At 43.9% G+C, this 458,741-nt stretch carries 489 protein-coding genes, 1 tRNA gene, 9 pseudogenes, 10 riboswitches and 2 other annotated features (2 of these 511 running past the window's edge); of the genes and pseudogenes, 170 read left to right on the top strand and 329 right to left on the bottom strand.

Going from position 1 to position 458,741, the window contains the following annotated elements; genetic code table 11:
- Positions 1-594, bottom strand: a pseudogene (locus bslm_RS07645) (YkyA family protein) (it extends 79 nt beyond the left edge of the window).
- A gap of 213 nt (positions 595-807) precedes the next feature.
- Between bslm_RS07645 and bslm_RS20625 the strand changes: the two are divergent.
- Entirely contained in the window at positions 808-966 is a 159-nt protein-coding gene (locus tag bslm_RS20625) for a YjcZ family sporulation protein (protein WP_003232317.1), read from the top strand.
- A gap of 109 nt (positions 967-1,075) precedes the next feature.
- Positions 1,076-1,630 (top strand): peptide deformylase, encoded by a 555-nt coding sequence (gene def / locus bslm_RS07635; protein WP_003245474.1) that lies wholly within the window; start codon positions 1,076-1,078, stop codon positions 1,628-1,630.
- Between the two features lie 35 nt (positions 1,631-1,665).
- Here def and bslm_RS07630 read toward each other — a convergent pair whose 3' ends face one another.
- The gene (locus bslm_RS07630; RefSeq protein ID WP_046380997.1) at positions 1,666-2,439 is read right to left on the bottom strand and encodes a Cof-type HAD-IIB family hydrolase; all 774 of its coding nucleotides are present in this window, start codon (positions 2,437-2,439) and stop codon (positions 1,666-1,668) included.
- Between the two features lie 385 nt (positions 2,440-2,824).
- On the opposite strand from bslm_RS07630, the gene rnpZA reads away from it, so the two are divergent.
- Both rnpZA and rnjA read left to right on the top strand, forming a co-directional pair.
- Positions 2,825-3,034, top strand: a complete 210-nt coding sequence (gene rnpZA / locus bslm_RS07625; RefSeq protein WP_003222303.1) for an RNA polymerase subunit omega 1 — start codon at positions 2,825-2,827, stop codon at positions 3,032-3,034.
- 5 nt (positions 3,035-3,039) lie between these two features.
- On the top strand, positions 3,040-4,707 hold the full coding sequence (gene rnjA / locus bslm_RS07620) for a ribonuclease J1 (protein WP_003245660.1): 1,668 nt from the start codon (positions 3,040-3,042) through the stop codon (positions 4,705-4,707).
- 33 nt (positions 4,708-4,740) lie between these two features.
- Here rnjA and ade read toward each other — a convergent pair whose 3' ends face one another.
- The 5 genes from ade to abhA form a co-directional block, all read right to left on the bottom strand.
- Positions 4,741-6,474, bottom strand: coding sequence for an adenine deaminase (gene ade / locus bslm_RS07615; RefSeq protein WP_003245362.1), 1,734 nt, complete (start codon positions 6,472-6,474; stop codon positions 4,741-4,743).
- Positions 6,475-6,628: 154 nt separating this feature from the next.
- Positions 6,629-7,294: a Ktr system potassium transporter KtrC gene (ktrC, locus tag bslm_RS07610; RefSeq protein ID WP_003222311.1), complete on the bottom strand. Its 666-nt coding sequence runs from the start codon at positions 7,292-7,294 to the stop codon at positions 6,629-6,631.
- A 62-nt stretch (positions 7,295-7,356) separates the two neighbouring features.
- Positions 7,357-8,184 (bottom strand): gamma-glutamylcyclotransferase family protein, encoded by an 828-nt coding sequence (locus bslm_RS07605; protein ID WP_003232330.1) that lies wholly within the window; start codon positions 8,182-8,184, stop codon positions 7,357-7,359.
- A gap of 15 nt (positions 8,185-8,199) precedes the next feature.
- Positions 8,200-9,486 (bottom strand): two-component sensor histidine kinase KinC, encoded by a 1,287-nt coding sequence (gene kinC, locus bslm_RS07600; RefSeq protein WP_003232333.1) that lies wholly within the window; start codon positions 9,484-9,486, stop codon positions 8,200-8,202.
- A gap of 189 nt (positions 9,487-9,675) precedes the next feature.
- A complete protein-coding gene (gene abhA / locus bslm_RS07595; RefSeq protein WP_003244728.1) occupies positions 9,676-9,954 on the bottom strand; it encodes a transcriptional regulator AbhA in 279 nt (92 codons plus the stop codon).
- 283 nt (positions 9,955-10,237) lie between these two features.
- Here abhA and mreBH point away from each other — a divergent pair, with 283 nt between their 5' ends.
- The 3 genes from mreBH to bslm_RS07585 all read left to right on the top strand — a co-directional run bounded on the left by mreBH (position 10,238) and on the right by bslm_RS07585 (position 12,821).
- Positions 10,238-11,245 (top strand): cell shape-determining protein MreBH, encoded by a 1,008-nt coding sequence (gene mreBH, locus bslm_RS07590; protein ID WP_003245743.1) that lies wholly within the window; start codon positions 10,238-10,240, stop codon positions 11,243-11,245.
- A gap of 100 nt (positions 11,246-11,345) precedes the next feature.
- Entirely contained in the window at positions 11,346-11,480 is a 135-nt protein-coding gene (locus bslm_RS20620; RefSeq protein WP_003238865.1) for a protein YkpC, read from the top strand.
- 108 nt (positions 11,481-11,588) lie between these two features.
- Entirely contained in the window at positions 11,589-12,821 is a 1,233-nt protein-coding gene (locus bslm_RS07585) for an aminopeptidase (protein WP_003232341.1), read from the top strand.
- A 33-nt stretch (positions 12,822-12,854) separates the two neighbouring features.
- Here bslm_RS07585 and bslm_RS07580 read toward each other — a convergent pair whose 3' ends face one another.
- Positions 12,855-13,766, bottom strand: coding sequence for a ketopantoate reductase family protein (locus bslm_RS07580; protein ID WP_046380996.1), 912 nt, complete (start codon positions 13,764-13,766; stop codon positions 12,855-12,857).
- 56 nt (positions 13,767-13,822) lie between these two features.
- A complete protein-coding gene (locus tag bslm_RS07575) occupies positions 13,823-15,445 on the bottom strand; it encodes an ABC-F family ATP-binding cassette domain-containing protein (RefSeq protein ID WP_003232344.1) in 1,623 nt (540 codons plus the stop codon).
- A 180-nt stretch (positions 15,446-15,625) separates the two neighbouring features.
- Here bslm_RS07575 and bslm_RS07570 point away from each other — a divergent pair, with 180 nt between their 5' ends.
- On the top strand, positions 15,626-15,895 hold the full coding sequence (locus bslm_RS07570; protein WP_003232345.1) for a hypothetical protein: 270 nt from the start codon (positions 15,626-15,628) through the stop codon (positions 15,893-15,895).
- Between the two features lie 33 nt (positions 15,896-15,928).
- On the opposite strand, the gene sipT is transcribed toward bslm_RS07570, so the two are convergent.
- The 16 genes from sipT to bslm_RS07490 form a co-directional block, all read right to left on the bottom strand.
- Positions 15,929-16,510 carry a signal peptidase I sipT gene (gene sipT / locus bslm_RS07565; protein ID WP_003232348.1) on the bottom strand — a complete coding sequence of 194 codons (582 nt, stop codon included), beginning with the start codon at positions 16,508-16,510 and terminating at the stop codon, positions 15,929-15,931.
- Positions 16,511-16,654: 144 nt separating this feature from the next.
- Positions 16,655-18,556, bottom strand: coding sequence for a PTS fructose transporter subunit IIABC (locus bslm_RS07560; protein WP_046380995.1), 1,902 nt, complete (start codon positions 18,554-18,556; stop codon positions 16,655-16,657).
- A gap of 13 nt (positions 18,557-18,569) precedes the next feature.
- Positions 18,570-19,481: a 1-phosphofructokinase gene (pfkB, locus tag bslm_RS07555; protein WP_032721490.1), complete on the bottom strand. Its 912-nt coding sequence runs from the start codon at positions 19,479-19,481 to the stop codon at positions 18,570-18,572.
- A complete protein-coding gene (locus bslm_RS07550) occupies positions 19,478-20,233 on the bottom strand; it encodes a DeoR/GlpR family DNA-binding transcription regulator (RefSeq protein ID WP_014476685.1) in 756 nt (251 codons plus the stop codon). The genes pfkB and bslm_RS07550 overlap by 4 nt, the downstream gene beginning before the upstream one ends.
- 279 nt (positions 20,234-20,512) lie before the next feature.
- Complete coding sequence (gene skiZ, locus bslm_RS07545) at positions 20,513-21,706, bottom strand: sporulation-delaying-protein transporter subunit SkiZ (RefSeq protein WP_015252177.1); 1,194 nt, start codon at positions 21,704-21,706, stop codon at positions 20,513-20,515.
- Entirely contained in the window at positions 21,703-22,395 is a 693-nt protein-coding gene (yknY, locus tag bslm_RS07540) for an ABC transporter ATP-binding protein YknY (protein ID WP_003232356.1), read from the bottom strand. The genes skiZ and yknY overlap by 4 nt, the downstream gene beginning before the upstream one ends.
- Positions 22,396-23,529: an efflux RND transporter periplasmic adaptor subunit gene (locus tag bslm_RS07535; protein ID WP_038829597.1), complete on the bottom strand. Its 1,134-nt coding sequence runs from the start codon at positions 23,527-23,529 to the stop codon at positions 22,396-22,398.
- 4 nt (positions 23,530-23,533) lie between these two features.
- Positions 23,534-24,229 carry a YknW family membrane protein gene (gene yknW, locus bslm_RS07530; RefSeq protein ID WP_003232360.1) on the bottom strand — a complete coding sequence of 232 codons (696 nt, stop codon included), beginning with the start codon at positions 24,227-24,229 and terminating at the stop codon, positions 23,534-23,536.
- A gap of 109 nt (positions 24,230-24,338) precedes the next feature.
- The gene (locus bslm_RS07525) at positions 24,339-26,153 is read right to left on the bottom strand and encodes an ABC transporter ATP-binding protein (protein WP_046380994.1); all 1,815 of its coding nucleotides are present in this window, start codon (positions 26,151-26,153) and stop codon (positions 24,339-24,341) included.
- Positions 26,154-26,164: 11 nt separating this feature from the next.
- Positions 26,165-27,922 carry an ABC transporter ATP-binding protein gene (locus bslm_RS07520; RefSeq protein ID WP_003244670.1) on the bottom strand — a complete coding sequence of 586 codons (1,758 nt, stop codon included), beginning with the start codon at positions 27,920-27,922 and terminating at the stop codon, positions 26,165-26,167.
- A gap of 222 nt (positions 27,923-28,144) precedes the next feature.
- Complete coding sequence (gene moaD, locus bslm_RS07515) at positions 28,145-28,378, bottom strand: molybdopterin converting factor subunit 1 (RefSeq protein ID WP_003232366.1); 234 nt, start codon at positions 28,376-28,378, stop codon at positions 28,145-28,147.
- Positions 28,371-28,844, bottom strand: a complete 474-nt coding sequence (locus tag bslm_RS07510) for a molybdenum cofactor biosynthesis protein MoaE (protein ID WP_015715811.1) — start codon at positions 28,842-28,844, stop codon at positions 28,371-28,373. The genes moaD and bslm_RS07510 overlap by 8 nt, the downstream gene beginning before the upstream one ends.
- Positions 28,844-29,365: a molybdopterin-guanine dinucleotide biosynthesis protein B gene (gene mobB / locus bslm_RS07505; protein ID WP_029725925.1), complete on the bottom strand. Its 522-nt coding sequence runs from the start codon at positions 29,363-29,365 to the stop codon at positions 28,844-28,846. Before mobB ends, bslm_RS07510 begins: the two co-directional genes overlap by 1 nt.
- On the bottom strand, positions 29,326-30,618 hold the full coding sequence (locus bslm_RS07500; protein ID WP_003232372.1) for a molybdopterin molybdotransferase MoeA: 1,293 nt from the start codon (positions 30,616-30,618) through the stop codon (positions 29,326-29,328). The genes mobB and bslm_RS07500 overlap by 40 nt, the downstream gene beginning before the upstream one ends.
- Before the next feature lie 17 nt (positions 30,619-30,635).
- Positions 30,636-31,655 (bottom strand): molybdopterin-synthase adenylyltransferase MoeB, encoded by a 1,020-nt coding sequence (locus tag bslm_RS07495; RefSeq protein ID WP_032721477.1) that lies wholly within the window; start codon positions 31,653-31,655, stop codon positions 30,636-30,638.
- A gap of 50 nt (positions 31,656-31,705) precedes the next feature.
- Entirely contained in the window at positions 31,706-32,305 is a 600-nt protein-coding gene (locus bslm_RS07490) for a molybdenum cofactor guanylyltransferase (protein ID WP_024571969.1), read from the bottom strand.
- A 136-nt stretch (positions 32,306-32,441) separates the two neighbouring features.
- Between bslm_RS07490 and cse15 the strand changes: the two genes are divergently transcribed.
- Positions 32,442-33,407: a spore protein Cse15 gene (gene cse15 / locus bslm_RS07485; RefSeq protein WP_024571970.1), complete on the top strand. Its 966-nt coding sequence runs from the start codon at positions 32,442-32,444 to the stop codon at positions 33,405-33,407.
- Positions 33,408-33,447: 40 nt separating this feature from the next.
- Here the strand turns inward: cse15 and rok are convergent, their stop codons facing one another.
- The 3 genes from rok to ahpA form a co-directional block, all read right to left on the bottom strand.
- Positions 33,448-34,023, bottom strand: coding sequence for a transcriptional regulator Rok (gene rok / locus bslm_RS07480; RefSeq protein WP_003232378.1), 576 nt, complete (start codon positions 34,021-34,023; stop codon positions 33,448-33,450).
- Between the two features lie 465 nt (positions 34,024-34,488).
- Complete coding sequence (gene ykuV, locus bslm_RS07475) at positions 34,489-34,935, bottom strand: thiol-disulfide oxidoreductase YkuV (protein WP_024571971.1); 447 nt, start codon at positions 34,933-34,935, stop codon at positions 34,489-34,491.
- Between the two features lie 69 nt (positions 34,936-35,004).
- Positions 35,005-35,547: a biofilm-specific peroxidase AhpA gene (ahpA, locus tag bslm_RS07470; protein ID WP_003245371.1), complete on the bottom strand. Its 543-nt coding sequence runs from the start codon at positions 35,545-35,547 to the stop codon at positions 35,005-35,007.
- A 236-nt stretch (positions 35,548-35,783) separates the two neighbouring features.
- On the opposite strand from ahpA, the gene mscT reads away from it, so the two are divergent.
- Positions 35,784-36,587, top strand: a complete 804-nt coding sequence (gene mscT, locus bslm_RS07465; protein ID WP_003244994.1) for a small-conductance mechanosensitive channel protein MscT — start codon at positions 35,784-35,786, stop codon at positions 36,585-36,587.
- A gap of 36 nt (positions 36,588-36,623) precedes the next feature.
- Here the strand turns inward: mscT and bslm_RS07460 are convergent, their stop codons facing one another.
- From bslm_RS07460 to fadH, 13 genes are all read right to left on the bottom strand, one after another.
- Positions 36,624-36,869, bottom strand: a complete 246-nt coding sequence (locus bslm_RS07460) for a YkuS family protein (protein WP_003232382.1) — start codon at positions 36,867-36,869, stop codon at positions 36,624-36,626.
- 61 nt (positions 36,870-36,930) lie between these two features.
- On the bottom strand, positions 36,931-38,055 hold the full coding sequence (locus bslm_RS07455) for an N-acetyldiaminopimelate deacetylase (protein WP_046380993.1): 1,125 nt from the start codon (positions 38,053-38,055) through the stop codon (positions 36,931-36,933).
- A gap of 69 nt (positions 38,056-38,124) precedes the next feature.
- Complete coding sequence (gene dapD / locus bslm_RS07450; RefSeq protein WP_003218680.1) at positions 38,125-38,835, bottom strand: 2,3,4,5-tetrahydropyridine-2,6-dicarboxylate N-acetyltransferase; 711 nt, start codon at positions 38,833-38,835, stop codon at positions 38,125-38,127.
- 104 nt (positions 38,836-38,939) lie between these two features.
- A complete protein-coding gene (locus tag bslm_RS07445) occupies positions 38,940-39,395 on the bottom strand; it encodes a flavodoxin (protein WP_032721472.1) in 456 nt (151 codons plus the stop codon).
- 15 nt (positions 39,396-39,410) lie between these two features.
- Positions 39,411-40,304 carry a WD40/YVTN/BNR-like repeat-containing protein gene (locus bslm_RS07440; RefSeq protein WP_032721471.1) on the bottom strand — a complete coding sequence of 298 codons (894 nt, stop codon included), beginning with the start codon at positions 40,302-40,304 and terminating at the stop codon, positions 39,411-39,413.
- Positions 40,294-40,770, bottom strand: coding sequence for a flavodoxin (locus tag bslm_RS07435; protein WP_032721469.1), 477 nt, complete (start codon positions 40,768-40,770; stop codon positions 40,294-40,296). Before bslm_RS07435 ends, bslm_RS07440 begins: the two co-directional genes overlap by 11 nt.
- A gap of 110 nt (positions 40,771-40,880) precedes the next feature.
- Positions 40,881-41,762 (bottom strand): transcriptional regulator CcpC, encoded by an 882-nt coding sequence (ccpC, locus tag bslm_RS07430; protein ID WP_003232387.1) that lies wholly within the window; start codon positions 41,760-41,762, stop codon positions 40,881-40,883.
- Between the two features lie 148 nt (positions 41,763-41,910).
- On the bottom strand, positions 41,911-42,354 hold the full coding sequence (gene cbpB / locus bslm_RS07425) for a cyclic-di-AMP-binding protein CbpB (RefSeq protein WP_003218674.1): 444 nt from the start codon (positions 42,352-42,354) through the stop codon (positions 41,911-41,913).
- 137 nt (positions 42,355-42,491) lie between these two features.
- Positions 42,492-42,689, bottom strand: coding sequence for an AbrB antirepressor AbbA (abbA, locus tag bslm_RS07420; protein ID WP_010886502.1), 198 nt, complete (start codon positions 42,687-42,689; stop codon positions 42,492-42,494).
- Positions 42,690-42,822: 133 nt separating this feature from the next.
- A complete protein-coding gene (locus bslm_RS07415) occupies positions 42,823-43,341 on the bottom strand; it encodes a ribonuclease H-like YkuK family protein (protein WP_003232389.1) in 519 nt (172 codons plus the stop codon).
- Positions 43,342-43,451: 110 nt separating this feature from the next.
- Positions 43,452-43,691 carry a YkuJ family protein gene (locus tag bslm_RS07410; protein ID WP_003218671.1) on the bottom strand — a complete coding sequence of 80 codons (240 nt, stop codon included), beginning with the start codon at positions 43,689-43,691 and terminating at the stop codon, positions 43,452-43,454.
- A 645-nt stretch (positions 43,692-44,336) separates the two neighbouring features.
- A complete protein-coding gene (locus bslm_RS07405; protein WP_003232391.1) occupies positions 44,337-45,560 on the bottom strand; it encodes an EAL domain-containing protein in 1,224 nt (407 codons plus the stop codon).
- A gap of 63 nt (positions 45,561-45,623) precedes the next feature.
- Entirely contained in the window at positions 45,624-46,388 is a 765-nt protein-coding gene (gene fadH / locus bslm_RS07400) for a 2,4-dienoyl-CoA reductase (RefSeq protein ID WP_003232398.1), read from the bottom strand.
- Positions 46,389-46,530: 142 nt separating this feature from the next.
- Here fadH and bslm_RS07395 point away from each other — a divergent pair, with 142 nt between their 5' ends.
- From bslm_RS07395 to bslm_RS07380, 4 genes are all read left to right on the top strand, one after another.
- On the top strand, positions 46,531-47,391 hold the full coding sequence (locus bslm_RS07395; protein ID WP_017697271.1) for a metallophosphoesterase: 861 nt from the start codon (positions 46,531-46,533) through the stop codon (positions 47,389-47,391).
- 56 nt (positions 47,392-47,447) lie between these two features.
- Positions 47,448-47,942 (top strand): L,D-transpeptidase family protein, encoded by a 495-nt coding sequence (locus bslm_RS07390; RefSeq protein ID WP_072557193.1) that lies wholly within the window; start codon positions 47,448-47,450, stop codon positions 47,940-47,942.
- A gap of 75 nt (positions 47,943-48,017) precedes the next feature.
- Positions 48,018-49,310, top strand: a complete 1,293-nt coding sequence (locus bslm_RS07385; protein WP_046380992.1) for an MFS transporter — start codon at positions 48,018-48,020, stop codon at positions 49,308-49,310.
- A 125-nt stretch (positions 49,311-49,435) separates the two neighbouring features.
- Positions 49,436-49,900 carry a YkyB family protein gene (locus tag bslm_RS07380; RefSeq protein ID WP_003232406.1) on the top strand — a complete coding sequence of 155 codons (465 nt, stop codon included), beginning with the start codon at positions 49,436-49,438 and terminating at the stop codon, positions 49,898-49,900.
- A gap of 43 nt (positions 49,901-49,943) precedes the next feature.
- Here bslm_RS07380 and cheV read toward each other — a convergent pair whose 3' ends face one another.
- The gene (gene cheV / locus bslm_RS07375; protein WP_014476655.1) at positions 49,944-50,855 is read right to left on the bottom strand and encodes a chemotaxis protein CheV; all 912 of its coding nucleotides are present in this window, start codon (positions 50,853-50,855) and stop codon (positions 49,944-49,946) included.
- 203 nt (positions 50,856-51,058) lie between these two features.
- On the opposite strand from cheV, the gene bslm_RS20615 reads away from it, so the two are divergent.
- Positions 51,059-51,220 carry a hypothetical protein gene (locus bslm_RS20615; RefSeq protein ID WP_003245246.1) on the top strand — a complete coding sequence of 54 codons (162 nt, stop codon included), beginning with the start codon at positions 51,059-51,061 and terminating at the stop codon, positions 51,218-51,220.
- Positions 51,221-51,421: 201 nt separating this feature from the next.
- On the top strand, positions 51,422-52,603 hold the full coding sequence (locus tag bslm_RS07370; RefSeq protein WP_003232415.1) for an aminotransferase A: 1,182 nt from the start codon (positions 51,422-51,424) through the stop codon (positions 52,601-52,603).
- 9 nt (positions 52,604-52,612) lie between these two features.
- On the opposite strand, the gene kinA is transcribed toward bslm_RS07370, so the two are convergent.
- A complete protein-coding gene (kinA, locus tag bslm_RS07365; protein WP_046380991.1) occupies positions 52,613-54,433 on the bottom strand; it encodes a sporulation histidine kinase KinA in 1,821 nt (606 codons plus the stop codon).
- A 163-nt stretch (positions 54,434-54,596) separates the two neighbouring features.
- The gene (locus tag bslm_RS07360) at positions 54,597-56,717 is read right to left on the bottom strand and encodes a peptidoglycan D,D-transpeptidase FtsI family protein (RefSeq protein ID WP_046380990.1); all 2,121 of its coding nucleotides are present in this window, start codon (positions 56,715-56,717) and stop codon (positions 54,597-54,599) included.
- A 336-nt stretch (positions 56,718-57,053) separates the two neighbouring features.
- Between bslm_RS07360 and bslm_RS07355 the strand changes: the two genes are divergently transcribed.
- The gene (locus tag bslm_RS07355; RefSeq protein ID WP_003244693.1) at positions 57,054-57,827 is read left to right on the top strand and encodes a CAP domain-containing protein; all 774 of its coding nucleotides are present in this window, start codon (positions 57,054-57,056) and stop codon (positions 57,825-57,827) included.
- Between the two features lie 39 nt (positions 57,828-57,866).
- Here bslm_RS07355 and bslm_RS07350 read toward each other — a convergent pair whose 3' ends face one another.
- Together bslm_RS07350 and mcpC are read right to left on the bottom strand one after the other, a co-directional pair.
- Positions 57,867-58,733, bottom strand: coding sequence for an NAD(P)-dependent oxidoreductase (locus tag bslm_RS07350; RefSeq protein ID WP_003245029.1), 867 nt, complete (start codon positions 58,731-58,733; stop codon positions 57,867-57,869).
- Between the two features lie 137 nt (positions 58,734-58,870).
- A complete protein-coding gene (gene mcpC, locus bslm_RS07345; protein ID WP_032721455.1) occupies positions 58,871-60,838 on the bottom strand; it encodes a methyl-accepting chemotaxis protein McpC in 1,968 nt (655 codons plus the stop codon).
- A 134-nt stretch (positions 60,839-60,972) separates the two neighbouring features.
- Between mcpC and bslm_RS07340 the strand changes: the two genes are divergently transcribed.
- Positions 60,973-61,674, top strand: coding sequence for a GNAT family N-acetyltransferase (locus bslm_RS07340; RefSeq protein ID WP_032721454.1), 702 nt, complete (start codon positions 60,973-60,975; stop codon positions 61,672-61,674).
- Here the strand turns inward: bslm_RS07340 and splB are convergent.
- The 8 genes from splB to papB form a co-directional block, all read right to left on the bottom strand.
- The gene (splB, locus tag bslm_RS07335; protein ID WP_046380989.1) at positions 61,667-62,695 is read right to left on the bottom strand and encodes a spore photoproduct lyase; all 1,029 of its coding nucleotides are present in this window, start codon (positions 62,693-62,695) and stop codon (positions 61,667-61,669) included. The genes bslm_RS07340 and splB overlap by 8 nt on opposite strands.
- Positions 62,696-62,772: 77 nt before the next feature.
- A complete protein-coding gene (splA, locus tag bslm_RS07330) occupies positions 62,773-63,012 on the bottom strand; it encodes a splAB operon transcriptional regulator SplA (protein WP_003218644.1) in 240 nt (79 codons plus the stop codon).
- Positions 63,013-63,102: 90 nt separating this feature from the next.
- A complete protein-coding gene (ptsP, locus tag bslm_RS07325) occupies positions 63,103-64,815 on the bottom strand; it encodes a phosphoenolpyruvate--protein phosphotransferase (protein WP_003218638.1) in 1,713 nt (570 codons plus the stop codon).
- Complete coding sequence (locus bslm_RS07320) at positions 64,815-65,081, bottom strand: phosphocarrier protein HPr (protein ID WP_003154654.1); 267 nt, start codon at positions 65,079-65,081, stop codon at positions 64,815-64,817. Before bslm_RS07320 ends, ptsP begins: the two co-directional genes overlap by 1 nt.
- Positions 65,082-65,178: 97 nt before the next feature.
- Complete coding sequence (gene ptsG, locus bslm_RS07315) at positions 65,179-67,278, bottom strand: PTS glucose transporter subunit IIABC (RefSeq protein WP_046380988.1); 2,100 nt, start codon at positions 67,276-67,278, stop codon at positions 65,179-65,181.
- A gap of 228 nt (positions 67,279-67,506) precedes the next feature.
- A complete protein-coding gene (gene glcT / locus bslm_RS07310) occupies positions 67,507-68,373 on the bottom strand; it encodes a glucose PTS transporter transcription antiterminator GlcT (RefSeq protein WP_046380987.1) in 867 nt (288 codons plus the stop codon).
- 62 nt (positions 68,374-68,435) lie between these two features.
- A complete protein-coding gene (locus tag bslm_RS07305; protein WP_046380986.1) occupies positions 68,436-69,401 on the bottom strand; it encodes a LacI family DNA-binding transcriptional regulator in 966 nt (321 codons plus the stop codon).
- 281 nt (positions 69,402-69,682) lie between these two features.
- Positions 69,683-70,777: a di/tri-peptidase gene (gene papB, locus bslm_RS07300; RefSeq protein ID WP_015715797.1), complete on the bottom strand. Its 1,095-nt coding sequence runs from the start codon at positions 70,775-70,777 to the stop codon at positions 69,683-69,685.
- Between the two features lie 165 nt (positions 70,778-70,942).
- Here papB and bslm_RS07295 point away from each other — a divergent pair, with 165 nt between their 5' ends.
- Entirely contained in the window at positions 70,943-71,146 is a 204-nt protein-coding gene (locus bslm_RS07295) for a hypothetical protein (RefSeq protein WP_014476643.1), read from the top strand.
- 37 nt (positions 71,147-71,183) lie between these two features.
- Here the strand turns inward: bslm_RS07295 and pfeT are convergent, their stop codons facing one another.
- The 5 genes from pfeT to bslm_RS07270 all read right to left on the bottom strand — a co-directional run bounded on the left by pfeT (position 71,184) and on the right by bslm_RS07270 (position 76,455).
- A complete protein-coding gene (pfeT, locus tag bslm_RS07290) occupies positions 71,184-73,097 on the bottom strand; it encodes a metal-transporting ATPase PfeT (RefSeq protein ID WP_046380985.1) in 1,914 nt (637 codons plus the stop codon).
- Positions 73,098-73,332: 235 nt separating this feature from the next.
- Entirely contained in the window at positions 73,333-73,830 is a 498-nt protein-coding gene (stoA, locus tag bslm_RS07285; RefSeq protein ID WP_029317723.1) for a sporulation thiol-disulfide oxidoreductase StoA, read from the bottom strand.
- Between the two features lie 50 nt (positions 73,831-73,880).
- A complete protein-coding gene (gene ykvU / locus bslm_RS07280) occupies positions 73,881-75,218 on the bottom strand; it encodes a sporulation protein YkvU (protein WP_021479403.1) in 1,338 nt (445 codons plus the stop codon).
- Positions 75,219-75,335: 117 nt separating this feature from the next.
- Positions 75,336-75,962 carry a cell wall hydrolase gene (locus bslm_RS07275; RefSeq protein WP_015252205.1) on the bottom strand — a complete coding sequence of 209 codons (627 nt, stop codon included), beginning with the start codon at positions 75,960-75,962 and terminating at the stop codon, positions 75,336-75,338.
- Between the two features lie 298 nt (positions 75,963-76,260).
- The gene (locus tag bslm_RS07270; protein WP_003218622.1) at positions 76,261-76,455 is read right to left on the bottom strand and encodes a hypothetical protein; all 195 of its coding nucleotides are present in this window, start codon (positions 76,453-76,455) and stop codon (positions 76,261-76,263) included.
- A gap of 165 nt (positions 76,456-76,620) precedes the next feature.
- On the opposite strand from bslm_RS07270, the gene bslm_RS07265 reads away from it, so the two are divergent.
- Entirely contained in the window at positions 76,621-76,806 is a 186-nt protein-coding gene (locus bslm_RS07265) for a YkvS family protein (protein ID WP_003232446.1), read from the top strand.
- Positions 76,807-76,926: 120 nt separating this feature from the next.
- On the opposite strand, the gene bslm_RS07260 is transcribed toward bslm_RS07265, so the two are convergent.
- From bslm_RS07260 to bslm_RS07240, 5 genes are all read right to left on the bottom strand, one after another.
- Positions 76,927-77,217 (bottom strand): YkvR family protein, encoded by a 291-nt coding sequence (locus tag bslm_RS07260; RefSeq protein WP_003245399.1) that lies wholly within the window; start codon positions 77,215-77,217, stop codon positions 76,927-76,929.
- Positions 77,218-77,899: 682 nt separating this feature from the next.
- A complete protein-coding gene (locus tag bslm_RS07255; protein WP_029317721.1) occupies positions 77,900-78,835 on the bottom strand; it encodes a glycosyl hydrolase family 18 protein in 936 nt (311 codons plus the stop codon).
- Between the two features lie 96 nt (positions 78,836-78,931).
- Positions 78,932-79,159, bottom strand: coding sequence for a LysM peptidoglycan-binding domain-containing protein (locus tag bslm_RS07250; RefSeq protein WP_017695061.1), 228 nt, complete (start codon positions 79,157-79,159; stop codon positions 78,932-78,934).
- Positions 79,160-79,174: 15 nt separating this feature from the next.
- The gene (gene ykvP, locus bslm_RS07245; protein ID WP_046380984.1) at positions 79,175-80,374 is read right to left on the bottom strand and encodes a spore protein YkvP; all 1,200 of its coding nucleotides are present in this window, start codon (positions 80,372-80,374) and stop codon (positions 79,175-79,177) included.
- 653 nt (positions 80,375-81,027) lie between these two features.
- Positions 81,028-81,774, bottom strand: a complete 747-nt coding sequence (locus bslm_RS07240; RefSeq protein WP_046380983.1) for an SDR family NAD(P)-dependent oxidoreductase — start codon at positions 81,772-81,774, stop codon at positions 81,028-81,030.
- Positions 81,775-81,942: 168 nt separating this feature from the next.
- On the opposite strand from bslm_RS07240, the gene bslm_RS07235 reads away from it, so the two are divergent.
- Positions 81,943-82,299, top strand: coding sequence for a winged helix-turn-helix transcriptional regulator (locus tag bslm_RS07235; RefSeq protein ID WP_003245808.1), 357 nt, complete (start codon positions 81,943-81,945; stop codon positions 82,297-82,299).
- Positions 82,300-82,775: 476 nt separating this feature from the next.
- Here bslm_RS07235 and queF read toward each other — a convergent pair whose 3' ends face one another.
- From queF to bslm_RS07210, 5 genes are all read right to left on the bottom strand, one after another.
- Complete coding sequence (gene queF, locus bslm_RS07230) at positions 82,776-83,273, bottom strand: preQ(1) synthase (protein WP_003218613.1); 498 nt, start codon at positions 83,271-83,273, stop codon at positions 82,776-82,778.
- A gap of 17 nt (positions 83,274-83,290) precedes the next feature.
- Complete coding sequence (queE, locus tag bslm_RS07225) at positions 83,291-84,022, bottom strand: 7-carboxy-7-deazaguanine synthase QueE (RefSeq protein WP_003232460.1); 732 nt, start codon at positions 84,020-84,022, stop codon at positions 83,291-83,293.
- Positions 84,015-84,464: a 6-carboxytetrahydropterin synthase QueD gene (gene queD / locus bslm_RS07220; protein WP_003232462.1), complete on the bottom strand. Its 450-nt coding sequence runs from the start codon at positions 84,462-84,464 to the stop codon at positions 84,015-84,017. Before queD ends, queE begins: the two co-directional genes overlap by 8 nt.
- Entirely contained in the window at positions 84,457-85,116 is a 660-nt protein-coding gene (queC, locus tag bslm_RS07215; RefSeq protein WP_015715791.1) for a 7-cyano-7-deazaguanine synthase QueC, read from the bottom strand. Before queC ends, queD begins: the two co-directional genes overlap by 8 nt.
- A gap of 130 nt (positions 85,117-85,246) precedes the next feature.
- Positions 85,247-85,291, bottom strand: a riboswitch (PreQ1 riboswitch).
- 138 nt (positions 85,292-85,429) lie between these two features.
- Positions 85,430-86,473 carry a YkvI family membrane protein gene (locus bslm_RS07210; RefSeq protein WP_015715790.1) on the bottom strand — a complete coding sequence of 348 codons (1,044 nt, stop codon included), beginning with the start codon at positions 86,471-86,473 and terminating at the stop codon, positions 85,430-85,432.
- Between the two features lie 365 nt (positions 86,474-86,838).
- On the opposite strand from bslm_RS07210, the gene clpE reads away from it, so the two are divergent.
- From clpE to motB, 3 genes are all read left to right on the top strand, one after another.
- Entirely contained in the window at positions 86,839-88,938 is a 2,100-nt protein-coding gene (gene clpE, locus bslm_RS07205) for an ATP-dependent protease ATP-binding subunit ClpE (protein WP_046380982.1), read from the top strand.
- 383 nt (positions 88,939-89,321) lie between these two features.
- A complete protein-coding gene (gene motA / locus bslm_RS07200) occupies positions 89,322-90,134 on the top strand; it encodes a flagellar motor stator protein MotA (protein ID WP_003238984.1) in 813 nt (270 codons plus the stop codon).
- The gene (gene motB, locus bslm_RS07195; protein ID WP_003232473.1) at positions 90,106-90,891 is read left to right on the top strand and encodes a flagellar motor protein MotB; all 786 of its coding nucleotides are present in this window, start codon (positions 90,106-90,108) and stop codon (positions 90,889-90,891) included. Before motA ends, motB begins: the two co-directional genes overlap by 29 nt.
- A 39-nt stretch (positions 90,892-90,930) precedes the next feature.
- Here motB and mhqR read toward each other — a convergent pair whose 3' ends face one another.
- Positions 90,931-91,368: a MarR family transcriptional regulator MhqR gene (gene mhqR, locus bslm_RS07190; protein ID WP_003232475.1), complete on the bottom strand. Its 438-nt coding sequence runs from the start codon at positions 91,366-91,368 to the stop codon at positions 90,931-90,933.
- 192 nt (positions 91,369-91,560) lie between these two features.
- On the opposite strand from mhqR, the gene kinD reads away from it, so the two are divergent.
- Positions 91,561-93,081: a sporulation kinase KinD gene (kinD, locus tag bslm_RS07185; protein ID WP_015252216.1), complete on the top strand. Its 1,521-nt coding sequence runs from the start codon at positions 91,561-91,563 to the stop codon at positions 93,079-93,081.
- A gap of 27 nt (positions 93,082-93,108) precedes the next feature.
- On the opposite strand, the gene bslm_RS07180 is transcribed toward kinD, so the two are convergent.
- Positions 93,109-93,540 (bottom strand): hypothetical protein, encoded by a 432-nt coding sequence (locus bslm_RS07180; protein WP_029726990.1) that lies wholly within the window; start codon positions 93,538-93,540, stop codon positions 93,109-93,111.
- 85 nt (positions 93,541-93,625) lie between these two features.
- Positions 93,626-93,883, bottom strand: coding sequence for an aspartyl-phosphate phosphatase Spo0E (gene spo0E / locus bslm_RS07175; protein WP_003218598.1), 258 nt, complete (start codon positions 93,881-93,883; stop codon positions 93,626-93,628).
- A gap of 202 nt (positions 93,884-94,085) precedes the next feature.
- On the opposite strand from spo0E, the gene bslm_RS07170 reads away from it, so the two are divergent.
- Complete coding sequence (locus bslm_RS07170; RefSeq protein WP_014479630.1) at positions 94,086-94,406, top strand: YkvA family protein; 321 nt, start codon at positions 94,086-94,088, stop codon at positions 94,404-94,406.
- Between the two features lie 40 nt (positions 94,407-94,446).
- Here bslm_RS07170 and mtnD read toward each other — a convergent pair whose 3' ends face one another.
- The 5 genes from mtnD to mtnE all read right to left on the bottom strand — a co-directional run bounded on the left by mtnD (position 94,447) and on the right by mtnE (position 98,926).
- The gene (gene mtnD, locus bslm_RS07165; protein ID WP_003232483.1) at positions 94,447-94,983 is read right to left on the bottom strand and encodes an acireductone dioxygenase; all 537 of its coding nucleotides are present in this window, start codon (positions 94,981-94,983) and stop codon (positions 94,447-94,449) included.
- A gap of 14 nt (positions 94,984-94,997) precedes the next feature.
- On the bottom strand, positions 94,998-95,627 hold the full coding sequence (locus tag bslm_RS07160) for a methylthioribulose 1-phosphate dehydratase (protein WP_003232485.1): 630 nt from the start codon (positions 95,625-95,627) through the stop codon (positions 94,998-95,000).
- Entirely contained in the window at positions 95,585-96,292 is a 708-nt protein-coding gene (gene mtnX, locus bslm_RS07155) for a 2-hydroxy-3-keto-5-methylthiopentenyl-1-phosphate phosphatase (protein WP_046380981.1), read from the bottom strand. The genes bslm_RS07160 and mtnX overlap by 43 nt, the downstream gene beginning before the upstream one ends.
- Positions 96,289-97,506, bottom strand: coding sequence for a 2,3-diketo-5-methylthiopentyl-1-phosphate enolase (gene mtnW / locus bslm_RS07150; RefSeq protein ID WP_046381497.1), 1,218 nt, complete (start codon positions 97,504-97,506; stop codon positions 96,289-96,291). The genes mtnX and mtnW overlap by 4 nt, the downstream gene beginning before the upstream one ends.
- A gap of 84 nt (positions 97,507-97,590) precedes the next feature.
- A riboswitch (SAM riboswitch) is annotated at positions 97,591-97,691 on the bottom strand.
- Between the two features lie 38 nt (positions 97,692-97,729).
- A complete protein-coding gene (mtnE, locus tag bslm_RS07145) occupies positions 97,730-98,926 on the bottom strand; it encodes a methionine-glutamine aminotransferase (protein WP_032721421.1) in 1,197 nt (398 codons plus the stop codon).
- 94 nt (positions 98,927-99,020) lie between these two features.
- Here mtnE and bslm_RS07140 point away from each other — a divergent pair, with 94 nt between their 5' ends.
- The 3 genes from bslm_RS07140 to mtnA all read left to right on the top strand — a co-directional run bounded on the left by bslm_RS07140 (position 99,021) and on the right by mtnA (position 102,395).
- Complete coding sequence (locus bslm_RS07140) at positions 99,021-99,800, top strand: carbon-nitrogen family hydrolase (protein WP_046380980.1); 780 nt, start codon at positions 99,021-99,023, stop codon at positions 99,798-99,800.
- Positions 99,801-99,883: 83 nt separating this feature from the next.
- A riboswitch (SAM riboswitch) is annotated at positions 99,884-100,040 on the top strand.
- Positions 100,041-100,132: 92 nt separating this feature from the next.
- Positions 100,133-101,326 (top strand): S-methyl-5-thioribose kinase, encoded by a 1,194-nt coding sequence (gene mtnK / locus bslm_RS07135; protein ID WP_029317711.1) that lies wholly within the window; start codon positions 100,133-100,135, stop codon positions 101,324-101,326.
- A 7-nt stretch (positions 101,327-101,333) separates the two neighbouring features.
- Positions 101,334-102,395, top strand: a complete 1,062-nt coding sequence (gene mtnA, locus bslm_RS07130; protein ID WP_046380979.1) for an S-methyl-5-thioribose-1-phosphate isomerase — start codon at positions 101,334-101,336, stop codon at positions 102,393-102,395.
- 33 nt (positions 102,396-102,428) lie between these two features.
- On the opposite strand, the gene bslm_RS21290 is transcribed toward mtnA, so the two are convergent.
- The 3 genes from bslm_RS21290 to kinE form a co-directional block, all read right to left on the bottom strand.
- Positions 102,429-102,554: a hypothetical protein gene (locus bslm_RS21290; RefSeq protein ID WP_003232500.1), complete on the bottom strand. Its 126-nt coding sequence runs from the start codon at positions 102,552-102,554 to the stop codon at positions 102,429-102,431.
- A 90-nt stretch (positions 102,555-102,644) separates the two neighbouring features.
- A complete protein-coding gene (gene ogt / locus bslm_RS07125) occupies positions 102,645-103,142 on the bottom strand; it encodes a methylated-DNA--protein-cysteine methyltransferase (protein ID WP_029726987.1) in 498 nt (165 codons plus the stop codon).
- Positions 103,139-105,355, bottom strand: a complete 2,217-nt coding sequence (gene kinE / locus bslm_RS07120) for a sporulation two-component system sensor histidine kinase KinE (RefSeq protein WP_003232504.1) — start codon at positions 105,353-105,355, stop codon at positions 103,139-103,141. Before kinE ends, ogt begins: the two co-directional genes overlap by 4 nt.
- A gap of 252 nt (positions 105,356-105,607) precedes the next feature.
- On the opposite strand from kinE, the gene bslm_RS07115 reads away from it, so the two are divergent.
- Positions 105,608-106,630: an acyltransferase family protein gene (locus tag bslm_RS07115; RefSeq protein WP_003245573.1), complete on the top strand. Its 1,023-nt coding sequence runs from the start codon at positions 105,608-105,610 to the stop codon at positions 106,628-106,630.
- A gap of 41 nt (positions 106,631-106,671) precedes the next feature.
- On the opposite strand, the gene bslm_RS07110 is transcribed toward bslm_RS07115, so the two are convergent.
- From bslm_RS07110 to htpX, 4 genes are all read right to left on the bottom strand, one after another.
- Positions 106,672-106,854 (bottom strand): hypothetical protein, encoded by a 183-nt coding sequence (locus tag bslm_RS07110; protein ID WP_015715779.1) that lies wholly within the window; start codon positions 106,852-106,854, stop codon positions 106,672-106,674.
- A 2-nt stretch (positions 106,855-106,856) separates the two neighbouring features.
- A complete protein-coding gene (locus bslm_RS20600) occupies positions 106,857-107,012 on the bottom strand; it encodes a hypothetical protein (protein WP_003232510.1) in 156 nt (51 codons plus the stop codon).
- 144 nt (positions 107,013-107,156) lie between these two features.
- The gene (ktrD, locus tag bslm_RS07105) at positions 107,157-108,506 is read right to left on the bottom strand and encodes a Ktr system potassium transporter KtrD (protein WP_046380978.1); all 1,350 of its coding nucleotides are present in this window, start codon (positions 108,504-108,506) and stop codon (positions 107,157-107,159) included.
- A gap of 173 nt (positions 108,507-108,679) precedes the next feature.
- Positions 108,680-109,576 (bottom strand): protease HtpX, encoded by an 897-nt coding sequence (gene htpX, locus bslm_RS07100; protein ID WP_003232513.1) that lies wholly within the window; start codon positions 109,574-109,576, stop codon positions 108,680-108,682.
- Positions 109,577-109,746: 170 nt separating this feature from the next.
- On the opposite strand from htpX, the gene htpK reads away from it, so the two are divergent.
- Complete coding sequence (gene htpK / locus bslm_RS07095) at positions 109,747-110,448, top strand: transcriptional regulator HtpK (protein WP_003245220.1); 702 nt, start codon at positions 109,747-109,749, stop codon at positions 110,446-110,448.
- Between the two features lie 130 nt (positions 110,449-110,578).
- A complete protein-coding gene (sspD, locus tag bslm_RS07090) occupies positions 110,579-110,773 on the top strand; it encodes an acid-soluble spore protein SspD (protein WP_003218568.1) in 195 nt (64 codons plus the stop codon).
- 10 nt (positions 110,774-110,783) lie between these two features.
- On the opposite strand, the gene rsgI is transcribed toward sspD, so the two are convergent.
- The 4 genes from rsgI to bslm_RS07070 form a co-directional block, all read right to left on the bottom strand.
- Entirely contained in the window at positions 110,784-111,929 is a 1,146-nt protein-coding gene (gene rsgI / locus bslm_RS07085) for an anti-sigma-I factor RsgI (protein WP_046380977.1), read from the bottom strand.
- On the bottom strand, positions 111,926-112,681 hold the full coding sequence (gene sigI, locus bslm_RS07080; protein ID WP_003245855.1) for an RNA polymerase sigma factor SigI: 756 nt from the start codon (positions 112,679-112,681) through the stop codon (positions 111,926-111,928). Before sigI ends, rsgI begins: the two co-directional genes overlap by 4 nt.
- 263 nt (positions 112,682-112,944) lie before the next feature.
- Positions 112,945-113,739, bottom strand: a complete 795-nt coding sequence (locus bslm_RS07075) for a TerC family protein (protein ID WP_003245669.1) — start codon at positions 113,737-113,739, stop codon at positions 112,945-112,947.
- 256 nt (positions 113,740-113,995) lie between these two features.
- A complete protein-coding gene (locus tag bslm_RS07070) occupies positions 113,996-114,661 on the bottom strand; it encodes a DedA family protein (RefSeq protein WP_029726984.1) in 666 nt (221 codons plus the stop codon).
- A gap of 180 nt (positions 114,662-114,841) precedes the next feature.
- On the opposite strand from bslm_RS07070, the pseudogene bslm_RS07065 reads away from it, so the two are divergent.
- The 3 genes and pseudogenes from bslm_RS07065 to bslm_RS07055 all read left to right on the top strand — a co-directional run bounded on the left by bslm_RS07065 (position 114,842) and on the right by bslm_RS07055 (position 120,045).
- Positions 114,842-117,234: pseudogene (locus tag bslm_RS07065) on the top strand (EAL domain-containing protein).
- An 87-nt stretch (positions 117,235-117,321) separates the two neighbouring features.
- Positions 117,322-118,206: a non-homologous end joining protein Ku gene (ku, locus tag bslm_RS07060; protein WP_024572505.1), complete on the top strand. Its 885-nt coding sequence runs from the start codon at positions 117,322-117,324 to the stop codon at positions 118,204-118,206.
- A 3-nt stretch (positions 118,207-118,209) separates the two neighbouring features.
- Positions 118,210-120,045, top strand: coding sequence for a DNA ligase D (locus bslm_RS07055; protein WP_046380976.1), 1,836 nt, complete (start codon positions 118,210-118,212; stop codon positions 120,043-120,045).
- Between the two features lie 23 nt (positions 120,046-120,068).
- Here bslm_RS07055 and bslm_RS07050 read toward each other — a convergent pair whose 3' ends face one another.
- Both bslm_RS07050 and bslm_RS07045 read right to left on the bottom strand, forming a co-directional pair.
- Positions 120,069-121,082, bottom strand: coding sequence for a glycosyltransferase family 2 protein (locus bslm_RS07050; protein WP_015252230.1), 1,014 nt, complete (start codon positions 121,080-121,082; stop codon positions 120,069-120,071).
- 12 nt (positions 121,083-121,094) lie between these two features.
- Positions 121,095-122,789, bottom strand: a complete 1,695-nt coding sequence (locus bslm_RS07045; protein ID WP_046380975.1) for a DUF6044 family protein — start codon at positions 122,787-122,789, stop codon at positions 121,095-121,097.
- A gap of 192 nt (positions 122,790-122,981) precedes the next feature.
- Here bslm_RS07045 and bslm_RS07040 point away from each other — a divergent pair, with 192 nt between their 5' ends.
- Positions 122,982-123,794: a metallophosphoesterase gene (locus bslm_RS07040; RefSeq protein WP_046380974.1), complete on the top strand. Its 813-nt coding sequence runs from the start codon at positions 122,982-122,984 to the stop codon at positions 123,792-123,794.
- A 27-nt stretch (positions 123,795-123,821) separates the two neighbouring features.
- On the opposite strand, the gene bslm_RS07035 is transcribed toward bslm_RS07040, so the two are convergent.
- Positions 123,822-124,373, bottom strand: coding sequence for a YkoP family protein (locus bslm_RS07035; RefSeq protein ID WP_046381496.1), 552 nt, complete (start codon positions 124,371-124,373; stop codon positions 123,822-123,824).
- 91 nt (positions 124,374-124,464) lie between these two features.
- On the opposite strand from bslm_RS07035, the gene bslm_RS07030 reads away from it, so the two are divergent.
- On the top strand, positions 124,465-125,586 hold the full coding sequence (locus bslm_RS07030) for an MGDG synthase family glycosyltransferase (protein WP_046380973.1): 1,122 nt from the start codon (positions 124,465-124,467) through the stop codon (positions 125,584-125,586).
- 14 nt (positions 125,587-125,600) lie between these two features.
- Here the strand turns inward: bslm_RS07030 and bslm_RS07025 are convergent, their stop codons facing one another.
- The 3 genes from bslm_RS07025 to bslm_RS20595 form a co-directional block, all read right to left on the bottom strand.
- Entirely contained in the window at positions 125,601-126,065 is a 465-nt protein-coding gene (locus bslm_RS07025) for a MarR family winged helix-turn-helix transcriptional regulator (RefSeq protein WP_003232536.1), read from the bottom strand.
- 132 nt (positions 126,066-126,197) lie between these two features.
- The gene (ykoL, locus tag bslm_RS07020; RefSeq protein WP_003245766.1) at positions 126,198-126,380 is read right to left on the bottom strand and encodes a stress response protein YkoL; all 183 of its coding nucleotides are present in this window, start codon (positions 126,378-126,380) and stop codon (positions 126,198-126,200) included.
- Between the two features lie 87 nt (positions 126,381-126,467).
- A complete protein-coding gene (locus tag bslm_RS20595; RefSeq protein WP_003232538.1) occupies positions 126,468-126,623 on the bottom strand; it encodes a hypothetical protein in 156 nt (51 codons plus the stop codon).
- 194 nt (positions 126,624-126,817) lie between these two features.
- Between bslm_RS20595 and tnrA the strand changes: the two genes are divergently transcribed.
- On the top strand, positions 126,818-127,150 hold the full coding sequence (gene tnrA / locus bslm_RS07015) for a MerR family transcriptional regulator (protein WP_003232541.1): 333 nt from the start codon (positions 126,818-126,820) through the stop codon (positions 127,148-127,150).
- A gap of 42 nt (positions 127,151-127,192) precedes the next feature.
- Here the strand turns inward: tnrA and mgtE are convergent, their stop codons facing one another.
- The 7 genes from mgtE to ykoG all read right to left on the bottom strand — a co-directional run bounded on the left by mgtE (position 127,193) and on the right by ykoG (position 132,608).
- Positions 127,193-128,548 carry a magnesium transporter gene (gene mgtE / locus bslm_RS07010; RefSeq protein ID WP_003232543.1) on the bottom strand — a complete coding sequence of 452 codons (1,356 nt, stop codon included), beginning with the start codon at positions 128,546-128,548 and terminating at the stop codon, positions 127,193-127,195.
- A gap of 17 nt (positions 128,549-128,565) precedes the next feature.
- Positions 128,566-128,688 (bottom strand): hypothetical protein, encoded by a 123-nt coding sequence (locus tag bslm_RS21765; protein WP_009967087.1) that lies wholly within the window; start codon positions 128,686-128,688, stop codon positions 128,566-128,568.
- A 91-nt stretch (positions 128,689-128,779) separates the two neighbouring features.
- A riboswitch (M-box (ykoK) riboswitch) is annotated at positions 128,780-128,945 on the bottom strand.
- A gap of 107 nt (positions 128,946-129,052) precedes the next feature.
- A complete protein-coding gene (locus tag bslm_RS20590; RefSeq protein WP_003218541.1) occupies positions 129,053-129,190 on the bottom strand; it encodes a transcriptional regulator SplA domain-containing protein in 138 nt (45 codons plus the stop codon).
- Positions 129,191-129,272: 82 nt separating this feature from the next.
- On the bottom strand, positions 129,273-129,785 hold the full coding sequence (locus bslm_RS07000; RefSeq protein WP_032721406.1) for a PepSY domain-containing protein: 513 nt from the start codon (positions 129,783-129,785) through the stop codon (positions 129,273-129,275).
- A gap of 91 nt (positions 129,786-129,876) precedes the next feature.
- Complete coding sequence (locus bslm_RS06995) at positions 129,877-130,557, bottom strand: PepSY domain-containing protein (RefSeq protein ID WP_046380972.1); 681 nt, start codon at positions 130,555-130,557, stop codon at positions 129,877-129,879.
- Positions 130,554-131,918, bottom strand: a complete 1,365-nt coding sequence (gene ykoH, locus bslm_RS06990; protein ID WP_046380971.1) for a two-component system sensor histidine kinase YkoH — start codon at positions 131,916-131,918, stop codon at positions 130,554-130,556. Before ykoH ends, bslm_RS06995 begins: the two co-directional genes overlap by 4 nt.
- 3 nt (positions 131,919-131,921) lie before the next feature.
- On the bottom strand, positions 131,922-132,608 hold the full coding sequence (ykoG, locus tag bslm_RS06985) for a two-component system response regulator YkoG (protein WP_046380970.1): 687 nt from the start codon (positions 132,606-132,608) through the stop codon (positions 131,922-131,924).
- Positions 132,609-132,709: 101 nt separating this feature from the next.
- A riboswitch (TPP riboswitch) is annotated at positions 132,710-132,822 on the top strand.
- 96 nt (positions 132,823-132,918) lie between these two features.
- Here ykoG and thiU point away from each other — a divergent pair.
- Genes thiU through thiX form a run of 4 tightly spaced genes read left to right on the top strand, consistent with a single transcriptional unit; the run spans position 132,919 to position 136,491 of the window.
- A complete protein-coding gene (gene thiU, locus bslm_RS06980) occupies positions 132,919-133,521 on the top strand; it encodes an HMP/thiamine ABC transporter substrate-binding protein ThiU (RefSeq protein ID WP_046380969.1) in 603 nt (200 codons plus the stop codon).
- A gap of 1 nt (position 133,522) precedes the next feature.
- Entirely contained in the window at positions 133,523-134,122 is a 600-nt protein-coding gene (locus bslm_RS06975; protein ID WP_003232554.1) for an ECF transporter S component, read from the top strand.
- Positions 134,109-135,752, top strand: a complete 1,644-nt coding sequence (locus bslm_RS06970) for an ABC transporter ATP-binding protein (protein WP_019712473.1) — start codon at positions 134,109-134,111, stop codon at positions 135,750-135,752. The genes bslm_RS06975 and bslm_RS06970 overlap by 14 nt, the downstream gene beginning before the upstream one ends.
- On the top strand, positions 135,727-136,491 hold the full coding sequence (gene thiX, locus bslm_RS06965) for an HMP/thiamine ABC transporter permease ThiX (RefSeq protein ID WP_019712472.1): 765 nt from the start codon (positions 135,727-135,729) through the stop codon (positions 136,489-136,491). The genes bslm_RS06970 and thiX overlap by 26 nt, the downstream gene beginning before the upstream one ends.
- 30 nt (positions 136,492-136,521) lie before the next feature.
- On the opposite strand, the gene rsbRB is transcribed toward thiX, so the two are convergent.
- The gene (rsbRB, locus tag bslm_RS06960; RefSeq protein WP_003232560.1) at positions 136,522-137,355 is read right to left on the bottom strand and encodes an RsbT co-antagonist RsbRB; all 834 of its coding nucleotides are present in this window, start codon (positions 137,353-137,355) and stop codon (positions 136,522-136,524) included.
- Between the two features lie 222 nt (positions 137,356-137,577).
- Here rsbRB and isp point away from each other — a divergent pair, with 222 nt between their 5' ends.
- The 3 genes from isp to guaD all read left to right on the top strand — a co-directional run bounded on the left by isp (position 137,578) and on the right by guaD (position 141,886).
- Positions 137,578-138,537, top strand: coding sequence for a serine protease Isp (isp, locus tag bslm_RS06955; protein WP_046380968.1), 960 nt, complete (start codon positions 137,578-137,580; stop codon positions 138,535-138,537).
- A 132-nt stretch (positions 138,538-138,669) separates the two neighbouring features.
- Positions 138,670-138,825: riboswitch (SAM riboswitch) on the top strand.
- Between the two features lie 127 nt (positions 138,826-138,952).
- Entirely contained in the window at positions 138,953-141,241 is a 2,289-nt protein-coding gene (gene metE / locus bslm_RS06950; RefSeq protein WP_046380967.1) for a 5-methyltetrahydropteroyltriglutamate--homocysteine S-methyltransferase, read from the top strand.
- 174 nt (positions 141,242-141,415) lie between these two features.
- Entirely contained in the window at positions 141,416-141,886 is a 471-nt protein-coding gene (guaD, locus tag bslm_RS06945) for a guanine deaminase (protein WP_003245084.1), read from the top strand.
- A gap of 49 nt (positions 141,887-141,935) precedes the next feature.
- Here the strand turns inward: guaD and bslm_RS20585 are convergent.
- Both bslm_RS20585 and bslm_RS06940 read right to left on the bottom strand, forming a co-directional pair.
- Positions 141,936-142,107: pseudogene (locus tag bslm_RS20585) on the bottom strand (hypothetical protein).
- A 26-nt stretch (positions 142,108-142,133) separates the two neighbouring features.
- On the bottom strand, positions 142,134-142,544 hold the full coding sequence (locus bslm_RS06940) for an organic hydroperoxide resistance protein OhrB (protein WP_014479594.1): 411 nt from the start codon (positions 142,542-142,544) through the stop codon (positions 142,134-142,136).
- Positions 142,545-142,685: 141 nt separating this feature from the next.
- On the opposite strand from bslm_RS06940, the gene ohrR reads away from it, so the two are divergent.
- Positions 142,686-143,129, top strand: a complete 444-nt coding sequence (ohrR, locus tag bslm_RS06935) for an organic hydroperoxide resistance transcriptional regulator OhrR (protein WP_014479593.1) — start codon at positions 142,686-142,688, stop codon at positions 143,127-143,129.
- 30 nt (positions 143,130-143,159) lie between these two features.
- On the opposite strand, the gene bslm_RS06930 is transcribed toward ohrR, so the two are convergent.
- The 9 genes from bslm_RS06930 to bslm_RS06890 form a co-directional block, all read right to left on the bottom strand.
- Positions 143,160-143,585: an organic hydroperoxide resistance protein gene (locus bslm_RS06930; protein WP_003232574.1), complete on the bottom strand. Its 426-nt coding sequence runs from the start codon at positions 143,583-143,585 to the stop codon at positions 143,160-143,162.
- A 125-nt stretch (positions 143,586-143,710) separates the two neighbouring features.
- Positions 143,711-144,958, bottom strand: coding sequence for a glutamate-5-semialdehyde dehydrogenase (gene proA, locus bslm_RS06925; RefSeq protein ID WP_014479592.1), 1,248 nt, complete (start codon positions 144,956-144,958; stop codon positions 143,711-143,713).
- Positions 144,959-144,969: 11 nt separating this feature from the next.
- Positions 144,970-146,067 carry a glutamate 5-kinase gene (gene proB, locus bslm_RS06920; protein WP_014479591.1) on the bottom strand — a complete coding sequence of 366 codons (1,098 nt, stop codon included), beginning with the start codon at positions 146,065-146,067 and terminating at the stop codon, positions 144,970-144,972.
- A 52-nt stretch (positions 146,068-146,119) separates the two neighbouring features.
- Positions 146,120-146,330, bottom strand: a binding site (T-box leader).
- Positions 146,331-146,417: 87 nt separating this feature from the next.
- Positions 146,418-147,320 carry a formyltetrahydrofolate deformylase gene (gene purU / locus bslm_RS06915; protein ID WP_003245802.1) on the bottom strand — a complete coding sequence of 301 codons (903 nt, stop codon included), beginning with the start codon at positions 147,318-147,320 and terminating at the stop codon, positions 146,418-146,420.
- A 70-nt stretch (positions 147,321-147,390) separates the two neighbouring features.
- Positions 147,391-147,708, bottom strand: a complete 318-nt coding sequence (gene ykkD, locus bslm_RS06910; protein WP_015252242.1) for a multidrug efflux SMR transporter subunit YkkD — start codon at positions 147,706-147,708, stop codon at positions 147,391-147,393.
- Positions 147,708-148,046 (bottom strand): multidrug efflux SMR transporter subunit YkkC, encoded by a 339-nt coding sequence (gene ykkC, locus bslm_RS06905; RefSeq protein ID WP_003232583.1) that lies wholly within the window; start codon positions 148,044-148,046, stop codon positions 147,708-147,710. Before ykkC ends, ykkD begins: the two co-directional genes overlap by 1 nt.
- Before the next feature lie 77 nt (positions 148,047-148,123).
- A riboswitch (guanidine-I (ykkC/yxkD leader) is annotated at positions 148,124-148,235 on the bottom strand.
- Positions 148,236-148,267: 32 nt separating this feature from the next.
- Positions 148,268-148,786 (bottom strand): GNAT family N-acetyltransferase, encoded by a 519-nt coding sequence (locus bslm_RS06900; protein WP_003244793.1) that lies wholly within the window; start codon positions 148,784-148,786, stop codon positions 148,268-148,270.
- Positions 148,776-149,303 carry a DinB family protein gene (locus tag bslm_RS06895; protein ID WP_046380966.1) on the bottom strand — a complete coding sequence of 176 codons (528 nt, stop codon included), beginning with the start codon at positions 149,301-149,303 and terminating at the stop codon, positions 148,776-148,778. Before bslm_RS06895 ends, bslm_RS06900 begins: the two co-directional genes overlap by 11 nt.
- A 91-nt stretch (positions 149,304-149,394) precedes the next feature.
- Positions 149,395-150,126: a DUF421 domain-containing protein gene (locus tag bslm_RS06890; protein WP_041333825.1), complete on the bottom strand. Its 732-nt coding sequence runs from the start codon at positions 150,124-150,126 to the stop codon at positions 149,395-149,397.
- Positions 150,127-150,270: 144 nt separating this feature from the next.
- On the opposite strand from bslm_RS06890, the gene bslm_RS06885 reads away from it, so the two are divergent.
- Complete coding sequence (locus bslm_RS06885) at positions 150,271-150,495, top strand: hypothetical protein (protein WP_046160320.1); 225 nt, start codon at positions 150,271-150,273, stop codon at positions 150,493-150,495.
- A gap of 76 nt (positions 150,496-150,571) precedes the next feature.
- Here bslm_RS06885 and hmpA read toward each other — a convergent pair whose 3' ends face one another.
- Entirely contained in the window at positions 150,572-151,771 is a 1,200-nt protein-coding gene (gene hmpA / locus bslm_RS06880) for an NO-inducible flavohemoprotein (RefSeq protein WP_003232593.1), read from the bottom strand.
- A gap of 238 nt (positions 151,772-152,009) precedes the next feature.
- Positions 152,010-152,528, bottom strand: a complete 519-nt coding sequence (locus bslm_RS06875; protein ID WP_003232595.1) for an acyl-CoA thioesterase — start codon at positions 152,526-152,528, stop codon at positions 152,010-152,012.
- Positions 152,529-152,687: 159 nt separating this feature from the next.
- On the opposite strand from bslm_RS06875, the gene bslm_RS06870 reads away from it, so the two are divergent.
- On the top strand, positions 152,688-153,548 hold the full coding sequence (locus bslm_RS06870) for a dimethylarginine dimethylaminohydrolase family protein (RefSeq protein ID WP_003232597.1): 861 nt from the start codon (positions 152,688-152,690) through the stop codon (positions 153,546-153,548).
- Positions 153,549-153,637: 89 nt separating this feature from the next.
- Positions 153,638-154,687 (top strand): 6-phosphogluconolactonase, encoded by a 1,050-nt coding sequence (gene pgl, locus bslm_RS06865; RefSeq protein WP_038428841.1) that lies wholly within the window; start codon positions 153,638-153,640, stop codon positions 154,685-154,687.
- Between the two features lie 42 nt (positions 154,688-154,729).
- On the opposite strand, the gene bslm_RS06860 is transcribed toward pgl, so the two are convergent.
- From bslm_RS06860 to proG, 10 genes are all read right to left on the bottom strand, one after another.
- Positions 154,730-155,719, bottom strand: coding sequence for an ABC transporter ATP-binding protein (locus bslm_RS06860; RefSeq protein ID WP_029317689.1), 990 nt, complete (start codon positions 155,717-155,719; stop codon positions 154,730-154,732).
- A gap of 12 nt (positions 155,720-155,731) precedes the next feature.
- Entirely contained in the window at positions 155,732-156,622 is an 891-nt protein-coding gene (eepC, locus tag bslm_RS06855; protein ID WP_046380965.1) for a gamma-D-glutamyl-L-lysine dipeptidyl-peptidase, read from the bottom strand.
- Positions 156,619-157,719, bottom strand: a complete 1,101-nt coding sequence (gene ykfB, locus bslm_RS06850; RefSeq protein ID WP_046380964.1) for an L-Ala-D/L-Glu epimerase — start codon at positions 157,717-157,719, stop codon at positions 156,619-156,621. The genes eepC and ykfB overlap by 4 nt, the downstream gene beginning before the upstream one ends.
- The gene (locus tag bslm_RS06845; protein ID WP_046160317.1) at positions 157,716-158,675 is read right to left on the bottom strand and encodes a S66 peptidase family protein; all 960 of its coding nucleotides are present in this window, start codon (positions 158,673-158,675) and stop codon (positions 157,716-157,718) included. The genes ykfB and bslm_RS06845 overlap by 4 nt, the downstream gene beginning before the upstream one ends.
- Positions 158,676-158,762: 87 nt before the next feature.
- Entirely contained in the window at positions 158,763-160,412 is a 1,650-nt protein-coding gene (dppE, locus tag bslm_RS06840) for a dipeptide ABC transporter substrate-binding protein DppE (RefSeq protein ID WP_080481056.1), read from the bottom strand.
- A gap of 2 nt (positions 160,413-160,414) precedes the next feature.
- The gene (dppD, locus tag bslm_RS06835; RefSeq protein WP_015252254.1) at positions 160,415-161,422 is read right to left on the bottom strand and encodes a dipeptide ABC transporter ATP-binding subunit DppD; all 1,008 of its coding nucleotides are present in this window, start codon (positions 161,420-161,422) and stop codon (positions 160,415-160,417) included.
- A gap of 4 nt (positions 161,423-161,426) precedes the next feature.
- A complete protein-coding gene (gene dppC / locus bslm_RS06830) occupies positions 161,427-162,389 on the bottom strand; it encodes a dipeptide ABC transporter permease DppC (protein ID WP_014476568.1) in 963 nt (320 codons plus the stop codon).
- Between the two features lie 5 nt (positions 162,390-162,394).
- Entirely contained in the window at positions 162,395-163,321 is a 927-nt protein-coding gene (gene dppB, locus bslm_RS06825) for a dipeptide ABC transporter permease DppB (RefSeq protein WP_003245446.1), read from the bottom strand.
- A gap of 16 nt (positions 163,322-163,337) precedes the next feature.
- A complete protein-coding gene (gene dppA, locus bslm_RS06820; RefSeq protein ID WP_046160315.1) occupies positions 163,338-164,162 on the bottom strand; it encodes a D-aminopeptidase DppA in 825 nt (274 codons plus the stop codon).
- Positions 164,163-164,290: 128 nt separating this feature from the next.
- Entirely contained in the window at positions 164,291-165,109 is an 819-nt protein-coding gene (gene proG, locus bslm_RS06815) for a pyrroline-5-carboxylate reductase ProG (RefSeq protein ID WP_046160314.1), read from the bottom strand.
- A 168-nt stretch (positions 165,110-165,277) separates the two neighbouring features.
- Between proG and htrA the strand changes: the two genes are divergently transcribed.
- The gene (htrA, locus tag bslm_RS06810) at positions 165,278-166,636 is read left to right on the top strand and encodes a serine protease HtrA (RefSeq protein WP_046160313.1); all 1,359 of its coding nucleotides are present in this window, start codon (positions 165,278-165,280) and stop codon (positions 166,634-166,636) included.
- Between the two features lie 157 nt (positions 166,637-166,793).
- The gene (locus tag bslm_RS21555; RefSeq protein ID WP_003245413.1) at positions 166,794-166,970 is read left to right on the top strand and encodes a hypothetical protein; all 177 of its coding nucleotides are present in this window, start codon (positions 166,794-166,796) and stop codon (positions 166,968-166,970) included.
- A 183-nt stretch (positions 166,971-167,153) separates the two neighbouring features.
- Here bslm_RS21555 and bslm_RS06805 read toward each other — a convergent pair whose 3' ends face one another.
- From bslm_RS06805 to bslm_RS06795, 4 genes and pseudogenes are all read right to left on the bottom strand, one after another.
- Positions 167,154-168,125, bottom strand: coding sequence for a glycosyltransferase family 2 protein (locus tag bslm_RS06805; RefSeq protein ID WP_046380963.1), 972 nt, complete (start codon positions 168,123-168,125; stop codon positions 167,154-167,156).
- A gap of 11 nt (positions 168,126-168,136) precedes the next feature.
- Entirely contained in the window at positions 168,137-170,287 is a 2,151-nt protein-coding gene (locus tag bslm_RS06800) for a glycosyltransferase family 39 protein (RefSeq protein WP_046380962.1), read from the bottom strand.
- Between the two features lie 12 nt (positions 170,288-170,299).
- A pseudogene (locus bslm_RS21635) lies at positions 170,300-170,395 on the bottom strand (hypothetical protein); the annotation flags it as partial.
- Positions 170,396-170,502: 107 nt separating this feature from the next.
- The gene (locus tag bslm_RS06795) at positions 170,503-171,453 is read right to left on the bottom strand and encodes a ring-cleaving dioxygenase (RefSeq protein WP_014479571.1); all 951 of its coding nucleotides are present in this window, start codon (positions 171,451-171,453) and stop codon (positions 170,503-170,505) included.
- A 388-nt stretch (positions 171,454-171,841) separates the two neighbouring features.
- Here bslm_RS06795 and steT point away from each other — a divergent pair, with 388 nt between their 5' ends.
- The 6 genes from steT (at position 171,842) to spoIISC (ending at position 176,314) form a co-directional block, all read left to right on the top strand.
- Complete coding sequence (gene steT, locus bslm_RS06790) at positions 171,842-173,158, top strand: serine/threonine exchanger (protein ID WP_046380961.1); 1,317 nt, start codon at positions 171,842-171,844, stop codon at positions 173,156-173,158.
- Positions 173,159-173,433: 275 nt separating this feature from the next.
- Positions 173,434-174,051, top strand: coding sequence for a DUF47 domain-containing protein (locus bslm_RS06785; protein WP_003218470.1), 618 nt, complete (start codon positions 173,434-173,436; stop codon positions 174,049-174,051).
- A 12-nt stretch (positions 174,052-174,063) separates the two neighbouring features.
- Entirely contained in the window at positions 174,064-175,065 is a 1,002-nt protein-coding gene (locus bslm_RS06780; protein WP_003232642.1) for an inorganic phosphate transporter, read from the top strand.
- A gap of 109 nt (positions 175,066-175,174) precedes the next feature.
- Positions 175,175-175,921 carry a toxin-antitoxin-antitoxin system toxin SpoIISA gene (spoIISA, locus tag bslm_RS06775; protein ID WP_003244695.1) on the top strand — a complete coding sequence of 249 codons (747 nt, stop codon included), beginning with the start codon at positions 175,175-175,177 and terminating at the stop codon, positions 175,919-175,921.
- Entirely contained in the window at positions 175,921-176,091 is a 171-nt protein-coding gene (gene spoIISB / locus bslm_RS06770) for a three component toxin-antitoxin-antitoxin system antitoxin SpoIISB (RefSeq protein WP_003232646.1), read from the top strand. The genes spoIISA and spoIISB overlap by 1 nt, the downstream gene beginning before the upstream one ends.
- An 85-nt stretch (positions 176,092-176,176) precedes the next feature.
- Complete coding sequence (gene spoIISC, locus bslm_RS21285; protein ID WP_003232648.1) at positions 176,177-176,314, top strand: three component toxin-antitoxin-antitoxin system antitoxin SpoIISC; 138 nt, start codon at positions 176,177-176,179, stop codon at positions 176,312-176,314.
- A gap of 36 nt (positions 176,315-176,350) precedes the next feature.
- Here spoIISC and bslm_RS06765 read toward each other — a convergent pair whose 3' ends face one another.
- The 36 genes from bslm_RS06765 to bslm_RS06600 form a co-directional block, all read right to left on the bottom strand.
- Positions 176,351-177,244 (bottom strand): N-acetylmuramoyl-L-alanine amidase, encoded by an 894-nt coding sequence (locus bslm_RS06765; RefSeq protein WP_003245230.1) that lies wholly within the window; start codon positions 177,242-177,244, stop codon positions 176,351-176,353.
- A 12-nt stretch (positions 177,245-177,256) separates the two neighbouring features.
- Positions 177,257-177,520 carry a phage holin gene (locus bslm_RS06760; protein WP_003232653.1) on the bottom strand — a complete coding sequence of 88 codons (264 nt, stop codon included), beginning with the start codon at positions 177,518-177,520 and terminating at the stop codon, positions 177,257-177,259.
- 12 nt (positions 177,521-177,532) lie between these two features.
- On the bottom strand, positions 177,533-177,802 hold the full coding sequence (locus bslm_RS06755) for a hemolysin XhlA family protein (RefSeq protein WP_015252265.1): 270 nt from the start codon (positions 177,800-177,802) through the stop codon (positions 177,533-177,535).
- Between the two features lie 52 nt (positions 177,803-177,854).
- The gene (xepA, locus tag bslm_RS06750) at positions 177,855-178,694 is read right to left on the bottom strand and encodes a phage-like element PBSX protein XepA (RefSeq protein WP_046380960.1); all 840 of its coding nucleotides are present in this window, start codon (positions 178,692-178,694) and stop codon (positions 177,855-177,857) included.
- A gap of 46 nt (positions 178,695-178,740) precedes the next feature.
- Entirely contained in the window at positions 178,741-178,905 is a 165-nt protein-coding gene (locus bslm_RS06745; protein WP_014479563.1) for an XkdX family protein, read from the bottom strand.
- Complete coding sequence (locus bslm_RS06740) at positions 178,902-179,231, bottom strand: XkdW family protein (protein WP_046380959.1); 330 nt, start codon at positions 179,229-179,231, stop codon at positions 178,902-178,904. The genes bslm_RS06745 and bslm_RS06740 overlap by 4 nt, the downstream gene beginning before the upstream one ends.
- Positions 179,232-179,242: 11 nt before the next feature.
- The gene (locus bslm_RS06735; RefSeq protein ID WP_046380958.1) at positions 179,243-181,354 is read right to left on the bottom strand and encodes a pyocin knob domain-containing protein; all 2,112 of its coding nucleotides are present in this window, start codon (positions 181,352-181,354) and stop codon (positions 179,243-179,245) included.
- Between the two features lie 2 nt (positions 181,355-181,356).
- Positions 181,357-181,629: a hypothetical protein gene (locus bslm_RS06730; protein WP_029317674.1), complete on the bottom strand. Its 273-nt coding sequence runs from the start codon at positions 181,627-181,629 to the stop codon at positions 181,357-181,359.
- Complete coding sequence (locus tag bslm_RS06725) at positions 181,626-182,204, bottom strand: YmfQ family protein (protein ID WP_014476551.1); 579 nt, start codon at positions 182,202-182,204, stop codon at positions 181,626-181,628. The genes bslm_RS06730 and bslm_RS06725 overlap by 4 nt, the downstream gene beginning before the upstream one ends.
- Positions 182,188-183,234, bottom strand: a complete 1,047-nt coding sequence (locus bslm_RS06720) for a baseplate J/gp47 family protein (protein ID WP_015252271.1) — start codon at positions 183,232-183,234, stop codon at positions 182,188-182,190. The genes bslm_RS06725 and bslm_RS06720 overlap by 17 nt, the downstream gene beginning before the upstream one ends.
- Positions 183,227-183,652 carry a DUF2634 domain-containing protein gene (locus bslm_RS06715; protein WP_014663657.1) on the bottom strand — a complete coding sequence of 142 codons (426 nt, stop codon included), beginning with the start codon at positions 183,650-183,652 and terminating at the stop codon, positions 183,227-183,229. The genes bslm_RS06720 and bslm_RS06715 overlap by 8 nt, the downstream gene beginning before the upstream one ends.
- A gap of 57 nt (positions 183,653-183,709) precedes the next feature.
- Positions 183,710-183,976 carry a DUF2577 family protein gene (locus tag bslm_RS06710; RefSeq protein WP_003244812.1) on the bottom strand — a complete coding sequence of 89 codons (267 nt, stop codon included), beginning with the start codon at positions 183,974-183,976 and terminating at the stop codon, positions 183,710-183,712.
- Complete coding sequence (locus bslm_RS06705; RefSeq protein ID WP_003245730.1) at positions 183,976-184,953, bottom strand: phage-like element PBSX protein XkdQ; 978 nt, start codon at positions 184,951-184,953, stop codon at positions 183,976-183,978. Before bslm_RS06705 ends, bslm_RS06710 begins: the two co-directional genes overlap by 1 nt.
- A gap of 15 nt (positions 184,954-184,968) precedes the next feature.
- Positions 184,969-185,628: a LysM peptidoglycan-binding domain-containing protein gene (locus bslm_RS06700; RefSeq protein ID WP_046380957.1), complete on the bottom strand. Its 660-nt coding sequence runs from the start codon at positions 185,626-185,628 to the stop codon at positions 184,969-184,971.
- Positions 185,621-189,619 carry a transglycosylase SLT domain-containing protein gene (locus tag bslm_RS06695; RefSeq protein ID WP_080481029.1) on the bottom strand — a complete coding sequence of 1,333 codons (3,999 nt, stop codon included), beginning with the start codon at positions 189,617-189,619 and terminating at the stop codon, positions 185,621-185,623. Before bslm_RS06695 ends, bslm_RS06700 begins: the two co-directional genes overlap by 8 nt.
- Before the next feature lies 1 nt (position 189,620).
- Positions 189,621-189,770 (bottom strand): hypothetical protein, encoded by a 150-nt coding sequence (locus bslm_RS20580; protein ID WP_003239113.1) that lies wholly within the window; start codon positions 189,768-189,770, stop codon positions 189,621-189,623.
- 29 nt (positions 189,771-189,799) lie between these two features.
- Positions 189,800-190,246: a phage tail assembly chaperone gene (locus tag bslm_RS06690; protein WP_003232676.1), complete on the bottom strand. Its 447-nt coding sequence runs from the start codon at positions 190,244-190,246 to the stop codon at positions 189,800-189,802.
- Positions 190,247-190,337: 91 nt separating this feature from the next.
- Positions 190,338-190,781 carry a phage tail tube protein gene (locus bslm_RS06685; protein WP_003232677.1) on the bottom strand — a complete coding sequence of 148 codons (444 nt, stop codon included), beginning with the start codon at positions 190,779-190,781 and terminating at the stop codon, positions 190,338-190,340.
- A gap of 1 nt (position 190,782) precedes the next feature.
- A complete protein-coding gene (locus bslm_RS06680) occupies positions 190,783-192,183 on the bottom strand; it encodes a phage tail sheath family protein (RefSeq protein ID WP_003245369.1) in 1,401 nt (466 codons plus the stop codon).
- Positions 192,180-192,398 (bottom strand): YqzN/YkzM domain-containing protein, encoded by a 219-nt coding sequence (locus bslm_RS06675; protein WP_003232679.1) that lies wholly within the window; start codon positions 192,396-192,398, stop codon positions 192,180-192,182. Before bslm_RS06675 ends, bslm_RS06680 begins: the two co-directional genes overlap by 4 nt.
- Positions 192,399-192,401: 3 nt before the next feature.
- Positions 192,402-192,842 carry a phage-like element PBSX protein XkdJ gene (locus bslm_RS06670; RefSeq protein ID WP_003232680.1) on the bottom strand — a complete coding sequence of 147 codons (441 nt, stop codon included), beginning with the start codon at positions 192,840-192,842 and terminating at the stop codon, positions 192,402-192,404.
- Positions 192,843-192,854: 12 nt separating this feature from the next.
- On the bottom strand, positions 192,855-193,340 hold the full coding sequence (locus tag bslm_RS06665; RefSeq protein WP_003245226.1) for an HK97 gp10 family phage protein: 486 nt from the start codon (positions 193,338-193,340) through the stop codon (positions 192,855-192,857).
- A complete protein-coding gene (locus bslm_RS06660) occupies positions 193,337-193,693 on the bottom strand; it encodes a YqbH/XkdH family protein (RefSeq protein WP_009967053.1) in 357 nt (118 codons plus the stop codon). Before bslm_RS06660 ends, bslm_RS06665 begins: the two co-directional genes overlap by 4 nt.
- Positions 193,690-194,073 carry a protein YqbG gene (gene yqbG, locus bslm_RS06655; RefSeq protein WP_003245011.1) on the bottom strand — a complete coding sequence of 128 codons (384 nt, stop codon included), beginning with the start codon at positions 194,071-194,073 and terminating at the stop codon, positions 193,690-193,692. The genes bslm_RS06660 and yqbG overlap by 4 nt, the downstream gene beginning before the upstream one ends.
- Before the next feature lie 21 nt (positions 194,074-194,094).
- Positions 194,095-195,030 (bottom strand): phage major capsid protein, encoded by a 936-nt coding sequence (locus bslm_RS06650; RefSeq protein ID WP_019712464.1) that lies wholly within the window; start codon positions 195,028-195,030, stop codon positions 194,095-194,097.
- A 25-nt stretch (positions 195,031-195,055) separates the two neighbouring features.
- On the bottom strand, positions 195,056-195,883 hold the full coding sequence (locus tag bslm_RS06645) for an XkdF-like putative serine protease domain-containing protein (protein ID WP_003232691.1): 828 nt from the start codon (positions 195,881-195,883) through the stop codon (positions 195,056-195,058).
- A gap of 19 nt (positions 195,884-195,902) precedes the next feature.
- On the bottom strand, positions 195,903-197,390 hold the full coding sequence (locus bslm_RS06640; RefSeq protein ID WP_019712463.1) for a phage portal protein: 1,488 nt from the start codon (positions 197,388-197,390) through the stop codon (positions 195,903-195,905).
- 3 nt (positions 197,391-197,393) lie between these two features.
- Positions 197,394-198,695 (bottom strand): PBSX family phage terminase large subunit, encoded by a 1,302-nt coding sequence (locus tag bslm_RS06635; RefSeq protein ID WP_019712462.1) that lies wholly within the window; start codon positions 198,693-198,695, stop codon positions 197,394-197,396.
- Positions 198,692-199,489 carry a phage terminase small subunit gene (gene xtmA / locus bslm_RS06630; protein ID WP_019712461.1) on the bottom strand — a complete coding sequence of 266 codons (798 nt, stop codon included), beginning with the start codon at positions 199,487-199,489 and terminating at the stop codon, positions 198,692-198,694. Before xtmA ends, bslm_RS06635 begins: the two co-directional genes overlap by 4 nt.
- A 114-nt stretch (positions 199,490-199,603) precedes the next feature.
- Complete coding sequence (locus bslm_RS06625) at positions 199,604-200,113, bottom strand: sigma-70 family RNA polymerase sigma factor (RefSeq protein ID WP_019712460.1); 510 nt, start codon at positions 200,111-200,113, stop codon at positions 199,604-199,606.
- Between the two features lie 115 nt (positions 200,114-200,228).
- Positions 200,229-200,435, bottom strand: coding sequence for a phage-like element PBSX protein XtrA (xtrA, locus tag bslm_RS06620; RefSeq protein ID WP_014476537.1), 207 nt, complete (start codon positions 200,433-200,435; stop codon positions 200,229-200,231).
- Complete coding sequence (gene xkdD / locus bslm_RS06615) at positions 200,432-200,782, bottom strand: phage-like element PBSX protein XkdD (RefSeq protein ID WP_021479479.1); 351 nt, start codon at positions 200,780-200,782, stop codon at positions 200,432-200,434. The genes xtrA and xkdD overlap by 4 nt, the downstream gene beginning before the upstream one ends.
- A gap of 84 nt (positions 200,783-200,866) precedes the next feature.
- Positions 200,867-201,034, bottom strand: coding sequence for a hypothetical protein (locus bslm_RS20575; RefSeq protein ID WP_003245588.1), 168 nt, complete (start codon positions 201,032-201,034; stop codon positions 200,867-200,869).
- The gene (locus bslm_RS06610) at positions 201,034-201,834 is read right to left on the bottom strand and encodes an ATP-binding protein (RefSeq protein ID WP_080009791.1); all 801 of its coding nucleotides are present in this window, start codon (positions 201,832-201,834) and stop codon (positions 201,034-201,036) included. Before bslm_RS06610 ends, bslm_RS20575 begins: the two co-directional genes overlap by 1 nt.
- Positions 201,734-202,570 (bottom strand): phage portal protein, encoded by an 837-nt coding sequence (locus tag bslm_RS06605; RefSeq protein ID WP_019712458.1) that lies wholly within the window; start codon positions 202,568-202,570, stop codon positions 201,734-201,736. The genes bslm_RS06610 and bslm_RS06605 overlap by 101 nt, the downstream gene beginning before the upstream one ends.
- Positions 202,557-202,736 carry a hypothetical protein gene (locus bslm_RS06600; RefSeq protein ID WP_019712457.1) on the bottom strand — a complete coding sequence of 60 codons (180 nt, stop codon included), beginning with the start codon at positions 202,734-202,736 and terminating at the stop codon, positions 202,557-202,559. The genes bslm_RS06605 and bslm_RS06600 overlap by 14 nt, the downstream gene beginning before the upstream one ends.
- Positions 202,737-202,914: 178 nt before the next feature.
- On the opposite strand from bslm_RS06600, the gene xre reads away from it, so the two are divergent.
- Both xre and bslm_RS06590 read left to right on the top strand, forming a co-directional pair.
- The gene (gene xre, locus bslm_RS06595; RefSeq protein ID WP_003232719.1) at positions 202,915-203,256 is read left to right on the top strand and encodes an HTH-type transcriptional regulator Xre; all 342 of its coding nucleotides are present in this window, start codon (positions 202,915-202,917) and stop codon (positions 203,254-203,256) included.
- A 162-nt stretch (positions 203,257-203,418) separates the two neighbouring features.
- Positions 203,419-204,015, top strand: a complete 597-nt coding sequence (locus bslm_RS06590; RefSeq protein WP_019712456.1) for an ImmA/IrrE family metallo-endopeptidase — start codon at positions 203,419-203,421, stop codon at positions 204,013-204,015.
- Between the two features lie 35 nt (positions 204,016-204,050).
- On the opposite strand, the gene bslm_RS06585 is transcribed toward bslm_RS06590, so the two are convergent.
- On the bottom strand, positions 204,051-204,887 hold the full coding sequence (locus bslm_RS06585) for a manganese catalase (protein WP_046380955.1): 837 nt from the start codon (positions 204,885-204,887) through the stop codon (positions 204,051-204,053).
- 76 nt (positions 204,888-204,963) lie between these two features.
- A complete protein-coding gene (locus tag bslm_RS06580) occupies positions 204,964-205,566 on the bottom strand; it encodes a poly-gamma-glutamate hydrolase family protein (protein WP_015252289.1) in 603 nt (200 codons plus the stop codon).
- A gap of 104 nt (positions 205,567-205,670) precedes the next feature.
- Between bslm_RS06580 and bslm_RS06575 the strand changes: the two genes are divergently transcribed.
- Positions 205,671-206,048: a PH domain-containing protein gene (locus tag bslm_RS06575; RefSeq protein WP_014476529.1), complete on the top strand. Its 378-nt coding sequence runs from the start codon at positions 205,671-205,673 to the stop codon at positions 206,046-206,048.
- Between the two features lie 39 nt (positions 206,049-206,087).
- Here bslm_RS06575 and bslm_RS06570 read toward each other — a convergent pair whose 3' ends face one another.
- Positions 206,088-207,041: an N-acetylmuramoyl-L-alanine amidase gene (locus bslm_RS06570; RefSeq protein ID WP_046380954.1), complete on the bottom strand. Its 954-nt coding sequence runs from the start codon at positions 207,039-207,041 to the stop codon at positions 206,088-206,090.
- Positions 207,042-207,168: 127 nt separating this feature from the next.
- Here bslm_RS06570 and bslm_RS06565 point away from each other — a divergent pair, with 127 nt between their 5' ends.
- Positions 207,169-207,411 (top strand): YciI family protein, encoded by a 243-nt coding sequence (locus bslm_RS06565; protein WP_046380953.1) that lies wholly within the window; start codon positions 207,169-207,171, stop codon positions 207,409-207,411.
- A 29-nt stretch (positions 207,412-207,440) separates the two neighbouring features.
- Here bslm_RS06565 and phrA read toward each other — a convergent pair whose 3' ends face one another.
- From phrA to yjoB, 3 genes are all read right to left on the bottom strand, one after another.
- Positions 207,441-207,575 (bottom strand): phosphatase RapA inhibitor PhrA, encoded by a 135-nt coding sequence (phrA, locus tag bslm_RS06560; protein WP_003245487.1) that lies wholly within the window; start codon positions 207,573-207,575, stop codon positions 207,441-207,443.
- Positions 207,565-208,701 (bottom strand): response regulator aspartate phosphatase RapA, encoded by a 1,137-nt coding sequence (gene rapA / locus bslm_RS06555; protein ID WP_015252291.1) that lies wholly within the window; start codon positions 208,699-208,701, stop codon positions 207,565-207,567. Before rapA ends, phrA begins: the two co-directional genes overlap by 11 nt.
- Positions 208,702-208,846: 145 nt before the next feature.
- Positions 208,847-210,118 (bottom strand): ATPase YjoB, encoded by a 1,272-nt coding sequence (yjoB, locus tag bslm_RS06550; RefSeq protein WP_003245490.1) that lies wholly within the window; start codon positions 210,116-210,118, stop codon positions 208,847-208,849.
- A gap of 148 nt (positions 210,119-210,266) precedes the next feature.
- Between yjoB and bslm_RS06545 the strand changes: the two genes are divergently transcribed.
- On the top strand, positions 210,267-210,731 hold the full coding sequence (locus bslm_RS06545; RefSeq protein WP_014479541.1) for a DinB family protein: 465 nt from the start codon (positions 210,267-210,269) through the stop codon (positions 210,729-210,731).
- 223 nt (positions 210,732-210,954) lie between these two features.
- Positions 210,955-211,719 (top strand): sulfite exporter TauE/SafE family protein, encoded by a 765-nt coding sequence (locus bslm_RS06540; protein ID WP_014476525.1) that lies wholly within the window; start codon positions 210,955-210,957, stop codon positions 211,717-211,719.
- A 38-nt stretch (positions 211,720-211,757) separates the two neighbouring features.
- Here the strand turns inward: bslm_RS06540 and bslm_RS06535 are convergent, their stop codons facing one another.
- From bslm_RS06535 to bslm_RS06475, 13 genes are all read right to left on the bottom strand, one after another.
- Positions 211,758-213,251 (bottom strand): UxaA family hydrolase, encoded by a 1,494-nt coding sequence (locus bslm_RS06535; RefSeq protein WP_019712454.1) that lies wholly within the window; start codon positions 213,249-213,251, stop codon positions 211,758-211,760.
- Positions 213,248-214,690 (bottom strand): tagaturonate reductase, encoded by a 1,443-nt coding sequence (locus bslm_RS06530; protein ID WP_003245710.1) that lies wholly within the window; start codon positions 214,688-214,690, stop codon positions 213,248-213,250. The genes bslm_RS06535 and bslm_RS06530 overlap by 4 nt, the downstream gene beginning before the upstream one ends.
- Before the next feature lie 76 nt (positions 214,691-214,766).
- A complete protein-coding gene (locus bslm_RS06525; RefSeq protein ID WP_003244946.1) occupies positions 214,767-215,768 on the bottom strand; it encodes a LacI family DNA-binding transcriptional regulator in 1,002 nt (333 codons plus the stop codon).
- Positions 215,769-215,855: 87 nt separating this feature from the next.
- The gene (locus tag bslm_RS06520) at positions 215,856-217,124 is read right to left on the bottom strand and encodes an MFS transporter (protein WP_003245531.1); all 1,269 of its coding nucleotides are present in this window, start codon (positions 217,122-217,124) and stop codon (positions 215,856-215,858) included.
- Positions 217,125-217,171: 47 nt separating this feature from the next.
- Positions 217,172-218,008 (bottom strand): SDR family oxidoreductase, encoded by an 837-nt coding sequence (locus bslm_RS06515; protein ID WP_003245605.1) that lies wholly within the window; start codon positions 218,006-218,008, stop codon positions 217,172-217,174.
- Positions 218,005-219,084: a mannonate dehydratase gene (gene uxuA, locus bslm_RS06510; protein WP_046380952.1), complete on the bottom strand. Its 1,080-nt coding sequence runs from the start codon at positions 219,082-219,084 to the stop codon at positions 218,005-218,007. The genes bslm_RS06515 and uxuA overlap by 4 nt, the downstream gene beginning before the upstream one ends.
- A 24-nt stretch (positions 219,085-219,108) precedes the next feature.
- Positions 219,109-220,128, bottom strand: a complete 1,020-nt coding sequence (locus bslm_RS06505; RefSeq protein ID WP_003245542.1) for a zinc-binding alcohol dehydrogenase family protein — start codon at positions 220,126-220,128, stop codon at positions 219,109-219,111.
- A gap of 5 nt (positions 220,129-220,133) precedes the next feature.
- Positions 220,134-221,147 carry an ureidoglycolate dehydrogenase gene (gene allD, locus bslm_RS06500; protein ID WP_046380951.1) on the bottom strand — a complete coding sequence of 338 codons (1,014 nt, stop codon included), beginning with the start codon at positions 221,145-221,147 and terminating at the stop codon, positions 220,134-220,136.
- 104 nt (positions 221,148-221,251) lie between these two features.
- Positions 221,252-222,631, bottom strand: coding sequence for an MFS transporter (locus tag bslm_RS06495; protein WP_003245721.1), 1,380 nt, complete (start codon positions 222,629-222,631; stop codon positions 221,252-221,254).
- Between the two features lie 67 nt (positions 222,632-222,698).
- On the bottom strand, positions 222,699-224,120 hold the full coding sequence (gene uxaC / locus bslm_RS06490; protein WP_003245001.1) for a glucuronate isomerase: 1,422 nt from the start codon (positions 224,118-224,120) through the stop codon (positions 222,699-222,701).
- A 198-nt stretch (positions 224,121-224,318) separates the two neighbouring features.
- Positions 224,319-225,497, bottom strand: a complete 1,179-nt coding sequence (locus tag bslm_RS06485; protein ID WP_003232765.1) for an NAD(P)/FAD-dependent oxidoreductase — start codon at positions 225,495-225,497, stop codon at positions 224,319-224,321.
- 39 nt (positions 225,498-225,536) lie between these two features.
- Positions 225,537-225,959: a helical membrane plugin domain-containing protein gene (locus bslm_RS06480; RefSeq protein ID WP_003220510.1), complete on the bottom strand. Its 423-nt coding sequence runs from the start codon at positions 225,957-225,959 to the stop codon at positions 225,537-225,539.
- A gap of 389 nt (positions 225,960-226,348) precedes the next feature.
- Positions 226,349-226,846 carry a cupin domain-containing protein gene (locus bslm_RS06475; protein WP_038427606.1) on the bottom strand — a complete coding sequence of 166 codons (498 nt, stop codon included), beginning with the start codon at positions 226,844-226,846 and terminating at the stop codon, positions 226,349-226,351.
- 131 nt (positions 226,847-226,977) lie between these two features.
- On the opposite strand from bslm_RS06475, the gene bslm_RS06470 reads away from it, so the two are divergent.
- The 3 genes from bslm_RS06470 (at position 226,978) to bslm_RS06460 (ending at position 229,576) form a co-directional block, all read left to right on the top strand.
- Positions 226,978-227,952, top strand: a complete 975-nt coding sequence (locus tag bslm_RS06470; RefSeq protein ID WP_033884360.1) for a DMT family transporter — start codon at positions 226,978-226,980, stop codon at positions 227,950-227,952.
- 119 nt (positions 227,953-228,071) lie between these two features.
- Positions 228,072-228,824, top strand: coding sequence for an ABC transporter ATP-binding protein (locus tag bslm_RS06465; protein WP_003232774.1), 753 nt, complete (start codon positions 228,072-228,074; stop codon positions 228,822-228,824).
- Positions 228,824-229,576 carry an ABC transporter permease gene (locus bslm_RS06460; protein ID WP_029726247.1) on the top strand — a complete coding sequence of 251 codons (753 nt, stop codon included), beginning with the start codon at positions 228,824-228,826 and terminating at the stop codon, positions 229,574-229,576. The genes bslm_RS06465 and bslm_RS06460 overlap by 1 nt, the downstream gene beginning before the upstream one ends.
- 45 nt (positions 229,577-229,621) lie before the next feature.
- Here the strand turns inward: bslm_RS06460 and bslm_RS06455 are convergent, their stop codons facing one another.
- Positions 229,622-230,434 carry a uroporphyrinogen-III synthase gene (locus bslm_RS06455; RefSeq protein ID WP_003245334.1) on the bottom strand — a complete coding sequence of 271 codons (813 nt, stop codon included), beginning with the start codon at positions 230,432-230,434 and terminating at the stop codon, positions 229,622-229,624.
- Positions 230,435-230,607: 173 nt separating this feature from the next.
- On the opposite strand from bslm_RS06455, the gene bslm_RS06450 reads away from it, so the two are divergent.
- Entirely contained in the window at positions 230,608-230,796 is a 189-nt protein-coding gene (locus tag bslm_RS06450; protein WP_003232781.1) for a DUF8096 family protein, read from the top strand.
- Positions 230,797-230,836: 40 nt separating this feature from the next.
- Here the strand turns inward: bslm_RS06450 and bslm_RS06445 are convergent, their stop codons facing one another.
- Complete coding sequence (locus bslm_RS06445; RefSeq protein ID WP_003232783.1) at positions 230,837-232,015, bottom strand: glycosyltransferase; 1,179 nt, start codon at positions 232,013-232,015, stop codon at positions 230,837-230,839.
- Between the two features lie 22 nt (positions 232,016-232,037).
- The gene (yjiB, locus tag bslm_RS06440; RefSeq protein ID WP_003232789.1) at positions 232,038-233,228 is read right to left on the bottom strand and encodes a monooxygenase YjiB; all 1,191 of its coding nucleotides are present in this window, start codon (positions 233,226-233,228) and stop codon (positions 232,038-232,040) included.
- A gap of 390 nt (positions 233,229-233,618) precedes the next feature.
- Between yjiB and bslm_RS06435 the strand changes: the two genes are divergently transcribed.
- Entirely contained in the window at positions 233,619-233,897 is a 279-nt protein-coding gene (locus bslm_RS06435; protein WP_003232791.1) for a hypothetical protein, read from the top strand.
- A gap of 30 nt (positions 233,898-233,927) precedes the next feature.
- Here the strand turns inward: bslm_RS06435 and bslm_RS06430 are convergent, their stop codons facing one another.
- The 4 genes from bslm_RS06430 to fdhF all read right to left on the bottom strand — a co-directional run bounded on the left by bslm_RS06430 (position 233,928) and on the right by fdhF (position 238,981).
- The gene (locus bslm_RS06430) at positions 233,928-234,554 is read right to left on the bottom strand and encodes an NUDIX hydrolase (RefSeq protein ID WP_010886490.1); all 627 of its coding nucleotides are present in this window, start codon (positions 234,552-234,554) and stop codon (positions 233,928-233,930) included.
- Between the two features lie 78 nt (positions 234,555-234,632).
- On the bottom strand, positions 234,633-235,274 hold the full coding sequence (locus bslm_RS06425; RefSeq protein ID WP_003244850.1) for a DUF4352 domain-containing protein: 642 nt from the start codon (positions 235,272-235,274) through the stop codon (positions 234,633-234,635).
- Between the two features lie 196 nt (positions 235,275-235,470).
- Entirely contained in the window at positions 235,471-236,031 is a 561-nt protein-coding gene (locus bslm_RS06420) for a helical membrane plugin domain-containing protein (protein WP_003232799.1), read from the bottom strand.
- Positions 236,024-238,981 (bottom strand): formate dehydrogenase subunit alpha, encoded by a 2,958-nt coding sequence (fdhF, locus tag bslm_RS06415; RefSeq protein WP_003245240.1) that lies wholly within the window; start codon positions 238,979-238,981, stop codon positions 236,024-236,026. Before fdhF ends, bslm_RS06420 begins: the two co-directional genes overlap by 8 nt.
- A gap of 145 nt (positions 238,982-239,126) precedes the next feature.
- Between fdhF and bslm_RS06410 the strand changes: the two genes are divergently transcribed.
- A complete protein-coding gene (locus bslm_RS06410) occupies positions 239,127-239,702 on the top strand; it encodes a YjgB family protein (RefSeq protein ID WP_003245827.1) in 576 nt (191 codons plus the stop codon).
- A gap of 100 nt (positions 239,703-239,802) precedes the next feature.
- A complete protein-coding gene (locus bslm_RS06405) occupies positions 239,803-240,201 on the top strand; it encodes a ribosomal maturation YjgA family protein (RefSeq protein ID WP_009967034.1) in 399 nt (132 codons plus the stop codon).
- An 8-nt stretch (positions 240,202-240,209) separates the two neighbouring features.
- Here bslm_RS06405 and bslm_RS06400 read toward each other — a convergent pair whose 3' ends face one another.
- Entirely contained in the window at positions 240,210-241,109 is a 900-nt protein-coding gene (locus bslm_RS06400) for a DUF2268 domain-containing putative Zn-dependent protease (protein WP_046380950.1), read from the bottom strand.
- Between the two features lie 126 nt (positions 241,110-241,235).
- Between bslm_RS06400 and bslm_RS20570 the strand changes: the two genes are divergently transcribed.
- Together bslm_RS20570 and bslm_RS06395 are read left to right on the top strand one after the other, a co-directional pair.
- Positions 241,236-241,403, top strand: coding sequence for a YjfB family protein (locus bslm_RS20570; RefSeq protein WP_015252312.1), 168 nt, complete (start codon positions 241,236-241,238; stop codon positions 241,401-241,403).
- A gap of 124 nt (positions 241,404-241,527) precedes the next feature.
- Positions 241,528-242,001, top strand: a complete 474-nt coding sequence (locus bslm_RS06395) for a YjfA family protein (RefSeq protein WP_052728185.1) — start codon at positions 241,528-241,530, stop codon at positions 241,999-242,001.
- Between the two features lie 39 nt (positions 242,002-242,040).
- On the opposite strand, the gene pdaC is transcribed toward bslm_RS06395, so the two are convergent.
- Positions 242,041-243,444 carry a peptidoglycan-N-acetylmuramic acid deacetylase PdaC gene (gene pdaC, locus bslm_RS06390; protein WP_003245023.1) on the bottom strand — a complete coding sequence of 468 codons (1,404 nt, stop codon included), beginning with the start codon at positions 243,442-243,444 and terminating at the stop codon, positions 242,041-242,043.
- 253 nt (positions 243,445-243,697) lie between these two features.
- Between pdaC and cotT the strand changes: the two genes are divergently transcribed.
- The 4 genes from cotT to bslm_RS06370 all read left to right on the top strand — a co-directional run bounded on the left by cotT (position 243,698) and on the right by bslm_RS06370 (position 246,367).
- A complete protein-coding gene (gene cotT / locus bslm_RS06385; RefSeq protein ID WP_003245601.1) occupies positions 243,698-243,946 on the top strand; it encodes a spore coat protein CotT in 249 nt (82 codons plus the stop codon).
- 122 nt (positions 243,947-244,068) lie between these two features.
- Entirely contained in the window at positions 244,069-245,058 is a 990-nt protein-coding gene (cyoE, locus tag bslm_RS06380; protein ID WP_080481057.1) for a heme o synthase, read from the top strand.
- 619 nt (positions 245,059-245,677) lie between these two features.
- Positions 245,678-246,007, top strand: coding sequence for a YjdJ family protein (locus bslm_RS06375; RefSeq protein ID WP_003232822.1), 330 nt, complete (start codon positions 245,678-245,680; stop codon positions 246,005-246,007).
- Positions 246,008-246,172: 165 nt separating this feature from the next.
- Positions 246,173-246,367, top strand: a complete 195-nt coding sequence (locus bslm_RS06370; protein ID WP_003232825.1) for a DUF4177 domain-containing protein — start codon at positions 246,173-246,175, stop codon at positions 246,365-246,367.
- 39 nt (positions 246,368-246,406) lie between these two features.
- Here bslm_RS06370 and ybaK read toward each other — a convergent pair whose 3' ends face one another.
- Positions 246,407-246,886, bottom strand: coding sequence for a Cys-tRNA(Pro) deacylase (ybaK, locus tag bslm_RS06365; RefSeq protein ID WP_003244878.1), 480 nt, complete (start codon positions 246,884-246,886; stop codon positions 246,407-246,409).
- 228 nt (positions 246,887-247,114) lie between these two features.
- Here ybaK and bslm_RS06360 point away from each other — a divergent pair, with 228 nt between their 5' ends.
- Together bslm_RS06360 and bslm_RS06355 are read left to right on the top strand one after the other, a co-directional pair.
- Positions 247,115-247,510, top strand: a complete 396-nt coding sequence (locus bslm_RS06360; RefSeq protein WP_009967031.1) for a hypothetical protein — start codon at positions 247,115-247,117, stop codon at positions 247,508-247,510.
- 218 nt (positions 247,511-247,728) lie between these two features.
- Positions 247,729-248,235: a GNAT family N-acetyltransferase gene (locus tag bslm_RS06355; protein WP_046380948.1), complete on the top strand. Its 507-nt coding sequence runs from the start codon at positions 247,729-247,731 to the stop codon at positions 248,233-248,235.
- A 45-nt stretch (positions 248,236-248,280) separates the two neighbouring features.
- On the opposite strand, the gene bslm_RS06350 is transcribed toward bslm_RS06355, so the two are convergent.
- From bslm_RS06350 to manR, 4 genes are all read right to left on the bottom strand, one after another.
- Complete coding sequence (locus bslm_RS06350) at positions 248,281-248,763, bottom strand: YjdF family protein (protein ID WP_080481030.1); 483 nt, start codon at positions 248,761-248,763, stop codon at positions 248,281-248,283.
- A 169-nt stretch (positions 248,764-248,932) separates the two neighbouring features.
- Positions 248,933-249,880: a mannose-6-phosphate isomerase, class I gene (manA, locus tag bslm_RS06345; RefSeq protein ID WP_014479507.1), complete on the bottom strand. Its 948-nt coding sequence runs from the start codon at positions 249,878-249,880 to the stop codon at positions 248,933-248,935.
- A gap of 14 nt (positions 249,881-249,894) precedes the next feature.
- Positions 249,895-251,847 carry a PTS mannose transporter subunit IIABC gene (gene manP / locus bslm_RS06340; RefSeq protein ID WP_046380946.1) on the bottom strand — a complete coding sequence of 651 codons (1,953 nt, stop codon included), beginning with the start codon at positions 251,845-251,847 and terminating at the stop codon, positions 249,895-249,897.
- 147 nt (positions 251,848-251,994) lie between these two features.
- Positions 251,995-253,941, bottom strand: coding sequence for a mannose transport/utilization transcriptional regulator ManR (manR, locus tag bslm_RS06335; protein WP_046380945.1), 1,947 nt, complete (start codon positions 253,939-253,941; stop codon positions 251,995-251,997).
- A 550-nt stretch (positions 253,942-254,491) separates the two neighbouring features.
- Between manR and bslm_RS06330 the strand changes: the two genes are divergently transcribed.
- Positions 254,492-254,839, top strand: coding sequence for a BLB8/JUQZ-1 family protein (locus bslm_RS06330; protein WP_003232839.1), 348 nt, complete (start codon positions 254,492-254,494; stop codon positions 254,837-254,839).
- Between the two features lie 148 nt (positions 254,840-254,987).
- Here the strand turns inward: bslm_RS06330 and bslm_RS06325 are convergent, their stop codons facing one another.
- The 9 genes and pseudogenes from bslm_RS06325 to bslm_RS06295 form a co-directional block, all read right to left on the bottom strand.
- The gene (locus bslm_RS06325; RefSeq protein WP_003245148.1) at positions 254,988-255,743 is read right to left on the bottom strand and encodes an SDR family oxidoreductase; all 756 of its coding nucleotides are present in this window, start codon (positions 255,741-255,743) and stop codon (positions 254,988-254,990) included.
- Positions 255,744-255,979: 236 nt separating this feature from the next.
- Positions 255,980-256,297, bottom strand: coding sequence for a putative quinol monooxygenase (locus tag bslm_RS06320; protein WP_010886486.1), 318 nt, complete (start codon positions 256,295-256,297; stop codon positions 255,980-255,982).
- A 191-nt stretch (positions 256,298-256,488) separates the two neighbouring features.
- Positions 256,489-256,998: pseudogene (terS, locus tag bslm_RS06315) on the bottom strand (phage terminase small subunit); the annotation flags it as partial.
- 160 nt (positions 256,999-257,158) lie between these two features.
- Entirely contained in the window at positions 257,159-257,443 is a 285-nt protein-coding gene (locus bslm_RS06310) for a YjcQ family protein (RefSeq protein ID WP_003245536.1), read from the bottom strand.
- Between the two features lie 11 nt (positions 257,444-257,454).
- Entirely contained in the window at positions 257,455-257,973 is a 519-nt protein-coding gene (locus bslm_RS06305) for a hypothetical protein (protein ID WP_046380944.1), read from the bottom strand.
- Between the two features lie 265 nt (positions 257,974-258,238).
- Positions 258,239-258,700, bottom strand: a complete 462-nt coding sequence (locus bslm_RS06300; protein ID WP_003245063.1) for a sigma-70 family RNA polymerase sigma factor — start codon at positions 258,698-258,700, stop codon at positions 258,239-258,241.
- 36 nt (positions 258,701-258,736) lie between these two features.
- Positions 258,737-258,910, bottom strand: coding sequence for a hypothetical protein (locus bslm_RS20560; protein ID WP_003245022.1), 174 nt, complete (start codon positions 258,908-258,910; stop codon positions 258,737-258,739).
- Positions 258,911-258,925: 15 nt separating this feature from the next.
- A complete protein-coding gene (locus tag bslm_RS20555; protein WP_009967026.1) occupies positions 258,926-259,057 on the bottom strand; it encodes a hypothetical protein in 132 nt (43 codons plus the stop codon).
- A gap of 152 nt (positions 259,058-259,209) precedes the next feature.
- Positions 259,210-259,530, bottom strand: coding sequence for a hypothetical protein (locus bslm_RS06295; RefSeq protein WP_009967025.1), 321 nt, complete (start codon positions 259,528-259,530; stop codon positions 259,210-259,212).
- A gap of 125 nt (positions 259,531-259,655) precedes the next feature.
- Here bslm_RS06295 and bslm_RS06290 point away from each other — a divergent pair, with 125 nt between their 5' ends.
- Positions 259,656-260,885 carry an amidase domain-containing protein gene (locus bslm_RS06290; protein WP_046380943.1) on the top strand — a complete coding sequence of 410 codons (1,230 nt, stop codon included), beginning with the start codon at positions 259,656-259,658 and terminating at the stop codon, positions 260,883-260,885.
- A gap of 840 nt (positions 260,886-261,725) precedes the next feature.
- Here bslm_RS06290 and bslm_RS06285 read toward each other — a convergent pair.
- Positions 261,726-261,798, bottom strand: a tRNA-Val gene (locus bslm_RS06285).
- Positions 261,799-261,970: 172 nt separating this feature from the next.
- Between bslm_RS06285 and bslm_RS06280 the strand changes: the two genes are divergently transcribed.
- Together bslm_RS06280 and bslm_RS06275 are read left to right on the top strand one after the other, a co-directional pair.
- A complete protein-coding gene (locus tag bslm_RS06280) occupies positions 261,971-263,161 on the top strand; it encodes a DUF819 family protein (RefSeq protein WP_029726265.1) in 1,191 nt (396 codons plus the stop codon).
- A gap of 69 nt (positions 263,162-263,230) precedes the next feature.
- A complete protein-coding gene (locus bslm_RS06275; RefSeq protein ID WP_003232852.1) occupies positions 263,231-263,776 on the top strand; it encodes a GNAT family N-acetyltransferase in 546 nt (181 codons plus the stop codon).
- A 32-nt stretch (positions 263,777-263,808) separates the two neighbouring features.
- Here bslm_RS06275 and metC read toward each other — a convergent pair whose 3' ends face one another.
- Together metC and metI are read right to left on the bottom strand one after the other, a co-directional pair.
- Complete coding sequence (gene metC, locus bslm_RS06270; protein ID WP_017695700.1) at positions 263,809-264,981, bottom strand: cystathionine beta-lyase; 1,173 nt, start codon at positions 264,979-264,981, stop codon at positions 263,809-263,811.
- Positions 264,974-266,095 (bottom strand): cystathionine gamma-synthase/O-acetylhomoserine thiolyase, encoded by a 1,122-nt coding sequence (gene metI, locus bslm_RS06265; RefSeq protein ID WP_003232857.1) that lies wholly within the window; start codon positions 266,093-266,095, stop codon positions 264,974-264,976. Before metI ends, metC begins: the two co-directional genes overlap by 8 nt.
- Before the next feature lie 67 nt (positions 266,096-266,162).
- Positions 266,163-266,283: riboswitch (SAM riboswitch) on the bottom strand.
- Positions 266,284-266,450: 167 nt separating this feature from the next.
- Between metI and bslm_RS06260 the strand changes: the two genes are divergently transcribed.
- The 3 genes from bslm_RS06260 to bslm_RS06250 are packed head-to-tail and all read left to right on the top strand — an operon-like array spanning position 266,451 to position 268,151.
- Positions 266,451-267,173 (top strand): esterase family protein, encoded by a 723-nt coding sequence (locus bslm_RS06260; protein WP_003232859.1) that lies wholly within the window; start codon positions 266,451-266,453, stop codon positions 267,171-267,173.
- Positions 267,174-267,209: 36 nt separating this feature from the next.
- Positions 267,210-267,725: a YjcG family protein gene (locus bslm_RS06255; RefSeq protein ID WP_003232861.1), complete on the top strand. Its 516-nt coding sequence runs from the start codon at positions 267,210-267,212 to the stop codon at positions 267,723-267,725.
- 3 nt (positions 267,726-267,728) lie between these two features.
- Complete coding sequence (locus bslm_RS06250; RefSeq protein ID WP_003232863.1) at positions 267,729-268,151, top strand: GNAT family N-acetyltransferase; 423 nt, start codon at positions 267,729-267,731, stop codon at positions 268,149-268,151.
- A 72-nt stretch (positions 268,152-268,223) separates the two neighbouring features.
- On the opposite strand, the gene bslm_RS06245 is transcribed toward bslm_RS06250, so the two are convergent.
- The gene (locus bslm_RS06245; protein WP_003232866.1) at positions 268,224-268,478 is read right to left on the bottom strand and encodes a hypothetical protein; all 255 of its coding nucleotides are present in this window, start codon (positions 268,476-268,478) and stop codon (positions 268,224-268,226) included.
- A gap of 116 nt (positions 268,479-268,594) precedes the next feature.
- On the opposite strand from bslm_RS06245, the gene bslm_RS06240 reads away from it, so the two are divergent.
- Positions 268,595-270,874 carry an ATP-dependent helicase gene (locus tag bslm_RS06240; RefSeq protein ID WP_032677401.1) on the top strand — a complete coding sequence of 760 codons (2,280 nt, stop codon included), beginning with the start codon at positions 268,595-268,597 and terminating at the stop codon, positions 270,872-270,874.
- A 73-nt stretch (positions 270,875-270,947) separates the two neighbouring features.
- Here the strand turns inward: bslm_RS06240 and spoVIF are convergent, their stop codons facing one another.
- The 4 genes from spoVIF to yjcA form a co-directional block, all read right to left on the bottom strand.
- Positions 270,948-271,202: a sporulation-specific transcription regulator SpoVIF gene (spoVIF, locus tag bslm_RS06235; protein WP_003232870.1), complete on the bottom strand. Its 255-nt coding sequence runs from the start codon at positions 271,200-271,202 to the stop codon at positions 270,948-270,950.
- A gap of 132 nt (positions 271,203-271,334) precedes the next feature.
- The gene (gene yjcZ / locus bslm_RS06230; protein ID WP_003232872.1) at positions 271,335-271,484 is read right to left on the bottom strand and encodes a sporulation protein YjcZ; all 150 of its coding nucleotides are present in this window, start codon (positions 271,482-271,484) and stop codon (positions 271,335-271,337) included.
- 81 nt (positions 271,485-271,565) lie between these two features.
- A complete protein-coding gene (locus bslm_RS06225; RefSeq protein WP_003232875.1) occupies positions 271,566-271,772 on the bottom strand; it encodes a hypothetical protein in 207 nt (68 codons plus the stop codon).
- A gap of 279 nt (positions 271,773-272,051) precedes the next feature.
- A complete protein-coding gene (gene yjcA, locus bslm_RS06220) occupies positions 272,052-272,408 on the bottom strand; it encodes a sporulation protein YjcA (RefSeq protein WP_003232879.1) in 357 nt (118 codons plus the stop codon).
- A gap of 159 nt (positions 272,409-272,567) precedes the next feature.
- Between yjcA and cotV the strand changes: the two genes are divergently transcribed.
- The 5 genes from cotV to cotZ all read left to right on the top strand — a co-directional run bounded on the left by cotV (position 272,568) and on the right by cotZ (position 275,140).
- On the top strand, positions 272,568-272,954 hold the full coding sequence (cotV, locus tag bslm_RS06215) for a spore coat protein CotV (protein WP_032677403.1): 387 nt from the start codon (positions 272,568-272,570) through the stop codon (positions 272,952-272,954).
- 41 nt (positions 272,955-272,995) lie between these two features.
- A complete protein-coding gene (cotW, locus tag bslm_RS06210; protein ID WP_003232884.1) occupies positions 272,996-273,319 on the top strand; it encodes a spore coat protein CotW in 324 nt (107 codons plus the stop codon).
- Positions 273,320-273,413: 94 nt separating this feature from the next.
- Positions 273,414-273,923, top strand: a complete 510-nt coding sequence (locus tag bslm_RS06205) for a spore coat protein (protein WP_003232886.1) — start codon at positions 273,414-273,416, stop codon at positions 273,921-273,923.
- Positions 273,924-274,074: 151 nt separating this feature from the next.
- Positions 274,075-274,563 (top strand): spore coat protein CotY, encoded by a 489-nt coding sequence (cotY, locus tag bslm_RS06200; protein ID WP_014479465.1) that lies wholly within the window; start codon positions 274,075-274,077, stop codon positions 274,561-274,563.
- A gap of 127 nt (positions 274,564-274,690) precedes the next feature.
- Positions 274,691-275,140, top strand: coding sequence for a spore coat protein CotZ (gene cotZ / locus bslm_RS06195; protein WP_014479464.1), 450 nt, complete (start codon positions 274,691-274,693; stop codon positions 275,138-275,140).
- 92 nt (positions 275,141-275,232) lie between these two features.
- Here cotZ and cotO read toward each other — a convergent pair whose 3' ends face one another.
- The 10 genes from cotO to bslm_RS06145 all read right to left on the bottom strand — a co-directional run bounded on the left by cotO (position 275,233) and on the right by bslm_RS06145 (position 284,225).
- Positions 275,233-275,916 carry a spore coat protein CotO gene (cotO, locus tag bslm_RS06190; RefSeq protein WP_003232894.1) on the bottom strand — a complete coding sequence of 228 codons (684 nt, stop codon included), beginning with the start codon at positions 275,914-275,916 and terminating at the stop codon, positions 275,233-275,235.
- A gap of 100 nt (positions 275,917-276,016) precedes the next feature.
- Positions 276,017-276,793, bottom strand: coding sequence for an enoyl-ACP reductase FabI (fabI, locus tag bslm_RS06185; RefSeq protein WP_046380942.1), 777 nt, complete (start codon positions 276,791-276,793; stop codon positions 276,017-276,019).
- Between the two features lie 135 nt (positions 276,794-276,928).
- Positions 276,929-277,744, bottom strand: coding sequence for a bifunctional hydroxymethylpyrimidine kinase/phosphomethylpyrimidine kinase (gene thiD / locus bslm_RS06180; protein WP_046380941.1), 816 nt, complete (start codon positions 277,742-277,744; stop codon positions 276,929-276,931).
- A gap of 18 nt (positions 277,745-277,762) precedes the next feature.
- Positions 277,763-278,773 carry a thiazole biosynthesis adenylyltransferase ThiF gene (thiF, locus tag bslm_RS06175; RefSeq protein ID WP_046380940.1) on the bottom strand — a complete coding sequence of 337 codons (1,011 nt, stop codon included), beginning with the start codon at positions 278,771-278,773 and terminating at the stop codon, positions 277,763-277,765.
- Entirely contained in the window at positions 278,770-279,540 is a 771-nt protein-coding gene (gene thiG / locus bslm_RS06170; protein ID WP_010886483.1) for a thiazole synthase, read from the bottom strand. Before thiG ends, thiF begins: the two co-directional genes overlap by 4 nt.
- Positions 279,537-279,737 (bottom strand): sulfur carrier protein ThiS, encoded by a 201-nt coding sequence (gene thiS, locus bslm_RS06165; protein WP_015252345.1) that lies wholly within the window; start codon positions 279,735-279,737, stop codon positions 279,537-279,539. The genes thiG and thiS overlap by 4 nt, the downstream gene beginning before the upstream one ends.
- Complete coding sequence (gene thiO / locus bslm_RS06160) at positions 279,737-280,846, bottom strand: glycine oxidase ThiO (RefSeq protein WP_046380939.1); 1,110 nt, start codon at positions 280,844-280,846, stop codon at positions 279,737-279,739. The genes thiS and thiO overlap by 1 nt, the downstream gene beginning before the upstream one ends.
- Positions 280,830-281,447 (bottom strand): thiazole tautomerase TenI, encoded by a 618-nt coding sequence (gene tenI / locus bslm_RS06155; RefSeq protein WP_046380938.1) that lies wholly within the window; start codon positions 281,445-281,447, stop codon positions 280,830-280,832. Before tenI ends, thiO begins: the two co-directional genes overlap by 17 nt.
- Positions 281,422-282,132 carry a thiaminase II gene (gene tenA, locus bslm_RS06150; protein WP_003232909.1) on the bottom strand — a complete coding sequence of 237 codons (711 nt, stop codon included), beginning with the start codon at positions 282,130-282,132 and terminating at the stop codon, positions 281,422-281,424. The genes tenI and tenA overlap by 26 nt, the downstream gene beginning before the upstream one ends.
- Before the next feature lie 78 nt (positions 282,133-282,210).
- Positions 282,211-282,319, bottom strand: a riboswitch (TPP riboswitch).
- A 61-nt stretch (positions 282,320-282,380) separates the two neighbouring features.
- The gene (locus bslm_RS06145) at positions 282,381-284,225 is read right to left on the bottom strand and encodes a monovalent cation:proton antiporter family protein (protein ID WP_029317615.1); all 1,845 of its coding nucleotides are present in this window, start codon (positions 284,223-284,225) and stop codon (positions 282,381-282,383) included.
- 234 nt (positions 284,226-284,459) lie between these two features.
- Between bslm_RS06145 and prpE the strand changes: the two genes are divergently transcribed.
- Positions 284,460-285,194, top strand: coding sequence for a bis(5'-nucleosyl)-tetraphosphatase PrpE (gene prpE / locus bslm_RS06140; RefSeq protein ID WP_003244765.1), 735 nt, complete (start codon positions 284,460-284,462; stop codon positions 285,192-285,194).
- 12 nt (positions 285,195-285,206) lie between these two features.
- Here the strand turns inward: prpE and bslm_RS06135 are convergent, their stop codons facing one another.
- The 4 genes from bslm_RS06135 to bslm_RS06120 are packed head-to-tail and all read right to left on the bottom strand — an operon-like array spanning position 285,207 to position 287,972.
- On the bottom strand, positions 285,207-286,106 hold the full coding sequence (locus tag bslm_RS06135; protein WP_015383360.1) for an RluA family pseudouridine synthase: 900 nt from the start codon (positions 286,104-286,106) through the stop codon (positions 285,207-285,209).
- 14 nt (positions 286,107-286,120) lie between these two features.
- Positions 286,121-286,921, bottom strand: coding sequence for an NAD kinase (locus tag bslm_RS06130; RefSeq protein ID WP_003232918.1), 801 nt, complete (start codon positions 286,919-286,921; stop codon positions 286,121-286,123).
- 18 nt (positions 286,922-286,939) lie between these two features.
- Positions 286,940-287,575, bottom strand: a complete 636-nt coding sequence (yjbM, locus tag bslm_RS06125; protein ID WP_003245294.1) for a GTP diphosphokinase — start codon at positions 287,573-287,575, stop codon at positions 286,940-286,942.
- A 28-nt stretch (positions 287,576-287,603) separates the two neighbouring features.
- Positions 287,604-287,972 (bottom strand): UPF0738 family protein, encoded by a 369-nt coding sequence (locus bslm_RS06120; protein WP_046380937.1) that lies wholly within the window; start codon positions 287,970-287,972, stop codon positions 287,604-287,606.
- A 124-nt stretch (positions 287,973-288,096) separates the two neighbouring features.
- Here bslm_RS06120 and bslm_RS06115 point away from each other — a divergent pair, with 124 nt between their 5' ends.
- The 5 genes from bslm_RS06115 (at position 288,097) to bslm_RS20540 (ending at position 291,448) form a co-directional block, all read left to right on the top strand.
- Positions 288,097-288,669: a CYTH domain-containing protein gene (locus tag bslm_RS06115; RefSeq protein WP_014479452.1), complete on the top strand. Its 573-nt coding sequence runs from the start codon at positions 288,097-288,099 to the stop codon at positions 288,667-288,669.
- A 14-nt stretch (positions 288,670-288,683) separates the two neighbouring features.
- Positions 288,684-289,418: a bifunctional muramidase/murein lytic transglycosylase gene (gene cwlQ, locus bslm_RS06110; protein ID WP_046380936.1), complete on the top strand. Its 735-nt coding sequence runs from the start codon at positions 288,684-288,686 to the stop codon at positions 289,416-289,418.
- Between the two features lie 254 nt (positions 289,419-289,672).
- Positions 289,673-290,071 carry a globin domain-containing protein gene (locus tag bslm_RS06105; protein WP_046380935.1) on the top strand — a complete coding sequence of 133 codons (399 nt, stop codon included), beginning with the start codon at positions 289,673-289,675 and terminating at the stop codon, positions 290,069-290,071.
- Positions 290,068-290,967, top strand: a complete 900-nt coding sequence (gene spxH / locus bslm_RS06100; RefSeq protein ID WP_024573348.1) for a protease adaptor protein SpxH — start codon at positions 290,068-290,070, stop codon at positions 290,965-290,967. Before bslm_RS06105 ends, spxH begins: the two co-directional genes overlap by 4 nt.
- A gap of 313 nt (positions 290,968-291,280) precedes the next feature.
- Positions 291,281-291,448: a hypothetical protein gene (locus bslm_RS20540; protein WP_003244944.1), complete on the top strand. Its 168-nt coding sequence runs from the start codon at positions 291,281-291,283 to the stop codon at positions 291,446-291,448.
- 37 nt (positions 291,449-291,485) lie between these two features.
- Here the strand turns inward: bslm_RS20540 and pepF are convergent, their stop codons facing one another.
- Both pepF and coiA read right to left on the bottom strand, forming a co-directional pair.
- On the bottom strand, positions 291,486-293,315 hold the full coding sequence (gene pepF, locus bslm_RS06090; RefSeq protein ID WP_173401378.1) for an oligoendopeptidase F: 1,830 nt from the start codon (positions 293,313-293,315) through the stop codon (positions 291,486-291,488).
- Positions 293,316-293,544: 229 nt separating this feature from the next.
- Positions 293,545-294,666 carry a competence protein CoiA gene (coiA, locus tag bslm_RS06085; RefSeq protein WP_003232938.1) on the bottom strand — a complete coding sequence of 374 codons (1,122 nt, stop codon included), beginning with the start codon at positions 294,664-294,666 and terminating at the stop codon, positions 293,545-293,547.
- A gap of 73 nt (positions 294,667-294,739) precedes the next feature.
- On the opposite strand from coiA, the gene bslm_RS21280 reads away from it, so the two are divergent.
- Complete coding sequence (locus bslm_RS21280) at positions 294,740-294,862, top strand: hypothetical protein (RefSeq protein WP_003245684.1); 123 nt, start codon at positions 294,740-294,742, stop codon at positions 294,860-294,862.
- Here bslm_RS21280 and mecA read toward each other — a convergent pair.
- Positions 294,857-295,513: an adaptor protein MecA gene (mecA, locus tag bslm_RS06080; RefSeq protein ID WP_003245194.1), complete on the bottom strand. Its 657-nt coding sequence runs from the start codon at positions 295,511-295,513 to the stop codon at positions 294,857-294,859. The genes bslm_RS21280 and mecA overlap by 6 nt on opposite strands.
- Positions 295,480-295,620: a hypothetical protein gene (locus bslm_RS21275; RefSeq protein WP_119122854.1), complete on the bottom strand. Its 141-nt coding sequence runs from the start codon at positions 295,618-295,620 to the stop codon at positions 295,480-295,482. The genes mecA and bslm_RS21275 overlap by 34 nt, the downstream gene beginning before the upstream one ends.
- Before the next feature lie 169 nt (positions 295,621-295,789).
- Here bslm_RS21275 and bslm_RS06075 point away from each other — a divergent pair, with 169 nt between their 5' ends.
- Positions 295,790-296,446, top strand: coding sequence for a TerC family protein (locus tag bslm_RS06075; protein ID WP_003232944.1), 657 nt, complete (start codon positions 295,790-295,792; stop codon positions 296,444-296,446).
- Between the two features lie 42 nt (positions 296,447-296,488).
- Here the strand turns inward: bslm_RS06075 and spx are convergent, their stop codons facing one another.
- The 8 genes from spx to oppA form a co-directional block, all read right to left on the bottom strand.
- Positions 296,489-296,884, bottom strand: a complete 396-nt coding sequence (gene spx, locus bslm_RS06070) for a transcriptional regulator Spx (protein WP_014476435.1) — start codon at positions 296,882-296,884, stop codon at positions 296,489-296,491.
- A gap of 180 nt (positions 296,885-297,064) precedes the next feature.
- Positions 297,065-297,643, bottom strand: coding sequence for a GNAT family N-acetyltransferase (locus bslm_RS06065; protein WP_003224597.1), 579 nt, complete (start codon positions 297,641-297,643; stop codon positions 297,065-297,067).
- A 164-nt stretch (positions 297,644-297,807) separates the two neighbouring features.
- The gene (locus bslm_RS06060; RefSeq protein WP_080478438.1) at positions 297,808-299,025 is read right to left on the bottom strand and encodes an MFS transporter; all 1,218 of its coding nucleotides are present in this window, start codon (positions 299,023-299,025) and stop codon (positions 297,808-297,810) included.
- A 107-nt stretch (positions 299,026-299,132) separates the two neighbouring features.
- Positions 299,133-300,050, bottom strand: coding sequence for an oligopeptide ABC transporter ATP-binding protein OppF (oppF, locus tag bslm_RS06055; protein WP_003245567.1), 918 nt, complete (start codon positions 300,048-300,050; stop codon positions 299,133-299,135).
- Between the two features lies 1 nt (position 300,051).
- Positions 300,052-301,128, bottom strand: coding sequence for an oligopeptide ABC transporter ATP-binding protein OppD (oppD, locus tag bslm_RS06050; protein WP_072173823.1), 1,077 nt, complete (start codon positions 301,126-301,128; stop codon positions 300,052-300,054).
- A 4-nt stretch (positions 301,129-301,132) separates the two neighbouring features.
- Positions 301,133-302,050 carry an oligopeptide ABC transporter permease OppC gene (gene oppC / locus bslm_RS06045; RefSeq protein WP_003232954.1) on the bottom strand — a complete coding sequence of 306 codons (918 nt, stop codon included), beginning with the start codon at positions 302,048-302,050 and terminating at the stop codon, positions 301,133-301,135.
- A 3-nt stretch (positions 302,051-302,053) separates the two neighbouring features.
- Positions 302,054-302,989 (bottom strand): oligopeptide ABC transporter permease OppB, encoded by a 936-nt coding sequence (gene oppB, locus bslm_RS06040; protein ID WP_003245554.1) that lies wholly within the window; start codon positions 302,987-302,989, stop codon positions 302,054-302,056.
- Positions 302,990-303,096: 107 nt separating this feature from the next.
- On the bottom strand, positions 303,097-304,734 hold the full coding sequence (gene oppA, locus bslm_RS06035) for an oligopeptide ABC transporter substrate-binding protein OppA (protein WP_046380933.1): 1,638 nt from the start codon (positions 304,732-304,734) through the stop codon (positions 303,097-303,099).
- A 470-nt stretch (positions 304,735-305,204) separates the two neighbouring features.
- Positions 305,205-305,419, top strand: a binding site (T-box leader).
- A gap of 58 nt (positions 305,420-305,477) precedes the next feature.
- Between oppA and trpS the strand changes: the two genes are divergently transcribed.
- Positions 305,478-306,470, top strand: coding sequence for a tryptophan--tRNA ligase (gene trpS, locus bslm_RS06030; protein WP_003245134.1), 993 nt, complete (start codon positions 305,478-305,480; stop codon positions 306,468-306,470).
- Between the two features lie 34 nt (positions 306,471-306,504).
- On the opposite strand, the gene bslm_RS06025 is transcribed toward trpS, so the two are convergent.
- The 9 genes from bslm_RS06025 to fabH all read right to left on the bottom strand — a co-directional run bounded on the left by bslm_RS06025 (position 306,505) and on the right by fabH (position 316,363).
- Positions 306,505-307,257: a YjbA family protein gene (locus tag bslm_RS06025; RefSeq protein ID WP_046380932.1), complete on the bottom strand. Its 753-nt coding sequence runs from the start codon at positions 307,255-307,257 to the stop codon at positions 306,505-306,507.
- A gap of 205 nt (positions 307,258-307,462) precedes the next feature.
- The gene (appC, locus tag bslm_RS06020) at positions 307,463-308,374 is read right to left on the bottom strand and encodes an oligopeptide ABC transporter permease AppC (RefSeq protein ID WP_003232961.1); all 912 of its coding nucleotides are present in this window, start codon (positions 308,372-308,374) and stop codon (positions 307,463-307,465) included.
- A 16-nt stretch (positions 308,375-308,390) separates the two neighbouring features.
- Entirely contained in the window at positions 308,391-309,341 is a 951-nt protein-coding gene (gene appB, locus bslm_RS06015; protein ID WP_003245828.1) for an oligopeptide ABC transporter permease AppB, read from the bottom strand.
- A gap of 75 nt (positions 309,342-309,416) precedes the next feature.
- The gene (locus tag bslm_RS06010) at positions 309,417-311,048 is read right to left on the bottom strand and encodes a peptide-binding protein (RefSeq protein ID WP_003245082.1); all 1,632 of its coding nucleotides are present in this window, start codon (positions 311,046-311,048) and stop codon (positions 309,417-309,419) included.
- A gap of 87 nt (positions 311,049-311,135) precedes the next feature.
- Positions 311,136-312,125 carry an oligopeptide ABC transporter ATP-binding protein AppF gene (gene appF / locus bslm_RS06005; protein ID WP_003232964.1) on the bottom strand — a complete coding sequence of 330 codons (990 nt, stop codon included), beginning with the start codon at positions 312,123-312,125 and terminating at the stop codon, positions 311,136-311,138.
- Positions 312,122-313,108, bottom strand: coding sequence for an oligopeptide ABC transporter ATP-binding protein AppD (gene appD / locus bslm_RS06000; protein WP_003232965.1), 987 nt, complete (start codon positions 313,106-313,108; stop codon positions 312,122-312,124). The genes appF and appD overlap by 4 nt, the downstream gene beginning before the upstream one ends.
- 191 nt (positions 313,109-313,299) lie before the next feature.
- A complete protein-coding gene (locus bslm_RS05995) occupies positions 313,300-314,085 on the bottom strand; it encodes a DUF2268 domain-containing putative Zn-dependent protease (protein ID WP_003232967.1) in 786 nt (261 codons plus the stop codon).
- 75 nt (positions 314,086-314,160) lie between these two features.
- On the bottom strand, positions 314,161-315,402 hold the full coding sequence (gene fabF / locus bslm_RS05990; RefSeq protein ID WP_003244890.1) for a beta-ketoacyl-ACP synthase II: 1,242 nt from the start codon (positions 315,400-315,402) through the stop codon (positions 314,161-314,163).
- Between the two features lie 22 nt (positions 315,403-315,424).
- Complete coding sequence (gene fabH, locus bslm_RS05985) at positions 315,425-316,363, bottom strand: beta-ketoacyl-ACP synthase III (RefSeq protein ID WP_003232971.1); 939 nt, start codon at positions 316,361-316,363, stop codon at positions 315,425-315,427.
- A gap of 164 nt (positions 316,364-316,527) precedes the next feature.
- On the opposite strand from fabH, the gene yjzB reads away from it, so the two are divergent.
- Positions 316,528-316,767, top strand: coding sequence for a spore coat protein YjzB (gene yjzB, locus bslm_RS05980; protein WP_082098075.1), 240 nt, complete (start codon positions 316,528-316,530; stop codon positions 316,765-316,767).
- Positions 316,768-316,796: 29 nt separating this feature from the next.
- Here the strand turns inward: yjzB and comZ are convergent, their stop codons facing one another.
- The 4 genes from comZ to bslm_RS05960 all read right to left on the bottom strand — a co-directional run bounded on the left by comZ (position 316,797) and on the right by bslm_RS05960 (position 319,420).
- Complete coding sequence (gene comZ, locus bslm_RS05975; RefSeq protein ID WP_046380930.1) at positions 316,797-316,988, bottom strand: ComG operon transcriptional repressor ComZ; 192 nt, start codon at positions 316,986-316,988, stop codon at positions 316,797-316,799.
- 14 nt (positions 316,989-317,002) lie between these two features.
- On the bottom strand, positions 317,003-317,956 hold the full coding sequence (gene med / locus bslm_RS05970; RefSeq protein ID WP_003245494.1) for a transcriptional regulator Med: 954 nt from the start codon (positions 317,954-317,956) through the stop codon (positions 317,003-317,005).
- Positions 317,957-318,046: 90 nt separating this feature from the next.
- Positions 318,047-318,604, bottom strand: coding sequence for a hypothetical protein (locus bslm_RS05965; protein WP_014479435.1), 558 nt, complete (start codon positions 318,602-318,604; stop codon positions 318,047-318,049).
- Positions 318,605-318,685: 81 nt separating this feature from the next.
- Positions 318,686-319,420, bottom strand: coding sequence for a hypothetical protein (locus bslm_RS05960; protein ID WP_014479433.1), 735 nt, complete (start codon positions 319,418-319,420; stop codon positions 318,686-318,688).
- A gap of 248 nt (positions 319,421-319,668) precedes the next feature.
- On the opposite strand from bslm_RS05960, the gene bslm_RS05955 reads away from it, so the two are divergent.
- Positions 319,669-319,854 (top strand): YjzD family protein, encoded by a 186-nt coding sequence (locus bslm_RS05955; protein WP_003245236.1) that lies wholly within the window; start codon positions 319,669-319,671, stop codon positions 319,852-319,854.
- A 45-nt stretch (positions 319,855-319,899) separates the two neighbouring features.
- Here the strand turns inward: bslm_RS05955 and bslm_RS05950 are convergent, their stop codons facing one another.
- From bslm_RS05950 to bslm_RS05895, 13 genes are all read right to left on the bottom strand, one after another.
- Positions 319,900-320,079, bottom strand: a complete 180-nt coding sequence (locus bslm_RS05950; RefSeq protein ID WP_003245356.1) for a YjzC family protein — start codon at positions 320,077-320,079, stop codon at positions 319,900-319,902.
- A gap of 85 nt (positions 320,080-320,164) precedes the next feature.
- Positions 320,165-321,124 (bottom strand): ornithine carbamoyltransferase, encoded by a 960-nt coding sequence (gene argF, locus bslm_RS05945; RefSeq protein ID WP_014479432.1) that lies wholly within the window; start codon positions 321,122-321,124, stop codon positions 320,165-320,167.
- Entirely contained in the window at positions 321,112-324,204 is a 3,093-nt protein-coding gene (locus tag bslm_RS05940; RefSeq protein WP_046380929.1) for a carbamoyl-phosphate synthase (glutamine-hydrolyzing) large subunit, read from the bottom strand. Before bslm_RS05940 ends, argF begins: the two co-directional genes overlap by 13 nt.
- Complete coding sequence (locus tag bslm_RS05935; protein ID WP_046380928.1) at positions 324,197-325,258, bottom strand: carbamoyl phosphate synthase small subunit; 1,062 nt, start codon at positions 325,256-325,258, stop codon at positions 324,197-324,199. The genes bslm_RS05940 and bslm_RS05935 overlap by 8 nt, the downstream gene beginning before the upstream one ends.
- Positions 325,259-325,329: 71 nt before the next feature.
- A complete protein-coding gene (locus bslm_RS05930) occupies positions 325,330-326,487 on the bottom strand; it encodes an acetylornithine transaminase (protein WP_046380927.1) in 1,158 nt (385 codons plus the stop codon).
- The gene (gene argB / locus bslm_RS05925; RefSeq protein WP_014476417.1) at positions 326,484-327,260 is read right to left on the bottom strand and encodes an acetylglutamate kinase; all 777 of its coding nucleotides are present in this window, start codon (positions 327,258-327,260) and stop codon (positions 326,484-326,486) included. Before argB ends, bslm_RS05930 begins: the two co-directional genes overlap by 4 nt.
- Before the next feature lie 14 nt (positions 327,261-327,274).
- Positions 327,275-328,495 carry a bifunctional ornithine acetyltransferase/N-acetylglutamate synthase gene (gene argJ, locus bslm_RS05920; protein ID WP_046380926.1) on the bottom strand — a complete coding sequence of 407 codons (1,221 nt, stop codon included), beginning with the start codon at positions 328,493-328,495 and terminating at the stop codon, positions 327,275-327,277.
- A 19-nt stretch (positions 328,496-328,514) separates the two neighbouring features.
- Complete coding sequence (gene argC / locus bslm_RS05915; RefSeq protein WP_041345489.1) at positions 328,515-329,552, bottom strand: N-acetyl-gamma-glutamyl-phosphate reductase; 1,038 nt, start codon at positions 329,550-329,552, stop codon at positions 328,515-328,517.
- Between the two features lie 205 nt (positions 329,553-329,757).
- On the bottom strand, positions 329,758-330,297 hold the full coding sequence (locus tag bslm_RS05910) for an MFS transporter (protein ID WP_003232993.1): 540 nt from the start codon (positions 330,295-330,297) through the stop codon (positions 329,758-329,760).
- Entirely contained in the window at positions 330,297-331,727 is a 1,431-nt protein-coding gene (locus bslm_RS05905; RefSeq protein WP_046380925.1) for an FAD-binding oxidoreductase, read from the bottom strand. Before bslm_RS05905 ends, bslm_RS05910 begins: the two co-directional genes overlap by 1 nt.
- 60 nt (positions 331,728-331,787) lie before the next feature.
- Positions 331,788-331,958 (bottom strand): YqaE/Pmp3 family membrane protein, encoded by a 171-nt coding sequence (locus tag bslm_RS20535; RefSeq protein WP_003232996.1) that lies wholly within the window; start codon positions 331,956-331,958, stop codon positions 331,788-331,790.
- Positions 331,959-332,022: 64 nt separating this feature from the next.
- Positions 332,023-332,331 carry a metal-sulfur cluster assembly factor gene (locus bslm_RS05900; RefSeq protein ID WP_003232998.1) on the bottom strand — a complete coding sequence of 103 codons (309 nt, stop codon included), beginning with the start codon at positions 332,329-332,331 and terminating at the stop codon, positions 332,023-332,025.
- A 63-nt stretch (positions 332,332-332,394) separates the two neighbouring features.
- Positions 332,395-333,162, bottom strand: coding sequence for a prolyl oligopeptidase family serine peptidase (locus tag bslm_RS05895; protein WP_046380924.1), 768 nt, complete (start codon positions 333,160-333,162; stop codon positions 332,395-332,397).
- Positions 333,163-333,282: 120 nt separating this feature from the next.
- Here bslm_RS05895 and yitU point away from each other — a divergent pair, with 120 nt between their 5' ends.
- The 3 genes from yitU to bslm_RS05885 all read left to right on the top strand — a co-directional run bounded on the left by yitU (position 333,283) and on the right by bslm_RS05885 (position 334,549).
- Positions 333,283-334,095 carry a 5-amino-6-(5-phospho-D-ribitylamino)uracil phosphatase YitU gene (yitU, locus tag bslm_RS05890; RefSeq protein ID WP_021479570.1) on the top strand — a complete coding sequence of 271 codons (813 nt, stop codon included), beginning with the start codon at positions 333,283-333,285 and terminating at the stop codon, positions 334,093-334,095.
- 103 nt (positions 334,096-334,198) lie between these two features.
- Complete coding sequence (locus bslm_RS21550) at positions 334,199-334,351, top strand: hypothetical protein (RefSeq protein WP_003245103.1); 153 nt, start codon at positions 334,199-334,201, stop codon at positions 334,349-334,351.
- A complete protein-coding gene (locus bslm_RS05885) occupies positions 334,352-334,549 on the top strand; it encodes a DUF3813 domain-containing protein (RefSeq protein ID WP_003245613.1) in 198 nt (65 codons plus the stop codon).
- Between the two features lie 30 nt (positions 334,550-334,579).
- On the opposite strand, the gene bslm_RS05880 is transcribed toward bslm_RS05885, so the two are convergent.
- On the bottom strand, positions 334,580-335,035 hold the full coding sequence (locus bslm_RS05880; RefSeq protein WP_014479419.1) for a BsuPI-related putative proteinase inhibitor: 456 nt from the start codon (positions 335,033-335,035) through the stop codon (positions 334,580-334,582).
- Positions 335,036-335,053: 18 nt separating this feature from the next.
- A complete protein-coding gene (locus bslm_RS05875) occupies positions 335,054-335,896 on the bottom strand; it encodes a YitT family protein (protein WP_003245017.1) in 843 nt (280 codons plus the stop codon).
- Positions 335,897-336,033: 137 nt separating this feature from the next.
- Here bslm_RS05875 and bslm_RS05870 point away from each other — a divergent pair, with 137 nt between their 5' ends.
- Positions 336,034-336,885: a DegV family protein gene (locus bslm_RS05870; RefSeq protein ID WP_003245785.1), complete on the top strand. Its 852-nt coding sequence runs from the start codon at positions 336,034-336,036 to the stop codon at positions 336,883-336,885.
- A gap of 46 nt (positions 336,886-336,931) precedes the next feature.
- Here the strand turns inward: bslm_RS05870 and nprB are convergent, their stop codons facing one another.
- The 4 genes from nprB to bslm_RS05850 all read right to left on the bottom strand — a co-directional run bounded on the left by nprB (position 336,932) and on the right by bslm_RS05850 (position 339,928).
- Complete coding sequence (gene nprB, locus bslm_RS05865; protein WP_009966979.1) at positions 336,932-338,548, bottom strand: neutral protease NprB; 1,617 nt, start codon at positions 338,546-338,548, stop codon at positions 336,932-336,934.
- Positions 338,549-338,683: 135 nt separating this feature from the next.
- A complete protein-coding gene (locus bslm_RS05860; RefSeq protein ID WP_003233021.1) occupies positions 338,684-338,977 on the bottom strand; it encodes a DUF3784 domain-containing protein in 294 nt (97 codons plus the stop codon).
- 19 nt (positions 338,978-338,996) lie between these two features.
- Positions 338,997-339,584 (bottom strand): HAAS signaling domain-containing protein, encoded by a 588-nt coding sequence (locus bslm_RS05855; RefSeq protein ID WP_003244996.1) that lies wholly within the window; start codon positions 339,582-339,584, stop codon positions 338,997-338,999.
- Entirely contained in the window at positions 339,581-339,928 is a 348-nt protein-coding gene (locus bslm_RS05850) for a PadR family transcriptional regulator (protein WP_003245674.1), read from the bottom strand. Before bslm_RS05850 ends, bslm_RS05855 begins: the two co-directional genes overlap by 4 nt.
- Before the next feature lie 177 nt (positions 339,929-340,105).
- On the opposite strand from bslm_RS05850, the gene bslm_RS05845 reads away from it, so the two are divergent.
- The 3 genes from bslm_RS05845 to bslm_RS05835 are packed head-to-tail and all read left to right on the top strand — an operon-like array spanning position 340,106 to position 342,137.
- Positions 340,106-340,642, top strand: a complete 537-nt coding sequence (locus tag bslm_RS05845; protein ID WP_003245405.1) for an SdpA family antimicrobial peptide system protein — start codon at positions 340,106-340,108, stop codon at positions 340,640-340,642.
- Positions 340,627-341,556 carry a sporulation-delaying protein SdpB family protein gene (locus bslm_RS05840; protein WP_032730460.1) on the top strand — a complete coding sequence of 310 codons (930 nt, stop codon included), beginning with the start codon at positions 340,627-340,629 and terminating at the stop codon, positions 341,554-341,556. The genes bslm_RS05845 and bslm_RS05840 overlap by 16 nt, the downstream gene beginning before the upstream one ends.
- Positions 341,553-342,137, top strand: coding sequence for a sporulation delaying protein family toxin (locus tag bslm_RS05835; RefSeq protein ID WP_046380923.1), 585 nt, complete (start codon positions 341,553-341,555; stop codon positions 342,135-342,137). The genes bslm_RS05840 and bslm_RS05835 overlap by 4 nt, the downstream gene beginning before the upstream one ends.
- A gap of 52 nt (positions 342,138-342,189) precedes the next feature.
- Here bslm_RS05835 and bslm_RS05830 read toward each other — a convergent pair.
- A pseudogene (locus bslm_RS05830) lies at positions 342,190-343,087 on the bottom strand (CvfB family protein).
- Between the two features lie 98 nt (positions 343,088-343,185).
- Here bslm_RS05830 and bslm_RS05825 point away from each other — a divergent pair.
- The 7 genes from bslm_RS05825 (at position 343,186) to bslm_RS05795 (ending at position 350,450) form a co-directional block, all read left to right on the top strand.
- A complete protein-coding gene (locus tag bslm_RS05825) occupies positions 343,186-343,677 on the top strand; it encodes a YajQ family cyclic di-GMP-binding protein (protein WP_015715659.1) in 492 nt (163 codons plus the stop codon).
- Between the two features lie 106 nt (positions 343,678-343,783).
- Positions 343,784-343,901: riboswitch (SAM riboswitch) on the top strand.
- Between the two features lie 89 nt (positions 343,902-343,990).
- On the top strand, positions 343,991-345,829 hold the full coding sequence (locus bslm_RS05820; RefSeq protein ID WP_003245847.1) for a bifunctional homocysteine S-methyltransferase/methylenetetrahydrofolate reductase: 1,839 nt from the start codon (positions 343,991-343,993) through the stop codon (positions 345,827-345,829).
- An 89-nt stretch (positions 345,830-345,918) separates the two neighbouring features.
- Positions 345,919-346,368, top strand: coding sequence for a GNAT family N-acetyltransferase (locus bslm_RS05815; protein ID WP_046380922.1), 450 nt, complete (start codon positions 345,919-345,921; stop codon positions 346,366-346,368).
- Positions 346,369-346,372: 4 nt separating this feature from the next.
- Complete coding sequence (locus tag bslm_RS05810; RefSeq protein ID WP_046380921.1) at positions 346,373-347,221, top strand: GNAT family N-acetyltransferase; 849 nt, start codon at positions 346,373-346,375, stop codon at positions 347,219-347,221.
- A 111-nt stretch (positions 347,222-347,332) separates the two neighbouring features.
- Positions 347,333-348,601, top strand: coding sequence for an MFS transporter (locus bslm_RS05805; protein WP_003233041.1), 1,269 nt, complete (start codon positions 347,333-347,335; stop codon positions 348,599-348,601).
- Between the two features lie 8 nt (positions 348,602-348,609).
- A complete protein-coding gene (locus bslm_RS05800) occupies positions 348,610-349,725 on the top strand; it encodes a mandelate racemase/muconate lactonizing enzyme family protein (RefSeq protein ID WP_003245056.1) in 1,116 nt (371 codons plus the stop codon).
- 95 nt (positions 349,726-349,820) lie between these two features.
- Positions 349,821-350,450, top strand: a complete 630-nt coding sequence (locus bslm_RS05795; protein ID WP_009966972.1) for a YitT family protein — start codon at positions 349,821-349,823, stop codon at positions 350,448-350,450.
- Positions 350,451-350,494: 44 nt separating this feature from the next.
- Here bslm_RS05795 and bslm_RS05790 read toward each other — a convergent pair whose 3' ends face one another.
- Together bslm_RS05790 and bslm_RS05785 are read right to left on the bottom strand one after the other, a co-directional pair.
- Positions 350,495-351,253, bottom strand: a complete 759-nt coding sequence (locus bslm_RS05790; RefSeq protein ID WP_015252388.1) for a phosphosulfolactate synthase — start codon at positions 351,251-351,253, stop codon at positions 350,495-350,497.
- Positions 351,250-351,936 (bottom strand): 2-phosphosulfolactate phosphatase, encoded by a 687-nt coding sequence (locus bslm_RS05785; RefSeq protein ID WP_046380920.1) that lies wholly within the window; start codon positions 351,934-351,936, stop codon positions 351,250-351,252. The genes bslm_RS05790 and bslm_RS05785 overlap by 4 nt, the downstream gene beginning before the upstream one ends.
- Positions 351,937-352,121: 185 nt before the next feature.
- On the opposite strand from bslm_RS05785, the gene bslm_RS05780 reads away from it, so the two are divergent.
- The 3 genes from bslm_RS05780 (at position 352,122) to cysC (ending at position 354,710) form a co-directional block, all read left to right on the top strand.
- Positions 352,122-352,832: a phosphoadenylyl-sulfate reductase gene (locus tag bslm_RS05780; RefSeq protein ID WP_003244757.1), complete on the top strand. Its 711-nt coding sequence runs from the start codon at positions 352,122-352,124 to the stop codon at positions 352,830-352,832.
- 112 nt (positions 352,833-352,944) lie between these two features.
- Positions 352,945-354,114 carry a sulfate adenylyltransferase gene (gene sat / locus bslm_RS05775; RefSeq protein ID WP_046380919.1) on the top strand — a complete coding sequence of 390 codons (1,170 nt, stop codon included), beginning with the start codon at positions 352,945-352,947 and terminating at the stop codon, positions 354,112-354,114.
- Positions 354,111-354,710 carry an adenylyl-sulfate kinase gene (gene cysC / locus bslm_RS05770; RefSeq protein WP_003245829.1) on the top strand — a complete coding sequence of 200 codons (600 nt, stop codon included), beginning with the start codon at positions 354,111-354,113 and terminating at the stop codon, positions 354,708-354,710. The genes sat and cysC overlap by 4 nt, the downstream gene beginning before the upstream one ends.
- Before the next feature lie 27 nt (positions 354,711-354,737).
- Here the strand turns inward: cysC and bslm_RS05765 are convergent, their stop codons facing one another.
- Positions 354,738-355,544, bottom strand: coding sequence for an alpha/beta fold hydrolase (locus tag bslm_RS05765; protein WP_003245141.1), 807 nt, complete (start codon positions 355,542-355,544; stop codon positions 354,738-354,740).
- A gap of 205 nt (positions 355,545-355,749) precedes the next feature.
- Between bslm_RS05765 and bslm_RS05760 the strand changes: the two genes are divergently transcribed.
- On the top strand, positions 355,750-356,388 hold the full coding sequence (locus bslm_RS05760) for a pentapeptide repeat-containing protein (protein ID WP_003233060.1): 639 nt from the start codon (positions 355,750-355,752) through the stop codon (positions 356,386-356,388).
- A 7-nt stretch (positions 356,389-356,395) separates the two neighbouring features.
- On the opposite strand, the gene bslm_RS05755 is transcribed toward bslm_RS05760, so the two are convergent.
- The gene (locus tag bslm_RS05755; RefSeq protein WP_080481033.1) at positions 356,396-357,850 is read right to left on the bottom strand and encodes an aminotransferase-like domain-containing protein; all 1,455 of its coding nucleotides are present in this window, start codon (positions 357,848-357,850) and stop codon (positions 356,396-356,398) included.
- Between the two features lie 66 nt (positions 357,851-357,916).
- Here bslm_RS05755 and bslm_RS05750 point away from each other — a divergent pair, with 66 nt between their 5' ends.
- Entirely contained in the window at positions 357,917-358,579 is a 663-nt protein-coding gene (locus bslm_RS05750) for a LysE family transporter (RefSeq protein WP_080481034.1), read from the top strand.
- A gap of 49 nt (positions 358,580-358,628) precedes the next feature.
- Positions 358,629-359,138, top strand: a complete 510-nt coding sequence (locus tag bslm_RS05745; protein ID WP_029317591.1) for a DinB family protein — start codon at positions 358,629-358,631, stop codon at positions 359,136-359,138.
- A 51-nt stretch (positions 359,139-359,189) separates the two neighbouring features.
- Here the strand turns inward: bslm_RS05745 and iolX are convergent, their stop codons facing one another.
- The 3 genes from iolX to bslm_RS05730 form a co-directional block, all read right to left on the bottom strand.
- Complete coding sequence (iolX, locus tag bslm_RS05740; RefSeq protein ID WP_046380917.1) at positions 359,190-360,218, bottom strand: scyllo-inositol 2-dehydrogenase; 1,029 nt, start codon at positions 360,216-360,218, stop codon at positions 359,190-359,192.
- 208 nt (positions 360,219-360,426) lie between these two features.
- Positions 360,427-361,440: a transcriptional regulator DegA gene (gene degA / locus bslm_RS05735; protein ID WP_046380916.1), complete on the bottom strand. Its 1,014-nt coding sequence runs from the start codon at positions 361,438-361,440 to the stop codon at positions 360,427-360,429.
- A 17-nt stretch (positions 361,441-361,457) separates the two neighbouring features.
- The gene (locus tag bslm_RS05730; RefSeq protein WP_003245539.1) at positions 361,458-362,321 is read right to left on the bottom strand and encodes an AraC family transcriptional regulator; all 864 of its coding nucleotides are present in this window, start codon (positions 362,319-362,321) and stop codon (positions 361,458-361,460) included.
- Between the two features lie 123 nt (positions 362,322-362,444).
- On the opposite strand from bslm_RS05730, the gene bslm_RS05725 reads away from it, so the two are divergent.
- Positions 362,445-363,812, top strand: coding sequence for an MATE family efflux transporter (locus bslm_RS05725; RefSeq protein ID WP_014476390.1), 1,368 nt, complete (start codon positions 362,445-362,447; stop codon positions 363,810-363,812).
- Positions 363,813-363,841: 29 nt separating this feature from the next.
- Here the strand turns inward: bslm_RS05725 and farP are convergent.
- A pseudogene (farP, locus tag bslm_RS05720) lies at positions 363,842-364,667 on the bottom strand (farnesyl diphosphate phosphatase).
- 231 nt (positions 364,668-364,898) lie between these two features.
- Here farP and bslm_RS05715 point away from each other — a divergent pair.
- Positions 364,899-365,378, top strand: coding sequence for a DinB family protein (locus tag bslm_RS05715; protein ID WP_080481035.1), 480 nt, complete (start codon positions 364,899-364,901; stop codon positions 365,376-365,378).
- A 129-nt stretch (positions 365,379-365,507) separates the two neighbouring features.
- On the opposite strand, the gene asnB is transcribed toward bslm_RS05715, so the two are convergent.
- Positions 365,508-367,352 (bottom strand): asparagine synthase (glutamine-hydrolyzing), encoded by a 1,845-nt coding sequence (gene asnB, locus bslm_RS05710; protein ID WP_029726288.1) that lies wholly within the window; start codon positions 367,350-367,352, stop codon positions 365,508-365,510.
- A gap of 145 nt (positions 367,353-367,497) precedes the next feature.
- Here asnB and bslm_RS05705 point away from each other — a divergent pair, with 145 nt between their 5' ends.
- Positions 367,498-368,079 (top strand): DUF2777 domain-containing protein, encoded by a 582-nt coding sequence (locus bslm_RS05705; RefSeq protein ID WP_080481060.1) that lies wholly within the window; start codon positions 367,498-367,500, stop codon positions 368,077-368,079.
- A 30-nt stretch (positions 368,080-368,109) separates the two neighbouring features.
- Here bslm_RS05705 and wprA read toward each other — a convergent pair whose 3' ends face one another.
- From wprA to bslm_RS05690, 3 genes are all read right to left on the bottom strand, one after another.
- A complete protein-coding gene (gene wprA, locus bslm_RS05700; protein WP_046380912.1) occupies positions 368,110-370,794 on the bottom strand; it encodes a cell wall-associated protease WprA in 2,685 nt (894 codons plus the stop codon).
- Positions 370,795-370,961: 167 nt separating this feature from the next.
- Complete coding sequence (locus bslm_RS05695) at positions 370,962-371,318, bottom strand: YisL family protein (RefSeq protein ID WP_024573535.1); 357 nt, start codon at positions 371,316-371,318, stop codon at positions 370,962-370,964.
- A gap of 115 nt (positions 371,319-371,433) precedes the next feature.
- Complete coding sequence (locus tag bslm_RS05690; RefSeq protein WP_003233084.1) at positions 371,434-372,339, bottom strand: fumarylacetoacetate hydrolase family protein; 906 nt, start codon at positions 372,337-372,339, stop codon at positions 371,434-371,436.
- A gap of 154 nt (positions 372,340-372,493) precedes the next feature.
- Between bslm_RS05690 and bslm_RS05685 the strand changes: the two genes are divergently transcribed.
- The 8 genes from bslm_RS05685 (at position 372,494) to bslm_RS05650 (ending at position 376,089) form a co-directional block, all read left to right on the top strand.
- Positions 372,494-373,417 carry a CotH kinase family protein gene (locus bslm_RS05685; RefSeq protein WP_046380911.1) on the top strand — a complete coding sequence of 308 codons (924 nt, stop codon included), beginning with the start codon at positions 372,494-372,496 and terminating at the stop codon, positions 373,415-373,417.
- A gap of 145 nt (positions 373,418-373,562) precedes the next feature.
- On the top strand, positions 373,563-373,733 hold the full coding sequence (yisI, locus tag bslm_RS05680) for an aspartyl-phosphate phosphatase YisI (protein ID WP_003233086.1): 171 nt from the start codon (positions 373,563-373,565) through the stop codon (positions 373,731-373,733).
- 422 nt (positions 373,734-374,155) lie between these two features.
- Complete coding sequence (locus bslm_RS05675; protein WP_003233088.1) at positions 374,156-374,377, top strand: spore germination protein; 222 nt, start codon at positions 374,156-374,158, stop codon at positions 374,375-374,377.
- 14 nt (positions 374,378-374,391) lie between these two features.
- Positions 374,392-374,625, top strand: coding sequence for a spore germination protein GerPB (gene gerPB, locus bslm_RS05670; protein WP_003233090.1), 234 nt, complete (start codon positions 374,392-374,394; stop codon positions 374,623-374,625).
- Between the two features lie 22 nt (positions 374,626-374,647).
- A complete protein-coding gene (gerPC, locus tag bslm_RS05665) occupies positions 374,648-375,265 on the top strand; it encodes a spore germination protein GerPC (RefSeq protein ID WP_015252404.1) in 618 nt (205 codons plus the stop codon).
- A complete protein-coding gene (gene gerPD / locus bslm_RS05660; protein ID WP_003233093.1) occupies positions 375,262-375,438 on the top strand; it encodes a spore germination protein GerPD in 177 nt (58 codons plus the stop codon). Before gerPC ends, gerPD begins: the two co-directional genes overlap by 4 nt.
- Positions 375,438-375,839 (top strand): spore germination protein GerPE, encoded by a 402-nt coding sequence (locus bslm_RS05655; RefSeq protein WP_010886467.1) that lies wholly within the window; start codon positions 375,438-375,440, stop codon positions 375,837-375,839. Before gerPD ends, bslm_RS05655 begins: the two co-directional genes overlap by 1 nt.
- Before the next feature lie 31 nt (positions 375,840-375,870).
- Entirely contained in the window at positions 375,871-376,089 is a 219-nt protein-coding gene (locus bslm_RS05650; RefSeq protein ID WP_003233096.1) for a spore germination protein, read from the top strand.
- A gap of 36 nt (positions 376,090-376,125) precedes the next feature.
- Here bslm_RS05650 and hlpB read toward each other — a convergent pair whose 3' ends face one another.
- From hlpB to addB, 5 genes are all read right to left on the bottom strand, one after another.
- On the bottom strand, positions 376,126-376,428 hold the full coding sequence (hlpB, locus tag bslm_RS05645; protein ID WP_015252406.1) for an HNH nuclease-like protein HlpB: 303 nt from the start codon (positions 376,426-376,428) through the stop codon (positions 376,126-376,128).
- A 13-nt stretch (positions 376,429-376,441) separates the two neighbouring features.
- Positions 376,442-379,834, bottom strand: coding sequence for an exonuclease subunit SbcC (gene sbcC, locus bslm_RS05640; RefSeq protein ID WP_038428760.1), 3,393 nt, complete (start codon positions 379,832-379,834; stop codon positions 376,442-376,444).
- Positions 379,831-381,006, bottom strand: coding sequence for an exonuclease subunit SbcD (sbcD, locus tag bslm_RS05635; RefSeq protein ID WP_038428758.1), 1,176 nt, complete (start codon positions 381,004-381,006; stop codon positions 379,831-379,833). The genes sbcC and sbcD overlap by 4 nt, the downstream gene beginning before the upstream one ends.
- Positions 381,007-381,077: 71 nt before the next feature.
- Positions 381,078-384,776, bottom strand: coding sequence for a helicase-exonuclease AddAB subunit AddA (addA, locus tag bslm_RS05630; RefSeq protein ID WP_038428757.1), 3,699 nt, complete (start codon positions 384,774-384,776; stop codon positions 381,078-381,080).
- Positions 384,763-388,263 carry a helicase-exonuclease AddAB subunit AddB gene (gene addB / locus bslm_RS05625; RefSeq protein WP_038428755.1) on the bottom strand — a complete coding sequence of 1,167 codons (3,501 nt, stop codon included), beginning with the start codon at positions 388,261-388,263 and terminating at the stop codon, positions 384,763-384,765. The genes addA and addB overlap by 14 nt, the downstream gene beginning before the upstream one ends.
- Positions 388,264-388,446: 183 nt before the next feature.
- On the opposite strand from addB, the gene bslm_RS05620 reads away from it, so the two are divergent.
- Both bslm_RS05620 and bslm_RS20530 read left to right on the top strand, forming a co-directional pair.
- Positions 388,447-388,884 carry a ferritin family protein gene (locus tag bslm_RS05620; protein WP_003245806.1) on the top strand — a complete coding sequence of 146 codons (438 nt, stop codon included), beginning with the start codon at positions 388,447-388,449 and terminating at the stop codon, positions 388,882-388,884.
- A 117-nt stretch (positions 388,885-389,001) separates the two neighbouring features.
- Positions 389,002-389,328: a four-helix bundle copper-binding protein gene (locus bslm_RS20530; protein ID WP_038428754.1), complete on the top strand. Its 327-nt coding sequence runs from the start codon at positions 389,002-389,004 to the stop codon at positions 389,326-389,328.
- Between the two features lie 29 nt (positions 389,329-389,357).
- Here bslm_RS20530 and bslm_RS05610 read toward each other — a convergent pair whose 3' ends face one another.
- The gene (locus bslm_RS05610; RefSeq protein WP_038428752.1) at positions 389,358-391,085 is read right to left on the bottom strand and encodes an SgrR family transcriptional regulator; all 1,728 of its coding nucleotides are present in this window, start codon (positions 391,083-391,085) and stop codon (positions 389,358-389,360) included.
- A 113-nt stretch (positions 391,086-391,198) separates the two neighbouring features.
- Between bslm_RS05610 and bslm_RS05605 the strand changes: the two genes are divergently transcribed.
- Together bslm_RS05605 and bslm_RS05600 are read left to right on the top strand one after the other, a co-directional pair.
- Positions 391,199-392,404, top strand: a complete 1,206-nt coding sequence (locus tag bslm_RS05605) for an MDR family MFS transporter (RefSeq protein ID WP_038428751.1) — start codon at positions 391,199-391,201, stop codon at positions 392,402-392,404.
- A 106-nt stretch (positions 392,405-392,510) separates the two neighbouring features.
- Positions 392,511-393,665, top strand: a complete 1,155-nt coding sequence (locus bslm_RS05600) for an AbrB family transcriptional regulator (protein WP_015383286.1) — start codon at positions 392,511-392,513, stop codon at positions 393,663-393,665.
- 213 nt (positions 393,666-393,878) lie between these two features.
- Here the strand turns inward: bslm_RS05600 and ntdR are convergent, their stop codons facing one another.
- Positions 393,879-394,868, bottom strand: coding sequence for an NTD biosynthesis operon transcriptional regulator NtdR (gene ntdR, locus bslm_RS05595; RefSeq protein WP_029317580.1), 990 nt, complete (start codon positions 394,866-394,868; stop codon positions 393,879-393,881).
- Between the two features lie 103 nt (positions 394,869-394,971).
- Between ntdR and ntdA the strand changes: the two genes are divergently transcribed.
- The 4 genes from ntdA to glcP all read left to right on the top strand — a co-directional run bounded on the left by ntdA (position 394,972) and on the right by glcP (position 399,460).
- Positions 394,972-396,297, top strand: coding sequence for a 3-dehydro-glucose-6-phosphate--glutamate transaminase (ntdA, locus tag bslm_RS05590; protein WP_046380910.1), 1,326 nt, complete (start codon positions 394,972-394,974; stop codon positions 396,295-396,297).
- Positions 396,269-397,117, top strand: a complete 849-nt coding sequence (gene ntdB / locus bslm_RS05585) for a kanosamine-6-phosphate phosphatase (protein ID WP_046380909.1) — start codon at positions 396,269-396,271, stop codon at positions 397,115-397,117. The genes ntdA and ntdB overlap by 29 nt, the downstream gene beginning before the upstream one ends.
- Positions 397,118-397,130: 13 nt before the next feature.
- On the top strand, positions 397,131-398,183 hold the full coding sequence (ntdC, locus tag bslm_RS05580) for a glucose-6-phosphate 3-dehydrogenase NdtC (RefSeq protein ID WP_015383282.1): 1,053 nt from the start codon (positions 397,131-397,133) through the stop codon (positions 398,181-398,183).
- Positions 398,184-398,254: 71 nt separating this feature from the next.
- Complete coding sequence (glcP, locus tag bslm_RS05575; RefSeq protein WP_046380908.1) at positions 398,255-399,460, top strand: glucose/mannose transporter GlcP; 1,206 nt, start codon at positions 398,255-398,257, stop codon at positions 399,458-399,460.
- Between the two features lie 146 nt (positions 399,461-399,606).
- Here the strand turns inward: glcP and bslm_RS05570 are convergent, their stop codons facing one another.
- The 4 genes from bslm_RS05570 to bslm_RS05555 all read right to left on the bottom strand — a co-directional run bounded on the left by bslm_RS05570 (position 399,607) and on the right by bslm_RS05555 (position 403,021).
- Positions 399,607-400,134 carry a MarR family transcriptional regulator gene (locus bslm_RS05570; protein WP_041335554.1) on the bottom strand — a complete coding sequence of 176 codons (528 nt, stop codon included), beginning with the start codon at positions 400,132-400,134 and terminating at the stop codon, positions 399,607-399,609.
- Between the two features lie 76 nt (positions 400,135-400,210).
- Entirely contained in the window at positions 400,211-401,710 is a 1,500-nt protein-coding gene (locus bslm_RS05565) for a monooxygenase (protein ID WP_080481036.1), read from the bottom strand.
- A gap of 179 nt (positions 401,711-401,889) precedes the next feature.
- A complete protein-coding gene (gene lepB, locus bslm_RS05560) occupies positions 401,890-402,396 on the bottom strand; it encodes a signal peptidase I (RefSeq protein WP_003233128.1) in 507 nt (168 codons plus the stop codon).
- 1 nt (position 402,397) lies between these two features.
- A complete protein-coding gene (locus bslm_RS05555; protein ID WP_046380907.1) occupies positions 402,398-403,021 on the bottom strand; it encodes a TVP38/TMEM64 family protein in 624 nt (207 codons plus the stop codon).
- 151 nt (positions 403,022-403,172) lie between these two features.
- Between bslm_RS05555 and bslm_RS05550 the strand changes: the two genes are divergently transcribed.
- The 3 genes from bslm_RS05550 (at position 403,173) to bslm_RS05540 (ending at position 405,409) form a co-directional block, all read left to right on the top strand.
- Positions 403,173-403,544, top strand: coding sequence for a YhjD family protein (locus bslm_RS05550; protein ID WP_014476361.1), 372 nt, complete (start codon positions 403,173-403,175; stop codon positions 403,542-403,544).
- Between the two features lie 198 nt (positions 403,545-403,742).
- On the top strand, positions 403,743-403,943 hold the full coding sequence (locus tag bslm_RS05545) for a DUF3311 domain-containing protein (RefSeq protein ID WP_003224377.1): 201 nt from the start codon (positions 403,743-403,745) through the stop codon (positions 403,941-403,943).
- The gene (locus tag bslm_RS05540) at positions 403,940-405,409 is read left to right on the top strand and encodes a sodium:solute symporter family protein (RefSeq protein WP_046380906.1); all 1,470 of its coding nucleotides are present in this window, start codon (positions 403,940-403,942) and stop codon (positions 405,407-405,409) included. Before bslm_RS05545 ends, bslm_RS05540 begins: the two co-directional genes overlap by 4 nt.
- A gap of 42 nt (positions 405,410-405,451) precedes the next feature.
- On the opposite strand, the gene bslm_RS05535 is transcribed toward bslm_RS05540, so the two are convergent.
- Positions 405,452-405,721, bottom strand: a complete 270-nt coding sequence (locus tag bslm_RS05535; protein ID WP_003233136.1) for an excalibur calcium-binding domain-containing protein — start codon at positions 405,719-405,721, stop codon at positions 405,452-405,454.
- 215 nt (positions 405,722-405,936) lie between these two features.
- On the opposite strand from bslm_RS05535, the gene bslm_RS05530 reads away from it, so the two are divergent.
- Positions 405,937-406,836 (top strand): SDR family oxidoreductase, encoded by a 900-nt coding sequence (locus tag bslm_RS05530; protein WP_003245421.1) that lies wholly within the window; start codon positions 405,937-405,939, stop codon positions 406,834-406,836.
- A gap of 46 nt (positions 406,837-406,882) precedes the next feature.
- Here bslm_RS05530 and comK read toward each other — a convergent pair whose 3' ends face one another.
- Positions 406,883-407,461 (bottom strand): competence transcription factor ComK, encoded by a 579-nt coding sequence (comK, locus tag bslm_RS05525; RefSeq protein ID WP_003245329.1) that lies wholly within the window; start codon positions 407,459-407,461, stop codon positions 406,883-406,885.
- Between the two features lie 292 nt (positions 407,462-407,753).
- Here comK and bslm_RS05520 point away from each other — a divergent pair, with 292 nt between their 5' ends.
- On the top strand, positions 407,754-407,987 hold the full coding sequence (locus bslm_RS05520) for an IDEAL domain-containing protein (RefSeq protein WP_003233142.1): 234 nt from the start codon (positions 407,754-407,756) through the stop codon (positions 407,985-407,987).
- Positions 407,988-408,014: 27 nt separating this feature from the next.
- Here bslm_RS05520 and bslm_RS05515 read toward each other — a convergent pair whose 3' ends face one another.
- On the bottom strand, positions 408,015-408,872 hold the full coding sequence (locus bslm_RS05515) for an SDR family oxidoreductase (RefSeq protein WP_003245662.1): 858 nt from the start codon (positions 408,870-408,872) through the stop codon (positions 408,015-408,017).
- A 111-nt stretch (positions 408,873-408,983) separates the two neighbouring features.
- Here bslm_RS05515 and bslm_RS05510 point away from each other — a divergent pair, with 111 nt between their 5' ends.
- The 7 genes and pseudogenes from bslm_RS05510 to phoE all read left to right on the top strand — a co-directional run bounded on the left by bslm_RS05510 (position 408,984) and on the right by phoE (position 415,834).
- Complete coding sequence (locus tag bslm_RS05510; RefSeq protein WP_038428744.1) at positions 408,984-410,513, top strand: FAD-dependent oxidoreductase; 1,530 nt, start codon at positions 408,984-408,986, stop codon at positions 410,511-410,513.
- Positions 410,514-410,567: 54 nt separating this feature from the next.
- Positions 410,568-411,194 (top strand): annotated as a pseudogene (locus bslm_RS21855) (protoglobin domain-containing protein); the annotation flags it as partial.
- Between the two features lie 240 nt (positions 411,195-411,434).
- Entirely contained in the window at positions 411,435-411,950 is a 516-nt protein-coding gene (locus bslm_RS21850) for a methyl-accepting chemotaxis protein (protein WP_326255844.1), read from the top strand.
- A gap of 134 nt (positions 411,951-412,084) precedes the next feature.
- The gene (locus tag bslm_RS05500; protein ID WP_052124598.1) at positions 412,085-412,645 is read left to right on the top strand and encodes a biotin transporter BioY; all 561 of its coding nucleotides are present in this window, start codon (positions 412,085-412,087) and stop codon (positions 412,643-412,645) included.
- Between the two features lie 6 nt (positions 412,646-412,651).
- On the top strand, positions 412,652-414,091 hold the full coding sequence (locus bslm_RS05495; RefSeq protein WP_038428743.1) for an acyl-CoA synthetase: 1,440 nt from the start codon (positions 412,652-412,654) through the stop codon (positions 414,089-414,091).
- Positions 414,088-415,182, top strand: a complete 1,095-nt coding sequence (locus bslm_RS05490) for an acetyl-CoA C-acyltransferase (RefSeq protein WP_046380905.1) — start codon at positions 414,088-414,090, stop codon at positions 415,180-415,182. The genes bslm_RS05495 and bslm_RS05490 overlap by 4 nt, the downstream gene beginning before the upstream one ends.
- Before the next feature lie 70 nt (positions 415,183-415,252).
- Positions 415,253-415,834: a phosphatase PhoE gene (gene phoE / locus bslm_RS05485; RefSeq protein ID WP_003233157.1), complete on the top strand. Its 582-nt coding sequence runs from the start codon at positions 415,253-415,255 to the stop codon at positions 415,832-415,834.
- A 31-nt stretch (positions 415,835-415,865) separates the two neighbouring features.
- Here phoE and bslm_RS05480 read toward each other — a convergent pair whose 3' ends face one another.
- From bslm_RS05480 to bslm_RS05470, 3 genes are all read right to left on the bottom strand, one after another.
- Positions 415,866-416,837, bottom strand: a complete 972-nt coding sequence (locus bslm_RS05480) for an ABC transporter substrate-binding protein (RefSeq protein WP_003233159.1) — start codon at positions 416,835-416,837, stop codon at positions 415,866-415,868.
- 219 nt (positions 416,838-417,056) lie between these two features.
- On the bottom strand, positions 417,057-418,049 hold the full coding sequence (locus bslm_RS05475) for an NADPH:quinone oxidoreductase family protein (protein ID WP_046380904.1): 993 nt from the start codon (positions 418,047-418,049) through the stop codon (positions 417,057-417,059).
- Positions 418,050-418,120: 71 nt separating this feature from the next.
- Positions 418,121-418,570: a GNAT family N-acetyltransferase gene (locus bslm_RS05470; protein WP_046380903.1), complete on the bottom strand. Its 450-nt coding sequence runs from the start codon at positions 418,568-418,570 to the stop codon at positions 418,121-418,123.
- Between the two features lie 440 nt (positions 418,571-419,010).
- Here bslm_RS05470 and aprE point away from each other — a divergent pair, with 440 nt between their 5' ends.
- Positions 419,011-420,156 (top strand): subtilisin AprE, encoded by a 1,146-nt coding sequence (gene aprE / locus bslm_RS05465; protein ID WP_029726299.1) that lies wholly within the window; start codon positions 419,011-419,013, stop codon positions 420,154-420,156.
- Positions 420,157-420,194: 38 nt separating this feature from the next.
- Here the strand turns inward: aprE and bslm_RS05460 are convergent, their stop codons facing one another.
- Positions 420,195-421,475: a M48 family metallopeptidase gene (locus bslm_RS05460; RefSeq protein WP_046380902.1), complete on the bottom strand. Its 1,281-nt coding sequence runs from the start codon at positions 421,473-421,475 to the stop codon at positions 420,195-420,197.
- A 148-nt stretch (positions 421,476-421,623) separates the two neighbouring features.
- On the opposite strand from bslm_RS05460, the gene bslm_RS05455 reads away from it, so the two are divergent.
- Complete coding sequence (locus bslm_RS05455) at positions 421,624-422,019, top strand: YhfM domain-containing protein (protein WP_003245187.1); 396 nt, start codon at positions 421,624-421,626, stop codon at positions 422,017-422,019.
- Positions 422,020-422,057: 38 nt separating this feature from the next.
- Here the strand turns inward: bslm_RS05455 and lcfB are convergent, their stop codons facing one another.
- The 4 genes from lcfB to bslm_RS05435 form a co-directional block, all read right to left on the bottom strand.
- Positions 422,058-423,599, bottom strand: coding sequence for a long-chain-fatty-acid--CoA ligase LcfB (lcfB, locus tag bslm_RS05450; RefSeq protein WP_029726300.1), 1,542 nt, complete (start codon positions 423,597-423,599; stop codon positions 422,058-422,060).
- Between the two features lie 117 nt (positions 423,600-423,716).
- On the bottom strand, positions 423,717-424,361 hold the full coding sequence (locus tag bslm_RS05445; protein ID WP_029726301.1) for an SDR family oxidoreductase: 645 nt from the start codon (positions 424,359-424,361) through the stop codon (positions 423,717-423,719).
- 64 nt (positions 424,362-424,425) lie between these two features.
- On the bottom strand, positions 424,426-425,421 hold the full coding sequence (gene lplJ / locus bslm_RS05440; protein WP_029726302.1) for a lipoate--protein ligase: 996 nt from the start codon (positions 425,419-425,421) through the stop codon (positions 424,426-424,428).
- 12 nt (positions 425,422-425,433) lie between these two features.
- Positions 425,434-426,168 (bottom strand): MBL fold metallo-hydrolase, encoded by a 735-nt coding sequence (locus tag bslm_RS05435; RefSeq protein ID WP_029726303.1) that lies wholly within the window; start codon positions 426,166-426,168, stop codon positions 425,434-425,436.
- A 157-nt stretch (positions 426,169-426,325) separates the two neighbouring features.
- Between bslm_RS05435 and yhfH the strand changes: the two genes are divergently transcribed.
- Both yhfH and gltT read left to right on the top strand, forming a co-directional pair.
- Positions 426,326-426,460, top strand: coding sequence for a protein YhfH (gene yhfH / locus bslm_RS20525; protein WP_003244802.1), 135 nt, complete (start codon positions 426,326-426,328; stop codon positions 426,458-426,460).
- Between the two features lie 270 nt (positions 426,461-426,730).
- Positions 426,731-428,020, top strand: a complete 1,290-nt coding sequence (gene gltT, locus bslm_RS05425) for a glutamate/proton symporter GltT (protein WP_003245579.1) — start codon at positions 426,731-426,733, stop codon at positions 428,018-428,020.
- Between the two features lie 36 nt (positions 428,021-428,056).
- On the opposite strand, the gene bslm_RS05420 is transcribed toward gltT, so the two are convergent.
- From bslm_RS05420 to bslm_RS05405, 4 genes are all read right to left on the bottom strand, one after another.
- Positions 428,057-428,464: an ASCH domain-containing protein gene (locus bslm_RS05420; protein ID WP_003244837.1), complete on the bottom strand. Its 408-nt coding sequence runs from the start codon at positions 428,462-428,464 to the stop codon at positions 428,057-428,059.
- A 12-nt stretch (positions 428,465-428,476) separates the two neighbouring features.
- Positions 428,477-429,517, bottom strand: coding sequence for a M42 family metallopeptidase (locus bslm_RS05415; RefSeq protein ID WP_009966936.1), 1,041 nt, complete (start codon positions 429,515-429,517; stop codon positions 428,477-428,479).
- Between the two features lie 133 nt (positions 429,518-429,650).
- Positions 429,651-429,815 carry a hypothetical protein gene (locus bslm_RS21545; RefSeq protein ID WP_170295641.1) on the bottom strand — a complete coding sequence of 55 codons (165 nt, stop codon included), beginning with the start codon at positions 429,813-429,815 and terminating at the stop codon, positions 429,651-429,653.
- Positions 429,816-429,929: 114 nt separating this feature from the next.
- On the bottom strand, positions 429,930-430,706 hold the full coding sequence (locus tag bslm_RS05405) for a YhfC family intramembrane metalloprotease (RefSeq protein ID WP_003233198.1): 777 nt from the start codon (positions 430,704-430,706) through the stop codon (positions 429,930-429,932).
- A 126-nt stretch (positions 430,707-430,832) separates the two neighbouring features.
- Here bslm_RS05405 and fabHB point away from each other — a divergent pair, with 126 nt between their 5' ends.
- The gene (gene fabHB, locus bslm_RS05400; protein WP_029726304.1) at positions 430,833-431,810 is read left to right on the top strand and encodes a beta-ketoacyl-ACP synthase III FabHB; all 978 of its coding nucleotides are present in this window, start codon (positions 430,833-430,835) and stop codon (positions 431,808-431,810) included.
- A gap of 41 nt (positions 431,811-431,851) precedes the next feature.
- Here fabHB and bslm_RS05395 read toward each other — a convergent pair whose 3' ends face one another.
- From bslm_RS05395 to bslm_RS05370, 6 genes are all read right to left on the bottom strand, one after another.
- On the bottom strand, positions 431,852-434,179 hold the full coding sequence (locus bslm_RS05395; protein ID WP_029726305.1) for a YhgE/Pip domain-containing protein: 2,328 nt from the start codon (positions 434,177-434,179) through the stop codon (positions 431,852-431,854).
- A 70-nt stretch (positions 434,180-434,249) separates the two neighbouring features.
- On the bottom strand, positions 434,250-434,825 hold the full coding sequence (locus bslm_RS05390; protein ID WP_014479348.1) for a TetR/AcrR family transcriptional regulator: 576 nt from the start codon (positions 434,823-434,825) through the stop codon (positions 434,250-434,252).
- A 146-nt stretch (positions 434,826-434,971) separates the two neighbouring features.
- Positions 434,972-436,384, bottom strand: a complete 1,413-nt coding sequence (hemY, locus tag bslm_RS05385) for a protoporphyrinogen oxidase (RefSeq protein WP_003245394.1) — start codon at positions 436,382-436,384, stop codon at positions 434,972-434,974.
- Positions 436,385-436,398: 14 nt separating this feature from the next.
- Entirely contained in the window at positions 436,399-437,331 is a 933-nt protein-coding gene (gene hemH, locus bslm_RS05380; protein WP_014663414.1) for a ferrochelatase, read from the bottom strand.
- Between the two features lie 71 nt (positions 437,332-437,402).
- Entirely contained in the window at positions 437,403-438,464 is a 1,062-nt protein-coding gene (gene hemE, locus bslm_RS05375; protein WP_046380901.1) for a uroporphyrinogen decarboxylase, read from the bottom strand.
- Positions 438,465-438,585: 121 nt separating this feature from the next.
- The gene (locus bslm_RS05370) at positions 438,586-440,730 is read right to left on the bottom strand and encodes a transglycosylase domain-containing protein (protein WP_046380900.1); all 2,145 of its coding nucleotides are present in this window, start codon (positions 440,728-440,730) and stop codon (positions 438,586-438,588) included.
- Positions 440,731-440,851: 121 nt separating this feature from the next.
- Between bslm_RS05370 and hmoB the strand changes: the two genes are divergently transcribed.
- The 4 genes and pseudogenes from hmoB to sndC all read left to right on the top strand — a co-directional run bounded on the left by hmoB (position 440,852) and on the right by sndC (position 444,432).
- Positions 440,852-441,352 (top strand): heme-degrading oxygenase HmoB, encoded by a 501-nt coding sequence (gene hmoB / locus bslm_RS05365; RefSeq protein WP_024572544.1) that lies wholly within the window; start codon positions 440,852-440,854, stop codon positions 441,350-441,352.
- A 44-nt stretch (positions 441,353-441,396) separates the two neighbouring features.
- Positions 441,397-441,712 (top strand): annotated as a pseudogene (locus bslm_RS05360) (hypothetical protein).
- Between the two features lie 65 nt (positions 441,713-441,777).
- The gene (locus bslm_RS05355) at positions 441,778-443,169 is read left to right on the top strand and encodes a hypothetical protein (RefSeq protein WP_072557139.1); all 1,392 of its coding nucleotides are present in this window, start codon (positions 441,778-441,780) and stop codon (positions 443,167-443,169) included.
- A gap of 72 nt (positions 443,170-443,241) precedes the next feature.
- Entirely contained in the window at positions 443,242-444,432 is a 1,191-nt protein-coding gene (sndC, locus tag bslm_RS05350) for an N-acetyl amino acid acetylase SndC (protein ID WP_041052746.1), read from the top strand.
- 17 nt (positions 444,433-444,449) lie between these two features.
- On the opposite strand, the gene bslm_RS05345 is transcribed toward sndC, so the two are convergent.
- Genes bslm_RS05345 through ecsA form a run of 3 tightly spaced genes read right to left on the bottom strand, consistent with a single transcriptional unit; the run spans position 444,450 to position 447,142 of the window.
- Positions 444,450-445,160 carry an EcsC family protein gene (locus bslm_RS05345; RefSeq protein WP_041052749.1) on the bottom strand — a complete coding sequence of 237 codons (711 nt, stop codon included), beginning with the start codon at positions 445,158-445,160 and terminating at the stop codon, positions 444,450-444,452.
- A gap of 19 nt (positions 445,161-445,179) precedes the next feature.
- Positions 445,180-446,406: an ABC transporter permease EcsB gene (gene ecsB / locus bslm_RS05340; protein WP_041052751.1), complete on the bottom strand. Its 1,227-nt coding sequence runs from the start codon at positions 446,404-446,406 to the stop codon at positions 445,180-445,182.
- Positions 446,399-447,142: an ABC transporter ATP-binding protein EcsA gene (ecsA, locus tag bslm_RS05335; RefSeq protein WP_003233230.1), complete on the bottom strand. Its 744-nt coding sequence runs from the start codon at positions 447,140-447,142 to the stop codon at positions 446,399-446,401. Before ecsA ends, ecsB begins: the two co-directional genes overlap by 8 nt.
- Before the next feature lie 487 nt (positions 447,143-447,629).
- On the opposite strand from ecsA, the gene bslm_RS05330 reads away from it, so the two are divergent.
- The 3 genes from bslm_RS05330 (at position 447,630) to trpP (ending at position 449,936) form a co-directional block, all read left to right on the top strand.
- The gene (locus bslm_RS05330) at positions 447,630-448,067 is read left to right on the top strand and encodes an HIT family protein (RefSeq protein WP_003233231.1); all 438 of its coding nucleotides are present in this window, start codon (positions 447,630-447,632) and stop codon (positions 448,065-448,067) included.
- Between the two features lie 146 nt (positions 448,068-448,213).
- Positions 448,214-449,293 carry a 3-phosphoserine/phosphohydroxythreonine transaminase gene (gene serC / locus bslm_RS05325; protein ID WP_046380899.1) on the top strand — a complete coding sequence of 360 codons (1,080 nt, stop codon included), beginning with the start codon at positions 448,214-448,216 and terminating at the stop codon, positions 449,291-449,293.
- Between the two features lie 124 nt (positions 449,294-449,417).
- Positions 449,418-449,936, top strand: coding sequence for a tryptophan transporter TrpP (gene trpP / locus bslm_RS05320; protein ID WP_015715602.1), 519 nt, complete (start codon positions 449,418-449,420; stop codon positions 449,934-449,936).
- A 73-nt stretch (positions 449,937-450,009) separates the two neighbouring features.
- Here the strand turns inward: trpP and bslm_RS05315 are convergent, their stop codons facing one another.
- Entirely contained in the window at positions 450,010-450,201 is a 192-nt protein-coding gene (locus bslm_RS05315) for a membrane protein YhzF (protein WP_014476318.1), read from the bottom strand.
- A 129-nt stretch (positions 450,202-450,330) separates the two neighbouring features.
- On the opposite strand from bslm_RS05315, the gene bslm_RS05310 reads away from it, so the two are divergent.
- Together bslm_RS05310 and bslm_RS05305 are read left to right on the top strand one after the other, a co-directional pair.
- On the top strand, positions 450,331-450,687 hold the full coding sequence (locus bslm_RS05310) for a YtxH domain-containing protein (RefSeq protein WP_003245875.1): 357 nt from the start codon (positions 450,331-450,333) through the stop codon (positions 450,685-450,687).
- Between the two features lie 177 nt (positions 450,688-450,864).
- A complete protein-coding gene (locus bslm_RS05305) occupies positions 450,865-451,476 on the top strand; it encodes an HTH-type transcriptional regulator Hpr (protein WP_029726315.1) in 612 nt (203 codons plus the stop codon).
- Here the strand turns inward: bslm_RS05305 and bslm_RS05300 are convergent.
- Positions 451,473-451,814, bottom strand: coding sequence for a YhaI family protein (locus bslm_RS05300; protein WP_009966921.1), 342 nt, complete (start codon positions 451,812-451,814; stop codon positions 451,473-451,475). The two genes, bslm_RS05305 and bslm_RS05300, sit on opposite strands and share 4 nt — an antisense overlap.
- A 207-nt stretch (positions 451,815-452,021) precedes the next feature.
- On the opposite strand from bslm_RS05300, the gene bslm_RS05295 reads away from it, so the two are divergent.
- A complete protein-coding gene (locus tag bslm_RS05295; RefSeq protein ID WP_015715601.1) occupies positions 452,022-452,540 on the top strand; it encodes a DUF3267 domain-containing protein in 519 nt (172 codons plus the stop codon).
- Positions 452,541-452,647: 107 nt separating this feature from the next.
- Positions 452,648-452,830 carry a hypothetical protein gene (locus bslm_RS20520; RefSeq protein ID WP_024571667.1) on the top strand — a complete coding sequence of 61 codons (183 nt, stop codon included), beginning with the start codon at positions 452,648-452,650 and terminating at the stop codon, positions 452,828-452,830.
- A 52-nt stretch (positions 452,831-452,882) separates the two neighbouring features.
- On the opposite strand, the gene yhzE2 is transcribed toward bslm_RS20520, so the two are convergent.
- Both yhzE2 and yhzE1 read right to left on the bottom strand, forming a co-directional pair.
- The gene (gene yhzE2 / locus bslm_RS05290; protein ID WP_003155248.1) at positions 452,883-452,969 is read right to left on the bottom strand and encodes a sporulation protein YhzE2; all 87 of its coding nucleotides are present in this window, start codon (positions 452,967-452,969) and stop codon (positions 452,883-452,885) included.
- Between the two features lie 124 nt (positions 452,970-453,093).
- Positions 453,094-453,180: a sporulation protein YhzE1 gene (gene yhzE1, locus bslm_RS20515; protein ID WP_003327753.1), complete on the bottom strand. Its 87-nt coding sequence runs from the start codon at positions 453,178-453,180 to the stop codon at positions 453,094-453,096.
- Positions 453,181-453,339: 159 nt separating this feature from the next.
- Between yhzE1 and prsA the strand changes: the two genes are divergently transcribed.
- Positions 453,340-454,215, top strand: coding sequence for a peptidylprolyl isomerase PrsA (gene prsA / locus bslm_RS05280; RefSeq protein ID WP_029726316.1), 876 nt, complete (start codon positions 453,340-453,342; stop codon positions 454,213-454,215).
- Between the two features lie 39 nt (positions 454,216-454,254).
- Here prsA and yhaL read toward each other — a convergent pair whose 3' ends face one another.
- The 4 genes from yhaL to bslm_RS05260 form a co-directional block, all read right to left on the bottom strand.
- Entirely contained in the window at positions 454,255-454,467 is a 213-nt protein-coding gene (gene yhaL / locus bslm_RS05275; RefSeq protein ID WP_003233252.1) for a sporulation protein YhaL, read from the bottom strand.
- Positions 454,468-454,592: 125 nt separating this feature from the next.
- Positions 454,593-455,537 (bottom strand): 3'-5' exoribonuclease YhaM, encoded by a 945-nt coding sequence (gene yhaM / locus bslm_RS05270; RefSeq protein ID WP_003245698.1) that lies wholly within the window; start codon positions 455,535-455,537, stop codon positions 454,593-454,595.
- A 73-nt stretch (positions 455,538-455,610) separates the two neighbouring features.
- Positions 455,611-458,502: a DNA repair/recombination ATPase SbcE gene (sbcE, locus tag bslm_RS05265; RefSeq protein WP_082098092.1), complete on the bottom strand. Its 2,892-nt coding sequence runs from the start codon at positions 458,500-458,502 to the stop codon at positions 455,611-455,613.
- Positions 458,503-458,506: 4 nt separating this feature from the next.
- A protein-coding gene (locus tag bslm_RS05260) for a metallophosphoesterase family protein (RefSeq protein ID WP_046380897.1) crosses the window boundary here: on the bottom strand, positions 458,507-458,741 show its end. Its footprint extends 992 nt past the window's final position; the window shows 235 of its 1,227 coding nt (coding positions 993-1,227); its start codon lies off the right edge, out of view; the stop codon is at positions 458,507-458,509.

Genomic DNA, 458,741 nt, shown 5'->3' with positions numbered 1-458,741 from the left:
AATTCTCCGCTATATTTAAGGATCTTTTCATAAGAAGCATTGACTTTATCGATCTGCTGATCCAGATCATCTCTTGTCAAATCTTTGTCTTTCAGCTGCATATACAGTTTTTTATTAAGCTCAAGCGCTTTTTTATACTCTTTATACATAGTGCCATATGATGTATATCTTTTCTCCCATATGGTTTGCTGCGGCATCGGCCTTTTCTTTTATGTCTTTTTCCTTAATATGTTCCGCTGACGTTTTTGCTTCCTCAAATTCTGTTTCCGATTTTTTCATGCTGTCATTTTCAAGCTTTAGGTGTTCTTCGCGCTTGCTGACATTTTCAAGCGCCTTATTAGATAAAGCAACAATTTTTTTATAATCATCCATATTGAGCTTCATAACACTATCGTAAAGCTGATTTTCTTTGGCCTCTAATTCTTTGAGTGTGTTTTGTTCTTCTTGAAACGGCTTTTCCGATTCCGCGGCTTTTTCTAATGAATGATGAAGTGAATCAACCGGGTCCTGTCCCATGCATCCTGTTAATATCAGTGCCATGGCACAAAAAGCTCCGATCTTGATTCCAGGCCGCCGTTTTATAGCGTCTTTCACGTTAAATCCCCCAATCTTGACAATTTCTACTATAGAATCCATGGGGACATTTGGCAATAGCCGTGCTGTATAAATGCAATACTGAAATTAAATCAAAAAAGTGAAAAATCAGGACAGATGACCATACAACTTTTTTGTTTTTACATAGGTTATATTAGACGCTATGCCTACTTATAAAGGCTCTGGCGTAATTAAAAGAGGAGGTTATGTAATATGTATGGATATGGTTACGGCGGAGGCTGCTGCAGTTATGGTGGTTACGGATATGGTGGCTGCGGATATGGCTACGGCCGCACCTTTGCGCTAATCGTTGTTTTATTCATTCTGTTAATCATTGTCGGAGCTGCTTATTTAGGTGGAGGCTGTTGCTAACCACACAGCATGAAATTGACCAGCCATATACGGCTGGTCATTCGTTTCGTTGCACCTTTGTGAAGAAATCCGATATAATTTACATATTAAGCTTTAGGAGTGAAGTTTCTTGATTACTATGGAAAACATCGTACGTGACGGCCATCCAGCCCTCAGAGAGACTGCCGAACCTGTTGAGCTGCCTCCAACTGATGCAGAAAAACAGCAGCTGGCCGACATGATCGAATTTGTTAAAAACAGCCAAAATCCAGAATTAGCCGAAAAATACAAGCTGCGCCCTGGCGTAGGACTCGCAGCTCCTCAAATTAATATCAAAAAACGAATGATCGCCGTTCATGCGGAAGATGCTTCCGGTAAATTATACAGCTATGCTCTGTTTAATCCTAAGATCGTCAGCCATTCAGTTGAAAAAAGCTACTTAACAAGCGGCGAGGGCTGCCTCTCTGTGGATGAAGCGATTCCCGGTTATGTTCCCCGCTATGCTCGCATCAGAGTAAAAGGAACAACACTAGAAGGCGAAAATATTGATATTCGTTTAAAAGGATTTCCGGCTATTGTGTTTCAGCATGAGATCGATCATTTGAACGGCGTTATGTTCTATGATCATATTGATAAGGAAAATCCTTTCAAAGAACCTGAAAATGCAATCGCAATTGAGCGCTAAAAGAGAAAACGGCTGGCACAATGCCAGCCGTTTCTTTATTTTAAAAGGCCCAATTCTTTGACAGCGTATGCAATTCCATCCTCGTCCACCGGTTTTGTTACAAAGTCCGCGATTTCTTTCAGTTCGGGAACAGCATTTCCCATAGCAACGCCTGTCCCAACGTATTCAATCATTTGCAAATCATTTAATCCGTCGCCGAAAGCATATGTATCGCCGATATCAAACGGAAGACGCTCAATCACTTTTTTGATTCCTTCTGCCTTCGAACCTCCGTGCGGCAGAACATCAGTCGATAGCTCATGCCAGCGAACTAGATCAAACTCAGGAAAAGCGGCATAAGCTTTTTTCTCTTCATCCTGACAAAATAAAAGAAGCTGAAAAATTTCTTTTCCTTCATAAAAAAGGTCATCGGTCTCTGGATAATCTGTTTTAAGGCTGCCGATTCCCTCGAGAACAGTGGGGTGATCCGCAACAGTCGCTTTCATCGTGTCCTCAGCCATAAACACAACAGGATGCTTGCCTTCATCCGCCTGCTTTAATAATCGCCTGATTGCATTTTCAGGCAGCGGATTTTTATAAATCACTTGATTTTCAAAGACAACAAACTGTCCATTGTAGGAAATAAATGAGTGGATGCCCAGCTCCTCCAAAATCGGCTTAACCAAAAATGGAGACCGGCCGCTGGCAATAAACACATGATGCCCTTGGCGCTGAAGCTCCGCCACGGTTTTTCTCGTACTTTCCGGTATATTCTTATCATGATCATATATTGTGCCGTCAATATCAAAAAAGATTAATTTAGAATCCATCGCAACTTCCCCTTTATCGTCTTGGTCTGCAATTCCCACCCTCATCATACAAAAAGATTGTCATTCAGCAAACAATTTCGTTCAAAAATCATATTAAATTCCATTAATAACCACGAAAAGTCTTCCTCAATCTCCGTATACTATTTGTATAAAAGAACTCTGGGACAAATTTTTCATTAAAGGAGGGACTGGCTAATGCTGCGTAAATTAAGAAAGAAACTCAGAAGACAATGGAACGGAATGCTCCGTAAGAAAGCAATTGCCTGACAAGGGATCTTTCACTTTTTGAGAGATCCTTATTTTGCTCAAGGCTTTCCTTATATTCCGTTTTCGAATATAATAGAATGAGCGAGTCTAACATACGGCATTTAAGGAGAGATTTGGAATGATTTATAAGGTATTTTATCAAGAGAAGGCTGACGAAGTACCTGTTCGGGAAAAGACAGATTCACTTTATATTGAAGGCGTATCTGAGCGTGACGTCAGAACAAAGCTGAAAGAAAAGAAATTTAATATTGAGTTTATTACACCTGTTGATGGTGCATTCTTAGAATATGAACAACAGAGCGAAAATTTTAAAGTATTGGAGTTATGAGCGGTATGAAATTTGTAAAAAATGATCAGACTGCTGTTTTCGCCCTCGGAGGTTTGGGCGAAATCGGTAAAAATACGTACGCGGTGCAATTCCAGGATGAAATTGTACTGATTGATGCGGGGATCAAGTTTCCCGAGGACGAACTGCTCGGAATTGACTACGTCATCCCTGATTATACGTATTTAGTCAAAAACGAAGATAAAATTAAAGGGCTTTTTATCACCCACGGGCACGAAGACCACATCGGCGGTATTCCATACCTGCTCAGACAAGTGAATATTCCTGTATACGGCGGAAAACTCGCGATCGGCTTACTTCGGAATAAACTTGAAGAGCATGGATTATTGAGACAGACGAAACTGAACATTATCGGCGAGGATGATATTGTAAAGTTCCGCAAAACGGCTGTGTCATTCTTCAGAACAACACACAGTATTCCGGATTCCTACGGCATTGTTGTAAAAACGCCGCCCGGAAACATCGTACATACTGGGGATTTCAAATTCGACTTTACTCCAGTCGGCGAGCCGGCAAACTTAACGAAAATGGCCGAAATCGGTAAAGAAGGCGTTTTGTGCCTTCTTTCAGACAGCACAAACAGTGAAAATCCGGAGTTTACCATGTCTGAGCGCCGTGTAGGAGAAAGCATTCATGACATTTTCCGCAAGGTGGACGGCCGAATTATCTTCGCCACATTTGCGTCGAATATTCACCGCTTGCAGCAGGTAATTGAAGCTGCTGTACAAAATGGAAGAAAAGTTGCCGTATTTGGACGCAGTATGGAATCGGCTATCGAAATTGGACAGACACTCGGTTATATTAACTGTCCTAAAAATACGTTTATTGAGCATAACGAAATCAATCGTATGCCTGCTAATAAAGTAACAATTTTATGTACAGGAAGCCAAGGGGAACCAATGGCGGCGTTATCAAGAATTGCAAACGGCACACACCGCCAAATTTCAATCAATCCTGGGGATACAGTCGTATTTTCTTCATCCCCTATCCCAGGCAACACAATCAGCGTGAGTCGAACAATCAACCAGCTGTATCGTGCGGGTGCTGAGGTTATTCACGGCCCTCTTAACGATATCCATACATCCGGTCACGGCGGACAGGAAGAACAGAAGCTGATGCTTCGTTTAATCAAGCCTAAATTCTTCATGCCGATTCACGGTGAGTACAGAATGCAAAAGATGCATGTCAAACTTGCAACAGATTGTGGCATCCCAGAGGAAAACTGCTTTATCATGGATAATGGTGAAGTATTAGCACTTAAAGGCGATGAGGCTTCAGTTGCAGGAAAAATCCCGTCCGGTTCAGTGTACATTGACGGAAGCGGTATCGGTGATATTGGCAATATCGTACTTCGTGATCGCAGAATTCTCTCTGAAGAAGGACTTGTCATCGTTGTTGTCAGCATTGACATGGACGACTTCAAGATTTCAGCGGGTCCTGATTTGATTTCCAGAGGATTTGTGTACATGAGAGAATCTGGTGACTTGATCAACGACGCTCAAGAGCTCATTTCAAATCACTTACAAAAAGTAATGGAACGAAAAACGACTCAATGGTCTGAAATCAAAAACGAAATTACAGACACGCTTGCACCTTTCTTGTACGAAAAAACAAAGCGCCGTCCAATGATCCTGCCGATCATTATGGAGGTTTAAAAAAAGAGGCACTCCCTAAGGGAGTGCCTCTTTTTATTGCAGTGATATGTGTTGAAATGATTTTACATCGAATAATCCCGTAGTCGTCATTTTAATATCAGGAATGACAGGCAACGCTAAAAACGACAATGTCAAAAATGGATTAAATCCGCCTGTGAAACCGATTAACGACAATTTATCATGAAGCGTCAGCAAGCTTTGATTCACTTGCTCTGCAGATTGGTCGGATAATAACCCTGCAATCGGCAGCGGTACTGAATGGAGCTCTTCCCCATTTTTTATAATTGTTAATCCTCCGCCAATTTCCTGCAGCTTATTAACTGCCGCCGCGATATCCTCATCATTCGTTCCGACGGCAATAATATTATGGGAGTCGTGTGAAATGGTTGTGGCAATCGCTCCGCTCTTGAATCCAAAACCTTTCACAACACCAAGTCCGGTTTCTTTTAATCCTTTATGCCGCTCGACAACTGCAATCTTTAACAAATCAAGCTCAGTGTCAGGCTCAAATTCGCGGGCAACAGGAGCCGGAACTTGTACTAATCGTGTTTCAAGCTGATTTGGTATGATTTGAATGACATTGATCTGCTGCTCTGAATCGATTGGCATATGAAAATCCTGTTTGTTAAGAGGAGCAGCAAGCTTAACAGAATCAAGCAGTGCCTGATCTGGTGCTGCAGTTGAAGCATGATCCTGATAGACCGCTTTGCTGTCTTCAGCAACAGTCTGCCCTTTTACCATCGTCATTGTGACAGTGACATTTTCCAGATCAGATACAAAAAGCAAATCAGCGTCAAAACCCGGGGCAATCGCTCCCTTTGTATCTAATCCGTAGCATTCGGCTGCATTGAGGCTTCCTAGCTGATAGGCTAAAAACGGATTAAGTCCGGCTTGAATCGCCATTTTCACCTGATGGTTTACACTTCCCTCTGACAATAAATCATCCACATGCTTATCATCCGTACAGAAAAAGAACCGGCGTGCGTTCTTTTCATTCACCGCCGGCAGCACATTGAGCGTGTTTTTGGCGACTGATCCTTCACGCATCATGACATACATGCCCCTTCTGATACGATCAAGGGCTTCTTCCTTCGATGTTACTTCATGGTCGTTTAAGACAAATGCGGTTCTGTAAATGTTAATGAGGTCTGTTGATAAACCAGCTAAATGACCGTCTATCCTTTTTCCTGCCACACGGGCATCAAGCAGTTTCTGAACCATGTCTTTTTCAGCCTGCTGAACCGACACATAATCCATAACTTCAGCCAGCCCTAATACTTCTTCTTCTTCATAAAAAGGCTTGAGATCGGCAGCTTTGAGAATTGCGCCTGATCGCTCAAAACTTGCGGCAGGCACACTGGAAGGAAGCATAAAATGGATATTCAGCGGTGTATGCCGAGCTTGTTCAAGCATAAACTCAATCCCTTTTTCACCAGACACATTCGCGATCTCATGCGGATCTGTAACAACCGTCGTCACGCCATGAGGCAACACTGCTTTAGCGAACTCAATCGGTGTAACCATTGACGACTCAATATGTACATGTCCATCAATAAAACCCGGAACAATCATTTGTCCCTCTGCATCAATGATATTTTCGCCTTCATACTCACCGAGGCCTACAATAACTCCATCTGTAATCGCAATATCTTCATATATCCATTCTTGATTATATACGTCCATGATTTTTCCGTTTTTAATGACGATATCAGCTTTTTGTCTTTTGGCTGAAGCATTCAGCCTATTGACTAGCGCTTCTTTATTCAAATAGGCCCCTCCTTTTTTTATTATATGGTACAATATGCTATCGGAACGCCTGTGCTTAGTCAATGAAATTTTAAGAAATTGACGCTCAGTTCATTAAAGTTGTTATATTCTGATAATATGAAAAACCGCCCTTTGAGGACGGCTTATTTGGCTGCTATTTTGTATGAAGAACTCTTTTTTCGAAACGGGAGATGTCTGTAACTGATCCAATAACAATGAGTATATCTTCTTGGTGGATGACTTCGGTTGCAAGCGGTGATACGATGACTTCCTTGCCCCTTTTTATGGCTACGATGTTAATACCGTATTTTGCGCGAATATCTAAATCGAGAAGCGTATTTCCAGCCAGGCGGCTGTTAGCTACGATTTCAACAAGACTATGCTCTTCAGACAGCTCCAAATAGTCAAGTACATTGTTGGACACGATATTATGCGCAATTCGTTTTGCCATATCGCGTTCCGGGTGGACGATGTGATCCGCACCAATTTTAGACAGCACTTTTTCGTGATAATCGTTCTGCGCTTTAACTGTAATCGTATGGACGCCAAGTTCTTTCAGAATGAGTGTCGTTAAAATACTCGCTTGAATATTTTCCCCGATTGCTACAATAACGTGGTCAAAATTTCGCAGGCCTAAATTTTTCAGGACAGATTCGTCTGTCGAATCACCGATAACTGCGTGAGATGCAATCTTGGCATACTCGTTGACTTTATCTTCATCGATATCCATTGCCATAACCTCGACGCCTTCTTCGCTTAATGCTTTGCAAATACTGCCACCAAAACGGCCCAGCCCAATTACCGCAAATTCTTTTTTCATCGTGGTGCTCCTTTATATGACATGATATTGATCAAATTTTATCATATTCTTTTGTTACAGTGTTATCCTTTTGGCAGCGAATTCATATGCCGCTTGAGCTTTTCAGTAAACTCAGGCGACAAATACAGCTCCGCTCCGCGTTCGATTTCAATCTGATAGTGCTGAGGCGGGGCAATTTCCGCTTCTTTTTGGAGGACGAGAAAGGTTAAGCAGTCTTTGTAGTGCCTTCCGCCAGCTTCAACGTCTACAAATGCCGGCCGATACGTAAGAGATTCGACACCCTCCCTTTTATATAGATAGGAGAGAGCAGAATAAGGAATACGGTATAAAACGCCTTCTGTTGTTCCTCCGTCTTCCAACATGTCCGCTCTTGAACCGTCATCCCTTTTTAGCGTGAAGCGAGTTGTGTATCCTTTTAAAACACCTCTTCCTACTGGATCTTGAAAATAGTGATCGACTCCCGCTTTTTGAAAGCGGGCATTATCCATGCATGATCCGTAGGCAAAATAATAAATGGGATTTTTCGATTTGCTGATCATCTGATGTTCTTTCCAGTCGCCGCTGCTTATTTTCGTAAAACCGGCACACCCGTCTTTGTTCATAAAATAAATAAGCGCATTTTTAATCCCGACATCCGTTTCTACAAACACCGTTTGTTTATGATATCCTTGAAAAAATTGATCGAGCTTATGTATACACAATTCATCTGCTTCATATACTTCGCCGTATATATAGCCTTCACTATTTAAAACAGCTGTGGGCTCCTCTTTTGCAGCAAACAAACTTCCCTTTGTTCTCGCCTGCTCATTGATACATGCCGATTGTGCCAGCAAATGATGGTTTTTTTCATGCTTTCTTAATGTCCCGTATACAAACAGAAGCGAGTTCACTTTATTTTTCTCCTCTCAGCTGTCTGATTTTAAAGGCAAAACCACTTGAAAGACGCTGCCTTTTCCAGCTTCACTTTCGATTTTCAATTCCCCGTCATGTTCCTTCAGGATTCTCAAACAAATGGGAAGTCCCAGTCCAGTGCCCTTTTCTTTTGTTGAATAAAAAGGTTTGCCAATCTGCTTCAGCTTTTCCTGCGGCATGCCGTTTCCTTCATCCTTTACGCTTATCACTGCATGAGAGGCGGTTTTAGCAGTTGAAATGGTTACGACACCGCCCTTTGGCATTGCCTCAATTCCGTTTTTAATGATGTTGATAAAGACCTGCTTCAGCTGATTTTCGTCTCCATTAATCATACAGCCATCTGTCTCTTTGAAATTTTTCTCTATGACGATATTGGACAGAATTGCATTGGTATCAAGCAATGTCGTGACTTGTTTCAAGATCTCATTAAGCTGGTGTGTTTTAAATGTGATTGCCTGCGGTTTTGCAAGCAGCAGCAGCTCGCTGAGCACTAAATCGATTCTTTTAATCTCTGAAAAGATGATGTCAAAATAGTCTTTTCTGTCCGGATATTGTGTTTTCATAATCTGGAGGAAACCGCTGACAGATGTTAAAGGGTTTCTGACCTCATGAGCAATACCTGCGGCAAGTTCACTTGTGATTGATAGTTTCTGGGATTCCCTCGCCAGCCGTTCATTAATCTCAATGAGCTCATCTTCAGCCTCTTTCCGCTCAGTGATATCTGACATTGTACCCAGGCTGCCTGTAAATTGGTCATCCCGGTCATAGTAAAGTTTATAATGAACTTCTCCCCAAAAAATCGTGCCGTTTTTTGTCACGTATTTTGCCGTAAACATGCCAGAAGACGCTTTGTTTTGGATTTGGGTGTTAATGTGGTCGGCTACGTGCTTTTCTTTTATGAAGTAATCGTTATACATTGTTCCCATACATTCACTGATTGAAAACCCGGTTATAGATGCCCACGCTTGGTTTAAATATGTAATTTCACCTTTTGCATTCGTTTGAAATACGATTTCCTGCAAATTATCCATGATGCGGTTTTTTTCTTCAGAAAGCTGTTTATACTTCCATTCGTTATCCTTCATTTTCTTAACCAGCTGCTGTTTCTCATCAATATAATAAGCCAACATCCAGACACTTACCAGCGTGACTGCAGTATACACAATATCAACAGGCCAATTAATCGGGTTTTTGCCTATAAAATAAAATAAATAATCCCAAAACATTATAAAAATCATTGCCAAAATGATGGAAATGATACGAGCTTGATATTTTCTCATATGACCACCTGCCGCTTGTGTTTCTCTACTTATTGTACCATTCTTCGACAAATAATTGAGTAAAATATGTAAAGTATCCCAAATCATTCATTACCAAATATCTTGATGTCTTATCTTAGGCGGCGGTAATCAAAAATTGGCACGCAAAAAAGGCGGAGATGATATCACTCCGCCTTTTTTAGCATAATTTTATTCTTTTAAAGCGGCTTGAATTTCTTCGAGAAGCAGCTGTGCACCCTCAGGGCTTAGCGTAATTTTACCGTTGCCGTATTCTTTATTTTCTGAAGTGATTTCTCCAGTCATTAAACAAACGCCATGAGGTTTGTACTTTTTCAAGATAATTTTATCTCCGTCAACAAAAAACTCAATGCTGTCTTTTATGGCAATATCCAATGCCCGTCTCAACTCAATCGGCATGACAATGCGGCCTAATTCATCTACTTTTCTCACAACACCTATTGATTTCATAAAAACCCTTCTTCCTTTAAATGTTTCTTTTCTCATGTAATGTTTTAAGGATGTACCTCAATATATCGTAGACGAATGAAACTTTGAAAAAGTTTCCCGCTTTCTATAAGAATTACAAGATATTTTTTCCATAAAACCGAAAAATGTATTACTTCTGTTACACAGTTCCTTGATTTTTTACAAAAACATTTCTTTACCGACGCACACCCCCAAAAATCGCAGTATTTCTGAGAAACTTTAAATGTAGAATCATATTAAATTAGGATAGAGATTGGGTGAAAACATGTTTCAATCAACTGAAATCGGGATTGACTTAGGAACAGCTAATATACTTGTTTACAGCAAAAATAAAGGGATTATCCTAAATGAACCATCTGTTGTCGCAGTGGATACGACGACAAAAGCAGTGCTTGCAATCGGAGCTGACGCGAAAAACATGATCGGTAAAACACCGGGAAAAATTGTCGCTGTCAGACCGATGAAAGATGGCGTGATCGCAGACTATGATATGACAACTGACCTGCTAAAGCACATTATGAAAAAAGCCGCAAAAAGCATCGGCATGTCGTTCAGAAAACCGAACGTAGTCGTTTGCACACCATCAGGCTCAACAGCAGTAGAACGCCGCGCCATCAGTGATGCGGTGAAAAATTGCGGCGCGAAAAACGTTCATTTAATCGAAGAGCCAGTTGCAGCCGCCATCGGAGCGGATTTACCGGTTGATGAGCCGGTTGCCAATGTGGTAGTAGATATCGGCGGAGGGACGACAGAGGTCGCTATTATTTCCTTCGGTGGCGTTGTTTCCTGCCATTCTATCAGGATCGGCGGAGACCAGCTTGATGAGGATATCGTTTCTTTCGTCCGTAAAAAATACAATTTGCTGATCGGCGAACGCACAGCTGAGCAGGTAAAAATGGAAATTGGCCATGCTCTGATTGAACATATACCAGAGGCAATGGAAATTCGGGGACGTGACCTCGTGACAGGTCTTCCAAAAACCATTATGCTTCAATCCAACGAAATTCAAGATGCAATGCGTGAATCCCTCCTGCATATTCTTGAAGCCATCAGAGCGACACTTGAGGACTGTCCGCCTGAATTGAGCGGAGATATTGTTGATCGCGGCGTTATTTTAACAGGCGGCGGCGCGCTCCTTAATGGAATTAAAGAATGGCTCACAGAAGAGATTGTCGTGCCTGTACACGTGGCGCAAAACCCGCTTGAATCTGTAGCAATCGGCACAGGCCGTTCTTTAGAAGTGATTGATAAGCTGCAAAAGGCAATTAAATAGTCTTTACCCGCAAAATTCTCACACGCGGCAAATTTCTTGCTTCTTTTTTCCTCACTTCCTTCATATTGTGGGAAATGGAGAAACGTTAAGGAGGAAACAGATGCTAAGAGATTTAGGAAGAAGAGTAGCGATCGCAGCCATTTTAAGCGGAATTATTCTTGGAGGCATGAGCATTTCTTTGGCAAATATGCCCCATTCGCCTGCAGGCGGCACTGTAAAACTGAATCATCCATAATATTGAAAAACCCAAGACGTGTCGTTTTGGGTTTTTCACTTTGGGCTCCTTCTTTCCTTTATAGGATCATATTTGATATGATGAGAAAAAAGCTTGGAGGAATGATTCATGGATTCATTTTCACAGAAATTAAATACATATGCACAGCTGGCGGTAGAAGTCGGCGTTAATGTCCAAAAAGGCCAGTATGTAGTCGTCAATGCTTCAACAGACGTCCGGGATTTTGTTCGTTTAATTGTAAAACACGCATATGAAAAGGGCGCAAAAAACGTCACCGTGAATTGGCAGGATGACGAAGTCGCCAAATTAAAATACGAACTAGCGCCGTTTGAAGCATTTGAAGAATATCCTGAATGGGAAGCAAAAGGCAGAGAAGAGCTTGCAAAAAATGGAGCTGCTTTCATTTCTGTTGTGTCGTCAAACCCAGACTTGCTAAAAGGTATAGATTCCAAACGGATTGCGGCATTCCAAAAAGCAGCAGGCAAAGCATTACATACATACAGACAATATATTCAATCAGACAAAGTCAGCTGGACTGTCGTAGGTGCGGCATCAGCAGGCTGGGCTCACAAGGTGTTTCCTGGCAAATCAGAGGAGGAAGCGATCCACCTTCTGTGGGAAGAAATTTTTAAAGCGACGCGCGTAAATGAAGACAACCCGGTTCAGGCGTGGATCAATCATGACCAAAATCTTCATGAAAAAGTTGACCATTTGAACGAGAGACATTACGCTGCCTTACATTATCAAGCTGAAGGAACTGATTTAACAATTAAGCTGCCTAGGAAGCATGTTTGGGCAGGTGCGGGAAGCGTGAATGAAAGCGGCCATGAGTTTATGGCCAATATGCCGACAGAAGAAGTGTTCACGCTGCCGCAAAAAGACGGGGTTGACGGAGTGGTATCAAGCACAAAACCATTAAGCTACGGCGGAAATATTATTGAAAATTTCACCCTGACGTTTGAAAATGGCCGTATAGTCGACATTAAAGCTGAAAAAGGTGAGGATATTTTAAAAGAACTGGTGGAAACAGATGAAGGTTCTCACTATTTAGGTGAAGTGGCACTTGTTCCTTACGATTCACCTATATCACAATCAAACATTCTTTTCTATAACACGCTGTTTGATGAAAACGCGTCAAATCATTTGGCGATCGGAAGCGCCTATGCCTTTAATATTGAAGGCGGAAAGCAGATGTCTCGTGAAGAGCTTGTCAAAGAAGGCCTAAATGAAAGCATTACACACGTGGACTTTATGATCGGTTCTAAGGATATGAATATTGACGGAATTACGGCAGACGGGAAAAGAGAGCCTATCTTCAGAAACGGAAATTGGGCTTTTTAAGTAAATAAAAGGAGGCTTTTCCGCCTCCTTTTTTTATTTTTCTGCTTCATACATTTGCAGATTCGCATAAACGGTTTCTAATACTGGTGCTGCGAGAGATAAACGTTTTGCTTTTTCAAGCAAAAATCCATGCAGGTGGTCTCCTTCAGTCGTTTGGCCGTTTTCCATATCCCGAAGCATGGAGGACTTCATATGGTAAGACATGCTGGTCATCGTACGAAAGCTCTCTTCCTCAAGATCCGGATCAGCCGGAACACCTTCTTTTCGTAAAACAGCGCAAATTTCCCCAATAAGAGTTTGAGCCGTGTGACGTCCGGCTTCTGTGGCGAGGATTGGGCCAAGCGGTCGTTGAAATAACGTTGTGATCCCCGCTTGCGCTGCAATAAAGAGATACTTTTTCCAAATGTCCTTCTCGATATGCCCGCTAATGATGACTTCAGCCTTCACACCTGAAAATGCCTCTTCAAGCGCTCTTATTCGCTCCGTACGCTCGCCGTTCCATTCTCCAAATACAAAACGATGTGATGCGCTCGTATGATGAATTTCTCCTTTGTTGTCTAAAGCACTTTCTATAAAACACAGGCCGCCCAGCACCTGTTCTTTTGAAAATGCCGCAAATAGCTGCTCATAGTGGCGGTACCCATTTAAAAAAGGGATAATGACAGATTCTTGATGGATAAATGGTTTGACATCCTCTATCACTTGACCAAGCGAGTATGCTTTAGAAGCAATGATAACGACATCAAATTGCCCTGTTTCTCCGGCACTGATTAGTTCGGGCTGAAATGATACATTCCCTTTTTCACTATGGATGACAAGCCCGGTTTTTTTAAGCTGCTCAGCTCGTTTTTGGCGCACGAGAAATGTCACATCATTTCCTTTCTCTGCAAGCCGTCCGCCAATATACCCACCTACTCCACCTGCTCCGACAACTAAAAATTTCATGTTGTGATCTCCTTTCATATTTAGGTATCAAAAAAAGCAGAGAAATCTCTGCTTTTTTATTCCGCGTATAGTTCAGTCAATTTTTTCTGCACATCAGCATTTTCAAGGAACTCGTCATAGCTCATTTGCTTATCGACGATGCCGTTAGGTGTAATTTCTATAATTCTGTTGGCAATGGTCTGCACAAACTGATGGTCATGGGAAGTAAACAGCATAGCGCCTTTAAAGCTGATTAAGCCGTTATTGAGCGCTGTAATGGACTCCAGGTCTAAATGGTTAGTCGGCTCATCCAAAATTAAAATATTGGCGCCAGAAAGCATCGCTTTCGACAGCATACAGCGGACCTTTTCTCCCCCGGAAAGTACATTTGCTTTTTTGTGGACTTCTTCTCCAGAGAACAGCATGCGTCCTAAGAAACCGCGTAAAAAGCTCTCACTTTGGTCGTGCGGAGAATATTGGCGAAGCCAGTCTACAAGGTTCAGATCACTGCCTTCGAAATATTCGCTGTTGTCTTTTGGAAAATACGCTTGAGATGTGGTAACACCCCATTTAAACGTTCCGCTGTCAGCTTCCATTTCCCCGGAAATGATTTTAAACAGCGTAGTAACAGCAAGTTCATTTCGGCCAGTGAAAGCAATTTTATCTTCTCGATTCATAATAAAGCTGACATTGTCAAGCACCTTTACGCCATCGATTGTTTTTGTTAAGCCTTCCACGCGAAGAACATCATTTCCGATTTCCCGTTCCGGCGTGAAGTTAACATAAGGATAGCGGCGGGAAGACGGTTTAATATCATCCAGCGTGATTTTTTCGAGAAGTTTCTTTCTTGATGTAGCCTGCTTAGATTTAGACGCATTGGCGCTGAATCTAGCGACAAACTCTTGAAGCTGTTTAATCTGCTCTTCTTTTTTCTTGTTCGCTTCTTGAGAAAGCTTTAACGCCAGTTGGCTTGACTCGTACCAGAAATCATAGTTTCCGACATAGATTTGAATTTTGTTAAAATCAAGGTCGGCAATGTGCGTACATACTTTATTTAAAAAGTGACGGTCATGGGATACGACAATAACTGTGTTTTCAAAGTTAATCAGAAACTCTTCAAGCCACTGAATTGCCTGAAGGTCCAGGTGGTTCGTCGGCTCATCGAGCAGCAGAACATCCGGCTTGCCGAATAATGCCTGTGCCAAGAGAACTTTTACCTTCTCCGAACCGCCGAGGTCTGCCATCTTTTTTGTGTGCAGATCTTCTGAGATACCAAGGCCTTTTAACAGGATCGCAGCTTCACTTTCCGCTTCCCAACCGTTCAGTTCCGCAAATTCACCTTCTAGCTCAGCAGCACGAATCCCATCCTCATCTGAGAAATCAGGCTTCATGTAAATAGCGTCTTTCTCCTGCATGACTTCATACAGGCGTTTGTGGCCCATAATGACCACTTTCAGCACTTCATACTCTTCGTACTCAAAATGGTTCTGCTTCAAGACGGCAAGACGCTCGCCAGGACTCATATGCACGTCGCCTGTCTGAGGCTCGATTTCGCCTGACAGCACCTTTAGAAACGTTGATTTACCGGCACCGTTTGCACCAATTAACCCATAGCAGTTGCCTGGGGTAAATTTAATATTAACATCTTCAAATAACTTGCGATCCGCAAACCGCAAGCTTACATTATTTACAGCAATCATTTATTATCCTCCATCATGTCTATCATCAATAAAAGTATACCATGAATGCAGGGCAAGAGAAATGATTCCCTGATAAAACAGAGAGAAAACACTTATACACCCAAACCAGCCAGCTGTGTTACAATTAAAGAGAGAGAATGCATCCGCTCGGAAAATTACACACTCTCATGGAGGAACACGTTGAGGCTTTTAACACTTACTGAATATTGCTTACTGATCTTTTTTACGGGCTTTTACCTTGCCGTAACAGGCTTTACCGCCAAAGATATCGGCTTATATATAGGCATAGCCCTTATTTACATATTTTCACACATTTTTTCTAAACGGCTTTTAGAAAAGCGCGGAAAAGAGAACAAACAGGTTCACCTTTTCTTCAGTGTGCTAGCTATTATCGGTTCAGTGTTCATCACGGTTTTATGCATTGCATTGGTCGCTTCTTTTTCAAAATAAAAACGCCTGCTGTCCTAGGCCAGCAAGGCGTTTTTATTTTGTTTGACGCATTTCGTTAAACGGGAAAAAGACAAACTTCGATGTGCCGACAATTCGATCTTCCGCGATCAGTCCCAGCCCGTTTCGGCTGTCCATAGAATTCAGCCGGTTATCTCCCATGACAAAGTATTTGCCTTTCGGAACCTTAACCGGTCCAAAGTCTCCTGTCAGACTGACACCAAGTTTTTCTGCTTCCTTCTTGTTTTTAGACAAGTAAGGCTCGGCTACTTTTTTACCGTTTATATAAAGCGTGTCATCCTTCATTTGAACGGTTTCTCCAGGCTTTCCGATCAATCTTTTTACATAATGGATTTTAGAAGTTTCACCGTTAATAATAACGATATCTCCGCGCTTCAGCTCGCCGATATAGTTGACTGTTTTATTCACAAACAGCCTTTCTCCGTCATGTAATGTGGGATACATAGATGAACCTTCAACTAAATACGGTTCAAACAAAAAGTGACGGATCAGGAGAGCCAGCAGAACAGCGATGACAATCGCTTTACCCCATTCCAGGTACGTATTGGTTTTTTTCTTCGCCGTTTTCTCAGTATTCGTATTTTTTTCCTCGGTCAAAGTGTTTCCTCCTAGACAATTGCTATGTCAGTTGTTTCTCTTCTTTTACTTTATCATAAAAAAGAATAAAATACATAACTTAACCGCGCTCCCTGCCGGCCGGATAAGAAAAAGCGTCCTTTCGAACCAAGGACGCTTTTTTTCTTATTTTTCTGTAACAGGTTTTTTGACGATACCGAGGATAATTGCCATCACGACAGCACCGATCACGATACTTAAAAGGTAAAGCATCGGATGGTTTGTAATGAAAGCTACGAATACTCCTCCATGAGGCGCCGGAAGCGTTACTCGGAAGAATTCAGTTAATCCGCCGGCAACAGCTGCACCGACTACAGCAGCTGGTATGACGCGAAGCGGATCAGCCGCAGCAAATGGGATCGCTCCCTCTGTTACGAAAGCAGCTCCCATGAAATAGCATGTAATACCAGCTTCACGGTCACGCTGAGTGAATTTGTTTCTGAAAATGGTTGTTGCAAGTGCAATACCAAGCGGAGGAACCATACCGCCGGCCATGATTGCTGCATGAGGCGCATAGTTGCCTGCATCGATCATGGCGATACCGAACGTAAAGGCTGCTTTATTAAGCGGGCCGCCCATATCGATCGCCATCATGCCGCCCAAGATAATACCCATTAACACAAGGTTTCCAGTACCAAGGCTTTCAAGCCAGTTTGTTAAGAAATTCATAAATGCCGCTACAGGTGTATTGACGACAAATTGCATTAATACGCCAGTGATAAAAATACCGAACAGCGGGTAAATCAAAACAGGTTTTAATCCATCAAGTGACTGAGGGATAAACGTAAATACTTTCTTCAGTAAAATCACGACATAACCGGCAAGGAATCCGGCAATTAAGCCGCCTAAGAATCCAGCATTCGCTTGAGTTGCCATAAATCCGCCGACCATACCAGGCGCAAAACCAGGACGATCTGCAATACTCATCGCAATGAAACCGGCCAGAACTGCAACAATCAGTTTTAATGCATTGTCGCCGCCGATAAAGTTTAATGCTGCTGCAAACGTGTTGTAGCTAGGATCATTCGGATCAGCAGAGTGAATTCCCCAGAAGAATGAAATCGCAACGAGAATACCGCCGCCGACTACGAACGGAAGCATGTTGCTGACACCGCTCATAAGGTGCTTATAAAACGCGTTTCCGATACCGCTTCCAGACTTGCCTCTCGCTTCTTCATCATCGTTTGAAGCTGCTGAACCGCCGCCGCTGCCTTGATAAATCGGCGCATCTTGATTCATCGCTTTTTCGATAAGCTCTTGCGGACGTCTGATACCCGCCGTTACAGGAACTTGAAGTACGCGCTTGCCTTTAAAACGTTCCATTTCAACCTGCTTGTCCGCTGCGACAATGATTGCAGGTGCATCTTCGATTTCTTGGGCAGTGAGCTTGTGCTTAATGCCGCTTGACCCATTTGTTTCGACCTTAATTTCCACTCCAAGCTCTTTCGCTTTTTCTTTAAGGGCATCCGCAGCCATGAATGTATGGGCAATACCTGTCGGACATGCAGTAACCGCTAAAATTTTTCCTTTTCCGGCAGGTGCTGGTGCCGCTTCTTCTTCCTCTTCGTCATCATCTTTATCGTGCTGATTAATAATGTCGATGATGGCATCTTCAGACTCAGCTTCAAGGAGCTGCTTACGGATTTCTTCACGCATTAACAGCGTTGAAAGTCTTGACAATGCTTCAAGGTGAGTGTTGTTTGCGCCTTCAGTCGCCGCAATCATGAACACTAAGTGAGCCGGCTGGCCGTCTAATGATTCATAATCGACGCCGTCTTTTGAACGTCCGAACGCGATCGCCGGGTTGATAACGCTTGCCGTTTTCGCATGGGGGATAGCGATTCCTTCACCGATACCCGTGGAGCTTTGGCTTTCGCGATTTAAAATGGCTTCTTTATAGGCTTGTCGGTCATTTAACTTTCCAGCCTTATCAAGAACAGTGACCATTTCGTCAATAACATTTTCTTTTTCTTTGCTCTCAATATTAAGCTTTATCGTATGCTTCGTTAAAAGCTCAGTTATTTTCACTTGTGTTTCCTCCTCATAGACGTGTGACCTTAACTTCAGGAAGAAGCTGCTGGACAAATTCTTCTGTTCCAAGTTCTTCAGAGAACGCGGTAGCACTGCCTGAAGTAACTCCTAAGCGGAATGCTTCTTCAAGCGGAAGCTGTTTGGAAATTCCGGCAAGGAAACCTGCAACAACGGAATCCCCTGCTCCGACTGAGTTTACCAATTTCCCCTTTGGCACGTTAGCAAAATAAACAGCTTCGTTCGTAAACAGAAGCGCTCCGTCTCCGGCCATTGATACGATTACATGTTCAGCGCCTTGTTCTACAAGCTTTTTCCCATAAGGAACGGCTTCCTCAACAGATGTAATGTCCGTGCCGAACATTTCTCCAAGCTCATGATGATTTGGCTTCATCAAAAATGGTTTCATTTCTGTTGCTTTCAAAAGAGCCTCGCCTGAGATATCCAGAACAACTCGTGCGTTCTGCTGTTTGCAGGCCTCTGCGATTTTTTCATAAGTATCGTGAGGGAGTGAAGATGGAATGCTTCCTGCAAGAACGACGATATCTCCCTCTTGCAAAGATTGGAACTGTTCTAAAAAGGCTTTGAAATCTTCATCCGAAATTGTCGGTCCCTGGCCGTTAATTTCAGTTTCATCACCAGTTTTCAGCTTTACATTGATACGGGTATCCCCTTTTACTTCAGAAAAAGCTGTTTCCAGGTTTTCTTCCCGTAAAAATGTTTTGATATATTCTCCGGTAAATCCGCCGACGAATCCGAGCGCTTTAGACGCCACATGGTGTCTTTTCAGCAGTCTCGATACGTTGATGCCTTTGCCCCCTGGATACTTGGTATCATACGAAGAACGGTTCAGGCCTCCTACAGTAAAATCTTCAACGTGAACAATATAATCGACAGATGGATTAAGTGTTACAGTGTAAATCATGGTTTCACTACCTTTACGACAGTTTTTTCTTGGTAATTATCGAATGTAAGCTCTTCAGCGTCAGTCGTAATGATTGTTGCGTCGCCTATTCCGGCGAATGCCGAAAATGAAATTTCTCCGAACTTCGAAGGGTCTGCTAAGACGTAAGCGTGTTTTGCCTGTTTGATCGCTTTCTGTTTTAAAAGGGCCTCATCAGGGTCCGGCGTTGTGAATCCAGCCTCTGTATGGACACCGTTTGTCCCCAGAAAACTCTTGTCAAATCTGTACTGGTCCATGGCAATCAGTGAAGCGCCTCCAATAATCGCGCCCGTTCTGTGCTTTACGTATCCTCCAAGCAGATAAAAAGAAATTTCTTTCCTTATTAATGCATCGATATGCATTACCCCGTTTGTGACAACGACAATATCTTTGGTTTTATCCATAAAATCAATCATGTGCAATGTCGTCGTGCCTGCATCAAGGTAAATGCAATCCCCTTCTTCTAAAAGAGAAGCTGCTTTTTCAGCAATCTTCAGTTTATCGTGAAGGTTTTTGGATGATTTTTCAAGCATATCGGGTTCAAGTCTGATATCGGAAAGCTTGGCCGCTCCACCATGAACGCGCTTTAAAAAACCGCGTTCTTCAAGGGTCGATAAATCTCTTCTGATTGTTGATTCAGAAGCATTAGTCAGATTTATAAGCTCTTGAATCTTTACCACATCATGCTTTTCTATTTGATCAATAATCAATTGATGCCGTTCAGGAGTTAGCATGCTTCACCTCCTAATGAAAACGTATTCATTTTGAATACAATTTCATTGTAAACGCTATTTTCGGTTTAGGCAACTAAAATCATTCAAATTCATTCAATAACTATCAAAATCTTTCACGTTTCTCCATATTAACGTATGTCTATAGGGTTTGTAAACTGTAAATTCGACAAAAATAAGGACAATTGTACGACATTTTCTTCTTATTTTAATGAAAAAAGTCTTTTATATTCATAGTAGAAATCACTAAACATAAAAAAACCTCATGCATGTTGCATGAGGCTACTCATAACGCAGCGCTTCAATGGGATCAAGCTTTGCAGCTTTATTTGCAGGAAGCATGCCGAAAATAACACCAATGAGCATACTGAACAGCACGCCCCCGCATACAACCTGCCAGGATATGAGTGACGGCCAGCCCGCAATGGCTGAAACAAGCGCGGCCCCTCCGTATCCAATACCAATCCCGACCAGACCGCCAATCAGCGTCAATACGACTGACTCAATTAAAAACTGAGTCAGAATCTGTCCCCTCGTCGCACCGAGGGATTTTCTGATTCCAATTTCCCGTGTCCGTTCTGTGACTGATACGAGCATGATATTCATGACACCGATTCCGCCGACCAAAAGGGAAATACCTGCAATTGAGCCGATAATCGTCGTCATAATTGCCGTTACCTTGCCAATTCCGGCCGCAATCTCCTCCATGTTCATCACTTGATACGAATCCTCTGTGCCATGATTGTCATTTACCAGCTGTGCTGCTTCTTTTCCTGCCGATTTTATGTCGTCTGCTGATTCGACCTGCAATGATACGTTACTGAAATCACTTGTGCCAAAAGAGGATTTCATCATATTAAATGGCACATACATTTCACTTAAACCGAAAGAAAGCAAGCCTGTTTCTTTTTTCAGCACACCGATAATTTCAACGGGCTGTCCGTTTATCCAGACAACTTCACCTAAAGGGGAGGTTTTATCGAACAGTTCTTCAGCCATCTTTTGAGAGATGATTCCGGCTCTATTCCCCGCGAGAAAGTCATTGTCGGTAAATGTTCTGCCGCTTTCGATTTCTAAAGAATTGACATTCATGTATCCATCATTTATTCCGTTAACCGTAGCATCGGTTTCTTCTTCGTGATAACGCGCTTTCATACTTTCAGAAGTCGAAGCAACGACTTGTTTAATGCCTTCTATTCCTTTTAAACCTTTAATATCGTTTTCTGTAAACGTAGATTCAGCTGCGGCGTTCGGGTTGCTTGCAAGCTCCTCGTCGCTAGGCATATAGTACAGCTCCACAGTATTTCCCGGGCCGCTGATCGACTGCTTCAGCATTTGCTCGCCGCCCTGTCCTACCGCAACGACAACAATGACAGAGCCTACACCAATGATAATGCCGAGCATCGTTAAGATCGAACGCATTTTATGGGCAAGGACAGAGCTTAGAGCCATTCTGATGTTTTCCAACAGGCTCATTCTCCCACACTCCTTTGTCCGGAGCTGGCAGGAACAATGTTTCCGTCACGCACCATGACGATCCGATTCGTGCAATCTGCTACTTCAGGCTCGTGAGTAACCAGAACGATTGTCGTTCCCTCGGCATTTAATGCTGTAAACTGATCCATAATCGCCTCGCTTGTTTTCGTATCCAGCGCGCCGGTCGGTTCATCAGCTAAAATCAATTTCGGCTCATTCACGATCGCCCTCGCAATCGCCACCCGCTGCTTCTGCCCGCCCGACAGCTCGTTGGGCATGTGGAGCATTCGATCGGCTAACCCCACCTTTTCCAATGCTCTCTCAGCCCGCTCTTGACGTTCCTTTTTGCCTATCCCGGAATAAATCATCGGCAGCTCGACATTTTTTTTTGCGTTCAGCCGCGGAAGAAGCTGAAATTGCTGAAATACAAAACCGATGGACCGGTTACGGACTGCCGCCAGTTCTTTATCTTTATATGAAGAAATGTCTTCGCCGTCCAATTGATATGTACCGGAAGTCGGCCGATCAAGACAGCCGATAATATTCATGATCGTCGATTTTCCTGATCCTGACGGCCCCATAATCGAGACATATTCACCTTGATGAATGTCCAAATCAATAGAATGGAGAACATCAAACGTTTCCTTTCCGATCTGGTAGCTTTTTCGCACATTAGAAAGCTGAATCATTTAGGATTTCACTTCCATTCCGTCAGTCACCTGATCAGATGGATTCAAAATGACTTGATCATCTTGGGTAAGCCCCTCTTTAATTTCTGTCAGGTCATCTGTCACTTCGCCGATTTTGACATCAACTCGCTTTGCTTTTCCGTCTTTTACTGTATACACATAATATTGGTCATCTTCTTTTTTGACTGCCTTTGAAGGAAGCGTATTTGCTTTCCGTTTATCTGTTTCAATATTCATGATAAATTTAAAGCCTGGCTTTCCTTCTGGAAGATTTCCTTTTATTTTCACTTGAAGCGGGTATTGGACCGCCTGTTCTGTTCCTTGTGCCGCAGCGCTCTCCTGCTGATCCGGAACAAGCCCGACTGCGGAAACCGTGCCTTTCCATGTTTTACCCTGTATTACATCTGAAGTGAGTGTGACCTTCTGGCCTTTTTTGACTTTCAATGTATCGTATTCAGACAATTTCCCTGAGACGACAAGGTCTTTTGGGTTGCCGATATGTATGACAGGCTCTTGAATATCTGACTTTTTGGATGCCGCTTCTTGGTTGACAGAAATAACGGTGCCTTCAATTTCGCTTTTCACTTCTAAATCTGACACCCGGTTGGCAAGTGACTGCCGCTGAAGCTCGGTTTGTTTTAATTCGATCTCCGCTGTTTTTTTCTGCATTTGAAGCTCTGTCCGTTCAGATTCGATTTGTTTTTCTGCTTCTTTCTTTCCTACCTGTTTTTCCAGTTCTCTTTCTTTGCTGTCCAAGGCTTTTAACTTTTCTTGAATTTGGTCAATTTGAAGCCGGTTGGATTCAGACGTTAACTGGTTCTGTTCTTTTTCCAGGCTCAGCTGCTCATTTGTATAGGTGACTAAAGGCGTGCCCTTTTTAACTTTATCGCCTTCCTTTACTTTAATGTCTTCTAATGTCCCTTTATCCGCTTCATAAAAGACATACTGTTCATTTGAAAATTTTAGCGTGCCAGGAACCATAACCGTTGATGAGATTTCATTTTCTTCAACGCTCCCCGTCTGTATCTCCTTGCCGGCGCTGCCGCTTGTTGGAGCGGCAGACCGGTATATATTGATTCCAACAAAAAGAGCGACTATAACTGCGATTCCAATTCCGATCCAGACTTTTTTCATGAGCTTATGCACCCGCCACAGAATTGATTAAACCTGAAAAAAGCGAAAATACAACTAAAATTCCGAATAGAATGATTGCTGAAATCCACCCGGCTTTTTTTGAGATGCCTCCCGTTTTGTGAAGTCCGATTGCTAATAATACAAAGCTCCAGATGCTGAAAATTTCAAAGGTATTTAACACACTGGCGAGAGCCCCGTCAGATGGGATAATCCCTGCCAGTGACGTCGTGCTGTAAAGAGGATTCACGTCAGTCGTAAAAGCAACGATTCCATTAACCAATAATCCGAGACTGCTAATCAAAGAGACAAACAGACTGAGAGAAAGCATTTTTTTATATGTCGTAACACCGCCTGATACTTTTACACAGAGCCAATAAATAAGAGGGGCAATAAATAATGCTGCGATACCGCCGATAATAGCGCCTGCCATTCCGCCAAATTTGGTTATTGTTGCGACAGTTTCCATTTGTTCAGCAGATAGCCCTTGCGTATCCTGGCTTTTCAAAAGCTCACTATAATCCGTACCGAGTGATTGCAGCACGGCACCGACGATGATAATTGCTGCAACAATCAAAAGCGGTCCCCATACAGCCGGCCTTTCTCTTATTCTTTCAAATTGAACGGACGGACTTGTGATTACTCCGAAAAGTGAAGGCTTTTCAGTCGCCGTTCCGCTGTTTTTTTCTACATTCGTTTCCATTTCAAAACCTCCTTGAGAATATCTAACAAATAGTACGGGAAGGATATCAAAAAGTTTCATGTTTTTCTAATAAATTTCCAAAAACCTTCAATATTGAAGGCTTTTCATATTATTCTATCGCTGTGCTGTATTGCGCTTTCACAAGCCCGGCATAAATGCCTCCTTTAGCGAGCAGCTGATCATGGTTCCCTTCTTCTATTTTCCTGCCGTGATCAAGAACAATGATGCGGTCGGCGTCGCGGATCGTAGACAATCTGTGAGCGATCATCACTGCTGTACGCCCTTTCAGAAGCGTTTTTAACGCTTGCTGAATTTTTACTTCTGTCTCTGTATCAATGCTTGCCGTTGCTTCGTCAAGGATGATAATAGCCGGATCGGCGAGCAATGCTCTTGCAAATGAAATGAGCTGACGCTGACCGGCAGACAGTACGCTGCCCCTTTCCTCTACCTCTGTTGCGTATCCTTCCGCTAAATCGGAAATAAACTCATCCGCTCCGACCGCTTGGGACGCTTTCATCACCTCTTCATCCGAAGCATTTGGCCTTCCAAAACGAATATTTTCCATGATGGTCCCGGAGAAAATAAATGTATCTTGCAGGACAATGCTGATTTGAGAGCGCAGACTGGCAAGGGAAAGATCCTTAATCGGTATACCGTCTATTTTAATGGTGCCTCCGGTCGCATCATAAAAACGGCTGATTAAATTGGCAATCGTCGTCTTCCCGCTCCCTGTATGCCCGACAAGCGCAAGCGTCGAGCCCGCAGGAATAGAGAAAGAAACGGCGTGAAGGGCTTTTCGTTTTTCATCATACGAAAATTCAACCTCTTCAAAACTGATCTCCCCATTTATCTTTTCATTATGAATGGCATTCGGCTTCTCCTTGACATTTGGCTGTTCGTCCAGAAACTCAAAAATCCGTTCTGATGATGCCATCCCCATTAACAGCTGATTATAGACCTGACCCAGTCTCGAAATAGGTTCCCAAAACATTCCCAGATAGAAAGCAAAAGAAACGAAGACGCCAATCGTAATGGTTTCATTCATGATGAGTGTGGCTCCATACCAAATCAAGACAGCCGTCCCAATCGCATTCGTCATTTCTACAAGCGGACGGAACATGGCATTTTTTCTAGTTGCTTCCCGCCATGATTCGTAGTTCTCCTGATTGACACCGTCAAAATACGCCATGTTTTCTTCTTCCTGCGTAAATGCCTGCGTGACCCGGATGCCCTGAATGCTTTCGTTTAGATGAGAGTTGAGCTTCGATTGCTTCAGCCGTACCGTTTGCCAGGATCGGCGTATTTTTTTTCTGAGACTTGTTGAAATAAAAAACATAATCGGCAATGTCACCATGATGGCTATAGTCAGCTCAGGGCTCAGCGTAAACAAAATAATAATCACGCCGGCCAGAAGCAGCAAGTCGGTCAACAAATTGATGACTCCGCTTGTAAAGAGCTCCTGAAGAGAGTTAATATCATTCATGATCCTGACTAAGATCGATCCCGCCGACCGCTGATCAAAAAATCGATGGGATAAGCGCTGCACATGGGTAAATAAATGCTGTCGCAAATCGTAAATGACATGCTGGCCAAGCTGATTCATCCACCTGATTCTTAACACATTGGCGGCGTAATTGAGGACATATAAACCGCTAATAATAAAAATGAGCTGAATCAGCAGCTCCGAGTTTCTCCCTGTAATCGCTTGATCAAGAACATAAACGCCGATCAAAATGGGGATCACAAGCTTCACAGCAGTGCCAATCAATACAGTGAGAAAAGAAAGCGGCAAAATTGTTTTTCGATATGGTTTGACATAGCTCAGCAGCCGCCACATTTGAGCCCAGTTAAACGGCTTTTCAATGATTTCATCTGAAGAGTAATAGAAACGCTCTAAAACCCCCTGTTTTTTCGCTTGTTTCATTTGGCCCCTCCCTATCCGACCTCATGCGGCTCATTAATCATTTTGACATCACGGTATTGCAAATCGTAAATCTTTTTATAGTAGCCGCCTTTTTCAAGAAGCTCATGATGTGTTCCCCTTTCACGAATGCGTCCTTTATTAAAAACGAGAATTTCATCAGCGTGTTTCAGTGAAGAAATGCGGTGAGCGACGATAAAGGTTGTGCGGTTTTTCATGACTTCTTTTAAGGCAAGCTGTATGCTGTGCTCCGTTTGCATATCTACTGCGCTTGTGGCATCATCCAATATTAAAATGCTCGGGTTCAAGCAGATGGCTCTCGCAATGGCAATACGCTGTTTCTGCCCGCCGGAAAGCCCCATTCCCCTCTCTCCCAGCATGGTGTCATACCCATCAGGAAGCTCCATAATAAAGTTATGAGCCTGCGCCCTTTTTGCCGCTTCGATGACGTCTTCCATTGAGGCATCCGGCCGCCCATACGAAATATTTGATCTAATCGTAGATGAAAACAGGAAGGATTCTTGAAGTACGACCCCGATATTGGAGCGAAGGGTTTTTAACGAATAATCTGTGATGGGTTTGTGATCAATGGTAATCATTCCGCCAACAGGACTGTAAAATCTGGTGAGAAGCTGTGTCACTGAGCTTTTGCCTGAACCTGTCGGGCCCAACAGTCCGATTACCTTCCCGCTGTTTGCCTCAAAGCTTACATTGCACAGCGCGTTTGTTTGTTCTTTTCCGTATGCAAGAGAAACATTTTTGAAATGGACATCTCCGGTTAATTTTTGTTTATGCAAAGCATGAGGATGATCTGTAATGTCTTCTTCTTTTTCCAGAATGTCGAGCAGGCGTTCCCCTGACGCTTTTGCTTGAGAGAACATATTGATGACAAAACCTAAGTTCATAATCGGCCACATCATATAATTGACAAGGCTGAAGAAAGCAACAAGCTCGCCGGGATTGAGCTGATTTTGCATAACCAAGTAACCGCCGTATGAGAGAAGAGCTACAATACAAATGTTACCAATGAACTCCATTAAAGGGAAATACGCAGACCAAATGGATGATGTTTGTAAATACTGCGCCCTGTATTCTGCATTGGCTTTATTGAAAGTGCTGATCTGAAAATCTTCCCTGGAAAGAGATTTAACCGTATTAATGCCGCTGATATTTTCCTGAACTTTTGTATTGAGTTTCGCAAACGATTTGCGGATGCCTCTGAAGGCGGGATGGACTCTTTTGTCAAACCGGTATACCGCAACCGCGAGAAATGGCAGAACAGCTATTGTCACAAGCGTGAGAGGAACAGAATAGTAAAACATAACCGACAGGCTGATGGCTACCAGCAGGCCGAAGCGAATGAGCTCAGCGAGACCGTATGATAAGAAAAAACGAAGCCCTTCAACATCAGCAGTCAGCCTGGACATCAAATCTCCTGTTTTCGCGTTATCATAGTAAGAAAAAGAAAGCCGCTGCAGTTTTTCATACAGACCATTTCTCAGCCGATAAACGGATTTGATCCCGAACATATCACCTAAATACTGATGAAAAAAGGTAGCCATTCCTTTCAAAACCATTACCGCAATAAATCCTAAGCTGACCCACGCCGCAAGCTGATACTGCCGTCCCAGTACGATCTCATCAATCGTAATTTGCAGGATAATCGGATAAACGACAGTAATTGCAGTCATCAAAAGCATGGCTAGAAGCGACCACATAAACACTTTTCTGTACGGCCAATAATACATTTTTAATCTTTTAAATGTCTCCATATCCAGCACCTTTCCAACATTTATCATCTTCACTATATCGATACCCGAAATAAATTTCTATTATTTTTCAAAATTTCAGTCTAATTATGGAGTGAGTCTCTTACTTTATAGGGAGTAACATATGTAGAATAAACGCTTACAGAAAATCATTGTATGCTGGGGATACTTGGGGATATGCCAATGAAATACAGAAAACCGGACGGCTGAAATGCCGTCCGGTTTTCATCCCCCGCTGACCGGCGGTATGATGGCTACCGTGTCACCTGAAGATACAGAGGTATTTTCTTTCACATAGCTTTCGTTAACGGCAATCATAGCCGTATCAATAGATTCAAGACCGTATTGTTCTTTTAGACTCGCTTTTATTTCATCTGTGGTTGCTTGTTCCATATCTATTTCTATTGCTTGTGTACCGGCCTGTTCAGCCAGTCCTGCAAATAAAAGAATTTTAATCATGCTGCTCTCCCTCGCTTAGGTCTGGTTTTCCGTTCGGATAAGCTGTTGTTTCTAGCTGGTCACCGATCCATTGCTCACCGTCTTCCCAAATTTCTTTTTTCCAAATCGGCACAATCTGTTTAATGCGTTCAATCGCATACTCATTGGCTTCATATGCGGCTTTTCGATGGGGAGAAGATACAGCAATCACTACCGCTGCTTCACCGATATCGAGCACACCTATACGGTGCGTGATCGCAGCTGAGGCACCTTCCCATTTTTCTTCGATTTCAGCGCCGATTTGAGCAAGCATTTGCACGGCCATCGGTTCATATGCCTCATATTCAAGCCGAACCGTTCTTTTTCCGTTTGTCCATTCCCGAACCGTACCAATAAATGTCGTAATGGCTCCTGCTTCCCGTTTCTCCACTTTTTTAATGATGTCTTCAGTATTAATGGGTGTTTTCGTAATCTCAAACCGTTCCATTATGCAGATTCCCCCTTCAGCTGTGAAAGCACAAAATCCACGGCAACCGGATCATCCGCATGAAAAACGGGTAATCCCTGATGCTCTGTCATATGCTCTTTTTTTCTATAGATGATGGCGATTATATTTACTGCTTGCAGCGCTTCCAGATCTTCCTTTTCACTTAGGATAACCACTTTAGGATAAGGGGCTTTTTTAAAGCCTTCAATCAGAAGACAGTCTGTTTCGAGAAATTGGTATAACTCGACCAGCCGTGCCAAATCCCAATTGCGGCGGGCAGTCAGCTGTAACACACCAGCACCTTCTACCGCTGTTACATCAGCACCTGCCGCCTTGTAACGGTCCGTGTCTTTTCCTTCCGTGAGCGTTTGCGGTTCACCGCCGTGACCATGGTGCTTCAGGCAGCCCAAATGGACTCCCTGTTCAGAGGCTTTTTCAAGAATGCGCTCAATAAACGTTGTTTTCCCGCTGTTTTGAAATCCTACAACTTGGACGATCGGGAAAGGACGGACCAAGGCCATTCACTTCCATTCTCTTCTCTGATGAGCAGCACTTGAACCGTTCTGCCAGATTCGTAGCCTCGCGTGCCGCCCGGCAGGATAATAAATGCATTGGCATCTGCAAGTGATGTGACAGAGCTCGACTTATCTAAGCCAACGGGTGTCGCCAACAGCTTCCCTTCCTGATGGTGCACGAGCGCACGAACAAATCGGGTAAATGGGTTCGGCTTCGGAAAATCCTTGGTCAAAACAGCTTCCGCACAAATTGAATGCGGTGTTTCATTGAGCAGCCATGTCTGGATTATCGGTTTGACAAACAGTTCAAAACCGACATAGCATGCCGACGGATTACCTGAAAGGCCAAACAGCAGCATATCGTTTGCATGCGCCACCGTTGTCACGCTGCCCGGGCGCATGGCAACTTTATTAAACAGCACGTCCGCTCCGAGTTTTTCATAGATCGCAGGCAAAAAGTCAAAGTCACCGACTGACACACCGCCAGTTGTGATCAGGAAATCCACTTTTTTCATCGCTTCTTTAACTGCAGCAAAGCTTTTATCCAGTTCATCAGAGATTTTCCCTAAATAAAGCGGTGTTGCGCCTGCTTCTATCGCTTGCGCATATACCATACTCGCATTGCTGTTGCGGATTTTTCCCGGTTCCAGCGGATCACTGACATTCAGCAATTCGGTACCGGTTGCGATAATCCCGACTACAGGCTTTCTCACGACAGGCACAGATGCGTATCCGAATGTTGCCAAAAGAGCCGTCACTCCTGGTGTCACCCGGGTGCCCTTTGTCAGTAAAACACTCCCTTTTTGAGCGTCCTCACCTGTTTTTGAAATATTATCCCCCGTCTGAAAGCGGCGTTTTAAAGACATAAATGACTTCCCATTCTCCTCAAAGGCTTGAGTCAGTTCAATCATGACGACTGCATCTGCCCCTTCAGGGATTTGCGCGCCAGTCATAATCCGCACGGCCTGAAACGGGCCAAGTTCTTTTTCAGATACTGCTCCCGCTCCAATATGGTCAATAACTTCAAACCGAACTGGGTTTTCACGTGAAGCTTCTGCCGTATCGCACGCTCTGACAGCAAAACCATCGTATGGCGAACGGTCAAACGCAGGGACGTGGTGATCCGCAGTTATATCTTCGGCTAAAAACCGATGAAGGCTGTCTTCAAGCGCCACCCATTCTGTTTCACCTTGTTTTTGAAAATGGCAGACACGCCGAACTGCCTCGTCTACCGGTATCGGTGTTCTTTTCTCCAGCATTCTGACCCCTCCTGTTGTTACAGTCCAATCACTCTTGCCAACACGGAGTTGGCTTCTTTCACATCATTTGTTCCATGCACCAGTGCCCGTCCGTCATTGAAAATGACAATTCTGAAATCCTCGTAAAAAATATGCAGCAAAAACGCATTAGCCTCGACCTTGCCGATTGTTTTCAGCCGCTTAATGAGCTCCTGTTTCGGGATTCTTTTTAATGATTCTGACCTTACCTGCACTGTATCACGGCCGCATAGTACAGCAGCTTTTGGTGTGTTCCAATCCTGAAGATAAGGATATACCGCATTTGCTCCGCAAGATGGGCATTCCTCATGGCGTACATGATTAACGTTAATCTTCATATGCGAATTGTTCCAGACATCAAATGTCACAAAACCCCGCTGTATTGCTTCTATTTGGCCGGTTAACAGCTTAAATGCCTCAGCCTGCTGATATGCTGAAACGATATGCACAGCAGGCGGAATAATACCGGCAGTATCACACGTCGCCCCGCCAACAGGAATTTGCTCAAACAAACAAGACAGACAAGGGGTTTCTCCGGGAATGACAGTCATGAACATTCCCTGGCTGCTTACACAGGCGCCATAGACCCAAGGTGTCTTTGTTTTCTGGGCAAGATCGTTTATCAGCATGCGGGTTTCAAAATTATCTGTCGCGTCAATCACGACATCTGCTTTTTCAATCAGCGGCTCAAGCGTTTCGGCTGTTCCTTCGGTAACATACGCCTCAATATGTATCTCGCTGTTAATCGCTGATAGATGCTCTTTGGCAGCCATGGCTTTCGGCATGCGGAGTTTGGCATCGCTTTCTGTATAAAGCTGCTGCCTTTGAAGATTGCTCCACTCCACATAGTCACGGTCAATAATGGTAATCGTACCGACTCCCGCTCTCGAAAGCCCTTCAGCTCCTGCAGTGCCGAGCGCTCCCGCTCCGACAATCAGCACATGGCTGTCTGCCAGTCTTTTCTGGCCCTCTTCCCCAATTTGCTTAAATCTGATTTGCCGTGAATAACGTTCCTCCATCAAACCTGTTCTCCTTATCTTTTATGTCATCTTATCATGTTATTGCCCCGTCAGTCCCGCTTGAGGGAGTTCGATTTTTCTTCCAAACAGCTAAAATCATCACGTGTATTAATGTTGATAAACTCTGCCGGGTTTGCTCCGATATTTTCAGCCTGTACGTAACAAACCGAAATTCTGCCTAATAAATCTGATGTTCTCAACCTCTTCTCAGAAAGCTGATCGTATAGAACTGGCATGATACGTTTGTGGTAAATCGCAATCAATGGCTGCACTTGTCCGTCTGAAATTGGGACTACCGCGTCCGCACCGGCAGTCATCAGACGTTTGAGCTCCAGCATCGTCCTTCTTTGTATCAGCGGTGTGTCACAGGAAAGAACAGTATAAAGATCACCGTCTGTCTTTTTAAAAGCGGTATATATACCAGCCAATGGCCCCATGCCTTGAAATGGCTCAGCATCTTGATACACTTCATTTTCACCGTTTTCTTGAAATCTATCAATAAATTCGGGACGGCTGATGATAACCGTTTGTTCTCCAAGTGCCTCTTTAGCGCATTCGTAAAGCATCCTGCCCTTCCATTTGACAAACGCCTTCGGTTCTCCAAATCGCCGCGAGGCTCCCCCTGCCAGCAGTACGTTTACATGCTTCATATCATCTCACCTCTAGTTTCGTTAAAAGCATAGCAAAAGCAAAGGCTCAACGCTACTGCTTGTCTGTTTATTAAAGAGGAATAGCTGTTCAGTATTTGCATATTGTAGTGTTAACATCATGAGGGAGATGGTTCGAATGAAAAGATCAGGTCCTTTTTTCCACGACGTGTCTCAGGAGAACCTTTATTTAAAATCCGAGCTTTCAAGGTGCCATAAGCTGATTTCTGAACTTGAAGCAAGCTACTTTCATCAGAAAAATAACAAACTGCTCAAAGAAAATAACGATATGAAAGAAAAGCTCCAGCAGCTGTCTGCCGAATTAACACATATGTCAACAAAAGAAAAACATGCCTCCCACACCAGCCAAACCCTGCACCAAATAAGAGCTGAACTGCTTGATAAAATCGTTGTTTTGCAGGAGCTTCTATCTGCTGAAACCTATAAACGCAGAGCCGAAATCGAAGAAAAACATAAACTTCATATTGCTAAAGTCAAAATCGAAGAAGAAAATAAAAATCTTCATAAACGGATCAGCGAACTTCAAGCCTCAATTGAGCAGGAACAAAATGCACTGCTTCAGGCAAAACAGCAAGCCGAATTGATAAAAGCCGAAAACGGGCGTCTAAAAGAGCAAATGGTAGAAAAAGAATATCAGCTAAAACATATTAAAATAGAAGTTGATCATATGAAAGATCGAATCATAGAAACGAAAGAAAGACTGCTAGACATAGAAAAAACGAAAGAAAAATTATTTCACGAAACTATTATATCGTATAAACGGCAGCTTGATGAAAGCGATGCCTGGATTGCTTCTCATTTTGCCGATATTGATGGCGGCACGAAACAAAAAGAAAAAACGGAAGAAGAAGCTCCAGCGGTTTACGCGCAGCCAAATCATGTAGAGACCATCCTTGAAGATGTCACCAAACAGATACATGTGCTTCAAAAACAGCTTGCCCACGCTCAATCATCAGACCAGGCCAAGAGCCATACAATCGAAGAGCTGAAAAACAGAGCCGCTGAAGAAAAGCCTTATCAAAAGTGGGTGTATAAGCTTAATCTTGAAAAAGAAAACAAACCTTCACAGAAAAAACCTCAATAAAAAAACTGCTTGAGCGATGCCAAGCAGTTTTTCTTTATATTTATTCATTTGCTGATTCTGCAGATTCGATTTCACCCTCTAAAATGTACTGCCCGCGATATGGCTTTTTCACTTCCGGGTACATTTTAATTAAGCTTTGCATAAACGTTGTCATATTAGGGATTTCAAGACCGCTTTCTTTTTCAATCTCTTTTTGAAGCTCCGAGCTCTTAATCGCCGCGTTGTGGCGTTTTAATGTTTTAATAGCAGCTTCACGCAGCTTAGCTGCTTTTGATCCCGGTCTTGCCGTTCCTCTTCTTCTTCGTGTTGTTCCGTCTGGTATACCGGCAGGAAGAGAGGAAATAGATTGAAGCTGAGGCTGAACAGACTGCTGCTGTGATTGCGGCTGATAGCTTCTGATTTCCTGAGCCGCAAGCTCAGCGAGAACCGGCAGAGAGTCAGGTTTTTTTTCAGAACGGAAATCCTTTTTGATTTCGGAAGGGCTTCCATTTCTGTCCAGCTCTCTTAATTTTGCGTATATTTTATCACGTTCAATTTGATATTCACGAATGACTTTCACTTCAGCTTCATTTAATTGTTCTAACCGCAAGCGCAAAGCTTCTCTTTCATTAAACATTCCTCAATGTACCCCCTATCAAAATTAACATCTTTAATTAAGATATTAGATTACAAAAGTAATTTTATCAACTATTATTTTAGCATTTTACTATTATATTTACTCTATGAAAAATTCCTTATTTTCTGAAAAAGTTTTATTTTTCAAAAGAGTCCTTTATTCTCAAGGGGTCAAGGGTCTTTCTAGTTTATTTGGTATAATGTTGAAAATATATATTTTACTTACTTCTTTAAAGAAATTTAGTGTAATATCTACAATTTTCGAGTTATGAGATATGAGATTTATCTAAAATTGAGGAAAAACATCAAAAATTAGCTGTGTTTTTTAGCGTATCAATCAAACAAATCATCAATTCCTATACCCAAATTTGGAAAAATAAGCTTCTTACTCTTCTTCCATTGCTTTTTGCACAAATAAAAAACCTGATGAGATCAGGTTTTTAGGAAATACTATTTAGCCAGATATCTATTCCGTTTCAGCCAGAACGCGGTTCACACGTTTTTCAAGCATTTTCATACCGCTCCCGCCGGCTTGGAAGTGACGGAGCTGTCCTATTTTGTCAAACACATAATATGCAGGCACATATTCATTTTCAAATGCATCGGTTAAAGCATGGTCACTGTCAACAAAAATCGGCTGAGTGATATCGTGTTCAGCAGCTGTTTCTTTAATTTTACCAAGGTCAAGATCATCTTCGGAACGAGGCATATGCACAGCTACAACATTCAGCTGATCTTTATATTTATCACGAAATTCATTCACTTGCGGCATCGCTTCTTTGCACAAGTGGCAGCTGATGGACCAGAAATGAATAAGCGTCGGCTTTTCCCCAATCAATTGCTCTCTCGTCACTTCACCATTTAACCAAGCTTTTTCTCCCGTCAATTCCGGCATGGGCTGACGTAATTTCATTGCTTTTCCCTCCTATTTAACAGAAAGGCCTAACGAATATGCTAGACCGCTTTTCGTTCTTGGAAAGAATTAAAGTGTTTTTTGGCCTGGCTTCCAGTTAGCCGGACAGAGTCCGCCAGTTTGCAGCGCCTGGAGAACACGAAGCGTTTCATCAACATCACGTCCAATGTTGTTATGGAAAACAGTTTGGTATTGGAGCTCCCCTTCAGGATTAATAATAAACAATCCGCGCAAAGCCACACCTTCTTCTTCGATTAAAACACCATATTCCCGGGATACCTCATGGTTTGTATCAGCAGCAAGCGGGTATTTCAGCTGGCCAAGACCGTTTTCTTTGCGGTCTGTATTGATCCAAGCTAAATGAGTATGGATGGTATCAGTTGAAACCCCGATGACTTCTGCATCAAGATCTTCGAACTCGTCATAGCGGTCGGACATTGCTGTAATTTCTGTCGGACAAACAAAAGTAAAGTCCATTGGATAGAAGAACAGCACTGTCCATTTGTCGTTTTTCATGTTTTCCTCAAGACTTACTTTGCCGAATTCTTTGCTTGCAAGGACTGCTTCCATTTCAAAACGAGGAGCTTGTTTACCTACCATACGTTCTGCCATATGTATCCCTCCAATTTATTGTTTGGCTTAAAAGTCGAAATAGCTTGAAAATAAAGGGTTATTAACCATTTTTAGTTATATTGCAATGCCATTATATAAAAGTAGATTTCCTGAGTCAATTTTTAACAAATCATGCATGTCTTTGGCTTCGACATTTTTGAATAAAACGTTTAACATGGTCATGTACAGGGTAACTAGCCTCAATGTGCAGCCATCAATTAGAAAAGGAGCTCAACATGGACTTTATTAAACAATATGATTGGGCGGGACTAATTACAAATGCCGGTGTTCTGCTCATTAAACTCGCCATTATGATATTGCTCTATTTTATCGTTCGATCATTAGGCATGAAAATCATTAAACATCTGTTTGCAAAATTCGAGGAGCAGAATAGCTTGTCTATAGGACGTGCACATACGCTCCGAAGCCTGACTCTTAACATATTTGCTTATACTTTGATTTTTATATTCTTCGTCATGGTTCTAGATTTGTTTCATTATGATCCAAGCGCTCTTTTAGCGGGGGCAGGAATCGTCGGCCTGGCTGTCGGATTTGGCGCCCAAGGGCTTGTCAGTGACATCGTGACAGGTTTTTTTATTTTGCTTGAGAAACAATTGGATGTCGGAGACTATATTACCGTTTCCACCTTTGACGGAATTGTCGAGCAGGTTGGCTTAAGAACAACTCAAATCCGCAGCTTTGACGGAACATTGCATTACATCCCCAACAGAAACATCACAAACGTGAGTAATCATTCTCGTGGTACCATGCAGGCTCTTGTTGATATTAAAGTGCCGGCTGAAAGAAACATTGATGAAATGATTCATATTTTACAGCAGGTTTGTGATGAGACGGCAGCGGCTCTTCCACAAATAAAAGAAGGCCCAAATGTCATCGGGATTCAAGAACTGGGGACTTCTGAAATTGTGATCAGGGTCATTGCCAAAACAGAAAATATGGAACAGTGGCGAGTCGAACGAGTGTTGAGAAAAGAAATAAAGAACGCGTTCGACCGCGCTTTCCCTAAAGAAACAGAATAAATAAAAGAACCGAAGCTTTTTGCTTCGGTTTTTATATTACTGAATTCTGCTTTCAACTTCGCTGCAAATTTCTTCAGCCGTCATCCCGGAAGCTGTAATGACAGGTGCTTGTGTTACCGTATCGGCTATCCCTTGCACATTATTATCAAGACCTGTTACGACACAGCAGTCACAGCCTTGAGCATCAGCAGGGCTTTTCATCATTACAACGTCATATCCTTTTTCTTTTAAAGCAGCTTCTACATCTGATAACGATTGTTCAATTCCAATTTTTTTAGCCATTTTTGAACACCTCCGTTTACTAGAGTGCTCATTTTATGGAATTTTATTCTTTCATTTGTGCTTAATTGGCATAAACAGAAAAATAACCTGTCATGACATTAACCGCTGTTTCTATCGCATTTTCATCGGGATTCAGCTTAGCGTGATGAAGCCCATGTTCAGAATCAGCGCCGAGCCAGAACATGAAGCCGGGATATTTTTTCAGCATATAGCCAAAATCCTCCCCAGTCATTGCTTCTTTTGCTTCAATTACTGTCGCCAGTTGATGTTCAGCAACAAAAGACATAAATTCTTCTGTTAATCCGCTCGTATTGTAAACTTGGTGATAGACAGACGGATATGTCACTTTTCCTTTGCAGCGGAATCCGATTTCGATTCCTTTCACCACATCTTCAATCCGTTCCTTTACCTGTTTCATCGATTTTTCAGAAAGCGTGCGGATTGTGCCTTCCAGGTGGGCCGTTTCCGCAATGATATTTTGTGCCGAGCCTCCGGTAATGGTACCAACTGTAATAACAGCACTGTCTAGCGGATCTGTGTTTCTAGAGATAATCGTTTGCAGCTGAGTGACAAGTGTACTTGCCGCTACAACCATATCCTCAGCCAAATGCGGATATGCCGCATGTCCCCCTCTGCCTTCCAGATCGATGACTAGCTCTGATGTATTCGCAAATAGAAGGCCGCTTTTTGTCGCAATGGTGCCTACCGGAAGCTCTGGAGCAATATGAAGCGCAGTGATGAAATCAGGCTGCCACTTTTTTAATACATCGCTCTCAAGCATTGGTTCCGCACCGCCAGGCCCTTCCTCTGCCGGCTGAAATAGAAAAAGCAAATCATGTTTGACTGGGTGGTGAACAAAATGATCAATAATGCCGAGTGCAATCGTCATATGCAAATCGTGACCGCAGGCGTGCATGTTGCCGTGATGCTCTGATGCGAATGGAAGACCAGTTTGCTCTTCTATAGAAAGCGCATCGATATCCGCTCTGTACGCCAGCATTTTTTCCGGCGCCGTCCCGTTCACTTTTACAAAAAGCCCTGTTCGCCATTTCTCAATTTCAATTCTGTCTTGCGGATATTGTTCCAAGACATTTAATAAATACTGCTGGGTTTTGAACTCCTGAAATCCAAGCTCCGGTATACGATGCAGATCTCTGCGAATTGCGATGAGCTCCTCTTTCTTCATTTCTATTCCTCCTGCCTATACGAATAAGGCGTGGATATATTATCCACGCCTTTTTTATCAAACTTTTCCTTACAGCTGGCGTAATTCCTGCTTGATTTCAGTTTTGCCTTTTGTTTTTTCATCAATGTCTTTGATTTTTTTAGCTGGTGTGCCTGCAACGACAGTGTATGGCTCAACGTCGTTTACCACGATCGCTCCCGCAGCAACAACAGCTCCTTTACCTACTGTTACACCTTCAAGCACAACAGCATTTGCGCCGATTACGACGTCGTCTTCAATCACAACCGGTTTAGCGGATGGCGGCTCAATAACGCCCGCAAGTACAGAACCCGCGCCGATATGGCAGTTTTTTCCGACAGTAGCTCGTCCGCCAAGCACAACGTTCATATCAATCATTGTGCCTTCGCCGATGACTGAACCGATATTAATAGAAGCACCCATCATGATGACTGCGTTATCACCGATTTCAACTTGGTCGCGGATGATCGCGCCCGGCTCGATACGCGCTTTGATGTTTTTTAGATCAAGCATTGGGATCGCAGAATTGCGGCGGTCATTTTCAACCACATAGTCTTCGATTTTGCTTTGGTTTTCTTCGATTGCTGTTTGGATTTCGCTCCACTCACCGAAAACGACACCAGTGTTTCCGTTGATAAAAGCTTTCGCAGATTCGCCGAAATTGATTCCTTCCAGCTCACCTTTCACGTAAACCTTTACAGGTGTTGATTTTGTACTATTTTGAATAAATGAAATAATTTCATTTGCGTCCATCATTTTCATATGTATAGTCCTCCTCCTGATTTTCTACCTCATTACTGTATCAAAGGAAAGATACAAAGACAAGAAAAAAAGGAACAGCCGTTTTAGCAGTTCCCAGTGAGTGATCAGACAGCGCACCCGCTTTTCTTTGCGAATTGTCTCCCGAAGTTTATTAATTCTTCCTCTTCTTCACCTTCTGGATTATTTTCGATTTTTACCGAAGGCAGCACAATGTCTCCACCGCGTTCTTTTATTTTTGCCTCTAGCGTATCAACCGCTCCGCAGAAAAATTCATATGCTGTATCACCGGAACCGAATACAGCGCATGTTTTGCCGGAAAAATCAATCTCATCCATGTCTTCAGCCAGATCTAAAAATTCATCAGGCAGATCTCCGTCTCCCCACGTATAGGTTCCCATTATGATATGGTCATAATCGGTAAACAGCTGGGCATCATCAATATCCATTGCTTCGAAACGGTCTACTTCTGCTTCCGCCTCCTGTAGCCCCTTTTCAATCAAATCTGCCATTGCTTCAGTGTTGCCTGACATTGTTGCATAAACGAGCAAAATCTTCGCCAATTCCTTGTTCCTCCTCTAATGAATCATTGCTGAAACTTCGTACGGCTGGACAAATTTACATTCATACAAGCCTGCGCAAAAGAAATTCTCTTTCTGATTGGCCACTCTCCATCCATGTCCCTTAATGGTATCGAACCATTTTAACGACCGGGCTTCGAGATCAGCCTGGTAAATTCTCGAAAAACCGTTTTCATCTTGTGTTGTAGTGACATATATAATGCCATCATCCTCTGAAAGATCAAGAAATGATTCTTCATTTCTGATCATACTGGATTGTATGATGAATTCTTCACCATTCAAAAGATTCCTTACAGTGACAGCACCGTGCTTTCCTTTCACAGAACCCATCGCCGCCACCAGCCAATTTTCATTGAACACGAGCATGGATGCCGTCATCCGGTTTTTTTCTTTTTTGACAACTTGGACAGTGTCACGCTTAATGTCGTAAGCCCAAATGCCGCCAAAATATTCGTGTATTTGCGTGCCGATAAAAAGATTGCCCCCGTGAAGGCATAAAGACCGGATAACAGGGGGATTATGAAATTCGGCAAAAGGTTTGGCTACGCGCCATGAGACACCAAAATCATCCGATACATAAATACAATGCTTACCGTGGGCGCAGACAAACCCGTTGTTTCTGCCGGTAATCGCCCACACTGTTGCATTTGTCGGAAAGCTCGACATCGTCCAGGTTTTCCCTTCATCAGCCGAACGAATGACTGTTCCCTTTTCACCAACGCCAAATAAGTAAGGCCCTATGTAGCTGATACAGTGTATCTTACTTTTCAAACGAAAAAGCTTTCTCCAGCCCTGCTCCAAAGAATAATGAAAAATGCCTTCTCCTTGTACCGCCACAAAATATCCAGAAAACGCCGATGCCGTAACAGCAGTTGCCCCTTTATGAAACATGGCTTTTTTCCTTGTTCATATAATCTGCCCATGCAAGAAAACCTCTCGCAAACGCTCGGCAGCTTTCCACATCTTCATCTGTTTCAGGCGCTAATTCAATTTTTAGTGTTTCCTGGTAAACAGCAGCTCCCGCCTCTTGCAGCATGGCATTGAACAAATTCACCGCTTCGCAAAACTTTGGATAAGAATAATCGCCAGACCCGAAGCAGGCTGTTTTTAAACCATTAAGCTGAAGCTGTTTGACCTCTTCGAAAAAATCCTCCGCTTCGTAGGGCAAATCGCCGTCCCCCCATGTATAGGTGCCAATCAGTACATAATCATAGGAGGTTAAACAAGACACATCCACATCATCTATCTCGACACAATCGATATCCAACTCATATTCCTGAAGCATATCTTTTATTATGAAGGCAATGTCTTCTGTATTTCCTGACATGCTGGCATATGTAATCAAGGCTTTAGCCATGTTATCACCCCATTAATTGATAATGATTTTCAATATCATATGTATCACTTTAAATGATAATGATTTTCATTGTCAACAGATAAATAAAAAAAGACAGCACCTCGCTGTCTTTAAAATGGATTTTCTTGATCCAGCATATCCTTTATCACTTGTACAAAAGCTTGGACTTGTTTCAGTTCAAAGGCAGGCTCATAGCCTAATAACCATGTATCCCGACCGATCGGATGCCCTTTCATGTCTAAAAGAGGCATTTTATTCACTTTATCTTCATTTTGAAGGGTAACAGACGGCAAAATGGCATACCCGATTCCGTGCAGCGCCATCTGTTTGCACGTTTCAATCTGATCAACCAATATCGTCTGTTTCGGTGACGTTTTAAATTTTTGATGCCACCAGTGCTGAATTTCCTGAAAATAAGTGCTGTCACTTTTAAACTGGATAAACGGCCGTTCTGTATGGGCAATATCTTCGATGCAGGAAATTTCAGTATCCACTAAATACAGATGATCTGTCATTAAGTAATCTTTGCGCCCCTTCCACTCAGGGTTGCCTCTTATAATGCCGATATGAACCTGATCCTCATACAAGCTTTTCAGCATTTCGCTGCTCCACCCGGTTATGAGCGAGATCTTTGCATTCGGATACTTTTCAACATACGTCTTCAGGACTTTAGGGAGCCAATGCTGACCGATTATGGAGGCGACGGCAAGCTTCAATGTGCCGTGAATTTCACCTTCAAGCTCGTCAATATTTTCTCTTATTCTTTCCTGCTCTAATGTCACATCATTCGCAAACTGAATGATTTTCTCACCGGCGGGCGTTACCGTTAATCCTTTTTGAGATCTTAAAAAGATTTTTGTTCCCCACGCCTTTTCAATGGTTTGTAAGCGCTGAGATAAAGCCGGCTGAGATACAAAAAGCCGTTCTGCCGCCTTTCTCATATTTAATTCCTCAGCTAAAACTACGAGCATATGAAGCTCTTGAAGCTGCATGTCGTCCTCCTTTTTGTTATCAATAAGTTTTTCTTATCTCCCATTCTAATAAAATCTTAGTTTCTTATTCAAGCCCTATTCTCGTTTAAATTATGTATACGCTTTCTTTTTTTCGCTCTGGCTATATAATAAAAATAGGCCGTACAGCCTACTTATTTAATGAGCGTATATGCTTATTCAATTCCTTTAAAACGACTCTTCTCGTAAAAATCCCTTCAAATACCTGCTCGTCATTTTCAACACAGACAAATCCGTTATTAATGACCATGCCGAATCCCTTCATAATCGGATCATTGATATGAAGGCGCGGAATGTCGGTCAGCATGACTTCCTCAACAGTGATTTGGTCAAGCTTTTCAAACTCAATTCGCTCAAGTCCAAAAATACTGTTCATGATCATATTTGTCCCGATTAAGCCATGTAAACGGTAGGAAGGATCCAGAACCGGGATGGCAGTGTATCCAGTTTTTGTCAATACTAATAATGCGTGCTCAAGGTTATTTCCGACTTGCACGTGCGCTACTTTGTCCGCCTCAATCATAAATTGTCCGACTGTTGCCTCAAGAAGTTGATCTGATTGTAAGCTTATCATGTTTTCGACCCCTTTTCATTTTCATCATCAATACATTCCCTATATTGCAATAATATAAACTTTATCAGTATTTGTCGAAAAGTTTCCTTTCAATAAAAAAGATACTCTTTGTGGAGTATCAATTATAGGGTGTCCCATTAATTTTCAAATCGAAATCGGTCGTATAGCGTTACAAGTTTTTTGTAGGTGGTTCCGTCAACGTTTTTGGTCCCTGTCTCTATATCGTTGATCTCACTGCTTAATAGCTCGATGGCATACTCATGGTTGATCAGGATATTCAGCAGAAGTTTTTGTTCTTCTTCTGTAAATCGTTCACCGATAAGACTCATTCGCAATCAGGCCCCCTGTTTTATACTGAATACCTCTGAAAGCAAGACAACTTACTTTCAGCTCTACCGCTAGAATAAGTAATCAGATAACAAACGTCAACCGCATAATTCGACATTTACCTTGGCTTTTTCAGCCAAATTATTTTGTGAAACGATTTGCATAGCTGAAGGCAGTGTATGAATCCGGCTTTATTTTGGCCTCAATCCCCATGGAGGTAATACGTCCAGTCATTTCTTGGATCAGATCTTTTGTAAGCCCTTTTTTCCCAATATCCAAGTGAACTTCAAAGGTAAGATCCGCCCCCTCACCGGTAAAGGGCAGGAGCAGATCGGTAATATCCATTAAGTGTCCATCAAGAATATGAGCGGCCGTTTCTTGGCTGTACGCCGTTTCTAACGAAATCTTCTCCCGAAGGCTATGTATGGGTCTGTCGACTGTATGATTTTTCAAGCAGCCCCAAGCTCCCTTGCCTGTACGATGCAAATGCAATGCGGTAATAAACTTTGTGTAATCGCGGTAAACCTGTGAATCGGTTCCGATCGATAACACATAAGAAGAACGGGGGTCCTTTTGAACAAAGGCTTTAAGCCGTTCCATCACATCTTGAAAGGTCATCTGTGCTTCTGAAAGATTATAAAACAGAAAAGAATCAGCCATCACGACACTCCTTTTCAAGGATTTACAACCATGAAACAAGTATGTTCCTTACCGTTTATTTCGATTACTTTTGCAAAGGCGGAAGCTTGTTCCCCCCTATTTCAGGAATCTTACTGAAGAAGTTCAAAAATTTCGATGGAAACCATGTCGATATTATCAAACGGATACGTGTTAGGTTTTTCACCTTTTTGGAAAACCGTCAGTTCAAACGTTTGATTTTTTTCGAAATATTTAACACTGCATATTTTCTCACCATTCACTTCGAAATAGCGCTGCATTGGCTCGTTAGCCGCTTCCGCTGTTTCTTGCAGACTTTGCAGCCGTGTGATGATACCCATTAATTGTGACATTCTAAAAAAAGACTCCTTTCAAAAAGCAACTTCAAATCAACAAGTATTTATTATAATACAAGTTCTATTGAGCATCATACCATAAAGTCGGACAGGATGGCATTTTCACTGCTGAATTTAAGCAAAGAAAAAAAGTGAAAAAAACTATTTTTCTTTAGTTTGAGGCTTTTTTTGAATGTCATGCACACAATTATAATTTTTTTCGAATCTTTGGCAGCATTAAGAATGCCTTTTTGCAACTTTGTCAAAACCTTCTTTTGAATTTTATGGTGAAGTCCCGCGTGGCCATAATCAATGGGAGTCATGCTGGATAGAGGTAAACAACGGAACTGAAATAAACATTTCAGAACGAATTTTCCTCCTCACCCGTGCAGCAGTGTCAGGGGTGTTCGGCACTGAATGTTTCTCCCAGTGTTAAACGTTTACCACTAGTTAGGTTTATTGTTTCATTGGATTGTCCTATGCTTTGACAAATAAAAAACTTGGCGGGGGTAGCGCCAAGTTTTTTCGGATCTTGATCTGATAGAGGGGTTGGGGAACAGAGAGTAGCTTCTCTCTATAATTAAATGATAATGATTCTCAGTATCAATGTCAATCGTTTTTTGATATTTTTTTCATTTCATAAAAAAAACGGCCTTTCAGCCGTTAAATCAGTCCGTCCTGCTCATATAAATAAGAATAAGGCAAGTCTATAAATAAATACATCTGATCATCCATCGGATATGAAAACGTTCTGATCATTTCACCTGTTTCCAAATCACTGTACAGATCACTGAAAAAACCTTTTCTGAGATTTCTCATTCTCATAATGTTCTCCAGAAAATAAGGGCGCCAGCTCCAGTTCTTTTCCGCATATTCCGGCTGATAAATCCATTCTCCATCTTGCTTAAACACATTTCCCGTCAGCTGATCGCCTTCTTCATCACACATGTAAATCCTGAAGCTGCAATCTGTCAGCTCTTCCGCCAGCTTTTTAATAAAGTCATCATCAGAAGACAGATTGTTTTTTCTCAAAGAGGTCACAGCCTGATGCACTCGTTTGTAAAACTGTTCAGAGTGCTCATAGACGGTCTCCAGTTTCTTTTTCTCATGTGTGATAAATTGGTGAAATTCAGTTTTAAGTCTTTGTTTCAATACATCTCTCTCTAGAAACGTTTCAGATGGAGACACCAAGTAATAGCCCTGAAAATAGCGGCCTCCGTTTCTCCAGGCGTACTGAAGCTGGAAGTTCGCCTCAATGTCTTCATACAATAGCGCCGCACCGATTTTTCTTGCTAATAAAGATATGCTGTACAGCACATGCTCATATGACGGTGACGGCTGTGACACTTTCAGCGCCTGCAAATCGATTTTTAACAGATCTGGTGAGAGCAGCGCGATTCTGTCCAAGTTGCTGCTTTCTTTTCCGATGTTGTCAACTGCGATTTTAATTCCGTATGTACGATAGTATGCAAGCATATGGTAGAGCTGCTCAATATCCCCTTCAAAATTGTGCTCTGTAATTTCAAGAACAAAACGGTGGAGTTCGATTCCCTTCGCTTCATATTCTTTCAGAAGCTCCAGAAAGCTTTCACCATGATCCAGCATCAGCAGATTGGCATCCTGATTCATAAAAATCAGCAGATCAGAATCCGCCTCTAAAAAGCGGTCAAGAGCCTGGCGGATAATTCTGTTATCAACCTCTAATTTATATTCTTCGGGTATCCCCGCATCTAAAAAGAAGGGCCCGAGACTTTGGATTTCTGAATCTGCCAAAATTCGTCCAAGCACCTCATATCCGACAACCTTCTGCTCCTCGGCACTGAAAATCGCCTGGTAATATGGAAGGACATCATCAATGTTCGTTAAAATATCAAGTGGATCCAACATGTTATCACCTGCTTCTCTATCTTTGTCTGATTATACCACATTGAATCCAAAGATTAATATTCTTTAAAACGGATAAGGATTCAGCCATTGCCCTCCGTCCATTGTGATACAATCCCCGTTTATATAGGATGCTTCATCAGAAAGCAAAAACGCTGCCAAAGCGGCGATTTCCTCCGGTGTGCCCAATCGGCCGAGCGGCACACTGTTCATCGTGCGGGCCATCGCTTTTTCCGATTCAAATAGCTTCTCCGCACCGCCTGTTCGTTCAATCGGTCCGGGGGCTATCGCGTTTGTACGAATGCCGTATTTGCTCCCCCATTCAACGGCCAGCGTTCTTGTCAATGACAATACCCCCGCTTTGGCTGCAGCGGAATGAACGACCCCCGCTCCCGCTCCCCAAGCGTACGTGGCTGCCATATTTAAAATGACACCCTGCTGCTTCTGGTCAATCCAATGCCTTGCCGCTGCTTGGCTGCAAAAAAATGTGCCGTTTAAAACAATCTCAATAACGGCTTTCCATCCATTGGGCGTCAGCTTTTCTGCCGGACAAATAAAGTTTCCGGCCGCGTTGTTAATCAGCGCGTCAAGCCGGCCAAAGGCTTTTACCGCTTCTTTAATCATGTCTGAAGCGGCGGAATCGGAACGGACATCCATTTGAAAACAAGCGACCTGTCCCTCAAAGGTCTGAATTTCTTTTTTTGTTTCCTCAAGTGCCTCATGGTTCCTCCCTGTCACCATAACGTGCCACCCTAATTCAGCCTGTTTTTTTGCCATCGCTTTTCCCATGCCGCTTGACCCGCCGGTAATAATTACCGCCTTTTTTTCCATGTTTATCCCTCCAATTGTGAATGAGTATTCATTCAATAATATTCTATCATTATATCCCTGCCTCTGTCAGCACATGCTCATATGAGATTTTTATCAGATACAGATGATATAATAGAAAAACTCTATTAAAGGTTGGTTTGAAATGAAAAAGATGTCCAGAAGACAATTTCTAAAAGGAATGTTCGGCGCTCTTGCTGCCGGGGCTTTAACGGCCGGCGGGGGATATGGCTATGCCAGGTATCTCGAGCCGCATATGATCGAGACAACCGAACACACAATAAAAAGCTCTCTCATCCCGCACGGATTTGACGGTTTTAAAATCGTGCAGTTCAGCGATGCACACTTGAGTGATTACTTTACTCTCGAAGATTTAAAAACCGTCATTCTTACAATTAATGAATCTAAACCTGATCTCATTGTTTTTACAGGTGATATTATCGATAATCCTGATACGTACCAGCACCACCAGGCAGTCATTCCATTAATGAGAAAGCTTAATGCTCCCTTCGGCAAGCTTTGTATTTACGGCAATCATGATCACGGAGGCTATGGAACTGCCGTTTACAAAAGCCTGATGACGGCCGGAGGTTTCACGGTATATCGCAATGGCTATCAAACATTGTCACTCGCAGATGGCAGCAAAATCGAGATTGCTTCGCTTGATGACTTAATGCTGGGAAACCCAGATTATGAAGGCACCCTTTCAAGGCTGAGCGACAGACTTTTTTCCATTCTTCTCGTCCATGAACCTGATGCGGCCTTGAAAACAACAGATTATCCCGTGAACCTTCAGCTTTCCGGCCATACACACGGCGGCCAGATTCAGCTGCCTTTTTACGGACCGATTATTACGCCTCCATATGGAAAAGTCTACACAGAGGGAATGTATCAAACGGGCAGCACTCATATTTACGTAAACCGAGGCCTCGGGATGACCAGGCTGCCTTTGCGGTTTCTGGCCAAGCCTGAAATCACTGTCTTCACCTTAAAAAGCACAAATTAATGTAGCAGGATGGGCTCCTCATCAATACTTATAAGTAAAAAAGGAGGATGAGGAAACTGCTTACGTACCAGGTGAAGCAAGGTGATACACTGAACAGCATCGCGGCTGATTTCAGAATCAGCACGGCTGCATTACTCCAGGCTAATCCGTCACTGCAGGCAGGGCTCACCGCAGGACTGTCCATAGTCATCCCCGGACTGCCGGACCCTTATACAATTCCGTATCATATCGCAGTCTCAATCGGAGCGAAGACCCTTACGCTGTTCCTAAATAATCGGGTAATGAAAACCTATCCCATCGCCGTTGGTAAAATACTAACGCAAACGCCTACTGGCGAGTTTTACATTATTAACCGTCAGCGCAATCCCGGCGGCCCATTTGGCGCTTATTGGCTGAGCCTTTCAAAGCAGCACTACGGAATACATGGGACGAATAATCCCGCTTCGATTGGTAAGGCTGTTTCTAAAGGCTGCATTCGCATGCATAACAAAGACGTGATCGAACTTGCTTCAATTGTGCCAAACGGAACAAGAGTCACGATTAACCGGTAATGTTTTCTTATTTGTTTCAAAAACAGGCGGTTTATAATATGATAAAGTGGGACCTTTAGGGTAAGGAGCGTTTTTATGGATATATTTAAAAATCGTAATTTTGTTCGTCTATTTTTCGCAGCACTCGCTTCTCAAATGGGCACGACAGTAGGCAACATGGCCTTTGCTTTTTTTTTGCTGGACCGATTCAGCAGCCAGCCTTCATATACGACCTTGGCGGAGCTGATGTATTCTCTTCCGACCATATTTGTATTTCTGATCGTGGGAGTCGTCGCGGACCGGTTTGACAGAAAAAAGGTGGCAGAAAATTGTGATTGGATCAGAGCAGGCCTGACTGTCGTGCTTTTTTTCACTTTATTTACCGGCAATATTCCTCTTGTTTTTTGTATCTTATTTATCAGAAGCGCTGTAACAAAGTTTTTCTTTCCGGCAGAAAACAGTTTGGTACAAGCCATTCTGCCGAAGGAGCATTATTCGAAAGCGGCAGGGCTTAATCAGATGCTTTTTAGCATTTTTATGGTGTTTGGAGTCGGTATAGGCGCGTTTATGTACAACACAATCGGTATTGAAGGCGCCATTATTCTTGATTTTGTCAGCTTTATCATTTCCGGGCTGCTGATCCGCAGCTGCCGGATTCCAAAAGAAGCCCGACAGCCAAACGGTGCATTCAGCTGGAGAAAGACTTCTGTTAAGGATTCAATAAATGACTTTAGAGAAGGCATTCTCTATATTTTAAAAAACAAATTGCTGGCATCTCTTATTTTCGGCTTCTTCATTTTTGGATTTGTCAACGGAGGATTCGCCGTATTGCCGATGTTTACAATGAAATATGGATTGGCGCCTGACCGTTATGAGTGGCATACGTCTGTATTTACGATCGCACTCGGGTTTGGGCTGCTGGCAGGCAGCGTAATCGGCACGATCATCTCTAAAAAAGTGAAGCCGCACTTTTTAATGTCGATACCGATTTTCATTGCAGGTTTGCTGATCTTCGTCCTCGGCTACACCAATATTTTATGGGTGTATTACGCGGCAGCTTTTGCACTGGGAATGTGCATCGGACCGATCAACATTGCAATCGGAGGCTGGATGCCCAAAATTGTTCATCCAAAACTGATGGGACGTGTAAGCGGCATGCAGGACCCTTTTATGATGTTTGCACAGTCTTTGACACTCGGCTTAGTTGCGCTGTTATTCCCTAAGTTCGTTTCAAACATTGATTATCTTTATTACGGCATGGGTGTTATCATCCTGATCGTTTTTATTTTTTATTTTATTGCACTGCCAAAATACAGTGCCCAGGCTGTGGAAGTGAATGTTCAGGAAGCATTTCAAGAACAGCCGAAAAAGAAGGCAAGATCTGTATAATGCAGGTTAAAAATGCGCTTTTTTTCTTAGAAAAAAGCGCATTTTTACATTCAATATTTGCATTTCAACTTTAAAAAAGTATAATCTAAACATATAGAAATTGATAAGAGCAAAGGAGAGAAATAATGGACGACCATGCATATACGAAAGATCTGCAGCCAACCGTAGAAAATCTTTCAAAAGCAGTTTACACTGTGAACCGCCATGCAAAAACCGCCCCCAACCCTAAATACCTATATCTGCTGAAAAAACGGGCTTTGCAAAAGCTTGTCAAAGAAGGTAAAGGAAAGAAAATAGGGCTTCATTTTTCAAAAAATCCAAGGTTCAGCCAACAGCAATCGGACGTGCTTATCTCAATCGGAGACTACTATTTTCACATGCCTCCAACTAAAGAAGACTTCGAACATCTTCCGCATTTAGGTACACTTAATCAATCGTACCGAAATCCTAAAGCTCAAATGTCTTTAACAAAAGCGAAACACCTATTGCAAGAATATGTCGGCATGAAAGAAAAGCCGCTAGTGCCAAATCGCCAGCAGCCAGCTTACCATAAACCGGTCTTTAAAAAACTTGGCGAGAGTTACTTTTAAAATAAAAACAGCCGTGCCTCTTTCTGGCAACGGCTGTTTTTATTTATTCAATAACATACGTATCCACTTTTTTAATCAAATCACTAATCTCAGGCTTGCTGATTTGCTCATCTGCGCCTACAACTTCGCCGCGGTGACGCAGATCATCCGTAATTAACGATGAGAAAATCATAACCGGCACATCTGAGCTTTTCGGATTTTCCTTCAGCAGCTTTGTGAGCCTGTGTCCGTCCATTTTTGGCATTTCAATATCAGTGATGATCATATCAATCTGTTCTGATAAATCAGTTTCGTTTTCAGCAAGGTTCATAATGTATTCATATGCCTCTTTTCCATTTTCAAACGAAGCGATATTGTTGTACCCTGCTTCTTTTAGTTCATCCTGCAAGAGGCGCATCAAAAGCGGTGAGTCCTCTACAATGATTAGCTTTTTATCAGTTCTTCTTTCATCGAAGCCCTCGGTATGCATATTATACGTGTCAACACCTGAATCTGATTCAATGTCATAAATAATTTTTTCATAGTCAGGCAAAAAGATCATCAGGTCTTCGAGCTTAATAATACCGGTAAGGTGCCGCTCCATTCCTTGATTTAACGATGTCGGCTTTTCAATCGCTTCCCAGGATACTCTGTGAATTTGAGAAACAGAGCCGACATGAAAAACAATTTTCCGTTTATTAAATTCAGTCACGATATATTTCTCATCTTTTGATCCTTCAGGCTCTACTCCAAAAAATGAGAAGAGACTGATCACAGGGAGGATTTCTCCTCTGAGTTTAATCATTCCTTCTACATGCTGATGGGAGTGAGGCACTGATGTCACCTCGACAGGCTGAATAATTTCTCTTACCTTCATGACGTTAATTCCGAAAGCATTTTCACCCACGCCAAACTTCACAATTTCTAATTCATTTGTACCAGAATCCAATAAAATTTCGTATTGTTGTAACGACAATTCAATCCCTCGCTATTCGCATTCAGTATTGTACTGTATATATCGGCGTAATTTGTAAAAAGTGAATGGCAGCTCTTCAAAATCGAATTCCGAAGGCAACAAGCCGCGTTCCTCAAAAAAGAAACTTTTTTCCTAATAACCATTGACTTTCCAACTAACAGTGATAAAATAGTCAAGGATTTTTCCAAAGAAGGGTGTAAATAATGGGTACCTTAGTAATATTTAAAGAAAACGAAATGACTGTTTTAGAGGATATCAGTGAAGAAACTTACCTGAATATGAAGAAAGAATCAGCTGACCTTCAAGAAGAGCATCCTCCGTATCTGATTTGGCACGAAGACCTTCATTTTGATTATGGCTATTAATGAAATTGGCACATATAAACAATAATAGAACATGATACAATAAAGACAATCAAATCGCTGGTTGTCTTCTTTTTTTCTGAAAAGAAAGGTATGTTTAGAAAAAAGGCGCATACAATCGAAATATATCAGTTAAAAAGGTGACAAATGATCAGCTAGTGGTAAAATAGGATAAACTCATTATATTTGTTAAGGTGATGAATTATGGAACATTTGCTGAATCCGAAAGCAAGAGAGATCGAAATTTCAGGAATACGCAAATTCTCGAATCTTGTAGCCCAACACGAAGACGTCATTTCACTTACAATCGGCCAGCCTGATTTTTTCACACCGCATCATGTGAAAGCTGCCGCAAAAAAAGCCATTGATGAAAACGTGACGTCATATACTCCGAATGCCGGCTACCTGGAGCTGAGACAAGCTGTGCAGCTTTATATGAAGAAAAAAGCGGATTTCAACTATGATGCTGAATCTGAAATTATCATCACAACAGGCGCAAGCCAAGCCATTGATGCTGCATTCCGGACGATTTTATCTCCCGGTGATGAAGTCATTATGCCAGGGCCTATTTATCCGGGCTATGAACCTATTATCAATTTGTGCGGGGCCAAGCCTGTCATTGTTGATACTACGTCACACGGCTTTAAGCTTACCGCCCGGCTGATTGAAGATGCTCTGACACCCAACACCAAGTGTGTCGTGCTTCCTTATCCGTCAAACCCTACCGGCGTGACTTTATCTGAAGAAGAACTGAAAAGCATCGCAGCTCTCTTAAAAGGCAGAAATGTCTTCGTATTGTCTGATGAAATATACAGTGAATTAACATATGACAGACCGCATTACTCCATCGCAACCTATTTGCGGGATCAAACGATTGTCATTAACGGGTTGTCAAAATCACACAGCATGACCGGTTGGAGAATTGGATTTTTATTTGCACCGAAAGACATTGCAAAGCACATTTTAAAGGTTCATCAATACAATGTGTCGTGCGCCTCATCCATTTCTCAAAAAGCCGCGCTTGAAGCTGTCACAAACGGCTTTGACGATGCATTGATTATGAGAGAACAATACAAAAAACGTCTGGACTATGTTTATGACCGTCTTGTTTCCATGGGACTTGACGTAGTTAAACCGTCCGGTGCGTTTTATATCTTCCCTTCTATTAAATCATTTGGAATGACTTCATTTGATTTTAGTATGGCTCTTTTGGAAGACGCTGGCGTGGCACTCGTGCCGGGCAGCTCGTTCTCAACATATGGTGAAGGATATGTAAGGCTGTCTTTTGCATGCTCAATGGACACGCTGAGAGAAGGCCTGGACCGTTTAGAATTATTTGTATTAAAAAAACGTGAAGCAATGCAGACGATAAACAACGGCGTTTAAGCCGTTGTTTTATTTTTTTGGAAATGAAATTTTAAACGCTGTGCCTTTTTCAGGATGGCTGTCCACATGTATAACTCCCTGATGGTTTTCAATGATATTAAATGTCACCATTAATCCAAGCCCCGTACCTTTTTCTTTTGTTGTTAAAAATGGCTCTCCAATCCGGTTTAGTACCTTTTCAGGTATACCTTCCCCTTCGTCTTTGACAGTAACATGAACAGAATGCTCATCTTCGGTTATGATAATGTCTACTGTTCCCCCATCAGGCATTGATTCAACTGCATTTTTGATTAAATTAATGAATACCTGCTTTAATTGGTTTTGATCCCCGTTTATATAAATGCTGTCTTTTTCATAACTTGTTCTGATAAAAATGCCATTTAAATTCGCCTGCGTTTCTAACAGGGCTGAAACCTCACCAATTAATTTTTTCAAGTTCAAATATTCTTTGACAGCATTTTGCTGAGGTTTCGCCAGCATGAGCAGTTCACTGAGTATTAATTCGATACGGCTGAGTTCAGAAAACACAATATCAAAGTAATGTTCGTTGCCTTCCATTGTCGGTTTCATCAGCTGTAAAAATCCTTTGATCGCTGTAAGAGGGTTGCGGATCTCATGGGCGATTCCCGCCGCGAGCTGCCCTGCGATTGATAATTTTTCCGATTTCAGCATCAATTCTTCTGTTTGTTTTCTCTCTGAGATGTCCCGAAGAATGACCTGGACGGCCGCTTCACCAAAAAAGGTCGTCGGAATGCAGACCATCTCCGTATAGATGACCCTGTTCTGAAAGGTGAACCAGGATTGCTTGACAATTTCAGATTCTGATTTTTGCTCGGCAATGTTTTGGATTCTCTCTTTTACATCCTCGTGATCGCAAGGATGCAGCTGATCGTATATGTTTTTGCCAATTAAATCCTCATATGTAGCCGCTTCAAACAGGGAAATTCCAGACTCATTCATAAATACCCATTTTCCATTGTGAATCACCGCAATGGTATCAATGGAATTTTGAATCAGCAGCTGATATCGTTCACGGCTTTTTTGCAGGATGGTTTGGAATTTCTTCCTTGAAGAGATATCGATCAGCAGCAGCAGCTCAGCCTGCTGGTTTTTGTAGACGGTCGGGGATGCTTTCACTTCTAAATGAACAGGTGTGCCATCAAGCCTTTTCCACGTCTGTTCAATCATTCCGACTTCCATTCCTTTTTGCATTCGTATAATCCTGTTTTTCACGATATCATGATATTCTTCTTCAATAAATTCATAGGACCATTTACCAATAATAGCATCCTTGCTTTTGGCTCCCAGCATTGAAAGCATCGCGCTGTTTACATAGACGATCTTGCCTTTGACACTGATGCATAGCGGACTCGGGAGATTTTCAACCAACCGTTCATAATCATCCGTTATATATGTAGTCGATTCCGGGCTTGCAGGTTCGATTTCATGTTTTTCGCAGTTTAGGGATTGATGGCCTGTTTCTTCTTCAAGAACCTTCATTTTCAAAATGATTTCCCGTTCTGTCCGCTCAGCTCTTGTCGTAACAATATCTACCGCAGCCTCCACCCACACAATCGTATGATCTTTTTTAATAAAACGAAAGGTGCACGGCATCAGATGATGTTCATTATAAAAATAGCTTTCAACCAAAAATTGGTCTTCCTCATGCAGAAACGTTTTGAGGAATGATCCGATCATCTCTCCTTGGAGATAGCCCAAATGCAGTTTGGAGTTGGCAGATATATAAATGATGCGTCCATTAGAGGCCAAGACTGCATGAATATCGGTTTTTGTTTGAAGTGGTTTAACATGCTGCGTATCCTGTTCCACAGAATCCCTCCTTTGCATGATCATCGTGTTTCGACATATACAGATTGACTTTTACCTAGTATGATTCGCTAGAAAATGAGTATTCTCCTTCTATTCTTATGGTGAACGTCAATTTTTGAATAAAAGAAAGGGCACACAATCTTTTAGTTGTGCACCCTGTTTTTTATTTTTTACTGTGTTTTTTTTCGAGCTCTGCGTAGGCGTGGATAGCTCTTTTGGCAATAATTTTATTGATCTTATCATCATCATTTACTGATGGAACAACAACACTAAAAGCCACTTTTGGATTTTTCGATGGGTAATAGCCGACAAAAGTCAGATTGTATGTTTTTTTCCCCCACCAGTTGCGATTCGTGCCGTAGTAAAATGTTTCCGCTGTTCCCGTTTTCCCTGATACATCTTCTGTAAACGTATTTTTAGCTGTCCCTGAAGTGGTAACTAGCTTCATTCCGGTCTTCACCTGCTGAATGTCACTTTCTGAGTTGTTAATTTTGTTGAGAATGTTTGGCTTTCTTTGTTCAATGGTCTTCCCAAGGCCTTCTTTTTTGCTGGGCTCATGAACACTTGTAACAATTCTTGGCTGAATGCGGTAGCCCCCATTGGCAATTGATGAGATGTACTGTGCCATTTGAAGCGGTGTATATGTATCGTATTGTCCAATGGCCAAGTCTAAAATTAACCCCCCTACCGCATCAGGTGTAGTTTGCATTCCGGCTGATTCCTGCGGAAGATCAATACCTGTCTTTACTCCCAGGCCAAATTGGCTGTAGTAATTTCTCATTTTGTTTAAATCCTTCTGGTCAGCAGGAAGAGGTCCATACGGCTTGTATGTGACACCGGCAATGTGCATGGCAACATTAAACATATATACGTTTGAACTTTTTTGCAGAGCGGTTAATTCATTGATGGTTCCCATGTTCATGTAGGATTTCTTCGGTTTGTTACCGTATCCTGCTAAATAAAGAGGTGTATCAACAAAATATTTATAATGCGGGATCCCGTCCTGATAGCCGGCTAGCACGGTGGCCCCCTTTACTGCTGATCCCATTTCATATTGGGTGGTAAATGCCCCTATCGCATAATCTTCAATTTTGTTGGTTTTTAAATCTATCTTTTTCCCTGCCATTGATAAAATATCGCCGTTATTCGGGTCCATCATTACGGCAAAGGCTCTGTCAAGCATGTAATTTCCGCGTGCACGGCTGTTTCTTACTTCTTCTTCAATGATCTTTTCTACCTTTGCCTGAAGCTCCATGTCAAAAGAAAGCTGAAGATCGTATCCCCTGCTGCCCTTATCAATGGTTTTTTGGCTGACGACATTTCCTTTATTATCTTCTACGTATTCCACTTTTTCTTTATGCGAATTTAAATATTCTTCATATTGATACTCTAAATAACTTTTTCCCACCCTGTCATTATTCGCATAGCCTCTTGTTAAGTAGAAATCTTTCCGGTCGCTCAGCAGGCCCTGATCAGGTGTCGTGACGCCCCCGAAAACAGAATAAAGGGTTTTGTCATAAGGATATTTTCGTGTCCAATCGTTTACGATATCGATTCCCGGAAGTTCTTCTAAATGCTCAGAAACAATGGAAATTTCATCATATGTTAAGTCATTTTTTGGTCTTTGCGAGGAGTTTTTCTTCTCATCAAGCAGCGTTCCGTTTTTTCCATTGCTATTGCTCTTATTTGGATTCATTGCCTTTACGATTTGAGGTTCGTAAGCATTTCCGCTTGAAAACCTTGTATATATCGCAGCAGTTTCCATTTCTTCGTCATCTTGCTGAATAACCTTTAATTCTTGATCCGGAACACGCTCTATTTGAAGCTTGTAAGCTTGGTCTCCTTTCAGATTGCTTTCTGATTCCTTAAGCAGAGCGGCGGCTTTTTTCGGATGAGCTGCGATCCAGTAATCACGAAGATCCCTTTCCTTCAAAAATTCGGTATCAATATGAATGAAAGAAGCAAGCCGCTTCGCTGTTTTGATTTTATCTTCTGTTTTTGTGCTAGATGTTGATACATACACAATTTCTGGAACACTCTGGTTGTCGACAGCAACTTTCTGGTTTCTGTCGTACATCTTCCCGCGAGGCGCAGGATAGTAAGCTGTTTTTGCATTTGATTTCTCAGCGTCTTCTTCATGCTGTTCGCCTTCAACAATTTGAACAACCCCGAGCTTAAAAATTAATGCAGTGAATAGAACAAAGACAGCTAGGAAAAAAAGGTTCATTCTGATTGCTCTGTTTCCTTTGCTCTTTTTCTTTGGTTCACGTCCTATTTCAGTCACTTCTGGTTACCCCTCTCAAATCATTCAATATATTTACATATACTGAGATTAATTGTAACACCTTTGTAATAGTTGTTACAGCGAAAAGGAGTAAAAAAAGCTGTCAATATAAAAACACATTAAAATATAACTAACGGTTCAAAAAAAAGGAAGCTATGTAACGGTACGATAAAATCATATATACCGCTGATTCCCTTATTCTTAGTGATTCAACGGATTTACTTTACGAAAATGACAATCTCTATTTGTCAAAGGAAATTGCTGGAATCTTTATGACAAAAAAGCTATGTTATGATTTTTCTGTAGAAACAAACAACTCTAGGAGGTTACGAACTAATGAAGAAAGCATTTATTTTATCTGCTGCCGCTGCGGTTGGATTATTCACATTCGGGGGCGTACAGCAAGCATCAGCGAAAGAACTCTCCTGCCAGCCTGTGGTTACAGTAAAAACGGGGAACACAGTACAAAACATGTCACTTAACGATGCAGTGAAAAAACTGCATATTAACACAAATATCAAAACGTTAAACGCTGCAAACGAAAAAGAGATGAAGCAGCTTCTTCAAAAACATGCGAAGCAATCTAACGTGAAAGTTCAGGATGTTCAAAAGACAGAAACGGCCAAACCTGCACAAAAGACTACTGAAAAAGCAGCTGCTGATCAAAACACTGCTTCTAAAGCACCCGCAACTGCTGAAAAAACAAACACAACAACATCTGCACCTTCATCTGTAAGTGCATATGAGAAAAAAGTTGTTGAACTTACAAATGCAGAAAGACAAAAACAAGGATTAAAGCCGCTTCAAATTGATGAAACGTTAAGCAAATCCGCACGCGCAAAATCTCAGGATATGAAAGACAAAAACTACTTTGATCACCAAAGCCCAACATACGGCTCACCGTTTGATATGATGAAATCTTTCGGAATCAGCTACAAAACAGCAGGTGAAAACATTGCGAAGGGCCAAAAGACACCAGAAGAAGTAGTAAAAGCTTGGATGAACAGTGAAGGACACAGAAAAAACATTCTAAACCCTAACTTTACTCACATCGGTGTTGGCTACGTTGAGTCTGGAAGCATCTGGACACAACAATTCATCGGAAAATAATAAAAAAAAGATTGCCTGTTTCGTACAGGCAATCTTTTTTTATTTCACCCAAAGCTTATAGATACTCTGTGTTCCGCTGTTTTCTTCACCTTGAGCAGCTAGCTTGTCATATAAGGATTTTGCGAGCGACAAGCCTGGCATTTCTTCCCCCATTAATTCTGCTTCCTCTAGTGCGATTCCCATATCCTTAATAAAATGCTTCACATAAAATCCCGGTTCAAAGTTGCCTTGCAGCATACGGGGAGCAAGATTTGACAATGACCAGCTTCCGGCTGCGCCCGTTGTGATGCTTTTCAGAACATTTTCCGGCTCTAGGCCTGATTTTTGGGCATAAGCCATCGCTTCAGCAACACCGATCATACCGGCTGCAATTGCAATCTGATTGCACATCTTGGTATGCTGTCCGCTTCCAGCCGGTCCTTGATACTGAATATTCTCTCCCATTAAAGAGAAAATCGGCATGCAGGCTTCAAAAGCTTCTTTTTCTCCACCGACCATAATCGCGAGTGTTCCGTTTTGTGCACCGATGTCTCCACCGGAAACAGGAGCGTCTAAAGCGAACAATGCTTTTTCTTTGGCCGCTTCAGCAATCTTCTTCGCAAGCGAAGGCTTAGATGTCGTCATATCAATAAGATATGCCCCTTCTTTTGCGTTTTCAATAATTCCATTGCTTCCGAAATACACTTCTTCAACATCACTGGGATAGCCGACCATTGTGATGATAACATCCGCTTCTTTCGAAAGATCTTTGACCGTATCTTTCCAGATCGCGCCTTTTTGAAGTATGCTTTCTGCTTTTTCTTTTGTCCGGGTGTACACCAATACAGGATGGCCGTCATTGAGAATATGTGATGCCATGCTTTTTCCCATTACTCCAAGACCGATAAAACCAATTGTTTTTTTCAAGGTCATTCCTCCCAGATGTTTCGTTTAGATTTTAGTTAAAATTTATCATTTTTCCTTCATTTTCTAGACTACCATATCTATTCATCTTATAAAATAAAAAATCCCCAAAACAAATGATGTTTGGGGATGTAATTGGATTACAATGTGAATTTTGCAATTGTGTTCATAAGCTCTTGGCTTGCATGTTTTAGTGTTTCCGTTGAGTGTTTGACTTTCTCAAGGGTGACAAGCTGTTCATCGGTTGATGCGTTCACTTCCTCTGCTGCGGCAGCTGATTCCTGTGATATGGCTGAAATGCTTTGAATAGCTTCAGATATCGCAAGCTGTTCTTCACTCATTCTTTGAATTTCCGCGTAAATGTGATCAATACCTTGTACCAGTGACTGCATTTCTGCAGTTATCGTATTTAATACCTCTCCAGTTTCGTGAATGGCACTGTTTTGTTCATCATTCATTCTGCTTGCCTCAACCATCGCGTGAGAGGCCTCTTTTGTCTCAAGCTGGATAAGCTTCACAGTCTCGCTGATATGCTTTGTAGAAAGGGCTGATTGCTCAGCTAACTTCCGCACTTCATCGGCTACGACGGCAAAACCGCGCCCGCTTTCTCCGGCTCTGGCTGCCTCAATACTGGCATTTAAGGCAAGCAAGTTGGTTTGATCAGATATGTTTGAAATCGCTGTAACGACTTCTTCAATATTCTTAGTTTGATTTTCCAAATCCAGCAGCATCGTTTCAACCTTTTTCGTTTCCATATTGGCTTCGTTTGATTTCATCAGCAGCTGGCCGAGCGCATCAAGTCCTTTATAGCTTGCATCCTCGGACGATTTTGAGCGTTCTTTAATTCCGCCTGCCTCCTCAGCGATTTGCCTGATTTTCGTTGACAGGCTTTCCGATTTTTCATTAATGGTTTCAACTTCAGAAGCCTGTTCCGATGCCCCTGCGGCTACTTCTTCAATCGCTTTTGCAATTTGTCCGCTTGTTTCATTAGTTTCGGCAGCGACAGCCGTTAGTTGTTCAGAGGTGTCAGATACTTTCCCTGAAGAGAGTCTCACTTGCTCAACCATTTCCTTCATATTTTCAACCATCAGATTGAAATCTCTTGTTAAAATACCGACTTCATCCTTAGATTTTGATTCCGCGCGCACTGTTAAATCGCCTGCGGAAACAGCTTTCGTTTTTACGATCAGCTGCTGTATCGGACCGGTTATCGTTTTGGCCAGGAAGTAGCTGAGAATAATTGTTATGATAAGCGCAATCAATGATATCCAAAGATTTGCCCGATTCATTTTATCTGAAATCCACATTAATTGATCGGTATCAAACTGCGTTCCGACCTTCCAGCCCGTTTCGCCAATCGTTTGGTACACAACCATTTTCCCATTCACATCTTGTATCCCTTGTTTCTCGGATGCGATGGTTTGCAGTGTTTGATCCTTTGATATATTTTTTCCTTGATTTGACGGATGGGCTAAAAGATTGCCGCTCGCATCAGCTAAAAAGGCAAATCCTTTGTAAGGCACCTTTTGTTTATTGACCATACTCTGGATAGCAGAGAGTTTCAAGTCATAGCTGGCAACCCCTATCACTTTTTGCCCGTCTAAGATCGCTTTCGATGCAGTAACAATCATGTCTCCTGTCACGACATCTTTATAAGGTTCCGTCCAAACAACTTGATCCGGGGTTTCAGCTGCAAGCTTATACCATGGTCTTGATGTTGGATCGTAATCCTCAGCGAAATCCGCTTTTGGATATGTAAACATTTCTTTTTTTGCGGTGCCTATGTAAGCCATCGCAACATAATCATCGTTGTCTTTGATTTGCTTAATGTCATCGTGAAACAGCCGAGCAGCTTCTTTACTTGGTTTCGTTACAAATGTATGCGTTAATTCCCCATTAGCCAATCTTGATAACGAAATGGCATAACTCTTTAATTGCAATTCAATATTTTGTTCAAGTGACTGCGTCACGTTTTGAGTTGTATTTTTCCCATCCTCTGTAATCATCGGTTTTAGCGTCAAATAAGAAGACAGCATTAAAAGAACAACTGTGATGATTAACATAATCGAAACAAAAACAGCAATCTTCATGTGAAGTTTTTTAAACAAACCAATCCCCTCCTAATTTCTATATCGGCCCTTTCGTTTGAAAAATGAATAATCAAAAAATAAATTATAAGAAAATCGGAATATATTTACTGAAAATTCAATCTTCGTTATAATGAAACAACATAAGGAGAGTGATGATCATACTAAAACAAATGTATGTGCATGACGGCAGAAAATTTGAGGCTCTGACCATTAGAAACTACACTGAGACTGACATCGAGAGGCTGATTTCTCTTCAAGAAGAATGTTTCCCTCCTCCGTTTCCCCAGGAATTGCTGTGGTCAGAGGACCAGCTTGCCAGCCATATCAAAACCTTTCCGGAAGGCGCTTTATGCGCGCTCATCAATGGCAGAATTATCGGTTCCATGACTGCTCTTATTGTACAATTTGAGCCTGATTCTCCTGATCATACATGGGCACAAGCAACTGACAACGGATCGATTAAAAATCATGAACCTCATGGAAATACTTTATATGTAGTGGATATTTCTGTTTCTCCTCATTATCGAAAGCTTGGAATCGGAAAATGGCTGATGAATACGATGTATGAGCTGACTGTTGATAAAAGACTGGAACGCCTTCTCGGCGGCGGCCGCATTCCTTTGTATTATAAATACGCACACGAGATCAGCGCTGTTCAGTACGTTGAAGATGTGATGGAAGGCAGGAAAAACGACCCTGTGCTGTCCTTTCTCCTCCGTTGCGGGCGTTCACCTATTCGTGTAGTCAGCAATTATTTGGAGGATAAAGCATCATTGAATTACGGCGTTTTGATGGAATGGAAAAATCCTTTTTATAAAAAGAGAGCTGTTGATCACAACAGCCCGTTTAAGTGAAATATTCAATTTTCGCGTTAGGGAAAAAGGTATCAATATAGGATTCAAGTGCTTCTCGAAGTGTATGCTCTTCATCTTTCTGGTAAATATATTTTCCGATCCCGTAACGGCCCCATTTATAACGGCGCTTTTCTTCATCTAATTCGAGCTTCGTCTTCGGATAATTTTTCTCTATCACTCGTTTGGCCGGTTTTGTAAAACGGTGTTGAATTAATTCAAACGTTATGTCATGTCTAACATCCTGCGGCAAAGCAGCATCAAGCTTTTCAAACAGATGTCTGTATCCTTCTTCCCAGCCTTCATGAATATAAATCGGAGCAACAATAAAGCCTAACGGGTAGCCTGCTTTTGCAACTTTTACTGCCGCTTCTATCCGCTTATCAAGAGGTGAAGTTCCCGGCTCAAAGTTTTTAATCACATAGTCGGCATTAATACTGAATCTGAATCTCGTTTTCCCGTTATGCTTTGCGTCTAATAGGTGATCGACATGATGAAATTTCGTTACAAATCGGAGCTTTCCGAGATCACTTTGGCCAAAATGTTCAATGGCGCGCTTCAGCGTGTGTGTCAGATGATCAATTCCTACAATGTCTGACGTACATGATGCTTCGAACCTTGTGAACTCTGGTGCGCGCTCCTTCATATACTTATCTGCCTGATCTAAAATCTCTTCGACGTTTACATAAGTTCTGATATACGGCTTTGATCCCATGGTTGTTTGCAGGTAGCAGTAATGACAATGCCCCATACAGCCTGTTGCAAACGGAATGGCATATTCGGCCGAGGGTTTGGATGAATCAAACTTTAATGTTTTTCGGACACCGATAACTAAAGTTGATTTCGCATTGCGATATTGCTGAAGATGATTTTTCCCAGGAATATTACGCACCTGATTGTGGGATGTTGTTTCTCTGATTTCAATGCCCATATTCTCAAATTTATCTTGTAATTCTTGGCCTAGCGGATATTCCAGCGCCCTCGGTTCTATATATACAAGCTGCGGAACAAATGGGTTCTGCATGATGCCACATCCTTTTCCTTTACTAACGTTACTTTTCTCACTAGGCGGAAAGGATATGAGTTGTAATGATTTCCTTGTTACTCATACGGATCAATATCAAAGAGTTCTTTGTAAAGCGATTTAGCTTCTTCATAGCTTGCAAACACAGCATCGTCCTCTGCGAACGGATGATAGGTTTCATAAATAAACAGGGAAAGCTCGCCTTCATGGTATGGATGGTGCACAATTTCGGCTTCCTTTATGTGGGCTACATTGGCGGCGTGCGGATTTCTGTAGATCACATAAACAGTATCTCCTGCGTTAAATTGGTTTGACATACTATCCCTCCTAGCCATGTTATTGTGTCCTTCTATACCCTTACTTATGAAAAAAACCAGACAGGCCGGAGGCCGTCTGGTTTTTGTACATTACTTGAAGGTTTCTTTTACGAACGCGACAACTTCTTCTGTCGTGCTCATAGATAAGATTTTCTCTTTGAATGACTCAGCTTCTTGTTTAGACAATTTGCTGATTTGTGTTCTTGCCGGAAGGATAGACGTTGCGCTCATTGAGAACTCATCTAAGCCTAAGCCGAGAAGGATTGGAATCGCAATCTCGTCTCCTGCCATTTCTCCGCACATGCCAACCCATTTTCCTTCTTTGTGTGCTGCTTCAATTACCAGTGTAATTAAGCGAAGGATTGCCGGGTTGTATGGCTGATACAGGTAAGATACACGTTCATTCATACGGTCAGCTGCCATTGTGTATTGGATCAAATCGTTTGTTCCGATACTGAAGAAATCAACCTCTTTAGCAAACTGATCAGCGATGACTGCAGTTGACGGAATCTCAACCATCATTCCGACTTCAATATCGTCAGATACAGCCTGTCCCGCTTTTACGAGCTTTTCTTTCTCTTCAAGAAGGATCGCTTTTGCTTCTTTGAATTCGTTAACTGTCGCAATCATAGGGAACATGATTTTCAAGTTTCCGTATGTACTTGCACGAAGCAGCGCGCGAAGCTGTGTTCTGAAGATTTCTTGCTCTTCAAGGCAAAGACGAATCGCTCTATATCCCAGGAACGGGTTCATTTCTTTAGGAAGCTGCAGGTAAGGAAGCTCTTTGTCTCCGCCGATATCAAGTGTCCGCACGACGACTGATTTTCCTTCCATACGCTCAAGAACCGTTTTGTAAGCATCAAACTGCTCATCTTCTGTAGGCAGCTGATCTCTTCCCATGTAAAGGAATTCTGTACGGTAAAGGCCAACTGCTTCTCCGCCGTTTTCAAGAACGCCTTTTACATCATCAGGAGTACCGATGTTCGCTGCAAGCTCTACATGATGTCCGTCTTTTGAGACAGTCGGTTCATTGACAAGCTTCGCCCACTCAGCTTTTTGAGCCAAATAAGCATTATGTTTTTCTTCATACTCTTTTACAGTTTCCGCAGATGGGTCAATAATGACATCGCCATTGATACCGTCAACGATAACAGTCACGCCGTTTTGGATCGTGCCTGTAGCCGCTTTCGTTCCAACAACTGCTGGAATCTCAAGAGAACGTGCCATGATGGCAGAGTGAGATGTGCGTCCGCCGATATCAGTAGTGAATCCTTTTACGAACTCACGGTTTAATTGAGCTGTGTCAGACGGTGTTAAGTCTTCAGCTACAATAATAACCTCTTCTGAGATCATGCTTGGGTTTGGAATTTCAACGCCAAGCAGGTGGCCGGTTACGCGTTTTGTTACATCGCGGATATCTGCCGCACGCTCTTTCATATATTCGTTGTCCATAGATTCAAACATGGTAACGAACATAGAAGACGTTTCTTTTAAAGCGAATTCAGCGTTCACTGAATCAGTGCTGATTTTTTCTTTCACAGGGTTCAGAAGCTCAGGGTCACTGAGAACTAAAAGGTGAGCAGAAAAAATATCAGCTTTATCCTGACCCAGTTCTTTCAAAGCGTGCTCTTTGATTTTTTCGAGCTCTTCTTTTGAACGTGCAATCGCTTCATCAAAACGGCTTACTTCCGCTTCAGAATCAGAGATGTTTTTCTTTTCAACCGTTAAATCTGGCTCTTCAAGCCGGTATGCTTTTGCAATCGCGATGCCGGCTGAAGCACCAATCCCTTTTAATTCTTGCATTACTCGCCGAGCCCTTCGCTTTTCATTGTTTCTTCTAAAGCGTTAAGAGCATCGTTTTCGTCAGCTCCGGAAGCAGAGATTGTGATCTCAGCGCCTTTAGCGATACCTAAAGACATAACACCCATAATAGATTTAAGGTTAACTGTTTTGCCGTTATATTCTAAATTAACGTCAGCGTCGTATTTGCTAGCAGTTTGTACAAGAACTGTCGCAGGACGAGCATGGATTCCAGAATCTGCAGTTACTTTAAATGTTTTTTGTGCCATTTTTATCATTCTCCTTTTAACTTAAAGCTTAATTACTTCACAATATTATATCATACAACCGTACTTGTCATCTGACAAGCACGGCGTACTAACACCCTTATTTTTCAATCTTCACAATATCTTCTTGTTCTCTGTTGACTGAACCGCTTGCTTTAATGCTGACTGTTTCTCCTTCAGCAAGGTTTGTAAATACAATCGGTGTCATGAGAGATGGTACATTCGGTTTGACTGCATCCAGATCAACTTCAAGAAGTTTTTGTCCAGGCTCAACGCGGTCTCCTTCTGATACGAAAGACGTAAATCCTTCGCCCTTCAGGCTGACGGTATCAATACCAAAGTGGATTAAAATTTCTCTTCCGCCGTCGGATTGCAGGCCGATCGCATGTTTCGTCGGGAACACATTGAGAATTTTTCCGCTAACCGGTGATACGACAATTCCTTCAGAAGGGAGAATCGCAAAACCGTCACCCATCATTTTCCCTGAGAAGACTTGGTCAGGAACATCCGTAATCGGGTGAATTTCCCCGCTAATCGGAGAAACGAAAACTTCCTCGCCGATTTCATTTTGCAGCGGTTCTGCAATCACTTCCTCAACCTGCTGTCCTACTTCCTCTTGAGCAGATGTTTTCGGTTCAGGTCTAGGCTTGCGTCCCGCAATAATGTCTTGCATTTGTGTTTTTAACCCGTCAGAACGCGGTCCGAAAATAGCCTGAATGTTGTTGCCGACTTCCAGCACTCCGGAAGCGCCAAGCTGTTTCAGACGGTCTTTATCAACCTTTTTCTGATCGTTTACAGTCACACGCAGACGAGTGATACAAGCATCAAGGTGTTTGATGTTTTCCTGGTCACCCATTGCCTGCAGAATCTCATAAGGAAGATCCCCTGCTTCACCTGTTTTCCCAGGTGCTGCTGTTTCTTCCGCAGCATCCTCGCGTCCAGGTGTTTTCAGATTAAATTTGCGGATGGCAAATCGGAATCCGAAGTAGTAAATGACCGCTAACCCTAAGCCGACAGGGATGACTAGCCACCATGCCGTCCGGTTCGGTAAAATACCGAATAGGAAGTAGTCAATTAAACCACCGGAGAATGTCATACCAATCTTAACATTCAACAGCTGCATGACCATGAATGAAAGTCCCGCAAACAAACAGTGAATCGCAAACAGGACTGGAGCAACGAATAAGAAAGAAAATTCCAATGGCTCTGTGATCCCCGTTAAGAAGGATGTCAAGGCCGCTGAACCCATAATACCTGCAACAAGTTTTTTGTTTTGCGGTTTTGCTTCATGATAAATGGCAAGCGCCGCAGCAGGCAGACCGAACATCATAAATGGATATTTACCTGTCATGAACGTACCTGCCGTTAACTGTACGCCGTCTTTAATCTGCGCCATAAAGATACGCTGATCCCCGCGGATGATTTCTCCTGCAGCACTCTTATAGCTGAAGAATTCATACCAGAACGGCGAATAGAAAATGTGGTGCAATCCGAATGGGATAAGCGAACGTTCAATCACCCCGAAGATAAATGCAGCAAGGGTTGGATTCGCTTCCACTAATCCTGTTGAAAAGGCATTCAATCCATGCTGGATCGGAGGCCAGATCACTAACATAATAAGACCCAGAATCAGTGCAGAAATTGACGTAACAATTGGAACGAAACGTTTACCCGCAAAGAAACCAAGGTATTGGGGCAGTTCAATTGTGTAAAATCTGTTAAACAATAATGCAGCTAACACACCGACGATAATACCGCCGAACACCCCTGTCGCCAAGGTAGGTATACCAAGCATGTTTACATATGCAGGATGGTTTTCCGTAAAGAACTTGGCTCTTTCAACTGAATCCGAAGGAATGGTTCCGTTTGCAAGAAGAACCGCACTCATGGATACATTCATTACAAGATAACCGATAATTGCTGCAATCCCTGCAACTCCATCACCATTGGCAAGCCCGATGGCTACACCTACTGCGAAAAGAAGCGGAAGGTTATCGAAAACAATCTGCCCAGCGCTTTCCATCACACCTGCTACAAGCTGAACATTGTCATTGCTCAAGAAATGCAGGACCTGAATCATGTCCTTATTTTGCATCGCATTCCCGATCGCAAGCAAAATACCCGCAGCCGGAAGGATCGCAACTGGAAGCATAAGCGCACGCCCAATTTTTTGAAGAACGCCGAATAATGCTTTAAACATAAGAATTGACCTCCTCTTTTTACTAGTCTGACCTTACAGCTAAAAATCATGACAACGAATTCACAGGCGTAAGTCTTCCAGTTTAACCGTTTACATTTGCCCTTTTACACAACAAAAAGGCATGAGCAAAATTGGGTGCGCAAAAGAACGAGAATGAACTTCCCGTTTTTTTCCCTCAATCACTCATGCCTGATCGAATCAGTAACACGTTATAAGGATAAACTGAATTTATGACATTTTATTGGTTAATCGGTACAGATGAAGCGTCAGATAAACCGCTTCCGCCTCATGAACTGGTTTCTTCAATGTTTGCTGCAAGATTTTAATCAATTTCCAAGCTGTATTGTAGCATAGCGGATATTCATTTTTCAATAACAACATTAATTTTTCTGGTTCTTTAGTCGGTTCTTCTTTTTTAATTCTTTCTATTGTAAATCTGATATGCCTGATCAGCCGCAAATAGTTCACACTTTCCTTATTTACTTTCATTTGAAATGAGTCTTCAATCACCTCGACAAGCTGCGCCATGAGCTGAGAGTGCTGATTGACCTCGGACAGCGGACGGTTTGTCAACGCTGAATGGATATGCAGAGCGATAAAACCAATCTCCCCTTCCGGAAGGCAGATTCCCGCTTTTTCATTGATCATATCTATGACTTCTTTGGCAATTTGGTACTCCTCAGGATATAGTGACTGAGTCTCCATTAGAAATGGATTTTTCATATCAAATCCCTGCTGCTGCCTTTTGATCGCAAATGCGATATGGTCTGTCAACGCAATGTGAATATGTTCATTTAATGAGTGATTAGTCCTATTGCTTATGTGATAGATGACATCGTTTGAAATATCAACGAGGTTTTCATCAACATAGTCAAGGAGCTTTTTAAACTGCTTTTGTTCCTTCTCGTCTTTTAAAATGAACATTTTATCGTAGCCTTTATCTTCAATGACATCATCTTGTTTTTTTCCGAAACCAATACCTTTTCCGATTAAAACGACTTCGCTGTATTTATGATGAGAAGCAATTAATACGTTATTATTCAGTACCTTTTTCACTGTGAAGGACCCATTCACGATCCTCAGCTCCTTTGTCATTCAATACCTCATATCGTACATAACGAACAGAATGCACGTCAAACCTTTTTTCAATGCATTCACTAAACAGTCGATCTTTCGATGAGACGGTAATCCAGAACTTTCCTTTCAATCGGCTGTCCTTGAATTCTTTTTTCCAGTATGGCAAATGCCTGCTTTCCCATTTCCCTTGTCTGAATATCGATCGTTGTGATTCCAAGCGCTTGGCTGATTTCGTGGTTATCAACGCTTAAGATTGCAAGCTCACCCGGTACTGACACCCGCTGGTTCTTTGCTTCAAGAAAAAGCCCTGCTGAGACTTGGTCATTGGCAACAAAAATAGCCGTCGGCTTTTCCTTCCACGTATTCCATTTATGAAAAAGCGCCTTCCCATCATTGATTGTAATCGCTTTCTCAATTACCCAGTCTTCACGAAATGCCTCGCCGATCTCTTCCAATGCCTCTTTGTAGGCTTTGATTCGAAAATGGCTGTTCATGCCTTTTTTTCTTGCCAAACAGATGGCTATTTTTTTGTGCCCTTTGGCAATTAAATAGTCCAAGCCGTTCCGAAATGCTTCTTGGTGAGGAATGCTGATGGTTGGGAAGCGGGCATTATCTGAATTCTGGCAAAGCAAAATCGGGCCCTCCCATTCCATGAGTTTCTCATCAGCAAGCGCCTTTGAGCAAAAAATCAGGCCGTCAACCTGGCGCTGCTTTAATTGGGACAGCGCAAAGATTTCTTTTTGTACCTCATAGTTTGTTTGGAATAAAGAGAGGTGAACCCCAGATTCCGCGGCTGCGTCGGCTATTCCTGCAATCAGCTCTGCAAAATATGGCAGATTAACCGTCGGCAAGACAACACCAATCATGTTTGAAAATCCTTTCGACAAATGTACAGCGTGAATATTTCTCGTGTACTCCAATGATTCCATTGCCTCAAACACTCTTTTTCGTTTGTCTTCACTGACGTATGGATGATTGTTTATGACTCGGGAAACCGTTGTAACAGAGACACCGGCTTTTTCTGCAATGTCTTTAATATTAGCCATAGATTCCCTTCTTTCTAAATCCCCTTGATCTGGAATGCGTTTCATACAATATGATATGGACGTACCAGATATCTTTTTGTGTTTTAAGCTGAAAGGAGAAGATCACATGGGTTTCTTCATTTTAATTGGGTTATGTCTCACTGTTCTCGGTGGCAGCTGTCTTGCTGTAAAACCTCTCAACCAAAAACATGAAATTAAACCCTTTCGAACATTTGATGATTTTTTTATTTAATGCAGATAAAAAAGGACGATGTCGAGAACAAAGTCCTTTTTTATTTCTATTACGGCAGTATGATTAATTCCTTTGGATATTGGGTCAGAGCAACTGCTCCGTCCTTTGTTACGTGAACGTCATCCTCAATGCGCACGCCGCCGATCTCAGGCACATAAATCCCCGGTTCGATCGTGTAGACCATGCCTTCCTGCAGCAGTGTATCGTTGGCCTGGCTCATTGATGGATACTCATGGACAGAAATTCCGAGTCCATGCCCAAGCCGGTGAGGAAAATAGTCACCATATCCCGCTTTTTCAATGATTCCGCGGGCAGTTAAATCCAGATCTCCGATTCTCACACCGGGTTTGCTTGCCTCAATCGCGGCTTTTTCCGCTTGAAGCACAGTCTCGTAAATGGCCTCCTGCTTCGGATTGATGGTTTTGTATGCAAACGTTCTTGTAATATCAGAGCAATAGCCATCAAGAATAACACCGAGATCAAATAAAACAAAATCACCTTTCTTCAACGTGGCTGTACCAGGATTTCCATGAGGCTGGCCAGATTTTTCTCCGAATAAAACCATTGTAGAGAAAGACATGCCCTGAATTCCTTTTTTCTTCAGCTCATACTCAATTTGAGCGAGCACTTCCACTTCACTGATGCCTTCACGCAAAGCAGCTGTGCCGACTTCAACACCGTAATCTGCAAGCTTTGCCGCCTCTTTCAGCAAACGAATCTCATTGTCATCTTTAATCAGGCGAAATTGATTGAGTGTTTCTTCTGCTGAAACAAATTGAGCCCCGCCAGTCGCATGCTTCAGCTGTTCTGCACGTGATAGCGAGATTGAATCCTTTTCTACCGCAAGCGTATGTATGCTGATATTTCGCTTTTTCAAGGCCTTCTCTATCAGCTCCCACGGATTTTCGTGATCCGCATAGCCAATGATTTCATGATTCCAGCCTGCGTTGCGGGCCTGTCCTGCTTCCATTCCTGGACAAACAAAGAAAGGCTCCTCTTCTTGAAAAATAAATAACCCCATTAATCTTTCATGCGGCTCTGTGTAAAAACCGGTTAAGTAAAAAACATTTTCTTTTGTATGAATAAATGCGGCAGTATGCCCCGCTTCCTTCAGCCATGAAGAGACGCGTTGTATTCTATTCACTTCTTGTTCCTCCCTGCCATTTGCAATGCATTGTTCTGTCTTCCATTGTAACAGGTTTTACCGGTGTTTGCCTTTCACGACGCCTTCATTTTCTAATGCATTTTATTTCCTGCTCCTCTTCCTGTATACTGACAGTAACGTTCAATCGCAGGGGGGTTGTTCCGTTTGCTGATGAATTTTTTCAGACGAAAAGCAGTTATGCTCTTAACGGTTTTGGGAATTTCCGCTCCTTTTATCGGGATGAAGATGGTGGGCTTTTATTATTACAGCTCTATCATAGGCTGTGCAGCGGGTTTCCTTTGCTGCATCCTCGCTCTCATCCTGGTTATGAAAAGATCTGATAAAGACAAAAATGAAGGGAAAGCTTGATACATAAAAAGCCAGCAGCCTGATTAGGCTGCTGGCTTTATTTTAGGAGTCTTAAACCGTTTAGTATGACCAAAATCGTGCTGCCCTCATGACCAATCACGCCAAATGGCAATTCCATCACCTGCAAAAAGTTTGCACAAATCAGCAGGCAGATTACAGCTAGAGAAAACACGATATTTTGTTTGATGATCTTGTTCATTTTCCGAGACAAGCGGCACATGTTTACGAGCTTTTTCAAATCGTTTTTCATGAGGACCATATCAGCGGTTTCAAGTGCTACATCTGTTCCGCCGCCCATCGCAATGCCGACATCCGCCGCTTTGAGTGCCGGCGCATCATTGATTCCGTCACCCACCATTGCAATCGTTCCGAATTCTTCTTTTAACCGTTTGATTTCATTCACTTTTTGGTCCGGCAGGCATTCTGCTACGACAGTTGTCATGCCGGCTTCCTTGGCAATCGCTTGAGCCGTGTCTTCGTGATCTCCTGTCAGCATGGCCGTTTTAATCCCAAGTCGGTTCAGTTCTTCCATGACCTCTTTTGCTTCAGGCCTGATTTGGTCCTTCAGTGCGATACAGCCTGCTATTTGATCATCCTTTTTCACAAATACAATTGTATGACCGCTTTGAATGACATCTGATGCTGTTTGTTTCAAAAATTGTGCTGCCATTTCCTCGCCGATAAAACCTGCTTTACCGACCTTCCATTTCGCACCCGACACTTCTGCCATAACGCCAAACCCTGAGGTTTCTTCTATAGATATGTAGCTGGACTGATTCACGCCGCGGCTTTCAGCGTACGCCGTTATGGCTTGGGCGAGCGGATGGCTTGATTGCGTTTCGATGGCATAGACAGCCTCAAGAACTTCCGCTTCACTGAATCCTTCTGCTATTCTGATCGTCTCTACGGCAGGCTGGCCTTTTGTTACAGTGCCGGTTTTATCAAAGGCGATCATTTGCACTGAGCCCAGCTGTTCAAGAAAGACGCTTCCTTTCACAAGCATACCGTTGCGGGCGCCATTTGAAATCAGGGACAGCGCCGCTGGCATAATAGAGGCGACAAGCGCACAAGGTGACGCGACAACCATAAACACCATTGCGCGGTAGAAGGTTTCACTCCAGCTCCAGCCCAGCGCAAAGTGCGGGACGAATAAAAGGAGCGCCACCGCAATTAGCACACCTTTCACATAAGCATTTTCAAATCGTTCGATGAAAGCCTGCGCGGGTGAAACACTATTTTGCGCTGATTCAACCAGTTTGATAATTTTTCTGAATAACGAATCTTCATTTGCTTTCGTGACACGGACAGTCAAGGAGCCATTGCGATTCACCGTTCCTGTGAATATAGTGTCGCCTGTGTTTTTTTCTACAGGCATTGATTCACCTGTTAAAGCCGACTCGTCAAGACTTGTCGAGCCCGATTCAATGATACCGTCTGCCGCTATGCGTTCTCCAGGTTTGATCACAATCATATCACCGGCCTGCAAGTCTGAAACCGGAACTCTTTTGGTTTCACCATTGACCATCAATGTCGCTTCTTCAGGCTCAAGCTGCATTAAAGACGTTAAATCTCTGCTGCTTTTATTCATCGTGTATGTTTCTAAAGCTCCGCTTAAGGAAAAAATAAATATTAAAATAGCACCCTCTGCCCAGTATCCGATCAAGGCGGAACCAACGGCAGCGAAAATCATTAAAAGTTCTACATTCAGCGTTTTGGATTCGAGTGTTTCTTCGATTCCTTCCTTCGCTTTAGCAAATCCGCCGATCACAAAAGCCAGCAAGAAAAGTATTATGGATAATACCTGATATCCGGATAAGAGCCAGCCTGCCAAAATAAGAGCGCCTGATACAAGTGCTGCAATAAGCTCCGCGTGCTGTGCCCAGTTTTTTTCCCTCTTGTCTGTTTTCAATGGCTCATGCGGGTCGCGTTGAACGATAACTTGTTCATTCATATCGAATTCTCCTCTCTAATTGAGAACGTAAATCATCTTCATTTCTCTTATAAAAACAAAATCGCTGCCCAAAAGGCAGCTTTATCGTCAGTTATTTCTTGATGTCTTCCTTTATTATAGCACGCACGAAGAGAATTTCAATTATAATTATTTTAATTTCTTTTTGATAATAATTATCATTAATGTTTATTCACTTCTTCTCTATATGAAAAAAGCTGAGAGTCTATGCTCTCAGCTATTCTTCCGTCCATTCCTTCAGTTGTTCCGCCGTCATCGGGCCAATTTTTGTTTTTTCAATTTCTCCCTTTTCATTCAGCAAAAATGATGTTGGGATCGTGATGATATGATACTCCTTCATCAATTCCCCTTTTGAGTCAAGGACAATTGGAAACGTCAGCTTGTTTGCTTTAATAAAGTCTTCAACGACTTGCTGATTTTGTTCCGAATTCACTAAATTCACCGTTACCAGCTTTACACTGTCGGATGGATGGGCATCATAAAACGATTGAAACTGTGGAAGCTCCTTTTTGCAGGGCGGACACCATGACGTCCAAAAATGGAGAATTGTTTTTTGCCCTTTATTCGGAATCGAGATGTCCTCCCCTTCTATCGTTTTCATAAGAAAAACAGCGGGAACAGCAGGCTGTTTTTCCTCAGCTTGTGCCGCACCTGGAATCCATACAATCAACCCTAATAACATAATGTATATAGTAAGCAAGCGCTTCGTCAACATGGAATCTTCCTTTCATGCTTTTCAATTAGCTTGCCCCTGCAATTCCTATATCATCCTTCAATTCGCGGCGTTCTGGTCCCTCCCGTAAGGAATACGGATACCTTCAATGTTTTGCAGATCGTGGCATAGTGCAGGCTCGTCAAAAGAATCATGCCAGTGTTCATTCCAAGGATAATCCCGAGCATTTGCAGATTCTCCATTGATCCCAGTACATACATCATACTTAGCGCAACGATATGGCTCCATACATTGTGATAAAAAGCCTCTTTCACAAAGCCCATCCCGATTAAGCACGCCTGCAGCGGCATGACAAACAGATGAAAGAGAAAGTAAGGCCACAACAGCTGCAAATAATACTGCGCTTCAGGAGAGTGAAAAAACAAATGCGTGAGAGGTCCCGCAAACTGGAACATGACCCAGACGGCAGGTATACCGTAACCTAATGTAATGAAAATCGACTGCTTCAGCCTTTTTAACACGATGTCATACTGAGAAAGTGCATAAGCTTCCGAAATACTCGGTATCATGACGACCATTAACGAATGGGCAATAAAAGCAGGGAACGACCCTATCGTCACAGCCACTCCTGCCAGCATTCCGTATTGATCGATCGCCGCTGTCCCGGCAACGCCCGCAGCCAAAAGAGCTCCTTTTACTAAAAAGGGTTCAATTGCATTGACAACCGCATGAAAAATGCGCAGTCCTGTTGTAGGAATTGAAACAGCAAGCAGTCTTTTCCTTACATCCTTTCCGCGCAAATGAATATGCTGCTGGCCGGATAACGCCCGCCTTGCCATGATAAATTGTGAATATAAATAAACAAGCACGACCACATCACTCACGACTAGAACAAACAAGGAAATCAGCACGGCCATGTCCAATTCAAATGAGTACCATTGAAAAAAGAGGAATAAGCACAAGAGCTGGATGATTTTTTTCAGCACATTGGCAATTGCGATCTTCCCCATTTTCTGCACACCCATAAAGTAGCCCCTGGCGATTGAAGTAAAGGCGACAACAGGAATTAAGCCGATGACAATCCCTTTAATAAACGGGTGGTATGTATCAAATACCGGAATAAACGGAAGCGCAATACTAGCGGCGGCAGTAGAAAAAGCAGTAAAAATGGCTGTCATTCTGAAAGCGTGCCTTAGCATGCTTTCATGAAGCTTAGGATTTGACTCGGCAATGAATTTAGAAATGGATATCGGCAGTTCCAGGCTCGCGATGACAATAATTAAAAAGATCGTGGGCAAAATACTCATGTAAAGCCCCATCCCATGCTCGCCAAGCTCCCGCGCCAAAATCATATTGACGACAAATTCAAGGCATTCAGCGAAAAAGGCGGCAATGGATAAAAGAATGATCCCTTTCACAAATCGATTCATGATGTCTCTCCTTGTCTCTTGTACTACCAACATCATATGAGACAAGTTCAAAAATTATTTTATTTTTACTCTTTATATGAAAAAAAGCACAGCTGAGACAAATTGTCTCTTCTATGCTTAGACGGCAAAAACGTGTCTGCCGATTTTTTCTACGATTTTTCTTGAACGAATCCAATTATCTGACGCTGTTTTCGGATTATAAAAGAATATGGCATCTGTTTCTCTATTTTTTGAGGACAGCGCTTCTTCGGCAGCTTCAATCGATTCTTTATCAGGCTTTTGGTTAATGCTCCCGTTTGCGACCGGTTCAAAGGCGTTTTTCTGATAAATAACTCCTCTTATCGTATCAGGAAAACCTTTTTTCTCCGTCCTGTTCAGTACAACGCTTGCTACAGCGACCTTGCCTTTATATGATTCTCCTTTGGCCTCTGCGTGAACGAGACGGGACAGCAACTCTTTTTCAGACTGTGTATATGTTTCTTTCTCATCATTTGTTTTGTTCGGTTTATCTTTCTCTTTCTTTTCAGTGTGTGCTGATAGCTTAATCGGTTTTATTTTCTTGTCTTTATCAGCAGACAGTGAAGGGAAAGATTCATTCGTATTTCGATCTATATGTGTAAGCCATTTCGCTTCTTCATGTTTTGTCTTCTTTGCGCTCAGTAGTGAAGCTTGTGTATGCTCAATTTTGGCTGCAGGCATGAAACAAAGAAGAAAAACAGCCAGAGCAGTGAATTTCGTTGTCATACAGTTTCCTCCTTAAAGTGCTCCAAAAAACACTTCATAACCTTAACAAGAGATCCATTCATTTTCACGGAAAAAGATTTTCCAACTCTCCCAAGGAGGTATCAGGATGGAATAAAGAGGATGACTCACTGCTTAATGGCAAAAAAACAGTCTGAAATTCTATAAATATTGTTAAATTAAAACATGTTTATCCATCTTTGGTACTTTACATTTTATTTACACCTGTTACAGACAGCTGTAATAAAAGGCTTGTGTTCTGTCATATATGATAAAAAGGTTTCTCACGTATGAGAAACCTTCAGCTTCTTGGCTGTTCTAAGTATTGAAAGATAACATCTCCGCCTTGCTGGGCAATTCCTCGGAAATGTTTAAAATCATCTTGTTTAGATAACACGGCCCTGAAATCAAGAAAATGCTCTTTCTGGACTCTCAGTTCGTTTATGGCGCCGGTGCGCAGCTGTTCAATCATTTCTGTTATTTCTTCGGGACGCAACAAAAATTCCCCCCTTTTCTTTCTATTGACGAAAATCAATATATCATCTTTATAGCGACAGGACAATTCATAAGGGAGATAAAACTCCTTATCGCTTTACTTCTCAATGAAAATACTGCAAAATACTTTCAAAAGGCATTATTATGTTTAAAGGAGAGGAAGCTTGTGAAAATCGCTAAGGTTGGGAATGTCATTGAATTTAAAAACGGATTAACCGGTGTTGTTGAAAAAGTAAATGAGAATTCTGTTATCGTTGATGTGACGATCATGGATAACTATCGGGATCTTGAGTTAGATTCATTGACAGTTGTTAATCATAAAAATTATAAGATCATCAGAGACTCCTATTAAAACCTCCTTATTTCCACATTTATTCAAAAAACTGCAAGACGGACAATTTAACACCTTACATATGAAATTCGCTTTCTCAAAAGCTGCCGGCCGGCAGCTTTTTTACATAAAAAACACCGATCATGAATCGGCGTTTTTGTCTATTTCCGTTATTTCTATATAGAACTCGCTGACGGCCCCTGGTTCGTACAGGTTGGTCAATGATGTTGAATAATTTGTCATTTCCCCCCGGAAGGCAAGATCGCGTTCCGGAACCTCGACATTAAACGTTTTTTCATACAACAGGACAGCGATATCATGGTAAGTCTCACTCGTAACGTTTAAGGTAAATGCAATTTTTCGCTTCGGCTCGCTCTCCTCTTGATATGCAGCCATTTCTAACGTTACATTGTTTAACCGCAATGTCTTCACTTCATATCACTCCTTTATAGTCCATGCATCTTAGCATACCTTAGCGAATGTTTACAATGAATCTGTTCTTAATGGTTATATGAACCAATTCATTTGAAAAGACACCTTTACAAACATACGTTCGTTAAATTATAATAAAACAGACGAGCTGCCATCCAGCATCCCGTCTTTTCATTAGAAAGCGGCGAGTGGAATTCCCCCCGGATTCGCTCGTCTTTTTTATGTAAAAACCCCCTCATTTCTAAGGAGAAACTATATGGTCGATTATCAACAAGTCATGCTTCACCATGCGTACAATCAATTCTCATCATGTTTTTTAGATAAACCAGCATCCATTCAGGAAGTATATGAGTGTATGCTTTTAAAGTTCTAGTTAGTCGTGCGCTTCCATATCGATCCTGAACAATTCTGAATGAAATGCGATAACCCTGCTATCAAGTAGCATGTGTATGATTAAATCATGGAAGCAGAATAAATTCAACACATCCGTAAAATGCGTACTATAACATAAGTTTGAATGTGTATTTCAAGCCCAATGTAATGCCTCGTGTAGAACATTTTGGGAGAAGGGCCTATGGAATGCCCTCACTGTTTTACCCGCACTCGTAATAAACTCCTTTCAGTATGTCCATTTAGAGATTCATTGCAATTATCTTCGAATTTTGTTCTGAACTATAAATCATTATATATTTTTAAACACTGTATTCCAGACTGACGCATCTTCTTGTCCAAGACTCCAGCTGCCAAGACCTTTCAGATTATATTTTTGAGCGAGTTTTATTTTTGCTCTGAGTGACTGTTCATTTTCAAACCATAATGTATATGTTCCCGAAGGCAACGGCCCCTTGTTATCGTGATTGACAGTAAAAATAGCTTTTGGAGATTGACTCTTGGTGTCAAAAATAATTGTTCCGCTATGCCTTTTTACTAATGAGTCAACAAGGTAAAGGGGAATGGCTTGAGAGGCAGATTGGCCTTCCATCCAGCAGCGGCCATAGAATGGCAATCCTAAAACTAGTTTTTGAGGAGAGATTTTTTGGGTCAGAACATATTGAATGGACTTTTCCACCCATCCTACACTTGCGGTAGGCCCAGCAAGGCGGCTTTCATCATAGGCCATAACCATAAGATAATCTGCATATTTAGCTAAATACTCGTAATCATATGATCCGTGCCAGCCCTTCGTCCAGCCAAAAGGATTTGCCGCCACTGCAACTGATACTTCTTTATGTTTAGGAATACTTTTCCTTACTAATCTAATAAAATCTGTAAATAGATTCCGATCTTTTTCTGTAAGGTTTTCTATATCGATATTAACTCCGTCCAAATCCAGTTCTTCTATTGCATGAGAAATTTGTTTAGCTAAAAGAACTCGGTTCATTAATGCAAATCGTCCCAAATCCTGATCCCAATGATTGCTTAGAAAAGGAACTACTTTTAATTTTCTTCTATGAAGAGCTTTAATCACATCGGGATTAGCTGAACGGAGAAGTAATGATCCATCTTTTCTGATATAGAAAAAATCAGGAGACACAACATTTAATACTCCGTTCGTTTGATCAACGTGTTGAATAAAATCCCATCCTAATCCAGAATAGAAATAGCTCATTTGAAACATCTCATAACCCCTTCATCCCCAAAAATATCAAGTTCCCCACAAATAAAAAAATGAGGATTGTCATTTCAATTTGATTCGTTTCCGAAACCTCAAAGATTATCTTTCTCTTATCTTTATAATTTGTCCAGGATAAATTCTATCTGAAGAAAGCTTATTAAGATTCATAAGTTGTTGTACCGGAATTTTAAAGGATTTGGCAATCGTCCATAATGTATCGCCGGATTCCACATGATATACTTCGTATGTCACGGGAAATTCCATATAACGAGGCGTTCTTTTTACTTTATTCGCTTGATTTCTTATTTTAGGTATTTTCCCCTTCATTCATATTACTCTCCTTTAGAATAATTTGTTATTAATATTTCTAAACAGTTTCTCTCTAATCTTAATGATTTGTCCAGCATATATTTGATCTGATTTGAAATGATTAAGCTCCATGAGTTGCTGCAGGGAAACATTATACTTCCTGGCAATTATTGATAATGTTTCACCGGGAGTAACATGATGGATCACGTATTTTTCTTTGAGAACATCTACATAATGAATGGTTTCCCCTAAGTTTCTTATAATTCCTCTGCTTTTTAGCACCTCAAGCATTCTCTCGGCTCTATGCCGATAGGAATCATTCTTTACAGCCTTTTTACCGTTTATCTGAATCTTTTTTCTCTCGCTATCATGATTCAAATAGTATTTAACCTTTTCCAAAGTTTCTTTTGGGGAGGAAGAAACGATGAGATCGCGGCCAGGTTTGAATTTATCTCGAACTGCTGGTGTATCCGATGTCAATAAAAACCCCCCGGAACCAAGAATCTCATAGGTGCGTTGCGTAAGTTGGCTTTCACAGTTTTGCAAACCGATAATGATTTTTGCTGAACTGTAAACTTTATATGCTTCAGTATAATCAAGGTATCCATGGATCCAATTGCGAGGAATTTCTCTTCCTATATATTTACTCATTTTTTCCCAATTTCTCCCCCAAAAATCAATGCGAATACCTTTCCGTATAAGAGGACGAATAAGCGTTTTTAAAGAGGACGAACGGAACACTTCCGGATGTTCTTCAAGAAAATTAGGGTAAGCATTAGCCACCACTGCTATATCACAACTGTATTTCGCTAATGGTTTAATCTGGTGATGTATACTTTCGTGAAATGCAAAGTCTAAGTGAGCTGCTTTAATCCCCATGCTTTCATAAGTTTTACACAGAGAAGGCGTAACCGTGAAAACAAAATCCGGTTTCATCTTTTTAATTAACGGGATAGTAAAGTTTTGAGTGTGCAGCGGGTCTTCAGTTGCCCAATAAACGAGAGGGATATTCACCTTTTTAGTAGCGTTGCGAATCCAGGCCTGCTTTTCCCTTGAATGCTCTGGTGTCCATCCCATAGATACTATTAGATCTGGTTTAAATTCGTCTATCATTTCAGTGATATTTTCCCGACTTACAGGACCGGAAATCATTACGGTATGTCCTGCTTCCCTAAACCCATTCGGTAAACCATAGAGCCACATGGGATGACTCTCAAGGAAAAGAATTTTCACACATTTCCATCCTCTCTTTCACTTTTTAATGTCTACTTTATTGGTATGTATATGTAATATAACTTGTCGCGGTACTAGTCTATAAAAAAACGTTCAGGTGTGAGATCACGTGATAGCTTGTGTGGGATGCCCCACAAAAAAAGAAAGCAACCTACAACATATTTTCCTATGTGGTTATTCAGGACATAAGGATTCCTTTAAATATTTTTAAAAGTATTAGAATACAAGGACAGGGATATTATTTTTTATTAAAAGTCAAGAAAATGTTTAATTTTATTAATAATTAAGAAACCAAATGAAATGTCACACATTTTATAAACAAAAAGAGAGGATAGATGAACAGGGTGAAAATGCCTGTATTCAACTATCCTTTTTTTGTACAACAAATGACCTCATTTACTACAACAACGGTGTTGTTTGTTCTTCAACTAACGCCCCCGTTACTTTAAGTACATTTATTCACAGTGTAATCTTTTTTACAGGTCATTTAGTAGTAGCCCCAGGAAAATGCGAATTTACAACGTTAAGCAAATTCAAATATAAAAAAGTCGAATTCCCTGTCCTTTAAGGAAAACGACTTTTTTATACGACTTCTTCAAGTAAATCCCCATTAACCTTTTTTGGGGACTATTTGTAATCTCTGCGCAGGGAAATTATACCTGTGCTAGCCCGCCATCTACGAACAATTCAACACCCGTCAAGTAACTGCTTTCGTCTGAAGCAAGGAAAGATACAGCGTTTGCTACTTCTTCAGGTGTCCCAACTTTTCCAGCTGGAACAGTATTTCTGCTATTTTCCAGTACCTCTTCAAGTGCATCACCAAAAAGCTCATCGTAGGCAGGTGTAAGAATACCTCCTGGACTAACCACATTTACACGGATTTCAGTACCTTTTAGGTCAAGAATCCAGTTGCGAACTAGTGCTCTTAATGCTGCTTTAGATGCTCCATATACACTAAACGCTGGGTTGCCAATTGATCCAGCAGTAGAGCCCGTTACAATAATAGAACCTACTTTGTCCGGGAATAGTGATAACGCTTTTTGAACAGTAAAGATGGTTCCTTTAACGTTAATGTCGAACGTTCTATCAACCTGCTCTTCAGTAATTTCACCTAATGGAAGGAAGTTGCCGATGCCTGCATTAGCAAAAAGAATGTCCAACTTACCTTTTTCCTGCTTTATAATGTCATATAGTTTGTCTAAGTCTTCAAGCTTAGAAATATCACCTTGAACACCGCTTACGTTCTTGCCAATTTGGTTAACAGCTTTATCAAGTTCGTTTTGTCTACGTCCCGTGATATAAACATATGCACCTTCGTTTACAAATTTTTGTGCTGTAGCAAGGCCAATCCCACTTGTTCCACCCGTTACAAGCGCTATTTTACCTTCAAATTTACCCATACTTAACACTCCTTTAGAATTAATATTATTTTATGTCTAGTACCTTTAAGTACTTGAAGAACAACTTACAAGATATAGTATCCTTCAGTAAGCACATTATCGGAAGTACCCACTTTTTTGTGATATAGTAACTAAAAAGTAATAAATGTGGAATGGAGAGCTTTAGACATGAAAAAATTTAGCTGTGGGTTTGAAGTGACAAAGGAAGTTATTGGAGGAAAATGGAAAGGCCTTGTATTATACTTTTTAATGAATGGACCAAAGAGAACGAGTGAATTAAAGCGCATTATCCCAAATATAACTCAGAAAATGCTGATTCAAACACTTAGAGAGCTTGAAGCCAGTGGACTTGTGAGCAGAAAGATGTATAATCAAGTACCGCCGAAGGTTGAATATTCATCCACTGAACTTGGAGAATCTCTTAAACCTATCTTGCAGGAGCTCTGTCAATGGGGAGGCTATTATGCGGAGCAAGAGTATGCAGAAGGTGAATATGAAATTGTACAACCAGAACAACTAAGTTAGGATTGATGTAGCTGCTGAAGTAAATGCTAAACAACTTCAATACCATCACCTAACAGATGAAGAACAGTCAGAAATAAATCAGATATTCAATTTTGAAAGTGAAGTTCTAATAAGAAGTGTCGATTATATTCAGGAGAACTTTGATGAAATTCAAAAAAGAGCTGTTTCAAATGTTAAAGAGAAGATTCAGAAACTTAGCCAAAAAATAATGAAGATATTGATAATAATATTTAATGCCTATGATCTCTAGATAGGCATTTTTTCTTTCGGATAAAAAAGAAAAGACGTACAAATTGTACGCCTTAATCTGCTTCTGTACTATCAATTTTTCACTGCATAAAAGTCACAGTTCAGGTTGCACCTCAGGTCACACTCCGGTCACTTCGGGTCACATTTCCGCTGAAAATTAACGCTGAATGTTCGGATTTTACTGTGACTCCACTTCCTTTTACACTCCGTATCACACAACGGAATAATTAACGATTATCAATTGTCTCCGGATACAAATCATGGTTCATCATACGGTATTCGGCCATTTTCTCATACTTCGTGCCAGGCTTTCCGTAGTTTGTGTACGGGTCAATGGAAATTCCGCCTCTTGGCGTGAATTTGCCCCATACTTCAATGTAGCGCGGGTCCATTAATTCAATCAAGTCATTCATGATGATATTCATGCAGTCCTCGTGGAAGTCACCATGGTTTCTGAAGCTGAATAGATACAGCTTTAATGATTTGCTTTCAACCATTTTTTCATCAGGAATGTAGCTGATGTAGATTGTCGCAAAGTCTGGCTGGCCTGTTTTAGGACATAAAGATGTGAATTCCGGACAATTGAATTTTACAAAGTAGTCACGGTTTACATGTTTATTAGGGAAGGATTCCAGCACGTCCGGTGCATATTCGAACAAATAATTTGTACCTTGGTTGCCTAGCAATGTTACACCTTCTAATTCTGATTCTTTTCTTGTCGTCATGTTCATCTTCCTTTCTATTATACTCCGCGTTTGTTGCCCCATAACAGGGTGTGCAGCTGCGGGAGCACTCTGACGAGATTCAGCTCCGCATCGACAGCTACCTTATCAACAAGCGCTTCATATTTCCCAAGCAAATGTGCAATCAGTGACTGATCATCTGTCGTATGCACGTCATCATTTCCGACTTGTAAATAAAACGGGATTCCCGGATACCGCTTGTGCACAGTTTTGGCAAATTCCAGATCTTCATCATTAAAGATGACAACCTTCAAGCTGACAGCATGCTGTCTATCATTCTCTTGAAGTGAAGTTAAAATGTGGTCAAGCTTTTGAAAGTTCGTTACCATTTTTGAGCTTGGCGGTTTTGGAGAAATTGTCAGGTCATCAATCAGCGTAAACCAATCCTGATAAACGGTCCCTTGAGTTTCAAGCGCTGCACGAATGTTATTTTCCTTCAGCAGTTCAATAAAAGCATCCAGCTGTTTTAACAGAGCCGGGTTGCCGCCTGAGATCGTCACATGAGAAAACGCATCTCCCCCAATGTCCTTAAGCTCCGCAAAAATCTCCTCCGCCGTCATCCAGCGAATATCTTTTTTAGCAGACCCATCCCAAGTGAAAGCGGAGTCACACCAGCTGCAGGAATAATCGCAGCCGGCTGTCCGGACGAACATCGTTTTCTGTCCGATCACCATGCCTTCTCCTTGAATCGTCGGGCCGAAAATTTCTAATACAGGAATTCCTTTAGCCATTCAAACCACCCTTTTTCGGACGGTAGACACAGTAGCTTGTCGGTGTTTCACGGACAAACACCTGTACACAGGTCGGCTTATTCTCCAAAGTGTCTAAATAAGCCTGTACGTTGTCATAAATCGTTTTCGCCACGACTTCAGTTGTCGGCAGCGAATACCGGTCGTCCTGAGAAAAATCTTCATGATCATTTAATAGCGTGTGATCATAGTTTCCGTGCACCAGTTTTTTGAGTACGCTGAAATTGACAAGAAAGCCGGAATCGTCAAGTTCGTCGCCGGCAACGGTTATATTTACGGTATACGTATGTCCGTGAACCCTGCTGCACGCTCCCGCACTTTCCCGAGGGATAAAATGAGCGGCTGAGATATGCATGTCCTTATTCAGTTCAAACGAATAAGGATGCTGGGCCTGCGGATAAATTTGAGATAACAATTTATGCACGCTCTCCTTTCATTATCATATATTCTTCATAACCTTTTGAACGAAGGTGACATGCCGGACATTCGCCGCAGCCGTCTGCGATGATGCCGTTATAGCATGTCAGCGTGTTGTTTTTCACAAAATCCAGCGCGCCAAGCTCATCTGCAAGCTTCCACGTTTCCGCCTTATTGAGCCACATGAGAGGCGTGTGGATCACAAACGGCTTCTCCATCGCCAGATTTACCGTTACATTGCAAGATTTCACGAATTCATCACGGCAATCAGGGTAACCGCTGAAGTCTGTCTCGCAAACTCCTGTAATAATGTGGCGCGCGCCAATTTGGTAAGCCAGGATAGACGCAAAGGATAAGAATACCAAATTGCGACCTGGAACGAATGTGGATGGCAGTTCGCCGTCTTTTACTTCTATCTCAATATCATTTCTAGTCAGGGCATTCGGTGCAAGCTGATTTAAAAGTGACATATCAAGCAAATGATTTTTCACACCAAGCTTTTCCGCAATGGATTTTGCCACTTCAATTTCCTGCGAATGTCGCTGATTATAATGAAAAGTCACCGTTTCGACTTCTTCGAATTCTTTTAAGGCCCACAGTAAGCATGTTGTGCTGTCTTGGCCGCCGCTAAATACGACAATTGCTTTTTCTTTTTTCATGATTCCTCTCCTTCTCCGCAATAAAAACGCCGGCGAGAGACATCGCTACAGCTAATTCACGCAAAAAAACACCTTTTTTTCGGAAGGTGCTCTAGAAAAACATAAAAAAGGCCGTATCCAAGGATACAGCTCGTCCTTAGTTTTTTATAGAGGGTGTAGCTAGAACCTCTCCCGCATATCGCACGGATTTTCTTCAATTTTTTCACTTCTGCTATCTTACCATAATGTTGTTTTTCTTGACAATAAAAAAGTCAATCCCCGGTTCCTAGATCAATTATCGCTCTATAGTGACGGTTCGCTTCATTATATATATTTATAAACTGCGCCGTCGAGGAGCCTTTTTGCAAAGCAAAGCGCCTATGAAGGCCAGGCTCACATAGCCAAACAAGGGATAAATCGTTGAAATAAGCTTGCCATACCCTATTTGGCTCGTAATATAAGCCGTGATCATAATAGCTGTAAAGATATATTTGCTTTTCAATGGAAGAAAGCTTTGCACTTGTTTTTCTAATCCATATAGATTACCGATAACTGATGTGAACACTTCTCCGAAAATAATGAGTAAATAAATCAAATGGACAGATCGTGCAAAGAGATAAACCACTTGTGCCATCGGTATATCATACAAAAATACATCCGGAAGAGTTGACAAAGACAGAAAACTCGCGGACAGCACAATCGTCAGCATCGTCCCTCCGATTAAAGCGCCTTTTTTGATCACTTTCTCCGAGGACATTTCATTCGCCAGCGGAACCAAAACTGCTTGGGCAAGCGATAAATTCAAAGCCCCGTAAGAAAAGGCTGATAACAGCCAATCCCAGCGATGCGGCCAGACCCACTGAGCTGCGTTTCGTGATTCGCTGAATATAAAAGAGTCGGCCACTACAATCATTGAAAAGAGGATTAAAAGGGGAACAACAAACACATTGACACCGAAAATGCCTTTTACTCCTCTAGTCATCACAATTAAGCTCAGACCGATTGTAATGAGCATCCCAATCTGAGCGGACATCCCCAATTGTTCCTCAAAAAGCGCCCCTGCTCCTGAAAGCATGACAGATGTAACTCCGAGGAGAACAAACAGCATAAATACATTGATAATCCGCCCAGCCGCCGCCCCGAACAAAAAGATGTTCATTTCTTGATATGACTTGGCATTGATTCGCTTTGAAATGATCATCAGCTTGGCGCCCAGAAACGTAAACATTCCGCCGCTGACGAGAATGCCGAATAAACCGAACCAGCCGAACTTCAGAAAAAACTCAACAATTTCTCTGCCAGTCGCAAATCCAGCTCCGACTACTGTGCCGACATACACAAAAGCAAGCTGACTTGCAGACCCTTTTGATTGTTCCATTTCTCCCCTCCGAACGAACCGCAGTTTTGTCCATAGATGCCTTTTTATAACCTATGAGACAAGTTCCTTGAAAAGACGAAGAAAACATGTTTTACTTTGTAACAAATCAAAAATTTTTTGTGCATAAGACTTGAAAGTCAAAGTTAGTCAGAGTATACTATTAATCAAAGTTGGTCAAACAAACCGGCCTTTTTTAAAAATCAATTGGTCAAAGTTAGTCAAATATTCAGCCTGCTTTGAGCATATTGGTTTGAATGCCGTTAAGTTTGCCGTATACTAATAGTCAAAGAAGGTCAAATCCAATAGACCTTTTTATTCACTTTCATTGGTCAAAGAAGATCAAATTATTAAGGAGGTTTTGGCAAATGCGTTGTCAACATTGTCATCAAAACGAGGCGACGATTCGCCTTAACATGCAAATAAATTCCGTTCATAAACAGATGGTTCTTTGTGAAACTTGCTATAACGAACTGACCCGTAAACCTTCAATGAGTATGGGTCCTCAATCTTTCGGATTTCCGTTTGAACAGGCATTCCAGCCGAAAGAAAAGAGCGCAGCAAAACAAAGCGGAAAAAAAGGGTTGCTTGATGAGTTGGCTCAAAATATTACAAACGGTGCTAAAGCCGGTCTCATTGATCCCGTCATCGGCCGTGATGATGAAGTGGCGCGAGTGATCGAAATTCTAAACCGCCGCAACAAAAACAATCCGGTTCTTATTGGTGAGCCGGGTGTGGGGAAAACTGCCATCGCTGAAGGGCTCGCTTTAAAAATTGCTGAAGGCGATGTTCCAAACAAACTGAAAAACAAAGAGCTATACTTGCTTGATGTTGCATCCCTTGTTGCAAATACAGGGATCAGAGGCCAATTTGAGGAGAGAATGAAACAGCTGATCACTGAGCTGAAGGAACGAAAAAATGTCATTCTGTTCATTGATGAAATTCACCTTCTCGTCGGCGCAGGCTCTGCAGAAGGATCAATGGACGCCGGCAACATTCTCAAACCGGCCCTAGCCAGAGGCGAACTGCAAGTCATTGGCGCGACAACACTGAAAGAATATCGTCAAATCGAAAAAGATGCCGCGCTGGAAAGACGTTTTCAGCCTGTCGTGGTGCAGGAGCCTTCAATTGAACAGGCTATCCTCATTCTGCAAGGGATTAAAGACAAATACGAGGCGTACCATGGCGTAACATTCAGTGATGAAGCAATCAAAGCGTGTGTCACTTTATCATCCCGCTACATTCAGGACAGACACCTGCCGGATAAAGCAATTGATTTATTAGATGAAGCAGGTTCAAAAGCCAACCTGTTAATTGATGAACTGAATGATGAGGATGCCGCTGAACGCTTAACTGCAATTGAAGCCGAAAAAACAAAAGCCCTGGAAGATGAAAATTACGAACTGGCGGCAAAACTCCGTGATGAAGAACTCGCATTGGAGAAAAAACTGAACAGCTCCTCCGCTCATACCGCTGTCACTGTGGAAGCTGAGCACATTCAGGAAATTGTTGAACAAAAAACAGGCATCCCTGTCGGCAAACTGCAGGCAGACGAACAAACGAAAATGAAAGAACTCGAAGCAAAACTTCATGAACGCGTGATTGGACAAGAAGCCGCTGTTCAAAAAGTGGCAAAGGCGGTAAGACGAAGCCGCGCCGGTTTAAAATCCAAAAACAGACCAGTCGGCTCCTTCCTCTTCGTCGGTCCTACCGGCGTAGGGAAAACAGAGCTTTCTAAAACACTGGCAGATGAATTATTCGGCACAAAAGACGCTATTATCCGACTCGATATGAGCGAATACATGGAGAAACACGCCGTATCTAAAATTATCGGTTCACCGCCTGGATATGTCGGCCATGAGGAAGCTGGACAATTAACTGAGAAAGTGCGCCGCAATCCTTACAGCATTGTGTTGCTGGATGAGATTGAAAAAGCACACCCAGACGTTCAGCATATGTTCCTGCAAATTATGGAAGATGGCCGTCTGACAGACAGCCAAGGCAGAACCGTAAGCTTCAAAGACACTGTGATCATCATGACAAGTAATGCGGGTGCTGGTGAGAAACAAACGAAAGTCGGTTTCCAATCAGATGACAGTGTCATCGAAGAACAAACATTAATTGATTCACTGAGCATGTTCTTTAAACCTGAGTTCCTCAACCGTTTTGACAGCATTATTGAGTTCCGCTCATTGGAAAAAGAACATCTTGTCAAAATCGTCAGCCTTCTTCTTGGAGAACTTGAAGAAACATTGGCGGAACGGGGCATTAGCTTGAATGTGACAGATGAAGCGAAAGAAAAAATCGCTGAGCTGGGCTACCACCCTTCATTCGGTGCACGTCCGCTTAGAAGAACCATCCAAGAATGGGTTGAGGATGAAATGACCGATCTGCTGCTTGATAATGGCGAGATCACAAGTTTTCACGTGATTTTAGAAGATGATAAAATCAAAGTGCGAGCGAAATAACAATCAGCGGTTTCCTTTTAGGAAGCCGCTTTTTTTATGCTTTCATACTCTTGACTTAGAAAATACCGTCCCTTCCCCTGAAGCGCTACTTCCCTTCATCCTTTACACTTTTTTTAAGGAGGGATGGAACATGTTTATATACAGTGAATATGTATTTCTACTATTATATGAATACCATCTGAAGGACAGCTTGCAAGAAAGCTGATAATTTCAGTAGACACCCGGGCTTTTCAATTTTGGAGAGCCCGTTTTTGTTTATTTCTCCCTTCTATGCCTCTTCCTTGAATATTTCATGAACAAATTCACAATGTCCCTAAAGTTCCGGGCACCAAAACCGATATTAACCATAGACAAGATAGTAAAAAAGGATTTGGTGAAAAACTATGGATAAAACTTCGTTAATCGGTATTATTCTTGCTTTTGTGGCATTGAGCGTCGGGATGGTTCTGAAAGGCGTCAGTTTCAGCGCCCTTGCAAACCCCGCTGCCATTTTAATTATTATCGCCGGGACAATCTCAGCAGTCGTTATTGCGTTCCCAACAAAAGAAATTAAAAAAGTGCCTGCGTTGTTTCGAGTGTTATTTAAGGAAAATAAACAGCTCACAATAGAGGAACTCATTCCTATGTTCTCTGAATGGGCTCAGCTTGCACGCCGCGAAGGTCTGCTTGCTTTAGAAGCAAGCATTGAGGATGTAGATGATGCTTTCTTGAAAAACGGGCTCAGCATGGCTGTTGACGGGCAAAGCGCAGAATTTATCAGAGATATTATGACAGAGGAAGTCGAAGCAATGGAGGACAGACACCAAGCCGGAGCCGCTATTTTTACACAAGCAGGAACGTACGCTCCGACACTTGGAGTACTCGGCGCTGTAATCGGGCTAATTGCCGCTCTCTCTCATATGGACAATACAGATGAGCTTGGACACGCCATCAGTGCCGCCTTTGTTGCCACACTTCTCGGTATCTTTACAGGGTATGTGTTATGGCATCCTTTCGCAAATAAATTAAAACGAAAATCAAAACAAGAAGTAAAACTGCGTGAGGTCATGATTGAAGGTGTTTTATCCGTTTTAGAAGGACAAGCACCGAAAGTCATCGAACAAAAGCTTTTAATGTATCTTCCTGCGAAGGACCGCTTGAAATTTGCAGAACAAGGAGAGGCGCAAAATGGCGAGAAAAAAGAAGAAGAAGCATGAGGACGAGCACGTTGATGAATCATGGCTCGTTCCTTACGCCGACATCCTTACTCTTCTCCTGGCATTGTTTATTGTGCTGTACGCGAGCAGCTCGATTGACGCAGCTAAGTTTCAAATGCTCTCAAAATCATTTAATGAAGTCTTTACAGGCGGCACCGGTGTACTGGACTACTCCAGTGTCACTCCTCCTGAAAACGAGTCAGACGGCATCGATGAAGTGAAAAAGGAAAAAGAAGAGAAAGAGAAAAACAAGAAAGAAAAAGAAAAAGCAGCTGATCAAGAAGAACTTGAAAATGTGAAGAGCCAGGTGGAAAAGTTCATCAAAGATAAAAAGCTGGAACATCAGCTGGAGACGAAGATGACTAGTGAAGGCCTTCTGATTACGATTAAAGACAGCATCTTCTTTGATTCTGGAAAAGCGACCATCCGTAAGGAAGATGTGCCGCTTGCAAAAGAGATTTCAAATCTTCTTGTGATTAACCCGCCAAGAAATATCATTATCAGCGGACATACTGATAATATGCCAATTAAAAATTCTGAATTCCAATCAAACTGGCATTTAAGCGTCATGAGAGCGGTAAACTTTATGGGGCTCCTGATTGAAAACCCCAAGCTCGATGCAAAAGTGTTCAGCGCCAAGGGTTATGGCGAGTATAAACCGGTGGCTTCCAACAAAACTGCGGAAGGCCGAAGCAAAAACCGGCGGGTTGAAGTTCTCATTTTGCCAAGAGGCGCAGCGGAAACAAATGAAAAATAGCAAAAAAGGAAGCCTTGTGACATATCAGGCTTCCTTTTTTTACTTATTATGAAACTGTTTTGCGTTTAATCCTACTCTTTTTAACATTTCGGTGCACATCTCTACCTCTTCTTCGCTTAATACGCTGATCATTTCATCAATTTCAGCAGCGTGATCAGGGAAAATATCATTCAAAAGACCGATGCCTTTTTCAGTAATTTGCGCAAATGTCACTCGTCTGTCTGTAGGAGACGCTTTCCGAATGAGAAGTTCTTTTTGCTCCAGCTTATCTACAACGTATGTGATGCTCCCGCTAGCCAAGAGAATTTTATCTCCTATCTGCTGCAGCGGCTGATCGCCTTTATGGTACAAAAGCTCTAGCACAGCAAATTCAGTCGGATTCAGCCCATGCTTATGAATATGCTTATTCATATGATCGTTAATAGACCGATACGCGCGCGACAGCACGATAAATAACTTCAGTGATTTTTCTGTCATGTCTCAATCATCCTTTTAGAAACCGTTACAGAGAAACATTAATAAACAAAGACCAAAATGTCAATAAAAATCTTTCCAATATTTCTCTTCTTTTTTAAAATGTAAGCTTGCCAACACCTTTTTCTAATTTTTTTGGTTATTTTTTCTTATTAAAGAAGAAGAAACAATGATATAATACCTCTAATCAGGTGTATGTTGGAGCGATGCAAATTGAAAATACTAAAAGGCGCCTGCGGGAGAGTCAAACTTTATATCATACTGGTCGTGATTCCGGCAATCGTCATCAGCTTTTTCGTATATGAAAAAGAAAAAGATACAATAGCTGCAGAACATAAACAAGAAGCAAGTGTCCTGCTAAACCTTCACCGCAACAAAATCAATTATTTAATCGGAGAAACAATGGCGAGAATGACCTCCTTGTCCATCGCCATCGACAGACCGGTTGATATAAAGAAAATGCAATCAATTTTGGAAAAGACCTTTGATTCAGAGCCGAGATTTTCCGGTCTCTATTTTCTCAATGCCAAAGGAGACGTCACCGCAAGCACAACCGAATTAAAAACGAAAGTAAACCTGGCCGACAGATCTTTTTTTACAAAAGCAAAGGAAACTAAAAAGACAGTCATTTCAGATAGTTATTCGAGCAGAATTACTGGTCAGCCAATTTTCACAATTTGTGTGCCTGTTTTGGACTCAAAACGTAATGTGACAGATTATCTTGTCGCAGCTATTCAAATTGATTATTTGAAAAATCTCATTAACTTACTAAGCCCTGATGTTTATATTGAAGTTGTGAACCAAGACGGGAAAATGATTTTTGCGAGCGGACAAGCCTCTCATGCAGAGGATCAGAAACCTGTCAGCGGATATCTGGATGATATCAGCTGGAATATGAAAGTCTATCCGAACCCGGTCACAATAGAAGAACTGTCGAAAAGCCTTGTGCTTCCGCTTTCATGTATTATTGTTCTGCTGAATATCCTTTTTATTCTCGTGCTGTATTATTTGCTGAAGCGGCAGACCCAGCTGGAGCGCTCAGAAAATGAGGCGCAAAAATTAGAGCTAATCGGGACGCTTGCTGCCAGCACAGCTCATGAAATCCGTAACCCCCTCACCGGCATAAGCGGCTTTATTCAGCTGTTGCAAAAGAAATATAAAGGTGAGGAAGATCAGCTTTACTTCTCCATTATCGAACAGGAGATAAAGCGCATCAATCAAATAGTGAGTGAGTTTCTTGTTCTCGGCAAGCCGACAGCTGAAAAATGGGAGCTGAACTCACTTCAGGACATTATCGGAGAAATTATGCCGATCATTTATTCTGAGGGCAATCTATACAATGTTGAAGTCGAATTACAGTATTTAACCGAGCAGCCCTTACTCGTAAAATGTACAAAAGATCATATTAAACAAGTGATTTTAAATGTAGCAAAAAATGGCCTCGAGTCAATGCCTGAAGGAGGCAAACTGACGATCTCCCTGGGAGCTTTAGATAAAAAAGCCATAATCAAAGTTGTGGATAACGGTGAAGGGATTTCTCAGGAAATGCTGGATCACATTTTCCTCCCCTTTGTTACTTCTAAAGAAAAAGGAACCGGGCTCGGCCTTGTTGTTTGTAAACGGATCGTACTGATGTACGGAGGCTCTATTCATATTGAAAGTGAAGTTCGAAGAGGCACAGAGGTGACAATCACCCTCCCTGTATCCGCTTCATAGCCCCCCTGACCATGTCAGGAGGGTTTTTTATCTTCGTGATCGGGCATTGCCATTCGATTTGCTTGCTGGTCTTCCAGAAAAAAGGACTTTGATGAAACGCAACAGCATTTTCAAAAGTAAAAAAAACATAAAAAATACTAAAAAACCCTTTATACCTTCCGTGGCATCTAAAAACTCCATATTCCCTCTCCCCGTCACCTTTTGCTGAATCTCAATCGCAAATACGATGACAATGATGACTGTAACGGTATAGATAAAGGACAAGGCTGTCATACTCCATTTAGAAAGCCATGTAAACACAGCGTGAGTGACGCCGAAAAAGAATATGCCAAAAATGCCGATCACCCAAAAATGCATTTCTTTGTCAGTTAAATGAATGCCAAATATTCCGCATAAGGAAATAAAAGCATCATGAAATTGATTGACCATTTCGGTAATGAGAATCGCCAGTTCTTTCATTAGTTCCCTCTTTCATATGAATTTTTTCCAGAAAAAAAGAGCGCTTCCGAAAAGCTCTCTCTTTATATATGCATCTGATAGGCCGCTATTTATTTGCATCATATGCTGGCATAACATCTCTGCGGGGCCACAAGCCTAATTTCTTTACAAGGCCTTGAATCCCTTGGGAATGTTCGTTTTCTTGCATAAGCTGGTGATATTCATTTATTAAACAATCCAGCTCCTGACTGTGCCTGATCGTGTCATGCCCTGTAAATCCCTGCTTTCTAGCGGCATCTATCATTAACTTTCTTTTTTCATCAATAGACACCAACAATCTTTCTTGTTCAGAAGAACCGCCCATTCACTTCACCCCTCGCCGCTAAGAAATAGGAAACAAGTTTGATTGGGTTATTGTGCATTATTACAGATTATACTTTATTTGTAAACATATTTTCATTAAATAAGTTAATTTTTCAGGTATAATAGATATATTGATAGGATTAGAAGAACAATACCCAGGTGAAGAATATCTTAAACACGCCGCCAGGCAGGAGGAATGCCCAATGAAGAAAAAGAAAGCAATTATGCTCGGAGCGGCAGGCGGAAAAGCAATTTTGAAGAGGAAAAACCGAAAAAAATGTATTCAGCACATCACTATTTTTTTTCAGATGCTTCGCGATTGGCGAAATGGCGACTACCCTCGTTCACAGGTTAAAACACTTTTGCTGTTAACTGCCGCAATTCTGTATATCGTCATGCCGCTCGATATCATTCCAGACGTAATCCTCGGTCTTGGATTCATTGACGATGCAGCTGTTTTAGGTTTGATTTGGACACTGATTAAAAAAGAACTGTCACAGTATGAAAAGTGGCGTTTGCAATAAATATAAAAAGCCCCGTTCGATGAACGGGGCTTTCTCATGCTTATTGATTCACGCTGTCTTTTTCATAAATCGGAACCCAGCCTTCAGTTGTGACAAAAATTCTCACCGCGACAACTTTGCGGTCCTCCTGAAGCGTGAAGTAATGGCGGATATTCTCAGGCACAGAGATTAAATCTCCAGGGTTTAAACGGACATCAAAAAACGTGCCGTCCTTGCCTTGAATGACAAAAATACCGTGTCCGCTTACAATAAAACGAACCTCATCGTCTGTATGGTGATGCTCTCTTTTAAAGTTTTCAAGCAGTTCATCAAGTTTCGGATTGCTGTCTGACAATGAAATAACATCCTGTGCTTTATAGCCGCGGCGGGTTGAGATATCTTTAATTTCAGTTTCGAAGGTATCAAGAATTTGCTGTTTTTCTTCTTCTGTCAGGTCATATTTCTCTGAGAGATGTTCCGGAAGCTTCGTGATATCCCATTGCTCATAAATAACCTCTTGACTGTCCAGAAAGCTTGCCACTTCCTCTTGATTTTCAATCGTTGTATTTGCCTCATCATGAATTCGAATTGTAGCCATTTCAATTCCTCCTTTTATTTAACCAGCTGATGCTGGAGTGTTTTCAATTTCAAATGGTAGCTGAACAAAAATTCATACGCTTCAAGCACTCTTTTTGCCTCAAATGCTGTTTTCCCCCAAGCCGTAATACCATGATTTCGGATCAGAACAGCTCCTGAATCTTCTGAAATCTCTTCCGCAAACAGTGCCGCAAGCGTCGGGATATGTGCCGGATTTTCTATAATCGGAACGGTCACTTCTGCGTTCTCTTCCCACAAGCCGAGTGCTTTTATAATTTCCTGGCCTTTGAATGTGATTTTCTTTTGGTCTCCGTATAACTCTGAAATCACATTATTGTTTACCGTATGGACATGCAGGCAGCACCCGGCATTGGTTTTATTGTACAAATGTGTATGCAAAAGCGTTTCTGCTGACGGTTTCAGAGAATGCCCGCTTTCAGCAGGCTCTCCGTTTTGATCGACCAGCAGAAAATCTTCAACCGTCTCTTTGCGTTTATCTTTTCCGCTTGCAGTGACGAGAAATGTTAAAGGCTCATCTGTAACCTTAATTGACAGATTACCGCTAGTCGCCGGAAACCAATCTCTCTCTGCCAATTCCCGTTTTACTTCAGCGAGCTCTCGCCAGCGTTCTTGTTTTGCAGCCATTCCTGTACCTCCTTTACATTCTCAATTTCCTTTGTTATCTCATAAAAATCTTGATACGGAAGATGATTGAGGTTTTGCTCCCGGCATTCGTTTAATAAATAATCCCTTGCAAAGCATAGGTCAGACAGCTTTGCTGCCTCCACATCTGTAACCGAATCACCGATCATGATGATATATTGGTTCGGTTCAGAAAGTTCATGGATGACCGACGGCTTACAGCACCCGCATTGATTGCTGCATGTGCCCTTGCAGGAATGAGGCCAGTCAATATGGATATAGTCATTGTCAAATGAAGCATGGTTGCAATAAATGCGGTCTTTCTCCACAATGCCTTCAAGCAAAGGATATACAAAAAAGTCCATTCCACCGCTTATAACATAAAACGGAATCTCGTGCTCATTGATAAATGCTACAAATTCCCGAAAGCCTTCCCTGATTTTTGCATCTTCTAATACAAAACTTGTAATCTCTTCTTTTAAACGGCTGGGCAGAAGGCCGAACATCCGCCCGACACCTTCCTTGATCGACAGCGTTTTGGAAAGTACGCCGTCTTTTAATGCCACCCACTCTGGGGGAGCAAATGTTTTCATGATATTTATAATGTTGTCGTTCATCGTGATGGTTCCGTCAAAATCACAAATAATAAAAGGTTTTCGAGTCGTCATACGGCTTCAACCTTTCCCCATTTATCTAGCGCAAGCTTAAGATCCTTGCATTGTTCGGCTTTTTCATCAATCGGCTGGGCCTCTAGGACCGCATCAATAATGGCTCTGAACGCTCGCCCCCCGCCTTGGGCACCGTTCGGATGTCCATGTACGCCTCCTCCGGCGTTAATAATGTGGTCTATGCCGAAATCACGCATTAATAGCTGAACCATGCCGGGATGAATGCCTGCTGACGGAACCGCAAATGTTTGGTTAAAAGCATCCTCTCTCACACATTCTTCATGAATCGCCAGTGCATCTGCTCTTGGAAGCGCAACCGAACCATATGGAGACGGAAAGAGGCTGAAGTCAGCACCGCAATATCGGTTTAATTTTCCTAGTAAAAGAGCGTGAGAAAAACCGTAAATCGGAGAAGACGTAAACGCTCCGCTCACTGCTGGATGCGCCATAATCGGAACTGGGATTTCAGGATCTTCTGCAAGGCCTTGCATAACGTCCAAGCCGTAAGCAAAGACATTAAACAAAAGCGCATCCGCTCCCAACTCGGCGGCGCGTCTAGCTTTGTCTTTCAGATCAGCCGTACGTCCGGTCAAATTCACCGCATACAGCGTTTTATGTCCGGTTTGCTCATACGTTTCTTTCAATATTTGCTTTCCTTCTGCAATTCTTGTTTCAAAAGGCGCTAGACCTGTCTCAAAGAAAATTTCATCGTCTTTAATCAAGTCAACTCCGCCAAGCGCCTGCTGCCGGAGCTGTTCTTTAATATCACTCAGGTCCCTTCCGATTACGCCTTTAAATATGCTCATTAACAGCGGTCTCTCAAACTCTCCCAGCAGCTTCCGGATGCCGTATACGCCAAACTTCGGTCCCGGCAGTGCACGCTTAAATGCTTCAGAGAAGTGAAGATCGATCAATTTGATTTTTCCGTCCAGGGACAGCTTGCCAAACACTGTTGTCAGCAAAGCCGGAATATCCTGAGAGAAATTGATTTCAGGATAGGCAATTGTGATGACCGCTTGTTTTTCTGATGCAGGAGTTCCCTCTCTCTCCTCAACTTTTATCACCCGCCCCTTGTGCTTTTGCATTTGCTCCTGTTTTACAAGGGGCAGATCAGTCCAGGAGCCTACTGTCAATCCTGTTGCGATTTGTTCTGCTTTCTTCTCTGTATCGGCTCCCGGTTCGGTCAGGAGATATGTCGCTAATAACTCACTCATGCCAGAGCTCCTTTCATTTTCATCCATATCAAAAAACCTCTTCAAACTGCAATCGCGTCTAAAGAGGTTTCGTTTCTCGTCCGAATCTTATCTCTCAGCCGCTAGCTGCAAGAATTAGCACCGTGCTTTATAAGTCGGTTGCCGGGCTTCATCGGGCTCGTCCCTCTGCCTGCTCTTGATAAGAAAATATAGATTTTATAAATTATTTTGAATTATCCCATCGTTATAAGGTCTTGTCAATGCTTTTTTGGGTAAACAGGTTCAGTTTGCCAATTCGATAAGCGGCTTCCTTAAGTCTTTCTTCACTTGTTAAAAGTCCGACTCTGACGTAGCCCTCGCCATATTCACCGAAGCCGTTTCCAGCCGCAACCGCCACATTCGCTTTTTCCAGCAAAAGATCTGAGAACTGCTCAGAAGTATAGCCTTCAGGCACAGGCAGCCATGCAAAAAAAGAACCTGCGGGAGCTGTTACATCCCAGCCGATTTCCCGGCATGCCGTGATCCAAGCGTTTCGCCTGCTCTCATATCTGGCATTTTGCTCTGCCACACACGTCTGATCGGCTAACAGTGCCTCTGCTGCAGCCTCCTGAGTCGCTCTGAAAAGACTGACAAACATATGGTCTTGATAAAGATTGATCGCTTCAATGACCGAAGCGTTTCCGACGGCAAAGCCAACCCGCCATCCTGCCATATTATACGTTTTTGACAGCGTGTAAATTTCAATTCCGATATCCTTCGCACCTTCAGTCTGCAAAAAGCTTAAAGGCTTGCAGCCGTCAAATCCTACAGCGCCGTAAGCAAAATCGTGAACGACGCAGATTCCATTTTCAGTCGCAAAACGCACGGTGTCTTCAAAGAACTCAGAAGTAGCAACAGCTCCGGTCGGATTATTCGGATAATTCAAATACATCAATTTCGCCTGTTCCCTTACTTCAGCGGTTATGCTGCTGTAATCAGGGAGAAACGCCCTGTCCTTTACGAGCGGCATCATTTCCATCTTTGCTTTTGCAAGTGTGACACCCGACCAGTAATCTGGATAACCCGGATCGGGAACTAAGATCGTATCACCGGGATTCAACAAGCATTGCGGGAGCTCGACAAGACCGGCTTTTCCGCCGAATAATACAGCGACTTCGGTTTCCGGATCCAGATCAATGCCGTACTCTCTTTTGTAAAATGCAGCAGCCGCTGACTTCAGACTGTATGAGCCGCGAAAAGACGAATATTTATGATTCTCAGGATCAGCAACAGCTCGTTTCATCTCCTCGACAATATGTTCAGGAGTCGGCTGATCTGGATTTCCCTGTCCTAGATTGATAACGTCATGTCCTTCTGCGAGCTTTCGGTTCACTTTCTGCACCAGAGAAGCGAAGAATTGTTTAGGCAATTCCTTCAATACATGAGACTGTTCAAATTTCATCTATTCTCACCTTCTAAAAAAATCTTGAAATGATAGTCCATCATCATATATGGTTAAATGAAAAAAGTAAAGAAAAATTTGGGGTGTTAAAAAGATGAAATGGACGATATCTTGTCTTCAATTTGATATTTCATACGGCAAACCTTCGGAAAATATAAAAAAAGCTGAATTTTTCATCGAAAAAGAAAGCAAACATGCTGATGTTCTTGTTCTGCCTGAATTATGGACGACCGGATATGATCTGGCCAATCTTGATGAACTCGCTGATGAAGACGGCCGATCCGCTCAGAGCTGGCTGAAGAAAACGGCAAAAAAACATGGTGTTCATATTGTCGCCGGATCGGTCGCTGTCAGGAAGAATTCTGATGTTTATAATACAATGTACATCGCGGATAAGAAAGGGCAAATCATTAAAGAGTACAGAAAAGCCCATCTTTTTCAGCTGATGGATGAGCATCTGTATTTATCAGCCGGTTCCGAAGACGGATACTTTGAGCTTGACGGCGTCAAAAGCTCAGGATTGATCTGTTACGATATCCGTTTTCCGGAATGGATCAGAAAACATACGACAAAAGGCGCCAACGTGCTGTTTATTTCTGCGGAATGGCCTCTTCCCCGCCTTGATCATTGGAAAAGCCTGCTTATTGCGCGGGCCATTGAAAACCAATGCTTTGTCGCAGCCTGCAATTGTACCGGTTCAAATCCGGATAATGAATTTGCAGGACATAGCCTGATTATTGATCCATGGGGGCGTGTACTTGCTGAAGGCGGACGGGAAGAAGGCATAGTCCGAGCGGAAATCGACCTTCAAGAAAGCGCAGAAGTTCGGGAGAGCATTCCTGTTTTCGATGATATCAGAAAAGATTTATATTAAAAAATATATTGACAACTAACTAAATTACCTGTTACCATGTTCATCAACTGATAAATTAGAATTGTCAAACAAGTGAATATATTCTCTTATCGAGAGTTGGGCGAGGGATTTGGCCTTTTGACCCCAACAGCAACCGACCGTAATTCCATTGTGAAATGGGGCGCATCTTTTTCGCGCCGAGACGCTGGTCTCTTAAGGCACGGTGCTAATTCCATTCAGATCTGATCTGAGAGATAAGAGAGGCGGACATAGATGTTAAGCCTCCTTCTCTCTGAGAAGGAGGCTTTTTTACGGCCACATATTAAGTGATTACATAATTGGAGGTTATGATGATGGGAGTCACAAAAACACCTTTATACGAAACATTAAATGAAAGCTCCGCTGTGGCGTTGGCGGTGAAGCTTGGCCTATTTCCAAGCAAAAGCACGCTGACATGCCAGGAGATCGGAGACGGCAACTTAAATTACGTTTTTCATATTTATGATCAAGAACATGACAGAGCATTGATCATTAAACAGGCGGTTCCGTATGCAAAAGTGGTGGGAGAAAGCTGGCCGCTGACAATCGACCGTGCAAGAATCGAAAGCAGCGCTCTCATCCGTCAGGGCGAGCATGTGCCTCACCTGGTTCCAAGAGTGTTTTATTCTGATACGGAAATGGCGGTTACCGTCATGGAGGATCTCTCTCACCTCAAGATCGCAAGAAAAGGACTCATTGAGGGTGAAAACTATCCTCATCTGTCGCAGCACATCGGTGAATTTTTAGGAAAAACACTTTTCTACTCATCAGATTACGCGCTTGAACCTAAGGTGAAAAAACAGCTTGTTAAACAGTTTACAAATCCAGAGCTATGCGACATTACGGAAAGACTTGTTTTTACAGATCCTTTCTTCGACCATGACACAAATGATTTTGAAGAAGAGCTTCGTCCTTTTGTCGAAAAGCTTTGGAATAATGACAGCGTTAAAATCGAAGCCGCTAAGCTGAAAAAGTCATTTTTAACGTCTGCAGAAACGTTGATTCATGGTGATTTGCATACAGGAAGCATTTTCGCAAGTGAGCACGAAACAAAGGTGATTGATCCTGAGTTTGCTTTTTACGGACCGATCGGCTTTGATGTAGGGCAATTTATCGCCAACTTATTTTTGAACGCACTCAGCCGTGACGGGGCTGACAGAGAGCCGTTATATGAACATGTCAAAAAGGTCTGGGAAACGTTTGAAGAGACGTTTAGTGAATCCTGGCAGAAGGACAGTCTGGATGTTTACGCCAACATCGACGGTTACCTCACTGATACGCTCAGCCATATTTTTGAAGAAGCAATCGGATTTGCGGGCTGTGAGCTGATACGACGCACGATCGGCCTTGCCCATGTAGCTGACCTGGATACGATCGTGCCGTTTGATAAACGAATCGGCAGAAAACGCTTGGCGCTCGAAACCGGCACAGCCTTTATCGAAAAACGTTCGGAATTCAAAACGATAACAGATGTTATTGAATTATTTAAGTTACTTGTAAAGGAATGATCTATTCATGACCCATTCATTTGCTGTTCCACGTTCTGTTGAATGGAAAGAAACAGCTATTACCATTTTAAATCAGCAAAAGCTTCCTGATGAGACGGAATATTTGGAGCTGACGACGAAAGAGGATGTATTTGATGCGATTGTCACGCTCAAAGTAAGGGGCGCTCCGGCGATCGGCATTACGGCTGCCTTCGGACTGGCGCTTGCTGCCAAAAACATTGAAACAGATAATGTCACGGAATTCCGCCGCAGACTGGAAGACATCAAACAATATTTAAACAGCTCACGGCCTACCGCCATTAATTTGTCATGGGCGCTTGAGAGACTGAGTCATTCGGTCGCAAACGCGATTTCCGTAAATGAAGCAAAAACAAACCTTGTCCATGAAGCCATTCAGATTCAGGTTGAGGATGAGGAAACGTGCCGGTTGATCGGCCAAAACGCCCTGCAGCTTTTCAAAAAAGGCGACAGGATCATGACAATCTGCAATGCCGGCTCAATCGCGACAAGCCGCTATGGAACGGCGCTAGCTCCGTTTTACTTGGCCAAACAAAAAGATTTGGGATTACACATTTATGCCTGTGAAACAAGGCCTGTCCTGCAAGGTTCACGCCTTACTGCTTGGGAGCTGATGCAGGGGGGCATTGATGTCACTCTGATCACAGACAGCATGGCTGCCCATACGATGAAGGAAAAACAAATTTCCGCTGTTATCGTCGGAGCCGACCGAATTGCAAAGAACGGTGATACGGCAAATAAAATCGGCACATACGGTCTTGCTATTTTAGCAAACGCCTTTGATATTCCGTTTTTTGTCGCTGCACCTTTATCTACATTTGATACAAAGGTCAAATGCGGCGCTGATATCCCGATAGAGGAACGAGATCCCGAGGAAGTCAGGCAGATTTCCGGAGTTCGGACCGCTCCATCCAATGTGCCTGTCTTTAATCCCGCTTTCGACATTACACCTCATGATCTCATTTCAGGAATCATCACAGAAAAAGGGATTATGACCGGAAACTATGAAGAAGAGATTGAGCAGCTGTTTAGAGGAGAAAAGGTGCATTAAAAAACCGCTGGACTTTGCTCATTTGGAGCCGAGTCAGCGGTTTTTTTGTTTCTTTTTGTTAACATTGATGATTTCATCTTTTTGAGCGCTTGATAAGATATGCAGTTTCACAAACAGTTCGGCAAAAACAGCAAGTTTCTCAGAGCGGCTCGGCTTCAATTGCTTTGTCCTCCTTTTTCACCAGACCAACTTTTTTAACTTAATAAAATGATATGTCGGCCGTGAAAAAAAGGGAACGTGCCATATGTTTTATTTTTCTTTATAGGAGATTCGCTCGATGTTTAGCAAAAATGCTTTGATCTCCGTTTTGCTTCCGGCGTATCCTGTTAACGCACTGTTTTTGCCGATCACTCTGTGGCACGGGACAAAAATCGGCAGGTCGTTACGTTTATTAGCCTGTCCGACAGCGCGCACCGCTTTCGGACTGCCGACCGCAGCGGCAATATCTGCATAGCTTCGGGATTCACCATATGGAATCCTCTCCAGCGCCTTCCACACTTTTTGCTGAAAAGGAGTGCCCTTTTGGCTGAGCGGCAGGGAGAATGTCTTCCTTTCGCCTGCGAAATATTCTTGAAGCTGTTGTTTCGCTTCTGCAAGATTAGATGTTTCCTTGTGCTCAGTATTCTGAACCGTTTCTTTCCAATCCACCCAATCTTCCTGACTGAGAAATAGACGAGTGATCCGGTCATCCTCTTCGGCAATGATAAGTTCACCGAGCGGCGTTTCGGCTGTCGTATAGTAGTTCATTCATCATTCCTTCTTTCTTCAGCATTCTGTCTGACAGGAAGCGTAATATGGAAAACGGTGCCCTTCCCTTCTTCACTTTCTACCATAATTTCGCCTTGATGTTCTTCAATAATTTTATAGCTTACCATAAGCCCAAGTCCAGTTCCCCGTTCCTTTGTCGTATAAAACGGTTCACCAAGTCGCTTTAATTTATCTTCTGTCATTCCGATTCCCTCGTCTTTTAAGGAGATTAGAACATGATCTTGATCCAATGCCTTTATCGTTACAAAAATATTTCCGCCGTCAGGCATCACTTCGATGGCGTTTTTTAATATATTGATAAAAACCTGTTTCAGCTGATTCGGTTCACAGTAAATCGGGGGAATGTCGTCAATTAAATCAAGTTGCATTTGTACATTGCTGAGATTGGCTTGCGCATTTAGAAGGTCTATCGTGTCCCTCATAATTTGGGTAACATGTTTTTCCTCATACATAATGGCCTGGGGCTTAGCTAAAATCAAGAATTCGGTGATGATGGATTCGATGCGCTTTAGTTCTGAGGTGATCACGTTGAAGTAAAGGGCGTAGTCTCCCTCGACACTCCCTTTCAGAAGCTGAATGAAGCCTTTAAGAGCAGTCATCGGATTTCTGATTTCATGAGCAATGCCGGCTGCGAGTTCGCCGACAACATGAAGGGTATCTGATTTGCGCAGGCGTTCCTCCAATTCTTTTCGCTCTGTTACGTCTTTAAAGATAGCCAAGTTCATATTTTGAATAATATTCCGTTTAAATGAGAATTCGAGTTTTCTGTTATCACCGCTGCTCAGCAAAAATGGAATTTCGTTGTCCATTTCATCAAAATTAATCTGCCTTGCCGGTGATGCCAGATTTTCTATTTCATAAGCAGAAATAATATCTAACAAGCTGTGCTGTTTTATCTCTTCATGTGACAGTCCCAAAATATGGCTTGCTAACGGGTTGGCGTCAATGATCCTGTATTGATTGTCGAACAATACATTGCCGTCCATTGAGCCGTTGAACACTTTTCTGAATTTCAGCTCGCTTTCCCGAAGCTCCTTTTCCATCCGCTTTCTGTCGCTTACATTTCTTAAGATCGTCAAATGCTGATTTTCAAGGATTGTCCGTTTTGAAGTAAATTCAAGCTCTTTGAATTGGCCGTTCCCCATTTGAAACAGCAGCTCTTCTCTGATCTCTCCGTATTTTGCGTATTTCCTCTTCGTTATGCTGTATTTCTGCTGCGAGTCAACGAGAAAATCACACAGCTTTCTTTTCAACAGCAAATTCATCGGCAGCTCAAAAATTTTACAGGCTGATTGATTCGCTTTTACGATTCTTCCGTCATTCGACCAGATGATGATGGCGTCCATTGCATTTTCAAAGATTTCTCTGAAGCGCTCCTCACTTTTAAAGAGCTGTAGCTCCATAGACCGCTTCTCTGTGATATCCCTCATAATGGACATATAAAAACCGCTGATGATGTTTGATGTAATCGTGAATTCAAATAGTTTTTGAACTCCTGAACGAAGCTTGACAGGCAGCTCCCCCTTCGCTTTTCCCTTGCGGTTGAGCGCCTTCCAGATATTGTCGAAATCTTTTCGTGAGCCGCTGTCTATGAACTCATACAAAGATAAATGAGACAGCTCATTATGATTGATTTCAAAGCTTTTACAAAAGGACAAATTGGCATCAATAAAACCGCCATCTTTATCAAACAGGACGATTCCGTCAACTGCTCTGTCAAACAAGTCCTTAAAAAGCTGTTCATTCATAGAGAATTCCCGCTCCAGAATCTTCTTAGAAGATATGTCCCTCATGACAACAAAAAAGAAATCCTCGCCAATACCTCTTTTGGCCAGAAACTCTATGTATTTTGTTGCCCCGCAATCAAGCCTGATCGGAACCTCCTTCCACAGAAAGCCTTTTTTAAAAAACTTCTTTACGGAAAGATTCAGTTCATCCTTTGGAATTGAAAACAAAAAATCCAAAACAGAACGCTTTTTCAAATCTTCCGAGTCAACTTGAAGCATCCTTTCTGTTGCTTCATTTGCCTGAACAATCCGCATTTCGTTATCACAAATAAAAATAGCATCGAGCGTATTGTTGACAATCACTTGATGCTGATTCAATTCCTTTTTCAGTCGCGCGTTTTCTTCTTTGAGGCGATTCAGTTCCTCTCGCAGCTCCGAGTTTGTCTGGACACCAAGAGTTTCCATGCATGTACACTCCTTCTTCAAAACCTATCCCTCAATATTTCTACAAAATGCGGGAACTTCCTTCATTTGCCCTATAAATTTCAGAAAATTTCAGCGCCATTACATTACGAAGACATTTTCTACGATCCTTACCATCACTTTACATCGACCTAACAATCAGCATTTTTTTAGATTCCTTTTTCATCTTTTATTTTAAAATATGTACCAGCAGGGAATAATCTCTTAGTGACTGATGAAAGAGAAGGTGATGCTATGAGTAAATCGCGGGACAGTTATTTCGATAACGCAAAATTTTTATTGATATTCCTTGTTGTATTCGGTCATATCCTTCGTTCCTTTATTAATGATAATCATTTTATGCTCTACCTCTACAAGTTCATTTACACATTCCATATGCCTGCATTTATTCTTGTATCCGGTTATTTCGCGAAAGGCTTTAAACGGGCGGGATATGTAAAAAAGCTGGCGGTCAAGCTGATTATTCCGTATTTGATTTTCCAAATCATTTATTCCGTCTTTTATTACATTATGCAAGATGAAAGCATGGCAAATGTGAACCCGATTGATCCGCAATGGTCGTTATGGTTTCTTGTAAGCTTATTCTTTTGGAACCTGCTCCTATATCCTTTTTCAAAGCTTTCAAAGCAGTGGGCGCTGTTTGTCAGCTGCGGAATCGCCGTGCTGATCGGTTATCTGGACTTTGTCAGCAGCACGCTGAGCTTGTCACGGACATTCGTATTCTTACCGATGTTCCTTGTCGGTTTTTATTTAAATAAACATCATTTTGATTTATTGAGATCAAAACGCGGCAAACAAATTGCGCTCGGAGTGCTTGCCGCAGTATTCGTCATCTGCTGGGGCATCGATTTTGACTATTCTTTTCTGTTTGGTTCAAAACCGTATTCTTCATTTGGAGACGTTACCCTTGTAAGCGGACTATCCCGAATCGGCTGGTATGTACTCGCCTTTGGGGCAACCTTCAGCTTTTTAGCGCTTGTTCCGCAAAAACGGTATTTCTTTACCAAATGGGGAACCCGGACATTTTACGTGTATCTGCTTCACGGGTTTATTATTAAGACATTACGACAGGTCGGGCTTGAGGATTGGCTTACTGACTATCAAAGCTTAGTGATCCTCTTGCTTTTAACAGCAGCCCTGACATCAGTCCTCTCCAGCAACTTTGTTAAGACAGTCGCTCAGCCCTTCATTGAGCTGAGGATGACCAGCTTATTGCAATTTGTCAGAGGAACGGGCAAAAATGCTTATTTAAAATAGAAAAAGCACCTCTTAAGCGGACGCCGCCTAAGAGGTCTTTTTTATTTTTGTTTTTTATTTTTGTTTTTTTCTTTTTTCTTTTCAGGCTTGGTGACTTCCAGCGTTTCGATGATCTTCCCGGCATTGTAATCCCCAAGTTCACTTGAGAACTCTTCCTCCAGCACCTTTTTATTCATAGGCTTTTTATGATTTTGCATGTCTCTGCTATGACGGTTTTTCTTCACAACTACATGCCTCCCTGCTGGCCCTGTTTGGAATTGCGGTTTGCCCCTCTAAAATTGGGGTCGTCATGATATTGTGTCTTATATGAATTGGGGTCCATGCTCTCGGTAGGTGTATTGTTATTTTTAATGGCTTCATTCACTTCAGCTTTACGCTTCATACGAATCCTCCTCGCCAGTTTTCAGACATTTTAAGATGCAGGAGCGTAAATTGCACCTGTCGAAGTTAGGTTCTCCAACTGAACAGGAGGCACACATCTTTTTTTTGGCAATCAAAAAACACCGCAAAGTATGCGGTGTTTTGCCTATCCGATAATCACTCTTTCTTTCGGATAGTGATAGTTCGCTTCAATTTCCTTTCTTCCGATCAGATACAGGAAGGTTAGGATGCCGATTCGCCCGATAAACATGACAATCATAATGACGCATTTTCCAACACTGCTCAAATCTGCCGTAATTCCAAGCGACAGGCCGGTTGTACCGAATGCCGAGCACACTTCAAACAAAAGCTCCAGCAGGGAATGTTTTTCTGTAATGGTCAGAATGAGTGTCGCGCCAAAAACGAGCAGGATCGCCATCATCGTGACAACAAGCGACTTCATCAAGTCAGCAGGGTGAAGCTCCCGTTTGAATACCTTTACGGCCTTATTGCCGCGGGCAAAATGAAACAGCGCAAGAAGGTTCAAAGCAAAAGTCGTTGTCCGTATGCCTCCCCCGACTGAGCTTGGCGACGCTCCGATAAACATCAGCGCACAAATAAAAAAGAGTGTGGAATCTGATAATTGGCTGATATCGATTGTTGCCAGTCCCCCGCTTCGGGTTGCCGTTGATTGAAACAAGGACAAAAACAAAATATCATGCCATGATTTTCCTGCGAACGCATGGTTTGCTTCCAGGACAAAGATGCCAATGGCTCCAAACAAGACAAGTGAGCCGAACGTAATCGTCGTGATCTTTGTAAAAAGCGTAAATGGATAACGCCGATGCTTTGAAAACAGGAAATCCTTTACTTCAACAAGCACGGGAAATCCAATCGCTCCAAATATAATTAAAAGCATTGTAATAAACTGCACAAAGTAATCGTGGCGAAATGGAATCATCGAATTACCGGTAATATCAAATCCGCCGTTTGTCGTTGCACTGATACTGGCAAAAAACCCGTGTAAATAAGCTTCCTGATAGGAGTCATAGTAGGTTAAGAAATATGTGCCGAGTATCAGCCCGCCAAAAAATTCAATCCACAAGATCAGAAACAGTACTTGCTTCATCAGATTGACAATTCCTGAAAACTGGGATTGGTTTTGATCAACCATAATCAGTTTCCGTTCTTTCAGCCCGATTCGTTTTCCCATGATCAGCCAAATGAACGTTCCGAGCGTCATAATTCCGATTCCGCCAAATTGCAGAACAAATGCTAATATAAAAATCCCTATTGTGCTGAATGTATCAGCTGTATCAACTACCGTCAGCCCCGTTACGCTGACTGAACTGACAGCTGTAAAAAGCGCATCAATAAACGTCCAATCCGCCCCCGGTTTATGGGCCGCCGGCAAACTCAGCAATATAACGGCCACAGTAACTGCAAGAAAATAATATAATGCGATCAGCTGGGCCGGTGACAAGGTCTGTATCAATTTTCCAAACTTTAATCTCATGTAAAATCCTTCTGCCTCTCTTTTTAAGTACGGTAATTATTCTAAAGATATTAGGTCCATTTTTAAAGGCTTTTACGAAACATTTTCTTAACTTGCTTATTTTTTTATGATTTTAGTCAATGGATAAAATAAAAAACCTCTGAGAATTCTCTCAGAGGAACAATGTGTTTGTATTATTTAGCTTCCAGCCGTCTGATTCGCTCATCTAAATCAGGGTGAGTAGAGAAAAGTGAAGAGCGCTTCTTGCCATTAATCTTTAACGTTTGGACAGCTGTCTGATCGTCTTCCATAATCCGGGAAGAATAGCTTTTAAGCGTCCGCAGCGCATGAATCATCTTGTCCTTGCCGGCAAGATCCGCTCCTCCCCTGTCAGCATGGAATTCACGATGGCGTGAATACGCAAACACAACCAGGCTGCCAAGTATCGAAAAGACAATCTGAAAAATAATCATTGCAATAAAATGAACGATCGGCGCTAGATCTTCTTTGACAAAACGGCTTGCAATCCAAGCGGCGATACGCGATAAAAAGACGACAAAAGTATTAACGATACCTTGTAAAAGTGTCATTGTTACCATATCACCATTTGTGATATGCGCGACCTCGTGGGCAAGCACACCTTCAACCGCTGCGTCATCCATCTGCTCCAGCAGCCCTGACGATACTGCGACAAGTGAACGGCGTTTTGACGGTCCAGTCGCAAACGCGTTTACTTCAGGTGAACGGTAAATCCCGACTTCCGGCATTTTCGTTAAACCGGCAGAGCGGCTTAATCTGTGAACACGATCAACCAATTGCTGTTCCTCATAGCTGAGCGAGTGTTTTTTCGGATTCAGCACTCTGACGCCCATCATCGTCTTTGCCATCCATCTGGACATCGCAAGAGACGTAAAGGAACCGACAAATCCAACGACTAAACTGAACACAAGAAGCGCCATTGGATCGATACCGCCATCAGCTGTAAAGTACGTCCCGACTCCTGTAACAGAGCTTAAAACAGACAAAACGATCCCGATTGTTGTAAGCACCAAAATATTCGTTAGAATAAACAGAAAAATTCTTTTCGCCATAACAACCTCCGTTATTTTAAGTTCAAAAGAACCCGTATATTTAAATTATAAAACATCCATTTGAAAATGCAAGGAATTCGACGTATGATGTTAATGTAATTTGCTGACGCTTGAATTTTGAACTCATACATAGACCTATATCCGCGTCAAATTGTTTAAAGAGGTGAACAATGAACATTTTTAAACTCTCTCGAACCGATATGGTGCGGCTGCTCTATTCCCTAAAAGGACAAGGAGAACATAGCCCACTCGACATTCTCGTCCAATCAGCGAACATGTCAGCAGAAAAAGCAGCCAATCATCTAGAAATTCCTGAATTTCTTACAAGATATGAACGAAAAAAACAGAAAAAAGAATACGGACTGTCTACAAATGAAATCGTAGAGCTTGGCAACTTATGCGAGCTGACTTCGTTAAAGTCAACCGCGATTCAAAACTGGGTAAAGCGTGATATCAAAGATCTGATCGGACACCCTGAGCTAGGCAAAAAATACTCAATTGAACAGGCAGTTATTCTTTTAATTGTACGTGATTTAAAATCCATTTATGACTTTGAACACATACGGGCTATTTTAAAAGTGGCCTTTAACACAATCTCAGACAGATCTGATGATGTCATCAGCCCGATTGCTTATTATGAAAGCTGCGCATATGTGCTTGATGCCATCCATCACCAAGATACTCCTTCTATGAAAGAATCAAATCTGCAGGAGATCGCCGAACAGGAGACAGAGCGTCTCCGTCACCGTTTTGAAGAACTGAATGACAGCCAATGGCTTAAAATCAGACAAATTATCGCCATTACAGTCCTATCCATTTTGACATTCCATATTCAGGCAACCGCACATAAAATGACAGCAGACATTCTATAGTCTGCGCCACCCCGGCTCAGAGGCCGGGGTTTTATTTTTCTCCACAACAATTGCCAGCATAAATAAACCCCGTATATTTCAAACTAAATACGCGTTAAGAATTTCTTTATCGAAAAAGGAGTTGAAAAAGATGGCGAGCAGAAATAAACTCGTTGTTCCAGGGGTGGAGCAGGCACTAGACCAATTTAAACTCGAAGTGGCTCAAGAATTCGGTGTGAACCTTGGTTCTGATACAGTCGCACGCGCTAACGGCTCTGTAGGCGGAGAAATGACAAAGCGGCTGGTACAGCAAGCACAATCACAATTAAATGGCACAACTAAATAAATTCAGGTCTTTATTCGCCGGGGGCACTCGGCGAATCTTCATTTTGAGCTGAATGATTATCACTGCTGTAGCCGTTTGGATTACGTCGGTCTGAGGCGTTATCCCTTCTGGACGAAGAACGGTTCTTGCCTTGTTCACCATTGTTCCAGTCCCTGTGATATTGGCTTTGGCCCTTGTCAGCGCCGTTATTTTCATTTCCTTTATCTTGAGGATCTTGTATTGGGGTTTGCTCATGGTCCCCATCTTTTTCGGTATTTGTGTTTTCATCTGATTCCTTTATTTTTTTATCTTTGTCACTATCATCAATCTGGTCATCCGCTTTCTCTTCTTTCTGGTCTCCGGAATCCGCATCATTCAGCTGTTCATTATCTCCTTGCTTGCTGTCCTGGGTGTCAGTTTGATCGGTGTTTTCATCCTCATTTTCATCACTCTTTTGATCCTCTTCTCCGGATGGTTTGCTGGAGTCATCTTTTAAATCTTTATTGTCATTCTTTTCATTTGATTTGATGTAGCTGCCTGTTGAGACGCCTTCTTTCTTCGCTTTTTCCCTCGTTTGCATATCTGACTCGAGAGATTCCATGCGGTATGTCGTTTTATATTTTTCAGTCACATCATTCAGCTGTTTTTTCACAGCCTTTTTATATGTATTGTCTTCTGTGTTTTCATAAACAGTGGAAATCAATATTTCTTTCGATTTCTTTACATACCCGTGTTCACTGCAGTCGGTTATAATATCGTCAATCACCTTTTTAAAATCAGTCTTCTCCCAATCATCTATATCATTCACGACCTTCTGTCCCTCATCGTTTAGAGGCGTCAGTTCAATCACTTCATAATCACTGTTTAACGCCATTTCGACGCTTGGATTGATATCGATTGTCATATACGCATAGGCCTTATTATTAGAAAAAACGGGGAGAACTATAAAAATAAAAAGCATAATAGCAGTCATCGTAAAAATCCCCATTTTGAAAGGGCGCAGTTTAAAAAAATCAAAAAAGCTGGCCCTTCTGCCCATGCGTGTTTCACTCGGAAGCATGATTTCTTCACCGATTTCATAGCTGTGTCGATCATTTTTGGCTTTTAAAAATTGTCCGTCAGGGGTCAGCAACGTGACGAATTTTTTATTTTTCTCTACTATAATCCCTCTTCTCATGAGTGCAGCACCCCTTTAAGATAATCTTTTAAATAAATATAATCACCCGTAATGATAATACACATCGCAATAATATATTTTCTGTTTCTCTCAATCGTTTTTCGGCTTACAGAGACAAGCTGTTCAAGCTGTTTGACCGGAAGCTGCTTCTTTGTATACAGGATAGCGGCCAATTCTTCATGTTCAACAAGCGTCATTGCCACCTTTATGGCGTTTTGCCTTGCATCCGTGTGCTTTGGAGAATTTTCAAGCAGTTCTTTAAACGATAAACCATAATCCTTGAGCTGCTTTTGAAAATAGAGGATTTCCTCCCGCCTCTGCTCCTGTTCAATCTGACGGCGGTATTCATCAATGGAAAGCTCGGCTTCAATCAGGCTTTGTGATGACTCCTGATCGTCTCCTTCCTGTAAATCGATATTTATATTTTGTGCGCTTCTGGCTTCTTTTCTAATGTAATCAATGACTTTTCTTTTTATAATAAGCTCAGCAAATGCGAGCAGAGAATTTCCTTTTTCAGGTGAATATTTTTCTATAGCTTCATTAAACGCGATCAGTCCAATACTGAACTCATCGTCTTTTTCATCTATATATCGTTTACAAACGGATGAAACCGTCTTTGCGATAAATGGCTTATATTGCTGTATTAATTCATTTTGCAGATCTTTATTGCCTTTTTGTATACTTTCAACAGCTTTTTCAAGTGTTTGCTTCTTTTTTCCCAATTTAAACAAAAGGCTAAGCACTGGTTTCACCTCAGTTCCTCCCTATAACTACTCATTAATGATAGCTAATTTGATAGGGATTCGCAAAGGAGAAAAAGAAATATTGATTTCCAATGTCTCAATTATGACAAACCATTCTGACGTCCTATACATGATTTCGTGCCTTTCTAAAGAATTAAGGGGGTTTTATGCGTGTTTTTTGTAACAAAGATGTTATAAAAATGTTATTTTATTTCGCTTATGAAAACGCTTCAAACACAAAAAGACTCTGCTTTTAAGCAGAGTCTTTCAGATTACGCCCGTTCACGGGTGCTGTTTTTTTGTTCGTTTTGTGCGCCCTCCGGCTGTTTTTTCCCACCTGACATAAACCAGCCGCAAACCGCGATTGCTGCTAAGACACCCCAGAATATCAGCTTCCATGTTCCAGAATGAATAAAGTGCTCAGAAACAACCGCTATGTCGCGATGGGCAAGCGTATATAAAGCAAGCTTCACTCCGACCCAGCCGACAATCACAAAGGCTGCTGTTTCTAGGCTTGGACGTTCCTTTAATAACTTCACAAACATGGAAGCCGCAAACCGCATGATCACCAGTCCGATGATACCGCCGGCCAAAATGACGAGAAATTGTCCTCCGTCAAGTCCGCCGATCTTCGGGAGTGATGTCCCAGGAAGTGTAACCGCCAGCGCTACTGCTGCTAAGATGGAATCAACAGCAAACGCGATATCTGCCAGCTCAACTTTTAAAACAGTCGGCCAAAAACCGCTTTGCTTCGTCTCTTTATGTGTGTCTTCTTTCTTAAATACATATCTTTTCAATAAGTGGCTTGCTGAGATATACAGCAAATAGATCGCGCCAATCGCTTGAACCTGCCATACGTTGACCAAAAATGAAATGGCGAATAAAGAGCCAAATCGCAGAACAAAAGCCCCTGCCAATCCATAAAATAACGCTTTTTTTCTTTTTTCCTCCGGCAAATGTTTTACCATTACCGCCATAACCAGCGCGTTATCGGCGGCTAAAATCCCTTCCAGCCCGATCAAGACGAGAAGAACCCAACCATACTCTAATAATAATGCTGCATCCATAAATGATACCCTCCCAAAAAAGTTGTTTTCTTTCTCTTCATCCGATCTTATGCCGGCCGGACCATGCAAAAAAGACCTTTGCCGACATAAGGCAAAGGTCTTGCTAGACATGAATTCAGGCATGCCAACAAAGCCGATGGATACAATCCATGAAATGACGACTTTGTTTCCGGAGTACATTCCGGACGCTACTCCCCTTTGGGATTTCAAGAAATATGATTTTATACGTCAATGATATGCGCAGCGCAATGATTTGTCAACGTTTATTTTTTAAAAATACAGATAATTGTTCGGAATGCGTGCGTTTCTTCCTCTTTTTCATCAGTAAGTAGAGCAGGAACAGCGCCAAAATCGCTATCCCGATCGGAAGCATATATTGATCAAGAATAGAGCCGACTTCCTTCCAATTTTCACCGAGCTTCACACCGAGATAAACATATACAAATGTAATCGGAAGCATAGCAATGAATGTATAAAGTGAAAACACCCAAACATTCATTTTTGCAATTCCGCACGGTATGGAAATCAATGTCCTGATACCAGGCAAGAAACGGCCGCTGAACGCGACAAAGCCACCATGTTTTTTGAAAAATTTATCTGACTTATCAAGCGCTTCAGGTTTAATAAAGAGATACTTCCCAAAACGTTCAAGAAACGGCCTTCCTCCGTACCGGCCTATCCAATACAGCGTAAGCGGACCGGCCACTCCTCCAAGCGATCCTGCCAAAACAACGCCGGCAAGTGTCATATCGCCTTTAGATACCCAATAGCCCGCAAGCGGCAAGACGACTTCGGCCGGGATAAACTCAATGCTGAGCGCTAGAAATATTCCAAAATAAGATAAGCTTTTAAATGCTTCAATCCATGACATAACCAGCTCTTCGATAGCCACCAACTCCCTTGTTTCATGTTTATGTATCATACATTTTTGTTTTTTCGGAAAACGTCAAGATGATTTTAACACATTTTTCACGGTCAGTTGAACTAAAAATAGATCTCCCTCGTATTTCTATCGTTTTGAAGGCTGAAACTCTGCGGTTAAGCAGCCGATAATAAAGAGAGTCAACAAGACTGGAACACACGATACGGGGGGAATCTCCATTTGGAAATACACGTTACATATAATACGACGCTCATATGTTTATCTATTCTAATTGCCTGTACCGCCTCGTATATTTCCCTTGAACTTTCAAGGAAAGTCACCATCAATACAGGCTTAAAAAGTAAAATTTGGCTGATCGGCGGCTCACTTATTATGGGATTCGGTATTTGGTCAATGCATTTTGTAGGGATGATGGCCGTCCATATGGAAATGCCGATGGAATATGAATTCATGCCTTTAATGGCAGCCATTGGCGCATCTGTTTCGGGATCATTTGTGTCATTATATTTTGTCAGCCGGCACATTCTTACATATTACAGACTGCTTACCGGATCAGTTGTGCTTGGCGCATCTATTGCTTCTATGCACTATATCGGAATGTCTGCCATTTCCCGGGTAATGATTATTTACGAACCGATTTTATTTACAGTTTCAATTATCATTGCGATTGCAGCCTCTTTCGTCTCGTTAAAAATATTCTTTGACTTGGCCGTAAAAAAACATTCTGAGCATCTTATATTCTATAAAGTCGTCAGTTCAATTGTAATGGGCATTGGGATTTCGGGCATGCACTGCTTGCGGCAACTTTCCATAAGGACATGGCTCCGCCCGGAAGCCATATGGAGGTGCAAACGTTTCATTGGTCAATTTTTGTTACTTTAATTATTTTTTGTATCCAAACGTTATTGTTATTCAGTTCCCATGCAGATCGAAAGTTTATTAAACAGAGCGAACGCATAAAGGATAACGAACAGCGATTTCAGTCTTTAATCGTCCACAATATTGATGCAATCTTTATTTTATCATTAGAAGGAAACATAATATCTTCCAATCACGCTGGTGAGGAAATGATCAGCAAATTTGGCTTCAGCATGCATGACTGGAGGAATTACACATCACTGAAGATTAAGCGCCTTTTTGAGCAAGTTAAAAAAGATAAACAAGCGATGAACAGTGATGGCGAACTTATCACTGAAAAAGGCCAGTTTCACTTAAATATTACTCTCATACCTGTTGAGGTCAATCAAGAACTGGACAGCATTTATGTCATTTGCAAAGACATGACGAAGCAGTACAAAGCAGAAAAAGAAATCCATAGAATGGCTCATTATGATTCGCTTACAGACTTACCTAACAGAAGACATGCCATCTCTCATCTAACAAAGGTACTGAATCGCGAGCATACCTTGCATTATAACACCGTTGTTTTCTTTCTCGACTTAAACCGGTTTAAAGTGATTAACGATGCATTAGGGCATAATGTCGGCGATCAACTGCTTCAGTTTGCGGCTAAACGTTTGTCATCTGTAGTCCCTGATAACGGATTTATCGCCCGTCTTGGCGGTGATGAATTTATTATTATATTAACAGACGCCAATACAGGAACAGGCGAAGCAGATATTTTATCAAGAAAAATTATCCAAAAATTCAAAAAACCTTTCAAAATTCAAGATCACACCCTTGTCACATCTGTCAGTATCGGGATTGCGATATCTCCAAAAGACGGGACGGATGGACTTGAATTGATGAAAAAGGCTGATATGGCAATGTATGCGGCTAAAGAACGAAACAAAAGCAAATACAGATACTATTCTTTTTCAATCGGCAACAAAGAAACCGTCAAGCTTAACCAAGAGATGGTACTCAGAGAAGCAATCGAAAACGATAGATTTGTGTTGCATTATCAGCCGCAATTCAGTGTAAAAAAACAAAAAATGACAGGAGCAGAAGCACTGATACGCCTTGTGACACCAGACGGGCAGCTGCGTCCGCCCGGAGAATTCATTGGTGTTGCAGAAGAAACGGGACTTATTATTGATATCGGAAAGTGGATTATAGATGAAGCATGCAAGCAGGCAAGGATTTGGCATGACAAAGGCTATGATCTTTCTGTCGCCATTAATATTTCCGCCAGACAGTTCCAATCCAAAGATCTGATTCCCCTCATCAAGGATACGCTTAATAAATACCAGCTTCCCCCGCAGCTTCTTGAAGTGGAGGTGACGGAAAGCATGACAATGGACAATCTCGATCACTCCAAAAAGGTTTTATCATCCCTAACAGAATTAGGAATCAGAATCAGTATTGACGATTTCGGTACTGGTCACAGCTCTCTTAGCTATTTGAAGGACTTCCCGATTCACAGGCTGAAGATTGACAAATCATTTATTGACGATATTCAGACCCATCCTAAATCAGAGCAAATTACCGGAGCTATTATTGCCATGGGGCATCAGCTGTCTTTGCAGGTGATTGCCGAAGGTGTGGAAAATGCAGCTCAAAAGCAGCTTCTTTTTGAAAAAGGCTGCGACCATTTACAGGGCTTCTTTTTCAGCAGGCCAATACCTCCGGAACAATTCGAACAATTCATTATTGAACAGCCGTCGCAATAACAGCGCCGGCTTTTTTTCACCCATAAGTTACTACACATGAATCGTAATCCTTCTCTTCACACTAAAGAAAAAAAGGGGTTTATCGATATGCATACAATGTGGAAGGGATCGATCAGCTTCGGATTAGTAAACATCCCCATCAAGCTATATGCGGCCACAGAAGATAAAGATATTAAACTGCGCAGCCTCCATAAAGAGGATCACGCACCAATCAAATACGAGAAAGTTTGCACAAATTGCGAAAAAACTCTTAGTCCTGATGAAATTGTGAAGGGATATGAATATGTAAAAGGAAAATATGTAGTGCTGACGGACGAAGATTTAAAAAGCTTAAAACAGGAGCATGAGGAGAAAGCAGTTGAGATTGTTGACTTTGTTCAGCTTCAGGAAATTGATCCGATTTATTTTAACCGCTCCTACTTTGTCGGCCCCGGGGATAATGGGACGAAGGCCTATACCCTGCTGCGTGAGGCGCTGCGCTCAACCGGAAAGATCGGTATCGCCAATATGACAATCAGGTCAAAGCAGCAGCTGGCGATTCTCCGTGTTTATGAAAATTGTATCGTCATGGAGTCTATCCATTATCCCGATGAGGTCAGAAGCGCCGCTCATGTCCCAGGTGTACCTGATCAATCGAATGTAAACGATAAGGAACTGCAAACTGCTATCACATTAATAGATGAACTGACTGCTGAGTTTGAGCCTGAGAAATATGAAGACACGTACCGACAGGCGCTGCTGCAAAGAGTCAACGACAAGCTAGAAAATAAAGAAACGGCTGTGACTCCTGATAAAGCGCCACCTCGTGAAGATGTCATTGACCTGGTAAGCGCTCTGCAAGCCAGCATCGACAGAACCAGAAGGCCGAACCGGGAGACACCGGCTGCCGCACCTGCACAAGCCGCTGAACCGAAAGGAGCCGGAGATAAAAAACAAAAAACAACTAGAAAAAAAGCCTCCGGCACATCATAGCGCATGGCGTTTACCATGCAGCCGGTCTTAACTTCGTCACCGCCAATCGGAGCAGAATGGCGTTACGAAGTAAAATATGATGGGTACCGCTGTATTCTCCGCATCTATTCTTCAGGTGTGACCTTAACCAGCAGAAATGGTGTGGAGCTCAGCAGCACCTTCCCTGAAATCACACAATTCGCCAAAACTGCCTTTCAGCACCTAGAAAAAGAGCTTCCGCTGACACTTGACGGTGAAATCGTATGTTTGGTGAATCCCTGTCGTGCAGATTTTGAACACCTTCAAGTGCGGGGGCGTTTGAAAAGGCCAGACAAGATTCAGGAATCGGCACACGCGCGGCCGTGCTGCTTTCTCGCCTTTGATTTGTTAGAGCGAAGCGGAGAAGATGTAACGCTTCTTTCGTATTTAGACCGCAAAAAATCGCTGCGTGAACTCATATCCGCAGCAAAGCTTCCTGCATCTCCAGATCCTTACGCAAAAGAAACCATTCAATCCATTCCCTGTTATGATCATTTTGATCAACTCTGGGAGATGGTAATAAAATATGACGGAGAAGGAATTGTAGCGAAGAAAACAAACAGCAAATGGCTTGAAAAGAAGCGGTCGTCCGATTGGCTCAAATATAAAAACTTTAAACAAGCTTATGTTTGCATAACAGGGTTCAACCCTAACAACGGGTTTCTGACGGTATCTGTGTTAAAAAACGGAATAATGACACCGATTGCCTCTGTCTCGCACGGAATGCGCGATGAGGAAAAAAGCGCTATACGCGAGATTATGGAACAGCACGGACATCAAACACCCTCAGGCGAATTTAGTCTTGAACCTTCGATTTGTGCATCTGTTCAATACTTAACAATTCTCCAAGGCACATTAAGAGAGGTATCGTTTATCGGTTTCGAATTCCAAATGGACTGGACCGAATGCACGTATGCGCAAGTCATACGACACTCCAAACCGGTTCACCCAAAGCTCCAGTTCACAAGCCTAGATAAAATCATATTTGAAAAGAATAAAAAAACAAAAGAAGATTTTATTCAGTATATGATTGAAGTCAGTGACTATCTGCTCCCATTTCTGAAAAACCGGGCTGTCACCGTCATCCGCTATCCGCATGGATCTAGGAGCGAATCATTTTTCCAAAAAAACAAGCCGGACTATGCGCCGGATTTTGTTCAATCTTTCTATGATGGAAGCCATGAACATATTGTCTGTGAGGATATGTCTACATTGCTATGGCTTTGCAACCAGCTTGCTTTGGAGTTTCACGTTCCTTTTCAAACCATTAAAAGCAGGCGTCCGGCTGAGATTGTCATTGATTTAGACCCGCCTTCGCGAGATGACTTTCTTATGGCCGTGCAGGCCGCAAATGAACTGAAGCGGCTGTTGGATTCCTTTGGCATCACATCGTACCCGAAGCTGTCCGGCAACAAAGGCATCCAGCTTTATATTCCCTTGTCTCCCGAGGCATTTACGTATGAAGAAACACGCCAATTTACGCAGCTGATCGCAGAGTACTGCACCAATGCATTTCCCGAGCTATTTACCACTGAACGCTTGATTAAAAACAGACACGGCAAATTGTATCTTGATTATTTGCAGCATGCAGAAGGAAAAACGATTATCTGTCCCTATTCGACGAGAGGAAATGAGCTTGGGACTGTTGCAGCCCCGCTCTACTGGCATGAGGTGCAATCATCTTTAACACCCGCTCTGTTTACAATTGATACGGTCATCGATCGAATTAAGAAGCAGGGCTGCCCATTTTTTGATTTTTACCGCAACCCGCAAGACGAACCGCTTAGCGCTATATTGAATCAGTTGAAGAAAAAGAGCTGACTAATGAAGTCAGCTCTTTCCGTTTAACTGTACTTTTTTTCTAACCGCTCTTTTTCCTGGCGCTGGAGCGGGCTCAGCTGCTCATTATACAAATCAATATCAATCGCGTATTTCGGCCGTCTTTTCACTTCAGAAAAAATCGTTCCAATATACTCTCCGATGATGCCAATTCCCATCAATTGCAACCCGCCCAAAAACCAAATGGATATGATGAGAGACGCCCAGCCTGCATTCGTATGGCCGAGCAGCTTTTGAATAAACGCGCCAATCCCTGCCACAGCGCTGAGGAAAAACAAAACAAACCCTAAAAGCGTAAAGAATCGAATTGGTGCGACACTGAATGAAGTAATCCCGTTAAAAGCGAAGGATAGCATCTTTTTCAACGGATATTTCGTTTTGCCGGCAAAGCGTTCCTTGCGGTCATACAAAACTTCGGCCGATTTAAAGCCGATCATGGGGACAATACCTCTTAAAAACAGATTCGCTTCCGGATAACGCTCAAGCTCTTCGAGGGACCTTTTATTCATTAAACGAAAATCAGCATGATTATAAATTAATTTAATCCCAAGCTTATTCATGAGACGATAAAACCCTAACGCGGTCGTGCGCTTGAAAAAGGTATCGGTTTTTCTGCTCCGGCGTACACCGTAAACGATCTCGCAGCCCTCATGATATTTCAGCATAAAATCCCGGATCACAGAGATGTCGTCCTGAAGATCAGCATCGATCGAAATGACGCAGTCTGACCTATTCTTCGCTTTATGCAGTCCGGCTAAAAGCGCTTTTTGGTGGCCGACATTGCAGGCTAATTTTAAGCCGGTAACCTTCTTGTTTCTTATGCTCTCCATAGCAATCAAAGCCCAAGTGCGGTCTTTGCTGCCATCATCGACAAACAGAATTTTACTGTCTTCAGCAATTAATTTTTCTTCAATTAAATCATCTACAACCTCTGTCAGCTGACGGCTTGTTTCTTGAAACACTTCCTCTTCATTGAAACACGGGACGACGATGGTTAATACTGGCTGTGACTGTTTCAATCGATATCCTCCTTATCTTGTTTCATATAAATAAATGCGCCAGGCGGAATCTTTATGGTCAAACGTCTTTACGAGCGCGAGATGGTTTTGTTCAGCATTCATGATCGGAACTGAAGAAAAAATGTACCGTCCGCCCATTTTTTTAAATACATCTGTATTTAATTGAAGGTTGTTGATCGTTTTCTTCGAGTTCTTTTTGAAATCATATCGTTTACCGAGTTCATCGACAAAAAGGTAGCAGCGGCTGCCCCATTCATCAAAGTATTGTTTCAGCCGAGAATTTTTTTCCAGCTCTTTTTCGATGATTTTCCTAAATTCATATTTATATGAGAGCGGATACAGATTGTTATACGTATCTAACGTATAAAACCCGTTATATTGGGCGATAGACGGATGCAGTCCGATGCTCGCCACCCTGTACGAATCTTGCGGACGTCCGATATATTCCTTAATCTCTTTGAATTGTTCCGATGCATAAAACTCCTTGAATGTCGGCGCGTTGTAATGAACGCCATACGTATATTCTTCATTAAAAGGCGCCAACACCATCAGCTGTGCAGCGACTGCGGCGTACACAAGCCATTTCCATCCTTTCCCCATCCGCCAAATGAGATATAAAGCAAGCGCAAAGCTCACGTATATAACAAGCGGCCGAAGAAAATGAAAACGGGCAAAATTAAATTCTGCTAAAAAAGCAAATTTCTGCTTTGGAACAGCCCAAATTTTGTTGAACCAAAACGCATACCATAATGACAACCCGTAATTAAGCACACATAAAAACAGATAAACATTTTCTGGCTTTGTCCGATTTCGTTTGAACAGCAGAGCAGCAAATACGACCATCAGGATCGGAAGGATGACAACGGTATGAACGGTCATCACATGATTATGGCCATAGACAAAGTTTTTTATGGATAGCCGAAGAGAATGCCAAACGTCATGCCTAGATGAGATAAATTCGATACGATGCATCGGTGCGTGCTCAAACAGCATCGAATAGACAAGCCGATATTCAACGAAAAGATAGATACTCGTCATAAATGCAATACTGCCTAAGAACATCAAATTCCATCTTCTTTTTGTAATGGCATCATACAACCAAAAACACGCCATCCCTGCCAGGAAAAAGAAGAAGCCTAGAACAAAGCTTGAGTATAGAGGGAGCAAGCCCAGCGTCAGCCACTCTCTCCATGAGATATCCCCTTTTCGGATATTTAAAAAAGCCCACAGTGCCAAAGGGTACCCAAGCGTACTCAGCATTCCCGAAGGCCAGAACGGTGTTAAGGCAAATGCAAGCGATACGCCAATTCGGATGAAAGCCGCTTTTGGTTCCGGGATTATATGTTTCTTCAGCAGCACATACATTCCAAAAAAAGCGACAACTCTTGTAACCGTCTGGCTTATTGCATAGGCGGTCATGGAAGAAAAGAAAGCATGGAGCCAAACAATTCCGCTCCACTCGGTGCCAAAGGCATCCCGGGGCAGCCCGTTAATGATTTGCGGAATGGCAGCGTCAACCTTGCCGACGATTTCTCCGCTATCGGCCAGAACCTTGTACCAAGCGATGTTGGAATCTAAATTATCGTGGACCCGGATATGGGCATCTTCCTTTAAAATAAAAAGCGGGGATACATACAATAAAAGAAGAAATAATGCGATCCAGAGATAATATGTTTCTTTTTTTTGTTGTCTCATCAATCGTAACATTGCTTACACATCCATTTGTTATTCTGACTCCGTCGGCATGTTCTGCCTCATGTGTCAAAATTTATTATCCCTTTTCCCTTCCAAATCATTCATCATATGACAATCCGTTTTTCAACCTGTCTCTACCCATTAATTCCCGCTATCCATAGGGCTTGATCACTTACTATACTGATAGAAGGGAGGGGATATATTTTGTTTACAATCTTACTTTCATTGGCCATACTCGTATTTGTGCCATTTCTATATAAAGCGAACCGCAATACAAAAGATGTGAAAGTCAACACCATTTCAATCGACCAAAAAGACGGCCTTCCAGCCAGAAAAAAATTAAATATCCTTCATTTATCAGATCTTCACTTGGAAAACATTTCAGTCTCACCTGAGGAGCTGTATCATTTAACAAAAGATCAGCCTGTGGACATCATTGCTCTTACCGGGGATTTTCTTGATCGGAAACGTAATATTCCGAAGCTGGCAGGTTACTTGAACGCCTTGCAAAAGCTAAAGCCTGCATATGGAATGTACGCGGTGTTCGGTAACCACGATTATGTATTGAAAGAAGAGGACTTTCAGAGATTGAAGCGAGTTTTAGAGGAAAACGGCTGTATCACGCTGCAAAATGAACATGTTCGAATCGAGACGGCTGCAGGGCCAGTCAATATTATCGGCATTGATGATTACAGTACGAATCGCAGTAATATCACCGGCTCTTATCAAAGTCTGGAAAATGGCTATCATCTTGTCTTAACACATGACCCAAATATTATTCTGGATATGAAAGATGTTCATTATGATTACCTGCTGTCAGGGCATTTTCACGGCGGGCAAATTCACTGGCCAAAACCGTATCATTTGGTGAAAATGGGCAAGCTCGTGCGAATGAACATGATTAAAGGCCTTCATTATCATCACGATAAACCATTTTATATCAGCGAAGGCTTGGGACAAACCGGCGTAAATATCCGTGTCGGAAGCCGTCCTGAAGTAACACTTCATCAGATTTAATCAAAAAAGACTGTGCTGACCGAGGCATCAGTCTTTTTTTTGATAGGTTTTCTGCAGCTTTTCTTTTGAGATAAACAAATAGGATGAATTCGGTAAATGCCGCAAGCTCACAGGCTTTGAAGTCAAATATAAAATCGGCACATGGGACACTTTTTTAAAACATCTGTAAAAAGGATTCACCGGGGTGATCACATCAAAGCCGAGCCTTTCCACACCTTTGTCAAGCATTGTAATCCCAATGATTCCTTTGATTTTCTCGCTTTTTTTATGATTGTGGATATAGTCAAGAAGAAGCGGCATCGATTGATATACTTTCTGATAAATAATGATTCCTTTTCTGACTGCGCTCTCAATGCTTTGAAGCTCCCTGATCAGCTTTATGTTATGCAGGTGGATTTTAACGAGCACATCATTTTTTCTTATATGCGTTCCATCGCTCAGCACGACATGATGTCCTTTATACTTCGTCAGCCTGACTCGAAAAACGCTTTTTTGATCGTTGTCAATCAAGCTTAGCCTTGAAAAAAAGAAATAAATCGGATCAACCACTCTCCATATGGAAAGGAAACAGGTTTTCATCTCTTCACCTTCCTCATAATCAAAAACACCCTTATATTTTGTGAACGTTCTCCTCAAAATATAGTTGCCATATTTTTTTAGGAGGACTGTCATGAAAAACATTCTCATTTTTCCTTTTTTAAGCATTTCCACCGGCCATCATCATGTGGCTGATGCATTGCAGGCTGAATTAGAGTCTCAAGGGCTGGCAGCTGAAAAGATTGATATCTTTTCACATTCGTATAGGCGGTTAGAAAAATTGTCCTCCGTGGCTTATTTAAAATGGATTCAATATTTCCCGAAAACGTACAGCGGCATTTACAGGCTCCTCGCCTGCGGAGAATTTCAGCATGACAAACGCTATTTCATGTACGAATGGCTGTTCACACAGCAAATGAGGCACATCCTCCAAGAAAAACAGCCTGATATCGCCTTCTGCACACATGCGCTGCCTTCTTATCTGCTGAACCGACTAAAGCCTGAATATCCGAATCTGACGGTTGTGAATGTATACACTGATTTTTTCGTGAATCAATTATGGGGACGGAAGAACATTGATTACCATTTTGTTCCGAGCACGGAAGTAAAGAAGCAGCTAATATCAGAGGGGATCGATCAGAACAACATATACTTGACTGGCATTCCAGTTCACCGAAATTTTAAAATGGAATCAGCAGATACCTTGCAGCACCACCCGCCATATACCATCATCATCACAGGGGGCAGTATGGGGGTCGGTGGGATTTTAAAATGGGTGCAGGAACTGTCGCCAGGCGGAAAGATCTTATACAAAATATTATGCGGCAGAAACGAAAAGCTCTACTCCTATGTCAAAAGTTTACACCACCCCTTGATTGAGGCGATTCCTTACCTTCACAGCAAAGCAGAGATGAACCGTTTGTACGAACAGGCGACAGGCATCATGACTAAACCCGGAGGCGTGACCATCAGTGAATGCTTACAGAAACGGCTTCCGGTATTTATTTATCATGCACTGCCGGGACAGGAGGAAATGAATTTAAACCTTCTACATGAAAGGAAACTCGTCACAGATATGAGAAACTGGGACATGCAGAAAGCAGAAGAGTATATCGCGGCATTTTTTCAATCGAACGAACAGAGGAAGGAGTATAAAAAACACGTCAATGGATACCTTGGCGAAATGTCTGATAGGAAGATTGAAGATGTTTTAAAAAGAATCATATGGAATCAAAAAAACACTCTCCTGAAATAGAGAGTGTAGAATAGTTAACGAAACAGTAAATGCTGGCTGTGTATGCCTGCTTTCTTGAGCAGGACGATCAGCTGGTCCTGTTCATCAGGCGAAAGGCCTGAAAACGCTCTCGCAATACGCAGTGCATGAATCGGATAAATTTTATCCAAATACTCATTTCCCTTGTCAGTTAAATGTGCGTAAACAGAGCGTTTATCTTTCGGGTCCTGCTCCCTTACTAAAAACCCGTTTCTTTCTAGTTTGTCAATAACATATGTGACGTTTCCGCTTACAAGCAGAAGTCTCGACCCAATTTGCTGTAATTTTTGCGGGCCTCTTGTGTACAGGAGCTCCAGTACAGCAAATTCAGTGGGATTAAAACCGTGCTCTTTGCTATCACGGATACTATGTTCGGACACACTTTTGAAAGCCCTTGCAAAAACTCTGTACAAATTCATCGCACGCTCAACTTCTTCTTCGTTAAACGATAATCTCATCATATCTACCTCGTATATAGGATTTTTATAAAAAAATAATGAAAACCCTTACATATAATAAGAGTTCAGTCCCTTACTATACGTATTCGCTATAATTCGAGAAATTCCTTCTAAAAGCAAAAAAATCCTTATACATTATCTTGTATAAGGATAATTTTTATGATTTGTAATGCTTCGAAAGAAATAAGCGTATTCTTTCCGAAGCTCAGAAATCGTCATTTTGTTCATGACCTCTTTATTATAAACCCCTATCTGATAGAGTTTTTCAGAATAATGGCGTCGTTCTTTTTCTAAAGCGGATTTCAATAAATTACTCATAGCGTCCTCCTTCATTTTGAGGTATCCTATACAAAAGATACTCTTTTTAAATGAACGTGGTATGAATCTAATGTAAAGAATTTATGTTTACGAAGATTTTCGGTATTGTCCGTTTTGAACCGATCTTAATAATTGAAAAGCCTGTTCTCCGGCAAGCTGCATAAACGTCTCCAGCATTTCATCACGCTTGATATCCAACTCTATAATTTCTTTTGCCAGTGAGACCGCTTTTTCTTCCTCCATGATTATCCTTCCTCCTCGTTTGATTCGTTACATAAAGGATAAAACGTGATTGGGTGTTACGCATTATTCTTGTTAATTTTTCTTCCGTATTTTTTCAAAAATCTTCTATTTGATGTTAGAAAATATGACAAGCGTCAGGTTTTTTCTCTTTGTTTTTTATATACTATTATCAAAAGACATCCAGGGGTGGAAAAATGACCACAGAAGATCATTCTTATAAAGACAAAAAAGTGATTTCAATCGGAATTGTGAGTGAATTGACAGGATTGTCCGTAAGACAGATCAGGTATTATGAGGAACGAAAGCTCATTTACCCGCAGCGTTCTTCAAGGGGGACAAGAAAATACTCCTTTGCCGATGTGGAGCGGCTGATGGATATCGCCAATAAGCGTGAAGACGGCGTACAGACGGCAGAGATTTTAAAGGATATGCGCAAAAAAGAACAGATGTTAAAAAACGATCCGCAAGTGCGGAAAAAAATGCTGGAGGGGCAGCTTAATGCTCACTTTCGGTACAAAAACCGTTAAATAATAAAAGTCCGGCTCGCAGTTGAGACGGACTTTTTACGTTTATAATGAGTGAATGAATGCAGTGGCAATGCCAAAGTAGATTAATAAAGATAAAATATCGTTTAACGTTGTAATCAGCGGTCCAGAAGCAATCGCCGGGTCTACTTTCAGTTTGTGCAAAATAATAGGGATAATCGTTCCTGACATCGTGCCGATGATTAAGGTTAAGAACAGTGAAGAGGCGACAACAAATCCCAAAAGCGCATTCCCCTGCCATATGATAGAAACAATCGCAATCAGCACAGAACAAACCGCTCCGATAAAAATACTTGTTCTGAACTCCCGGAAGATCAGGCGCACAATCGTTTTTTTGTTCATTTCTTCTTTAGACAAACCTCTGATGACAACCGCAAGAGATTGTGTTCCCGTATTTCCTGTCATCCCTGACACCATCGGCATGAAAAACGCAAGCGCGACAACCTGCTTCAGCGCGTCTTCAAAATAGCTGATAATGCTTCCTGAAATCAGTCCGATAAACAAGAGTAAAATCAGCCATGGCAGGCGCCGGTATGCCGCCACGTAAGCTTTTGTGTCAAAGGTGATGTCTTTACCGGAAGCGGCAAATTTTTCGTAATCCTCATCAGCTTCCCGAATAACGACGTCGATAATATCATCGACCGTCACAATGCCGACAAGCACGTTGTTTTCTTCTACAACCGGTATTGCCAAAAAATCGTAACGTTCAATCAGGCGGGCAACTTCTTCCTGGTCCTGAAGAGCATCTGCTGATATGACGCGGGTAAACATTAAATCCTGCACCTTTTCTTCAGGTTCACCCAGAATCAAATCGCGGTAGGAAAGAACCCCAACCAGCTGTTTGCTTTCATTAATAACATATAAGTAGTTGATCGATTCAGCTATTTCAGCGAAGCTTTTCAGTTTGACGACCGCGTCTTTTACCGTGTAATGCTGAGGAATCCACACATACCGGTTTGTCATCATGCGTCCCGCTGAATCAGCCGGGTAATTCATTAAGAGCTGTACAGCTTTTGACTCTGACGCTTCCATGCTGGATAAAAGCTGTTCCTTCAGTTCTTCGTCCATTTCTTCAAGCAATTGAGCGAGGTCATCGTTGTCCATTTTATTCATCGCCAGTGTTGCTTTTGTTTTTCCGACTTTATTTAAGACGACAAGCTGAAATTCGCGTTCCAGCTCCCCGATCATATCAGTGATATCGTCTACAGTTAAATAAGATAAATAGCGGGCGCGGTGTTTTTCCGGCATTTCTTTAAAAATAAATGCCATGTCATAGGGCTGAAGCTCATCAATAACACTTCTAAAATCCCTGATTTTCCCGTCTCGCAGTAAAATAATGATGCGTAAAATGAGTTCGTCATAGGTCATGTTTTGAACCATCGGGACTCGTACCTCCTCTACGGAGACGTGCCGGCCTCGCCAGAAGGTGCGGCAGTTCGTCTCCTCATCGTGTAATCAATTGTCTTGCTGTCATAGTATATGGGTACTTCTTCAGATTGACTCGAATGGGGAGAATCCATACTCCGCACCTCCTTTGATTGGTTTCGTTTTAAAGGCATAAAAAAAGCCTTCGGGATTGAAGGTGAAAGAAGCACGGCAAAAAAAGCGTGCGGGCGCCTTCAATCGTAGAGCTTTAGCACTGTATGGCATAGGACAAGCATCCAGCTGCATTAAAAATCACCTTATGTCGATGATTTCTGTTGACCCATTGGCGTCTTTGGACATTTTTGGGCAGCAGCGTATCTCCATACAGGAGCCTCACCTAACGAAGTTCCTAATTGAATTGACACACTGAGATTACAGAAAAAAACAAGCTGTGTCAACTCAAAAAAGTAATAAATGCGCTTACATCACAATTACGGAACAAAACAAGGGCCTAAGCCCTTATTCTGTTGTTTGTGTCTCGTCATCTTCAGAAAGCAAATGATACGTTTCATGAAGAAATAAGGCATACTCTCCTTCCTTCGTCGGATGAGGGACATATTCAGCCTGATTGATGTATTGCTCCTCTTTCTTTTCCATGCGTTTCGCCTCCTTTTCTACTTAGATTGTCCAAAAGAAGGTTTCTTATCATGAAAAACCCCCGCTGCAGCGGGGGTTTTGATTAGTCATCTATCTCCTGTTTGATAATGCGTCCATCTTTTGCGGAAATTTCAAATTCTGTCTCAGTTCCTTGTTTCGTTTGGATTTCCATTTCATAGATGTAAGCACCGTCATCTTCGTCAAGCTTACTTTCTGTTACGGTTCCACCTGTTTGCTTTAAAGCAATTTCTTCAGCTTCTTCTTTGGTTATGGTGACTTGTTCTGCTTTCTCCTTTAACGGGTCATTAAGCGCTTGTTTTGTATGAATATCTACATAAACGTCGTAGTCTTCACCTTCTTTTTCAATCTCCACTTCATAGACTTCTTTACCGTTGTAAAGGTCTCTGTCAATGTCTTCTACTGTGCCGTCAACAACTGTTTTAGCAATTGCTTCTGCTTCTTGTTCAGTGAGTGCATCCGTCTTAGAAGAAGCCTGTCTGTTTTCATTGTTTTCTTTAGCAAACGCGTTGTAGCTGAACCCTCCGGCCGCTAGGCACCCTGCTAAAAGACCGACCATCCATTTTTTCTTGAGCATTTGTGAGTCCTCCTTTGTTTTGTATGAGTACAGTTTACACACTCAACATGAAAGGAAAACGAGAACAAGATGAGAATTTGATGAGAAACCGTCAGTCTTCATACACAATGTTAGCTACCTTTCCTGTGTAGGCATTGATTTTCACTGTCGCTTCCTTATTATCAGGAAGATCAACGTCCACTTCAAAGATGAGAGTGCCCTCACTTTCTTCGAGATCTGCGTCATCCGCTGTTCCTCCCGTTTCTCGCTCAGCAATTGTTTTTGCTTCTTTTTTCGTAATCGGCGTTTTTTGTTGATCTTTGCTGCTGATTTGATCGGCAGACAAGACTGTTTTTGCCTGCATGTCTACCTTCACTTCGTATGTTTTCCCATCTTCTTTTTGTATGGTATAAGTGGCAACTCGACTTTGTCGTGTTTGTTTTTTGACCGTTCCCGGCACCTGCTCAAGCGCGAGATGCTTGGCTTCTTTTTCTGTCATGGCAGATGGATTCACTGCTTTTACTCTATTCATTGAAAGAATGTCAGCCGATATTGCGTCTGCTTTTACAAAGTAAGTTCCCTTTTGATTTTCAAGCGTTATATCATATGTTTTTTTATCCTTTGATTGTGTTGCTTTCGTGACCTTGCCTTCATAAGAGGATTCGACTTTTTTTACGACAGTCTCCTTTGGCAATACGTTCTCATGGGTTTGCCGAATGATGAGAAACGTACAGATGATGACAACTAAAATGGCTGCTGCAGCAAAAGATACTGTTTTTATTGTTTTAGTCATCGGCCTCCCCCATTCTGTTCGCTGAATTGCATGGTGACAGCTGTTCCTTGTCCCGGCTTGCTTTTGACAGACAGCTCAATGCCATGCTCATCGGCGATTTGCTTGGCAATGGAAAGGCCTAAACCCGTTCCGCCTGTTTTTCTGTTTCGTGCTTCATCTGCCCGGTAGAACCGTTCGAACAAATGCGGGATATGCTCCTCAGGTATTCCGATGCCTTCATCCCTCACTGATAAAAATGGCCGTCCATTCCTCGTTCCGGCTGACATCTCAATAGGCTTTTCACTATACTTTATTGCATTATCAAGCAAAATGGTCAACAGCTGCTTGATGCGTTCTTCATCAGCCTTTACAAGCAGGCTCTCTTTATCTGTTTCAAGCAATATGTCACGCTGATAAACGGACTGGAGCGTTTGCATAACCGCGCGCGCCGCTTCAATCAGATCGATTGTTTTCAGATCAAGCTCAAGCTCTTGATGACTTTTGGCCAGCGCCAAAAGCTGATTGGTCAGTTTTTTCATATGCACCGCTTCTGAGTGAATGGCTTCTATCGACTCCTCAAGCACCTCCGGCTTTTTTGCCCCCCACCGCTTCATCAGGCTGCTGTAGCTTTCTATAATGGTGAGCGGCGTTTTCAATTCGTGTGAAGCATCTTGAACAAATTGCTGCTGTTTATCATAGTGCTCCTTCAGCATCATTGCCATTTCATTAAATGTCAGCCCCATTTGATACAATTCATCGTTGGACTGTCCTTCTAAAGAAATCGTTTTAAATTCTTTGTCTCGCTGTATGTCTTTCATTGTGATCATTAATCGTCTGATCGGATTGATGATTCGGCGGGCTAGCAAGCTGCCTGCAAAAAAAGAAGCAATGCAGACAGCAGCACTTGCAGCGATTAAGATGATTTTCAACAGAAACAGACTCTCTTCTGTGTTCTCAAGCCTTTCAACCAGCTGAAGAGACACCACTTGTCCATCGGTCCAAATCACCGGAACAGCAGCCTCGGCAAACAGCTTGCCGTCATGTTTCCTCACATCTGCCGTTTCTCCGCTATGAAAAGAGAGAGGAAAACCTTTATAGGCTTTTTCTTTTGTGATCGTCATAACGGCTTTTTGATCACCATTCACTACACGCACCATGCCATTTGCCGGAAGATAGGCCTGCAGCATATCCTGCAAAGCCACTCCTTCTGTTTCAGCGGCACGCAGCGCTTCAGCAATGTTATCTGTCTCATCAGCAAGCCGGGATGCATCCTTTGATGTCAGCGCAGACGAAAAAATGAGATATACTGCGGTATGCACCAAAATTAATAAAATCAACAGTGATATTGATGTGTATAAATGAATCTTGGTCTTCAGCTTCATCGTTTACCCCTTAATGGCATAGCCGACCCCGCGAATCGTATGGATCAGCTGTTTTTCGTAAGGATAGTCCAGTTTTTTTCTGATGTATCTTATGTAGACGTCCACGACATTTGTATCACCGATATAATCAAATCCCCATACCGAGCTTAGAATTTGCTCCCGTGTCAGCACTTGCTGCGGATGCTTTAGCATATAGACGAGTAGATCAAATTCCCGCGGCGTTAATTCCACCTCTTTGTCTCCGCGTCTCACTTCACGGGTTTTTTCGTTCACCCGCAAATCGTCATATGTAAGAAAGGTGCCGATATCTTCCGTTTTTGTTCCATTTTGCCGCAGCGCCGCCCTGATTCTCGCAAGCAATTCCTCGATTTCAAACGGCTTGGTGACATAGTCATTCGCACCGATGTCCAGACCTGTTACCTTATCAGGAATACTGTCTCGCGCCGTTAATAATATGACCGGTGTCTGTTGATCCGTTTTTCTCAAGCGGCGCAGCACTTCCAGTCCGCTAAGTCCCGGCAGCATGACATCAAGAAGCACCAAGGAATGCCCGCCTTTCGCTGCCGCATCCAGACCTTCTGTGCCATTGTGTTTGATGGTGACACTGTATCCTTCATATTCCAATTCAAGCTGAAGAACCCTGGCAATTTTTTCTTCATCTTCCACAATTAATATGTGTCCTTTTTCCAAATTTGATCATCCTCTCCCGTCCCTTTATGAAAAAAATGATTTCGTTGTTTACAAAATGATTCTTATCATCTATTATGATGTCAAAATAAAAAATTGTATACGGAAAGCACTAGGGGTGCTGTTTTGGCTGAGATAAAGCGCGGAAGAAACGCGCTTTGATCCCTTATGACCCGATCTGGATAATACCAGCGTGGGGAAGTGCAGGTTGACCGAATGGTGTATTTTTTTGTGCGCTTAATCGATCTATGACTGCATATTCCCTTAGGATATGCAGTTTTTTATTTTACCAAAAAAACAGGAGGTCGGAGAAATGGAGCATATTTGCGGTACAAGCAGAATCGCCGGTTTTCGCTTCTCTTTATATCCGATGACGGATGATTTTATCAGTGTGATCAAGTCTGCGCTGAAAAAAACAGATACATCCAATGTATGGACGAAAACCGACCATATCAGCACGGTTTTACGCGGATCAATTGATCATGTATTCGATGCTGCAAAAGCCATTTACCTTTATGCAGCGAACAGCGAACAACACATCGTCATGAACGGCACGTTTTCCATTGGATGCCCGGGTGACACACAGGGGGATACATATCTTTCCAAAGGTGATAAGCGTGTCAATGAAGATGCTGTCCGAGGCTTGAAGGCGGAAGCGCCGTGCCAATTTGCCCTTTATCCAATGAACGAGCCGGATTATATGGGATTGATTATGGAGGCTGTCGACATTGCAAAAGCCCAAGGCACTTTCGTACAGGGTGTCCATTACGCGAGCGAGCTTGACGGGGATGCGCATGACGTATTCAGCACATTGGAGGCCGTTTTCCGCATGGCTGAGCAGCAAACAAACCACATCACCATGACTGTGAATCTTTCGGCTAACAGTCTATCAAGAAAAAACAGAAAGCAGGGATAACATGAAAAGCTGGAAAGTAAAAGAAATTGTCATCATGTCCGTTATCAGTATCGTATTTGCCGTTGTTTATTTATTATTTACACATTTCGGAAACGTGCTTGCAGGTATGTTTGGACCAATCGCCTATGAACCGATTTACGGCATTTGGTTTATCGTTTCTGTGATCGCCGCGTACATGATTCGAAAACCGGGTGCGGCGCTCGTTTCTGAAATCATTGCCGCTCTCGTTGAGTGCCTGCTGGGAAATCCGTCTGGCCCGATGGTCATCGTCATTGGCATTGTTCAAGGGCTCGGGGCTGAGGCTGTATTTCTTGCAACACGCTGGAAAGCATACTCTCTCCCTGTCCTTATGCTGGCCGGTATGGGGTCTTCAGTAGCCAGCTTTATCTATGATCTCTTTGTTTCTGGCTATGCAGCCTATTCACCAGGTTATCTGCTCATTATGCTTGTGATCCGTCTCATTTCCGGCGCGCTTTTGGCAGGGCTTCTCGGAAAAGCTGTCAGCGACTCTCTCGCTTATACAGGTGTGTTAAACGGAATGGCACTCGGAAAGGAACTGAAAAAGAAACGGAAGCGGGCGTCAGAACATGCAAGCCTTTGATGAGCTTCTGACGGTTGAGCAGCTCAGCTTCTCTTATGAAGAAGACGAGAAACCGGTTTTTCAAGACATTTCGTTTGAGCTTCAAAAAGGAGAATGTGTTTTATTATTAGGACCGAGCGGATGCGGTAAAAGCTCGCTCGCCCTTTGTTTAAAAGGTCTATATCCGGAGGCTTGCGACGGCATTCAGTCCGGACATGTCTTTCTATTTCAAAAGCCGGTCACAGATGCTGAAACCTCCGAAACGATTGCTCAGCATGCCGGGGTCGTTTTTCAGGATCCTGATCAGCAGTTCTGCATGCTGACGGTGGAGGACGAAATAGCGTTCGGGCTGGAAAATCTGCAAATTCCAAAAGAAGAAATGACAGAGAAAATCAACGCCGTATTAGAAAAATTACGCATTACCCATTTAAAAGAAAAAACGATCTCAACCCTTTCAGGAGGACAAAAGCAGAAAGTGGCTCTCGCCTGTATTTTGGCGATGGAGCCTGAGCTTATTATTTTAGATGAGCCGACCTCTCTTTTAGACCCTTTCTCAGCGCGGGAGTTCGTTCATCTGATGAAGGATCTTCAGCGGGAAAAAGGTTTCAGCCTCCTCGTCATTGAGCACCAGCTTGATGAATGGGCGGCTTGGATTGAGAGAACGATCGCGCTTGACAAATCAGGCAAAAAAGCGCTGGATGGCCTGACGAAAAATCTATTTCAACACGAAGCGGAGACACTAAAGAAATTGGGCATCGCCATTCCAAAGGTCTGTCATCTGCAGGAAAAGCTGAGTATGCCGTTTACTTTATCAAAAGAAATGCTGTTCAAAGAGCCTATTCCCGCCGGGCATGCCAAAAAGAAGGAAGCTCCTTCTGGGGAGAGTGTGCTTGAAGTCAGCAGCCTTTCGTTCGCGAGAGGACAGCAGACGATTTTCAAAGACATCAGCTTTTCGTTGCGCGGAGGCTCTTTAACGGCGCTTGTCGGTCCGAACGGCACTGGAAAATCGACGCTCTTATCAGTTCTGGCCCGTCTCATGAAACCGCAAAGCGGCAAAATCCTTCTTTATGACCAGCCGCTGCAGAAATATAAAGAAAAAGAATTGCGTAAACGGATGGGATTTGTTTTTCAAAACCCTGAGCATCAATTCGTCACCGATACGGTGTATGATGAGCTTCTGTTCGGCCAGAAAGCAAATGCTGAAACTGAGAAAAAAGCGCAACACCTGCTGCAGCGTTTTGGTCTTGCGCATTTGGCTGATCATCATCCGTTTGCGATCAGCCAAGGGCAAAAACGGCGACTGAGCGTAGCTACTATGCTCATGCATGACGTAAAGGTTTTATTATTAGACGAACCAACCTTTGGCCAGGATGCCCGCACGGCGGCTGAATGCATGGAAATGATTCAGCGTATCAAGGCAGAGGGAACCGCTGTCCTTATGATTACACACGATATGGAGCTAGTCTCTTCGTATGCTGACAGCGTGCTTGTGCTTCACGATACGGGCCTGGCCTTTGACGGATCTCCAGCGCAGTTGTTTTCTCAAGAAACAGGACTTGTCCAAAAAGCAAAGCTCACCCTTCCCCTTCTATATGAATGGATGGCATTTCAAGAGGAGGTGCGTGATGAAGCAGCCGTTACATCTCATTAATCCGACTGTGAAAGCGGCGGCGGTTTTTTGTTGTGTCGTCATGCTGTCGTTTATTTACAACCCTTACACTCCGGCATGTTTTTATATCATCATCGTTGCGGGCGTTTTACTGGCGGCCGGAATCCCATTGAAAAAATGGTTGTTGTTTACGATTCCGTTTTTGATTTTAGCATTCGGATGCGTGTGGACAGCCGCAGTTTTTGGAAAAGTGCCGACAACACCGGATAATTTTTTGTTTCAAGCAGGCCCTATCTCAATTAACAGCGATAATGTGTCTGTCGGCATCTCTCTCGGGTTTCGTATTTTATGCTTTTCCGCCTTATCGATGATGTTTGTTTTTACAACCGATCCGATTTTATTTATGCTGAGCCTTGTCCAGCAGTGCAGGCTCTCACCAAAGCTCGCGTACGGTGTTATTGCAGGCTTTCGCTTTCTTCCGCTGTTAAAGGATGAGGTCCAGCTGATTCAGCAGGCTCATAAAATCAGAGGAGGAGCGGCGGAGAGCGGCATCATGAATAAAATCAGTGCGTTAAAACGATATACCATACCGCTATTGGCAAGCGCCATCAGAAAAGCGGAACGGACAGCGCTTGCGATGGAATCGAAAGGATTTACAGGAAGCAGAAACCGGACATACTACAGGACATTGAGCGTGAACCGGCGCGACTGGGTGTTCTTTTGCCTCGTCCTCATATTATTCGCGGGATCCTTTCTCGTATCTTTATGTTTCGCATCATAAAAAATCCGCTATCACAGATAGCGGATTTTTTTATTGATGATAGTTTAATGCTTGGGCAAGGTTGGTTTTAATGGTAATATTCGAAAAGTCAATCCCCAGCTGTACAGCAGTTTGCGCAATTTCAGGCCTGATTCCTGACAGGGTTGACCGGACACCGATCAGATTAAGCGCCTCAATCAATTTAAAGATCTGGTGCGCCACCATCGTATCCACCACAACAACACCTGACAGATCGATTAACAGATGCTCCACACGTCTTTTCGCACAAGCTTGAAGCGTGTTTTCCAGAATAAACTTCGCCCGTTCGGTATCAATGTCACCGACAAGCGGCAGCAGAGCTGTTGATTTGCTCAGGGTAATGACAGGTGAGCTTAATTCCAATATCATTTCTCTTTGGGCGTTTAATTGCTGCTTGGCATTCATTTCAGCGTGATCAACGAATGTATAAATGGTGAAATCAAATACTTTTACAATCAAATCTGCCCATTTTTGCTTCTCTCCCGGTTCAAACGCTGATTCATTTTCTTCTGCGAACTTCTCAAAATACTTCGTATATAATCTCCTGTTTCTCATAAACTCCCGAATGACATACTGAACCGGTGTGTCGAGATGTTTTTGATCGTTGGTCAGCTCAATGACCCACTCTTGAAACTCTTCGAGAAATTGTTTTTCCGGTAAAACATACATGTAATTCAGATGCCGGTAAAATTCTCTGTCCTGCTCTTTCAATTCTTCCGTTACTGTTGCATTATGTAGGGCGTAAAGCGAATTCGGATCACTTTCCTCCATCGTTTCAATCCATTCCTCGGCCATTTGTTCCACATGCTCTGAAAAAAATGCATATAATTTTTCATTCAGTTTCATGACACTGCTCCTTTCCCCAACACTATTATAACTTGACTTACAGTTGAATCCCAGTCATACACGCCGAAGCCATCCAATATTTTGAAGATTACTAATTCTTTGGTGTGTATCCTATTTTTTCAAAATGCTTCAAATGGCTCTGTCCGAGCGCTTGCTTTTTTCATATAATATAAGGCAACACCCTTGAATCCACTTGAAAGCATAAAAAAGGAGGGCTTTTTTATGAATGGTGAAATCCGCTTGATCCCGTATGTGACGAATGAGAAGATCATGGATGTAAACGAGCTTCCTGAGGGCATTAAAGTGATTAAGGCGCCAGAAATGTGGGCAAAAGGGGTAAAAGGCAAAAATATTAAAGTTGCTGTATTAGACACGGGCTGTGACACAAACCACCCTGATTTAAAAAATCAAATCATCGGCGGAAAGAACTTCACGGATGACGACGGCGGCAAGGAAGATGCGATTTCCGACTACAACGGACACGGCACACACGTCGCCGGAACGATTGCAGCTAATGATTCAAACGGAGGCATTGCCGGAGTCGCGCCTGAGGCAAGCCTATTGATTGTGAAAGTTCTTGGCGGCGAGAACGGCAGCGGACAATACGAATGGATAATCAACGGCATCAACTACGCGGTGGAACAGAAAGTCGACATCATCTCAATGTCCCTTGGAGGGCCAAGCGATGTGCCAGAGCTGGAAGAAGCAGTGAAAAACGCAGTGAAAAACGGAGTGCTTGTCGTTTGTGCAGCGGGAAATGAGGGTGACGGCGACGAACGCACAGAAGAGCTTTCCTACCCCGCAGCTTATAACGAGGTCATTGCAGTTGGATCTGTTTCAGTAGCACGAGAATTATCAGAATTTTCTAACGCAAATAAAGAGATTGACCTTGTGGCACCAGGAGAAAATATCTTATCCACCCTTCCCAACAAGAAGTACGGTAAGCTGACCGGCACTTCAATGGCTGCCCCTCATGTCAGCGGAGCGCTTGCTTTAATCAAAAGCTATGAAGAAGAATCATTTCAAAGAAAGCTTTCTGAATCTGAAGTTTTCGCACAGCTAATCCGCAGGACACTTCCTCTTGAAATTGCAAAAACGCTGGCAGGCAATGGATTCCTGTATTTAACAGCTCCTGATGAGCTCGCAGAAAAAGCAGAGCAATCACATTTGTTGACCCTATAAGATTATTTTTCTTATATAATATACACCACATCATATAAATAAAAATTTCAAATTCTATGTTGACAATGAATTTGAATTACTGTTAAGATTACCAACAAATGATTCAACTTTTCAAAAAATTAATAACATTTTCTCTTATCGAGAGTTGGGCGAGGGATTGGCCTTTTGACCCCAACAGCAACCGACCGTAATACCATTGTGAAATGGGGCGCACTGCTTTTCGCGCCGAGACTGATGTCTCATAAGGCACGGTGCTAATTCCATCAGATTGAATCTGAGAGATGAGAGAGGCAGTGTTTTACGTAGAAAAGCCTCTTTCTCTCATGGGAAAGAGGCTTTTTGTTGTGAGAAAACCTCTTAGGAGCCTGTATCCGCGGGTTAACGAGAGTGTTTTACATATAAAGGAGGAGAAACAATGACAACCATCAAAACATCGAATTTAGGATTTCCGAGAATCGGACTGAACCGGGAATGGAAAAAAGCACTTGAAGCGTATTGGAAAGGCAGTACTGATAAAGATACGTTTTTGAAGCAAATCGACGAACTATTTTTATCCGCAGTAAAAACACAAATTGACCAGCAGATTGATGTTGTGCCTGTTTCTGATTTCACACAGTATGACCATGTACTCGACACAGCAGTCAGCTTCAACTGGATCCCGAAACGTTTCAGACATTTGACTGATGCTACCGATACATACTTCGCTATCGCCCGCGGAATCAAAGACGCCGTATCTAGTGAAATGACAAAATGGTTTAATACAAATTACCATTACATCGTTCCGGAATATGACGAGAGCATTGAGTTCCGTCTGACAAGAAACAAACAACTCGAAGATTATCGCCGGATCAAACAGGAATACGGTGTGGAAACAAAGCCTGTGATTGTCGGCCCTTATACGTTCGTTACGCTTGCTAAAGGCTATGAACCGTCTGAAGCAAAAGCGATCCAAAAACGCCTTGTGCCATTATATGTACAGCTTTTGAAAGAGCTTGAAGAAGAAGGCGTAAAATGGGTTCAAATCGATGAGCCGGCGCTCGTTACCGCCTCTAGTGAAGATGTCCGCGGTGCAAAAGAATTATTTGAAAGCATTACAAGTGAGCTTTCATCCTTGAATGTGCTTTTGCAGACGTATTTTGATTCTGTTGATGCTTATGAAGAGCTGATCTCTTACCCGGTTCAGGGAATTGGCCTTGATTTCGTTCACGACAAAGGCAGAAACCTGGAACAGCTTAAAACACATGGCTTTCCGACAGACAAAGTGCTGGCAGCCGGCGTTATCGACGGACGCAACATTTGGAAAGCGGACCTTGAAGAGCGTCTCGATGCCGTTCTTGATATTCTCAGCATTGCAAAAGTTGATGAACTGTGGATTCAGCCTTCCAGCAGCCTGCTGCATGTTCCAGTAGCGAAACACCCTGATGAGCATTTGGAAAAAGACCTATTGAACGGATTATCCTACGCAAAAGAAAAGCTGGCCGAGCTGACAGCTTTGAAAGAAGGCTTAGTATCAGGAAAAGCGGCGATCAGCGAAGAGATTCAGCAGGCTAAGGCTGATATCCAGGCGCTTAAGCAGTTTGCAACAGGCGCCAATTCTGAACAAAAGAAAGAGCTTGAGCAATTAACTGATAAAGATTTCAAGCGCCCGATTCCGTTTGAAGAACGTTTAGCCCTGCAAAATGAATCTCTCGGCCTTCCGCTTTTGCCGACGACAACGATCGGCAGCTTCCCGCAGTCTGCTGAAGTGCGGAGCGCACGCCAAAAATGGCGGAAAGCTGAGTGGTCCGATGAACAGTATCAAAACTTTATCAATGCGGAAACAAAAAGATGGATTGATATTCAGGAAGAATTGGAGCTTGATGTCCTTGTTCACGGCGAATTTGAACGGACAGACATGGTCGAATACTTCGGTGAAAAGCTGGCCGGTTTCGCCTTCACTAAATATGCCTGGGTTCAATCATACGGCTCACGCTGTGTCCGCCCGCCAGTCATTTACGGAGATGTTGAATTTATTGAACCGATGACAGTGAAAGACACAGTCTACGCACAGTCATTGACTTCCAAGCATGTGAAAGGAATGCTGACGGGCCCGGTTACAATCTTAAACTGGTCTTTCCCTCGAAACGACATCTCGAGGAAAGAAATCGCCTTCCAAATCGGGCTTGCCCTTCGCAAAGAAGTTAAAGCGCTTGAAGACGCAGGCATTCAAATCATTCAAGTCGATGAACCAGCGCTGCGTGAAGGCCTTCCATTGAAAACCCGCGATTGGGATGAGTATTTGACTTGGGCGGCAGAAGCTTTCAGATTAACCACTTCTTCCGTGAAAAACGAGACACAAATTCATACACATATGTGCTACAGCAACTTCGAAGATATCGTTGATACAATCAATGATCTTGATGCCGATGTGATTACAATCGAACATAGCAGAAGCCACGGAGGATTTTTAGATTACTTAAAAAACCACCCGTATTTGAAAGGGCTTGGCCTTGGTGTATATGACATTCACAGCCCTCGTGTGCCGTCAACTGAAGAAATGTACAATATTATCGTTGATGCGCTTGCCGTCTGTCCGACTGACCGCTTCTGGGTAAATCCGGACTGCGGATTGAAAACAAGACAGCAGGAAGAAACGGTTGCAGCATTGAAAAACATGGTTGAAGCCGCAAAACAGGCAAGAGCAAAGCAGACACAGCTAGTATAATTTTTAAAAAACCATCTGCATTTGGCAGATGGTTTTTTTCTATAATACAGCCACAATCAGTTTCTTATTTTAGCAAATCCCCCAATTACTTTGTTTATTTTGCACTTTTTTAAGAATGTTCTTTGCATTCTTTTCGGCTATACTAATAACACTCTATTGACAGGAGGGATTGGGATGAATCATGAAACGTTCTTAAAACGGGCTGTCACTCTCGCATGTGAAGGAGTGAATGCAGGAATCGGCGGGCCTTTTGGAGCCGTTATCGTGAAAGACGGAGCCATTATTGCAGAGGGACAGAACAACGTCACAACAAGCAATGATCCGACTGCCCACGCGGAAGTCACAGCTATTCGGAAAGCCTGTAAGGTGCTAGGAGCATACCAGCTTGATGACTGCATTTTGTATACGAGCTGTGAACCATGCCCAATGTGCTTGGGCGCCATCTACTGGGCCCGGCCTAAAGCCGTTTTCTATGCAGCTGAGCACACAGACGCTGCCGAAGCCGGGTTTGATGATTCATTCATTTATAAAGAAATTGATAAACCTGCTGAAGAAAGAACGATCCCCTTTTATCAAGTGACACTAACAGAGCATTTATCCCCGTTTCAAGCATGGCGGAACTTCGCCAATAAGAAAGAATATTAAAAGGATCAGGCATGCGCGGCCTGGTCCTTGTTATTTCTCCAAGTAGCCGCTATGCCCTGTGCAAATACAAAACAGCATATACGCGCAATTCAGCACGGCAGACACCGTGCCAGCCACCCGCTTCATCTGTAACTTTTGGTTTAAAGGCATGCTTCAAACGCTTCTCTGACGTTTTATCATAAATCTGTGCCCGCCCCGCATGCTCCGACACCAAAAAACATCCTGAGAACACTCAGGATGCCGGTCATTATTTTAATTCTAGTTTTACATCAACATTTCCTCTGGTTGCCTTTGAGTAAGGACAGAATTCATGAGCGGCGTTGACAAGCTCATGTGCTTTTTCCCGATCTAAATCTTTCGTGTTCACAACTAGTGTGACACCGATTTTAAACCCGCCGTCGCTCTCATCCTTCATGAGGCTGACCTGCCCTTCAATCTCCGAATCAATTTCGATATTCTGCTCTTTGGCTACGTGTTCGAGCGCGCCGCCGAAGCATGCAGCATACCCTGCCGCAAAGAGCTGTTCCGGATTTGTGCCGGTTTGTCCTTCTTTTTTGGCATTTGGCATGACAATATCAAAATCAAGAACACCGTCATCTGATGTAATATGTCCTGCCCGTCCGCCTCGCGCGGTTACTTTTGCTGTAAATAGTGCCATATTTCCCAACCTCCTTATTTGTATCTAGTTGTTATATTTCCCTTTCTAATCTTTTTAAACATGCTATGTTTGCCGAGAATAGGAAAAGTGAAGTTTTTCAGATACAATAGAATCGAATGACAAAAAGAGTTGGTGAACAAAATGGAAAATAAATTTGATCATATGAAATTGGAGAATCAGCTTTGTTTTTTGCTATATGCGAGTTCGCGGGAAATGATAAAGCAATACAAGCCTCTGCTTGATAAGCTGAATATAACATACCCCCAATATTTGGCTTTGCTTTTGTTATGGGAACACGAAACGCTTACTGTCAAAAAAATGGGCGAACAGCTGTATTTAGATTCAGGAACGCTCACTCCTATGCTTAAACGAATGGAACAACAGGGTTTGATTACGAGAAAAAGATCAGAAGAGGATGAGCGGTCCGTGTTGATCAGCCTGACAGAGGACGGAGCGTTATTAAAGGATAAAGCGGTTGACATTCCAGAGACAATTCTGGGGCTCTCAAAGCAGTCTGGGGAGGATCTCAAACAGTTAAAATCCGCTCTATATACATTGCTGGAAACACTTCATCAAAAAAATTGAGGATGCCTTGTACAGGCATCCTCTTTTTATTTATTCAGCAACTTCAAGTGTCACATCAATATTTCCGGAGGTTGCTTTTGAATACGGGCAGACGCCGTGCGCTTTTTTCACAAGCGCCTCCAATTCTGATGCACTGACTCCTTCTCCTTTTACTTGCAGCGTCACACCAAGCTTGTAGCCCTGGTCCGCTTCATCCTTTAACAGACTTACATTCGCTGTAACCTCTGTCTCTACTTTTACCCGTTCTGTTCTTGCGACAAGCTGCAGGGCGCTGTCAAAGCAAGCTGCATAACCTGCTGCAAACAGCTGCTCTGGATTTGTCGCTTTTTCTAATTTCTTTGCTCTTGGTGTCCCCGGCATTGCGACATCAAGCTCAAGAACGCGGTCTGATGAAATGACCTTTCCTTCTCTTCCTCCTACCGCTGAAACAGTTGCTGTAAATAATGGCTGACTCATTTTTCATTCCCCCAATATATTTTATACAATTAAATTGTACACAATTAAATTTGGTGTGTCAATTTTTCACGTATAAAAAAGCTTATCTCGTAATGAGATAAGCTTTTTCATTGAACATTGCCCCGCTATTCACGGATTTGCCCAGTTCCTTTAATGATGTATTTTGTAGAAGTCAGTGCAGGAAGCCCCATCGGTCCTCTTGCATGAAGCTTTTGCGTGCTGATGCCGATTTCGGCTCCGTAGCCGAATTCAAAGCCGTCGGTAAAGCGGGTTGACGCGTTATGATAGACAGCGGCAGCATCGACAGCCGTTTGAAAATATGCTGCGTTTTTGTCATTTTCAGTTAAAATCGCTTCAGAATGATTGGTGCCGTATTGTTGGATATGCTTCACAGCTTCTTGGACGTTTTCAACCGTTTTTACGCTGAGGACAGGCGCTAAGAATTCGGTTTCCCAATCTTCTTTTGATGCTTGTTTGCTTGAAGGATGAAGTTCACATACCAATTCATCACCCCGAATTTCAACTCCCGCGTTTTCCAGCTGGTCCAGCAATTCTTTCCCGTGCTGTCTTGCCCAAGCCTTGTGAATCAGCAATGATTCAATCGCGTTGCATACAGAAGGGCGCTGAGTTTTGGCATTTACGACAACCTTTTCTGCCATTTGAGGTTTGGCTGTTTCGTCAATGAATATGTGGCAGTTTCCTGCTCCCGTTTCTAATACAGGAACTGTTGATTCTCTCACAACGAGATCAATCAGTTTCTTGCCTCCGCGCGGAATTAATACGTCTAAGCCATCATTTAACGTAAAGAGCTCTTTTGCTGTCTCTCTGCTCGTATCCTCAATCAGCTGCACAGCGTGAATCGGAAGCGCTGATTGCTCAAGTGCTCTGTGAATGACACTGACGAGCGCTTTGTTGCTGTGGATGGCTGAGGAGCTTCCCCGCAGCACAACCGCGTTCCCTGTCTTCAGGCAAAGGGTAGCCGCATCAACTGTGACGTTTGGCCTCGCCTCATAAATCATTCCTACGACACCAAGCGGCACACGGATTTTTTCAATAAACAGGCCGTTTTCTTTTTCAATCGTTTCAAGAGAGTCGCCGATTGGGTCCGCTAAGTCGATTAAGAGCTCCACCGCGTCCGCGATATCGCGTATCCGTTTCTCATCCAATGTGAGACGGTCAATGATGTCCGGTGTTAAACCATTCTCTTTTCCGTTCACAATGTCTTTTGCATTCTCCGCCAAGAGAAAATCCAATTCTTTGCGGAGTCCGTTTGCAATGAGGCTGAGCGCCTCATCCTTCTCGGCTGTTGTTTTCATGATCATTTCGGCTGCTGCTTCTTTCGCCAGCTTCGCTTTTACAGAAACTTCACTCATTTTTCCGCCTCCTAGTCTTTTACATTGACCCAGTCATTCCTATGAATAACCTCAAACGTTTTCTCAAAATCAAGTTCGTCACTGCGTTTGCCTTTAGCCTCCATAATCTCCTCGGAGGAGTAATGAGTTTGGCCTTTGCCGATCACGCCGCCCGGTCCCCTGACTTCCACAACCGCCCCTTTCGGAAAGCTTCCGTTCACACCCACAACGCCAGCGGGCAAAAGGCTGCTTCCATTATGGATCATCGCCTCCTCGGCACCCGCATCAATGATAATTTCTCCCGATATCGGCGAGTGGAACTGAATCCACTGCCTTGTGTTGTTAACCGAAGATAGTTCTTTGTCTCCGATATAAGTGCCGTCTCCCCTGCCGTCCAAAATGTCCGCAAGTTTTTGCTCTCCGCTGCCTGTTCCAATGAATACTTTCACTCCCAGAGACAGCGCGGTTTGTGCGGCTAACAGCTTTGATTTCATTCCGCCGGTGCCGACCTTTGATCCAGCTGAACCTGCATATCCAAGCAATTCAGGCGTGATCTCCGGCAAATAATCAAATCGTTTCGCCTCAGGATTTTCATTTGGATTGGCATCATACAGTCCGTTAATGTCGGTGAGAATCATGAGCTGGTCCGCGTGAATCAATCCGCTGACTAACGCAGAAAGCATATCATTATCTCCGAATGTCAATTCTTCAACAGATGTAGAATCGTTCTCGTTGATAATCGGAATGACGCCGCGTTCCAATAATTCCATTATCGTAGCATACGCGTTTCGGTACCGTTCTCTTTTCGAAAAATCATTTCTCGTTAAAAGGATTTGTCCCGGAGTTAATGAGTATTGTTTAAATTGATTCATATATTGCTGCATTAACAGTGTTTGTCCGACCGCGGCCGCCGCCTGTTTTCCTTTGATGGTAACGGGACGGGACGGATAACCGAGGCTGGAAAACCCCGCCGCTACGGCACCCGAGGTAATCAGAATCATTTCATGCCCCGCTTTTTTTAACACGGAAATCGCCTGAACATGCTCTCTGATTTTTGCCTCATCAATGCTTCCTTTGCTATTCGTGAGCGAACTGCTTCCTATTTTCACTACTATTCTTTGTTTTTTCATTTATTCTCCTCCGCGGCTCTTCTACAATAAAAAAACCCATTTCATCCTGATTCATAAGGACGAAATGGGTTTCCGTGGTACCACCTTGATTGAACGCGCTTGTGCACGCTCCGCTCTCCTGTAACGCCAGGTTATGCGCCTAGGTTTTCCCCCTAGGACTCCAAGGCAGGTTCGGCAGGTTTCATGCGGCAAAATGTTTCAGCGATTCATTTTGCTCTCTGTCACAGAAAGGTCTGCTTACTAATCCTCTTCAACGCTCAATGATTTTTTTATATTATGCAAAGAAAAAAGACACTTGTCAAGGTTTTTTGTTACCAAAAATAGCCCGCATTGCGCGGGCCTCTTGCAGTCTAGTTAAAGACGATTGTTTTATTTTCATGAACGATGACACGGTCTTCCAAATGCCATTTCACAGCACGGGCAAGCACGCTGCGCTCAATTGTTCTTCCGATGTTTTTCAGCGCTTCCGCATTATCGCGGTGGTCCACACGCTCAATATCCTGTTCAATGATCGGCCCTTCATCAAGATCGTTTGTCACATAATGAGATGTCGCACCGATCAGTTTCACGCCGCGCTCGTAGGCCCGTTTGTACGGATTCGCACCGATAAAAGCTGGCAGGAATGAATGGTGGATATTGATGATGCGATTCGGATGAGCCGAAACAAAATCAGGAGTTAGAATCTGCATATAGCGTGCGAGAACGATGACATCAACATCGTACTGCTCCAGCAGTTCAAGCTGCTTCTTTTCGACTTCCGCTCTGATGTCTTTGTTCGCTTTCATATAGTGGAATGGAATGTTCAGGCGCTCAACCAGCTCTCTCGCTTCCTCATGGTTACTGATGACAACAGCGATCTCCGCCATCAGGTTGCCGGTTTGCCATTCCCAAATCAGCTCATGCAGGCAGTGGAGCTCCTTTGAAACGAAAATGGCGACACGCTTCAGTTCGCTCGCCAAAGTTAAGCTCCATGTCATGTCGAATTTTTCCGCAACAGAGGCAAACGCTGCCTGAAGTGATGATTTTTTTTCACGAATGCCTGCGCAGTCGAATTCGATTCTCAGGAAGAACCGGCCGCCTTCAGGGTCTGTCGTATATTGATTTGATTCTATAATATTGGCACCGTGTTCAAATAAAAACGCGGAAACTGCAGAGACGATACCCGGCTGATCGGGGCAGCTGACCAAGAGCCGCCCTTTATCCTCATTTCCGTCACGGTATTCGTCCAACCGCTGAGTCATATATGATTTCATGAATAATCCCTCTTATCTTTGTAAGTCTAAACTATTTATCCATTATACTGAAGATTTGATAAAAATCAATTTATGACAGAATTTTTAAACCAACTGCTGAGCATAAAATCAACGCGATAAAGAAGATCCGTTTGGCGTCTTTCTGCTCCTTGTAAAAGAGGATGCCGATAAGCGCCCCGCCGGCGGTGCCAATTCCTGTCCAGACCGCGTAAGCCGTTCCCATCGGAATGGTTTCCATTGCGTACGACAGCAAGGAAAATGAAGCGGCAAAACCAACAATGATCAACAGCACCCATTTCACGCTTTTTTCTTTCGCATATTGATTCATAAGGGCCACGCCGGCCATTTCTAAACAGCCCGCGCACAATAAACTGATCCAGTGCAGCATTATGCCTCGCCTCCTTTTTCCTCTGTCTCATCCTGTGTCACAAGCTTCAACCCGATTACACCGATTAAGAGCACGCCAATTAACAATAGCTTCGGCCATCCAACCGGTTCATGAAAAAGAACGATTTCACTAAGTACTGTTCCCGCTGTGCCGAGCCCGGTAAAGACGGCATACACGGTACCAACAGGCAGACTGTGAGTCGCCTTCATTAGAAGGTAAAAGCTGAATATGATGCCGATGGCAGTGCCGCTCCATGTTAAGGCTGAGTCAGCGTGCTTTAAGCCTATCACCCAAACAACCTCGAAAACAGCGGCAAGCACGACCAATCCCCATTTCATTTTGAGTCATTCCTTTCTATCTATTAAGATTCTCCGAAAACAAAAAAACCCCGGACAGTCGTCTCACATGAGATTGACTCTCCCGGGCTTTTTTCCCTCCGTGTGCATACGCGCTTCTATTTACGCGTATGTGTTTTCTCTCGGACCAGTCCATGTCAATTGACATGCGGAACCCTAGAAAACTTTACATGATATCATGATACTAAACTGAGCTCTATCTTTCAATTGTAAGATTTCCTTTCATATACCGCGATCGGTTTATTCCATTTTCTGATCGTTTTGCTGTAATGCATGCCGATTTTCTCCGCTACCCGTATGGACGCTTTGTTACCCGGATCAATCAAAGCTGCCATTTTGCCGAACTGCCGCTCGTTAAAGCCATAGTCCAGACAGGCCCGAGCCGCTTCTTGCGCATAGCCGTTCCCCCAGTGGCGGCGGGCAAACATATAGCCAATTTCCATTACGGTTTGATTTTCGATCTGCTGGGGAACGATGCCGCATTGCCCCAAAAACTCCCCTGTCCGCTTATCTTCGGCGATCCACAGACTAACGCCGTACCCTTTTTCATTTCGTTGGTTCCAATTGACCCACTCGCGGGTTTGCCTCTTATCTTTTAAACCGGAATAATATGTCATGACGTCAGGATCATTAAAAAGCAGCCCAAACAAAGTGGCTTGATCCCGATCTTCCATACAGCGCAAACGAATTCGATCAGTCACAAGCTTCGTTTTAGCGTTCATACTTCGCCACATCCTGCTTCCATTCTTTTTTGAGAGCTTCAATATGTGCCTGATGATAGCGGTTATGATCTGCCATATGCCAAATTCCCCATCGTATCGTCGCGGTGTCACCTTCGAAGGAAAGCGGCTGGTTCAAAGCATTTTCAGTTAAAGTGAAGCATACCGATTTCAACTCCTCTACTACATGCTGATGTCTTTTCAGGAGTTCATCTAAGCCTGGCTGATTCACCGGTTCAGGCAGCCGTCCGCTTTCATCTGTCATCGGGCCGTATGTCTGTTCAATATGGTTCGGTATCCGATTTTCCTTGATACGCCAGACCCATTTGATATCAACATTTGTGATATGGTGCAAAAGCTGAGCCGTGCTGTTTTTTGTTTGGCAGCGCCCCTTATAGTAAAGTTCACTGTGTGTCATATGGCTTACGATAGAAGCCAGACGGAGACTGTTTTCTTCCACTGCGGAATACAGCAGACTGACCGTTGGCGCCATGTCGTTTCTTATGGATAAGTCCTTCATGTTCAGTTCCCCTCCTAACTAGGTACATTTGACACCAAACAAAAATTCCCTTTAAAAAAGAAAAAAGCTCTCATTACAAGAGAGAGCCATCTTAGTTGTTATTTCCCGGTTTATATAAGTAAGGATCATGCTGCGGGTCATTAGAGGTATTTAAATCAAGGGATATATCACCTCGCGCATTCATCGTGCCTAAGGTGATCGAAGACAGCAGTTTGGGGCTGTACCCTTTTTCCTCAAGCTTCTCAAACAGCCAGGATCGGTTTTTTTGGAGATATTTCAAATTATGATCAAGGATTTCGCCATCCAGTATGAGCGGAATCGGGATAAAATTCCGTTCAGCTTCCATATTCAAATCCCGCACCTGCACCGCTCTCGCTTCCTCTTTCGGGATGACGCTTACTTCTCCCGTTTCTTCAATGATAGCAAGATCAATGTCAGCCGGGTCGGCATAGCCCTTTTCCCTCAGCTTTCCGAGCAGTTCATTAACAGTCAGCCTTTCTTTACGAAGGCCGCGTTCATCAATATCCCCGTTTCGGATTAGGACAGTCGGGCTCACGACCAGGAGCCATCGCCATTTATTAGATAAAGAGAGCTTGCTCATGATAAGATAAAGCACCAAAAAAGCACCCGCATAATAAATTGACATCGGCAGCTTGGATGTAAGGATCGGCTCACTGATAATGGTTCCGATTGCGAAGGTCAAAAGCAGGTCAAAATTGTTCATTTGTGACACAGCTTTTTTACCGGCAAGCCGAAACAAAATATATGCAATCGAAAATACGATAACTGGCTTCAGTAAAAATACCCATACCATCCATAACACCAATCTTTACCTCCATCCGCTGGTCATATTGAGCCTATTGTGCCCCGTGGCAGGCCCTCTATGCATCAGTGTCTAGGCGAACGTGCATATCGACTGAACATAACACAATAGAAAGTGACACCGATTGGAGGCGCAATACGCAATATGAAAAATCAGAAGTCGAATGCCCTTTGGCCCTTTGATCTGCCTTTGGCTTCCCAACCCGAGAGCTACCAGCAGCAAACAATCGACAGGCTGGCTGGTTTGGAGCTAAGGATGGAGCAACTAATTAGAGCGATTGAGGTAAACAATGAATTGCTGAGAACAATGCAAGAACAGCAAAACCGTGTATGCACAAATGGCGGCGGGTCTGTGATTGTCCGGATGTAGAAACCGGCGCTTGTCTGCCTTCTTATATCTCAATAAAAAACTCTTCTCTGAAAGGAGAAGAGTTTCATGTATGTGTTCAAACGGACTGCGCCAAACTTAATTGCGGGCCGAATAGCTCGTAATGGATAGACTCCGGCGCTGATCCGAGCTCTGATACAAGCTTATGCATTGCCGTAATAAACGACGGTGAACCGCAAATATAGTAATCCGCATCGGTGTTGGCAATCAGTTCTTTGAGAAATTGCTGATCAATCTGTCCTTCATGAAAATGCAGATCACCTGCACGGTCTTCCTCTGTCGGCTCGCGATACACAAATGCTGTTTTAACAGCAGAATGTTTTGCTGCTTCTTCTACTTCATGGCGCAATGCATGATATTCACTGTTTTTCGCCGCATGAATGAACAGAATTTGTCGTTCAGGCTGTTTGGAAACAGATGTTTTCAGCATGCTGATCATTGGTGTAATGCCAACTCCGGCACTGATCAAAACGAGATCTTTTTGTGATGCATGATCTAAAACAAAGTCCCCTGCCGGTGCGCTGATCTCTATTGAATCTCCCTCCTGCAGCCCATCGTGTAAGTAGGAAGACACGACACCATCCTTCTTCACGGAAATTCGATAATAGTCTTTTCCCGGCATATCAGACAGGCTGTACTGGCGGATATGCGTATATTCAGAATCAGGAATCCGCACTTTGATGCTGATATATTGCCCTGCTTGGAATTCAGGTAACGGCTTGCCGTCTTCCGGTTTCAAATAGAAGGATGTAATTTCTTTGCTTTCCCGCTCTTTTTTTGCGATAACGAATGGCTTATACTCCTTCCAGCCGCCGGCTTGCTCTTCAGCCTGTTCATACATGTCTTTTTCAATTCCGATGAACGCGTCAGCAATGACTCCGTACGCTTTTTCCCATGCCTGCATAATGTCAGGAGTTGCAGCGTCTCCCAATACATCTTTAATCGCAATCAGCAAATATTTACCGACGATTGGGTAGTGCTCAGGCTTAATTCCGATACTGCGGTGCTTGTGGCCGATTTGTTTGACAACCGGAATGATGTTTCCTAATTGGTCAATGTTTGCCGCAGCTGCAATAACAGCATTTGCCAGTGCAGTTCGCTGTGTTTTTTTCTTTTGGTTTGTTTGATTAAAAATGTTCAAAAGCTCTGGATGGTCTTGAAACATCCGATCGTAAAAACGGCCAGTGATTGTTTCTCCATGCTGTTGCAATACGGGTACAGTGCTTTTAATAATTTCGATTGTTTTGTTATCTAACATTTTATAAACAATCCTTTCGAAAAGATGTATTTAAAATATATCTTTAAAATACATGATCTTACGAATAAAAGATATATCTAAAATGAATCTTTAATAAAGTTGTCACAAAATTATCAATTTAACATGACATTTGTTGCTTTTTTATAGAATCCCCTAGCAAAAACGGACTAACCATTGTAATAATCACCATTGAAAAGTACAAAAAAACCCAAAACAACTTATGTTTTGGGTTTAACGTTCACCAAGGCTTATCAGTTCCGAGCGCATTTGCAAGCGCCTGGCTGTGTTTCTTGCGGTTCTTACGTTCATTAGCGCGCTGTACAGCTGTATTATGCAGCATGATTTCTTCTTCTGTTTCCGGTACAACTCTCGGTACAGGCACCGGCTTGCCATTTGAATCTAATGCGACAAATGTCAAAAAGGATGTGGCAGCGAGTTCCCGTTCGCCAGTCATCAAATGCTCCTTAATAACTTTCACAAATACTTCCATGGAAGATGTGCCGACCCATGTCACATATGACTCTAGGCAGACAGAATCCTTTTGCCCGATCGGCTTTAAAAAATCTACAGAATCCATTGAAGCTGTTACCGTTTCACGTCTGCAATGGCGCGCCGCTGAAATAGAGGCAATGTCGTCTATGTAGCTCATTAATTTTCCGCCAAACAGCGTATTATGGTTGTTCGTGTCAAGCGGGAACACCCTGCTGGTTTTCACAACCTTTGACTCTTTACAAAATCTTGTTTCCGGTGTTTCCATACCTTTCTCCCCTTTGATGTCTGATCTTTTAGCTAAATGCACTTATATTCTCCTATTAAACAATATTCTCTTCCATTTGTCTAAAATTTAAAATGGTTTAATGATTTTCATGATGAGGGAATAATAAATGTATTCTTCACACTTTAGGAGGAAAAACAAATGGACGTATCCATCCCGAAATCTCAGCACAAAACAGTATGCCGAACGGAATACGGCACACTTCAGAAAGTGATCTTATGCAAACCTGAGCACATGACCATAAAAGATGTTATAAACGAAACACAAAAACATTTTGAAGATGACAATATTCATGTAAAAACCGCCAACGACCAGCACAGCCGTTTAGTGGAGGCACTTAGGTCACACAACGTTGAGGTCGTCCTTTTGCCCGTTCGCGACGGACTCCCAGAACAGGTTTTTACTAGGGATATAGGGTTTGTCATCGGAGAAAAAGCCTTTCTGTCGAGCATGACTGAACCGATTCGCCAAGGAGAAGAAGCCGTTATAAAAGATTTTTTTCACAGCCAAGGTATCTCTTACACCCGCATGCTTGATACGAGTATTGAAGGCGGAGACGTCATTATCGATGATGACATTGTCTATGTCGGAATCAGCCAGCGCACCGACATTTCAGCTATCGGCCAGCTGGAAGAGGCACTTCCTGAATATACGATCGTTCCAGTGAAGCTTCATGAAAAATTTTTGCATTTGGACTGCGTATTTAACATTGTATCTGAAAGCGAAGCGTTAATTTATCCACAGGCCATTGAGCCAGATGCAGCCGATATGCTGGCAAAACGTTATGATCTTATTGAGGTGCCCGAGGACGAACAATTTACGCTTGGCACCAACGTCCTTTCAATCGGAAAAAAAACGATCATCAGTCTCCCTGGCAACCGCCATGTCAATCAACAGCTATCGAAAAGAGGCTATCACATTATCGAAATTGACCTGTCAGAAATTATTAAATCAGGCGGCTCCTTCAGGTGCTGCACAATGCCGCTGATTCGAGGCGAATGAAGAATCTTCCCCTTTTTCATGTTTTGAACAGCTTATTTTATCAAGATACGTTAATATAGAGGTGACATCATTTTTAAGGGGGAAATCGCATGACAAAATACATAGGATATGTCGGGACGTATACAAAAGGCGGAAGCGAAGGAATTTATTCATTTGAGCTTGATACTGAGAAAAAAGCACTCAGCGAGCCAAAGCTGGCCGCTAAGCTGGGCAACCCGACATATGTGGCGCCGAATAAAAACAACACCATCCTTTATTCCATCGAAAAAGCAGACGGCCAAGGCGGAGTTGCTGCCTATCAAATCGATAAAAACAGCGGCGAATTGACATTTCTGAATCATCAGTTAATTGATGGCCCTTCGCCATGCCACGTAAGCGTTGATGATCAAAATCAATTCGTACTGACTGCCAATTATCACAGCGGGAAGGTACACGTTTTTCCGGTTCAGGAAGACGGCAGCTTGCAATCACCTGTTTCAGAGGCCGCTCACACAGGAAAAGGGCCGCACGAAAGACAAGAAAAACCGCATACACACTACGCGGGGTTCACACCTGAACACAATTATGTGGTAGCGGTTGATTTAGGTATAGATAAGCTCTACACCTATAAGCTGAAAGACGGTGTGTTGACTGAATCCGGAAGCCATTCCTTCGCTCCCGGTGCAGGACCTCGCCATATCGCTTTTCATCCGAAAGAAAAATACGCTTATGTCATGACAGAATTAAGCAATGAAGTGATTGCGCTTGAATACAACCCGACAGCCGGCGAATTTAGAGAAATCCAAGTCGTTTCTGCCATCCCTGATGATTTTACAGATAACAGCCAGGGAAGCGCAATACATGTCACGCAGGACGGACGTTTTGTTTATGTCGCAAACCGCGGCCATGACAGTATCGCCGTATTTGAAGTGAATCAATATTCAGGAGAGCTGGCTTTCGTAGAAAGAGTGTCGACAGAAGGAAACTGGCCTCGTGACTTTGTATTTGACCCAACGGAAGAGTTCCTCGTTGCTTCAAATGAAGAAACAGGCAACCTTGTCTTGTTTGAAAGAGACAAAGAAACCGGCCGATTGACACTCCTCCCATCAACGGTTTCTGTCCCTTACCCGGTTTGTGTAAAGTTTTTACATCAAGTATAATCAAATGGAGTGGCTCTAGTAAAAAGGAGCCACTCTTTTTATTTATCTCACTTTTTCCTTCGTTTCAGCATTTCGATACAAATGGCAAGCGACAAAACGGCCGGGTTCGATTTCTTGAAGCTGGGGACGAGATTCTCCACATTCAGACATCGCCTCCGGACAGCGGGTACGAAACACGCAGCCGCTTGGCGGATTGACCGGGCTCGGCAGCTCTCCTTTTAAGAGAATACGCTCACGCTTGTCCTCCAATTCAGGATCTGGAATCGGAATCGAGGACAAAAGCGCCTTTGTATAGGGATGGAGCGGTTCACGATACAAGGTGCCGCTCTCTGTAATTTCCATCATGTGTCCTAAGTACATAACACCGATCCTGTCACTGATATGCTTCACCATCGAAAGATCATGGGCAATGAATAAAAACGTAAGCCCTTTCTCTTTTTGAAGCCGCTTCAGCAGGTTGACCACCTGCGCTTGAACAGAGACATCAAGTGCAGAAATCGGTTCGTCCGCCACGATAAATTCAGGATTCAGCGACAGTGCTCTCGCAATCCCGATTCTCTGCCTTTGCCCGCCGCTGAATTCATGCGGATAACGGCTGCCAAAATCGGGATGAAGCCCAACTGCCTCAAGCAGCTCGTCCACGACGAGAAGCCGCGCTTTATGAGTATTGTAGAGATTGTGAATCTCCATCGGCTCCAAAATAATTTCTCGAACGGTCATGCGCGGGTTAAGTGAAGCATAAGGGTCCTGAAAAATCATCTGCAGTTTGCGGTTGAAGGCAAACTGCTCTTTTTCACTCAGTGCATGAAGATTTGTGCCGCGGTATGTCACGCTTCCTTCTGTCGGCTGATAAAGGCGCATCAGCACTCTCCCCAAGGTTGATTTCCCGCACCCTGATTCCCCGACTAGCCCGAACGTTTCTCCTTCACGAATCTGAAAGGTGACCCCGTCGACGGCTTTGACTGTCCGCTTTTTCCCTGCGTCAAAATGCATTTTTAGCTGGCTGACCTCTAACAAAGGCAGTGGCGTCATTTGTCTCCCTCCTTATTCTGAAAAACAGCGGCGCACCGCACAAAGTTCTTTTTCATAGATTGTGTCTTTTAATGTAAGGATTTCGATTGATTTTCCTGTCTTTGGAGAATGAAGCATTTTCCCGCCGCCTACATACAGACCGACGTGATGAATCGCTCCTTTTCCTTCCTCATAAGCAAAAAACAGCAGGTCACCAGCCTTCATATCATCAAGCAGGACATACTCCCCCGCCTTAGCCTGATCTCCCGCATCGCGGGGGATGCTGTATCCATTCGCCTTAAATATACTGTACATAAATCCGGAGCAATCAAACCCAAACCCGCTGATCCCTCCCCATAGGTAGGGAAGGCCAAGGAAAAACGCACCCGTTTGAATGATGTCTTCAGCAGTCCCTTTCTGTTTGCTGACAGGCACTGCATCACTTTGCTTCACAAACCTTTCTCCCAAAACAGTCGAAACCTTAAAATATCCTTTTTCTTTTGCAATGAAGGGGAGAACCGCCAAAAAGCTTAATTCGATCTCCTTTTCCCCATTGCTTCTGTACAAAAAGGCAGCAGGTTTGCTGATCATCACATCGTGTTGTGTATGGATGGGCTTTGTTTTTTCCAGCTGGTTCTTTTTCATCCAGCCTGGGTATCCGCGCGGATCCTTTCGGGATGGCTGGCTAGGCACGATCACAGAAACCCATTCCCCCTGTTCCGCCGTCACAAGTACCTTTTCGCCAAAGAGAACCTGAGTTTGGATTACATTGTCTGTACATAATCCAAGCCGTTCATTATACGTCATGCGCTCCAGCCAGTCTCTGATCATTACAGTCGGTTGAAGCATGAATTGATCAGACGGACGAGGTGAATTAGGCGCTGTCCAGATGTTGGCCACTGCTGATATGACAGTGTGCATCATTGCTCTTTTTCCCCTTTCAAAAGCGCAGCCCCGGTGATTCCGAGGCCCGGTTTGCCAGGCATCGAAATCGTGCTGCCGCGATATGTTATGCCGCCTTTGAATACATCTGTTTTCAGCATCAGCGGCGCGTCAAAATCAAAGCGTGTGATGTTTCTTTTGCTTGCCGCAAAATGCGCCGCGGCCGTAATGCCCAGCTTCGTTTCGATCATGCTGCCGACCATACACTCCACCCCGCAGGCCTCCGCCATGGCATTAATTTTCTCTGCTCCGCTGATGCCGCCCGCTTTCATCAATTTAATATTGATCAAGTCTGCGCTCCGGGTTTGCAGAACTTCGAACGCCTGGCGCGGTGTAAAAATACTTTCATCAGCCATAATCGGCGTATCTGTTGCATCTGTCACCTTTTTAAGCCCAGCGAGATCATCTTTATGGACAGGCTGCTCGACAAGCTCAATGCCTAGGCCCGCATCCTCCATTTTCCGAATGGCAGTTACCGCTTCCTTCGGCCTCCATCCCTGATTAGCGTCTAAACGCAGTTTCACAGCTGATCCGACACGTTTTCTGATTTCCTGGATACGGGCGATATCTGTTGCAATATCATCTTTTCCGACCTTTATTTTCAGCGTTTGAAAGCCTTGTTTGAGATAATTCTCGGCATCAGCTGCCATCTCTTCAGGTGAGTTGACACTGACGGTATAATCTGTTTCCAGCGTATCTCGATATCCGCCAAGCATTTGATAAAGCGGCAGCCCGCACATCTGCGCCCAGCCGTCGTATAGCGCCATTTCTACAGCAGCCTTCGCGCTCATATTTCCTGTAAGAAGATGCTGGATGTCGTGCAGAATGGCCTCATAGCCCGCCAGGCTTTTTCCAAGCAATGCCGGCTTCAACACATGGTGGATGGCACTTTCAATGCTATCCATGCTGTCTCCTGTAATCACTAACGTCGGGGGTGCTTCTCCCCATCCGACTGCACCGCTGTCATAAGTAATCCTTACTATGACTGATTCAGCCGTATACACAGTGCGAAGCGCGGTTTTAAACGGCTTTGTCAGTGGGACAGCGATTCGGCTTGTTTCGATTCGAATGATTTTCATGTCTTCAGCGCTCCTTCTGAAACGCCCGCCTCTATTACGACTGTTTTTTCTGCTGTATTCATAGCAGCTTTCGCACCGATCGGAACCGCAATACTTGGCGAGCAGTGGCCGATTTTAAATCCTCTCAGAGCGGGCCTGCCCGCAGATATAATATAGTCTTCCAGCACCTGCTCAAGCGAGAGAGACTTCTCTCGCTTCACCGGGACACAATTGTGAAAATCACAAACTAGAATTCCCGCCGCGTCCGTCAGCTTCCCCGCCATTTTCAGCTGATTCAGCATCCGGTCGATTTGATAAGGCTCCTCGTCAATATCTTCAATAAACAGAAGCTTTCCTCTCGTATCAATTTCAAATGGCGTGCCCAGTGTAGACGTCAGCAAAGACAGATTTCCCCCGACAAGCTCGCCTTCCGCTTTTCCAGGAACAAGCTCGGTCAGCTGAGAAAGCTCTTCTGTATAGGTGAATTCCGTCTCCTGGAAGAGCTGCTTATATGACGCTTTTGTCAGCGGGTGAACGTCGTCAAGGCCAATATCCGTGCTGAGCATCGGGCCATGGAAAGTGACAAGACCTGTGTTTTGATGAATGGCAGTATGTAAAAACGTAATATCGCTGTATCCCCAAAAGATTTTAGGGTGTTTGCGGATCAAGCTGAAATCAATGCCCGCGGCGATACGTCCTGTCCCAAAACCCCCGCATGCGCACAACACTGCTTTTACCTCATCGTCTCTGAACATCTCATGGAGATCCGCCAGCCGCTCATCATCCTGTCCCGCTAAATAGCCGTGCTGGTTTTTCAGCGCCTTGCCCAACTTCACCTGAAGACCGAGCTCTTCTAAAAATAAAAGCGCGGTGTCAAGCTTTTTTGGATCCGGCGGACTTGCGGGCGCGATCACTCCGACTGTATCACCCTTGTTCAACGCTTTCGGCTTGTAATTCAACGAAAACACTCCTTTCATTTGCTCTGCACCCTACGTATACGTGCAAGAAAGAGAAAAAATACCGCTCCTTCGCATAAAGAAGCAGTATTTCCTCAATCACCGCCATCAGTTTTTATCTGCCCATTTTAAGTCGATATAGCCGACAGGGTGACGGACAATTCCCTTTACTTGTTCATTTTGCAGGTGAACCTGATTATAAAAATAAACCGGAATGACCGGCGCTTCATTGATGAGCAGCTCTTCAGCTTGATGCATAAGAGAGAACCGTGTTTTTTCATCGGCTTCATTTTTCGCCTGTTTGATCAGCTGATCGTATTCTTTATTGGCCCAGCCTGTGCGGTTCATCGAATTTCCCGTTTGAAAGGCTTCCAGAAAACTGATAGGGTCCGCGTAATCAGGCAAAAATGAGCTTTGAGAGAATTGGAATTTCAGCGCTTTTTGATCCTCTAAAAATACGTTCCATTCCATATTGGCCAGCTTCACATCGACTCCAAGGCTATTTTTCAATTTTTGCTGAATAGCTTCGGCAATCTTTTTATGCTCCGGCTTTGTGCTGTAAGTAAGCGTGATCGCAGGAAGCTTATTATAGTTTTCTTCCTTCATGCCCTTTTCGAGCAGCTGCTTCGCTTTGCTTTCGTTAGGCTTGATCAGGTCTCCGCCTGCTTCACGGAAATCTTTGCCGTCAGGCTGCGTAAATCCAGGCGATACAAAGGCGCGCGCCGGTTTTTCATTATTTTTCGTGACGTACTTTACAATTTCCTCTTGATCCACAGCCATCGCAAATGCTTTTCTGATGTTTTCATTTTGAAACGGCTCCATGTTGACATTAAATCGATAGAAATAGAGACCCGCCTGGTCAACAATCTTGACGTTATCCTGATCCATCAGCTGGTCGCTTAACTCTGCAGGGACATAAGCGGTATCAAGTTCCCCTGATTGAAACATCTGATAATCTGTATTTCTGTCACTGACCATCGCCCATTTCACCTTATCAAGCTTCACGGTATCCTTATCCCAATACGTGTCGCTTTTCTCCATAGTGATGCTGTCATCATGCTTCCATTCCGTCAGCTTAAACGGGCCGTTTCCGACAAATGTATCCGCCTCAGCAAACCACTTTGGATTGTCTTTATCGACCTTTTCATTTACCGGAAAATACGCAGGATTGGACACAACGCTCAGAAAATATTTTTGCGGTGCTTCCAGTGTAACTTCAAGGGTTCGATCATCCTTTGCCGTCACCTTCACATCGTCTTTTTTCCCTTTCCCGCTGTTATATGCTTCGCCGCCTTCAATAAAATAACCTAGGAATGCTGATGAAGCGCCTTTTTTCGGATCAAGCATCCGCTTCCACGCGTATTCGAAGTCTCCGGCTGTTACAGGATCTCCGTTTGTCCATTTCGCATTTTCCCGAATCGTAAATGTGTAAGTTTTATTATCTTTCGAAACAGACCACTTCTCCGCCATTGCCGGCTCAGGCTCATGATCTTTGCCAAGACGCGTCAGCCCCTCCATGATGTTATTTAACGGCTGCCATGACACATTATTAAAGCCGATCGGCGGATCGAATGAAGTCGGTTCATTTTCATTATTTACATACAGCACCTTTTCTCCGCTGGTTTTTGCCTTATCATGACTGCCTTCTTTTCCGGCCTGTTCATTTGCTGTGCACCCCATCAGCGCAAACGAAAGTCCTAATGCAAGACCCATGCCCAATAGCTTTTTCACTCGTTTCATCCTCTTCCCCCTTTTCATGTTCAATCCTTCGCATCTCCTGACAGCACCGCATGCTCTGCTCGTTGATCCTGCAGCCAGCAGTTGACGGTGTGCGAGTCAGATCTGATCGTCTGGCCCGGGTACACCCTGTCACACACAACCATCCTGTTCGGACAGCGGGCGGCAAACGGGCAGCCCGGCGGAGGCGAAAATAAATCCGGCGGCGTTCCGTCGATTGGGATCAGCTCAGCGCCATCTAAATCCAGCCGCGGGACAGAACCCAGCAGGCCTTTTGTATAAGGGTGCTGCGGCTGATAAAAAATATCTTTTCTCGTGCCGATTTCCGCCATTTTCCCGGCATACATGACTGCGACTCTGTCAGCTACCTGGGCAACGACCCCTAAATCATGTGTAATCAGAATGACAGACACATTCGTTTTTCTCTGAATCTCTTTAAACAGCTCTAAAATCTGTGCCTGAATGGTTACATCCAGGGCGGTGGTCGGTTCATCCGCAATTAAGATGTCAGGCTCGCAAATCAGCGCCATCGCAATGACAATCCGCTGTCTCATGCCGCCGCTGAATTGGTGGGGATATTGCTTTAGGCGCTCTTCGGGATCTGGAATACCAACCAATGACAGCATGGAAAGCACCTCTTTCCGTGCCGCTTTTTTGCTCATTTTTTTGTGGCGCAATAGCGCTTCCCCCAGCTGGTCGCCGACAGTCAGCGTAGGGTTTAACGCCGTCATCGGGTCTTGAAAAATCATAGAAATGTCGGCTCCCCTTATACCTCTCATTTCTTTGTCAGAGAGACGGCAAAGGTCTTTGTTTTTAAATAGAATGCTGCCGTCTGTCACCTTCGCCGAATAAGGCGGAAGCAGGCCCATGATGCTTTGGGAGGTAACGCTTTTGCCGCAGCCGGATTCGCCGACGATCGCAAAGGTTTCTCCTTTATACAAATCAAAGCTCACCCCTCTGACCGCCTGAACCGTCCCGCCGTAAGTCGTAAAAGACACGTGCAGATTTTGGACTGACAGAACTTTTTCCATACAGCTACCTCCTCAGCTTAGGGTCAAGCGCATCCTGCAATCCGTCCCCCAGCACATTAAACGCGTACATCGTCAGAGATATGAAAAAGGCCGGAAAAAACAGGCGCCACCAATGCCCAGATAAAATCGTAGGCAGGCCGTCATTCGCCATCACGCCCCAACTTGCAAACGGAGCCTGTATGCCGAGGCCGAGAAAGCTTAAAAATGATTCTGCGAATATGGCGGCAGGTACGGTTAATGTCATTTGTACGATGATCGCTCCCATAGTATTCGGCAGCAAATTCTTCCGGATGATGCGAAAGGTTTTCGCGCCAAAGGTTTTCGAGGCGAGTACATATTCATAATTTTTAATCTGAAGCACCTGGCCTCTTACAATTCTCGCCATGCCGACCCACCCGGTCACAGTAAGCGCCACAATAATCGTGCCCAGTCCCGGTCCCATGAGCACCATCAGCAAAATGACAACAAGCAGATACGGCAGTCCGTACAGCACTTCGATAATCCGCATCATAATGCTGTCAATCCTGCCGCCTTTATAGCCGGCAACGCCTCCGTAAATGACACCGATCAAAAAATCAATCAGTGCTGCCATCACGCCGACAAACAACGAGATTCTCGCGCCATACCATGTTCGGGTAAACACATCCCGGCCGAGTTCATCGGTGCCGAACCAATGATCGGCTGAGGGCGGAAGATTTTGTTCTGTCAGCGATTGACGTACGACACTATGGGGCGATAAAAAGGGCCCGATAACTGCCATGACAAAAAGAAATAAAAGAATAAAGAGTCCGGCCATCGCTAATTTATTTTTTTTCAGCCTCCTCCAGGCATCCTGCGTGTATGATAAACTCGGCCGCTTGACCGAATCGGCTTCCCGATTTTTTTCCTGATTCGAGACAAACCACTCATCAGGCACCTGATTGTGCTGTTCTGGCTGGCGTTCATCCGTTTGTACAGGGAGATTCACACGCTTCACCCTTTCTTATGCAGTTTAATGCGCGGATCTAAGAGACCGTAGGCCAAATCGACCAAAAACAGCATGATAATCAGAATGACGCTGTAAAAAACGGTCGTTCCCATAATCACGGGATAGTCCCGCTGATTAATGCTTTCAACAAAATATTTTCCCATTCCCGGAATGGCAAAGATTTTTTCAATGACAAAGCTTCCTGTTAAGATGCTGGCGACGAGTGTGCCCAGGACGGTAATGACGGGCATGAGTGCATTTCTGAGTGCGTGTTTTACGATAATTTTGAACGGAGAAAGCCCTTTTGCTTTTGCTGTGCGGATATAATCCTGTGTCAGAACTTCAACCATGCTCGAGCGTGTCAGCCTGGCAATGATCGCCATTGGCCCTACAGCAAGCGCTGCGGTCGGAAGCACCATATGAATCGGGCTCGTCCATGTCGCAGCGGGAAATAGTTTGAGATTGACAGCAAATTGCTGAATGAGCAATGTTGCCAGAATAAAATTCGGGATGGAGATGCCGAGTACTGCAAGACTCATCGCGGCGTAGTCCAAAAAGCCATTGCGGCGGAGTGCAGCGATTACGCCCAGCACCAGCCCAGAAATCACAGCAATGACAATCGCTGTCATCCCAAGCTCAAAGGAAACGGGAAATCCGCGTTCCAGCATATCATTTACGCTGTCCGACGGTTTTTTAATTGAAGGTCCGAAATCGAATGTAATGATGGATTTTAAGTAGAAAATGTATTGGAAAATGAGAGGATCGTCTAAGTGATAGTAGGCTTCGAGATTTTTTTGAACGGCTTCATTTGTGCCTCTCTCCTCGTTAAAAGGAGATCCGGGAATGACCTTCATGAGAACAAAAGTCAGGGTGGTAATCACCAAAATCGTAGCTGCCATTGCCCAAAAACGCTTTATCATGTATCGCGCCAAAGCCTAAAACACCCCTTTAGCAGAATGATGTCCGCATCGCAAGCTCAGTCATGACAAGCATCGCCTGATAGGCTTCAAGCATGTCCTTCGCCTGAAATTGAACGGTTGTAGTTCCCGTCTTGATTTCCGTTCCTGGCATCAGATTCGCCCATTCTGCTTGGCCATAATTGGCGAATTCAATGCTCAGAACCGGCCTGTCAGGCGGTGTGAGCGGCTTGACTTTGTCCTTGTTTTGCAGGGCAAACGCGGTTTTTTCTGTCAACAGCCGTCCGGCTTTCGCAGGGGACAAGCACTTCACTGCGGATCTTGAAATGGTTTGTTTGACTGCGGCTGTCGCCACGTTCGGGATAAGCTCTTCCGCTTCCTTCGCCGCCCGGTCATCCCCGGCTACCATTAATACCGGGACATCATAATAACCGGCAACGTATGCATTTAATCCAAGCTCACCGACAGGCCGATCGTTTATGTAAAAATGACGGACGCCGAAAATCATGCTGTGTGACATGACACCGGGAGTCGAGGCTCTCGCATGATAACCGAGAAACAAAGCGCCTGTAAACGTATCATCCAGTCCCTCCACCATTGAAAATGGTTTGACGTCACCAGAAATCAAGTCTGCTTCAGGGTGAAGCTTTTCAACCATCAGATTATTCATCTTCGAATGACTGTCATTGACCAGCACCTCGGTACACCCGCTGTTAAACGCTTCAGCAATACAGTAGTTTGCTTCTTCAGTCATGATAAGCCGTCCGCGTTCATAATTCCGCTTGCCGGAATCCACAAAGGTATCGTCCGGAAGACCCGAAATACCTTCCATATCTACTGACATGTACAATTTCATAACGCTCCTCCTTTTTTACTAAATTATGAATATTCTAACAGATTATATTAAAAAAAGAGGAAAAATGCAATATAACTGGGGAAAATCTCAACCACTCAGTGATAAAAAAAGAATCCTCTTTCAAGGATTCATGTCTGTTTACCAACCTGTTCTGTAAGCAGTTCATATTTTTTCAGGGTTCTTTCAAACACCTCATCAAAAACGTCTGGCACAGAGGCGCGTATCACCTCAGCTCCCTCTCCCGTTATTCCGCCTTTGGTTGCGACACGTTCCAGCGTCTCCTCGAAAGACATATTTTTTTCGATCAGCATCTTGCCAGTTCCGTATAGCGAATGAATCAGAAAATCAAAGGCTTCTTCTTTGGACAGGCTGCTGTTTCTGACGGCAGACAGTGCCAGTTCTTCAAAGATTGCGGCTATGAATCCCGGTGCCGAGCTCGTTAAATTGCTGGCCGCATCTAAATTCGATTCTTTGATTTCTCGTACACGGCTGAAAACCGATAACAATTCATTCAGATATTCTTTTTTCTCTGCAGCCAGTGCTTCACTGTGAACGACAAGTGAGATGCCAGCTTCTGCTTCGGACGTAATGGCAGGAATAACACGTGAGATACCAGCTTCTGTTTCTGCCTCCAAAAGACGCAGCGGCACACCGGCAGCTATGGATACGATGTGAGTATTTCTGTTCACATACGGGTGCAGACGGCGCATTGTTTCGATGACATGGAGCGGCGGGACGCATATCAAAATCAATTGGCACGTATTTGCCCAATTCTCCAACGGATCAGCCGATACGTTTGGATAATCTGACATGAGTGCCCGCAGCCGCTCCCCCTTCGTTCTCGTCTCAATAAATAGCTCATTCTCTTTTATTTGTCCATGTTTCAACAGCTGTCTGGCGATCATATCCGCCATGCTGCCATATCCAATCAATCCAATCTGTTCCATCGACTCAGTCCTTTCATATACAATATGAAGTGTACCGTTTTCCGCACTTTTTCACAATTTCCCATAATCTTTTCATTTTTATCCCACAGTTTTTGTTTATGATAAACTCAAGTCATAAACCTATCAATATAAATAGACATGTGAAAATAGAGAAACGGAGTGAACATGATGGATAACTATCGTGATGAAAACAGAACGAAAGGTAATGAGAATGAGGTCTTTTTAACGAAAGAGAACGATCAGAGCACCTCCTACTCGGCCCGCAATGTCATTCATGATCAGGAGAAGAAAAAACGAGGCTTCGGATGGTTCAGACCGTTGCTTGGCGGAGTGATCGGCGGCAGTCTTGCCCTTGGCATTTACACGTTTACACCGCTTGGCGACCATGATTCTCAGGACACTGCAAAACAATCATCCAGCCAGCAGCAAACGCAATCTGTTACAGCAACAAGCACCTCCTCTGAATCTAAAAAAAGCTCATCAAGCTCAAGCAGCTCATCTGCATTCAAGAGCGAGGACTCTTCTAAAATCTCAGATATGGTAGAAGACCTTTCACCAGCGATTGTCGGTATTACAAATCTTCAGGCACAATCAAACAGCTCTTTGTTCGGCTCTAGTTCTTCTGATTCCAGCGAAGATACAGAAAGCGGTTCAGGGTCAGGTGTCATTTTCAAAAAAGAGAATGGCAAGGCTTATATCATTACAAATAACCACGTCGTAGAAGGGGCATCATCACTGAAGGTATCTTTATATGACGGCACTGAGGTTACTGCAAAGCTGGTAGGCAGTGACTCGTTAACTGATTTAGCCGTCCTCCAAATCAGTGATGACCACGTCACAAAAGTGGCACACTTCGGTGATTCATCTGATCTTAGAACAGGCGAGACCGTTATTGCGATTGGGGATCCGCTTGGAAAAGACCTGTCCCGCACAGTAACACAAGGAATTGTAAGCGGCGTGGACAGAACGGTTTCAATGTCTACATCAGCCGGCGAAACGAGCATTAACGTCATTCAGACAGACGCAGCAATTAATCCAGGTAACAGCGGCGGTCCTTTGTTAAATACAGACGGCAAAATTGTCGGCATTAACAGTATGAAAATCAGTGAGGATGATGTTGAGGGTATCGGATTTGCCATTCCAAGCAATGACGTAAAACCGATTGCTGAAGAACTGCTGTCTAAAGGACAAATTGAACGTCCATATATCGGTGTCAGCATGCTTGATCTGGAACAAGTGCCGCAAAATTACCAAGAAGGCACACTCGGCCTGTTCGGCAGCCAGCTGAATAAAGGTGTTTACATCCGTGAGGTCGCTTCAGGCTCTCCTGCTGAAAAGGCCGGATTAAAAGCGGAGGATATTATCATCGGCCTAAAAGGTAAAGAAATTGATACAGGCAGTGAATTGCGCAATATCTTATATAAAGACGCAAAGATCGGTGATACCGTTGAAGTGAAAATTCTCCGAAACGGCAAAGAAATGACGAAAAAAATTAAACTTGATCAAAAAGAAGAGAAAACTTCGTAAGACATAATGCCTCAGGCCGCAAAAGCGGTCTGAGGCTTTTTATTAGATAAAAGACCTAATTGTTCTATGAAACTTTCTGAAGAGATATCCGTATATCATACAGATTGACATCATTCTCATCAGATGTTAGAAACATCGTTTGCTAGGAGGCATGAACATGAAAACCGTGGGACTGGGTATGATCTGCGCAGGATTGGCTTTTCTTTTGCTGAGCTTTCTTCTCTCTGAATCGACGTTGACGTGGGGAATTGTATTGGGTACCAGTATTCTATTAAACATAACTGGTACGGCTCTAATCATGCGTTTCTTAAAAGCCCCCCAATATAACAGCTGACATGCAGCAAAGCCGATGACGAAATCTTTAAGTTTTGCTGTTTTTATTTCGGCATGACTGAACCGCAGTACAAGCTCACAATCTCTTCTTTACCCAATTTCCATATATCTATCAGCATCTTTTGCTTTAGATCGGGCTCAGAGCATAAAAACCCCCTGTCCATTACGGACAGGGGGTTTGAGGTTATGACATATGCTGGTCTCTATAGAGCCTTTTATTTTCAATTCCATACGATTTTTGGACGATGTAAAGCGGCCTGTCTTTGGCTTCATCGTAGATTCTGCCGATATATTCGCCGATCACGCCCAAAACCAGAAGGACAATGCCGCTGAACAGGAGCTGGATCACAATAAGTGATGACCAGCCGGTAATCGTGCTGTCTGTGAATAGTTTCAGATACAGCACGATAAACATATACAGAAATCCAGCACCTGACATTAAAATCCCCGCATAGCTTGCCAGCTTCAACGGTTTATGTGAAAATGTCGTGATGCCGTCCATTGACAGCTTCAGCATTTTCTTGAGCGGGTACTTTGTTTCTCCGGCGAGCCTTTCATCACGTACATACTCGACCGCTGTCTGTTTGAAACCCACCCAGCTGACTAGCCCTCTGACAAATGGATTTTTTTCTTTTAATCTTTTCATTTCATCACAGACTTTTCTGTCCATGAGACGAAAATCCCCCGTATCAATCGGGATATCAATATCTGTCATACCGCTGAGAAGCCGGTAAAACATAGCCGCAGTTTGTTTTTTGAAAAAGGTTTCCCCTTTTCGTTTAGTCCGCACGGCGTACACGACCTCGTAGCCTTCCTTCCACTTTTCAATCATATCTAAAATCAGTTCAGGAGGGTCCTGCAAATCGGCGTCAATGACGACGATTGCATTCCCCTGTGCATAATCCATACCCGCCGTAATGGCGATCTGGTGTCCAAAATTCCTTGAAAAATCAATAATTTTCACTCTCGGATCGATCAGGCTGTGCTCTCTTAAAATCTCAATACTGCGGTCTTTGCTGCCATCGTTGACAAAAAGCAGCTCGTAGTTTTCCTTCGTTTGATCCATGACCTCTTTTAAGCGCTGATAGGTTTCATGAATGACAAGCTCTTCATTATACACAGGTACAACAATTGAATATTGAATATGTCTGCTCATGTTTTTGCCTCCTATTCATCAGCATGTAGTTCGTATAATGTTGCTGACTGATTCATTCCGCCAGGTCCGCCCATTTTGCCGTTTTCACCTGAAGCCTTGCTGCTTGATGTATCAGCCGAATCAGTATTTTCTGTTTTTTGATCAGAACTTGATTGCCATTTTTCTGATGCTACTTCTTTTCCATTTTTCTCAACCCATTCAACAATGTCATTGTTTCCGCCTCTTCCCATTCCAGAAGCCAAGAAGTATTTCACTTTTCCTTCTTTTACAAGTTTTTTGAATTGAGTCAGTGTGATCGCCGGGTCAGAACCGCTGTATCCGCCAATAGCCATGACAGCTTTTTTCGTTTTAATGATATATGGTGCCGCTGTGTTCGAATCGGTTGTGGCAAATAGGTATTCAGCTCCGGAGTTGTTCTCCTCTAGATATTTGATCAGTTTTTCATTTACAGTCGCATCAGACATTCCCATGCCTTTTCCGCCCATTGATGCGAGCTGAGGGCCTGTTTCAGGCAGTGAGCTGTTGCCTCCGTACAGAAGTGGCGTACTTGCCCAATAAATCGGCATCACCAGCAATGCGAGGAGAGCTGCAAGTGAAACATAATAACTGAACGGTTTTTGGCGCTGTTTAAACAGCAGCAAAGCAATCGCTGACAACACGCCGATAACACCTACCCCGATACTCCATCCAACACCGATTTGATCGTTGTAGTTTCTGAGAATAAACAATTCAAATCCAGTTGTCGCAATAATTGCTCCCGGCAAAAGCCATGCTTTCCAGCCTGTCTGATTGCGATACAGATGAACAAGGGCAACCCATCCCGCACCGACAAGAGCCGCAATCGGCGGTGCCAGCATGATGAGATAATAATGATGGAAAAATTCTGCGACACTGAAGAATCCGGCAATCGGTACAAGCCACGCAACCCAGAACACCGTTTCCTTCTGCTCTACAGATAATCTTCTTCTTTCTCTCGCGCCTGCGATCAGTAAGCCTGCGATTCCAAATATCGCAAATGGCAGAAGCCAGCTGATTTGATCAGATAACTCTGTTTGGAAAAGCCGCAGTGGACCAGGTGTTCCCGTTCCAAACATCCCTGAACCTGATTGCATTTTCGAACCGGTTCCTGTACCGCCTTTCCCTCCGTCTCCGCCGGGTCCGCCTTGGCCGCCATCTCCGCCGCTTGGAGGGCCTCCTTGACCGCCGCTTGGCATTTGGCCATTGGATGGAGGCGCCGCCATATTGCCATTTGAAGATTTGTCATCATTTGATGAGCTGCTGCTTGATGACTGATTAGGCGGTGCTTGAGTGTTATCAGAAGAAGACATTTCTTTTGAAGCGTCTTTGTTTGGCGCACCCTGGCCGCCGCCTGAATTTTGGCCTGTCAGCCGCTGGATTCCGTTATAGCCGAAAGCCAATTCCAAAACAGAGTTGGTTTGGCTGCTTCCGATATAAGGCCGCTTGCTTGCAGGGATATTGTCGACAATGAGCGGCCACGATAACGAAACAGCTGCTAATACGGCTAACGCACTTACCAATGAAACGATTTTTTTCTTGATTGTGGCGTTTGCCGCAATCAGATAGAACAATAAGAAAGCCGGTAAAATCATGTAAGCCTGCAGCATTTTTGTATTAAAACCTACTCCAACAACGAAAAATGCTGCTAACAGCCAGATCAGCTTTCCTTTTCTGATCGCTTTAAAGAGAAGCCATGTAGCAAGCAATAAGAAAAATACCAGTAATGCATCAACATTGTTTGTACGTGCTACAGCTACAGCAATCGGTGTACATGCCATGATGAAAGAGGCAATTCTTGCTGCTGTCTTACCGAATGTCGGTTTTATTAACAGATACATTAAAAGGACAGAACCTACACCAGCAAGTGCCTGAGGCAGGATGACGCTCCAGCCGTGCATACCGAATATAAGTGCGCTGATGGTTTGTATCTGGAACGTAATAGGCGGTTTATCAACCGTTATAAACCCCGCCGCGTCGAATGAGGCATAGAAAAAATTATGAAAGCTTTGCATCATACTTGTGACTGCAGCGGTGTAATAAGGATTCACCGTATCATCATTCCAGATGTTATAGATATTTAAGAATGCAGATGCGAGCAAAATGAGGATGAGGAAAATATCCAGCTCGCGTTTTTTCTTTTCCACGTGTTTTTCACTCCTTTTGGCTAACTTGGAAATAGTGTAACAAGCAAATATGAATAAACTATTAATAAACAAAGACAATATTTTTGCCGAGGCCATTTCATGCCAATCATCCTATATACAGCTGGTTTCAAGCCCTTCTCCAAATCGTAATCGGCGATGCGTTTTCCCAAAATAAAAAAGCCTTCCGGCACGCCGGAAGGCAAATGAATCACAATTTACTGGATCGGTTTCAATTTTGCTTCAATTTCAGCTCTTCGATGCTCAAGATACGGCGGAAGAGCGATCGTTTGGCCAAGCTCATCAAGATTTTCATCTACCATAAAGCCCGGTCCGTCTGTTGATAACTCGAACAAAATGCCGTTCGGTTCTCTGAAATACAGCGCCTTGAAATAGTAGCGCTCAACTATGCCTGAATTGCTAAAGCCTTCGCGGCTGATGATCCGGTGCCACCCGGCAAGTTCTTCTTCATCTCTTACCCGAAATGCGACGTGGTGAACACTCCCTTTGCCTTGACGCTCGCGCGGAAGATCGTTTCTTTCTATTAAATGGATTTCCGTTGCAGCACCGCCTTCTCCTGATTCCAGAATAACGGCGGTTCCTTGCCCTTCGACTGGTTCACGGCTGATTTCTGTAAATCCAAGAATATTCGTCAATACGTGTAAAGTTGGTTCAGCATATGGCACAGTCAGTTCAACCGGCCCTAACCCGCGAAACGAAAATTCTTCCGGAATGCCGCTCTGTTTAACAGGCAGGCCATATCCTTTTCCTTCCTCATCAGCAGTCAGCACAAGTCGCTGCCCTTCATGATCTTGAAATGCCATTATGTCACGTCCGGCTCTTTTGGAGATGCCGCTGTGCGTTACTTGCTGCTCTTCAAAACGTTCTTTCCAGTAATGCAGGGCTTCTGTGCTTGGGACGCGCAAACCAATAGAAGAAATACTGTTTGTTCCTGCATGAAACGGTGCAATGCGGGGAATCTCGAAAAACGTCAGCTCAGTTCCCGGGTTTGCCACTTCATCTCCGTAGAACAGATGGTACATGGTCGGTTCATCCTGATTGACGGATTTTTTGACGAGCTTTAATCCTAATACTTTCTTATAGAAATCCAAGTTTTTTTGTGCGTCGGCCGTTAATGCCGATACGTGGTGAATGCCGTTAACTTTCATATGCTGTCCCTCCAGGTTATTTTATCTCGATTTCAAGATATCATATCATAGTTGTATATTTATTGTTCTAATAACAAAGTATTTTATTCGCATGAGAAAGTCAACATATCAGCTTCACCGAAGGTTCGTTCACTTTCTGAATTCTCACCTCCCCTCTGTACCGGCTAAAATCCTAATACAGAAAACACGAACTTTGTAAATAAAAATCATGAATTTTATTCGTTTATAGATCGTTAAAACAGGTGTTTCCACAGTTTTATCTGCTGTACCCAAAGCAAATTTCGAAAATCAGAAAATTTATTTTATTTCACTTTTCTAAAATAGGGTTTACAATATGAAAAAATAGATTCTTCAACATGAAGCTTCAACATCATAGGAGGTTAAGGACATGCATTCTGAAGACAACGGTTTGAAAAAAGAGATAGGCCTCTTGTTTGCCCTTACTCTTGTCATCGGAACCATTATCGGTTCTGGTGTTTTTATGAAGCCCGGCGCTGTGCTTGCTTATTCAGGCGATTCAAAAATGGCGCTTTTCGCCTGGCTGTTAGGCGGTATTTTAACACTGGCGGGCGGTTTGACAATCGCGGAAATCGGAACGCAGATTCCAAAAACCGGCGGGCTTTATACGTACCTTGAAGAAGTGTACGGCGAGTTTTGGGGATTTTTGTGCGGCTGGGTGCAGATTATCATTTACGGCCCGGCGATTATTGGCGCGCTGGGTTTATATTTTGGATCTTTAATGGCGAATCTTTTCGGCTGGGGATCTGGACTATCAAAAGTCATTGGAATTATAGCAGTTCTCTTTTTATGCGTCATTAATATTATCGGTACAAAATACGGCGGTTTTGTCCAAACGCTGACAACGATCGGAAAACTGATTCCGATTGCCTGCATCATCATCTTTGGCCTTTGGAAAGGCGATCAGCACATCTTCACAGCAGTAAACGAAAGCATTTCTGATATGAACTTCGGGGCGGCTATTTTAGCTACGTTGTTTGCTTATGACGGATGGATTCTCCTTGCCGCTCTCGGCGGAGAAATGAAAAATCCCGAAAAGCTGCTGCCACGCGCTATGACGGGCGGATTATTAATTGTAACGGCGATCTATATTTTCATTAATTTTGCATTGCTTCACATCCTGTCAGCGAACGAAATTGTCACGCTTGGTGAAAATGCGACAAGCACCGCGGCAACCATGCTGTTCGGGTCAATTGGCGGAAAGCTGATCAGTGTAGGGATTATCGTCAGCATCTTTGGGTGCTTAAATGGAAAGGTGCTTTCTTTCCCGCGTGTTTCATTTGCAATGGCGGAACGCAAACAGCTTCCATTTGCTGAAAAACTGTCACATGTACACCCGTCGTTCCGCACACCATGGATTGCGATTTCTTTTCAAATTGCTTTGGCTTTGATTATGATGCTGATCAGCAACCCTGATAAGCTCTCAGAAATCTCTATTTTCATGATCTACATTTTTTATGTGATGGCCTTTTTTGCAGTGTTTATTCTCCGCAAGCGAACAAAGGGAGAAAAGCGCGCCTACAGTGTTCCTCTTTATCCATTTATGCCAATTCTGGCAATCGCGGGCTCCTTCTTTGTGTTAGGCAGCACACTCATTACAGATACAATGAGCTGCGGATTATCCATCCTCATCGGCCTTGCCGGACTGCCTGTTTATTACGGGATGAAAAAACGAAAAGCAAGCTGATAAAACGGTTCCCTTGTTTAGGGAACCGTTTTTTGGTGAAACAGAAGATAAAAGTTGACAGGAAAAACACAACTTTTGATATACTTTTTACGTTAAGCAGAAAGTTTTTGCAAACTTGGGTCGTTTTTTTAAAGCGAAGTAGGTCAAAATAAGGAGACACGATTTATCAAAAAAGTCAAGATACGTTTTTTTCGACTTTACCTGTTTTTTTTCGACAAAAGGCTATATAATAATTTGATGTGTGCATTGTTCATTCAAACTATGGAGGGTTTTTAATGATAAGAAGAAAAAAAGATAAGTTCTCACTCCTTTTAACAGAAATTGCAAAGAACATAGACGAAACTGCAGAATATTTTGTGAATTTTAAGGTCACTAACCAAACGACTCTTAAAGAATTTGCAGATACGTTAAAGGAATATGAAACAAAAGGTGACAATCATGTTCATGTCATGATTAAAGAGCTTAACAAAGCGTTCATCACTCCTATTGAGCGCGAAGATATCCTTCAGCTGACAAACAGCTTGGATGATGTGCTTGACGGAATCGAACATTTCTCTGCCATGATGGAAATTTTCTCAATTACTTCATCAGACGAGCATATCGATAAATTCAGCGGATACATCAGAGAATGTGCGAAAGAGATTTTGATTACGATCGAGCTGCTGGCAGAAAATCGCTTAAAGGATATTCAGCCTCACGCAATCAAAATAAAAGAGTATGAGCACAGCTGTGACAACTTGCACAGAAAATCATTAAAGAATCTTTTCGGAAATGAAACAGACCCAATCAAAGTCATTCAATATCGTGAAATTTACGAAACGCTTGAAGAAATCGCCGACTCTTGTCAAAGTGTTGCCAATAATCTTGAAACCATCATTATGAAAAACGCGTAACGAGGGGTAAAAATGGATATTCTATTAATATTAACGATACTAATAGTCATTTGTGCTCTGGCGTTTGATTTCATCAACGGGTTTCATGATACGGCAAACGCAATTGCGACTTCGGTATCAACAAAAGCGTTAAAACCACGCCATGCCATTATATTGGCTGCTGTGATGAACTTTGTCGGAGCAATGACGTTTACAGGTGTTGCCAAAACCATTACGAAAGACATCGTAGATCCTTATACGCTGGAAAATGGCTCTGTTGTCATTTTGGCTGCGCTACTCGCTGCAATTGCCTGGAACCTTATCACATGGTACTACGGTATCCCAAGCAGCTCATCCCATGCCATCATCGGCGCTATTGCCGGTGCAGCCATTGCGGCAGCCGGATTTGCAGCGTTAAACTATAAGGGCTTCATTAAAATCATTGAAGCACTGATCCTATCACCAATTATTGCCTTTGTCCTTGGTTTTATTCTTTATAGCATCGTTAAGCTGATTTTCAAAGACAGCAACTTGGCGAAAACGAATAAGCAATTCCGCAGAGTGCAGATTGTAACAGCTGCCCTGCAATCGTATACACACGGAACAAACGATGCGCAAAAAGCAATGGGAATTATCACAATGGCTCTCATCACAGCGAATTTACATACTTCTGCTAATGATATTCCTACCTGGGTGCAATTCGCCTGCGCGACAGCCATGGGTCTCGGAACATCAATCGGCGGCTGGAAAATCATCAAAACCGTTGGCGGAAAGATCATGAAAATCCGTCCGGTAAACGGTGTTTCCGCTGACTTAACCGGAGCAGCCATTATTTTCGGCGCCACGTTTATTCATTTGCCGGTCAGTACAACCCACGTCATTTCTTCATCAATTCTTGGCGTCGGTGCGTCCCACCGCGTAAAAGGCGTAAACTGGGGTACGGCCAAGCGAATGCTCATTACATGGGTCATCACGCTTCCGATTTCAGCGACACTTGGTGCCATCGCCTACTTTATTTTAAATATGATATTTTAATGTCACACCGCTTCTGTCAAAGGAGCGGTTTTTTTGATGGAACAGGAAAACCATCCGGATCTCTCGAATACAATAAGCAGAACCTATTTCAGATGTGAGGGATTCGAATATGGTTTTATTCTTTCAGATCATGGTCTGGTGCATCGTGGCCGGACTGGGGTTATACGTATATGCCACGTGGCGTTTCGAAGCGAAGGTCAAAGAAAAAATGTCCGCCATCCGGAAAACTTGGTATTTGCTGTTTGTTCTGGGCGCTATGGTATACTGGACATATGAGCCCACTTCCCTATTTACCCACTGGGAACGGTATCTCATTGTCGCAGTCAGTTTTGCTTTGATTGATGCTTTTATCTTCTTAAGTGCATACGTCAAAAAACTGGCCGGCAGCGAGCTTGAAACAGACACAAGAGAAATTCTTGAAGAAAACAACGAAATGCTCCACATGTATCTCAATCGGCTGAAAACATACCAATACCTATTGAAAAACGAACCGATCCATGTTTATTATGGAAGTATAGATGCTTATGCTGAAGGTATTGATAAGCTGCTGAAAACCTATGCTGATAAAATGAACTTAACGGCTTCTCTTTGCCACTATTCGACACAGGCTGATAAAGACCGGTTAACCGAGCATATGGATGATCCGGCAGATGTACAAACACGGCTCGATCGAAAGGATGTTTATTACGACCAATACGGAAAAGTGGTTCTCATCCCTTTTACCATCGAGACACAGAACTATGTCATCAAGCTGACGTCTGACAGCATTGTCACGGAATTTGATTATTTGCTATTTACGTCATTAACGAGCATATATGATTTGGTGCTGCCAATTGAGGAGGAAGGTGAAGGATAATGGAACGTGCGTTTCAAAACAGATGCGAGCCCAGAGCGGCGAAGCCGTTTAAAATCCTGAAAAAACGTTCAACCACCAGTGTCGCAAGCTATCAAGTCAGTCCGCATACAGCAAGAATCTTCAAAGAAAACGAACGGCTGATTGACGAGTATAAACGAAAAAAAGCATGATCACACTAAAAGGACAAGGGAAAACAGCTCTTGTCCTTATTCCTTTTCTTAAAGGGTGACATATAATAAATACAAACAGAGGATAATGTCAGGTGATACAGTGAAAAAATTGGTGAGGCGTGTGAAGTTTGTTGATTACGGAAGGTTTGGGCTTTCCGGGTACTCGCTTCGGGTGAGGGAGCGCAGTGCTGGAATTATAAAAAAGTTGAAGAAGAAAAAATAAATCCCGGAGCGGCTCCGGGATTTTTATGGTCTTTGATCAGCTTAATTGCGCTGCGATCTTCTCTTTCGTCGCAGGCCCGTAGATACCGTCAGCAGTTAGACCGTTAACAGACTGAAAACGGGCAACTGCGTCAGCTGTTTTCGGTCCGTAAACGCCGTCAATTCCGTTGTTAACAGCGCCTTTATCAGGGTAAAAATACAGAGCCGCAAGTGCTCGTTGCACCTGAAAGACGTGTTCTCCTGATGTATAAGGTGTTGTCAATTGAATGATACCATCAGGGAGCGGATAGAGCTCGGGTTTTTCAGCAGCCGATGGAGCACTTACAATTAATACTTGACCAACGCGAATAAGATTCGGGTCTTCGATATTGTTCCACTCTTGCAGCTGAGCAACCGTAACACCAAATGCTCTCGCTATAGATGTAAGTGTGTCGCCCTGTTTCACGACGTAAGTTTGGCTGCCGCCTCCCCCAATTCCTGCTTTGAACGAATCCCACGTATCTAACAATTTTCGCGGACATTCCTTCCCTGACCAATACTTATGAGGGACGACATTGGCGAGACTGATATTATGTTCAGCCATTAATGTTTTGATGAGCCACTGGGCATTTGCTGTTGCTTTTGCAAAATCGCCATCGGCATTTTCGCAAATTTCAATTCCAATAGAAGCCCGGTTGCCGCTGCCATTTCCGTCTCCCGCATGCCAGCCGTTTTCATTTAAAGGCAGATGCTGATAAATTTCTGTATCATCAACTGTAAAATGCCAGCTTGTCGTCGTATCAGGATTTTTCAAATAGCGGGCATGCGCTGCAGCATCCGCTCCTACTGCGGTATTCGCTGTATTGTGCACCGTAATGTAAAGCGGCGTCATTGCGTAGCCTGGACGGTTATTTGCGCCAACCGGAATAAAGTCTTGAATAATGTTAACCATTTTCATCTCTCCTTATTTCGTCAGATTATTGTCCCTTAACAAGTCGCGCTGTTTTTTTCCTTTTTCTGTTACATAGTTGTTTTTAAACCAAGCGGCAAGTGTCGTTCCAATTGTAAATGCGATGGAACCAGCTGAATAAAGAGCGTCAGCGAGCTGATTGACCTGCTCCTCCTGAATGTCCAATGGTGATTTGCCGAGCATCAGCATGGTCTGGTTGATTAAAGCAATTAAAAGAAGCACCGTCCTGATGACCGTGCCCTTGTCAAACGTGTTCATGAAAATCCCCCTTTAATGCTGCAGCAGGCTGTACATAATGGCGATGGCTCCGCCAATGATGCCTGTAGACACTGCTGTAATGATGGCACCTGTGATGGTGCGTTTAATCCACGTAGTGTTTTCTTCAATTTTGTTTAATTTTTCGTTCAGCGTCATGATTTGCTGGTCTTGACGGTCAGACACGCGTTCTAATGCGGAAACCCTCTGCTCAAGTGCTTTGTGCTCGCCTTTTATGTCTGCTAAGTCCTGCTGAAACACATTCACATCTGCCTCTTGCTGCATTATTCACTCCTCCTTCACATGCAGATCACCTCCCTTCCGAGAGCCAAAACTGTTATGAAACAGCGGTCCCTTTTACCGAGAGAGTACCGCCGGTGATACTGACGATCTCCATGATGACCTCCTTAAACCCTTTAATATCGAAGGCCCATGCCTCAGCTTTTCCTAATGTACTCAAAGCAGAGGTGGCATCATCAGTTTTCACGCCTCTGATCGGCAGTTTCTGCCCTGACACCGATTTGCCCCAAAATTTGACTTCGCTCATTTCCGCTGTGCCGTAGATTTCAACGAGTAAATGCGCGGCACCGTCAACAGGTAAAGCTGCCCCCTCGCCGGCGGACTCTGCATTTTCATGAAAGACAAAGTCAAATGTTTTGCGAGCCTCGACTTTCAGCCGTCCATCGTGTGTTTGATTCTCCGCAAAGTCAATCTGTAAAGGCGTTTTTCCATTGACACGCACATCCATCTCACCCGCACCGACTGATTGGTATAATACAAACTCAGATTGCTGAAGATTCCCGTTCACATAGCGGAAACGGTAATAGCGTTTAGAAAGATATACCCAGTCCGTCGCTGTCAGGACACCTGCTGCGACATTAACTGCTGCTGTCGTTGTCCAAACATTGTTATTGTCACTTTCTTCTATAAAGAGCGTACCTTCACGATCTGCATACGCCCAGCCCTTCACTTTCGAAATCAGAACTGCGCCAAGCCTGTCCTGTCCGAGCTGACTGTATGCCTCAGTAGCCTTTAAAGCAGCATTTGTTAAAATCTCCGCTACGCCTGACAAATTCGAAACAGGTGTCACAAAATCATTTTTTCCTCCTCGATAGGGCTTTACAGCGCCGGCTTTTCCAGTCCTATCGAGAGGAAATTCATATTGATACTTCACCATCTTCATCCTCCTTTGATCTAAAAACAGGCAAAATAAAAAAGCCTTACTACATGGCTTTACCGGTAATTTCTTTATACTGGTCAGCTGTGATCAGCTTTTTGTTCACACCCTCTGCCAGATCCTCAATTGAACAGTCTTTATATGCTAATGCTTGTTTTACCATATCTGCTGTCGCCCACTCATAATAGAGGGCAAGCACCCAATAATTCATTCGGCAAGATCTCCTTTCAAGGAAAGTAATGATAGCTTTATATCTGACAACTCGTTACCTAATGTTTTGTTCAATTCTTCAAGCTGCTTGCGTGCCAGCTTTTCTTGTGACAATTCTTGAGCGAGAAGCTCCACCTGATCAGGCGGCTCGTACGGCGGGTTTTTTTGTGATTCCTCCCACCAGGATTCGAGTTCTGCCTGAGTCGGCAACGGCGCCCGGAGATTCCATTTCTCAATGTATGAACCGTTCCCGTCATTACGCAATTCAAAATCCTTTCTCGATACTGCGTTTGGATACTTGTACATAATGGCATCATATAAGATCATAAAGGTACCTCCTAAACTCTCGGGTAATTTCTTCCGCCAAGCTCCAGAACATCAAAATAATTGAGAGCTCCATTCGAATCTGTAACATATCGTGTTACATCTCCAGAATAACCAACATAAACATAAATTTCAACATAATCTCCTGCATCAAGCGGAACTGTAACAGATCCAGTAACAGTTGCATTAAACTCATTATCACTGTTATTGGAAGGGGTAGGCATTCTAAATTGATTCATTAATTTATACTTTGTGCCGTTTACATAAACATATAATTCAAAATTGGAGTATCGCTCAGTATTTTCTATATATAAACTAGCACTGACTAAATGCATTCCTGCATGACTGGCTACAAACCTATTGTTTTTTGTATCAAACAATTTATGGCTATCTTTTATAATACGGTTATATTTAATTTTGTTATTTTCTCCTTTAATAAGAGCTTGACGCCCAGTAGTCCCAATATTAGCGTGAGCAAACCCTGATATCTTTTGCCACGCAGTCCAGCCGGAACCACTCCACCAGTGACGAACCCACGTTCCAGTACTATCAATATAACTATTTGATTCATTTCCTGTACCGTAAAAATATTGAGTAAATCTAAAATCACTGTATTTCTCATTTTTTACAATTCCATAACCAAGTGGATAACCTGTAGTATTTCCTTGACCAATATCCATTAGTGTTAACCCTGGAGGATATTCATTCCCCCCAGTTCTTGCGTCTTGTATTGCATTAGAGCCTGTAAGAACTGTTAATTTATTATTCGTATAATTAGAGTCAACATAGTTTTTAGCATCAGCTAGCGCTTTATCTGCTTTGGTTTGAGCACTTACCTCAGTCTCGATCTTATTCCAGCCTTTAAACACGCCGTCTGTATGGATCGTTGCCGTCCAAAAGGTTCCGTCATAACTTCTAGAGGCCAAAATTGTTTTTCGTCCGCCTCCCTCTGTTTCGATAACATCATAGTTATACCATGATCCATCTCCTGAAACAGGATTATTTGTTATGACGTTCCCTAATGCATAGTAAAAGCCAGAGGGTAGTGTTAACAAGTCAGTCCCATCTGGGATTTTAGTTCGGCAACCTTGAGTATCTGTTAATCTATATAGTTGTGCATTATTCCATTTGTCTTTATCCGATTTTGTTACGTGGATATCTGTTTTATTGGCATGTGCATCTACTTTGATCTGTGAGCCTTCAACCGATTCGATCTCACGCCAAGATGTCCAAACGTCTGAGTTAGCCACTTTATTCCTCATGAATTTCCTTCGGCCAGTTGATATTGTGTCACTACTGCTATAAGACGTGTATTCTTGATATGCATACGTGCTGAAATTATAAACCATTAAATAACCATTGTTATTAACAGGAGCATTTAATGTTGTTGTCGCACCACTCATGTAATAGAATCCAGTTTCGATGACAGTATTGAAATCTGCATCTTCACAGTACTTTGCGAGACCGTTATCCTGAGTTATTTTAAAGAGCTGTGAGTCGTTCCACTTGTCTTTATCTGATTTTGTTACGTGGATATCTGTTTTATTAGCATGTGCATCTATTTTCTTTTGAGACCCCTCTGTAGTTTCTGATTCAATCCATGCTGTCCATGTTGTAGAATCGTTTTTTCTTATTCTAAAAAATGACTGCTCTCCCTTAATTCCGTCATAAGCTATTTGAACAAGTGTGTTTTTATAGCTCATCACAAGGAGAAAACACTGATTTAGGCCCGGACCGTTCAAGCCGTCATTGTATATTAAGTACATACCAGTATCGGTTAAATCATTATAATCAGTAATTTCGGTCACACTCTTGTAAAAGACCCTTCCATCATCACCTGATATCTTACTTAACTGAGCGTTGTTCCACTTTGACCTTTCAGCAGCAGTAATGTGAATCGTACCATCATTCACATGCTTGTCAAAATCCTTCTTCGCCGCCTGCTGCACATTATCTACGTTCCCCAGCCCGATTTGCGCCTTTGTTGTGTTGTGGGGGTTGTTCATGTCGTTTTTGTGGGCAGCCAGGTCGGTGTGGGCGTCTTTTATGCCTTTTTCCCAGCGGTTGACGTCATCTTCGTTGATGGGGTCGTCCGGAAGCCAGTCTGTTTTTTCTTCGTATGCCATGTTTACACCACCTCAAAAGTAAATCTGAAATCAAGTGTTCTGTTTTCGCTGACGTCCAGGTCAGTCTTTCTCTCTGTGATCACATTGCCCAGCTCGTCAAAAATTTGTACCGTTTCGATATGCTTGATGTCTTCCTCACGTTTTGTCAGAACGGTGACGGTCGCACCGTCAATGGCGAGATCTACTATTTCTGTTTTTTGGCCGTTGAGCAGCACGTGATCGATTCTGCTTTTTAGATCAGCCGCTGTGCGTTCTCTGTATATGGTTGAAATCAAGTTAAGACCACCTCATTATTGTTAAGAGTGACAGAATAACCGACCTTGAGCTCACTGGCTGTTCGGTATCTGCGATGATTCAGGATGACTGTGTCTTTGATTTGCAGCGTCTCGTTCAATCCGCCTCTGAGCGTATACGCCAAATGAGCGGGCTTCATGTTTTCTATCGCTTCGATCAGCTCATTCATGTGCTGGAGGTCATCAACATTGATATCGACGTTAAATCGGTATTCGCCGGGAAGCAGGCGGACCTGTGCAGACGGGTTTTTCAAGAAACGGTTTACCGCCTGCTCAATGGCCCTGTATGTGATTGGCGGGATGTTCGACATTTTGGAAATGAGCCGCAATCGTCTGATCTCATCAGTGTCGCCTGATTCCCGCGGGACGTTTAAAATTTTTTCCCAGCGGCTGAGCCCCCAAGTCGCCGTCGGTACGAATAACTGATCCGTCAGATCAAATATGCTGTCATTTTGTTTATCAAACTCAGGCGCTTCCGCTTTCAGCAGCTCAGCCATTTCTTTAAGGCTGGTGAGAAACGGCGGCAGATAAGCTCGCATGTCATCTTGTTTGCTCAATGATCTTCACCTGCCCAAGCTTAGGAATTTCCACGTCGCTCAGCACCAGATTTTCAGACGTGCCGTTGATTTGAATATTGGAGTAGTCACTGACTGATGGTGAATTATAGACGATATTGTTAATTTGAGAAAGGCGGATGACGTTATCTTCAAACGCCATTTTCTTAAAGAGATTTAAAACGCCTTCCTCAATTTCTGACTTCACTTCATCAATTGAGTGATTGATCTCAGGCAGCACTTCGGCAGAAATCTCAACTTCTTTCCAGACCGCGCTCTCCACTGTGACAACGGCTCCGATTGGCGCCTGTCCCTCTCCCTGCCCTGGTTCAGGGTCGATATAATCTTTCACTTTTTGAATTAAAATTTGAGAAGCGGGCTCAAGATTCGCATTCGTGACGACAATTTTGACCGTGCCTTCACCGTTCCAAAGCGGGAAGATCTTTGCCTTGCCCACACCGTCCACTTCTTCAGCCCACTCTTTATAATGCATTTTATTGGCACTGACGGCCTCACGCCGAACCCTTGTAAAATACCGTTCTCGCAAGCTGTCATCTCCCTCTTCCTCGCGCCCCGGAATCAGGATTTCTTTGACAATGGCCGTTTCTAAACCGGGAATGGTATCCAATGACAGTAAATTGCGTCCGGTCAGATTGGCGTTTCCTGCTTCACCAGGTGTTTCACAGATGAGCGTCCCGTCTGCCGTATATTGAAAATAAAGATTATCCACGTAAAAGCGGGAGCCGACAGGAATAGTAACTCCAGATGTAAACTCTCCCGCTCTGACAGCCTTTGTCGCGGCAGTTCTTTCAATTCCCGCTTCCGCTGCACGCCTGTCTAAAAATTCGCCTTGTGCGGTATCAGAAAAAACTAGCTCAAGCACAGTATCCAGCCATATATAAGACTTCGCAAGCTCGGCCGCCGCTGGGGCTAACGCATTATAAATGACACTGCCTTCTCTTGTGTCAATATCTGCGGAAATGCTGTTCAGCATACGCTCCATAATCGCTTCAAAAGTCTGATCTTCAAACATCTTCGCCAATCACCTCCTCAATCTCAAGCGTTCCTTCATCCGTCTCCACCACGAAGGACACATGAAACGCGTCGCCTTGTTTTTCAATCTCAAAATCTGTTACAGCCGATATCCGGTCATCATAAACCAGCGCCTCTTCTATCAGCCTCGGGATCTCCATCTTTTTATACGCATCAGTCGTCTCATGATCTGTCAGCACGTCCTGAAGCTCGTTTCCGACATTATGGCTGTATACGGAATACGCATAGCGTTCTGTCTGTAAGGCGATATACACGAACTGCCTGATCGCTTCAAGCCCGGTAATCAGCTCATTCGTAATTCTTCCGTTTTCAAAATCTATTTTATACGTTTGCGAGGTTTCAATGACTTCGCTCTCATCTTCAAAATCCTCAAACTCCACTTCTGGTGTCAGGGCCATGATGCCCACTCCTTTTACATGCTAAATAAAAACCCCTTCGTACTGAAGCGGTTTTGTCTATACCTTATCTAAAATAAAAAACGATTGCCCGCCAGTCAGAGCCGCGGTCATGAGGCGATCCCCCGGCTCGAGTGCATCGTCTCCTCCGGACTGCATTCGTTTTGGGATAATGATGGCGTCTTCCGGTATGATCAGTTTGCTGTTTTCTTTTAATTTGATTTCCACAGGAGAAACCGAAACGACTTCAGCCGGGAGCAGTTCTACCGGAGACTCAGCGTCAACTGCGCCGACTGCCAAATGTTTTATAGCCTCACTTAATCTCATCAGGATACTCCTTCCGGCATCGTGTTCTTTTCGACAACATCGATCGTCATCGTATGTTTCGTTCCTTTAAATTCATGCCGGTCCGTATCTACCCAATAGGTTTTCTTGATGCCGGCCTCTGGAATCGAAATATAGACGGGCAAGCCGCTCTGCACTTCTGGGATGCCCACTGCCTGAATATTTTTCAGTTCTTTTTTCACGCCCTTTTTTTCAGCAAGACGTACATCTGCCCGCTGCTGAAGCTGTGCCTGGTTGATGTCATCTGTGACCGTTTCCGTATATTGAAGCACACCGTATTTATTTAAGCCTGAACTGTCCTTGGCAGAGGCTTTATATGTCTTATTGTCCTTTTGCCGGCGAAGCACCACCCGAGTAGCAGTGTCGTTTATAGAAGTGCTGTATTGGTAGCCCGTTATATTGACGCCCGTTTCAAGCACCCATACCTCTGACGGATCTGGCCAAGCGCGCAGACCGAGCTTTCCTTTTTCCGAATACAGCTGGTAATGTCGTCCTGTCTGGCTTTTCGTCTGTTTCAGCGCTTTTAATATGATGTCATACAATGTCGTATCATTTTTAATGACAAGACTTTTGATCGTATGGCCTGTGTTTGCGATCGAGGTTGTCGGTATCTGGAAGTCACTCGCAATCCTTCTGATGATCTGGTCGGCCCGCTGATTGGAAAACACGTACATATCCTGGTTTTTGACCAGGTACTGCAGCATGTCATAAGCGCTGAAGGCAAGCGTATGCTCGTCCGGGGTTCTTGCAAAAACAATGCCCCGAAACAGCTCTTTTCCCTTCCATTTAAACAAGACCGTATCTCCTTCTGAGACACTGTAATACGTCTGGTCGCCCTGTTTGGTGACGATGGTCGCTTCAATGGAGCGCGGCGCCTGATAACGATGGCCTTCAAGCGATACGCTTTCTGCAACCAGCTCAAGCCACTCTGTGTCTTTAATGACGAACAGTTCTATCATCATACATCACCTGTTTCATTGCGGTATCTTTAATTTTTGGCCGGGAAAAATCCAGTGGCCCGGCTGCCTGATGTTCCGTTTGCTTCGTTTGATCATTGCTGTTTTATTGGCGTTCCAAATTTTGCGCCATTGAGTGCTGTTCCCGTAAAATCTGCCTGCAATGTCCCATAGCGTGTCTCCCTTTTTCACTGTGTACGTCTTCGGCGCAGCCTTCGACGGACGTTTTGCCTTTGTTTTTTTCTTTTGCTTGATTTTCCGCGGGGAAGCGGTTTTGTATTCTTTTAATTGAATATCAAAGGAACGATCACCTATATCCTGCTGGCCTTCGCTATAGGAAAAACCTTCAATACTGCATGTTAAATTCACTTTAGTTCCCGTAATCAAAAACTGAACCGGTTTTTTGGCCTTCATCCATTTTTCAATTTTTGTTATCGCATTTTCCGGCGACGGGAAGGTTTGATATTCAGCTATTGGGCTGTATTTCTTCGGAAAAAACGAAGAGAACGAAATTTCTTTCGCGCCTTGTTCGTCAATAAATGTAAGGTCACCGAACTTGGCTACTTTAACCGTCTCATTCTGAACCGTATTTGAAATATTCAGCTGGTCGGGAAGAACGGGGAGCCGCAGCTTGTCCTTCCCTTGTGAAATCCAAAATTCATATACGGATTTAGTCAAATGCAACGACTCCCTTCGTTCCAATATTGATATCCTTTTGCAGTTCATCTATAAGCGCCTGCTTGATTTTCGCCGCAAGGCTTTCAGCGTCCTGTCCATTATGGAAGTGCTGGTCTCCGTTAAACTCAATCTTTATTTCTTTCGTTCCGGCTGTTTGTATCGTTTGCCGTGTACCGGATGTAACAGCTGAAACTTGTCCTGAAGAAAGCTCAGACTGCTGGGATTGAGACGGATCTGTCACTTCCATACCAAGAGCCTGTGCCGCTCTCTGAAGAAGGTAGCGACCGCGGATGCCCCGTTCCTCTGGGATGATCCATTCCCGCTTGTTTCCTTCACCGACACGGGCAATTTGTTCTTTCGTGATCAGCCCGCCGTTTGCATAACCGACATAAGGACCGCCACGTTTCAGGCTTTTAATGCCAGGTACATTATCAATTGAGCCGTATCTGCTTTTGATATAGCCGATCGCGGCAGCAGCGTTGTGAATCGGATTTCTAATGTTACCCATGCCCGGTGCTTTATGAGCATTAAATGTGGTTGGAACTGTCTGCATGAGTCCTTGTGATGGATTTCCCGCCTTCGCGTTGCTATCCCACAGGTTAATAGAGTTCGGGTTGCCCCCTGATTCATACTGTGCAATCGTCATTAATCCCGAGAGCCAGCTCAATGGTGTCTTTGTGGCCATTATTGCTGCCATAAGCCACTGTTTCACATTTCCCCCTACTGCACCCATTCCGGAATAAGCAGCTGCCAATGAACCGGCTTGTTTTTCTGCGTATTTTTTCACATCGACAGAATCCAGTCCTTTTACAACACCGACAGAGGCAAAACGCCCCAAGCTCATCATGACTCGAGAAGGTGAATGGATATCTAATTCTTCACGGAAAGCCTGCTCCACTCTCTTGGCCATATCCTTTGCTGCTTGTTTTACTTCACTGGATTTAGAATTCATGCCTGTCACAAAGTTTCCAATCAAACCGGAGCCCCAGCTGTTCGATGTGTCTTTTGAACGCAGGAACGGTTTGTCAACATGTGTACTCACATACTGTGCAGTCCCTGTTTGGGTTGAATTTTGTCCTTGCGCAAAGCCTTTGACCGTTCCTGTGCCCCATGAAGACGATTTGCTCACAGTGGCTTGGAACGGCGTTTTAACTTTTGATTGCAAAAAGCCGTCTGTTCCGGTTGCAGTGCCGCTTTGGCCCTTGGCATACCCACTTACCATTTGTTTACCGTAATTTGGTGAAGCAGAAATCATTTGTGTAAATGGTGTATTGATGTTTTTCTTTTTCCAGTCTTCCATTTTGACCGGCTGATCGCTGATGCCTTTACCAAAGCCTTCTGAAAATTGCTGTCCGAGTGTGGACGCTTGGCCTGTAAGATTTGCAGTGTTCATTACTGGGGAGGCTGTGCCTGATAGAGGACTGACAGCTGCTCCTCCTGAAACAGATGCTGGACTTCCGCCAGAAGACGAAGCTGCGCCCATGTCGTCTACAACTTGCATACCCAGCTTAGACGCCGCTTGTGAAAGAAGCATCTTCCCCCGGCCTCGGTTGTTATCAACCGGGATAACGAATTCCTTGCCGGCTTCACCGATCCACGAGATGGTTGGTTTGGTGATGTAGCCGCCTGTGGCGTTCTGATCTAGTGCTTGTTGAAAAACAGTCATATTATTATTTGATGGAGATTGAGCAAAAATGTTATTAGTAGTTGGTTTGGAACTAGTTTTTTTCTCTTTCGAATCCTTTTTGATTGGTTTTTTCTTGAGGTGAGTAACTTCTTCCCCCCTGTGTATTACTTTTGCAACGAAACCACCAACTGAATCTTTTAAATCGAATAGCCATTGAAATTTCTCAGCAATTTTCTCTGATACTTTAACCAATGGATCTTTCACATGTTCATTAAACCAAGTTTCAATTCCATCCCATGCATCCTCAAAAAATTTCCTTGCATCATCGAATTTTTCTTTTATTGAAGTTTTAATATCTTCTACTTTTTTGACGATCGGGTTCCATACATTATCATAAAACCAATTCGATACTCCTGTCCAAATATTGGAAATTATTGTCCATGCATCATTGATCTTACTCCAAATCCATGTTGCCGCAGTGGTTACGGCTTCACTTACAGGATTCCACACATTGTCCATAAACCATGTTGAAACAGTAGACCATATGCCTGAAATAACCGTCCAGGCGTTGCACAATCCAGTCCATATCGTTGTAGCAACATTAGTAACTGCTCCGCTTATTGGATCCCACACGTTATCCTTAAACCACGGGTAGACAATGTTCCATACTGCCAATATGCCATCCCAGGCATAGGCAAACAATCCTACTATAAAATTAATTACAGGTACAGCAACATTATATATAGGTGTAAACACATACTGGTCAAACCAAGTTGAAACTTTACTCCATGTATCTTCAATCCAAGTAATAGCCCCATTGGCAGTATCAGAAATGGAGTTCCATTTTCCACTCCACCACTCTTTGTTAAATAGTGAATTGCTTATGCTCTCCTTTAACTTAGAAGTATCAAACATCTTACCAATGTTCTTACCTGCTTCTTCGCCGCCGATTCCGCCTACTAACCCGCCGCCAATTCCGCCGATTGCGCCGCCGATTGCTGTACCTTCCGGACCAACGAAAGATCCAATCGTTGCACCAGCTTCCGCTCCGGCTGTTGCACCAGCTTCCGCTCCGGCAATACGTCCTCCAATTGAACCAACCTTTTCGCCAGCATTATCTTTATTGATTCCAGCTAAATCAAACACTGCTAAAGCAGATCCTACGTATGGAACAGCCTTTCCCATTCCTCTGAACGCTTTACCTAGTTTAGATGAATCCTTCCCTAGCGATTTTAAGCCTCCAAGCCAGTTCTTTAACTTGGAACCCGAGGTCCTAGGTGCACTTTCAGCAGGTGTGCCGCTCTGGCGTCTTCTTATCACCTCTCCAGGAACCTTGAGTGTTCTGTTTGGAGCCTTTGTGGGACTTTTCTTTTTTCTATAGGTTTTTTTATTTTTAGTGCCCGGGCTGATACCGCCTTCACAGCAGTCACAGCAACAATTTCCTCCTGTATTACGGTTAAGGACTTTTTTATCTGTGTCAGAATTTTCACCAGAATCGTCCTTTTTTTGTGGTCCTAGAATTTTATCAATGATCTTATCAAACACATCATTTTTCAGCTTTTCTATCAATCTCTCTTTGAAACGATCCAAAAAAGCTTTGCCTATTTCATTGAGCGTATCTTTGATCCAAGGCCAAGCTGATTTTGTCCACCAATCCTTCAGCCAGCCTTTTATTTTTCCGACCCATCCAGGTTTTTGATCTGAGTTTTTATCAGAGCCTTTATCTGAGGATTTGTCTGATTCTTTCTTAGAAGTTTCTTTGTTAATCAGGCTTTCTTTTTTATTGATTTTGTCTGATATTTTTGTCTTAACAACCACTTTTACATAATAGGTTTTTTCAAATTTCCTTAGAAGGGCTGTTAATCGATTAACTGTTTTGGTGATTTCATCGATGACCTTTAGTTTTACTGTGTATCCGTTTTTCAAATTTTTCTTAATATAACCGATAATCCTTTTAACTGTAGAAGTAACCTTGTCATCTGGAATCAAAAGGAATGATAGCTTTTGATTAGAAAGCATCTTCTTTATTTTTTTATACGCAGCTGCTGTCCGATCTACCAAAGAGACAGTCAGCTTCGTTTCTTTCGGCAGCCGTTTAAGTTTTCTTTCAATTGCATCAAGCTTTGAAGTGACTTGGTCATCAAGTACAACTTTAATTTCAAGCGATTTCGCGAATTTCAAAATGATATAGTCGTTTATTTTTCTCAGCCGGTAAAATGCCTGATCTTCCGCTCTGATACTGATTTTGATTTGCCGATTAATGGTTTTGACTTTTTTTTCGACCTCTTGGAATCCTTTATGTATCCGTTTTAGTTTTTTAGATACCTTGTCTTCGAGATCAAAACGGGCTGTTAATTTTGCGATATTAGTTCCCTCCTCTCCTTGATTCTTTTTCTAATAGATCTAGCTTATAACCTATCAACCCAAATAAAAGAGCTTTAAAATGTTTTGGTGCTTCATATAATTCAAGAAGTTGGGATGGCGAGTAATGAAGCTCATGCATTGCATAGTACAAATACACAGCTTCCTTATCGCCATCCTTTACTAGTTTTTTGCTTCTTCTTCTAGATCTTCAAGATCATCTTCAAAACCATTGATTTCAATTGCTTTATTCAGCCAGTTCGCATACTCTCCCCCAACAGATAATACACGTTTGGCAACTTCTACCGGATCCGCAGTTTTGTATGCTTCCCTTAAATCTTTTGAACGAAAATCAGGATAAATAGTAGATTCGATGGCAATTCTCGCATAAAAGCGCTGGGAGTCTAAATCTTTGACACGGCCGCGGCCTTTCACATTTTTAAATGTGGTGTTTTCTTTCTCTAATTCATCAATCCGTTCAGTAGTAATTGGTTTTAAAATAAACGGAATGACATTCCCTTTTTTATCAACAAAACGCTTTGAGATCGGCACTTTGATTTCCTCAGCTTCAATTGTTTTTCCCGGCATAAAAAAGGAAAGATCATATACGTTTTCGTTCTTCTCGCTCATGTAAAAAAACTCCCTTGTCTATTGTTTGGTTTCATCTTTAAAAAACAGACCTTTCTGAGAAAGGTCTGCGTATGGGCTGATTCAGCTTTGATTAAAACGTGTCAGATAGCTTTTCAGGGACGTCGAAGTCTTCGAATGTAAATGGAACTTCTTCCTCTAACGCTTCTGAATCGACATCAAGGCTTGCGATTTTGGCAGAGTCAAAGTTGACGTCGTACAGCGTGACTCGCTCTGTGCCCCGGCCGGAGGATTGATCATCCAGCACAGCTTGGAGCGTGAAATAAGGGTCGCTGCCTTTTTTGACATAGTCCATCATCAATAGCACGAATTTTGATGTGACTTTGTAGAACGTCGCGGTCCCTGTTCCATTTGCCCCTGTTGTTTTATGGCCTGTCATGCGGCGGCCCATAATGTTGACTTCAGACTTGTTTTTCTCGACGTTTGCTTCAAAAGTTTTGATGTGTGCCATTTCCTCACCATCGAGGAATAAACGGCCTTCTTTTCCTGAGATTGTGTTTTGTGCTTTTAATGCCATATTAGTTTACCTCCACATTAAAGTAGAATTTTTCTGCTGCGTCGACAGGCTGTACAGCCAGGTCAATCAAGAAGCCGTCACGATCTTCATTCATTGAAATTGTGATATCTTCATCGGAATCAAAGCCAGTGATGCCGCCTGCGTCCTGAAGCGTTGTCATGTATTGTGTGATCATCGTTTTTACATACTGCAGTCCGTCTTCAGATGCCGGGATATCGCTTCCGCTGCCTTTTCTTGATTTAATTAAGGCTTTCAGCTCGCGTGTTAAATCATTATTCACAGCATCCAGGACACGAACGATTTTGTTCTTCGCAAATTTCTTGTTTTTCTCAGCTGTGAACGTCACGAGTGAGTTAATATCCTTTTCTACGCTGACGGATTTATCACGGGCGTCGAATGTGAATAAAAATTCACCTTTACCCAGACGTTCAACAATCGTATCGTGGTCAAGGCGGTGTAACACATCAACTGCGCCTTCGTACTCTACAAATGTAAGTGATTGGTTAAAGGTTGCTCCTGCACTCGCTCCAGCTACCCAAGCTGTTGCTTTGTCCGGTGTAACTTCCGTGCCATCTTCAAGCAGCACACCCTCGGTTACGTTGATGATGCCTTCATAATCACCGGCATAATTGGCTGTGACGCCTTGCACTTTTTGTCCTTGGCCGTCGCGCAGGCGTTTAATGAAAGCAGCAAACGTCGCTTTCAACTGGTCACCTTCTGCAACAGGCAGCGCAATCACATCAAAGCTCTCCGTTTCAGCCGCGGCTAAGAAATCTGTATAGTCGGAGTTGACAGGGGCTTTATCCGTACCGCCGGATAAACGGATGCCCGCGGATGCATTCAGCGTCTCAGCTGCAGTGTCTCCTTCTGATCCAGTGAGAGGAATCGTTGAAGAAAGATCGCCTGTTCCGGTAAAAGTGACATAGCCGTTAGCTGTTAATTCTTCAGCCTTTTTGACAGTCTGTTTATCAACCTCTGATTCGTCCATATATGTTGTCACATCGAAAGAATTAGCATCCAGCACATTTTGATTGATGCGGATGATAATGTCATTTCCTTTTGTTCCGCCATATACTGCAGTTGCTTTGACGCCTTCAGCAATATCAGCAGACGCTCGGACACCTTCGGTTAGACGGTACATCAATACCGTTTTCGCATTTTTCTTCGCTTCACGCAGCAGCAATAAAGACGGGTCATCAATGCTGAGGCCCACTTTTTTGTTTAGGTCTTCAACGCTGGAAATGGAGACGAACGTTTTCGCTTCGCCCCAGCTTGAGGCGACCGGAAGTGCGACTGTTCCCCGTTCACTGAGTGATACCCGCTCCTGTGCCGTCGTTTTAAAGTTAAAATAAATGCCTGCACGTTCTTTTTCTTTGCCTGTTGTAAATGTTCCGCCATTCATGATGACATGACCTCCTTGGTTAGAAATGTTTGAATCAATTGGTTGGCTTCTGATTTCGTCATACGTGGTTGATCCACGCCAAATAAAGCCCCCTGAAGAATATCCGGCTTAACGCCGAACAGTTCCTTCGCGTGCTTAATCAAATCCGCTGTATCAAATAGAGCTTCCCGGCTCTTTGTATGTACAGCCTTCTTCTGTTGTTTGTCCTTTGACACCGTTTATTTCACCCCGCTGTTCATGTCGATATCCTGTAAGACAGGCTGTTCTGTTTTGTGATAATAATATCTGCTGCTCCACCTGATCACCATGGCCGCCTCGCCCCTGTCCCCTACCCTTGTCTCGATTTGGGAGATGCGAACCATATCCCCCGTCTTCTCGCCGGATTCACTCAGCAGCGGAATCATATTTCTCGCTTCTCTGATGGCATCCGCGAGCCTGTCCGCTTCATCCAGCGCCTGAACGGAGTCCAGATGAAACAGTTTCACATTGAGACTGTAGGTTTTTTTAAATGTGGAGACCGTATCTGTTTCCTCGAAAACAGATGGTGGCGGGACATATAACGACGGCACCTGAAAGTGATCAGGAAGCTCGCGTTCATAAATGGGAACAGACCACCGGCTGTACAAAAACGCCATGATCGATCCTGTTTCACTGTTCATCCTGCTCCTCCTTTACAGCTTCTTCAGCCACTGGCGCAGTTTGCTTTCCAGCGATTTTTCAAACAGCTGTTCATATAAAAGCAGTGCATGATCCCAGTAGCCCGTGCCCGGTATCCATTTTCTCTTGAGCGCCATTCCCGTTGAAGCCGCTGGATCATAAATAAACCGTGAGCCTTGAAAACGCCCCGGCACCCATCTCACATCTTGTTTTGACGTCCAATGGCCGTCATTAAGAAATGAGGCGTAATCAAGCTGTGTCCCCACCTCAAGCGAAAGCCCGCCGCTTTGCACAATCCAGAGATTGTCCTCTGCGCCTTTCTCAAAGGAACTGAGCAGTTTTTCTGTATCAATCGTTTGTGTGCTGATGAGTTCAGATTGGACGATCTCTAGAAAATCTTGCCCGCACTCCTCAAGCCACCGGGACGCCTGTCTGGAAAAACCGCCTGAAGCCGCTTCTTTTAATGCCGTGTTCAGCTGTTTCAATCCCGCTATTTTCATAGGCTTTCATCCCTGACTGCGACGACCTCCCAATGATGATGTCTGATCCTTTTCGGCAGCTTTAGTATATATTTATGATTCTCCCAAATGATTTTATCGTTCACGCGGATGTCCGCTGACAACGGAAAATGGACGAGAAAGCTATGATATACAGTTTGATCCGGCTCCTCCTGAATCAGCTGCTGTGTTTTTTCGGTAAAATAACAAGGGACATCTTGTTCATCGGGTGTATCCGGATATGAAATCACCGGCTGCAGCCTGTCTGCCGGAATCCCAAATCGGCCTGCAGACGGCGCTTGCGCTGCTTCATGATAAATATCGCAGCGGTGAATGAGCATCTGCCTGTAGCTCATAAAGATCTCACCTTCAGTCTGGAGGATTCAGGGACGTAGCCCGGCTTAATAAACTCTTCGAGCAAATGATACACCTCAGGCCGCTGAATCCTGCCTTCTCCGGAAACCGTGTAGGAATAATCCCCCATTTTCTCATACTGATAGCTTGATGAGGCAGATTCATCGCTGTTGACAAGCGCAAAATACTGGGCAAGCTTTACTAAAGCCAACTTCACCTTGCCGGGCAGCGGATCATACAAGCTGTCTTCAAAGCGGTGGCCCGTGATGAGAGCCGCTTCTGCTTCCGCCTCGATGATATCCTGCGCCAGCAGCTCTTCCGGCCTGTTTTTCACCCGATCATAGACCGAATAGGAAGCTACGTCAGTCGGTTCAATGAGCATGAGCTGACCACCTCGTTTCTATTATTCTTTTACGTTAATTAATTTCGCGCAGGCATCCTCTTCCTCGAACTTGCTGTCCAGCTTGGCCGTTAAGACAATAATGAATTTACGGGAGCGGATGTCTTTGTCGACTTCAATTCGGATATTGCGGGAGAAGCCGAGAATGATATTTTTCGGATGTGTGAGAATGATATCAGAAGCGTCATATTGCGCGTCTCCCTCACCGACTGTGTACGGCTGAATATTGGATACCCCTTTGACCGGTACGCCGAATGCTGTTGACAAGCCGCCCTGAACAGCTTGGTCCCCAAGGTTTGTCTGGCGGTCTGCCACGCGGTCCTTCCATTCAACTTCTAAGCCGTGAGACGTATAGAATCTGAATTCCTGAGGGATGCGCAAATATTTCGGCGGAACTGCCTTTAAGCCCTTCTTGAATGTCGCTCTGGACAGTTCTTCACCGTTCATGTCAACGATATGGGAAACCGCCTGTTTACGGATGCCGTCCAGCTGTGCCAGATACGGATCAGCTGATGCTGTATCACCGTTAACGATCAGCTCTTCAATATCAACTGCTGCGCGCTCTGCTAAAATTTGCATGATTGTCTGCTGCAGGCCGTCTTTTTCAATATTGTTTTCAAATGTGTCATACGTAATGTTAATTTCCGCAATGACTTCCTTCGTGTTCAGCTGGACAGTGCTTGTCGTTGGAACTGTCAGCTCGTCGTTTGACAGTGCTTTTCCTTCTTGCGCAGCCCGCAGAATACGCTGGCCGAAGCCGATTTTCTCAAATTTTTGCGAGTCATTTTCCATTTGAATCACGCGGGATTCACTGAAAATGGTCGGCGTGTTTTGCACCATGCGGATAAAAGCCGATGCTTGCGCAGGGTTCATAAGCCCGCCGCTTTTTAAAGCAGAAAGCGACATTTCCGCTTTCCGAATGATCTCTTGATTTCTCAATTGATTTCCTCCTCCTTGACTGGTTTTACAGCAGTCCGCTCCAGATTGATTTTTTGACTTGCTCTGTATTGCCGCCCGTATCGTCCGCTGTCTGCTTAGACGCGCCTCGCGCTTTTTCCAAAGCCTCGATGCGTTCGATCAGCGGGGCAAGCATGTCTTCAACGAGCTTTTTCAGACGCTCGTCATCACCCGTCTGCTCCGGCTTTTCCTCCGTGTCTGTGTTTTTTTCAATCCGCTCAAGCCGTTTGAGCAGAGGGTAAAGCGCATGCTCGAATGATTCTTTCATGTCTTCTTTTCTCATTTCTTCAGTCTCCTTCCCTGTTTTGTCAGCAAGCATTTGCTTGAATACACTGAAGAACCCTGCTTTTTCGACCGGTTCTTCTTCATACACATCTGCAGTGCCAGCCATGCTGTAGCCGGTGATAATTCCAGCCTTAATCTGTTCCCACACCTCGTCAGACGCTCTTGTCACGAGTACCCATGAGCCCTTTGTAATCCGCTTTGATCCAATCATAAAATCATCGGGCGCCACATAGGACTCGACCACGACGCCGGTTCCGCCCTCAAAGCTGTGATTGATATCAATCTCCCGTGCCTCCGCGAGAAAACCGTGCGCCGCTTTTTCAATTTCCTCGGCGGTCATAAAATCGCCGTGGGCATCAGGAACATCAGGCTCATACACGATTCCGTACACGAGCTTTTGTTCATCCTGCTCACTTTTTGTAAACAGCCGAACCTTTTTTTCAAATGACGGAGGTTTGGCTGACTTCGTAAAGAAAAATTCTGTCTGGTTAGCCGCCTTGTCCACATAACTGACAAAGCTGATTTTGGCATTTCTTAATTCTCGCGCCACCTGCTTGATTCACCTCCCTTCAGGACGTTTTGATATCTTCGATGCTTTCTTTCAACTCCTGCATGAGCGCAGTCAGGTTTGTCTTTTCCGCATCCTGTCCTGCAGGCCGTTTATAAATGTCCTCAGGCCACTCCTCCAGTGTTTTGCCAAGCACCCGTCCGGCAAGGTCGCGTAAATCATTCGGCGAGACCGCTCCTGCTGTAATAAAAGGACCGAGCACCTTCGCAATCTCAAGCGGATCACGAAAGTCTGGTCCTTTTAATGTCAGCCTGACGTCATGGATATTCAGCTCCGGCAAAAGCAGCGTATTCAGTTTATTCACGAGCGTTTTTCGCTCCGGCTGAAAAACCTGCTCCTCCGTAATTTTTCTAGCCGTATCAGCTGTCGCCCGGTTGTATTCCTGGGCCTCGCCTGTATACAGCGGCGGGAGGCGGAACGCTGAACGCAGCTTATTTCTGCTTTTTTCATCGTATTCAAGAAACAAGGCGTCGTTTTGGAGAATTTCAGCCAAGGATTTGATTTCCACGGAAACCGGCGTAATATCCTCGCCTCCGTGGAGATCCTTTTCTTTTGCGATTCCTTCCGCTTCGATCAGGAGAAATTTATGGGCGTTTTCCACGCCTTCAAGATCATTCATGTATTCCTGCAGCTCCCGGTAAGAAGCTTCAGACAGCATCCCGTTTTCCACTGTAATCGCAGCGGGGACGTGACGTCCCTGCTTAAAATACATAAAATTGAGCTCTTCTGCTTTTCGGGCTCCGTATAAATTGACAATATTGCCGATCCAGCGGGGTACACCGTATACGCCGCTTCCGATTTTGAGGTGAATGGCTTCATTTGCTTGATACTTCTCTGCCAATGTGTTTACATATTCACCTGTGCGAATATCCATTTTTCGCGGATCGCCGTATTCTTTAAAAAATACTTTCTTTCCATTGATCATCTGCACATATTTTCGGAAGCGTTTTTGCCTTTTGATCCTTTTCATTTTCCCGTTTTCTTCATATACGAATGAAACCTCTACAGGCTCGCCTGCTCCGCATACACGCATATATTTCACATCTAAATATTCGATGCCGGCAGGTTTTCCCGCCCCGTCGCGAAGCACTTCCATAAACCCGTTGCCTGTTTTTTCTCTGTCTTCGATGGCATAGCCTAAAATCATTTCAGCTGATTCATCAAAGTGAAGACATTTATAAAAGGCTTCGAGTCTGGCCCAGTCTTTTTCCGCTCTTTTCTTTTTTGCCTGATCGACATCACTTGCGTTGACATCAAATGTGTACTCAACATCGAATCCAAAGCCTGTAATATTCACTCTGTACGCATCAATGCATTGCTGAAGAATGGTCGAGTATTCGGCAATGGTTTTGAGCTCGGTGATATTGTAGGGCGGAGCGATAATGTCCTCTCCGTACAGCTCAGAAAAGTCATCTTCATAGATTTGCTTTGTCTGAGGAGCCGCGGCATTGGCTTTAAATACAGTTGCTCTGACTGTTTGATTGTGCATGATTTATGACCTCCTCCTTTCTCGGTTCGGCCGGATTCGTTTGTGTGCTGTCTCTTTCATATCAGCAACCTCATAATCATCAAGCGCATACCAAATGGCAGAAAGCGTATGCGGGTCAATTGTGAATTCATCCTCAATCAGAGCTCCGTTTTTATCTTTGGCATACGTAAGTGTCTTGAGCTCATAGATGACATTTTCACAGCGGTCCGAACAGAAGATTTTTTTGAACCGTTTTACCTTTTTGGTATATTGAAGCCTGGAGCCGGGAAACTTTCTGGCTCCAACCATCCGAAAGCCCTGCTGGCGGAAATATTGGATGCTTTTCGGCTCAGCCGAGTCGGCTTTGATCAATTCCTGTGTCTCAATAAACTCACGCAGCTCCTCAGCCGTCCTATCATCTGTCATTTTATTTTGATAATACTCCCAATAAATGTAGAGGTATTTTTTTTCAGGATCTACAGCAAGCCGGACGACGGCATTATAGGATTCCTCGAATCCAAAATCCATGCCTGTACGAAAGATTGGCTTGCTGATGGCTGCGATACATTTTTTCACTTGATCATGCGGGAGTACCTCGAACTGCGGCAGCACCCTGATCCCGTTGACGCCGAATCGTCCTTTGCGGGCAATCCGGTACAGGTCGGGATCATACTCTTTGAGTCCGTCAAGCTGTTTCAGATAGCTTTCCGGGAGAAAAAGATTGTCGTTAGCGGTGGAATGATGGTAATACGTATCTCCCTTTACAATCGTCCGCTTTTCGTAAAGTTCGCTGTCATCCAGCACAAACCGTTTCTTGCGTTCATCCCGAAAAAAATGCCTATACGTCCAATTGGAGGTGCCGACGGGATTGGTGGTACAGATCATATGAAGCTTCAGCTCAGGATGGCGAAGACGTCCGATTAACTCCTTGAACCCCTCATACTTCACCTCTGAGCACTCTTCAATCCATATTAATGAAATGTTATGAACCGATTTTAATTTTGCCGGATTGTCCATTCCTTTGAACATGATCCGGCTGCCATTGTGAAATCGCAGCTGCAGCGGGGAAGAAAGAGATGCCACGGCCTTTGTGAGACCGAGCTCTTCGATCACCTCTTGAAACAAGGCGAAGGTCGAATCCCGATGGGTATCGAACACCTCCCGGATCACAAGGGCCGTCCGTTTTTCCTTCAGCAGCTTTAGCACGATTTTCAATGCGGTATGATAGCTTTTGGATGAGCCGTAGCCACCGACAAGAAACTGGTACGTCTGCTCCCAATTGAACACGTAATCTTCGAAATGAGGGTTGATTTCTTTTACAATCATGACTTGCGCTCTTTTCGTTTGATCATAATTTCAATCGGCTCTTGGCTGTCATCTGTTTTCTCCGCTTTTTGTTTGGCAAGCTTCAATTTCTCATTTTCTATTTTTTGTTTAAATTGATCTGGAAACAAATCAAAATATAAGGATAGCTTCTCAAGCGCCTTCATTTTATCTGCAAGCTTGATGGCAATGCCTTCTTTGCCAAGCTTTGCTTCCGTTACAATGGTGCCATCAACGAGCCCGGAGTCTTTAACATCGACAAAGCTGATTTCCTTCATAATCGGGTTATCATCTTCATCAAACAGCGGACCCGATTTCCCGACAGCCTGGACCTCTTTTTTTCCAAAGGTCACATAGTCCGTAATATCCGCAAACGCGATCTTGATATAAACCTGCAGCACATCCATCGCTTCAATAAACATCTCATTGACCATTTCTTTTTTTATGCGTCTGATTTCAGCAGCGACCTTTTCGTTTTTTAAGAGCCGGCTGCCCGTCACATGAGCGCTGTCCGGAGAATAGCCCGCTTTGATTGCTGACTGTGTGGCATTGAAGCTTTTGACGTAATACAGGCAAAACAGCCGCTGGCGTTCATTTAATTCATCGTTGTCTATAGGGCGCTGTTTTTGTTCGTTTTTGGACGCAGAAAACAGGGCCTCTTTCCATTTGTCTTGTTTTTTCCAGATGCCGATTGTTTTCGCGGAAACACCGATTGTGTCCGCAATCGCCCGATTTGTGATCTTTCCTTGATGTTGTTGATAGATTGCTAATGCTTGTTCGCGAAGTTGTGTTTTCATGCTACGGCATCACCGCCACCTCCAGCATGGTTGTCTATTCATAAAAGCGGCTGATCAGCCAGCCGCTTATGTGTCATGCTATTCACTTATAGGTGGCAAACGTATGACAAGCTTTCATGCAAGTGATCGATTCATTTCTTCCTGCTGTCTTTGCACCTTTACGATTGCCCGTTTGATCGTCGTTTGCACTGTCGATTTTTTCACGCCGAGAAGATCGGCGATCCGTTCATAAGAAAAACATTCTACCTTATGCAGCAAAAACATTTCCTTTTCTCTGTCCGTTAACAGGGCTAATGCTTCTCGAATTCTCTCTCTGTCTTCTTCTGATACCTGTCCGTCCGGCTCAAACATCATAGCGCTGGAAAATGATTCGATGATCCTCGGGTCCTTGATCATCAGCCGCTGGTAGGCATCACGCCGGTCAATCGCCCGTCTGATGCCGGGCTGCCTTCCTTTTTCAAGCCACTCTGTTACATATTCAAGATCAGTAATCATATTTCTAATGATTTTTTTATCCTTCAGCTCTTCAGCTGAGAGCACGGATTCATCTGCCTCAGCGAGCGGTTTATATTGGTTTCTTGTTTGTTTGAGCGTTCGTTTATATTCAAATAGTAAGTCTTGCACTCTATGATCCTCCTCATTTTTGGCAAATAAAAAACGGACACCAATCAACGCACAAATGCTGTGCAGTTGATCAGTGTCCGCAGGCTTTCCGTCTTGGACGTATTCTGTTTTCGCTTTAATTTAATTTGTAGCCGATTTCAAATTCCACTCGGGCAAGGTCGCCCTTTCTTGTTTCGACGAGCGTTTTTCCATGCTCGGGCGCTTCTGTGATCCATGCTTCTTGCTTGATGCCATCCACAATAATGACACGGATTTTCCCTTCCTCCAGCTGGCTCTTAAGCGTGATGGAATCGATATGCAGCAGTTTTTTAGGATGAATCATGTTTTATTTCCTCCCCTTTTCGGTGCAGCGCTTGCTTCAGCTTTTTCTAATAGCTGAATGATGCGCTCCTTTGAATGAACAGAATTCCCTTTCAGAAAATCAAGCGCTGCTTTAGACGCTTCCAGCAATTCAGGCGCAGCGGCCATCAAAGCGGCATTGCTTTTTTGCGAATAAGAGCTAAGGTCAAATACAGCGGCAATCAGCCGTCCGTTTGAATATGGGAATCTTTCTTTTTCTTCTTCACTGTAAGCTGAATAAATATAGATCGGTTTCGTATCCCCGCACGGGACAGCACGCCACGGCGCAGGGCTTTTCTCTGCCTGTTTTGTCTTTGCCAACACTTTCACTTCCCGTCGTCCTTATACCATTGTTCAATGTTTTTTTCTGTTCGCTTTGCCCGAAACAGCAAAGTGATTAGAGCAGTCAGCTGTTTAATCATAGATATTCAGCCTCGCTTTTCCCGCTGTCAGCATTTGCTCCAGCTTTTGAATGACAGGCGTTAAGTCAGTGCCGGACCGGCAGTTCGGACATGGATGAAAAACGACTCCAATACCGGTATGTTCCACAATGACTTTCTTTGTTTGACAAAGCTTGCACATTATCTGACGCCCTCCAATCTATGGTTAAGCTCGTAGGCTGCTCCTTTGATAATCACTAGATAGTCACTGCACATCTCATAGATTCTCGTGCCGAGCGCTTCATCAACCCGTACAAGTGCTTCAATTGTCAGCTCGCTCGAAAGCAAAATCGGTTTATGATTTAAGTAGCGATAATTGAGTACCGAATACATTTGCTCTAATTGCCAATCTGTAGCGCGGGGTTTGCCGTTAACCGGTTTAAACAGATCATCAATGAACAGCACATCCGCCTGCTTCATCCGGTTCAGCTTCGCTTCTAATAGGGCAAAATCATTTTTCAGATCAGTAAAGCCTTCCACGAACGGAAAATAAATGACAGGCACATAGCATGTTCTCATTAATTCGTTGGCAGCGGCAGTCAAAAGGTGTGTTTTCCCTGATCCAGGCTGTCCTAAAAGGGCAATGCTGTTTTTTCGGCAATCCTTGATTTGTTCATAATCGGCAACATACTCTTTTGTACACTCAAATGCGTCTTTTATGGCCTGCGGCTTTCCCTCCGTGCGGAATTCCTTGAAGCCGAGCTGTCTGAAAGCGTGGGTAATCTCACTTGCACCCAGCAGCCGCTTCACTTTCCGTTCTGCTATGCAGCTGCACATCGTCCAGACTTCCAGGCCATTCTGCCTGACGAGATAACCTCCCTGATCCTTGCAGCGCAGGCAATCATACCTGCTTGCGTCTGATTCGGCCGGTTTGTCCGCCAGTAATGGACGTCTCCCTCTTCTCAGCTCGTCCAAAATCTGTTCGATTGTTCGTTTTGTCATGTTTTTTCATCCTCTCATGCTGAATTGCGGCATTCTTTTTGGCTTGCTGCGCGAAAAATCGGTCTTCAATGAATTTCGAGCAGTAGCGAAAGGCCTTGATTGTTTCTGAAGCGGCGGTCCGCCGGTTTTCAAAAGCCTGAAAGCATTCTTCAAGCCATTTGATTGTTTGCGTGACAGGAACGCCGATGGCAACAATGCGGGCGATGGCTTGATAATCTCTTGAGGAAGGATACACGGTGCGTCCTTCTTGAGCCGACCGTAATTGTGTAAACCGCTTCGCAATGTGATCCACTGCATCATCAGCAGCAGTATATTTGTTTGTTTTATCTATATCTGTACGGTCGTTTGTGTCCGGTGTCTGCGGCGAAAATGGCCGTTCTTTTAGACTCCCGTGTACAGTATTGTCCGATCTGAAGCTGAATTTTTTGGAATGCTTGACCGAAATCATCAGTCCGTATGGCGCACGGACGGCCTTTATGTAATCATGGTTTTCGAGAAGCTCCAGCCATCTTCTGACGGTTTTTTCACTTACGCCGAAGACTGCCGCCATTTCTCTCGCTTTTAACGGCTTATGGCCGAGTACGATGCCCCAGCTTACGCCGTCTTTTTCGATTTCTTTTGTTGTTGAGCTGATAAACCAGAGAAACAGCCATAGCGCCGGGCTAATTTTGTCATAATGTTCTGAATTCAATAACCCTGAATACGTCGGAAAAGGATAGCTTTTATCGTTTTTCATTGGACGCCGCTTCTCCTTTTAACATCATGTATGCTTGAAACTGTTCCTGCGTTTCAAAGTGAAACACCGGAAGGCCGCATGCGGTAAACGAAATGGTGCCGCCGGATTGTCCGAGATGGCGCTGATCTATGGGACTTTCACTAAAAACGATTTGGATCGGATACATGTGATCACTCTCCTGATCTTTTTTTGATACATTTTGTATCAGCTGTTACCAAGTATAAACGATACGTTCTGTATCATCAAGTTATTTTTGATACTTTTTTTATCATAACTTTATTTTGATACATATTGTATCTATAATCATAAGTAACTTAGGGAGTTTAAAAAAGAGAGGTCATAGTATGATAGGCGGCAGATTGAAGAGTCTCAGAGGGAAAAGGACACAGGAAGAAATCGCATCACACATCGGTGTGTCACGGGCACGATATTCCCACTATGAAAATGGGCGAAGCGAACCTGATTACGACACACTCCAAAAGCTGGCTGATTACTTTCAAGTAACGACTGATTACTTATTAACGGGAAAAGACAAAAAATCCGATGACGATATGTTCTCAGATCCGGACCTGCAGCTTGCATACCGCGATATGCAGGATTTTTCCCCAGAAAGCAAACAGCAGGCCATCGAATTTATCAACTATTTAAAAGAAAAAGAGAAAAACCGCAAACCGAAAAATAAATAAATCGTTCTCTGTTCTCTAAAACATATAAAAAGTAGACCGATATAAAGAAAAAAGTGTTTATTTTTTAAAGAAAAGGGAAAGATTTCTACACTACTTTCCAGTCCTATACGGGCTTTTCTTTCTCGCTAAAAACAGAACAAATGTTCGAAAGGGAGTATTCAATTGGGCGATTACTTATCACATCTGGAGGAATACGTTAAAAATTTATACGGCCGGCTGGGCATCACATCCCCTCATCACATTGACATGCTGAAAATCGCAAAGGATCTGGATATTTGGGTGCATTTTGAGGATATGGGGAGCATGATGGTGAAATACGACGGCATGTACAGTATCGTATTAAACCAAAAAAAGTCACGGGAAGAGCAATGGGAAGATTTTGGCCATGAGCTGTGCCACGTGTTAAAGCATGCAGGCAATCATTTTCAGATGAACAAACTCTTCAGAGAGCTTCAGGAATTCCAGGCAAATCAATTTATGTACCACTTCTGTGTGCCAACCTTTATGCTGTTGCAGATGGAACTGCCGCAATGGAGAAGCCAGGCACTCGCCACAATTTCGGCGGTATTCCGGGTAACAAAGGAATTTGCTGATAAAAGGCTTGACATGTTTGAACGGCGTAAAGCAGGTATTCAATTTCAGAAGCGGCTCGCTTATTTATTATCTCACAAGCGGCCACATGCGTACGAGGAAGGCGATCAGCAGCACTTGCAGGTCGCTGAGGAAAAAGCGTTATATCATATTGGCAAAATCAAATAAGGGCTAAGGATATATTCCTCAGCCCAGAAGAGAACCTAACATTTCGACATTGGGGGAACTGTATTATGCAGCCACATGGGCGCCGGTTTAAGATGAGGCGCAGATGCGAACGCAATCGGAGTCGGGATATACCTGAATTCACCCCGGCCGTCAAAGGCTTCCCCATGTGCCCATCTTCCTTGTGAGCTTTCATCCCCCCTGGAAAAGTTAAACAGGTCATAGGAGACTTCCTGCTTTTCGAGCTCACGCGGAAACGTCGTCGGGACGACAATATCCCGTTCTCTTTCCTCCAGCTCTTTAATGGCCGCGTACCACATATTTTGATGATAGGTATCCCTTGCAATCAAAAATGACAGCATATCTCTTACCCCTGGATCATCGGTCATGGCATAAAGCCGTGTCACCTGAAGGCGTCCTTGGGCCTCCGCATTTAAGTTGGCGCGAAAATCGGCCAGCAGGTTTCCGCTTGAGATAATGTATTTTGCATTCCACGGATAGCCCTCACTATCTGATGCCATCGCCCCCAATCCGGACACAATCGCGTGCTGAGGGTTCATCCCTGACATGACTGCTGCAATAGCGGGATTGCTTTTATAAGCATCCTCCTGTACATCCGCGGGTGCATTGTCCAGAAGTCTGGAAATCATCGTTGCCAGCATTTCTACGTGCCCAATCTCTTCGGTCCCCACATCATATAACAAATCTTTATACTTAGCATCCGCCCTGCAGTTAAACCCTTGAAACAAATACTGCATCATGACGCTAATTTCACCGAATTGGCCGCCTAGCACCTCTTGAAGTTTTTTCGCATAAACCGGATCGGGATGAGCTGGCTTTGCTTGATATTGAAGCTCTTTTATATGATAAAACATGAATCATTCCTCCCCACACTTTCGCACAACCCCAGCGTATGAAGGAATAGGCCAACCGTGCAGGTCCCGTCTAGTTTTATTTATAAAAGCCAAGCTTGACGGCTTCCACATATCGATCAAACAAATCGTTTTGTATGTAGCTTTTATCACGGCACCCAAAATTGCGGAATAGCGCATTTCGCTGTGCCGTGCTTACCTCCAATTGCAGTCCCATTTCTCTTTTCGTCCGATTGACAATATTGTTTGGGTGTACACCTGCCAGGCGGTCTTTCTCATTAGTGAGCTCGGCGCTAAAACCTGCTTCATTCAGACGCTCACAAATGAGCTTGGCTTTTTTACGATCCGCCCCCCCGACCAATGTATGCGGGATTTTCGGATCATAATACCCGTGAAACGCTAATGCGTAATGGTGGTCATTCACTTTTTCTAAAGCCAGCGGCTCATCAAAACGAATGCTAGTGAGATGCAAGGAACGGTTGTTTCGCTGCTTTAGACCCTCAAACAAATAGATGGAACATCGATCCGAAAATGCCCGCACCAGTTCACTGACGCCAGGCTCAATTCTGCCGCCGTGAGGACCGAGGACGATAAGCTCACTTCCGTTTTTCTCCTCATAAATAATCCGGTACTCCGACTCAGAAGCAGAAAGGGCTGCAAAGCTGTCATACATATCTTCCATTTTGAACGCCCCCTTTACCAGTCAGCACCAGTTTACTCTACTCATCTATGAATGAAAACCTTTTTTATAGTATGATTTGATAGAATACGCAGAGGAGGTATATGATGGGGTTTATTGATGGATTACTCGGCAATGCGTCAACACTGTCAACGGCTGCTGTGAAAGAAGAGCTTGCCCATATTTTACTTGAGGGTGAGAATGTTGAAGCCGCGTTTAAGCTGGTTCGCGATTTGATTGTCTTTACTGACAAGCGGCTTATCCTTGTAGATAAACAGGGAATCACAGGCAAGAAAACGGAATTTCAATCGATTCCGTACAAAAGCATTTCCAGATTCAGCGTGGAAACTGCCGGCCGCTTTGACCTTGATTCAGAGCTGAAAATTTGGATCTCTGGCGCGGAACTTCCCGCTGTCTCAAAGCAGTTTAAAAAAGATGAGAGCATTTATGATATTCAAAAGGTGCTTGCCGCAGTTTGTATGTAAGGCAAAAAGACGGAAGCTTCACAGCTTCCGTCTTTTCATTTACAGCTTTTCCTCCAGCTTCGCTTTCGTTTTCGGACCGTAAATCCCATCAGCCGTTAAACCGCTGACAGACTGAAAACGTTTCACTGCATTTGCTGTTTTCGGGCCATAAACGCCGTCAACGCCGTGATTTTTCGCTCCTTTATCAGGATAAAAATAAAGAGCGGCTAAAGCGGTCTGCACCTGCTTTACTTTTGTCCCTTTCGTCAGCGGGCTTGTCACTTTGATCACGCCGGATGGGAGCGGATATGAGGATGCGGCATGGCTTTTAGAAGCAGATGCCGTCTGAGGCAGTTTGATCACTTGTCCGACTTTAATGTAATTCGGGTCATTGATATGATTGATGCTTTGCAGCGTTTTCACACTGACTCCGTGTGATGCGGCAATCCCTGACAATGTGTCGCCTTTTTTCACATGATATACAGACGCTGAAGAAGAGACTGCAGCTTTTTTAGCTGATACGCCCCCGTTTAATTCCTTTTCAATTGCCGCCTTCACTTGATCCCAGCGCCCCTCTGATAAAATGCGGTGCGGGCAATACTTTCCGTTCCAGTCCTGGTGCTTTCTCACCCGATCGATGCCCCAGCCGCGCTCCTTCAAAAGCTGTGCTACAAATGAAATCGCCAAGGCTTCAGCTGCCTCATACTTCGGGCCTCCCGATTTGCTGTAGCAAATCTCAACGCCAATTGATTTGCGGTTTCCCGGACCGTTTGTGCCGTCACCTGTGTGCCAGGCGTTTCGGTTAAGCGGCAGACCTTGAATCACCTCTTTATCATCGACTGCAAAATGAAAGCTTGTCGAGCTTGTGTTCCCGATCATATAGCTGATTTCATTGGCCGCTGAGGCATCGTTTGCCGTGTTGTGAATGGTAATGTATTCAGCGGACATTTCATTAGGACACTTCAACGCGTATTTCGCCTCAGAAACCAAATTTTGCTTTACTGGAATGCTCACCTATCATCTCTCCTTTTCTTTTTTCATAAATAGGTGGCATTCGTAGGACGAAAAGCTCATATCATCTATCACCGCAATATGGATAAATATGTTAAGCTGAAGTTCACGGAGGGTCTGAATATGTATAATGCTGACAATGAGAACGGAGAAATTTAATCAGGAGCATGTGGCTGGGCACTATGAATTTCTGGATCGTTTACAGGCAGAAAAGCGTTTAAAAATGTTTGGGCCATTCAGCGACGCCACAGGCGGAGCGTATGTCATCGAAGCAGGTTCATTGGAAGAGGCAGCGGAAATCGGGCATGCGGATCCGCTGGTGGCAAGCGGATCTTCTGAGCTGACGATAAAAGAATGGAAGCTGAAGAAATAAAAAAGACCCTTAAGGGTCTTTTTTATGCGTCATGTTTGATTGCGTGCCGCAATATGAAATGTTTTCCCTTCTGTGTTTGCTGTTTCACCTGCATGAACCATCACCTGAGTAAAGCTGAACCCGACCGCAACGAGCAACAAACCTGACATCCATTTAGATTTCATATAAACAATCTCCTCTCTGGATTTGTTTTTGTGCGTGCACCATTTTCTCATAAAATGAAAGTGCTTTTTCGGGCTGTCCGTTTTCTATATAGAATTGGGCAGCATCATGCGCCAGCTCCTCAATATAAGGATACAGCATATGTTCTTCAAGAAATTGAAAGGTGTGTGAGACCGATTCTGTGTCAATGTTTTTTCCGTATAACGCATGTAAAAATTGAAAAAGCTCCACAAATAATTCATCACTGTATTGACGGGCGATTTCCAATCCTTCACGATACTTTTTTTGCGCTTCGGCGTCATTTTTTTGTTTATACAGAACTTGTGTTAAAGAGTAGATAGAATGCGGAAGATTATCGAACTTTTCCGACTTGCAAATAGAAACAGATTTCTCAAAGTATTCGGCTGCCTTTTGCAGTTCACCCATTTTCTCATAGCAGTTTCCGAGATTATATAGGGCGGAACTGATCAGGCGGGGATTGCCTTCTTTCTTTGCAAGATCTAAAGCCAGTTCTAAGTGGGGCAATGCTCTTTCTGGATACTGCATATCATCATAATTACCTGCAATAACGAATTCACATTGGATTCTGCGGACGGTGTACGTTTCATACATTTGGTATGTTTCTAATGCCTGAACGGCGTAGCTCATCGAAACATAGGTTTGTTTTAAATTGTAAAAAATCTCAGCCATTTTAAAAGCAAACTCTGCTTTCTCAATATCATCCGAGACGAGGGCAAGATTCTTTTCTGCCCGTTTATAATACATCATGGCACTGACAAACATCTTCTGCTTAAATTCATACATTCCTCGAAAAAAGTTAAAGTAATATTCGAGAAGCCCTGTCAGCTTGTACTGATTCCCTTCGATGTCTTCTAACAATTCTGAAAACTCTAGCTGCGACGTGTCCTCTCCAAAAGGCTTAATGTAATCCAGCATGACACGGTGCCTGAACTCCATTAAAGAATAATACAGCAGCAAATCTTGGTCTTCTTCCATATCCTCAATTTCTCTTTCTACTTCGAGCTTGACCCGTTCGGCTTCAGCGACGTGGAACTGCCGGATATGAGTATACCATTCATTAATTTTAAGCCCGACATAAGAGGACGGAATCGTCTGCTTCATCCTCAATTAATCCCCCCTTTTTGAATTACCCGAGATATGTCATATTTTATCATATTTGCAAGAAAAAGAAGAACGCAAAATAACCGCAATTGTCGAATTTCGGCTAACCGCAACAAAAAAGCACGGTTTTTTCAAACACCCGCGCTTTCTTTTAGTGAAAACCGACTTTGTTTCTTTCCATCCAGCTTCCCCGCTGGCTTTTTCTTTGCTCTCCTGTCATGTCTTTCACCATGGTTTCAATATGGTGATTCCCTTCTTGGTGCCATTGAAGGGCTGAAGATACATATAATTCTCCCAGCTGTGCAAAGGAAAAGCCTTCTGTAAGTTTTGCGGCGTTTTTTATTTCTCCTTCACTCAAAAAGATGCCAAAGCCTCTCATTTTCATATATTCCAGCCGCAGCTCTTCATCCGGAAGCCCGATTTCATAGGCACGATCAAATCGCCCTGCACGATTCATCAAACCTGGATCGATCTCTTCGGGATAGTTTGTCGTACCGATGAGAAATAGCCCCTCTTTTGATGTCGCGCCGTCCAGCGTATTGAGAAAAAAGGACCGCACATCTTCCGGCATCGAATCTATATCCTCGATGACCAGAACTGCAGGAGCGAGGCGTCTCGCTGCCTGAAAGACTTCTTCTATTGTCTCGCTCGACGTAAATTCAGTAATTTGCCAATAAGCAACAGGTGCATCGATACTGCCTGCGATCGACTTCACTAACGTCGTCTTTCCGTTTCCAGGAGGTCCATATAACAGAATGCCGCGCTTGTAAGGGATGTCATATGTTTGATAAAACGATTTATCACTATGAAAAAACTGATCAATTGATCTGTATATCTCTTTTTTCAATAGCGGATTCATGATGACTTGACTCCGCTGAACCTCTCTGACAATGGCTTCCTGCTCTCTTGAAGTCCCTCCATCTCCATCCGTAAACACGGTCACTTTCCGCTTGCTTTTTTCCCAAAGACGCGGTCTGACTCCCTCCAGAAATGCACGCATCTTTTCATCGTTAACCGCAAACAGACAATCAAAACTCATAATGCTCCCATCTTGAAAATATGGAATTCTGGCAAAAGCAACTCCCTTTTCAGGATACGCGTATACACTGTTTCTTATAGACTTATGGACGGTATAATCCGGTTCTTTCTCATCTTCATCGTAAGCAAAGGTTTTCTTTTCAAGCTTTTCAAATATATATGCCACATGCTCAGGCTCCAATGAACCGCTGCGGACATCTTCTACAAGAAGCTCCCAGTATTCCGTATTTGGATCATCACTGGCATAGAGCTCATAGAATACACCGTATTGATCATAAAGCGTTTCTTCAATCCGTGTGATAAGGTAACCGAAAGTGCCGTAGCCCGCCGCAGCTCTTTCATTCTCTTTTTCTTCGTACTGATAAATGAAAGGTATGTTAGTCATGTTTATACTCCATTTCATGTTTTGTGAACGTTATATATACGATTGACATAGCATTTTGTTTCATCCCACAGCATATTACTTGTGAATTCATAACCGTTGATATAGGATTTCATTGCACCATTTATTTTTACATATGGAGGAGATCATAATGAGCCAATCCAATCAAATTGTCAGCCATTTTTTATCCCATCGAAACGTGACCAATGAGCTTGCCGAAAAAATCAGCAAAGACCATTACAGCTACAAACCGGCAGAAACATCAATGTCAGCAGAAGAGCTGGTCAAACACATTCTTACGTCTTTCCACTTGTTCGCAAATGTCATTAAGGAAGGCAATGCCTCACCATTTCAAAACAAGCAGGAAGAAACAGAAACAGATCTCAATGTTCTGGCAAAAACATATACAGAAAAAACGGCCGCTATCCTTGAACAGCTGACTGAAGAGCAGCTGGACAGAGAAATTGATCTGACATCCGCTTTCGGCAGAAAAGTCACAGGCCGCGCGCTGCTTCAGCTTGCAATGGAGCATGAAATTCACCATAAAGGCAACCTGTTCGTGTATGTGCGGGAAATGGGCCACACTGAGCTTCCTTTCTATCAGCAGCGCATGTAGCGTAAACAAGAAAAAAGATACCTGTTAAGAGGTATCTTTTTTTGCGCCTTTAGTACTTCTCGATTTCGTCCAGACACTCATTATAGGGCAAATGAATAGAGATATTGAGCATACCAAAATTTCAAGCAGCTAACGTGCAAAAATTCAAAAAATTTAATTGATTAACGCGTCCTAATCATATATAATCTGATAAAAATAGTCGGGTTTTCAGGAGGCCTTTATCATGAGTGTAAGCATCATATTGATGGGTTTGTTTGTCGGAGCCTTAGTCGGATTGACGGGAGTGGGTGGAGCGGCCTTATTAACTCCCCTTTTAATTGTGCTTGGAATTAATCCTTCCATCGCGGTCGGTACAGATCTTGTATATAACTCGATCACAAAGCTCTTTGGCGTTGCCTCCCATTGGCGGCAGAAAACGATTAACTTTAAATTGGTAAAATACTTAGCCATCGGCAGTATTCCGAGTGCTTCGCTAGCCATTGGCATCTTGCATTTGTTCCCCGCCTTTCACCAGCATCAGGAAGAAATTATTAAGCACGCTCTAGGATATGTGTTAACGCTGGTTGCCATTTCAATCATCGTTCGTTTGTTTTTGGATAGAAAACTTCGTCCCAACCGCTGGCAGCTGATGCCGCTTGAAAATAAGCGGGCGCTGACGATTCTTATTGGTGTTGTGTTTGGGTTTATCGTCGGCTTAACATCAATCGGTTCCGGCTCATTATTTGCAATCGCCATGATTTACTTATTTAACATGAAAGCGTCACAGATTGTCGGAACAGATATCGCGCATGCATTTCTTCTTGTTACGGCAGCAGGCATTTTGAACGCTAGCTTCGGAAGCGTGGATTACATGCTGGCAGCTAATCTGCTCATTGGTTCAATTCCCGGCGTGCTGATCGGAAGCCATCTTTCGCCTCGATTCTCCCCGCGTCCACTGCAATTTATTATGGCGTCCATTATTTTAGTCAGCGGTTTAAAATTGATTTAATGAAGAAGGCTATCCGCTTGAAGGATAGCCTTTTCTTATTATAGCGTCACACCCGATTTAAAAATGGCGAGTTCTCTGAAATCATTTTTTTCATGGTTCACAAGCTGGCCGCTTGCCACCTCAACCATATAGTGGATAAACTCACGCAGCACATATTCCTCATGAACATCATCCTCTGCTAAAAGGCCTGCGTTAAAATCAATCCAATGCGGCTTCGCTTCATACAGCTCGGTGTTTGTCGCTACTTTCACCGTCGGGACAAAGGTGCCAAACGGCGTGCCTCTCCCCGTTGTAAAGAGGACAATTTGGCAGCCGGCCGCCGCCAATGCGGAGGAGGCGATCAAATCATTGCCTGGCGCGCTCAAAAGCGTCAGCCCTCTTGTCTTGAGCACTTCCCCGTATTTCAAGACATCCGTGACAGGAGAAATCCCCGCTTTTTGCGTACAGCCCAGCGATTTATCCTCAAGTGTAGAAATGCCGCCCGCTTTGTTGCCCGGTGAGGGATTTTCGTACACCGGCTGATCATGTTTAATAAAGTATTGTTTGAAATCATTGATTAAATCGACTATCTTATGAAACACTTCTTCATTGGCAGCCCGCTGCATCAGGATGGTTTCTGCGCCGAACATTTCCGGTACTTCCGTCAGCACCGTGCTCCCTCCCTGTGCAATGAGATAATCTGAAAAACGTCCAAGCAGCGGGTTTGCGGTTATGCCGGAAAAACCGTCCGAACCTCCGCATTTCAGCCCGATCTTCAGTTCAGACAGCGGAATGTCTTCTCTCTTATCTCCTTTGGCCGCTTCATGAATTTCCTTCAGCAAAGCAACACCTGCCTCCATTTCGTCGGTCACCGACTGGGATTCCAGAAACTTCACCCGCTCCAGGTTCACATCTTGCAGTGCTTCCTTCATTCTTGCCAGCTCATTGTTTTCACAGCCAAGCCCTAACACCAAGACGCCGCCGGCATTTGGATGGCGAATGGCATTCAGCAGGATTTGCTTCGTATTTTCGTGATCATCGCCAAGCTGCGAGCATCCGTATTGATGCTTTAACACCAGTACGTTATCAAATGGAGCGATATCCCCTGTTTCTCTGACAAAACGCTGCAGCATTTTTTCTGCTATTCCATTGACACAGCCGACAGTTGGGACAATCCACAATTCATTCCGTACACCCGCATCTCCGTTTTCTCTTCTAAAACCTTTAAACGTCCGGTTCTCATTAGTATACGGATTTTCATCAAATCTCGGTGTATAGCTGTATGATTGGATATCAGACAGGTTTGTTTTCGTATTATGGACATGAATATGCTCTCCGATCGAGATATCTTGTGATGCATGCCCAATTGGAAACCCGTACTTGATGATGCTGTCATTTTCTTTAATAAGCTGCAATGCAATCTTGTGGCCTCTTTTTATATCATCCTTTACTTCAAGCGACACGCCGTAAGCATGCAGCCTCTCTCCCTTTTGAATATCCCGCAGAGCAAGAAGGACATTATCTTGCTTATGAATCTTTATAAACGACTTCAACGTACCTCTCCCCCTTGTATGCAGTATTGTTCAAGAGCCCTCTGCATGCCCAGCTCATGAATATGATTCAAGTAAACAGCGACTCTATCAGTCAGCTTCGGTATCTCATTGAGATCTGCCCCCCACAGCCGCTGTTCGCCTAACACTCTTGATGCAATCCGAAGCATGTCGCCATCCTCCTGACACCAAACCTCTTTGAAAAATTGAAGAACTGCCGGATCATCCTGCAATGTCTCGTTATCATGATAAAAATACAGAAGAGCGCTGAAAGAAAACACCAAGCGTTCAGGAAGCTGTCCCTTTTGTTCAGCATATTCCTTAAGAGTCGGCAGGTTTCTCGTTTTGAATTTGGAAATGGCGTTCAATGCAATGCTTTCCAGGTAATGCTTAATATACGGGTTTTTAAAACGGTTCAGCACATCGTCAGCATACTGAGAAAGACCTTCCATTTTTAAAACAGGAAGAATTTCGTCATCAATCAGCTCTCTTATAAATCGCCCCACTTCCGGATGCTCGACTGCATCCCTAACAGTCTTCAAGCCGTATAATAAAGCCACTGGCGTCATTGCTGTATGAGCGCCATTTAAAATTCTTACTTTTTTAGTCCGGTATGGGGTGAGGTCGCTGACGATCTTTGTATGCAGCCCTGCAGCCGCAAAGGGAAGTTCTTTTCCAATCCAATCAGGCCCCTCGATAACCCACAAATAATATTGCTCTCCCACAACTATCAAATCATCCTGATAGCCAAGATCTGCCGTGATCTCATCAATGCTGTCGACGGGAAAACCCGGAACAATCCGGTCTACTAAACTATTACAAAATGTATTGGCCTCATGAATCCACTGTGTAAATCCTTCCTCCAGCTTCCACAGATGTGCATAATGAAGAACCGTTTCCCTCAGCTTTTCACCGTTATTCTCGATCAGTTCACATGGGATCAGGACACACCCTTTTGTCTGATCTCCTTTAAAAGCCTGATAGCGAAAGTAAAGAAATGCAGTTAATTTCCCAGGGAATGTTTTTTGCGGCCTATCCTCTAAACGATCTTTTTCATCACATACAATCCCAGCCTCAGTGGTGTTGGAGATAATAAACCGAAGCCTTTCGCTTGATGCCAATTCTTTGTATGCTTCATAATCAGAAAACAGGTCAATTCCCCGGCTGATTGAGTTGATAATCATATGCTCGTTTACCGCTTCTCCGTCTTTCATTCCTTGTAAAAAAAGTGTATATAATCCATCTTGCTCATTTAATCGTTTGATTTTTTCTGAGCCTCTTGGCTGGACAACTGCCACGCTCCCATTAAAATCAGTGTGTTGATTCAATTGATCAATCTGCCAATCGATAAATCCCCGAAGAAAGTTTCCTTCTCCGAATTGGAGAATTTTTTCTGGATACTGAGTATAGTGATCGTACACATTTTTATTCAGCTTCTGCACCCTTATTGCCTCCCTCTCACTTTATGCGCACGTTAACATTTTTCTGTATAAAGAATGCCCGCTGAAAAACGGGACATCACGTCGTCAATCGTCTGACTGAATCACGCACCATAAATTCTGTGTTTTCCAAGATTTTTTCTGCTTTTGTTTCGGGCTCGCTGATCAGCGACAAGAGTTTTTGCGCACCGAGCACGCTTATTTTCTCCACTGGGCGCTTTACTGTTGAAAGCCTTGGCGTGATGTACTGTGAAAACCCAATATCATCAAACCCGATCACCGAAATATCATCAGGAACGCGCAGGCCCTTTGCGAATATCGCATTCATCGCTCCGATTGCCATGTCATCATTCGAACAAAAAACAGCGGTTGGAGGATTCGGCAGTGCCAGCAGCCGCTCCATCGCTTGAAAGCCGCTTTCCATATCGTACTGTCCTTTGACACTGTATTCATGCTTGATCGGAATATGATGTTGAATCAGTGCGGATAAGTACCCTTCCTTTCGCTGCTGGGAGGATTTAAAGCCTTCGATCCCCTCGATGATGGCGATGTCTTGATGTCCGGACTGAATGAAGTATTCTACAGCTTCTTGAGAGCCTTCCTTGTCATTGGACAAAATATTCGTGATGGTACGATCATCAATATCACGATTCAGCACGACAAGCGGAATGTTTTTTTCGCGAATATGGTAAATAAAAGAATTATCAATGTCACTTTGGCTCATTAAAATGATGCCGTCATATCTCATCGGTGTAACGGAGTCATAGTTTTTCAGATCATCAATGCCGCGCACATACAGATTGTAATCCTCACTTATGGCTTGATTGACGCCTTTGATAGTGTCTGCAAAGAAGCTGTGTGAGGTTCCGTTTGTAATGCTTGTAAAGAATAGCCCGATCGTATGCGACTTTTGCATCGCCAGACTTTTCGCATTTACATTTGGTGTATAGTTGAGCTGCTCTGCTAGCTCTAATATTTTTTTCTTCGTATGTTCTTTGATGTAAGGGCTGTTGTTGAGTGCTCTGGAAACAGTAGTGTGGGATACGTTTGCGAGTTTTGCGATATCTTTTATGGTTACCATCTAATTCCCTTCCTTATCATACCGGCTGCGATTATTTACTGTATATTGTATCATCAAACATACCGCCTCTCCCACTATATTTCCAGATTAATAAGACACAGGATTCTCAGCTTCTGTTCCCGCTGGCTTACCAATGATTGGACGGACAAAACGAATCACAGCAAGTGAAGCGAAGACAGCCAGCCCACCGGCAAGCAAAAATGCTCCAGAAAACGTGCCTGTTTGGTCAACAATAAATCCGGTTAAAGCCGGGCCGATAATTCCTGCCGTGTTGGCGAGGAAATGCATGAAGCCGCCAACAGAACCGACATTGTTTTGATCAACCACATCTTGAATGACAGCCCAATAGATAGCACCGGTCAAATAAAGAAAGAACACTGACAGAGCGACAAGAGTGACAGCCCCCGCAGTCGTTGCCACAAGCCCGGCAAAACCAATCAGGACAGCTGATGAAAACAAACACGTGACAAGCACAACCTTGCGCGAGAACAGCACACCTTTTCGGGCCGTTTTTTTGTACACATAGTCAGAAACAAATCCCCCCGCAGCCAGCCCGATAAATCCTAAAATCCACGGTATGACCGTGATGACACTCATCGATTCAACACTTAATCCCCGCTCGTCGACAAGATAGCTCGGAAACCATGTCAAAAAGAAGAAGAGGATGTAGTTGTAAGCGAAAAAAGCGAACGCCGTGAACAGGACTGTTTTTTGCTTCAGGTAAAAGGTGAGCGGAATTTTTTCTCCGGGAGACGTTTCTGCTTTTATTGCCGGTGCTTCCTTGATCGTCTCTTGCGGCTTTTCTTTGACAAACTTGAACCAGAGCACTGCCCATATCAATCCAATAATCATAATGAGAACGAAGGATACCTTCCAGCTGAACGCCACTGCGATCATGCCGACTATCGGGCCGGAAATGGCTCCCCCGAGGGGCGTGCCGCTGTTGGTTACACCGATAACGGACGCCCGCTGGGTCGGCGGGAACCAGTTGTTCACCATCTTGTTGATGGTCGCCGAAAGCGGGCCTTCTCCCATTCCGAAGAGAATGCGTATAATCAGCAGGCTGACAAAGCCAAAAGCGAGGGCGACTGCTCCGCTAAACAGCGACCAAACAACCATCGCGACAAACAAGGTCAGCTTTGCCCCATAGCGGTCGGATGCCACGCCCCCAAGAAAATTAAAAATGGCATAACCTATCGAAAAACTGCTGAAAATCAAGCCCATTTGTGTGGCAGACAATGTGAGATCATCCTGAATAAAAGGAGCTGCAATGGAAAGCGCCGAGCGATCCAGGTAATTAATCACCCCTGCCAGGAACAAAAAAAGGATAACGGGAAGCTTATCTTTTGAAAACATCTCAACCTCACCCCTATGTTGGTTCAGTTTCTGTTGCACCGCTTTCGTTACACACCTGAATAAGCCATAAATCCTCCATCGACAGGAACGGTGATCCCAGTGACAAAACCGGAATAGGATTCATCCGCCAGCCAAAGGAGCGTACCGAGCAAATCCTCCGGTTTTCCGAAGCGCTTCATCGGTGTTCCCGCAATAATTTTGTGAGATCGGCTGGTGAACGTTCCGTCTTGGTTGATCAGCAGATCATGATTTTGTTTTGTCAGAAAGAAGCCTGGGGCAATCGCATTGACCCGCAGCCCGGTTTCGGCAAAATGAACAGCCATCCACATCGTAAAATTATTGATGGATGCTTTCGCAGCACTGTATGCCGGAACCTTCGTCATAGGTGAATAAGCACTCATGGAAGAAAGGTTGATGATCGCGGGTGAATCCGCCTTCAGCAGTTCTTTACCAAACACTTGCGAGGCCAGAAACGCACCGGTGAAGTTGGTGGAGAATACAGTTAGAAAGCCCCTCTCATCCATATCAAAAAAGGATTGGCCTTCTCCCGCTTCTTCATATGTCTCCACATCGGTTATCGCGTCAGGATGATTGCCGCCAGCCCCGTTAATTAACAGATCAACAGCGCCAAATTGGCCAAGGATGTCTTCCTTTGCCCGCTCCAGTGACATCCTGTCCAGCACATCCGCAGCAACAGCGCACGCTGTGCCGCCAGCCGCCGTTATCTCCTTCACGACCGCTTGGCCTTTTTCAGCCGTCCGATTCAAAATCGCCACCTTCATGCCATGACGGGCTAGCTCCCGGGCCATCGCAGAGCAAAGCACGCCGCTGCCGCCAGTGATGACAGCCGTTTTACCAGCCAGGTTCTCATGCAGCGGGATCATATGCCCACCTCTTTTTTTGCCATTGCTTCATAAGCGTCCCACAGCCCGTTCAAATACATGATGCCAAGTGCCCGATCGTATAAGCCATATCCCGGGCGGCATTGCTCGCCCCAAAGATGGCGCCCATGATCCGGTCTGACATATCCTTCGTAATCCTGCTTATGCAGTTCTTCCATCACGCCTTGAATGTTGATCGAACCATCCTTTGTTAAATGAGATGTTTCAATAAAATCGCCATTCTCATAAATTTTCACATTGCGAATATGTGAAAATGGAGCGATGCCGGCATACGTTTTAGCGATCTCCACCATGTCGTTAGCGGGATTGGCTCCCATTGAACCTGTACAAAGGGTGATACAATTAGACGGTGAATCTGATATCGCCCGCAGTTTCTTATAGCTTGCCTCTCCTGTGATAATGCGCGGCAGTCCGAAAATCGGCCACGGCGGGTCATCCGGATGAATGGCCATTTGAACACCATAGGCCTCAGCAACAGGAAGAATTTCCTGCAAAAAGAATGATAAATTGTCCCATAGCTTTTCTTCATCGACCGTTCTGTAGGCAGCAAAAAGCTCTTTGATCCGAGCCAATTTTTCGGGCTCCCACCCCGGCAGTGTCATGTCGGATGCTTCCTCCACCGTCCGAATCAGCTCTTGAGGATCAAGGCTTTCCACCTTGGCCTTTTCAAAAAACAGAGCGGTAAATCCATCTTCTAGCGGCCGGAACATGTCCGTGCGTGTCCAATCAAAAACCGGCATAAAATTATAGCAGATCACTTTCACGCCAAATCCGGCAAGGTTGCGGATCGTTTGCTTGTAGTTTTCAATATACCGGCCGCGTTCTTCGTTCCCAAGTTTAATCGCTTCGTGAACATTCACGCTTTCTACAACTTCAGCATGAAAACCATAGGATTGAATATATTCAGTTTCGGCTCTGATTTCTTCTTTTTCCCACACGTCGCCGACGGGCTTTTGATGGAGAGCCCAAACGATGCCTTTGACACCGGGAATTTGCTTCACGTATTCAAGTGTGACTGTATCGTTGCCTCGTCCATACCATCGGAATGTCATATTCATGCTCGCACCTCCGGATTCAGTCATTTAATCAAACGTGATGACGGCTTTCCGCACCTGATCTGGATGCTCCTTAATAAACTGAAATGCATGATGAACGTCATCAACTGAAAATGTATGGGTCACCAGCCCGTTATGCATTAACCGGCCTCCATTCAAAAGCTCTACCACTTTTGGAAACTGATTGGTCTGCAATCGGGATCCGGTTATCGTGACTTCTTTTTTTGTAATTGGCAGCTGAGAAATCTGAGCCGCTCTTTCATCAAATCCAAGCACAACCACATGTCCCGCCGGTGACACAGCCTCAATTGAAAGTGCAAAAGTCTCCGGCAGGCAAACAGCATCAATGACCACGTTTGCTCCTTCATTCCCAGTCCATTCAAGGACCCGCTCGGCAACATGTTCTGCTTGGACATTTACAACAGCATCGGCGCCGTTTTCTTTCGCAAATGCCAGCCGCTCGTTGTTCAAGTCAGTCATCATGACAGCAGCGCCCGCCAGTTTTGCCATTTTTAACACACAGATCCCGATGGGCCCCGCTCCCTGGATCAGGACGGTATCACCTTTTTCCACCTGGCCTCTCCACACTGCCTGGGCGCCTATCGTATAAGGCTCGGCCATGACTGCTTCCTCCCAAGGCAAGTCCTTTGAGACCGCGTGAAGCTGTCTTTCCGGAAGCACAATATATTCCCGCATGCCTCCGTCCTCATGTACGCCAAATACAGAAAGCTTGGCGCAAACATTCGGCCGCCCTTTGCGGCAGGCATAGCACGATCCGCAATAAGAAATCGGCTCAATCACCACATGATCACCGGGTTTTAGGCTCTGTACATTCGCACCAACTGCCTCCACTTGTCCCGTTACCTCGTGTCCGATGACTCTCGGGAGGGTAGCGAGCGGATTCGTTCCATGATAAATGTGCATGTCTGAACCGCAAATGCCGACTCGCTTGACTTTCACGAGCACTTCATCATCCTTTGAAAGAACTGGCTTCTTCACCTCCGCTGTCACCAGATCATACGCTTTTCGCACTTGAACCGCTTTCATTTTACTCACCTGCTTTTTAAGAATTCATACACGCTCCGGGCGATAGAAATTCCGTTTTTCTTATTTCTTTCTTCATGCAGCTGCTCGATCTCGCCGGGCACATACACTCTTTCGAATCCAACAGCCGGCGGTGATTGCTGCAGTTCATCAATCATGGCATCCATCTGCTCTAAAAACGTATCCCAGTCAGTAAAAAAGGATGGATTGATCGCGCAAACGTAATGCCCCAGCTTTCTTTTTTGATCAAGGCCGTTGTACATTTTGGCAATATGAGGGCCAAAAGCCGCGCCCGCCAGCAATCCGGAAAACACATCCACTACAATCGATAGTCCATAGCCTTTCGGGCCCCCGAATGTTGAAAGTGAGACGACCTTGTCAGGATCAGTTACTGCTTCTCCGTTTTCATCGACTCCCCATCCTTCAGGAATTTCTTTGCCCTCTTCACGGGCCTGCAGAATCTTCCCAAAAGCCACTTTGGATGTCGCCATATCTAGGATAAACGGTTTTTTATGCTTAGCCGGAACTCCGTAAGCAATCGGATTTGTCCCTAAAATAGGAGTCCTCCCCCCAAATGGGACAACGATACTGTCTGTATGCGTCATTGCCATTCCGATCAGCTTTTCGTCAGCCGCTTTTTGCACAAAATAGCTTAGCGCTCCGCAATGGCTGCTGTTTACGGCCGTGACCATGCCGACTCCTTTTTTCTTCGCCATGTCAATTGCATGGTCCATCGCCATGTCGCAATTCACATGACCGAAACCATCGTCTCCGTCAAGCACCCCGGTCACAGGCCCCGTCTCTTTAAAAACAGGCTGTGCCCCAGGATTGATCCCTCCCGCTAAAAGCCTGTTCACATAGTGTTCTGTGTGCAGCACGCCATGCGAATGTACATTGCGCAAATCAGCGTGCACGAGAACATCTGCCACTTTTTCAGCATCTCGTTCATTCAAACCGGCACCGGCCAGCTTTTGCCAAACGAGTTCCTTTGCTTCTTCAGCTGCAATTGTTATCGTTTTCAAGCAAGTGCCTCCTTCCTTTTCAGTTTTTTGGGCACTCTCCAAGCGAAACCCCTACAAACACATTTTATTTACAAATTATTTTAAATATTCTTTATATTATATTGTCAGCTCTTTTGATGAAGATCCTGAACGATCTGAGCATGCTGCTGGTCTGTGAGTTTATAAAGAAAGCCGATAATGAACATCGCTAATGCCAAAGCAATGGCCGGATACAGAAGAAGCAGCGCTTTGATGCCAATCAGCGCCTGTGCTGTCTGGACTGCATTCGGCACATAGCCGATAATCCCCAAACCGATCCCCGAGAGAAAGCCAGACAAAGATTGAGCAAGCTTTCTTGAGAAATTGAAAAGTGAATATGTCGTTGCTTCCTTCCGTTCACCGGATTTCCATTCGCCATAGTCGATAATATCGGAGACAAGAGCCCACGTGATGCCATTTGGGATACTGATTCCGATAAAGGCGATACTGGCGAGAATTGTAAACACATAAACGTTAGATGGAAGCATAAAGTTGATCAGATCCGCGGCCACACTGATGCCAAAGCCGATCATTGCCGTTCGTTTCTTTCCAAACATCTTGACGAGCTTTGGAAGGAATACGACGCCCAAAAAGGAAGAACCAATAATGATGAAGTTCATATAAGCCATTAATTCAACATTGCCCAAGTTATATTGTGCGAAATAGACGAGCATGGCGGATTTAATGTTGTATGCGGAAATTGAAAAAATCGTCATCAGGACAAGGGTTAACAGCGGTTTATTTGTAATAAATGTTTTGACGACAGATGAGAGTGTTAATTTTTCTTTGGGTGCTTCCGATATGATAATGCGCTCTTTGCAGTTGCGGTAGCAAATATAAAACCAAAACACACCGAGCGCGGCGAACAAGCCCATGACCACCGGGTAGCCGACCTTCGGATTATCAAACTTGACGAGCAGCGGCATCACGGCCACACTTGTGATAAACAAGGCGCCAAGTGATCCGATTTGGCGGAACGTCGAAATGGAGGTCCGGTCCTCAGAATTTTGAGTCATCGCTGCCCCTAATGAGCCGTACGGAATATTCACAAACGAATAGCCGATGCCCCAAATCATATAGGATGCATATGCATATATCAGTTTTCCGGTCGTTGATACATTGGGAGACAGAAAAATAAGAACAGTAAGCACCGCAAGCACGATGCTGCCGATTAATAGATAAGGCCTGAATTTCCCCCGTTTGCCGATGTTTTTGCGATAATCGATTGATGAGCCGACAATTGGATCTGTTATCGCTGCAAACAGCTTACTGACTAAAAAAATGCCGCCGGCCATCGCAGCGGGGATTCCCGCTACATCAGTGAAATACTTCAATAAATAAATCTGGCCGAGATCAAACATAAAACCGTTGCCAAAATCACCAAAGCCATAGGACATTTTCTCTTTCAATGAAAGCCTTTTTTCCGTTTCGACCGACACAACCTTATTTGCCAGTTCAGTTCGCATGTTCCACCTCTGTGTCTTAAGAATTTTCGGATAGTGATCCGCTCAGCGATACTGAGCGGACACTTTGTTACACGTTTGCTTTCTCTTCTTGAAATTGAAAGTAGTGTTTCGCATTGTCATAGCAAATCCCCTGAACGATGCTTCCCAGAAGCTCCATATCGCGCGGCACTTCGCCGTTTTCCACCCATTCTCCAATCAAATTGCAGACGATCCGCCTGAAATATTCGTGGCGCGTATACGAAAGAAAGCTTCTGGAATCGGTGAGCATGCCGATAAAACGGCTGAAAAGGCCAACATTTGATAACGCTTTCATTTGGTCGAGCATTCCGTCTTTAGTATCGTTAAACCACCAGGCTGTGCCGAATTGTATTTTTCCCGGGGTAATACCGTCCTGAAAACTGTTGATCATGCTGGCGATGACATAGTTATCATTTGGATTCAGTGAATATAAAATCGTTTTCGGCAGCTGGTTCTTCATCTCAACTGAGTTCAGCAGCTTGTATAAAGGCTTAGCAATTTCTTCATCGTTCATTGAATCATACCCTGTATCAGGTCCGAGCCTTTTCATCATTTTTGTATTCGTGTTTCTTAAAGCGTTGATATGAAACTGCATCGCCCAATCGAGCTCCGCATACAAACCGCAAAGAAACTGAAGCGTATATGTCTTAAATTTCTTCTCATCTTCACAAGAAACCTCTGTTCCTTGTAATCTGTCAGAAAAAATCCGTCCAGCTTCTTCTTTTGTTGTTTCGGCAAATACCATTGTATCTATCGCGTGATCAGAAACTCTGCCGCCGGCTGAGTGGAAGAATCGCACTCGTTTTTCCAACGCCTTTAAAAACTCATCATAGGTTGTAATCGATATGGCAGCGGCATCTTCAAGCGCCTGCACCCACTCAGGAAAGCCTTCACGATTGATCTCAAGTCCTTTATCCGGCCGAAATCCAGGCAGCACACTGACAGGAAAGTCTTTGTCTTCTTTTAACAATAAATGGTATTCAAGAGAATCAACAGGGTCATCTGTGGTGCACACGACCTTTACATTTGATTTCACGATTAAATCCCTTGCCCCGAAGCCTTCCCCTTTGAGCAGTTTATTTGTCTGTTTCCATATAGCCGACCCGGACTTCTCGTTTAAAATCTCGTAAATGCCAAAAAAACGCTGCAATTCTAAGTGAGTCCAGTTGTAGAGCGGGTTGCCAATCGCCATCGGCACGGTTTTCGCCCAAGCCATAAATTTCTCCTCATCAGGCGCATCTCCGGTAATGTATGTCTCCTCAATTCCATTGGCTCTCATGATGCGCCATTTATAATGGTCACCATACAGCCAGGCTTCCGTGATGTTTTGAAATGTCTTATTTTCATAGATTTCTTTCGGACTTAAGTGGCAGTGGTAATCAATAATTGGCATGTCTTTCGCATAATTGTGATAGAGGCTGACAGCGGTTTCATTTTTCAATAAAAAGTTTTTGCCCATGAAGGGTTCCATGTCCTCACCGTCTTTCATTCTATTTCAAAAATGTTAACGTTAACATTTTGATTTGTTTTTATTTTACCTTTATATTCCTTTGGGATCAATCTCTTTTTTGAAAATGAAATGTTAACGCTGTCATAAACATAAAAAAAGACATTGCCAGAAAGCACTCGGAAAGGAATGCTTTTGGCAATGCCAGATTCATTAAAAGGATTAGTAAGCCAGGCTGAAAAGTCCTTTAATATGTGTCAAATATCGTACATTACTTGCTTCTTTCATCAAGGAAGCAGGAAGACCTTTAAGCGGTGTAGAATTAGCACCAATGATGGCAACCGCGTCTTTGCGTCCAAGGCTTGCAAGTGTACCAGAGTTTACTGGCTTGAATGTTTCAAGCGTTTTGCCTTCTAGGTAAGCGAATAGGTTGTAACCGATCAGCTCACCCATTTGCCATGCGATTTGTGCAGTTGGCGGGTATGGACGGCCGTCTGGACCGAAGTAAACTGCGCTGTCTCCAGCAACGAATACATCTTCATGAGATGTAGATTGCAGGAAGTCATTTACAGTCGCGCGTCCGCGGTTCACTTCTAGGCCTGATTCACCGACTAATGGGTTACCTTGTACGCCGCCAGTCCAAACAAATGTGTTGGCAACAACTTTAGATCCGTCTTTCAGATCGATTACGTTTCCTTCTACATTTGTAACAGGAAGACCTGTTAAGAACTCAACGCCGCGTTTTTCAAGGCTTGCAGTCGCACGCTCGATAAGATCATCCGGAAGAACAGGAAGGATCTTCGGACCTGCTTCAACAAGTTTCAATTTGATTTCTTTATGGTCTACGCCGTATTTTTTCGCAAGGTTCGGCATGATGTCAGCAAGCTCACCAACAAGCTCAACACCTGTTAAGCCGCCTCCGCCGATAAGGATTGTTGCATCTGCTTCGTTTTTCGTTTTAGAGTACTCGCGCACACGATCTTCAACATGTTGGAAGACTTTGTTCGCATCGGCAGCAGATTTCAATACCATGCTGTTTTCTTCAAGACCTGGGATGCCGAAGTAAGCCGTTACAGAACCAAGACCTACAACAAGCGCATCGTAAGTTAATGTAGAACCGTCAGCAAGCGCAACTTCTTTTTTATCAACAGAGAAAGAGCTTACTTCCGCAATTTTAAGATCAATGTCTTTGCCTTTGAAAAGTTTTTCTAATGGCATTGCAACCGCTTTTTCAGACACGTTGCCTGCAGCAAGGCGGTGTAATTCCGTAATGATTTGGTGAGTTGGGTATTTGTTTACCACTGTCACGCGTGCTTGTTCTTTTGTGTAATGTTTGCGAACTGTTAGAGCAGAAAGAACTCCGCCATAACCAGCGCCTAGAATGACAATATGTTTTGACATCGTATATCCTCCGTCCTTTATATCAATTTGAATCTGAGATTATTTTTGGTTTTCGCGTTCGTTCATGACTTCAAGGTAGCTGTTAGCAAAACGGAACAGCTTTTGAGCTTGAGGATCTTTCAGCATGCGAAGAAGGCCGAAAAGTCCAATTGTTTCGTTGCTTGCTTCCGCGCGGTCTTTTGCTTCGATCGCAGTCGCAGCTACTTCTTTCGCTGTTTCTTTTACAGGCTCGAGAATTTCAGTGATCGCACCGACTGTGTCGCTCTTTAACACTTCGTCAGTCGCTACAGACTGAGCGAAATCATAAGACTTCGTTAAAATATTCACTAACTCAGTCAGCTTCGGAAGCTGGTCAACTAAAACAGTCAATGATTCTTGAACTTCTGGCTTTAATAGCTGATCAATAAGATCTTGCTGGCTTTGGCTGACAGACGCATTTGTTTGATCGATTGTTTCTGGCATATCCAATTCTCCTTTACTATAAGCAGTTTGCTGATTTTTTTGGAAAGGGTAGTGCCTCTCCCTGTCTCACGCTTTTAAGGCATAAGAATAAGGATTGTGAATTCATGCACAATCATTTACAAAAATAAATGTTTACTACCCAGTTTTTCATCTTGCCATATTCAGTATTATTTTTATCTAAAAATAAACAATTGAATAAGTCAAAATCCTTTACTCTCTCTGAAAATAGCAAACACAAAAAACTCCAATTCGATTACCTTCTATATGATAACACTTTTTGAACAAAATTTGAACGTGAATTGCTTCGATTATGAAATTAATTTATATGGAGCTCATGTCATATCGTTTCTGCGACACTAGTTTTTGACAATCCAGCAATTTCCCCCCCTTCACTTTACCCATATTTCCAATAGAGGCTCTCTTTTTCCTGTGATCGGATCATTCGCCGGCAACGCCGCCTGCTTAATCTGTTTGACCGCTTCCTCCCGCTCATTCGGCTTCCCCGTCTTCATATCGTACTGAACGCCACCGGGATAGGCGCCAAGGACAGTAAAATCGGGGCTTGAGCTGAGCTTTTTATGTCCGACTCCGGCTGGAATCACGACTGCGTCGCCTGATTTGAAAGGGATGGCAGCCCCTTTTTCACCCCCAAACTGAATCACAGCCTCTCCCCTAAGGGCAAACAGGACTTCATGCGTATTGCTGTGATAATGATGGTATGGAAAAACACTCCCTGACCAGCTGTTTGACCAGCCATGCCGGATGACGATCCGCTCTGCCAGTCCGGTGTCCTTAAGCGCGTTTTGATACACCACGAGCGGAAAATCAGGGTGATTCGGAATCCTGCCGTCATCCCGAAAGAAGTATGTCTGTGTCTCTTTTTCCATCAATTACACCTCCCTTTTTTGTCTTCCACACATAGCGGTTCGCAAAACATGATGTTTTTCTCATGATTCCATTGATCTGCATGATACCGAATAGTATAGTATAAAAAAATAATGCCAGAATGAGGGATATCATGAAAGCTATCGTTATCGGAATATTGGCTTCACTCTTTTTCGCCGTTACCTTTATATTAAACAGAGCGATGGAGTTATCAGGAGGCAGCTGGCTTTGGAGCTCTTCGCTGCGCTTTATTTTTATGGTGCCGTTTTTATGTTTGATTGTCATCATGAGAGGGACATTCACGCCTCTCTTACTAGAGATGAGGAAAAAGCCGTTTTATTGGATCAAATGGAGCTTCGTCGGCTTCGTGCTTTTTTACGCGCCGATTACATTTGCGGCTGCATACGGTCCGGGTTGGCTCATAGCCGGAACCTGGCAAATAACAATTGTAGCCGGGGTGCTCTTATCTCCTTTGTTTTATGTCAAACAAGATATGCCCGGCGGTCCGCAGCTCGTTCGCCAAAAGATTCCCCTGGTTTCACTTGGCACTTCCGTGATCATCCTGATTGGAGCGGCTCTGATTCAGCTTCAGCATGCAGAATCGCTTTCTGGGAGGATGCTGCTTTTCAGTGTGCTGCCGGTTGTCATTGCGGCTTTTGCCTATCCGTTAGGAAACAGGAGAATGCTCGAAGAATACGGAGGCCGGCTTGATACATTTCAGCGCGTGCTTGGAATGACATTGGCAAGCCTTCCATTCTGGCTTATATTAGCAGCCTACGGCTGGTGGTCAGATGGCCTTCCAACAGCAAGTCAAACCGTTCAATCCTTTATCGTTGCCGTCAGCTCAGGCATCATTGCGACGGTTTTATTTTTCTGGGCTACTGATATGGTAAGAGACAATCCGCAAAAACTCGCAGCTGTTGAAGCCACTCAATCCGGTGAAGTGATTTTCGCGCTGCTTGGTGAAATTGTTCTGCTGTCAGGCGTTTTCCCATCTCTATTATCATTTGCCGGTTTGTTCATTATAATAGCGGGGATGATGTTACATACCTTCGCTTCACAGCCGAGAAAACCGAAAAAGAAAGCACAGTCAAATCTGACTGCGTAGCATCTGCAGGAGAATGGGTGAAAGCCTGTTCTCCTTTATTTGTGCTACCAAAAGGAATCTGTTTCACGTTATAGTTAAATATAATGTCAGCCTACTTATATTGAAAGGTGATTATTGTAATGGAAGCAAACGATCAAACACAAAACATACCAGCCATCTCCTTCAGATCAGTCAGAAAAAGCTATAAACAAGATGGACAAACCTATGATGTGCTGCAGGATGTCACCGGAGACATTCAACAGGGCGCAATCGTAGCCGTTTTAGGTCCTTCCGGCTCAGGCAAAAGCACCCTCCTTTCTATGTGTAATTTAATGAGAACGCCTGACAGCGGCGAAGTCAACATATACGGAAAGGAAGTCAGAGAATGGAATGTCAATGAGCTGAGGCGAACGGCAGCCCTCGCGTTTCAATCGGCTCCCGTGCTCGACGGGACAGTGCGTGACAATTTAAGTCTTGTACAAAGGCTGCATCAATCCCAGCTGTACTCTCCTGAAAAGCTGGCTTCTCTTGCAGGGCTGCCGCCAGAGCTGTTAGACAGAAGCGCCAGAGACTTATCGGGCGGGCAGCGGCAAAGACTGTCACTGGCCAGAACGCTCTCAAATCCTTCCTCCATTCTATTGTTGGACGAAATCACATCGGCCTTGGACCCGGTCTCTGCTCTTGAGATTGAAGAACTGATCAAACGTCAGCATCAAGAGAAAAAATGGACAGTCATGTGGGTCACTCATAATATGGAGCAGGCAAAACGAATAGCCGATACCATTTGGTTTATGGCAGATGGCCGGCTGCTTGAAATCGCTGAAACCGACACATTTTTCTCCGCTCCGCAGCATGAAGCAGCGAAAGAATTTTTGAAGGGAGGGACCCGGTAATGGATTACCTTTCTCTCTCTTTAACGATGATCTTTGTATTGATCGCCTTGTTTTTATCAAAATCCTTTAAAGCCGGGGTAGAAAAAGACATGATCATTGCCACCATCCGGGCCGCGGTGCAGCTGCTTATCATCGGTTATGTTTTGTCGCTGATTTTTCGCGGAGACCACCCTGTTTTTATCCTGCTGATGGTGCTGTTAATGCTCGCGGTGGCGGCACAAAATGTCATCAAGCGAAAGAAAAATACAATCGGTTCGTTTTGGAGAGTGTTTGCCGCGTTAGCAATCGTAGAAATTGTGACGCAGGGAATTCTGCTGTCTCTTCATATCATTCCGCTTACGGCACGATATGTCATTCCGATCAGCGGGATGGTCATCGGAAATTCGATGGTGCTCTCGAGTTTGTTTCTAAACCGGCTTAACTCAGAAGCCGGCGTTCGCAAAGAAGAAATTCAATTAATATTGTCACTTGGCGGCACACCGAAGCAATCCATACAGCGCATTCTTACTTCAGCGATGAAAATGAGTATGATCCCGACGCTCGAAAGCCAGAAAACACTGGGTCTTGTCCAGCTTCCCGGCATGATGACAGGCCAGATTCTAGCCGGCGCGGACCCGATTCAGGCAGTACGCTTTCAACTCTTAATCGTGTTTACAACGATGGCCTCAGCCGCGCTGACTTGTGTAATCTTAAGCGTGCTGACATACCCATCATTATTCACCGTTCATCAGCAGCTGAAGCAGAATGAATGACAGACAAAAGCCGCTTTCCGAGGGAAAAGCGGCTTTTTGTACTTGTTATTCCTTTTCTTCATAATACTTGGCCAGCTCAACAATCATCGCACCCATCCGCTCAATCTCTGGCGCAAGCAGTCTCGTAATGCCCTCTTCCCGCAGTGCTTCAGCAGTCACTTTTCCGACAGCAGCTGCGATGGCGCGTTCTTCGAATACCTTCTTCACTTCATTGATATAACCTCGCCCCTTGGCAAAATCAAACAGGGAACGAACCTGAATGGCCGTTGTAAAACAAACGGCATCGACCTCATCGTTCATCAGCTCTCGGCATAACCGCTCCACCGTTTCCTCCTCCGGCGGGATGTGCTGATAAGGCAGAATCGGCAGGACAGACGCGCCTTTTTCTTCAAGAAATGCCATGAGAGCCGGCGCTTTTTCGCCATGAAGCTGCACCATGACTGTTTTTCCTGAAAAGTCGTGAGGCTCCAAGGAACGGATTAAGCCTCTTGTTGTCCCGTCTTCATCCGAAGCTTCCGGTGTGATTCCAAGCTTTTTCAGCGCAGACAGCGTTTTGTATCCCCGGCATGCCGCTTTCGCTTGGCGAATGGCCTGCAGAAACTCATCTTTCAGTCCAATTTTCTCTGCCATATCGACAAGAGTCTCCAACCCGATGCCTGTCGTGAAAATGACCCAGTCAGCTTTTTCTTCCGCAAACGTCCGCAAATCCGGCTCCACCTGCTTCTCTGCTAAGTAAACTGTACCTTGGAGAGGCCGGATGACAGGTATTCCGCCCTGTTTTTCAATGATTGTACTAATTTCTTCCGTTTTTCGTGAGCCACCGATTGCCACGCGTTTTCCAAGTAACCCTTTTCCCATACCCGTTTCCTCTCCTCTTTGCATAGGCTTTTTATGTATATAAGCTTAATAAAGCTATTTTGGCGCAAACCAAGGGAGAAATCAAGATAAACCCAACCTCCTAAAATCCATTGAATACGCCGGAAGCTTGCTGTAAGATAAACAGCAGACACGTCTTGTAACGGAGGATCGACATGGAAACCAAAAAAGAAGAATATGAAACAAAAGGCTACGATACATCGATTGTTTACGAATTCAATGAATATCCGGATGCCCGCAGCGGGCGCTGCGACAACTGTGATTACACACTGTTCAAAAGCTCTGTAAAAGGCGGAAAATTTCTTAGAGAATGCCGGAGATGCGGGATGAAAAAAAATATTTAAACAGAAAACCGAAATCAAATTGATTTCGGTTTTTATGTTTTTACTGCGGGACAGCGGATTTTTTCATAAACGCTTCAATCTCAGCTGCCGCACGCTCCGCTCCGCCAGCTTCTTTTACATCCTTTTGCATATTCTTGACGCGGCTGAGCAGCTCTTGATCACTGGATACAGCCTGAACCGCTTCCTGCAGGCTGGAAACAGTCACTTCCTCTTTCGGCAAATAAACGCCAAGGCCTAATTCATCAACCCGATTTGCAGTGAGCTCCTGCTCATACATTTGCGGAATGACGACAAGCGGCACACCTGCGTTCATCGCTTCCATCGTACTGTTCATCCCGCCATGAGAGATGAACAAATCAGCTTTCTCTAACACCTCAAGCTGCGGCACACTTTGGCGAATGGTAAAGTTAGCAGGAATATCCTCCAAGCTTTCTGGATCAATCGTTTTCCCAACCGACATGATCACTTGCCATGAAGAATCCCGAAATGCCTTGATGCACATCTTGTAAAATTCCGGCCATGCGTTAAACGCCGTACCCAAAGAAATCAGCATAAGCGGGCGATCATCCTTGTCAATCAACAGGCTTTCTTTTTCCTTCCGTTCTCCGAGAGAGGGGCCGACAAAACAGAAACGGTCATCGAACGTCTCATGCTGAATCTGAAAAGACTTCGGCATAAAGACAATATTTAATGCTTCCGGCACAGCTAACTGTTCAAATGAAACAGCCGGCAACTTCTCTTGCTCCAAGTAGGCTTTAAATTCAGCCTCTGCTTCTCTTATTTTTTTCAGCATGTCTTCATTTCCTAACTGAAAGGATTCATTTTGGGCATATGACGAACAGAGCTTAATGACCGGAACATTAAGCTTTTCAGCAAACAATTTACCAGCCAGCGCAACAAAGTCATAGATGATCAGATCAGGCTGATCATCCTTATATAACTCCTCAAGCTGCGGCAGAATGCTGAGTGATTCTTTCAAAAGGCTGAGGGGCGCGTCATTCTTTTCCATCATCTCCCTGATTTGCTTAGGATCAATATTCAAGGATGTATGATAGATCAATGCTTCTCCACCGGCTTGCTGAACAGCGGGCGCAAACTCCTCAGTCGTCGCGTACGTGACACGGTGCCCTTTCTCACAAAGCTTCTCTACTAAAGCAAGCGTAGGATTGACATGTCCGTACGCCGGGATATTGATCATCGAAATATGGTACTTTTTCATGAATCTCCAGTCTCCTTATCTATTACATTTTCACACGGAAGCTCTTTAATCCGTATATCACACTGTTTTCAATCGGAGTGATACTGACGCACTCCATATGAGGAAAAGCAGAAATCAAAGACGTTAACGCGATATTTGCTTCAAGACGGGCAAGCGGGGCCCCAAGGCAAAAATGGATGCCGTGGCCAAACGCAATATGCGGATTGGGATGGCGGCGGATATCAAACATGTGCGGTCTGTCAAACTTTGCTTCATCACGATTTGCCGATGCCACAAACGCCAAAACCATATCACCTTCTTTAATCAGGTGCCCCCCGATCTCCGTATCCCGCTTGGCAATGCGCCTCAAAACCGGGGCCGGCGCTCTGAAACGCAAGGCTTCCTCCACTGCCTGAGGCATCAGTTCAGGATGGCTGCGCAGTTCCTCGTAAACGCCTGGCGTTTCTAATATGCTGTACATCGCATTTGAAATCAGGTTTGTAGTGGTTTCATTTCCGGCCACCAGCAGCAGCGTGCAAAACGGAATCAGCTCTTCACCGGACAGCTTCTCGCCTGTTTCTTCCGCTTCCACTAAAATAGAAATAATATCCTGTTCCGGTTTGTTTCGCTTTTCTTCTATGATGCCGGCAAAAAACGCGGCCAGTTCTTCCTCACACTTATCTCGTTCTTCCAAAAAGGCTTTTTCAGCTTCTTCACTTTTATCCTTCGGTGTACTGACCAGAAGATCAGACCATGCTTTAAACTGTTCCATATGCGCTGAAGGCACTCCCAGCAGCTCAGATATCACAATAACCGGAAGCGGGTATGAAAAATCGTGAACAAGGTCAAACTCACTGCGCCCCTGAAATTTTTGAATCAGTTCATCTGTGATTTCTTGAATTCTCGGTTCCCATTGCTTCATCACGCGCGGAGTAAAGGCTTTGTTCACGACTGAACGGATTTTTGTATGCTTCGGCGGGTCCATGTTAATGATGGAATTTCCAATAGAGCTTGTCTGCTGCGGCATGCAACTGGAAAACAACTCTTTATCCCCAACAACTTTTTTGACATCATCATAAAGAAAAACGCTCCACACTTGGTTTTCTTCATCAAAGGAAACAGGCGCATCCTTTCTCATCGATTCATACCATGGAAACGGATGATACGCATCCTGTTTGTTTTTCCCATTGAGCAGCGCTCGCTGCAAGGCTTGCCGGCGGTTTAACACATTCATGTACGGTCACTCCCCTTGAAAGAATTCAGCAATTAATGTTCCACTTCACCTCCCGCTTTCGAAAAAGAGAGGGACTACCACAAATAATTAAATTGATAACAGCAGGCAGGCGATCACGATGTTCGATGCAGGCATCATATATTCCCCCTCGAATTTCGTTCATCTTACCATAATCTTTCAATTTTTTTCTATTCTGCACTGCTGTTTTGGCTCACAACGTGACCTTAGGCATAAGCACGCAAATCCAATATGGATTCAATTGCACCGCTCCGCTCAAAAAACGTCTCTGTTTTCAACCAAATGCACTAACTCCAAAAATGACTTTCCCATTATGTAAAATAATTTGGTTCTATGATTAAATAGAAGGTAAAAGGTGAAGGAGAGAACAACGTGGCAGCACAGACTGATTACAAAAAACAAGTTGTCGGAATCCTACTTTCACTTGCATTCGTACTCTTTGTGTTCTCTTTTTCTGAGAGACATGAAAAACCGCTTGTTGAGGGAAAAAAACAGGAAAACTGGCATACTGTCGTCGACAAAGCCTCCGTCAAAATTTATGGCAGCCGATTAGTTGAAGAAAACAAATTAAAGCAAAAACTCGGCCATAAACAAGCCGATTCTATTTTGACCCTTCTGAAACTCGCCAACGAAAAACACATTACATTATAAAAAAGAAAGAGCCCACAGGCTCTTTCTTTTTTAGTCAAATATCGTTTTCTTGTCCGGATGGCGCAAAAAGTCAAACAGCATGCTAAGCTGTGAGGGTGTGTTTCGTTTAGGAGAAAGCGGCGGGAGTCTGTCTTCCGGAAAAAAAGCGGCATGATTCGTCTCGATCCCTGTTTCCCCCTGCCCGTCCGTCATGCTGCATGCGATGAAGATTTTATAATAGTGATAAGGCTGAGGGGGATGAGAGTGTTTATGGCTGTCTAGCACGGCCAGCAATCGAGACGGCTCTGTATCGTACCCCGACTCTTCTTTGATTTCCTTGACAACGTTTTCAGCCGGCGATAAACCAATCTCGCAAAATCCGCCCGGCAGCGACCACAGCTCATCATGCTTCTCCCGGACAAGCAAAATCTGATTCTCTCTGAATACAGCGCCGCGAACATCCGCTTTCGGTGTTGGATAGCCCTTCTCGCCTTGCCATAAATCAGTGATAACTTCAATGTCCTTCTCCGAGTAATCCGCCATCATTTCCGCGCTAAGCTTCATTAGCTCTTCGTACCTCTCCCTGTCGTACACATCCTTGGAAAAAGCAAGCCCCGCTTGGGCGATCGCCCGAATCCGCTGTGCCCGTTCCAGCCATTTGGTTTGCACTTTTATCACTCATCCTTTCAAGTCAAGTTTCGCTATAAAAAATGCACGTTTTCCACAGATGAAAAACGTGCAACTGTAAATTAGCATCTAATCTAACTTCACCAAGTAATCAATATCGTCCTTTACTCTCTCTTCTGTATTACTGCTATTTGTATCAGCTAAAAACGGATTATATACCAGTGTGTAATGTTTCTGTTCTCCTTTAGGGATGACATAACTGAGTACACCTGTAACCTTTTTCCCCGATACTAGTGTTCCTCCCATAAGGATTCTGCCCTTCTCTTCTATAGAAAAAACAGGCCGCACTGATTGATCATTCTTATCTCTTAAATCAAACCCGATAAAATTGTAGCTTATTGAATCTTCCCCTATATTTTCCATCGTAACTTCTATAATAAGCCGTTCCTCATCATCTTTTATTGTTTTTGTCTCCTCATTTACAGCTCCGCCAACATTCATATATTCACCTTTTTGCACTCTATCAACTTTATTCACTGTAAAATTCGTATGTCCTGCTTTAAATGTTTCTCCTATTTTATGTATTTGATCATCTTTTTTGGTCTTCGGCTCACCGCCTTTTTTCAATTCCTTATCAAGTTCCTTTTCAAGCTCTTCTTGCGATTTTTTCTCTTTCGGTTTTTCCTTCTCTGACGCATCGCTCGATTGGCTGCACGCAGAAAGCGCTAACCCGATCGTCAAGACAAATAATAGTAATAAGACTTTTTTCATGATTGTTCCCCCATCTAAAGTAATCGATTTCTATTATAATCAGATTTTTCCTTTTCTTAACAGGTAAGAAAGTAACGATTATTTCTATCTCATTCATCACAATCTTACTTCTTCCTAGTATTTGAATATTTTTTACTAGTCCATTAGACCTTTTCATCAAAAAACCCGAGCTGGCTGAAGCCGCTCGGGTGGGAGGTCAATCTCGCTTATTCATTCCTCTTTTCTCTCGGGGTTCCTGATGATGTTTTTGGTGTTCCGGAGGCTGCGTCGTGCGTTCCAGCTCCTTTGTATCTTGTCCCATTCCTTTTAAAAAGGAAAAGAGCAGTGTAATTGATTTGTTGATTTCCGGGTCTTTTAGCGAGCGGATAATATCAAAATAACCTGTCTTTTCTTCACTGTTTTTCTGCTCTACAGCGCTTGCCACACCCGCATTCACTTTCAAAATGAGAGGCTCCAGCTGCTTCACGTCCAGCATGCCGAGTGTTCCAAACAGAAGAAGCAGATTTTTCAGCGTATTGGCTGTTTCCTCTGTATCTGCCTTTTTCACCAGGATATCAAGAACTTTATCCCCTTGACCAAAAAGGCCGCGGAGCAACGGCAGGACCCCGCGCTCGTTCATATGGCCCAGCATATGCAATGTTTCGAGAATCGCTTCTTTGTGGTCAATTAGAGCATCTTCAATTTCCCGCAAATCACGCTTTCGCTGATCCTCTTCTGTTACCTCGATTTTTTGGATTCGTTTAATCGCTTTAGCCATTATGGCCCATCCCCCTTTTCACAGCGTCACCAGGGAAAATATAATCCTTCCGCGCCCATTTCTTATGAACCTGCACACCGATTTGCGGCTGCGGATTGCCGTTGCGGTGGTTGATCTTAGGCAGCGGGCTGATTCCGTCGTGCTTCAAAATTTCCATCTTGGCCGATGTTTCTTTGTAAGCAGGCGTATCGGTATCCTTATCGGCATGGCTGCCTGTTAACAGGTTGATCGCCGCTTCCCCTGAATCGTTCATTGGCAGATATACTTCCTTCCCTTTGACTCGATCAGTAATCAGGCACTTCACTTTGACATTTCCGAAAGGCGATGTGAGTCTGACGAGGGTTCCGTCCTGAATCCCTCGTTCTGCCGCAAGCTCAGGAGAAATTTCTAAGAACACTTCCGGTGTTTTCTCCGAAATCCCTTTTGATTTGTAAGTCAGGTTCCCTTCGTGGAAGTGCTCCAAGAGCCGCCCATTGTTGACATGGATATCATATTCCTCACCGAATTCCTTAGGCTCTGTCCACTGGACAGGGTAGAGAATGGCCTTGCCGTCTGGGAAAGGGAAGCGCTCTGTAAAGAGTAAAGGCGAATCCTTTCCATCAGCGTTTACAGGCCATTGCAGGGAATTATAGCCCTCAAGACGTTCATAGGTGACACCGGCATAAATCGGCGACAGCTTGGCTGCTTCCTCCATAATGTCTGCAGGATGCTCATAGAGCCAGCCGGCGCCAAGCTTATTGGCAACCTCCATAATAATCTGCCAATCCGGCTTTGATTCACCCAGCGGTTCAAATACCTGATACAAACGCTGAATCCGGCGTTCTGTGTTTGTAAACGTTCCTTCTTTTTCAAGGCTCGGGCTCGCAGGAAGAACCACATCAGCAAACTCCGCTGTACGTGAAAGGAAAATGTCCTGCACCACAAAGAAATCAAGCTTTTCATATGCAGCGTGTACATGATTGATATTGGAGTCGACAAGGCCCATTTCTTCACCTTTTACATACATCGCTTTCAACTGTCCGGAATGGATTTTTTCAATCATTTCGTGGTTGGTCATACCCGGCTCCTTCGGCAGCGGCACACCCCACACACGCTCGTATTTTTGGCGGACTTGTTCGTCCGTCACTTTTTCATAGCCCGGTAGTCTGTCAGGCATACTCCCAAAGTCACTTGCTCCCTGCACGTTGTTATGGCCGCGCAATGGGTAAGAACCTGCTCCCGGTTTTCCGTAGTTTCCTGTCACAAGCAGCAGATTAGAGATCGCCGTGCTCGTGTCGCTTCCTCCAATATGCTGTGTCACGCCCATCGCCCACAATGCGCACACACTGTCAGCTTGCCCGATCATCTCTGCCATTTGGATAAGGGTTTCTTGATCAATCCCGGTTTTCTCCTCAGCATATTCAAGTGTGTACGGCGCGAGGCTTTTTACATATTCATCCCGTCCGTTCACTCTTTCTCTCAAAAATCGTTCATCGGCCTTGCCGTTTTCTATTAAATATTTGGCGATCGCATTCAGCCAGACGATATCCGATCCGGCACGCGGCTGGACAAATAAATCTGAGCGCTCTGCCATTTCGTGCTTTCTGATATCCGCGACGATCACTTTCTGCCCTCTCAGCTTATGAGCCCGTTTAATCCGAGTGGATAAGACTGGATGCGACTCAGACGTGTTCGAACCGATAATCAAAACAAGGTCCGCTTGCGCGATATCTGTAATTGATCCTGAATCACCGCCATAGCCGACTGTCCGGAACAGGCCGGCAGTCGCAGGAGATTGGCAATAGCGAGAGCAGTTGTCCACATTATTTGTGCCAATGACCCCTCTGGCCAGCTTTTGCATAAGATAGGATTCTTCATTTGTACATTTAGAAGATGTAATAAAAGCGAGAGAATCCGGGCCAAACGCCTCTTTTAATTCAGTGAACTTGCTGGCGATCAGCAATAACGCCTCCTCCCACTCTGCTTCACGGAAATGATCGCCTTCACGGATCAGCGGCTTTGTCAGGCGTTCTTCGCTGTTAACGAAATCCCAGCCGAACTTGCCTTTCACACAAGTAGAAATGCCGTTGGCAGGCGCTTCCTCCTGCGGCTCTACTTTCAGAATGTCTCTGCCCTTTGTCCAGACATCAAAGCTGCAGCCGACGCCGCAATACGTGCAGACGGTTTTCGTTTTTTTGATTCGTTCATCACGCATGGCCGATTCCATATCAGAAATCGCGAGAATCGAGCCGTAGCCTGTCTCTACGCCTTTCGTGATCTCGATCATCGGTCGCAGCGTTTCGTTATTGATGCCTGTTAAATATCCGGCTTCCCCTTCCATTCCTTTTTCCATCATCGCGTTGCACGGACAGACCGTTGAACAATGGCCGCATGACACACATGACGACTCATTGATCGGCACGTCGTTATCCCAAATGACGCGCGGGCGTTTCCGCTCCCAGTCAATGGTCAGCGTTTCAGTTACCTGAACGTCTTGGCATGCCTCAACACAGCGTCCGCACAATATACATTGATCTGGATCATACCGATAAAACGGATGGGATTCATCCTTATGGTATGGCTTGTGATCAAACGGAATGCTTTGGTGATTGATTTTCATTTCCTTCACCGTATTATGTATTTCGCATCCCCCATTGTTGTAATCGCAAACTGTACAATAAAGCTCATGATTATATAAAATCTTGTCCATCCCGATGACCTGCGCTTTTTTCACGTCAGGTGAGAGCGTATCAATGACATCCCCATCCTTTAATTCAGCGGAGCACGACCTCTTCAGCTCACCATTGATGCTGACGATGCACGTATCACATGTCTCAATCGGCCCTAAGCTTGGATGATAGCAAACTTGCGGCACTTCAATCGAGCTGTTATTCAAAAGCTGCAGCACCGTCTGTTCCTCGGACGCTTCCATTTCAACGCCGTTTATTGTGATTGTTTTCTTGCCAGCCATCTCCATTCCCCTTTCTTGCTTTATATACCGAATTACCTATTTCAGTTCCCTTACAACAACTCAATAAAACATACAAAGCGCACTCACATGTTTCGTTGCAAAAACACGGGGAAACGGAATGGTAGATCAATTAGGAGGGATTAACATGAAAAAGACAATGTCTGCTATAACCGCGGCAGCAGCAGTAACAAGCTGTTTTACCGGCTTTGGGGCTGCGTCCTTTTCAGCACCGGCAAAGGCCGCAGCTCAAACAAACACACTCTCAGAAAACACGAATCAATCAGCCGCTGAGCTTGTCAAAAACCTCTATAACACCGCCTATAAAGGGGAAATGCCTCAGCAGGCGCAAGGCCTTACCATTAACAAAAGCACAAAAGGGGATGTCCACGCTGCGTTTGGGGAACCGGAAAGACCAGTCGGGGGAGACAATCGATTTGATTTATATCACTGGAATATGGGACAGCCGGGCTACGGATTTTCCTATCATAAAGACATGACAATTTCAGAAATCCGCTACTTTGGAACCGGTGTGGAACGGCAGCTGAATTTAGGCGGAGTTACGCCGGAAGTGCTGCAGAAGCAATTAGGACCAGTAAATCGGGTGTTAACCGTCCCGTTTACCGATGAAATCGATTATGTATATGATACAGGCCGCTATGAACTCCATTTTGTAATAGGCACGGATCAGACAGCCGACCATGTAAACCTAAAAGCAAAATAAACACCCTACGCGGCTATTCAGCCGCTTTTTTAGTGGACAAATAAAAGCTATATTCCTTACAATACAGGGAGATGAAGCAGAGACGGGGTATCAATTCGCAATGAAGCGAAATCGTTGGATATATGCAGTTTTCACCATACTGATCATTGGGCTGGGGCTTGGATCCAGAGCATTCTCCAGTGTTCTTCCTGATACCCTCAATACTTATCTGGGAGACTCGTTGTGGGCCGCCATGATCTTCACGGGATGCGGATTTCTATTTCGGAAGCTGAAGACAATGATAACGGGCATTATCAGTCTTTCTTTCTGTTTTGTCATTGAATTCAGCCAGCTCTATCATGCCGAATGGATCGACCAGATTAGAGATACTTCTCTTGGCGGGCTTGTACTAGGGTACGGTTTTTTATGGAGCGATATCGAAGCATATACAATCGGAATTGCCGCCTGTGCCGCCATAGAACTGCTGGTTTTGGGAATCAAAAAGCGCCGCTGTATGTGACGCTTTTTTCATGTAGAAAACAGACCGCATTGAGAAATAATGGTCTTCGCATCCAAACGTGTGGCCTCGCTTATCGTGATATGATGTTGATTCATAAATGACTGAACGGCATGATAGCCAACTGCATAACCCGCAAAAGCCGATAAACCTGCAGGCTTAAAGCCTTGGTCGTTAGCAATTGGATCACCAAACATATAACGGCTGACTTCCGAAAATCCTTTCACATCCAGCACCTCATTAATCACATCAATGGAATATTGCAAGTCTTCATGATCAAAACGAGTTACCCAAGGGCCCAATCGTTCCGTACCAAACAGCTCTCTGGCGAATGATTCCGCCAATCCTTCAATCACAAGATAATCCCCGACACTTACAGAGCCATGATGAAAATCTATATACGAAAACCGCACATTATGATGAAACTCATGAGCAATAATTGAAGGAATCCTTGGCAGGTTATAACGGTTCGGATCAAGCCATACATGAATAAAGCCCGGTATCCCGCCAAACCCGCAGTAGCCTTTTTGCAGCTGAAGTTTATTTGGATCAGCGATATAAAGGCCGAATTTGATCTCCTCTGCATTCACCCGCAGCTGTTCGCGCTCAGCAAAAAATATGCATTGCCGAAGTGCAGACTCAGCTGTCTCTGAAACATGTGATTCTTTCAGTATTTGTAGTGCTTTCTGCCCACTTTCAGCATCACGGACATCCAAATAGCCAAGCATTTTCGCAGCCATGATCACATCATAGCCGTTTGGCTCCTTCGCTTTCAGCGGAACTTGGATGGCGGTCCACATCTTTTCAAACGGCCTCATCATCGTATACCGAAATTCATCTTCTCTTTTCTGTTCTTCCATTGAAAACAGCTTTTCGTATTGCTCAAAGGTCTTTTCCATTACAAGATTCATCCTGATTCCCTCCTTGTCAAAAACATACGATATGCCGCAGCGTAGGGGTCAACAGCGAAAATTAAGCCATTTTTCACTGTAAAATGATACAAAGCCGCCGATAGGTAAGGCATAGGAGGTGGAACGATGGATATTCCTGCTTTATCAGTTGCAATGCATCAAGCATCCCTTGCCCAGAATGTTAATATCGCTTTAACGAAAAAAATGCTGGATACCGCCCAGCAAAATGCCGATCAAACCTTAAAGATGATTCAGCATCCGACTCTCGGACAAACCATTGATGTAAAAGTTTAACCTCACATCAAAGGCGGCCAAGAACTCCATCCTCCCGGCCGCCTTTATTGTTCACAAAAAAGCATGCATGTTTTGATTGTTCCTCCATATGATTTATTGTTTGCCATATTAAGGAGGTCATAAATTGAAAAGACTGTTTATGAAGGCTTCATTGGTGTTATTCGCAGTAGTATTTGTTTTTGCCGTCAAAGGAGTACCCGCCAATGCGGAAACCCATGCCTACGATGGAAAAAGCCCTTATTACAATGATTGTGCGTCCAGCGGCTCTACAAAAAAATCCTCAAACTTAGTGAATGCCAGCAATCAAGTCATCGGAGTAGTCGAGCTTAAATTCAGCAGTACATGTAAAACGGCTTGGGCAAAAATCACGATGAATAATACATTGACGTCTGGCTTTGAAGCAAATGCGGAGATTACCCGAAACACGGACGGAAAGAGATATAATTGTGATTCTGCAGGCGGCAATGGAAAAGCGGTGGCCGGCCAAAAGTCTTGCTATACACCGATGGTATATGATTTAGATCCAAGGACTTCTTACGCTTTTGGCAAGTATTCAGGACCAAACTTAAATGTTTGGGCCACCACAGGCTCTTATTAAATAGAAAAAAGGCTGTCCGTACGGACAGCCTTTTTTAATTTATTTCGCTTCTCTTTGTTTTTTAACCTCTTCAAGCTGAGAAACTGTCACCAATTGATAGCCTTGATCGGTGAGCTTTTTTATAATTTCATCGGCCGCATCAGCAGAGGTGCGGTAAATATCGTGAATTAAAATGGTTCTTCCATCTCCCGCCTGATTCATGACACGGTCAACAATTGTTTTTTTGTTACGGTCTTTCCAATCTTCCGGGTCAACATCCCATAACGCAACATCCATTTTCATTTGACTCCGCAGTTCATCATTAATGCCGCCGTATGGGGGTCTTACAAGCGTCGGACGATATCCGCTTATTTTTTCAATGATGTCTTGCGTATCATTGATCTGCTTTAACGCTTCTTTCACTGAAAGCCTTGTGAGAAGCGGATGGCTCCATGAATGGTTCCCCACCTCATTTCCTTCTTTCAGCATTCTTATTAGCGTTTCCGGATAATATTGAACTCTGCTCCCCAAAACAAAAAACGTGGCATGACCCTTATATTTCTTCAAGGAGTCTAGAATCTGATTTGTTGTCGCAGGATTCGGGCCGTCGTCGAAAGTAAGCGCAATGACTTTTTGATTTGGATCAACTGTTTCCTCTTTGGGTAAAGAAATCACTTCATGCTTCGGCTTTTGTTCTTTGATTTTATTTTTATTTTTTGCTTTATCAATATATTGTTCTTTCAGAATGTCTTTCAAAAGACTTTTCTTAATGGCAATCGATTGCTCTCCAAGATAGCCTGCTGCAACCTGATATGTGTCAAAGTAAAGTTCGATATAATCCTCCTTGATGGCAAAGCGGCTGAAATTTTCTTTTTTCGGAGCCGTCCCTTCCTTTAACAGTGCATCGTCCGCGGCAATGTCCTTATTCTTTTTCAGCTCGTGATAAGCGATTAACGAAAGCTTATGTAAGTAGTCAGCGTCCTCTTTGAAAATATCATCAATGGAAAGAAACGCTTGTTTACTAAAATCATAGTTAAACGTTTTTTTCACGGTTTGCCCGTGTGCCCCGCCGATGTATTTATATTCATTAAATACAATCGCCACTGTCTGTTTGGCATAATGGACAATTTTATAATCAACATTTAATTCGTTGCGTTTTGTCGTATGCTCTTGGTCAACGTCCTTTGTTTCCTTTTGAAATTGACGAACCTCTTTTTCTGCGAATCTTTTTAATGCCGAATCCATTTTTTCATTTTTGAAAACGGGATAGTTAACCGCGTAATTAAAAGTTTTCCCGTCATTCACAAGCGTTGCGATCTCAACATTCCCATATTGAGAATCAGTTCTTACTTTATTCATGACCGTTTCTTTTTTCAATGAATGATTATGGAAAAAGCCGATAAGGCCCACCACACATACAACTGCTATTAATACATGAAACCATTTGATTCTTTTTGCCAACAACAAAAACTCCTTCTTTCGTAGCCATTTCGATTTACTCTTCATCAGTTGGAACTGTATCTATTTAGAAATGTTTTTGTAACATTGTAGTAACATTTATTTCACATTTGTAATACTATGAGATTTAGAAGTTCATGTCAATCCTTTTTAAGGAATTTCATCATAAAAAAAACCGAATTTCATGAATGTACATACACCCAACTTAAGCATCAGGAATATGGTAAAAGGAATAAAAAAAGCTAGGGAGGTTTTCCTCTTGGATTACCCTTTGAATGAACAGTCATTTGAACAAATTACCCCTTATGATGAAAGACAGCCTTATTATTATCCGCGTCCGAGACCGCCATTTTATCCGCCTTATTATTATCCAAGACCGTATTATCCGTTCTACCCGTTTTATCCGCGCCCACCTTATTACTACCCGCGCCCGCGACCGCCTTACTACCCTTGGTACGGTTACGGCGGCGGTTATGGCGGAGGATATGGCGGAGGTTACGGTTACTAGTCGCCGCATATCAAAATGGGGGCAGTCCAGCTCCCCATTTTTTTGTTTTAAAAATGACAATATCATGAAAAATATAGGAAATAATTGTGATTCCGTCCCCCTCTTGTTACGATAACAAAAGCATGCAGTTTTGGGGGAGGCGTCTATTTTTGAAGAATACAAGAGATTCTGCAGCCATATCTGAAACAAAATACATAAAAGCTTCGAACCGGGTAACCATTTACGATTTTATCAAACTTGCAAAACCCGGCATTATCATATCAAACTCGATAGCAGCCTTCGGCGGATTTTGGATCGCGTTTGCAAGCGCAGAAAAAACGTTAACCGGCTTGGCTTTTTTGATGACAATGGTAACAGCAATGTTGGGAACCGCGTTTGTGATGGCTTCCGGCACTGTCTATAACAACTATTTTGATCGGCATATGGACGCAAAAATGGCACGCACTCGCAGCAGGGCCTCGGTCACAGGGAAAATGCCGCCAGCCATGATCTTAACATATGGCTCTGTTTTAGGGATCGCAGGCCTTGCCATGCTTTATTCCCTCAATCCATTAACGGCCTTTCTCGGACTGGCCGCCTTTATTTTTTATGCGATCATCTATACGGTATGGGTGAAACGAACGTCTGTGTGGAGCACATTTGTCGGGAGCTTCCCAGGAGCTGCGCCGCCATTGATGGGGTATTGTGCCGTAACCGGTGACTTCAGTATGACAGCAGTGCTGTTGTACACGATTATGTTTCTGTGGCAGCCGCCGCATTTTTGGGCGATTGGGATAAGACGCAAAGAGGAATATCGCGCTGCTGGCGTTCCGCTCTTGCCAGTAGTCAAAGGCAACCATGTAACTAAAATAAAAATGATGCAATATATTGCCGTCCTGGTGCCGGTCACGCTATTATTTCCTTTCTCTCTCGGCACCGGCCATATAAGCCCATTTTATTTCTTAGCCGCCTTGGTTCTCGGAGGCATATGGATCAAAAAAAGCATCAAAGGATTCAAAACAGACGATGACGTGAAGTGGGCAAAGGATATGTTTGTCTACTCGCTTATTTATTTTTGCTTGCTGTTCTTCATCATTATGATCGATTCATTTATGATGCTTCTGATCAGATGATGCAAAAAGAGCCACACATTAATGTGACTCTTTTTTGTTTGGAAAAACAGCATCTAATAGAAATGTCATGGCAAAAAACACAACCATGCAAATCAAAAATCGTATAATCTCACTCAAAATCCAGCTATCAGCTATGCGCATACCATCGGTTTCTCGGAGTGTTGCGCATATTGAAAAAATCATGAGTATGTTTTTTAGGGTTTCTTTGTTCATAAAATACCATCGCTTTCTCGATAGGATGACTTAAAGGCAATGAAATAAGTCATCAAGATATAAAATGTGTCGCATCGTTGCATGTTTTGATTGAAAGAAATCATTGTTTTTTTGCCAGCCAATTGTAAAGCTCAGGCAAACAGATGAAAACCGTTTCTGTGAAAAAGCAGATCTAATCGAATGCTTCTATACTCTCTCCACAAATAAAAAATGCTAAGAAATACATTTGTTTCTCTAATCTATAAACCCGCACTCTTTTTCCATCATCAGGTATTATAAGCCAAAAACAAACAAAAAAATAGACTTGCGTTTGAGTTGTATGGAAGTGAAATTGCAAGAATAACCCATACGGTGGTAATATATTGTTTGATTTTCCCATATTCATAGATTTGGAGGTCATACAAAAGTGAAGGGAATATTTTTAGTTGTTCAGCTTGGATTTTCTATTATGGTATTTCTGTTTTTAGCTGCTGTTAATTGGTATCAAGGAAGCGAGCTTGTTTCAGATCGATTTGATTGGAACTATACTGCTAAACTCTCAAAACTGCTTAATGGAATTGATGCCGTCAGCAGCCCCAAACAAATTTCACAGCTTGATTTTTTCATCTACTCCGCTAAACACTACCCTGTTATGAGTGCGTTAATGATCATCTCCTTCTTATATGTTCTGGCCGCTCTTTTTTTACTTATATACTCAGTCAAATGCAATAAGCAAGAGATTCATTTGGACTGCTGACCCGGTAAAATTCGTTTTTATAGCCCCTTAACTCTTCCCAGATGCATGCAGGCATCAGGCATAAATGGATTTGTTTAGTGAGTGAAATATACTTTCCGACCTTAACCTAGGTTTTCGGAACTTCTCGCTCCATTTTACGTATACCTTAATAGGAGGGATCAAACGATGAAAGAATATGAATTCGTAAGAGTTGAGCTGAGTACGATGAGAAGAAGGCCTAAAGAAGACTACCAGCAAATCATCCATGATTATGCGAAAAGAGGCTGGAGATTCGTTCAGATTTTCGCTCCCAGTATAGATGGGTATGGGGCAGCTGCTTATTTTGAAATCATATTTGAAAGGGATGCGGAAAAAGCTTAATCGATATGACTAAGCTTTTTCGTTCCCCTATATCTGCATCTATACAATTTCTGCAAATGCGGCATCACATGATCTGGCTAAATCTTGTGGCGCCAACTTTAGCTGCATACCGATTTTCCCTGCACTGACAATAATAAAATCAAGCGTTTCTGCAGATGCATCAATATAGGTCGGGAACAATTTTTTCATGCCAATTGGCGAGCAGCCGCCGCGAAGATAGCCAGTTACCGCTAACAGCTCCTTCATTGCAATCATTTCTATTTTCTTTTCCCCTGTCACCTTTGCTGCCTTTTTTACATCTAACTCTTCTGCAACGGGTACAACAAAGACATAATAATGATTTGTTCCTGCTGCTGCAACCAACGTTTTATATACATATTTCAAAGAATAACCGATTTTTTCCGCAACAGAGATGCCATCTACCGGCTGGCCGTCTGTTTTATACCCTAATACCTCATAAGAGATGTTCTGCTGTTCTATCAGACGAACCGCATTTGTTTTTGCCATTTTTTTCGCCATTGTTTTCACCCACTATCAAAATGATGTATGTCTAACTTCTTGCAGTAATATGTAAATTCTATCATCCTAACCTGCATTTTCAAGGTTACTAGCATTGAATCAACGGAAGGACAAATTGATTTCCTTGGACGCCTATAGCCCATTATTAGTCTACATGGAACAAAACAGGAATGAACAAATAACTCCCACATACAATTTGTATGAATGGAAAATAAAGGAGTGGTTGCTTTGTATCATTACTTTTATGGCCCTGCGTTAATTCCTTACTTTTCACATACTCATAACCCTCAAAGAAGTCCAGACTTTTCAGAAAGACAGCGAAGAAGAGAAATCACATTGACTGTAGATGGCTTTGTCCCCCCATCTTCCACCGAAGATCTTGGAGACGGCTTTTATTCTTACGCATGGACGAACCAACAGGTCATCAATCCAGGTGAATACTTAGTTTGTCATCTTGAAGGAAGAGATATCAACGTGATAAATGGTGGGTTCACTCCGCGCGATACTGCTCCATTGTATGCGGTAGCAAGCTTTCCAAGACGAAGAAACCAATGGGTCATTATCATTCATAATCCCGTTCAAACCCAAAGAGCCATATCGCTTTATTTGATTGCGAAAAGGTAGCACAACATGTTATCAGAAACCCTGCATTCAGGAACAGAAAAACGGGTAGGGACACATTAACATCAGCATTTTCCTACCCGTTTTTGGTCTGGGCAAACTCTCCCCTGTCACTCTTTCAATCCCCCTCAATTTTTTCATCTTTCTCTACTGCCAAGGTATCAGAGAAAATTGTTATATGTTATCATTATTCCCAGTAAAAAGAAAAGAGGATTAGATATATGGTTCTCCTTGAAACGAATCGATTACGATTAAAAACGATTGATATTCCCCTTCTTGACGCAGCGTCTAAACAAGATCATCAGGCTATCAAAGACTTAGGTTATGAAACAAATGGTGAATGGCCAAATTCTGATTTTTTTGAAGCGATACCTTATTTCCGCGAGATTTTAGTCAAAAACAATGGAACAAAAGGATTTGATTCATGGATTATTGTAAAGAAGGACAGTCATGAAATTGTTGGAGGAACTGGATTTTTAGGTGACCCAGACGAAAATGGCATGATTGAAATCGGTTTTGCAACAAATAAAAGTCATCGCCGCAAAGGTTATTGTGTGGAAGCCGCCCAAAAACTAATAAACTGGGCATTAAGCCAAGAAACAGTATCCCGGATCACCGCAAGATGCGAACATGATAATCTAGGCTCACAAAAAACCTTGGGGAAGTTAGGGTTTATATTGAATCATAAATCAGCGGATTATAAACATTGGATATATGTTACAAAGTAGAGTCCTTAATTACAAAAGCAGGCACTGCGCCTGCTTTTGTTTGGATTATTTACCTCTGTGCTTCTTTTTCGCTTTTTGCTTACTGAGCATATACCTTTGCTCTTTTACATGTTCTCGTTGTTCTTTCATTATTTGTTTTTTCTTTTGCTTTCTTGCTTCAAGCTCTAGCTTTATCGCCTCTTGAGCTTTAGAAGCTACTCCGGCGTTTTTCAACTCTTTTGAAACCTGGCGCTGCAATCTTTTTGGATTGATCTTTTTTTGACGTCTGCCTTGTAAACGAACTCCTTCCTGCTCAGCTTGGGCCAACATATTCAGGAGTTGGTTATGAACAAACTCTAATACTTCAGAATCCCTCGGCTCTTTGCCAAAAAGATGACGAAAGGCTCTTAGCTTTCCATTGTCCACAACTTCAACAACGCCTACCCAAAACTGACCATCGTAGTAAATCGTTAATTTCATAACGATTCCCTCCTCATAAAAGATATTAAAGAATGATGGACATCCCGAGGAGGGGAAGGTTACTGACATTCTCAATCATGCATCCGGACTACCAACCGAATCGTGTTTTTTCATTCTTTACCATATACAGAAAAGAGTGTAACATTTCTTCTCCAACTATTAAACTCTTATTTTATTTAGATCATTGCTGGAGAATAGGCGTCTTCACTCGCAAATTTATTTCTCAAGCCCTGCCATGTTACAGATGGGAGACGATACATTCTGCATATCCTTCGAGTTTAAATTCTCCAAGACCGTAAGGCAGCAACATATGATCTCCTTTTTTGAAAGGATAGACATACTCACCAGAGATCATACGGCCCTCCCCTTCAATCACACTGATAAGAAGGAATGGTTTTTGCTGCTTTAAGCTTGCTGATCCTGATAAGTTCCATTTCCCCACCGAAAAGTAAGCGCATTCAACCAATGTCGTTGTAAGCAAATCCTCAATTTGTTCATGGTGAACTGTATGCCGTTCTGGAATAGACGGGACCTCTATCACTTCGATGCTCTTTTTCAGATGAAGCTCGCGCAGCTTGCCTTCTGCATCTTTTCGATCATAATCATATAATCTGTAGGTTGTGTCTGAGTTCTGCTGCGTCTCCAAAGCAAGAATTCCTTTTCCAATCGCATGAACAGTACCGCTTGGCACATAGAAAAAATCCCCCGGCTTTACCTTTACACGGCGCAAGAGCTCATCCCATTCTCCACGCTCTATCATGGTAGTTAGTTCTTCCTTTGTTGTTGCATTGTGGCCATAAATAATCTCGGCATCTTTTTGGCAATCAATAATGTACCAGCATTCTGTTTTTCCAAGCTCACCGTTTTCATGTATGTTGGCATATTCATCATTCGGATGCACCTGAACAGATAAGTCCTGGTCAGCATCTAATATTTTTGTAAGCAGAGGGAAACGGTCCCCTTCAAGCTGTCCGAATAAATGTCTGTGATGTTCCCATAATTCGCTGAGCGTGAACCCCTTATACATTCCGTTTTGAACAACGCTTTGACCATTTTGATGCGCGGCAAAAGCCCAGCACTCCCCTGTTCGTTGTGACGGAATGGTATAGCCAAAATCAGCTAAAGCGGTCCCGCCCCAAATTCTTTCTTTGAAAACAGGCTTGAAAAATAACGGTTCAGTCGTCATGAAAATCCCCCGCTTTATTCGATTTCTTCTAGCAGCTTGTATGCTTCTTCTGTTGTTTGCACGGAGAGCAGCCGCTCCCTATAATTGTCATCCATTAGCTTTCGAGATAGCATCTGCAGTATTTTGAGATGCTGGTTTCCCCCGCTCTCTTTCGGTACAGCAATCATAAAGATTAATTTAGCTTCTGATCCATCCAGGCTATTCCAATCAACGCCTGATCGTTTGATCCCAAAGGCAACACTCGGCTCCCTGACCGCCTCAGACTTTCCGTGCGGAATCGCGATATTCATGCCAATCGCCGTTGTTCCCTGTTGTTCACGATTCAAAATGGCTTGTTTAAACCCGCTCTCTGAAAGCAGCGCACCTCTTCGTGACAATTTCTGAATCAATTCATCTATGATGTCATCCCTCGTTTCCCCCGATAAATTTGGTTCAATTAATTCCGGGCTGATAATGTCTGTCAGTTTTTTAAATTCCGACATCTCAGCTTTTTGGCTTTGAATTGGCTGCTTTATTTCATTTGATGCCGCAGCTTCACTTGGCGCGGAGGGCGGTGCAGTTTCACTGAGCACAGGAGACGCCGTAATATCCTTTTTTAGTACATTGACGAACAGAGCAGTGACAAGAGATCCTGCAATCACAGCAATAAAAAACATCAAGACATGATCAACTGCGCCAAGCACTGCAACGATAGGTCCGCCGTGCGCCACTCTGTCTCCCACATTGCCAATCATCGCTATCACAGAACCTGTCATTGAGCCTGCCATAATACTTGGAATGACGCGCAGAGGGTCCTGCGCCGCAAATGGAATCGCTCCTTCAGTAATGCCGAAGAGTCCCATCGTAAATGCCGCTTTCCCCATTTCTCTTTGAGATGCCTCGAATTTTCTTTTTCCTAAAAACGTCGCAATGCCAAGGCCAATCGGGGGGATACAAATGGCGACAGCAATTGGTCCCATAATTTCATAATTTCCTTCTCCAATCATTGCCGATCCAAACAGAAACGCCACCTTATTTACGGGACCGCCCATATCAAATGAGATCATCGCCCCTAAAATCAATGCCAGAAGGATCGAGCTCGACCCTTTCATCCCCGCCAGCCAAACTGTTAAAGAGGCGAAAATTTGAGCTACAGGCGCGCCGATCAAAAATACAAACGCTAAACCTACAATCAGTGATGCAAACACCGGAATAATAATAATCGGCATAATCGGCTGGATGGCTTTTGGAACTTTTAATTTTTTGATCCAAAGTGCAGCGTATCCGGCCAAAAACCCGGCAATAATCCCCCCGAGGAATCCGGCGCCGCTTGCGCTGTCATAAAAACTTCCAGTCGCCGCAATATAACCGCCGATCATACCTGGCACAAGCCCCGGTTTATCAGCGATGCTATAGGCGATATAGCCGGCTAAAATCGGAATCATAAATGAAAATGAAGCACTGCCGATCTGTTCAATCGTTTTCCAGAAGGAATCATCCGGAATAACTAAGCCTTTAGGTGTTTTCTCCCCTCCAAGCGTTAATGCAACCGCTATCAATAATCCGCCGACAACAATGAAAGGAACCATAAATGAAACGCCGTTCATTAAATGACGGTAAATTGGATTTTGTTTCTTCTCCTGATGATTACCGGATTCCGATTTTGTAGCGGAACGATAGACCGGTATATCCCCGTTAAGAGCTTTTTGAATCAATTCTTCCGGTTTGCGGATACCGTCCTGTACCCCCACAGACAGCAGTTTTTTGCCTATAAACCGGTCTTTGTTTACCGAACGGTCTGCAGCAATAATGATTGCTTCCGCTTCGCGAATTTCCTCTTCGGTTAGCTTATTTTCGACACCAATCCCTCCCTGGGTCTCAACTTTGATGCTAACGCCCAGTCTGTCAGCAGCTTTTTGCAGATTTTCCGCTGCCATATATGTATGGGCGATTCCATTCGGACAAGATGTAATCGCTAACAGTTTCATAGGAACCCTCCTTTAAAGTGTGAATTATAAGATCTTGTCTCAACTGTATACCGAAATCAGCTCATTAAAATCGCTTTTTTTTACCATAGGTTCCGGTAATAAAGGCATTTTTCCCTATAACAAAAAAAGCAAGGAATAATCCCTGCTTTAATAATCCAAATGAGATAAAAATGTCATGACATTGGCTTCTTTCGTCAGCTTCTGGACGAAGGCCGGCTGCTCGCTAAGATATGAAAGCTCGCTAAACAGCTGCTTTGTCATAGTTTGATCCTCGTGTTTGACAGCCAGCATAAAAACGAGCGAAACTTTTTCATTTCCCCATTCAAGCGGCTCCTTTAATGTGGCAATCGCGATTGCTGATTGTTTAATAAATTTAGCGTTTGCATGAGGAATGGCAATGCCTGACCCAATATTTGTCGCCGACATTTTTTCCCTCATCACCGCATGAACCGCATAGTCCTTATCAACATAGCCTTTCTCAAACAAAGCTGTCGCCAGCTGTTCGATTAACTTGTAGCGATGCTCCGCCTCCTGCTGCAAAAAAACCAAAAAAGGAGTCGTATTGTTCAGCATCTGAAACGTTTTTTGTTTTTGGCGGTGTGATTCGCCCAGCTGACGTATAAACGCACTTAATTTCTTCTCTTCGCCAGGCTCTAAAAGCGGAGATACAACAATATGGGGAACCGTTATATTCTCCAGCGCAATGGTGGATATGACAAGATCAATATCCTCATGCTTTTTGATATAATCCTTTAAATCGGCCTTTGCAATACAAGCCATTACAGCGATTTGGTGATATTTCCGTTCAATTTTTGTCCGCAGCAATTGTGACATCCCAATCCCCATGTGGCAGACGATAACCGCCTTTTTATGTGTTTCGCTGCTGCCCTGCATCCGTTCGATCGCTGCCTGAAAATGCAATGTCAAATATGCTGCCTCTTCCTCAGGAATATGAAGATCAAAAGTTTGATTAATGTCTTCCAAAACATCAATGATGAGGTGGAACAAATAAGGGTACATCTTTTTGATGTCATTGAGCATAGGATTTGCTACAGAAAGATCGTAGCTCAGCCGTTGTAGCACAGTATTGAGATGAATGTTCAAACCATTGATCAAATCCTGATCCTTGTGAAAATCCATCATTTTCAGCTCTGAAACACGATTGATTAAATGCCCTACAACCTTAGGAAGCACAGCATTTTCAAGGTTCTCTTCTGTCTGCAATGGATAACGAACTTTACCGCCCAATATATGTAATGTTAAGTACACGGCTTCTTCTTCTGGGAAGCGGATTGCAAAAACCGGTTCAAGCCGCTGTAAACAAGCAAATGTCCATTGATATTCTTTCTTCTTTTTTACTGCCGCCATTTCTTTTGGGGACAATGAAATCGGCTGCTTCATTTTGATGCGGCGGACCATTAACAATGTATGCAGCAGCAAACTTTCAAACGTTTCGTCTGTGAAATAGAGGGAATGCTTTTTTTGTAGTGATTTGATTTCTTTCGTCACAAAGTCTACTTCATAATGTAAAAACTTACTTTTAATAAATTGGCTGGTAAACGCTGTATTGTGGATCAAATCAGATATTCTTGCCAATGCCTTTCTTTTATTTCTTTCGTTCCCTTCAACCTTTAATCCAAGCCGCTGCCTAGAAACCAGTGTGAGATCAAAACGCTTCAGCCACTCTTCTACTGCGTATAAATCCTTTTTTATGGAAGATCGATTGACAAAATGCCGAGCGGCAATGTCTTTTGCGGAAACAGGCTTCGGATTCATTAATAAGTCATAAGCAATGTGCAGCATTCTTTCTTCATCGCTCCGCTGCCTAGAAGAAAAATGTTCAGTATGTAATTGTTGGCTTAGCCAGGTCCTTTCCTGTTCTTCTATATGTAAATAAACGCCCAACCCTGGTTTTCGAATAAGCTGTGCATGAGAATGCTCATTGAGATAATCCTCGATCACTTTCAAATCATTCCGGATTGTTTTTTCAGAACACTGTACCCTATCTGCGAAATCTTGCACAACTAAATAGTCATCAGGTTCAGATAACAACAGATACAAAATCTCTTTTTGTCTTGTATTTATGTATTCCATCTGTTTTTCTATCCTTCCTGTCAGTATCTACTTGAGCAAATTGATAGTATAAGTATACTATATAAGAAACCGTTTACATTATAAAACAAAATCATAGAGACAAAAGTTTCGTTTTTTACCGAAGCTTCCGGAAAAAAGCGATTTTTATACTCTTTGAGTTTGCTATGTAATGTATATTCAGCAGAAATTCATAAAAATACTCCAATTCTTCACCTATTTAGAACGAAGATTTTCTAATGTATGAGTACGAAAGTAAGAACATGATGAAGAAAAGTGATTTGGTATCTTCGGGGATAAAGTGCAGGTAACAAAATTTCCACACGCTCAACAAACTAATACCCATCAAATGTGTGCTATTAACATTTTAAGGATGGCCATTCTCTCTCAGCAATTTTCCATCATAAATACAAACTCTGTGCAGGGCACACAATATTCTTAGCTCAAATCAATTGATCGTTCACATATTATTAACATTTATTTACAAGGAAAATAATTACTTTTATTGAATTGTTATAGTGCAAGACAAAAAACTTTAAAGGAGTGTTTCAAAATGAATTTCAAAAAAACGGTTGTTTCTGCTTTATCGATTTCTGCGTTAGCTCTGTCGGTCAGCGGGGTAGCTTCAGCTCATGAAATAAACTCCACACCTACTGAAGTAAAGAACATTTCTATTTCACCTACACATGTTATCAAGATTCAAGACTATAATTTACCTCTAAAAGTTGGAGAAACCTATTCTGTTAAAAATAATTCAGCTACTCGTTATTGGACTGATAACCAAAAAGTTGCTGAAGTCGATCAAAATGGTTTAGTGACGGCTAAATCAAAAGGGAAAGCCACGATTACTTTGTTTAAAGGTACTGCAGTATTCGGAAAAGTATATGTAACGGTTTATTAATCTTTATCCGCCAGATTTTCTGGATGCAAAACATGCATGAATAAAATAAGGTCCCCCTCTAAAAAGAGAAGGGACCTTATTTTCGCTTCAAGTTTAGATTTAGTTTTGGGAATACATCATACATTGGTGTATACCGTGTTTCATTAGCTTAGCCCCGAATAAATCCACCTTCTGAATGAATAATTTGTCCAGTTATCCATTCAGCCTCATCACTTGCAAGAAAGGCAATCATTCGTGCTGCATCATCTGGTGTGCCAATACGCCCCATTGGAAATTTAGGTGAAAGAAAATTTCTTATTTCATCTGTCATCCATGTAGAATCTGTTGGACCTGGGTTTACGGCGTTAACAGTGATGCCCAATGGTGCAAGTTCTTGTGATAACGACCTAGTAAATGCAGAAATAGCTCCTTTAGTTGCTGCATACGCTAACTCCCCAGGCAAAGGACCTAAATCCTGCCCTGATGTCATATTGATGATTCTTCCTGATATTAAATTAGATTTTTTAAACCGACGGGCGAATTCAACACAAAGAAGAAAATTCGATCTCATATTAACCGCATAATGCTCATCAAGTGATTTAGCATCTAACGATACATAATTATCACTTGCGGAATGAGCTGCATTATTAATAAGGATGGAAGGATATCCTAATTTATCTGAAATTTTTTCATGTATTGTGAATGCAGCATGTGCATCTGATAAATCAATTTTCATTGCCTCACAGCGGACACCCATACGTAAAATTTCTTGTTGAAATTCTTCTATCCAGGCCGTATCAGAATTCCAGTGAGTAAAGAAGATATGTATACCCTGTGAGGCTAACTTACGACAAATAGCCGTACCAATATCCCCTTGACTGCTTGCTCCTGTAATTAGTGCAATTTTTTCTTGAGAATGACTCATTATTTTAACCTCCAATTTATAAGGAGTATCTCCATTATGATGGTAACAAGCTATCCAAATAATATAATCCATTAAATCAAACAGAGCTGACTTTGAATACATTTTAAAATCAGCTTAAAAAAACATTTTCGTCTCAAAAAATATTAAATAGAAAAAATAAGAGTTGGACAACAATTTACTACTTAGTCACAAGTGGCTGATACTAAGTCATTGAATGTCTCTTTTTAAAGAGCCTTTCAATCATTCACATTGCTTTTCATTAACCATTCTACTTCCGTTAATTCTTGTTTTTGAACGTCTATTGTGTGTTTTTTTGTGAAATGGATTTTCACAGCTTCTTCGTTTTCCCAAATCTCCCAAAGCATTATTTTACGTTCTGATGGCTCAAGCGGATAAGCATGGAATGTAATACAACCCTCTTCTTTGTTCGTTTCTTCCTCAAGTTTTTTGAATTCCTTCATTATCTCATTAAGGTCTTTATCACTGATGATTTTTAAACATGCCGTTATGTAATGCATCGAAATTCCCCCTCCCATCATTTTATGGCTTTTCATTATAACATTTTCTTGAAAAATAAATATAACTGCGACATTGATTGCTCGAGTTAATCAATCGCTGTATGTAAAGGATTTAAAAATTGAAATCAAATAAAAAACCTTCATTTTATAGGAAGGTTTAGAAGTTATATTATCAAGTTTGAAGGCAATCTGAAGCAATGTGAAATGTGTTAGGTGTTTGTTTCACTGTAAAGTCTGTAGCGAAACCACGTACTAAAACTAATGACAAGCCCATCTTCAATTTCGCTGACCTCAGATATGAGGGACCTTTTCTTTTTCAGCTCTTTGATCATTTCTTCCTTATCAGAAACGAACATGATCTTTTGCGCCCGAAGAATGGCCGCATATTGAATCTGTATCTGATCCCATATCATATCAGCTGGCGAACGCTCCTGAATCTCTTCCATGATTTCAAGCGTCTCTTCTGGCAAGAATTTAGAGAAAAAGCCGTGAGTCACAGCATTTTGATTCTTCTGTGGTGCGCCGCCATTGTTCCCTAATGCATTTTTGTTGCCCGGTTGCCCGCCTTTTTTTGTGTGCACACTTTTTTCAATGGGTGCACCCTTTTTCCTTTCCCAACCATGCCGCTGCTTCCACGATTTAATGGTGTTCACTGACACCCCGTATTTCTCGGCAAGGTCCTTGTATTTCATGCCTTTGACGTAATCCTTATACGCCTGAATGTGCTTTTCGGCCATCTACATTCACCGCCGCCCCCTTCTGATTCGTGTTGTTTTGGAAAAGATATTCCCTCTAAACCACCACCGTGCTCAAGCCGTTAACCGCCAATTGTCTATCCTGAGACTTACCGGAAGCAGTTTACAGGGAACAAAAAAAGCACCCCGCAGGATGCTCTTATTATTTAATCCAATCTTTAATCTCTTTAATGGTCTTATAGGCCTTAGACCATGTTCCATTCTCTTTCAAGTAGTTTTCACCTTTCTCTGTCAGTTCAGGTCCTAATTTGTATAAATGAGGTCTATCATCTGAATAATGGACCCCAATGATATACCCTTCGCGTTTTAAAAAGTTCACAGCATCATCAAATTGATCTTCAGTAACTCCAATATCGTTTTCTGACAAAGGGGTATTACCTTCAAAAATTTCTTTTAAGATTGCATACCTTAATTTATCCTTATTCATATTTTCTCCTTTCAGTCTTTAGATCTGTCTTTCACTTTTCTCTCTTTGACTTGTTCAAATATTTTCATAATAGAAATTGCTTGATTTCTATGTTTTCTTTCTACTGCAATTATCCAAACAATAGCAGCAATTGTACCAGCAGCAAAAGATAAAGCTCCCCAATGTTTTTCATAAAAATTAAAGAACATGGTGAGATATGCTGCAAATAAAGGGATAAAGGCTGGAACATATTTTGAATGATCATGGATAATATCTATATGAGAAAATCTCGATATAGCAAATTCTAAACATTCAATATCCAACTTATAAAGAAGAGATTGGAACCTTTTGTATTCTTCCTTATCATGACCAATTCGAGTTTTTTCAAGAAAGAAAGCAAGTAGCTCCTTTTTGTGATAAGTATAAATCGCATTTTCCAGTTCTTCTAAGTCCTCATTATTCTTCTCTTCAATATTTCGCTTTTCAATATTTCGCTTTTCAATATTTCGCTTTTCAATATTCTTCTTTTTATTATTTTTCTGTTTTTTCATTTTACAATTCACTCCCATTTTTAATATCGGGAATGAAAAGTTATCGATTAACAATTTGCAAAATTTGTCGAACGAATCTGTTGAAAAAAACATATTTTGTCGGGGATATTAACATGTACGCAATACTGCTGCTGTTTTATCACCGATTCACTATGTAAGACCTCCCAGTTGAGTTGATCCTCGCTTACCACTGGGAGGTTTTACTCATTGTATGAAATTGGTGGTGACGCAGGAATAATCCGCCGCGCCGATCCTGCCCCCCATTTTACACCGCCGATTTAAACGAATTCAAATATTGCAGAAAGTTGGCTTCTTTGACTTTATTGACGATGTTGCCGATTATGGCTGTTTTGATCTTTCTGATGGTATCCCGGGAGCAATCAAGGTGGTTTGCAATAGCAGTGTAGCTCATGCCTTCCATCATGCAATCGTAAACGATTCGGTGCTTTTCTTCTTCAATGTGTTCCATTGCATTGTCCAGGTAATGCACAATAGATTCATATTTGTGAAGCCGCCTTTCTCTTCGGTCCATCTGCCGCAATTCTGCCTGACTGACGCCTGCTGATCCCCTTGGCATGCCCGCTTCCTCCCCGTATGTTGCAGTGAGCTTTGTGCTAATAAAATCCACTTTGTTTAATACACGGTTGAGCCTTTTGATCTCCCGCAGCATGAATTTATAATCACGAATCCATTCCTCAATCTCCCATGCAATCATTTGATCTGTCATAGTGCTTTCCCTCCTGATAGTTAAATAGAGTAAGTGTCATTCCAGTTGTTTGCTTTTTGTTCTGCGATATATTGAGGGCCTCGATACCTCTTTCACGTTGATACTGAAGGTTTTGACCAAGAAGGCTTTCAACTCGTTATAGAGCTCTTCTTTGCCGCAAAAGATATTCACAAGCTTTCCGTTTTTATAAGCGAATCCGTTTTTCATCATCCTCAAACTCCCTTTTTACTTTCTGCGTTTATAAGCGCCGCCTTTGCCACGTCTGAGTGTTTGCATGTTAGTGTTCATCATTTGTTGCCAGAAACGATCTAAGCGCTCATGTTGCTTCTGTGATGGTTTCTTTTTGGACTGTTTCATGTCTAATTACTCCTTTCATAGCTAGTAATCGCGATAGACATCTGGTTAGTTGCGAAAAAAAACGGACACCGATCGAAGCACAAATTTCTCTGTAAAACGATCAGTGTCCGCAGGCTTTCCGTCTTGGACTTATTCAATTTTAAAATTTATTTTTACGGCCCTGTGCCACAACTTACTTCGTATTCACCATCTGATGATTTTTTCGAATAGCATAAGTGAGGAGTTTGCCCTGTTTCATCTTTCCAATCTAGCCAATTTACATAATAAAGATTCCCAGATTCATTGTCTCCTTCTCTTTTCTGGAGAACTGCAAAGTAGCTTTGGTAGGGATATCCTCTTTTATAAATTTCGTGTCTGATTGCTCCTTTTTCCGAAGAAGCTGTAAAGACAACAGGAGATAGAACTGGAAGTACTATCAATATAACAATAAGTGCTGCCAAGAGAGAAAGTATAATTTTAGTTTTCTTTTTCATTTTTTCCTCCGATACCTTTTTATGTATTTATTTTTATGTTATATTATTACATGTATTTTATGCCATATTTCAATTGGTGTAAATGATAAATATTACTTATATTTAGATTTTATTGGAGGTTTCGTATGAAAAAAGAATTACTTGCTTCACTAGTTTTATGTCTATCATTGTCACCATTAGTGTCAACAAATGAAGTTTTTGCAGCCACTACTAATAAAGAGACTAAAGAAAATGTTTCAATTACCAACGAGATTGGTTACGAAAAAGTTAAGGATATGTTAGAACAACAAAAATATGATTTTGAACACAACACTCCTTTAGCGCATCCTAAAGAGTCTAAATTGACTGATTCCGACGAAGGAGTCTTACTGTATTCTGCGTTAAGTAAAGTGGACAAACAAAAATTCCACGAGTTTACATACGATATAGACGATGTTAAGACTTCTGAAAAAAACAATAAGCTAATTGTTGAAGCTTATATTACTCGAAACTTTGTTTTTGGTGTTGAAAAAGTAACAACATCTCTGGGCGATAATATTAAACTTGAAATTCCCAAAACAACTTCTAATAAACAAAGTTCTCAATCAACAAATACTTCTAATCTAAGTTTCTCTCAAGTTAAAAATTCTTCTAATCAACTAAATGTAATACCATTGAGTAATTCTTCTAAGCAACTAAATGTAACACAATTAAATAATTCTTCTTCAACTCTACAATATGAAAATGATGAAGAATATTCTTCGGATGTTAAATTAGATGAATTTTTAAAAAATTATAAGCAAGAAGTGAAAAATGATGATAAAGAAGAAGTGAAAAGTGAAGATAAACCAGTAAGTATGAACTTCAATGCTGCTAACTCTAATCAACTAACTGTGACTGCAACATCTGTTAAAGGATATAGTGGTTACGCTGCAATGAAATATGCAGAAAAATATGCCTTAAAACCAAATAAAAACTATAAATATTATAAAGACAAAGATTGTACTAACTTTGTTTCCCAAGCATTAAGAGCTGGAAGAATGCCGTACTTTAAAGAATGGAAACCCTATACAGATGCTTGGGTTAATGCAGGAGCCTTTAGATTATACATTTTAAAAGCTGGCGGAATAAAAATGAAGACTGTTTCTGATACATATTCAAATGTAAAGCTTGGAGATGTATATCACTATGATTACCATAATAAAATAGGTCTTCGCTATGCTGATGGTTGGATGGATCATACGGCTATCGTAACGAGCCGAGCAAATATGAAACTTTATGTAAGTTATCATTCTACCAATAGACTTAATGTTCCTCGAGAATATGTTACTTCTAAGGAAGGCGGAAAACGGTATGTTTCTAGTATTCGCAATTAATAAATTGATACTAAATCGTTGATCATGCCTTCCGCTACTTAATAAGCTGTTGGGAAAGCAATCCCCTGATCTAGAGTGGTTCAGGGGATTTTTGTAATTTAAACGTGTTCCAACGCTCAGAAATTCCGTTCATTTGTTTTCCCTCTTCTCTCAATACATCAATATCTTTAAAGTAAACCGCAGCCGTAAATGAAATGATTGCCCCGATCAAAGCAAGGTTCGCTTTCATGTCCGGCCTGTAATCGTGTTGGAAATATATCCAGAATCAACATCCCATCAGCAGAAACAATATTCTAAGTGCCATCCAATCCCCCTAACTCAACTTACTAACAAAAAAACACCTTGGATGTTTTTGTATTCCATTTAATAATAAAGTTGTATTTTAAAAAAAGAAGTGCTTAAAATGAAATTGAAAAAGCTTTAACTGGTTTTGCATTATCCCTTGCTTTACTCGTTACTGTTGCTCCTGCTTTTGCTACAAGCCTTGCAAACCATAGCACAAATCACGAATCAGTATCACCCCAAGCAATTTATCAAGATTATTATAAAGGGGCTGATTCTAGAGCAGAATTTAAAAATACAATTGATGTTTTCAGTACAAAATTTCATTTAAAAGATGCATGGCTGAAGTGACGGTCTTGGACTGGCTATTCTCAATGAAGATTTAACAGAAATCCGATCTTCCGTTTGTTACTATTGAACTAATCAAGTAAGTTTGGAGGTAGTTTTTGGACTGCGGTCAATGAATTTCGCCAACAGTTCGCCAACAACTCACGAATTTGACGAACCGGCTTTATTAACGCAAAGTAAAAAACCCTTGCTACGCAAGGGTTTAAGCTATGATTCCGACTGGGCTCGAACCAGCGACCTCTACCCTGTCAAGGTAGCGCTCTCCCAGCTGAGCTACGGAATCATGATATGTATGTGTTGCTGGGTATGTTATTGTCTTTCTGACAAGTTCTATTATATAACCTTCCCTTCTATTCGTCAACTGCTTTTTTAGAAAAACTTTTTTTGGACTTGCTGTTCCGTTCCCCGGCTATTATAATATGTCTTAATTTTCCAACAATAGAGGTGATGGGGTTTTGCATTCTTTGATCTCTTCCGATGATGTTTGGGTATTATGGGGGTTTATTGCGGTGTGGGCGGCAGTGAGTATCGGGCTGGAGCAGCGCTTTAAGTGGGCTTCTGCTGTGTCGGGCGCTATTATTGCCCTTGCAGGTGCTATGGTGTTTACAAATGTAGGAGTGCTTCCTGTTGAGTCGCCTGTGTATGACACTGTGTGGTCTTATGTGGTACCACTGGCGATACCACTTTTATTGTTTCAGATCAATGTTAGGCAAATTTTTAAGGAAAGCAGGCGTTTGCTGTTTATTTTTCTGATTAGCTCCGTTGGAACAGTGCTTGGCAGTATCCTGGCTTTTTTTCTACTCAAACAGCATATTCCCTATCTCGATAAAATCGGCGGGATGATCAGCGCCTCTTATATCGGCGGCGGGGTCAACTTTGCGGCGATGGCGGCAAAATTTGAGACGCCTGGTGAATATGTGTCGGCTACCGTTGTGGCTGATAATTTTATGATGGCGCTTTTGTTTTTTATTTTAATCAGCATTCCTGCACTCAAATGGTTTCAGCGGCATTATGCCATGCCGTTTGAAGAGAAGGTAAAAGCCGATGGAAACAGCGGAAACAGTGCTGAAAGCTATTGGAAACGGAAGGATATTTCCTTAAAGGATATCGCATTTAATGCCGGTGCCGCTTTCGCACTTGTTGCGGTTAGTATGAAGGTTTCCGGTTATTTTAAAAGCATTTTTTCTCATCCCCTGCTGACCGGTACGCTTGGCGATCAGTACCTGGTGCTTACGTCTTTAACTGTTCTTATCATTTTTCTTTTCCCGCGTTTTTTTGAAAGGCTCAATGGATCTCAGGAACTTGGAACCTTTTTGATTTATTTGTTTTTTGTGGTGATCGGCATTCCTGCAGATCTCCGCTTAATCGTCACGAATGCGCCTCTTATTCTATTATTCGTGTTTATCATTGCGATCAGCAATTTAGCAGTTTCCTTAGCTGCCGGAAAATTGTTCCGCGTGCGGCTTGAAGAAATTCTGCTCGCCGTCAACGCTACTGTCGGGGGACCGACGACTGCGGCTGCGATGGCAATTGCCAAGGGATGGCGGGAGCTTGTCGCCCCGATCATGCTTGTCGGTACGCTCGGCTACTTAATCGGCAACTATGTTGGCACTTTTATTGGAAATTGGTTTTCTTCCTTCTTATAAAAAGGATATTTGCATTTCCCTGAGAATAATGTAAGAGGAAAGCTGACACGAGAACGGAGAGATCACTGTATGTTAAAAGGAAAAACCATTTATGTTAGACCTTTAGAAGTAACGGATGCCGAAGAAAATCTGCGGCTGCAAAGCGAAAATCGGGATTTTTTCGAACAGTTTTCTATGATACGCGCAGACGATTACTATACGGTTGAGGGGCAAAGAAAACGGATAACCGAGTATCAGGAAAGACTTGAGAAAGATGAAGAATATCATTTTGGCATCTTTACAGCGTCAGACGATAGATTAATCGGGACGGTTTCGCTCTTTCAAATCATCCGTGGCGCGTTGCAAACTGCGTTCATCGGGTATTTTTTAGACAAAGCCCATAATGGAAAGGGCATTATGACAGAGGCAGTCAGATTGGTTGTTGATTATGCGTTCCACGAATTGAAACTGCATCGGATTGAAGCCGGTGTGATGCCCCGTAATCTCGGGTCCATGCGTGTTTTAGAAAAAGCGGGATTTCATAAAGAAGGCATCGCCCGAAAAAATGTAAAAATTAATGGCGTTTGGGAGGATCATCAAGTCCTCGCGATTCTGAATCCTGATGACGAACAATAATAAAAGAAGCCGGGCCATCCCCGGCTTCTTTTTTAACGAACCGCAACTGGAGCAATTTCTTTCAGCGCTTGTTCGAAATCGTGTTCTAAATCGTCTGCATGTTCGACGCCCACACTCAGACGGAGCAGGCCATCAGTGATACCGCGTTTTTCACGCTCTTCCTTAGGCATTGCCGCGTGAGACATCGTTGCCGGATAGGACAAAATCGATTCCACGGCACCAAGGCTGACAGCGAAGACCGGCAGTGACACATTCTCGACTAACTTCTTAACGGCCTCTTTGCTTTCAAGCTCAAAAGATAGTACGGCGCCCGCTCCCGTTGACTGGCTTTTATGGGTTTCAGCGCCGGGATGATCAGCCAGTCCCGGATAATACACGCGCTTCACCGCCGGATGCTTCTGGAAAAATTCCGCAAGCCGCTGGGCTGTTTGACTCGCTTTCTCTAAACGGACCTGCAATGTTTTTAATCCGCGCAGGACAAGCCAGCAATCCTGTACGCCAAGGACGGCGCCGAACGCGTTTTGCAGCTTATACAGCTGCTTCCCAAGCTCTTTATCTTTGACAGCAGCCAAACCTGAGAGCACATCGCTGTGTCCGCTTAAGAATTTTGTCGCGCTGTGAAGTACAATATCCACGCCGAGGTCAAGCGGTCGCTGCAGTGCCGGTGTCATGAATGTATTGTCCAGAAAGGTCAGACAGCCGTTTTCTTTTGCAAGCTGAACAACCGCTTTAATATCCGTAATCCCAAGTGTCGGATTTGACGGTGTCTCCATATAAATGACCTTTGTGTTCGGCTTGATGCTCCGCGCCACTTCATTACGATCCGTCATGTCGACAAACGTATGCTCAATGCCAAACCGGGTCAGCACCTCTGTCACCATACGGAAGGTTCCGCCGTATACATCTTCTGTCACAAGAACGTGATCACCCTGTGACAGCAGTAAAAATGCTGTTGAGATGGCAGCCATGCCTGAACTGAAAGCAAATCCTCTTGTTCCGCCTTCCAATGCGGCAATTGTTTCTTCGAGAGCTGTTCTTGTCGGCGTGCCAGAGCGGCTGTAATCATATGCCCCGAACTCTTCAAATGAAGATTGGTGAAAAGTCGAGGCGTGCTGAATCGGTACACTGACCGCCCCGGTTCCGCCGTCTGTTTTAAATGGATTGTGCACGAGCTGGGTTTCCAGCGTCCAATTGTGTTTACTCAAATGAAACAGCTCCCTCTTTGACCTGACATAATGCCTGTTTTAGATCCTCTTTTAAATCTTCCGCATGTTCAATACCGACAGAAAAGCGCAGCAACCGATTGCACACCCCGTTTGCGATGCGGATCTCTTCAGGAATATCCATGTGCGTCTGGGTCGCAGGGTATGTAATAAAGCTTTCCACCCCGCCGAGGCTTTCTGCAAAACAAATGGTCTTCAGTGCTTTTAAAAACGGATTGACCCATTCTTCTTTTTGCAGACGAAAGGACAGCATGCCGCCTTTTCCGGGATACAGCACATCCGAAATTTCTTCCTGCTCTTCTAAAAACGCCGCAAGCTCCTGCGCGTTTGCCTGATGCTGACGCATTCTGAGGCTCAGCGTCTTCATTCCTCTCATCAGAAGCCACGAATCAAATGGCGGCAGGACGGCACCGATCGCATTTTGATGCTGAAACATTTCCTCTCCGAGCCGCTCATCCTTCACCACGACAAGTCCAGCAAGCAGATCGTTATGCCCGCCTAAATACTTGGTTGCGCTGTGAATGACAATGTCAGCTCCCAGCTCAAGCGGCCGCTGCAAGACCGGTGTATAAAATGTATTATCTACGATCAGCAGAAGACCGTGCTCCTTTGTAATCCGGGCAATATGTTCAATGTCCGCCTCCTGCATGAGGGGGTTTGTCGGCGTTTCCACAAACACCGCTTTTGTATTCGGCGTAATCTTAGAGCGTAAACAGTCCTCATCGCTGAAATCATCATAATGAAAAGTCAATCCGTATTTTTTCCATTCATTTTCAAATAAACGGTACGTGCCGCCATATAGGTCCGATGAAACGATCAGTTCATCTCCGCTTTTAAACAGCGCCATAATCGTTTGGATAGCAGCCATTCCCGAACTAAAAGCAAGCCCTCTCGCGCCGTTTTCTAAGTTAGCGATGGCGTCCTCAACAAGCTGGCGTGTCGGATTTTTTGTGCGGACATAATCAAATCCGGTAGATTCTCCGATCCCTCTGTGGCGGTATGCTGTTGATAAATAGATAGGAGCACTCACTGTTCCCGTGACTTCATCGCTACGGTTCCCAATTTGGGCTAATTTCGTTTCAACGTGCTGTGACATATAGCTGACACCTTCCCTTTTCAAAATAAAAACCCCTTCTTCATAAGAAGAAGGGGTTTAACGCTTCTTCTTATCTTCCAAGCATAAAAAACGCTTGCTGGATTTAGCACCTTGGCGCTTTGCACATGCAAAACAAGCCGGTTGCTGAGGTTTCTAAGGGCCAGTCCCTCCACCTCTCACGATAAGAAATATCGATTTCAATTTTCTGATTGTTTTATATTAGCGCAATTCACAGTTTATTTCAACACTTTTTTCTTCGTGTGCCGAACCGTTTAAAGAGAGAAATTTCTAATAATTCATGGTACAATAATTGAAAATGCAAGAAAGTATAGTGATGTCCTGGAGGAATGTTTTTATGGCACCGAAAAACGGCACAGTGCAAGAAAAGAAATTCTTTTCAAAAGAGCTTAACGAGGAAATGACCTTGCTTGTTTACCTGCCGTCCAACTACTCCCCGCTTTATAAATACCATGTTATTATCGCGCAGGACGGCCACGATTATTTCAGGCTGGGGAGGATCGGCAGACAGGTTGAGGAATTGCTGTCGAAACGCGAAATAGACCGGAGCATTATTATCGGTGTTCCTTATAAGGATGTAAAAGAGCGCAGAAACACTTATCATCCGGAGGGTTCAAAATTTTCGGCTTATAAACGGTTCATCGCCCATGAGCTCGTTCCTTTTGCAGATGATGAGTATCCAACCTATCAGATCGGTTACGGCCGAACGCTGATCGGTGATTCACTCGGAGCGACCGTGTCACTTATGACAGCGCTTGATTATCCGAATATGTTTGGCAACATCATCATGCAGTCTCCCTATGTTGACAAACACGTACTAGAAGCCGTGAAACAGTCAGGCGATATCAAACACCTCTCTATTTATCACCAAATCGGAACAAAAGAAACTGACGTCCACACGACAGACGGGAACATTCTGGACTTTACAGAACCGAACCAGGAGCTGAAGCAGCTGCTGGAGAAGAAGCTTTCCGATTATGATTTCGAGCCATTTGACGGAGACCACAAATGGACATACTGGCAGCCGCTCATCACCCCGGCGCTGAAAAAAATGCTTTAACACTCTATCATACTTTATTTCCAGGAGGGACATAATATGAAATACGGAATCGTTTTATTTCCATCAAAAAAGCTCCAAGACCTTGCAAACTCTTACAGAAAGCGCTATGACCCAAGCTACTCTCTGATCCCGCCTCATTTGACGCTGAGAGCATCCTTTGAATGCGCGGAGGAGAAAGCGGATCAGCTCGTATCACATTTAAGAAACATCGCAAAAGAGTCCCACCCACTCGTTCTCAAAATGACAAAATACAGCTCATTTGCGCCTGTCAATAATGTCATTTACATCAAAGCAGAACCGACGGAAGAGTTAAAAACACTCAATGAAAAGCTATACACCGGTGTGTTGGCAGGAGAACAGGAATATAATTTCGTTCCGCATGTGACGGTCGGCCAAAACCTTTCCGACGATGAGCATTCAGATGTGCTGGGACAATTAAAAATGCAGGAAGTGTCGCATGAAGAAATCGTTGACCGTTTCCACTTGCTTTACCAGTTGGAAAACGGATCGTGGACAGTATATGAAACCTTCTTGCTAGGCAGAGGAGAATAATGTTTGAAAGCAGTTATCGCAAAAAATGAAGAACAACTGAAAGATGCATTCTATGTAAGAGAAGAAGTCTTTGTCAAAGAACAAAACGTGCCTGCTGAAGAAGAAATTGACGAACTTGAAAATGAGTCAGAGCATATCGTCGTGTATGACGGTGAAAAGCCTGTCGGTGCCGGAAGATGGCGCATGAAGGACGGCTACGGCAAGTTAGAGCGGATTTGCGTACTGAAAAGCCACCGCTCAGCCGGTGTCGGCGGCATCATTATGAAAGCGCTCGAAAAAGCCGCGGCAGACGGAGGCGCTTCCGGTTTCATTTTAAACGCGCAAACACAGGCTGTGCCGTTTTACAAGAAACACGGGTATCGCGTGCTTTCTGAAAAAGAATTCCTCGATGCCGGCATTCCGCACTTACAAATGTTGAAGGACTGAACGCATCCGGATCTTTTGAGATCCGGATTTTTACTGCATATAAAAAAACCGTTCTCTCGTATGAACGGTTTTTTATACATATCGATTAATATATGTGCCCATTCCTTTTTCTCGCAACCTCTTATAAAGAGAGCGCTTACGTTTCATCTCGTTTACTTTTCTTTCAGCTGCCGTTTGATTCTCCTGCTGCTTTTCCAGTTCTTTGTATACCCGCTGAAACGGGACATAGCTGATTTTTTCGGTTCCGGCATAATCCTGCTTATGTCCAATCGTTCTATTAGCATATTGAGCGTATTGCTGGTTCTGAATTTGACCTGCATATATCATACAATACCCACCCCTCTGCTGTCTCTTTTCCCTTAAACTTACTTTTTGAAACACATTTCTTTTGATATGATAGTCATTGTCTGTAATGAACACCTTTTGATTGGGAGGACCCCTTTTTGAAATGCGCCCGACTGAATGATAGAATCATACATTTACATACATATTCGAGAGAACATTATCAATTCCTCTTTGAAGAGGGAATAAAAGGACATTTATTTTGTTCTCATTGCGGAAAGCCCGTTTTGTTACGGCTTAACATCGCCGATCCGCCAGAGTTTATCCATCGCCAGCCAGGCGATTTTCCGGCATGTGAGGAGGCGTGCGAACCGAAGCCCTCTAAAGAGGGGAAAAAAGAAGATGATCAGGAATCTGGTGTCATTCGTTTACCCAAGGGAAAAGCGATCGCCGCTGACCCGTCCCCAGCTGTTACAGAATGGCACCGTCCTAGAAGCATTAAACCAGGAACACCATTTGTGCCAAAAACAATAGAACCCGATACGAGCCTTTTTCCGTCTGTCGGTTTAAACACGGATCAGCTGAAAGCTGTCACGGAAACAGAGGGCCCGCTGCTCGTGCTTGCAGGTGCGGGGAGCGGAAAAACACGGGTGCTGACAGCCCGTGCCGCCCACATGATCGAACACTTAGGCATACCGCCTGAAAATATGCTGCTTGTCACCTTTACAACAAAAGCTGTCGCTGAAATGAAAGAGCGTATGGCGAACCAGTACGGATTACAGCCGGCAAAAGTCAGAAGACTTGTGACAGGAACATTCCACAGTCTGTTTTATAAGATCTTGTATCACTCTAATTCTGCTAAATGGAACGGTGAGCATCTGCTGAAAATGGAGTGGCAGCGGGAACAATATATCAAAAAAGCACTCTATGAAGAAGGCATCGATGAGAAAGAATTCCCAGTTGACCAAGCTCTGCAGCAGATCGGTTTTTGGAAAAACACTTATGTCCCAAATGAACGCATCCCTCTAAAAGATGAGTGGGAAAAACAAGTTTATCGTTTATATGAACATTATGAACGCCAGAAAAAAGAACACAGCCAATTTGATTTTGATGACATGGCTTCAGCCTGCTATGAATTGTTTATCGAGCGGCCTGACCTTCTGGAACAATATCAATCTCGGTTTACGTATATCTTAATTGATGAGTTTCAGGACATTAATCCGGTTCAATACAAAATCATGCAAATGCTCGCCAGTCCGGAGCAAAACCTGTGCTGTGTCGGAGACGATGACCAGTCCATCTACGCGTTTCGCGGAAGCAATCCGTCTTTCATTCTTGATTTTCAAAAGGATTATCCGGGAGCGAAGACGATCTATTTAACTGCGAACTACAGGTCTACGCACCCGATCGTCTCTAGTGCTGATATCGTTGTGAAAAAGAACAAAAACAGATATGCCAAAACGCTTGAAGCGGCCCGCGATGACATTCAGGTCCCTGTGCTGTTTTATCCTTATGATGAAGAGGAAGAAGCCACAATGGTCGTTTCCGATATCAAAGAAAAAATTCAAAATGGAGCCATTCCAGAAGACTTTGCGGTTCTTTACCGCACAAACAGCGGAGGCCGTGCTATTTATGAAAGGCTTCATCAATCGTCAATTCCGTATACAGCTGACCGCGGCGTCCAATCGTTTTACAGCAGACGGATCGTCCGCCAGATTCTCGCCTACTTGTATGCCAGCCAAAATGAGGATGACACCGAGGCGATTAAACACTTGCTTCCCGCCTTGTTTTTAAAACAGTCCGCTTTGAATACGCTGAAGGCCCTCTCGATTACAGAGGACTGTACCATGATCAAAGCGCTGGCCAAATTGCCTGATCTGAAGCCATTCCAGCTGGACAAAATCAAGAAAATCGTACCGTTTTTCGCAAGCCTCCGCACAATGAAACCCGTAGAAGCCATCACCTTTGCAGAAGGAAAAATGGGCTTCTCCGAGTATTTAAAAAAGCGGGGCAATGAGGGCAACAAGCTGGAAAAAGGTTCCGATGACCTGCGCGACATCAAGGTTGTCGCCAAGAAGTTCAAAACGATTCCTGACTTTCTTGCCCACGTAGACCATATGAGGGCCGCTGAGAAAAACAGAACGGATGAACATGGCGTTCAGCTGATGACCATTCACCGGTCAAAAGGCCTTGAATTCAAAACAGTCTACGTGTTAGGCACTGTAGACGGCTCGATTCCGCACGATTTCTCATTAGAAACGGCAAGAAAAGGAGACGAGGCCGCTCTTGAGGAGGAAAGACGCCTTTTATATGTAGCCATGACCCGGGCGAAACAGCATTTATATTTGTCTTGCCCCGCTAACAGGCGCGGCAAAACAGCCAACCGCTCAAGATTTTTGTATCCCCTGCTACAAAAAGCAAGACAGCCCTTGCATCATTAACAGCCCGGCAGATTACTGCCGGGTTTTTACTGTAAAAAAAGGCCCGCTGCAGTGAGTCAGCCAGGCCATCCACTTATTTATTATCCATCATTTTAGAAATCGTGCCAAAATCAAGCTTTTCTTTTCCGCTTGTAATAGATTCCACAATTTTATCTTCTAATTCTTTTGGCACGCGTCTGTTTGCCATCTGCGCTACGCGGTTAATCACACTGCGAACTGTATTTTCATCTTTAAAATTAGCGTTTTGGAGTGATCCGGCAAGATTCATTACATCCTGCATCTTCACACCTGTTTTCTTTTCGATGTTCTTAAAAAATTGATTATCCATAATGCGCCTCCTTTTGGCGGAGTAATACGGTATTGTATGAATGCACATAATACAATGTGCTTTTCCAACATTTTTAAAAATAAACACAAGGCAAGGAAGCACGGGTTATAACCCGTACTTCCTCAATACATCTTAAAAGAAAGATGCACCTACGATGATGAGGAGAATGAATAATACGACCAACAAAACAAATGTTGAACCATAGCCGCCGCCGTAACCGCCAGCATAACCGCCATAACAGCCGCCGCCGTAGCCGCCGCCGAATCCGTATCCAAAGCCCATAGATAAGCACCTCCTTTACTCTCTATACACTATGTGAGCTGATTGGATCGGCTTGGATATTCGCATAGGGCGTTTGCGGATTTACGATTGATCATATTGAGCTTGATGTTTTTTAAGTAAGGCCTCCGTTTTTTCAGCCAGCTCTTCAATCTCATCTTCAAATTCCAGACCGGCTTTATCAAATGCATCCAAGTCTTTTCTGATGCGGCCCATCGTGTCTTCATGCTTTTTTTGCTTTTGTTCGTGTGGTTCATATCTTCCTTCTATCCATTTTTCAAACTCATTCACTTTTATCCCCCCGCTTATGATATATGCTGAGCAAGGCCGCCCGGTTAAAAAACAAAAAACCGGAGTTCTCCGGTTTCTTTGCCAGGCTATTGAGGCTTTTTCTTTTTATTTCCGCACCCGCAGCCTTTCTTTTTTATCTTTTTTGATTGATACGATGAATCTGTATATGGAGATTTTTGGGAAGGTTTATTGAATTGATTCATTTTGTTCCCTTCCTTTCCTTATGTCATATATGCTACTTTATGCTGATGCTAGTGAAAAGTTGCTGGTGGTAACGCCTCATTCTTGCAGCCATTTTGATACGAGCGTTTCTATGATGCCAGCAAGGCCGGCGATCGCCAAAAGTAAAATCAGCCACTGCGCCGCTTGCGGGATCAACGCCTGGCATAAAATCAAAAAGCCGGCGCACCACACGCCAGTGCACCAATAGCAGCTCAGCAATTCACCAATAAACGCCCTGACACCGGTTCCCTTAATCACGATATAGGTTTGAATATTCCCGTCCGCATCCTTTTCTTCCTTCTCTTCATGAAACAGACTGCGAAGCGGCGCCATAATCGTGTCAAACACCAGCAGGCGGGCGAGCCGAAAGACCGCAAGCGATAGAAGAACAATTGTCAGCCCATTTATAACCACTCGTTCACTCCTTTGCCAATCATGATCCCTTCACATATATGCGAAAACCCTATTCTTCATGAATTGTATCTTGTCCGGCAGAAAATTGGTTATTTTTATTATTCCGCTCGGCACCCCATTTGCATTATATAGAGTATGGATAAGAAAGGAGTGAAGGTTATGTCATTTGAAGAAAAAGTCGAATCCCTGCACCCTGCAATATTTGAGCAATTATCAAGCGAATTCGAACAGCAGATCGAAGTGATTGATTGCGAAAATATCACAATAGATACGTCACATGTAACAGCTGCCCTTTCTATACAAGCCTTTGTGACAACTATGATTATCCTGGCGACTCAGCTCGTCATCGCTGACGAGGATTTGGCTGACGCAGTGGCAAGTGAAATTCTTATTCTCGATAGCTCCCAAATCAAAAAAAGAACCATCATTAAAATTATCAACAGCCGAAACATCAAAATTACTTTGTCTGCCGACGAGATAATAACCTTTGTACAAATCTTGCTTCAGGTGTTAAACAGCATTCTCAATGAACTTGACGTCCTTTAACCCTTTCTTTTTCACAAACTTAAAAGACGAGGTGAAAACAAATGTCAGATAAAGATAAGATCAAAGAAGAGCTTGAAAAACTTCCAGAAGCTGATCCGATGACGAAAATGCTGGTCCAAAATATATTTTCTAAACATGGTGTCACAAAAGACAAAATGAAAAAAGTTTCAGACGAAGAAAAAGAAATGCTTTTAAATCTTGTAAAAGACTTACAAGCTAAATCACAAGCATTAATAGATAGCCAAAAGAAGAAAAAAGAAGAAGCATCCGTGCAAGAGCAAAGGAACGAAAAGCCTCTCAGCCGCAGAGAGCAATTAATTGAACAGCTCAGACAAAGACGGCAAAACAATAACAACTCAAATTAATTATAAAAAATAGGGCAATTCATCATGATATATGACTCAGTCAAAGTAAGAGGCTCGCTCATTTAATAACAGTAAAAGAAAAGGAGGAATAGATATGGAAAGCAGACCATATTCTTGGGTTGCACTTGATCCTGACTGTGACCATCCGTTAGACGAAAAAGATAAAAAAGAAGAAAGAAAATGCAATTGCGATATTTGCTGCAATGGTAACGGGTTTTTTGGCAATGACAATGCCTTAATTGACCAAAATCTGGCTCAGGCAAATCTCAACAAACAGATCTCCGATGAGACAATTATTATCAGAGACTCATGTGACATTAACGTTTCATCTACAGACGTTCAAGCAATAACTTCAGTTTTAACAGCGCTAAATTCAGCAACCGTAATATTAACTCTCACATCCATTGCAGATGGCGTAATTGCAGAATTAGTTGCACAAGATTTATTACAGATTGCATCTAACAAACAAGTAAATCGCCAAAAACTTCTTATCGAATGTTCTCGCGGTGTAAATGTCACAACAGTAGATGCCGATATTGCAACAGTTGTTTCTACAGCAGTAAACCTCTTAGTCGCCCTCTTAACAATCACTCTTGTCCTTTAGAACCTAAAAGCAGAGCTAAAAACGCTCTGCTTTTTCTTATTTTCCAAGCATATGATGAATATATAGACGTTCACCCACACCAAGTGGGGCACGGGTACATATGTTGTTAAGGACTAAAGTCAAATACCCTATAAAGAAGGAGCTGAAATCAATGAGCTGCGGAAAAACCCATGGCCGGCATGAGAACTGTGTATGCGATGCAGTGGAAAAGATTTTAGCAGAGCAGGAGGCAGTTGAGGAACAGTGTCCGACTGGCTGCTATACAAACCTTTTGAATCCGACAATTGCAGGTAAAGACACAATTCCGTTTCTCTTGTTTGATAAAAAAGGCGGATTGTTCTCCACATTCGGAAACGTGGGGGGATTTGTGGATGATATGCAATGCTTTGAATCCATTTTCTTCCGCGTTGAAAAATTATGTGATTGCTGTGCAACACTGTCTATTTTACGCCCTGTCGATGTCAAAGGCGATACCTTAAGTGTTTGCCACCCTTGCGACCCGGATTTCTTCGGGCTAGAAAAAACAGATTTCTGCATTGAAGTGGATCTCGGATGCTTCTGCGCGATTCAGTGCCTGTCACCAGAGCTAGTTGACAGAACATCGCCTCACAAAGATAAAAAGCATCATCACAATGGATAAACACTTGTAAAGAGGAATCCCCTTCCAAACTCTATTACAGGTGCAAATCATTCAGCTGCTTCCAGCGTGAGGCAGCTGACTCTCCATCATTTCGCCAGTCTCAAATTTATAAGGCAGGAGGGATAATATGAGCCAGAAAACATCAAGCTGCGTGCGTGAAGCTGTAGAAAATATTGAAGATCTGCAAAACGCTGTTGAAGAAGACTGCCCGACCGGCTGCCACTCTAAGCTTTTATCTGTAAGCCATTCGTTAGGCGACACAGTGCCTTTTGCAATATTTACATCAAAATCAACGCCATTAGTCGCCTTCGGAAATGTCGGCGAACTCGATAACGGCCCTTGCTTTAATACAGTATTTTTCAGGGTCGAAAGAGTGCATGGAAGCTGCGCAACACTGTCATTATTAATCGCATTTGACGAACACAAACACATTTTGGACTTCACCGATAAAGATACGGTGTGTGAAGTGTTCCGACTCGAAAAAACGAACTACTGTATTGAAGTTGACTTAGACTGCTTCTGCGCAATCAACTGCTTAAATCCTCGATTAATCAATCGTACACATCATCAGCATTAATCATAAGCTGGAAAAGCTTGCAAGCCTGCAGGCTTTTCTCTATGTAAAAAAGCTGCCCGGCAACATCAGCCGGGCAGCTTTTTTCTTTTTCGTTAAAAACCGAGCGGGTGCAAAGAGGTAATATCATCGATTGCCAGTTCGGTTGGGGCTCCGTTTCCGGTTGTTCGAAGCAGGACGGAATCATTTCTTCTTCCGACAATCACGCCCCTGTACGTTCTTCCATTGGCTTCAATCAAACAAAGCGCTCTCGGCATGTTATGAGGCAGCTTTGTTAAAAAATCAATTTTTTCGTGGATCGTCATCTTGCTCATCGGTTTTTTCACTTTTCGTGCCGGCGGTGCTTTTTCCTCCGCTTTATCAGCACTATGGACAGCTTCCGGTTCTTTCTCAGGCTTCCGGGTCTCAAGTGCAGGCTCTTCCTTTTTTTCTGCTTTCGGGGGCTCGTGTTCGACGGTTTCTTCTACGGCCTGCGGCTCTGCTTTCTGTTCCTCCTGGCTTTTTATGTTCTCTGGTTCTCTCACCTCTTGAGTTTGCTGACTCACTGGTTCGGCTGCAGGCTTTTGGTCTTCTTGCAGGACATCCTGTGCCACAGCTTCCTCCTGCTGCTTCTCATGGTAAGCCGGCTTTTCCTCAGCTTTTGGCGGAGCGGGTTTGTCGGCCTTTCTTTTGATGACAATCTCCTGCATGGATGACCTTGTAGTTTCTGCATAATCCGGCTGAACAATATACATGAGCGGTTTTTTATCCGCGTTTCTTTTCTTATTAGACATCTTCATCCCTCCGATTGTGTCATATTCTATCTATATGACAGAAAGCTGAAAATCAGAAGAAATAAAAAAGCAATCCCTATTCGGGATTGCTTGAAATAGATCCTGCTTAGCGGGCAGTGATATGGAAACCTGAATCAACGTGAAGATTTTCACCCGTAATCCCGCGGGACATATCGCTGAACAAGAACGCAGCTGTATCGCCCACTTCTTCAGGTGTTGTCGTGCGGCGAAGCGGTGCACGCTCTTCGATGTCTTTTAAGATAGAGTTGAAATCGCTGATGCCTTTAGCAGATAATGTTCTGATCGGGCCGGCAGAAATGCTGTTAACGCGGATATTTTCTTTTCCTAAGTCAGCAGCTAAATATTTCACACTTGCATCAAGAGAAGCTTTTGCTACACCCATGACGTTGTAGTTTGGCATCACAAGCTCTCCGCCAAGGTACGTCAAAGTGACAATGCTTCCGCCTTCAGTCATCATCGGACGTGCCGCTTTGACAACAGCAGTCAGAGAATATGAGCTGATGTTATGAGCCAAAAGGAAGCCGTCACGATTTGTGTTTAAGTATTCGCCCACAAGCTCTTCTTTGTTGGCAAACGCGATACAATGCGCGATACCGTGGATTACACCGACCTGCTCCTTAATGCTTGCGAAGCAAGTTTCGATTTCTGTGTCGTTTGTAACATCGCAAGGAAGGATGATGGAGTCGTTGCGGTCTAATGTTCCGGCAAGCTCGTGAACGGATTTCTCCAGGCGTTCACCAGCGTATGTGAAAATCAAACGTGCACCCGCTTCATGTAAAGAACGCGCAATGCCCCAGGCGATGCTGCGTTTGTTGGCTACCCCCATCACAACAATGTTGCGGCCTTCAAGTGAAAAATTCATATGTATAAAGCCTCCTATATTTAATAAAGACATAGTATTAGTACCTGATCTTAATTCCTATCATATCATAACCTTGTCCAGATGAAAAGCGCATACCGTAGCAAACGCAAAAGAGATCACCATCAGCTGGTGATCTCATCGGCTTGTATTTAAGCTGTTTCGTTTAAAAGCGAAATGGTTTGTCGGCCCGTGTCCCGATCCGATGCCGAGCGTATTTTCCACCGCTTCGCGGACAAAGTTGGCCGCAATCTCAAATGCCTGATGGATGCTGTCTCCTTTAGCCGTTTGGGCCGTTAAAGCCGCAGCAAAGGTGCAGCCTGTGCCATGCGTATGCTTCGTATTGATATAAGGATGGGTGATTTGCATAAATATGCTGCCATCAAAAAGAAGGTCAGTAATGTGATTGTCTTCAGGCTGGTGCCCGCCTTTGATAATGACATGCTGCGCACCCATCTTGACGAGCTGCTCGGCTGCTTTTTTCCGGTCATCCAGCGAGCTGATTGTCATTCCTGTCAGCGTTTCTGCTTCCGGGACATTCGGCGTAATCGCGTAGCTTCTTGGAATGAGCAACTCCTTTAAGGTGGCAACTGACTCATCACGCAGCAAGGATGCCCCGCCCTTTGCGATCATAACCGGATCAACAATTACACGATTGAATCCGTGCTCGTCAATTTTTCTTGCCACTTCTTCAATCATGTCGGCATTCCAGAGCATTCCCGTTTTGACTGCATCCGGTCTCAAATCCTCAGCAACAGCGTCAATTTGCTGTCTCAACGCCTCTACAGTCAGCGGATGCACCCCATGAACGCCAAGCGTATTTTGAGCGGTTACCGCTGTAATCGCAGACATTCCGAATACATCAAGCTCTTGAAAGGTTTTAATATCAGCTTGTATCCCTGCGCCGCCGCCTGAATCTGATCCGGCGATTGTCAATGCTTTATATATACTCATTACACTACACTCCTTTTATTACCCGATCCATTTATGATAAATGGATTTTGCCCGGGCAATATCATTTGTTCCATGGATCAAAGCTCTGCCGTCCCGGAACAGCACCATTTTCATATCATCCGAGCGGCAGGAAATTAAATACGGGTTCGCAGTTACTTCAAGCCCGGCCTGCCTCAGCTGACCGGCAAGCGCTTCAAGATCCGCTTCTTTCGTAATAGATGATCTGATCTGCACCGTGTTCCTGCCGCACAATACAGCCGCTTTTGTTTGATTTTCATATGACAAAAACGGAAAATCCTTTGTGCCGCAGCTTGGGCATGCGTCATGTTTGAGACTGGCCGCTCTCACTTCTGACCGCTCATTTTTCCACAAATCAAAGGAGCGCAGCACCGGCTCGCACTCCTCTCCCGTCAGCAGCTTCAGTGCATCTGTTACCTGAAAGACTGCTACCTGCAAAACAGCCGGACTGATGATGCCGGCTGTGTCACATGTTGCTCCGCCAATCGGAAGTGTATCGAGCAAGCAATGCAGGCAAGGAGTAGAACCCGGCACCACGGTAAAGGTGAGACCGTAGCTCCCTACACAGGCACCGTAAAGAAAAGGAATCCCTTCCTTTACCGCAGCATCATTTACGATCAGGCGGGTTTCAAAATTATCAGCCGCATCCACTATAATTGATGCATCCCTAATCAGCTCGAAGATATTTTCTGCTGTCACATCCATGACAAGGCCGGTCACATCAACATCGCTGTTAATCGAACGGAGACGGCGCTCCGCAGCGGCTGCTTTCGGCATTTCTTTTTTGACATCATCTTCTGTATAAAGCTGCTGGCGCTGGAGGTTGCTCCATTCAACATAATCTCTGTCGGCAATTTTCACAGAGCCGACTCCCGCTCTCACCAGCATTTCTGCACTGGCTGTTCCGAGCGCGCCGGCACCGATAATCACGGCGCGCGCTTCTTTCAATTTTTTCTGGCCGGATGGGCCGATCGGAGCAAACAGCTCCTGCCTTGAATACCTGCCCGTCATACAGGAAGACCTTCTCCCGGACTGCTTGCCGTTCCGTATTGCTTAAGCGGGATTCGGCCCGCCTCATAAGAAAGGCGCCCTGCTTCCACTGCGAGCTTCATGGCACGAGCCATTTTCACGGGATCGTCAGCGCCAGATACAGCCGTATTGAGCAGTACGCCATCCGCTCCAAGCTCCATTGCGTATGCCGCATCTTTAGGCGAGCCGATTCCCGCATCCACGATGACCGGCACTTTCGCCTGTTCAATAATAAACGACAGATTCAAAGGATTTAAGATTCCTTGTCCTGATCCAATCGGAGATGCACCCGGCATGATGGCATGAACGCCGAGCTCTTCCAGCTTTCTCGCCAGCACAACGTCATCCGACGTGTACGGGAGCACAATAAAGCCTTCTTCAAGAAGCTGTTCAGACGCTTTTAATGTCTCAACAGGGTCAGGCAGCAAGGAACGGCTGCATCCGATGACTTCAACTTTAATCATGTCACAAAGGCCGGACGCTTTCGCCAGCCTTGCAATCCGAACCGCTTCTTCAGCAGTGCTGGCGCCCGCTGTATTCGGCAAAAGCGTATATTTGGATAAATCAAGCTGTTCCAAAAAATTCGGCTGAGATGCTTCAAAGATGTTCATTCTCCTTACAGCAAATGTTAAAATATCAGACTCAGAAACAGCTACTGCTTCCTTTTGAATGTCAAACGATGGGTATTTCCCCGTGCCCAGCAGCAATCTTGATTGAAATGATTTTCCGCCAATTGTTAACATGCTCATCCGCCTCCTACAAAATGGACAATTTCAATGACATCACGATCACAAAGCTCAACCTCGTGATAGCGTTCTTTCCCGATTATTTCTTTATTTCTTTCCACGATAACGATTTTATTTTCAAGCTGATACGACGCCAGCAGGTCTTGAATTGTACCTGCGTCTTTTTCCCACTTCACGTCTTTACCGTTCAGCTGTAGCATCATATCTGAACCGCCTCCTTGCGATCAATTCGGAATGCGTGCAGCCAGTCTTGGTTGACCTCTTTATTCATGATGAGATCACTGATCAAAGCGCCCGTTGCGGGAGCAAGCAGGATCCCGTTTCTGAAATGGCCCGCCGCAAATAAAATACGGCTGTCCTCAGGATGTCTTCCGATGTACGGTTTTCCATCCTTTGTTCCCGGCCGGAGTCCCGCCCAAAAACGATCCACCTTCATATTCTGTATAGCCGGCAGCATCGTTTTTGCTTTTTTCATAACGGATTCCAATCCGCCAAGATCCGGTGCTTCACTCCAGTCCCCCGGCTTCATTGTCGCGCCGACAACCAGTTTGCCGCTTTTTCTCGGTACGATATAGCAGTGATCATGGTAAAGCGTTTTTGTCAGCGGGATATCATCATTCCAAACGGACAGGCACTCCCCTTTTACAGGGAGAAAAGCATTGTTCAGTCCAAGCTGTTTAAAAAACATTCCGCTCCACACCCCGCTGGCAACGACAACATGATTAGCCCATACGTCTCCGCTAGGGGTCTTGATGGACAGGGCTTCACCGTCACGTTCGACATGCAGGACGGGCGTATGCTCAAAAATCTCCGCCCCAAGCATTTTTGCTGCTTTCACATACGCCTTGCAAACAAAATAAGGCTCCACATGCACATCATCCTGAATAAAAGATGCACCAAAGATGTCACCAGACGCATACGGCTCTTTTTCTAACACCTCTTCTTTTGAATACCAGCTGACAGAGTCCAAATCGTCCATCTGTCTCAGCTGCAGCACATCTTCTTCAGAAAATGCAAGCTTAAACATACCGCCGTTATGCTGCCTGATATCCACACCGGATAATGCATAAAGCTCTTCTCCAAGACCTTTGTACAGACGCTGACTGTGCATAGCGAAATCAAAAAACGCGTCACGTTCCTCGCATTCGGCATGGGCGCCCAGCATTCCAGCAGCGGCACTTGTCGTTCTGCCGCCCATTGTTCCGCTTTCAAACAATGCGGCGCTTTTGATTTCCTTTGCCAAATGATAAGCAATCGCGGAACCGATAATTCCGCCTCCAATCACCACTGCTTCATAATGCCTTTTCATAGCGCATCTCCTTTAGCTTACGGGAATATCGTCTGGCTGCTTCCAAGGGCTCAGCGGAAGACAAAATTCCTGACATAACAGCAATGCCGTCTGCCCCTGCTTGTTTTACGTCTCTTAACCTGTCCGGCGTCATCCCCCCGATGGCTATAACCGGGATGGAAATCCGCTGTTTGATATCTGACAGCAAAGATACTCCTCTGCCTTCAAGACCCTTTTTGCAATCCGTTTCAAACACATGGCCGAACAGCACGTAGTCCGCGTCTTCCTTTTCTGCTTGAACCGCTTCCTCCAGTGAATGCACCGACCTCCCGATATGAAGGTGTGGAAATCTGGCTCTGACCTGCTTCGGTGAAAAGCTGCCGCTTGGCAGCTGCACGCGGTGAATAGTAGAGAAAAGCGCAATATCCACGCGCCCGTTCATCACCAGTTTTCGTTTATCTATACCGCCTTCAAAAATAAGCTCGAGCAGTTTCAAAATATCCGCCGCCGATTTTGAGCGTTCCCGAATATGAATAAAATCAACTTCATTCTGAATCGTAATGATGATTCTCGCTAGCTCTTCTACCGGCTTGCTGTCATCCGTTATGGCGTGAAGCTCCACATTCCTCCACCTCTTTTATGGCGCTGTCAGACCAGCCTTCTTTTCGATAGGCCATTCCCCAAAATTGATATTCATAGTAGCTGGAGATGACAAAATTCTCTTTCATCTTGGCACGCACTTCCTCCGTGCTGTTTTCCGCCAGCTCATCAAAGCGGTTGATTTGCTCCTCGACCTGTTGTCTAAACCAATCACCGCCGTACGTCCCAATCCACTTTTGATAAATCGGATGCCCAGGATCGCAATGCAGCAATTTTTCACCAACCTCGTAATAAAGCCAGTAGCATGGCAGCAGGGCCGCTAAGATTTCTGCGAAATTCCCGCTCAAAACCGAACGGTACATATGGGATGTATAAGAGTACGCCGTAGGAGACGGCTTAAACGCCTTACGCTCTTCCTCGCTGATTTCCAACAGCTCGGCAAACTCACGATGAAGCGCCATTTCCGCCTCATATGTACCTTGGGCATGGCTTGCCATCCGCCCCGTTGTATAAAGATCCTTCGCATAAGCGGCGCCAAATGACTGCACCTTTGCAAAATGCGTTAAATAATAGGAATCCTGAAGTACGTAGTATTTAAAACGGTCAATCGGAAGCGTTCCGTCACCGATTCCTTGAACGAACGGATGGACAAAGCTCCCCTCCCACCATTCTGCGGCTGCACTGCGGCATTCTTCTGAAAACTTCACAAATCATTCCCCCTCTGAAAGTAAAAAAACCACTTTCCCGCAAGGAAAAGTGGTTTGGAATTGGCATAGTAAAATAACACAAATACCGCTCCACTTCCCTACGCAGGTCTGAACCTGTTCAAGTTATGAGGGTCTAAAAGTCACACTTTTATCTCAGCCCTTATGAAGGACACCCCTAGTGGTTAAACGAATACATATTGAATTGTTCTGCACCTCTATATTAACACGAATCCTTATTTGGTCAAGATTTATCCTTCCAATGTTTTCTTAAGATCCGTTACGTACCCCCGAGATCCGGTGACAATTAAACGGTCTCCCAATTTCAGCCTCGTATCCCCATGAGGAACGATGCTGTCCACACCTCTGAAGATCCTGACAAAGATGACGTCACCTGTTAAAGGGAATTCCCGTAAAATGACACCATCATATTTACTGTTCTCCATATTAATTTGATACAGCGAAGACTCTTGGTTCGTGAGCAGCTTCATGACGCCAGGCGCTTCAATCAGTGCGCGAAGCAGCGTTTTTGTCGACAGCAGAATAGAAAAGATGCTGATTCCCTGCTCCTTCAGAGCTGCTTCATGCTCCGGTGAGCCTACGCTTGCAATGACTCTTTCTGTGCCTTTATCTTTTGCAAGTAATGCAATGTCTGCATTCATATCTTCATTTCCTGTCGCCACAACGAGGATATCCGTTTCAAAAATGCCGAGTGATTCAAGCGTCTCGTGTTCATAGTCAGAAATTGTTTCAACAGCAAACACTGATTCTGACAGCTTTTCCTCCGCATTCTCTTGGTAGACGTGTACAACACGCACGTCATACTCTTCCTCTGGCAATTCGAGTGTGACAGGCAAAGTCATTTGATTGGCGCCAATGAACGTAATCGTCTTTTTCTCCTCCGGCTGCTCTTCCCGTTTGTATAATTTTTTAAAACAGATCGGCGTAAAAATACTTGCAATGACAGCTACTAAAATTAGCGCTCCTGACATATTTGCACTGATCACGTGAAGCTGCTGCCCGATTGTTGCAGCGGCAATCACGAGCGAAAGCGTTGATGTCAGCAAGAAACCAGACGCGAAAATGGTTCGGTTATCATACCACTTCTTTAAGTACATGACAGGAATGATTTTGCTGACTAACAGCGCCAGCAGCAGGAGCGGAATCATGATTAAAATTGTTTTATCCTGAAAAAGAGTCCAAATATCCAGCTTCACACCGACCATCACGAAGAAAATCGGTATTAAGAACCCATAACCAAATGAATCCAGCTGCTGAACAAGTTCTTTGTTTGGCGAAAGCAGGGAAACGAGAACCCCCGCTAAGAAAGCGCCGAGAATATTTTCCGCCCCAAGTGATTCAGACAGGGCAACGAGTACAATAATTAACGTAAAAATGGCACGCGTCCCGATCTGGATCGTCCCTTTTGACATGGACTGCACAAAAGAGCGATGTTTAAAGACCCGGCCGAAAAAGTAAAGCACCACTCCGGCTGCAAACAGAATCATCAGGAGCCACATGTTTCCGCTGTCCTCTCCGTATAAAGAAGAAAAAACAGCAAGAAGAATCATCGTGGCCAAATCAGCAATAACAGCAACAAGCAAAATAATCTGCCCGATATTCGAATTCATGATCCGTTCTTCTTTTAATGTTGGAACGACAACGCCTAACGATATCGTTGAAATAATAAGGGTCATTAAAAATGCATTTTGGATAAATCCGGCCAAGACGAACCCATAGGACAAGAGCAATGATAAAATAAAAATACCGACGAAAATAACAGATGCCGCAGCAAACGTATTCGGCGCTTCCTTGCCATTCGGCAGGAACTGCTTTTTCTTTCCTTTCTCAAACGACGAAAAATCAATTTCAAGCCCGCTTAAAAACATCAAAAAGATAAATCCGAGCATAGAGAGTGTTTGGAGCCAGGTGTCACCCTCCACAACTAAATTAAGGCCGCTTTTCCCAATAATCAGCCCCATAATGATTTCAGCAACAACAACCGGGATGCTGAGTTTAAACCGATGCAAAAGGATGGGTGTCAAAAATGCAACGATAAGTACAACAACTAAAGATGCGACAGATGTATGCGCCATAATCAGAACCTCCTTTTTAAGTCAGGGTTATGCTAGTTCTCACTCAGAGAACAAAACCTCATTTTTAAAAAACATAACGCGATTTTAACAAGGGTGATGATGAAAAATAAAGTGATAAGGTCTTAATCCTGTTTAGAAAATGATTCTTCTTCTATAATTTGCACATAAAAGCTTGTGATGACTCACAACACTTTGCTTCATAATAAATAAAACAATTTGTAAGGAGGAGACCGCATGGCTTACGATATCATCAGCGATATTCATGGCTGCTATGACGAAATGACTGCATTAATCCAAAAGCTTGGCTATACAATCAAAAATGGAGTACCTGTCCATGAAGAAGGCAGGGTGCTTGTTTTTGCCGGAGATTTAACTGACAGAGGGCCCAAATCGATAGAGGTCATCCGATTTGTAGCCGGCGCTTACGAAAAAGGCGCTGTGCGTTATGTCCCGGGAAACCATTGCAATAAATTATATCGTTACTTAAAAGGAAATCCGGTAAAAGTGATGCATGGTCTCGAAACAACAGCGGCAGAGCTTGAGGAACTTTCCAAAGATGAGAAAAAATCAGTCAGCGAACAGTTTATGAAGCTGTACGAAACAGCGCCGCTTTACGACATCTTACATAATGGAGAATTAGTTGTCGCCCATGCTGGCATAAGAGCTGACGATATCGGCAAATATACCCGCAGAGTGAAGGACTTTGTGCTTTACGGTGACGTGACGGGTGAAACATATCCGGACGGCAGACCCATCAGGCGTGATTGGGCGGCAGCCTATAACGGAAAGGCTTGGGTGGTATACGGTCATACACCTGTGAAAGAGCCTCGGAAGGTCAATCGCACCATCAACATTGATACAGGCTGCGTGTTCGGAAATCAACTGACAGGCTTTCGCTTTCCAGAAATAGAAACCGTCTCTGTTCCAAGCTCCCTGCCTTACGACGAATCAAGATTTCGCCCCATATAAAAAAGGAGAGAATCAATGATTCTCTCCTTTTATCAGTTTTCTCATATCCTGAGGCAGTGGAGCATGAAACGTCATGTTCTCCTGTGTCAGCGGATGGATAAATGAAAGATGCTCGCTGTGCAGAGCCTGCCGGCCAATTTCCTGTCTCGTTCCGCCGTACAGTGTATCGCCGCACAACGGGTGCCCGAGATAGCTCATATGAACACGAATTTGATGGGTTCGTCCAGTCTCAAGCTGCAATGCCACCGAGGTCATGTCATCATTTGCACATGTGACGTAAAAATGAGTAACAGCCTTCTGGCCGTCCGGTGTTACCGTCCGTTCAATAATACTGTCAGGATGTCTGCCAATCGGAGCATCGACTGTTCCCTCCATCTGTGCCATCCGCCCGTGAACCACTGCCGCATACCGGCGTTTCACAAGGCCGTTTTTTTGCGCAGACGATAAAATGGAGTGGGCAAATCGATGCTTGGCAACAAGCATGACACCTGATGTATCCCGGTCTAGCCGGGTGACAAGATGTACTGTCGCCCTCACTCCGTTTTTTTGATAATGATCAATAATTCCATTGGCAATGCTGCCGGAGGGGTGCTCTCTCGAAGGGATTGATGACACATACGGCTGCTTGTTTATCACAAGCACATGTTCATCCTCATAAAGGATATCGAGCGGAACAGGCTCTGCCAGCAGCGTCTCGCTCACCTGTTCCTCAGGAAACTTCACGATAAGAAGATCTCCCTCTTTCAAAACGTATTTGACCGTCACATGCTCACCGTTAATCTGCAGGTCTCCCCCGCCAAACTTAATATCGGTCAGCAGACGTTTCGAAATTCCCAGTTCACCGGCATATTCTTTTACAGTCATCCCGTCCTCAGCGGAAGTAATGTTCTTTCTGATAAAAAAATGCTCCACGATATGCCCTCTTTCTATTCACCTTTTCCAATAAACGAATCCTGGACTCTTTTCCAAAATGGAAACGGACGGAATCTCGCAAACCGCACTTTTTCGGATGCAACTTGGCAGCGGATCGACTTTACATCCTTATGGAGAAGGGTTAAATGGTCAATCGTCACTTGAAAGTCAACTTCGTTTCTCGGCTTAATCATGCAATCATGATGGGATGGGAGAAGCAGAGGTGACCCGACCGTACGGAACACGCGGTTATTAATTGAAGCCATTTCCGCAAGCTGGATCGCCCTGATAGACGGATGGATAATCGCTCCGCCCAGCGCCTTATTGTAGGCTGTGCTGCCTGATGGAGTTGACAGGCAGAGGCCGTCGCCCCGGAAGGTTTCAAAGAGCTGCCCTTTGATTTCCACATCAGCAACAAGGCTTCCTTCGATGCTTTTAATCGTACATTCATTCAAAGCTAAGTATCTTTCTTCCCGCTCGTTTTCGTGATAGGTCACAATGACTTCGAGAAGCGGATATTCGACTGTATGATACGGCGTTTTCGCGATGGCAAGAACAAGTTTTTCAATTTCATGAGGAACCCAGTCGGCATAAAAACCCAGATGACCTGTGTGAACGCCGACAAATGCTGTTTTGTCCAAGCGGTCGCTGTATCTGTGAAAAGCATACAAAAGCGTTCCGTCGCCTCCGACTGAAATAACGATTTCCGGTTCATTTTCATCCAGTTCCATATCAAAATCCAATAAATACGCCTGTATTTTGCTTTTCAGCGTATCAGAAACTTGATCTCCTTTTGATGATACGGCAAATTTCATGCTCTTCTTCCCCTTTACCTATTGTTGCTCGCTTCCTTTTTTCTTTCTTGAAAAGGCAGCTTGAGCTTCCTGTACTTCACCCCTGATCTCCGACATCTCTTCATCAAGCCGGGAAGCCGCTTCAGAAGCGCGCTGAAGCCTTAGTTTTACTTTTTCAGGAATGTTTCCGCTGTATTTATAATTCAATGAATGTTCAATGGTCGCCCAAAAATTCATCGCCAGTGTACGGATCTGTATTTCTACGAGAACATGCTTTTCTCCGGATACCGTCTGCAAAGGGTACAGCACAACAAGATGGTATGACCGGTATCCGCTCTCTTTATGTTCCGCAATATAATCCCTCTGATCCACAACGGTGAAATCTTTTCTGGCAAAAAGCATCTCTTTTACGATTTGGATGTCATCGACAAATTGGCACATGATTCTAAGGCCAGCAATGTCCTGCATGGTTTCAATTTCATGCAGCGGTATGCTTTTCCGTCTCGCTTTTTCAAGAATGCTCGCCACAGGCTTGACGCGTCCGGTCACAAATTCGATCGGTGAATGGTCGTCCTCGTATTCATATAGTGTGCGGATCCCCTTGAGCTTCACTTTCAACTCTTCGACAGCCTGGCGGTACGGCACTAAAAAACGCTCCCATTGTTTGTCATCCATCATACATCCCCCAATTCCGAACCAGTTTCTATAAAAACACGCGTTTCACTTTTTCTTCCATTTCTTCTCCATAGTTTGCATTATCTTTTATATTTTCTAAAAGATATTCCAGCTCCTCATGCAGGCCTGCCAGTTCAATTGTTTGGTCTCCTGCCTCTAAAACAACCGGTATTTTTTGTGCATGGGCCTGCTTCAGTTCCGGCCATACATGTTCCTTTATAATGACATATTCAAAAGAATCAGCTAATTCAAGTATGTATACAAAAGCAAAGTGGTCAGAATCAACAAGCATTTGACCTGACGGCTTGCGTTTCGCTTCGTTTCCTTCTGTCTGACAGGCAAGGCGAAGCTGATCATCCGATAATGTTGCATTCAAAATTTCGATTCTGTTTTGCATAATGCTCTCCTTTTTTAAACAAAGTACAGATTCATTTTATCATATCGAGCTCGATATTGATAAACCTAACATCTAAAGAGATAATAGTAAAAATAAGATTTACAGGGCGGAAAGGAAGAGCATCATGAGCCAAGAAATTGAAATCGAATTTAAAAACATGCTGACCAAACAAGAATTCAAAAACATAGCAGCGGCACTCCAGCTGACAGAAAAAGATTTTACAGATCAAAAGAATCATTATTTTGATACAGACAGCTTCGCGCTGAAACAAAAACAAGCTGCGCTTCGTATCCGCAGAAAAAACGGAAAGTATGTCCTTACATTAAAGGAGCCGGCTGATGTGGGGCTTCTGGAAACGCACCAGCAGCTTTCAGAGGTATCAGATCTCGCTGGATTTTCAGTTCCCGAGGGCCCTGTGAAGGACCAGCTGCACAAGCTTCAGATCGATACGGATGCCATTCAATACTTTGGATCTTTAGCAACAAACCGTGCGGAAAAAGAAACAGAAAAAGGCTTAATAGTTTTAGACCACAGCCGATATTTAAATAAAGAGGACTATGAAATTGAATTTGAGGCGGCGGATTGGCATGAGGGCAGAAAAGCTTTCGAGAAGCTGCTTCAGCAATTCAGCATTCCTCAGCGCGAAACCAAAAATAAAATTCTGCGTTTTTATGAAGAAAAACGAAAGTCTATATAAGGTGGAATGGCATCGTGAATGTAACGAATTGGGCAGCTTTACTTCAGCTTCAGGCACTACAGTCCATATCTAATGCACGCAGCAGCTCGGACACTCAGAATACGGAAAGCCCGCTTTCAAGTTTTAGCTCTTTGCTCAGCCAATATACAAACGGTCTGACATCTCAGCAATCAGCACCTTCTTCATCGCCAAGCCCGCTCAGCATGCTGAACAGCGCGAATACAACAGCGCCGTCACTGCTTTCAGCGTATGGGCTTAACTCATATACGAGCAGCAATTCAGGTTCAGTCACAAAAGCGGCAGAAAGCACTGAAACAGCTGCTGCAGATTCAGCTTCAAACAAACATGAAGCAAATCAGATCAGTTCGGGAGACTTCTCTATTGACAGTGCGATTAAAAAAGCCGCTGATAAATATGGCGTTGATGAAAAACTGATCCGTGCCGTCATCAAACAGGAATCAGGCTTTAATGCAAAAGCGGTCAGCGGAGCAGGCGCGATGGGCCTCATGCAGCTGATGCCGTCAACAGCAAGCTCACTTGGCGTTTCCAATCCGCTTGATCCGCAGCAAAATGTGGAAGGCGGAACGAAATATTTAAAACAAATGCTGGATAAATACGACGGCAATGTGTCTATGGCATTAGCGGCTTACAACGCCGGACCGGGGAATGTTGACCGATACGGAGGCATTCCTCCTTTCCAAGAAACGAAAAACTATGTAAAAAAAATAACTTCAGCTTATTACGCGTAACCAGAGGTGCTCTTTCCCTCTGGTTTTTTTGCGAAGTGAAATCTTACGCATTCCTGATTTTTATGTGATATGATATGAAATACAAACCCCGGCTGTTAGCCGAAATGAGTCATCAAACGCATAAAAGGCAGTTTGTTTGTAGAAATGATGCCTTGTTGCTAAAATAAATCTAGATGAAACAATGAAATACAGAAAATTACTTTTTGCAATAGGATTTATGATTCCTATTAGCCATATTTAAAGGAGTAGTCAACATGGGACAATCGTTTAACGCACCTTATGAAGCGATTGGAGAGGAACTTCTATCGCAACTTGTTGATACTTTTTATGAGCGTGTCGCGTCTCATCCTTTGCTGAAGCCGATTTTTCCAAGCGATTTGACAGAAACCGCCAGGAAACAGAAGCAATTCTTAACTCAGTATTTAGGCGGGCCTCCGCTTTATACTGAGGAGCACGGCCATCCTATGCTCAGAGCAAGGCATCTTCCCTTTCCAATTACAAACGAGAGAGCTGATGCGTGGCTCAGCTGTATGAAGGACGCAATAGACCATGTAGGGCTGGAGGGCGAAATTCGTGAGTTTTTGTTTGGCCGGCTGGAGTTGACAGCAAGGCATATGGTGAATCAAACGGAAGCGGAGGATCGATCATCTTGACAAACTATCAGCATGAGCTATACTTCGCCCATTGCCACGGTCATCCAAAAAAGCCGCTTGAAATTTATATGTTTGTAGACCCTTTATGTCCAGAATGCTGGTCCTTAGAGCCCGTCATCAAAAAGCTAAAAATCAGATACGGACGTTTTTTCACCTTACGCATTATCGCTTCCGCAAGCCTTACCGCTTTAAATAAAAAGCGAAAAAAGCATCTTCTCGCAGAAGCATGGGAAAAGATCGCGAGCCGCTCTGGCATGTCATGTGACGGCAATGTCTGGTTCGAACAGGAACAGCCGCTTTCATCGCCTTATATGGCTGCTCTCGCTTTTAAAGCAGCCGAATTGCAAGGCCGAAAAGCCGGCATGCAATTTCTCAGAAATATGCAGGAGAGCCTATTTGTTTCAAAGAAAAATATTACGGATGAAAACGTGCTTTTGGAGATTGCTGAAAATACAAGTCTCGATCTTGAAGAATTCAAAAAAGATCTGCATTCTCAAAGCGCGGTCAAGGCGCTTCAATGTGACATGAAAATTGCTGCTGAGATGGATGTTTCTGTTAATCCGACACTGACGTTTTTTAATACGCAGCATGAGGATGAAGGGCTTAAAGTTCCTGGCAGCTACTCATATGATGTATATGAAGAAATTTTATTTGAGATGCTTGGCGACGAGCCGAAGCCTTCGGAAACACCGCCTTTAGAATGTTTTATTGAATATTTCCGCTTCGTTGCCTCGAAGGAAATTGCTCTTGTATATGACCTGAGCCTTGAAGAGGTAGAAAAAGAAATGAAAAAACTGGCGTTTGCTAAAAAGGTTGCCAAAGTAGAAGCCAAACACGGAATGTTTTGGAAGTCTCTCAGCACTTATTCTGATGAATATCAATCATGTGAAAAATAGCCGCAGGCGTGCATATGCTTGAGGCTGTTTTTTTATGCCATAACCAAACGTACGTTCCATTTTTAGCACTAAAGAAACCGCGCCGGGATAAGCGCGGTTTCATATGTCTTAACGACAACAAAGGGGATGGGAGAAATTTTTCACGGTCAAACAAAGGGGTAATGTTTGTTTGTGATCAATTTCACATCCTTATGATAACAAAAGATGTCGACTTTTGACAACCTCTATGCTTAATGTTCATATTTTTGTCACAAAACATAACGAAGTGCATTCACTCATATCCTTATAAGGAAAAAGGACGAGGAGGACCGCCATGATGTCTACTTTGATCTCAATTGTGTGCATTGCTGTTTTTTTCTGCTTGAATATCTTAGGCATGATGCATATGCTGCCGCTTTATATTACCTCTCCTCTGCTGTTTCTGTCTATTTTGTTTACCCTCTACCGCTTGAATCACCGGAAAACCTTTAAAGGGTTTTAAAAAAGCCTGTGCGTCATTTCCGCACAGGCTTACTTTTTTAAGACTGCTTGACTTTCATCAGCAGCTCTTCCATTTCATCAAGTTTTTCTTCAAACATTTTGCACGCGGCTTCGATTGGCTCTGGAGACGTCATATCAACACCCGCTTTTTTCAGGACATCAATCGGGTATTGTGAGCTTCCCGCTTTCAGGAAGTCAATATAACGGTCAACCGCCGGCTTTCCTTCCTTCAAAATCTGGCTGCTTAATGCTTGGGCAGCGCTGTACCCTGTCGCATACTGATACACATAGTAATTGTAATAGAAGTGCGGAATACGCGACCATTCAAGGCCGATTTCCTTATCAATCACCATGCCGTCTCCAAAATACTTTTTATTCAGGTCGTAATAGACCTTTGTCAGAAGCTCAGGTGTAAGCGGCTCGCCTTCTTGCGCCTTTGTATGGATCAGATGTTCAAATTCAGCGAACATCGTTTGTCTGAAAACCGTTCCCCTGAAGCCCTCAAGCATATGGTTGAGAATATATAAGCGCTGTTTTTCATCCTCTAAATTGTTCAGCAGATATTCGCCAAGGAGCGCTTCATTTGTCGTAGAGGCAACTTCCGCGACAAAGATGCTGTAATTGCCATATGGATAAGGCTGGTGCTTTCTCGTATAGTAGCTGTGTACGGAATGTCCAAACTCGTGCACGAGCGTAAAGAGATTATTGACGTTATTATGCCAGTTCATCAAAATATACGGATTCGTGCCGTAAGCTCCTGATGAATAAGCCCCATTGCGTTTGCCTTTATTTTCGTAAACGTCCACCCAGCGGTTTTCCAGTCCTTCTTTTAGGATAGAGGCATATTCTTCCCCTAAAGGTGCAAGGCCTTTCAGCATGTAATCTTTGGCTTCCTCGTATGTCACCTTCATCCCAGCATCTTTCACAAGCGGTGTATACAGGTCATAGATATGCACTTCATCAAGCTCAAGCACTTTCTTTCTTAGCGCAATATAGCGGTGCAGGAGCGGCAAATGCTTATTAATCGTCTTAACAAGGTTATCGTATACTTCCTCAGGAATACTGTTGTTAGAAAGCGCAGCCTCACGCGCGGACTTGTACTTTTTCACTCTCGCGTAGAAGTTGTCCTTTTTCACAGTGCCGCTAAGCGTCGTGGCCATTGTATTTTTATATTGTCCGTACGTTTTATACACTGCGTCAAACGCATTTTTGCGGACTTCACGGTTTTCACTTTCCAAGAAATTAATAAAGTTGCCGTGAGTGATCTGTTTTTCATTCCCATCTTCGTCTTTAATGGATGGAAACGTTATATCTGCGTTATTTAACACACTGAATGTATTTGAAGATGACCCCAGTACCTCGGAGGCTTCAGCAAGCAGTGCCTCTTCCTTCTCGCTCAGCACATGCGGACGTTCCTTTGTAATCTCCTCAATCGCATGAGAGTACAGCTTTAATTCTTCTTTTTCAAGAATGAACTGCTGCAGTTTGTCTTCTTCTATGGATAAAATCTCCGGAACCAGATAAGCTGTCGCGCTTGCGGCCTGTGTATACAGGTTTCCCGCCTTGTCATTCAGCCCCTGGTAAAAGGAGTTCCCAGTATCCTGGTCAGAGCGCATATGCGCATATGTGTACAGCCTACCCAGCCGCTCCATCACTTTATCTTGATACGTAAGAGCCTCGTATAAATGATCAGCTGAATCTGCCAGCTTTCCTTTATACTTAGATAAATTCGGAATTAATTCTTTTACAGCTTGAAATTCTTTATTCCAGGCCTCATCACTAGGAAAAATATCCTCAAGTCTCCATGTGTCTTCTGCCTTTACCTCACTTCTGTCAGGCAGTTGGTTTGCTTTTTTTTCCTCAGCCATGGTGATCCCCCTCGTCTTCTTTGATTCAAGCCAATTGAAAAAACAGCTGTTTCTCAATAAACTTGTGTTGTGAATATCTTCCGGTTTTTCACTGCCTTTTGTCAAATCATATGCAGTAATGAAGAGAACGAATGCCAAAAAAGCAGTAAAAACACGAAAAACCTTTCCTTTTGTGCCTTTCACAGCCTGCCCACCACCTTTGTCTTAGGGTGAGCCAAATAAGACAAACTCATTCTATAAAACAGCTGCGGTCTCTTTCTATGAGATCCTGCATGGAGTGTATGCCGCCTGCAGGCTGATTCAGCACATATACTTCTTTCTGAGTCTCCCTTAAAAATCCCTTCTTGCACAAAAAATCAATATACTGTTTAACCGCTTCTGAAAGACACTCTTCGCTGCATTCAAACCTGAGTGCAATGTTCTTATTATGAATGTGCAGTTTGCACTGCTGCAAAACGGCTGAAAAACGAATTGGCGCACGTTTACCTCCAAGATCCGTCATAAACAAATAAAGAAACCCCTGCCACACAAAAACCGGACTCTTAAAAACTGCCCCTTTTCTAACAGGAACAAACACTTCAGTCGGCAGAAAAGAAAAAGGCGTCTGCCGTTTCTCATAAAACAGCAGCCTAAGGCGATTTGTTTCCTTTGAGTTAAACCGATGGGGTTTATGGCGAAAACGGTGAATCGCTTTCGTCCAGCCTGAATATTGAATTGAGGGTTTCGGTTCAGTGAAAAAAAGATCGCCTGCACCTGCCCGATGGATAGGGATCGTTTGGACTGAGGAATAAGAATGGTTTGTGTAGAATGGAATGATGTGGCTGAGCCGGAGAAAAGAACGCCTTTCAGGACAATAACATATCAGCTCTCTGTATGGACTTGCATTGATAAACTGCCAATGAAAAGCTGAAAGCTGATAAAAGGACGAAGCAGTCCGTTTTAAGCGGCTGTATCCCATAATCCACTGCGGGATGATTCCTTCTTGTTTGAAGCCCTCTGTCCGCTTTTGAAAGACATCTGGAGCGATAGTGGCGCATTGATATTCAACAGCAAGCATATGCTCCTTGATCCTTGCCATGACGTCCGGTCTTTGGTTGATTGTCCTTATATACGGCTCCAATATTGGTGAAGCCCGTTGTGTTTTCAGCCATACATACAGCTGTCTTTTTCCTTCTAAGTGGTAGGCGCTTTCCGGTTCGATGTCTATGGAGCAGGACTTGTTCTGTTTATGGGCAAAATGCGGCGCTTTTTGAAGTCCGAGCTTCACAGCTAGCTCTCCCCCGCATACCGGACAGAAGAACCGTCTCCGCTTTAATTTCTGGTTTTGCTGAGCGCCTAGAAGGTGAAACAGTTGGCCGTCTTCAGTCACAGCACTAAACAATTGTCATCTCTCCTTTCCAGATGAAGTATACTTTCTGGAAAAGATGATCAACTCCTGTTCGCTGTATTTTCTGCTTGTCTATATGTTTTTGATTTTTCACATCTCTAAAATGGCATTTTCGTGCATAAAAAAAACCGATTTCCGGAAGGAAATCGGTTTGCTATGATGCAAAGTGTTTTTTTATCGTTTCTAGAGCATGCTCTGAAATAATCAGCTTGCCGTACTCTTCAAGACGGTGTATGCTGATTGAGGATTCAGTTGCGTACTCCAGCAGGATGCTTAGCTGATTTTCAACCTCTTCATCAGTCATATTGCAAAAATCTACATATAAATAATATCGGTTCTCAAACGAATATAAAGTCGTTTTGCTTCCGTTAACGTTCAATTTAGATAGAGAAATAACATCCTCAAAATCGCCAAATCGCAAGACAAATTGAAGCTTTTGCTCCTTCTCTTCCTGATTGACGGCTTGCTCTTCTTTCTGGAAATCATCCAGCAAGGCGTCAAGATCCTCAGATGCTGGTTCTTGCTTTTTATCCTCAGGAATCGGCAGTTCGAGCTTTTGTCCGTCTTTGGAAAGCTGGGCTTTTGTGACGATGATTTCTAATCCTTTGTCCAGTGCCTGAACTTGAATCCAAAGTGGGCCTTCCACAGCGAATTCCTCTTCTTCATGAACTTCATCCATGACTTCCCAGAAAAGTTCTTCACTGCGCTCACGGTTATACCAAATTTCTTCTCTGTCAAAACCGCGATCTTCAATATCTCCGTAAGACATATAAAATTTTACTGTATGCTCGTTAATTCTTTCAATTTCCATTTGCCAACCTTCCCTTCTATATAAGATGTTGAAGGGACATCTAAGCTCCCGATTAATTGTACTTTACTACACTTTACCCATTCCGTCCACATCTTAACCTTAACCAAGGCCAGTGTGAATTCCTTTGTATTTCTATTTTATGATAAAACAGTCACAAAAGAAATAAAAATGCACCTTTGCCTAAAAAACGGCAGATCAGGCGGCTGATATCATAAAATATGACCTGTCTCATATAGTAGTAGTACAAGCGAAGGACTGAAAGCGAGGTGCCGCTTCATGGAGCATGACTATCTGATTTCTCTGCTCGTCATTGTTGGGATTGACCTGATCCTCGGCGGAGATAACGCGGTTGTTATTGCCATGGCCAGCAGACATTTGCCGGACAAGCAAAGACAGCAAGCCATTATTCTCGGAACATTTATTGCCGTTGCCATGAGAATCGGATTAACAAGTGCAGCAGTATATCTTTTGAACATTCCGTTCTTGCAGTGCGCCGGCGGAATTTTCCTGCTGTATTTAGGATATCAGCTGCTGATTGAAAAAAAAGACACGAAACACATTAAAAGCAGCACCTCCCTGTGGAGAGCGATACGAACGATTGTGCTTGCAGATCTCTTTATGTCGCTGGACAACGTCATCGCAGTTGCGGGAGCTTCACACGGTGAGTTTTCTCTCGTTGTTATAGGATTGTGTGTATCGGTTCCGGTTATTATTTGGGGCAGCAAACTCATCCATATTGCACTAGAGAAAATACCGCTTCTGATTTACGCGGGAAGCGGGCTGCTTGCTTATACTGGCGGAGAAATGATTGTCAGAGACAAAAAGCTGTCTCTTTTTATGGCGCAGCACGGCACAGTTGAAACGCTCCTCCCCATTTTGACGGTTGCGTTTGTCATCCTTGCGAGCATTTATTACCAGCAGGTTGAAAAATAAAAGAAGGCTGATGACTCAGCCTTCTTTTGATGATACGATCTATTAGTTTGCCAAACGCTGTGCTTCTCTTAATTGGAAAGAGCGAACTTTTCTTGGCAGGAAACGTCTGATTTCGTCTTCGTTATATCCGACCTGCAAACGTTTTTCGTCAATGATGATCGGACGGCGAAGCAACCCTGGATGCTCGTTGATCAAGCGGTACAAATCTTGCAGCGGCATAGATTCAACGTTCACATTCAGTTTTTGGAATACTTTTGAACGGGTTGAGATGATTTCATCTGTACCATCCTCAGTCATTCGAAGAATTTGTTTTATTTCATCAATTGATAAAGGTTCAGAGAAAATATTTCTTTCTACAAATGGAATATCGTGCTCCTCGAGCCACGCTCTCGCCTTTCTGCATGAAGTACAGCTTGGTGATGTGTATAGTGTAACCATTTATCTTCACTCCTCTAATTAGTAGGATGAACATCTATTTTATTCTTAAATTGAAATTACTCTAAAAAAGGAATCTTTACAGGTATTATACTATAAAAAAGTAAGTGTGAACAGTATCCTAAGAAAAAAATGTGTCAATCCAGCAAATTTTTAATGTTCATGATATGTTCTAATTCTCAATTAGCTTAACTGATCGAAAATATTTTTTTGTTTTTCTTCATCAATGAGTTTCAGGACTTCATCCGTTTTTTCGTACGATTCCCCGTACCATTTCTCGTCTTTATAAGTATGAATGTTTTCATATGTTTGTTTCATGGCTTCAAGAATTTCTTCTTCTGATTCTGTTTTTGGTGACCAGTACAGAATCTCCATCTTGTTTACTTCATTCGTAGCCAATGACCGGCGCCGGTACCCAATTGACTGAGCATGCTTGAAATGCTCTCTTTGATAAAACCTCAGGCGTTTTTCTGTATCAGTATCATCTTCATCCACAGGTTCCACCTCGAGCAATATGGGCTTATTTTTCTTTTTCAGCTTCGCGATCAATTTGCCGCCAAGCCCCTGCCCTCTTGCATCCTTAGACACATACAGATAATCAACGAAGATAAAAGAATCGAACTCCGCAAACATTAAAATATGATGTTTGCCTTCATCTTTATGATAAATATCGCTTCGCTCTTTCAGAAGAGCTTCCATATGCGCTTTTGATTTCATTTCTTCAATTGGAAAGTACTCGCTAAGCTTTTCATACCAGTTCATTGATTTGCTCCTTATGAGTTCGTTGTCTTCATACTTTTAGATATACCCCATTTCTTCTTGTTTAAACAGCCTTACATCTATAAAGACGTGCGAACTTCCGCCATGGTTTCATTTTTTTTTCAGCAAAAACCGAGCCAGCTGCTCCGTTCATTTTGAAGTGTATCTCATTGAACTCGATTTTCTCGCCTGTAATGAACCAGGCGGGGCTGCGCCAGTGCAATCAGAAATGTCATGATATATAATGCAGCAGCCGCGATAAAAGCTATTTTCGCACCAGCAGCATCAGCCACTAGCCCCATAATGGAGTAGGTGACGCCTGACCAAAGAGTCAAAATCGCATTTTTTGCAGCCATGATTCCGATTCGTTTCTGCTCGGGAATAACCTCCTGCAGCATGGTTTCCTGGCAAATATCACGCACCTGATAAAAAGGCCCCATTGCAGCACAAGCCAGAGCGCATAAAAATGGGACTGGAGAAAATGAAAACAAAAGGGTCAGCGCCGACATTACAAGCGAGCTGAACATAATGGCATAGCCCATATTCCGCTCAAAAAAAGAAGAAAAACGAATGGCAATCACACTGCCGACAATTGCGCCTATAAAATAGGAAGCGTTAAACATCCCCCACCACACCTCTGTTTCATGCAAAACAGCCGCAGTAAATGCGAGGAGAATAGCAGATGACCATACGGAACCCGCCAAAGCTTCTATCATGTCCATTACAGTAATGTCTCTTACAATAGGGATGATCATTAAATCCTTCCATATACTTCTGGCAGATGCTGTTTCAGCAGTTCCTACAGCCTCTTCTTCATTTACATGCAGCACACTGATGGAAGCTCCCGATAGAACAAACAGGCAAATAGCAGCGCCGACAATGAGTTCAAAAGGGACGGCGTACGTCAGAAGGCCTCCAAGGCCCCAGCCTGCTGTTAAGAATAATTGATTCGAGAGAGAGATCACACCATTCGCTTTTACATATTGCTTCTTTGGAACAATAATCGGCAGCAGCGCAAATCTTGCCGGCTGAAAAAAAGCGCCCGCGAAGGAAAAACAAAACACAAACAGCAGCGTAATCCAAAAGAATGCCTGTCCGTGATGAGTGACGCTGTATGCCATCAGGATTGTAAAGACCGCTCTCAGCAGATTCGCTCCCACAAGCACCTTTTTAAAACCGAGAATGCGAAGCACCGGAGAGACGCAAAAGCTTGCTGCTATACTCGCAAACGACATGAACGATAAAATAAGGCCCGCCAAAAAAACAGAGTCAGTCATTTGATAGACCCGGACCATTAAAACGATTGTGACGAGGACTCCTGCTAAAGATTGAAAAGATTGAGACAGCAATAGTGCAAAAACATTTTTGTTATGCAGAAATTGAATCGTATTTCGCCTCCGTTTTTTTCCTCTAATTGTAAATGTTATCATTCTCACTTTCTATGAGGACGCAAAAAAACCCTTCAAGAGAAATCTCTTGAAGGATTGATGAATCATGAAAAAGCTTTAAATTCGGCTTCCGTGCACATCACAAAATGTCCCGGTTTGACTTCACGGAATTCCATCGTTTCCCCATCCTTTAATTGATGGACGGACGGATCATATTTCTGGCGAACGCGATTTCTCTCATAGTCTGGATCTGGAAGCGGAATCGCAGAAAGCAATGATTTTGTATATGGGTGAAGCGGATTTTCATAAAGCTCATCTGCCGGCGCAAGCTCAACCAGTTTCCCGAAATACATGACGCCAATGCGGTCACTGATGTATTTGACCATCGATAAATCGTGGGCAATAAACAGGTATGTGAGCCCTTTTTCTTTTTGCAGTTCTTTCATTAAATTCACGACCTGCGCTTGAATGGATACATCCAAAGCGGAAATCGGCTCATCCGCGATAATGAATTCCGGATCAACAGCAAGAGCTCTGGCAATCCCGATTCTTTGGCGCTGGCCGCCGGAAAATTCATGCGGATAGCGGTTCGCGTGTTCCTTGTTTAAACCAACTGTTTCCAATAGTTCATGAACCCTCTGCATCCGCTCTTTTTTCGTTTTTGCCAGCTTATGAATATCAAGACCTTCAGCAATAATATCAGCAACTGTCATTCTCGGATTCAGGGATGCATAGGGGTCTTGGAAAATCATCTGCATTTTGCGGTTGAATTCCAGCAGCTTTTTCCGCGATTTTCTCCCGTGCACATTTTCACCGTTAAACAGCACCTCACCATCGGTTGCTTCGTACAGCCGGATAATGCTTCGGCCTGTTGTCGATTTACCGCAGCCAGATTCACCAACCAGCCCTAATGTTTCACCTTTATAGATATCAAATGATAAATCATCTACAGCCTTAACCGTTCCCCTCGGCGTGACAAAGTGCTGTTTTAAATGTTTGATTTCTAATAGTTTTTCAGTCAATTCATTCACCTTCTCTCACTAAGACAGGTTTTTCAAACGTGTTTGCCAGTTTACGCATTTTCGCTTTTACCGCTTCTGGCGGCTCTACCTTTGGCGCGTCGGGATGAAGCAGCCACGATTTGACATAATGAGTATCAGATACCTTAAACATTGGCGGCTCCTGTTCAAAATCGATTTTCATCGCATAAGGGCTCCGCAGGGCAAAAGCATCTCCTTTTGGCGGGTTTGTCAAATCAGGCGGTGTGCCCGGAATGGCAGTCAGCTCTTCCTCTCCTGAACTTTCCAGTGTCGGCATGGATGCAAGAAGCCCCCAAGTGTACGGATGTCTCGGATCGTAGAAGATTTCGTCTACCGTACCAGTTTCTACAATCTGTCCCGCGTACATGACAGCGACCCGGTCAGCAACGTTAGCCACAACACCAAGATCGTGTGTGATAAAGATGATGGACGTGTCAATTTTCTTTTGCAAATCCTTCATTAATTCCAAAATTTGCGCTTGAATCGTTACATCAAGAGCAGTTGTCGGCTCATCGGCGATCAGAAGTTTCGGATTCGCTGCAAGCGCCATGGCAATGACAACCCTCTGTCTCATCCCGCCTGAAAATTCATGCGGAAATTGGTTCACCCGCTTTTCCGGCATTGGGATACCGACTAATTCCAGCAGTTCAACCGCGCGTTTTTTAGCCGCTTCCTTCGAGATCTTTTCGTGTTTAAAAAGCACTTCCGTAATTTGTTTACCGACCTTCATCGTTGGATTTAAAGAGGTCATCGGATCTTGGAATATCATGCCGATCTCTTTTCCCCGGACATTTTGCATTTCTTTTTCGGACAGCGGCACCAGATCCTTTCCTTCAAACAGGATCTCACCGCGTTTGAAATAACCCGGAGGCATTGGAATCAGCTTCATAATCGCTTGAGAGGTTACACTTTTTCCGGAACCTGATTCTCCAACAATGGCCAGCGTCTCCCCTTTATCCAGATGGAAATTCACTCCGCGGATCGCCTGGACCTCTCCGCCATATGTTTTAAATGAAATTGCTAAATCTTTTACTTCTAATAGGCGTGTCACCCGTATCACTCCCTTATTTACGTAACTTAGGATCCAATGCGTCTCTTAATCCGTCGCCGACAACGTTAAAACCAAACATTGTAATGCAGATAAATCCGGCAGGGAAGAATAAACGCCACGGATAATAGGTCAATGCAGGCAATCCGTCAGAAGCCATCGTTCCCCAGCTTGCCAGCGGAGCCGGAACACCAAGTCCCAAATAGCTTAAAAAGGCTTCTGTAAAAATCGCAGTAGGAACTGTCAGTGTCATCGTGACCAAAATAGAACCCATTGCGTTTGGCACGATATGTTTAAACAGAAGACGGGATGTTTTTGCACCCAGTGTCTGTGAAGCAAGCACATACTCCTGATTCTTCAGCTGCAGCACTTGTCCGCGCACGATTCTGGCCATATTAATCCAGCCTGTAATCGTCATGGCAATAATAATCGTAAATAGACCTTTCGGAAGAACAACCATCAGTAAGATAACCATTAATAATGAAGGAACTGCCCAAAGGATATCAGCGATACGCATCATGATTTCGTCCGTTCTGCCACCGCGGAAGCCTGAAATGCTCCCCCAAATGACGCCGATCAGCAAATCAAGAACAGCAGCTGCAACACCGATAAAGATTGAGATTCGCGCCCCTACCCATGTACGGACGAAAATGTCCCGTCCAAGATCATCTGTTCCGAACCAGTGATCTTTTGAAGGCGGCTTATCCGCATTTAAGAGATTAGTAGTTGAATAATCATACCTCGAGAACATCGGCGCAAAAATTGCCATAAGGATAATAAGTACGATAATGATAAGCCCGACCATTGCAAGCTTATTGCTGCGGAAGCGAAGCATCGCATCTTTCCAGAGGGAAAGGCTCTTTTTACTTATTTTTTCTGCATCGCCGGCATTCGCTGCGGCTGGTTCAAACATGTTTTTTGGAATGTTCTGCATGGCCTAGGCTCCTTTCTTTGCTTTGGAAAGCTTGATTCTTGGATCAATAATGCCGTATAACACATCTACGATTAATACACACAATAGCAAGATGACACTGAAGAACACCGTTACACCCATAATGACCGTATAATCACGGTTTGTAATACTGTTGACGAAGTGTGCACCAAGCCCCGGAATCCCAAAAATGGTTTCAATAATGAAGCTCCCCGTTAAGACCTGTGCGGCCATCGGGCCCATATATGTAACAACCGGCAAAAGCGCGTTTCGAATGGCGTGCCGCACTGTAACCGCTGGGCGGGACAGCCCTTTCGCTTTCGCTGTGCGGATATAATCACTGTTTAACACTTCGATCATGCTTGAACGGGAAAGTCTGGCAATAAACGCCATCGGCATGGAAGCAAGTGCGATTGAAGGCAAAAAGGTGTATGCCCAGGAATCCCACCCCGCGACCGGAAACAGCCCAAGCTTCATGGAGAACACATATTGCAGAACAGCCGCCATGATAAAGCTCGGAACCGAAATACCAAATATCGTTAAAATCGCGACGGTATAATCCTGCCACTTATTATGGTAAAGGGCTGCAATGACCCCAAACAATACACCTAACGCTAAAGCGAGGAGAATAGCTTCTGCTCCAAGAGTGAATGAAACGGGGAAACCTGAACTGATCAGGTCGTTAACACTCTGACCTTTATATTTAAATGACGGTCCGAAATCCCACATTGCAACTGATTTCAAATAACTGACATATTGTACAAACAGCGGCTTGTCCAAGCCATAATGCGCATTTAAATTTGCTTCAATTTCAGGCGGAAGCTTTTTCTCACCTGAAAATGGCCCGCCCGGTGCTGCTTGCATTAAGAAGAATGTCACAGTTACAATCACAAATAGTGTGATAATCATATAGACTAAGCGTCTTCCGATATATTTTAGCAAGGGGGAACACCTCCATGGTTTTTACATTTTTATACTCCATCAGTAAGAAAGGTATATGGGGCTTTTCTCCCCATATACCTTGAGGTCTTTTATTTTCAGACGTAGCCTTATTTAAAATATGCGTTTCTGAAATAAACCTCACCAGTACCTGGCATGATAACACCTTTTAGGTTTTCATCCTGTACCCAAGTATCAGTATAGAAATAGATTGGGGCAACCGGCATTTCATCAATGAAAATACCTTCTGCTTTTTTCAGCAGCTCTGCACGTTTTGTTTTATCTGTTTCAGTTTGTGACTGATTCAGAAGCTTTTTGAATTCTGGATTTTCCCAGCCTTTATCGTTATTTCCTCCGTTTTTGTCACGGAACAATTCAAGGAAGTTGATAGGATCATTGAAGTCGCCGAGCCAGCCCATACGGCCGATTTGATAATCTTGGCTGTGGAGCTTATCAATATAGACATTCCACTCTGAGTTATCAAGCTCAACATCAACGCCTAAATTTTTCTTCCACATTTCTTGTACTGCTTGAGCGATTTTCGCGTGTGCGTCATCAGTGTTGTAAGACAATTTGATTTTTGGCAAATCAGATGCCTTGCTTAAGCCCATTTCTTTTAGGCCTTTATCAAGGTATTCTTTTGCTGTTTTGACATCATTGTCTTTGAAGTATCCTTCTTTGTTATCCTCAAATCCCTTCATTGTAGGCGGCACTGCAGCCATTGCCGGGATTTGCTCTCCTTGCGTAACGTTTTTAACAATCGACTGACGGTCAAGCGAATATGTTAAAGCTTTACGGATATTTACGTTGTCTAATGGCTTAGCTTCAGTGTTGAATTTGTACCAATACACACCTGCAATCGGCTCAACATGTAAAGAACCGTCTTTTTTCAGGGTCGGCAGGGATTCTGTCGGAAGCTGTCCGAGCGGCATACCGGCCCAATCAAGTTCGCCAGCTTGGAATTTTTTCAGTTCCGTATTGTTATTGTTGATCATAACCATATCGATTTTCTTCAGTTTGACTTTGTCTTTATCCCAATACTGGTCATTTTTTTCGAGAGTAATAGAGCCGCTGTGTTTCCATGCCGTCATTTTGAACGGCCCGTTTGATACATAATCATCTCCGGCATTTGTATTCCACTTTTTATTTTTCTCTGCAATTTTCTTATTGATCGGCATATACGTATAGAACGCAGTTAATTCAGTGAAATATGGAGTCGGGTTATTTAATTCAACCTTCAGCGTTTTGTCATTCACAGCTTTTACTGCCACATCATCTAGGCTGCCTTTGCCGGTATTCGCCGCTTCAGCACCTTTTATGTAGTAGAGCTGGTAAGCGTATTGTGATTCGTTATTAGGGTCAAGCGCCCATTTCCAAGCATATTCAAAATCTTGTGCAGTTACAGGGTCTCCATTAGACCATTTCACACCATCACGAATGGTAAATGTATATGTCTTTCCGTCCTTGCTCGTTTCAATTTTAGAAGCCATGCCTTCTTCAGGCTCACCATCTGCATTGATACGTGTCAATCCTTCAAAAGTCTGACGGATAACACCGCCTGATACTGAATCATTTGCCAATCCCGGATGTAAGGAGAACGGCTCAGTTTTAATATTAATGTTAAGTGTCGTCTTTCCTTTACTGTCCTTTTTCCCTTCACCGTTTGATCCGCTGCCGCCAAAGCCGCACGCGCTCAGCACGAGAGTGAAAATGAGCATCAACGTGACAATCGACCAACGTTTTTTCATATTCGCAAACCCCCTAATAATAATTTTCAGCTCCTTACGGCTAAATCCTCAGAAATATCAGACAAATGAACCTGAGTTTCCGCAACTTTTATTCTGTTCCGTCTTTTCTGATTATTTTTGTAAAAAAGCTGTAACAATAGAGTGAACAAGTTCATTATAATGAAACAAATAATTTATTGCAATATTATTTTATCAATTTAAAATATTTAAACTTCGTTAGTTTTTCTTCCATGAACATAATATCCTTCTACCATTTAAAGCATAAATTGATTAAAAACTTTTTCATGTGTTTTCTGCCCATATTGCTTTTTACATATAATATCTGCCTGTTTTTACGCTGATAGCAGTTATCATTTAAGGATTTTACAGCACTCGTGTTATTTATATTATTACAATTTTACTGGAAAAAAGAATGTTTTTTCATGATGACAATTGGTTATAATTGATTTATAATGAAGCAATCAAAAGAAAAGCTTGCTATGAAAAAGAGTAGTACACGTTTCACCTGTTTGAAGAGAGTCTGCGGTGCTGGGAGCAGATAACGGGCAATGTGGAATGGACTTTGGAGCAGCTGACCGAACTGGAAAAAAGTAGGCTCAGCCGGAGCAGTCTCCGTTACAAACGTCAGAGTGATTCCATTTTAATGGAATAATCAGGGTGGTACCACGGTTCATTCGTCCCTTTTTTACAGGGGAAGAATGAGCCTTTTTTATTATGTTTTAAGAAATGAGGTTGATGTTTTCATGAAACAAACGATTTTTTCAGGTATTCAGCCAAGCGGCTCAGTGACGCTCGGCAACTATATCGGTGCAATGAAGCAGTTTGTCGAACTGCAGCATGATTATAACAGCTATTTTTGCATCGTCGATCAGCATGCGATAACTGTTCCTCAAGACCGGCTTGAGCTTAGAAAGAATATTCGCAATCTCGCGGCGCTTTACTTAGCTGTCGGACTTGATCCAGAAAAAGCAACATTGTTTATTCAGTCAGAGGTCCCCGCGCATGCGCAGGCCGGATGGATGATGCAGTGTGTCGCCTATATCGGCGAGCTTGAGCGGATGACTCAATTTAAGGACAAATCCAAAGGCAATGAAGCTGTCGTCTCCGGCCTGTTAACATATCCGCCGCTGATGGCCGCTGATATTCTGCTGTACGGAACGGATCTTGTACCTGTCGGCGAGGATCAAAAGCAGCACCTTGAGCTGACGCGGAATCTTGCAGAACGCTTCAACAAAAAATACAACGACATCTTTACGATTCCGGAAGTGAAAATTCCAAAAGTCGGTGCACGTATCATGTCTCTGAATGATCCGCTGAAGAAAATGAGCAAATCTGATCCGAATCAGAAAGCTTATATTACATTGCTGGATGAGCCGAAGCAGCTTGAAAAGAAAATCAAAAGCGCTGTAACGGATTCTGAAGGCATTGTGAAATTTGATAAGGAAAACAAACCGGGCGTTTCAAACCTTCTTACAATTTATTCAATCCTCGGCAATACGACAATTGAAGAGCTTGAAGCAAAGTACGAAGGAAAAGGCTACGGCGAGTTTAAAGGTGATTTGGCAGAAGTCGTGGTGAACGCATTAAAACCGATCCAGGACCGCTATTATGAGCTCATAGAATCTGAAGAATTAGACCGGATTCTTGATGAAGGCGCGGAACGAGCGAACCGGACAGCAAACAAAATGCTGAAAAAAATGGAGAATGCCATGGGTCTTGGAAGAAAAAGACGCTAATCAAAAAACCGCTCTTTGCAAAGAGCGGTTTTTTTTAGTTGACCTTTGATTCGTTTTCCATTTCCCATAGCTTTTCGAAAAAAGGCTGTCCTTTTATTAGGTTTTCGCAAAAAGCTAGGTGCTTGTCCGACCAGCCTTCAATTGTTTCGTTATACAGCATGTCCCAAATCTCTTCAAAGCTCATCCTTTTGATTTGTTCATACATATGCGGATTCCACTCTGTGTACCAGTAGCCGATTTCCGCCCGGTTTTTCAGCCCTTTTAATTGGTCAAGCGCCATAAACATCAGCTGCTTGATTTGCCGTTCTTTTCTCGTCAGTCCTCTGACATGTTCTGGTGCTAATGATAAGATGTGATATTCCTTGGAGGATTCCAGCTTCTTTGGCTCAAATTCATATGTTTCAGGCTCTACATCTTTTACCATTTCATAAACGAGCTGCTCCTGTCTTGGGATTAGACGGCTTTTTCTGATAGGGATCGTGTAGCCGATCGTGTCGACAGCTAAAATGCCGATTCCGTCTGTTACGACAAAACAATACTCAAGCTTTGTCCGCTCATGATTTTTCCGAATGTACGATTTCTGATGTACGTCTTCAAGCAAACCTTTCGGAAGCTCTGACAAATCGTTTTCTATGTAATGAAACAGTACTGACGGCACCCTTAACAGCGGCACCTGATCCAAAAGCTCAACCGTATCTTCTTTGCGCCATTCGTGAAAGTGGCATACATTGTAGCCATTTTCTTCCCCTTCAAACCAATTGACCCACACATCATGAAGAAATAACATCTCTAACCCCTCACTTTTATAAAAACTGTTGTCCACAGTATAGGCAAGGGATAGAGAAATTATTCCAAAGAGATTGAGGAAATCTGGAATCACTGGTTTTATGTAAGAATCACAAAAAGCAGATCTCTTTGTATATTTTCTAACAAAAGGAGACCTGCTTTTTTTCTGATTTGGTGATATTTTATCACAGATATTATATTCATTTTTATTTAATATTTTTCGGGTCAAGCGCATCCCGCAGGCCATCACCGACAAAGTTGAAGCATAAAACGGTCATTAAAATAAATAGCCCGGGAAATAACGGGTACCACCATGCTTGAATCATTACTGTGAAATTCTGTGCGTCTTGAAGCATGTTCCCCCAGCTAGCGATTGGCGGCTGGATTCCAAAGCCCAAGTAGCTTAGCGCCGATTCAGCTAGAATAACAGACCCAACTTTCAGCGTAGCTGACACGATAATCGGCCCTAACGCATTGGGCAGGATATGAGAAAAAATAATTTTGTGCGTTTTTGTTCCAATTGTTTTAGCAGCAAGAACATATTCCCTTGAACGGAGCGACAAGAATTCTCCCCTTACTAATCGTGCTGTTGTGGTCCATCCTGTGAGACAGAAAATTAAAATCAGTTTGTCCACACCCGGCTTGAAGATGGTGACCAGCGTGATCAACAAGAAAATATCAGGAATGGATAACACAATGTCAACTACACGCATAATGACAGCATCCACTATTCCTCTGAAATATCCGGCTAATGCTCCTAAAACCGTTCCGATCAAAATCGAACCGACTACGGACGCAAATCCAACCAATAAAGAGACACGCGCTCCATATAGGATCCGGCTGAAAATATCACGTCCAAATTTATCCGTTCCCATCAGATGTTCAAGGCCCGGCGCCTTATATTTATCAAGCAGGCTTTGCTGCTCTTGGGGATAAGGTGCAATTAAAGGGGCGAAAACAGCAGACATAATAATGATAAAAAGAATAACGGCACCTAAAATGGCCAGTTTGTTTTTCGAGAATTTTTCCCAGAAAATCTTTGTCATTGTTTCTGGCTTTTTCGAAATATTTTCTTTCAGCCTGATCTCCGGCGAGGGAGTTGTTTGCAGCTCTGACATCTCTGTTTCCCTCCTTTTAATATTCGATCCGCGGATCAACAATCGCGTAAAGGATGTCTGCAATGAGGTTTCCGACAACGACAAGAACCGCCGAGATCACAGTCATTGCCATGATAACCGGATAATCGCGCTGGAATGCTGAATCGACAAACAGCTTTCCTAATCCCGGCCAAGTGAAAATTTGTTCGACAACGACAGATCCGCCGATAAATGAAGGAATCATCAAACCGAAAATTGTAATGACGGGTAATAATGCATTCCTCAATCCATGTTTAAATAGCACTCTGTTCTCTTTAAATCCTTTTGCTCTCGCTGTGCGAATATAATCTTGATTTAATACATCAAGCATATTGGATCTCGTGTATCTCGTCAGTCCGGCCATGTCAGCTGTAGCTAGAACGAATGCAGGCAGAATTAAATGATGAATCCGGTCAAATATATTGAATTCGGTATTCAGTGTCTCGACACCCCCAGTTGGAAACCAGCCGAGATTTACCGATAACACCATAATCAAAATTAATCCAAACCAAAAGTTTGGAATAGCCAGGCCTATAAACGAGGTAAATGTAATGCCATAGTCGATTTTTGAATACGGCCGCTTTGCCGACAGGACACCGAACGGAATAGAAATCATAAGAGCCAAAATCGTTGAAACCAGCATCAGCAGGAGCGTATTGGGTAGTCTTGCCATAATCAATTCTGAAACAGGCGTTCCTTTTCTGACAATAGACGTTCCGAAATCACCCTGCACCATGTTGCCTAGCCACTTTAAATATTGAACGTACTGAGGATCATTCAGACCGTATTTTTCAATAAACTGCTCTCTGTCAGCCTGGCTGATTTTCGGGTCCATCATTAATGTCATCGGATCTCCGGGCGCGGCTTTCATGATAACAAATGATAAAATCGTAATTCCCAATAAAATCGGGATAGACATTAAGGTTCTTCTGATAATATATGCAGCCATATACTTGTCCCCCTTTACTTTCCTTATTAAAAACAGAAGAGGGAGAAAACGCTCTCCCTCCCCTTTAAGGGAAATTTATTTTGCAAGCCACCATTTTTCAATATTATACAAATCACGTTTCGGATGATATTTGTATCCTTCAAGATTTTCCGGCATTGCCATATGGTTGTTAGGATAATACAAGAACGTATACGGCTGATCTTCCGCAATTTTTTGATAGATTTGCTCATATTCTTTTGAATACTGCTTTCTGTCACTGATTGATTTTGCATCTTTCATGAGTTTATCCGCTTCGGCATTTTTATACCAAACGTAGTTCAAACCCTTTTTAATCTGGCTTGAATGGAAAATATCATATTGATCCGGGAATGTGGATAAACTCCATCCCATGACCATTGCATCAAAATCCCAATTCGGAGGATTCATTTGTTCAACGAGAGCGCTCCATTCAACGATCTGGGTTTTCACTTCAATGCCGATTTTTTTCAGCTGTTCCTGAACGACGACAGCGATGTCTTCACGGACTTTGTTTCCTTGGTTCGTTTTAAGGGTAAACGAGAATTTCTTTCCGTCTTTATCCAGAATGCCGTCACCGTTCGTATCTTTCCAGCCGGCTTCTGCAAGCATCTGTTTCGCTTTTTTCTCGTTGTACTCAAATTTCGGAACATCTATATCTTTAGGATAGTTCCAAGATAAAGGGCTTTCCGGAATGTAAGCTACCTCGCCGTCTCCATCTAATACTTGGCTGACGATTGACTCGCGGTCAAGAGCGGTTGTCAGCGCTTGACGAACCTTTTTATCCTTGAATAATTCATTTTTTTCATTCCACCCGATGTACACATAACTTAATGCCAAATCAGTAACGATTTTTAGGTTGTTGAATTTTTCAGCCGTTTTGTAGTCAGTGGCGGGCACATTAAAGAAATTAATATCGCCTGCCTGCAGCTGAGCAACGGCAGCATTTGCGTCAGGAATGACTTTATACGTCACAGTATCTAAATACGGTCTTCCTTCAAAGTAATCATCATTCGCTTCGAGCTTAATATATTGGCCCTGCTTCCATTCCTTAAACTTAAATGGTCCTGAACCGATTGGTTTCTTTCTGTTAAACTCATTTTCTTCTAAATCAGCAATCGGAACATTACCGAGAATATGTTTCGGCAGAATAGCTGTGCTGTCTAACGCATTGTTGTAGAAATTACCGTCTTTATATTTCAGCTTAAACAAGACTTCGTAATCGCCTTTTTTTTCTACGGATTTCAGCATTTCATATGTTGAACCGCGTTCTCCCTTGTAATCTTTGCTTAAAGGGACACTGTACGTAAATACGACGTCGTCTGCAGTCAGTTCTTTTCCGTCATGAAACTTAACGCCTTTTTTAATTTTCACATCATATGCAAGGCCGCCGTCTAATTCTTTAATGCTTTCAGCGAGTGACAATTTCACATTTAGTTTTTCATCCGTTTTCGTTAAAAAGCTGTACAGCATATTTTCAATATCCGTACTTGCGTCATCGGTAGAATACAGAGAGTTAAAAAGTGTGGGTTCTCCGATTGAACCAACAACCAAATCCCCGCCTTGCTGCGGTTTGCCTGCTGATTTTTTCGCGCTGCTGTTGCTTGATTTTGATCCCGAGCAGGCTGATAAAAAGATGGCCAGAACCATCAATACACTTAGCATCATCAGTGCGGTTTTCCGTCTTTTCATTAGATATTCCCCCTCTTGAAATGTTCGTTCTTCTCAGCTGTTGTTTATGTAGTGTGCATACCCCCTCTCAAAGCTGTGCGGGCAACATTAGCTATAAAGGTGACAAGCCACAAAGTGGCTGGGAGCAGCTTCTTTAAATTCTGGTATTTGTTCCTTGCATATCGGTTTTGCAACAGGACATCTTGTGTGGAATACGCAGCCTTTTGGCGGGTTGGCCGGACTAGGCAGTTCTCCCTTCAGGACAATGCGTTCACGTTTGACAGAACCTCTTTTTCTTGTAACCGGAACGGAGGATAAAAGCGCTTGGGTATATGGGTGAAGCGGGTTGTCATAAAGCTCATGCTTGCCGGTCAGTTCCATCATTTTGCCAAGATACATTACTCCGACTCTGTCGCTGATATGGCGGACGACACTCAGATCATGAGAGATAAATAGATACGTAAGATTAAATTCTTCCTGTAATTCCTCCATCAAGTTAATCACTTGGGCCTGAATGGATACATCAAGTGCGGAAACCGGCTCATCTGCAATGATCAGCTCTGGATTCAAAGTGAGTGCTCTGGCAATGCCGATCCGCTGACGCTGGCCGCCTGAAAACTCATGGGGATAACGGCCGGCAAACGACGGGTGAAGCCCTACTCTTGCAAGCAGCTCTTCAACTTTTTCGTTTCGTTCACGCATGGTATACATGTTGTGCGTATTAAACGGCTCCTTTATGATGGAACGCAGGGTCTTTCTCGGGTTTAACGAAGCAAATGGATCTTGGAAAACCATTTGAATATTTTTGCGGACACTCTTCCGCAGCTTCTCCTCTGACAGATTGGAAATATCCTGCCCTTTAAAAAGAATTTGGCCCTCTGTCGGTTTGTACAGTCTGATCATCGTTCTGCCGGCAGTCGATTTTCCGCAGCCCGACTCTCCAACGATTCCGAGTGTTTCTCCTTTTTTTAACGAAAATGAAACACCATCCACCGCTTTTACATCACCGACTTTTCTTTGAAAAAGGCCTGACCGGATCGGAAAGTATTTTTTTACGTCACGAAGCTCTAAGATTGTTTCTTGATTAGCTGCTGTCATGATTGTTCGGCACCCTCTTCCTCATATAAAAAGCATCTCACCGTTCTTCCGCTTTTGTGTGTCAAAAGCGAAGGCTGATTTGTCCAGCACTTATCCATAGCTTTCGGGCACCTTGGGGCAAAACGGCACCCCGGCGGCAGATTATCCGGTGTAGGCACACTGCCTTTAATCGCATTTAATTTATCAATCTCTCCATCTATAACAGGAATTGACGTAAGCAGGCCTTCTGTATACGGATGAAGCGGTTCTAAAAATAAGTCATCAACAGTGGCGTTTTCTACGACTTGTCCGCAGTACATGACAATCACTCTATCGGCAGCTTCAGACACGACACCTAAGTCGTGTGTGATGAGAAGAATCGATGTATTGAACTTCTGACAGAGATCTTTCATGAGCTCCAGCACCTGGGCTTGTATTGTCACGTCCAGCGCTGTCGTTGGTTCATCAGCAATGAGCAGTTTAGGATTACAGCTCAGTGCGATGGCAATCATCACCCTCTGTCTCATACCGCCGGACAGCCGATGCGGGTACTCCTTCATAATTTGCTCCGCCCGGGAGAAACCGACCATCTGCAAGAGTTCAACAGCTCGTTGACGGGCTTCTTTTTTCTTCATGTTTTTATGGTAAATCAGCACTTCGGTAATTTGTTCTCCGATTGTTAACACCGGATTAAGGGAGGTCATTGGTTCCTGAAAGATCATGGATACTTCGTTACCGCGGATTTTGCAATAATCGTTTTCAGTGAATGAGGTGAGGTCTTTGTCTTCGAGTTTAATAGAACCGTCCATGATTTTTCCGCCTGAGCTTTGGACGAGGCCCATAATTGATAAAGAAGTAATGCTTTTTCCGGAGCCCGATTCACCTACAAGCGCGACGGTTTCGCCTTTGCTGATGTGAAAATCGACTCCGTCAACCGCAGGGATCGGCTCCTTTTTCCTGAAAAAATAAGTCTTTAAATTATTCACTTCTAAAAGTGTGCTCATGCTAGCTCCCCTTTCCCCCCTCTTGTTGTCAAACGTTTTCAAGAGAAAGCAATCCCTTTATTCAGAAATAATAAATAATATTGAATTATCGAAAAATTTTATAGTTGTATATTATTACAATCATTTTGCAAAATCAAGAATTTTTTAGGATAAATGTAATATTATTAATGAAATTCCATTATTTTATCCTTTTAAAGCATTGCATCCAAAAAGGTCTCAGCAGGAATGGACAGCCCGTCTGCGGTGCTTGCCTTGCTGGCGGTTAAATATTTTTTTACAATATTGAATCCAACTGCGTATCCAAGCATTTTTGGCTGATATCCTTTGCCGAATAACAGCTGGGGAAATAATCGATTATCCCGTTTGATATCCCGATGGGGCGCAATCTTTTTTTCATATAAAGCCTGAAGCTGTTCCGGTGTATACCAAGTCGTCCATTCAGCCGTTTGACTTCGGCCGAACCTCTCATAAACAGCATATTCCGCCAGCCCTTCCATGATGATTGTATCAAGTAATGTGACATCCTTTTCCTCTTTTGTCAGATGACCTAACCGGCAAACGTGATGATACTCATGCGTCATAAGGGCAGATACCGACCCAAAATCTAAATCTGACGAAAGAAAAAGGAACATTTTGTCTTGAAAGGCGAGTCCTGATTTTGATCCGAATTCTAAACGGATTCTCCTGTTTCGTTCATCAACCGGCAGCGTAACAATTGGTACATCAGGACCTTGCCATTTGTTTTTGAGGTACTGTTCTTCCTTTTGGATATGTCCGTAAAAACCTTTTTCCTTCAGCTTGGAAACCGTCTGAATACCCTCTTTTATGTTTTTAAACATCCCATGATGCTGAAGATGCCCCAGAATGCCCTTCCAGTTCTTTTTCTCCGCACCTGAAAAAAGCGGGATAATGTAATGCGCCAAATCATCTATTGAACCGGCCTTCCTGAGCCAGCTATATGTTTGTTCTACACTCATGTGATCGCCTCCTCTTTTAATCCTATGCACACAAAAAAAACCGGCTACCCTTTAAGGGCAGCCGGTTTGGCTTGATTATGATTGATATTTTTTAAAGATTAATGTTGCGTTGTGTCCGCCGAATCCTAATGAGTTGCTGAGAACATAATTAAGTTCCTGTCTGCGGGCTTCATCAGGCACATAATCCAAATCACATTCTTCGTCAGGTGTTTGAATATTGATTGTCGGCGGAATCACGCCTTCTTTAATGGCCAGGATAGAGAAAATGGCTTCAATACCGCCGGCTGCTCCTAAGAGGTGGCCTGTCATCGATTTTGTAGAGCTTACCGCAAGTTTATGCGCATGCTCGCCAAAAACGGTCTTAATCGCCATTGTTTCGTATTTGTCGTTGTAATACGTGCTTGTCCCGTGAGCATTGATGTAATCAATTTCTTCAGGTGCAATGCCTGCATCTTTAATGGCTTCTTGCATCGCTCTCGCTCCGCCTTCACCGTCTTGGGCCGGCGCTGTGATATGATAAGCGTCTCCGGTTGAGCCGTAGCCGACAATTTCTCCGTAAATTTTAGCGCCGCGGGCTAGGGCATGCTCAAGTTCTTCAAGAACGATAATCCCTGCACCTTCCCCCATGACAAAGCCATCACGGTTTTTATCAAACGGGCGGCTCGCTGTTTTCGGATCTGGATTAGTAGACAGCGCTTTGTTGGCACTAAAGCCGGCGAATGACATTCTTGTCAGCGGCGCTTCTGTTCCGCCTGTGACCATCACGTCTGCATCACCGCGCTGAATAACCTTAAACGCGTCACCGATGGAGTTCGTTCCTGTAGCACATGCTGTAACCGTACAAGAGTTCACCCCTTTTGCTCCTAATGCAATAGAAATCTGGCCTGTCGCCATGTCAGGAATCATCATTGGCACGAAAAACGGGCTTACCCGTCTTGGGCCTTTTGTTAAGAAGATTTCAAATTGAGACTCTAGTGTTTCAAGTCCTCCGATACCGGAGCCTACCCAAACACCGACTCTCGGCGCGATCTCATCGGTAATGTTAAGATCTGCATCTTCAACCGCCATTTTCGCAGCCACAACCGCATATTGTGTAAAGCGGTCCATTTTTCTGGCTTCTTTTTTATCCATATAATCTTCAACATTAAAATCTTTTAATTCAGCGGCAACTTTTGCCGGATATTCTTCAGCGTCAACACGAGTGATCGGACCGATTCCGGACACACCGTTGATTGCGTTATTCCAACTTGTATCGACGTCGTTGCCAAGTGGAGATAATGCTCCAAGTCCTGTAACAACTACTCTTTTTTTAGTCATCTTGTGTGCACCTCACCTTTTTTTATCGGCCCCAGCGGATTGCAATGGCGCCCCATGTTAGTCCTCCGCCGAACCCTACCATAACGACCACATCGCCGTCTTTGATTTTACCGGCTTCCAATTCTTCTACAAGAGAGATCGGAATGGATGCGGCAGAAGTATTTCCATATTTATGAACAGTTTTAGACATCTTTTCGACAGGAAGCTCTAAACGCTCGCGAGCAGCTTCCATGATACGGATGTTCGCCTGATGCGGAATCAAAAAGTCGACATCCTCTTTTGAAAGTCCGGCTTTTTCAATGACATTTACGCATGATTCTCCCATTTGGCGGACTGCAAATTTGAAAACTTCTCGTCCATTCATGATTGTATGTCGTTTTTCATTCAGATACAAGTGCTGACCGCCTGTGCCGTCGGCTCCTAGTTCAAATGAAAGGATTCCTCTGTCATCACTGACTGGCCCGACTACCGCAGCGCCTGCTCCGTCTCCAAACAGAACGGCTGTATTGCGGTCTTCCCAGTCGGTGATGCTTGAGAGCTTCTCTACACCGACAACTAGAACATGCTTGTAGGTTCCGGATTCAATAAATTGTTTACCGGTTACAACCCCGTACATGAAGCCCGCACAAGCCGCGCTGATATCCATAGCACACGCTTTCTTCGCGCCGAGTTGTTCTTGAATCATACAAGAGACCGTAGGAAATGACTGATCAGGTGTAACAGTTGCAACCAAGATCATATCCAGATCCTCAGCAGCCACTTCAGCTTGTTCCAGCGCATTTTTCGCTGCTGCAACAGCCATATGTGATGAAAACACATCATCTGCTGCGATTCTTCTTTCTTCTATTCCTGTTCTTGTACGAATCCACTCGTCAGAAGTTTCAACCATTTTTTCAAGATCATGATTTGTTAAAACCTTCTCAGGAATGTAACGTCCAACACCAAGTATTCCAGCTTTCATTAGGGAAGACTCCTTTATATCTTAAATTTAGAAGATCAATCAGGTTGTGATCAATTATTAGTATCAGGTACTAATTCTATCCTATTTTTTTTCACATGGCAATATATTCGTCTAAACTATCAGTTCATCTTACTCATAGAGTATGGTATATGGAAAGGAGGCGTATGCAGTTGGATGTGTTTTCAAGAATGATGTTCGGCGATGCAGCAAAACCAACAGAAGAGAAGGAGGAGGAACAGCAAGAGGAAGTTTCTCAGGTTTCTCAGACAAACGACGAAGAGACGATTAATTACATGCATATTGTGGACCAAATCGGTTCAATTATGAACTCTCTTGATCAAATCAAGCCCGCTTTAAAGGAGCTTGCGCCTATGCTCTCCGCTATTAAAAAGAAAATCATGTGAAAAGCCACTTTCAAAAAAGTGGCTTCTTCTTATTCTGTTTCAGATTTAGCGTCAGACTTGCCAAGCTCATAAGCTTCCGCCATTACCGTTGTAAATAGATTCATAAACGGCTGGATGGCCTCCATTGAGAGCTCAATGCCTGATTTCTCAAACTGTTCTTTCGCTTCAGGGAAATATTTCATGGCAATTTGCAAGAATTCAAGTGATTTTTCGTGCTGCATGTGACGTCACTCCATTACTCGTTTTTTGGCAGCTCGCCTGTTTTGTTGTATGTTTTGATCAGCTTGGCGATTCTTTGCTGAAAGTCTTGATCGACGAGCGGGCTGAATGTTCCCATCTCAACGACTCCCGTGTTCAGGTCGTAGTAATGATCGCCGCCCTCAAGGGTGCCTTTATTAAATTGTTCAGCAATGATTTCATAGGCCTTGTCCACATTTTGCACCGTGCTGGTTAATACGGTATTCTCGCCCAGATCCGATTGATCTGTGACGTAACCAATGGCATAAAGACCGTCTTTTTTGATTTGCTGAATAACAGGAACATTATACCCGTCTCCGGCGGGATACACAACATCCGCGCCTTCGTTCTTCATTTTCTGATAAAGCTTTACTGCTGTTGTATCATCATCCCAATGATCCGTATATTTCGTATTTACCTCTATATCCGGATTTTCATACTTGGCCCCTTTGATAAAACCGTCCACCTCAGGCTGCCACGTAAAGGAAGCAATTACACCGACCTGATTCGTTTTCGACATATGGGCAGCAGTCATTCCTCCAAAAAAGCCCATTGCTTCCCCGCTAAAATGGACACTCGTTACATTATCAGCTTTCGCTTTCGCATTGGAAATGACGAATTCCATATCTGGATAATCTTCGCCGACCAAGTTAAACACCTCAGCATATTCACTCCCATGGCCGTAGAGCAGATTGACGCCCCTCTTATGAAAATCCTCAATCGCATTTATGATATCTTCTTCTGTTTTAACGCCTTCTTTATAATAGACGTCCACATTGTATTTGGATTGTATATTCAGTAATCCTTTATACCCTTTTGTGCCCCATACGAGGTCATTAATCGTATCAGGAAAGAGCATGCCGACCTTCTCAATTTTTCCTTTGAACGGAGTTTGTCCACATCCACTCAATAAAAGGAGGACAGAAAAGATCATGACAAGCCTTGTGATCAAGTCATGTTCAACTCCTTTTGACAAGCTATAACATGTATTATTTTTATACGTTTATTGTATCTAGAAAACTCGAAACATGGAAGGTTTTTCTTAATATTTGTCGAAAATTGATGAAAATTGTCTTTTCCACTCGATAATTTTTGTTTTTGCTTCTTCTTTTGAGGTTTTCTCTGTGACTTGCAATTCAAAAAGCTGATCTTTGCTATGACGGCTTGGTTCTAACAGGAATCTCAGCAACTCGTCAGCCACGTCGTTTGTGTAATAGCCGTCTTCCTCTGTTTCTTCTTTCCATGGCCCATACATTTTCGGCAGGATCACGGTTTTTTCCGAGCCTGTTTTTTCACGTTTTTCCCATTCTTTTCGGTCTTCTTCATATACTAAAATATAAGGAGAATCACATTGGTCTAAAGGCAAAAAACTTCCGAACTGGATACAAATTGTATCATAATTTTGGTCTCCAATGTGTTCAAGCTGGCGAAAGAGTTCATTTCTCCCAAGCCACATGAGTCTTTCTTCTAAGTACATTTGTCTCATTTTATCTTCTGTTTCCGCCAGAACAACGTCAACATGTATGCCTTCATCCATCATTCGTTCACATAATGAAAGGCCGAAAAATTCGTCCGCACCTACAATCAGCGTTGATTCCATTGCATCTGCCGCCCTTCCGGTTTTTCATTTCCCAAAACAAAACAGCCTCCGCAAAAGAGAAGGCTGTTGTCATTATATTCTCTATAATTCTTTTTCATGACTGTGAAAGAATTTGCAAATTGATGCATAAATTCTGCTTGGATGCTCAAATAAATGAAATGTCATGTCGACCGGTGAGCCTTGCTTTTGCTGTTTTTCCTTGAAAACTTCCGCATGTACGCTGTAGGGATATGGAGCTCCGGTCATACGCTGCCATATATGAACCGGTACGCCGCTCGGGTAGCTTTGAATTGTTTTATAACGAAGCGCTTCCGCTTCTTTTTCAGAAATTCCGTAGCTTTTCGAAACTTCTTTCAAAAATTGCTTATAGAAAAATTTATTTTCTTTTTCCGATTCATAATGTGCCTGAAGATCGAGACAAGGATTCAACATTGCGGCTGAGCGGATATGATCCGGGGAAAAACGAAGCAGTTCATCGGCCACGAGAGCACCCATGCCTTCTGCTAAAATATGAATCTTCGGATTGAGGATTTCCTGCTTCAGCACAGAATGTATCAGCTGTTTGGCATAGGTGACTGCTTTTTCCGCCCCCCAATGCCTTCCGAACAGATTGCTGTTAAAAAGAGTGTATCCTTCATTCCTCAACATGCTCAGAAGCTGATTTCTGCCATAATGCTGCTGCCAAAAGCTTGAATCATGTCCGACAAAGTGGGTTCTGTCCCCCAAGATAAAGATGCCGAAGCCGTTCGGGCGATAGGGCAGATGAATGACATTATGCTCCGTTCCCAGTTGAAAGTATCTTTCCGTTATTCCCATCGCTTGCCCGCCTCCTTTCACACTTCATCTCACGCTATCTTATGTAAATAGAAAAGAAACGAATAAGGTAAAGTCCTAGCCTTTTACATTTTTGGCTATTATACTGATTGACGTTTTATATTTTACCATTAAAGTGTGACGAATCAGACTCTTTTGTCACCTCACTTTCTGCTAAAATTGGATTCCCCCTTCGCTTTTTGTATGGTATGATAACTTTTAGAATAGAATGAGAAGGACGAGGTGGAAACGTGCGATATATTATTGCCTTTATTTGGACGTTCCTTTTATCACATATGGCATGCTACTTGGTTGCAAGCATGAACAGCGTTACGTATAATTTCAAAACATCATCTGTCATTGCTGTTGTACTGTATGTCTTAATCATGGTTTTAGCAGAAATCATGCCTATGAACAAAAATGCAAGCCAGCATTAAAAAGCCAAAAACCCAAAACATTTATTGTTTTGGGTTTTTTAGTGGTCACGGCTTTCTTTTGTAGGTCCACAGCCGGTTGTGGTTTGATGTTTCGGGGAACATTTCCCCTGCTGACAGATGGACCTTTTGAGGGTTTTTAACCATGCTCCCTGTCTCGCCGATTTCTACGTAGACACCGTTATTAGGCGCTTTCTGTCCGGGCCGGAATTGGTGCTGCTGTCCCACTGTTTTTCCTCCTTTTCCTTTTTGCTGTAGTATGCGCCTAAGCGGCTGTGAATATGTTGCCATCAAAAAAACTGCTGAGTTTGGCTCAGCAGTTTTTTGATGATTCCCCTTTGTATAAAATGGCCTTCAGCAGTGCTTTTTGCACATGAAGACGGTTTTCCGCCTGCTGGAACACTGCAGAGTTCGGCCCGTCAATAATCTCCGCAGTCACTTCTTCCTCACGATGCGCAGGGAGACAATGTAAAAATGTATAGTCAGGCTTGGCATGGCTGACAAGCGCCGCATTCACCTGATAAGGCGCAAAGACAGCAAGACGTTCTTGCTCTTCCGCTTCCTGCCCCATGCTTGTAAACACATCAGAATAAATTACGTCCGCGTCTTTTACAGCTTCAATCGGATCATCTGTCAGCGTGATAGAAGAGCCGGATTGAAGTGCATATGTTTTTGCCGCTTCAGCTGCTTCATCTAACACTTCATATCCCTTTGGCGAAGCGATCGAGATATCACAGCCCATTTTCGCGCAGCCGATCATCAAGGAGTGCGCCACGTTATTTCCGTCACCGATGTATGAGACTTTTACGCCTTTAAGCTTCCCTTTTATCTCCTTAATCGTCAAGAGATCCGCCAGCGCCTGGCATGGGTGGTATTTATCAGTAAGTCCATTGATCACCGGAATGTCAGCTTCTTTGGCAAGTTCCTCCACCTTTTCATGTTCAAAGGTCCGGATCATGATGGCATCCACATAGCCTGACAGCACTTTTGCCGTATCAGCGACAGTCTCACCGCGCCCCAGCTGCAGATCTTTCTGGCTTAGAAAGAGGGCGTTCCCGCCAAGCTGTGCCATGCCCGCTTCAAAAGAAACACGTGTCCGCGTTGATGATTTTTCAAAAATCATCGCCAAGGTTTTGCCATGGAATATAGGCTGAATTTTGTTTTGTTTCAGCTCACCGGCTTCTGCGAGCAAGGCGTTTATATCCTCTTCACTAAGGTCCTTTAACGTTAATAAATCTTTTCCGTATAAACTGGTTTGCGTCACTGTGTGCATGATGCCACTTCCTTTTTATAGAGGTCTTTGAGAGATACAGGCTGCGGATGGCCAGAACCGCTTTGTAAAAACGCCCGCACAGTTTCTTCTTCTGTAAAGACGGGGATGCCGTGCGTCATGGCTTCCAAACGTTCTATGCGTGCTTCTTCAGAACCGCTCAGATTGATGTGGAGCGATTTTTCTTCTTGTTCCATCCATGAGGCAAATGTCCCTTCATGAACGGTAAAACCTGCGTTTTCTGCTAACTCCTTCACATCTTCCGGAACGTTTTGCAAATAAATGCTGCCTTTTTGACTCCAGACTCTTGTATAGATTTTTTTCAAGGCACTGTTAGCATCATATGCGACACACATGCCTTCTCCCGTTGATTTCATTTCCGGCCCAAGCTTGACATCCACATCCTGGATCGCATGAGAAGAAAAAACAGGGAACTTCACGGCAACTCCATGATGATTTTGAACTGCCGGATTTAGATCTTTTAAGGACGCTCCCGCCAGCAGTCGTGTGGCGAGCGGAATCATCGGAACGCCCATTACTTTGCTGACGACAGGAACCGTGCGGCTCGCTCTCGGATTCACTTCAAGAACGAGTATGTTTCCATTGTCGATCACAAATTGAATGTTCATGATGCCTTTAAATGAAAGTTTTCGGGCAATTTTTTGTGCCGCATCTTTCATGCCCTGCTGCAGCCCGCTCGTGATGGACGGCCCGGGAAGAATGGCAAAGCTGTCCCCTGAATGGACACCTGCCCGTTCAATATGCTCGGTATATGTCGGGATAAAGACATCCTTGCCGTCGGAAATCAAATCAATTTCGACTTCCTTTCCAGACACATACTGATCAATCAAAATCGGATATGGCATGCTGTCCTCATCATTCAGCAGCTGAGAAAGCTGGGCTTGCGAGTCAACAATGATCATGCCCATTCCGCCGATAACGTAAGATGGGCGGATTAACACCGGATAGCCGATCTCACTCGCTTTTGAAGCGGCTTCTTCTTTTGTATAAGCAATTTCTCCTTTTGCGTGCTTCAATCCCAGCTCGTCAAGAAGCTGATAGAATTGATCCCGATCCTCTAACACGTCGAGCGTTTGAAATGATGTGCCAAGAAGAGTAATGCCGGCTTTTTCGAGCGCTTCAGCAGCATTGATTGCAGTTTGGCCGCCGAATTGCACAATTGCAAAATCAATATTTTCCTGCTCCGCCACGTTTACAATATGCTCCGTTGTCATTGGTTCAAAATACAGGCGGTCCGCAATTTCATAATCGGTGCTGACCGTTTCCGGGTTATTGTTAATCATGATGGTTTCGAATCCAAGCTCTTGCAGTGTCAGCACACCGTGAACAGCACTATAATCAAATTCAACGCCTTGGCCGATCCGAATCGGGCCTGATCCGATAATGAGCGCGCGTTTTTTCTCTTTGCGGCTGATGTCTCCATCGGTTTCTCCGAAATATGTGGAGTAAAAATAGTTTGTTTTCGCATCAAACTCTGCCGCGCATGTATCTACGATTTTAAAGGAAGGCGTAATGCCCATCTCCTTGCGAAGCGCGCGCACCTCTTCCTCTGTTTTGCCGATCAGTGAGGCAATCGTTGCGTCTGAGAATCCCTTTTCCTTTGCTTTCTTCAATAATTCAAAAGAGAGATCGCTCCCTGCTTCCATCAGGCGGTTTTCCAATTTGATGATGTTGTCAAAGGTATGCAGGAAAAACGGATCAATTTTTGTTTTCGCATGAATGTCATCAATCGTCACGCTGCGGCTCAACAGCTCCATGACAACGAAAAATCTGCGGTCATCCGGAGTGACTGCCAACTCCCATAGCGCATCAATTGACAAGCCGCTGAGCTCTGGAAGGTGTGTCCCGATATTTTTTAATTCAAGCGACGCGGCTGCCTTCTGTATTGCTGCTTCTAAATTCCGTTCAATCGCCATCACTTCACCGGTGGCTTTCATTTTTGTGCCAAGCTTGCGGTCTGCGTTTTTGAATTTATCAAACGGCCAGCGCGGAAATTTGACGATCACATAGTCCAGTGCCGGTTCAAAGCTTGCGTAAGTTGAGCCTGTGAGCGGATTTTTCAGCTCGTCAAGTGTGTATCCGACTGCCAGTTTAGCAGCCATCTTTGCAATCGGATAACCGGTCGCTTTAGATGCGAGAGCCGATGACCGGCTGACACGCGGATTCACTTCGATCACGTAATATTGCTTGCTGAAAGGATCAAGCGCGAATTGAATGTTGCAGCCGCCTACAACATCAAGTGCTGAGATGATCGTCAGACTTGCTGTCCGCAGCATTTGATAGTCTTCGTCTGTCAATGTTTGTGACGGCGCCACAACGATAGAGTCACCTGTATGCACGCCGACCGGATCGATATTTTCCATATTGCAGACGGTAATGCATGTGTTATTGCTGTCACGCATGACTTCATATTCAATTTCTTTAAAACCGGCAATGCTTTTTTCGACAAGGCATTGATTGATCGGACTTGCTAATAGCGCCTGTTTAATCATAGCTGTAAAGGCTTCTTTATCAGGGGCGATTCCTCCGCCCTTTCCGCCTAATGTGTAAGCCGGTCTGATAATAACAGGAAAACCGATGGATTCCGCAAAATGGAGGGCATCGGCCTCGTTATCAACAATTTCACTCTCTGGCACGGGCTGTTTTAATTCATTCATTAACGAACGGAATTTTTCCCGGTCTTCTCCTTTTTGTATCGTTTCAACGGATGTGCCGAGGAGTTTGACGCCGTGCTCTTTTAAAACACCCGTTTCGTCAAGCTCCACCGCTAAATTCAACGCGGTCTGACCGCCTAAATTGGCAAGAAGCCCATCAGGCCGTTCTTTCTTAATGATGGCTGTCAGGCTTTCTGCTGTCAGAGGCTCAAAATAAATTTCATCAGCGAAGGCTTCATCAGTCATAATTGTCGCCGGATTGCTGTTGACGAGAATGACCCGGTAGCCCTCCTCCTTCAGCGCGATGCACCCTTGAGTGCCTGAATAATCAAATTCTGCGGCCTGCCCGATGATGATCGGGCCTGAGCCGATTACTAATATGCTTGAAATACTGGTGTCTTTAGGCATGCGCGATTTCTCTCCTTGCTGGTATCACATTCTTTAAATAATCATCAAAAATCCATTCGCTTTCCGCAGGTCCGGGATGGGCTTCCGGGTGGAATTGAACACTCATGACAGGCAGTTTTTTATGGGCAAGCCCTTCAACTGACGTATCATTGACATGATGAAACCTGATCGTGAGCTCTTCTTCATTAATCGACTGTTCATCAACCACATAGCTGTGGTTTTGGCTTGTCATAAAGACCCGTTTCGTCTCACGGTCGATGACCGGATGATTAGCTCCCCTGTGCCCGAATGGCAGCTTAAAAGTATTCCCTCCAAACGCGAGCGCGATCAGCTGATGTCCGAGACAAATGCCTAGAGTCGGAAAGCGGCTGATGATGCTTTTGATCTTTCCTAAATATGGATGGATTGCTTTCGGATCTCCAGGTCCGTTCGATAGCACAATGCCATCGGGTTTGATGTTGTATACGGCCTCCATTTGCTGGTATGGTACCACGGTAACCTTGCAGCCTCGTTTGACAAGTGATGATGCGATTGACTTTTTATAGCCAAAATCAATGAGAGCGATATGTTTATTCCCGTCGCCAAATGTGCTGATTTCCTGGGCGGAAGACTGCTCTGCCACATTCTCGGGTTGAAGGGCAATCTCAGCTCCTTCTTTAGAGGCTGTGACTGTCGCACCCATCGTCCCGTTTGCCCGGATTTTCTTCACGACAGCCCTCGTATCAACATGGGTTAACAGCGGAATGTTCCATTTCTGTAAATACTCCTTGAGGCTGTATACCGCTTCATAATGAGAAAAGTGATCACACGCCTCATAGACAACCGCTGCTTTTACTTGCGGTTTCTTGCTTTCAAAATCCTTTTCATTTATGCCGTAGTTGCCAATCAGCGGGTAGGTAAATACAATAATCTGTCCCTTATATGATGGATCTGTCAGCACTTCCTGGTAGCCTGTCATTCCTGTGAAAAAAACAGCTTCTCCCGTACAGTTTTCATGACCGTCCAGCTCGCCGCTGAACGATGTCCCATCTTCTAACACTAAATAACCTTCCATCTAACAGCCCACCTCTTGATGAATAATTAATTATAAAAATGAATTTTTATGCCTTTACATCGAAAAAAAAATCACTGGTTTACAGCGGAATGATGAGCGATTGCCTGTTTCAGCTTGCTGACGGCTTCTGCTATTTCATCCTTAGTCACGGTGAGCGGCGGCAGCAGCCGAATCACGTTCGGGCCGGCCGGCAATACAAGCAAGCCTAATGTCTGCAATTCAGCAATAATGTCAGCAACCGGGCCATCACACTCAATTCCAAGCATTAATCCTTTACCTCGGATTTGTTTAACAAAAGGGCTCTTTAGCTCTGCCTCAAGCTGTTCTTTTAAAAGCGCCCCTTTGTCAGCAGTCTCTTGCAAAAAGTCAGGCTGGAATACAATTTGCAATGTGGCATTCACAGCAGCCATCGCCAGCATGTTTCCTCCGAAAGTCGTTCCGTGAGAACCAGGGGTAAACGCTTCTCCAAGCTGTTTCTTTCCGATGACAGCGCCGACCGGAAAGCCGTTTCCCAATCCTTTGGCGACTGTGATGATATCCGGTGAGAGTCCGAAGTGCTCATATGCGAAGCCTTTTCCCGTCCGTCCGATGCCGGTCTGGATTTCATCAATGATGAGAAGGGCTTGCTTTTCCTTGCAAAACGACTGTACGGCTGATAAAAATTCAGCACTCGCCGGATTGACTCCTCCTTCTCCCTGCACTGTTTCAAGCATCACCGCGGCAATATCGCCTTCCTCCCCAAGAGCTTTAAAAGCAGAAGGATCATTGTATGGCAGGTAGTGAAAGCCTTCAAGCATCGGGCCGAAGCCTGTTTTGATTTTATTCTGTCCGGTCGCAGCCATCCCTGCATATGTGCGGCCATGGAACGACTGAAGAAAAGTGATGATTTTTGTTTTTCCAGTTGCTTTTCGGGCAAGCTTTATCGCACCTTCATTCGCCTCCGCGCCGCTGTTGCAGAAAAAGACAAGATCTCCTGCACTATGCGCTGCCAGCTTCTGCGCCGCTTGCTCTTGGAGACTGTTTTGAAACAGGTTGGATACGTGCCATACGCTGTCAAGCTGTTTTTTGACTGCTTCTGTCACCGCTTCATGGCAGTGTCCTAGATTTGATACCGCAATCCCCTGAATGAAATCAAGGTATGATTTGCCGTTTTGATCCTCAACGTACGTTCCCTTTGCTTTTTTGATGTCAATATCCCAACGGCCGTAGGTTTGAAACAAGCTGCTCATGAAACAGCCTCCTTTGCTTTGACTATTTTTGTCCCTTGAAAGGTTTGTTCTGCGAAGAATGATCCTTTTCCGTTTACGATCATGACTTCAGACACCTGATCTGATAAAGCTGACAAGGCTGAATTGACCTTCGGGATCATCCCTCCTGTGATCACTTCCTGCTTGATCAGCATCTGAATCTCCTTAGGGGTCAGGACGTCCAGACGCTGCTTTTCCTTCATGATTCCATCGACATCCGTGACGAACATCAGCTTATCGGCTTCAAGCGCTCCGGCGACTGCTGAAGCAGCCAGATCAGCATTTACATTCAGCGTTTTGCAGTCGCTTGTCATAGACAGCGGCGCAATAACGGGGATGATGCCATTTTCCATCAGCGCGTTCACCATGGACGCATCGACTTTTTTGATTTCTCCCACTTCTCCGTATGTTTCCGGATCTAGATAATCAGCCTCCAAAAGACCTCCATCCTTACCAGAAATGCCTGCGGCTCGCAGTCCGTGTTTGGCAAGCTCAGCAACGAAAAATTTATTGACAGAACCGGATAAAACCATTTCCGCCACTTCCAGCACCGGCTTCGTTGTTTTCCTCTGTCCGCCCGAAAACTCTGTCTTGATATTTAACCGTTTCAGCATATTTGTGATTTCCGGTCCCCCGCCATGTACGATCGCCAGCTTCCAGCCTGATGCCATCAGCTCTTTCAGATTTTGAAAAAATTCCTCCGACAGCTCACGGATGACACTTCCCCCGCATTTAAAAACGATTGTTTTCTTCATTTCGCTCCCCTTTATTACGTGCGATAGCTCGCGTTAATTTTGATATAGTCATAGGTCAGGTCACAGCCCCACGCTCTCCCGTTTCCGTCCCCTTCATCCATCTTGATGACAATGGTGATTTCATCTCCTTCAAGGTATTCCTTGGCGATAGATTCAGAGAATGGCTGAGGTTCGTTATTCTTAAACAGGCATTGGCCGCCAAGATAAACCTCTACTTCTTCTGCCGTCACCTGTGCTGCGGAGTGTCCGATGGCTCCGATGATCCGCCCCCAGTTGGCATCTGTTCCGTATACTGCCGTTTTTACAAGATTTGAGCCGACAATCTTTTTGGCAATGACGTTTGCATCAAGATTGTTTTTCGCTCCCTGCACTTGGGCTTCAATTAGTTTTGTCGCGCCTTCTCCGTCTCTGGCAATCTCTTTAGCCAGATCCTCACAAGTGAGCAAGAGCGCTTTTTTAAAGACCGGCCAGTCTGGATGGTCTTCTGTCAGGCACTCGTTTTCGGCGCAGCCATTCGCCATAACTAATACCATATCGTTCGTGGATGTTTCTCCGTCAACTGTGATTTGGTTAAATGAAACGTCAGTGATTTCCCGAAGCGCCTTTTGCAGCGCTTTTTCTTCAATTGCCGCGTCAGTTGTCACAAATCCCAGCATCGTGGCCATGTTCGGATGTATCATCCCTGAGCCTTTGGCCGCTCCGCCGATCGTGACTGTTTTGCCGCCGATTGCCAGCTCATAGCACGTCTGCTTAATCACCGTATCTGTTGTTAAGATCGCTTCCTCAAAATCGCCTGATCCCGCAGGTGTTTCTTTCAGCAGCTCGATCCCCGCGTGGATTTTTTCCATGTCTAAATGCTCGCCGATGACACCCGTTGATGAAACAGCGACAAGCTCCGGCTCAATGCCAAGCTGTGAAGCAAAGCTCTCCCGCATTGTGTATGCGTCCTTTAAGCCCTGTTCTCCCGTGCAGGCGTTGGCAATGGCGCTGTTGACGATGACGGCTATCAGTGTCGGTCCGTGCTTTAAGCTGTCTTGTGTCACTTTGATCGGAGCAGCCTGAAAGTGGCTTTGGGTATAAACCGCTGCGCTCACGGCCGGTGTCTCGCTGATAATGACGCCGAGGTCTTTTTTTGAGTAACGCAGCCCGCAATGCACACCCTTTGCCTGAAATCCTTTTGGTGAGGATACATCACCTGTTACTTTTACAATTTGATCTTCACTTAACTGAATCATGGTTCGATTCTCTCCCGTTCTATGGATAAATTGGCGTGATGGTGAGTCCAGTTTCTTCATTCCAGCCATTCATCAAATTAAAGTTTTGCACTGCCTGACCGGCGGCACCCTTCATTAAATTATCGATTACCGAGACGATCGTGACTCTGTTCGTTCTCTCATCGAGGGTCACGGCGATATCACAGAAATTGCTGCCGTACACTTCTTTCGTTTGCGGGTACTGACCTTTTGGCCTCACTCTCACAAAATATGAATCTTGGTAAAATTCCGAATATAAATCATGCAGGTCATCTGCGGATAGATCACAGGTTAATCTGGTATACATCGTCGCCATGATGCCCCTTGTCATCGGAACCAAGTGAGCCGAAAATGTAATGGGCCCGAGGCCTGGCTGCCATTCATTCAGCGCCTGCTCAATTTCCGGCGTGTGCTGATGTTCATTGACTTTATAAATTTTAAAATTGCCGTTCAGCTCAGAAAAATGGGTTCCCATGGATGCTTTTCTTCCCGCTCCGGAAACACCCGTCTTCGCGTCAACGATAACGAAAGATTCATCGAGCAGTTTCTTTTGAGCCAATGGCGCGAGGCCAAGCAAAACAGCTGTTGGAAAACAGCCTGGATTGGCAATGAGTTTCGCCTGTTGAATTTGCAGTTGATTCAGTTCTGCCAGACCGTATACCGCCTCTTGAATCACCGCCTTCGGTGCCGCTGTCCGTTTATACCATTTTTCATATTCAGCCGATTCTTGTATCCTCAGATCACCTGACAGATCAATAACCGGAATTCCCGCGTCTGCCAGCTTTGGAGTCAATTCACTTGATACTCCGGGCGGCGCAGCGAGAAACATGATATCTATTTCGTGTTTGATCGTATTCATATCAATCGGCTTCAGCTGCTGATCCGCTAAGCCGGTAAGATGAGGATAACCCTCGCTATAGACATTCCCTTCTCCGCTGGATGAATAAAGTATGCATTCCTCTGCATGAGGATGATGCGAGAGAATCCTGACAAGTTCGGTGCCTCCATATCCTGTAGCACCTACAATTCCTATTTTCAAAACAAGTTCACCCTCTTAGTCTTTGTGAAATTATTTAACATTATAACATGAATAAAAATTAATTCAATCGTATATTTAATATTTTTATTCATTTATAAATTTTCTGTTCAATGGAAATTCCACTCAAAAAAACCAGCACAACTCCAGCACAAAAACGTTGATGCGGTGCCGCATTTCAGCCGCATAAAAAAACAGGCTGACCGCGTCAGCCTGTTTTCATCATCATCAATCCACTCAAAAAATATAGAATAGAGCTTGCATAAAAAATCATTTGCACTGTGAAAAAGTCAGCGAGAAAGCCCCCGAGCATAATGGCTGCTGCTGAAAAGACAGCTGTCCAAAAATGGTAATTCCCAATCTTCTTTCCACGCTCTCCGCTGTCTGTAAAATTAGCGATCAGCACTTTTTCTCCATGCTTTTGCATCGCTCCAAAGAGCCCTAACAGCACTTGGACGATATACACTTGAACGACGCTTCCGATATGCGGGACATATAAAAGCAGAACAGCCATCCCCCACGAGTTCAGAAGCAGAAAATAACGGCTGTCAAACCTTTCAGACAGCCGTCCGAGGAGCGGGTAAATGAGCGCTCCGCTCAACCCAAACAATCCGTAGGAAAAACCGAACTGTGTGTAGCTTGAGCCGATATTTTTCACAAACAGAATATAAAACGGAAAGATTAAGCTGCTTGCGAAAAACACGCTGCTTTGTGATAATGTCAGCCATTTTAATTTGTTTTTCCCCATTATTTATACCTCTGATAAAAGTAATTCATAAAGCGCTCATCCGGGTCATAGGTTCGTTTTTTCTGAAAAAACGCTTCACTTTCCGGATATGCCTGTCTCATTTGCTCTTTTGTCTGGTAGGTCATATAAGGCAGATAATAGCTGCCGCCGTGCTTGATGGCAACGTCTGTCATGCGCCTGATGATTCGGGCAGTATCTGCCTGGTCTTCTTTTGAAAAGCCCTCGTTTATTAATAGCACGAGCGAAAACATATCGTCCTTCGCATAGGAAAGGTCGGCCTTTTCATTTTTCTGCACGTAGCGGATCGTAATGTTCAGCAGGTTCAGATCTTCGTCCGACAGCGTTTGTCTCAGGTCATCAATATAGGACCCATACTCCTTCACGGGCACAAAGTATTCTTGCAAAACATCTGTGTTGTCATTGTTTTCATACTCAAGAAACTTTGATTCGGACCGCATGACGTTATTGCGTGAAATCTCTGTGCCGTTTTGGCTCAGAAAATAGGATTGCTGTGTGTTCCACAGCCAATTCCTGCCCCATTCATACTGTCTTGACAAACCGAGTGCAAACTTTGTGGCTCCCGCATACTCATCTTCTTTGAGATCGCTGTATGATGGCAGTTGATCCTGATGATCAGCCAATACGTAATTTGTGACATACATGTCTTTCAGAAATCCTTTTTTCGCTGTTGAAATTCGCGCCAGATGCATTCGGACATCTGGATTTCCTTTTACATGCTTTGAAAAATAGTCTGAGTATGTGCTGTAATTCATTTTTTCTGTCTTCATGACATACAGCTCATCATCTGTCAGCTCAAGCGTTACATCAAGAATCACGCCAAAAAGGCCGTACCCTCCGATGACCGCCGTAAACAAATCATCTTTTGGAGTGACAGTGATAATCGTCCCGTCAGCTTTTAAAAGCCGAAATGATTTGACTGTATCAATCAGCGAGCCGTAGCGAATATCACGTCCGTGTGCATTTGCGCTGAGAGATCCGCCGATTGTAAAAATGTTTTGTGACTGCATGACTTTTACCGCGAGTCCGTATGGATTCACGTATTTCTGGATATCATTCCACGTTGCACCGCTTTGCACCCTGATGGTTTTCTTCTCTTGATCGAGTGACAGGATTTTGTTGTAGCCCGTCATGTCGAGAACGATGCCGTCCTCATAATATGTATGGCCGCCCATGGAGTGCTGGGCCCCGGCGATTGAAATTTTTATGTTTTTTCGATTTGCCTCTTTGACTGTGTCAATGAGCGTTTCCTCTTCCTGCCCTTTCACTGTCTGCTTTATTTTTACAGGCATCAGGCGGCTGACATCCGTCATCTCGCTTGTGTCTGTTTTTTGCTCTGAGTTCACAGAGTACGCAAACAGGGCCGCATACGCGCCAGTACAAAGCGCGAATGCAAGCAATTTCTTTTTCATAGTGCTCTCCCTGCTGTTTTTATGACCATTATACCATGACTGCGTCCTCATTTTTCCAAATTATCTTCTTGCCCGTTTTTCGGCACGGCGGTCGGCGACGATAAAGCAGGCGTGAATCGCGCCCGGCAGCCAAAAGATACAGGTCAATATGAGATTCAGCAAGGCCTGAAACGGTTTTCCCGAAAACAAAACAGCAAGCGGCGGGCATAAAACTGCCAGCAGGTACATCATTTCCTTTCACTCCTTTCAGCTGTAAAAAAGGACAGCCTCACATGTCAGGCTGTCCTCTTTTGTTTTATTGAATGCCAAGCGCAATTTTTGCGTATCTGGACATTTTATCCCTAGTCCAAGGCGGATTCCATACAATGTGAACCTCTGTGTCTTTCACTTCAGGAAGGTCCGCTAATGCTTTTTTCACCTCATCCACGATAATCGGCGCTAAAGGGCATCCCATTGATGTTAGCGTCATGGTGATGTGCGTCAAGCCATCTTCATCCATATCAACGTCATATACCAAGCCGAGGTTCACGATATCAACGCCAAGCTCAGGATCGACAACCTGTTCCAGGGCGCCCATGATGTTTTCTTTTAATGCTTCTTCCACGTTCCCTCACTCCTTTTTTCTACAGTATAACGTAAATTCAGCTCTTGTTAATAACTTAGTGCTTTATAAGTACGTTTCAAACCATTCAATCGTTTTTAACACAGCTGCCCGCGGGACTTTATGGTCAGCGTTTTCATCTCCGATAAATTGCAGGCGTTCCGGCTGCTCGCTGTAATGGGATTTGATCGTGTCATAAAATTTCCGGGTCGGCGCGTAAGGCACGACCTTATCTTTTGCACCGTGCCAAAATAAAAGCGGGCGCTGTTGCAGTTTCTCCGGCTGAAGGCTGAGATCCCGCAATTCGAGACGTTTCATCAGCTCCTGTACCTTCTCTTCCGGCACATCGATTTCAATGCCCTGAGATTGAATATGGTCAATCTGCTGCTGAAACAGCTCCACGTAATTGGGGCTTCCCATCAGGCTGACGCCGGCTTTTATCCAATCATATGCAGTCAAAGCGCCAAGCGTTGTGATGCCGCCCATTGACGTGCCTGCGAGACCGATGCGGCCGCCGTCTATCAGGCCCTCTTTTTCAAAATGGTTTTTAAGTACGCCGATCTCTTCAATCTCGTTTAGGACGATATCCCAAAAATGCCCCGCCAGCTCTTCGACAGCCATTTCTTCTCCCCGTTCACCATGGTGCAGAGCCTCCGGCAGAACGGCTCTGAAGCCCTTCTCCGCAAGCAGGTAAGCAATATGAAGATTGTGTTCCTTCGCGCTTGTAAAACCATGGATAAAGATCACAAGAGGAACAGCGCGGTGCCTGTTCTCTTCCTTTACAATATGTAAAAACGGAATACCGGAAACGGTTTGATTCTCAATTTGTATCACAATGTGCCCCTCCTTAGGATAACCATAATCATAAGTGTAACATGTAGACAATAAAGATGGTAAAAAGCTACACTGTAAGTAAGGCAAAACAAGCAAAATCTAAGGTTAAAGGAGCTTTTCATGGAGACAAAACCCTATTTAATCGCATTAGATTTAGATGGAACATTATTAAAGGATGATAAAACCATATCTGAAAACACCCTTCAGACGATACAGCGCCTAAAAGATGACGGGCATCATGTCTGCATCTCAACAGGCCGTCCGTATCGTTCAAGTTCCATGTACTACCAGCAGATGGAGCTGACAACGCCAATTGTCAATTTTAACGGAGCATTTGTCCATCATCCGCAAGACGACAGCTGGGGACGATATCATACGTCACTGCCGCTTGATGTTGTCAAACAGCTCGTGGATATCAGCGAGAGCTACAACGTACATAACGTGCTTGCTGAAGTGATTGACGACGTATACTTTCATTACCATGATGAGCACCTGATAGATGCCTTTAACATGAACACAACAAATGTAACGGTCGGAGACTTGCGGGAAAATCTCGGTGAAGATGTGACGTCCGTACTCATACATGCAAAGGAAGAGGATGTGCCGGCAATACGCTCATATTTATCGGATGTGCATGCCGAGGTGATCGACCATAGAAGATGGGCCGCTCCTTGGCATGTCATTGAAATTATCAAAAGCGGCATGAATAAAGCGGTCGGCCTGCAGAAAATCAGCGATTATTACGGCGTGCCGAGGGAGCGGATCATTGCTTTTGGAGATGAGGATAACGATTTGGAAATGCTTGAATTTGCAGGCTGCGGCGTTGCAATGGGAAATGGAATTGACGCGGTCAAGCAGATTGCCAACCGAACTACGGCCACAAATGAAGAGGACGGCGTGGCAAGGTTTTTGAAAGAATATTTCTCACTTTAAAGAAGGTCCGTATTAATTTTTCCCACTCATAAACCTTACTTTACCCCACCATACTATTGAAGACGACTCATCTCGTCAAAGTATGGAAGGGGGCAGTCTCAAAATGGGTAAACGAAGCAAATCCAGAAGGTTTATTCAGCAGGGTAAAGACTCCATCGGGCTACACGCCGCAAGATTTCCATATCGGTCTACTTTAGAAGAAGCTCACCAGCATGCCGCGGCACGAGACTCGGCTGAAAGGCAGTATGAATATTAAATGAGAAATGAACTGTTTCAGCAGGCAAAATCATTTGTTCAACAGGCGGTCATGGTGACAAACGGCTTTGAGGAAGGCGATCAGGAGCAAGCGATTCTGAGAGCCAAAAATGCTGTATCTTCTGCGTATGCCAATTCGACAGATGCGGAACGTCAACAGTTGCATCAATTTCAAAATCAGCTGGACAAACTGCAATAAAAAAAGGCTATGGCGACTCGCCATAGCCTCTTATTTGACTTCAAACTGCTGAACAGCCTGAACCTGCTTGAGATTTTCCGCCCTGCCCTTAAATGTCACCTTTACCTCATAGGTTCCGGGCTCAGGGACTTCCTTCCACACATCAGAGAAATCATATGTTTCTCCAGATTCAAGCGTCAGGTTTTGAAAAGCCTGCGTAAACATTTTGTCTTTCGAATAACGGTATCTTTCTTTGTGCTCAGAATCATACACGACAAGTTCAAATTTTTGCCCTGTGCTGAATTGAAACTCAATAGCACGTTCGCTTTGGTTCTTCAGCGACATGTTAAACTTGATTTGTTCAGGCTCCTGAATTGCGTCAATAGATAAAACAACCTCTTGATTCTCCATTCCGCCTGATACCTCCTTATCGGGTTCTGTCTGCTCATCTTTCCCGCAGCCTATCAAAAGCAGCACGGGGAGGAGCATCACAAGCAGCCGTTTCACGACTTCCACCTGCTTTCGTCAGTCTTTTCTAAAGAAACCAAAAATCCCTGTCGTTTGAACGATGTTCGTAAATGCTTTTGGATCAACTTCTTTGACGATCTTTTCTAAATCGTACAGTTCATACCTCGTGATGACGATAATCATCATTTCTTTCTGTTCGTTCGTAAATGCTCCTTTTGCCGGAACAGTTGTGATGCCGCGCACCATTTTTCCGTAAATGGCTTCCTTGATTTCGTCCGCTTTTTTCGTCACAATCATTGCCGTAAGCTTCATGTGGCGAGTGTGAATGGCGTCGATCACCCTCGTTGTCACATATAGTGTAACCAGGGTATATAATGCTTTCTCCCAACCTTGCAATAATCCTGCCGTCAAGATGATAATCCCGTTCAGAATGAAGAAATACGTGCCGACGGGTTTATCCTTCCACTTTGCAAGTACCATGGCGACGATATCAAGCCCGCCTGTCGAAGCTCCGTATTTTAATGTTAAGCCGATACCGACTGCGGAAATGACGCCGCCGAACACCGCGTTCAGCAAAATGTCATGTGACAGGCTTGTTTCCGGCAGGATCCCCATAAACAGAGTAGTGAGTGCGACACTTAAAATGCTGTACACTGTAAACGATTTGCCGACCTTCAGCCATCCTAAAATACCGACCGGAATGTTTAAGAGGAACAAGAGCGTTCCCGTCGATATGTAAAAGGGGGCATATTGATCAACGACGCTTGATAAAAGCTGGGCAACACCTGTAAATCCGCTGGCATATACATCTGCAGGTATCAAAAATAAGTTCAGCCCGGCAGCATTGAGTAAAGCGCCGATGATGACGATGAGTAATTTTTTTGTTTGATCTAGTACCATGGCATGTTCCTCCGCTCTTTCTTCTTTATTATGTTTTCCCTTAAAACAAATATTTGAACACGATTTTGGCAAATTAATATGATATAGTTGGCTTAACTCTCATGATAACGAGCGATAACGGAAAGAAGGGAAGCAATATGACAGTTCATCTCATCGCTGACAGCGCCACTGATTTGCCTCGTTCTTATTTTGAAGAAAAAGGCATTGGCTTTATTCCGCTCAGGGTTTCTCTCGGCGATAAAGAATTCGAAGATGCAGTCACAATTCATGCGGATCAAATATTTGAAGCGATGCAAAATGGAGAAACGCCTAAGACGTCCCAAGCCTCACCGCAAACGATTAAAAATGTGTTTTTGCAATATGCCGAAACAGGTGATCCCGCTCTTTACATTGCCTTTTCCTCAGGTCTCTCCGGCACGTATCAGACAGCTGTAATGATCGCCAATGAAGTGAAGGAGGAATTCCCCGATTTCGATTTGCGGGTCATTGATTCCAAATGCGCTTCATTAGGATACGGTCTGGCTGTCCGGCATGCTGCCGATCTCTGTATCAACGGGAATACAATACAAGAAATTGAAACGTCTGTAAAGAACTTTTGCAGCCAGCTTGAACACATTTTTACCGTTGATGATTTAACATATCTCGCGAGGGGCGGCCGGATATCCAAAACGTCCGCTTTTGTCGGCGGCCTGTTGAATATTAAACCGCTGCTTCAGATGGAGGACGGCAAGCTTGTGCCTCTGGAAAAAATTCGCGGACAGAAGAAACTTTTCAAACGGATCATCGAGCTTATGAAAGAGCGCGGGGATGATTGGAGCAATCAAACCGTCGGGATTAGCTACGCCGCGAACAAAGAAAAAGCCACGGATATGAAACACCTGATTGAGGAAGCGTTCAAGCCGAAAGAAATCATTATGCATCCAATCAGTTCAGCCATCGGCTCGCATGCCGGTCCAGGTACATTGGCGATATTCTTTTTAAGAAAATGAGCAAACAAAAACAGTCAGACTCTGTGTCCTGACTGTTTTTGTTTGCTCATAGAATGCCGACAGCCTCATACGCCTTTTCGACTGAAGCTGATTGCTTCGAGCCTTCACCGTATAAATCATTGGCAGCTTCAATCGCCGCTTGCTTCATCATGCTGAAATCTGTAGATGCCGTTACATAATATGTTAAAGCCCGATAGTAAATTTGTTCACTTGCTTCACGCCCAATCCCTTCAACCTGTACACCGTGGTGCACGCCTCCTTCTGCAAGAAGATAAGCTGCTTTATTGTGAATGGACGAATTGATATGGACTCCGCCATAATCCTCTGTTCCTGTGTAGCGGTTCGAGTAATGATCTGGATTTCCCTGCTTAGATGGGTCCTCCAATGACCGCAATGAATCTCCTGCAATACCAGGAGTATAGACATCTTCGCCGATCTCCCAATCATCACGGTCAGCCATCGCGCCCATAATGTCAGAAATGGACTCATTTAATGCACCGGGTTCTCCTTGATATAAAAGACCGGCGGAATACTGTGTGACTGCGTGTGTGATTTCATGCGCGACAATGTCGAGCGATCCAGACAGCGGCTTAAATTTCGAACCGTCTCCATCCCCGTATACCATCTGGACACCGTTCCACGCAGCATTGTTCCATTGTTTGCCGACATGCACGGTAGACGTAATCCTTGCTCCGTTTTGATCAAAAGAATCACGGCCAAATGTCTTGCTGTAATAATCGTAAACGGCTTGCGCATTTGCGTGTGCGTCTACAGCCGCAGGTTCATTAAATACGGACGTGCCGCTGACTATTTCTTTGCCCGTATACCCGATCAGTTGAGACAAAAGCGTAAACAAGGTTTCGTTCAGGTTCTTCGCGTCAAATGTATTGATCCCTTTTCCCCTTGTTTCGTCAGCCAAATAAAAGCGCCCATTTTGTTCTGTGACGTCAAAGCTTTTTTCATCACCTGACACGCCGATTCCTGTACCTGCCGCTTCATGAATGGCATTAAAGGACTCGATGACCTTTCCGTTTTTGGCATCGATGAAATAATGCCAATAGCCAGGCTCAGGTTCAGATGTCGAGAGTCTCACAAGGTAGGCGAGATCATATTCACCGTCGTGTGGATAGATATATAATTCGCCTTTTGGTTCCCCATCAAGATATTCGATTTTTCCAATGGAAGCCTCGAGCTCACGCCTTGCTGTATGTATTGCTTTTTTCTCAGAAATAGACGGTGTGACGGAGACGTCCTTGATTTGCGGATGCACCTTTCCAAAGAAACTTTTCACTTGTTTGTTTTCCTTCATCGCGACCGCTTGTTCAAAGCCGTAAATCGGAATTCCTTTGTAAACCTCCGTTAATTTAAAAAACGTTTGTTTTGTCTTTGGATCCTTTATGGTTTTCGAAACGCGAAAATGGCTGTTCGCATTCCCTTTGAGCTTAAACTGCGTTTGATGCTTGTCAAGATAGGAAAATAGCGATTCTTTCTGGGTTGTGTTTTGTACCGGCTTCTGCGGTGACTTTTCGATGATGTATGAAGGGGTTTGATACGTATGGTCGTATTCGATGCTTTCTTCAGCTGAGGCATGTGTTACAAAAACCATTTGGGCCGCTGTGCATAAGCCGGCCAGTAATAGAGATGTCTTGGTCAAGTTGCGCAAAACACCACATCCTTCCTATTTTGGAATCTACCATTTTTCTTCATCCTATCAAAAATACAAAAACTTGTATGTGGTGCTTCGTTCTTATTTTCCCAAAAAAGAAGGGCAGAGATATTTCGCTCTGCCCTTCTTTTTCTACTCTACTAATTTTTTATTGACATAAATAATAACCCCTGCTCCATATGCCAGTATAAGCGGAGGTATGAGCTGCTCCTGACCTTGAAATGAGATAAAACTATTCAGCAAAATGAACAAACCGGAATTCAAGAAAAAGTAGCCTGCTATTCTGGCCAGCCGATCTTTATCCCGTATACGCGCCTCGTTAAACCCAGCCAACATCCAGGTTTGTTTTTTGATTCCGACAAAATAGGCAACCACAAAGAATAAAAGCGCGATGACAATTAATAGATAATTGATGCTGATTTCCATCTTACAGCCTCCTACAAGATTACTTGATGTTAAGAAAAAGAAAAAAAGCGGCGCAGCTTACTGCAATCAGCAGCAGGACGACAAGCGCATTGAGGAACGGGCTCAAAAGGAGCACCACTGCTAAAAACAGCAGATAAACCGCACCGACTCGCGAAATCTTGACAATCTCCTTTTGAGAGCGCATTTTGTTTTTTCTGACACCTGCAAACATCACCAATTTTTTCCGCTTCCATACATATCCGGCGAGCACCATTAAATAAACAGCCAGCGGCAGATGTCTGAAGTCGGACGGCAGCAGCGGCAGGGCGATAATCGTGACAATGAGAAGGACCGAAATCCAGCTTTTGCCCAATAAAGACCTCCTCCTTTTCGTCTCTCCCCCATCACCCATCATCAATTCGGCAAGCTCCTTCGGATGAGAAAATTCAGATTCAACAGCTTCCTGCAGTTCCTCTTCACTAAGGCCGGCTTTGATTCTGTCTTGAACGAAAGCGGTGATATGCCCCTTTAATTCGTCGATAGCGTTTTCTCTCTCTACATCAGGCATATTCGCCAGCTCTGCATTTAGTTCCTCCATGTATCGGTCAATGATAAGCTGTCCATTCATAGCAAATCCCCCGATAAAGACAGTAAGGCTTGATGGGTTTCCAGGTATTTCTCCAGCCGTTCTTTTAACATTTCTTCTCCTTTTTGCGTCATTTTGTAATACTTTCTTTTCGGGCCGTCCAGTGAATCTTCCCAAAAAAATTCGATCCATCCCTTCTCGGTCATACGTTTCAAAATCGGATAAATCGCTCCCTCTGAAATAGCCAGCGCCGAGGTGGTTTTTAAGGATGACGTCAGCTCATAACCGTACATCGGTTTAGAACGCAGAAGGGATAGGATGGCCAGCTCGAAAATCCCTTTTCGAAATTGAACAATCCAGCGGTCATTAACTTGATTCGTTTTCATGGTTTAAATATATCGAAAAAAACACTATATATCAATCACATATAGCAGTGTAAAATGTCCTGTTTTTTCTTTTAACAAAAATGGAATTTCCCATACTTTTTAACCTTTTTATTACATAAATGTTTTTATATTATGAAAAGTGTAAAAACGATTCTTCAGGTTAAAAGGAGCAGTCGAATGCAGAAATCGATATCATTTTTTGTCATTTTTTCAATCCTTTGGGGTTCGCTATTTCTGTTTTCTATTATTGGCAGCTTAGGGACAACCCCAATTCCGCTGACAAAGGACTCCAAATTTCTCATGTCCAGCATCCTCCCTCAGGGCTGGGGCTTTTTCAGCAAAAATCCGCGTGATACTGCAATCGGCTTATATGAGGCTGAAAATGCCAGCGCCAAGGTCAGATGGCCCAATATGAGGGCTGACAACCTATTCGGCCTGTATCGGTATGGGCGGTCACAAGGCGTTGAAATGGGCGTGATCTACAGCCAAGTCGGCAAGGAACAGTGGACAGCATGTAAAGAAAAGGACCTCGGCGCATGCAAAAGCAAAGCCAAAACCGTGCAATTAAAAACACCCGCTCCCCGCCCGCTGCTTTGTGGCAGCTACTATTTGACGAAAGAGGATATTGTTCCTTGGAGCTATTCTAAATACACCCCTTCGTCTTATCAGGTAAAAAGCATAGTCAAGGTTGTGATCTCATGCTCGAAAACATAAAACAGACCATCACCAGATGGGACGAAAGAAACCCGTGGACAAATGTATACGGCCTCGCGCGAAGCATCATTGCGCTATCCAGCCTGCTGACGCTGCTCATCAATCACCCGAGCCTCATTATGAAGCCAGCCAGCGGGATCAGCAGCTATCCAGCTTGTAAAATGAATCTCAGTCTCTTTTGCCTCGGCGAAAATAACTATATGATGTTAAATCTTTTCAGGTGGGTCTGCATTGTCATTCTGGTGCTTGTTGTCATTGGCTGGCGCCCCAGAATCACCGGGGTTCTGCATTGGTATGTCAGTTACAGCCTGCAGTCATCGCTGATCGTCATCGACGGAGGCGAGCAGGCAGCAGCCGTCATGACCTTTTTACTGCTTCCCATCACGCTGACCGATCCGAGAAAATGGCATTGGAGTACGAGACCTATAGAGGGCAAAAGAACACTTGGAAAAATAACAGCTTTTATTTCTTATTTTGTGATCAGAATCCAAGTGGCGGTGCTTTATTTTCACTCTACCGTCGCTAAGCTGTCTCAGCAGGAATGGGTGGACGGAACGGCCGTCTATTATTTCGCCCAGGAAAAAACCATTGGCTTCAACGGCTTTTTTCAGGCGTTAACGAAGCCAATTGTAACAAGTCCGTTCGTGGTGATTCCGACATGGGGGACGCTGCTGGTTCAAATTGTCATCTTCGCGGCGCTGTTTGCGCCGAAGAAGCATTGGAGATTGATTTTGATCATCGCTGTTTTTATGCATGAGATTTTTGCAGTCATGCTGGGCCTCATCAGTTTTTCGATTATCATGGCCGGCATTTTGATATTGTATCTCACTCCTATCGATTCCACGATTCAATTTACATATATTCGCAGACTGTTGTGGAATAAAAAACACAAGAAGGGAGAGGTTTCAGTTTGAAGAAGGCGTTTCTAGTATTTTTGTCGGTTGTATTGGTGACGACTGTGTTTTTGGTGAAGCAGCAAGAAAGTGTGGCACAGGCAAAGCAGCTTGAGTATTCAGGTGAGGAAATTTTTAAAGGCTTTGTGTTTGCCCAAGGGGAAGTTGGCAAACAGCTTCCAGAGGTCTTTAATAAAGCGATGACAGACAAACTCAACACAAAACAGGCAAAGGCTTTTGCCAATCAGGTTGTCGCTGATATTAAAAAAGAGGATGCTGACTTTTTTGATAACCTGAAGAAAGCTGTTTACAGCAAAGATGCATTGAAAGTGGATGAACTGCTGAAAAAAGCAGGTCAAATCGTTGAAGAAAAAGTAGAAGCTGCAAAGGAAATCGCCGCTTCTAAGGATGATACATCCAGAGTTCAGGCCGAGCTTGTCAACACTGTTGATACCGCTAACTATTTCTATTATGTTTCTTATGTTGCTGCAGCAGGTACCCTGATTCTGATCATTCTCGCCATTGATATTACGCCGATTGCGATTTCAGACAATGTGGATCGCGAAATGGCAATCAGAACACTGGTTGATGAATTAAACTAGACATAAAAAAACGGCTCGCTCCGCAGTCTGCTGCAGGCGAGCCGTTTTCATGCTATTTTTTCTCGTATGTCCATCCATTTTCCTGATACACTTTTCCGTTTTTCATCAAATGGCCCAGTGCGCGTTTAAAGGCGGCTTTGCTCATATTAAAACGTTCTCTGATATCGTCAGGCTGGCTTTTGTCACTGTACGGCATGGCACCGTTTCTCATTCTCATATACGTTAGAATGCACTCAGCATCAACTGACATTGCATCCTGTTTTCTCGGAAGCAGCGACAAGTTGACTGAACCGTCTTCTTTCACTTGAATCACCCGGCCTGTGACTCTTGAACCCAGTCTTGGCTCCTCTTTTCTTTCTGACGGGTGAATAAAACAGCGGATACCGTCATCCGTGATCACGAATGAACCCGATGCGATCAGCCTGTACACCGTACCTGTCAGCTCTTTATTCATCAGATCTTCTGAAGCGTCGGTAAACAGTTCGCTGATGATATCTTCCGGCGCTGGTTTCGCAAACATGCGCCCCCGGTTCGTCACCTTCAGCATACAGTAAAGTTTGTCCCCTTTTTGCGGCCAGACATCTTCGTACGGCGGCAAATGCTCAGTTGCGACTAGTGCGTCCTTCGATAAACCGACATCAACGAAAACGCCCATATCTTCCACTTTATCCACCACTTCAACCCAGCCATATTCATCCGCGCTGATGACCGGAATTTTCATCGTGGCCGCAAGCCTTTCCTGCTGGTCGACGTATATAAAGACTTCTACTTCGTCTCTGTCCTCGATATCCTCAGTCATTTCACTGTTATGTAAGAGAATCGTATCTTCCCCATCGGTTAAAAAGTAACCGAAGTCTGTTTGGTGATCTATACTCAAGGTTAATTGCTGCCCTGGTCTCATGCTATCGTCCTTCCTGTTCCGCTTATTCCTCTGCGGATTTTGTTAACATTTTTTCCAATCATCACAAATTGATTCTTTGTTCTGTTGGAAGTTTCTCTTTATTCTACTATAATCAACACATAAGTTAAATGTTATGGAGGTTTTCATATGGCAAAAGAAAGCTCATTTGATATTGTATCCAAGGTGGAATTGCCTGAAGTGCAAAACGCAATCCAAATCGCACTGAAGGAAATCAGTACCCGATACGACTTTAAAGGCAGCAAAAGCGACATTTCTTTAGATAAAGAGGAGCTGGTCCTCGTTTCTGATGACGACTTCAAATTAAGCCAGCTGAAAGATGTGCTGGTCAGCAAATTGATTAAACGAAACGTACCGACAAAAAACATTGAGTACGGCAAGGTTGAAAACGCGTCAGGCGGAACGGTACGCCAGCGTGCAAAGCTTGTTCAAGGCATTGACAAGGACAACGCAAAAAAAATCAATACGATCATCAAAAACTCCGGACTGAAAGTAAAGTCTCAGGTGCAGGATGATCAAGTGCGTGTCACCGGAAAAAACAAAGATGACCTGCAGCAGATTATCTCAGCTGTGCGGGGAGCAGACCTACCAATTGACGTTCAATTTATAAATTTCAGATAAATTTTCTGATTCCTATTGATTATTGTCTTTATTTTCGGTAAATTTGGAGAAAGGGAAAAACGCCAGATATCTTTTGGCACTTCCTGACATGAAAATTTCATATCCGTTCTTATCAAGAGAAGCAGAGGGACTGGCCCGACGAAGCTTCAGCAACCGGTGTAATGGCGATCAGCCATGACCAAGGTGCTAAATCCAGCAAGCTCGAACAGCTTGGAAGATAAGAAGAGACAAAATCACTGACAAAGTCTTCTTCTTAAGAGGACTTTTTTTATTTCTCTTTTTTCCTTGCTGATGTGAATAAAGGAGGCAGACAATGGGACTTTTAGAAGATTTGCAAAGACAGGTGTTAATCGGTGACGGCGCCATGGGGACGCTCCTCTACTCCTATGGTATTGACAGGTGTTTTGAGGAGCTTAATATTTCAAAGCCGGAGGAAATTCAGCGCATACATAAAGCGTACGTTGAAGCGGGAGCCAACATTATTCAAACGAATACGTACGGAGCCAACTATATTAAATTATCCAGACACGGGCTTGAGGATGACATCAAAAAAATGAATCAGGAGGCCGTAAAGATCGCGCGGGCTTCAGCAGGCGATGCATACGTGCTTGGAACGATGGGCGGCATACGCACATTTAATAAAAACGCATACAGTCTTGACGAAATTAAGCGCAGCTTCCGCGAGCAGCTGTATCTGCTGCTGCATGAAGAGCCGGATGGCTTGCTGTTAGAAACATATTATGATTTGGAAGAAGCCCGTGAAGTGCTGAAAATCGCGCGCAAAGAGACTGATCTTCCGATTATGCTCAATGTCTCCATGCACGAGCAAGGCGTATTGCAGGACGGAACGCCGCTTTCTGACGCATTGCGCTCGATTGCGGATCTCGGAGCTGATATTGTCGGCATTAACTGCCGCCTCGGCCCTTATCACATGATTGAAGCGCTAAGCGAAGTGCCGATTTTTGATGACGTATTCTTATCCGTTTATCCGAACAGCAGTCTTCCTTCGCTTGAAGAGGGACGGCTCGTCTATGAAACAGACGACACGTATTTTCAAAACAGCGCGTCAGAATTCCGTAAGCAAGGTGCGCGGATTATCGGCGGCTGCTGCGGCACAACGCCGAATCACATCAGGGCGATGGCGGAAGCGGTTGGCGGGCTGGCTCCGATTACGGAAAAAGAAGTCAAAACCCGGGCGAAAGAATTCATTTCTGTTCATCACGAGCGAACCGAGCCCGGCCTGGATGAGATCGCAGCGAAAAAACGCTCTATTATCGTAGAGCTGGACCCGCCGAAAAAACTAAGCTTTGACAAATTTCTGTCCGCTGCTGCTGAATTAAAAGAAGCGGGAATCGATGCCCTGACACTCGCCGACAATTCTTTGGCGACCCCGCGGATCAGCAATGTTGCCTGCGGCGCCCTTGTCAAGCAGCAGCTCGATATGCGTTCCCTTGTCCATATTACGTGCCGTGACCGTAACATTATCGGCTTACAGTCACATTTAATGGGCCTTGATACGTTAGGGCTGAATGACGTGCTTGCTATTACAGGTGACCCTTCTAAAATCGGGGATTTTCCTGGGGCGACGTCTGTATATGATTTAACATCTTTTGATTTAATCAGGCTGATCAAACAATTCAATGAAGGTCTGTCTCTGTCTGGAAAACCGCTCGGCAAGAAAACGAATTTCTCAGTTGCCGCCGCATTTAATCCTAACGTCCGCCATCTGGATAAAGCGGTAAAACGGCTTGAGAAAAAAATAGATTGCGGCGCAGATTATTTTGTTTCTCAGCCTGTCTATTCCGAGCAGCAGCTTGTCGATATCCATAACGAAACAAAACATCTGAAGACGCCGATCTATATCGGCATCATGCCGCTGACAAGCAGCCGGAATGCCGAATTCATCCATAATGAAATTCCCGGCATTAAGCTGTCTGATACGATTCGCGAAAAAATGGCCCATGCCGGTGAAGATAAAGAAAAGCAAAAGGCGGAAGGCCTTGCAATTGCACGCTCCCTGCTGGATACGGCATGCGAGCTGTTTAACGGCATCTACTTGATAACGCCTTTCCTCAGATCTGACTTAACCGCTGAGCTCACATCATATATTCAGCAAAAAGATGAGCAGCGCCAAAATATCTTTTTGCATTAATTTCCAAAAGACTGCCTGATCGAATCGGGCAGTCTTTTTCAACGAGATTCGTGTTACGATATAGAAAAACAATCATGAGGAGGAACATTATGCTCGAAGTCAAAACCATTTCCGCGGAAGATACATATGAAATCCGGCATCGCATTCTGCGTCCCCATCAATCCATTGAACAATGCAAATATGAAGAGGATCATGCAAAAGGCTCCTTTCATCTCGGCGCGTTTTTTGAAGGAAAGCTGATCAGCATCGCTTCTTTTTCCCCGCAAAGTCAGCCTTTATTAACGGAAGCCTCTGCGTATCGGCTGAGAGGCATGGCAACGCTCGAGGGATATCGCGATCAAAAAGCTGGAAGCACGCTGATCAAACACGCGGAGCACAAACTGGCGGAGAGCGGCGTTCAGGCGGTATGGTGCAACGCAAGACACCATGTCAAGGGCTACTATGCCAAGCTTGGCTGGAAGGAACTTGGCGAACCATTTGACATTCCCGGCATTGGCAATCATATTGTCATGTACAAAACACTTAGAACAAGCAGGTGATCTTATGGACGTAGTAGATGAACTGATTAAGCTTCATGAAGAACACGTTTCCGGCTTATTGCGGCTTTGCGGGCAAGCCGGGTGGCCGGATTATGGCGAACAAGAGCTGAAACTGCTTGTTCAGCAGGGACGCTTTTTCGGTTATCAAAATGTCAGCGGTGATATTATTTCCTGCATCGGCTTGTTTTTGTTTGGCCGTCTTACTTCTATCGGCCTTGTTATCGTTGACAAGGAATATCAACGGCTCGGTCTTGGCCGGCGTATGGTAAACGCCTGTATTACCCAAACAGATGAAAACACCGCCATCAGACTTTGCGCCACAAAAGAAGGTTTGCCGCTTTATGAAAAAGCAGGTTTTCATACGGCAGGTTCAGTGCGAAAGTACAGCTGTCACAGTTTTCAACCTTATACAAAAAAGCTTGATGCTGAACTGACATCCTTTAGAGAACAAGACTTTCACGACTTAACCGCGGCGGATCTGGCTGCCTTTGGCGGAGATCGATCAAACCTTTTGCAGCAGCTTATTTCTGCTTCATGCGAATGTATCATCGCCAGAAATCAGGACGGACAGCTCATTGGCTACGGACTTTCTGTACAGACACCGGCCAATTTGAAATTCGGCCCCATCATCGCTCCATCATCAGATGTTGCAGCACAGATAATTAACAGGCTGGCGGCCGGCAAACAAGGGCCGATGCGAATCGATATACCCAGTGAACACACGTCTCTGCATGACAGCCTGATAGAAATGGGATTTCATAAAGATGATGAACCTCCGCTTTTGTTCTATCAGAAAAAAGCGCCTATTCAAAATGGACACATATATGCTTTGATTTCACAGGCTCTCGGTTAACCCTCTTTTTTCCCGAACAGGTATCTTCTGTTCGGTTTTTTGCTGTCTGATCGCTGAATAAACGAAGCCATCAGGGACATTCTAAGCAGAAGAAAAGGAGTGTGCTCTGAGATGGAATCATCAAAACAAAATAATGGAATGACGATTGTAGCAATCGGTTCAATCCCTTTAATATTAACCCTAGGAAACTCGATGCTTATTCCGATTTTGCCAAAAATGAAATCTGAACTTCATTTATCACAATTTCAAGTCAGTCTCGTGATCACAGTATTTTCCTTGATTGCAGCATTTGCGATTCCGATTGTCGGTTATCTCGCAGACCGATTCTCAAGGAAAGTCATCATTATTCCCTGCTTAATTTTGTATGGTGCCGGCGGTTTGTTAGCCGGGTTTGCGGCAGGTTTTTTTGACAATGCCTATCCTTGGGTCATGGCAGGACGAGCGTTACAGGGAATCGGGGCAGCCGGAACCGGCCCAATTGCCATGGCACTGACGGGAGATCTGTTTAAAGGCGCCCAGGAGAGCAAGGTGCTCGGCCTTGTTGAAGCTTCAAACGGCATGGGGAAAGTGCTATCGCCGATCATTGGCTCGCTGATCGCCCTGCTTGTCTGGTATGGCGCGTTTTTTGCCTTTCCTGTGTTTTGTATCATTTCGATCGTACTGACTTGGATTTTTATTAAAGAAAAGAAAAAGGAAAAAGAACCGCCACCAATCGGAAAATATGCAAAAGGGCTGTTAAGTGTCTTTAAACATGAAGGCAGATGGCTGTTTACCGCTTATTTAGCCGGTGCGACCTGTTTGTTTACTTTATTCGGCATCCTGTTTTATCTCTCAGATGTTCTTGAAAAAACATACGATACCGACGGCGTGAAAAAAGGCTTGATTTTAGCGATCCCGCTTTTGGTTATGTGTGTGACGTCCTATACAACAGGAAGCAAAATCGGGCAAAAGCAATCGTTAATGAAAAAGCTGATCGTACTTGGATTGGCGTTCATGACCGTATCCTACGCGGCACTGTCATTCATTGAAAATCTTGTCCTTTTTATCAGTGTTCTTGTACTGAGCAGTATAGGCTCAGGTCTTGTCCTTCCTTGTGTGAACAGTTTTATTACCGGGGCTGTCGGCAAAGAAAGACGGGGATTTGTCACCTCGCTGTACGGCTCTGTACGTTTCTTAGGGGTAGCGATCGGTCCTCCGATTTTCGGCCGCCTGATGCAATGGTCCAGACCCGGCATGTTTTTAAGCATCGCGGGATTGACTCTCGTTGTCGGGATTCTTGTGATGATGCTCATCCATGTGAAGCAAAACAATGAAGAAACAAAAGAAAAAGAAGACCCTAAAATGGCTGGCAATCGGCTCCAGCCCGCTGAGGAAAGGTAGCACCCAGTGTGAAAATTGTACGGATTGAAACCTTTCCGCTATTTCACCGATTAGAAAAGCCATACGGAGATGCCAATGGGTTTAAACGATATCGGACTTGTTATCTCATCAGGATTATCACCGAAAGCGGGATAGACGGCTGGGGAGAATGCGTTGATTGGCTCCCTGCTCTCCATGTCGGTTTTACGAAGCGGATCATCCCATTTCTATTAGGAAAACAGGCCGGCAGCCGCCTGTCATTAGTGCGCACGATTCAAAAATGGCACCAGCGGGCGGCCTCCGCTGTAAGCATGGCGCTGACAGAGATTGCAGCCAAAGCTGCCGATTGTTCGGTTTGCGAATTATGGGGCGGGCGATACAGAGAGGAGATTCCTGTGTACGCGTCTTTTCAATCGTACTCAGACTCCCCGCAATGGATCAGCCGCTCAGTCTCCAATGTTGAAGCCCAGTTGAAAAAAGGGTTTGAGCAAATCAAAGTCAAAATTGGCGGGACTTCATTCAAGGAGGATGTCCGGCACATCAATGCGCTGCAGCATACAGCAGGCAGCTCCATTACGATGATTCTGGACGCAAACCAAAGCTACGATGCCGCTGCGGCTTTTAAATGGGAGCGTTATTTCTCCGAATGGACGAACATTGGCTGGCTTGAGGAGCCTTTGCCCTTTGATCAGCCGCAGGATTACGCTATGCTTCGAAGCCGTTTGTCTGTTCCTGTTGCCGGCGGAGAAAACATGAAAGGCCCGGCGCAATATGTGCCTCTCCTTTCACAGCGCTGTTTGGATATCATTCAGCCCGATGTCATGCATGTCAACGGAATTGATGAGTTTCGGGACTGCCTCCAGCTCGCGCGTTATTTCGGCGTCAGAGCATCCGCCCATGCATATGACGGATCGCTCTCACGGCTCTATGCTTTATTTGCACAAGCCTGTCTGCCCCCATGGTCTAAAATGAAGAACGATCACATTGAACCGATCGAGTGGGACGTCATGGAGAATCCTTTTACAGATCTCGTCAGCCTGCAGCCTTCAAAAGGAATGGTCCACATCCCGAAAGGAAAAGGCATTGGCACAGAGATCAATATGGAGATCGTCAATCGCTACAAGTGGGATGGCTCAGCCTATTAAGCTGGGCCATTTCTTTATTTTGAGACATAAATAATGGACAGCCTCATAAAATGAAAACAGCGGACAAGTCTTTTCATAAAGGAGCAAATGACTTAATGGCTGAACTGCTGATGAAAGCAAAACTTACGTTTATGATTGTCGTAGGCGGCGTACTACAGGGACTCGGCATGTCCTTGTTTTTATTTCCGCATGATATTCCGACAGGCGGTGCAGCAGGTATTGCGGTGCTATTGCATTATCTGTTTCAAATCCCCCACGGATTTTCAGTGTGGGCTGTGAATGTATCAATGCTTTTTACCGCTTTAAAATGGCTGGAGATGAGAACATTCACCGGCACCCTCGCTTCTATCACCGTCACCTCTGTCTCGGTATTGATCTTTGATGCAGTTTTTCCTGATATCACATCTAACCTGTGGCTTGATCTGGCAAGCGGCGCAGTGTTATTGGGACTCGGAATCGGACTTTTATACAAATATAAAATTTCGAACGGAGGATTCGGAGCCCTTGCTCTGATGATTTCTATCTACCGCGGCGGGAATCCCGGAACGATCCTGCTCATCATGAATTGCATCATTTTTATGGTCACCGCGTCTATTATTGACTGGGGCATCGTCATTCAAGCCCTCATATGCCAGGTGATATCGACAAGAGTCATCGACTTCATCTACAACATCCGCCTGACCTCACTTCCCTATCTCACGCCTATGTACCGCCATAAAAAATAATAGGCAGAGGCTCTCTTCACGACGAGAGCCCCGCAGCCGCTGTTTTACAGAAAAAAGGTATCGGATCTTAGCCCTAAACGCAGCGTTTCCAACGCGATGGCATCATGAAATGGAATATTGGCCAGATTCACATTCGGCCCGATTTTTTGAATAAACCCTTGCTGAAGCGTTTTGTTAGGCGCTTCAAAAATCAGCCTGTTGATATCAATATCCGAGGAAATGATGTCGTCAACAATTTGAAATCTGACATCGCCGCTGCTGGAACAGATTCCTCCCGTTCCGCTTTCTCTGGCTTCTGTAATCACTTTTTCCGCGCCCGCTTCCATATCCTCAACGATATATTCAAGCCATTCCTCAGAGCTTTGCCGGCTTGCTAATTCCGCATCCTTGCTGCCCACCTCACTGAGCACAAGAAATTCATCAGAAAAATCAGCAATGTAAGCCGCTTTCTCTTTATTTGTCATCGGGAGCGTACCGTTTGAAATCTCAATATATTCACAGCCGAAATAGGTGCAGTACCGATGAAATTCATTCACTTTTTTCTGGCTTACGTACTTCTCAAACAGTGTGCCGCCAAAGAAAAATGTAATGTCATGTTCTTTCAGTGTGCTGATTTTTTCTTCAAGATCTTTCGTAAGTAATGAGGTGCCCCAGCCGAATTTCACAAAATCAATATAGTCGGACGCTCCGGCTATGACATCTTTGAAAAATTGCAAGGGATAGCCGTTATCAATTAAAATGGACTGTCCGGTTTCTCTCGGCTTGTTTGTTCTCACTGGCAATTCTAGTGAAAAATCATTCATATTATGACCCTCTCTATCGTTGGAACTTCTCCATCTTGTTTCACTTTCATCACGAAATCGCCCGTCAGTTCTTTTGTACAGTAAACGATGTCTTCCGGATCAAACAATGGCTGGCGGCTGTCAAAAAACTTCTCCGCAACAGAAGAGCGTTTTATTCTTTCAATCGCCTCCGCAGCCGTTACCGCATTTGTCCCTTCAATGATGCCTTTGATATACTCCGCACACGCCATATCGTCATCACCTGATGGGTGGGAAGCCACAATGTTTATGACACAATCGTTTGCGGCGAGCTTTTTCACATGCTCTGCCGTTGTTTTGGCATTGGAAAATCCAGTTACGAACAGATGCTTTGCGTTCAGCGCCCCCAATGCTGCTGTGACGCCGTTTGTTGTTTTCTGGATCAGGCGCTTATCCGCCATATCCTGTCCCGCCATGCGTTTTGGAGAATTATCTAAATCAAATCCGCTGATACCGACCCCCTTTTCCTCTCCCGTCAAAACATAATCCGGATAGGTGTCTTTCAGCGCAAAGGCTTCATCAGCTGTCCGGACCAACAAAATCTCTTTCGCCCCGCCGATAAACGCATAATGGGTGACCGTAAAGGCTCTGATGACATCAATGACGATGTTAATGTCCGCCGGGGCAAGCGAATGATGATGCCCCTGATAAATGGCAATCGGCATACTACCTCTCCTTGGGCATAAAACCATTTTGCTAAAAAGCATATTCAGCCGGGCTCTTAATGGTTCCGCACCTCATTTTAGGCGGGCGCAGCCCCTAAAAACCCTGAACCTTTATGCAAAAAATGAATAGTCTGCCTATAACTCGATCAATAGATAAAAAAGCAGATGCAAACGGGGGGAAAACATTGAACGAAACCATCACATATGACACATGGAACGACATGCTGTCCAAACAGATAACGGATCAATTGATCGATGAGCTCGATGTGTTGAAATGGGCTTACCGAACGTACGGAGAAAAGATTGTGTACGCATGCAGCTTTGGCGCAGAAGGGATGGTGCTTCTCGACTTAATATCAAAAATCAACAAAAATGCACACATCATCTTTTTGGATACCGGGCTTCATTTTCAGGAAACATATGAGCTGATCGAGACCGTCAAAGAACGATATCCGGGATTTGCAATCCAGATGCTCGAACCCGAGCTGAGCTTAACAGAACAGGGGACGAAGTACGGCGGAGAGCTGTGGAAGCATAACCCGAACCTCTGCTGCCAATTGCGGAAAATCGAACCGCTCAAAAAGCACCTGTCCGGCATGACAGCTTGGATTTCAGGACTGCGCCGGGATCAGTCACCAACGAGAAAGCATATTCAATACGTAAACCTGGACCAGAAGTTTGAGCTCATCAAAATTTGCCCGCTCATCCACTGGACATGGGATGACGTTTGGACGTACATCCGCCTGCACAATTTGCCTTATAACAAACTGCACGATCAACATTACCCGAGCATAGGCTGTGAAATGTGTACATTGCCTTCCCCGGACCCGAACGATGAGAGGGCTGGAAGATGGGCCGGACGGGAGAAAACAGAATGCGGCCTGCATCAAGAATAACGGACGGCAGGTTCTTGATGTGAGAATCGAAATGATGTTAAGGCGCTGATGTCAAACTTTCATTAAGTGCAGAAAAGAAAACAAGGAAACGTATAAATGGAGGTTGAACACGTTGAATGGAAACGAACCCCACGGAGGGGTATTAATCAACCGCTGTGATCCCGCATGCCATTTTGAAGGGTGCGCGTGCCAAGCAGAGCTGGATCAGCTTGCACTGAGTGATCTGGAGCTTATTGCGATCGGCGGCTACAGCCCGTTAACAGGTTTTTTGGGAGAAAAAGATTATCATTCCGTTGTGAAAGAGATGAGGCTGGCAAACGGCTTGCCGTGGAGCCTGCCGATTACGCTGCCTGTCGGAGAAAAAACAGCAAAACAGCTGTCTGCCGGAGATCACGTCAAGCTTGTGAAAGACGGTGTAACCTACGGCATGATCACAGTCACCGATATATACCAGCCTGATAAAACACAAGAAGCACTGTCTGTCTTTAAAACAAACGATCCTGCCCACCCAGGCGTAAAAAAATTGCTGGCGCGCCCGGATTACTATATCGGAGGGCCTATCACGGTCAGCCGCCTGCCTGACAAATCTTTCGAACATTTTTATGCAACGCCCGCTGAAACAAGAGCGGCCTTTCAAAAACTCGGCTGGAAGACGATTGTCGGCTTTCAAACCAGGAACCCTGTTCACAGAGCGCATGAATACATTCAAAAAACAGCGTTAGAAACGGTCGACGGTCTGCTGCTTCACCCGCTTGTCGGAGAAACAAAGTCAGACGATATCCCCAGCGATATCAGAATGGAGAGCTACCAGGCTTTGCTTAATCACTATTATCCAAAGGATCGTGTCATGTTATCAGTTTTCCCTGCCGCCATGCGTTATGCAGGTCCGCGGGAAGCGATTTTCCATGCGCTCGTCCGAAAAAATTACGGCTGCACCCATTTTATTGTAGGCCGTGATCACGCGGGTGTCGGCAGCTACTATGGAACATACGACGCCCAAAATATTTTTCAATCATTCACAGAGGAAGAGCTGGGCATCAAGCCGATGTTTTTTGAGCACAGCTTTTATTGCCGAAAATGCGGAAACATGGGCACCTCCAAAACATGTCCGCACAGCTCAAGAGACCACATCCACTTATCAGGCACAAAAGTGAGAGAGCTTCTCCGCCAAGGCAAAAAGCCGCCTAAAGAATTCAGCCGGCCTGAGGTCGCAGCCGTGCTGATCAAGGGACTTCACCAACAGCCTGTTGCCATCAAACAAAACAGCGGGGAATTGCAATGACACACAATCCGAACATCATTTGGCATCCCGCTGCCATCTCAAAGTCTGACAGACAGTCCTTAAACGGACACAAAAGCTGCGTCCTTTGGTTTACAGGTTTGTCCGGCTCCGGAAAATCGGTGCTGGCCAATGCAGTCGATGAAAAGCTTTACCGCAAGGGCATTCAGAGCTACGTGCTAGACGGTGATAATATCCGCCACGGCTTAAACAAAGATCTTGGATTTCAGACTGGTGACAGGATTGAAAACATACGCCGGATCGGGGAAGTGGCGAAGCTGTTTGTCGACAGCGGGCAAATGATTTTAACGGCTTTTATTTCTCCATTCAGAGAGGATCGGGACATGGTTAGAGCGCTCTTTCCTAAAGGTGAGTTCTTCGAAATTTATGTGAAGTGCCCGCTGCATGTTTGTGAACAGCGCGATCCAAAAGGGCTTTATAAAAAAGCGCGAAACGGAGAGATCAAACATTTCACCGGGATCGATTCTCCGTATGAAGCGCCGCTTTCACCCGATTTCATCATTGAGTCAGACCAGACCTCTATTTCCGATGGAGCTGATCTCATCATTAACGCACTGCAAAACAGGGGAATTATATAAAAAACCCGATCAATGTCGGGTTTTTTCTTATGAGTTGGAGAACTGCGCAATCAAACTGTTGATCTTCTCTTTTTCCTCATAAAATGCTCCGTGCCCGCTGTTTGCAAACGGAACCAATTCCGACTGTTTGATGCCGCGCTTCAATTCTTTCGCAAAATCAAACGGCGCAATTCTATCCTTTCTCCCGTGCAGGATCAGCGTCGGCACCTTGATTGCAGCAAGTTCCTTTCTGAGATCTTCGTCTCTTAATGCGATGCCCGAGTGGATCGTCCCGTAGGAGGAGGCCTCCAGCATCAGATTGAGAAACCACTGTCTAAGCTCTGGAGACACTTTTTTCTCAAAAAACTGTTTCCCTAAATCAGCCAGTGTTTTGGGCCGATCAGCTTTGAACAATTCAATCATATCGTCAATATCCTGCTTCCTCATCCCGTACGGATAACCCGGGCGTTTTGTAAACGCGGGGGCCGCCGCAGACAGTAAAATCAGCTTATCAACATCGGCTCCTTCATGCCTTGCCATATAACGGATTGCAATGGCGCCGCCCATTGAAAAACCGGCAAGAATCGCATTCTCAAGCTGCAGCGTATAAATGACTGCTTTCACATCATCGGCCATCGTGTCATAATCGTAGCCTTCCCAAGGGCGGTCAGATTGCCCATATCCCCGTAAATCAACGCCGATAAAACGAAATCCCCTTTTCGGAAGCTCATTCATTTGATATTCAAACATCTTATGATTCAACGGCCACCCGTGCAAAAAGATGATCGGCCTTCCATGTCCGATATCCTCTACAAACAGTGTCACATGCTCCTCGGTTTTGATGTAATGCCCCATTCCGCATTCCTCCTGTTCCCTTTGGCTTTTTCGGCCTGTAAACGCCTTGACGTATAGGAAGCTTTCCATTTATGCTTACAAAACAAGCGGGCTGCTGTACCAAGAAAAGGCTCTTCACGATTTACTATATGTATCAATTTCCTTAACGATCTATTAAATTGAACCCGGAAGCCTCTGTTTTTCGGGCAGCAAAGGATGTCATCACATGAATAAAATCGCAATTCAAAAACCGAACATACCGGAAAACCTGCAAACCGCAGATTTTCATGATGCCGTGACACAGGATGATGTAATCAGCATGCATTTGTTTGAAGATTGCACCATCTGCGGCGAAGATATCGAAAGACTATGTGTTGAAAAAACGGTATTCAGAAATGTCGTCTTTATCGATGTGTCTTTTCGGCATATTGAACTGACCGATGTGATCTTTGAAAAATGTGATTTATCAAACGCCGATTTCAGCGGGGCTGTCATTCACAGAACTTCAGTTAAGCAGTCAAAAATGGTTGGAATGAATGTGGCGGAAGCAACGCTGCGAAATGTTTCATTCGAGGAATGCCACGGACATTTCAGCTCATTTTCGTACTCAAATATGAAACAAGTTCGATTTGATCACTGTGCTCTTATGCAAAGTGAATGCAGCGATACGGTGCTCCAGCAGACACACTTTGACGGATGCGAATTGGAAGGCGCCAGCTTTACCGGCACGTCCCTTCAAAACATGGACATCAGCACGTGCCGTTTTGAACAGCTTCATGTCTCCCTCGACAAATTGAAAGGCTGCAAAATCGCACCTGAGCACGCGATTGCCTTCGCCAGGGCACTGGGAGCTGTCATCGTATAACCAAAGCCTAGGACATCATCAGGCGGCGTGCTGTTTCAGCTGCCGCTTTAATGCCAGTTTCCAAATCTCCAAGAGATGCATAGGAATATGACAGCCTGATGCTGTTTCGGTCTTCACCGTCATAAATGTAGCCGGGATTCACAAGCACCTGCCGTTTCAGCAATCCATAAAAGAAACGGCTAACAGGCAGGTTTTTGTGAAATGTCACCCAAATATAAAAGCCGCCTGCGGGAATCCGCCACGTGGCAATGTCCCCGGCATACCGCTCGAGAAAATGAACGGCGGCGTCTCTCCTTTCTTTAAGCTTCCTGCGTACCCAAGTCAGATGCTCTTCATAATACCCCTGTGACAGCCACTCGGCAGCCGCCCACTGGGACAGGCCGCTTGATCCGTAGTCTGTCTGCATTTTAATGTCCGCCAACCTTTCAATAACCGGCTCCGGACCGGCAAGCCAGCCGATTCGCAGACCGGGGCTAACCGTTTTTGAAAACGTGCCCAGATACAGAATATTGCCCTCATGATCCATTGCTTTCAACGGCTGCGGAGGTTTTTCTTCAAACCATAAATCACCGTACGCATCATCCTCAATGATGGGCAGCTGCTCTTTTTTTGACAGGCTGATGATCTCTTTCCTTCGCTGCTCTGACATGACTGTGCCTGTCGGATTATGAAACGACGGAATCGTGTAAAGCAGCTGTCCTCCATATTGTTTTCGATTAGAAGAAACAAGCCCCGCTTTGACCCCTTCATCATCCATCGGCAAGCCGCGAAGCCGCATCCCAGCTGATTGAAATACATGCAAGGATTGAAGGTAGGACGGCTTCTCCGTCAAAATGACAGAATCTCGTTTTAAAAGTCCAATTGAGATGAGCTGAAGTGCCTGAAGTGCACCGGACACAATTAAAATTGCAGACGGTGACACATGGATCTTCTTTCCTTTTAAATGGTCAGCCACTGCCTCCCGCAGCTGACGGTTTCCTTTCGGCTGCTCATATCCTAAAGACAGGGCGCCCGGATTGATTTGCTGAAACATCCGTCCAATTGTGTCAGCAGGCACAAGATCCGGTGAAAGTTCTCCAGTTCCTAATCTGATGATATCCGCTCTTGGTTCGTTCTGATTAATAGCTTGAATGATGGAAGAATTGGCGCGATGAATGCCCGAACGGACGTAATCGCTCCAATCAAGCGGAGGCTCAGCCGCCAGCACGCTCCAAGTACTGTTTACAACCTTCGTACCGCCGCCTCTTCTTCCCTCTAACAAGCCTTGAGACGTGAGTTCATCTATGGCTGCTGTGACTGTGCTGCGGTTGACTTGAAACATGTCGGCCAGCGTTCTCTGTGAGGGGATTTTCGTCCCTACAGCCCACTCTCCGTGAAGAATCTTGTCTTTCATATATTGTTCGATCTGCCGATGCAGCGGAACATCCGACTTTCGGCTTGGCTGCCATTGCGACAAGGTCATGCCCCCCTTTTTTACACATTATACATTTGGCTGGTTCCTAACCCAACCAAATGGCTGGAGACTTTAGTGACAATCTCTCTTATGATTGAAAAAAAATGTGAAAGGAGCTTTTTCAGCATGAATGCAATCATTCACGGAATTGTGCTCGCGTTTGGCTTAATTTTGCCGCTGGGAGTGCAGAATGTGTTTATTTTTCAGCAAGGCGCGTGGCAAAAGCATATTTGGCGGGCTCTCCCAGCTGTCATCAGTGCTTCAGTCTGCGATACCTTGTTAATCGTATTAGCCGTTGCGGGCGTGTCTGTCATTGTGCAGGAGCTGCCTGTGTTTGAGACAGTCATGATGGCCGGCGGATTTTTATTTTTGCTTTATATGGGCTGGGTGACTTGGAACATCCGTCCGAACACAAGCCAAAATGAGAAACATACGTTCACACCAAAAAAGCAAGCTGCGTTTGCGGCCGCTGTTTCTCTTTTAAACCCGCATGCCATTCTGGACACGATCGGCGTCATCGGCACGAGCTCTCTTCAATATTCGGGGCTTGAGAAATGGCTCTTTATGGCCGCCTGCATCGCTGTGTCTTGGATTTGGTTCATCAGCCTTGCAATAGCGGGCCGGTTGTTTCAGACGATAGATACGAGCGGCAGGCTTATGCTGATCGTAAACAAATGCTCTGCAGCGGTAATGTGGGCAGCGGCAGGATATTTTGGGGTGTCACTCTTTTGCAATTGAAGGAGAAACAGATGAAAAAAACGAATTTCTTAGAAAAGGGGGCATACTGATGACTGATGCAAAACAGTTTTATGACTATCATTCTTGGGCAAACAAGAAAATATTTACCCATATCGAAAACCTGCCGGAGGAAACTGCCTATCAAGAAGTAAAGAGCGTATTTCCTTCTGTCAGCGACGTGCTGCTTCATATGTGCAGGGCTGACTACATTTGGCTGAATGTTCTTTCGGGAGTGGCCTACCAAGAGATTATAGACAGCGCAGGCAAATTAGAGTCCGCGCAAGGTAATATGGCAGCGATTAAACAGCACGCTGCCGAGCTGGAGTCACAGTATCATGATTTCTTCAGCCGCCAGACGGACTTAGAACAGACCTTCACAATGCAGCATCCGAAACTAGGTACACTGGAATCAACCTATGCAGACACCATCCTGCATGTCGTCAATCACGGCACTTACCACAGAGGGAACGTAACCGCCATGCTGAGACAGCTGGGCCATTCTGGCGCACCTACTGATTATATGTACTATTTATATGAGAAAAGAGAAAGCAAGGGCTAAAAATGTCCTTGCTTTTTTTTGCGGAAAGCCTAAAATGCAACATATTAGCTTTTACATACCTGTATAAGCGCGCTTCACATCTAGCTGTACCGGCCTGCCGCTTCGAAAGGAATTGGTTGCGGCGATACCCACTTCTAAATTGATCGTCGCATCAATATCTGTCACAATCGGTGTTTTTCCATTCCGGACACACTCGGCGAAATGCTGAAGCTCCAAGCAGTAGGCTTCATGAAAACGAGTTTGAAAGTCTGGAATGATATCAAAACTGCTCCCTTTAGCCGATAGGATGGTCACATGTTGATGTCTCAATGTCCCTATGAAAATACTGCCCTCTGTCCCGATCACCTCCGCCCGGATGTCATGTCCGTATGGAGAGGTTCTGCTTGCCTCGACGTCCCCCGCTGCGCCGGAGTCAAATTCAATATACGTCAGCGCCTGATCCACATCGCCATACTGCTCCATAAACGGATTGTTCAGAATCCTGCCGTGTCCTGAAACAGAAGTGATTTCCGCCCCTAGCAAATAACGGGCAATATCATAGTCATGGATGGAACAGTCGATAAAAATTCCACCGCTGTGTTTGATAAATTCTGCGGGAGGCGCGCCTTGGTCGCGCGTAAAGCCTTTATAATAGATAGGTTTGCCGATTTCTCCAGCGTCGATCCGTCGTTTGGCATCTGCGTATGCTGGATCGAACCGTCTCATAAAGCCGACTTGGCAGATGACACCTGTCTCCTGCACTTTTTCAGAAACTGCTCTAGATTCCTCAAGGCTTAATGTCAGCGGTTTTTCAACAAAGATCTGTTTGCCGTTCTCGGCAGCTTTGATGATCATATCACCATGTGTGCTTGTCGGCGTTACGATAATGACAGCGTCAATGCCGGTATCTTCTAACACTTCATACGGGTCCTCTGACCATTTTTCGATACCGAGTTCTCTGGCAACCTGCTCCGCTCTCCCTTTTAACGGATCACCGACACAAACCAGCTTTGCCCCCGACACACTAGTGACGAGATTTTTCGCATGATAATAACCGAGCCTTCCTAATCCCAATACTGCGCACCTTACTTGATGTTCCACGTCCCATCCTCTCCTTTATCTCATTTCGGGCTCGCTTTGGGAAAGCGTTTTCTCTTAACAGCTAAAAAAACAGCGGTTCTATCCGCTCTGCCATTTTGCGCAAGCGCTTTCTCAAAAGATGGTTTCATTTTACACTGCCTTTGGTTTACACGCAATATGTTTTTTTGGCTTCAACTGTCCTAATGAAAAAACCCGCTCATTAGCGGGCTCATGTGTTGAGCGGTGATGTAGAATGTCTGACTACAAGCTCAGGCGGGAGCACTATTTTTTGTTTCGCCTTTCGTTTTCCCTCTATTGCTTCTGCCAGCAGTTCGATGACGCTCCGCCCCATCTCTTTTATCGGCTGGGCTACGGTTGTCAGGGGCGGAGCCGCCATTTCTGCGAGTATCGTATTATCAAAACCAATGATAGAAAGATCATCCGGCACTTTTATGCTTCTTATTCTCGCAGCTTGTATGGCGGCACAAGCCAATACGTCGTTGAAGGCAAAAATAGCAGTCGGAGCGTTTCTGTCGAGCAATTTTCCCGCTTCTTCCTTGCCGCTTTCCAAGGAAAACCGCGTCTGGATGATAAGTGATTCATCAATGGGCACGCCCGCTTCCTCCATCGCCTGACGGAAGCCTTTGATTCTATTTTTTTCGCCTGTCGTTGACCCGTCTCCGATAATGCAGGCGATGTTCGTGTGGCCGAGTGACAGAAGATGCTTGGCAGCCTCATATCCGCCACGAACGTCATCTATCACAACAATATCCATCGGAAGAAGCGGCTTATCCTGAGAAATCATGGCAATCGGAATTTGTTCACTGGCGATTTCCTCCAAAGCAGACATACTGTCATGGCTTTCAATCCCTGTTGCAAAAATAATGCCATCCACCTTTTTCTGTTTCAGCACAGAAAAATACTTTGTTTCTTTTTTCGGATCGTAATCGGTGCTGCAAATCAACATTTGAAAACCGAGCTCATCCGCTCTTTCCTCAATGCTTTTGGCCAGTTCGCCGTAAAACGGATTTGAAATATCAGGCGCCACGAGAGCGATCATATTCGTTCGTTTTCCCGTTAACGCCGCGGCGTGGACATTGGGCGTGTATGCCATTTCATTCATGACATTCATGACCTTCTGCCGTGTTTTATCGCTGATTCTCCCCGTATTGTTTATCACACGGGACACAGTTGTGATCGAGACACCCGCCGCCTTAGCCACATCGTAAATTGTTGTTTTCATGTTCATCCCTCGTCTGGTTATTGAACTTTCCGGCTGACAATTTTCCGGTATTCAATTGGTGAAATGCCTTCTATCTGCTTAAAGAGTTTTGAAAAGTATGTCGGATCTTCCATTCCGACCGTTTCCGCAATAACGCCCATTTTATCATTTGTAGAGGATAAAAGACGCTTCGCTTCCGTCATTCTCACCCGGTTCGTGTATTGTGCCGGAGTTACGCCGAGCACCTGCTGCATGCAGCGGCTCACATAATCCTGATGATAGTGAAGGGCGAGCGACAGATCCTTGATTGTCGTCTTTTCCTTATAGTGCTCCTGTAAGTACCGGGCCGCCTCCCAGGCAACCCGCTCTTTCGCAGACGGTATTTGGAACGCTTCTTTTTGAAGATGCAGCATCAGTTCCTCAAATAAGATTTGCTTTCTGAGCGGCAAATCAGAGTTTTCCGCGGAGTAATCGATCAGCTTTTCAAACTGCTGCGCCATAAACTGCGGGCGCTGCACCTTGCCTTTTCTCGGCAAGGCCAATCCGTAGCGGGCCGGCTCTTCGAAGCTCCCTTTTTCCTGCTGAAGCTCAGACCAGTTGCTGCCTCCCTTTGCCGTAAATTCATATCGATGTTCATCGAAGTGAAGCCAATAGTAGGAGGTTGCTTCATCACTGCCCTTCGTCCCGTAGTGTTCAAGACCGGGAGAAAGCAAGATGTACTCGCCGCCTTCAACAGAAAACGATGTTTCATTTTCCGTTATATATAACGTTCCCTGTTTGACATATATCAGATCAAACACGGAGAATACACGTTTCACATGGGTTTCTCCTTTCTTAAAAACCCCTTCCCCAGCTGCGATAAATACCGGAAAAGGCGGGACTGTAAACAGGATGCGAGGCATTTGAATCATCCTCCTTTTTAAGTCGGATTTTTACAAGAAGTATCGTTTCTATCCCTTTTTATTATAAGGAAATGGAGGTACACTTTAAAACGTTGATTTTATTTACGAAAGGGGTTAGACACTATGAAACAAGCTGTCTTCAAATCAACTGCTTTGAAAAAACCCGCTGACAAAACGTTCTCATTATTTTCGCTTACTTGGCCGATCTTCATTGAGGTCTCATTATATATGTTTATGGGTAATGCCGATACACTGATGCTCAGCCAATACTCGGATAACAGCGTGGCAGCAGTCGGCGTCAGCAACCAGATTTTAAATTTAATTATCGTGATGTTCAGCTTTATCGCAACAGGAACGACCGTTATCATTTCGCAATTTCTAGGCTCACGGCAAAAGAAAGAAGCCATGGAAGTCGCTTATGTGTCAATCGGCGCCAACTTCTTCATCAGCCTGGCCATCAGCGCCGTCGTCTTTTTCGCGGCTGTCCCTCTGCTTCATATGATGGGATTATCAAACGCACTGATGCCTGATGCGAAAGTCTTTTTACAAGTTGTCGGAGGTCTGTCCTTTATTCAGGCTTTAATCATGACATTCAGCGCGATCTTAAAAAGCTACGGCTACACAAAAGATACAATGTTTGTCACTATCGGCATGAACATTTTAAACATTGCCGGAAACTTTGTTGTGATTTTTGGTTTGTTCGGCTTTCCTGTTCTCGGCGTTGCCGGTGTGGCGATGTCTACATCTATCGCCCGCGTCATCGGATTAATCGCGATGATTGTGATTGTCAACAAACGCATTCAGCTGAAGATGTCGCTGAAAAAAGTCTTTCATATGCATAAAGAGCATTTGCGCAAGCTGCTGAAAATCGGCATACCTTCTGCGGGAGAGCAGCTTTCATACAACCTTTCGCAAATGATTGTCACGTATTTTATCGCCATCATGGGCGCGCAGGCGTTGACAACAAAAGTGTATACGCAAAATATTACGATGTTTATTTTGCTGTTCGGCACTGCGATCAGCCAGGGTACACAAATCTTAATCGGCCGTTATATCGGCGGCAAACAATTTGATGCCGCTTATGAGCGCTGCATGAAGAGCTTATATTGGGCACTCGGAATTGCTGCGGCTACCTCTGTTTTGATGACGATCTTTTCAAAAGACCTGATCGGACTCTTCACACAAAGCCCTGACATTATAGCAACTGCAAGCCTATTGATTGCCATGACCATTATCCTTGAACCAGGCCGCTCGTTTAATGTCATTATCATTAACTCTCTGCGGGCTGCGGGGGATGCGAAATTCCCGGTTTACATGGCAATGATTTCAATGTGGGGCATCGGCCTCCCGCTTGCTTATCTTTTCGGCATCCACCTCGGTTTCGGTCTTGCCGGCATTTGGATTTCTTTTATCGCGGATGAATGGGTCCGGGGAATCTTAATGTACAGAAGATGGCGCTCACGTATCTGGATACAAAAAGGTATGGCGTAACACCCGGCTCAATCAAGGCCGGGTGTTTTTTAGATATCAGACAGAATCTGCTTCACTTCGGTCTCTGTAAGAGCGAAGTGATGTTGAAATACATCGTGCTGCTTTGCCCGGATTTTTTCTAAAACAGCCCGGTGCAAATGAAGGGCGGCTTTCACCGTTTTTTGAGAATACTGCGGAAATAGCGGCAAGGCATCCTGACACTCTTCAAGGTAGGCTTCTGCTTCAAAAGCGATATACTCCCACGTCATTGTGAACGCTTTATTTACGGTGCCTTTTTGGAGATCAGCCTCTGTATAGCCGAATTGCTGCATTACCTGACGGGGAATGCGGTTTTTTTGCTGATCTGTGCCAAGATCACTTAAGAAGCGAACCAGCTGTATGGCCAAGCCGAGAGAGACGGCTGCTTGTTTGAGCTGATCTTGTTTTCGGCGTGTCAGTATCGGCAGCAGCATCAATCCGGCAACACCGCCCGTCCGATATGCGTACATGAGCAGTTCATCAAGGTCATCATACGGCTTGGCGTCTTCTTTTTGTGCGGCAATAAACTCCCGAAAAGGTTCGCTTTCCAATGTAAAGGTCCGATACGCATGATCAAAAGCCTTCCATAGATGTTGATTACCGTTATTTGTCCTTTGGTAAACATGATCAGCTTTAGCTTCAAATGCGGGCAATACCTTTTCGTCTGCACTGGCCGCCGTGTGGCAAAACGACAATACTGCCCAAGAGGCTTGTCTTTGCTTTAGCGGGAGATATGATAATGCTTTGAAACAGGCTGGCGCGTATTCGCCAACAATCTGTCCGCATTGCTGGTAAGCTTCTTTTATCTCTTTCATTTTTCTCACTCCTATGTATCACTGCTTCTTCAAGTCTAGTATGTTTTTTCCTAATTGTATATGAAGAAAATGCCGATTCTTACTTTGTAAAAGTAACAAGACGCACAGCATCATCGACGAGATATGCATTATTATTTTTAATGCCATACAACAGGTAGAATGTAAACATTTCTCAATCATCACTTCAATAATAGAGGAATCACGGAAAAAAGGGCTAATTGTTATGATACATGATAGTATTGGAGTGAGTTCAGTGATAAAATTTTTTGAATATAACTGGCAGGTTAGAGATCAATGGTTTACTTGGTGTCATCAACTAACCACTGAAGAATTACTTAAAAACCGTCTTGGCGGAGTAGAGAATATTTTATATACCCTTTTTCATATTATTGATGTGGAATATAGTTGGATTCGTGCTATCCAAGGAAAAGAAGATATCGCTGTTCAGTTCGCTGATTATCAAACACTCAATAAAGTGAAATCTCTCTCAAATACATTCCGAACTGAAATAATTGATGTTTTACAAACACATTCAGATCAAATAAAAGATGAACTTGTAATCGTTCCTTGGGAGACAGGTGTTTTATATACGCGAGATGAAATATTACACCATATCATCGCTCACGAAATTCACCATATTGGTCAACTTTCTGTATGGGCTAGGGAATTAAAGTTAAGCCCGGTATCAGCTAGTTTTATCGGCAGAACATTAAAACCTATTCATTCTTATTGAAGGAATGCGGGGGCAATTCGATAGTGCTGTTGTACAAAAAAGGATAGATAGAGCATATATTTCCCTGCTCATCTATCCTTCTTATTTAAATCTATACATCTCTGGCTTTTAATCACATTTGTATTGAACCTACCTCTCGTCAATATCAATGCGATACGCTTCAAACCATGTATGAATTTGAGCAAGATGGGCGATCAGCTGGGGCCCCTTCATGAGCTGCCCGAACCACGGCACCTTGAAGGAGGAGCCTTCCGTTTCTAAAAGCTGATCTAATTGTTTTCTGTCCAGCAAGGTATGGAGCACGGAGTCCTTTTGGCTTCTGATCGTTTTCAGCCATTCGCTGACGCCTTTTGTATATTCCGGATGATGTGTTTTCGGATACGGGCTTTTTTTGCGATACAGAATGTCATCAGGCAAAATACCTTCAAGCGCTTTGCGTAAAATGCCTTTTTCCCGATTATCATGCATTTTCATTTCCCACGGAATATTCCAAACATATTCCACAAGCCGGTGATCGGCGAACGGCACCCGCACTTCCAGGCTCGCCCCCATGCTCATGCGATCCTTCCGATCCAAAAGGTTCGTCATAAACCAAAGCATATTTAAATAGAACAGCTGTCTTCTTGCTTTATCCACACCCGTTTCACCATCTAATAATGGCGTTTCTGCCAAGGTTTCTTCATATTTGGCATTTACGTATTCTTTCAGATTCAATTTTTTCTGCCATGAGTCAGAAAGCAGCTTGATCCGCTCCTCCGTTGATCTCATCCATGGAAAGCCAGACTCAACATCTGCCGTATGGAACCACGGGTACCCGCCGAAAATCTCATCCGCGCACTCTCCCGATAGGCTGACGACAAAGTCCTTTTTGATTTCCCGGCAAAACCACAGCAGGGATGAGTCGACATCCGCCATTCCCGGCAAGTCTTTGACCAGTACAGCTTCCTCCAAATGATCAACGAGATCTTTTTGGCTGATGACGCATTTGTGGTGCGTTGTGCCGAAAGCCTCTGTCATTTTTTCAATCCATGGTCCGTCATCATTCGGCTGAAAAGCGCTTGCTTGAAAAAATTTATCGTTCTCTTCGTAATCAATCGAATAAGTATGAAGCGGTGCTTTTCCTTCCTTTTCAAAATGGCCCGCCGCAATCGCTGTAATTGCGCTTGAGTCCAGACCGCCTGATAGGAATGTGCAAACAGGCACATCCGACACAAGCTGCCGCGTCACCGCGTCCTGAAATAACGATCTGACATTGGCAACCGTGTCATCAAAACTGTCCGTATGTTTTTCGCTTTCAACATTCCAATAACGCCAAATATTAAGTCCGTCTTTGGAAAATGTCAGCGCATGAGCCGGGCGGATTTCTTTTATACCTTTAAATATGCCAGTGCCCGGGGTTCTGGACGGTCCAAGACCGAAAATTTCAGAAAGTCCCGTTCTGTCCACTCGCGCTTTTATATCAGGGTGCGCGAGGATTGCTTTGATTTCCGACCCGAAGAGAAATGAAGAGCCTTCCTTCGTGTAAAAAAACGGCTTTACACCGAGACGGTCTCTCGCGGCAAACAGCAGATTACGCTTTTCATCCCACACAGCGAAAGCGAATATGCCATTGAGATGGTCGACACAGTCTTCCTGCCACTCGATGTAGCTGTGCAGAAGCACCTCGGTATCTGACGTACGCTCGAATTGATGGCCCCGCGCCCGCAATTCTTTGCGCAAATCTTCCGTGTTATACAGCTCGCCATTGTAAATAATGGTGTACGTATCCCCTTTATAGGTACACGCCATCGGCTGGCGTCCTCCTTCAATATCAACAACTGCAAGTCTTTTATGTCCGAATAAAACATGGTGCTCCCCCCAAACGTTTGAATCATCAGGCCCTCGTTTGGAAAGAGTGTCTGTCATTCTGTCCATCGTTTGTTTTTCCTGGACGAGCTGCTTTTTAAAATCGACCCAACCCGTAATTCCACACATGTGACATCAGCTCCAATCCCGTTTCTTTCGTAACAATTTCGTTTCTTTCAGCACCTTAGTAAGTTTATGCATCTATAGGCAGATAGTTGATTTGTCCATAAAAGAGTTGTATGGGACAGGCTTGAATTGGAAAGAAAAGAGAGGAATGAAGAAAAAGGAGACAGCATGGATGAAACGGAAACAATTGTTATATACAGAGGAACGAAAGTGGGAATACGGCACCATCCTCATTGAAGACGGCATCTGCTTAATCGAAAACGGTGAAGGTGATATACTTTTGGCGGACACTCTCCAACACAGCCCAATCTGGATCCATCATAAAGGAAAGTGGGAGCAAGCCGGCTTTCAGGACAAGTTGGTTTTGGCATGCGGTGCAGAAAACATCTCCCTTTCCGGCGGAGAACGCATCCGCTATGAGAAATCAGTCAAGCGGCCGCTCATGGCGCTTTTGGATTCGCTTGACGACGAAACCTTTCTCGCATTTCTGCAGCACTTGCACAGCTTCGGCTTATCCGTATTCGATTGCGTCTTTTCTTATAATAAAGGAGTCTTTTCGAATACTTCGGCGGGGCAGGGTGTGTCCTTTTATCACTTTTCAAATGACACCGCACAATGCGCGATGCAGCATCACTACAGCAGCGAAGGGACAGGAGACCGTTTTGAATGGACGGCTTCAAACGGAAAGCGATCCATTATGTATTCAGCAGTCCAACGGGGGCGCAAATAAAAAAGCGGTGCATCGAGCACCGCTTTTTGGTTACTTTTCAACAACCACTTTTGCTTCCTTGCTTTCTTTTTTATCTGTATCCGCAGCCGTGACGTACAGCACCGTTCCGGCTTTTTGTTTTTTGATTTTCACCGAAAACGTTCCTTTTGCGTCAGCTTTGGCAGAAGCAATGACTTTCTTTGATTTGTTTTTCACTCTGATCATCGCTTTGCTGTTTGCCTTCCCTTTTACTGCCGTATCCTTCGTTTTCACCGCGTTTACTTTCGGTGTGCCGGAAGGTTTTCCTTTGACGACGACAACTTTATACGATGTTTTCGCATCGCCTTTTGTTGCTTTCACATACAGTACTTGATCCTGTTTTTGAGTCGCGATATTGACCTTGAACGCATTGTCTTTTCCGGCTTTGGCGCTGCCGAGTTTCTTTTTGCCGTTCATCACCTCGATAAGTGTGCCTTCCTTCGCGTTTCCTCTGACAGCTGTTTGAGTGCTTTCCAGCTTGTTGACCTTAAGCTGTAAATCAGCTGCGCTGACAGCCTTCATGACATTCAGCCGCCCGTAGCCTGAATGCCAGTCTACACCAGGTGTCTTCGGAATTTCAATCGGATCGCCATAATCGTCATACAACTCTTCTTCTCCGCCATCGACACTTTCAAAGGAAATGTCATCTGCCGTCTTTTTCAACATATCCTCAACTTCTGTTCTTTTCAGCTTAGGATTTTGAGCAAACAGCAATCCTGCAGCAGCGGCAGCATACGGCGTCGCCATAGACGTTCCGCTCATGTACGTGACATTTCCGTTCGGTACTAAGCTCGGGATATCAGACCCTGGAGCAGAGATGTCCAGACCTTTTCCATAGTTAGAGAAATCAGCGGTCATATCCATGCGGTTCGTTGCGCCGACTGACATCACATATTTAGAAGATGCTGGATAAGATAAGGCATTTTCTCCATCATTCCCGCTGGCTGCGGCAATCAAGACATTTTTGTCAGCTGCGTACTTCAAAGCAAATTCAAGCACGCGGCTGTAGCCTCCGCCTAAACTTAAATTAATCACCTTTGCTCCTTTGTCAGCAGCATATTTGATGCCGAGAGCAATTTGTTCAGTATCTCCGGAACCTGCGGAATCAAGCACTTTTACCGGGATGATTTTTGCTTTGGCATTCAATCCAGTCATTGAATAGCCGTTATCGCTTTGGGCCGCAATAATGCCTGCGACATGCGTCCCATGCCCCTGATCATCCATTGCATTGTTATTCCGTCCGACAAAATTGTGTCCGAGATCTGTTCTTACTTTTCCTTTTAAATCAGCAAGCGTGCTGTCTACGCCTGTGTCTACTACTGCAATGAGTGTATCGTTAAGCTTGCGTTTGGACAGCAATGTGTTGGCAGGCTCATATTTCACATCCGCATTTTTGACACCCCCGTTTTCACCGTTGTTTTTAAGCGGCCATTGATAAGGGTACTGAATGTCGTTTGCCAGGCTTTTGTATTCCTGCACGGGTTCCGCAAACTCTACATTGGACATCTTGGATAGTGTCGCAGCAGCGCTTTTGACCCTTTTGGCGCTTGCCGTATATGCGCCGTTCTGTTTCTCGTCTTTCGGAAGTTCAAATGAATACAGATTGTCAAACAGTTTCTTTGCCTTTTTCACATTGGATATGTCTTTTTTCGATTGCGCGCTTGCAGAAAAGCCCTTCATTTCATTATGTACGGATGAGAGGCTTTTATTGTCCTTCACCTTGAAAATAACCTTTGTTGTCTGAACTTCACTTTTTGCTGCAATATTGTTTTCTGTTAAAATGGCTCCGGCTGTTTTGCCTTGCAGCTGCTTCATATTTAGTCGGTCCGCTTGTTTCTTTATCTCCTCTTTAAGGAATGACGGGACTGATTGTAAAGCTTTATCATATAGCCGGTTGATTGCTTTTTGATCCTTTTCAGTGACCTTATGCGAAGATGATGCTCCGTTTTCTGACACATCGTCAAATAACGGCTTTAATGTCACAAGATCCTGATAGATTTCATTTCTTGCTGTTTTATTTAATGCGAGTTTTGCAACGATAAACGGTGCTGCTTTGTAATAAAGGCTTGTCAGTTCTTTGCCTTCTGCTGTTTGGCTCAGCTGCTCATCACGAATCGATCTCAACTTATCCAGGATGCCTTTTCCTGATTTCTTCTGATCGACACTCATTTCAACCGGACAAGCTTCTTCCTCTTCTAAATCTGACGGCTGTTTTTTGGTGCCTTTATACCCAATCGTATACTTGGCTTCTGCAGCTGCTTCTGCCGTTCCGCCGTCCTCTGGCTCTTCTTCTCCGAGGTATTCAACTTTTACATAGTAAGGGCCGCTCCACGCGTATGGAAAAATGACTTCGCTTTTTCCATCCTCCGCTGTGAAAGAACGGTACATCTCAAACGTCTCATCTTTAAGCGCTTTTTCCTTACTTGGATATACAGATACATTCAGTACTGAATCACTCTTTACGGTCAGTGCCATATGTGAGTTTTTCTGAATATCCGTTGCTCCCGGGGTCACTTTGTACCATTTCACCTGTTCCGGCTCCTTCATGGCGCCTGTCTGCTCTTTGCCGTTTTCCAGAGCAGCCGCCTGATCGATCGCGCCGGCCGCTGCAGCTTTGGTTCCCGGAGAAAAAAGGCTGAAAATCAGTGCAAAAATAAGCACTGCCGCCACAACCGAGCTGAATTTTCTGCGTTTCATGTTATCCCTCCTGCAAAATAATGAATCTCCTTGAAGGTATCATAATTTCATAGGACGAGATACCGCTTACAGGGAATTTTAAGGTTATTTTAAATGATTTGGAATATAAGGGGATAAATATAAAAAAACCCAACTCTATCAAAGAGCCGGGTTCATAGGTTTTTCTATTAAAACAATTGAAAACCGATTGGCAAATGCAGACCGAGCAGCACTGTCAGCAAAAGGACAACGACGAAGCCGATCCACAGGCCTCCTGTTGATTTTTCTTTTTTCTTGCGGATGAGGAGCATTTCCATCAGGCCGATGGTGATAATGCCCAGAATCATTTTGCCGGCGTATTCTCCGTTCCAGTTGGCGAAACGGACAAACAGCTCAGCTCCTGTCAAAATAATAAGGATATAGAATAACCGCAGAATCATATGAGTGATTTTTGCGCCCTTTGCACTTCCTGACGAATACAGCGAGTAGCTGACGAAAAGCAGAATCAGCGCTACCACCCATGTTGTAATATGTAGGTGTGTCATATATGTTCCCCCTATCAGATAAATTACCCCACTTATAGTACCATGAACTTGTCCTCTGCCACAAAGATGATTGTCAGAAAAAACGGGCGGGTCCGGGTCCGCCCTCCAGTTTTATTCAGCCAATTTGGTTTGACAGCGTTCCGATCGGGTCAATTGTAATATCAATTTTGTCACCTGACCGCAAGAATTTTGGAGGCGTAAACCCCTTGCCGACACCAGACGGCGTACCGGTGGCAATGATGTCGCCCGCTTCAAGCGTCATCCCCTTTGAGAGGGTTTCAATTAATTCCGGAATGGAAAAGATCATATCGCTTGCCGAACCGGATTGGCGCAGCTCGCCGTTGACTCTTGTTTCAACCTTGAGGCGCTCTGGCTCCTGAATCGTTGATTTATGTACAAGCACGGGCCCCATCGGACATGTCGTATCCAAGCTTTTTCCGATAAAAAACTGCTTATGCCTTTTTTGCAGATCACGCGCCGTGATATCATTCACAATCGTATATCCGAAAACATGGTCATATGCATCTTCTTTTGAAATGCGGGTCCCGCTTTTTCCGATCACGACAGCAAGTTCTCCCTCATAATCAAGCTGAGAGGTAACCTCTTCATGGCTCTTTACGATATCACCATGCCCCGTAACCGTTACCGGTGATTTTGTAAATACCATCGGATGCTCCGGAATATCAGCCTCGCTCCCCATTTCAATCGCGTGATCCCGGTAGTTTTTACCGATGCAGATGATATTTTTTGATGGCTTCGGAATGGGTGCATGGAGCTTCACCTCAGATAATGAATACATAAATGATCCCAGCTCATCATTCGGTTTCTTTGCCCACTCGGCCAGCTGCCTTGCATGCGCAACGAATTTATCCCCTTCTGCGATACATTCAATCAGCGATCCCGGAATCGTCTCAAGTTCAAACAGTTTTTTTTCAGCCTTCTGCAAATCCATAATTTTCTCATCGTCAATGATCAGGCCGACAAACATTCGGTTGTAAAGTTCCCCTGTCGCAAATTTCATGTTATTCCTCCATCATCTTTTAAATCAGAATGCTCCTTCATGTATTCTCTGTCGAATGCTGAAATCCCTTTTTCTCGATTCCGTTTTCATTTCGTTTCAGGACGGGCTTGCTCTACATATCATACAAATGTCGTTTTGAGAAGGAGGAAAGAATATGGAGCGCGTGCATTTATTTTTTCATCGGGAGCAGCTGAAAAGGAAAGGTACTGCCAAGGGGCTTTTCGTAACAGATCGATCTGTTTCTCCCATTCTTCTCACACAGCGTGACAGAGCGGAAAAGGCATCCTATGAAATCAGCTGGGAAAAGTCTCTGCTTGGTGAAAGGACACTTTTTTTGAATGCAGAACAGGATGATCCGTCCCTCATGCGGCGCAGACTCGCCTATTGTTTTTTTGACCAGATCGGCGTACCTGCTCCCGTTGCCTCGTACAGCTTTCTGACCATCAATGGCCAGCCTGAAGGCATTTATTTGAACATCAAGAACCATCAGCCAGCCAGTAAAACGAGTTACGGAGTGAAGACGGCCGATCCAAGGGTTCCGTTGTCCCTTTTTAACAGTGATTCCTCGGCATTCTTACATGAATTTTTCATACTGATCCGCACAGCCGGAGATGACGAATTGGCTGAAAGGATTAAATTGTATCTGGATGTCAAGCTGTTTTTTTTGTGGCTGATCGGCAACGCCTGCACCAATCAAGGCTTTTACTACACATTTTGTTTAAACGAATCCGGCCGGCTTTACGTTTCCCCGATAGAGACAAGATCGCTTGCCGTACAAGAATGGTATGACGAAGACCCGCTTCTGACAAAAGGAAAGACGCTTTCGTCAAGGCTTCTATCCATTCCCGCCTTCCGGTCGCAATATCACACATTAATGAAAAACGTGCTGAAGCGGTCGTTTACTATTGAACGATTATCTCCTCTCATCAACGAATGGCACCTTGACATTTGTCAAAGTGCTGCTGATGATCCTTTTATCAAAAAAAGCCCCTTTCAGATCGAAAAGGAGCAGACAAACATACTTAGAGAAATTGAGGAACGGCAGGACTTTTTGCAAACACACTTAGCAAGACTTTAGTCCTTTCTCCATTAAAAAAGGCCGCAGCAAAAATTGTCGCTTTTTTAGTCAAATTGACGAAAGGCAACCTTTTGAGCCAAAATAGGTTATACTAACGATATCCTGTATTTATATCAAAATAAAATCTAGAATTGGAGATAGCGTAATGAACAGTAAAATTGAAGAAATGAGGATCACACTAATTGAAACCGCACAAAAATATGGCATGAATTCAAAAGAAACGATTCAATGCAGCCAAGAGCTGGATATCCTGCTGAATACCCGGATTAAAGAAGAAATGATTTTTGGGAGATATCTTGAAAACTCCCGTATGTAAATCATTTTCTATAACAATTAGAATACACCACATGTAACTCCGCTTTTTGCTCAGCACTTCTGGGATATACCTCAGGGCGAGAATGTGCCCGCCCAAAAATCGAATACCGCAGCACGACATACTCCAAAAAGCATTCTACACGCAAAAACACCAAAGAAATAAACAAAAATCACCATAGGCGGATAGCGGCATCCTTCGCCGCATTTCCGCTCAATTTATACCCAACATCCTCTTTTGCCATGTTTAAACATAACGGCCCGAAAAAATAAAACGCTTTCATAAAGAGCCGATATGTCCCCTTTAAATTTCTCTCACACATATGTGCGTTTGTCATAAGCTATCGTGAATAGCCCAATTGAAATCAGAATTGTCATTTCACTTTACCTGTCTTTTTTTAATTTTTCAACAAAGGATGTGCTCGTATGCCGGCCATTGTCGGAGCGTTTAAAATTAATGCGATTGGTACGAGCGGAGTCGTTCACATCGGGGACTGCATTACGATTTCTCCTCAGGCTCAGGTCAGAACGTTTGCCGGTGCTGGCAGCTTTAATACCGGCGACAGCCTCAAGGTGATGAATTATCAAAACGCGACGAATGTGTATGACAATGATGCGGTTGATCAGCCGATCGTGGCCAATGCGTAAAAGGAGTGAGGCTCATGAACTTCTATATTAATCAAACCATTCAAATCAACTATCTCCGGCTGGAATCAATCAGCAACTCCTCCATTCTGCAAATCGGGAGCGCCGGATCAATTAAGTCACTGTCAAATTTGTATAATACAGGAAGCTATGTAGAACCGGCACCAGAAGTTTCTGGCTCAGGGCAACCGCTCCAGCTGCAGGAGCCCGACACAGGTTCATTGGTCCCGCTCCAGCCTCCTGGCCGTTAATCATATGAAAGAGGTGAAGAACATGTATGATCAATCTGTTTCCTCTTACCTGCAAAACTTGAATTCCTTCGTTCAGCAGCAGGCGATTCACATTCAGCAGCTCGAACGTCAGCTGAAAGAGATTCAAACTGAAATGAATACGATGAAACAGCGGCCGGCCACTACCATTGAGCGTGTGGAGTATAAATTTGATCAGCTGAAAATCGAAAGGCTCGACGGGACTTTGAACATCGGTTTAAATCCGACTGACCCGAACAGCGTCCAAAACTTTGACGTCAGCCAGTCGACACCGCAAATCGGGATGATGCAGCAGGAAGAGAGCGCTCAGCTCATGCAGCAGATCCGCCAGAATGTCGACATGTACTTAACCGAGGAAATCCCAGATATTTTGGAACAGCTTGAAAACCAATATGACAGCAGACTTGACGATACAAACAGACATCATGTTATTGAAGACATCAGAAAACAAATGGACAGCCGAATCCATTATTATATGTCCCATATCAAAAAAGAAGAACATACACCGCCTGCACAATATGCAGAACATATCGCTGAGCATGTGAAGCGTGATGTCATCCGCGCTGTAGAACACTTTCTGGAGCATATTCCATCAGAAATGAAAGGAGATGAGCAAGCATGATCTTTACAGTCATCAACCGCAGCTTGGAAGTCGGGGACATCCGGATGAACGGTGTGTCCAGTTCCTCCGTTTTCCACATCGGAGACACTGAATCCATTTACCTGTCTTCTATTTTTGATACACCGCCTGAATCTCTTATTATTGGGCCGTTTGCTCCGCTTGCGCCAGAATAATGCTTAAACGCATATCGCGCATCAGACTAGTTAAGTTTAATTCCCTCGGGATCGCAAGTGTGTTTCAAGTTGGCGACACAAATGAAATCGATATGAGTGTAAAAGTATTTGCTGTGCAGCGTTCTCTGTCCACGTTTTACCATAATGAAGGCTCATTTAACAAAAAGGAGTATCAGATCTTTCAGCAGCAGGCCGTGAAGCCGCTCCCCGAAACAGGTGTACAAAGCGCTTTTTGCCACGAGGTGCCGGCTATTTATGTTCGCAGCATCAAAATTCAAGGGGTCTCAGCCTCTTCTGTTTTACATGCCGGATCAGCTTCGCTTATTCGCGGTGATGCGAGACTCAAACATATCAGACAGATTCAGTCTCCGCGCTCACAATCGCCCGCCAAGAACATATAATAAACAGAGACTTCGATAAAGGGTGTCGTTTATGCCAGCAATTGTCGGGCCTATAGCTATCAATTCCATATCGGGCGGAGTCGTAAACTTTGGTGATTCCTTTTACCTTTCTCCGAAAAGCTCTTCAAAATCTGCGCTCGGTTCGGGAGCAGGAAACACGGGAGATTTCCTTCTATTAAATAACGCAGTCAACGCGACAAATTATATAGACCCCGATGTCAACGATCAGGATATGGTTGGAAACGGATAAAAGCAGCCGCTCTGCAAAGAGAGGGCTGCTTTTTAGTCATTTTTTCTTTTTTCGTTCATTTGATTTCTTTGTTTTGATCAGCTTCTCAGGCGGCTGTTTTCTGATCCATTTGACAAACCGGGCAAGCTCTGGATCGCTTCTGAGTTCAGCCATTCCGTTTAAACGTACGGCGAGCTCTTGATTGGTATATAAGGCATGAATCTGTTTATGGCAAGGAATACAGAGCATCGCTGTCGGCAAAAACGTTCCGCCTTCCTCTTTCGGTGTGAGATGATGCTCTGTCAGCTGGACATTGCTCCGGCCGCACAGCTCACATATTCCGGCAGTCTGCTTTGCCATATCCGCTCCTCCCTTACATCAACTCAAGTGATACCCGCGTACCGCGGCCGCTCGGTTCAGCCGGATGGACGATCAGCTTTTTCGGAAGCCGTGCACGCAGTTCCTGCACATGGCTGATGACACCGACAGCCAGATTGTCTGACTGAAGTTTTTCCAAGGCCGTTACAACCGTATCAAGCAGATCTTGATCCAGTGTGCCGAAGCCTTCATCTAAGAAAAAGAACTGAAGCGGGTATTCCCCGCGAAGCTGAATCTGCGCAGACAGCGCAAGAGCAAGTGAAAGCGAGGTGAGGAAGGTCTCTCCTCCAGACAAACTGGAAACCGGGCGTCTTACGCCTCCATTCGCATCATCCCGCATCACGAAGCCGCCTTCTGAATCTACTTCGATGGCATAGCGCTGTCTTGTCAGCATACTGAGTCTTGCTGAAGCGTCCCTCGCAACGCTTTCAAGCTGCTCCTCAGCTAAAAATTCGACGAAGGTATTGCCTTTAAACACAGCTTGCAGCTTGTCCAGCCTGTCGATATGCGTCTGCCATTTTTTCAGTTCAGCTTCAATTTCATTAAACCGTTTATGATGGTCGCGAATGACAGCCAGTGCTTTTGCTGCCGCGCCTTTTTCCTCAATAGCAGCGCCAAATGCGTCCTCAGCTTCTTGTAATGCTGCAACGGTTTCGTTCCATTCGCTCTCTGATAATGCTCTGCCGGCAAGTATCTCTGCTACTCGTTTTAAGTTTGCAGCATTTTGCTTCAGTTTATCCATAAACTGGTCTATGCCGGTTTTCATCTTTTCAAGTTCATCGGCTGGGATGAGACTTTGTTCAACCTCCTCAGTCCGGGTAATGGAGGTGTTTTTTGTATGCTCAAGCCAAGCAGCTTTTGCTTTTTCGAATCTGCCCTTCGCCTCTTGAAGAGTGAGCTCGCTTGCAGAAGCCCGGCTTTTCGCTTGGTTGAGCTTCATTTGGGCACTTTGCAGTTCTTCATATAAAGATTGTTCTTTTTCCTTTAACAGCTTTAGATCCTGCTGGACAGAGCGGAATTTGATTTGAATCGAATCTCCTTTTGCATAATCTCCGAGTTCGTGCTCATAATCAGCTATCACGCTCTTGATGCGTTCAGCCGCATAATGAAGCTCCAGCTTTTCCCGCTCAAGCCGGTGTCCCGATTCCCGCAGTTTTTCCTTTTGTGCTTCATGCTCAGCAAGAAACGCGATACTCTTCTCAATTCGTTTTTCACATTCTTCTGCAGCCCGGTCCTTTTCTTCAATGGCTTGCTGCCATTTTTCTGCTTCGTCCACAGATTGATTCTGAAATGCTTCTTTAAACATGTTCAGACTGCTGTCCATTGAGGATTGAAGCTCGCTGATGATGCTTTCAATACGGTCAGCTTCTCTTTTTTCAAAACCGATTTTTTCATTAAGCTGCTCGGCCTTTTTTAAAGATTCCTGATAGGCGCCGATCATTTGTGCCATTCGTGTCTTAACAGAAAGAATGTCCTGCTTGATTCGTTTCCATTCGAATTTGGCAGTTTCAAATGCTTCATACACCGGCTGATGTTCGAAGGAAGCTGCCGCTTCAAGGTTCTGTGCTTGAATTGTCTGCAAAAACGGACACTGTTCAATAAAGCGCGCGGACTGTTCTTCAAGCGTAATTTTGGCTGAAAGAATCTCCTGGCTGAGAGCTGCAGCTTCCGTCAATAACACATCTGTCCGTTTGATGTCCTCTTCAAGATGGCTGTCGGCTTCATACGTTTCATGTACTGAGGCAGATGGATCATGATCGGTTGAACCGCATACCGGGCAAGGCTTTCCGGCAGTCAGCTTTTGGGCTAACTCTTTTGTCAGCAGTGCCACCCTTGCTTTTTCACGCTGTAAGTGAAGCGTGTGTTGGCTCTTTCTAGCCTCTTCCGTCATACGTGTTAATGAGCGTTCCGTTTCGCACACCAAATGGTACACAGTTTGTACAGCCTCATATGCCTGAATGATGTTGTTTTCTTCCGCTTCCGTCTTTCGAACGAGTGTATTCTTCTCTTCATTCATCTTCTGAAGCACGAGGTTCAATTCGTCACTTCGTTTTTTCTCTTTTTTGATTTGCTCCTCGGTTTGTCTGATGCGCAATGCCATTTCTGCGGCCTGCTGGCAGCTTTTTCGCTCATCGGATGTCACCTGCAGGGATTTGAGCTGCTGCTTCAATTCTGTCTGTCTGTTTTGCCCTCGTGTCAGGCGGTCTGTTACGGTCTCTAATTCATTCATGACAGATTGAAGAGCCTCTTCTTTCTGCCGGAGGTCAGCCTTTTTGCGCTCTTCCTCTTGCTTGGCCTCACTCAGTTTGATTTCGATTTCCTGCAAGCGTGAAAGCTGTTCCTGTTTGGCTAAAAGCTCAGGCTCTTTCTCGCTTTTATGCTGGCGCCACGCTTCATACTCTTCATGTTTTTGCTGAAAGAAAGCTGTCCGGTCTGCTAAATCCTTTTGGGCTAGCGTTTGTTCCTTTTCAGCTTGCTCCTCATGCTGGATCGCTTCTGCGTACCGGTCCGCATAGGGCTTAAGGGCTGCTGCTGTTTCTGCTTCCAGCAGGCGTTTTTGCATGCTGTCTATATGCGGCTGTTCTTCTGCGAGACGTTTTTTCTCTGCTTCATAAGCGGATTTTTCCTTTTGGACATTCCATATCTCCTGATGCTCTGTAAACCGCTCCTTCGCCTGATCACGGTTCTTCCTCATCGCTTCCAGCCGGGCTTCAGCTTGTTCGAGAGCCTTTTCAGCCTGCTCCACTGCCTCTGAGCTCGCCTCACCGAGACCGGACTGTTCAGCAAGCATTTCATTTTTTCTCGCATTGGCTTCCTGCGCCTGCCGTCTCAGCTTTTTCACAAGCCTGTCTCCATATTGCTCCAAATTAAATAAACGCTGAAGCATATGCCTGCGCTCTGCCCCTTTTAAAGACAGAAATTCAGCAAATTTCCCTTGGGGCAGCACCACCGCTCTCGTAAAATCGTCGATCGTCAGCCCTAAGAGCTCCTCAACTCTTTTATTCACTTCGCTGGCTTTATCAGCCAGCACCGTATGCTCGTCCTTGATTTCGATGAAGCGGCAAAGTGCCGTTTTTACCTTCATTTCATCCGTTCTCTTAAACACACGCTCGACTTTGTATGAGATTTGGTGATTCGTCTGAAGCGCAAAGGTAAAGGAAACAGACAGCGTATCTTCCGCCTGGTTTAAGATACCGTGCGTATTATTCGCCGCCCGTTCCACCTTTCCGTATAAAGCAAGCGTCATTGCGTCGAGAATAGAGGATTTACCGCTTCCTGTCGGGCCGAAAATGCCGAAAACACCGGCACCGGAAAGGCCTTCAAAATCTATCGTCTGCTCCTCTCTAAAGCTGTGGAGCCCCTTAATGCTTAAGGCGATCGGCTTCATTTCGCATCCTCCTCTTCAACGCCTGATGCAAGCTCTAAAAACAGCTTCACCATTTCTTCATCCGGCACCGCACCGCCAGTTTGTTTTTCATAAAATTTCTTAAAGCGGTCCTCGATTGAGACATGTTTAACCTCGATCCGTTCCCGGTCTTTGTTCTGTTCTTCAAAAACCGGCCTGATATGGATAAAGCCCGGGTGCGCCTTCCGCAGCCTGTGAATCTCTTCAAGTGACAGCTGGTCCGCGACACGGATTTCCAGGTCAATCCAAGCATTCTGATCTCTGCCTTCATCCAGCCAGCTGTACACCTCACTTAATCCATTTGCCGCTTTCCACTTCACAAGTGGCTTGCCGCTTGATAATAACACCTCTTGCCAAGTGGCATCTTCCTCAGGCTTTGCGTCCACAATTGTCACTGATTTAGCGTAGCCCGCTTCAGAAAAGCTGTAGGCGAGCGGAGATCCTGAATAACGCGCAAGCGTCCGCGCCCGCTTGATCGTTTGCGGTCGATGCAAATGGCCGAGCGCAACGTAAGCGGCATCTGCCGGCAGGCTTTCAGCAGCCACCGTGTATGCACCGCCGACTTCAATCGGCCGCTCTGAATCGGTTTGGTTTCCGCCTGCCACATAAATATGGCTGGCGGCAATCTTCACTGCATCGTTCCGGAACCGGCTTGTCATATGCTCAAACGCCTGCCTGATTTTCACATCATAGTGATCACGGAGCAGCTTTTCATCAAACGTATCGGATAGCACTTCATTTAACCGCGCTTCAGATGGGTACGCCAGCGCTCCAACCGCCAAAAGCTCTCCTGCTGAAGGCACTTCAATATGAATCGGCTCTGTTGTCGGATAACCGATTAAATGAATGCCGTTTTCATGTGTCAGCGGTGAAGCGGCGGACAAACGGTCAGGATTATCGTGGTTTCCGGCAATGACTACGATCGGGCGCTTTCCTCTGTCGCTAAGCGCAGACAGGCTTTCATAAAACAGCTGCTCGGCTAAAGCTGGCGGGTTTACGGTGTCAAATGCATCCCCCGCCATTACAATGGCATCGATCTGCTCATCCTTTACAATCGTATTCATTTCATCCAGCACATCGGCCTGTTCACTCAGCCTGCTTCTTCCTTCAAGCGTTTTTCCAAGATGCCAGTCAGCCGTATGTAAAATCCGCAAATGCTTTCACCTCTCTTTTATATAGAAAACGAGATCCGCTCCGCCTGAAATTCCGGAGCTTATGGATCTCGCTATAATGTCAGAATGTGCCCTCCGTCAAAGAAATAAAGCGCACATCCCTTTACCTTTGTTTTTGCAATTTGCTCCACTGCCTTCGTGTACAGCTGAATTTGCGTTTCATATCGTTTCTTCAAGATCGGGGCCGCTCCTTCAAATCCATGCTGGAATTTGCCCTCAATCCGGTCCGACTTATAATCCAATAGATATAATCCGTCCTCAGTTTCATAGAGACAGTCAATGATACCCTGCACTAAAAGCGGCTCATCTGCCTCCTGTGCATCAGGATAGATCTCCTTGGCCGGAAGCGCTAAGCTGAATGGTATTTCCCTGTCCTTCCACTTTGCGCCGATCAGCTGTCCGCCGATTTCTGTATGGAAAAATTGCACGATTTCTTCTATATCAATAGCGTCTTTTTGTTCTTCAGTGAGAAGCTCTTTTTCATAAAGCCTGTGAACCGTCTGCTCAGCTTCTTCTATCGACGGCACATGTGACAGCGGGATATGCTGCATAACCGTATGCATGGCAGTCCCTTTCTCTGCCGCTGTCAGGCCTTTTTTCATCATAAAAGCGGGACGTCTGTACAGAATGCTTCCATCAGCCGGTTTTACAGGGGCCCTGCCGCTGTATTCATCCTCGTACTCTCTTTTTCTCTTGATCTCAGAAACTGATTGCTTTGTCCGAATTTGCGTCACTTCTTGATGCGGGTAGGTCCAGCTCAGCTGCTCGCGGGCTTTTTCATCAAACGCAAACGAGCCGGGAACTGGTTCACCTCGGCGGATCGCTTCTAGGCGCTCGCTTTTTTCTTCCATTCTTTCTTCCAGATCATCATCAAGCAAATCATAGGAATGGATCATTTGAACGGCAAAACGAGCCGGGTGATCTGAGATGTCAGCGTGTGCTGGCACGCCAGCCAAATCCTCCAAGTCTCTGTGCCTGGCAAGAGCCGGCCCGATGAAATCTAGATACGTTTTCGCCTGATAGCGGTCAAATTCTGGCAGAAGCCAATCAGTTTGGGACGCGGATGCCTGCCATTTTGCAAGCTGTTTCTGATGATCCTTACATGAGCCAATCAGAAACAGCTTTTCCTTCGCTCTCGTTAATGCAACATAGAGAACACGCAATTCCTCTGACAGCAGCTCCCTGCGCATTTTTTTCTTCATCGCAATGAGCGGAAGTGTCGGATAGCTGATGCGTAATTGCGGATGAATATACTTCGTGCCAAATCCGAGCTCCTTATCCAGCAGGTACGATTTGTTCAAATCCATCATGTTGAAATTCCGTCCGAGACCCGCTGCAAACACGACTGGAAATTCGAGCCCTTTGCTGCTGTGGATCGTCATTAAGCGGACAACATCCTCCTGCTCGCTGAGCGCTCTCGCCGTACCAAGATCATCGCCCCGCTCCTGCATGCGTTCGATAAACCGCAGGAAACGGAACAAGCCGCGAAATGCCGTTGATTCATATTGACGCGCCCTGTCATAAAGAACACGCAAATTGGCCTGGCGCTGTTTTCCGCCCGGCATGCCGCCGACATAATCCATATATTTGGTGTCGCGGTACACTTCCCAAATCAGCTCAGATACTGAGTGGTTTTTCGAAAACGCGCGCCACTTTTGCAGATGTCCGTAAAACGTATTTAGCTTTTGATAAAGCTCATCGTTCCGGTCACCAGCAGCCAGGTAGTCTTTCATCGCCTCATAGTACGGCGCTTTTTTATTTTCAAGCCGGATCAAAGACAGCTCGTTTTCATCTGCTCCGACAATCGGTGAGCGCAGAACAGAGGCAAGCGGTATATCCTGATACGGATTATCAATCACCTTCAGCACAGAAAGCGCGACGGCGACTTCGACCGCTTCAAAATAGCCTGACGTTAAATTGGCGTAAACCGGTATGCCCTGTGCTCTCAGCTCCTCCATGATTTGCGGAGCCCACGGCATCGAACGGAGCAAAATCACGATATCTCGGTATTGAATATTGCGATGTGTTTTCTTTTTTCCGTCATACACCTTAAATGGCGATGAAATCAGCTTGCGAATTTCCTTAGCGATGGCTTTTGCCTCAAACTGCACCGTTTCAAGCTCTTCTGCTTCCTCGCTTGCATCCGTATCTTCTGCGTTGTCGATCAGCAGCAGCTCTGTTTCCGTCTCGTCATTGTCCGGATACGCTGCACCAAGCTTCAGCTCAGCCTGCTCGTCATAATCGACCTCACCGATTTTGCCGCCCATCAGCTGTTTAAATAAAAAGTTTGTGCTGTCTAAAATATCAGCCCGGCTTCGGAAATTTTTATTTAAATCGATTTTCCGCCCCGTGCCTTCTCCGCTCTCTGTAAACCGTTTGTATTTAGAGAGGAAAAGAAGCGGCTCCGCAAGCCTGAATCGATAAATCGACTGTTTGACATCTCCTACCATAAACAGGTTGCCAGTCTCCTCCGGCCTGCTTGTGACGAGCTGCAGAATCGATTCCTGCACGAGGTTGGTATCCTGATATTCGTCAACGAGCACCTCATGAAACTGTTCCTGATAAAACCTTGCAGCCTCGCTCGGCTCACATTCACCTTTGTCATTCTCAGCTGTCAAAATCGCTAAACAGTAATGCTCCAAATCAGAAAAATCGATGATTGATTTTTCCTGTTTCGCAGCTTCGAATCGTTTTCCATAGCTGATGACAAGCTGTACGAGCGTTTCAATGACAGGCTTCATCTCGGCTAGGCTTTTCAAGTGCTGTTCAGGACTTCGCGTGAAGTAGTCGGTTTTGAGCTTTTCAAGCAGTTTTTTTGCGCCGTTTCTCAAATCTGTCGCCTCATCAAGGAGCGCTGGATCGAACTCATCCCCTTTTACTGCTTTGGCACGCTTAAAAGAGACGGCGGGCACCCGCTTATATAGTTCACTGAAATCGTCCTGATGCTGAATCAGTTCATCAATCTGCGCAAGATCATCAAGAAAATTGTCAGCACGCGGCGCCGGGCCGCCCGGCGCTTTCGTCAGCTCAAGCGCGCGCAAGAGCTTTTCCTTCGCCCCGTTAAGCACCATTGCAATATCTTCTTTGACATATTGATAAAACGGCAGCTCCTCGATGGCGCTCTTTTCTGATACATCATACAAATGAACAAAGCTTTCCAGCCACGCCCCCGGGTTGGGATGGGATCGGGAATACTCGTACACCTGTTTAACGAGAAATTGCAGATCCAGATCATGCCGGTCTGTCGTATAGCGGTCAACAAGCTCAAAAAACGCCTTTTCGCCCTTTGCATATTCGTCTTCAAACAGCTCGTCAAGCACTTCATCCCCGATCAGCTCGCCTTCCGTCTGATCAGCTATCCGAAAGCCCGGATCAAGATCGATCAAGTAGTAATATTTCTTCAGCACTTGCAGGCAAAAGGAATGGAGCGTCGAAATGCTGGCCCGGTTTAAAAGAGACAGCTGGCGTCTAATATGCAGCGAGCCGGGGCGCTGTACAAGCTCTTTTTCCAAGGCTTCTGCGATTCGGTGCTTCATCTCTGCCGCTGAGGCGTTTGTAAATGTCACAACGAGAAGACGGTCTACATCTATTGGGTTTTCCTCCGCGGTGATTTTCCGAATCATTCGTTCAACGAGCACAGCGGTTTTACCAGAGCCCGCAGCCGCTGCCACAAGAATATCCTGGCCGGTTGAAACAATGGCATTCCATTGGTCATCTGTCCATGTGCTGTCTGCCGGTTTAGGAATGTTCATTGCCATCCGCCTCCTTTTTTATCCACTCAAGTATTGTCTTGTCCTTTTCAGCCTTTAATGGGCGATACTCGTTTTCTTCCAGTGATTCATCAAATTGGCATACTGATTTGAACGCACAGTATGTGCACGGCGTCTTGTTCTTCATTTTGTACGGCTCAATGGATACGCGCCCGTCGGTGATTTGTTCGCCCGCTTCTTGGAAGGTGCGGCGCACATGCTTTGTCAAAAGATCAAATTCCTTTTCACCGACTGCTGCTGAGTCTGATCTGAGAGAGCCGTCTTTTTTCAAGCCGGCGTTTATGATATTTGAACGTCCCTCTTGAAGGGTTGTATCCATGAGGCGAACCACTTCCTGATCACCGAGGAGCAAGCCCTTCATTTTAAATTTCTTAAAGATCTCCTGTTCAATCTCGTCAAGCCCAAGCGGGAGATTAGATTGAATCATCGGGTCATGAATATGGAAATACAGCACTCCGGCAGGCGTCGCCCTCATCCCGAGCCAGTCAGCTGAATGTGTAATCGATAAATCAAGGTACGTCAGCATTTGCAGTGCCAATCCGTAATATACTTCCGCTAAGTCAAGGCCTTTGTCGCTTGATTTATAATCGACAATCCTGAGGAGCAGGCCTTTTGAGCTTTCAGCCTTATCAACACGGTCAATTCGCCCGACGAGTTCCATCGTACAGCCGTTTTTCAGTTGAAAGGTCAGCGGCGGAAGCGGCCCTTTTCCTCCAAAGCCCAGTTCAAGCCCGATCGGTACGAATCCGCTCGCTTTCGCATGCTCGCTTAAAATGCCGGACACACGTGTCACAATTTTTTGCAGTTTTTCCTTCACATAATAATGCCGGTTTGAGCTGAGCAGAATTTCCTTTTGCAGTTTCGGTGCCAGCCGCTCTACCGCATCATAGGAAAACAGCTCGCACTGCTCCTTCGTTAAATCGCGCCAATCCAGCTTTTGCTCACGCAGCCTGTCCGAAATCAGCTTTAAGCTGGAATGAAACAGCTGGCCGATATCCGGTGCTTCAAGCTTGAAGAATTGCCGTTCCTTCAAATGCAGCCCGTGTGACGCAAAATGGGAAAACGGGCATGCGTTAAAGGTTTCCATTCTCGATACACTGCCCTGAATGCGTTCACCATAGAGCTGTCTCGACACGCTGCGTTCAAGCTGCTTCACTTCATTCCGGAAAAACAGGCTTGAGAACAGCTTTTTCGATTGCAGCCTGTCCTGCTCACTCATCAGCACATTGTACGTGCTCCACCAGACGTCGCTGATGTCGTATTCCCGAGTCCATAACCTGAGCTGGCTCGCGGTAAAGGACTGTGCCACGCTTTTATTCACAACATACATCAGCTGTTCCTCATCGCTGACCTGTTCAGGTTCATTTGTTAACAGGCGCTCCTTATGATGCGGAAACAGTTCTTCCAGCCGCTTAACGATCATCGACGGCAAAAGCGTTTTTCCTTCCGCATCAGCAATCGGATACGATACGTAAAGCCGGTCAGACGGACTTGAAAACGCCATGTAGATGAGGAAGTGCTCATCAAGCAAACGCTCTCGTCCGCCTGAGGATAGCTCAACCCCAATCGTTTTCAGCCATTCCCGGTCATCATCCGACAGGACCCCGTTTTCATCAGGGCGTGCCGGCAGAACGCCGTCGTTTGCCCCGAGCACAAAGGTGCAGGAGGTGCCATACATTCTGGACAAATCCATATTGCCGAAAAACACCTGGTCAAGCGCAGGCGGAATAAGAGAAAATGTAAGCGACTCCGCGCCGGCTTCTATCATTTGCTGAAACAAATCAAGAGAAATCTCATCATCTCCCATCATTTCAACAAACTCCTCAAGCAGCTGAATGACTGCGTCCCACGCCTGCTGATGCTGCTGCGCTTCAATGATTCTGCCGTCATCCTCAGCACGCTGCCTTTCCTGATCCAGCTTCAGCGGCACATCCGTCTCTTCTAAATAACGATAGAGCGCCTCCGCCTTCTCTTGAACCGTCTTCGCTTTTTTCATGCGTTTTTGAAGCTGAAAAAGCGGCGGAACAATCCAATCGCGGGTGTCATTCAACATGTTTTCCATTTCGATTTCCTGATCAGTCTGTGCAAAATCATCATCCAATGACACAAAACGCCTGTATTGGAAACGATCGCCCTTTGTCCAGCGGTCGCCTTTAATACCATAGGCGATACAGTAATTTTCGAGCTGATCGACCTGTTCTCTCACTTTGGCCTTCGGTTCATTGAGCGGGAATAGCAGTTCGGTTTTCACGCAGCGAAACACCGCTTCATAACGCCAATTCCCTTTCAGAACATCAAGGCTTGACCGGATAAATTCGATTAACGGGTGGTTCAGCATAGATGCTTTTCCGTCAATGAAATAAGGAATCTCGTAATCTGCGAAAACTTCCTTCACCATATCCTTGTAGTCTTCCGGCTGGCGCGCAAGAATGGCTACATCCTTATAGCGATATCCCTTCTCTCTGACTAGGGCGTGAATTTCCCGGGCAATGCCTTCCAGCTCAGCTCGTCTGTTTGCGGCCTGCATCACAGTAAGGGCTTCTTGTTTTTCTGCGTATGGAATGGCCGGACGCGCTTCATACTGCGCCTCTAGATGCGCCAATTCCGGCGTCTTTGTATGCCGCTCAGTCCCGCTCAGCTCTTTATACGTAATGTCCAAATTCAGTTCCTTCGCCTTCTGATGCAGGCGGTAATAGGTTTTCCCCGTCATTCTGAACAATTCCAGTTCATGCGGCTCCCGCTCATATGACGGCTTGTCCGCTGTGAGCGAAAACGTGATATGCTCCGCATGAACCATAAGCTGCTCCAACACCCTGAATTCCTGCGGGGTAAACTGATAAAAGCCATCCACATAGATATGGGCGCCTTTTATATCTTCCGCAAGCGGGATATGCTCTGCCAGCAATGTCAAATAATCCTCAGAGTGAAGATATTGATCTGCGAGGCTTTTTTCCATTTGCTGATACAGAATTGATAAGTCATGGAGCTTTTCAGATAAAACACGTTCTCCGCGATACTCGGAAGCCGTTCCGCTTTCCGCCATCCGGCGGATATCCTCCGGTTCCAGACAATAGCGCTTAAACTCTGTCAGCATCCGCTCAACCTGTGCGGTAAACCCGCTTTTGTCACTCGCTTTTTGATAGACTTTGAACTCCTGTTTATGCTCCTCAATGAGCTTCCGCAGGAGCATTTGTACGCCGGTGCTCGTCAGAAACGGCCTGCTCATTCCTCCCGTATGCTGGAGGATGCGCCAGGCCAATCGTGAAAAACTGAACACTTGAGCGCGTATCATCCCGCCCATATCTGGCGTTTTAGCAAGCTCGTATTCCATTAAAAACGTCATTTGATCCGGGACTAGAAAAATGATCGGCTTCCCGAATGGAGCCCGGCGCAATTCATCCTGAATGCTGTCGATGATCAGCTTCGTTTTTCCACTCCCGGACCTGCCTACTAAAAACTCTGCTCCCAAATTAGAAGACCCCTCTCTTTTTATCTCTATATATTTTATCGAATGTTGACGAAAATGACCAATCTGATCTATTGGTAAAAACGGCCTTTTCACATATAAAAAGCTGATTATCTCCGCACATCTCTCCCTGCCCAACATATGCTTTTACAGAAGCCCAATTCCTAAGAATGGAGTTGAATCCCCTTGCATTACAGCTACTATCCCTATCCGGTGCCATACCGGGAAGATCCTGTTTTGATTCGGAATTTGCAGAAGGCCATCAACGGAGAATTCAGTGCCATTCAATGCTACCGCAAGCTTGCCGAACTCGCCCACAGCGATGAGGTCAGAAAACAGATTGAAGAAATCAGGCGTGACGAGATTCGCCACCTCCGTGAATTTTCCACACTGTATGGTTCAATTACCGGCAAACACATCATGCCGAAACAAACGGAAGAATGCCCGGACAATTTCACAAGAGGACTGGACGCCGCTTTTAAAGATGAACAAGAAACCGTCGACTTTTACTTGCGTGCGGCCGAGGAAACGTCAAACCTAAAAGCGAAAGGCGTCTTTACGCGCGCAGCACGTGATGAACAAAATCACGCTGTCTGGTTCCTATACTATCTGATGGAACGTTAGATATACCCGTTCAGGGTATATGTACATATCCCCTTAGCTAAAAACACACTCCCCTGTTTTTTTCAAATGCAGCCGGGAAACATAAAACCATAAACTGCCATACAGGGGGAATCAACCATGGAGCAATATTCTGAAGCTTGTATTGAGGCTTGCATCGATTGCATGAAAGCTTGCAATCATTGTTTCACTAAATGCTTGGAAGAAAGCGTGCAGCATCATCTCAGCAGATGCATCCGGCTTGACAGGGAATGCGCGGATATTTGCGCGCTGGCGGTCAAAGCCATGCAAACGGACAGCCCGTTTATGAAAGAAATTTGTGCACTTTGCGCCGATATTTGTGAAGCATGCGGCACTGAATGCGGAAAGCACGATCATGATCATTGCCAAGCATGTGCGAAAGCCTGCTTCGCCTGTGCTGAACAATGCCGCAGCATGGCAGCGTAAAAAAGAGGGTTCAAAAAAGAACCCTCTTTTTATTTGGACAGCCATACGGAGTACAAATCAATCCATCCCTCTTCATCAAGCACCAGGCCTTTTACATTTTTACTTGATGTCACCTGGAGCACATTTTGATACAGCGGAATCGCATTCAGCTCCTGTATCATCTGCCGGTCAATGTCACGTAAGATGTTGATTCTCGAACAACGGTCAGGCATGGAAAACATCTGCTCTGTCATTCCTGAGCATATCTGTGTCAGCTTTTCAGATAGATGCTGATACAAGAAACTGTTCTCCGACAGCAGCAAATGCAGAAAACCAAACTCGCTGTCTTGATAAAACGTCGCACTGTCATGAATGATATCCGCCATCTGCACGATTTCCGGCCGTCGCAGATCAGCAGCATCACAGAATTGAAGTGTAAGCCTGATACCGTGCTGGGCGCAAATATTTTGAATCCATTCGGCGTCCTCAAGATGATCCGTTTCCGAAAAGGTATAAAGCACGATTGTTTCGCCCTCGTATCCGCTTTTCTTCAACAATTCAGATGGCGAAACGACCTCCCACTCAAAAGAACTCGGTTGCAAAAAGGACGTAACCGGGATTCTTCGGTGCCCTCCCGCTTCACGAACGAGCCGTTCAGAGGAAATCAGCAGCCGGAGCGCTTTTCTAAAGCTTCGGTGCTGAAGAGGCCCCTTCTTTTTTAGATTAAGCGACAAATACTGAACATGCCGCTCATCAAAAACAGTTTGCTGCTCAGGGCATGTTTGTTTTTCTTGAATGGTAAAACCGTTCATCTCTCCGGCTTGCTCAGAAAAAACAAACTCAACGCGATCCAGATAGGGGCGTCCCTTGAAGTAGCGCTCATTGGCTTCAAGCACAAGCATCCCGCTGTGTTGCTGATTCACCTGAAAAGGCCCTGTTCCATTTTTCCCGCCGCCCTGTTCTGCCGGCAGTATGGACAGCCGTTCATCACAAAGAGCATACGGCAAAAGCGCATTCGGCTTATCGAGTATGAGTTCCACACAATAAGGGCCCTTTTCTAAGACTTGTTTCACTCCGTGCAGAAGCCATTTATACGGGTTGTCAGCCAGTTCCAAAAAGCGCTGAAATGTAAACGCAACGTCCCGCGATGTCAGCGGCTGTCCATTATGAAATGACACACCTTTTCGAAGAAAAAATCTCCATTGTTTTTTTCCGACCTCTTCCCATCCATGAACCAAATGAGGCTTCGGCTCCTGCATATCCGAATCAAACGTGAAGAGTGTATCAAATATCTGTTTGACGAAATGGCCCTCAGACCGCAAAAATATTTGGCATGGATCCAAACTGCTGACAGATTCGGGCGTGATGAACAGCCGCAGAACATCCTTCGCCCCATTCTCGCCTGTCTCCGTCACAAATCCGAATACCTCTGAAAGCCACATGTTATATTCGTTTTGAAGCCCCGGAAACGCGGACTGATACTGCTGAAGCAGCTCCTTTGCCTTTTTAAGCTTTCCTGACATGGTATATTCCTTGGCAGTTTGAAGAAGCAATTCCTCAGGCCTCCGAAGAAACGCGATTTTAGATTTACGGCCGCGCCCCGCCCCTCTTTCCCGGATAATCCAATTGCTGTTCTCCAGCTTATGTAAAATGAGCTTTGCATTTCTTTCTGTACAACATAAACAGTCGGCAATCTCAGTGAGCGTCATTTCGTTCATTTGCCCATACTCGGCGCAGCCTGTTTTTACAAGCGCCACGTAGTGCTCTATCAGCTTCAATCCCCGCACCTCCCGACAAAAGGGGAACTTTTATCTCTTCTTTTCTTCACTTTTTGGGCCGCCGCCCCTTCTATACACTACTACTATATCAAACAGCGAAAGGCGGCGATCACATGTTGACCAGTTTTCACTCTATAAAATCGAGATATACCGCTCCCGTTCGGCTCCGCTTTTTCGGCGAATTGCTGACAAGCCTGACAGGTGCAATGATGGGACCTTTTATGGTGCTGTATCTGCATGAACAATTAAACGGCAGTATCATGATGCCATTGCTGATCATCAGCCTTCAGCCATTTGCTGATATTTTCCTGACGCTCGCTGCAGGAAAGGCGGCGGACCGGCTTGGGCGGCGCACAGCGATTTTGACCGCATTGCTTCTTCAATCAACGGCAATGACAGGGTTTGTATTTGCTGAGCATGCGTATGTTTTCGCTATTCTCTATGTCATGAATGGCATCGGAAGATCGTTGTACATTCCCGCTTCCCGCGCCCAAATCGCTGAAAGCACGCCGGAAAGCAGACGTTCGGAAGTGTTTGCGGTCATCAATGCGATCTATTCAGCGGGCCTGACGGCAGGGCCGCTAGTGGGGATGCTGCTGTACAATCATAACCCCGTGTGGATATTCGCATTAGATGCTGCGGCATTGTTTATCTACTTTCTGATCGCTGCACTGAAACTGCCTGAGACAAAGCCGCTACACCCAGCTGTTACCCCGAAAATGTCCGCGAGCTTTACGATATACAGGCCTGTCCTGCTTCTTTTGCTGCTTTCTCTCCCCATCAGCATGTTATATGCACAAACAGAAACAACATACAGGCTGTTCAGCAAAAACATGTTTTCTGATTATCTGTCCATGCTGACCATCTATTCAGCAGCAAAAGCTTTATTCAGCTGTGTTCTCCAAGTACCTCTTGTCAAAGGGACCGAAAAGCTTTCAATGAAAACGATCCTCTTCATTACTTATATTTGCTACTCCCTTGCGGCTGCCGGTTTTGCATGCTCAACCTCGCTGACAATGCTTTTAGTGACGGCAGCGGTGATGACGGTTGGCGAAAGCATCGGGCTAACCCACATCCAGACCTTCATATCAAAATTGGCGCCGCCTCATTTGCTGGGCCGGTTTTATGCTGTCTATGGTCTGCATTGGGATATATCCCGCTCAATCGGACCGCTGGCAGGCGGGCTAATCCTGACATCATTTGGCGGAGAAGTGATTTTTTACGCTCTTGCCGTGTGTCTGCTGACAGCGGGTTTATCTCTGACTTACACAATAGAAAAGCTCGAACACAAGGTCATAAGAAAAGTGAATCGCTTATAGAAAATAATTCATAATTTCTTTATCAACAAAAATATACTATAGTAATAAATACATTCACTACGTGAACAATTGGAGTGTTACGTGAAAAAGGAAGAAGGGTTTTACATTGAAGAAAGACGAAAATCTCCTCAAAGATCTATGGTTTATCGCAATCAGTGCAGCCGGGGGGTTTATTCTTTCATTAACCGGGATATCAATTGGATGGATGATCGGAACACTGATTGTCGCCTGCTGCCTCGCCATGATACGGCCGGCATGGCTGATGATGGCACCAGACCAAAAAGGAATTAACCGACGATGGCTCGCCCTCGGGCAGATGATCCTCGGCATCGAATTGGGCCAAAAGCTGAATTTATCCGTTCTCTCTGTTCTCAAAGACCATTGGTTTTCAGTCGGCGTTATGCTGATATTGTCTATCCTGCTGGCCATGCTGTCAGGATATGTGCTTTGGCGTTTCAGCAAAACGGATATGATGACTAGCTTTGTCGGCACCGCTCCCGGCGGGCTTTCCGCCATGCCGAGCATCGCACAGGAAGTAGGCGCCAATACCGCTATAGTCAGCCTCGTTCAAATGATGCGTGTGCTGCTCGTGGTGCTTTCCATTCCGTTTTTAGTCATTCTGATCTATACAAAACAAGATCGTACCGCAAGTGCCGCAGCAGAGACGATTTCTTCTGCAACGACAGATTTTAGGCTCGCTCCCGTTTTGTGGACCGTCATTCTTATTCTCGCTGCCTGGGGAGCTTGCAAAGCTGCGAAATTTTTAAAATTTCCAGCTCCATGGCTGCTCGGCAGCATGCTCGGTGTAGCAATTGTACATGTTGGCGGAGCTGCGGTGACAGGGCACGACATGACGGCATGGTGGCCGTCACAAGCTAACCATGTATCACAAGTATTTCTCGGGGCAACGATCGGCTCTAAGATGTACAAAAGCATGTTTGCCGGCGTCACCCGTATTATCATCGTCGGGTTTGTCTCGTCCGTCGGTTTAATCGCAGCAATGTTTTTGAGCGCCGTGATCGTTTCCGAGCTGACAGGAATTTCGCTCATCACTTCTGTTCTGGCATTTGCGCCCGGCGGGATTGCAGAGATGGCGACGACGTCAGTTACCTTACATGCTGATTCCACCTTTGTCGTTGCGGTTCAGGTCATTCGCGTCATTCTGGTTATTGCCCTGCTGCCGCCGTTTTATCGCCTGCTTCACCATCTTCATGGTGAAAAAAAAGACAAAAAGAGCTCAATCAGCGGCAGTAATGCCTAGTTGAAAAAAGGGTTCAAGAACTTTTAATTCGCAAACCATCGAGATGGGGAAATATAAGCGGATATTTCGTTGTTAATGGATCAGATTTGAAGTGAGTGCTGCCAGAGGCCGAAATGAAAGAAATAATTGACGACTTACGATTGAAAAAGAGGTTAAAATGAATAACCTCTTTTTCTTATATAAAGATATAAAATAATAAAGGGAAATCTATCGTTACGTTGATTCTCTTATAATAAGCTTTGTTGGCAGTTTAATAATTCTTCTGTTTAATGAGGCATTACCCGAAATGGACTCGATGATTTTCAACACAGCCTGTTGGCCTAATTCTATTACGGGGATATCAATTGTTGTTATGGTCGGAGTAACGACTTGGCAAATCAATTGGTTGTCAAAACCAATTACAGCTAAGTCTTCTGGAACTTTAAAGCCATTTTTCATCGCCTGTTTAATAATCCCTGCGGCGACTTGATCATTTCCTGTAAATATTGCTGAGGGTCTGTCCTTTAGATCCTTTATCTTATGAAAAACACGAAAGCCATCCTCGATATTAAACATTTCGCCGAATATCCATTCGCTTCTATGATGTAAATTGTAATCTTGTAAAGCTTTCAAGTAACCCTCTTTCCTCTGACATTGAGCTTCGCTATATGGAGTATCAAAACAAAACCCAATTTTTTCATGCCCTCTTTCAATTAAATGTACTACCCCCATGTATGCGGCTTCAAATTCATCATACCCAATTATCGTGATGTCCGCTGAGTGATGATATTCATTACATAATAAGATAGGACCATACTTTAAGAAAGGGGATATCTGATCCCATTCATTTTCTAAAGTTCCAAGAATAATACCATCCACTTCTTTATGCTTCAATAACTCTAACAATTCTAGCTCTGTCTGTTTGTCATAAAAGGTCTGAAATACAATTACCTTGTAATTCTTAAACAGTGCTTCATGAGAGACCCCTTTTATTAATTGAGCAAAAAATGGATGGTCGATACTCGGAACCGATAAAGCTATCGTTTGTGTCTTATTTCTCCTAAAATTCCGAGCTAAATAATTGGGAGTGTAGTCAAGTTCGTTAATTGCCTTTAAGATCATATCTCTTTTTTCTTTCGACACATACGGATGATTATTCAATACTCTTGACACTGTGGTTTTAGACACATTGCATAATTTTGCTATTTCATCAATTGTAGGCATATTTTCCCTTCCTTAAAAAAGTTGTTGACATGTTACCGATTTCAGAAATTAGGATAAATTTGTAATAAATTTTTAGATTATAAAATCATTGGAGGTACTGTTCATGCAAAAACAGGTTAAGATTTCAGGTAAAAGCAAAGAAAACATGTCACTATTAAAACACTTAAAAGGTGACGTACAAGGAAAAGAACTTGTTATTGAAGACAGTATTGTAAACGAGCGGTGGAAACAAGTATTAAAAGAAAAGATAGATATTGAACATGACCTTTTCAACTATCAAAAAAATCGTGAAATCAGTAAAGTCCCTTTTTTGCCTGTAGACAGATTAATAACCAATGATGAAGTGGAAGATATCTTAAATACATTAACTGAAGTTTTGCCAACTGGAAAATTTACGAGTGGTCCCTATTTAGAGCAATTCGAAAACGTTTTATCTACATATTTACATAAAAGGTATGTAATTGCAACCAGCAGTGGAACCGATGCTATTATGATAGGTTTATTGGCTTTAGGGTTAAACCCAGGGGATGAAGTTATCATGCCGGCTAATAGCTTTTCAGCTACTGAAAATGCTGTGTTAGCTTTGGGAGGCGTTCCTATCTATGTAGATATTAACCCACAAACATTCTGCATCGATCCTGACAAAATTGAAGAAGCAATAACTCCTTATACAAAGTTTATTCTACCTGTGCATTTATACGGAAAACATTCAGACATGCAGCATATCCGTCAAATCGCAAATCGTTATGAATTAAAAGTAATTGAAGATGCCTGCCAAGGAATTGGACTGACAGACTTAGGAAAGTATGCAGACATCACTACATTAAGTTTTAATCCCTATAAGAATTTGGGTGTATGTGGCAAGGCTGGGGCAATAGCAACTGATAATGAAGAACTCGCTAAAAAATGCATTCAATTTAGTTATCACGGTTTTGAAGTAAATGTAAAAAATAAGAAAGTCATCAATTTTGGATTTAATTCAAAAATGGACAATTTACAGGCAGCAATTGGTTTAGAGAGAATGAAGTACCTTTCATTAAACAACTTCAAAAGACTGTTCTTGGCGGATAGATACATTACCCAATTAGCAGAGTTGCAGAATAAAGGCTATATTGAATTACCAGAATTAAGTGAAGATCATGTATGGCATCTGTTTCCTATTAAGGTGAGAACAGAAGATAGAGCAGATATCATGACTAAATTAAATGAAGATTTTGGTGTTCAAACAGATGTATATTATCCAATACTGTCTCATATGCAAAAAACTCCTATAGTACAGGACAAGTATGCAGGACTCCCATTGGTTCATACGGAAAAGGCTCATAGTCAGGTACTGCATTTGCCTTTATATCCGTCATTTACTTTAGAAGAACAAGACAGAGTAATGGAGGGACTGTTTCATGTTATTAAGCAAGAAATCGGAGTATAAAACGTTATCCACGGTTGAACATCCTCAATATATTGTTTTTTGTGATTTTGATGAAACGTATTTTCCGCATACAATCGACGAACAAAAGCAACAAGACATTTATGAACTCGAAGACTATCTAGAACAAAAAAGTAAAGATGGGGAACTAATAATCGGATGGGTTACTGGGAGCAGTATAGAATCTATTATCGATAAAATGGGACGAGGAAAATTTAGATATTTTCCGCATTTTATAGCTAGTGATCTTGGAACTGAAATTACGTACTTTTCAGAGCATAACTTCGGTCAGCAAGATAACAAGTGGAACAGTCGCATAAATGAAGGGTTTAGTAAAGAAAAGGTTGAAAAACTTGTGAAACAGCTGCATGAAAATCATAACATTCTTTTGAATCCTCAAACTCAATTAGGAAAGTCACGGTATAAGCATAACTTCTACTATCAGGAACAAGATGAAATAAACGACAAGAAAAACCTATTAGCAATTGAAAAAATCTGCGAAGAATACGGCGTTTCAGTAAATATAAATCGGTGTAATCCCTTAGCAGGCGATCCAGAAGACAGCTATGATGTAGATTTTATCCCCACAGGGACAGGAAAGAATGAAATTGTAACGTTTATGTTAGAGAAATACAACCTAAATACCGAAAGAGCTATCGCATTTGGGGATAGTGGAAATGATGTTCGTATGTTACAGACAGTAGGGAATGGATATCTGCTAAAAAATGCAACACAGGAAGCCAAAAACTTGCACCACCTTATAACTGATAGTGAGTACTCAAAAGGAATTACTAATACCTTAAAAAAATTAATTGGATCATGAGGAGGAAATAAAAATGAAGAAGATCGGCATCATAGGTGCAGGTGGTATTGCAAGAGCGCATGCAACTGCTTTATCTACAATAAAAAATGCAGAGTTGGTAGGGGTATATGACATAAATCAACAAAATGCGGAAAGCTTTGTGAAAACTTTCGGCGGGAAGTCATTTGAAAACGCAGATGAACTAATTGATGCCTCAGAAGGTTTAATTGTAGCATCACCAAACTTTTGCCATAAAGAACATGCTTTGCAAGCATTAGGAAAACATAAGCATGTTTTGTGTGAAAAGCCTATGGCTATTTCTCTTGAAGAAGCAAGCATAATGAAAGATACTGCTGAAAGGTTGAGCGTAAGAGCCAGTATGGGATTTAATTATAGATATTTATCTTACGTAAATATCTTAAAAAGCTTAATTATCAATAATGAACTAGGTAACATACTGTCCATAAAAGTACACTTCAAGAAAAATAGTGCACTTAGGCGTAAGAAGTTTACTTGGAGAGATGACGCTAACAGTAAGAAGACGAGTGGATCATTGGGGGATCTGGGTATTCACCTTATTGACATGGTATGGTATTTGTTCGAGAGTGATTTCATCACAGAATCAGTAAGGGCAAAAATGAACACAAATGTAAAAACAAAAGAGGATAAACAGGTACTCGTAGATGACTATGCAGAAATTTATGGCCAGCTGAAGAACAAGGTATTTGTAAATATCATCACATCAAAATGTTCTGTACCTGAAGACTGTGGTTTTAGCATTGAGGTAGTTGGACACAAAAAAGAGTTTAAATACCACACAGGTAATCCTCACGTTTACAAGCTCATAGATGGCTTGAACGTGGTAGACTGCCCAGTACCGCAAAGCCTATTAAACGATCCGCCAAACGAGTTTTATGGATGGGCTGATTCTTTTAGAAGCGAGTTAATCAATTGGATTGCATCAACTCAGAATGATTGGGTTGAGATCCCTTCTTTTAGTGATGGTTTTAGATCTCAGGAAGTATTAGAAATGTTCTTTGAGAAAGACAGCAACTCTCAACCAATGTCTGTTTCAGCAGTCAACTAGTATTTCAAAGAGAGAAGTTACTAAAAAAGCAGGAATTTATTTTCCTGCTTTTTCATATAGGGGTGTAATGAATGTTAAGAGGGACATATTTATTTGGATATGCTTTCTTTTTTACAGTAGGTATTATCCATATATCAACAGGGAGTTTGACACCATTTCTATTAGAGGCTTTTAACAAGACAACAGATGATATTTCAGTCATAATCTTTTTTCAGTTTACCGGATTTCTAAGCGGAGTATTAATCGCACCGTTAATGATTAAGAAATACAGTCATTTTAGGACACTTACTTTAGCTTTGACAATAATGCTTGTAGCGTTAAGTATCTTTTTTCTAACTAAGGATTGGTATTATATTATTGTAATGGCTTTTCTCTTAGGATATGGGGCAGGCACATTAGAAACGACAGTTGGTTCATTTGTTATTGCTAATTTCGAAAGTAATGCAGAAAAAATGAGTAAGCTGGAAGTTCTCTTTGGATTAGGCGCTTTATCTTTCCCATTATTAATTAATTCCTTCATAGATATCAATAACTGGTTTTTACCGTATTACTGTATATTCACCTTTTTATTCGTCCTATTCGTAGGGTGGTTAATTTTCTTGTCCAAGAACCGAAAGTACGCTAAGAATGCCAACCAACAAGTGACCTTTCCAGACGGAGGAGCATTTCAATACTTTATAGGAGATAGAAAAAAATCAAAGCAATTAGGCTTTTTTGTATTTTTCGCTTTCCTATATGCTGGAATTGAAACAAATTTTGCCAACTTTTTACCTTCAATCATGATAAACCAAGACAATGAACAAATTAGTCTTATAAGTGTCTCCTTTTTCTGGGTAGGGATCATCATAGGAAGAATATTGATTGGTTTCGTAAGTAGAAGGCTTGATTTTTCTAAATACCTCCTTTTTAGCTGTAGTTGTTTAATTGTTTTGTTGATTGCTTTCTCTTATATAAGTAACCCAATACTTCAATTGGGTGGTACATTTTTGATTGGTCTAAGTATAGCAGGCATATTTCCCATTGCTTTAACACTAGCATCAATCATTATTCAGAAGTACGTTGACGAAGTTACAAGTTTATTTATTGCCTCGGCAAGTTTCGGAGGAGCGATCATCTCTTTCTTAATTGGATGGAGTTTAAATCAGGATACGATCTTATTAACCATGGGAATATTTACAACTATGGCGGTCATTCTAGTAGGTATTTCTGTAAAGATTAGGAGAACTAAAACAGAAGACCCTATTTCACTTGAAAACAAAGCATCAAAAACACAGTAAAAAACGTATAAAATAAAGATACTAATAGACATATCGTAAATGCAGTGCAAACTCCTGAACATCTCTTCAAGAGGAAAACTGATTTACGTTACAGCCTTGAAAAAGAAGGAAGAACGCGAAAAACACGCACCGCGGTGCGTGTTTTTTTATTTAAAAATGCTAGGAAGCCCCCCTTCAATTTCTTCTGACGACGGATACCATTTTGTCACCAGATCCCGAAACAGCCGTTCCGCAAAAAGAATCTCTTCCTCGGTATAGCGGTCAAAAAATGACAGAAAACGCTGTTCAGCCTTCTGATGATAATATTTGTGCAAACTGTGCAGCTTTTTTCCAGCAGGCGTCAATCGGAAGTAGACCTCCTTTTTATTATCGCTGAGCTGTGTTCTGTGAAGGAAGCCTGCGCCGAGCAATTTTGTGCTGATGCGTGATACAGTCGCTTTTGTCGTATTCATTTTTTCTGCTATCGACGTGACATTAATCGGTTCATTGTCCCCGACACAGGATAGAACATGAATTTCTGTCATCGTCAATTGAGATTTACTCCCGTGCTCTACATCCAGCTTCCTCAATTCGTCAGATAAAAAGACTTTAATAAGCCCCTCCCATTTCTCCTGCTGATGAATGAGCTCCGCATACAATTCAAAAAGATTGCGTTTCGTATGATCTGTGTTCATCGGGTTTTCCATCCTTTTTCATTCGATTGTTTCTTCTATCATACCGTTTTGTTACAGATGAAACAATCGAATTGAATTATACTCGGCTGGTGACGGAAAACCAGCGGCTGATCCCTTTTTGAATCACCTCGGCACAATCGGGCGCTGATGCATCCACCGCCCAGGCTACATGTCCATCGGGACGAATCAATATGGTATGCACATCCCGCAACTTTTCATTCGGTTCTGCAAGCGAGGCGGTTACCGTACGTAAGCCTTTCACTTCGATATGATCATCAGCTTCCTGCCTCAATGACAGCAAAACGAATGTCCCGTTTTGGAGAAAGCTGTACAGCCGTTCCGAATTGCCGTCGGAAAGAATCAGTTCCATGTCAGGGAGCCTTGCCCCGTTCAAACGATTCGGCGGCATGGTACGATCAGCTTCATATCTGACATCGAGCGCAGAAATTTGCCCTGCTACATATCGATTCACATCAGGGAAGGCCAGCAGCTCCGACATCATGCTTCGCAAATGGAGGCCTGCTTGAGTGAAATCGATCAGCTTTGTCTGTGCCTCCGTGTTTCTGAGGAGCCCTTCAGCTGCCGGGTGCCGCTCGTCATGGTAGCTGTCCAAAAGCCATGAAGGCGCAGAGCCTTTGATGGCCGCCGCCAGCTTCCACCCAAGGTTCATCGCATCCTGAAGGCCGACATTCAGTCCTTGCCCGCCCGCCGGAAAATGAATATGCGCGGCATCACCCGCAAGAAAGATTCTGCCGTCCCGATACCGTTTCGCTTGGCGCGCGGCGTTCCCAAACCGCGACATCCACGAAGGGTCGCTTAAACCAAAGTCAGTCCCGCAAATTCGCAGGAGGTCAGCTTTCAGCTCCTCCTCAGTCACAGGCACATCTTTCGGCGTTTGTGTGCGATAAGGGCTGACGACAACTACACGGTATTGGCCTGGTGATAACGGAACAATCATAACACCGCCCTCTTTTGTGCAAAGGGACAGTACTCCTGACGGCGGCGGAGAATGGAGCACCACATCTCCAAGCGCAGCGGTGACAGTGCTGTCTGTTCCCGGAAACTCAATTCCAGCCTGTTTCCGGACGGTACTTCCACCGCCATCGGCACCAACGGCAAACTTACTTGTGATCGTCCGTACACTGCCGTCCCGATCCTTAAAAATCGTTTGGACCGCTTCCCCATTTTGCGTAACCGCGAGCGCCTCTGCCCCCCGAAACACCTCTGCACCCAGACGTCGTGCATGATCTTCAAGCAGCTTTTCTGTTTTGGACTGCGGGAGCAAAAGCGTGTAAGGGCAACTCGTATCCAAGCCTGAAAAATCCAGACGGGTATCCAGCATTGAAAAATGTCCGGAAGGTATCTTGCTTCCCTTGGATACGAACCGCTCTAAAATCCCTCTCATCTCAAGGAGCTCCAGCGTTCGGGGATGCAGCGTCAACGCTTTGGAATGTGGAACAGGTTTTTCAAGCCGTTCAATCACACATGTTTTCACCCCGGCCATCGCAAGCTCAGAAGCCAGCATAAATCCGACCGGCCCTCCACCTATAATCACTGCTTCATATTTCATCATCATTCACCACTCCTTTTGTTTCATAAAAAACGAACAAAACCCAATAAAAATGGACCTCCAATCAAAAAGTATACGAATATTGTTACACACGTAACAATTTTGATTATAGATCCTTACAAATTTTTCTTCAACACATTTTTCCAAACGGCATACAAAAAGACGCCTCTTCAATTAGCGTCTTTTTATTCGGCATCAGAAATCACACCGACAATATTTTTTTCTCTTATCGGACCAAAATGCCGGCTGTCGAAGCTGTATATGCGATTATCTCCAACGACAAAATATTTTCCTTTCGGCACCTTGCTTGTTCCCGTCACATCTTTCAAAGAAAAATCACCCGTTACATGGCTGCCGGCAGAAACAGATTTCAAATGCTTCAAAAATGGCTCAGCAACCTGCTTTCCGTTCACATACAGCTGATCATCTTTATATTTGATCGTTTCACCGGGCAAGCCGATTACCCGTTTAATCAGCACTTTATGATCAGGGCCTTTAAAAAGGACGATGTCAAAACGATGGATGGTTTTAAATCGATGCGAAAATTTATTGACCAACAATTCGTTTCCTTCCTGGAAGGTCGGGTTCATACTGACGCCTTCTACCTTGTAATCAATAAAGACAGCATTTTTAACCTGAATGGCGAGAACAACGGACACTACACCGGCAAGAAACCAAAACCGTTTTTTCATGTTACTGTCTCCCTCCATCATGCTCACGCTGACTGGCTCTTACATGCAGATACCGCTCCACCTTTTTGCCGACATACCATAAGACAGTGATCACCAATACGGCGATGACCGTTCGAATCGGCTGTGTAATCAGCGCGTGCAGATCATATCCGATGAAGCTGATCATAAAAATCATGACAAGCTTCCCCGAGGCTGCCGCCAAAATAAACGGCCGCGTTCCGATCCTTGACAAACCTGCAACAACATTCACCGCGGCTGACGGTGTAAATGGAAAACAAAGCAGAAGAAACATGGGACCGAAGCCGTGTCTTTCCACCCAAAACATCAGCTTTCTGACAGACGGATGACTGCGGATAAATCCAAGCAATTTTCTCTGTCCGTATTGACGGACAATCAAAAATACGAGAATGGAACCAGCAGTTGATCCCGCCCAAGACAGGATGAATCCTTCCCACAAGCCAAACGAGTTCGTATTCGCCACCACAAACACGATCAGCGGCAAAAACGGGAGAAATGCTTCAATTAAAGGCAGCAGCACAGCTATGAGCGGACCGAAAGCCCTATAGCTTTGAAATAATTCAGTTAAATGTTCTTGTGTCAAATAGGATAAAAAATGCTCCAACATTTATACTCCTTACCGGGTTTGTCTATCCTTATTCTACACATTATCAGCAGAAAACTAAAAAGTTTTGGTGATTTTTTCTGTCTTGAAACATTTCACCAGCCGATATAGAATACAAATAGAACAAACGTTCCCTTAGAAAGAAGGAGTCAACATGCCAAATCTGCAGGAGGAAATATACGATTTAATTGAACGGGCTCTCTTTTTGCCCATGGCCATTACGATTTTTAACCGTGATCTCGCCGGAATTGAAGAAAGCACATTAAAATTGAAGCATCCTTATAAACAGCTTATCAGCGAATCATTAAAAATAGCACAAAAGGATTTGATGGAGGTCAGAAAAGAACTGAGGAAAAGAAAAATTGCAATCCGCGAGACGGAACGCGATGAAGCCTTTACGCTCTATACATTTGTCATCGACGGTTATGAAGAAAACCATCGCTATTTTAATCCGCGAATCCGTGAGCAGGTCAGCGAATTATTAACATACTATCTATTTGCCCCGGACAGACTCCGAGCCTTTTGAATCATACTGCCCGTTCCCTCTTCGGGCGATTCAGAGCATTAATTTCAGACAATTCACACTATACAAACAAAATAAATTTATTTATAATTCGAACCACAGCCTTTCACCCTAAAAAGTGACATGTGCTGCCATATCTGCGACATCATTTTCAGTACGCTTGGGCTTGTACACCCCAATCCTAAATAGAAGGAGGATTCTATGAAACTGATTCACGTTCTTGCCGCTTTGCCCTTTATCGGTATCTTACTCGGCATCCCTTTTGCAAATAAGGTGACCCCCTACGTGTTCGGCATGCCGTTTATTCTTGCCTATATTGTGATGTGGGCTCTTTTGACCTCTGCGCTGATGGCGATTGTGTATGTCCTCGACAAGGAAAATAAAAAGGAGGAAGCAGAATGAATGCAGCTCTCATCATCATTTTCGGTGTCCTGCTCTTGAGTATTTTTCTCGGTATACGCGCCCAAAAAGGAAAAGACATGAACCTGGAGCAGTGGACGGTCGGAGGGCGCGGCTTCGGAACTGTTTTCGTCTTCCTTTTGATGGCAGGCGAAATTTATACTACTTTTACGTTTCTCGGCGGCAGCGGCTGGGCCTACGGAAAGGGCGGTCCAGCCTTTTATATCATCGCCTACGGATGTCTGGCCTACATCCTTTCTTACTGGCTTCTTCCAGCAGTTTGGACGTACGCGAAACAGCATAAACTAATGTCGCAGTCTGATTTTTTCACAAAAAAATACAACAGTCCGCTGCTTGGCATTCTCGTTTCACTGGTCGGCATCGCCGCACTCATTCCCTATCTTGTACTGCAGCTGAAAGGCCTCGGGCTGATTGTATCGGAAACCTCGTACGGCAAAATCACCCCGACCGCTGCCATCTGGATCGGCGCTGTTTCCATCACGGTTTATGTTATGGTTTCAGGCATTCACGGGTCTGCCTGGATATCGGTTGTGAAGGACATCATGATTCTGGTTGTCGTTCTGTTTTTAGGTGTGTATTTGCCAATTCATTACTACGGCGGATTTCAAGACATGTTTCAGCAGATTGAAACGGCAAAGCCTGGCTTTCTTACGCTCCCCGAATCGGGACAAAGTGTGGCCTGGTTCAGTTCAACCGTACTCTTGACAGCGCTCGGGTTTTACATGTGGCCTCACACGTTTTCCGCCTCGTATTCAGCCGAAAACCCAAAAGTGTTTCGTAAAAACGCCATCATCATGCCTTTGTACCAGCTGGTCCTGCTCTTCGTCCTTTTCGTTGGCTTTGCGGCTATCCTGCAAGTTCCACATCTGAAAGGCGCAGACGGGGATCTATCGCTTTTGAAACTGTCTCTGCAAGCATTTGACCCTTGGTTTGTCGGAATTATCGGTGCTGCCGGACTGCTGACAGCACTTGTGCCAGGGTCTATGATCTTAATGTCCGCCTCCACGCTGTTTGCAAAAAATGTGTACAAGGTAATTGCGCCCCGCACGACAGAACAACAGGTATCGGCTCTTGCTAAGTTTTTAGTGCCGGTGATTGCGTTGATTTCGGTGTATTTTACCTTCAAAGGCGGGAATACCATCGTTACGTTGCTTTTGATGGGCTATAGCCTTGTCACACAGCTATTCCCCGCCCTTTTGTTCAGCCTGTTCAAGCATAATATGGTGACAAAGCAAGGAGCCTTCGCCGGCATTATTGCAGGTGTCGGAGCAGTTACTTATATTACAATGACGGAAACGACGATCGGCACTTTATTTCCGGCTCTGCCGCAAGCCGCAAAAGACTTGAATGTCGGCATCGTCGCCCTGCTTTTGAATATCACGGTCATGATGGCAGTCAGCCTTATGACAAGGAAGGCGAAAAGTGCTGCGGCCGATCAGGCGGCCTAAGCATAAAAAAAGCAATCTGGACACCAGATTGCTTTTTCTTATTTACCGTTCACAGGCGATAAGATCTTTATCGCGGTCTTTGTTTTTATTGGCATCGTAAAGCGCCTTAGAAACGTAAGGCTTGTACTTCGTTTTTCCGCCTTTGTTTTTCACCTTCGATGTGCGGGCCACTCCGCCTTTGTATACTTTGTTTAGCTCCTTGCAGTTCTTATAGACCTTCACCTTTGTTTTGGCTTCCGCCACATGGCCAGCTCCGTATGAAAAACCGAAAACGAGACCGAGTGACAGCAAAACCGCCGCCGCTTTTTTCATGACGATTCACTCTCCCAATACCCAATATTTAGTTGATTTATAGCTCGAATTTATCATAATTCATATAGTCTTATTTGACAAGATAAATATGGAAGAAGGCTTTGTTTTTTCTTGTTTTCTTTTTCCTTCACTATTCAAACTGCCAAAACATGTTTTCTGCTTATGCTCAGGGGTACACATACGAATGTACACCAAACAGAAAAGGAGCGTTGCTGATGTCTGATTCAAATCTTACGAATCCTATAAAAGCATTTTTTCATGATGAATTTCCCGAACAATATCAAGAACCGCCAGGCCTGCAAAAGAACATGAAGCCTGTCCCTGATTGCGGAGAAAAAAGCTACAAAGGATCAGGTAAACTAACGGGTCGAAAAGCGCTTGTCACGGGCGGCGATTCCGGTATCGGCCGCGCTGCCGCAATTGCTTACGCCAGAGAAGGTGCCGATGTGGCCATTAACTACTTGCCCGAGGAACAACCAGATGCTGAAGAGGTAAAAGAGCTGATTGAAGCAGAAGGCCGAAAAGCAGTGCTGATCCCCGGAGACTTGAGCGACGAATCCTTTTGCCAAGATCTAGTCAAACAGTCACATCACGAACTCGGCGGACTTGATGTGCTAGCACTCGTTGCAGGCAAACAGCAAGCGGTCGAAAACATCGAAGATCTGCCTACTGAACAAATCTATAAAACATTTGAAGTGAACGTCTTTTCCCTTTACTGGGTTGTAAAAGCGGCGCTTCCGTATTTGCCGGAGGGAGCTTCAATTATCACAACTACCTCAGTTGAAGGCTATAATCCAAGCCCGATGCTGTTAGATTACGCAGCAACGAAAAACGCCATTATCGGCTTTACCGTTGGACTGGGAAAACAGCTTGCTTCCAAAGGCATCAGAGTAAATTCAGTTGCGCCCGGACCAATTTGGACACCGCTGCAAATTTCCGGCGGACAGCCGACGGAAAACATCCCGAAATTCGGACAAGGCACGCCGCCAGCCCCATTAAATCGCGCTGGGCAGCCAGTAGAATTGGCTGATGTTTATGTATTTCTAGCTTCAGAGAATTCAAGCTATGTGACATCTCAGGTATATGGCATCACCGGAGGAATTCCGACGGCATAGCTTTATGAAAGGAGCTGCCCTGTTCGGTCAGCTCCTTCCTATTTTTCTAATACCGTTCCCCGAGCTCACGCAAAATAAAATCATAAATCATCTTCGTCCGCTCTTCTTTCGGGTACAGCATAAATTCCTGTCTTTTCGGCACGCGGTGGTCGATTCTGTCTTGGAATTTGGTTCTGAGCCACGCTGTTCGGTATACCTGGTTCTCGAACGAATTATAAGAGATCGGCAGCTCCATCGTTTTCCCATTGGAAAACGTCACTTCCGTATCGTCGAATTCAGTCGCTTTGAATTCTTTTACATGCACATGGGAAATCCAGCCGCATTGGGGTCTTGTCGAAGAAAGTGTAGGGAATAAAAAGATTTGGTTCGAAGGGTCCACCATGATCGGCGGCTTGTGTGAAATTTTTGTCACTTCATAAGTTCCTGCTTTTCTTCCCGCATAGCTTGATCCAAAAAATCGGCAGCTTCTGTCGACAATTTGCAGCGGCTTCATGTTGACATAAAACACGCAATCTTTTTCAATAATTTTGGAACAGATTTTGCCGTCTATTTCTTCTGGCAGCACTGCAATTGTTGCGCCGTTCACTTCATACGATTCTAAAGGTGCGTCTGTTTTCTGACTCATATTATGGCCTCCATCCTTTTTCTGCAAAATTTATACTAATAATCTATCATCTGTTTTTGTAAAACGACAGGTTTTTTTAACATTTAAGATAAAATCATCTTTTAATGATATTTAATGGTACTAAATGACTAGTAATAAACCGATTTTACTTTCATAAGACTTGCCGGTTTACGGCATTTTGCAGGATATGTCGATAGATTGCCAAGTATTAGTTGTCTAAAAATTATAAAAATTTATTGATTTTTTCGACCGTTATCCATATACTATAAAAAAGGCATTGGGGGGATTCTTTATGAAAGAGAAAAAATCGTACACTGAGCTCATGAAGTCCCGCAACACGCAAAAAACAAAAGAATTCGATGTCACAATGACGGATATTTACATTCAAATGGTGCTCGATGAATCCTTGTATAACCGTCGGCTTGCCATGCTGACGGACCAAATTAACAAAGCCTTGGACGAAAAAGATAAAGATGCGTTTCTTACGCTCTCTAAAGAATATGCAGCGCTCAAGCAGAGCGAATAAGCCAATCCTTCAAGGATTGGCTTTTTATTATCCGTTCACAATGGTTCCGCCATTGACGTGAATCGTCTGTCCTGTGACGTATGTGGAATCGTCGCTGGCAAGGTATAGATAGCTTGGCGCCACTTCGACCGGCTGTCCCGGGCGTTCCATCGGCACGTCTGAACCAAACACTTCCACGTCTTTTGCGGCAAAGCTGGCCGGGATAAGCGGTGTCCAAATGGGACCCGGTGCCACTGCATTGACCCGTATGCCCTGCTGAACAAGCGATTGGGAAAGGGACCTTGTAAACGTAACGATCGCGCCTTTTGTCGCTGAATAATCGATCAGCGTTTTATTGCCTTTATAGGCGGTAATTGAAGCGGTATTAATAATAGAGCTCCCTTTCTTTAAATGAGGCAGCACTGCCTTTGTTAAGTAAAACATGGAAAAAATGTTTGTTTGGAAGGTTCTGATCAGCTGGTGGCTGGTGATTTTTTCAATGCTGGGCTGGACATGCTGCTCAGCTGCATTGTTAACCAATATATCAATGGATGGAAACACTTGGCTTGCCTGCCCGACCACATCATTGCAAAACGCTTCATCCCCGACATCTCCTGCAATCAGCAGGCATTTTACCCCTTCCTTTTCTACATACTGCTTTGTTTCTTCGGCGTCCTGATGTTCATTCAAATACACAATGACCACATTAGCCCCTTCTTTTGCGAATAACACCGAAACAGCGCGTCCAATCCCGCTGTCTCCTCCAGTAATAATAGCGGTTTTGCCCTCTAATTTTTTCGCTTTCTTCGGCTTATCAAAAACCGGACGCGGGTCCATCAGATATTCAAAACCAGGCTGCTGGTTCTGGTGCTGAGGCGGTAATGTTTTCTTTTTTTGATTCGCCAATGAAATCACTCCTTTTCAACCTTATTATGTTATGAACAATGCCTGCTTCCTATGTATGAAAAGATAGAATATGGAAAAATTAAGAATAAATCTGATTGGAGGTATAACCGCTTGGCTAATCAACATTTTGCAAAGGAAGCACCTGAAACATACTGGAAAACATCAACTGACCTGCCTTCTTTTCCTGCGCTTCAAGAGGACACTGAATGTGACGTCACCATTATCGGAGGCGGGATTACAGGAATCACAACGGCATATGAACTTACGAAGAGAGGCTTCCGTGTCGTTTTGATTGAAGCAAATCAGGTTCTTAACGGAACCACTGCGCATACAACTGCTAAAGTTACCGCACAGCATGACATGATATACGACGAATTTATCCGCCATTTCGGATTAAACCATGCGAGGCTTTATTATGAAGCAAACCAAAACGCAATTGATTACATAAAAGGCATTGTGGATGAACATCAAATTGATTGTGAATGGATCGAGCAAGACGCATATCTTTATACGGCAAATGAAAACGCTGTTCAAAAAATCCGCACCGAGCATGAGGCATACACAAAGCTCGGAATTGAAAGAGACCTTATCAAGGATCTTCCAATTCCCTTAGGTTCTAAGCTGGCGCTTGTCATGAAGAATCAAGCTCAATTTCATCCGCTTCAATACTTAAAAGCGCTTCTGGAGCAAATTGTTCAAAAAGGCAGCCGAATTTATGAAGAGACCGTTGCGCTTGATATCAAAAAAGGCGAAAGGCCCGAAGTGGTAACAAAAAGCCGGCACGCCATTAAGAGCCGCTTTATCATATGCTGTTCCCACTTCCCTTTTTATGACGGAGGCGGATTATATGCTGCGAGAATGTACTCCGACAGATCTTATGTCCTTGCCATCAAGCCGAAGATCGAGTATCCCGAGGGCATGTATTTGAGTATCGATCAGCCGTCAGTGGCGCTCCGCTATACGGTTGTAAACGGTGAAAAGCTGATTCTCTTCAGCGGAGTAAGCCATAAAACAGGCCAGGGAAAAGCCATGTCTACACATTATGAAACACTGAGACAACTGGCCGAAAGCACCATCGGCATCGAAAGCATTCCATATTATTGGTCCACACAAGATCTAGTGACGATCGACAAAATCCCGTTTATCGGACCGATGTCGGAAAATGAGGACAATATTCTAGTAGCGACCGGGTTCAAAAAATGGGGCATGACGTCCTCAGCAGTCGCAGCCACTCTATTGTCAGACCTTGTGGAGAAAAAAGACAATCCATACGAAAGCATTTTCACTCCGTCCCGTTTCCATCTGAATCCCGGGTTGCAGAAAGTGATTTCCTACAATGCCGATGTCGCCAAGCATTTGATTAAAGGAAAGCTTGAAAAGCCTGATGTCCAATTTGAAGACATTTCGCCAGGAGAAGGGAAAGCCGTCTCCATAAACGGCAGGCGAGCGGGAGCATTTCGGGATGAGACAGGCTGCCTCCATCTCGTTGATACGACTTGTACCCATTTAGGCTGCGAGGTCGAGTGGAACGACAGTGAGCATACGTGGGATTGTCCGTGCCACGGATCACGCTTTAAGCCATCTGGCGAAGTTGTAGAGGGTCCGGCCATTAAACCATTAAAACAAATAGATCTCGATTAAACCGTTCATTTTAATGAACGGTTTTTCAAATATTTTTCATCTGCAGCTTCATTCATGTTTCTCTTGGCCGATAAAAAAGAAAAAGGCTTAAAAAGCCAAAAAGTAAAAATTATATTTTTCCCAAGGGGGATCATTGTATTGTTATTTAAAAAAGACAGAAAACAAGAAACAGCTTACTTTTCAGATTCAAACGGACAGCAAAAAAACCGCATTCAGCTCACAAACAAACATGCAGATGTCAAAAAACAGCTCAAAATGGTCAGGTTGGGAGATGCTGAGCTTTACGTGTTAGAGCAGCTTCAGCCACTCATTCAAGAAAATATCGTAAATATCGTTGATGCGTTTTATAAAAACCTTGACCATGAAAGCTCATTGATGGATATCATTAATGATCACAGCTCAGTTGACCGCTTAAAACAAACGTTAAAACGGCATATTCAGGAAATGTTTGCAGGCGTTATCGATGATGAATTTATTGAAAAGCGTAACCGAATCGCCTCCATCCATTTAAGAATCGGCCTTTTGCCAAAATGGTATATGGGTGCGTTTCAAGAGCTTCTTTTGTCAATGATTGACATTTATGAAGCGTCAATTACAAATCAGCAAGAACTGCTAAAAGCCATTAAAGCAACAACAAAAATCTTGAACTTAGAACAGCAGCTTGTCCTTGAAGCGTTTCAAAGCGAGTACAACCAGACCCGTGATGAACAAGAAGAAAAGAAAAACCTTCTTCATCAGAAAATTCAAGAAACCTCTGGATCGATTGCCAATCTGTTTTCAGAAACAAGCAGATCAGTTCAAGAGCTTGTGGACAAATCTGAAGGCATTTCTCAAGCATCCAAAGCCGGCACTGTAACATCCAGCACTGTTGAAGAAAAGTCGATCGGCGGAAAAAAAGAGCTAGAAGTCCAGCAAAAACAGATGAACAAAATTGACACAAGCCTTGTCCAAATCGAAAAAGAAATGGTCAAGCTGGATGAAATCGCGCAGCAAATTGAAAAAATCTTCGGCATCGTCACAGGCATAGCTGAACAAACAAACCTTCTCTCGCTCAATGCATCTATTGAATCCGCCCGCGCCGGAGAACACGGCAAAGGCTTTGCTGTCGTGGCAAATGAAGTGCGGAAGCTTTCTGAGGATACGAAAAAAACCGTCTCTACTGTTTCTGAGCTTGTGAACAATACGAATACACAAATCAACATTGTATCCAAGCATATCAAAGACGTGAATGAGCTAGTCAGCGAAAGTAAAGAAAAAATGACGCAAATTAACCGCTTATTCGATGAAATCGTCCACAGCATGAAAATCAGCAAAGAGCAATCAGGCAAAATCGACGTCGATCTGCAAGCCTTTCTTGGAGGGCTTCAGGAAGTCAGCCGCGCCGTTTCCCATGTGGCCGCTTCCGTTGATTCGCTTGTCATCCTGACAGAAGAATAACCATCAAAAACCGGTCTGCCATACGGCCGGTTTTTTTGCGTTCATTATGTAAACTTAAATTAAAAATCAGTTGACATAATAATTGCCTGCATTTATTGTATAACCATATTTGATTACTGTTTGGAGGATTTCACATGCTGAAATTAATCGACATGATGCATATTGCGATTTTCACCGCGCTGATGGCAGTGCTCGGCTTTATGCCCCCTCTCTTCTTATCCTTTACACCCGTTCCGATTACATTGCAAACGCTTGGTGTCATGTTGGCAGGCAGCATTCTCAGGCCAAAGTCTGCTTTCTTAAGCCAGCTTGTCTTTTTGCTGCTCGTCGCCTTCGGAGCGCCGCTGTTGCCCGGCGGACGAGGCGGTTTTGGTGTGTTTTTCGGACCGAGCGCAAGCTTTTTGATTGCTTATCCCCTCGCTTCATGGCTGATCAGTTTAGCCGCTAACAGGCTGCGGAAGGTGACAGTATTGCGTCTCTTTTTCACTCATATCGTATTCGGCATCATCTTTATTTATCTGCTTGGTATACCGGTACAAGCTTTTATCATGCATATTGATTTGTCACAGGCCGCCTTCATGAGCCTTGCATATGTGCCTGGTGATTTGATAAAAGCGGCTGTATCTGCATTTCTGGCGATAAAAATCACTCAAGCCTTGTCTCTTTCTGATACGATGTTTACAAAAGGAGGATGACACTACATGACAATTACCCATACCTATTCATCTACCGCCGAAACATCGCCCGGCCGTGTAGCGATCCAGACTGAATCGGAGCAAATCACGTACCAAGATTGGGATCGGCTTGTCTTTCAAACCGCAAATTGGCTGCGGTCACAGCCGAGCATGCCGAATCGTGTGGCGATCCTGCTCCCAAATAGTCTGGCGTTTTTACAGCTGTTTGCCGGAGCCGCAGCGGCTGGATGTACGGCAATTCCCATCGACACACGCTGGAGCGCGGCAGAATGTAAGGAGCGGCTGTCCATAAGCAATGCGGATCTTGTGGTTACTTTAGCCTTTTTCAAAAACAAACTGACAGATAGCCAGACACCTGTTGTATTGCTGGATAACTGTATGGCAGATATTTCTGAGGCAGCCGCTGATCCCTTGCCTACCATTGATCCGGAGCACCCTTTTTATATGGGATTTACGTCGGGCTCGACAGGAAAACCGAAGGCCTTTACGCGATCTCACCGCTCATGGATGGAGAGCTTTACCTGTACGGAAACAGATTTTTCGATTTCATCAGATGATAAGGTTCTGATTCCCGGAGCGTTAATGTCCTCTCACTTCCTATATGGGGCTGTCAGCACCTTGTTTCTCGGAGGAACCGTTTGTTTGCTGAAAAAGTTTTCTCCTGCCAAAACGAAGGAATGGCTGAGCCGTGAATCCATCAGTGTTCTCTATACCGTACCGACGATGACAGACGCCCTCACAAGGATTGAGGGTTTTCCCGACAGTCCCGTCAAAATCATTTCATCCGGCGCAGACTGGCCGGCAGAATCCAAGGAGAAGCTTGCCGCTGCATGGCCTCATCTCAAGCTGTACGATTTTTACGGCACATCAGAGCTAAGTTTTGTTACGTTTTCTTCACCGGAAGACAGCAAACGGAAGCCTCATTCAGCGGGCCGCCCTTTTCATAATGCCCGGATCGAAATCCGCAACGCTGGAGGAGAACGCTGTCAGCCAGGGGAAGTCGGAAAAATATTTGTCAAAAGCCCGATGCGGTTTTCCGGCTATGTGAACGGCAGCACACCAGATGAATGGATAACAGTGGATGATATGGGCTATGTTGATGAAGAGGGCTTTCTATACATATCAGGAAGAGAAAACGGGATGATCGTGTACGGAGGATTAAATATTTTCCCAGAAGAAATTGAACGTGTGCTTCTCGCCTGCCCAGAGGTTGAAAGCGCGGCTGTCGTTGGCATTCCCGACGAGTATTGGGGAGAAATCGCTGTAGCTGTCATTCATGGAAACGCTAATGCCAGAACACTGAAAGCCTTGTGTAAACAGAAATTAGCCTCCTACAAAATCCCGAAAAAATGGGTGTTTGCAGACAGCTTGCCGGAAACGAGCAGCGGAAAAATTGCCCGTTCCAGAGTGAAAAAATGGCTGGAAGAGAGTATACAGTATAAATGAATGCGGTTATTGTTGATGCAAAACGAACGATCTTTGGAAATCAAAACGGACTGCTGAAGCCCTTCCTGCCGGAGGATTTGTCAGCTCCCATCATCCGCTGTCTCAGCCAAAAGCTAGAGGATCAAGTTGACGAGGTCATTCTCGGAAACGCTACCGGCAGAGGCGGCAACCTCGCCAGACTGTCAGCCCTTCAAGCCGGACTGCCTTTATCGGTTCCCGGAATGACAATTGACAGACAGTGCGGCTCAGGCCTTGAAGCTGTGCGCTATGCCTGCAGCCTTATTCAAGTGGGAGCCGGCACGATGTATATCGCGGGCGGCTCAGAAAGCAGCAGCCAATCCCCTTTTTCAGAACGGGCCCGCTTTTCTCCAGATGCCATCGGCGATCCAGACATGGGCATTGCGGCAGAATATACGGCTGCACGCTATTCCATCAGCAGAAGCATGCAGGATGAGTACGCGCTTCTCAGCCATCAACGCAGCAGGAACGCGCATGATGAAGGATTTTACCGTGAAGAAATTGTTGCTCTTGGGGAATTGGAGATGGACGAAGCATTTTTGAAAACGCGGCCAATAGAAGCGATTATTCCCCGTGCAAAGCCGGTTTTCGACACCAGCTCCGGAACAGTCACAGCAGCCAACAGCAGCGGCATAGCAGACGGAGCAGCGGCTCTTTTGGTAATGGAAGAAGAAAAAGCGGTAGCCCTCGGACTTAAGCCTGTGCTTCGGTTTATCGGCAGCGCTGTCAGCGGCATTCACCCCAACTATCCGCCCGCGGCACCGGTTGATGCGATCCGTAACCTCTTACATACACACGATGTAACACCTGAGGATATCGGTTTATTTGAAATCAATGAAGCCTTTGCCGTCAAAATTTGTGTCTGCTCGCAAGAACTCGGCATTCCCCTTTCAAAAATCAATGTGCGCGGCGGCGCATTAGCGCTTGGCCATCCATACGGTGCATCAGGTGCAGCTCTGGTAACCAGATTGTTTTATGAAGCGAAAAGACGGACAGACTGTCAATATGCTGTTGCAGCCATCGGAAGCGGCGGCGGAATCGGACTGGCTTTATTATTTGAAGTTCTTGCATAGGCTTTTTCATAGGATGCACGCTTTCGATTTAGTATAATAGTGATATGAATAAAGTCAGGAAGGGGATTTTATGACAGCCGTTTGTTTAGTAAGACATGGAGAAACCGATTGGAACCTGCAGCAAAAATGCCAAGGCAAAACCGATATTCCGCTAAACGCAACAGGTGAACGCCAAGCAAGAGAAACCGGAGAATATGTAAAGGACTTTTCTTGGGATATTATTGTGACGAGCCCGCTGAAAAGAGCGAAAAGAACCGCGGAAATTATTAATGAATATCTGCATCTTCCGATAGTCGAGATGGATGATTTTAAGGAACGCGATTACGGCGACGCGGAGGGCATGCCGCTGGAGGAACGGACAAAGCGCTATCCAGATAACATCTATCCGAATATGGAAACCTTAGAAGAACTCACTGACAGGCTGATGGGCGGTTTGGCAAAAGTGAACCAGGCGTATCCAAACAAGAAGGTGCTGATCGTGGCGCACGGTGCGGCAATTCACGCCCTGCTGACGGAAATATCCGGCGGTGACCCGGAGCTTCAAAGCACCCGTCTCGTCAACGCCTGCCTCAGCAACATTGAATTTGCAGAAGAAAAATGGCGGATAAAAGACTATAATATTAACAGCCACTTATCCGGCTTTATCAAATAAGAAAAAGACAGGCGTTCGCCTGTCTTTTCTTTTATTTCTTAGCAGCCGGCATCTCTTTTTGAAGCTCGTCCAAAATGGCATTCGCCCCGTCTACACTGCGGCGCAGAGACCACACCGCACGGTCCACGTGGTATACATGCCCGTTTTTCACTGCCTTCAGTTTTTTCCAAAGGACATTCTTTTCGATCGGGCGTTTACCGTCGGCGTCGAGGTCATCTGTTTTTCCTGTCATCAGGATGATCACATCCGGATCTGTTTTCAGCAGCTGCTCCAGTGTCATTTTCATATTCACAGAGTCGCCGCCATTGCTTGAATCGCTATTGCCTGACGTACTGATTGCATATCGATAGCCGACCTGTGTTAAAAGTCTCGATGTAAAGAAGTTTTCATCCCTGGCCATAATCGTATCATTTGTATTTCCGATCAAAAGCACGGACTGGCTGTTCGCGCTGATTTTCTGCTTTGTCTCGCTAAGCTTTTCTTCATGCGCCGTCAGCTTTTTCTCCATTTCCTTCTCCTTGCCGACTGCTTTTGCAATCGTAAGCGAAGCGTCAATTGTATCCTGATAATCAGCATTTAAATTATTAAGCGCAATCGTCGGCGCTATTTTTTTCAGCTGATCGTACACCTTCTTATGCCGGGTCGTGTCAGCAATAATTAAATCGGGTTTTAATGAAGCGATTTTTTCCATGCTTGGCTGTGAGCGAGTGCCGACAGATGTGTAGCCGTCAATTTTCTTCAGCACATCCTTGTTGATCAGCTGCTTCGCTTTGTTGTCATCGGCAACCCCGACAGGCGTAATGCCGAGATCAAGCAGTGTATCAATAAAACCTAGCTCAAGAACAACAACCCGCTTCGGATGCTCAGGCACATTTGTCTTCCCTAAATCATGTGTTACCGCCACTTTATGTTCTTTACTGTTTTGATTGCCGCTTGAAGACGAGCAAGCAGCCGTTAAGACAGAAAGAAGTAAAACTGTAAGAATAATCAGTGTTTTTTTCATATGTTCCAGTCTCTCCTGTTGGTAGTTTCTATGGTTAAGATGTCCAAGAGTAGTATAACACGGAATGAGAATCATTATCACCAATTATTTTTAAAATGAGAAGAGAAAGTTCGGCTTACAGGAAAATCTTGTTTCGCGACACAGCAGTTCAGCAGCTGATCATCCTGTCCACAAAAAAGCTTGCAGAAAAATAACATTCTCTGCAAGCTGATTATCCTGTTAAAGCTTCACAATCACTCTTCCTTGAATGCGATTTTGCAAAATATCTTTTAATGCACCCGGCGTTTCTTCCAATGATACTTCCCTGTCCACGATGGTCAGCAGCTGATCAGGCTTGAGATCAGAAGACATGCGCTCCCAAACAGCGGCTCTGACGTCCATCGGACAATATACTGAATCGATTCCGAGCAGGCTTACTCCGCGAAGAATAAAAGGATACACGGTTGCCGGAACTTCTCCTCCGCCGGTTAAGCCGCTCACTGCGACAGATCCGCCGTATTGAATTTTGCTTAAAAGCGAGGCAAGCTGTTTTCCGCCGACTGGATCAACCGCTCCCTGCCATTGCTGCTTGGACAGCGCCTTAAGCGTTCCGTCATAGACATCTTCCCTGCTGATTACTTCGCTTGCACCAAGCTGTTTCAAATAATCAGCCGCCTCCCGGTTTCCGGTACTTGCCACCACATCATAGCCCCGCTTGTTCAGCATCGATACCGCAATTCCGCCGACACCGCCAGTTGCTCCTGTGACTAGCACGCTGCCTTTTTCCGGAGACAGACCGTTCTGTTCAAGCCGATGCACTGATAACGCCGCAGTAAATCCCGCCGTTCCGTACACCATCGCTTCTTTTAACGAAAGATTCTGTGGCAAAGGCACCAGCCAGTCACCAGGCACCGAAGCGTATTCACTTAATCCGCCATCACGGGAGACACCGAGCTCATAGCTTGTCGCGATCACCTCATCCCCCTCCGCAAAACGCGGATCATTGGAAGAGACGACAGTACCCGCAGCATCAATGCCTAAAATAAGCGGATACTCTCTGACGATATTGCCTCCTGCTTTTCCGGCCAGACCATCTTTGTAATTGATGTCGGAATAAGCAACTTTAATCAGGACACCATCCTTCGGCAAATCCTCTGTTGATATGGTTTTCACATGGACTGAAACATCATCGGCATTTTTTTCTGCCTGCAATGCTTGAAATAACGTTGACATTCGGCACACTCCTTTTCATTTATATCGTAACCGAAGAACGTTCAAAAAACCAAATCATCAAGCCGCCATTTTCACTTCGCCGGCACATTGAGACGATAATGGACAAATCCGGTATCCTCTTCATAGCCGTTTTGCTCATACAAGCTTCTTGCCTTCCGGTTGTGGTGCTCAGTCTGAAGTGTTAAACATTTTGCCCCGTTTTCCCCTGCATAATCCTTTGCGGCAGAAAGAAGCCGGCCGCCCGCTCCCTTTGTACGAGCATAAGGAGCGACAAATAAGTCATTTAATATGTAGATCCTTTTCATTGACACAGAAGAAAACGTTGGATAGAGCTGGGTAAAACCTATGAATTCTCCATTTTCTTCTGCTATCAAAATAACAGACTCGTGATTTTCCAAACGAGCTTTCAAAAAAGCCTCCGCCCCTTGCAAAACGGATGCCTGTCTATAAAATTCCCGGTATTGGTTAAACAGCGGCGCGAGGGCTGCTGCATCTGATGTCTTTGCCTGGCGAATGTTCATCTCATTTCTTCCTCCCTCTAATAATTTTTTCATTCTATCCCTAATCGAATTTTCTGTAAAGTTTATTTTCCAGAATACTTTTATCATCATGCATTGAAAAAATATCACGATAATATCAATTGTTCTCACGGAAGCATATGCAGGTCATTCGAACGAATTTTTTCGACAGGAAATTGCCGGGACTCAGGAGCATTTAACCTAAAAAAGCATGACATTTCAGCATAATGAACATTTACTCATGTCTATTTTCGTTCTTTTCTGTATGAAAATAGTTATTTCGAGTCTCTACGGAAATAGCGAGAGATGATATACCTAAATAGAGATAAAATCATCTCAAAAAAATGGGTCTACTAAAATATTATTCCATCTATTACAATAAATTAACAGAATAGTCTTTTAAGTAAGTCTACTCTGAATTTTTTAAAAGGAGAGGGTAAAGAGTGAGAAGCAAAAAATTGTGGATCAGCTTGTTGTTTGCGTTAACATTAATCTTTACGATGGCGTTCAGCAACATGTCTGCGCAGGCTGCCGGAAAAAGCAGTACAGAAAAGAAATACATTGTCGGATTTAAGCAGACAATGAGTGCCATGAGTTCCGCCAAGAAAAAGGATGTTATTTCTGAAAAAGGCGGAAAGGTTCAAAAGCAATTTAAGTATGTTAACGCGGCCGCAGCAACATTGGATGAAAAAGCTGTAAAAGAATTGAAAAAAGATCCGAGCGTTGCATATGTGGAAGAAGATCATATTGCACATGAATATGCGCAATCTGTTCCTTATGGCATTTCTCAAATTAAAGCGCCGGCTCTTCACTCTCAAGGCTACACAGGCTCTAACGTAAAAGTAGCTGTTATCGACAGCGGAATTGACTCTTCTCATCCTGACTTAAACGTCAGAGGCGGAGCAAGCTTCGTACCTTCTGAAACAAACCCATACCAGGACGGCAGTTCTCACGGTACGCATGTAGCCGGTACGATTGCCGCTCTTAATAACTCAATCGGTGTTCTGGGCGTAGCGCCAAGCGCATCGTTATATGCAGTAAAAGTGCTTGATTCAACAGGAAGCGGCCAATATAGCTGGATTATTAACGGCATTGAGTGGGCCATTTCCAACAATATGGATGTTATCAACATGAGCCTTGGCGGACCTACTGGTTCTACAGCGCTGAAAACAGTCGTTGACAAAGCCGTTTCCAGCGGTATCGTCGTTGCTGCCGCTGCCGGAAACGAAGGTTCGTCCGGAAGCTCAAGCACAGTCGGCTACCCTGCAAAATATCCTTCTACTATTGCGGTAGGTGCGGTAAACAGCAGCAACCAAAGAGCTTCATTCTCAAGCGCAGGTTCTGAGCTTGATGTGATGGCTCCTGGCGTATCCATCCAAAGCACACTTCCTGGAGGCACTTACGGTGCTTACAACGGCACGTCCATGGCGACTCCTCACGTTGCCGGGGCAGCAGCGTTAATTCTTTCTAAGCACCCGACTTGGACAAACGCGCAAGTCCGTGATCGTTTAGAAAGCACTGCAACATATCTTGGAAACTCTTTCTACTATGGAAAAGGGTTAATCAACGTACAAGCAGCTGCACAATAATAGTAAAAAGAAGCAGGTTCCTCCATACCTGCTTCTTTTTATTTGTCAGCATCCTGATGTTCCGGCGCATTCTCTTCTTTCTCCGCATGTTGAATCCGTTCCACGATCGACGGATGGCTGCCTCTGAAAATCTTCACAAGCACCGGAGGATCAACCTGGCTCAGCCCCGTCACGGCCAAATCCTGAAACGTTTTAACAGCGGCTTCTCTGTTCTCTGTCAACTCGATCCCATACTGGTCAGCCTTATTCTCCTGATAACGCGAGACAGCATTAGAAAAAGGCGTCACCGCAAAGCTCAAAACAGAAAACAAAAGCAATAACAGCGGAAGTGCCGCAAGATCATGCCGTCCTTCTAAATGAAACATGCTGCGGGTTAGGCGAACCGTCCGCTTGTAAAGCTTATCAATGACATAAAATCCGGCGAGCGACACGAGCAAATAACCAGCCAGACCGATGTAAACGTGCTTCATGACATAATGGCCCATTTCGTGGCCCATAATAAACAGAATTTCTGAATCGTCAAGTTTGTTCAGTGTCGTATCCCACAATACAATCCGTTTATTGGCCCCAATACCTGTAACATAGGCATTCAGTGCATTTGTTTTTTCTGACATGTTCACTTCATATACATGATCAGCCGGAATATTGGCTTCATCTGCCAGCTCTAAAATTTTGCTTTCAAGCTCTTTGTTTTTCAGCGGATAAAAATCATTGTATAAAGGATCGATAATGACCGGCTGAATAAAAAACAGAAACAGCGAAAACGGCACTGTTAACAGCCAGGCGTATAACCACCATTTTTTTTCATGCCTTTTGATCAGCCAATAAAATACGAGAACGCAAAGCGTAAAGATTGGAAAGCTGATCCAAAAGCTGATAACCTGATCCTTAGCCCAGCTGGCCGTAGTCTGTGTGGAAATGTTATAGTCAAGCGATACTTGATAGCCTATCCAATCTAAAGGCAGCGTCACCAATGTTGTAATCAGCGAAAGCACAAACACAAAACCAACGGTCTGCAAAAAGCGAAAAGGCACGGCCGCTTCCATCCATTTCTTGATTTTCTTTGAAACACCGCTGACCAGCAGAACAAAAAACAGAAACCAATCAAGTGGTACCCCGATAAAAAATAAAAAATTCTTGACATTCGAATACTGCTCGGCCACTGCCAACTCAGACGGCTTCATGAAAGAAGCCGGATCAGCCTGCGTCCCTTTCACGGCTTCCGGTATTGCGGAATCACCCGACAGGAAAAAATACCAATAAAAAAACAGCCCGTACAGCACGTAAGCAAGTCCTGCTGCCGCAATCCACTTGCGCATAACGCCTCACTCCTCACATCAACCCGTTACTTCTATTGTAATCATAAATTCAAATTCTTAGAACCAAGCTGTGTTCCGCACTTTTCCACCCTTTTAAGCATGGAAAGCCCGATCGCTGGGAAAACTAACAATGTTTGGAGTGATGCAAATGAAAAAAATAGTGGCAGCCATCGTGGTAATCGGTCTTGTGTTTATAGCATTTTTTTATCTTTACAGCCGATCAGGCGATGTGTATCAATCGGTAGACGCGGATTTGATCACACTGTCTTCAAGCGGCCAGGAAGATATCGAGATTGAAAAAAGACAGCACGTCAAAGATATGCTGGATATTATGAATCAGGGAAAACAGGTGAAGACAGAAAAAACATCAGCCCCTGATTACGAAGGGACAATCAAGTTTCATAAAGACCGGTATGACTCATTCAGACTATGGATTGACGGCAGCCAGCAAGCCGTTTTTTTGAAGGATGGCACATACTACAAATTAAGCAAAAATGATACAAAGGCGCTGCTAAATATTATTAAAAAAGAAGCAAAGGATTGAAAATGAAAAAGCGAAGCTAACCGCTTCGCTTTTTCATTTTATTGGGGCAAAATATCTCTCAGTGCCCGTCTGAGCATTTTCCCCGTCGCATTTTTCGGAATATCGTCAAGAAACGTAATGGCGGCAGGCCGCTTGTATTTTGCCAGATGCTTTTCACAGTGCTGCATGATGTCCTCCTCTGTTACCCCAGAGCGTTTCGGCACCACATATCCCTTTACCGCTTCCCCGCTTTGGGGGTCCGGCACGCCGATGACAACCGCCTCCTTGACGTCCGGATGGCTGTACAGCACCTCCTCCACCTCCCGCGGATACACATTGTATCCTCCTACAATGATCATGTCTTTTTTCCGATCAACAATGTAAAAATAGCCGTCCTCATCCCGTCTTGCCAAGTCCCCCGTATAAAGCCACCCGTCTTTTAATGCATGCTCTGTTTCCATCGGCATTTTATAATAGCCCTTCATCACATTGGGGCCTTTCACGATCAATTCGCCGACCTGGTGAGCGGGCAGCTCACGTCCGAGCGGATCTACGACCTTGTTTTCGACATGTAAGATACTTGTCCCGATGGAGCCCGGCTTTCTGCCCCTGTCAAACGGGTTAAAGCACGTGACGGGTGATGCTTCCGAGAGCCCGTAGCCTTCCAAAATGGTAACACCGAATTTTTCTTCAAACGCCGTCAGCAACGCGACTGGCATGGCCGCGCCTCCCGAAATGCACAACCTGATCGAAGAAAAATCATCTTTCTTTCCGTTTTCATGCTGAAACAAGTAGTTATACATTGTAGGCACACCGGCAAAAATGGTCGCCTGCTGCTGCTTAACAAGCTTAAAAACAGATGCCGGACTGAATTGAGGCTCAATCAAGACAGTTGCGCCGCTCATCAGCGGTGCATTCATGCAGACGGTTAAACAAAACACGTGAAACATGGGAAGAGCGCAGACCACATTGTCCCTCTCATCCATTCCCAAATAGCCTGCAACATCGTTGGCATTGCTGTACAAATTCTGATGAGTCAGCATCGCGCCTTTCGGTTTTCCAGTCGTTCCTGACGTATATAAAATAACCGCGGTATCATCAGGGACAAGTTCTTGGTTTTGTTTAGCGGCTGATGTCGGACGCAATATTTTTGCAAACGTTGTCATTTTCATCCTGACCTCTGGGTCCGCAGCTTCCGGCTCGGCCTCCCCCGTCTGGCATAAAATGACGAGCTCAACCTTTGGCAGCGACTCATGCATGCTCTCATAAAGCGGCAAAAGCTGGCTAACGCCTACGATTGCCTTTACATCGCCATTTGTCAGCATATAACCAATTTCTGTCGGCGTGTACAACGGATTGATGGGAACAACCACGATCCCAGCTTTTAAAGCGCCAAAAAACGCGATGATAAAATCAGGCGAATTGCCAAGCAGCAAAGCTAGATGGTCCCCTTTCTCCATACCGGCTTCCTGAAGGCCGTCCGCAAATCGCTGAATATGTTCATTCAGCTCTTGATACGTCATCATGTGATCCTTAAACCTGCATGCGATGCTGTCGGGCTTCTCAGATGCTGTTTCTTCCAATTTTGAAACAAGATTCATTCTCCCACCCCTTAAAGTGAATGAATAGTCATTCATTATTGAAGCCAAGCTTTCTCCTCCATTATAGAGAAACAGAAAAAAACACTCAAGAGCAAAAAGCCCTGAGTGTCAATACTGTCATAGTTTCTTCAATGCTTCGGCAATCGGCGTATCTCCTTCTGTCAGATCAAAGGCCCGATTTTCCGTATTCTTCTCATCTAAAGAGGCAATGACCGTTTTTGCAACGTCCTCACGGGAAATAAATCCCCGCTCCAGATCCTTCGCTGCTGAAACAGTTCCCGTTCCAGGCTCATTGCGAAGGCCTCCCGGACGGATAATCGTATAGGTTAAACCGCTCGCTTCAAGAATTTTATCAGCATAATGCTTGGCCACATAATAAGGCTTGAGTGCCTCATTCCAATTTTCACGGTGATGGGCTTGCAGGGCGCTGACCATAATAAACCGTTTGATTCCGGCAATGTCCGCAGCTTCAATGGCTTTTGCCGCTCCATCGAGATCCACCAGCAGCGTTTTATCATAGCCTGTGCTGCCGCCGGAACCGGCTGTGAAAATGATCGCGTCACAACCTTTTGCCGCAGCGGCGATTTCTTCCGGGCTGCCCTCCAGATTCGCAAGCACAGCTTCTGCACCGGCAGCTTCAAGAGACGCTTTCTGTTCTTCTTTTCTGACCATCGCTCTGATGGAATGATCAGGATTATCTTGGAATAAAGAGACAAGTCTTTGCCCGATTTGTCCGTTCGCTCCGATTAAAAACACTTTCATGTGAATCCCTCCTGCCTCCATTATTTCAAAAACACAACCGCTCTTTCAAACGATGTGTTTTGCCTTAATAAATCAGATCAAGGAAATCCTCTTTCGTAATGTTCCCAAAGTAATGCTTGAGATTCACACCTTCGAGCACATCAGCGATGACGCTGCGTTCGTATTGTTTTCCGGCCAGCAGGTTTTCAATTTCAGATACATCACCGACACCGAAGAAATCTCCGAAGATTTTGCAGTCCTCGATTTTGCCTTTCTTGACCTCTAGGCGCAAATCGATCGATCCAACCGGATAACGTTTCGAATGATTAAGGTTAAATTTCGGCGAGCGGCCGTAGTTCCAATCCCAATTCTGATAGCGCTCTTTCGAAATTTGATGAATGGTCTCCCAATCTTTTTCCGTCAGCTTATACTCCGGCACGTTTCCAATGTCGTTTGTGTTAAAAATATGGCGAAGCAAATGGCTGCGGAATTCTTCGGTGGTCATTTTATCATCGAGAAACTCACTGATGTTTGCTACTCGGCTTCTGATCGATTTGATGCCTTTTGATTCAATTTTATCCTTTTTCACCTTTAATGCTGATACAACATGATCAATGGCTGAATCAAACATGAGGGTGCCGTGGCTGAAAATACGGCCTTTCGTTGCAAACTGAGCGTTTCCGGATATTTTCCGGCCATCCACTACAATGTCGTTCCGGCCGCTTAATTCAGCTTCAACCCCAAGCTGATGTAACGCCTGAATCACCGGCTCAGTGAATTTTTTAAAGTTATGAAAGCTGTCCCCGTCATCCTTGGTAATAAAGCTGAAGTTCAAGTTCCCCAGATCATGGTACACAGCTCCCCCGCCTGATAAACGGCGGACGACGATAATCCCGTTTTCCTCTACATATTTTGTATTGATTTCTTCTATTGTATTTTGGTTTTTCCCAATGATAATAGACGGTTGATTCACATAAAAGAGCAAATATTGCTGTTCAGGGTCTAAATGCTTTACACAGTACTCCTCGATAGCAAGATTGATCCGCGGATCATTGATATTTTGATTGTCTATAAATAACATGGTGCTCCTCCTTTATCCTTCCCACACAAAACCTGATTTCGCAATATTCACTTCTCCGCTAAAAACGGTTTTCGCTTCTTTGCGAAGATTGTCATGCACGCCAAAATGCGGCAAATGGGTCAGCAGCAGTTCTCCCGCTCCCGCTTCTTTTGCAATGCGCCCGGCTTCCAGGCTGTTCATATGGCCTGCACTTGTTCCGTCTTGATCGGCATAAAAATTGCATTCTGAGATCAATAAATCAGCATCTTTCGAAAACGGTATAAATGAATCCTGATAGCTGGAATCAGCAGTATAAACGACAGTGTGGCTGCCGTCAGTAATCCGCATGGCATAGCACGTCACCGGGTGAATCGTTTTTAAAAAGGTGATCGTAAACGGACCGGCAGTCAACGGCTGATCCGGCTGATAGGCGATCCCTTTTGTATGTGTTTTATATGTAAGCTTTTGAAACTGTTCTATATCAGCATCATGTCCGTAAATCGGAAGCGTATGCTCTCCTTTACCGAGAAACGAACCGACTTGCTTGGCAAATTGCAGCGGCCCGATATCAGCGATATGGTCATGGTGATAATGAGACAGAACGACCGCATCCAGCTTTTCCGCCGGCACATATCCGAACAGCTTAGATAAAACGGCACTGCCGCAATCAACAAGCAGAGAGTAATCACCTGACTGAAACAAATAGCCTGACGTCGCTTCATTTGCGGCCGGAAAACCGCCATAGCATCCGATAACTGTAACTTTCATAATGTCCTCCTATCTTTTCAAAAAAATTGATCCTCCTTCAATATACCCATTTTTCTTGAAAAAAGCATGTTTTAAACATTGTATCAAAACAGTTATTGATTTTTGTTATCTGTTATATTACAATGAAATCACTACAAAGGGGAAAGAGGGATTGGTTATGCTGGGGAAAATCACAGAATTTTTTAGAAACCTGCCTTCGAAAAAGTGTGCGGAATGCGGAAAAAAGATAGAAGAGCAGCATGAGTGCTATGGTAATATCTGCAATGACTGTATAAAAGTAAACGATTTGTAATGAGCGAAAATCCCGCGCCTTACGCGTGGGATTTTCTTATTTTTTCACATATCTCTTAATTTTGAAATAATAGTCAGGTTAGGTCAAAGCTCACCTGTTTTTAGATAATTCTGGTGATTATCATAATGTCATTGAATATTCTTTATTTTCGAAATATAATTTACTATAGACGAATTGATTTCTTATCTATTATAATTTGATCTAATAGTGAGATTAAATATATGTCTATTCATGATATATGTTGATACTTTGTTTTTTGGGAGGTAATCTATGAAAAGAATTAAGTTTGGATTAGCCACACAAATATTCGTTGGACTTATTCTAGGTGTCATTGTTGGCGTCATTTGGTATGGCAACCCAGCATTGCCTACTTACCTGCAGCCAATCGGGGATCTCTTTTTACGCTTAATCAAAATGATAGTGATTCCTATTGTTGTCTCCAGCTTAATCATCGGTGTAGCCGGTGCAGGAAATGGAAAGCAAGTCGGTAAATTAGGCTTCAGAACGATTCTGTACTTCGAGATCATCACGACTTTTGCCATTATTCTCGGACTAGCCCTTGCAAACATCTTCCATCCGGGTACAGGAGTTAATATACACGAAGCTCAAAAATCGGACATCAGTCAATATGTTGAAACTGAAAAAGAACAAAGTAATAAATCAGTGGCAGAAACGTTCCTCCATATTGTGCCGACAAACTTCTTCCAGTCATTGGTCGAAGGGGATCTTCTAGCCATCATCTGCTTTACAGTACTATTTGCATTGGGTATTTCCGCGATCGGTGAAAGAGGCAAGCCTGTATTAGCCTTTTTTGAAGGTGTATCCCATGCCATGTTCCACGTTGTAAACCTTGTGATGAAAGTGGCGCCATTCGGCGTTTTCGCTCTTATCGGAGTGACTGTGTCTAAATTCGGACTCGGTTCTCTTATCTCTCTCGGAAAGCTCGTCGGATTGGTTTATGTCGCGCTTGCTTTCTTCTTAATTGTTATTTTCGGGATTGTCGCAAAAATTGCCGGCATCAGCATCTTCAAGTTCCTTGCTTACATGAAGGACGAAATCTTACTGGCGTTCAGTACGTCCAGCTCTGAAACGGTTCTTCCGCGTATCATGGAAAAAATGGAGAAAATCGGATGTCCAAAAGGCATTGTTTCATTTGTCATTCCGATCGGTTACACGTTTAACTTAGACGGTTCCGTTCTCTATCAATCTATTGCCGCACTCTTTTTAGCACAGGTATATGGCATTGATTTGACGATTTGGCACCAAATTACGCTTGTGCTCGTCTTAATGGTGACATCCAAAGGGATGGCTGCCGTACCTGGTACTTCTTTTGTTGTCTTGCTTGCAACGCTTGGCACCATCGGCGTTCCGGCTGAAGGACTTGCCTTTATTGCCGGCGTAGACCGCATCATGGATATGGCACGTACAGTTGTCAACCTGACTGGTAACGCGCTTGCTGCCGTTGTGATGTCTAAATGGGAAGGCATGTTTAATCCTGCGAAAGCAGAAACTGTTATGTCCCAATCGAAAACAGAACAAAACGCAACCATTTCTGGTTAATGAAAAGCCTGCGGGGTTCTTGCCCCGCAGGCTTTTTTAATCTTTAACAAGCACAAACAACTCTGTAATCAAAACAGTATCCTCATTCAGCTCCAGTTCACCGCTTTTGATCAGTTCCGCCCATGCCATCCGATGATCCTCTTGAAACTCCTCAATTCGGTCTCCATTGCCCTCTCCTTTGACTAACCTCATATCAGGCGCACCAAAGGTGGTTTCAAAGACATCTGTTACTTTTATATTGCATCTTGGATTGTCATGTTTATCATAAACGGTAACAAGCTGACCCGCTGTTTGATAAACGTCCCTCAATTCATCTTTTGAATACAATGATTTCGGCGCGCACGTGGCGCTTTTTTCTCCGGCAAGGATCTGCTGAATCAGCTGTTCTCCCAACCCGTCATCACCTTCCCAACCGAATGTGCTTTTCAGCTTATAAATCTTCATTGGTCCTCCCCCTTATACCATTGGTGACTGTACATAGTAATACAGAAGCTTAGCGGTATGGCGAAGAGATGATTTATGGGTGCGTTCAAATGCATGGGAAGCGTCAATTCCCGGCCCTATGAGGCCATGCACAATATCATGCCCGGATTTGATCGCTGCTGACGCATCAGACCCGTAGTACGGATATATATCAAGCTTATAGTCAATATGATGCTTCTCGGCTAATTGAACTAAATGCTTTCTGAGCTGATAATGATACGGCCCGCTCGCATCCTTCACACAGATTGATACTGAATATTCATCCGTCGCCTGCCCGTCACCGATAGCGCCCATATCAACCGCCAAATATTCAACTGTTTCAGGAGGAATATTCGAATTCCCGCCGTAACCGATTTCTTCATTATTGGAAATAAGAAAATGGGTTGTATACGGCAGCTCAATGTCTTCTGTTTGAATTTCATGAATTAAGCGGAGCAATAAGGCGACGCTTGCTTTGTCATCCAAATGGCGCGATTTAATAAATCCGCTTGATGTGATCTCGACACGTGGATCAAACGACACAAAGTCTCCGACGCCAATGCCAAGCTCCTCCGTATCTTTCCGGCAGTGAACAGGTTCATCTAGGCGGATCTCCATATTCTCTTGATTCCGCTCAGCCTTTCCCGCGTCTTTGTATACGTGCACAGACGTTTGATGCATTAAGATTGTGCCTGTGTACATTTTTCCCGAGGCGGTTTCAATTTGGCAATACTCCCCCTCAATCGAGTTGTAGCGGAACCCGCCGATTAAGTCGATTTTCAGCCGGCCGTCCGCTTTAATTTCCTTCACCATAGCGCCGAGGGTGTCAACGTGCGCTGTCAGCATGCGATGCCGGGATGTGTCGCGTCCTGGAAGCGTTGCAATTAAGCCGCCCTTGTGGTTCCGAACCGTTTCTACCTTCCATTCTTTTAAAAGGCTTTCAATATAATTGATCACCTCATATGTATTTCCTGTCGGGCTTGGGATCGATACAAGTTCTTTAATGAGCTCCATCGTTTTACGTACGGACGTCATAGGGCATTCCTCCTTTTATTTTCTACTTAAAATATACTCTTTTCCCGAGGGACCCGTCCAATCTTTTCCTATCAATCTCTCATATGCTGTAGAGAGCATGGGAAGAGGAGGGATTTCTATGTGCTGTCGTCATTCACATGAACAGAAATGTCGTTGTCACGATTGGTTCGATGATTTTTGGTTCTTTGACGAGTGGTTCGATAAAGATTTCCACGACCATTGCAAGAAAAAGAAAGAATGCCATGACCCTTGCGAGAAGAAGAAAAAGAAACACCATTGTTTCTCTTGTAAAAAACACAGACATTCTTGCTGTCATTGCTAAAGACTGAATCAGAAATATTCTGATGACCCATGCTTAATGAATATTTCCATTCACATTTTTCCAAGCGGGCATTGCTGCTGCTTGGACCTTTTATTGAAACACCCTTTTTGCTTTTACAATCCAATAAACTGATAAAGCCGCTATAAGAGCAACAATGATTTCAACAGCTGCAGCATGCTCTATGATTCCTCTTTGATATAAAACCGCCGGGACATTAAACAGTGCATGTAAAAGAATAGAATACAGCAAAAACAGCGGCCGGCGGTTTTTAACCGCGTACAAAACAAGCAGAGACAGACCAATCTGGACGGCAATGGCACTGATTCTTTCTATTCCGCCCAGCATCCATTCATACGAAGGAGTATGCAGCAGCTGCTCCTGTATCGGCAAAAGCGCCTGTTTGACGTCGCCATTGACCAAAAGCTGTTCAAACGTCCCGCTATTGATTGCAAATGCGTATACAATAAGTGAGATAGAGGACAAGCCTGTAATCAGGATGGCTTCAAGCCCGCCATGGCCTGCCCCGAAAGCCAGACCATCTGCCCAAGTATGATGGCGCTTCATAAAAAATCGCATCATCAAATACCTTCCGCACTCCTCAAAAATGCCGGCCATCAAGCAGCCGTAAATGCCATACCATAATGGATGCTGCATCGCTTCTTTCGTCATTTCATTCACTTGCAGTACATAAACATGAACGCCGCCTTCCAGCAGCTGAGCGAAGACAAAAAACGTGAGAGCGCCAATAAAAAACACTTTAAGCGAGGCGCCATACTTTCGCTTAAACCATACAATCAGCCCGATTGGCAACAGAAACGCAATAGCCCCGGATAATGCCAAAAAGACTACTGCTTCTTGACTGACCATTTTTCAGCCTCCTTTTTCTTTTTCATAGATTCCTATCTACACTTCTCTTTTTTTGTAAAAAAACCTTCTTTTTAGTACCAGATACTAATATCTAGTGTTATAATCTGACCATAAGGAGTGATTCATATGTCAAAAGCAAAAATTACAGCTATCGGCACCTATGCGCCGAGCAGACGTTTAACCAATGCAGATTTAGAAAAGATCGTTGATACCTCTGATGAATGGATCGTTCAGCGCACAGGAATGAGAGAACGCCGGATTGCGGATGAACATCAATTTACCTCTGATTTATGCATAGAAGCGGTGAAGAATCTCAAGAGCCGTTATAAAGGAACACTTGATGATGTCGATATGATCCTCGTTGCCACAACCACATCCGATTACGCCTTTCCGAGTACAGCATGCCGCATACAGGAATATTTCGGCTGGGAAAGCACCGGCGCGCTGGATATTAATGCGACATGCGCCGGGCTGACTTACGGCCTCCATTTGGCAAATGGATTGATCACATCTGGCCTTCATCAAAAAATTCTCGTCATCGCCGGAGAGACGTTATCAAAGGTAACGGATTATACCGATCGAACGACATGCGTTCTGTTCGGCGATGCCGCGGGTGCGCTGTTAGTGGAACGAGATGAAGAGACGCCGGGATTTCTTGCGTCTGTACAAGGAACAAGCGGGAACAGCGGCGATATTTTGTATCGTGCCGGACTGCGAAATGAAATAAACGGTGTGCAGCTTGTCGGTTCTGGAAAAATGGTGCAAAACGGACGCGAGGTATATAAATGGGCCGCAAGAACCGTCCCTGGCGAATTTGAACGGCTTTTACATAAAGCAGGACTCAGCTCCGATGATCTCGATTGGTTTGTTCCTCACAGCGCCAACTTGCGCATGATCGAGTCAATTTGTGAAAAAACACTGTTCCCGATTGAAAAAACGCTCACTAGTGTTGAGCACTACGGAAACACGTCTTCGGTTTCAATTGTTTTGGCGCTCGATCTCGCAGTGAAAGCCGGGAAGCTGCAAAAAGATCAAATCGTTTTGCTTTTCGGGTTTGGCGGCGGATTAACCTATACAGGATTGATAATTAAATGGGGAATGTAACAAAAAAAGAACTTGTTTCCAAGGAAACAAGTTCTTTTTCTTTATGAAGCCGGCTGTTCTTCTGATGTTTCTTCCTTTCGGCTTAACATTGTAAAGTAAGTAATGCTTAGTGCAATCATGACGAGGGCGATGCCGATTAAGACGCCGGCCATCTGCCACATGTAGCCAAAGTCACCGTTTGAAATGACCGCTCTGAATCCGTTAATGCTGTAGGTCATCGGCAATGCGCCATGGATGACCTGATAGAAATTCGGGAGCAATTCAAGCGGGAAGGTTCCTCCGCTCGCTCCCAGCTGCAGCACTAAAATAATGACTGCGATAAATCGCCCCGGGTTGCCCATCGTTGTAGCCAAAAATTGAATTATCGCCAGGAAAGCGAGACTCGTAATGATCGTAAACACGTAAAATCTCCACGTGCTCTCTACCTCGAGACCAATTCCCAATAGAAGAACCGTCGCCACAATCAATGATTGAATGATTCCTACAAGCATCATGACATTGAATTTGCTAAAGAACCACTCAAAACCGTTTCTCGGACGTCCTGACGCTTCCTTCAGCGGGAAGACAACCGTCAGCATGATGCCGCCGACATACAAGCCCATTGACAGGATATAAGGTGTCAGCCCTGTTCCATAGTTAGGAACGGAATGAATGGCATCATCTTTGGTTTTAACCGGATCCGCAAACATGCCGTATGTTTGATCATCAGCATCGATATCTCCTGTTTGGTCAGCCGCATCCTTCAGCTTACTAGACAGCTCTCCTGTGCCGTCCAATAGCTTGCCTAAACCTGTATCAAGTGATGCAGATCCGTCTGCAAGTTTTGATGATCCGCTTTGGACCTGTTTAGACCCGTCTAACAGCTTAAACAATCCGCCGGATACTTGGCTGCTTCCTGTCACCAATTGCTCTGAGCCCGCTTTTGCTTTTGCGAACTGCTTATTATATTCACCGATGCCCGCTGTCAGTTTAGTTTGGCCATCTGTCAGCTTCTGAGAACCATTGTATATCTTATCAGCTCCCTCAGTTAATCTGTCAATCGCATCTTGGATTGTTTTTGCGCCGTTATAAAGCTTAGATGTAGCTTCCGGCATGGCTTTCACCTGCGCCACCTGCGCTTTCACGTCTTCAAGAGAGCTTTTTATCGTTGCGATGTCAGGCAGCTGATCAGCTGTAGGTAGCTGGCTTAATATTTGATCAAAATCAGGCGCATCAACTTTCGGAAGCTGCTTTTCAACAGAATTGATCAACTGGCTTTTTTGCTCCGCTGTTAAGAAGTCACTCGAATTGATGACATTTTTAAATGCCTGATCACGGTTTTTCAAACTGTTTTCAAAGTCAGTCAGCTGTTTTTTAAATTCCTTCATCGCAGTTTCTGACTTTTCCAGATTGTTTACAGCAGTTTCAAGCTTCGTTAAATCGAGCGCATTAATGATCTTTTCCGCTTTTGCCGCTTTCTCAGAACCTTCTTGGACTTTACTGTTGAGCTGATCCAACCCGTTAGTAAGATTAGGCGTACCCTTCTGCACATTTTGAAGTCCGGCAAGAAGTTCATTCATCTTGCTTGTCAGCTCGCCTGATCCTGCTGCAAGTTGACTAGATTTATCATAAATCTGGTTGCTGCTGTCCTGGAATTTACCGAGCGAGCTGTCAAGTGATTGGATGCCGCTCGTCACCTGAGCCGCTCCATCTGCAAGCTGCGCTGTTTTGTCACTGATGGTAGCGGTGCTTTCCTTCAGCTTCGCCAGATTTTCTTTCAGCTGTGCGCTTCCGTTTTTCGCATCCTTTGTGCCGTCATCAATTTTTTTCGCGCCGCTGCTCGCGTCGCTCAAACCTTTTGCGATATCTTTAAAGTTATCAAAAATAACTTTCGTATATTGCTCGGTCACTTCTTTTGAAACAGAGGCTTTCAGTTTATCAATCGCTTTTTCGCCGATCGTTGCCCCTACATAGTTAGAACCTGCATTTGTGTGGTATTTCAGATCCAATTTTTTCGGATTTTTGTCTAATACAGTGCTGGCATTCTTAGAAAAATCCTCAGGAATCTCGACAACTAAATAATATTTTTGATTCAATAAGTCCTTTAACGATTGGTCGAGATCATTGGAAAAATGCCAATCAAAGTTGTTATTATCCTTTAATTCTTTGACCAGATCATCACCAATTTGAAGTTTTTCTCCTTCATACGTTGCTCCCTTGTCTTGGTTGACGACAACGACAGGCAGCTGGTCAACTGTGCCGTACGGGTCCCAATAAGCCTTTAAGAATACGCCGCTGTAAATAAGCGGGACAAACAAAATGGCGATGATGGGAATCAATAATTTTTTACTTGTTACGATGTCTTTCCACTGACTTCGTATTGTGTTCATCCTGATGCCTCCATTCTAAAACTGACTCATCATGAAAAATGGTCATTTTCTTGCAAAGAGAAAGGATTATCTAGTTCGCTGACAATCCTTTGACAACATACAATTCAAGCAGTCCCGCAATTGTCTCTTTATCAAGCGGGGGGTGTTGTTTTTCCCAGTCAAAAATGAGCGCGATATAAAGCTTCAGCATCACAAAGGCTGTCAGTTCAGGGTCGCACGGCTTGATTGCGCCGCTTTTGATCCCGTCTTCAATCTTACTTTTGATATAAGACAGTATGGCTCGCTCCATTTTCTGGATCACTTCCTGAACAGCCATTGTACCAATCTCGGCATTCTCTTGGAAAATTTTAATCGTCAGCTGATGTGTTTTCCTGAACTCCAGAATGGCAAACAGCGCTCTGTGCACATTTTCATGGAACGGAAGGTTCGGCTCCATCGCTTCATCCGCTTTTTGCTTCATTTCCTTTAATAAAGTAGTGAAAATCTCGTCAAACAGCTCTTCTTTGTTTTTGAAAAAAGTATAAATGGTTCCCTTCCCCACGTTCGCAAGTTTTGCGACAAGATCCATTGTCGTCGCTTTATACCCGAACTGCGTGAAAGACTTTGTAGCCGCCTCCAAAATGAGCTTTTTTCGATCTATTGACATTGTATTCACCTCGAAACTGACCGTTTGAACATTTTAGTCATTAAGTACATATGCAAATGTATCATAACCTGCCGTTCAATTCAATCATTTTTTTACACAATATTGCCATTGCACATCAAAAAAACCTCCGCGATAAAGCGGAGGTTTTAGCTGAATAAATAGGTAAGCGCGTCAGACACGGCAGCTTTTCCTTGATCAATGCAGTCGGGAATGCCGACACCTTCAAAAGAAGCGCCTGTCATATAAACACCCGGATATGCAGATGCAAGTGCTTCACGAAGCTCCTTGATACGCTGCTTATGGCCGACATGGTACTGCGGCATGCTTTCATGCCATCGGGTGACACATGTCATTTCCGGCTCGCCGTTTATGTTCATGACTTTCTTTAAGTCTTCTAACACAATGTTGATAATGTCATTATCTGATAGATCGACAATGGATTCGTCTCCGGCTTTTCCGACATATGCCCGAAGCAGCGTTTTGCCTTCCGGCGCTGCGTGCGGCCATTTTTTATTCGTCCACGTACAGGCTGTGATCGCAAAGTCACTGTTTCTTGAAATGACAAAACCCGTGCCCTCATGCTCCATTTGGACGGAGCCTTCAGGGAAACCTAAAGCGACGTTTGCCACGGATGTGGAGTGCATATTTTTCAAATGAGAAATGGCAGGAAGCTCAGAAAGCATTCCCGCAGCCGCTTTATGCGGAGCAGTCACAATTACTGAATCAGCATCAAGTGTGACGCCGTTATCCAGTTCGAGCGAATAGCAAGAGCCGCTATGGCTGAGTTTGGTCACTTTTGTGCCTTTATACACCTTCGTCAGCTTTAACTGCTTTTCGATCTCTTCTACAAGGGTCTGCAAACCGGTTGACAGAGTCTGGAACTGCCCTTGTTTTTTTGCCGTCAGCTGCTGGCCTGAGCCTTGAGGCCTTGTTTTTTTCATGCCGAGAATCAGGCTTCTATGCTTTTGTTCCGTCTGGTAAAATTGCGGAAATGTCGACATCAGGCTGAGCTTGTCAATGTCGCCTGCGTAGATCCCTGATAGTAGCGGCTCGATTAAGTTCTCGACCACTTCATCTCCGACACGTCTGCGGAAGAATTCTCCCAATGACTGATCATCCTTTGTTTTGCTTGCAGGCAGGATGAAATCCATAGCAGCTCTCGCCTTCCCAGACAAAGAAAACAGACCCGTAGAAACAAACGGCGCAATTTTTGTCGGTATCCCCATTACAGCGCCCTTCGGCATTGGATGCAGGGTGCGGTTTACAAGCACATAGGATTGCCCGGTCGCATTGTTGACAAGCAAATGCTCAAGACCTAAGTCTTTAACAAGCTGCGGGGCGCTTTTCTTTCGTTCCAGAAATGAGTCTGGCCCTCTTTCGATGATATAGCCGTCTTTCTTGACAGTCTGGATTTTCCCGCCGACTCTCGGACTTGCCTCAACAAGTGTCAGCTCAAGCGGCAGATTCTTTTCTTTGATTTCTTTTTCCATATAGAAGGCGGCGGCTAAACCGGTAATGCCGCCGCCGATGATGACTACATGTTTTTTGCCGTCACTCATGTTCATCGCCTTCTTTAACGTCCTAATTTTTTTAATACGACTGTTGCCAAAGCATCAATAAATTCAGGCTTGGCATTTGGCATTTCCGGCCGGTAATAGCTTGCGCCGATATCGTCAGTAACCACTTTGCATTCATAATCATTATCATAAAGCACTTCTAAGTGATCCGCGACAAATCCAACAGGAACATATACAAATGCTTGATAGCCTTTTTGTTCGAATAAATCACGTGTTAAATCCTGAACATCGGGTCCGAGCCAAGGATCAGGCGTGTTCCCTTCACTTTGCCAGCCGACAGCATATTCGGAAACGCCTGCGCCTTCAGCAATTAATTTCGCCGATTCATGCAGCTGGTCCGGGTACGGGTCTCCAAATTCTTTGATTTTTTCCGGCAGGCTGTGTGCGGATACGATAAGCATCGCGTTTTCTCTTTCATCCTCAGGCATTGACGCATATGTTTCCTTCACTCGGTCAACCCAATATGTCACGAACTTCGGTTCATCGTACCAGCTTTCAACTGACGTAATCGTTAAGCCGCCGAGTTTTTCAGCCTCTTCTTTGGCGCGTTTGTTGTAGGACTGAACGCTGAACGTGGAGAAATGCGGCGCCAGCACGATGCTGACTGCTTCTGTAATGCCATCCTTATGCATCTCTGCTACGGCGTCTTCAATAAACGGCTCGATATGCTTCAGTCCGATATACGCTTTAAACGTAATCTCATCCTGAATTTCATTCAAGTGCTGTTCCAGATTATGCGCCTGCTCTTCTGTGATTTTTGCAAGCGGTGAAATGCCGCCAATCGCTTCGTATCTGTCTTTCAAATCTTGAAGCATTTCAGGTTCAGGCTTTCTGCCTCTTCTGATATGTGTATAATAACGTTCAATATCTTCTTCCTTATAAGGCGTGCCGTACGCCATCACGAGAAGCCCCATTTTCTTTCTACTCACTGTTTACACCCTCTTTAATGATCTGATACAAACATTTTGACAGGATATCATTAAGATACCAAAAGATATGCTTAGGAATATTGACCCATTTTTTTGTTTTGTGAATATTCATGGACAAATGCTGTCAGTTTTTTCAAAACCTCGGGACTGACATCAGGAAATACCCCATGGCCAAGATTGAAAATGAAGCCGTCTGACTCCATACCCTGATCAAGTATTTCCTTTGTTTTCTTCTCAATGACTTCCCATGGCGCAAGCAAAATGGACGGGTCCAGGTTGCCCTGCACTGTTTTAGTAATTCCTTTTGATCTGGCTTCAGCAATGCCGAGTCTCCAGTCAAGCCCGACAACATCGAGAGGAAGGTCATGCCAATCACCTGCAAGATGGCTTGCGCCAACGCCAAACATGATCAGCGGCACATTCTCCTTTGCGAGCTCTGAAAAAATCCGGTTCATTACGGGTTTGATGTATGTTCTGTAATCTGCCTGATTCAATGCGCCGACCCACGAATCAAAGATTTGAATCGCTTTTGCGCCTGCCTTAATCTGCGCTTTCACGTACACGATGATCATGTCGGCAAGCTTGGACATCAGCAGATTCCATGCATCCGGCATGCTGTACATGAAGGCTTTTGTTTTATTGTAGTTTTTCGATGGGCCGCCTTCGATCATATAGCTTGCAAGCGTAAAAGGCGCACCTGAGAAACCGATGAGCGGGACGTTCAGCTGCTCATTGACAAGCAGTTTAATCGTCTCAAGCACGTACGGCACGTCCTGTTCCGGATCAATCTGGCCGAGTTTTTCAATGTCCGCCAGAGACCGGATTGGCTGATCAATCACAGGACCGACCCCGTTTTTGATTTCAACATCCACACCGATTGACGGCAGCGGCGTCATGATATCTTTATAAAGGATTGCAGCATCGACTCCGTATTGCTCAACCGGCAGTCTTGTGACATACGCACAAAGTTCGGGCTGATGTGTGATCTCAAACAATCCGTACTTTTCCTTCAGCTTGCGGTATTCCGGCTGTGAGCGCCCTGCTTGCCTCATATACCACACAGGCGTGTGATCCGCTTTTTCTCCCCGCGCAGCTTTTAAAAACGTCTCGTTAAACGTTTCTCGTTTACTCATCTGATTTCCACCTTTCATACGGCAACCATACGTTCGTATTTCTTGACTTATTACACTATACCTTGTTTTAGGCAAATGGTATAGAAATGTAGCTCAAAGTTCAAAAAATCGCCGAATTCCATTAAGAGGAAAACAATTTTGGCTGAACGTAATCGGTTCCTTCCCCTTCTCTTTTTGTCTGTGTATTATAAGGCACAATTTTATAAGACGCGCCCGAAAATAAGTTGGCATAAGGAATTTCATAGCTTCCCTTCCCTTCAACCGAATCAAGAAGCGTCTCCTCGCCGTCCTTGTTTACATAAATTCTGTATACGGCCCGATCATCCTCTTGAGCGTCCCACTTTAATTCAATAGTAAAGAGCCCCGCTGCTTTAAATGTGTAATCGGCTGTGAGTGTTTTGACCGGCTTCAGCTCAATCGGGCTTTCCAGTTCTTTAACGTTTTTAGGCTTTGTGAACACATGACCGGTTTCTCCTGCCTGTGTCAAAATATCCTTAAACAGCCGCGTCGGGTATGAGCTCCCGGCTTTCAAATAATGGTTTTGATCCGTTTTGTCATAGCCCATCCAGACTGCCCCGGTTATTTTCGGCGTATAGCCTGCAAACCAGGCGTCCTTTGTCGCGCCGGAGACGCCTGTATAAGATGTAGAACCTGTTTTTCCCGCCAGGTCGCCGTGATAGGTGCCGGACGTGGCCGTTCCCTTTTTGACTACCTGCTGCAGCATTCTCGTCATATTCCAAGACGTCTGCTTGTTGAAAACCCGCTTTCCTTCTTCTTTATAATCGGCTATTGTTTCTCCGTCTTCATCTATTATGCTCGAGATAAAGAAAGGTTCCGTATACGTTCCATTCGCGGCAAATGTATGAAACGCGCCGGCAAGCTGGAGCGGCGAAACGCCTTTTTCCAAGCCTCCTAGAGCGAGAGCAAGGCCTTCATCAGGGATATCAATGCCGTTTGCTTTCAAATAAGATTTTCCTGTTTCAACGCCGATCTCATTCAGCGTCCAGACAGCCGGCGCGTTTTTGCTGTACGTAATGGCGTCAGACATAGTGACTTCGCCCTCATACCGGCTGTCGTAGTTTTTCGGCGTATAATCTCCGTAGGACTGCAACTCATCCTTCAATAGAGAATATGGCTTAAATTTCTTTTCCTGCATCGCCGGTCCGTATACGGCAAGCGGCTTAAATGTGGAACCCGGCTGGCGGACAGCTGTGACACGGTTATATCCTTTGGATGTGTAATCCCTTCCGCCGATGGCCGCTTCTACACCGCCTGTCTTGTTATTAATAAAGACCGCGCTTCCCTCGGCATTCTGATCTGTTCCGGGATAATAGCTTCCCTCTTTCATCACCTGGTAAGCCGTCTTCTGCAGCTTCGAATCGAGCGGCACCTTGATCGTGTATCCGCCTTGAAGAAGCTGCTCTCCGGAAATGGAATACTTGTCTTCCGCCTCTTTGATCACAAGGTCAATGTAGCTGTCAAACCAAGGTGTTTCCGACTGTTTCTTCACGTGCAGTCCAAGCGTTCGGCCCTGTGCGGTGACAGCCTCTTTCGCACTGATATAGCCTTGGTCATTCATCATACCTAGAATTGTATCACGCCGCTCCTTATTTTTATCAGGGTGCAAAATTGGAGAGTACGTAGAAGGCGCCTTCGGAATAGCGGCCAAAACAGCGCCTTCAGATACAGTCAAATCTTTTACTTCTTTATTAAAATAATAGTGGGACGCCGCTTGTATGCCGTAAACCCCATGTCCGAAGTAAAGCTGATTTAAATACATTTCAAGCAGCTTGTCCTTGCTGTAATCCCGTTCAAGATTGATCGCAATGATCACTTCTTTTGTTTTTCTTAGAAACGTTTTGTCATGTGTCAGAAAAATATTTTTGGCAAGCTGCTGGGTGATCGTGCTTCCGCCTTCCACCTTTCCGCCTGCTAATATATCGCGATACACTGCTCTTCCGACAGATTTTGCATCAATGCCGTGATGCTCATAGAACCTTTTATCCTCAACAGCGATAAACGCTTCTCTGACCTGCTTTGGAATCTCATTGATCGAGACCGGCTCGCGATTTTCTGTATACAGGCTTGCAACCTCATCTCCGTTTTGATCAACAATTTTTGAAGAAGCATGAAGTATCAGCTTCTTTTCATCTATGACATAATGGCCGAGAAAAATAATTGAAATATATCCTATTAAAGCGAGAAAAGCAGTTAACACTAAAATAATGATAGGTATAAAAAGTTTCTTTTTCTTTATCTTAAACATGAACTCACCTCGCCTTTCTAAAGGTAGTATGGGAAAAATTGTTTGGAATTATGTTCGAAGCACTCGCCAATAGAAACTTATACCATTGTTTTGATATACTAGCAAGCAGGAGGTGGCTGATATGAAGGTTTATATTACATATGGGACAGCCGATTTTTTAAAAACGATCGTAGAAAAGCATCCCTCAGAAAATATCCTTTTGATGCAGGGGCAGGAAAACGCCATTTTGATTCATGAAACAAACGGAGATACCGTTTTCCAGGCACCACACGCTTATGAAGTCATTGACCAAGTCGGAGAGATCAAACATCCCGGTTTTGCAGTATTGAACAATATTGCCGTCACTCAGGAAGGACGTCCGCTGTTTGAAAACAGATTTAAAAACAGAGCGGGAAAAGTCGAAAACGAGCCTGGCTTTGAAGCAATTCGAGTGCTCCGTCCGCTTGACAGTGACACCTATGTCATTCTGACCTTGTGGGAAACGGAAAGCGCCTTTCAAGACTGGCAGCAGTCCGGTTCTTACAAAGAAGCCCACAAAAAACGCGATACATCTGCCGGAATTGACACAACGTCGATCTTCTCCCGGCCTTCCTATGTCACCACATATTTCGCTGTCGAATAGCTGCCGGCATGTCCGGCAGCTTATTTTATTGGGAGGAAAGCAAAATGAAGCATACTTGCCCAGTCTGCGGGTTTAAGGGATTGGCTGAACCGCCATATGATCATGAAGGCAATCATTCTCATGAAATCTGCCCGTGCTGCGGTTTTCAGTTCGGATTTGATGATTACGAGATGCAGCACGAGGATAACTCATATAGAGCCATCGGAAAGCATCATCGCCTATAGAAAAAACTGGCTTGCTGAAGGGTGCGTCATTTTTTCTCCTGAATGCTTCCCAAAACATCTGCAAAAAGCGAATAGAGGATTAAGGCATCATCTGATTGAGCAGCTGAAACAGATCAATGTTCATCTTCCATCATAACCCTCCCCTCTGTCCCGGCACCTTCCGCCCGCCTATGAATAATCTGTAAGCGGAAGGAGTGATCGATGATGGAAGTCGGGATTTTGTCTGTCCATGTTCTGTATGTGTTTTTTATCGGAGCAATTATCCTATTTATGCTGCTGAGAAAAGACACGACATTTATTTCTCTATTCGGCATTTTTATCATATCGCTATGGTCCAGCCATTCACTTTCAGCTTCTGTCAGCAGTTTATTCCACAGCTTTATCTATGCGGCCGGCGAACTGCTGCCCACGATTTTCATCATTTGCTTTATCGTTTCGATGAGTGATTTGTTAACAAAAACAGGGATAAATGAAGCGATGATTTCTCCCTTTGCAAGCCTTGTGAGAGGTCCTGTGACTGCCTATTGGCTGATTGGCGGCCTGATGTTCGCCATTTCTCTCTTCTTCTGGCCTTCTCCGGGTGTCGCTTTGATCGGCGCCGTCCTGCTCCCCGCAGCCGCACGTGCCGGTTTGACGCCTCTTGCCGCGGCCATGGCCATGAACTTATTCGGACACGGTTTTGCCCTGTCAGGAGACTTTGTCATTCAAGCGGCGCCAAAGCTGACTGCGGATGCAGCAGGCATTCCAGTCGGTGATGTCGTCTCGGCCAGCATTCCGCTTGTGCTGATTATGGGTGTGACAACAACAACTGCTGCCTTTATCATGATTCAGCGCGAACGCAAAAAACAGGAGCATCCCGCTTCTTTTTCCCCCGTTCTTTCCGGCGAACAAGACAACTCGCTGTACTTGCCAAAACGCCTGCGGTCCATACTGGCTTTTTTGATTCCGCTTGCCTTTCTTGCAGATATCGCCTGCATGCTCTTGTTTAACCTACAAGGAAATGATGCAACCGCGTTAATTGGCGGGTCTGCAATTTGTATCCTCTTTACCGTTCATTTTTTCGTGTATAAGCATAAAGGGCTTGAAAAAATCACCGGCTATTTTATTGACGGATTTAAGTTCGGTTTTAAGGTTTTCGGCCCCGTCATCCCGATTGCCGCTTTCTTTTATCTTGGCGACTCAGGCTATGAAAGCATACTGGGCACTTCACTCCCTAAAGGTTCCCACGGCATTGTCAACGATCTTGGCATTGCTTTATCCCATATGATGCCTATGTCAAAGGAGCTTGCCGCCGCTGCATTAACTGCCGCTGGAGCCATAACAGGCCTTGACGGCTCAGGATTTTCTGGCATTTCTCTCGCCGGCTCCATCGCAAAGCTCTTTTCGTCCGCTCTCCATGCCGATCCCGCTATTCTGACCGCGCTCGGACAAATCTCTGCCATCTGGGTGGGCGGAGGAACACTGGTCCCATGGGCTTTGATTCCCGCCGCGGCCATTTGCAAAGTTGATCCTTTTGAGCTTGCCAGAAAAAACTTCATTCCCGTCGCGATTGGCCTTTTGGTGACAACCCTCGCAGCTGTGATGATGCTTTAAAACAGCATGAGTTGAAATATTCAGACTTTTTCTATACAATCATGGAAAAGCATAGAAAAGGGGGAAGCGGCTTTGTCCATATCCACACTGCAGAAAGAGATAAACAAACAGCTCGACGGCTGTTTTGAAGAAATGGTTGAGATCAGGCGCCATTTTCATATGTATCCTGAGCTCTCATTTCAAGAAGAAAAAACCGCCGCATTTATTGCTTCCTATTATGAATCGTTAGGAGTCCCAATCCGCACAAACGTTGGCGGCAGAGGGGTTTTAGCATATATAGAAGGAAGCGAACCCGGCCCTACAGTCGCTTTGAGGGCCGACTTTGACGCTCTCCCCATTCAAGATGAAAAAGATGTCCCTTACGCCTCCAAAGTGCCTGGTGTCATGCATGCATGCGGCCACGACGGCCACACCGCAGCTCTTCTCGCAGTGGCCAAGGTCCTTCACCAAAACAGACATGAACTGAAGGGAACATTTGTGATGATCCACCAGCATGCAGAAGAATATTATCCGGGAGGCGCAAAGCCAATGATTGATGACGGCTGTCTCGAAAACGCGGATGTGATATTCGGCACTCATCTTTGGGCAACTGAGCCGCTCGGAACTATTCTTTGCCGCCCCGGCGCCGTCATGGCGGCGGCGGACCGATTTACGATTAAAGTCTTCGGAAAGGGCGGCCACGGCGCTCATCCGCATGATACAAAAGACGCCGTCCTGATCGGTTCGCAAATCGTTTCCTCTTTGCAGCACATTGTCAGCCGCAAAGTCAATCCGATTCAATCCGCCGTCATTTCGACAGGCTCCTTCATCGCCGACAATCCGTTTAATGTCATCGCAGACCAAGCAGTACTCATCGGCACAGCGCGTTCTTTTGATGAAAATGTCCGGGACATTCTGGAGAAAGAAATTGAAGCGGTTGTAAAAGGAATATGCAGCATGCACGGCGCGTCCTATGAGTACACATATGAACAGGGTTATCCAGCGGTTGTGAACCATCCTGCAGAAACGAACCACTTGGTGAGCACCGCAAAGAATACCGAGGGCGTTCAGCAGGTCATTGACGGTGAACCACAAATGGGCGGCGAGGATTTTGCTTATTACTTACAAAACGTGAAGGGCACTTTTTTCTTTACAGGCGCCGCTCCCGAACAGCCAGAGCGAGTCTATTCCCACCACCATCCGAAATTTGATATCAACGAAAAAGCCATGCTGACAGCGGCCAAGGTCCTTGCCGGCGCTGCGATCACCTATCATCAGCTATAAAAAAACAGCCGGAGTGTTTATTCTCCGGCTGTTTCCTTTAATATCCTCAGATGAAAAACATGTCTTGCCGTTTCTCCAAGCTGAGCAAGCAGCTTATAATTGGCAATTCCGCCGACTGCCGCTCCTACGCCCGGCAAAAGCTGAAAAAGCTTCACGACGTCGATATAATCGCGATATTCCTGCTGGAACACTCTCCAGTCGATGCTCTTTTTCTCCGTCTCCCAATTTTCGATGACAGAAAAAAGCGACTTACGGCCATCGTCACTCGAAAACGCAAGCTGAAACACGAGCAGCAAAAATATCCTTTCTTGTGCATCCTTGACATCAAAGCCGTAAATGGAAGACAAGGTAAATAAACACTTCATCTTAATTGAAAGCAGCAGCGGAAAATCAGCAATGCTTAAAAAAATGCCGCCCGCTCCGGTGCCGACTCCCTCAGCAGCTGCCACTTTCTGATAAGAAACAATCGTTTTTTTCGCCAATTCATTTTTTTCACTGAGCGACAGTGCACTTGTATCCTTTTTATAAGTGATGATATTGGAGCCGGCCATTGTCGCTTCTACCATTTTTCTCACACTCTCGGTGACGACCGTATGGATTTTCTCAGGAATCCGTTCATTCACCTTCGTCTGGACACGCTTCGAAAAGCGTTCAAACATGGAATCCTTTCGCAAAAAATGCATTTTCCATTCCAAAGCTTCCTGCATCAGCAGCTGATTATCTGTCATTTGATTACCTCTTTTCAGTTCACAGCTTTCCGTGCTTTTTCAGCCTGGTTGTCATATAAGCAGGCAAAACAACAAAAATCAGAACGGCAGAACCGATCAGCGCGTACAGAAAACCGGTCAAGCCGGCTGCATAGGCAGATGCAACAGACATCAGCAGCGCTTGAATACTAAGTGCAGTTTTTAATAGAGAGAAATAGCTTTTCAGCTTTGTTTCTTTTTTCACAGGGTACAGCTCTTGAAGCGCCAGATGGTCAAAGTGGCCGAAGAGCGGCAGAAGCTGAATGCCCGTAATGAAAATGGCAAACACAGTCAAAACCGCTGTAATCAACGGGCTAGCTGAGACATACATAATGATCAGCGCGAAAACGATCGTTAATCTGACAAGAATGCCCAAATAATCACTCGAACGCAAAAAGGCGCGGGTGAACATATAGGCAAATGTTTTGCGCTGTTCAAACGGCACAAGCCGCAGCAAAAAGTCGAGATAAGCTCTGCGTTTGGCTTGCTTTCGCAAATGCGGCACATCAGTAAACAGGTTGGCAATCCGATAGAAACGCTGCTTTCGTCTCAATTCGGACTCAATATGGCTTTCCCATTTAAATGTTTTCCGTTTTGCTGCGGAAGACATATACAGATAAAGAACAGCCATAATGACATAGACGAGAAGCGCATACATATAAACAGATTGGAAAACAAAATAAAGAACGAGTGTATTCGCCGCAAAGCGAATGATGACGTCCATCCGTTTCATGCTGCGGTCGTTTTGGAAAGTCGTTCGCCATTCCATTACCTGATTCCACGCTTTCAGCAGCAACAGTTGGACAAAGACCGCGGCATACGATACGAGCGAAGCTCCCGGAGTGACTGCGAAATAAAGCGGCATCGCAACGATGCTCAGCGCAATCAGCGGAAACAGCTGAGACACATAGCTGTAGACAAACGCTTGCTTCAAGTAAGGCTCCATTTTTGCTTCAAGAGGCAATAAGAAAACAAGGTCAGCCTCCTTCAAAAGCGTTCGCACATAAGAGCTTGTCAACACGAGCGAAAACAGCACGGCCATCACCCAAAAGGACGGAAAGTGAGCGGGAATGTCCCGTATCCATTTGCTGTACCAGCTTGCAGCGCCCGCTAGAAAAAAAATCAAAACAATGACGAGGTGATCGTTGAGCATATATTTCATGTATGTTCTTGTTTCTTTGATATGCTCCTGCAGCCGCGACTGCCAAATATCAAGCATATTATTCATGGCCAGCGTCTTCCTTTGTAAGCTCAAGATACAAATCGTCCAGCGCCGCGTCCTTCATTCCAAACTGCTCTCTGAGCTCTGACAGCGTGCCGCGCGCCCGCACCTCGCCGTTATGTAAAATAATAAACGAATCGCAATAGCGTTCTGCCGTTGCCAAAATGTGTGTTGACATCAGCACGCTCGCCCCGCCTTTTTTCGCTTCATTCATCCGTTCAAGCAGCGCGTTAATGGCAAGCGGATCAAGCCCTAGAAAAGGCTCATCAATAATGTAGAGCGCAGGCTCTGCCAAAAAGGCGCACATAATCATAACCTTCTGCTTCATTCCTTTAGAAAAATGGGCCGGGAACCACTTCAGCCTCTTTTCCATTCGGAATTCCTTTAAAAGCGGAGGCAGCCTTTTCTCCATCGTTTCTTTTGACAGTCCATATGCCATGGCTGTTAGTTCAAGATGCTCCATCAGCGTCAATTCTTCGTATAAAACAGGTGTTTCAGGTATATAGGTAAATTGTGAACGGTAGCCTTCCGGATCCTCAGCAAACGTTTTACCGTTTAATTCGATTGAACCTTTATGCGGGTCCATCAGCCCGATGATGTGTCTGATTGTTGTACTTTTACCAGCACCATTCAGCCCGATTAAGCCGACAATTTGATTCGGTTCAAGGGTGAATGATACGTTTTTCAAAACCGGATTCCTTGTATATCCGCCGGTCAAGTCTTTTACCGATAGCAGAGACATAGTTTCTCCCCTTATAGTGTTTTTCTTCATAGTACCAAAAACAAGGCCTGATTTGAAACAATTCCCTTTTAACAAATGATGAATTTGCTGTCATAAAGAGACAGGGTTCTGGACATCATAATAGTTGTAGAGGAAAAGCATATCAACTGAAAAATGAGGTGTTTGTCAAAGACGTCTTAGAAACAGTTGGATAGAAAATAAACATGTCCAATGCTCAAACCATTTCTCTTCACTGAATTGATGAATTCTTCATGTATGAAGCAAATTGTCAAATGAGGTGTTTATCGCAGGAATCGTTAGGCATTAAACAAGTCTTCATTTTATTGACAAATGAGGTGCTTACCAAAGGCATAACATATTTTCTTCATATAAGCTCTTCCTCTGCATTCAGGGTGAACGCTCGCCGTTCATCCTGTTTTCTATTTTCTGCATTTCTGTGGTACGATGAGTGTATACATACTAAACAATTTCATAAGGAGGAACCCTCATGCATTGTGCAGAAAATTGTATCTTTTGTAAAATTATCGCCGGCGACATTCCATCCGCGAAGGTGTATGAAGATGAACATGTACTTGCCTTTCTTGATATCAGCCAAGTGACAAAAGGCCATACGCTTGTCATTCCGAAAACACATATTGAGAATGTATATGAATTTACAGATGAATTAGCAAAACAATATTTCCATGCTGTTCCGAAAATCGCCCGCGCTATCCGGGATGAATTTGAACCGATCGGCTTAAATACGCTGAACAATAACGGCGAAAAAGCTGGACAATCTGTGTTCCACTACCATATGCATATTATCCCTCGCTACGGAAAAGGAGATGGATTCGGAGCGGTTTGGAAAACGCATGCTGATGATTATAAACCGGAGGATCTGCAGAACATCTCTTCCTCTATCGCAAAACGCTTGGCCTCATCATAAGATGAGGTTATTTTATTTTGTGAACATTTCGCAAACATCCGTCAATTTCTTTTGATAATTCTAATTTTTTATCAAAAAACTGAATTTTTGTGATAGGATAATTGTATTATTTTATACATTAACGTGGAAAACAGGGAGAGATCATAATGGAACGTACAACGAATTTTAACGCAGGTCCTGCAGCGCTGCCACTGGAAGTTCTGCAAAAAGCACAGAAAGAATTTATTGATTTTAACGAATCCGGCATGTCTATTATGGAGCTTTCCCACCGCAGCAAAGAGTATGAAGCGGTGCACCAAAAAGCGAAAAGCCTCTTAATCGAACTGATGGGCATTCCGGAAGATTACGATATCTTGTTTCTTCAAGGCGGGGCAAGCCTTCAATTCTCAATGCTTCCGATGAACTTTTTAACACCTGAAAAAACCGCACATTTTGTCATGACAGGCGCTTGGTCTGAAAAAGCACTGGCAGAAACGAAATTGTTCGGGAACACGTCTATCACCGCTACAAGTGAAACAGACAATTACAGCTATATTCCAGAGGTTGACCTTACGGATGTAAAAGACGGCGCATATTTACATATCACATCCAACAATACAATTTTCGGCACTCAGTGGCAGGAGTTTCCGAATTCTCCAATTCCGCTCGTAGCCGACATGTCCAGCGATATTTTAAGCAGAAAAATCGATGTGTCTAAATTTGACGTGATCTACGGAGGCGCCCAAAAGAACCTCGGCCCTTCCGGCGTGACTGTAGTCATCATGAAAAAAAACTGGCTGAAAAATGAAAATGCGAACGTCCCAAAAATCCTGAAATATTCCACGCATGTCAAAGCGGATTCACTCTACAACACTCCGCCGACATTTGCGATTTATATGCTGAGCCTCGTTCTGGAATGGCTCAAGGAAAACGGCGGTGTGGAAGCTGTTGAACAGCGCAATGAACAAAAAGCGCAGGTTCTCTACAGCTGTATTGATGAAAGCAACGGCTTCTATAAAGGACATGCCAGAAAGGACAGCCGCTCACGCATGAATGTCACCTTCACGCTTCGGGATGACGAATTAACGAAAACATTCGTTCAGAAAGCAAAAGATGAGAAGATGATCGGCCTTGGCGGACACCGTTCGGTGGGAGGCTGCCGCGCTTCTATTTATAACGCGGTCTCTCTCGAAGACTGTGAAAAATTAGCTGCGTTCATGAAGAAATTCCAGCAGGAAAATGAGTAAAAAGTCTGGCTATGCAAACCGTCCGTTTGGTATACTGTTTGCATAACACATTCTGTAAAGCCTTCGCAATAAATGATGAGCATATTATTGGAGGGCAAAAAGCTTAGCAGAGGAGAGCATAGTTATGAAAACAAAAGAGTTAGTCATTATGGCTCTGTTTGCCGCAATCGGCGCAGCGCTTCATTCCATTATTCCGCCCTTTTTAGGCGGCATGAAACCAGATATGATGCTGATCATGATGTTCATGGGCATTCTGCTGTTCCCGCGGGTGCAAAATGTACTCGTCATCGGGATCGTGACTGGAATCATTTCCGCGCTTACAACCGCGTTTCCAGCCGGACAGATCCCTAACATCATTGATAAACCCGTATCAGCATTTCTGTTCTTCTCCCTGTTTCTCTTGTTCAGAAAGAGCCGGAAAACAGGTGCAGCCGCTGTGCTGACAGTGATCGGGACCATCTTATCAGGAATTGTGTTTTTATCGTCAGCTTTATTGATCGTCGGTTTACCGGGCGGTTTAGCCGCATTGTTCGCGGCTGTTGTTCTGCCGGCCGCTGTGCTGAATACAATCTCAATGATCATTATTTATCCGATTGTGCAAACCATTTTAAGGCGTTCAAGCTTTATGGAAGCTGCTAAATAATTGTCACACAAAACCTCTTCCGCTTCCGGGAGAGGTTTTTTTGAACAGAGCGCCCGCAGCATGTCAGCATGTTTTAAGCGAGGAGTTTTGTGAAAAAGATAAGACATAGTGTAAAGGCGGTTCCGGTTGAACAAACAAGCGCTTTCTGCCGGATGACTTTCTTGGGCGGATAAGAAGCAGCCTGGCTGAGAAGTCTGATATAGTAAACAGCGCCTGAAGCGAAGGCAAGGGTGATGCAAGATAACACAATCAAAAAGACAGACAACCTTCTCCCTCCTTTTCACTTAAAAAATATGCTAAAATAAAGCAAGCTATGTATAGAAGTTCAGGCTTTCAACAAAAATGAAAAATGCTGAATGAATCCTATTTTGAAGAAAAAGACGGGGTGATTGTAATGGCGAGCGGACGTTCTCTATTAACAGGACTATTCGTAGGCGGCATCATCGGAGGAGCAGCGGTTCTTCTTACTGCACCTTCCTCAGGAAAGCAGCTGCGTGAAAAAATGAAAACCAACTATGATTCTTTTGAAGAAACAATCAAACGCTTAAAGTCAGACGGGCTTGCATTAAAAGACCAGCTGATCAAAGCGGCAAAAGAAAGCACGGATGTTATTAAAGACGTGGGCGGCGAGCTCCAAACATCAATTAAAAAATGGCAGGAAGAGATCAAGCCTCACCAGCAGGATTTGCAAAAAGAAATTGCCGATATCGAAGAGAAAATCAGACAGCTGGAGAAAACCTTACAAAACTAATATCCTATTCAAAAGAAAAAAATGCGGGCCAAAATTGGACCCGTATTTTTTTTGGCCGAAAAACCCTTCCGCCGCAATGGTTTGTGAATTTATTAAAAAATTCTTACATTTTCATCTTTATTAATCTTTATTTTATTGGCATAATAGAGAAAAAGAAAAAGAGAAGCAGGTGACGTAATGAATCGAGTGGAACCGCCCTATGATGTGAAAGAAGCTCTGGTTTTCACCCAGAAAATGGCTCAGCTTAGCAAAGCTCTTTGGAAATCGATCGAGAAGGATTGGCAGCAATGGCTCAAACCGTATGACCTGAATATTAATGAGCATCATATTTTATGGATTGCGTATCAATTGAATGGAGCTTCCATTTCTGAAATCGCGAAGTTCGGGGTCATGCACGTATCAACCGCATTCAACTTTTCAAAAAAGCTGGAAGAACGGGGATATTTAAGGTTCTCCAAACGGCTGAATGATAAACGGAACACATATGTCCAATTGACTGAGGAAGGTACCGAGGTATTCTGGAGCTTGCTTGAGGAATTTGATCCGACACGCAACGCTGTTTTTAAAGGGTCACAGCCTTTGTATCATTTATTCGGAAAATTTCCTGAAGTGGCAGAAATGATGTGTATGATACGCCATATCTACGGCGATGATTTTATGGAAATTTTCGAAACGTCACTCACCAATATTGACAATGACTTTGAAAGCGTAAACGGAAAACTGAAGAAAAAAGCAAAGGACAGTGTTGCGGATGAACCGGCTGAAGAGCTTGAACCTGTAAACAGTTAATCAAAATGCTTCATGATGTCGATAAAGACTTCCATCAGCTCTTGATAAAGCCCCTGCTCATACAGGGCAAAAATCGTTTCATGAACATCTAATTTTTCATTCAGCTGTCCGGCAAAAAGCGCAAGGAGCTTATCAAAGGTTACAAATCCTTGCGCTTTTTGTGTTGCCAGCTCTTCCGACAATTCATCGCATATCCTCATAACCGCTTCCCCTTCTTCCTTGCTCAGCCCTTTGTCAATGAGAAGCGCATAGAAGGGGTACCTGTCCATATCTACTGTTTTCACTAATAATTGTATGTAATATTCTAATCGCTCAATGCGATGATCCATCGAATCCATCCACACCACTTCTTTCTATCTTTAATCTTATTTTAGCTGATAATTCACTGAGAAGAAAGTTCTAACCCCATATTTCGCAGTTTGTTTGCTTGTTTCAAAAAAATACCTGCCGGATGATATTTTTTCTTAAAAAAGCATTGATTTTTTCTCTTGGGAGGAGTAAATTATTTTGAGATTCTATTCAAGATGTATGGAAGGATGACTTTGATGAATTGCTGGAAGACCATAAATCTCATGAAGGATTATGGCGCCGTTCGCATAATATTAACTGCTGTATGTTTTATGATTTTGGTTTTTATATCTACCTTTTTAGCTTTTGAGCTGCTGCGGCCTGGCACAAGCTTAAGCGATGAATATGTATCTTTATTCGGCGGTTTGCTCGTCGTTATTTTATTTGTACATAAAGTCATCCATGTCCTGCCAATCATCTGCAAAAAAAGAAAAATAGAAAAAAAGTTTTACATATTGCGCATGCGCACATGGAAACGTATACCAAAAACAACAATGCTGATTTCACTCGTCAGCCCGTTCTTGCTGATTACACCGGTATTGTTTTACGCAGCACTGGCATTTCCGAATCATGCTCATTATTTCTGCATGATCTTGGGCATTCACGCCGGCTACTGTCTGCCTGATTTCCTGCTGGCTCTCAAGCTGATAAAAGCACCGAAAACCGCTTTTATTGATCAGGAAGCTGACGGCTTGGATATTCTTGTTGAAAAGTAGTCAAACCCTGGTGCTGGTGGCGATTTTTCAATTTGCATTCTATCTTTTTTAATAAATATTTGGTAATGTAATATGGGACAGTTCAGAGAGAGGGGGAATCTCCCATCATTTTATTCTATTTTATCGTGGCTGCCGTGTTTATTTTATATTTCATAAACAGGCTCACCAATACATTATGCCTTGTCAGAGAGATTCCTGAAGAGCGGCAAGATAAGGTATTCCGATTTATTAATGTATCTATATTAATTTTACTGATCTCTTCGTTTGTGGAGATCTCCTTTACAGTGTAAATACGAAAGAAAGCATAGCTGCTGATTAAGCAGCTATGCTTTTTTATGTTGATTAGTACAGCCAAGAAGCGCCGATGATAATCAATAAAATAAATAACACAACCAATAAAGCGAATCCGCCTGCAAATACTTCACCCATCTTAAAAAGCACCTCCTGTAATAAGCTTTATTTACCAATTACATGTTATGCAATTCATGTTTGAAACGATTAGGCGCTAGTGAAAATAAAGGATCGCTTATGTTGCAAGCGATCCTCGGGCTGCTTAGTAGATGTAAGCTGCACCTACGATGATAAGCAAAATGAACAGTACTACGAGCAACGCGAATCCGTTAGAGTATCCTCCGCTCATGTTACATACCTCCTTTTCTTGATCAATATATAAGTATGTCATCAGCAAAAGTTTGACTAGACGAATGCCCTTTATTTAAAATCTTTTTACAGAAAGCCACAATATGTTATGATACGCATAGGTAATTTAATTTGGAATGATTAGGAGTGTTTGAAAACAATGAAGAAAATCGCAATAGCAGCTATCACTGCTACAAGCATCCTCGCTCTCAGTGCATGCAGCAGCGGCGACAAAGAAGTCATCGCAAAAACTGACGCAGGCGATGTCACAAAAGGCGAGCTTTACACAAACATGAAGAAAACAGCTGGCGCAAGCGTACTGACACAGCTAGTGCAAGAAAAAGTATTGGACAAGAAGTATAAAGTTTCGGATAAAGAAATTGACAACAAGCTGAAAGAATACAAAACGCAGCTTGGCGATCAATATACTGCCCTCGAAAAGCAATATGGCAAAGATTACCTGAAAGAACAAGTAAAATATGAATTGCTGACACAAAAAGCGGCTAAAGATAACATCAAAGTAACAGACGCCGATATCAAAGAGTACTGGGAAGGCTTAAAAGGCAAAATCCGTGCAAGCCACATCCTTGTTGCTGATAAAAAGACAGCTGAAGAAGTAGAGAAAAAGCTGAAAAAAGGCGAGAAGTTTGAAGACCTTGCGAAAGAATACTCAACAGACAGCTCTGCTTCAAAAGGCGGGGATCTTGGTTGGTTCGCAAAAGACGGTATGATAGCTGATTTCAGCAAAGTTGCATTCAAATTAAAAACAGGTGAAGTCAGTGATCCTGTCAAAACGCAATACGGCTACCACATCATTAAAAAGACAGAAGAACGCGGCAAATACGATGATATGAAAAAAGAACTGAAATCTGAAGTACTTGAACAAAAATTAAATGACAACGCAGCTGTTCAGGAAGCTGTTCAAAAAGTTATGAAGAAAGCTGACATCGAAGTAAAAGATAAAGATCTGAAAGACACATTTAATACATCTTCAACAAGCAACAGCACTTCTTCATCTTCAAGCAATTCTAAATAATAAAAAAGCTGTGCGGCTCAATGAGCCGCACAGCTTTTTTTATGCGATGGAATGGTTTTGATTTTCTTCTTCATGCTGCTGAGAACTGCGGCGTTCTCGCTCCTTTTCCATCCTCTCCATATAAATCTGCCCTTCTTTTTCAATAAAAGCCTGGTCTACTTTTTCTTCCTCTTTGGCTGCCGCCACAAGTTTATATGCGCTGAAAATGATGCCTACAATACAAAGATACACCCACCATGGAAAAAATAACACGGGCTCCTCCCCCTTTTGCATAGATTCTTTATTCTTAACCATATGCGGGAATGAGACGAGTTATGTGCGGGAAAGACGCATCAAAAAGGACTGAGCTGAATATGTCAGCATCAGTCCTTTTTAAGTTATTTATGAAATGTCGGTTTATAAAAGGAACGGTTTTCCAGCGCAAATACACGTTCAGTATACTCGCCCGGCTTCACGCGCTCAAGCGCTCTGTCCATCATATTCATTTTTGCATCCAGATTGTCTATATAGTGAAGAATTTCCGCTTCTTTCACCATCGGTGGTTTCGGGCTGCCCCATTCTGCTTTGCCGTGGTGACTCAAAATCAAATGCTGAAGAATTAACACCTCTTCAGAATCGATTTGAAGCTCCTCAGCAGCTTTTGAAAGCTCTGTCACCATGATGGAAATATGGCCGAGCAAATTGCCTTCAACCGTATATGAAGTGGAAACAGGGCCGGACAGCTCCTTCACTTTTCCAAGATCATGCAGGATAACACCGGCGTAAAGCAGATCACGATCAAGAGAAGGATATAAATCTGCTATTGCTTTCGCCAGGTTCAGCATAGAGACAACATGATACGCCAAACCTGAGACAAACTCATGGTGGTTTTTCGTAGCCGCCGGATAATCCATAAACTCAGCTTCGTGTTTTTTAACCAAAAACCTTGTGATTCGCTGGATATTCGGATTTTTCATTTCAAATATATATTGAGTGATGGTATCCATCATTTCATTTTTCGGAATCGGCGCGGTTTCTAAAAAATCATCAATATTGACGTTTTCTTGCTCGCTTACCGGTCTGATATTTCTTAGCTTCAGCTGGGTGCGTCCGCGATAATGGTGAACATCGCCGACGACCTTGACAATCGTCTGCGGCGCATAGGTCACTTCATCACTTTGCTTGGCATCCCACAGCTTCGCTTCAATATCGCCTGACTGGTCTTGCAGCATCAGCGTCAGAAACGGTTTTCCATTGCTTGCAATCCCTTTCGTCGAGGATTTAATCAATAGATACTGGTCCACCTGTTCGCCAACCTCATGTAGCATAATCCCTTTAGCCATTCTATTAAAGCTCCCTCCGTATCTTACATAATACCAGTATATCACATACCGATTTTCAGCTATAGAACCTCTTTTATGACACCAAATGGATGATTTGGCTGCTATGAAATGCATCTTTTACGTGCTCATGGCATGTAAAATACAAAATCTGCCTACCGCCTTTGGATAAATCATACAGAACATGTAATACACGTTTCAGCCTTTCCTGATCAAAATGAACAAAACTGTCGTCAAGCTGGAACGGAAGCATTGACCCATCCTGGCGCGTAACGGCCAAAGCAAATCGGATCGCTGTATACAGCTGTTCACATGTCCCTTGTGACAGCTCTTCCGCATGATAGACAGTTCCATCGCGATGCATAACCATGATCGAATCATCCGTTTCGGAAAAATAAATGGTTTGGTAGTTTCCGTCAGTCAGAGGGCGGAAGAATTCTCCTGCCGTCTCCAGAAGGCGCGGAAGCTCGATTTTTTTATGCCGCTCCAATTTGTTTCTGATCACCTGTTTGACCATTTGTATGGAGGCCCATTTTTTAGCCGTTTCTTTCACACGTTCTTTTTGCATTTCGGTTTGAAGCTTGAGGTCTGAGACCAATCCCGAAGCCTCTAATTGTTCCTGTTTGACTGAGAGCAGTGCGATTTGGCTGCGGAGCTGCTCGATCTCCTCAGTCAGCCGCTCTTTTCTTTCATTCTCAACAAATTGCTTATCTTTCAATTCAGAAAGCGTATTGGAATCCGCCAGTTCAAGTTCCTCCGGGTGCTCGCCTTGAAGCTGTGCGTTTACGTGATGAAGCTTGTTCTCCGTATCCTTCAATTGCCTGCTGATGTCGGCTATGGCAAAAAACGCATCTCTGTCTTTTGCAGCAGCCGCGGCAAATAACTGTTCAATCTGTGCGTGGAAATACTGTATTTCTTGCTCAAGTTCAAGCATCTGTTCCTTTGTATAATGAATATCTGTTTCAATTTCCTTTTTTTGCTTCTCAATTTCTTTTTCACGTTCAATGTTTTTCCGCAATGTGTGAAGGGCGTCCGAAATGGAGATATCCTGACTCTGATTCACGGGAAGAAGCATACTGACACGTTCTTCGAATGTTCTCCGGTGCTTTTTCAGCCTGCCTGCTTCTATGGTCAGCTCATGCTTTTTCTTCACTTCTTTTTTAACATCCTTCATTAAGCTGTATGCATCAAGCAAAAATGATGGATCTTCCTTAAATCCGAGCTCATTCATAAAACGCTCAACCTGTGTAAAGGACGGCGCCATTTCGGCTTCCCACTGTTCAAACTGCTGGATGACCCTTTCATACGCCGCCTCTTTTTGCTGGAGCGCTGCACGCTGTGTGAGAAGGTGCTGCTTATTGCGGTCATCCTCCCATAACGCTTCTCTAAGCATTTCAGCTTCTGCTGGTGAAATATCCGTCATGGGCTGTCTTGTCTCTCGGCTGTTTCGAGAAGACGATTTTCCTGAAACAAGCCAATACACAATAAGTGCAGCGCCGAAACTTATGGCGGGAATCCATTGCTGCAGCAGAGAAAAGAGAACGATGAACAACATACCAGCTGCAATGACAGTCTTTTTCTGTTTAGCCTGCTGTCTTTCAAAAAACGTTAGCTGTTCTCTGAGCTTCGCTTGCTCTTGGTGCTGCCCCTGTGTTTCATCATATGCTCTAAGAGCTGCTTCTTTATCTTTTCTTTGGCTGTTTTCAAGAATCACGGACGAAGCGGCACGAACGGCCTTTTCCGCGTCTTCCAGCTCTTGCCGGGCAAGTTCAAACGTCTCGTCAAGCTGCCGTTTTCTGTCTCTTGCCTGTACATATTGCTGCACCGCTTGCTGAAGCTGCCATTCATAATCATATGAGGTGTTCATATTCAGGAGCTCATTTTCATCCGTTTTATTGAGCTGTTCCAGCCCTGCCGCTGTCTGCGCAGACGTCTGGCGCAGCTGTGCCTGAATGGCTGCCAGCTGTTCTCCCCAGGATTGGTACATATGAAACGCTGCCGAAAGCTCTTGTATCAGCGTTTCTTTCGCCAATAGTTCTTTATCGGGGATAAGCTTTTGCCTCTGTTTGTCCAACTCCGCCATCTTCACCCGAAGCGCCTCAAGCTGTGCTGATTTCGGGTGAAGATGGGATTCATATTTTTCCAGCTGATGCAGTCCGTCAGCAGGAAATTGTCCTGCGTGTTCCGGAAATTCTGCAATCACCTGTTCGAGTGTCGCTTTTTCATTTAGCAGCGGCTTTCGCTCAATCGCTCCCTCAATCATTCGGATATGTCCCGCCGTCTCTTTCAATTCGGTTTCCGCGGCTGCAAGGCGGGCTTCAAGCGTTCGTTTTTCCTCGAGAAGCTGATGATAGCCCGCTTCCTCTGCTTCAGCCTGTTTTAGCTTAACTGCCAGCTGCTTAAGCGTTTCCAGCTCCTGATTCAATTGAGGGTTTCGCCCATTTGGTTTATAGAGCCTTTCGCTTTCCTTCGTCAGCCTTGAATCAAGCTTTGATACGGCTTCAGCACCAAACAAGCTGGAAAAGAGCAAAAATTCCCCTATCTTGTCCCGATTAAAGGCGTGAATTTCCTGCAGCCCGAATACGTCGAACGAATATATGGCTTTGTACAACGACCTGTCTGTGCCCTGGAACAGCTGCTTTAAAACATCTCCCTGCTTTACTTCGCCCTTTTCTGTGTACACGCTTAGTTTTTCGGCAGTCCCTTTCGTCCGTTCGATCTTCAGCACCCCATACTCAGGATGTTCAGCTTCAAGAACACCGCCGTAGACACCGCCTGTTTTCGGTTCATACTTTTTCGTTTTCGGAAAACCGAACAGCATGCTTTCAATGAATGACATCATCGTCGTTTTTCCTGCCTCATTTAATCCGTAGATGACTTGGACAGGAGAGGCGGAAAAGTCAAAGGTCCGATTGGAAAATTTTCCGTATTGGTAGATATGTAAAGATATAATTCGCAAAGCTGTCACCGCCTCATGTATCAAGCACCTTAAGCTGTCTTTTCAATAATATCTGTGCCTGCTCTTTTATTTCCTTTACCTCCTCTTGGCTAAACCGGTCCGCGTGCCTTCTATACACTGGATGCCGCTCAAGCCCTTCCAGCACGTCTGACAGATCGCTGCGATCAATGTCTTCAAATAAACCGCCAAAAAAAGGATCAAGGTTTGTTAGGTTTGCTTCGTTTTCTGTCTCATCGTCCAATCTAAGA

Origin of the sequence: Bacillus sp. LM 4-2, assembly GCF_000978495.1 — a bacterium.
Lineage (GTDB): Bacteria > Bacillota > Bacilli > Bacillales > Bacillaceae > Bacillus > Bacillus subtilis.
The sequence above is the reverse complement of the archived record's forward strand: the minus strand, read 5'-3'. Positions and strand labels throughout refer to the sequence as shown.

Excerpts from the sequence above, each read along its gene's own strand:
- steT (WP_046380961.1), top strand. The coding sequence starts at position 171,842 with ATGCATTCTGAAGACAACGGTTTGAAAAAAGAGATAGGCCTCTTGTTT.
- bslm_RS20595 (WP_003232538.1), bottom strand. The coding sequence starts at position 126,623 with ATGGAGGAAGAAAAAGCGGTCTCACTGGCAAAAGAAATTATAGAGTTG.
- ykoL (WP_003245766.1), bottom strand. The coding sequence starts at position 126,380 with ATGAGTAATTTATTGAAATCCGCTTTAGAAAAAGAACGACGCCATTAT.
- bslm_RS07275 (WP_015252205.1), bottom strand. The coding sequence starts at position 75,962 with ATGACAACGAAATTCACTGCTCTGGCTGTTTTTCTTCTTTGTTTCATG.
- bslm_RS05470 (WP_046380903.1), bottom strand. The coding sequence starts at position 418,570 with ATGAACATTCGCCAGGCAAAGACATCAGATGCAGCAGCCCTCGCGCCG.
- bslm_RS06785 (WP_003218470.1), top strand. The coding sequence starts at position 173,434 with ATGATAAGAAGAAAAAAAGATAAGTTCTCACTCCTTTTAACAGAAATT.
- bslm_RS06475 (WP_038427606.1), bottom strand. The coding sequence starts at position 226,846 with ATGGAAAAAGAGACACAGACATACTTCTTTCGGGATGACGGCAGGATT.
- bslm_RS07075 (WP_003245669.1), bottom strand. The coding sequence starts at position 113,739 with ATGGATGCAGCATTATTATTAGAGTATGGTTGGGTTCTTCTCGTCTTG.
- ogt (WP_029726987.1), bottom strand. The coding sequence starts at position 103,142 with ATGAACTACTATACGACAGCCGAAACGCCGCTCGGTGAACTTATCATT.
- thiO (WP_046380939.1), bottom strand. The coding sequence starts at position 280,846 with ATGAAAAGGCATTATGAAGCAGTGGTGATTGGAGGCGGAATTATCGGT.
- bslm_RS07435 (WP_032721469.1), bottom strand. The coding sequence starts at position 40,770 with ATGGCTAAAGCCTTGATTACATATGCCAGCATGTCAGGAAATACAGAA.
- bslm_RS06025 (WP_046380932.1), bottom strand. The coding sequence starts at position 307,257 with ATGTTATTTCTTCATGATGTGTGGGTCAATTGGTTTGAAGGGGAAGAA.
- bslm_RS05910 (WP_003232993.1), bottom strand. The coding sequence starts at position 330,297 with ATGGGGAAAAACAAATTAAAATGGCTGACATTATCACAAAGCAGCGTG.
- bslm_RS06115 (WP_014479452.1), top strand. The coding sequence starts at position 288,097 with ATGAGCCAAGAAATTGAAATCGAATTTAAAAACATGCTGACCAAACAA.
- thiD (WP_046380941.1), bottom strand. The coding sequence starts at position 277,744 with ATGAGTATATATAAAGCATTGACAATCGCCGGATCAGATTCAGGCGGC.
- appC (WP_003232961.1), bottom strand. The coding sequence starts at position 308,374 with ATGTCAGAGCTGCAAACAACTCCCTCGCCGGAGATCAGGCTGAAAGAA.
- yhaM (WP_003245698.1), bottom strand. The coding sequence starts at position 455,537 with ATGGCTAAAGGGATTATGCTACATGAGGTTGGCGAACAGGTGGACCAG.
- bslm_RS05550 (WP_014476361.1), top strand. The coding sequence starts at position 403,173 with ATGCCAAATCTGCAGGAGGAAATATACGATTTAATTGAACGGGCTCTC.
- bslm_RS06410 (WP_003245827.1), top strand. The coding sequence starts at position 239,127 with ATGAAAAAGACAATGTCTGCTATAACCGCGGCAGCAGCAGTAACAAGC.
- bslm_RS06765 (WP_003245230.1), bottom strand. The coding sequence starts at position 177,244 with ATGGTTAACATTATTCAAGACTTTATTCCGGTTGGCGCAAATAACCGT.
- bslm_RS07575 (WP_003232344.1), bottom strand. The coding sequence starts at position 15,445 with ATGATTGCTGTAAATAATGTAAGCTTGCGGTTTGCGGATCGCAAGTTA.
- bslm_RS05820 (WP_003245847.1), top strand. The coding sequence starts at position 343,991 with ATGGGACTTTTAGAAGATTTGCAAAGACAGGTGTTAATCGGTGACGGC.
- mscT (WP_003244994.1), top strand. The coding sequence starts at position 35,784 with ATGGACTTTATTAAACAATATGATTGGGCGGGACTAATTACAAATGCC.
- spx (WP_014476435.1), bottom strand. The coding sequence starts at position 296,884 with ATGGTTACACTATACACATCACCAAGCTGTACTTCATGCAGAAAGGCG.
- bslm_RS20600 (WP_003232510.1), bottom strand. The coding sequence starts at position 107,012 with ATGAAGCGTAAAGCTGAAGTGAATGAAGCCATTAAAAATAACAATACA.
- mreBH (WP_003245743.1), top strand. The coding sequence starts at position 10,238 with ATGTTTCAATCAACTGAAATCGGGATTGACTTAGGAACAGCTAATATA.
- cotZ (WP_014479464.1), top strand. The coding sequence starts at position 274,691 with ATGAGCCAGAAAACATCAAGCTGCGTGCGTGAAGCTGTAGAAAATATT.
- bslm_RS06995 (WP_046380972.1), bottom strand. The coding sequence starts at position 130,557 with ATGACTAAAACAATAAAAACAGTATCTTTTGCTGCAGCAGCCATTTTA.
- kinC (WP_003232333.1), bottom strand. The coding sequence starts at position 9,486 with ATGAGAAAATATCAAGCTCGTATCATTTCCATCATTTTGGCAATGATT.
- comZ (WP_046380930.1), bottom strand. The coding sequence starts at position 316,988 with ATGCAGCACGAAAAATCACTTGAATTCTTGCAAATTGCCATGAAATAT.
- gerPB (WP_003233090.1), top strand. The coding sequence starts at position 374,392 with ATGAACTTCTATATTAATCAAACCATTCAAATCAACTATCTCCGGCTG.
- uxuA (WP_046380952.1), bottom strand. The coding sequence starts at position 219,084 with ATGAATATGACATTCCGATGGTATGGACGAGGCAACGATACAGTCACA.
- bslm_RS21850 (WP_326255844.1), top strand. The coding sequence starts at position 411,435 with ATGAACAAAATTGACACAAGCCTTGTCCAAATCGAAAAAGAAATGGTC.
- eepC (WP_046380965.1), bottom strand. The coding sequence starts at position 156,622 with ATGATGCACACTGTCATATCAGCAGTGGCCAACATCTGGACAGCGCCT.
- bslm_RS06065 (WP_003224597.1), bottom strand. The coding sequence starts at position 297,643 with ATGAACTGGTATGAAAAGCTTAGCGAGTACTTTCCAATTGAAGAAATG.
- bslm_RS05310 (WP_003245875.1), top strand. The coding sequence starts at position 450,331 with ATGGCGAGCGGACGTTCTCTATTAACAGGACTATTCGTAGGCGGCATC.
- bslm_RS06105 (WP_046380935.1), top strand. The coding sequence starts at position 289,673 with ATGGGACAATCGTTTAACGCACCTTATGAAGCGATTGGAGAGGAACTT.
- bslm_RS06640 (WP_019712463.1), bottom strand. The coding sequence starts at position 197,390 with ATGCACAATCAAACAGTCAGAGCAACTGTATTTAAAGCCAATGCCGCG.
- gerPC (WP_015252404.1), top strand. The coding sequence starts at position 374,648 with ATGTATGATCAATCTGTTTCCTCTTACCTGCAAAACTTGAATTCCTTC.
- bslm_RS05355 (WP_072557139.1), top strand. The coding sequence starts at position 441,778 with ATGATGGAAGTCGGGATTTTGTCTGTCCATGTTCTGTATGTGTTTTTT.
- bslm_RS20560 (WP_003245022.1), bottom strand. The coding sequence starts at position 258,910 with ATGATGAAAAACGGATTCGCTTATAAAAACGGAAAGCTTGTGAATATC.
- bslm_RS05725 (WP_014476390.1), top strand. The coding sequence starts at position 362,445 with ATGAAACAAGCTGTCTTCAAATCAACTGCTTTGAAAAAACCCGCTGAC.
- bslm_RS06845 (WP_046160317.1), bottom strand. The coding sequence starts at position 158,675 with ATGAAAGGAGTGTTTTCGTTGAATTACAAGCCGAAAGCGTTGAACAAG.
- pfeT (WP_046380985.1), bottom strand. The coding sequence starts at position 73,097 with ATGAATGAACAAGTTATCGTTCAACGCGACCCGCATGAGCCATTGAAA.
- bslm_RS06310 (WP_003245536.1), bottom strand. The coding sequence starts at position 257,443 with ATGAATAAGGATAAATTAAGGTATGCAATCTTAAAAGAAATTTTTGAA.
- bslm_RS05850 (WP_003245674.1), bottom strand. The coding sequence starts at position 339,928 with ATGAAAACGAATCAAGTTAATGACCGCTGGATTGTTCAATTTCGAAAA.
- spoIISB (WP_003232646.1), top strand. The coding sequence starts at position 175,921 with ATGGAACGTGCGTTTCAAAACAGATGCGAGCCCAGAGCGGCGAAGCCG.
- bslm_RS06205 (WP_003232886.1), top strand. The coding sequence starts at position 273,414 with ATGGAAAGCAGACCATATTCTTGGGTTGCACTTGATCCTGACTGTGAC.
- bslm_RS06425 (WP_003244850.1), bottom strand. The coding sequence starts at position 235,274 with ATGAAAAAAGTCTTATTACTATTATTTGTCTTGACGATCGGGTTAGCG.
- bslm_RS06505 (WP_003245542.1), bottom strand. The coding sequence starts at position 220,128 with ATGAAAGCGGTTCAAGTGCGAAAAGCGTATGATCTGGTGACAGCGGAG.
- splA (WP_003218644.1), bottom strand. The coding sequence starts at position 63,012 with ATGTCAAACCAATTTAACGCAGGAGATACTGTTTATGTGATCTACAGA.
- ktrD (WP_046380978.1), bottom strand. The coding sequence starts at position 108,506 with ATGAGATTAAAGTTTGGAAAATTGATACAGACCTTGTCACCGGCCCAG.
- bslm_RS06710 (WP_003244812.1), bottom strand. The coding sequence starts at position 183,976 with ATGAGATTAAGTGAGGCTATAAAACATTTGGCAGTCGGCGCAGTTGAC.
- proA (WP_014479592.1), bottom strand. The coding sequence starts at position 144,958 with ATGAGTGAAGTTTCTGTAAAAGCGAAGCTGGCGAAAGAAGCAGCAGCC.
- ktrC (WP_003222311.1), bottom strand. The coding sequence starts at position 7,294 with ATGAAAAAAGAATTTGCGGTAATTGGGCTGGGCCGTTTTGGTGGCAGT.
- bslm_RS06330 (WP_003232839.1), top strand. The coding sequence starts at position 254,492 with ATGAATTTCAAAAAAACGGTTGTTTCTGCTTTATCGATTTCTGCGTTA.
- bslm_RS05845 (WP_003245405.1), top strand. The coding sequence starts at position 340,106 with ATGCAGAAATCGATATCATTTTTTGTCATTTTTTCAATCCTTTGGGGT.
- bslm_RS05395 (WP_029726305.1), bottom strand. The coding sequence starts at position 434,179 with ATGAACACAATACGAAGTCAGTGGAAAGACATCGTAACAAGTAAAAAA.
- bslm_RS06975 (WP_003232554.1), top strand. The coding sequence starts at position 133,523 with ATGAAAAGCTGGAAAGTAAAAGAAATTGTCATCATGTCCGTTATCAGT.
- gltT (WP_003245579.1), top strand. The coding sequence starts at position 426,731 with ATGAAAAGAATTAAGTTTGGATTAGCCACACAAATATTCGTTGGACTT.
- bslm_RS20615 (WP_003245246.1), top strand. The coding sequence starts at position 51,059 with ATGGGTACCTTAGTAATATTTAAAGAAAACGAAATGACTGTTTTAGAG.
- yknY (WP_003232356.1), bottom strand. The coding sequence starts at position 22,395 with ATGATTCAGCTTTCTAATGTGCGAAAAAGCTACCAGATCGGAAAGGAA.
- bslm_RS05420 (WP_003244837.1), bottom strand. The coding sequence starts at position 428,464 with ATGAAGATTTATAAGCTGAAAAGCACATTCGGTTGGGAAGGTGATGAC.
- rsbRB (WP_003232560.1), bottom strand. The coding sequence starts at position 137,355 with ATGAAACTGAATGAAAAATTATATGCATTTTTTTCAGAGCATGTGGAA.
- bslm_RS06010 (WP_003245082.1), bottom strand. The coding sequence starts at position 311,048 with ATGAAAAGACGGAAAACCGCACTGATGATGCTAAGTGTATTGATGGTT.
- bslm_RS07115 (WP_003245573.1), top strand. The coding sequence starts at position 105,608 with ATGAGTAAATCGCGGGACAGTTATTTCGATAACGCAAAATTTTTATTG.
- bslm_RS07000 (WP_032721406.1), bottom strand. The coding sequence starts at position 129,785 with ATGCTCAAGAAAAAATGGATGGTCGGTCTTTTAGCAGGGTGCCTAGCG.
- bslm_RS06320 (WP_010886486.1), bottom strand. The coding sequence starts at position 256,297 with ATGAAAAGCCATAAAATGATGGGAGGGGGAATTTCGATGCATTACATA.
- bslm_RS05965 (WP_014479435.1), bottom strand. The coding sequence starts at position 318,604 with ATGGAATCAACGCTGATTGTAGGTGCGGACGAATTTTTCGGCCTTTCA.
- manR (WP_046380945.1), bottom strand. The coding sequence starts at position 253,941 with ATGGAATACATAAATACAAGACAAAAAGAGATTTTGTATCTGTTGTTA.
- yqbG (WP_003245011.1), bottom strand. The coding sequence starts at position 194,073 with ATGCTCATTGAACCGACTGACGTAGCTTCCTATTCGGTCTATGATCGG.
- bslm_RS06290 (WP_046380943.1), top strand. The coding sequence starts at position 259,656 with ATGAAAAAAGAATTACTTGCTTCACTAGTTTTATGTCTATCATTGTCA.
- sspD (WP_003218568.1), top strand. The coding sequence starts at position 110,579 with ATGGCGAGCAGAAATAAACTCGTTGTTCCAGGGGTGGAGCAGGCACTA.
- bslm_RS06600 (WP_019712457.1), bottom strand. The coding sequence starts at position 202,736 with ATGTATCCGATCCAAATCGTTTTTAGTGAAAGTCCCATAGATCAGCGC.
- bslm_RS07510 (WP_015715811.1), bottom strand. The coding sequence starts at position 28,844 with ATGGAACGGTTTGAGATTACGAAAACACCCATTAATACTGAAGACATC.
- bslm_RS06145 (WP_029317615.1), bottom strand. The coding sequence starts at position 284,225 with ATGGCGCATACATCTGTCGCATCTTTAGTTGTTGTACTTATCGTTGCA.
- fabI (WP_046380942.1), bottom strand. The coding sequence starts at position 276,793 with ATGAATTTTTCACTTGAAGGCCGCAACATTGTTGTGATGGGGGTAGCC.
- bslm_RS05565 (WP_080481036.1), bottom strand. The coding sequence starts at position 401,710 with ATGATGATGAAATATGAAGCAGTGATTATAGGTGGAGGGCCGGTCGGA.
- bslm_RS05930 (WP_046380927.1), bottom strand. The coding sequence starts at position 326,487 with ATGAGCAGCTTGTTTCAAACCTACGGCCGTTGGGATATTGACATCAAA.
- metI (WP_003232857.1), bottom strand. The coding sequence starts at position 266,095 with ATGTCACAGCACGTTGAAACGAAATTAGCCCAAATTGGGAACCGTAGC.
- bslm_RS06705 (WP_003245730.1), bottom strand. The coding sequence starts at position 184,953 with ATGATAGAACTGTTCGTCATTAAAGACACAGAGTGGCTTGAGCTGGTT.
- bslm_RS07235 (WP_003245808.1), top strand. The coding sequence starts at position 81,943 with ATGAAAAAATTTAGCTGTGGGTTTGAAGTGACAAAGGAAGTTATTGGA.
- bslm_RS05870 (WP_003245785.1), top strand. The coding sequence starts at position 336,034 with ATGACAGTTCATCTCATCGCTGACAGCGCCACTGATTTGCCTCGTTCT.
- hmpA (WP_003232593.1), bottom strand. The coding sequence starts at position 151,771 with ATGTTAGATAACAAAACAATCGAAATTATTAAAAGCACTGTACCCGTA.
- bslm_RS06325 (WP_003245148.1), bottom strand. The coding sequence starts at position 255,743 with ATGAGTCATTCTCAAGAAAAAATTGCACTAATTACAGGAGCAAGCAGT.
- bslm_RS07490 (WP_024571969.1), bottom strand. The coding sequence starts at position 32,305 with ATGAAGCATGTAAACGTACTGCTGGCAGGGGGAGCCTCGCGGCGATTT.
- dppA (WP_046160315.1), bottom strand. The coding sequence starts at position 164,162 with ATGAAATTGTACATGTCAGTAGATATGGAAGGTATTTCGGGTCTTCCG.
- argF (WP_014479432.1), bottom strand. The coding sequence starts at position 321,124 with ATGCACACAGTGACGCAAACCAGTTTATACGGAAAAGATTTATTAACG.
- bslm_RS06450 (WP_003232781.1), top strand. The coding sequence starts at position 230,608 with ATGGAAACCAAAAAAGAAGAATATGAAACAAAAGGCTACGATACATCG.
- ntdB (WP_046380909.1), top strand. The coding sequence starts at position 396,269 with ATGTTATTAAGCAAGAAATCGGAGTATAAAACGTTATCCACGGTTGAA.
- comK (WP_003245329.1), bottom strand. The coding sequence starts at position 407,461 with ATGAGTCAGAAAACAGACGCACCTTTAGAATCGTATGAAGTGAACGGC.
- bslm_RS07160 (WP_003232485.1), bottom strand. The coding sequence starts at position 95,627 with ATGGCTGCAAAACAAGAACGCTGGCGAGAGCTCGCTGAAGTAAAACGG.
- abhA (WP_003244728.1), bottom strand. The coding sequence starts at position 9,954 with ATGAAATCAATAGGTGTTGTGAGAAAAGTAGATGAATTAGGCCGCATT.
- bslm_RS06355 (WP_046380948.1), top strand. The coding sequence starts at position 247,729 with ATGGTTCTCCTTGAAACGAATCGATTACGATTAAAAACGATTGATATT.
- bslm_RS05685 (WP_046380911.1), top strand. The coding sequence starts at position 372,494 with ATGGAGCGCGTGCATTTATTTTTTCATCGGGAGCAGCTGAAAAGGAAA.
- bslm_RS05730 (WP_003245539.1), bottom strand. The coding sequence starts at position 362,321 with ATGCCTCGCATCCTGTTTACAGTCCCGCCTTTTCCGGTATTTATCGCA.
- bslm_RS07030 (WP_046380973.1), top strand. The coding sequence starts at position 124,465 with ATGAAAAACATTCTCATTTTTCCTTTTTTAAGCATTTCCACCGGCCAT.
- spoIISC (WP_003232648.1), top strand. The coding sequence starts at position 176,177 with ATGTCAGGTGATACAGTGAAAAAATTGGTGAGGCGTGTGAAGTTTGTT.
- bslm_RS07535 (WP_038829597.1), bottom strand. The coding sequence starts at position 23,529 with ATGAAAAAAGTCTGGATCGGAATTGGAATCGCAGTTATAGTCGCTCTT.
- bslm_RS06755 (WP_015252265.1), bottom strand. The coding sequence starts at position 177,802 with ATGCAGCAAGAGGCAGATGTGAATGTGTTTCAGCAGGACTTAGCAGAC.
- bslm_RS07025 (WP_003232536.1), bottom strand. The coding sequence starts at position 126,065 with ATGATGAGATTATCGTTTAACGAAGAAGAAGTTGAGCGTGCGATGAAT.
- htpK (WP_003245220.1), top strand. The coding sequence starts at position 109,747 with ATGAACATTTTTAAACTCTCTCGAACCGATATGGTGCGGCTGCTCTAT.
- bslm_RS05390 (WP_014479348.1), bottom strand. The coding sequence starts at position 434,825 with ATGTCAATAGATCGAAAAAAGCTCATTTTGGAGGCGGCTACAAAGTCT.
- xtmA (WP_019712461.1), bottom strand. The coding sequence starts at position 199,489 with ATGAAAACACAACTTCGCGAACAAGCATTAGCAATCTATCAACAACAT.
- cyoE (WP_080481057.1), top strand. The coding sequence starts at position 244,069 with ATGCAGTTTTGGGGGAGGCGTCTATTTTTGAAGAATACAAGAGATTCT.
- bslm_RS06585 (WP_046380955.1), bottom strand. The coding sequence starts at position 204,887 with ATGTTTTATCATATAAAAGAGCTTCAATATCAAGCAAAGCCAGCTCAT.
- bslm_RS06520 (WP_003245531.1), bottom strand. The coding sequence starts at position 217,124 with ATGTTTTCAAAAGATAAGCTTCCCGTTATCCTTTTTTTGTTCCTGGCA.
- appB (WP_003245828.1), bottom strand. The coding sequence starts at position 309,341 with ATGGCTGCATATATTATCAGAAGAACCTTAATGTCTATCCCGATTTTA.
- bslm_RS06545 (WP_014479541.1), top strand. The coding sequence starts at position 210,267 with ATGAGCCAATCCAATCAAATTGTCAGCCATTTTTTATCCCATCGAAAC.
- fabF (WP_003244890.1), bottom strand. The coding sequence starts at position 315,402 with ATGACTAAAAAAAGAGTAGTTGTTACAGGACTTGGAGCATTATCTCCA.
- bslm_RS05520 (WP_003233142.1), top strand. The coding sequence starts at position 407,754 with ATGAAAGAGAAAAAATCGTACACTGAGCTCATGAAGTCCCGCAACACG.
- bslm_RS06780 (WP_003232642.1), top strand. The coding sequence starts at position 174,064 with ATGGATATTCTATTAATATTAACGATACTAATAGTCATTTGTGCTCTG.
- ykvU (WP_021479403.1), bottom strand. The coding sequence starts at position 75,218 with ATGAATCGATTTGTGAAAGGGATCATTCTTTTATCCATTGCCGCCTTT.
- bslm_RS06350 (WP_080481030.1), bottom strand. The coding sequence starts at position 248,763 with ATGTCAGTAACCTTCCCCTCCTCGGGATGTCCATCATTCTTTAATATC.
- ykfB (WP_046380964.1), bottom strand. The coding sequence starts at position 157,719 with ATGAAAATCATTCGAATCGAAACAAGCCGAATCGCTGTCCCACTGACA.
- kinD (WP_015252216.1), top strand. The coding sequence starts at position 91,561 with ATGTTGGAGCGATGCAAATTGAAAATACTAAAAGGCGCCTGCGGGAGA.
- phoE (WP_003233157.1), top strand. The coding sequence starts at position 415,253 with ATGACAGCCGTTTGTTTAGTAAGACATGGAGAAACCGATTGGAACCTG.
- bslm_RS07495 (WP_032721477.1), bottom strand. The coding sequence starts at position 31,655 with ATGGAGGAACGTTATTCACGGCAAATCAGATTTAAGCAAATTGGGGAA.
- bslm_RS07320 (WP_003154654.1), bottom strand. The coding sequence starts at position 65,081 with ATGGCACAAAAAACATTTAAAGTAACTGCAGATTCTGGAATCCATGCT.
- queF (WP_003218613.1), bottom strand. The coding sequence starts at position 83,273 with ATGACGACAAGAAAAGAATCAGAATTAGAAGGTGTAACATTGCTAGGC.
- bslm_RS07410 (WP_003218671.1), bottom strand. The coding sequence starts at position 43,691 with ATGTCACAATTAATGGGTATCATCACACGGCTGCAAAGTCTGCAAGAA.
- appF (WP_003232964.1), bottom strand. The coding sequence starts at position 312,125 with ATGACAGCAGCTAATCAAGAAACAATCTTAGAGCTTCGTGACGTAAAA.
- bslm_RS06400 (WP_046380950.1), bottom strand. The coding sequence starts at position 241,109 with ATGAATCTTGTAATGGAAAAGACCTTTGAGCAATACGAAAAGCTGTTT.
- manA (WP_014479507.1), bottom strand. The coding sequence starts at position 249,880 with ATGACGACTGAACCGTTATTTTTCAAGCCTGTTTTCAAAGAAAGAATT.
- bslm_RS06515 (WP_003245605.1), bottom strand. The coding sequence starts at position 218,008 with ATGATCCCGCTGCATGAGAACCTGGCTGGTAAAACGGCTGTCATCACT.
- bslm_RS05760 (WP_003233060.1), top strand. The coding sequence starts at position 355,750 with ATGAATAAAATCGCAATTCAAAAACCGAACATACCGGAAAACCTGCAA.
- thiX (WP_019712472.1), top strand. The coding sequence starts at position 135,727 with ATGAAGCAGCCGTTACATCTCATTAATCCGACTGTGAAAGCGGCGGCG.
- bslm_RS05785 (WP_046380920.1), bottom strand. The coding sequence starts at position 351,936 with ATGCCGATTGCCATTTATCAGGGGCATCATCATTCGCTTGCCCCGGCG.
- bslm_RS06120 (WP_046380937.1), bottom strand. The coding sequence starts at position 287,972 with ATGCAAAACAGAATCGAAATTTTGAATGCAACATTATCGGATGATCAG.
- cotW (WP_003232884.1), top strand. The coding sequence starts at position 272,996 with ATGTCAGATAAAGATAAGATCAAAGAAGAGCTTGAAAAACTTCCAGAA.
- bslm_RS06740 (WP_046380959.1), bottom strand. The coding sequence starts at position 179,231 with ATGATCTTATATGATGCCATTATGTACAAGTATCCAAACGCAGTATCG.
- bslm_RS07210 (WP_015715790.1), bottom strand. The coding sequence starts at position 86,473 with ATGGAACAATCAAAAGGGTCTGCAAGTCAGCTTGCTTTTGTGTATGTC.
- fadH (WP_003232398.1), bottom strand. The coding sequence starts at position 46,388 with ATGGAAAAAAAGGCGGTAATTATTACCGGCGGGTCAAGCGGCATGGGA.
- ykoH (WP_046380971.1), bottom strand. The coding sequence starts at position 131,918 with ATGAAGCTGAAGACCAAGATTCATTTATACACATCAATATCACTGTTG.
- bslm_RS06670 (WP_003232680.1), bottom strand. The coding sequence starts at position 192,842 with ATGAACAGTGAAACAGGATCGATCATGGCGTTTTTGTACAGCCGGTGG.
- htpX (WP_003232513.1), bottom strand. The coding sequence starts at position 109,576 with ATGGCGAAAAGAATTTTTCTGTTTATTCTAACGAATATTTTGGTGCTT.
- mtnA (WP_046380979.1), top strand. The coding sequence starts at position 101,334 with ATGACCCATTCATTTGCTGTTCCACGTTCTGTTGAATGGAAAGAAACA.
- appD (WP_003232965.1), bottom strand. The coding sequence starts at position 313,108 with ATGAGCACACTTTTAGAAGTGAATAATTTAAAGACTTATTTTTTCAGG.
- prpE (WP_003244765.1), top strand. The coding sequence starts at position 284,460 with ATGGCTTACGATATCATCAGCGATATTCATGGCTGCTATGACGAAATG.
- uxaC (WP_003245001.1), bottom strand. The coding sequence starts at position 224,120 with ATGGAACCCTTCATGGGCAAAAACTTTTTATTGAAAAATGAAACCGCT.
- bslm_RS06455 (WP_003245334.1), bottom strand. The coding sequence starts at position 230,434 with ATGGGAAAAGGGTTACTTGGAAAACGCGTGGCAATCGGTGGCTCACGA.
- bslm_RS05305 (WP_029726315.1), top strand. The coding sequence starts at position 450,865 with ATGAATCGAGTGGAACCGCCCTATGATGTGAAAGAAGCTCTGGTTTTC.
- bslm_RS07550 (WP_014476685.1), bottom strand. The coding sequence starts at position 20,233 with ATGCTAACTCCTGAACGGCATCAATTGATTATTGATCAAATAGAAAAG.
- phrA (WP_003245487.1), bottom strand. The coding sequence starts at position 207,575 with ATGAAATCTAAATGGATGTCAGGTTTGTTGCTCGTTGCGGTCGGGTTC.
- bslm_RS06405 (WP_009967034.1), top strand. The coding sequence starts at position 239,803 with ATGAAGCGAAATCGTTGGATATATGCAGTTTTCACCATACTGATCATT.
- mtnE (WP_032721421.1), bottom strand. The coding sequence starts at position 98,926 with ATGAAATTTGAACAGTCTCATGTATTGAAGGAATTGCCTAAACAATTC.
- proB (WP_014479591.1), bottom strand. The coding sequence starts at position 146,067 with ATGAAAAAACAAAGAATAGTAGTGAAAATAGGAAGCAGTTCGCTCACG.
- bslm_RS07455 (WP_046380993.1), bottom strand. The coding sequence starts at position 38,055 with ATGAAGAAAGAGGAGCTCATCGCAATTCGCAGAGATCTGCATCGTATA.
- ybaK (WP_003244878.1), bottom strand. The coding sequence starts at position 246,886 with ATGGCGAAAAAAATGGCAAAAACAAATGCGGTTCGTCTGATAGAACAG.
- bslm_RS06495 (WP_003245721.1), bottom strand. The coding sequence starts at position 222,631 with ATGCGAACTGAACTGGCAAATAAGGTTGTGTCGGTCGAAACGGAAAAA.
- bslm_RS05330 (WP_003233231.1), top strand. The coding sequence starts at position 447,630 with ATGCATTGTGCAGAAAATTGTATCTTTTGTAAAATTATCGCCGGCGAC.
- bslm_RS06255 (WP_003232861.1), top strand. The coding sequence starts at position 267,210 with ATGAAATACGGAATCGTTTTATTTCCATCAAAAAAGCTCCAAGACCTT.
- queC (WP_015715791.1), bottom strand. The coding sequence starts at position 85,116 with ATGAAAAAAGAAAAAGCAATTGTCGTATTTAGCGGCGGCCAAGACAGC.
- splB (WP_046380989.1), bottom strand. The coding sequence starts at position 62,695 with ATGCAGAACCCATTTGTTCCGCAGCTTGTATATATAGAACCGAGGGCG.
- yjiB (WP_003232789.1), bottom strand. The coding sequence starts at position 233,228 with ATGAATGTGTTAAACCGCCGGCAAGCCTTGCAGCGAGCGCTGCTCAAT.
- bslm_RS06130 (WP_003232918.1), bottom strand. The coding sequence starts at position 286,921 with ATGAAATTTGCCGTATCATCAAAAGGAGATCAAGTTTCTGATACGCTG.
- bslm_RS05300 (WP_009966921.1), bottom strand. The coding sequence starts at position 451,814 with ATGGATTCGATGGATCATCGCATTGAGCGATTAGAATATTACATACAA.
- bslm_RS05500 (WP_052124598.1), top strand. The coding sequence starts at position 412,085 with ATGCTGAAATTAATCGACATGATGCATATTGCGATTTTCACCGCGCTG.
- bslm_RS06420 (WP_003232799.1), bottom strand. The coding sequence starts at position 236,031 with ATGGCTAAAGCGATTAAACGAATCCAAAAAATCGAGGTAACAGAAGAG.
- bslm_RS05415 (WP_009966936.1), bottom strand. The coding sequence starts at position 429,517 with ATGACGTCCGTACGTAAAACGATGGAGCTCATTAAAGAACTTGTATCG.
- bslm_RS05860 (WP_003233021.1), bottom strand. The coding sequence starts at position 338,977 with ATGGAAATCAGCATCAATTATCTATTAATTGTCATCGCGCTTTTATTC.
- dppD (WP_015252254.1), bottom strand. The coding sequence starts at position 161,422 with ATGGAAAAAGTTCTGTCAGTCCAAAATCTGCACGTGTCTTTTACGACT.
- bslm_RS05695 (WP_024573535.1), bottom strand. The coding sequence starts at position 371,318 with ATGACACACCTACATATTACAACATGGGTGGTAGCGCTGATTCTGCTT.
- bslm_RS05840 (WP_032730460.1), top strand. The coding sequence starts at position 340,627 with ATGCTCGAAAACATAAAACAGACCATCACCAGATGGGACGAAAGAAAC.
- fabH (WP_003232971.1), bottom strand. The coding sequence starts at position 316,363 with ATGAAAGCTGGAATACTTGGTGTTGGACGTTACATTCCTGAGAAGGTT.
- bslm_RS07370 (WP_003232415.1), top strand. The coding sequence starts at position 51,422 with ATGGAACATTTGCTGAATCCGAAAGCAAGAGAGATCGAAATTTCAGGA.
- yjoB (WP_003245490.1), bottom strand. The coding sequence starts at position 210,118 with ATGACTAACATACCTTTCATTTATCAGTACGAAGAAAAAGAGAATGAA.
- bslm_RS05480 (WP_003233159.1), bottom strand. The coding sequence starts at position 416,837 with ATGAAAAAAACACTGATTATTCTTACAGTTTTACTTCTTTCTGTCTTA.
- bslm_RS07385 (WP_046380992.1), top strand. The coding sequence starts at position 48,018 with ATGGATATATTTAAAAATCGTAATTTTGTTCGTCTATTTTTCGCAGCA.
- thiG (WP_010886483.1), bottom strand. The coding sequence starts at position 279,540 with ATGAGCATGTTAACAATTGGCGGAAAATCATTTCAATCAAGATTGCTG.
- bslm_RS06370 (WP_003232825.1), top strand. The coding sequence starts at position 246,173 with ATGAAAGAATATGAATTCGTAAGAGTTGAGCTGAGTACGATGAGAAGA.
- mobB (WP_029725925.1), bottom strand. The coding sequence starts at position 29,365 with ATGGCCTTGGTCCGTCCTTTCCCGATCGTCCAAGTTGTAGGATTTCAA.
- bslm_RS05530 (WP_003245421.1), top strand. The coding sequence starts at position 405,937 with ATGTCTGATTCAAATCTTACGAATCCTATAAAAGCATTTTTTCATGAT.
- bslm_RS20555 (WP_009967026.1), bottom strand. The coding sequence starts at position 259,057 with ATGAAACAGTCCAAAAAGAAACCATCACAGAAGCAACATGAGCGCTTA.
- cbpB (WP_003218674.1), bottom strand. The coding sequence starts at position 42,354 with ATGATAAGCTTACAATCAGATCAACTTCTTGAGGCAACAGTCGGACAA.
- rok (WP_003232378.1), bottom strand. The coding sequence starts at position 34,023 with ATGTTTAATGAAAGAGAAGCTTTGCGCTTGCGGTTAGAACAATTAAAT.
- bslm_RS20625 (WP_003232317.1), top strand. The coding sequence starts at position 808 with ATGTATGGATATGGTTACGGCGGAGGCTGCTGCAGTTATGGTGGTTAC.
- ohrR (WP_014479593.1), top strand. The coding sequence starts at position 142,686 with ATGGAAAATAAATTTGATCATATGAAATTGGAGAATCAGCTTTGTTTT.
- bslm_RS07630 (WP_046380997.1), bottom strand. The coding sequence starts at position 2,439 with ATGGATTCTAAATTAATCTTTTTTGATATTGACGGCACAATATATGAT.
- degA (WP_046380916.1), bottom strand. The coding sequence starts at position 361,440 with ATGAAAACAACAATTTACGATGTGGCTAAGGCGGCGGGTGTCTCGATC.
- bslm_RS05545 (WP_003224377.1), top strand. The coding sequence starts at position 403,743 with ATGAAACTGATTCACGTTCTTGCCGCTTTGCCCTTTATCGGTATCTTA.
- mtnX (WP_046380981.1), bottom strand. The coding sequence starts at position 96,292 with ATGACGACTCGAAAACCTTTTATTATTTGTGATTTTGACGGAACCATC.
- bslm_RS05570 (WP_041335554.1), bottom strand. The coding sequence starts at position 400,134 with ATGAACACAGATCATACGAAACGCAATCTTTTTGAATTGTATGCGGAG.
- kinE (WP_003232504.1), bottom strand. The coding sequence starts at position 105,355 with ATGGAAACTCTTGGTGTCCAGACAAACTCGGAGCTGCGAGAGGAACTG.
- bslm_RS06720 (WP_015252271.1), bottom strand. The coding sequence starts at position 183,234 with ATGTTTGAAGATCAGACTTTTGAAGCGATTATGGAGCGTATGCTGAAC.
- yhzE1 (WP_003327753.1), bottom strand. The coding sequence starts at position 453,180 with ATGAGCGGAGGATACTCTAACGGATTCGCGTTGCTCGTAGTACTGTTC.
- ntdA (WP_046380910.1), top strand. The coding sequence starts at position 394,972 with ATGCAAAAACAGGTTAAGATTTCAGGTAAAAGCAAAGAAAACATGTCA.
- proG (WP_046160314.1), bottom strand. The coding sequence starts at position 165,109 with ATGGAACAGATTGGATTGATTGGATATGGCAGCATGGCGGATATGATC.
- hemE (WP_046380901.1), bottom strand. The coding sequence starts at position 438,464 with ATGAGTAAACGAGAAACGTTTAACGAGACGTTTTTAAAAGCTGCGCGG.
- dppE (WP_080481056.1), bottom strand. The coding sequence starts at position 160,412 with ATGAAAAGGGGGAAGAGGATGAAACGAGTGAAAAAGCTATTGGGCATG.
- spoIISA (WP_003244695.1), top strand. The coding sequence starts at position 175,175 with ATGGTTTTATTCTTTCAGATCATGGTCTGGTGCATCGTGGCCGGACTG.
- bslm_RS07395 (WP_017697271.1), top strand. The coding sequence starts at position 46,531 with ATGAAAAAGATGTCCAGAAGACAATTTCTAAAAGGAATGTTCGGCGCT.
- bslm_RS06680 (WP_003245369.1), bottom strand. The coding sequence starts at position 192,183 with ATGAATGGCGGAACATTTACAACAGGCAAAGAAAAAGAACGTGCAGGC.
- rsgI (WP_046380977.1), bottom strand. The coding sequence starts at position 111,929 with ATGAGAAGAGGGATTATAGTAGAGAAAAATAAAAAATTCGTCACGTTG.
- ahpA (WP_003245371.1), bottom strand. The coding sequence starts at position 35,547 with ATGGCAGAACGTATGGTAGGTAAACAAGCTCCTCGTTTTGAAATGGAA.
- stoA (WP_029317723.1), bottom strand. The coding sequence starts at position 73,830 with ATGTTGACGAAGCGCTTGCTTACTATATACATTATGTTATTAGGGTTG.
- ptsG (WP_046380988.1), bottom strand. The coding sequence starts at position 67,278 with ATGTTTAAAGCATTATTCGGCGTTCTTCAAAAAATTGGGCGTGCGCTT.
- asnB (WP_029726288.1), bottom strand. The coding sequence starts at position 367,352 with ATGTGTGGAATTACGGGTTGGGTCGATTTTAAAAAGCAGCTCGTCCAG.
- bslm_RS07070 (WP_029726984.1), bottom strand. The coding sequence starts at position 114,661 with ATGATACATAAACATGAAACAAGGGAGTTGGTGGCTATCGAAGAGCTG.
- bslm_RS06930 (WP_003232574.1), bottom strand. The coding sequence starts at position 143,585 with ATGAGTCAGCCATTATTTACAGCAACTGTTTCAGCGGTAGGAGGAAGA.
- bslm_RS06895 (WP_046380966.1), bottom strand. The coding sequence starts at position 149,303 with ATGAAGGACTTATCCATAAGAAACGACATGGCGCCAACGGTCAGTCTG.
- bslm_RS06795 (WP_014479571.1), bottom strand. The coding sequence starts at position 171,453 with ATGAAAGTTAACGGCATTCACCACGTATCGGCATTAACGGCCGACGCA.
- bslm_RS05875 (WP_003245017.1), bottom strand. The coding sequence starts at position 335,896 with ATGGTACTAGATCAAACAAAAAAATTACTCATCGTCATCATCGGCGCT.
- yitU (WP_021479570.1), top strand. The coding sequence starts at position 333,283 with ATGGAGACAAAACCCTATTTAATCGCATTAGATTTAGATGGAACATTA.
- bslm_RS07405 (WP_003232391.1), bottom strand. The coding sequence starts at position 45,560 with ATGTTGGATCCACTTGATATTTTAACGAACATTGATGATGTCCTTCCA.
- glcT (WP_046380987.1), bottom strand. The coding sequence starts at position 68,373 with ATGACAAAGGAGCTGAGGATCGTGAATGGGTCCTTCACAGTGAAAAAG.
- bslm_RS07035 (WP_046381496.1), bottom strand. The coding sequence starts at position 124,373 with ATGAAAACCTGTTTCCTTTCCATATGGAGAGTGGTTGATCCGATTTAT.
- queE (WP_003232460.1), bottom strand. The coding sequence starts at position 84,022 with ATGGCTAAAGGAATTCCTGTATTAGAAATTTTCGGCCCGACGATTCAA.
- yisI (WP_003233086.1), top strand. The coding sequence starts at position 373,563 with ATGAACAGTAAAATTGAAGAAATGAGGATCACACTAATTGAAACCGCA.
- bslm_RS06610 (WP_080009791.1), bottom strand. The coding sequence starts at position 201,834 with ATGACAAAACGAACAATCGAACAGATTTTGGACGAGCTGAGAAGAGGG.
- bslm_RS05790 (WP_015252388.1), bottom strand. The coding sequence starts at position 351,253 with ATGAATGATTTTTCACTAGAATTGCCAGTGAGAACAAACAAGCCGAGA.
- bslm_RS06470 (WP_033884360.1), top strand. The coding sequence starts at position 226,978 with ATGAAAGCTATCGTTATCGGAATATTGGCTTCACTCTTTTTCGCCGTT.
- ykkD (WP_015252242.1), bottom strand. The coding sequence starts at position 147,708 with ATGCTGCACTGGATCAGTTTATTGTGCGCGGGCTGTTTAGAAATGGCC.
- bslm_RS05795 (WP_009966972.1), top strand. The coding sequence starts at position 349,821 with ATGGCTGAACTGCTGATGAAAGCAAAACTTACGTTTATGATTGTCGTA.
- purU (WP_003245802.1), bottom strand. The coding sequence starts at position 147,320 with ATGAAATCATATATGACTCAGCGGTTGGACGAATACCGTGACGGAAAT.
- trpP (WP_015715602.1), top strand. The coding sequence starts at position 449,418 with ATGAAAACAAAAGAGTTAGTCATTATGGCTCTGTTTGCCGCAATCGGC.
- bslm_RS05475 (WP_046380904.1), bottom strand. The coding sequence starts at position 418,049 with ATGTCAACGTTATTTCAAGCATTGCAGGCAGAAAAAAATGCCGATGAT.
- bslm_RS06970 (WP_019712473.1), top strand. The coding sequence starts at position 134,109 with ATGCAAGCCTTTGATGAGCTTCTGACGGTTGAGCAGCTCAGCTTCTCT.
- bslm_RS06460 (WP_029726247.1), top strand. The coding sequence starts at position 228,824 with ATGGATTACCTTTCTCTCTCTTTAACGATGATCTTTGTATTGATCGCC.
- pepF (WP_173401378.1), bottom strand. The coding sequence starts at position 293,315 with ATGGCTGAGGAAAAAAAAGCAAACCAACTGCCTGACAGAAGTGAGGTA.
- bslm_RS05455 (WP_003245187.1), top strand. The coding sequence starts at position 421,624 with ATGAAAAAAATAGTGGCAGCCATCGTGGTAATCGGTCTTGTGTTTATA.
- bslm_RS07045 (WP_046380975.1), bottom strand. The coding sequence starts at position 122,789 with ATGTTACGATTGATGAGACAACAAAAAAAAGAAACATATTATCTCTGG.
- bslm_RS06900 (WP_003244793.1), bottom strand. The coding sequence starts at position 148,786 with ATGAACGCTAAAACGAAGCTTGTGACTGATCGAATTCGTTTGCGCTGT.
- bslm_RS06660 (WP_009967053.1), bottom strand. The coding sequence starts at position 193,693 with ATGAGCTACAGGCAGATGCTCATTCACCGCTGCGATATTTATCATGAA.
- bslm_RS05490 (WP_046380905.1), top strand. The coding sequence starts at position 414,088 with ATGAATGCGGTTATTGTTGATGCAAAACGAACGATCTTTGGAAATCAA.
- bslm_RS07255 (WP_029317721.1), bottom strand. The coding sequence starts at position 78,835 with ATGTTTCAAATGAGCTATTTCTATTCTGGATTAGGATGGGATTTTATT.
- bslm_RS06245 (WP_003232866.1), bottom strand. The coding sequence starts at position 268,478 with ATGATATATGCAGGTCAAATTCAGAACCAGCAATACGCTCAATATGCT.
- mtnK (WP_029317711.1), top strand. The coding sequence starts at position 100,133 with ATGGGAGTCACAAAAACACCTTTATACGAAACATTAAATGAAAGCTCC.
- bslm_RS05705 (WP_080481060.1), top strand. The coding sequence starts at position 367,498 with ATGAAGAAAAAGGAGACAGCATGGATGAAACGGAAACAATTGTTATAT.
- yhfH (WP_003244802.1), top strand. The coding sequence starts at position 426,326 with ATGCTGGGGAAAATCACAGAATTTTTTAGAAACCTGCCTTCGAAAAAG.
- bslm_RS07585 (WP_003232341.1), top strand. The coding sequence starts at position 11,589 with ATGGATTCATTTTCACAGAAATTAAATACATATGCACAGCTGGCGGTA.
- bslm_RS06875 (WP_003232595.1), bottom strand. The coding sequence starts at position 152,528 with ATGGAAACACCGGAAACAAGATTTTGTAAAGAGTCAAAGGTTGTGAAA.
- bslm_RS06860 (WP_029317689.1), bottom strand. The coding sequence starts at position 155,719 with ATGACGCCACTGCCTTTGTTAGAGGTCAGCCAGCTAAAAATGCATTTT.
- mgtE (WP_003232543.1), bottom strand. The coding sequence starts at position 128,548 with ATGGTTCAAAACATGACCTATGACGAACTCATTTTACGCATCATTATT.
- skiZ (WP_015252177.1), bottom strand. The coding sequence starts at position 21,706 with ATGAGCCTGTTGGAAAACATCAGAATGGCTCTAAGCTCTGTCCTTGCC.
- bslm_RS20570 (WP_015252312.1), top strand. The coding sequence starts at position 241,236 with ATGGATATTCCTGCTTTATCAGTTGCAATGCATCAAGCATCCCTTGCC.
- lepB (WP_003233128.1), bottom strand. The coding sequence starts at position 402,396 with ATGAAAAAACGGTTTTGGTTTCTTGCCGGTGTAGTGTCCGTTGTTCTC.
- bslm_RS05495 (WP_038428743.1), top strand. The coding sequence starts at position 412,652 with ATGACAATTACCCATACCTATTCATCTACCGCCGAAACATCGCCCGGC.
- bslm_RS05745 (WP_029317591.1), top strand. The coding sequence starts at position 358,629 with ATGACTGATGCAAAACAGTTTTATGACTATCATTCTTGGGCAAACAAG.
- bslm_RS05605 (WP_038428751.1), top strand. The coding sequence starts at position 391,199 with ATGTTGACCAGTTTTCACTCTATAAAATCGAGATATACCGCTCCCGTT.
- bslm_RS06885 (WP_046160320.1), top strand. The coding sequence starts at position 150,271 with ATGAAAAATCAGAAGTCGAATGCCCTTTGGCCCTTTGATCTGCCTTTG.
- bslm_RS21765 (WP_009967087.1), bottom strand. The coding sequence starts at position 128,688 with ATGGATTCTCCCCATTCGAGTCAATCTGAAGAAGTACCCATATACTAT.
- bslm_RS05810 (WP_046380921.1), top strand. The coding sequence starts at position 346,373 with ATGGACGTAGTAGATGAACTGATTAAGCTTCATGAAGAACACGTTTCC.
- cotO (WP_003232894.1), bottom strand. The coding sequence starts at position 275,916 with ATGAAGATGTCTAATAAGAAAAGAAACGCGGATAAAAAACCGCTCATG.
- argJ (WP_046380926.1), bottom strand. The coding sequence starts at position 328,495 with ATGATTCAGTTAAGTGAAGATCAAATTGTAAAAGTAACAGGTGATGTA.
- cotY (WP_014479465.1), top strand. The coding sequence starts at position 274,075 with ATGAGCTGCGGAAAAACCCATGGCCGGCATGAGAACTGTGTATGCGAT.
- rnpZA (WP_003222303.1), top strand. The coding sequence starts at position 2,825 with ATGATTTATAAGGTATTTTATCAAGAGAAGGCTGACGAAGTACCTGTT.
- bslm_RS05370 (WP_046380900.1), bottom strand. The coding sequence starts at position 440,730 with ATGTTTAAGATAAAGAAAAAGAAACTTTTTATACCTATCATTATTTTA.
- bslm_RS06735 (WP_046380958.1), bottom strand. The coding sequence starts at position 181,354 with ATGGCATACGAAGAAAAAACAGACTGGCTTCCGGACGACCCCATCAAC.
- bslm_RS06260 (WP_003232859.1), top strand. The coding sequence starts at position 266,451 with ATGGCACCGAAAAACGGCACAGTGCAAGAAAAGAAATTCTTTTCAAAA.
- bslm_RS05940 (WP_046380929.1), bottom strand. The coding sequence starts at position 324,204 with ATGCCTAAAGACACCAGTATTTCAAGCATATTAGTAATCGGCTCAGGC.
- addA (WP_038428757.1), bottom strand. The coding sequence starts at position 384,776 with ATGAACATTCCTAAACCGGCAGACAGCACATGGACAGATGACCAATGG.
- bslm_RS06605 (WP_019712458.1), bottom strand. The coding sequence starts at position 202,570 with ATGAAAAACGATAAAAGCTATCCTTTTCCGACGTATTCAGGGTTATTG.
- bslm_RS06540 (WP_014476525.1), top strand. The coding sequence starts at position 210,955 with ATGAGTGTAAGCATCATATTGATGGGTTTGTTTGTCGGAGCCTTAGTC.
- motA (WP_003238984.1), top strand. The coding sequence starts at position 89,322 with ATGGATAAAACTTCGTTAATCGGTATTATTCTTGCTTTTGTGGCATTG.
- bslm_RS06665 (WP_003245226.1), bottom strand. The coding sequence starts at position 193,340 with ATGAAAATAGCGGGATTGAAACAGCTGAACACGGCATTAAAAGAAGCG.
- dapD (WP_003218680.1), bottom strand. The coding sequence starts at position 38,835 with ATGAAAATGATGGACGCAAATGAAATTATTTCATTTATTCAAAATAGT.
- manP (WP_046380946.1), bottom strand. The coding sequence starts at position 251,847 with ATGAAACTGTTAGCGATTACATCTTGTCCGAATGGAATCGCCCATACA.
- bslm_RS07055 (WP_046380976.1), top strand. The coding sequence starts at position 118,210 with ATGGCGTTTACCATGCAGCCGGTCTTAACTTCGTCACCGCCAATCGGA.
- cotV (WP_032677403.1), top strand. The coding sequence starts at position 272,568 with ATGTCATTTGAAGAAAAAGTCGAATCCCTGCACCCTGCAATATTTGAG.
- bslm_RS06805 (WP_046380963.1), bottom strand. The coding sequence starts at position 168,125 with ATGAGCAGACATATTCAATATTCAATTGTTGTACCTGTGTATAATGAA.
- bslm_RS07240 (WP_046380983.1), bottom strand. The coding sequence starts at position 81,774 with ATGGGTAAATTTGAAGGTAAAATAGCGCTTGTAACGGGTGGAACAAGT.
- bslm_RS06635 (WP_019712462.1), bottom strand. The coding sequence starts at position 198,695 with ATGATTGTAAAAGAAATCAACCCTCATTTCGAAGATTACGTGTTCAAT.
- bslm_RS07525 (WP_046380994.1), bottom strand. The coding sequence starts at position 26,153 with ATGAAACAAGCGAAAAAACAGGGGGTTTTAGAGCGTTTCTATTACTCT.
- bslm_RS05295 (WP_015715601.1), top strand. The coding sequence starts at position 452,022 with ATGAATTGCTGGAAGACCATAAATCTCATGAAGGATTATGGCGCCGTT.
- bslm_RS06715 (WP_014663657.1), bottom strand. The coding sequence starts at position 183,652 with ATGGCCCTGACACCAGAAGTGGAGTTTGAGGATTTTGAAGATGAGAGC.
- bslm_RS06565 (WP_046380953.1), top strand. The coding sequence starts at position 207,169 with ATGCTGACAATGAGAACGGAGAAATTTAATCAGGAGCATGTGGCTGGG.
- bslm_RS07520 (WP_003244670.1), bottom strand. The coding sequence starts at position 27,922 with ATGGAGACATTTAAAAGATTAAAAATGTATTATTGGCCGTACAGAAAA.
- thiS (WP_015252345.1), bottom strand. The coding sequence starts at position 279,737 with ATGCTACAGCTGAACGGTAAAGACGTGAAGTGGGAAAAAGACGCAGGT.
- bslm_RS06760 (WP_003232653.1), bottom strand. The coding sequence starts at position 177,520 with ATGAACACGTTTGACAAGGGCACGGTCATCAGGACGGTGCTTCTTTTA.
- xtrA (WP_014476537.1), bottom strand. The coding sequence starts at position 200,435 with ATGATTCATCCTAAAAAACTGCTGCATATCGATTCCATCACGCTTAAG.
- bslm_RS05855 (WP_003244996.1), bottom strand. The coding sequence starts at position 339,584 with ATGAATGGACAGCTTATCATTGACCGATACATGGAGGAACTAAATGCA.
- bslm_RS05675 (WP_003233088.1), top strand. The coding sequence starts at position 374,156 with ATGCCGGCCATTGTCGGAGCGTTTAAAATTAATGCGATTGGTACGAGC.
- motB (WP_003232473.1), top strand. The coding sequence starts at position 90,106 with ATGGCGAGAAAAAAGAAGAAGAAGCATGAGGACGAGCACGTTGATGAA.
- bslm_RS05805 (WP_003233041.1), top strand. The coding sequence starts at position 347,333 with ATGGAATCATCAAAACAAAATAATGGAATGACGATTGTAGCAATCGGT.
- bslm_RS06295 (WP_009967025.1), bottom strand. The coding sequence starts at position 259,530 with ATGAAAAAGAAAACTAAAATTATACTTTCTCTCTTGGCAGCACTTATT.
- sbcC (WP_038428760.1), bottom strand. The coding sequence starts at position 379,834 with ATGAAGCCGATCGCCTTAAGCATTAAGGGGCTCCACAGCTTTAGAGAG.
- yjcZ (WP_003232872.1), bottom strand. The coding sequence starts at position 271,484 with ATGGGCTTTGGATACGGATTCGGCGGCGGCTACGGCGGCGGCTGTTAT.
- trpS (WP_003245134.1), top strand. The coding sequence starts at position 305,478 with ATGAAACAAACGATTTTTTCAGGTATTCAGCCAAGCGGCTCAGTGACG.
- cysC (WP_003245829.1), top strand. The coding sequence starts at position 354,111 with ATGACACACAATCCGAACATCATTTGGCATCCCGCTGCCATCTCAAAG.
- spoVIF (WP_003232870.1), bottom strand. The coding sequence starts at position 271,202 with ATGGATAATCAATTTTTTAAGAACATCGAAAAGAAAACAGGTGTGAAG.
- bslm_RS05435 (WP_029726303.1), bottom strand. The coding sequence starts at position 426,168 with ATGAAAGTTACAGTTATCGGATGCTATGGCGGTTTTCCGGCCGCAAAT.
- rnjA (WP_003245660.1), top strand. The coding sequence starts at position 3,040 with ATGAAATTTGTAAAAAATGATCAGACTGCTGTTTTCGCCCTCGGAGGT.
- bslm_RS06485 (WP_003232765.1), bottom strand. The coding sequence starts at position 225,497 with ATGTCAAAACATATTGTCATTCTAGGCGCTGGTTATGGCGGAGTTCTT.
- yjzB (WP_082098075.1), top strand. The coding sequence starts at position 316,528 with ATGCAGTTGGATGTGTTTTCAAGAATGATGTTCGGCGATGCAGCAAAA.
- bslm_RS06745 (WP_014479563.1), bottom strand. The coding sequence starts at position 178,905 with ATGAATTATTGGGTGCTTGCCCTCTATTATGAGTGGGCGACAGCAGAT.
- bslm_RS05535 (WP_003233136.1), bottom strand. The coding sequence starts at position 405,721 with ATGAAAAAAGCGGCGGCGGTTTTGCTGTCACTCGGTCTCGTTTTCGGT.
- ntdC (WP_015383282.1), top strand. The coding sequence starts at position 397,131 with ATGAAGAAGATCGGCATCATAGGTGCAGGTGGTATTGCAAGAGCGCAT.
- metE (WP_046380967.1), top strand. The coding sequence starts at position 138,953 with ATGACAACCATCAAAACATCGAATTTAGGATTTCCGAGAATCGGACTG.
- glcP (WP_046380908.1), top strand. The coding sequence starts at position 398,255 with ATGTTAAGAGGGACATATTTATTTGGATATGCTTTCTTTTTTACAGTA.
- isp (WP_046380968.1), top strand. The coding sequence starts at position 137,578 with ATGAATGGTGAAATCCGCTTGATCCCGTATGTGACGAATGAGAAGATC.
- bslm_RS06275 (WP_003232852.1), top strand. The coding sequence starts at position 263,231 with ATGTTAAAAGGAAAAACCATTTATGTTAGACCTTTAGAAGTAACGGAT.
- bslm_RS07380 (WP_003232406.1), top strand. The coding sequence starts at position 49,436 with ATGGACGACCATGCATATACGAAAGATCTGCAGCCAACCGTAGAAAAT.
- bslm_RS06575 (WP_014476529.1), top strand. The coding sequence starts at position 205,671 with ATGGGGTTTATTGATGGATTACTCGGCAATGCGTCAACACTGTCAACG.
- mtnD (WP_003232483.1), bottom strand. The coding sequence starts at position 94,983 with ATGGCTACAATTCGAATTCATGATGAGGCAAATACAACGATTGAAAAT.
- bslm_RS07415 (WP_003232389.1), bottom strand. The coding sequence starts at position 43,341 with ATGGCTGATTCTTTTCTGTTTTATAATCTTTCAGAAGCACAGATGACC.
- bslm_RS20590 (WP_003218541.1), bottom strand. The coding sequence starts at position 129,190 with ATGGAAAAGAAAGAGGAGCAATACATCAATCAGGCTGAATATGTCCCT.
- bslm_RS05460 (WP_046380902.1), bottom strand. The coding sequence starts at position 421,475 with ATGCGCAAGTGGATTGCGGCAGCAGGACTTGCTTACGTGCTGTACGGG.
- hlpB (WP_015252406.1), bottom strand. The coding sequence starts at position 376,428 with ATGGCAAAGCAGACTGCCGGAATATGTGAGCTGTGCGGCCGGAGCAAT.
- argB (WP_014476417.1), bottom strand. The coding sequence starts at position 327,260 with ATGAAGAAAACAATCGTTTTTAAATGCGGGGGAAGTGTCATCCGTGAG.
- fdhF (WP_003245240.1), bottom strand. The coding sequence starts at position 238,981 with ATGGCTGGCAAGAAAACAATCACAATAAACGGCGTTGAAATGGAAGCG.
- bslm_RS05995 (WP_003232967.1), bottom strand. The coding sequence starts at position 314,085 with ATGAGTGTAGAACAAACATATAGCTGGCTCAGGAAGGCCGGTTCAATA.
- bslm_RS05815 (WP_046380922.1), top strand. The coding sequence starts at position 345,919 with ATGCTCGAAGTCAAAACCATTTCCGCGGAAGATACATATGAAATCCGG.
- bslm_RS05765 (WP_003245141.1), bottom strand. The coding sequence starts at position 355,544 with ATGGGGCATTACATCAAAACCGAGGAGCATGTGACACTGTTTGTAGAG.
- cse15 (WP_024571970.1), top strand. The coding sequence starts at position 32,442 with ATGAAAAGATCAGGTCCTTTTTTCCACGACGTGTCTCAGGAGAACCTT.
- bslm_RS07340 (WP_032721454.1), top strand. The coding sequence starts at position 60,973 with ATGATCATACTAAAACAAATGTATGTGCATGACGGCAGAAAATTTGAG.
- bslm_RS05405 (WP_003233198.1), bottom strand. The coding sequence starts at position 430,706 with ATGGTCAGTCAAGAAGCAGTAGTCTTTTTGGCATTATCCGGGGCTATT.
- bslm_RS06525 (WP_003244946.1), bottom strand. The coding sequence starts at position 215,768 with ATGGTAACCATAAAAGATATCGCAAAACTCGCAAACGTATCCCACACT.
- bslm_RS05650 (WP_003233096.1), top strand. The coding sequence starts at position 375,871 with ATGCCAGCAATTGTCGGGCCTATAGCTATCAATTCCATATCGGGCGGA.
- bslm_RS06305 (WP_046380944.1), bottom strand. The coding sequence starts at position 257,973 with ATGAAAAAACAGAAAAATAATAAAAAGAAGAATATTGAAAAGCGAAAT.
- ku (WP_024572505.1), top strand. The coding sequence starts at position 117,322 with ATGCATACAATGTGGAAGGGATCGATCAGCTTCGGATTAGTAAACATC.
- bslm_RS05935 (WP_046380928.1), bottom strand. The coding sequence starts at position 325,258 with ATGGAAGGTTATTTAGTGTTAGAAGATGGGACATCGTTCAGCGGCGAG.
- pgl (WP_038428841.1), top strand. The coding sequence starts at position 153,638 with ATGACAAAATACATAGGATATGTCGGGACGTATACAAAAGGCGGAAGC.
- ecsB (WP_041052751.1), bottom strand. The coding sequence starts at position 446,406 with ATGAATAATATGCTTGATATTTGGCAGTCGCGGCTGCAGGAGCATATC.
- bslm_RS05755 (WP_080481033.1), bottom strand. The coding sequence starts at position 357,850 with ATGACCTTGTCGCAATGGCAGCCAAGCCGAAAGTCGGATGTTCCGCTG.
- bslm_RS06580 (WP_015252289.1), bottom strand. The coding sequence starts at position 205,566 with ATGGAAGATATGTATGACAGCTTTGCAGCCCTTTCTGCTTCTGAGTCG.
- yknW (WP_003232360.1), bottom strand. The coding sequence starts at position 24,229 with ATGGAAACGAATGTAGAAAAAAACAGCGGAACGGCGACTGAAAAGCCT.
- lplJ (WP_029726302.1), bottom strand. The coding sequence starts at position 425,421 with ATGTTATTTATAGACAATCAAAATATCAATGATCCGCGGATCAATCTT.
- moaD (WP_003232366.1), bottom strand. The coding sequence starts at position 28,378 with ATGATTAAAATTCTTTTATTTGCAGGACTGGCTGAACAGGCCGGTACA.
- bslm_RS20540 (WP_003244944.1), top strand. The coding sequence starts at position 291,281 with ATGATGTCTACTTTGATCTCAATTGTGTGCATTGCTGTTTTTTTCTGC.
- bslm_RS05555 (WP_046380907.1), bottom strand. The coding sequence starts at position 403,021 with ATGTTGGAGCATTTTTTATCCTATTTGACACAAGAACATTTAACTGAA.
- thiU (WP_046380969.1), top strand. The coding sequence starts at position 132,919 with ATGGAGCATATTTGCGGTACAAGCAGAATCGCCGGTTTTCGCTTCTCT.
- xre (WP_003232719.1), top strand. The coding sequence starts at position 202,915 with ATGATAGGCGGCAGATTGAAGAGTCTCAGAGGGAAAAGGACACAGGAA.
- bslm_RS06300 (WP_003245063.1), bottom strand. The coding sequence starts at position 258,700 with ATGACAGATCAAATGATTGCATGGGAGATTGAGGAATGGATTCGTGAT.
- prsA (WP_029726316.1), top strand. The coding sequence starts at position 453,340 with ATGAAGAAAATCGCAATAGCAGCTATCACTGCTACAAGCATCCTCGCT.
- bslm_RS06480 (WP_003220510.1), bottom strand. The coding sequence starts at position 225,959 with ATGCCAGAAACAATCGATCAAACAAATGCGTCTGTCAGCCAAAGCCAG.
- pfkB (WP_032721490.1), bottom strand. The coding sequence starts at position 19,481 with ATGATTTACACTGTAACACTTAATCCATCTGTCGATTATATTGTTCAC.
- bslm_RS06445 (WP_003232783.1), bottom strand. The coding sequence starts at position 232,015 with ATGAAAAAGTACCATATTTCGATGATCAATATCCCGGCGTACGGACAT.
- clpE (WP_046380982.1), top strand. The coding sequence starts at position 86,839 with ATGCGTTGTCAACATTGTCATCAAAACGAGGCGACGATTCGCCTTAAC.
- spo0E (WP_003218598.1), bottom strand. The coding sequence starts at position 93,883 with ATGGGCGGTTCTTCTGAACAAGAAAGATTGTTGGTGTCTATTGATGAA.
- bslm_RS07140 (WP_046380980.1), top strand. The coding sequence starts at position 99,021 with ATGAAATGGACGATATCTTGTCTTCAATTTGATATTTCATACGGCAAA.
- bslm_RS05540 (WP_046380906.1), top strand. The coding sequence starts at position 403,940 with ATGAATGCAGCTCTCATCATCATTTTCGGTGTCCTGCTCTTGAGTATT.
- bslm_RS05825 (WP_015715659.1), top strand. The coding sequence starts at position 343,186 with ATGGCAAAAGAAAGCTCATTTGATATTGTATCCAAGGTGGAATTGCCT.
- bslm_RS06870 (WP_003232597.1), top strand. The coding sequence starts at position 152,688 with ATGGACGTATCCATCCCGAAATCTCAGCACAAAACAGTATGCCGAACG.
- bslm_RS07170 (WP_014479630.1), top strand. The coding sequence starts at position 94,086 with ATGAAGAAAAAGAAAGCAATTATGCTCGGAGCGGCAGGCGGAAAAGCA.
- mecA (WP_003245194.1), bottom strand. The coding sequence starts at position 295,513 with ATGGAAATTGAAAGAATTAACGAGCATACAGTAAAATTTTATATGTCT.
- ntdR (WP_029317580.1), bottom strand. The coding sequence starts at position 394,868 with ATGCCTACAATTGATGAAATAGCAAAATTATGCAATGTGTCTAAAACC.
- bslm_RS07460 (WP_003232382.1), bottom strand. The coding sequence starts at position 36,869 with ATGGCTAAAAAAATTGGAATTGAACAATCGTTATCAGATGTAGAAGCT.
- bslm_RS05905 (WP_046380925.1), bottom strand. The coding sequence starts at position 331,727 with ATGAAAAAGAAATTGCTTGCATTCGCGCTTTGTACTGGCGCGTATGCG.
- bslm_RS06465 (WP_003232774.1), top strand. The coding sequence starts at position 228,072 with ATGGAAGCAAACGATCAAACACAAAACATACCAGCCATCTCCTTCAGA.
- bslm_RS07440 (WP_032721471.1), bottom strand. The coding sequence starts at position 40,304 with ATGTTTCATAAAGGGGCAACTGCTGTTACGGCATCGGCGTTTTCTGGA.
- bslm_RS05345 (WP_041052749.1), bottom strand. The coding sequence starts at position 445,160 with ATGACAGATAATCAGCTGCTGATGCAGGAAGCTTTGGAATGGAAAATG.
- bslm_RS06685 (WP_003232677.1), bottom strand. The coding sequence starts at position 190,781 with ATGGCATTAAAAGCACAAAACACAATCTCAGGAAAAGAAGGCCGTTTA.
- bslm_RS06690 (WP_003232676.1), bottom strand. The coding sequence starts at position 190,246 with ATGAGCGAGAAGAACGAAAACGTATATGATCTTTCCTTTTTTATGCCG.
- lcfB (WP_029726300.1), bottom strand. The coding sequence starts at position 423,599 with ATGAATCTTGTTTCAAAATTGGAAGAAACAGCATCTGAGAAGCCCGAC.
- bslm_RS07580 (WP_046380996.1), bottom strand. The coding sequence starts at position 13,766 with ATGAAATTTTTAGTTGTCGGAGCAGGTGGAGTAGGTGGGTATATTGGC.
- hmoB (WP_024572544.1), top strand. The coding sequence starts at position 440,852 with ATGAAGGTTTATATTACATATGGGACAGCCGATTTTTTAAAAACGATC.
- ptsP (WP_003218638.1), bottom strand. The coding sequence starts at position 64,815 with ATGCAAGAATTAAAAGGGATTGGTGCTTCAGCCGGCATCGCGATTGCA.
- bslm_RS20535 (WP_003232996.1), bottom strand. The coding sequence starts at position 331,958 with ATGATGTACCTGCTGGCAGTTTTATGCCCGCCGCTTGCTGTTTTGTTT.
- xepA (WP_046380960.1), bottom strand. The coding sequence starts at position 178,694 with ATGGTGAAGTATCAATATGAATTTCCTCTCGATAGGACTGGAAAAGCC.
- thiF (WP_046380940.1), bottom strand. The coding sequence starts at position 278,773 with ATGACGGGCAGGTATTCAAGGCAGGAGCTGTTTGCTCCGATCGGCCCA.
- guaD (WP_003245084.1), top strand. The coding sequence starts at position 141,416 with ATGAATCATGAAACGTTCTTAAAACGGGCTGTCACTCTCGCATGTGAA.
- tnrA (WP_003232541.1), top strand. The coding sequence starts at position 126,818 with ATGACCACAGAAGATCATTCTTATAAAGACAAAAAAGTGATTTCAATC.
- bslm_RS21550 (WP_003245103.1), top strand. The coding sequence starts at position 334,199 with ATGGGTAAACGAAGCAAATCCAGAAGGTTTATTCAGCAGGGTAAAGAC.
- ccpC (WP_003232387.1), bottom strand. The coding sequence starts at position 41,762 with ATGCAGCTTCAAGAGCTTCATATGCTCGTAGTTTTAGCTGAGGAATTA.
- serC (WP_046380899.1), top strand. The coding sequence starts at position 448,214 with ATGGAACGTACAACGAATTTTAACGCAGGTCCTGCAGCGCTGCCACTG.
- gerPD (WP_003233093.1), top strand. The coding sequence starts at position 375,262 with ATGATCTTTACAGTCATCAACCGCAGCTTGGAAGTCGGGGACATCCGG.
- mtnW (WP_046381497.1), bottom strand. The coding sequence starts at position 97,506 with ATGAGTGAGTTATTAGCGACATATCTCCTGACCGAACCGGGAGCCGAT.
- fabHB (WP_029726304.1), top strand. The coding sequence starts at position 430,833 with ATGTCAAAAGCAAAAATTACAGCTATCGGCACCTATGCGCCGAGCAGA.
- bslm_RS20575 (WP_003245588.1), bottom strand. The coding sequence starts at position 201,034 with ATGTGCAAGCTTTGTCAAACAAAGAAAGTCATTGTGGAACATACCGGT.
- bslm_RS05655 (WP_010886467.1), top strand. The coding sequence starts at position 375,438 with ATGCTTAAACGCATATCGCGCATCAGACTAGTTAAGTTTAATTCCCTC.
- oppA (WP_046380933.1), bottom strand. The coding sequence starts at position 304,734 with ATGAAAAAACGTTGGTCGATTGTCACGTTGATGCTCATTTTCACTCTC.
- bslm_RS06075 (WP_003232944.1), top strand. The coding sequence starts at position 295,790 with ATGGAGCATGACTATCTGATTTCTCTGCTCGTCATTGTTGGGATTGAC.
- wprA (WP_046380912.1), bottom strand. The coding sequence starts at position 370,794 with ATGAAACGCAGAAAATTCAGCTCGGTTGTGGCGGCAGTGCTTATTTTT.
- bslm_RS05445 (WP_029726301.1), bottom strand. The coding sequence starts at position 424,361 with ATGAAAGTGTTTTTAATCGGAGCGAACGGACAAATCGGGCAAAGACTT.
- htrA (WP_046160313.1), top strand. The coding sequence starts at position 165,278 with ATGGATAACTATCGTGATGAAAACAGAACGAAAGGTAATGAGAATGAG.
- bslm_RS21280 (WP_003245684.1), top strand. The coding sequence starts at position 294,740 with ATGATCAACTCCTGTTCGCTGTATTTTCTGCTTGTCTATATGTTTTTG.
- bslm_RS21555 (WP_003245413.1), top strand. The coding sequence starts at position 166,794 with ATGAAAACCGTGGGACTGGGTATGATCTGCGCAGGATTGGCTTTTCTT.
- ecsA (WP_003233230.1), bottom strand. The coding sequence starts at position 447,142 with ATGTCTCTGCTATCGGTAAAAGACTTGACCGGCGGATATACAAGGAAT.
- bslm_RS07355 (WP_003244693.1), top strand. The coding sequence starts at position 57,054 with ATGAAGAAAGCATTTATTTTATCTGCTGCCGCTGCGGTTGGATTATTC.
- bslm_RS20530 (WP_038428754.1), top strand. The coding sequence starts at position 389,002 with ATGGAGCAATATTCTGAAGCTTGTATTGAGGCTTGCATCGATTGCATG.
- yjbM (WP_003245294.1), bottom strand. The coding sequence starts at position 287,575 with ATGGATGACAAACAATGGGAGCGTTTTTTAGTGCCGTACCGCCAGGCT.
- bslm_RS07500 (WP_003232372.1), bottom strand. The coding sequence starts at position 30,618 with ATGCTGGAGAAAAGAACACCGATACCGGTAGACGAGGCAGTTCGGCGT.
- bslm_RS05960 (WP_014479433.1), bottom strand. The coding sequence starts at position 319,420 with ATGGGAATAACGGAAAGATACTTTCAACTGGGAACGGAGCATAATGTC.
- bslm_RS07305 (WP_046380986.1), bottom strand. The coding sequence starts at position 69,401 with ATGGCTAATATTAAAGACATTGCAGAAAAAGCCGGTGTCTCTGTTACA.
- bslm_RS05885 (WP_003245613.1), top strand. The coding sequence starts at position 334,352 with ATGAGAAATGAACTGTTTCAGCAGGCAAAATCATTTGTTCAACAGGCG.
- yhzE2 (WP_003155248.1), bottom strand. The coding sequence starts at position 452,969 with ATGGGTGAAGTATTTGCAGGCGGATTCGCTTTATTGGTTGTGTTATTT.
- ykkC (WP_003232583.1), bottom strand. The coding sequence starts at position 148,046 with ATGAAATGGGGATTGGTCGTGCTTGCCGCTGTTTTCGAGGTTGTTTGG.
- bslm_RS05690 (WP_003233084.1), bottom strand. The coding sequence starts at position 372,339 with ATGAAATTTGCGACAGGGGAACTTTACAACCGAATGTTTGTCGGCCTG.
- mhqR (WP_003232475.1), bottom strand. The coding sequence starts at position 91,368 with ATGACAGAAAAATCACTGAAGTTATTTATCGTGCTGTCGCGCGCGTAT.
- oppC (WP_003232954.1), bottom strand. The coding sequence starts at position 302,050 with ATGCAGAACATTCCAAAAAACATGTTTGAACCAGCCGCAGCGAATGCC.
- bslm_RS07180 (WP_029726990.1), bottom strand. The coding sequence starts at position 93,540 with ATGAAAGAACTGGCGATTCTCATTACCGAAATGGTCAATCAATTTCAT.
- bslm_RS07250 (WP_017695061.1), bottom strand. The coding sequence starts at position 79,159 with ATGAAGGGGAAAATACCTAAAATAAGAAATCAAGCGAATAAAGTAAAA.
- ykuV (WP_024571971.1), bottom strand. The coding sequence starts at position 34,935 with ATGAAATTACGTCAGCCCATGCCGGAATTGACGGGAGAAAAAGCTTGG.
- bslm_RS20620 (WP_003238865.1), top strand. The coding sequence starts at position 11,346 with ATGCTAAGAGATTTAGGAAGAAGAGTAGCGATCGCAGCCATTTTAAGC.
- bslm_RS06940 (WP_014479594.1), bottom strand. The coding sequence starts at position 142,544 with ATGGCACTATTTACAGCAAAAGTAACCGCGCGAGGCGGACGGGCAGGA.
- hemY (WP_003245394.1), bottom strand. The coding sequence starts at position 436,384 with ATGAGTGACGGCAAAAAACATGTAGTCATCATCGGCGGCGGCATTACC.